Source organism: Akkermansia muciniphila ATCC BAA-835 (assembly GCF_000020225.1).
Lineage (GTDB): Bacteria > Verrucomicrobiota > Verrucomicrobiia > Verrucomicrobiales > Akkermansiaceae > Akkermansia > Akkermansia muciniphila.
This window is the reverse complement of sequence record NC_010655.1, coordinates 801,972-1,263,344: the sequence shown is the minus strand read 5'-3', so window position 1 is coordinate 1,263,344 and position 461,373 is coordinate 801,972. Positions and strand designations below refer to the sequence as shown.

Annotated in this window: 369 protein-coding genes, 7 tRNA genes, 3 rRNA genes, 1 other RNA gene, 5 pseudogenes and 1 riboswitch (2 of these 386 running past the window's edge); of the genes and pseudogenes, 203 read left to right on the top strand and 182 right to left on the bottom strand. The window is 55.8% G+C overall.

Annotated elements, in window-relative coordinates:
* A protein-coding gene (locus AMUC_RS05670; RefSeq protein ID WP_012420100.1) for an efflux RND transporter permease subunit crosses the window boundary here: on the top strand, positions 1-627 show its 3' portion. The gene continues 2,532 nt to the left of window position 1, outside the view; only the last 627 of its 3,159 coding nucleotides appear in the window; the start codon falls outside the window, past its left edge; its stop codon occupies positions 625-627.
* A 132-nt stretch (positions 628-759) separates the two neighbouring features.
* Positions 760-1,386 (top strand): TetR/AcrR family transcriptional regulator, encoded by a 627-nt coding sequence (locus AMUC_RS05665; protein ID WP_012420099.1) that lies wholly within the window; start codon positions 760-762, stop codon positions 1,384-1,386.
* A gap of 92 nt (positions 1,387-1,478) precedes the next feature.
* Here AMUC_RS05665 and AMUC_RS05660 read toward each other — a convergent pair whose 3' ends face one another.
* From AMUC_RS05660 to bamA, 5 genes are all read right to left on the bottom strand, one after another.
* Positions 1,479-1,751 (bottom strand): hypothetical protein, encoded by a 273-nt coding sequence (locus AMUC_RS05660; RefSeq protein WP_012420098.1) that lies wholly within the window; start codon positions 1,749-1,751, stop codon positions 1,479-1,481.
* A 256-nt stretch (positions 1,752-2,007) separates the two neighbouring features.
* On the bottom strand, positions 2,008-2,745 hold the full coding sequence (locus AMUC_RS05655; RefSeq protein WP_012420097.1) for a tetratricopeptide repeat protein: 738 nt from the start codon (positions 2,743-2,745) through the stop codon (positions 2,008-2,010).
* Between the two features lie 52 nt (positions 2,746-2,797).
* A complete protein-coding gene (gene metF / locus AMUC_RS05650) occupies positions 2,798-3,733 on the bottom strand; it encodes a methylenetetrahydrofolate reductase [NAD(P)H] (protein WP_012420096.1) in 936 nt (311 codons plus the stop codon).
* A gap of 36 nt (positions 3,734-3,769) precedes the next feature.
* Complete coding sequence (locus tag AMUC_RS05645; RefSeq protein WP_012420095.1) at positions 3,770-4,519, bottom strand: cell division protein ZapB; 750 nt, start codon at positions 4,517-4,519, stop codon at positions 3,770-3,772.
* 33 nt (positions 4,520-4,552) lie between these two features.
* Complete coding sequence (bamA, locus tag AMUC_RS05640) at positions 4,553-6,976, bottom strand: outer membrane protein assembly factor BamA (protein WP_012420094.1); 2,424 nt, start codon at positions 6,974-6,976, stop codon at positions 4,553-4,555.
* 262 nt (positions 6,977-7,238) lie between these two features.
* On the opposite strand from bamA, the gene tig reads away from it, so the two are divergent.
* The 16 genes from tig to AMUC_RS05560 all read left to right on the top strand — a co-directional run bounded on the left by tig (position 7,239) and on the right by AMUC_RS05560 (position 31,060).
* The gene (tig, locus tag AMUC_RS05635) at positions 7,239-8,549 is read left to right on the top strand and encodes a trigger factor (protein WP_012420093.1); all 1,311 of its coding nucleotides are present in this window, start codon (positions 7,239-7,241) and stop codon (positions 8,547-8,549) included.
* Positions 8,550-8,671: 122 nt separating this feature from the next.
* Complete coding sequence (locus AMUC_RS05630; RefSeq protein ID WP_012420092.1) at positions 8,672-9,328, top strand: ATP-dependent Clp protease proteolytic subunit; 657 nt, start codon at positions 8,672-8,674, stop codon at positions 9,326-9,328.
* A gap of 39 nt (positions 9,329-9,367) precedes the next feature.
* Positions 9,368-10,738 (top strand): ATP-dependent Clp protease ATP-binding subunit ClpX, encoded by a 1,371-nt coding sequence (clpX, locus tag AMUC_RS05625; RefSeq protein WP_012420091.1) that lies wholly within the window; start codon positions 9,368-9,370, stop codon positions 10,736-10,738.
* A 23-nt stretch (positions 10,739-10,761) separates the two neighbouring features.
* Positions 10,762-11,844: a tRNA (adenosine(37)-N6)-threonylcarbamoyltransferase complex transferase subunit TsaD gene (tsaD, locus tag AMUC_RS05620; RefSeq protein ID WP_012420090.1), complete on the top strand. Its 1,083-nt coding sequence runs from the start codon at positions 10,762-10,764 to the stop codon at positions 11,842-11,844.
* A gap of 206 nt (positions 11,845-12,050) precedes the next feature.
* A tRNA-Thr gene (locus tag AMUC_RS05615) sits at positions 12,051-12,125 on the top strand.
* A gap of 44 nt (positions 12,126-12,169) precedes the next feature.
* Positions 12,170-13,354 (top strand): elongation factor Tu, encoded by a 1,185-nt coding sequence (tuf, locus tag AMUC_RS05610; protein WP_012420089.1) that lies wholly within the window; start codon positions 12,170-12,172, stop codon positions 13,352-13,354.
* Positions 13,355-13,448: 94 nt separating this feature from the next.
* Positions 13,449-13,524, top strand: a tRNA-Trp gene (locus AMUC_RS05605).
* Between the two features lie 33 nt (positions 13,525-13,557).
* Positions 13,558-13,785: a preprotein translocase subunit SecE gene (locus AMUC_RS05600; protein ID WP_012420088.1), complete on the top strand. Its 228-nt coding sequence runs from the start codon at positions 13,558-13,560 to the stop codon at positions 13,783-13,785.
* 29 nt (positions 13,786-13,814) lie between these two features.
* Positions 13,815-14,384: a transcription termination/antitermination protein NusG gene (gene nusG / locus AMUC_RS05595; RefSeq protein ID WP_012420087.1), complete on the top strand. Its 570-nt coding sequence runs from the start codon at positions 13,815-13,817 to the stop codon at positions 14,382-14,384.
* Between the two features lie 66 nt (positions 14,385-14,450).
* Positions 14,451-14,879 carry a 50S ribosomal protein L11 gene (gene rplK, locus AMUC_RS05590; RefSeq protein ID WP_012420086.1) on the top strand — a complete coding sequence of 143 codons (429 nt, stop codon included), beginning with the start codon at positions 14,451-14,453 and terminating at the stop codon, positions 14,877-14,879.
* A gap of 51 nt (positions 14,880-14,930) precedes the next feature.
* Positions 14,931-15,632 carry a 50S ribosomal protein L1 gene (gene rplA / locus AMUC_RS05585; protein WP_012420085.1) on the top strand — a complete coding sequence of 234 codons (702 nt, stop codon included), beginning with the start codon at positions 14,931-14,933 and terminating at the stop codon, positions 15,630-15,632.
* Between the two features lie 21 nt (positions 15,633-15,653).
* Positions 15,654-16,157, top strand: a complete 504-nt coding sequence (gene rplJ, locus AMUC_RS05580; RefSeq protein ID WP_012420084.1) for a 50S ribosomal protein L10 — start codon at positions 15,654-15,656, stop codon at positions 16,155-16,157.
* A 158-nt stretch (positions 16,158-16,315) separates the two neighbouring features.
* On the top strand, positions 16,316-16,690 hold the full coding sequence (gene rplL, locus AMUC_RS05575) for a 50S ribosomal protein L7/L12 (protein ID WP_012420083.1): 375 nt from the start codon (positions 16,316-16,318) through the stop codon (positions 16,688-16,690).
* Positions 16,691-16,891: 201 nt separating this feature from the next.
* The gene (gene rpoB, locus AMUC_RS05570; RefSeq protein WP_012420082.1) at positions 16,892-20,830 is read left to right on the top strand and encodes a DNA-directed RNA polymerase subunit beta; all 3,939 of its coding nucleotides are present in this window, start codon (positions 16,892-16,894) and stop codon (positions 20,828-20,830) included.
* Between the two features lie 72 nt (positions 20,831-20,902).
* Positions 20,903-25,099: a DNA-directed RNA polymerase subunit beta' gene (gene rpoC, locus AMUC_RS05565; RefSeq protein WP_012420081.1), complete on the top strand. Its 4,197-nt coding sequence runs from the start codon at positions 20,903-20,905 to the stop codon at positions 25,097-25,099.
* Between the two features lie 363 nt (positions 25,100-25,462).
* Positions 25,463-31,060 carry an autotransporter outer membrane beta-barrel domain-containing protein gene (locus AMUC_RS05560; RefSeq protein WP_012420080.1) on the top strand — a complete coding sequence of 1,866 codons (5,598 nt, stop codon included), beginning with the start codon at positions 25,463-25,465 and terminating at the stop codon, positions 31,058-31,060.
* Positions 31,061-31,411: 351 nt separating this feature from the next.
* Here AMUC_RS05560 and AMUC_RS05555 read toward each other — a convergent pair whose 3' ends face one another.
* A complete protein-coding gene (locus AMUC_RS05555; RefSeq protein WP_012420078.1) occupies positions 31,412-31,615 on the bottom strand; it encodes a DUF5683 domain-containing protein in 204 nt (67 codons plus the stop codon).
* 247 nt (positions 31,616-31,862) lie between these two features.
* Between AMUC_RS05555 and lepA the strand changes: the two genes are divergently transcribed.
* The 9 genes from lepA to AMUC_RS05510 all read left to right on the top strand — a co-directional run bounded on the left by lepA (position 31,863) and on the right by AMUC_RS05510 (position 42,500).
* Entirely contained in the window at positions 31,863-33,662 is a 1,800-nt protein-coding gene (gene lepA / locus AMUC_RS05550) for a translation elongation factor 4 (RefSeq protein WP_012420077.1), read from the top strand.
* Positions 33,663-33,745: 83 nt separating this feature from the next.
* Positions 33,746-34,027, top strand: a complete 282-nt coding sequence (locus AMUC_RS12570; RefSeq protein ID WP_012420076.1) for a hypothetical protein — start codon at positions 33,746-33,748, stop codon at positions 34,025-34,027.
* Positions 34,028-34,092: 65 nt separating this feature from the next.
* On the top strand, positions 34,093-35,076 hold the full coding sequence (locus tag AMUC_RS05540) for a thioredoxin fold domain-containing protein (RefSeq protein ID WP_012420075.1): 984 nt from the start codon (positions 34,093-34,095) through the stop codon (positions 35,074-35,076).
* 218 nt (positions 35,077-35,294) lie between these two features.
* Positions 35,295-37,052, top strand: a complete 1,758-nt coding sequence (locus AMUC_RS05535) for a sulfatase family protein (protein ID WP_233420575.1) — start codon at positions 35,295-35,297, stop codon at positions 37,050-37,052.
* Positions 37,053-37,161: 109 nt separating this feature from the next.
* Positions 37,162-38,718: a beta-N-acetylhexosaminidase gene (locus tag AMUC_RS11965; RefSeq protein WP_012420073.1), complete on the top strand. Its 1,557-nt coding sequence runs from the start codon at positions 37,162-37,164 to the stop codon at positions 38,716-38,718.
* A 121-nt stretch (positions 38,719-38,839) separates the two neighbouring features.
* Positions 38,840-40,255: a cysteine--tRNA ligase gene (gene cysS / locus AMUC_RS05525; protein ID WP_012420072.1), complete on the top strand. Its 1,416-nt coding sequence runs from the start codon at positions 38,840-38,842 to the stop codon at positions 40,253-40,255.
* A gap of 4 nt (positions 40,256-40,259) precedes the next feature.
* Positions 40,260-40,598 carry a cupin domain-containing protein gene (locus AMUC_RS05520; RefSeq protein WP_012420071.1) on the top strand — a complete coding sequence of 113 codons (339 nt, stop codon included), beginning with the start codon at positions 40,260-40,262 and terminating at the stop codon, positions 40,596-40,598.
* On the top strand, positions 40,598-41,512 hold the full coding sequence (locus tag AMUC_RS05515) for a DMT family transporter (protein WP_012420070.1): 915 nt from the start codon (positions 40,598-40,600) through the stop codon (positions 41,510-41,512). The genes AMUC_RS05520 and AMUC_RS05515 overlap by 1 nt, the downstream gene beginning before the upstream one ends.
* 337 nt (positions 41,513-41,849) lie before the next feature.
* Positions 41,850-42,500, top strand: a complete 651-nt coding sequence (locus tag AMUC_RS05510; RefSeq protein WP_012420069.1) for a PEP-CTERM sorting domain-containing protein — start codon at positions 41,850-41,852, stop codon at positions 42,498-42,500.
* Positions 42,501-42,587: 87 nt separating this feature from the next.
* Here the strand turns inward: AMUC_RS05510 and AMUC_RS05505 are convergent, their stop codons facing one another.
* Both AMUC_RS05505 and AMUC_RS05500 read right to left on the bottom strand, forming a co-directional pair.
* Complete coding sequence (locus tag AMUC_RS05505) at positions 42,588-44,582, bottom strand: ABC-F family ATP-binding cassette domain-containing protein (protein ID WP_012420068.1); 1,995 nt, start codon at positions 44,580-44,582, stop codon at positions 42,588-42,590.
* 80 nt (positions 44,583-44,662) lie between these two features.
* Positions 44,663-45,166, bottom strand: coding sequence for a peptidylprolyl isomerase (locus tag AMUC_RS05500; RefSeq protein WP_012420067.1), 504 nt, complete (start codon positions 45,164-45,166; stop codon positions 44,663-44,665).
* A gap of 202 nt (positions 45,167-45,368) precedes the next feature.
* Here AMUC_RS05500 and AMUC_RS05495 point away from each other — a divergent pair, with 202 nt between their 5' ends.
* The 10 genes from AMUC_RS05495 to AMUC_RS05450 all read left to right on the top strand — a co-directional run bounded on the left by AMUC_RS05495 (position 45,369) and on the right by AMUC_RS05450 (position 53,781).
* Entirely contained in the window at positions 45,369-46,142 is a 774-nt protein-coding gene (locus AMUC_RS05495) for an Hsp33 family molecular chaperone HslO (RefSeq protein WP_012420066.1), read from the top strand.
* 66 nt (positions 46,143-46,208) lie between these two features.
* The gene (locus AMUC_RS05490; protein ID WP_012420065.1) at positions 46,209-46,829 is read left to right on the top strand and encodes a hypothetical protein; all 621 of its coding nucleotides are present in this window, start codon (positions 46,209-46,211) and stop codon (positions 46,827-46,829) included.
* Positions 46,826-47,884, top strand: coding sequence for a hypothetical protein (locus tag AMUC_RS05485; protein ID WP_012420064.1), 1,059 nt, complete (start codon positions 46,826-46,828; stop codon positions 47,882-47,884). Before AMUC_RS05490 ends, AMUC_RS05485 begins: the two co-directional genes overlap by 4 nt.
* Positions 47,881-48,846 carry a GDSL-type esterase/lipase family protein gene (locus AMUC_RS05480; protein WP_012420063.1) on the top strand — a complete coding sequence of 322 codons (966 nt, stop codon included), beginning with the start codon at positions 47,881-47,883 and terminating at the stop codon, positions 48,844-48,846. The genes AMUC_RS05485 and AMUC_RS05480 overlap by 4 nt, the downstream gene beginning before the upstream one ends.
* Positions 48,847-48,913: 67 nt before the next feature.
* The gene (locus tag AMUC_RS05475; protein WP_012420062.1) at positions 48,914-49,321 is read left to right on the top strand and encodes a hypothetical protein; all 408 of its coding nucleotides are present in this window, start codon (positions 48,914-48,916) and stop codon (positions 49,319-49,321) included.
* Positions 49,322-49,730: 409 nt separating this feature from the next.
* On the top strand, positions 49,731-51,371 hold the full coding sequence (locus tag AMUC_RS05470) for a PA14 domain-containing protein (RefSeq protein WP_012420061.1): 1,641 nt from the start codon (positions 49,731-49,733) through the stop codon (positions 51,369-51,371).
* Positions 51,368-51,943: a hypothetical protein gene (locus tag AMUC_RS05465; RefSeq protein WP_012420060.1), complete on the top strand. Its 576-nt coding sequence runs from the start codon at positions 51,368-51,370 to the stop codon at positions 51,941-51,943. The genes AMUC_RS05470 and AMUC_RS05465 overlap by 4 nt, the downstream gene beginning before the upstream one ends.
* A 194-nt stretch (positions 51,944-52,137) precedes the next feature.
* Positions 52,138-52,743, top strand: a complete 606-nt coding sequence (locus AMUC_RS05460; protein WP_012420059.1) for a MarC family protein — start codon at positions 52,138-52,140, stop codon at positions 52,741-52,743.
* A gap of 16 nt (positions 52,744-52,759) precedes the next feature.
* Positions 52,760-53,464, top strand: coding sequence for an alpha/beta fold hydrolase (locus AMUC_RS05455; protein WP_012420058.1), 705 nt, complete (start codon positions 52,760-52,762; stop codon positions 53,462-53,464).
* The gene (locus AMUC_RS05450) at positions 53,461-53,781 is read left to right on the top strand and encodes a DUF3820 family protein (RefSeq protein ID WP_012420057.1); all 321 of its coding nucleotides are present in this window, start codon (positions 53,461-53,463) and stop codon (positions 53,779-53,781) included. The genes AMUC_RS05455 and AMUC_RS05450 overlap by 4 nt, the downstream gene beginning before the upstream one ends.
* Before the next feature lie 17 nt (positions 53,782-53,798).
* Here the strand turns inward: AMUC_RS05450 and AMUC_RS05445 are convergent, their stop codons facing one another.
* The 9 genes from AMUC_RS05445 to AMUC_RS05405 all read right to left on the bottom strand — a co-directional run bounded on the left by AMUC_RS05445 (position 53,799) and on the right by AMUC_RS05405 (position 64,530).
* Positions 53,799-54,152, bottom strand: a complete 354-nt coding sequence (locus AMUC_RS05445) for a hypothetical protein (RefSeq protein ID WP_012420056.1) — start codon at positions 54,150-54,152, stop codon at positions 53,799-53,801.
* The gene (locus tag AMUC_RS05440; RefSeq protein WP_012420055.1) at positions 54,149-54,379 is read right to left on the bottom strand and encodes a CpXC domain-containing protein; all 231 of its coding nucleotides are present in this window, start codon (positions 54,377-54,379) and stop codon (positions 54,149-54,151) included. The genes AMUC_RS05445 and AMUC_RS05440 overlap by 4 nt, the downstream gene beginning before the upstream one ends.
* Positions 54,380-54,393: 14 nt before the next feature.
* Positions 54,394-54,987: a DUF2589 domain-containing protein gene (locus tag AMUC_RS05435; RefSeq protein ID WP_042448886.1), complete on the bottom strand. Its 594-nt coding sequence runs from the start codon at positions 54,985-54,987 to the stop codon at positions 54,394-54,396.
* A 9-nt stretch (positions 54,988-54,996) separates the two neighbouring features.
* Positions 54,997-55,803, bottom strand: coding sequence for a hypothetical protein (locus tag AMUC_RS05430; protein ID WP_012420053.1), 807 nt, complete (start codon positions 55,801-55,803; stop codon positions 54,997-54,999).
* Positions 55,804-55,841: 38 nt separating this feature from the next.
* Entirely contained in the window at positions 55,842-56,681 is an 840-nt protein-coding gene (locus AMUC_RS05425) for a DUF2589 domain-containing protein (RefSeq protein ID WP_012420052.1), read from the bottom strand.
* Between the two features lie 159 nt (positions 56,682-56,840).
* Positions 56,841-57,326, bottom strand: a complete 486-nt coding sequence (locus tag AMUC_RS05420) for a LytR/AlgR family response regulator transcription factor (RefSeq protein WP_012420051.1) — start codon at positions 57,324-57,326, stop codon at positions 56,841-56,843.
* Between the two features lie 261 nt (positions 57,327-57,587).
* Positions 57,588-58,799, bottom strand: coding sequence for a 4Fe-4S binding protein (locus tag AMUC_RS12775; protein ID WP_167525141.1), 1,212 nt, complete (start codon positions 58,797-58,799; stop codon positions 57,588-57,590).
* Between the two features lie 382 nt (positions 58,800-59,181).
* A complete protein-coding gene (locus AMUC_RS05410) occupies positions 59,182-63,117 on the bottom strand; it encodes a TIM-barrel domain-containing protein (protein ID WP_012420049.1) in 3,936 nt (1,311 codons plus the stop codon).
* 516 nt (positions 63,118-63,633) lie between these two features.
* Positions 63,634-64,530, bottom strand: a complete 897-nt coding sequence (locus AMUC_RS05405) for a helix-turn-helix domain-containing protein (RefSeq protein ID WP_012420048.1) — start codon at positions 64,528-64,530, stop codon at positions 63,634-63,636.
* A 163-nt stretch (positions 64,531-64,693) separates the two neighbouring features.
* Here AMUC_RS05405 and AMUC_RS13115 point away from each other — a divergent pair.
* From AMUC_RS13115 to AMUC_RS05375, 6 genes and pseudogenes are all read left to right on the top strand, one after another.
* Positions 64,694-65,709, top strand: a pseudogene (locus tag AMUC_RS13115) (aldo/keto reductase).
* A gap of 385 nt (positions 65,710-66,094) precedes the next feature.
* Positions 66,095-66,880, top strand: a complete 786-nt coding sequence (locus AMUC_RS05395) for an alpha/beta hydrolase (protein ID WP_208012749.1) — start codon at positions 66,095-66,097, stop codon at positions 66,878-66,880.
* A 138-nt stretch (positions 66,881-67,018) separates the two neighbouring features.
* On the top strand, positions 67,019-68,152 hold the full coding sequence (locus AMUC_RS05390; protein WP_012420045.1) for an alpha/beta hydrolase: 1,134 nt from the start codon (positions 67,019-67,021) through the stop codon (positions 68,150-68,152).
* An 18-nt stretch (positions 68,153-68,170) separates the two neighbouring features.
* A pseudogene (locus AMUC_RS13110) lies at positions 68,171-68,806 on the top strand (carboxymuconolactone decarboxylase family protein); the annotation flags it as partial.
* 114 nt (positions 68,807-68,920) lie between these two features.
* Positions 68,921-69,457, top strand: a pseudogene (locus AMUC_RS13105) (flavodoxin); the annotation flags it as partial.
* Between the two features lie 181 nt (positions 69,458-69,638).
* Entirely contained in the window at positions 69,639-70,544 is a 906-nt protein-coding gene (locus tag AMUC_RS05375) for an SDR family oxidoreductase (protein WP_012420043.1), read from the top strand.
* A gap of 161 nt (positions 70,545-70,705) precedes the next feature.
* Here AMUC_RS05375 and AMUC_RS13170 read toward each other — a convergent pair whose 3' ends face one another.
* Entirely contained in the window at positions 70,706-71,086 is a 381-nt protein-coding gene (locus AMUC_RS13170) for a CNNM domain-containing protein (RefSeq protein WP_081429127.1), read from the bottom strand.
* Positions 71,087-71,133: 47 nt separating this feature from the next.
* A tRNA-Met gene (locus tag AMUC_RS05365) sits at positions 71,134-71,210 on the bottom strand.
* Positions 71,211-71,558: 348 nt separating this feature from the next.
* Here AMUC_RS05365 and hpf point away from each other — a divergent pair.
* Together hpf and AMUC_RS13035 are read left to right on the top strand one after the other, a co-directional pair.
* Positions 71,559-72,152: a ribosome hibernation-promoting factor, HPF/YfiA family gene (gene hpf, locus AMUC_RS05360; RefSeq protein ID WP_012420042.1), complete on the top strand. Its 594-nt coding sequence runs from the start codon at positions 71,559-71,561 to the stop codon at positions 72,150-72,152.
* Between the two features lie 213 nt (positions 72,153-72,365).
* The gene (locus tag AMUC_RS13035; RefSeq protein ID WP_012420041.1) at positions 72,366-72,494 is read left to right on the top strand and encodes a hypothetical protein; all 129 of its coding nucleotides are present in this window, start codon (positions 72,366-72,368) and stop codon (positions 72,492-72,494) included.
* 209 nt (positions 72,495-72,703) lie between these two features.
* Here AMUC_RS13035 and AMUC_RS05355 read toward each other — a convergent pair whose 3' ends face one another.
* The gene (locus AMUC_RS05355; RefSeq protein ID WP_012420040.1) at positions 72,704-73,411 is read right to left on the bottom strand and encodes a hypothetical protein; all 708 of its coding nucleotides are present in this window, start codon (positions 73,409-73,411) and stop codon (positions 72,704-72,706) included.
* A gap of 122 nt (positions 73,412-73,533) precedes the next feature.
* Here AMUC_RS05355 and AMUC_RS05350 point away from each other — a divergent pair, with 122 nt between their 5' ends.
* The 5 genes and pseudogenes from AMUC_RS05350 (at position 73,534) to AMUC_RS13100 (ending at position 78,376) form a co-directional block, all read left to right on the top strand.
* Positions 73,534-75,144 carry an ABC-F family ATP-binding cassette domain-containing protein gene (locus AMUC_RS05350; RefSeq protein ID WP_012420039.1) on the top strand — a complete coding sequence of 537 codons (1,611 nt, stop codon included), beginning with the start codon at positions 73,534-73,536 and terminating at the stop codon, positions 75,142-75,144.
* A 62-nt stretch (positions 75,145-75,206) separates the two neighbouring features.
* Positions 75,207-75,725, top strand: a complete 519-nt coding sequence (locus tag AMUC_RS05345) for a hypothetical protein (protein ID WP_012420038.1) — start codon at positions 75,207-75,209, stop codon at positions 75,723-75,725.
* A gap of 126 nt (positions 75,726-75,851) precedes the next feature.
* Positions 75,852-76,598: a 3-oxoacyl-[acyl-carrier-protein] reductase gene (gene fabG / locus AMUC_RS05340; protein ID WP_012420037.1), complete on the top strand. Its 747-nt coding sequence runs from the start codon at positions 75,852-75,854 to the stop codon at positions 76,596-76,598.
* Between the two features lie 23 nt (positions 76,599-76,621).
* On the top strand, positions 76,622-77,827 hold the full coding sequence (locus AMUC_RS05335; RefSeq protein WP_012420036.1) for a formylglycine-generating enzyme family protein: 1,206 nt from the start codon (positions 76,622-76,624) through the stop codon (positions 77,825-77,827).
* A gap of 13 nt (positions 77,828-77,840) precedes the next feature.
* Positions 77,841-78,376, top strand: a pseudogene (locus tag AMUC_RS13100) (GNAT family N-acetyltransferase).
* A gap of 101 nt (positions 78,377-78,477) precedes the next feature.
* On the opposite strand, the gene AMUC_RS05325 reads toward AMUC_RS13100, so the two are convergent.
* Entirely contained in the window at positions 78,478-79,218 is a 741-nt protein-coding gene (locus tag AMUC_RS05325) for a PEP-CTERM sorting domain-containing protein (protein WP_012420035.1), read from the bottom strand.
* 294 nt (positions 79,219-79,512) lie between these two features.
* On the opposite strand from AMUC_RS05325, the gene AMUC_RS05320 reads away from it, so the two are divergent.
* Together AMUC_RS05320 and AMUC_RS12560 are read left to right on the top strand one after the other, a co-directional pair.
* Positions 79,513-80,220, top strand: a complete 708-nt coding sequence (locus AMUC_RS05320; protein WP_012420034.1) for a PEP-CTERM domain protein — start codon at positions 79,513-79,515, stop codon at positions 80,218-80,220.
* 431 nt (positions 80,221-80,651) lie between these two features.
* The gene (locus AMUC_RS12560) at positions 80,652-80,885 is read left to right on the top strand and encodes a DUF1232 domain-containing protein (RefSeq protein ID WP_012420033.1); all 234 of its coding nucleotides are present in this window, start codon (positions 80,652-80,654) and stop codon (positions 80,883-80,885) included.
* 33 nt (positions 80,886-80,918) lie between these two features.
* Here AMUC_RS12560 and AMUC_RS05310 read toward each other — a convergent pair whose 3' ends face one another.
* Together AMUC_RS05310 and AMUC_RS05305 are read right to left on the bottom strand one after the other, a co-directional pair.
* On the bottom strand, positions 80,919-81,731 hold the full coding sequence (locus AMUC_RS05310; protein WP_042448872.1) for a TatD family hydrolase: 813 nt from the start codon (positions 81,729-81,731) through the stop codon (positions 80,919-80,921).
* A gap of 5 nt (positions 81,732-81,736) precedes the next feature.
* Positions 81,737-82,009: a hypothetical protein gene (locus AMUC_RS05305; protein WP_012420031.1), complete on the bottom strand. Its 273-nt coding sequence runs from the start codon at positions 82,007-82,009 to the stop codon at positions 81,737-81,739.
* A 200-nt stretch (positions 82,010-82,209) separates the two neighbouring features.
* On the opposite strand from AMUC_RS05305, the gene AMUC_RS05295 reads away from it, so the two are divergent.
* From AMUC_RS05295 to AMUC_RS05260, 7 genes are all read left to right on the top strand, one after another.
* On the top strand, positions 82,210-82,911 hold the full coding sequence (locus tag AMUC_RS05295; RefSeq protein WP_012420030.1) for a succinate dehydrogenase cytochrome b subunit: 702 nt from the start codon (positions 82,210-82,212) through the stop codon (positions 82,909-82,911).
* 21 nt (positions 82,912-82,932) lie between these two features.
* A complete protein-coding gene (locus AMUC_RS05290; protein ID WP_012420029.1) occupies positions 82,933-84,891 on the top strand; it encodes a fumarate reductase/succinate dehydrogenase flavoprotein subunit in 1,959 nt (652 codons plus the stop codon).
* A gap of 40 nt (positions 84,892-84,931) precedes the next feature.
* Positions 84,932-85,699: a succinate dehydrogenase/fumarate reductase iron-sulfur subunit gene (locus tag AMUC_RS05285; RefSeq protein WP_012420028.1), complete on the top strand. Its 768-nt coding sequence runs from the start codon at positions 84,932-84,934 to the stop codon at positions 85,697-85,699.
* 557 nt (positions 85,700-86,256) lie between these two features.
* Complete coding sequence (locus AMUC_RS05280; RefSeq protein ID WP_012420027.1) at positions 86,257-92,046, top strand: RHS repeat-associated core domain-containing protein; 5,790 nt, start codon at positions 86,257-86,259, stop codon at positions 92,044-92,046.
* 601 nt (positions 92,047-92,647) lie between these two features.
* On the top strand, positions 92,648-93,502 hold the full coding sequence (locus tag AMUC_RS12355) for an RHS repeat domain-containing protein (protein WP_012420026.1): 855 nt from the start codon (positions 92,648-92,650) through the stop codon (positions 93,500-93,502).
* Positions 93,503-93,532: 30 nt separating this feature from the next.
* Positions 93,533-93,955 (top strand): hypothetical protein, encoded by a 423-nt coding sequence (locus AMUC_RS05270; protein ID WP_087393485.1) that lies wholly within the window; start codon positions 93,533-93,535, stop codon positions 93,953-93,955.
* Between the two features lie 1,227 nt (positions 93,956-95,182).
* Entirely contained in the window at positions 95,183-95,575 is a 393-nt protein-coding gene (locus AMUC_RS05260; protein WP_042447845.1) for a hypothetical protein, read from the top strand.
* 168 nt (positions 95,576-95,743) lie between these two features.
* On the opposite strand, the gene dtd is transcribed toward AMUC_RS05260, so the two are convergent.
* The 6 genes from dtd to AMUC_RS05230 all read right to left on the bottom strand — a co-directional run bounded on the left by dtd (position 95,744) and on the right by AMUC_RS05230 (position 99,799).
* Positions 95,744-96,196 (bottom strand): D-aminoacyl-tRNA deacylase, encoded by a 453-nt coding sequence (dtd, locus tag AMUC_RS05255; RefSeq protein WP_012420025.1) that lies wholly within the window; start codon positions 96,194-96,196, stop codon positions 95,744-95,746.
* Positions 96,193-96,969 carry a LysM peptidoglycan-binding domain-containing protein gene (locus AMUC_RS05250; RefSeq protein WP_022196920.1) on the bottom strand — a complete coding sequence of 259 codons (777 nt, stop codon included), beginning with the start codon at positions 96,967-96,969 and terminating at the stop codon, positions 96,193-96,195. The genes dtd and AMUC_RS05250 overlap by 4 nt, the downstream gene beginning before the upstream one ends.
* The gene (locus AMUC_RS05245; protein WP_012420023.1) at positions 96,926-97,495 is read right to left on the bottom strand and encodes a hypothetical protein; all 570 of its coding nucleotides are present in this window, start codon (positions 97,493-97,495) and stop codon (positions 96,926-96,928) included. Before AMUC_RS05245 ends, AMUC_RS05250 begins: the two co-directional genes overlap by 44 nt.
* A gap of 68 nt (positions 97,496-97,563) precedes the next feature.
* Entirely contained in the window at positions 97,564-97,806 is a 243-nt protein-coding gene (locus tag AMUC_RS05240; protein WP_012420022.1) for an acyl carrier protein, read from the bottom strand.
* Between the two features lie 131 nt (positions 97,807-97,937).
* Positions 97,938-98,666 carry a type III pantothenate kinase gene (locus AMUC_RS05235; RefSeq protein ID WP_012420021.1) on the bottom strand — a complete coding sequence of 243 codons (729 nt, stop codon included), beginning with the start codon at positions 98,664-98,666 and terminating at the stop codon, positions 97,938-97,940.
* A gap of 5 nt (positions 98,667-98,671) precedes the next feature.
* Positions 98,672-99,799 carry an MGDG synthase family glycosyltransferase gene (locus tag AMUC_RS05230; RefSeq protein ID WP_012420020.1) on the bottom strand — a complete coding sequence of 376 codons (1,128 nt, stop codon included), beginning with the start codon at positions 99,797-99,799 and terminating at the stop codon, positions 98,672-98,674.
* 210 nt (positions 99,800-100,009) lie between these two features.
* Here AMUC_RS05230 and fmt point away from each other — a divergent pair, with 210 nt between their 5' ends.
* Both fmt and AMUC_RS05220 read left to right on the top strand, forming a co-directional pair.
* Positions 100,010-100,954 carry a methionyl-tRNA formyltransferase gene (gene fmt, locus AMUC_RS05225; RefSeq protein ID WP_012420019.1) on the top strand — a complete coding sequence of 315 codons (945 nt, stop codon included), beginning with the start codon at positions 100,010-100,012 and terminating at the stop codon, positions 100,952-100,954.
* The gene (locus AMUC_RS05220; protein ID WP_012420018.1) at positions 100,955-102,961 is read left to right on the top strand and encodes an ATP-dependent helicase; all 2,007 of its coding nucleotides are present in this window, start codon (positions 100,955-100,957) and stop codon (positions 102,959-102,961) included.
* 212 nt (positions 102,962-103,173) lie between these two features.
* On the opposite strand, the gene AMUC_RS11955 is transcribed toward AMUC_RS05220, so the two are convergent.
* From AMUC_RS11955 to AMUC_RS05205, 3 genes are all read right to left on the bottom strand, one after another.
* Complete coding sequence (locus tag AMUC_RS11955) at positions 103,174-105,471, bottom strand: sodium:solute symporter family transporter (RefSeq protein ID WP_012420017.1); 2,298 nt, start codon at positions 105,469-105,471, stop codon at positions 103,174-103,176.
* 9 nt (positions 105,472-105,480) lie between these two features.
* Positions 105,481-106,659 carry a galactokinase gene (galK, locus tag AMUC_RS05210; RefSeq protein WP_012420016.1) on the bottom strand — a complete coding sequence of 393 codons (1,179 nt, stop codon included), beginning with the start codon at positions 106,657-106,659 and terminating at the stop codon, positions 105,481-105,483.
* 218 nt (positions 106,660-106,877) lie between these two features.
* Positions 106,878-108,254 (bottom strand): sugar transferase, encoded by a 1,377-nt coding sequence (locus AMUC_RS05205; RefSeq protein WP_012420015.1) that lies wholly within the window; start codon positions 108,252-108,254, stop codon positions 106,878-106,880.
* A gap of 402 nt (positions 108,255-108,656) precedes the next feature.
* Between AMUC_RS05205 and AMUC_RS11950 the strand changes: the two genes are divergently transcribed.
* Positions 108,657-109,322, top strand: coding sequence for an RNP-1 like RNA-binding protein (locus tag AMUC_RS11950; protein WP_012420014.1), 666 nt, complete (start codon positions 108,657-108,659; stop codon positions 109,320-109,322).
* A 206-nt stretch (positions 109,323-109,528) separates the two neighbouring features.
* Here the strand turns inward: AMUC_RS11950 and AMUC_RS05195 are convergent, their stop codons facing one another.
* The 6 genes from AMUC_RS05195 to AMUC_RS05170 all read right to left on the bottom strand — a co-directional run bounded on the left by AMUC_RS05195 (position 109,529) and on the right by AMUC_RS05170 (position 117,576).
* Positions 109,529-110,263: a L,D-transpeptidase family protein gene (locus tag AMUC_RS05195; protein WP_157738248.1), complete on the bottom strand. Its 735-nt coding sequence runs from the start codon at positions 110,261-110,263 to the stop codon at positions 109,529-109,531.
* 83 nt (positions 110,264-110,346) lie between these two features.
* On the bottom strand, positions 110,347-112,239 hold the full coding sequence (locus tag AMUC_RS05190; protein ID WP_087393489.1) for a hypothetical protein: 1,893 nt from the start codon (positions 112,237-112,239) through the stop codon (positions 110,347-110,349).
* 17 nt (positions 112,240-112,256) lie between these two features.
* Positions 112,257-112,688, bottom strand: a complete 432-nt coding sequence (locus AMUC_RS05185) for a hypothetical protein (protein WP_012420011.1) — start codon at positions 112,686-112,688, stop codon at positions 112,257-112,259.
* A 53-nt stretch (positions 112,689-112,741) separates the two neighbouring features.
* The gene (locus tag AMUC_RS05180) at positions 112,742-114,514 is read right to left on the bottom strand and encodes an ABC transporter ATP-binding protein/permease (RefSeq protein WP_012420010.1); all 1,773 of its coding nucleotides are present in this window, start codon (positions 114,512-114,514) and stop codon (positions 112,742-112,744) included.
* A 306-nt stretch (positions 114,515-114,820) separates the two neighbouring features.
* Positions 114,821-116,578 (bottom strand): 4Fe-4S dicluster domain-containing protein, encoded by a 1,758-nt coding sequence (locus tag AMUC_RS05175; protein WP_052294451.1) that lies wholly within the window; start codon positions 116,576-116,578, stop codon positions 114,821-114,823.
* A gap of 77 nt (positions 116,579-116,655) precedes the next feature.
* A complete protein-coding gene (locus tag AMUC_RS05170) occupies positions 116,656-117,576 on the bottom strand; it encodes a DUF362 domain-containing protein (protein ID WP_198153351.1) in 921 nt (306 codons plus the stop codon).
* Between the two features lie 157 nt (positions 117,577-117,733).
* Here AMUC_RS05170 and mnmM point away from each other — a divergent pair, with 157 nt between their 5' ends.
* Positions 117,734-118,309, top strand: a complete 576-nt coding sequence (gene mnmM / locus AMUC_RS05165; RefSeq protein WP_042448851.1) for a tRNA 5-(aminomethyl)-2-thiouridylate-methyltransferase MnmM — start codon at positions 117,734-117,736, stop codon at positions 118,307-118,309.
* Between the two features lie 31 nt (positions 118,310-118,340).
* Here mnmM and AMUC_RS05160 read toward each other — a convergent pair whose 3' ends face one another.
* The gene (locus AMUC_RS05160; protein ID WP_233420572.1) at positions 118,341-118,961 is read right to left on the bottom strand and encodes a non-canonical purine NTP pyrophosphatase; all 621 of its coding nucleotides are present in this window, start codon (positions 118,959-118,961) and stop codon (positions 118,341-118,343) included.
* Between the two features lie 38 nt (positions 118,962-118,999).
* Positions 119,000-119,761, bottom strand: coding sequence for an exodeoxyribonuclease III (locus AMUC_RS05155; protein WP_012420005.1), 762 nt, complete (start codon positions 119,759-119,761; stop codon positions 119,000-119,002).
* Positions 119,762-120,015: 254 nt separating this feature from the next.
* Here AMUC_RS05155 and nusA point away from each other — a divergent pair, with 254 nt between their 5' ends.
* The 3 genes from nusA to rbfA all read left to right on the top strand — a co-directional run bounded on the left by nusA (position 120,016) and on the right by rbfA (position 123,924).
* Positions 120,016-121,311, top strand: a complete 1,296-nt coding sequence (nusA, locus tag AMUC_RS05150) for a transcription termination factor NusA (RefSeq protein WP_012420004.1) — start codon at positions 120,016-120,018, stop codon at positions 121,309-121,311.
* Between the two features lie 42 nt (positions 121,312-121,353).
* Positions 121,354-123,405 (top strand): translation initiation factor IF-2, encoded by a 2,052-nt coding sequence (gene infB / locus AMUC_RS05145; protein WP_012420003.1) that lies wholly within the window; start codon positions 121,354-121,356, stop codon positions 123,403-123,405.
* A gap of 141 nt (positions 123,406-123,546) precedes the next feature.
* Positions 123,547-123,924 carry a 30S ribosome-binding factor RbfA gene (gene rbfA / locus AMUC_RS05140; protein ID WP_012420002.1) on the top strand — a complete coding sequence of 126 codons (378 nt, stop codon included), beginning with the start codon at positions 123,547-123,549 and terminating at the stop codon, positions 123,922-123,924.
* A gap of 188 nt (positions 123,925-124,112) precedes the next feature.
* Here the strand turns inward: rbfA and AMUC_RS11945 are convergent, their stop codons facing one another.
* Positions 124,113-128,357, bottom strand: coding sequence for a sulfatase-like hydrolase/transferase (locus AMUC_RS11945; RefSeq protein ID WP_012420000.1), 4,245 nt, complete (start codon positions 128,355-128,357; stop codon positions 124,113-124,115).
* 180 nt (positions 128,358-128,537) lie between these two features.
* Entirely contained in the window at positions 128,538-129,296 is a 759-nt protein-coding gene (locus tag AMUC_RS05130; protein WP_012419999.1) for a PEP-CTERM sorting domain-containing protein, read from the bottom strand.
* Positions 129,297-129,602: 306 nt separating this feature from the next.
* Between AMUC_RS05130 and AMUC_RS05125 the strand changes: the two genes are divergently transcribed.
* The 6 genes from AMUC_RS05125 (at position 129,603) to AMUC_RS05100 (ending at position 136,240) form a co-directional block, all read left to right on the top strand.
* Positions 129,603-131,096 carry a carbon starvation CstA family protein gene (locus AMUC_RS05125; protein ID WP_123038912.1) on the top strand — a complete coding sequence of 498 codons (1,494 nt, stop codon included), beginning with the start codon at positions 129,603-129,605 and terminating at the stop codon, positions 131,094-131,096.
* A 4-nt stretch (positions 131,097-131,100) separates the two neighbouring features.
* Positions 131,101-132,444 (top strand): MFS transporter, encoded by a 1,344-nt coding sequence (locus tag AMUC_RS05120; protein ID WP_012419997.1) that lies wholly within the window; start codon positions 131,101-131,103, stop codon positions 132,442-132,444.
* Between the two features lie 157 nt (positions 132,445-132,601).
* Positions 132,602-133,195 carry a peptidylprolyl isomerase gene (locus AMUC_RS05115; RefSeq protein WP_012419996.1) on the top strand — a complete coding sequence of 198 codons (594 nt, stop codon included), beginning with the start codon at positions 132,602-132,604 and terminating at the stop codon, positions 133,193-133,195.
* Between the two features lie 144 nt (positions 133,196-133,339).
* Positions 133,340-134,488 (top strand): N-acetylglucosamine-6-phosphate deacetylase, encoded by a 1,149-nt coding sequence (gene nagA / locus AMUC_RS05110; protein WP_012419995.1) that lies wholly within the window; start codon positions 133,340-133,342, stop codon positions 134,486-134,488.
* A gap of 84 nt (positions 134,489-134,572) precedes the next feature.
* A complete protein-coding gene (locus AMUC_RS11940) occupies positions 134,573-135,613 on the top strand; it encodes a biotin/lipoyl-containing protein (RefSeq protein ID WP_012419994.1) in 1,041 nt (346 codons plus the stop codon).
* Positions 135,614-135,676: 63 nt separating this feature from the next.
* Positions 135,677-136,240 (top strand): DJ-1 family glyoxalase III, encoded by a 564-nt coding sequence (locus AMUC_RS05100; RefSeq protein ID WP_012419993.1) that lies wholly within the window; start codon positions 135,677-135,679, stop codon positions 136,238-136,240.
* Positions 136,241-136,321: 81 nt separating this feature from the next.
* Here the strand turns inward: AMUC_RS05100 and AMUC_RS11935 are convergent, their stop codons facing one another.
* Positions 136,322-137,398 (bottom strand): glycosyltransferase, encoded by a 1,077-nt coding sequence (locus AMUC_RS11935; RefSeq protein ID WP_012419992.1) that lies wholly within the window; start codon positions 137,396-137,398, stop codon positions 136,322-136,324.
* Between the two features lie 397 nt (positions 137,399-137,795).
* Between AMUC_RS11935 and AMUC_RS05085 the strand changes: the two genes are divergently transcribed.
* The 6 genes from AMUC_RS05085 to AMUC_RS05060 all read left to right on the top strand — a co-directional run bounded on the left by AMUC_RS05085 (position 137,796) and on the right by AMUC_RS05060 (position 144,815).
* A complete protein-coding gene (locus AMUC_RS05085) occupies positions 137,796-139,004 on the top strand; it encodes a glycosyltransferase (protein ID WP_143245869.1) in 1,209 nt (402 codons plus the stop codon).
* Positions 139,001-140,056, top strand: coding sequence for a glycosyltransferase family 2 protein (locus AMUC_RS05080; protein ID WP_012419990.1), 1,056 nt, complete (start codon positions 139,001-139,003; stop codon positions 140,054-140,056). The genes AMUC_RS05085 and AMUC_RS05080 overlap by 4 nt, the downstream gene beginning before the upstream one ends.
* Positions 140,057-140,099: 43 nt before the next feature.
* Positions 140,100-140,972: an alpha-1,2-fucosyltransferase gene (locus tag AMUC_RS05075; RefSeq protein WP_012419989.1), complete on the top strand. Its 873-nt coding sequence runs from the start codon at positions 140,100-140,102 to the stop codon at positions 140,970-140,972.
* Between the two features lie 23 nt (positions 140,973-140,995).
* Entirely contained in the window at positions 140,996-142,126 is a 1,131-nt protein-coding gene (locus AMUC_RS11930) for a glycosyltransferase (RefSeq protein ID WP_012419988.1), read from the top strand.
* 14 nt (positions 142,127-142,140) lie between these two features.
* Positions 142,141-143,490, top strand: coding sequence for an SGNH/GDSL hydrolase family protein (locus AMUC_RS05065; protein ID WP_012419987.1), 1,350 nt, complete (start codon positions 142,141-142,143; stop codon positions 143,488-143,490).
* 209 nt (positions 143,491-143,699) lie between these two features.
* Positions 143,700-144,815 carry a glycosyltransferase family 8 protein gene (locus tag AMUC_RS05060; RefSeq protein WP_012419986.1) on the top strand — a complete coding sequence of 372 codons (1,116 nt, stop codon included), beginning with the start codon at positions 143,700-143,702 and terminating at the stop codon, positions 144,813-144,815.
* 111 nt (positions 144,816-144,926) lie between these two features.
* Here AMUC_RS05060 and ppk1 read toward each other — a convergent pair whose 3' ends face one another.
* From ppk1 to AMUC_RS04990, 14 genes are all read right to left on the bottom strand, one after another.
* Positions 144,927-147,014: a polyphosphate kinase 1 gene (gene ppk1 / locus AMUC_RS05055; protein WP_012419985.1), complete on the bottom strand. Its 2,088-nt coding sequence runs from the start codon at positions 147,012-147,014 to the stop codon at positions 144,927-144,929.
* A gap of 35 nt (positions 147,015-147,049) precedes the next feature.
* The gene (locus tag AMUC_RS11925; protein WP_087393493.1) at positions 147,050-148,612 is read right to left on the bottom strand and encodes an HD domain-containing protein; all 1,563 of its coding nucleotides are present in this window, start codon (positions 148,610-148,612) and stop codon (positions 147,050-147,052) included.
* Positions 148,613-148,771: 159 nt separating this feature from the next.
* Complete coding sequence (locus AMUC_RS05045) at positions 148,772-149,839, bottom strand: acyltransferase family protein (RefSeq protein WP_012419983.1); 1,068 nt, start codon at positions 149,837-149,839, stop codon at positions 148,772-148,774.
* A gap of 18 nt (positions 149,840-149,857) precedes the next feature.
* Positions 149,858-150,655 carry a type I methionyl aminopeptidase gene (gene map, locus AMUC_RS05040; protein ID WP_012419982.1) on the bottom strand — a complete coding sequence of 266 codons (798 nt, stop codon included), beginning with the start codon at positions 150,653-150,655 and terminating at the stop codon, positions 149,858-149,860.
* Between the two features lie 13 nt (positions 150,656-150,668).
* Complete coding sequence (locus tag AMUC_RS05035; RefSeq protein ID WP_012419981.1) at positions 150,669-151,319, bottom strand: adenylate kinase family protein; 651 nt, start codon at positions 151,317-151,319, stop codon at positions 150,669-150,671.
* 27 nt (positions 151,320-151,346) lie between these two features.
* A complete protein-coding gene (secY, locus tag AMUC_RS05030) occupies positions 151,347-152,849 on the bottom strand; it encodes a preprotein translocase subunit SecY (protein WP_012419980.1) in 1,503 nt (500 codons plus the stop codon).
* 140 nt (positions 152,850-152,989) lie between these two features.
* Positions 152,990-153,448 (bottom strand): 50S ribosomal protein L15, encoded by a 459-nt coding sequence (rplO, locus tag AMUC_RS05025; protein ID WP_012419978.1) that lies wholly within the window; start codon positions 153,446-153,448, stop codon positions 152,990-152,992.
* Between the two features lie 62 nt (positions 153,449-153,510).
* Positions 153,511-154,173, bottom strand: coding sequence for a 30S ribosomal protein S5 (rpsE, locus tag AMUC_RS05020; protein ID WP_031930630.1), 663 nt, complete (start codon positions 154,171-154,173; stop codon positions 153,511-153,513).
* Positions 154,174-154,189: 16 nt separating this feature from the next.
* Positions 154,190-154,552, bottom strand: coding sequence for a 50S ribosomal protein L18 (rplR, locus tag AMUC_RS05015; RefSeq protein WP_012419976.1), 363 nt, complete (start codon positions 154,550-154,552; stop codon positions 154,190-154,192).
* Positions 154,553-154,587: 35 nt separating this feature from the next.
* The gene (rplF, locus tag AMUC_RS05010; protein WP_012419975.1) at positions 154,588-155,127 is read right to left on the bottom strand and encodes a 50S ribosomal protein L6; all 540 of its coding nucleotides are present in this window, start codon (positions 155,125-155,127) and stop codon (positions 154,588-154,590) included.
* Between the two features lie 21 nt (positions 155,128-155,148).
* Entirely contained in the window at positions 155,149-155,550 is a 402-nt protein-coding gene (gene rpsH / locus AMUC_RS05005) for a 30S ribosomal protein S8 (RefSeq protein ID WP_012419974.1), read from the bottom strand.
* Positions 155,551-155,562: 12 nt separating this feature from the next.
* Positions 155,563-156,144 (bottom strand): 50S ribosomal protein L5, encoded by a 582-nt coding sequence (gene rplE / locus AMUC_RS05000; RefSeq protein WP_012419973.1) that lies wholly within the window; start codon positions 156,142-156,144, stop codon positions 155,563-155,565.
* A gap of 66 nt (positions 156,145-156,210) precedes the next feature.
* Positions 156,211-156,438 carry a 50S ribosomal protein L24 gene (gene rplX / locus AMUC_RS04995; RefSeq protein ID WP_012419972.1) on the bottom strand — a complete coding sequence of 76 codons (228 nt, stop codon included), beginning with the start codon at positions 156,436-156,438 and terminating at the stop codon, positions 156,211-156,213.
* A gap of 223 nt (positions 156,439-156,661) precedes the next feature.
* Positions 156,662-157,534, bottom strand: coding sequence for an NAD(+)/NADH kinase (locus AMUC_RS04990; RefSeq protein WP_157738247.1), 873 nt, complete (start codon positions 157,532-157,534; stop codon positions 156,662-156,664).
* Between the two features lie 149 nt (positions 157,535-157,683).
* Between AMUC_RS04990 and AMUC_RS04985 the strand changes: the two genes are divergently transcribed.
* The 3 genes from AMUC_RS04985 to AMUC_RS04975 are packed head-to-tail and all read left to right on the top strand — an operon-like array spanning position 157,684 to position 162,412.
* The gene (locus AMUC_RS04985; RefSeq protein WP_051729401.1) at positions 157,684-158,187 is read left to right on the top strand and encodes a septal ring lytic transglycosylase RlpA family protein; all 504 of its coding nucleotides are present in this window, start codon (positions 157,684-157,686) and stop codon (positions 158,185-158,187) included.
* Between the two features lie 42 nt (positions 158,188-158,229).
* The gene (locus tag AMUC_RS04980; RefSeq protein WP_012419969.1) at positions 158,230-159,687 is read left to right on the top strand and encodes a bifunctional metallophosphatase/5'-nucleotidase; all 1,458 of its coding nucleotides are present in this window, start codon (positions 158,230-158,232) and stop codon (positions 159,685-159,687) included.
* Between the two features lie 37 nt (positions 159,688-159,724).
* Positions 159,725-162,412, top strand: a complete 2,688-nt coding sequence (locus AMUC_RS04975) for a DEAD/DEAH box helicase (RefSeq protein ID WP_012419968.1) — start codon at positions 159,725-159,727, stop codon at positions 162,410-162,412.
* Positions 162,413-162,485: 73 nt separating this feature from the next.
* On the opposite strand, the gene AMUC_RS04970 is transcribed toward AMUC_RS04975, so the two are convergent.
* Entirely contained in the window at positions 162,486-163,907 is a 1,422-nt protein-coding gene (locus AMUC_RS04970) for a Gfo/Idh/MocA family protein (RefSeq protein WP_012419967.1), read from the bottom strand.
* A 166-nt stretch (positions 163,908-164,073) separates the two neighbouring features.
* On the opposite strand from AMUC_RS04970, the gene AMUC_RS04965 reads away from it, so the two are divergent.
* The 4 genes from AMUC_RS04965 to AMUC_RS04955 all read left to right on the top strand — a co-directional run bounded on the left by AMUC_RS04965 (position 164,074) and on the right by AMUC_RS04955 (position 169,050).
* Positions 164,074-165,090 carry a hypothetical protein gene (locus tag AMUC_RS04965; RefSeq protein WP_012419966.1) on the top strand — a complete coding sequence of 339 codons (1,017 nt, stop codon included), beginning with the start codon at positions 164,074-164,076 and terminating at the stop codon, positions 165,088-165,090.
* 51 nt (positions 165,091-165,141) lie between these two features.
* Positions 165,142-165,236: signal recognition particle sRNA small type (ffs, locus tag AMUC_RS12260), an RNA gene on the top strand.
* A gap of 64 nt (positions 165,237-165,300) precedes the next feature.
* Complete coding sequence (locus AMUC_RS04960) at positions 165,301-166,515, top strand: bifunctional folylpolyglutamate synthase/dihydrofolate synthase (protein WP_012419965.1); 1,215 nt, start codon at positions 165,301-165,303, stop codon at positions 166,513-166,515.
* A gap of 27 nt (positions 166,516-166,542) precedes the next feature.
* Complete coding sequence (locus tag AMUC_RS04955) at positions 166,543-169,050, top strand: U32 family peptidase (RefSeq protein ID WP_012419964.1); 2,508 nt, start codon at positions 166,543-166,545, stop codon at positions 169,048-169,050.
* 29 nt (positions 169,051-169,079) lie between these two features.
* Here AMUC_RS04955 and AMUC_RS04950 read toward each other — a convergent pair whose 3' ends face one another.
* Both AMUC_RS04950 and AMUC_RS12555 read right to left on the bottom strand, forming a co-directional pair.
* Complete coding sequence (locus tag AMUC_RS04950) at positions 169,080-169,358, bottom strand: hypothetical protein (RefSeq protein WP_012419963.1); 279 nt, start codon at positions 169,356-169,358, stop codon at positions 169,080-169,082.
* A 69-nt stretch (positions 169,359-169,427) separates the two neighbouring features.
* Positions 169,428-169,607 carry a hypothetical protein gene (locus AMUC_RS12555; protein ID WP_042447829.1) on the bottom strand — a complete coding sequence of 60 codons (180 nt, stop codon included), beginning with the start codon at positions 169,605-169,607 and terminating at the stop codon, positions 169,428-169,430.
* A gap of 37 nt (positions 169,608-169,644) precedes the next feature.
* On the opposite strand from AMUC_RS12555, the gene AMUC_RS04940 reads away from it, so the two are divergent.
* Positions 169,645-171,915, top strand: a complete 2,271-nt coding sequence (locus AMUC_RS04940) for a ribonuclease R family protein (RefSeq protein ID WP_012419962.1) — start codon at positions 169,645-169,647, stop codon at positions 171,913-171,915.
* A gap of 305 nt (positions 171,916-172,220) precedes the next feature.
* Positions 172,221-172,559, top strand: a complete 339-nt coding sequence (locus tag AMUC_RS04935; RefSeq protein ID WP_012419961.1) for a cupin domain-containing protein — start codon at positions 172,221-172,223, stop codon at positions 172,557-172,559.
* Positions 172,560-172,719: 160 nt separating this feature from the next.
* Here the strand turns inward: AMUC_RS04935 and AMUC_RS04930 are convergent, their stop codons facing one another.
* Positions 172,720-173,277: a cob(I)yrinic acid a,c-diamide adenosyltransferase gene (locus AMUC_RS04930; RefSeq protein ID WP_012419960.1), complete on the bottom strand. Its 558-nt coding sequence runs from the start codon at positions 173,275-173,277 to the stop codon at positions 172,720-172,722.
* A gap of 146 nt (positions 173,278-173,423) precedes the next feature.
* Here AMUC_RS04930 and AMUC_RS04925 point away from each other — a divergent pair, with 146 nt between their 5' ends.
* Together AMUC_RS04925 and AMUC_RS04920 are read left to right on the top strand one after the other, a co-directional pair.
* On the top strand, positions 173,424-174,173 hold the full coding sequence (locus AMUC_RS04925; RefSeq protein ID WP_012419959.1) for a hypothetical protein: 750 nt from the start codon (positions 173,424-173,426) through the stop codon (positions 174,171-174,173).
* Between the two features lie 100 nt (positions 174,174-174,273).
* Positions 174,274-175,506, top strand: a complete 1,233-nt coding sequence (locus tag AMUC_RS04920; protein ID WP_012419958.1) for an MFS transporter — start codon at positions 174,274-174,276, stop codon at positions 175,504-175,506.
* A gap of 11 nt (positions 175,507-175,517) precedes the next feature.
* Here AMUC_RS04920 and AMUC_RS04915 read toward each other — a convergent pair whose 3' ends face one another.
* Positions 175,518-176,435, bottom strand: a complete 918-nt coding sequence (locus tag AMUC_RS04915) for a LysR family transcriptional regulator (protein WP_012419957.1) — start codon at positions 176,433-176,435, stop codon at positions 175,518-175,520.
* A gap of 130 nt (positions 176,436-176,565) precedes the next feature.
* Here AMUC_RS04915 and AMUC_RS04910 point away from each other — a divergent pair, with 130 nt between their 5' ends.
* On the top strand, positions 176,566-177,681 hold the full coding sequence (locus tag AMUC_RS04910; RefSeq protein WP_012419956.1) for an RtcB family protein: 1,116 nt from the start codon (positions 176,566-176,568) through the stop codon (positions 177,679-177,681).
* Between the two features lie 72 nt (positions 177,682-177,753).
* Here the strand turns inward: AMUC_RS04910 and AMUC_RS04905 are convergent, their stop codons facing one another.
* Complete coding sequence (locus AMUC_RS04905; protein WP_012419955.1) at positions 177,754-179,997, bottom strand: M60 family metallopeptidase; 2,244 nt, start codon at positions 179,995-179,997, stop codon at positions 177,754-177,756.
* Between the two features lie 139 nt (positions 179,998-180,136).
* Between AMUC_RS04905 and AMUC_RS04900 the strand changes: the two genes are divergently transcribed.
* Positions 180,137-180,652, top strand: coding sequence for a hypothetical protein (locus AMUC_RS04900; RefSeq protein WP_012419954.1), 516 nt, complete (start codon positions 180,137-180,139; stop codon positions 180,650-180,652).
* A gap of 140 nt (positions 180,653-180,792) precedes the next feature.
* A complete protein-coding gene (gene msrB, locus AMUC_RS04895) occupies positions 180,793-181,920 on the top strand; it encodes a peptide-methionine (R)-S-oxide reductase MsrB (protein ID WP_012419953.1) in 1,128 nt (375 codons plus the stop codon).
* A gap of 372 nt (positions 181,921-182,292) precedes the next feature.
* On the opposite strand, the gene AMUC_RS11920 is transcribed toward msrB, so the two are convergent.
* Positions 182,293-182,856: a L,D-transpeptidase gene (locus AMUC_RS11920; RefSeq protein WP_012419952.1), complete on the bottom strand. Its 564-nt coding sequence runs from the start codon at positions 182,854-182,856 to the stop codon at positions 182,293-182,295.
* A 268-nt stretch (positions 182,857-183,124) separates the two neighbouring features.
* On the opposite strand from AMUC_RS11920, the gene acnA reads away from it, so the two are divergent.
* Both acnA and AMUC_RS04880 read left to right on the top strand, forming a co-directional pair.
* Positions 183,125-185,878, top strand: coding sequence for an aconitate hydratase AcnA (acnA, locus tag AMUC_RS04885; protein WP_012419951.1), 2,754 nt, complete (start codon positions 183,125-183,127; stop codon positions 185,876-185,878).
* Between the two features lie 189 nt (positions 185,879-186,067).
* Positions 186,068-186,733, top strand: a complete 666-nt coding sequence (locus tag AMUC_RS04880; protein WP_012419950.1) for a peptidoglycan recognition protein family protein — start codon at positions 186,068-186,070, stop codon at positions 186,731-186,733.
* Positions 186,734-186,905: 172 nt separating this feature from the next.
* Here the strand turns inward: AMUC_RS04880 and AMUC_RS12770 are convergent, their stop codons facing one another.
* Positions 186,906-187,232: a hypothetical protein gene (locus AMUC_RS12770; protein WP_143246117.1), complete on the bottom strand. Its 327-nt coding sequence runs from the start codon at positions 187,230-187,232 to the stop codon at positions 186,906-186,908.
* A 443-nt stretch (positions 187,233-187,675) separates the two neighbouring features.
* On the opposite strand from AMUC_RS12770, the gene AMUC_RS12550 reads away from it, so the two are divergent.
* Positions 187,676-188,080 carry a hypothetical protein gene (locus AMUC_RS12550; RefSeq protein ID WP_012419949.1) on the top strand — a complete coding sequence of 135 codons (405 nt, stop codon included), beginning with the start codon at positions 187,676-187,678 and terminating at the stop codon, positions 188,078-188,080.
* Positions 188,081-188,103: 23 nt separating this feature from the next.
* Positions 188,104-188,535, top strand: coding sequence for a hypothetical protein (locus tag AMUC_RS04870; RefSeq protein ID WP_012419948.1), 432 nt, complete (start codon positions 188,104-188,106; stop codon positions 188,533-188,535).
* Between the two features lie 221 nt (positions 188,536-188,756).
* On the opposite strand, the gene AMUC_RS04865 is transcribed toward AMUC_RS04870, so the two are convergent.
* A complete protein-coding gene (locus AMUC_RS04865; RefSeq protein WP_012419947.1) occupies positions 188,757-189,929 on the bottom strand; it encodes a hypothetical protein in 1,173 nt (390 codons plus the stop codon).
* A 112-nt stretch (positions 189,930-190,041) separates the two neighbouring features.
* Positions 190,042-192,651, bottom strand: a complete 2,610-nt coding sequence (locus AMUC_RS04860) for a DNA topoisomerase (RefSeq protein ID WP_012419946.1) — start codon at positions 192,649-192,651, stop codon at positions 190,042-190,044.
* A 237-nt stretch (positions 192,652-192,888) separates the two neighbouring features.
* Here AMUC_RS04860 and AMUC_RS11915 point away from each other — a divergent pair, with 237 nt between their 5' ends.
* On the top strand, positions 192,889-193,326 hold the full coding sequence (locus AMUC_RS11915; RefSeq protein ID WP_012419945.1) for a hypothetical protein: 438 nt from the start codon (positions 192,889-192,891) through the stop codon (positions 193,324-193,326).
* Positions 193,327-193,394: 68 nt separating this feature from the next.
* Here the strand turns inward: AMUC_RS11915 and cobA are convergent, their stop codons facing one another.
* Complete coding sequence (gene cobA, locus AMUC_RS04850) at positions 193,395-194,966, bottom strand: uroporphyrinogen-III C-methyltransferase (RefSeq protein ID WP_232051378.1); 1,572 nt, start codon at positions 194,964-194,966, stop codon at positions 193,395-193,397.
* A gap of 89 nt (positions 194,967-195,055) precedes the next feature.
* Here cobA and AMUC_RS11910 point away from each other — a divergent pair, with 89 nt between their 5' ends.
* Together AMUC_RS11910 and AMUC_RS04840 are read left to right on the top strand one after the other, a co-directional pair.
* Complete coding sequence (locus AMUC_RS11910) at positions 195,056-195,514, top strand: PepSY-like domain-containing protein (protein WP_012419943.1); 459 nt, start codon at positions 195,056-195,058, stop codon at positions 195,512-195,514.
* Between the two features lie 114 nt (positions 195,515-195,628).
* Positions 195,629-196,387, top strand: coding sequence for a zinc metallopeptidase (locus AMUC_RS04840; protein WP_012419942.1), 759 nt, complete (start codon positions 195,629-195,631; stop codon positions 196,385-196,387).
* 234 nt (positions 196,388-196,621) lie between these two features.
* Here the strand turns inward: AMUC_RS04840 and AMUC_RS04830 are convergent, their stop codons facing one another.
* The 5 genes from AMUC_RS04830 to AMUC_RS04810 all read right to left on the bottom strand — a co-directional run bounded on the left by AMUC_RS04830 (position 196,622) and on the right by AMUC_RS04810 (position 204,867).
* The gene (locus tag AMUC_RS04830) at positions 196,622-197,065 is read right to left on the bottom strand and encodes a hypothetical protein (protein WP_012419941.1); all 444 of its coding nucleotides are present in this window, start codon (positions 197,063-197,065) and stop codon (positions 196,622-196,624) included.
* Positions 197,066-197,112: 47 nt separating this feature from the next.
* On the bottom strand, positions 197,113-199,161 hold the full coding sequence (locus AMUC_RS12875) for an autotransporter outer membrane beta-barrel domain-containing protein (protein ID WP_167525140.1): 2,049 nt from the start codon (positions 199,159-199,161) through the stop codon (positions 197,113-197,115).
* A gap of 410 nt (positions 199,162-199,571) precedes the next feature.
* Positions 199,572-200,174, bottom strand: coding sequence for a hypothetical protein (locus AMUC_RS04820; RefSeq protein ID WP_012419939.1), 603 nt, complete (start codon positions 200,172-200,174; stop codon positions 199,572-199,574).
* A 427-nt stretch (positions 200,175-200,601) separates the two neighbouring features.
* Positions 200,602-203,706 carry an efflux RND transporter permease subunit gene (locus AMUC_RS04815; protein WP_012419938.1) on the bottom strand — a complete coding sequence of 1,035 codons (3,105 nt, stop codon included), beginning with the start codon at positions 203,704-203,706 and terminating at the stop codon, positions 200,602-200,604.
* Positions 203,707-203,712: 6 nt separating this feature from the next.
* Entirely contained in the window at positions 203,713-204,867 is a 1,155-nt protein-coding gene (locus AMUC_RS04810) for an efflux RND transporter periplasmic adaptor subunit (protein ID WP_012419937.1), read from the bottom strand.
* Between the two features lie 296 nt (positions 204,868-205,163).
* Here AMUC_RS04810 and AMUC_RS11905 point away from each other — a divergent pair, with 296 nt between their 5' ends.
* The 5 genes from AMUC_RS11905 to AMUC_RS04780 all read left to right on the top strand — a co-directional run bounded on the left by AMUC_RS11905 (position 205,164) and on the right by AMUC_RS04780 (position 210,344).
* On the top strand, positions 205,164-205,976 hold the full coding sequence (locus tag AMUC_RS11905; protein ID WP_012419936.1) for a MerR family DNA-binding transcriptional regulator: 813 nt from the start codon (positions 205,164-205,166) through the stop codon (positions 205,974-205,976).
* Between the two features lie 184 nt (positions 205,977-206,160).
* On the top strand, positions 206,161-207,162 hold the full coding sequence (locus AMUC_RS04795; protein ID WP_232053480.1) for a thiamine pyrophosphate-dependent dehydrogenase E1 component subunit alpha: 1,002 nt from the start codon (positions 206,161-206,163) through the stop codon (positions 207,160-207,162).
* A gap of 21 nt (positions 207,163-207,183) precedes the next feature.
* Positions 207,184-208,158 (top strand): alpha-ketoacid dehydrogenase subunit beta, encoded by a 975-nt coding sequence (locus AMUC_RS04790; RefSeq protein WP_012419934.1) that lies wholly within the window; start codon positions 207,184-207,186, stop codon positions 208,156-208,158.
* Positions 208,159-208,176: 18 nt separating this feature from the next.
* Entirely contained in the window at positions 208,177-209,451 is a 1,275-nt protein-coding gene (locus AMUC_RS04785) for a dihydrolipoamide acetyltransferase family protein (protein ID WP_012419933.1), read from the top strand.
* A gap of 29 nt (positions 209,452-209,480) precedes the next feature.
* Positions 209,481-210,344: an LpxI family protein gene (locus AMUC_RS04780; RefSeq protein WP_012419932.1), complete on the top strand. Its 864-nt coding sequence runs from the start codon at positions 209,481-209,483 to the stop codon at positions 210,342-210,344.
* Positions 210,345-210,435: 91 nt separating this feature from the next.
* Here the strand turns inward: AMUC_RS04780 and AMUC_RS04775 are convergent, their stop codons facing one another.
* The 6 genes from AMUC_RS04775 to AMUC_RS04750 form a co-directional block, all read right to left on the bottom strand.
* Entirely contained in the window at positions 210,436-210,603 is a 168-nt protein-coding gene (locus tag AMUC_RS04775; RefSeq protein WP_153816450.1) for a hypothetical protein, read from the bottom strand.
* Positions 210,604-210,658: 55 nt separating this feature from the next.
* Positions 210,659-210,988, bottom strand: coding sequence for a hypothetical protein (locus AMUC_RS11900; protein WP_012419930.1), 330 nt, complete (start codon positions 210,986-210,988; stop codon positions 210,659-210,661).
* Positions 210,989-211,066: 78 nt separating this feature from the next.
* Complete coding sequence (locus AMUC_RS11895) at positions 211,067-211,393, bottom strand: hypothetical protein (protein ID WP_046434602.1); 327 nt, start codon at positions 211,391-211,393, stop codon at positions 211,067-211,069.
* Between the two features lie 104 nt (positions 211,394-211,497).
* Positions 211,498-212,202, bottom strand: coding sequence for an MmcQ/YjbR family DNA-binding protein (locus tag AMUC_RS04760; RefSeq protein WP_012419928.1), 705 nt, complete (start codon positions 212,200-212,202; stop codon positions 211,498-211,500).
* Positions 212,203-212,353: 151 nt separating this feature from the next.
* The gene (locus tag AMUC_RS04755) at positions 212,354-213,151 is read right to left on the bottom strand and encodes a WecB/TagA/CpsF family glycosyltransferase (RefSeq protein ID WP_012419927.1); all 798 of its coding nucleotides are present in this window, start codon (positions 213,149-213,151) and stop codon (positions 212,354-212,356) included.
* Between the two features lie 25 nt (positions 213,152-213,176).
* Positions 213,177-213,950, bottom strand: coding sequence for an MBL fold metallo-hydrolase (locus tag AMUC_RS04750; RefSeq protein ID WP_042448808.1), 774 nt, complete (start codon positions 213,948-213,950; stop codon positions 213,177-213,179).
* Between the two features lie 64 nt (positions 213,951-214,014).
* Between AMUC_RS04750 and recN the strand changes: the two genes are divergently transcribed.
* Positions 214,015-215,673, top strand: coding sequence for a DNA repair protein RecN (gene recN, locus AMUC_RS04745; RefSeq protein WP_012419925.1), 1,659 nt, complete (start codon positions 214,015-214,017; stop codon positions 215,671-215,673).
* A gap of 30 nt (positions 215,674-215,703) precedes the next feature.
* Here recN and AMUC_RS04740 read toward each other — a convergent pair whose 3' ends face one another.
* Positions 215,704-217,956: a heavy metal translocating P-type ATPase gene (locus AMUC_RS04740; RefSeq protein WP_012419924.1), complete on the bottom strand. Its 2,253-nt coding sequence runs from the start codon at positions 217,954-217,956 to the stop codon at positions 215,704-215,706.
* A 179-nt stretch (positions 217,957-218,135) separates the two neighbouring features.
* Here AMUC_RS04740 and AMUC_RS04735 point away from each other — a divergent pair, with 179 nt between their 5' ends.
* Positions 218,136-219,077, top strand: a complete 942-nt coding sequence (locus AMUC_RS04735; protein ID WP_012419923.1) for a glycoside hydrolase family 16 protein — start codon at positions 218,136-218,138, stop codon at positions 219,075-219,077.
* Positions 219,078-219,182: 105 nt separating this feature from the next.
* On the opposite strand, the gene efp is transcribed toward AMUC_RS04735, so the two are convergent.
* The 3 genes from efp to AMUC_RS04720 form a co-directional block, all read right to left on the bottom strand.
* Entirely contained in the window at positions 219,183-219,749 is a 567-nt protein-coding gene (gene efp / locus AMUC_RS04730) for an elongation factor P (RefSeq protein WP_012419922.1), read from the bottom strand.
* A gap of 123 nt (positions 219,750-219,872) precedes the next feature.
* Complete coding sequence (locus tag AMUC_RS04725; protein WP_012419921.1) at positions 219,873-220,331, bottom strand: amino acid-binding protein; 459 nt, start codon at positions 220,329-220,331, stop codon at positions 219,873-219,875.
* 27 nt (positions 220,332-220,358) lie between these two features.
* On the bottom strand, positions 220,359-221,615 hold the full coding sequence (locus AMUC_RS04720) for an aspartate aminotransferase family protein (RefSeq protein WP_012419920.1): 1,257 nt from the start codon (positions 221,613-221,615) through the stop codon (positions 220,359-220,361).
* Positions 221,616-221,803: 188 nt separating this feature from the next.
* On the opposite strand from AMUC_RS04720, the gene mscL reads away from it, so the two are divergent.
* Positions 221,804-222,217, top strand: coding sequence for a large conductance mechanosensitive channel protein MscL (gene mscL, locus AMUC_RS04715; protein ID WP_012419919.1), 414 nt, complete (start codon positions 221,804-221,806; stop codon positions 222,215-222,217).
* An 89-nt stretch (positions 222,218-222,306) separates the two neighbouring features.
* Complete coding sequence (locus AMUC_RS04710; RefSeq protein ID WP_012419918.1) at positions 222,307-223,452, top strand: alkaline phosphatase; 1,146 nt, start codon at positions 222,307-222,309, stop codon at positions 223,450-223,452.
* 8 nt (positions 223,453-223,460) lie between these two features.
* Here AMUC_RS04710 and AMUC_RS12765 read toward each other — a convergent pair whose 3' ends face one another.
* Positions 223,461-224,651, bottom strand: coding sequence for an MFS transporter (locus AMUC_RS12765; RefSeq protein WP_012419917.1), 1,191 nt, complete (start codon positions 224,649-224,651; stop codon positions 223,461-223,463).
* A 129-nt stretch (positions 224,652-224,780) separates the two neighbouring features.
* On the opposite strand from AMUC_RS12765, the gene AMUC_RS12760 reads away from it, so the two are divergent.
* Both AMUC_RS12760 and AMUC_RS04695 read left to right on the top strand, forming a co-directional pair.
* Entirely contained in the window at positions 224,781-226,430 is a 1,650-nt protein-coding gene (locus AMUC_RS12760; protein ID WP_012419916.1) for a beta-N-acetylhexosaminidase, read from the top strand.
* 90 nt (positions 226,431-226,520) lie between these two features.
* Positions 226,521-227,669, top strand: coding sequence for a M42 family metallopeptidase (locus AMUC_RS04695; protein WP_012419915.1), 1,149 nt, complete (start codon positions 226,521-226,523; stop codon positions 227,667-227,669).
* Positions 227,670-227,907: 238 nt separating this feature from the next.
* Here the strand turns inward: AMUC_RS04695 and AMUC_RS04690 are convergent, their stop codons facing one another.
* A complete protein-coding gene (locus AMUC_RS04690) occupies positions 227,908-228,405 on the bottom strand; it encodes a hypothetical protein (protein WP_052294443.1) in 498 nt (165 codons plus the stop codon).
* 205 nt (positions 228,406-228,610) lie between these two features.
* Between AMUC_RS04690 and AMUC_RS04685 the strand changes: the two genes are divergently transcribed.
* Both AMUC_RS04685 and AMUC_RS04675 read left to right on the top strand, forming a co-directional pair.
* Positions 228,611-229,159, top strand: coding sequence for a rubrerythrin family protein (locus tag AMUC_RS04685; protein WP_012419913.1), 549 nt, complete (start codon positions 228,611-228,613; stop codon positions 229,157-229,159).
* A 228-nt stretch (positions 229,160-229,387) separates the two neighbouring features.
* Positions 229,388-231,106: a phosphoethanolamine transferase gene (locus tag AMUC_RS04675; protein WP_012419912.1), complete on the top strand. Its 1,719-nt coding sequence runs from the start codon at positions 229,388-229,390 to the stop codon at positions 231,104-231,106.
* A 51-nt stretch (positions 231,107-231,157) separates the two neighbouring features.
* On the opposite strand, the gene AMUC_RS11890 is transcribed toward AMUC_RS04675, so the two are convergent.
* Positions 231,158-233,329 carry a glycoside hydrolase family 88 protein gene (locus tag AMUC_RS11890; protein WP_167525139.1) on the bottom strand — a complete coding sequence of 724 codons (2,172 nt, stop codon included), beginning with the start codon at positions 233,327-233,329 and terminating at the stop codon, positions 231,158-231,160.
* A 258-nt stretch (positions 233,330-233,587) separates the two neighbouring features.
* Positions 233,588-233,785, top strand: a riboswitch (cobalamin riboswitch).
* 156 nt (positions 233,786-233,941) lie between these two features.
* On the opposite strand from AMUC_RS11890, the gene AMUC_RS04665 reads away from it, so the two are divergent.
* The 7 genes from AMUC_RS04665 to AMUC_RS04635 all read left to right on the top strand — a co-directional run bounded on the left by AMUC_RS04665 (position 233,942) and on the right by AMUC_RS04635 (position 242,585).
* The gene (locus AMUC_RS04665; RefSeq protein ID WP_012419910.1) at positions 233,942-236,038 is read left to right on the top strand and encodes a ribonucleoside triphosphate reductase; all 2,097 of its coding nucleotides are present in this window, start codon (positions 233,942-233,944) and stop codon (positions 236,036-236,038) included.
* 51 nt (positions 236,039-236,089) lie between these two features.
* Positions 236,090-236,284, top strand: coding sequence for an anaerobic ribonucleoside-triphosphate reductase (gene nrdD, locus AMUC_RS04660; protein WP_012419909.1), 195 nt, complete (start codon positions 236,090-236,092; stop codon positions 236,282-236,284).
* A 26-nt stretch (positions 236,285-236,310) separates the two neighbouring features.
* Entirely contained in the window at positions 236,311-237,063 is a 753-nt protein-coding gene (locus AMUC_RS04655; RefSeq protein ID WP_012419908.1) for an anaerobic ribonucleoside-triphosphate reductase activating protein, read from the top strand.
* Positions 237,064-237,141: 78 nt separating this feature from the next.
* A complete protein-coding gene (locus AMUC_RS04650; RefSeq protein WP_012419907.1) occupies positions 237,142-238,881 on the top strand; it encodes an SLC13 family permease in 1,740 nt (579 codons plus the stop codon).
* Between the two features lie 67 nt (positions 238,882-238,948).
* On the top strand, positions 238,949-240,391 hold the full coding sequence (locus AMUC_RS04645; protein WP_012419906.1) for an ATP-binding protein: 1,443 nt from the start codon (positions 238,949-238,951) through the stop codon (positions 240,389-240,391).
* Positions 240,378-240,857, top strand: a complete 480-nt coding sequence (locus AMUC_RS04640) for a response regulator (RefSeq protein ID WP_012419905.1) — start codon at positions 240,378-240,380, stop codon at positions 240,855-240,857. The genes AMUC_RS04645 and AMUC_RS04640 overlap by 14 nt, the downstream gene beginning before the upstream one ends.
* A 114-nt stretch (positions 240,858-240,971) precedes the next feature.
* The gene (locus AMUC_RS04635) at positions 240,972-242,585 is read left to right on the top strand and encodes an aspartate:alanine exchanger family transporter (protein WP_012419904.1); all 1,614 of its coding nucleotides are present in this window, start codon (positions 240,972-240,974) and stop codon (positions 242,583-242,585) included.
* Between the two features lie 321 nt (positions 242,586-242,906).
* Here the strand turns inward: AMUC_RS04635 and AMUC_RS04630 are convergent, their stop codons facing one another.
* Both AMUC_RS04630 and AMUC_RS04625 read right to left on the bottom strand, forming a co-directional pair.
* Entirely contained in the window at positions 242,907-245,057 is a 2,151-nt protein-coding gene (locus AMUC_RS04630) for an alpha-galactosidase (protein WP_012419903.1), read from the bottom strand.
* A 129-nt stretch (positions 245,058-245,186) separates the two neighbouring features.
* Positions 245,187-245,459 (bottom strand): HU family DNA-binding protein, encoded by a 273-nt coding sequence (locus AMUC_RS04625; protein ID WP_012419902.1) that lies wholly within the window; start codon positions 245,457-245,459, stop codon positions 245,187-245,189.
* 154 nt (positions 245,460-245,613) lie between these two features.
* Between AMUC_RS04625 and AMUC_RS04620 the strand changes: the two genes are divergently transcribed.
* Entirely contained in the window at positions 245,614-247,077 is a 1,464-nt protein-coding gene (locus AMUC_RS04620) for a hypothetical protein (protein WP_012419901.1), read from the top strand.
* A gap of 179 nt (positions 247,078-247,256) precedes the next feature.
* Here the strand turns inward: AMUC_RS04620 and AMUC_RS13030 are convergent, their stop codons facing one another.
* The gene (locus AMUC_RS13030) at positions 247,257-247,658 is read right to left on the bottom strand and encodes a thioredoxin family protein (protein WP_042447795.1); all 402 of its coding nucleotides are present in this window, start codon (positions 247,656-247,658) and stop codon (positions 247,257-247,259) included.
* A 316-nt stretch (positions 247,659-247,974) separates the two neighbouring features.
* Between AMUC_RS13030 and AMUC_RS04610 the strand changes: the two genes are divergently transcribed.
* From AMUC_RS04610 to miaB, 3 genes are read left to right on the top strand one after another with little or no spacing between them, the layout of a single operon-like run.
* The gene (locus AMUC_RS04610) at positions 247,975-248,298 is read left to right on the top strand and encodes a hypothetical protein (protein ID WP_012419899.1); all 324 of its coding nucleotides are present in this window, start codon (positions 247,975-247,977) and stop codon (positions 248,296-248,298) included.
* Between the two features lie 15 nt (positions 248,299-248,313).
* On the top strand, positions 248,314-249,537 hold the full coding sequence (locus AMUC_RS04605; RefSeq protein ID WP_012419898.1) for a class I SAM-dependent RNA methyltransferase: 1,224 nt from the start codon (positions 248,314-248,316) through the stop codon (positions 249,535-249,537).
* 8 nt (positions 249,538-249,545) lie between these two features.
* Positions 249,546-250,922 carry a tRNA (N6-isopentenyl adenosine(37)-C2)-methylthiotransferase MiaB gene (miaB, locus tag AMUC_RS04600; RefSeq protein WP_012419897.1) on the top strand — a complete coding sequence of 459 codons (1,377 nt, stop codon included), beginning with the start codon at positions 249,546-249,548 and terminating at the stop codon, positions 250,920-250,922.
* Here miaB and AMUC_RS04595 read toward each other — a convergent pair.
* The 3 genes from AMUC_RS04595 to AMUC_RS04585 form a co-directional block, all read right to left on the bottom strand.
* The gene (locus AMUC_RS04595; RefSeq protein ID WP_081429115.1) at positions 250,885-252,996 is read right to left on the bottom strand and encodes a ComEC/Rec2 family competence protein; all 2,112 of its coding nucleotides are present in this window, start codon (positions 252,994-252,996) and stop codon (positions 250,885-250,887) included. The genes miaB and AMUC_RS04595 overlap by 38 nt on opposite strands.
* 12 nt (positions 252,997-253,008) lie before the next feature.
* A complete protein-coding gene (locus tag AMUC_RS04590; protein ID WP_157738245.1) occupies positions 253,009-254,064 on the bottom strand; it encodes a 3'-5' exoribonuclease YhaM family protein in 1,056 nt (351 codons plus the stop codon).
* 77 nt (positions 254,065-254,141) lie between these two features.
* Positions 254,142-256,256 (bottom strand): alpha-L-fucosidase, encoded by a 2,115-nt coding sequence (locus AMUC_RS04585; RefSeq protein ID WP_012419894.1) that lies wholly within the window; start codon positions 256,254-256,256, stop codon positions 254,142-254,144.
* Positions 256,257-256,394: 138 nt separating this feature from the next.
* Here AMUC_RS04585 and AMUC_RS04580 point away from each other — a divergent pair, with 138 nt between their 5' ends.
* The 3 genes from AMUC_RS04580 to AMUC_RS04570 all read left to right on the top strand — a co-directional run bounded on the left by AMUC_RS04580 (position 256,395) and on the right by AMUC_RS04570 (position 260,337).
* Entirely contained in the window at positions 256,395-257,228 is an 834-nt protein-coding gene (locus AMUC_RS04580) for a deoxyribonuclease IV (RefSeq protein WP_012419893.1), read from the top strand.
* Between the two features lie 154 nt (positions 257,229-257,382).
* On the top strand, positions 257,383-258,672 hold the full coding sequence (gene eno / locus AMUC_RS04575) for a phosphopyruvate hydratase (RefSeq protein ID WP_012419892.1): 1,290 nt from the start codon (positions 257,383-257,385) through the stop codon (positions 258,670-258,672).
* Between the two features lie 165 nt (positions 258,673-258,837).
* Positions 258,838-260,337, top strand: a complete 1,500-nt coding sequence (locus AMUC_RS04570; RefSeq protein ID WP_012419891.1) for a hypothetical protein — start codon at positions 258,838-258,840, stop codon at positions 260,335-260,337.
* Here AMUC_RS04570 and AMUC_RS04565 read toward each other — a convergent pair whose 3' ends face one another.
* The gene (locus tag AMUC_RS04565) at positions 260,338-261,027 is read right to left on the bottom strand and encodes an SWIM zinc finger family protein (RefSeq protein ID WP_012419890.1); all 690 of its coding nucleotides are present in this window, start codon (positions 261,025-261,027) and stop codon (positions 260,338-260,340) included.
* 191 nt (positions 261,028-261,218) lie between these two features.
* On the opposite strand from AMUC_RS04565, the gene argH reads away from it, so the two are divergent.
* Positions 261,219-262,586 carry an argininosuccinate lyase gene (argH, locus tag AMUC_RS04560; RefSeq protein WP_035196275.1) on the top strand — a complete coding sequence of 456 codons (1,368 nt, stop codon included), beginning with the start codon at positions 261,219-261,221 and terminating at the stop codon, positions 262,584-262,586.
* Positions 262,587-262,722: 136 nt separating this feature from the next.
* The gene (locus AMUC_RS04555; protein WP_012419888.1) at positions 262,723-264,402 is read left to right on the top strand and encodes a SulP family inorganic anion transporter; all 1,680 of its coding nucleotides are present in this window, start codon (positions 262,723-262,725) and stop codon (positions 264,400-264,402) included.
* A gap of 395 nt (positions 264,403-264,797) precedes the next feature.
* On the opposite strand, the gene AMUC_RS04550 is transcribed toward AMUC_RS04555, so the two are convergent.
* The 11 genes from AMUC_RS04550 to clpB form a co-directional block, all read right to left on the bottom strand.
* Positions 264,798-265,325: a hypothetical protein gene (locus AMUC_RS04550; RefSeq protein WP_012419887.1), complete on the bottom strand. Its 528-nt coding sequence runs from the start codon at positions 265,323-265,325 to the stop codon at positions 264,798-264,800.
* A gap of 12 nt (positions 265,326-265,337) precedes the next feature.
* Positions 265,338-265,829 (bottom strand): transcriptional regulator NrdR, encoded by a 492-nt coding sequence (nrdR, locus tag AMUC_RS04545; protein WP_012419886.1) that lies wholly within the window; start codon positions 265,827-265,829, stop codon positions 265,338-265,340.
* Between the two features lie 278 nt (positions 265,830-266,107).
* Entirely contained in the window at positions 266,108-267,601 is a 1,494-nt protein-coding gene (locus AMUC_RS04535; protein ID WP_157738244.1) for a sialate O-acetylesterase, read from the bottom strand.
* Between the two features lie 322 nt (positions 267,602-267,923).
* Positions 267,924-268,022: a PEP-CTERM sorting domain-containing protein gene (locus AMUC_RS12530; RefSeq protein ID WP_123038927.1), complete on the bottom strand. Its 99-nt coding sequence runs from the start codon at positions 268,020-268,022 to the stop codon at positions 267,924-267,926.
* A gap of 159 nt (positions 268,023-268,181) precedes the next feature.
* Positions 268,182-268,297 (bottom strand): 5S ribosomal RNA (gene rrf, locus AMUC_RS04530).
* Between the two features lie 238 nt (positions 268,298-268,535).
* Positions 268,536-271,371, bottom strand: a 23S ribosomal RNA gene (locus AMUC_RS04525).
* A 208-nt stretch (positions 271,372-271,579) separates the two neighbouring features.
* A tRNA-Ile gene (locus AMUC_RS04520) sits at positions 271,580-271,656 on the bottom strand.
* A gap of 24 nt (positions 271,657-271,680) precedes the next feature.
* Positions 271,681-271,756: transfer RNA gene (locus tag AMUC_RS04515), tRNA-Ala, on the bottom strand.
* Positions 271,757-271,924: 168 nt separating this feature from the next.
* Positions 271,925-273,436 (bottom strand): 16S ribosomal RNA (locus AMUC_RS04510).
* The 16S, 23S and 5S rRNA genes sit together here with 2 tRNA genes alongside, the layout of an rRNA operon.
* A gap of 42 nt (positions 273,437-273,478) precedes the next feature.
* Positions 273,479-273,832 carry a hypothetical protein gene (locus AMUC_RS04505; RefSeq protein ID WP_042447530.1) on the bottom strand — a complete coding sequence of 118 codons (354 nt, stop codon included), beginning with the start codon at positions 273,830-273,832 and terminating at the stop codon, positions 273,479-273,481.
* 483 nt (positions 273,833-274,315) lie between these two features.
* Positions 274,316-276,898 (bottom strand): ATP-dependent chaperone ClpB, encoded by a 2,583-nt coding sequence (clpB, locus tag AMUC_RS04500; RefSeq protein WP_012419884.1) that lies wholly within the window; start codon positions 276,896-276,898, stop codon positions 274,316-274,318.
* 501 nt (positions 276,899-277,399) lie between these two features.
* Between clpB and AMUC_RS04490 the strand changes: the two genes are divergently transcribed.
* Together AMUC_RS04490 and AMUC_RS04485 are read left to right on the top strand one after the other, a co-directional pair.
* On the top strand, positions 277,400-278,356 hold the full coding sequence (locus AMUC_RS04490; protein ID WP_012419882.1) for a bifunctional helix-turn-helix transcriptional regulator/GNAT family N-acetyltransferase: 957 nt from the start codon (positions 277,400-277,402) through the stop codon (positions 278,354-278,356).
* A gap of 1 nt (position 278,357) precedes the next feature.
* Entirely contained in the window at positions 278,358-278,711 is a 354-nt protein-coding gene (locus AMUC_RS04485; protein ID WP_012419881.1) for a cupin domain-containing protein, read from the top strand.
* A gap of 272 nt (positions 278,712-278,983) precedes the next feature.
* Here AMUC_RS04485 and kdpC read toward each other — a convergent pair whose 3' ends face one another.
* The 6 genes from kdpC to AMUC_RS04455 form a co-directional block, all read right to left on the bottom strand.
* A complete protein-coding gene (gene kdpC / locus AMUC_RS04480) occupies positions 278,984-279,559 on the bottom strand; it encodes a potassium-transporting ATPase subunit KdpC (protein ID WP_012419880.1) in 576 nt (191 codons plus the stop codon).
* A 29-nt stretch (positions 279,560-279,588) separates the two neighbouring features.
* Positions 279,589-281,697 (bottom strand): potassium-transporting ATPase subunit KdpB, encoded by a 2,109-nt coding sequence (gene kdpB / locus AMUC_RS04475; RefSeq protein WP_042448790.1) that lies wholly within the window; start codon positions 281,695-281,697, stop codon positions 279,589-279,591.
* 34 nt (positions 281,698-281,731) lie between these two features.
* Positions 281,732-283,432, bottom strand: a complete 1,701-nt coding sequence (gene kdpA / locus AMUC_RS04470) for a potassium-transporting ATPase subunit KdpA (protein ID WP_012419878.1) — start codon at positions 283,430-283,432, stop codon at positions 281,732-281,734.
* Positions 283,433-283,544: 112 nt separating this feature from the next.
* Complete coding sequence (locus AMUC_RS04465) at positions 283,545-284,324, bottom strand: TonB-dependent receptor (protein ID WP_012419877.1); 780 nt, start codon at positions 284,322-284,324, stop codon at positions 283,545-283,547.
* Positions 284,325-284,477: 153 nt separating this feature from the next.
* Complete coding sequence (locus AMUC_RS04460) at positions 284,478-285,176, bottom strand: response regulator (RefSeq protein ID WP_012419876.1); 699 nt, start codon at positions 285,174-285,176, stop codon at positions 284,478-284,480.
* A 13-nt stretch (positions 285,177-285,189) separates the two neighbouring features.
* The gene (locus tag AMUC_RS04455; protein ID WP_012419875.1) at positions 285,190-287,868 is read right to left on the bottom strand and encodes a sensor histidine kinase; all 2,679 of its coding nucleotides are present in this window, start codon (positions 287,866-287,868) and stop codon (positions 285,190-285,192) included.
* Between the two features lie 440 nt (positions 287,869-288,308).
* Between AMUC_RS04455 and AMUC_RS04450 the strand changes: the two genes are divergently transcribed.
* A complete protein-coding gene (locus AMUC_RS04450; protein WP_012419874.1) occupies positions 288,309-289,319 on the top strand; it encodes a hypothetical protein in 1,011 nt (336 codons plus the stop codon).
* Between the two features lie 6 nt (positions 289,320-289,325).
* The gene (locus AMUC_RS04445; RefSeq protein WP_012419873.1) at positions 289,326-290,009 is read left to right on the top strand and encodes a PEP-CTERM sorting domain-containing protein; all 684 of its coding nucleotides are present in this window, start codon (positions 289,326-289,328) and stop codon (positions 290,007-290,009) included.
* 188 nt (positions 290,010-290,197) lie between these two features.
* On the opposite strand, the gene AMUC_RS04440 is transcribed toward AMUC_RS04445, so the two are convergent.
* On the bottom strand, positions 290,198-293,992 hold the full coding sequence (locus AMUC_RS04440) for a glycoside hydrolase family 2 TIM barrel-domain containing protein (protein ID WP_012419872.1): 3,795 nt from the start codon (positions 293,990-293,992) through the stop codon (positions 290,198-290,200).
* Positions 293,993-294,128: 136 nt separating this feature from the next.
* Entirely contained in the window at positions 294,129-295,190 is a 1,062-nt protein-coding gene (locus AMUC_RS04435) for a lipid A deacylase LpxR family protein (RefSeq protein ID WP_012419871.1), read from the bottom strand.
* A 124-nt stretch (positions 295,191-295,314) separates the two neighbouring features.
* Between AMUC_RS04435 and AMUC_RS04430 the strand changes: the two genes are divergently transcribed.
* The 6 genes from AMUC_RS04430 (at position 295,315) to AMUC_RS04405 (ending at position 300,905) form a co-directional block, all read left to right on the top strand.
* Complete coding sequence (locus AMUC_RS04430) at positions 295,315-296,130, top strand: TatD family hydrolase (RefSeq protein ID WP_012419870.1); 816 nt, start codon at positions 295,315-295,317, stop codon at positions 296,128-296,130.
* Positions 296,131-296,199: 69 nt separating this feature from the next.
* On the top strand, positions 296,200-296,679 hold the full coding sequence (locus AMUC_RS04425) for a LysM peptidoglycan-binding domain-containing protein (protein WP_022198170.1): 480 nt from the start codon (positions 296,200-296,202) through the stop codon (positions 296,677-296,679).
* Positions 296,680-296,708: 29 nt separating this feature from the next.
* Positions 296,709-297,440, top strand: coding sequence for a L,D-transpeptidase (locus tag AMUC_RS11885; protein ID WP_012419868.1), 732 nt, complete (start codon positions 296,709-296,711; stop codon positions 297,438-297,440).
* Between the two features lie 289 nt (positions 297,441-297,729).
* Positions 297,730-299,109 (top strand): MATE family efflux transporter, encoded by a 1,380-nt coding sequence (locus tag AMUC_RS04415; protein WP_012419867.1) that lies wholly within the window; start codon positions 297,730-297,732, stop codon positions 299,107-299,109.
* A gap of 200 nt (positions 299,110-299,309) precedes the next feature.
* The gene (locus AMUC_RS04410; RefSeq protein WP_012419866.1) at positions 299,310-300,362 is read left to right on the top strand and encodes a Rossmann-fold NAD(P)-binding domain-containing protein; all 1,053 of its coding nucleotides are present in this window, start codon (positions 299,310-299,312) and stop codon (positions 300,360-300,362) included.
* A gap of 102 nt (positions 300,363-300,464) precedes the next feature.
* Positions 300,465-300,905, top strand: coding sequence for a hypothetical protein (locus AMUC_RS04405; protein WP_012419865.1), 441 nt, complete (start codon positions 300,465-300,467; stop codon positions 300,903-300,905).
* 304 nt (positions 300,906-301,209) lie between these two features.
* Here the strand turns inward: AMUC_RS04405 and dnaN are convergent, their stop codons facing one another.
* Complete coding sequence (gene dnaN / locus AMUC_RS04400) at positions 301,210-302,310, bottom strand: DNA polymerase III subunit beta (protein ID WP_012419864.1); 1,101 nt, start codon at positions 302,308-302,310, stop codon at positions 301,210-301,212.
* A 450-nt stretch (positions 302,311-302,760) separates the two neighbouring features.
* Here dnaN and AMUC_RS04395 point away from each other — a divergent pair, with 450 nt between their 5' ends.
* Complete coding sequence (locus AMUC_RS04395; protein WP_131072198.1) at positions 302,761-303,489, top strand: LamG domain-containing protein; 729 nt, start codon at positions 302,761-302,763, stop codon at positions 303,487-303,489.
* Positions 303,490-303,580: 91 nt separating this feature from the next.
* On the opposite strand, the gene AMUC_RS11880 is transcribed toward AMUC_RS04395, so the two are convergent.
* Positions 303,581-304,390, bottom strand: coding sequence for a DapH/DapD/GlmU-related protein (locus AMUC_RS11880; protein WP_012419862.1), 810 nt, complete (start codon positions 304,388-304,390; stop codon positions 303,581-303,583).
* A 408-nt stretch (positions 304,391-304,798) separates the two neighbouring features.
* On the opposite strand from AMUC_RS11880, the gene ribD reads away from it, so the two are divergent.
* Complete coding sequence (gene ribD / locus AMUC_RS04385) at positions 304,799-305,869, top strand: bifunctional diaminohydroxyphosphoribosylaminopyrimidine deaminase/5-amino-6-(5-phosphoribosylamino)uracil reductase RibD (RefSeq protein ID WP_012419861.1); 1,071 nt, start codon at positions 304,799-304,801, stop codon at positions 305,867-305,869.
* Positions 305,870-306,355: 486 nt separating this feature from the next.
* Here ribD and mnmG read toward each other — a convergent pair whose 3' ends face one another.
* The gene (gene mnmG / locus AMUC_RS04380; protein ID WP_012419860.1) at positions 306,356-308,242 is read right to left on the bottom strand and encodes a tRNA uridine-5-carboxymethylaminomethyl(34) synthesis enzyme MnmG; all 1,887 of its coding nucleotides are present in this window, start codon (positions 308,240-308,242) and stop codon (positions 306,356-306,358) included.
* Positions 308,242-309,348, bottom strand: coding sequence for a DNA polymerase III subunit delta (gene holA, locus AMUC_RS04375; protein WP_162288234.1), 1,107 nt, complete (start codon positions 309,346-309,348; stop codon positions 308,242-308,244). The genes mnmG and holA overlap by 1 nt, the downstream gene beginning before the upstream one ends.
* A 211-nt stretch (positions 309,349-309,559) precedes the next feature.
* On the opposite strand from holA, the gene AMUC_RS04365 reads away from it, so the two are divergent.
* From AMUC_RS04365 to hrpA, 3 genes are all read left to right on the top strand, one after another.
* Positions 309,560-311,062: a trypsin-like peptidase domain-containing protein gene (locus AMUC_RS04365; protein WP_081429113.1), complete on the top strand. Its 1,503-nt coding sequence runs from the start codon at positions 309,560-309,562 to the stop codon at positions 311,060-311,062.
* Between the two features lie 121 nt (positions 311,063-311,183).
* Positions 311,184-311,666 (top strand): acetolactate synthase small subunit, encoded by a 483-nt coding sequence (ilvN, locus tag AMUC_RS04360; RefSeq protein WP_012419857.1) that lies wholly within the window; start codon positions 311,184-311,186, stop codon positions 311,664-311,666.
* A gap of 68 nt (positions 311,667-311,734) precedes the next feature.
* Positions 311,735-315,430 carry an ATP-dependent RNA helicase HrpA gene (gene hrpA, locus AMUC_RS04355; RefSeq protein ID WP_012419856.1) on the top strand — a complete coding sequence of 1,232 codons (3,696 nt, stop codon included), beginning with the start codon at positions 311,735-311,737 and terminating at the stop codon, positions 315,428-315,430.
* Between the two features lie 92 nt (positions 315,431-315,522).
* Here the strand turns inward: hrpA and AMUC_RS04350 are convergent, their stop codons facing one another.
* On the bottom strand, positions 315,523-316,227 hold the full coding sequence (locus tag AMUC_RS04350; protein WP_012419855.1) for a potassium channel family protein: 705 nt from the start codon (positions 316,225-316,227) through the stop codon (positions 315,523-315,525).
* A gap of 10 nt (positions 316,228-316,237) precedes the next feature.
* A complete protein-coding gene (locus AMUC_RS04345; protein ID WP_012419854.1) occupies positions 316,238-317,986 on the bottom strand; it encodes a TrkH family potassium uptake protein in 1,749 nt (582 codons plus the stop codon).
* Between the two features lie 2 nt (positions 317,987-317,988).
* On the opposite strand from AMUC_RS04345, the gene AMUC_RS12525 reads away from it, so the two are divergent.
* The 3 genes from AMUC_RS12525 (at position 317,989) to AMUC_RS11875 (ending at position 321,253) form a co-directional block, all read left to right on the top strand.
* Complete coding sequence (locus AMUC_RS12525) at positions 317,989-318,156, top strand: hypothetical protein (RefSeq protein ID WP_153951257.1); 168 nt, start codon at positions 317,989-317,991, stop codon at positions 318,154-318,156.
* A 143-nt stretch (positions 318,157-318,299) separates the two neighbouring features.
* Positions 318,300-319,067 carry an imidazole glycerol phosphate synthase subunit HisF gene (hisF, locus tag AMUC_RS04335; RefSeq protein WP_012419852.1) on the top strand — a complete coding sequence of 256 codons (768 nt, stop codon included), beginning with the start codon at positions 318,300-318,302 and terminating at the stop codon, positions 319,065-319,067.
* A 53-nt stretch (positions 319,068-319,120) separates the two neighbouring features.
* Positions 319,121-321,253, top strand: a complete 2,133-nt coding sequence (locus AMUC_RS11875) for a glycoside hydrolase domain-containing protein (RefSeq protein ID WP_162610419.1) — start codon at positions 319,121-319,123, stop codon at positions 321,251-321,253.
* Between the two features lie 81 nt (positions 321,254-321,334).
* Here the strand turns inward: AMUC_RS11875 and AMUC_RS04325 are convergent, their stop codons facing one another.
* Positions 321,335-321,655, bottom strand: coding sequence for a winged helix-turn-helix transcriptional regulator (locus AMUC_RS04325; protein WP_012419850.1), 321 nt, complete (start codon positions 321,653-321,655; stop codon positions 321,335-321,337).
* 124 nt (positions 321,656-321,779) lie between these two features.
* Between AMUC_RS04325 and AMUC_RS04320 the strand changes: the two genes are divergently transcribed.
* The gene (locus AMUC_RS04320; RefSeq protein WP_012419849.1) at positions 321,780-322,217 is read left to right on the top strand and encodes a cupin domain-containing protein; all 438 of its coding nucleotides are present in this window, start codon (positions 321,780-321,782) and stop codon (positions 322,215-322,217) included.
* Positions 322,218-322,683: 466 nt separating this feature from the next.
* Here AMUC_RS04320 and nifJ read toward each other — a convergent pair whose 3' ends face one another.
* Complete coding sequence (gene nifJ / locus AMUC_RS04315) at positions 322,684-326,262, bottom strand: pyruvate:ferredoxin (flavodoxin) oxidoreductase (RefSeq protein WP_012419848.1); 3,579 nt, start codon at positions 326,260-326,262, stop codon at positions 322,684-322,686.
* Between the two features lie 343 nt (positions 326,263-326,605).
* Between nifJ and lysS the strand changes: the two genes are divergently transcribed.
* The 10 genes from lysS (at position 326,606) to AMUC_RS04255 (ending at position 337,213) form a co-directional block, all read left to right on the top strand.
* The gene (gene lysS, locus AMUC_RS04305) at positions 326,606-328,087 is read left to right on the top strand and encodes a lysine--tRNA ligase (RefSeq protein ID WP_012419847.1); all 1,482 of its coding nucleotides are present in this window, start codon (positions 326,606-326,608) and stop codon (positions 328,085-328,087) included.
* A 17-nt stretch (positions 328,088-328,104) separates the two neighbouring features.
* Entirely contained in the window at positions 328,105-328,890 is a 786-nt protein-coding gene (locus AMUC_RS04295) for a PP2C family protein-serine/threonine phosphatase (RefSeq protein WP_012419846.1), read from the top strand.
* 252 nt (positions 328,891-329,142) lie between these two features.
* On the top strand, positions 329,143-329,787 hold the full coding sequence (plsY, locus tag AMUC_RS04290) for a glycerol-3-phosphate 1-O-acyltransferase PlsY (RefSeq protein WP_012419845.1): 645 nt from the start codon (positions 329,143-329,145) through the stop codon (positions 329,785-329,787).
* Between the two features lies 1 nt (position 329,788).
* Entirely contained in the window at positions 329,789-330,799 is a 1,011-nt protein-coding gene (locus AMUC_RS04285) for an NAD(P)H-dependent glycerol-3-phosphate dehydrogenase (RefSeq protein ID WP_012419844.1), read from the top strand.
* Positions 330,800-330,856: 57 nt separating this feature from the next.
* Positions 330,857-331,291: an exosortase system-associated protein, TIGR04073 family gene (locus tag AMUC_RS04280; protein ID WP_012419843.1), complete on the top strand. Its 435-nt coding sequence runs from the start codon at positions 330,857-330,859 to the stop codon at positions 331,289-331,291.
* Positions 331,292-331,431: 140 nt separating this feature from the next.
* A complete protein-coding gene (locus tag AMUC_RS04275) occupies positions 331,432-332,250 on the top strand; it encodes a hypothetical protein (RefSeq protein WP_012419842.1) in 819 nt (272 codons plus the stop codon).
* Positions 332,251-332,321: 71 nt separating this feature from the next.
* Complete coding sequence (locus tag AMUC_RS04270; RefSeq protein WP_012419841.1) at positions 332,322-333,383, top strand: radical SAM protein; 1,062 nt, start codon at positions 332,322-332,324, stop codon at positions 333,381-333,383.
* Positions 333,376-334,623, top strand: coding sequence for a radical SAM protein (locus AMUC_RS04265; RefSeq protein ID WP_012419840.1), 1,248 nt, complete (start codon positions 333,376-333,378; stop codon positions 334,621-334,623). The genes AMUC_RS04270 and AMUC_RS04265 overlap by 8 nt, the downstream gene beginning before the upstream one ends.
* 260 nt (positions 334,624-334,883) lie before the next feature.
* Positions 334,884-336,173 (top strand): O-acetylhomoserine aminocarboxypropyltransferase/cysteine synthase family protein, encoded by a 1,290-nt coding sequence (locus AMUC_RS04260; protein ID WP_042448774.1) that lies wholly within the window; start codon positions 334,884-334,886, stop codon positions 336,171-336,173.
* Between the two features lie 458 nt (positions 336,174-336,631).
* Positions 336,632-337,213, top strand: a complete 582-nt coding sequence (locus AMUC_RS04255) for a PEP-CTERM sorting domain-containing protein (protein WP_042447757.1) — start codon at positions 336,632-336,634, stop codon at positions 337,211-337,213.
* A gap of 112 nt (positions 337,214-337,325) precedes the next feature.
* Here AMUC_RS04255 and AMUC_RS04250 read toward each other — a convergent pair whose 3' ends face one another.
* The 4 genes from AMUC_RS04250 to leuB form a co-directional block, all read right to left on the bottom strand.
* Positions 337,326-338,861: a YifB family Mg chelatase-like AAA ATPase gene (locus tag AMUC_RS04250; protein WP_012419837.1), complete on the bottom strand. Its 1,536-nt coding sequence runs from the start codon at positions 338,859-338,861 to the stop codon at positions 337,326-337,328.
* 73 nt (positions 338,862-338,934) lie between these two features.
* A complete protein-coding gene (locus AMUC_RS04245) occupies positions 338,935-339,810 on the bottom strand; it encodes a rhomboid family intramembrane serine protease (protein WP_012419836.1) in 876 nt (291 codons plus the stop codon).
* An 84-nt stretch (positions 339,811-339,894) separates the two neighbouring features.
* Entirely contained in the window at positions 339,895-340,935 is a 1,041-nt protein-coding gene (locus tag AMUC_RS04240; RefSeq protein ID WP_012419835.1) for an NAD(P)/FAD-dependent oxidoreductase, read from the bottom strand.
* A gap of 132 nt (positions 340,936-341,067) precedes the next feature.
* Complete coding sequence (leuB, locus tag AMUC_RS04235; RefSeq protein WP_012419834.1) at positions 341,068-342,177, bottom strand: 3-isopropylmalate dehydrogenase; 1,110 nt, start codon at positions 342,175-342,177, stop codon at positions 341,068-341,070.
* 166 nt (positions 342,178-342,343) lie between these two features.
* Here leuB and AMUC_RS04230 point away from each other — a divergent pair.
* The 4 genes from AMUC_RS04230 to AMUC_RS04210 all read left to right on the top strand — a co-directional run bounded on the left by AMUC_RS04230 (position 342,344) and on the right by AMUC_RS04210 (position 345,332).
* Positions 342,344-342,418 (top strand) — tRNA-Asn (locus AMUC_RS04230).
* Between the two features lie 895 nt (positions 342,419-343,313).
* On the top strand, positions 343,314-344,609 hold the full coding sequence (locus tag AMUC_RS04220; RefSeq protein WP_012419832.1) for a phosphoadenosine phosphosulfate reductase: 1,296 nt from the start codon (positions 343,314-343,316) through the stop codon (positions 344,607-344,609).
* On the top strand, positions 344,606-345,121 hold the full coding sequence (locus AMUC_RS04215; protein ID WP_012419831.1) for an IbrB-like domain-containing protein: 516 nt from the start codon (positions 344,606-344,608) through the stop codon (positions 345,119-345,121). Before AMUC_RS04220 ends, AMUC_RS04215 begins: the two co-directional genes overlap by 4 nt.
* A 16-nt stretch (positions 345,122-345,137) precedes the next feature.
* A complete protein-coding gene (locus tag AMUC_RS04210; RefSeq protein WP_012419830.1) occupies positions 345,138-345,332 on the top strand; it encodes a hypothetical protein in 195 nt (64 codons plus the stop codon).
* Positions 345,333-345,403: 71 nt separating this feature from the next.
* On the opposite strand, the gene AMUC_RS12350 is transcribed toward AMUC_RS04210, so the two are convergent.
* Positions 345,404-345,622: a hypothetical protein gene (locus AMUC_RS12350; protein WP_012419829.1), complete on the bottom strand. Its 219-nt coding sequence runs from the start codon at positions 345,620-345,622 to the stop codon at positions 345,404-345,406.
* Between the two features lie 121 nt (positions 345,623-345,743).
* On the opposite strand from AMUC_RS12350, the gene AMUC_RS04200 reads away from it, so the two are divergent.
* Positions 345,744-346,217 (top strand): thermonuclease family protein, encoded by a 474-nt coding sequence (locus AMUC_RS04200; protein WP_052294437.1) that lies wholly within the window; start codon positions 345,744-345,746, stop codon positions 346,215-346,217.
* Between the two features lie 91 nt (positions 346,218-346,308).
* On the opposite strand, the gene AMUC_RS04195 is transcribed toward AMUC_RS04200, so the two are convergent.
* The 3 genes from AMUC_RS04195 to AMUC_RS04185 form a co-directional block, all read right to left on the bottom strand.
* Positions 346,309-347,274, bottom strand: a complete 966-nt coding sequence (locus AMUC_RS04195) for an alginate lyase family protein (protein WP_157738242.1) — start codon at positions 347,272-347,274, stop codon at positions 346,309-346,311.
* A gap of 229 nt (positions 347,275-347,503) precedes the next feature.
* Positions 347,504-348,403 carry an SDR family oxidoreductase gene (locus tag AMUC_RS04190; protein WP_012419826.1) on the bottom strand — a complete coding sequence of 300 codons (900 nt, stop codon included), beginning with the start codon at positions 348,401-348,403 and terminating at the stop codon, positions 347,504-347,506.
* A gap of 563 nt (positions 348,404-348,966) precedes the next feature.
* Positions 348,967-349,227 carry a hypothetical protein gene (locus AMUC_RS04185; protein WP_022198106.1) on the bottom strand — a complete coding sequence of 87 codons (261 nt, stop codon included), beginning with the start codon at positions 349,225-349,227 and terminating at the stop codon, positions 348,967-348,969.
* Positions 349,228-349,455: 228 nt separating this feature from the next.
* Between AMUC_RS04185 and AMUC_RS04180 the strand changes: the two genes are divergently transcribed.
* Positions 349,456-349,923, top strand: coding sequence for an acyl-CoA thioesterase (locus tag AMUC_RS04180; RefSeq protein WP_012419825.1), 468 nt, complete (start codon positions 349,456-349,458; stop codon positions 349,921-349,923).
* A 22-nt stretch (positions 349,924-349,945) separates the two neighbouring features.
* On the opposite strand, the gene AMUC_RS04175 is transcribed toward AMUC_RS04180, so the two are convergent.
* From AMUC_RS04175 to gpmA, 4 genes and pseudogenes are all read right to left on the bottom strand, one after another.
* Positions 349,946-351,355, bottom strand: a complete 1,410-nt coding sequence (locus AMUC_RS04175) for a DHA2 family efflux MFS transporter permease subunit (protein ID WP_012419824.1) — start codon at positions 351,353-351,355, stop codon at positions 349,946-349,948.
* A 62-nt stretch (positions 351,356-351,417) separates the two neighbouring features.
* Complete coding sequence (locus AMUC_RS04170; protein ID WP_012419823.1) at positions 351,418-352,566, bottom strand: acyltransferase family protein; 1,149 nt, start codon at positions 352,564-352,566, stop codon at positions 351,418-351,420.
* Between the two features lie 131 nt (positions 352,567-352,697).
* Positions 352,698-353,720, bottom strand: coding sequence for a 2-hydroxyacid dehydrogenase (locus AMUC_RS13095; protein WP_031930511.1), 1,023 nt, complete (start codon positions 353,718-353,720; stop codon positions 352,698-352,700).
* 51 nt (positions 353,721-353,771) lie between these two features.
* Positions 353,772-354,503: pseudogene (gene gpmA / locus AMUC_RS13090) on the bottom strand (2,3-diphosphoglycerate-dependent phosphoglycerate mutase); the annotation flags it as partial.
* A 204-nt stretch (positions 354,504-354,707) separates the two neighbouring features.
* Between gpmA and AMUC_RS04160 the strand changes: the two are divergent.
* On the top strand, positions 354,708-356,639 hold the full coding sequence (locus AMUC_RS04160; protein ID WP_012419821.1) for a beta-galactosidase: 1,932 nt from the start codon (positions 354,708-354,710) through the stop codon (positions 356,637-356,639).
* Between the two features lie 370 nt (positions 356,640-357,009).
* Here AMUC_RS04160 and AMUC_RS04150 read toward each other — a convergent pair whose 3' ends face one another.
* Entirely contained in the window at positions 357,010-357,663 is a 654-nt protein-coding gene (locus AMUC_RS04150) for a nitroreductase family protein (protein ID WP_012419820.1), read from the bottom strand.
* A 290-nt stretch (positions 357,664-357,953) separates the two neighbouring features.
* Here AMUC_RS04150 and AMUC_RS04145 point away from each other — a divergent pair, with 290 nt between their 5' ends.
* From AMUC_RS04145 to AMUC_RS04120, 6 genes are all read left to right on the top strand, one after another.
* The gene (locus tag AMUC_RS04145; RefSeq protein ID WP_012419819.1) at positions 357,954-360,182 is read left to right on the top strand and encodes a transglutaminase-like domain-containing protein; all 2,229 of its coding nucleotides are present in this window, start codon (positions 357,954-357,956) and stop codon (positions 360,180-360,182) included.
* A gap of 129 nt (positions 360,183-360,311) precedes the next feature.
* Positions 360,312-360,839, top strand: coding sequence for a gamma carbonic anhydrase family protein (locus tag AMUC_RS04140; RefSeq protein WP_123038960.1), 528 nt, complete (start codon positions 360,312-360,314; stop codon positions 360,837-360,839).
* Positions 360,840-360,858: 19 nt separating this feature from the next.
* Positions 360,859-361,344 (top strand): bifunctional nuclease family protein, encoded by a 486-nt coding sequence (locus tag AMUC_RS04135; protein WP_012419817.1) that lies wholly within the window; start codon positions 360,859-360,861, stop codon positions 361,342-361,344.
* A gap of 158 nt (positions 361,345-361,502) precedes the next feature.
* A tRNA-Tyr gene (locus AMUC_RS04130) sits at positions 361,503-361,588 on the top strand.
* Between the two features lie 239 nt (positions 361,589-361,827).
* Positions 361,828-363,693, top strand: coding sequence for an SLC13 family permease (locus tag AMUC_RS04125; protein ID WP_012419816.1), 1,866 nt, complete (start codon positions 361,828-361,830; stop codon positions 363,691-363,693).
* Between the two features lie 124 nt (positions 363,694-363,817).
* Positions 363,818-364,051 carry a hypothetical protein gene (locus AMUC_RS04120; RefSeq protein WP_042447749.1) on the top strand — a complete coding sequence of 78 codons (234 nt, stop codon included), beginning with the start codon at positions 363,818-363,820 and terminating at the stop codon, positions 364,049-364,051.
* Positions 364,052-364,425: 374 nt separating this feature from the next.
* Here the strand turns inward: AMUC_RS04120 and AMUC_RS04110 are convergent, their stop codons facing one another.
* From AMUC_RS04110 to AMUC_RS11860, 6 genes are all read right to left on the bottom strand, one after another.
* Positions 364,426-365,457, bottom strand: a complete 1,032-nt coding sequence (locus AMUC_RS04110) for a glycosyltransferase family 10 domain-containing protein (RefSeq protein ID WP_012419813.1) — start codon at positions 365,455-365,457, stop codon at positions 364,426-364,428.
* A 159-nt stretch (positions 365,458-365,616) separates the two neighbouring features.
* Positions 365,617-367,689, bottom strand: a complete 2,073-nt coding sequence (locus AMUC_RS04105) for an acyltransferase family protein (RefSeq protein ID WP_012419812.1) — start codon at positions 367,687-367,689, stop codon at positions 365,617-365,619.
* A gap of 81 nt (positions 367,690-367,770) precedes the next feature.
* On the bottom strand, positions 367,771-368,769 hold the full coding sequence (locus AMUC_RS04100; protein ID WP_012419811.1) for a glycosyltransferase family 10 domain-containing protein: 999 nt from the start codon (positions 368,767-368,769) through the stop codon (positions 367,771-367,773).
* 120 nt (positions 368,770-368,889) lie between these two features.
* Positions 368,890-370,092 carry a glycosyltransferase gene (locus tag AMUC_RS04095; RefSeq protein ID WP_042447747.1) on the bottom strand — a complete coding sequence of 401 codons (1,203 nt, stop codon included), beginning with the start codon at positions 370,090-370,092 and terminating at the stop codon, positions 368,890-368,892.
* Positions 370,093-370,616: 524 nt separating this feature from the next.
* Positions 370,617-371,390: a hypothetical protein gene (locus tag AMUC_RS04090; RefSeq protein ID WP_087393645.1), complete on the bottom strand. Its 774-nt coding sequence runs from the start codon at positions 371,388-371,390 to the stop codon at positions 370,617-370,619.
* Between the two features lie 60 nt (positions 371,391-371,450).
* On the bottom strand, positions 371,451-372,605 hold the full coding sequence (locus AMUC_RS11860; RefSeq protein WP_012419808.1) for a glycosyltransferase family 2 protein: 1,155 nt from the start codon (positions 372,603-372,605) through the stop codon (positions 371,451-371,453).
* Between the two features lie 302 nt (positions 372,606-372,907).
* Here AMUC_RS11860 and rfaD point away from each other — a divergent pair, with 302 nt between their 5' ends.
* The 4 genes from rfaD to AMUC_RS04065 are packed head-to-tail and all read left to right on the top strand — an operon-like array spanning position 372,908 to position 376,909.
* Positions 372,908-373,894 (top strand): ADP-glyceromanno-heptose 6-epimerase, encoded by a 987-nt coding sequence (rfaD, locus tag AMUC_RS04080; RefSeq protein WP_012419807.1) that lies wholly within the window; start codon positions 372,908-372,910, stop codon positions 373,892-373,894.
* Positions 373,895-373,915: 21 nt separating this feature from the next.
* Complete coding sequence (locus AMUC_RS04075; protein ID WP_012419806.1) at positions 373,916-374,890, top strand: glycosyltransferase family 9 protein; 975 nt, start codon at positions 373,916-373,918, stop codon at positions 374,888-374,890.
* A complete protein-coding gene (locus AMUC_RS11855; RefSeq protein ID WP_012419805.1) occupies positions 374,887-375,912 on the top strand; it encodes a glycosyltransferase family 2 protein in 1,026 nt (341 codons plus the stop codon). Before AMUC_RS04075 ends, AMUC_RS11855 begins: the two co-directional genes overlap by 4 nt.
* 10 nt (positions 375,913-375,922) lie before the next feature.
* Positions 375,923-376,909, top strand: coding sequence for a glycosyltransferase family 8 protein (locus tag AMUC_RS04065; protein ID WP_012419804.1), 987 nt, complete (start codon positions 375,923-375,925; stop codon positions 376,907-376,909).
* 113 nt (positions 376,910-377,022) lie between these two features.
* On the opposite strand, the gene AMUC_RS04060 is transcribed toward AMUC_RS04065, so the two are convergent.
* Positions 377,023-377,874: a metallophosphoesterase gene (locus tag AMUC_RS04060; protein ID WP_012419803.1), complete on the bottom strand. Its 852-nt coding sequence runs from the start codon at positions 377,872-377,874 to the stop codon at positions 377,023-377,025.
* 191 nt (positions 377,875-378,065) lie between these two features.
* Here AMUC_RS04060 and AMUC_RS04055 point away from each other — a divergent pair, with 191 nt between their 5' ends.
* The 8 genes from AMUC_RS04055 to AMUC_RS04020 all read left to right on the top strand — a co-directional run bounded on the left by AMUC_RS04055 (position 378,066) and on the right by AMUC_RS04020 (position 383,966).
* Positions 378,066-378,233, top strand: a complete 168-nt coding sequence (locus AMUC_RS04055; RefSeq protein WP_022396399.1) for a hypothetical protein — start codon at positions 378,066-378,068, stop codon at positions 378,231-378,233.
* Positions 378,234-378,320: 87 nt separating this feature from the next.
* On the top strand, positions 378,321-379,334 hold the full coding sequence (locus tag AMUC_RS04050; RefSeq protein ID WP_012419801.1) for a DHH family phosphoesterase: 1,014 nt from the start codon (positions 378,321-378,323) through the stop codon (positions 379,332-379,334).
* Positions 379,331-380,065 (top strand): tRNA pseudouridine(55) synthase TruB, encoded by a 735-nt coding sequence (truB, locus tag AMUC_RS04045; RefSeq protein ID WP_012419800.1) that lies wholly within the window; start codon positions 379,331-379,333, stop codon positions 380,063-380,065. The genes AMUC_RS04050 and truB overlap by 4 nt, the downstream gene beginning before the upstream one ends.
* Before the next feature lie 3 nt (positions 380,066-380,068).
* Positions 380,069-381,004: a riboflavin biosynthesis protein RibF gene (gene ribF, locus AMUC_RS04040; RefSeq protein ID WP_012419799.1), complete on the top strand. Its 936-nt coding sequence runs from the start codon at positions 380,069-380,071 to the stop codon at positions 381,002-381,004.
* Positions 381,005-381,077: 73 nt separating this feature from the next.
* Complete coding sequence (locus AMUC_RS04035; protein WP_012419798.1) at positions 381,078-381,416, top strand: aspartate 1-decarboxylase; 339 nt, start codon at positions 381,078-381,080, stop codon at positions 381,414-381,416.
* A gap of 41 nt (positions 381,417-381,457) precedes the next feature.
* Complete coding sequence (gene secG / locus AMUC_RS12340; protein ID WP_012419797.1) at positions 381,458-381,937, top strand: preprotein translocase subunit SecG; 480 nt, start codon at positions 381,458-381,460, stop codon at positions 381,935-381,937.
* Between the two features lie 161 nt (positions 381,938-382,098).
* The gene (locus AMUC_RS11850) at positions 382,099-382,740 is read left to right on the top strand and encodes a type II secretion system protein (protein ID WP_012419796.1); all 642 of its coding nucleotides are present in this window, start codon (positions 382,099-382,101) and stop codon (positions 382,738-382,740) included.
* Between the two features lie 158 nt (positions 382,741-382,898).
* Positions 382,899-383,966, top strand: coding sequence for a 3-deoxy-7-phosphoheptulonate synthase (locus AMUC_RS04020; protein ID WP_012419795.1), 1,068 nt, complete (start codon positions 382,899-382,901; stop codon positions 383,964-383,966).
* 140 nt (positions 383,967-384,106) lie between these two features.
* Here AMUC_RS04020 and AMUC_RS04015 read toward each other — a convergent pair whose 3' ends face one another.
* The 7 genes from AMUC_RS04015 to guaB all read right to left on the bottom strand — a co-directional run bounded on the left by AMUC_RS04015 (position 384,107) and on the right by guaB (position 390,948).
* A complete protein-coding gene (locus AMUC_RS04015; RefSeq protein ID WP_042447740.1) occupies positions 384,107-384,586 on the bottom strand; it encodes a hypothetical protein in 480 nt (159 codons plus the stop codon).
* Between the two features lie 253 nt (positions 384,587-384,839).
* A complete protein-coding gene (locus AMUC_RS04010; RefSeq protein ID WP_012419793.1) occupies positions 384,840-385,826 on the bottom strand; it encodes an AEC family transporter in 987 nt (328 codons plus the stop codon).
* Positions 385,827-385,850: 24 nt separating this feature from the next.
* On the bottom strand, positions 385,851-386,606 hold the full coding sequence (locus AMUC_RS12335) for an NYN domain-containing protein (protein WP_012419792.1): 756 nt from the start codon (positions 386,604-386,606) through the stop codon (positions 385,851-385,853).
* A gap of 32 nt (positions 386,607-386,638) precedes the next feature.
* Positions 386,639-387,277 carry an HAD family hydrolase gene (locus tag AMUC_RS04005; protein ID WP_012419791.1) on the bottom strand — a complete coding sequence of 213 codons (639 nt, stop codon included), beginning with the start codon at positions 387,275-387,277 and terminating at the stop codon, positions 386,639-386,641.
* Complete coding sequence (locus AMUC_RS04000) at positions 387,274-387,879, bottom strand: sugar O-acetyltransferase (protein WP_031930480.1); 606 nt, start codon at positions 387,877-387,879, stop codon at positions 387,274-387,276. The genes AMUC_RS04005 and AMUC_RS04000 overlap by 4 nt, the downstream gene beginning before the upstream one ends.
* An 81-nt stretch (positions 387,880-387,960) precedes the next feature.
* A complete protein-coding gene (gene guaA, locus AMUC_RS03995) occupies positions 387,961-389,484 on the bottom strand; it encodes a glutamine-hydrolyzing GMP synthase (RefSeq protein WP_012419789.1) in 1,524 nt (507 codons plus the stop codon).
* 12 nt (positions 389,485-389,496) lie between these two features.
* Positions 389,497-390,948, bottom strand: a complete 1,452-nt coding sequence (gene guaB, locus AMUC_RS03990) for an IMP dehydrogenase (RefSeq protein WP_012419788.1) — start codon at positions 390,946-390,948, stop codon at positions 389,497-389,499.
* Between the two features lie 188 nt (positions 390,949-391,136).
* Between guaB and AMUC_RS03985 the strand changes: the two genes are divergently transcribed.
* From AMUC_RS03985 to AMUC_RS03965, 7 genes are all read left to right on the top strand, one after another.
* Complete coding sequence (locus tag AMUC_RS03985; RefSeq protein WP_012419787.1) at positions 391,137-391,631, top strand: low molecular weight protein-tyrosine-phosphatase; 495 nt, start codon at positions 391,137-391,139, stop codon at positions 391,629-391,631.
* A 453-nt stretch (positions 391,632-392,084) separates the two neighbouring features.
* Positions 392,085-397,901, top strand: coding sequence for an RHS repeat-associated core domain-containing protein (locus tag AMUC_RS03980; protein WP_012419786.1), 5,817 nt, complete (start codon positions 392,085-392,087; stop codon positions 397,899-397,901).
* Between the two features lie 41 nt (positions 397,902-397,942).
* Positions 397,943-398,458 (top strand): hypothetical protein, encoded by a 516-nt coding sequence (locus AMUC_RS12520; RefSeq protein WP_012419785.1) that lies wholly within the window; start codon positions 397,943-397,945, stop codon positions 398,456-398,458.
* Between the two features lie 312 nt (positions 398,459-398,770).
* Complete coding sequence (locus tag AMUC_RS13015) at positions 398,771-398,899, top strand: hypothetical protein (protein ID WP_256943615.1); 129 nt, start codon at positions 398,771-398,773, stop codon at positions 398,897-398,899.
* An 80-nt stretch (positions 398,900-398,979) separates the two neighbouring features.
* Positions 398,980-399,240, top strand: coding sequence for an RHS repeat-associated core domain-containing protein (locus AMUC_RS13165; protein WP_343206492.1), 261 nt, complete (start codon positions 398,980-398,982; stop codon positions 399,238-399,240).
* A gap of 235 nt (positions 399,241-399,475) precedes the next feature.
* A complete protein-coding gene (locus tag AMUC_RS03970) occupies positions 399,476-400,132 on the top strand; it encodes a hypothetical protein (protein WP_012419784.1) in 657 nt (218 codons plus the stop codon).
* A 463-nt stretch (positions 400,133-400,595) separates the two neighbouring features.
* Positions 400,596-401,480 carry a glycosyltransferase gene (locus AMUC_RS03965; RefSeq protein WP_233420568.1) on the top strand — a complete coding sequence of 295 codons (885 nt, stop codon included), beginning with the start codon at positions 400,596-400,598 and terminating at the stop codon, positions 401,478-401,480.
* A gap of 48 nt (positions 401,481-401,528) precedes the next feature.
* Here the strand turns inward: AMUC_RS03965 and AMUC_RS03960 are convergent, their stop codons facing one another.
* From AMUC_RS03960 to AMUC_RS13160, 4 genes are all read right to left on the bottom strand, one after another.
* Positions 401,529-402,500, bottom strand: a complete 972-nt coding sequence (locus AMUC_RS03960; protein WP_208012747.1) for a D-alanine--D-alanine ligase family protein — start codon at positions 402,498-402,500, stop codon at positions 401,529-401,531.
* Positions 402,501-402,681: 181 nt separating this feature from the next.
* Complete coding sequence (locus AMUC_RS03955) at positions 402,682-403,839, bottom strand: phosphotransferase enzyme family protein (protein WP_012419781.1); 1,158 nt, start codon at positions 403,837-403,839, stop codon at positions 402,682-402,684.
* A gap of 32 nt (positions 403,840-403,871) precedes the next feature.
* Positions 403,872-404,924, bottom strand: a complete 1,053-nt coding sequence (gene obgE / locus AMUC_RS03950) for a GTPase ObgE (protein WP_022197812.1) — start codon at positions 404,922-404,924, stop codon at positions 403,872-403,874.
* Between the two features lie 129 nt (positions 404,925-405,053).
* On the bottom strand, positions 405,054-405,233 hold the full coding sequence (locus tag AMUC_RS13160) for a DUF805 domain-containing protein (RefSeq protein ID WP_081429107.1): 180 nt from the start codon (positions 405,231-405,233) through the stop codon (positions 405,054-405,056).
* Positions 405,234-405,809: 576 nt separating this feature from the next.
* Here AMUC_RS13160 and AMUC_RS11845 point away from each other — a divergent pair.
* The gene (locus tag AMUC_RS11845; RefSeq protein ID WP_012419778.1) at positions 405,810-406,406 is read left to right on the top strand and encodes an FHA domain-containing protein; all 597 of its coding nucleotides are present in this window, start codon (positions 405,810-405,812) and stop codon (positions 406,404-406,406) included.
* Positions 406,407-406,430: 24 nt separating this feature from the next.
* On the opposite strand, the gene AMUC_RS03935 is transcribed toward AMUC_RS11845, so the two are convergent.
* On the bottom strand, positions 406,431-406,979 hold the full coding sequence (locus AMUC_RS03935) for a methylated-DNA--[protein]-cysteine S-methyltransferase (protein WP_012419777.1): 549 nt from the start codon (positions 406,977-406,979) through the stop codon (positions 406,431-406,433).
* Positions 406,980-407,338: 359 nt separating this feature from the next.
* Here AMUC_RS03935 and AMUC_RS03930 point away from each other — a divergent pair, with 359 nt between their 5' ends.
* Entirely contained in the window at positions 407,339-408,037 is a 699-nt protein-coding gene (locus tag AMUC_RS03930; RefSeq protein ID WP_157738240.1) for a glycoside hydrolase family 16 protein, read from the top strand.
* Between the two features lie 289 nt (positions 408,038-408,326).
* Here AMUC_RS03930 and ilvE read toward each other — a convergent pair whose 3' ends face one another.
* Positions 408,327-409,193 (bottom strand): branched-chain-amino-acid transaminase, encoded by an 867-nt coding sequence (gene ilvE, locus AMUC_RS03925; protein WP_012419775.1) that lies wholly within the window; start codon positions 409,191-409,193, stop codon positions 408,327-408,329.
* Between the two features lie 207 nt (positions 409,194-409,400).
* On the opposite strand from ilvE, the gene typA reads away from it, so the two are divergent.
* Positions 409,401-411,236, top strand: coding sequence for a translational GTPase TypA (gene typA / locus AMUC_RS03920; RefSeq protein ID WP_012419774.1), 1,836 nt, complete (start codon positions 409,401-409,403; stop codon positions 411,234-411,236).
* 385 nt (positions 411,237-411,621) lie between these two features.
* Here typA and fbaA read toward each other — a convergent pair whose 3' ends face one another.
* The 4 genes from fbaA to AMUC_RS03900 all read right to left on the bottom strand — a co-directional run bounded on the left by fbaA (position 411,622) and on the right by AMUC_RS03900 (position 416,078).
* Positions 411,622-412,653: a class II fructose-bisphosphate aldolase gene (gene fbaA / locus AMUC_RS03915; protein WP_012419773.1), complete on the bottom strand. Its 1,032-nt coding sequence runs from the start codon at positions 412,651-412,653 to the stop codon at positions 411,622-411,624.
* A gap of 294 nt (positions 412,654-412,947) precedes the next feature.
* On the bottom strand, positions 412,948-414,237 hold the full coding sequence (gene lysA / locus AMUC_RS03910) for a diaminopimelate decarboxylase (RefSeq protein ID WP_012419772.1): 1,290 nt from the start codon (positions 414,235-414,237) through the stop codon (positions 412,948-412,950).
* Between the two features lie 3 nt (positions 414,238-414,240).
* Positions 414,241-415,353, bottom strand: coding sequence for an AI-2E family transporter (locus tag AMUC_RS03905; protein ID WP_012419771.1), 1,113 nt, complete (start codon positions 415,351-415,353; stop codon positions 414,241-414,243).
* A gap of 59 nt (positions 415,354-415,412) precedes the next feature.
* Positions 415,413-416,078 carry an HAD family hydrolase gene (locus tag AMUC_RS03900; RefSeq protein ID WP_012419770.1) on the bottom strand — a complete coding sequence of 222 codons (666 nt, stop codon included), beginning with the start codon at positions 416,076-416,078 and terminating at the stop codon, positions 415,413-415,415.
* Positions 416,079-416,230: 152 nt separating this feature from the next.
* Here AMUC_RS03900 and AMUC_RS03895 point away from each other — a divergent pair, with 152 nt between their 5' ends.
* Positions 416,231-417,535, top strand: a complete 1,305-nt coding sequence (locus tag AMUC_RS03895) for an APC family permease (protein WP_012419769.1) — start codon at positions 416,231-416,233, stop codon at positions 417,533-417,535.
* A gap of 41 nt (positions 417,536-417,576) precedes the next feature.
* Here AMUC_RS03895 and AMUC_RS03890 read toward each other — a convergent pair whose 3' ends face one another.
* The 3 genes from AMUC_RS03890 to floA all read right to left on the bottom strand — a co-directional run bounded on the left by AMUC_RS03890 (position 417,577) and on the right by floA (position 420,211).
* On the bottom strand, positions 417,577-418,359 hold the full coding sequence (locus tag AMUC_RS03890; RefSeq protein ID WP_012419768.1) for a thiazole synthase: 783 nt from the start codon (positions 418,357-418,359) through the stop codon (positions 417,577-417,579).
* Positions 418,360-418,465: 106 nt separating this feature from the next.
* On the bottom strand, positions 418,466-419,107 hold the full coding sequence (locus AMUC_RS03885) for a hypothetical protein (RefSeq protein WP_012419767.1): 642 nt from the start codon (positions 419,105-419,107) through the stop codon (positions 418,466-418,468).
* Between the two features lie 54 nt (positions 419,108-419,161).
* Positions 419,162-420,211 (bottom strand): flotillin-like protein FloA, encoded by a 1,050-nt coding sequence (gene floA / locus AMUC_RS03880; protein ID WP_012419766.1) that lies wholly within the window; start codon positions 420,209-420,211, stop codon positions 419,162-419,164.
* 94 nt (positions 420,212-420,305) lie between these two features.
* Between floA and queA the strand changes: the two genes are divergently transcribed.
* On the top strand, positions 420,306-421,295 hold the full coding sequence (queA, locus tag AMUC_RS03875) for a tRNA preQ1(34) S-adenosylmethionine ribosyltransferase-isomerase QueA (protein WP_012419765.1): 990 nt from the start codon (positions 420,306-420,308) through the stop codon (positions 421,293-421,295).
* Between the two features lie 48 nt (positions 421,296-421,343).
* Here the strand turns inward: queA and AMUC_RS03870 are convergent, their stop codons facing one another.
* The gene (locus AMUC_RS03870; protein WP_012419764.1) at positions 421,344-422,018 is read right to left on the bottom strand and encodes a hypothetical protein; all 675 of its coding nucleotides are present in this window, start codon (positions 422,016-422,018) and stop codon (positions 421,344-421,346) included.
* 517 nt (positions 422,019-422,535) lie between these two features.
* Between AMUC_RS03870 and AMUC_RS03865 the strand changes: the two genes are divergently transcribed.
* Positions 422,536-424,281, top strand: coding sequence for a cation:proton antiporter (locus tag AMUC_RS03865; RefSeq protein ID WP_012419763.1), 1,746 nt, complete (start codon positions 422,536-422,538; stop codon positions 424,279-424,281).
* A gap of 106 nt (positions 424,282-424,387) precedes the next feature.
* Here AMUC_RS03865 and AMUC_RS03860 read toward each other — a convergent pair whose 3' ends face one another.
* On the bottom strand, positions 424,388-425,818 hold the full coding sequence (locus AMUC_RS03860; protein ID WP_012419762.1) for a cation diffusion facilitator family transporter: 1,431 nt from the start codon (positions 425,816-425,818) through the stop codon (positions 424,388-424,390).
* A 536-nt stretch (positions 425,819-426,354) separates the two neighbouring features.
* Between AMUC_RS03860 and AMUC_RS03855 the strand changes: the two genes are divergently transcribed.
* Together AMUC_RS03855 and rho are read left to right on the top strand one after the other, a co-directional pair.
* Entirely contained in the window at positions 426,355-427,110 is a 756-nt protein-coding gene (locus AMUC_RS03855; protein WP_012419761.1) for a YebC/PmpR family DNA-binding transcriptional regulator, read from the top strand.
* 51 nt (positions 427,111-427,161) lie between these two features.
* Complete coding sequence (rho, locus tag AMUC_RS12325; RefSeq protein ID WP_012419760.1) at positions 427,162-429,141, top strand: transcription termination factor Rho; 1,980 nt, start codon at positions 427,162-427,164, stop codon at positions 429,139-429,141.
* 91 nt (positions 429,142-429,232) lie between these two features.
* On the opposite strand, the gene AMUC_RS03845 is transcribed toward rho, so the two are convergent.
* From AMUC_RS03845 to AMUC_RS03805, 7 genes are all read right to left on the bottom strand, one after another.
* Positions 429,233-429,916, bottom strand: coding sequence for a 7-carboxy-7-deazaguanine synthase QueE (locus AMUC_RS03845; protein ID WP_012419759.1), 684 nt, complete (start codon positions 429,914-429,916; stop codon positions 429,233-429,235).
* Between the two features lie 106 nt (positions 429,917-430,022).
* Positions 430,023-431,072, bottom strand: coding sequence for a coiled-coil domain-containing protein (locus tag AMUC_RS03840; protein WP_012419758.1), 1,050 nt, complete (start codon positions 431,070-431,072; stop codon positions 430,023-430,025).
* 144 nt (positions 431,073-431,216) lie between these two features.
* Positions 431,217-432,788: a 3-phosphoglycerate dehydrogenase family protein gene (locus tag AMUC_RS03835; RefSeq protein ID WP_012419757.1), complete on the bottom strand. Its 1,572-nt coding sequence runs from the start codon at positions 432,786-432,788 to the stop codon at positions 431,217-431,219.
* A 19-nt stretch (positions 432,789-432,807) separates the two neighbouring features.
* Positions 432,808-434,061, bottom strand: a complete 1,254-nt coding sequence (locus tag AMUC_RS03830) for a DUF1015 domain-containing protein (protein WP_012419756.1) — start codon at positions 434,059-434,061, stop codon at positions 432,808-432,810.
* Positions 434,062-434,390: 329 nt separating this feature from the next.
* Positions 434,391-435,464: a pyridoxal-phosphate-dependent aminotransferase family protein gene (locus tag AMUC_RS03820; protein ID WP_012419755.1), complete on the bottom strand. Its 1,074-nt coding sequence runs from the start codon at positions 435,462-435,464 to the stop codon at positions 434,391-434,393.
* Between the two features lie 381 nt (positions 435,465-435,845).
* Positions 435,846-436,868 carry a YeiH family protein gene (locus AMUC_RS03810; RefSeq protein WP_012419754.1) on the bottom strand — a complete coding sequence of 341 codons (1,023 nt, stop codon included), beginning with the start codon at positions 436,866-436,868 and terminating at the stop codon, positions 435,846-435,848.
* A gap of 118 nt (positions 436,869-436,986) precedes the next feature.
* Complete coding sequence (locus AMUC_RS03805) at positions 436,987-437,910, bottom strand: LysR substrate-binding domain-containing protein (protein ID WP_012419753.1); 924 nt, start codon at positions 437,908-437,910, stop codon at positions 436,987-436,989.
* Between the two features lie 150 nt (positions 437,911-438,060).
* On the opposite strand from AMUC_RS03805, the gene AMUC_RS03800 reads away from it, so the two are divergent.
* A complete protein-coding gene (locus AMUC_RS03800; RefSeq protein WP_012419752.1) occupies positions 438,061-438,480 on the top strand; it encodes a hypothetical protein in 420 nt (139 codons plus the stop codon).
* Here the strand turns inward: AMUC_RS03800 and AMUC_RS03795 are convergent.
* The 7 genes from AMUC_RS03795 to AMUC_RS03765 are packed head-to-tail and all read right to left on the bottom strand — an operon-like array spanning position 438,477 to position 445,625.
* The gene (locus tag AMUC_RS03795; protein ID WP_143245880.1) at positions 438,477-438,950 is read right to left on the bottom strand and encodes a hypothetical protein; all 474 of its coding nucleotides are present in this window, start codon (positions 438,948-438,950) and stop codon (positions 438,477-438,479) included. The two genes, AMUC_RS03800 and AMUC_RS03795, sit on opposite strands and share 4 nt — an antisense overlap.
* A gap of 19 nt (positions 438,951-438,969) precedes the next feature.
* Positions 438,970-440,079, bottom strand: coding sequence for a glycoside hydrolase family 43 protein (locus tag AMUC_RS03790; protein WP_012419750.1), 1,110 nt, complete (start codon positions 440,077-440,079; stop codon positions 438,970-438,972).
* A 20-nt stretch (positions 440,080-440,099) separates the two neighbouring features.
* A complete protein-coding gene (locus AMUC_RS03785) occupies positions 440,100-441,233 on the bottom strand; it encodes a glycoside hydrolase family 43 protein (RefSeq protein WP_102740272.1) in 1,134 nt (377 codons plus the stop codon).
* Between the two features lie 8 nt (positions 441,234-441,241).
* Positions 441,242-442,495 (bottom strand): prenyltransferase/squalene oxidase repeat-containing protein, encoded by a 1,254-nt coding sequence (locus AMUC_RS03780; protein WP_012419748.1) that lies wholly within the window; start codon positions 442,493-442,495, stop codon positions 441,242-441,244.
* A 3-nt stretch (positions 442,496-442,498) separates the two neighbouring features.
* Positions 442,499-443,725, bottom strand: a complete 1,227-nt coding sequence (locus tag AMUC_RS03775; protein ID WP_012419747.1) for a prenyltransferase/squalene oxidase repeat-containing protein — start codon at positions 443,723-443,725, stop codon at positions 442,499-442,501.
* A 19-nt stretch (positions 443,726-443,744) separates the two neighbouring features.
* Complete coding sequence (locus AMUC_RS03770) at positions 443,745-444,929, bottom strand: HlyD family secretion protein (RefSeq protein WP_012419746.1); 1,185 nt, start codon at positions 444,927-444,929, stop codon at positions 443,745-443,747.
* A 15-nt stretch (positions 444,930-444,944) separates the two neighbouring features.
* Positions 444,945-445,625 (bottom strand): hypothetical protein, encoded by a 681-nt coding sequence (locus AMUC_RS03765; protein ID WP_012419745.1) that lies wholly within the window; start codon positions 445,623-445,625, stop codon positions 444,945-444,947.
* Positions 445,626-445,813: 188 nt separating this feature from the next.
* Between AMUC_RS03765 and AMUC_RS03760 the strand changes: the two genes are divergently transcribed.
* The 4 genes from AMUC_RS03760 (at position 445,814) to asnS (ending at position 449,830) form a co-directional block, all read left to right on the top strand.
* Positions 445,814-446,491 (top strand): hypothetical protein, encoded by a 678-nt coding sequence (locus tag AMUC_RS03760; RefSeq protein WP_031930442.1) that lies wholly within the window; start codon positions 445,814-445,816, stop codon positions 446,489-446,491.
* A 38-nt stretch (positions 446,492-446,529) separates the two neighbouring features.
* Positions 446,530-446,847, top strand: coding sequence for a thioredoxin (trxA, locus tag AMUC_RS03755; protein WP_012419743.1), 318 nt, complete (start codon positions 446,530-446,532; stop codon positions 446,845-446,847).
* 226 nt (positions 446,848-447,073) lie between these two features.
* Positions 447,074-448,354, top strand: a complete 1,281-nt coding sequence (locus tag AMUC_RS03750) for a C39 family peptidase (protein ID WP_012419742.1) — start codon at positions 447,074-447,076, stop codon at positions 448,352-448,354.
* Between the two features lie 108 nt (positions 448,355-448,462).
* Positions 448,463-449,830 (top strand): asparagine--tRNA ligase, encoded by a 1,368-nt coding sequence (asnS, locus tag AMUC_RS03745; protein ID WP_042448742.1) that lies wholly within the window; start codon positions 448,463-448,465, stop codon positions 449,828-449,830.
* A gap of 164 nt (positions 449,831-449,994) precedes the next feature.
* Here asnS and AMUC_RS03740 read toward each other — a convergent pair whose 3' ends face one another.
* The 4 genes from AMUC_RS03740 to AMUC_RS03725 form a co-directional block, all read right to left on the bottom strand.
* Positions 449,995-450,735: a PEP-CTERM sorting domain-containing protein gene (locus AMUC_RS03740; RefSeq protein ID WP_012419740.1), complete on the bottom strand. Its 741-nt coding sequence runs from the start codon at positions 450,733-450,735 to the stop codon at positions 449,995-449,997.
* A gap of 327 nt (positions 450,736-451,062) precedes the next feature.
* Complete coding sequence (locus AMUC_RS03735; protein ID WP_081429103.1) at positions 451,063-454,218, bottom strand: autotransporter family protein; 3,156 nt, start codon at positions 454,216-454,218, stop codon at positions 451,063-451,065.
* Between the two features lie 493 nt (positions 454,219-454,711).
* Positions 454,712-457,243 (bottom strand): excinuclease ABC subunit UvrA, encoded by a 2,532-nt coding sequence (locus AMUC_RS03730; protein WP_012419738.1) that lies wholly within the window; start codon positions 457,241-457,243, stop codon positions 454,712-454,714.
* 118 nt (positions 457,244-457,361) lie between these two features.
* Positions 457,362-457,865 (bottom strand): flavin reductase family protein, encoded by a 504-nt coding sequence (locus AMUC_RS03725; protein WP_012419737.1) that lies wholly within the window; start codon positions 457,863-457,865, stop codon positions 457,362-457,364.
* 145 nt (positions 457,866-458,010) lie between these two features.
* On the opposite strand from AMUC_RS03725, the gene AMUC_RS03720 reads away from it, so the two are divergent.
* Positions 458,011-458,376 (top strand): winged helix-turn-helix transcriptional regulator, encoded by a 366-nt coding sequence (locus AMUC_RS03720; RefSeq protein ID WP_012419736.1) that lies wholly within the window; start codon positions 458,011-458,013, stop codon positions 458,374-458,376.
* A gap of 436 nt (positions 458,377-458,812) precedes the next feature.
* On the opposite strand, the gene AMUC_RS03715 is transcribed toward AMUC_RS03720, so the two are convergent.
* The gene (locus AMUC_RS03715; protein WP_012419735.1) at positions 458,813-460,822 is read right to left on the bottom strand and encodes an ATP-dependent helicase; all 2,010 of its coding nucleotides are present in this window, start codon (positions 460,820-460,822) and stop codon (positions 458,813-458,815) included.
* A gap of 82 nt (positions 460,823-460,904) precedes the next feature.
* Positions 460,905-461,373, bottom strand: the 3' end of a protein-coding gene (locus tag AMUC_RS12860) for an OmpA family protein (RefSeq protein WP_012419734.1). Its footprint extends 851 nt past the window's final position; the window shows 469 of its 1,320 coding nt (coding positions 852-1,320); its start codon lies off the right edge, out of view; its stop codon occupies positions 460,905-460,907.

Below are 461,373 nucleotides of genomic sequence, written 5' to 3'. Positions count from 1 at the left end.
AACGCCATGGGCTGTACCGTGGACTATGACGGCACTATCAAAGCACGGGAATCCGCATCACAACGGCTTTACGTCCTGGGCGCCATCGTCATGGTGCTCATCGTGCTGCTCCTTTCCTCCGCACTGGGAAGCGTCCGGCGCGCCATGCTGACCCTGGTGAACATACCGCTGTGCCTGGTGGGCGGCATCGTAGCCGTCTTCCTTGCCTCCCCCGGTACGCTGTCCTCCCTGTTTGGAGGAACTTACATTCCTCCCATTCTTTCCGTGGCTTCCATTGTGGGATTCGTGACCGTCATCGGCTTCGCCATCCGCAGCGGCCTGATTCTGCTCAACAGGTACCGGGCCCTGGAACATCAGGGGATGGAACCCGCGGAAGCCATACGGGAGGGTTCTCTGGAACGCGTGGTCCCCATCATCATGACTTCCCTGACTACCGTGCTGGGGCTGCTCCCGCTGATCTGGGCCATTGACCAGCCCGGAGGCGAACTGCTCGGCCCCCTGGCCATCGTCCAGTTCGGCGGGCTGGTGACAGCCACCATCCTGAACCTGCTTATCATTCCGGCCACGGCCAAACTCTTCTCCCGCTGGATTGCCTCCCGGCGGAAGGAATTGAAAGCAACCTCCTGATTCATTCAGGACTTCGGCGGCGGAACCGGGGAGAGGATGAGCCCCGGTTCCGCTTTTTACAGCAACAGACATAACGAGTCCTTGCCTTGCAGGCCGATAAGGGGCACACATGGAGGTTCAAGCTTCACCTTCATGCCCAAACGGAAATCCACCAGAGAGCACCTGCTCAATACGGGTGCCATGATTGTCGGGGAATCCGGGCTGCGCGCCCTTACCGTTCGCGGCCTGTCCCTGCGGGCCGGCACCAATACAGGGAGCTTTGTCTATCACTTCGGCAACCGGGAAGCTTTTCTGACCGAGCTTCTGGAACGCTGGTACGAACCTCTGTTCACCGGCATCAGGACCCATGCCAACATTCATCTTCCGGCCTTTGAAAAACTGGAAGCCATCCTGGGAGACGTCATGGAGTTCCTGCTGCGTCACGGCCAATTCATTGCCCAGCTGGTTCTGGACGCCCTGGCAGGGGAACAGGCGGCCATCCGTTTCATTTCAGGAATCCATACGCGCCATCCCCTTGTGCTGCTGGAAACCATACGGGAAGCCCAGCAGGAAGGATCCGTGCTCATGGGAGACCCCATGAACATCCTCATTTACCTTGTCTGCTGCGGGGGAGCCCCCTTTATCCTTTCCGGACAGCTCCAAGTGCACGACCCCAAAGCAGCTCGGCCCGTTCTCGACTTGCTGGGTTCTATCCTCAATGATCCGGAAAGCGCCAGACAACGCATGACCTGGGCGCTCCGCGGCATACGGCGGGTCTGAGATTTCAGCAAAGGGGCAGACCGGAAAAACGCGTCGCCTCCCGGCCCCCTGCCGAACCAAAATATCGCCGCCCTTACACGCACGCTCCCTTCTTACCTCCGCCATTGGGGTCGATGAGGCGGACGGGGAGGCGGAGGAGGAGGATTATGGTGACGCCAGTCATTGCGGTACCTGTCCTTGTCGCGGTCATGCTGGACAGCCGCCCCAATAGCGGCGCCGGCAGCCAGCGCCCCCACACCGATGGCGGCGGCTCCGCCGGGCGTTACGGAACTGTTCCCGTAGCTGTCCGTCGTGCAGGACGGCATGAAAGAAAGCGTCATTCCCGCCAGGGGAAGAAGCCAGAATGATTTAATATGCCTGTTCATGAGATAAAAAATAAGGATTAACACCGGCAGCCCGGTTACATCCGGTAAGCGCGGAATCCCTTGATGATTTGTTTAAATATGTCACAGTCCTGAACGGAATTCCCGGAATCATAACAGCTACGCGCGCAGCAGGCTTTTCATTACCCCCCTGTTCCGGCGTTCCTGAATACGGAAATCCGCATGCACTGTAAAAAAACAGACATGCGGATGGAAAAAGCGTTCATCTTCCGGAAAACTTCGGAAACGCCCGCATGGATTATTTCTGTTCTACTGCGGGCTCAATACGAACGGGACTCTGAATATCAAACAGGCTCTTGCGCAGCAGGTAGCCTCCGCTCTGCAAGGCAAATGCACTGGACGGAAATTTCTCCGCCAGTTCACGGTAAAAGGCGCCTGCGGCGGCATTGTCTTTCTTAGCCCGGGCAATGTCCCCCAGGCACATGGTGGCAAAACCGGAAAAAGTAGGATCTCCCGCATCCACCACGGAACGGAACAGCCCTTCCGCCTCATCCGCTTTCCCCCGGTTCATCAGACGGCAGGCCAGGGTAACGGAAGCCTGGGCTTTCCATTCCTCCGTGGGAGCGGAATCAATAAAAGCTTTCATTTTGGCCACGCCTTCATCCTCCTTGCCGGCGTTCCACAAGGCAATGGCCTGAAGGTAAGAGGCGGTGACGGCGGCGCGGGAACTGTCAAAGTCAGCCACTACCTGCTGAAGCCCCTGTTCGTCCAGGGAAATTTCCCCGGTTGCCGGGGATTCCGGCATAGCGGCCACCAGAGCGGCGCCTGCCTTTCTTTCCATGGAATCCTGCACGCCATTATAAATAATCCATCCGGCAGCCCCAAGGACGCATAGCAACACAACCAGCGCAACCTTGCCGTAATGTTCATCCAAAAACTGTTCATGCTTGGCCGGGCCGACGGAAATTTCCGCAAACGCACTTCCGTCGCCCATCGGCATATTGTCCATGGCCCGTTTAATATCCTTGATATCCATAATATGTTGAAGAGGTTTCTACCGTGTTGTCCCAACCAAATCAATCAGCTTTTTACTTATCTTCGCCATGTTCCAAAAGCTGCAGGGAATCCTTCAGTCCCAGATTCCTGTAGATCTCCCGCGTTGCCCGGCTCTGGTTAAGCGTATAAAAATGAATGCCGTCCACATCGGAATCCAACAGTTCGGCACACTGGCTGGAGGCGTATTGGATGCCTACTTCCTGAATAGCGTCCGGATTGGAACCCGCACGCTTCAGCGCCTTGAGCAGCCTGGCCGGAAAACAGGTGCCTCCGGAAAGCTCTGCCATGCGGTTCATGCCGGACAGGCTGGTCACAGGCATAATTCCCGCCAGGATAGGCACCTTGATGCCGGCCAGCAGACAGCGTTCCCGGTAATCCAGAAAAGAATGATTGTCAAAAAACAGCTGGGTGCAGATATAATCCGCGCCGGCATCCACCTTGGCTTTCAGGAAATCCATCTCGCGCAGGCGGTTGGGAGTGGCCGGATGACCTTCCGGGAAGCCGGCCACGCCTATGGCGAATCCATCCGGATCCGGGTGACGGCCGGATTCATTATATTCACGGATAAACGTCACCAGATCCGCCGCATGGCGAAAAACATCCGCATCGCGGTTGTAATCCTTCGCTCCCCGGGGAGGATCTCCCCGAAGTGCAAGAACGGCCCGCACTCCAGCCCGGGCGTATTGGTCCAGGATATTCCATACCTCCTCCCGGCTATGCCCTACGCAAGTAAGGTGGGGAACCGTAGGAATACGGGATTCATGCTGGATGCGCAACACCACCTCGCGGGTAAGCTCGCGGGTGGAGCCCCCTGCACCATACGTCACGCTGACGAAACTGGGGCGGTAAGGCTCCAGTTCACGGATAGTCTGGTACAAGGCCGACGCTGCCTGCTCGTTTTTGGGCGGGAAAAATTCAAAGGACAGGCTGGGACCGGCGCCCGATTGCAATCTTTCTCTCAGGTGCACTTCTCTTTACTTGGCTTGGCTAAATACGGACCCGCATCACGGCTCCATGGGAATCATCACCGGTTTGGGAGCTTCCACGGGGACGGGGGCGGAGGGAGAAGCCATACCGGACTTGTCTTCTTCCGTCATGTTTTCCTGCCAGCTCGCAGGCGGAACAATGACTTCATCCCCCGGCTTGATGGGTTCCTTGTCATTATTATCAAAAAGCGTATTACGCTTCACGTAAGACTGGAACACCTTCCCGTCCGGGTCAACTCCGTCGATAATCAGGGATACAAAAATGCTCCCGCGTCTGCGGATTCCCAGTTCCTGCCCCACTTTCAAGTCAGGCTGGCCGATGGACTGGAACAGGACCAGGTTGGCGTCACGGTAGTATTCCGTCACACGGCCCACCTGCTCCGCATCCTTGATTTCATTAAGCCATTGCAGCCGGGGATCTCCCTTTTCCATATTCTGGCGTTCCAACAAATCGCGTTCTTCTTCCGCCAGAGCATGGCGCTTCTTCAGTTCTTCATTCTCCTTCTTCATCCGTTCCAGCTCCGCCGAAACATGAGCCAGTTCCTCGCTCACTACAGGATCCGCCACCACCACCGGCTGAACGGCGGAAGCAGGAGCCTGCGTGGGCATCGGAAGATACGGGGAGGGATTGACAGGTGCCGGAGCGGAGGCCATCTGCTGCTGTTGCTGAATCACATCCATTCTTGAAGAAATATTCACATAAATCATTCCCAGAACAGCCAGCACCACCACCAGAAACGCCAGGATAAGAATGCGGAAATTACTCATGTCGTCAAACGGTAGAGAAATTATCAAACGTAATTAATAGGAATAATTGAGATAGAACTGGAATTGTCCTCCGCGGTCAATGGCGTTGTTCTTCTGAATCGGAATGGCATAGTCCACTGCCAGCGGACCGATGGGCAGGTTCAGGCGCAGGCCGATCCCGTAGTCGGAAACTATTTTGGACGTGCTGAAGTCAAAAGAATCTCCGTTGACAAAACCGATGTCATAAAACACCGCGACGCGCACTTCTTCAATCACAGGAATGGAATATTCAAACTGGCAGAAGAAGGAGGAACGGCCGCCCATCGTCTCATCACCGCTCAGGGCGGGATTGTACGGCGCCACGTCCCGGAAACGGAAACCGCGCATGTTGTATGGCCCGCCGAGGTAGAGGCGCTCAAAAATGGGCACATCGTGGTTGCCATAGGAATCCACGGTAGCCGCACCGGCATTGATGCTGAAAATGGTGTCTCCGCGCAAATTCCAGTAATAGGAGCCATTCACGCCGAAATTGTATGTATGCACATCGCCGCCCAGGCCGGAATAACCGGCCAGCACTTCAAATTTGCCTCCCTTGCGGGGAAAAATCTGCGCGTCGCGGGTATCAATGGTGTAGGAAAGTTCCACATGGCTGCGCAGGTAGTCTCCGTCCTGTTGCCAGAAGAAGATAGGGGCGTTCCCTTCGGCGTCAATACGGTACTGTTCCAGGCGGTATTCCAGTTTCACGTAATCCAGTTCCCCGATCGGCTTGCGGAGAGAAATGGCAAAGCCATAGTTCTGCTGGTCGTAATAATCGGAAAAATATGTGGAATTGCTGTAGAAGATTTCCGTCCCGAAGGCCAGCTTGCGGTGCAGGAACCACGGATCCACCCAGGAAATACTGGCATCCTGCGTTTCAAAACCGACACGGGCGTTAATCGCGAAACGCTGGCCGCCGCCCACGAAAGAGGACCAGTCATACATGTCAAAATTGGACTGGGTGATGCCTGCGAACAGGTAAACGCTTTCAATAGAGGAAAATGCCACGCCGATATTCAGGGACCCCGTACGTTTTTCCGCCACCTCGATATTGATATCACGGTAGCCGGGTCGCGTGGATCCCACCTGGGCTACGTCCACCATGTCAAAATAGTTCAGGTTCTGGAGGCGCTTCTGGGCGGTATCCAAATCCACGGCGTTCATGGGGTCATTGGACTGGAGGGGAAGTTCCTGGCGGATGACGTAATCCTTCGTGCGGTTATTCCCGGTCAGGCGGATATTGCCTACGCGGTAGGGATTGCCTTCCGTCACATGGTACACGATGTTGATTTGTCCGTAACCTGTCTTGGGATCAACGCCCACTTCCTGAATGTCCGGACGCACGGAGGCGTCCGCATACCCCCGGGAACCGTAATAACGGCGGATCATCGTCACGTCGTCGGCCACTTTCTGGGCGGAATAGGTATCCCCGTTGTACATGCTCAGGCCAGGAATCAGTTCCTGGGCCGTAAACACCTTGGTGGGGCCGAAGGCAACCTGGTTGACCTTGTAGCGGCGCCCCTCGGTAAGGGTAATTCTCATCGTCAGCTTCTGCTCATTGCCTTTGCCGGCGTCAAAATATTCCACCTTGTCCAGCTTGACGCGCAGATAACCTTTATTGCGGTAATAAGTCACCAATTCCGCCAGATCGTCCTCCACTTGTTCACGGTCAATGCGTCCGGATTTGGTAATCCAGGTCAACCAGCCCTTCTCCTTGGTTTTCATCACCTGTCGGAGATCCTTGGCGCTGATGTGTTCATTGCCCACAAAGTCAATCTTGATAATATTGGCCTTTTTTCCTTCGTTAATGTCGAAGACCACATCCACAAAGCCGGGCCGTTCCGTTTTCTGGTAAAAATAGGAAACACGTACATCCGGATACCGGGCTTCCTGGTAATAAGTGCGCAGCTTGGCAATAGCGCTGCTCAGGGCCTTGTCGCTGAGAGCTTCCCCCCCCTTCAGCCCGCATTCCTCGGAGAGGTCCCTGTTGTCGAACGCGGTATTGCCGCGGAACCCCACGCCGCCCAGCAGATTCTGGGCCGCCATTTCAAACACCACCGCCACGCCGTCGCCGGAAGGCTCCACGGCTACTGTTGTATTGCCGCCTACCAGACCGCTTTCCAACAACCGTTCCAAGTCCTTGTTGACCACTTCCGGGGAATAACTGGTGCCCGGCTGCGTAGCCAGCAAATTTTTCAGACGGTCTTCGGACACGGTCTTGCCGGTGCTTCTGTACCGCACGGAAACGCTCTTCACAGGCCGCCCCTCATACGCCTGGTCACCGGGAAGAAGCCCCGTGCCCGGCCCCAGTTCCCGCATTACCTGTTCCGGAGTCATCACGGAACCATAGGCGCCTCTGTTAAGGGAAGTTTCATCCTGGGCCAAAACAGCCGAACATGCTATCAAGGGAAAGGAAACATACAAAAAAACGGGACGAATCATGAGCGCTGAACTTAATGCTTGGGATATAAAGGACTTTTCCTCTTGCATAGTCAAGACGTGATTCCGCGTAGAACACAGTTGCCCCGTATTCTATTACATCGCGTGCGCGTGCGCGCTTAGGAGGGCAATTGTGTCATTCCTGTGCAATAGCTTGCACTCCAGATACCCTCTCATTAAAGTTATCGCCGCTCGTGTTTTGACCGCTGCCGCCATCCCGGAGCTGAAACAGAACCACTTTCAATTAACACTGACCGTATTATTTATGGAAATCAACGTTGATATTCAACCGGACTGCACAGCCACGCTGAAAGCTTCCATCCCTGCAGAAACCACGGCTGCGCGCCGCGCCTCCATTGTAGATTCCTATGCCGCCAAAGCCAAGCTTCCCGGCTTCCGCCCCGGCAAAACACCCAAGTCCATCATTGAAAAGCGCTTCAAGAAAGAAATGGAAGAAGAACTGCTGGACACCCTTTTTGAAACGGCCTGCTCCACCGCTCTGGAAGAAAACCCCAAATTGAAAGTGCTCAGCTTCGGAAAGCCGGAACAATCTCTGGATGACCAGGGCAACTACACCGCTACCAGCACGATGACCGTGGTTCCCGAATTTGAATTGCCGGAATACAAAGGCATCGAAGTCAAGGTTCCCTCTTCCGAAGTAACGGAAGCAGACGTAGAGGAAGCTCTGAACTCCCTGGCTGAACAAATCGCGGAATTCACCCCTGTGGACCGCGCCGCCCAAAAAGACGACGTGGCGATTATCGACTTCAAAACCACGTTGGACGGCAAGCCCGTAGCGGAAGCCGTAGGCAAACCCGTAGGCTTCCTGGAAGGCCGTGACGGCCAGTGGATGAAGGTGGAAGACGATCAATTCCTGCCCGGCTTCGCCTCCGCCCTGGAAGGCCTGAATGCCGGTGACAGCAAGGATATCACCGTCACCATTCCGGATACCTTCCCAATTACGGAACTGCGCGGCAAGGAACTCGTATTCCATGCCACTGTGAAAGAAGTACGGGAAAAACAGCTTCCGGCCATGGATGATGCTTTTGCGGAAAAAGTTCTTCCCGGCAAAAACCTGGAAGAATTGAAAACCGCCCTGAAGGAAAACCTGGCCCAGCGCAAAGCCATGCAAATTGATGAGGCCAAGGCCGATCAGATCACGGAAAAGCTGGCGGACATGCTTGACTTCAACCTTCCGGAAGCCGTCGTAGAACGTGAAGTGTACGGCATCCTCCAGCAGAAAATGCAGCAGGCCATGTACAGCGGAAACGCCCCGGCGGACATGGATAAGTTTGTGGAGGAAGCCCGGGAAGAAGCCAAACAGGAGGCCAAGCGCAACCTTAAGGTCTTCTTCATGCTTCAGGAAGTGGCGCAGGTGGAAAAAATTGCCGTCACGGAAATGGAGCTTTACAACGAAGTGGCCCGCCAGGCCCGCCAGCAGAAAAAGAACCTCAAATCCTACATTCGCGAACTCCAGCGCGAAGGCCGCGTGCATGGCATCAGAATGAGCCTGCTGACAGCCAAGGTTCTGGACTTCCTGACAAAAGAGGCCAAAGTAACGGTAGACGAGCAGTAACCCCTCCTCTGCACAAAACACCTTACCAGGGGGAGTTGGCGCACACATGCCCGACTCCCCCGTTTTGCATCTTTCGGACGGGTAACGTACATTGAAAAAACAACATCCAATCTTCCATAAACATGTTTCAAGACCAATCTTCCAAATCAACCCCCGCAAACTCCTATTATGTGCCCATGGTGGTGGAGCAGGACGGCCGCGGCGAACGAGCCTTTGACATTTACTCCCGTCTCCTGAAAGACCGCGTTATCTTCATCGGCTCCGCTATTGACGACGATGTGGCGAATTCCGTCATTGCCCAGCTTCTGTTCCTTCAGATGGCTGACCCGAAAAAAGACATCCACGTCTACATCAACTCCCCCGGAGGATCCGTCACGGCGGGTCTCGCAATTTACGATACGATGCAATTCGTCTCTTGTGACGTAAATACATATTGCCTGGGCATAGCGGCCTCCATGGGTTCCGTCCTTCTGGCTGCGGGAACTCCCGGCAAACGCTTCTGCCTGCCGAACTCCCACGTAATGATTCACCAGGTTTCCGGAGGTGCCCAGGGAACCGCTTCAGATGTGGAACGCACCATCGGCTTCATGTTCAACCTCAAAAAACGCCTCAACGGCATTCTGGCCAAACATACCGGTAAAACGGAAAAGCAAATTGAAAAGGATGCTGACCGCGACAACTACATGACTGCCGAGGAAGCCGTGGCCTACGGCCTGGTGGATAAAGTTCTGGCGCATCACTCTGATGACCAGGGCGACAAGAAAAAAACCAAGGCCTGACCCTTTCCCTCCGCCATTTCTCTCTCTACCTGAAAAACCATGTCCGGTTCCACCCCTCATCTTCCTGCCTGTTCCTGCTGCGGCAAGCCCGGGAACAAGGTGGACAAACTCATCCAGATTGCGGAAGACTTTTACATCTGCAACAATTGCGTTGAAATTTGCGTCAACATGATTGTGAAGGACACAGGCCTTCCGATGGCGACCCGCTTCATCCGCGGCATCCTGAACATGGAACCCTCCGCTTACGCCATGTGCCAGGCGGAGGCCCGCAAAGCGGCAGCCGCGGACATGCTCAGGGAAACGGCGGCCGGCCCGGCCTCCTATGAAGGCCCGCTGCCCACACCGGAAGAAATGTGCGCTACGCTCAACCAGTATGTCATCGGTCAGGACTACGCCAAAAAAGTGCTTTCCGTAGCCGTGTACAACCACTACATGCGCCTGCGCCAAAGTGCTGTCATGCTGGACGACAAGTCCCTGGACGATGTGGAAATTGAAAAATCCAACATCCTGCTGGCCGGCCCCACCGGCTCAGGAAAAACCCTGCTGGCGAAAACGCTGGCGAAAATGCTCAACGTCCCATTCTGCATTGTGGACGCCACCACGCTGACGGAAGCCGGTTACGTAGGGGAAGATGTGGAAAACATCATCCTGCGCCTGCTCCAGGCTGCCAACTTTGACGTAGCGAAAGCGGAACAAGGCATCATCTACGTGGATGAAATCGACAAAATCGGACGCAAAACACAGAATGTCTCCGTCACGAGAGACGTCTCCGGGGAAGGCGTGCAGCAGGCTCTGCTGAAAATCATTGAAGGCACCATCTGCAATGTTCCTCCCACCGGAGGCCGCAAGCACCCGCAACAGGAATACATCCGCGTCAATACGGAAAAAATCCTCTTCATTGTGGGCGGCGCTTTCGTCGGGCTGGAAGACATCATCCGCAAACGCCTCGGCGCCACCCAGATGGGATTCGGAGCCATCACGGAACAACGCGACCGCAAGGAATACTCGGAAGAGGAAATACTGGCACAGGCCATGCCGGAAGACCTCTTCTCCTTCGGCATGATTCCGGAATTCGTGGGACGCCTGCCCATCTTCTGTCCGCTCTCCAAGCTGGATGAAAGCCAGCTCGTCCGCCTTCTTACGGAACCCAAAAACGCCCTGGTCAAGCAATATTCCAAACTGCTCGCCATGTACGGCGCCAAACTGGACGTGCTGCCGGACGCCCTGAAAGCCATGGCCGCCGAAGCCATGAAACGCGGCACGGGAGCCCGCGCTCTGCGTTCCATCTTTGAAACCCTCATGCTGGACGTCATGTACAAAGTGCCCAGCATGAAAAATGCGGACACCGTTACCATTACCAGGGAAACGGTTACCGGCAACAAGCCGGCCCAAATCCACCAGTCCTCCTAACCTCCCCTCCCTGTTCTTCCTCCATGCCGGAATCCCTTACCGTTCTGGGAATAGAATCCTCCTGTGATGAAACGGCAGTCGCCATCCTGCGTTCTGCCGGAGAGGAAAAAGCTCCGGAAATACTCTCCTCCGTCATCTCCTCCCAAATTGCCATTCACCGCCAGCACGGCGGCGTAGTGCCGGAACTGGCTTCCCGCAACCATTCAGCGGATCTTCCCGGAATCATCCGAACCGCGTGCCGCGAAGCCGGAACAGCTCCTGCGGACATTGACGTCTTCGGCGCTACGGGAGGCCCCGGCCTGGTAGCTGCACTTCTGGTAGGCAACAGCACGGCCAAGGCTCTGGCTCTGGCAGCGGGCAGGCCCTTCGTCTCCGTCAATCATCTGGAAGGCCATCTGCTTTCCCCCTTCCTCAAACGCCCCGGCGGTCCCGTTCCCCATCTGGGCATGGTCGTTTCCGGAGGCCACACCCTTTTTGTGGATGTGCGCGGCGTAGGGAACTACCGCCTGCTGGGCCGCTCTCTGGACGACGCAGCAGGGGAAGCCTTTGACAAGGTAGGCAAAATGCTAGGCCTTCCCTATCCCGGAGGGCCGGAAATCGACCGCTTGGCGGCGGAAGGCGACCCGGAAGCCTTTTCTTTCCCCCGGGCCCTGATGAAAGAGCATACAGCCAACGTATCTTTCTCCGGCCTGAAAACGGCCGTTCTCTATACACTGCCCAAAATTACGAAAAACGGCGATCCTCACGGCCTGCCCCGGCAAACTCTGCGCGACCTCTGCGCTTCTTTCCAGCGGGCCGTGACGGACGTCCTGATTCACAAGGCGCTGAAGGCCTTGCGCGCCTCCGGTCACCGCACCCTTTCCATCTCCGGGGGCGTCTCCTGCAACAGGGAGCTGCGTTCCCGCCTGAAAACCGCCTGTGACCGTGAAAAAGTGAAACTGGTTCTCCCGGACTTCGACCTGACGACGGATAATGCCGCCATGATCGCTTATGTCACCTGTCTCAAAGCCCGAAGAGGACTGTTCCATTCTCTGGATGAAGACGTTGACCCCAATCTTAAATTGACGGAGGATTTAAACAGATCCAAACATTCAACACATTCCTGATAAATATATTATACATGAACCCCCTGTATTTGCGGCATAAAGCTGAAAAAATGTTCATGTTTTCATTGACATCCTGCATCCAAAAACGTAACATAGCGTCCGCTTTTCGTCAGGCAACACGGGAGGATGCTATTTATCCGCTAGAACCGCAGGTTTGGGCGGATTTACGACTTCTCTAGGAGCAGCGAAAGGCGGAAGAAGTCTATGCTTCTGTAGCTCAGGGGTAGAGCGCATCCTTGGTAAGGATGAGGTCGCGGGTTCAATTCCCGCCAGAAGCTCCATCTTCAAGCTAGACCCATAGCAGCCCAAACCTAAACATAATATTATGGCTAAAGAGCAATTCCAGCGCAACAAGCCCCACGTGAACGTGGGCACCATCGGTCACGTTGACCACGGCAAAACCTCCCTTACCGCCGCCATTACTTCAGTGCTCGCTAAGAAGGGTTTCGCCGAAGCACGCGGCTATGACCAGATTGACGCCGCCCCCGAAGAACGCGAACGCGGCATTACCATCTCCACGGCTCACGTTGAATACGAAACGGAAAACCGTCACTATGCCCACGTTGACTGCCCCGGACACGCCGACTATGTGAAAAACATGATCACCGGCGCTGCCCAGATGGACGGTGCCATCCTTGTGGTTGCCGCCTCCGACGGCCCGATGCCGCAGACCCGCGAACACATCCTCCTTGCCCGCCAGGTGGGCGTTCCCGCCATTGTCGTTTACATGAACAAGTGCGACCTGGTTGACGATCCCGACCTGCTTGAACTCGTGGAAATGGAAATCCGCGAACTTCTCAACGAATACGAATTCCCGGGCGACGACACCCCCATTATCAAGGGTTCCGCCGTTAAGGCTCTGGAAGGTGACGCCGCTGCCGAAGATTCCATCATGGAACTTATGGCCGCTGTTGACTCCTACATCCCGCAACCCGAACGTCCTGTGGATCAGCCCTTCCTCATGCCTGTGGAAGACGTATTCTCCATCTCCGGCCGCGGCACCGTGGCTACCGGCCGTATCGAACGCGGCGTCATCAAGAAGATGGAAGAAGTGGAAATCATCGGCATCAAGGACACCCAGAAAACTGCCGTTACGGACATCGAAATGTTCCGTAAGCTGCTTGACGAAGGCCAGGCCGGCGACAACGTTGGTCTGCTTCTCCGCGGCCTGAAGAAGGAAGACATCGAACGCGGCCAGGTAATCATCAAGCCCGGCACCGTGAAGCCCCACAAGAACTTCAAGGCTGAAGTTTACGTCCTGACCAAGGAAGAAGGCGGCCGTCACACTCCGTTCTTCAACAACTACCGCCCGCAGTTCTACTTCCGTACAACGGACGTGACCGGTTGCTGCACCCTTCCCGAAGGCGTGGAAATGGTGATGCCCGGCGACAACGTCAACCTGGAAGTCCAGCTCATCACTCCGATCGCCATGGAAAAAGCCATGCGATTCGCTATCCGCGAAGGCGGCCGCACCGTGGGTGCTGGTCGTATCAGCGAAATCCTTGACTAAGTTCCTCAGGAACTTGTAGAGGAATCTACATCAGGTTTAATGAGGGGGCCTCCCCGCAGGCCCCCTCATTTCCCACGAAAGAAGAGACTCCAACAGGTCAGTAGTTCAATTGGTAGAGCGTTGGTCTCCAAAACCAAAAGTTGGGGGTTCGAGTCCCTCCTGACCTGCCACTTCTTTCCAAATACACCACCCCACCTTGAAGCATGTTTCGCAAGATTTCTCAATTCATCGCCGAAGTTAAGGGCGAACTTAAGAAGACGACCTGGCCCTGGGAAAGCGACCCCAAGGTGAAAGGTTTCAAAAAATTCCGCGAACTCTGGGGTTCCACTCTCGTCGTACTGATTGCCATGGTATTCCTTGGCGCGTTTGTTGCATCGTTCGACATCTTTCTTCACAGCGTGGTCAACTATCTCATCCAGTTGGCAATCTAGTTTTACTCTCCCCACTTCTTTCTCCGATCATGCCCAGTACCCCAGAGCCTCACGAACAATGGTATGTCCTTCACGTCCTCTCCGGACAGGAAAACAGCGTTCGTGACCGCATCATCCGCAAGGCGAAGGACGCCGAGCTTTCCGACTTCATTTACCGGGTGGAAGTCCCCACGGAACTTATTTCCGAAGTGCGCAACGGCAAAAAAACGGAACGTCACAGCAAACTCTTTCCCGGGTATGTTTATGCCAACATGTACCTGCTGGAAGCGGACGGCACCCTGAACAAGGACCTTTGGTACTTTATCCAGCAAATTGACGGTGTCATCAGCATTGCCGGCTCCCGCAACGCCCCCCTCCCCATGCGCAAGCGCGAGGTGGAAGACCTTCTGCCCCTGTTGGATGCGGAAGCCGTCGCCGCCCGTCCCAAGGTGGAATTCGCCGTCGGCGACCCTGTGCGCGTGTGCGAAGGCCCGTTCCAGAGCCAGGAAGGCACCATCGAAGAAATCGACCCGGAAAAGGGCAAGCTGCGTGTCAGTGTCTCCATTTTTGGCCGCGCCACGCCTGTGGACCTGGAATACTGGCAGGTGGAAAAAGCCTGAATCTTCTTTGCGTCTCCCCCCATCAGTCCCCTTCCCGTTTATTTTCTCCGCTAACAAAGCAAAACCATGGCAAAAGAAATAACCAAAATCATCAAGCTCCAGATCAATGCCGGAGCCGCTAACCCCTCCCCGCCCGTGGGTCCGGCACTTGGTCAGGCCGGTGTAAACATCATGGCATTCTGCAAGGAGTTCAACGCCGCCACGCAAAAGCAGGCCGGCGATCTCCTGCCGACCGTCATCACGGTTTACAAGGACAAGTCATTTTCTTTCATCACCAAGCAGCCCCCGGGCAGCGTGCTTCTCAAGAAAGCCGCAGGCGTCGCCTCCGGCTCCGGCGAACCGAACAAAAAGAAAGTCGCCACCCTTTCCAAGGCCAAGCTGATGGAAGTTGTCAACACCAAACTCCCTGACCTCAACACGAAAGACCCTGAACGCGCCGCCCGCATTCTTGCCGGCCAGGCTCGCCAGATGGGCATTGAAGTTGAAGGTATGTAACACTCACCGCAGGAGGATTAAACCAGTCCGAACGCACTGCCAAATACACACATGTCTACCAAACGCAGCAAGCGATATCAAGAAGCAGCCAAGCTTGTTACCCCTAACAAGAACTACAGCATCACGGAAGCCGTGGAAACCATGAAATCCTTCCCGGCACCGAAATTCGACCCGACCGTCACCGTCTCCTTCCATCTGACTGTGGACCCCCGCAAATCCGACCAGATGGTTCGCGGCAGCGTTTCCCTGCCTAACGGCACGGGTAAAAACGTCCGCGTCCTCGTCTTCGCCCAGGGCGATGCCGCCAAGGCCGCCCAGGAAGCCGGAGCCGAATTCGTGGGGTTTGAAGATCTCATCAAGAAAGTCCAGGGAGGATTTGTTGACTTTGATACGGCCATTGCCACCCCCGACGCCATGACGGAGGTTCGCAAGGTTGCCCGTGTACTGGGTCCGCGCGGCCTGATGCCCAACCCGAAAACCGGTACCGTCACGGACGATACGGCCAAGGCTGTGAAGGAAGTGAAAGCCGGCCGCGTTGACTACAAGGTTGACAAGAACGCCAATATCTCCGCCGCTGTAGGCAAGCTGTCTTTCTCCAACGAAAGCATCGCCGAAAACATCGCTGCCCTGATTGATTCCGTCGTCAAGGCCCGCCCGGCTTCCGCCAAGGGCGCCTACATCGAATCCGTCACCGTTTCATGCGCCATGTGCCCCGGTCTGCCGGTTGACACCGCTTCCATCGCCAAACTGTAACCCGAACCGATTTAGCACACCATGAATCCTGACAAGCGTATCATCATTGACGACCTGACCGCTCGCGTCAACGCCTCCCCGTTCCTGATCGTCGTGGACTACACCTCGATCACCGTGCCTGAGTTCACCAATCTGCGTTCCGCCCTGGCCGCCTGCGGCGCTCAGTGCCACGTAGCCAAGAACAACTTCATGCGCACGGCTCTGACGGATGCCGGCCTTCCCGACATCGGGGAACACCTCGTCGGCCAGACCGCTTTCGTGACCGGCGCATCCGACGTAGCAGGCGCCGCCAAGGCCATCAACACCTTTGCCAAGGCTTCCAAGAAAGCCGAATACAAGGTGGCGATCCTGGATGGAGCCATTCTTTCCGCGGACGAAATCCGCGCCATCGGCGAACTGCCTCCCCGCGACCAGTTGCTTGCCAAACTCCTTGGCACTATCAACGCGGCCGGTTCCGCTCTTGCCCGAGTTATTCAGGCATATGTGGACAAAGAAAACGGCGGCAGCGAAGAACCCGCCGCCTAATACCAACCCCTTGACCGGACGGTCCGGTTGCACTCTAGCCAAATGTGTGAAAACCGGACCCGACTCTCCTACAGGTTCCTTGTCGGAACTCCGGCCGGAGAACTGAAATGCCAAGTTGGCTCTTGGCGCGACTCGAAACCAAACTAGAAAATAATACAATGGCTGATATTAACAAAATCGCTGAAGAACTCGGCACCCTTACCATCCTGGAAGCTGCCGACCTCGTCAAGCTTCTGGAAGAAAAGTGGGGCGTTTCCGCCGCTGCTCCCGTAGCTGCCGCCGGCGCTGCCGCCGCTCCTGCCGAAGCTGAAGAAGAAAAGACCGAATTCAACGTCGTTCTGACGGAAGCCGGCGCCAACAAGATTGCCGTAATTAAGGCCGTCCGCGAAGTGAAGGCCGGCCTCGGCCTGGTGGACGCCAAGAAACTGGTTGAAGGCACTCCCGCCGTCATCCTGGAAGCTGTCTCTAAGGACGAAGCTAACGCCGCCAAGGCCAAGCTGGAAGAAGCTGGCGCCAAGGTAGACGTCAAGTAAGCTTTTTACTTCCCGCGCAACAGGAGAAAAGCCGTTTTTCTCCTGTTGCGCTTCCTCGTCTTCACATCCCGCGTGACCGACTAGAGGCCTTTTATTTCGTAAAACGCTTCCAGTCGGTTCCGTCCCCCAGGGAAAGAACCGCCCAACCCGGCATCCGGGTTTTTCAGGATGCAAACCATAACATCTCCGCCACAGCAGCCCATGTCAAAGCGACTCTACTTCGGGAATATCAAGGAAGTCATCGAACCTCCGAACCTTATTGAGATTCAACTTCAATCATACTTCGATTTTCTACAACAGGACACGCCGGCCGCGGCCAGGAAAAACATCGGGTTACAAGGCGTTCTGAAGGAAATCTTTCCTATCAAGAGCTATGACGAAAACATTGAGCTCGACTTCGTCTCCTATGACATTGAACAGCCGAAGATGAGCGATTACGAGGCCATCCGCGCGGGGGAAACCTACAGCGCCGCCCTTCAGGTCACCTTCAAGCTCAAATCCGACAACGAGTCCAAGGAAGAAACGGTCTATATGGGAGAACTCCCTATGATGACCAACCGCGGCACCTTTGTCATTAACGGCGCCGAACGCGTCATTGTGTCCCAGCTGCACCGTTCCCCGGGCATTTGCTTTGAAAGCGCCCAGCATCTGAACGGAAAACTGCTCCACTCCTTCCGCATCATCCCGGACCGGGGCTCCTGGCTGGAGGTCCAGTTTGACACCAACGACCTGCTTTACGTTTACCTTGACCGCCGCCGCCGCCGCCGCAAATTCCTTGCGACGACGTTTATGCGCTACCTGGGCTTCAAAACGGACCGTGACATCGTCAGCCAGTTCTACAACATCCGCACGCTTCCCCTGAGCGAAGACATGACGGAAGAAGATCTGCACAACCTTGTGGCTGTGGACACGATCAAGGACAAGGACCTGGTTCTTGCCAAGGCTTTCGAACAGCTCAATATGGGTGTGGTTCGCCAGCTCCTCCAGTTCGGCATCAAGAAAATCGACGTCATTGACCAGAGCGAGGACGACGTGCTGATCAAAACCCTGAAGAAGGATCCCGCTCACGACGAAGAATCCGCCCTCAAGGAAATCTACAAACGCCTGCGTCCCGGAGATCCCGCTACTGCCGCTCAGGCACGCACCCTGCTTAAGAGGCTTTTTGACGATCCCAAGAAATACGACCTCACCCGCGTGGGGCGCTACAAAATCAACCAGAAACTCGGGCTGGACACCAGCCTGGACCAGCGCCTGATGACGGCGGAAGATTTCCTGGCCGCCCTCAAATACCTCCTGCGCCTCAAGAAGGGCGAAGGCATGGTGGACGACATCGACCACCTGGGCAGCCGCCGCGTACGTGCCGTAGGCGAACTCATGGCCAATCAATGCCGCGTAGGCCTTGCCCGCACCGAGCGCTTGGTCAAGGAACGCATGACCCTCATTGACCAGAACATTGAAGGCGTCACGCCCAGCAAACTCATCAATCCGAAGGCCCTCAGCGCCGTCGTGCGCGACTTCTTCGGCCGCTCCCAGCTCTCCCAATTCATGGACCAGATCAACCCCCTCGCGGAATTGACGCACAAGCGCCGTCTTTCCGCCCTGGGGCCCGGCGGCCTGAACCGTGACCGGGCCGGATTTGAAGTCCGGGACGTACACCCCTCCCACTACGGGCGCATTTGCCCCATTGAAACGCCGGAAGGTCCCAACATCGGCCTGATCAACTCCATGTGTACCTACGCCCGCATCAATGAATTCGGATTCATTGAAACACCTTACCGCAAGGTGGAAAACGGCAGGGTCACCAATACCATCGAATACGTCACCGCCGATCAGGAAGAAGGCTATCTCATCGCCCAGGCCAATAACCCGCTGGACGAACAGGGCAACTTCACGACCTCCCGCGTAACCGCCCGTGAAAAAGGCGAATTCATCGAAGTGGATCCGGCAGACGTGCATTACATGGACGTTTCTCCCAAGCAGCTCGTTTCTATCGCCGCCGGTCTTATCCCCTTCCTGGAACATGACGACGCCAACCGCGCCCTGATGGGCTCCAACATGCAGCGCCAGGGCGTGCCTCTGATGGTAGCGGAATCTCCATACGTGGGAACCGGCATCGAAGGAAAGTGCGCCAGGGACTCCCGTTCCGTCGTTCTGGCGGAAGCGGACGGCATCGTGGCCTCCGCCACGGCTGAAGTCATTATCACCACGAAAGACGGGGAACTGCCCGTGCGTCCGGAAGTATTCCTGTCCGATCCCGACAGTGTGCGCACGGACCGCGACAATGGCGTTTACGTCTATCCCCTGCGCAAGTTCATGCGTTCCAATGCTGGAACCTGCATCAACCAGCGTCCGATCGTGCGCCGCGGCGACAAAATCAAAACCGGCGACGTGCTGGCGGACGGCCCGAACACGGACCAGGGCGAACTGGCCCTCGGCCGCAATGTTCTGGTGGCCTATATGCCGTGGAACGGTTACAACTTCGAAGACGCTATTGTCATCTCCGAAAAAACCGTGAAGGAAGACACCTTCACTTCCATTCATATCTCCGAGTTTGAAGTTCAGGCCCGTGACACCAAGCTGGGTCCGGAAGAAATCACCCGTGATATCCCGAACGCCGGTGATGAAGCCCTGAAAAACCTGGATCATGACGGCGTCATCCGCATCGGCGCGGAAGTGAAGCCCGGCGACATCCTCGTCGGCAAAATCACCCCCAAATCGGAAACGGAACTGGCTCCGGAAGAACGTCTCCTCCGCGCCATTTTCGGTGAAAAGGCCGCAGAAGTGAAAGATACCTCACTCCGTGTCCCCTCCGGCTGCACCGGCATCGTGATGGATGTGCGCATTTCTTCCACAGGCTCCGGCCACCACCGCGGCGACCTCGTCGTAGACAGCGCGGAAAAGAAAAAGCAGTTCAAGAAAATCAACGACGAACATAAAAAGAAGAAGGAGCAGCTCATTGACCAGTTGACCAAGAAGCTCTCCGATATTCTTCTGGGTGAAAAAATCCCGCTGGACGTCGTCAATGAACAGACCGGTGAAATCATCATCCCGGCCAACAGGAAAATCACCAAGACCCTGTTGCGTAAACTGGCCCTGGTTCACGACCACATCGAAATCGAACCCAGCCCGATTCGCAACAAGATTCTGGAAATCATCACTTCGTTTGAAGGCCGCTTTACGGAACTGGATGACGAACGGGAACACAGGCTGGATCAGATGGAATCCGGGGACGAATCCGAACCCGGCGGACTGAAGGAAGTTAAAGTATATATCGCCGCCAAGCGCAAGCTCGGCGTGGGTGACAAGATGGCCGGTCGCCACGGCAACAAAGGCGTCGTTGCCAAAATCGTCCCGGAACAGGATATGCCCTTCCTCGCGGACGGTACTCCGGTGGATATCGTTCTGAACCCCTTGGGCGTGCCTTCCCGAATGAATGTGGGGCAGGTGCTTGAAGCCCACCTCGGCATCGCTGCCAGGGCCCTTGGCTTCAAGGTGGCTACCCCGGTGTTCGACGGGATCAGTGAAGAAACCATCTGGAATTACATGTCCGAAGCCAAGAAGGTGGACGGTTTCACCTGGATCGGTGACGGCAAGGACGGCACCGTGGGAGGGAAGAGTACCCTTTATGACGGCCTGACCGGCGAACCTTTCCATAACCCGGTGGTGGTAGGCCAGACCTACATGCTCAAACTGAACCACCTGGTGGCGGACAAGATTCACGCCCGCGCCGTGGGTCCGTACAGCCTGGTCACGCAGCAGCCTCTGGGCGGCAAGGCCCAATACGGCGGTCAGCGTTTCGGGGAAATGGAAGTGTGGGCACTGGAAGCCTATGGCGCCGCCTATACCCTCCAGGAACTTCTCACCGTCAAGTCCGACGACGTTCAGGGCCGTACCCGCATTTACGAATCCATCGTGAAGGGGGATAATACCCTGGAAGCCGGAACTCCGGAATCTTTCAACGTTCTGATGAAGGAAATGCAGTCCCTGGGGCTGAACGTACGCCCCGGCAGCAAGGATGAACAACCCTCCCTGCAACTCGGCGGCACGGATCTCACTCCCGTGGACGGCATGACGGAAGGCTTTGACAGCGACGACATGGCCGGCCTGGCGGACGTCGACTTCTCCGACCTCAAATTCTAATATCCACCGCATTCCGCCCCCGTGCCGCAAAACGCGGGGGCGGGCATCAAACATCCTTTAAACTTTCAATATATGTCTGACACCCCCACCATCAGGGAAATGCACGGCCTGAGCGACAAGCCCCGGACCTTTGACCAGGTTGCCATCACCGTGGCGGATCCGGATACCATCCGCAGCTGGTCATTCGGTGAAGTCGTCAACCCGGAAACCATCAACTACCGCACGTTCAAGCCGGAAAAAGGCGGCCTGTTCTGCGAACGCATCTTCGGGCCCACCCGAGACATGGAATGCGCCTGCGGCAAGTACAAGCGCATCAAGCATAAGGGCATCACCTGCGACCGCTGCGGCGTGGAAGTAACCAACGCGCGCGTGCGCCGCGAACGAATGGGCCATATTGAACTGGCCGTTCCGGTTTCCCATATCTGGTTTTACAAATGCATGCCCAGCCGCATTGGCCTTATGCTGGACATGACAGCCCGCCATTTGGAACGCGTGATTTACTATGAAGACTACATCGTGGTAGATCCCGGCAGTACCCCTCTGGAAAAGGGGGCCATCCTGACGGAAGAAGAATTCCGCAATGCGGAAGACGAATACGGCTATGACAGCTTTGAAGCCGGCATGGGCGCGGAAGCCATCCAGAAAATGCTGGCGGCCATTGATCTGCCCACCCTCGTCGCGGATCTTCAGGAACAGCTGGACAATACCAACTCCAAACAGAACAAGCGCAAGATTGCCAAGCGTCTGAAACTGGCCCAGGGGTTCCTTCAGTCCAACACACGCCCGGAATGGATGATTTTGAACGTTCTGCCCGTCATTCCTCCGGACCTGCGCCCGCTGGTTCCTCTGGAAGGCGGCCGTTTCGCAACGTCCGACCTGAATGACCTGTACCGCCGCGTCATCAACCGCAACAACCGCCTGAAAACCCTCCTGAGCCTCAAAACTCCAGAAGTCATCATCCGTAATGAAAAACGCATGCTTCAGGAAGCCGTGGATGCCCTGTTTGACAACGGCCGCCACGGCCGTGCCGTCACCGGCGCCGGCAACCGCCCCCTCAAATCCCTCTCCGACATGCTGAAGGGCAAGGGAGGCCGTTTCCGCCAGAACCTGCTCGGCAAGCGCGTGGACTACTCCGGCCGCTCCGTTATCGTCATCGGCCCGGAATTGAAACTCAACCAGTGCGGTCTTCCCAAGAAGATGGCGCTCATTCTGTTTGAACCCTTCATCATCCACCGTCTGAAAGAGCTGGGTTACGTGCACACGGTGCGCTCCGCCAAGAAGCTCATTGACCGCAAGACGCCGGAAGTGTGGGATATTCTGGAAGAAGTGACCAAGGGCCACCCGGTCATGCTCAACCGCGCGCCCACCCTGCACCGCCTCTCCATCCAGGCTTTTGAACCGGTTCTGATTGAAGGTTCCGCCATCCGTCTGCACCCGCTCGTCTGTAATGCGTACAACGCGGACTTCGACGGCGACCAGATGGCTGTGCACGTGCCTCTGTCCGTGGAAGCGCAGATGGAAGCCCGGCAGCTCATGCTGGCGCCCAACAATATTTTCTCCCCTGCTTCCGGCAAGCCCATTGCCACACCCACGCAGGACATCATTCTGGGCGCGTACTTCCTGACGCATACCCGTGCTGCGGAAGTACAGAACAATCAGGATAATCATCACCATCTTCCCCTCTTCGAATCCATTGACGAGGTGGAATACGCCATTGCCGCCCGCAAAATCGGCTACCATGACTGGATCCGCCTGCACAACCCGGACTACGGCAAAAAGCCTTCCGAAGTAGTGTATGGGGATGTCACCAAGAAGGTTATCATCACTACTGCCGGACGCGTGCGTTTCAATGAAATCTGGCCCCGGGAACTCGGTTACATTAACCGCAACGTAGGCAAGAAACAGATGGGCGACATCATCTGGCGCTGCTACCAGACCGTCGGCAAGGAACGTACCGTGCAGACTCTGGACGCCCTGAAAAACCTGGGCTTCAAGGAAGCAACCCGTTCCGGCTGCTCCATCGGCATCGTGGACATGGTGGTTCCCTCCCAGAAAAAGACGGAAATTGAAAAAGCCTATGCGGAGCTGGACAAGGTGACCCGCCAGTATAAGAACGGTATTATCACGGATGGGGAACGCTACCAGAAGGTGGTGGACATCTGGACCCAGACTACGGATGTCATCCAGGCGGCTCTGTACCGCAAGCTGGAACACAACGAAGGCTCCAAGATGGCCAGCCCGCTCTTCATGATGGTGGACTCCGGAGCCCGAGGCAACAAGGCGCAGATCAAGCAGCTCTCCGGCATGCGCGGTTTGATGGCGAAACCCAGCGGCGAAATTATCGAACGCCCCATCACGGCCAACTTCCGTGAAGGCCTTTCCGTGCTGGAATACTTCATCTCCACCCACGGCGCCCGCAAGGGTCTGGCAGATACCGCGCTGAAAACGGCGGACTCCGGCTACATGACCCGCAAACTCGTGGACGTGGCCCAGGATGTCATCGTCCATGCGGAAGATTGCGGCACCAGCAACGGCATCACCGTTCACGCCATCTATGACGGCGACGAAGAAGTGGCGTCCCTTTCCTCCCGTATCTACGGCCGGACTTCCTGCGAACGCATCGTTGACCCCGTCAGCGGCGAGGTTATCGTAGACATCAACGACCTCATTAACGAAAAGCAGGCGGAACAACTGGAAAAAATCGGCATTGAACGGCTGAAAATCCGCTCCGTACTCACCTGCGAACTCAAAAAGGGCTGCTGTGCCAAGTGCTACGGCCTGAACCTGGCCACCGGACAGGAAGTGAAGATCGGGGAAGCGGTCGGCATTATTGCCGCCCAGTCCATCGGCGAACCCGGCACGCAGCTCACCATGCGTACGTTCCACGTGGGCGGAACGGCTACCACGGCGTTCAAGCAGCCCATCGTGAAAGCCAAGAACGACGGCCGCGTCATCTACACGGAAGATCTCCGCACGGTGGAAAACGCAGACGGCAACTTCGTCGTCCTGAATAAAAACTGCTCTGTCCGCATCGAAAACGAACAGGGCCGCGAACTGGAATCCTACCAGCCCGTCATCGGCACCATCCTGTACGTGCCCAACGGCGGCACTATCAAGAAGGATGAAACCCTCGCCACCTGGGATCCGTACAATGTGCCCGTGATTGCAGAAAAGGGCGGCATCGTCGAATTCAAGGATATGATCGTCGGCATCACCGTTTCCAAGGAAACGGACCGGGAAACCGGTGCCTCCTCCCTTGTCGTGATGGAACACAAGCAGGAACTTCACCCGCAAGTGGTCATCCGCGATGCCAAGACCCGCGAAGTTCTGGCTCATCATGCCATTCCCGCAGGCGCCAACCTCACTGTGAAGGACGGAGAAACCATCTCCGCCGGCACAATGGTGGCCAAGACGCCCCGCAAGGTAGCCAAGACGAAGGACATCACCGGCGGTCTGCCCCGCGTGGCGGAATTGTTCGAAGCCCGCAAGCCCAAGGACGCCTGCACCATTGCACGCGTGGAAGGCATTGTGCGCCTCAGCAGCAAGAATACTTCCCGCGGCAAGAAGGTCATTACCATTGAAACACCCACGGGCGAACTGGTGGACCATCTGGTCCCGATGAACAAGCACGTCATCGTTCATGAAGACGACCACGTGCATCTGGGCGACCAGCTTACGGAAGGCCCCGTTTCTCCGGAAGAAATTCTGGATGTCTGCGGCAAGGAACGTCTCCAGGAACACCTCGTTAACGAAGTTCAGGAAGTGTACCGCCTCCAGGGGGTGGAAATCAACGACAAGCATGTGGAAATCATCGTGCGCCAGATGCTCCGCAAGGTAGTCATCACGGAACCCGGAAATACCGAATTCCTGTGGGGAGACCAAGTGGACAAGACCACGTTCGACCGCATCAATGAACAAACCGTAGCCCAGGGCGGCCAACCGGCCGCAGCCAAGCCCGTTCTGCTCGGTATCACGAAGGCCTCCCTGGAAACGGAATCCTTCATTTCCGCGGCATCTTTCCAGGATACCACACGCGTTCTGACGGAAGCATCCACCCTCGGCAAGACCGATACTCTGGAAGGCTTCAAGGAAAACGTCATCATGGGCCACCTCATTCCCGCCGGCACCGGATTCTCCCGTTACAGCAAGATTGAAGTGGAACCTGCAGAGGGCGCAGAAGAAATCGCGGCGGCCAGCGAAGAAGAGGAAGCGGCGGAACTTGCCGAAGACATGTTGAACGATACCATCAACTTCGACAACGAACGCTAACCTGTTCTCTCCACCCACACTTCAAGGGCCGTACCCCGTTTCCGGGGTACGGCTTTTTTTATGGACTCTCCTCGTTATTCCACGAAAAAGGAAAAGCGGATTGAAAATTCGGCGATGATTCCAATATTGTCCCATGCAATATAAAATTTGATATTTTATATTCAGAATGAAAGTCTTATAGTATGCCTCCCCTTGCTTCAAAAGGGGAGGTAAATGAAAAGATGAAAATCCCATTTTAGAAATTTAAAAAATCATAATGCACTTACAGTAAAAGTATGAGAATCCGGGAACTGGTATTTTCAACTTGACATCGAATTTTCAATCCGTTATATACATAAAAAATTAACATCTAACATTTTTGCAATGCGTCTCCATCTGCCTATTACCCTGCTGGCGGCTGTTCTGGCTTGTTACACCAGTGTTTCCCTGGCCGTCCCAACATCTGAATCCCCCGCATGGGGAGCGGACTCCACCTTTAATAACAATGAGCCCGCCAATGAGTATTCAGTTACTGGGAGCCAATCCGTCAACCTTGATGTAAATTCAGGAAACAACAATTATTCCACAGGACTTTATATCGGGGCAGGCTCCTCGTTTACCATTAATCAGAATGCGAACGGCGGCTGTACCATCAATTTGAACGGGGCATTTGCCGGAGAAGGAAATTTAACGCTGGTAGCGGCTAACGGCAATGCCGGCTATGCCTCCAAGTTTGTGCTTGGTTCCCAAGAAAGCAGTTTTTCCGGGAACATTATCCTTTCCCAGAAGGGGACGCAGCCCGGCGGCGCCATTCTCCAGATTACGGGAACGGCTCTCGCCAATGCAACGGTAGATTTGTCAGGCTCAATCAATCAAAGTTCCAGCGCCCTGACGTTGCAAATTTCCAATGCCGCCTCTCTGGCCGGTTTAAATGATGCCGACGGCTTCAGCGGAACACATAAGGGGCGCGTCCAGTCGGCTAATTCCTCCAGAGCGAATCTTACCCTGACGGGTAACGGAAATTACACGTATGGGGGAAGTATCGGGGCAACCACGCAGCATTCCGGAGTAAACGGCAACACTACTCCCACGGGAGGAATAAATCTGATTATGGCCGGAACAGGTACGCAAAACCTGACGGGAACCGTCATCAACGCGAATATCACAGCCCAAGGTGGCATCTTGAAAATCAATAATTCTTCCTTGGCCTATTCCGGAATAATCACCATGGCGGGAGGAACGCTGGATTTCACCTCCGCCACTCTGGGGGCAAATGCCGTTCTGAACATGAACGGCACCGGCGTATTGAAAAACGCAGCCATTGACGGAGCCAAGCTAACCTATACGGAATCCGGATCCTCCTTTACCAAGGAAAATGTAACTTTCACTTCAGGCACCATTGACATCGGCGGCGCGCTTGACAGCCTGGTGGAGGGAGAACAGGGATACACGTTTGATTTAGGAAGCAACCTCGGCGCGAATTTTACCGTTACGGGCTTAGATACAGGGCAATATAGAATAGAAGGCAGCGTGCTGACGATAGAAGACGGGGCGATATCCAGCGTGACGTGGGTATCTGCGGGAGAAGGAGGGGAATTGGAAGAAACGGTCAAGAACGCCTTTACGCTGGCTCTTGGGGAGGGGAGTGCGGCCAACGTCAGCCTGGGATATCTGAACGGGACCCTGACGACCAGCGGGGACAAAGTCTATCAAATCACCAACACCGGCGGAACCAAAATCAACCTGTCCGGAGTATACAACAGCGGGGCGACCCTGCCGTCCGGCAACCTCAACTACCAGGGGGACATCTGGATGGACATCAACGGAGGAGCATTCGGCATCATCGCCGGAGGTGTCACCAATGAATGGGGCACCAACCTCCAGACCAGCACGCTGACTGGGGACACCCATGTGCAGCTCTCTGGAAACGCCACGGCGGAACACGTCATCGGCGGGAACAACAAGGGAGCAAGCACTACCCTGACGGGAAACACCAACGTTACCGTCAAAGATAACGCCATCGTGGCGGGAGCCATCATCGGAGGAAGCACCTCCTCCCACAATGCCGTCACCACCATCACAGGAAACACGAGCGTCCTGGTCACCAACATCCAGCACAGCAACAGCGCGACCGTCAACCTGGGAGACTTCGGCAACGTCACAGCCCAAAACTTCATCACGGGCGGAAGCGCGTGGACGGCCAACCAGACTTCAGGAACGACCATCCAGGGCAACACCTCGGTAACGATTAATGTAGGCGATGCGGAACTCTCCGGCACGGAAGGGCACAACAACTTCGTCAAAAACATCTATGGAGGCAGTTACGCAAACACGAAATCCGAGGGCAACGGAGCCGTACAAAAAGTGGAAGGAAACTCAAGCGTCTCCATCAGCGGAAAAGAAGGAATCACCTTCACGGGAGACATCATGGGCGGCTCCTTCTGGAACTGGGGCAACGGCACGACGCTGACCACCAACGGAAACACCAGCGTCTCCATTGACGGAGGTTCCACCTTCACGGGCAAAATCGTGGGCGGCTCCTGGAGAGGAAGCACGTGGACGGCGGAAGATCCCACAGCCCTGCCCGTCAGCATTGGCGGCAACATCACCGTCACCCTTGGACAGGGCACCTACCTGGGAGACATCTACGGGGCGGGCAACTGTGGCACGGTAGGAGGCGAAGTCCACGTCTCGCTGACGGGAGGAAGCATCTTTGGGGAGGAAGGAGAAGAAAGCGGCATCACCATCGGCGGAAGCGCCGGAGCGGCGGTAGAAGGAAACAGGACGCTGGAACTCAAGGGAACCTTTGGAACCGGGGACTTCCAAAACGTCACCTTCACCCGGTTTGATGAAATCAATATCGCGCAGGAAGAAACCTCGGCCACCATCTACGCGCTGACCGACAGCCCGGCCCTGACCAAAACGGGAGCGGGAACCCTGACACTCGGGGCGGACGCGGCAGGAGCGGAAACCATCCTTGACGGAACTACGGAAGGAATCACCATCTCGGAAGGCAGCCTGAACCTCTCCGGCGCCGGCGGCAGCCATATGAAAGGAACGTGGAACATCGCCTCCGGCTCCCGTCTCACCGGAGTCAGCGGAACCGTAACCGTAGGAGAAGGAGGCCTGGACGGACTGACCATCGCCCTGGGAACGGAAAACATCGGCCAGGACACGCAGGCGTCTGGCGCCGTCATCATCAACGGCAGCGGAACGGGAAGCGACCCGAACCTGTCCATAGAGGGGGAAGGGCTGACGCTGGACCTGAGCAACGACGCCGTCGTCAACCTTCTGCTGGACCACAAAACCGACGACTCCTCCAGCTACCTGACCCTGACCAGCGGAACGCTGACCGTCGGCGACCTGGGCGACATCGCCTTCACTACCGACCTTCTGTCCAACTACGGCATCCGGGTCACCGGAACGGACGGAGGCAGCCTGGTGCTCAGCGGAGCGGCCACCGGCCTCTACCGCGTGCAGGAGGAAGGAGGAAACGCCCATGAAGTCAACTCCTATCAAACGCTCTCCGGCTACGCCGGCGTCGTCATCGGCGGCGGCCAGACCCTGACGGTCAACCTGGCCGGAGCCCCGGGCGAATCCGACGGACAGGGAGCTAAAATCAACAACCTGATGGGAGCCACGGGCAGCAGCCTGGTCGTCAACAACACCGGAGACGGCACGGCCGTCGTCATCCTCAACAACAAACAAATGACGACGGGAGAAGACGACATCGACCCGGCCGGCCAGGACACCGTCATGGGCGGCAGCATCACGGGAGGCAACAACGTCGCCTTCATCAAGGAAGGAACCGGGACGCTGACGGTCGGAGGAACGATGGACGTGGAAACCCTCGCCCTGCGTGAAGGAAACATCGTCCTCAACGGCGCGTCAAACACCCTGGACACCCTCACTCTGGAAGGAGGCGGCCTGACCATTAACGGCAACGCCGAAGTCGGAACCATCACCGGCACGGAAGCCGGAGGCTCCCTGACCATCCAGGGAACTCTCAACCTGACCGGAACAGGCGAAATAAACGACGGCTCCATCACCGGAACCGGCACCCTCCGCATCCAGGAAGGAGCGGAACTGGCCCTGGGCGGAGAAGCCCGGCTGGACGGAACCTCAGTCACCGCCGACGGCACGCTGGCCCTCTCCGGAACGGAATCCGGCGCCATCATCAGCCTCTCCGGCAGCGGCACCCTGTCCATGAACGGAGGCAGCCTCTCCATCTCCTCGGCAACAACCTCCTCCGGAACCTTCTCCGGCACGCTGGCAGGCAGCGGCACCCTGGACATCTCCGGGCAAGCCACCCAATACCTGCAAACCGGCAATAAGGACTACGACCTCGCCGTCCGTGACGGAGGCGTCCTGGTCCTGAAAGGCACCGCGGACGCCCCCACGCTGAACTACAACAGCATCACCGCCGGAAACAACGGCACCCTGCGTATTGAAGCCACCGGAGACGCCCAGGGCAGCGCCAACACCACGCTCAACGTGGAAAGCATCACCTTCCAGAACGGCTCCACGACGGAACTGATCTACAACTTCAACCAGGACGCCCCCTTTGGCGCCCCCATGCTGACGGCGGATACCATCACCGTGCAGGACGGAGCCGGCTTCCTCCTCTCCAACATGGAAGGAAACGCCGCCATGAACGCGGGGAGCGACCTCCATGACGTCATCCTGATGAGCGCTACCGGCAGCATCAGCGGCCTGGAAGACGGGCAAAGCCTCGCCGCCCGGATATCCGGCCTCTTCGCCGTCTACTACCAGGACGCCACGCTGAACCGCGACGGAAACGACATCCTGCTCAATGCCACACTCCGGCAGGAAAACCTCTTCGCCTCCGCGGCCGACACGTGGAACTCCGCCGCCGGAGCCAGCCTGCTCTGGGAAGCCCGCAAAAACCTGGACCCCGACTCCCAGCTGGCCCAATTCATGAACGGCGTCAGCACCATGATCAATGACGGCAACCTCTCCGGAGCCACCCGCGCTATGGCGGCGGCAGCTGGGAGCACGGTCAACGCGCTGGGGACGGCGCAGAGGGACGCCCTGCGCGACCAGATGGGCTGGATCAGGAACCGGACCACCCTCATGGGCGTCAACCCGGCCTACGTCAACGACGACCTCCCCCGCTTCCACATGTGGATGGAAGGCACGGGCTCCTACGCCAAACTGGACACCCGCGGGGATGAAAGCGGCTACCAGCTCACCACCTGGGGAGGTACGGTAGGCGTGGACGCGGACCTCAGCGACCGCCTCACAGTGGGAGCGGCCTTCACGGCCAGCTACGGCGACCTGACGGCCGGCGCGGCGGACAGCGCCGACGGGCACCTGGACAGCTACTACGCCAGCCTCTTCGGCCGCTACCAGGACAGGCGCTGGGCGCACACGCTCATCCTGACGGGAGGGTGGAACGACGCGAAACTCAACCGTACGGTCAACTACGGGGAAGGAAGCTACGGGACGCAGGGAAGCACCAGCGGGTGGGGCTTTGGAGCGATGTATGAACTCACCTACGACGTATACCTCAACGAAAACCGCAGCAGCGTGCTGCAGCCGCTGTTCAACGCCTCGGTGGTGACGACGCGGATGGACGGCTATGAGGAAACGGGTGCGGGCAACGCGGGCCTGAACGTCGGCAGGCAGGACTGGACGACGGGGACGCTGGCGCTGGGCGGCCGGTGGATGGGCCTGGTGGGCAGCAACATCTTCGGACGAGAAGCGCTGGCGGAAATCCGAGTAAACGCGGCGCAGGACCTGGGAGACCGGAGAGGGGAAACGAACGTCTCTCTGCTGGGCAACCCCGGCTTCGCGCAAAGCGTGAGGGGGGCGAAAGTGGGAACGACGGCGCTGCAGCTGGGAGCCGGACTGAGCGTGCCGGTGGGAACGAAGGGAACCATCTACGTGAACGGGAACGCGGACATCCGTGACGGGTCCAGCGCGCTGAACGGAAGCATCGGCTACCGCCACGACTTCTAACAAGAAAGAAAACACAAGGAGAGGCCCCCCACCCCCGAAAGGCCTTCCTCCTGACCCTCCAGAGCCGCTCCGGATTTATTCCGGAACGGCTCTGGATTTTTGTTTATCGGAGGATGATTCCCCTGGCCCGCTTCCTGAAAATATTAATTAATTCAAAGTCAAAAAGTTGTGTTTACGTTTCCGCAGTCAACAAATGGAACCCCGTAAACATTGAAAATACCGGTATGAGGAATAATGATGCCGCTATGAACGACGTATTCCTTCTGCAACCCTGGGAATGAATGCCGCTGCCAATCCGCAGGATGCGCTGCCCTTTCAGCCATCCTGGCTGTGAAGCCGAAACGGCAGTCATCATTCATTGTCCATGAAGTAGGCCTGCAAAATACAAATGATATGCAGGACAATAGGAACGAGTGCAAAGATGAACCAATACAGAAGGCCGTAAGCCGCACCCACCACCAGGAACCAGATGATGGCCTGGACAAAGTGGCCCTTGTACAACTGGCCGAGACCGGGAATAAATAGGCTTAAAATGGCTGCTAAAAAAGATTTCATATGCTGGCTGGGTAAGAAATGACCGCACGGGAAAAGGTTCACGTGCCTGTACCGGTTAAGAGCCTTCCTTCTTCCCTCACGTTCAATCTCCCAGCGCAGCCCCTGTCATGAATGACGGTTTTCCCGGAGCGAATGAAGCCGACGCGGCAGGGAACGGGAGGCAGTCATGTTCAAGTCTTGACCGCCGCATGGGCTATGTTACCCTCCCCGCGCACAGGGCACTCATGTTAGAAGGGTAGAGACCACCATGTCCATTGAACTGACTCGCAATTTCTCCATTATCGCTCACATCGACCACGGAAAGACCACCCTTTCCGACCGGCTGCTGGAAAAGACGAATACCATTTCCGAACGGGAGAAGCAGGATCAGCTTCTGGACGCCATGGACCTGGAGCGGGAAAAGGGCATCACCATCAAGTCCCACCCCGTTACCATTTTCTACAAGGCCGGGGACGGAAAGACTTACAAGCTCAATCTGCTGGATACGCCGGGCCATGTGGATTTCTCCTATGAAGTGTCCCGTTCCCTGGCGGCATGCGAAGGAGCCCTCCTTATTGTGGACGCAGCCCAGGGAGTGGAAGCCCAGACACTTGCCAACATGCACCTGGCCATGGATCTGAACCTGGCCATTATCCCCGTCATCAATAAGATTGACCTTCCCAGCGCCAACCTGCCCAAAGTGTACCGCCAGCTGGAGGACATCGTCTGCATCCCCCATGAGGAAGCCATCCATGCCTCCGCCAAGATGGGCATCGGCATTGACGATATTCTGGAAGCCGTTGTTCAGCGCATCCCTCCGCCTGAAACGGAACAGGACGGCCTTCTGCGCGCCCTGGTGTTCGATTCCGTTTACGACGCCTACCGCGGTGTAGTCTCCTATGTGCGCGTCATTTCCGGCAGCGTGCACCGCGGCATGAAAGTCAAACTTTTCGCAACGGACGAAGTGTATGAAGTGAAGGAAGTGGGTATCTTCACTCCCAAAATGACCCGAACGGATTCCCTGGAAGCCGGTGACGTAGGCTACATCATCGCCAACATGAAATCCGCGGCTGATGTCAAGATCGGGGACACGTATACGGATTACATGCGCCCCTGCCCATCCCCCCTGCCCGGTTTCAAGGAAATCCGCCCCATGGTCTTTTCCGGCATTTATCCGGTGGATTCCTCCGATTTTGAAGCCCTGAAAGCGGCCATGGCGAAGCTTCAGATTAATGACGCCGCTTTCTCCTTCCAGGCGGAATCTTCCGTAGCTCTGGGCTTCGGGTTCCGTTGCGGCTTCCTTGGCCTGCTCCATATGGAAATTATCCAAGAGCGTCTGCGCCGGGAATTCAACATGGATATCATCTCCACCTACCCCTCCGTGATTTATGAGGTCACCAAGACCAATGGAGAGGAAATCAATGTGGATAATCCCAGCCTGCTCCCGGAACCGCAGGAAATTCAGGAAATCCGGGAACCTATCGTCAAGGTGTTCATTATGCTTCCTGGGGAATACATCGGGGATATCATGCAACTTGTCCTGGAAAAACGCGGCAGCGTGGACAATACGGAGACCATTGACGACATGCGCGTAATGCTCACCTGCACCGTCCCTCTGGCGGAAATTCTGGTGGATTTCAACGACAAGCTCAAATCCATGACGCGCGGCTACGGCTCCATGGATTATGAATACGCCGGCTACCAGGCCGCCAAGCTCATTAAAATGGACATGCTCATCGCCGGGGAACCGGTGGATGCTTTCTCCATGATCGTTCACCAGGACAAGGCAGCCTCCCGCGGCAGGGAACTGGCGGAACGCCTGAAAAACGTCATTCCCCGCCAGCTCTTCACCGTCGCCATTCAGGCCTGCATTGGCGGAAAGATCATTGCCCGGGAAAGCATCTCCCCCATGCGCAAGGACGTGACGGCCAAATGCTACGGCGGGGACGTCACCCGCAAGCGCAAACTTCTGGAAAAGCAGAAGGAGGGCAAAAAGCGCATGAAGGCCATCGGAAAAATCAACATTCCGCAGGAAGCGTTCATCAAGGTGCTGAAAACGGGGGATTAACCCATTTTCTTCCCTCAAGGCATCCAAACGGGGTCTTCTGTTTCCTTCCCGGATTTATACATTTTTCCGTTTGAATATGGGCCATGAAACACCTCCTGCACTACTTCCCCAACCATCCCCGGGAGGAGGAATGCTACATCAGGCTGGCCGGCTACCGGGAAGAGGAGGAAATCGACGAGCTGATCTACCGGACTGTGGGCCGCATTCCGGGGTCCGAATTCCTGTTCAGGGGAAACCGGGGCAAACGGTACGAAAAGAAGCTGCGCACCAGCAGGGTGAGCCACATCAACGATCGCTACATGCACCCCCTGGATATCGCCATACGGGACCGGAAGCAGAAGGAACAGGAAGCCAGGAAATACTGAAACCGCCGCGGCCGTTGAACAATTCCCGGTTGCGCATTTTTCCCTGTTATGCTATCAGGTCAGTCATGAGTCTGCCCAGGCTGTCCATGCTCCTGTTTGCGTCCGCGGCTCTCTGTTCCTGCGTGGGAACCTCTCCGGAACAGGAAGAACCAAAGGTAAAAAAAAGCCTTTCGGAATACATGCAGGATAACAAGACCAATTCCATCGCCAATGTGCCGACGGGGCTGTTGAGCACTACTCCGAATCAGCAACAGGCCACCCATCTTACCGCCACCACACAGGAGGAAATGACCAGGGCAGACAGCGGGGCCGTCTATTACACGGACGCTCATGACCCGGACGCCCCCATCCCCGGGCTGGAAGAAGCTTTCGCCCAGCGTAAGGAAAACGAACGCTGGATCCAAAGCTATCCCACCGCCCTCCGGGAAGCCCAGAGTACCGGGAAACCCATTCTCATCTGGTTCCACCATTCCGTGGGCAGCCCTCCCAGCAAAAAGCTGGGGGCAGAACTTCTCCATACGAAGGAATTTGAAGACTGGGCGAAAAGGAATGTCGTCCGCGTCTGTTACGACCAGGCGGAAAAATTTGAAAGCGAACCTGTTTACAGGAAGCGCCAGAAGATGCTGGAGTATGTGAAAAAGGCTCCCTCCCTGTTTGGCGTGAGAGGAACGCCCGTGCTTCTGGTCATGTCTCCGGACGGCTCCAAAGTGGATACGTTGCGCGGTTATTATACCGGACAAAACGCCCTTTATTTTGACCAGATCAAGAACAGCGTCAAACTGGCGAAGCAGCAATATGAAGAGTTTAAAAAAACGCTGATTCCCAAAGGCTACCGGGTCTGGACAGGAGTCAACGGAAATACCGTCTTCGCCAAGCTTTCCCGTTATTCGGAAAAGACCCAGACTCTCTGGCTTCAGGAGCTGGACGGGCACCAGAGCAGAACATCCCTGAAAAGGCTCAGCCTTGAAGACAGAACATGGCTCCTGGAGCAGAAAGAATCCCATGAAAACAACGGCCGGAACAAGCGCTCCGGCCCACGTGGCGCCTGAACGGCTTTTCTCCTGCCGTCCGGCTGCGGAACGGCTTATTCATGGGCTTCCGCTCCATCCCCATTTTTGTATTGAAATATGAAACTGATGTTTTATTTTTCCTAAAACTCTCTTCCAGCGTTTTTTCTTTCGGGGATGTGGTCTTTTCCGGACCGGCAGGAATGCCCTTGCGGACAAATTCTGCCGCATCCCCCTCCAACCATTCGCCTGTTTAATTCATGATTTCAACAATGAACCGTCATGCCGCCACCGCCCTGATGCTTGCGGCCTGTTCCCTGTCCGCTTCCGCGGACCAGCCTCAAAAGCAGACGCCGGACCAGCGCCCCAACATCGTGGTCATTGTCACCGACGACCATTCCTACCAGACCCTGGGCACCTGTGAAAAGGATTCTCCCATGCCTTATCCGAACTTCCGCAAACTGGCGGACGAAGGCATGGTCTTTGACCGGAGCTACTGCGCCAACTCCCTGTGCGGACCTTCGCGGGCCTGTATTTACACTGGCCGCCATTCCCACATGAACGGGTACCTCTTCAACGAACATGCGGCTCCCTTTGACGGTTCCCAGCCCACTTTCCCGAAAATGCTCCAAAAGGCCGGTTACCAGACGGCTATTGTCGGCAAGTGGCACCTGGAAGCCATTCCGCCGGGCGCCAAGGGAGATACGTCCAAATATGAATCCGACCCCACCGGATTCGATTACTGGGAAATTTTCCCCGGCCAGGGCAACTATTTCAATCCGGATTTCATCACTCCCGGCAAGGACGGCAAACGCGTGGTGAAAACGGAGCCCGGCTATGCCACGGAACTGGTTACGCAAAAAAGCCTCAAATGGCTGGACCAGAGGGACAAGAACAAACCCTTCATGCTCGTCGTGGGCCACAAGGCACCCCACCGTTGCTGGTGCCCCTCCATTCAGAATCTGGGCCGCGCCAAACAGTATGCGGACGCCATTGACCCGCCCGCCAATCTGGAAGACGATTTTGCAGACCGCCCGGAATTCCTGAAAATGACGGAACAAACCCTGCTCAACCATTTCAACGTATGGTCTGACGAACACCTGATCAAGGAGGTGGTCCCCGAAGACATCCAGAAAATGCTTTCCTGCCCGGAATCCAAGACCCTGCATACTCAGTATGACTGGGAAATGCCGGAATGGGTGCGCATGGACCCGCAGCAGAAGGAAGCCTGGTACAACTACCACAAGGCCCGTACCGTACAGCTTGTCAAAGATATTAAAAACGGGAAAATCAAAACGCAGCGCGACATTTTGCTGCGCCGCTGGCGCCATTATATGGAAGACTATCTGGGCACCGTTCTTTCCGTGGACGAAAGCATCGGCCAGATCATGGACTATCTGAAACAAAACGGTCTGGACAGGAATACGCTGGTGCTCTACTGCGGAGACCAGGGATTCTACATGGGCGAACACGGCCTGTACGACAAACGCTGGATTTTCGAAGAATCCTTCCGCATGCCCCTCATCATGAGATGGCCGGGCCACATCAGGCCGGGCGTGCGCTCCTCCGCCATGGTGCAGGAACTGGATTATGCTCCCACTTTCTGCGACGTGGCCGGGGTAAATACCAAGGAAAATATGAATACCTTCCAGGGCCGCAGCCTCACTCCCCTGTTCAAGACCGGAGAACATCAGGATTTCAAAAACCGTTCTCTTTACTACGCCTTTTACGAAAATCCGGGTGAACACAACGCTCCGCGCCATGATGGCCTGCGCACGGACCGCTACACGCTGTCCTATATCTGGACCAGCGACGAATGGATGCTCTTTGACAACCAGAAGGACCCGGCCCAAATGCACAACGTCATCAACAAACCGGAATATGCGGAAACCGTGAAAGAACTCAAAGCCCTGTACGGCAAGCTCCGCAAAGACTACCAGGTACCGGAAGGCTTCCCCGGGGCCACCGGCAAACTGGCCGTCAAGCCGCAGTGGGACTGCGCTCCCTCCAGAGATTGACGCCGCCATTCACCGTTCCTCCCGAAACACGGTTGTCCGGAACACGCCATTGACGACGGAGGAACAGGGTTTAAATCCTCACACAAACAACCATTACCATACGCACCGCATGAAATCAATTTTGCTAGCCGCAGCGTTCCTGGGCTCCCTCTGCTGGGCCGGAACCAATCCCTACAACATTATTCCGGAGCCCGTCAACGTGACGACAACTTCCGGAACTACCAAAAACCTCAAAATCGTCCATGAGCAAAAAGTCGCCGGACTGGGCAATGAAGGGTATGCCATGAAACTAACGCCCGGCGGCGTGGAACTCCGTTATACCACGCCCAACGGGAAGGCCATGGCCATGGCGACCCTGTTCCAGCTCCAGGACCAGCTTTCGGATACTCCTGAGGGACTTCCCTGCGGCAGCATCCAGGATTCCCCCGACTTCGGCTGGCGCGGCATGATGGTTGACGTAGGCCGCTACCACTATCCCATGAAGGAGATCTACAATTTTGTGGACGCCATGCATTATTACAAATACAACGTCCTGCATCTCCATCTGACGGAAGACCAGGGCTGGCGTCTCCCCGTTCCGGGCTACGACAAGCTCCGCACCATCGGCGCCGTCCGCCCCTCCGCTCCGGAAAGCCAGAACAACTCCCTGCTGGCCAATGAAGGCATGTATACCAAGAAGGAGCTCCAGGACCTGGTAGCCTACTGCAAAGCGCGCGGCATCCAGGTACTGCCGGAAGTGGAAATGCCGGGTCATAACATGGCCCTGGCCGCGTCCTATCCCGAATTCTGCTGCAACACCAAACGGGCCCAGGTATGGACGCACGGCGGTGTTTCCTCCAAGCTGATTTGCCCGCAGAAACCGGCCACTAAAAAGTTTCTTAAGGATACCTTCAATACCGTCCAGCAGATATTCCCTTTCCCGTACATCCACATCGGAGGTGACGAATGCCCCATGGGGGACTGGAAGAAGTGCCCGGACTGCCAGGCCGCCCGAGCCAAAAAGGGCCAGGGGGATAATGTGGAAGCCCAGATGAGCGATTTCACGAAAAGCCTGACGGCCATGCTCGCCAAGCACCGGAAAAAGCCCATCCTGTGGTATGACATCAACAAGAGCTATTACCACAAGGGGGAAACCGTCATGTCCTGGCTGCCGGGAGAATTCCCGCGTTGCATTGATAAGACGAAGGAACAGGGCATCGACCTCATCGTCACCCCCCAGTTCAAGTATTATCTGGCGCGTACCCAGATGAAATTCCCGGCGGACGACGTGCGCGCCCGGCCCGGTGGAGCTCCCATCCTGCTGAAAGACTGCTACAACTTCGATCCCCGCAACGGACGGGACAAGAATGACGTCAAGCACATCAAGGGAATCAACCTCTGCATGTGGGCGGAATGGATTCCCTCCGGCGAATTGCTGATGTACATGACCTACCCCCGCGCCATGGCTGTTTCCGAAACCGCGTGGGGCAGCCACAAGAACCGTCCAAGCCTGGAAGAGTTTGAAAAGAAAATGGAAACCCACAAGAAACATTTCCAGAAGCGTTTCGGCTATACTCTGGAACGCACTGTGGAAAACAAACCCTACCGGGAAAAATTCATCACCCAAGAGGAAATCGAACGTATTAACGAGAATTATAAAAAGGGCCAGCAAAACGCGGACAAATAGCGTTTCCTTTTCTCCCGCCATCCTCTGATTTCTTCAAAGCCGGGGACGCGGACAACCGCGGATCCCCGGCTTTCTTTTCCCGCTTGACCGGGAAGCCCTCTTCCCTTCTAATCGTTCCGCCATGTTACACCTTTACGATACCCGCACCAGAACGGCCCAGGACATTTCTCCCATGGATGGAAAAACACTGCGCTTTTACTGTTGCGGCCCCACGGTGTACGGCCCTACCCACATCGGCAATTTCCGCACTTTCGTGATGCAGGACGTCTTCCGCCGCGTCCTGGAACTGGGGGGGGTGCCCACCACGCATATCCGCAATCTGACGGATGTGGACGACAAAACTATCCGGGATTCTCAAAAGGCTGGCGTTTCTCTGGCGGAATTCACCGCAGGCTGGGCGGATCTGTTCCACCGGGACTGTGCCGCCCTTAATTGCCTGCCTCCCCATGCGGAACCCTCCGCCGTGGGCCATATTCCCGAACAAATACGGATGGTTCAAACACTGGTGGAAAAGGGCCATGCCTATGTATCGGAAGACGGTTCCGTGTATTTCAGAATTTCTTCCTTCCCGGAATACGGAAGGCTTTCCCACCTGGACGAACGTGAACTGGATTTAGGAAAAACCGCCAATACCCGGTCCAACGCAGACGAATATGAAAAAGACTCCGTGGCAGACTTCGTGCTGTGGAAGAGCCGCAGGCCGGAAGACGGAAACAACTTCTGGCCCTCTCCCTGGGGAGAAGGCCGCCCCGGCTGGCACCTGGAATGCTCCGCCATGATCCATAAATACTTCGGCAATGACTTTGATCTCCACTCCGGCGGCGTGGATCTGGTATTCCCCCACCATGAAAACGAAGTGGCCCAGTCCCGCTGCGCCTGCGGCGGCGGCTTCGCGCGCCTGTGGTTCCACATCACGCACCTGCTGGTGGACGGAGGCAAGATGTCCAAATCCCTGGGCAACATGTACACGCTGGCGGATTTGGACAAACTGGGCCACAGGCCGTCCGCGGTCCGGTACGTGCTGGCGGGGGGCTATTACCGCCGTCCGTTGAATTTCACCCTTTCCTCTCTGGAAGACGCTAAAGCCGCGCTGAACCGCCTGTCCAAATTCGATATGCAGCTCAGGAACGCCTCCGGAACGGATTCCGTTCCCTCCTATGAGGAATTCTGCGCGGCATTCCCGGAATTGGGAATTTTCCAGCCGGCATGGGACAGCCTGAACGATGACCTAAACACTCCGGAAGCCCTGGGCCATGTTTTCAGCGCCATCAGGAAGGCGGATATCCCCTCCCTTTCACCGGAGGAGGCGGCCCGCCTGCGGAATGCCTTCCACTTTATTCTGGCCGCCTTCGGCATTATTCTGCCGGAGGAGGGACAGGAGGAAGCCCCGGAAGAAATCCGCACCCTGGCGGATCAGCGCTGGCAGGCCAAGCAGAACCGGGACTGGACGGAAGCCGACCGCCTGAGGGCGGAAGTGGCAGCGCTGGGCTGGGTCATTAAAGACCGCAAGGACGGATACGACCTGGCACGCAAATAAACAAATGGACGCCTTTTCCTCTATTCCCAATCATACGGGCTTCACGGCCAGGAACCTGTTCATGGACAGGCAGGAAATCCTGAGAGGCGGAGCCTTCGCCAAAATAGCCCCCGGCGGCGGCGGCCCCCTTTCCCCGCACCGCCATGCCCACGCTCATTTATTCATTGTCACCCGTGGAACGATTTCTGTCATGCTTGACGGAGAAGAAAGAACGGTTCACGAGTACGAATCCCAGCTCGTTCCCGGCGGCGTTCTCCATGCCGTCTGGAACAGGAATACGGAACCGGCGGAAATCCTGGGACTGACGCTGGAAACGCCTTCCTCCCCCACATCGTCAATTTAATGAGTTCCCGACAGCGCACCCTGGGCCATGCCGCCGCCCTCATGACCATTATCATCTGGGGAACCACTTTCGTCTCCACCAAGGTGCTCTTGCGGGATTTCACCCCCGTCACGGTTCTCTTTACCCGCTTTGTGATCGGATATGCCTTCCTCTGGTGCCTGAAACCGCGGGTTCTTCCATTCTCCGGCTGGAAAAAGGAGCTTCTGTTCGCCGGAGCGGGATTGACCGGGGTTACCCTGTACTTCCTGCTGGAAAACATCGCCCTGACCTATACCTTCGCCTCCAATGTGGGCATTATCGTAGCCGTGGTTCCTTTCTTCACAGCCCTTCTGGCCCATTTCCTGCTGAAGGGGGAAGGCTTTTCACGCCGTTTCTTCCTGGGTTTTTCCGCTGCCTTTACAGGTATCTTCCTTATCATGGCAAACGGAGCCTTCGTTCTGGAACTGAATCCGGCGGGGGATATCCTGGCACTGGGCGCGGCCTTCGTCTGGGCGGCGTATTCCATCCTGATGAAAAAAATCGGCGTCAACACATCCAACATGATCATCTGCACGCGCCGCATTTTCTTCTATGGCATTGCACTGATGATTCCCGCCCTGTGGGTCCTTCCTGCAAACATGGACTGGCGCCTGATGGCAAAACCCGTCAATGCCATCAATCTGCTGTATCTGGGTCTGTTCGCCTCCGCACTGTGCTTTCTGACCTGGAACCGCGTGGTGGAAATTCTGGGAGCCGTCAAATCCAGCGTTTACATTTACATGATACCGGTCGTAACCGTGGTGGCCTCAGCCATCATTCTGGGGGAACGCCTGACCTGGATATCCCTGGCGGGGATTCTGCTTACCCTGTGCGGCGTCACGATTTCAGAGTACAGAAAAAAAACACGGAAAAGCGGGAAGAAAAGGCTATCCTGAAAGAAAGCCGGTTTCTCCCGGGCCGGTTCCCTCTATTTTTCCCCTTGCATGGAAATGGGCGGAAACCCTTCCAGGCCATGTCAGGCTGATGATTTTCCGCAGCGGACAAATATTCATTTATTACTCCGCAGGAAAGATTGCCTCCGGATTAGATATCCGGTGACAACAAAATTTTTTGAAGAAAAACGAGTTTCACCACGGGAAAAGAGGAAAAATTTGGAAAGTGTTTAATACACAATAAAATTTTATTTTCATAAATCATTAGTAATGTGTGTATTTATCCATTCCCATTTTCCTATCCTCTGTCACCGGATATCTAATCCGCTAACATGGAGCTATGAAGAGTCTTCTTTTCATTTCAACATTTTTATTGTGTATTTCCGGAGTACAGGCGGCGTCCACTCTGTATGAAACCCAGTTTCATCAAACCAGCATTACTACTGGGAGCGATTTTCTGGAAGATGCTTCCGTCACTCTCACCACTCCTTCCACCGCCCTCTCCAACAATCTGGCAGCGGATCTTCTTGTTCCCAACCTCCAAATGAATGGAAATGAAACCGGTTGGACTGTCACTTTTTCCTTCACAGCTACGCAGGACATCGTCCTTTCTTCCCTCAGCCTAGGTTTTCAATTCGTCAATGCAAGCGGGGAGCGTCATAGCAATACGGATACTAAAGCGGGAACCGCTACCGTTACGCTGACTGCCGGAGATTCCTCCGCCACGGCTGACCTGAGCTTTGAGCGAGTCCAGGCTGATAAAGACGGCACGCCGACGGCCGATATCCAGGAAGCCAGCTTCAATACCCCGGTCACAGTTAGTGCGGGGGAAACCTTTACCCTCACCGTGAATGCCAAGGCTCCCAACACCGGAGGAACCTTCCTGGGGCTTTCCCAGTTGAATCTTCAGGGGGACACGGTACCGGAGCCGGCGACGGCCTCCCTCAGCCTGCTTGGCATGGCCGCCCTGCTTCTGCGCCGCCGGGTATAACCGGAAAAGCGTTGAAGTTCTGATTTTTTCCTCTGTCCGAACAGGGCTGTTCCCGGAAACAGCCCTGTTTTTTGTTGAGAAATCCTCTCAGCTTCCGGAAACGTTTCTTTCCGCCTCTTCTTGAATGCGGGCTTCCGTCTCTTCAATCTTTTCCGAAAGATCAGCCCATTGTGTAAAACAGGTTTCCAGCTGCCGGTCCGTCTGCTGAAAACGGGAGGTAAGCTCCATGACGGCTTCCGTATCAGCCGCCACTTCCGGACGCTCCAATTGAGAAGTAATTTCCGTCTTTTCCGTTTCCAGCCGCGCTATTTCTTCTTCCAGCAGCTCCAGTTTCTCCTGAAGCGGACGCAGCAGGCGCGTCTTCTTCTGACGGATTTCCGCCTCCATGCGCCTGCGTGCCCTGCGATCCAATCCGGCGCCCGGTTCCGCCGCTCCGGAGGGGGGTGAGGCGGCTGCGGCAGCCAGGGCCTGCTCCCTCTCCACCTTTTCCAAATAATCAGAAACATTGCCCAGGTAAACGCGCGGTTTCTCTCCCGGTACAAATTCCAGCACTTTCGTCACGATGGGATCCAAAAAACTGCGGTTGTGGGAAACGATGCAGTAGGAACCCGGATATTCGGACAGAGCCTTTTGAAGCACCTGCTGGGACTGGATGTCCAGATGATTGGTCGGTTCATCCAGAATCAGGAAATTGGCCGGATGCAAAAGCATGCACACCAGCGCCACGCGGGAGCGCTCGCCTCCGGAAAGCACGCCAACGCGCTTGTGTACGTCATCCCCCCGGAACAGGAAACAGCCAAGCAGATTCCGGACCATGGGCGCAGATTCCCGCGTGGCGGCAGCTTCCACGCATTCCAAAATCGTTTTATCCGGATCCAGATCATCAGCATGCGTCTGGGAGAAAAAAGCTACCTGCGTATGGCGTCCCATGGTCACGCTGCCGGAACTGGGGGCCTCTCCGCCGGAAATAAGGCGGGAAAATGTGGATTTCCCCGCCCCGTTTACTCCTACAATGGCAATGCGGTCCCCCTTGACGATTTCAAAATCCACATTCTCAAAAACGGAAACGGAACCATAATGTTTGGAAACCTTTTCCAGCCTGACCACAGAATGGGCGCCAGCGGGAGGAGCAGGAAAGTGAAAGTTCATGACGGCATCATCCTCTTCCACCTCAATCAGTTCCACTTTTTCCAACTGCTTGATGCGGGACTGAACCAGAGAAGCCTTGGTGGCTTTATAACGGAAACGGTCGATAAATTCCTTCGTTTTGGCAATCTCCCGGTCCTGAGCCTTTTTCTGGCGCAGCAGAATTTCCTTCCGCAGCACGCTTTCTTTCAGAAAATAGGAAAAATTGCCCGCGTACTCCTCCGCCCGGCCGTGGTAAAAAGCAATCGTACGGGAAACCAGGGCATCCAGAAGCGCCACATCATGGGAAATAAGGATGATAGCGCCCCGGTAGGAGCGCAGATATTGTTCCATCCACCGTTGGGACTGGATGTCCAAATGGTTGGTAGGTTCGTCCAGAAGCAGCACTTCAGGCTCCCGGAGCAGCAGTTTGGCTAATGCGATGCGCATTTGCCAGCCGCCGGAAAATTCTCCGCAATCCCGGTCAAAATCCCTGTCTTTGAATCCCAGGCCGCGCAGGATGGATTCCGTCCGGGGACGCAGCCGGGCGGAATTATGGGCATGCAGCACCAGTTCCAATTCCCCGATTTCATTGAGAACTTCAGAGTAGGCGGCGGAACGGGGATCCAGCCCCGCCATTTCCCGCGTCAGGACATCAATGCGCTCCTGAAGATCCATCAGGTCCGCAAAGGCGGACATGGCTTCATCAATCAGCCTGCGCCCTCGGATATGAATTCCTTCCTGGGGCAGATAACCCACCTGGGAATGCCTGGATTTGATAATGGAGCCGGAATCCGGTTCATTCAAACCGGCGATGCACTTCATCAGCGTGGATTTCCCCGCGCCGTTATGGCCCGCGAGGGCAATTCTTTCCCCATCCTCCACTGTAAAGGAAAGGTCATTGAACAGGACGCGCGCGCCATACTGCACACGCAGGTTTTGAACAGACAGAACCATGTACTGAAAAAGCAGAGAGAGGAAAACAGCGGAACGGGCGTCCCCGCGCCGCGCTCCGCCGAGTGAATGCCGGAATGAGGTTACTTACCAAGTGCCTTGTTCCACGCGGCAATGCGGTCGGCCTGTTCCGTAAACAGATCGTCCGCATTATCTTCAATCGTAATGCCGGAGATGGTATCTCCCTGCTTAATGGAATCCACCACGCTCTGACCTTCCGTCACCTTGCCGAAGACGGTGTGTTTGCCATTCAGCCAGTCGGTGGGCACATGGGTGATGAAGAATTGGGAACCGTTGGTGCCGGGGCCCGCGTTTGCCATGGAAAGCACGCCGGGGCCGTCATGCCTGAGGTCCGGGCGGCACTCGTCTTCAAACCTGTAGCCGGGCCCCCCCATGCCCGTGCCGGTGGGATCGCCGCCCTGAATCATGAAATCCGGGATCACACGGTGAAATTTGAGCCCGTCATAAAATCCCCTGGACGCCAGATTCAGAAAGGAAGCCGCCGTCACGGGCGTCTTGGAAGCAAACACCGTCAGCTTGATGTCGCCCTTGGAAGTATGGATGGTGATATTTTTGTCAGTTGCCATAGGTATATGTTAAACGCGCGGAAAGGCATGGTAAAGGCTTATTGCGTGCAGTCCCCGGGCCCCTCCGTCATTTCCCTCCAGCCACTCTTCCGCCTCTTTCCATGCCGGGAAAAAGACCGCCGCCGCGCCTACCTGTCATGATAGACCCTAATGACAGGAGGAACGGTTGATTTTCCACAAAGGAAGACCGAACTTGAATGGCATGAGCGAAGAACTGGTAGAAGAATTCATTACAGTTGAATCCATCTTTGTCCGCGGACGCAATTGTCTGGCGCTCAGGTCAAAATTTTCTCCACTGTTTACGGATTACTACCTTCACCTCATGCAGTACGGCCTGCGCAACGAAGAACTCTACGACAGCCTACTGAAAGAACTCATGGCCTATTTCACCCTTTACATGGTCGCACGGCCCTGGGCGGAGCAACATGCCTGGACAGTCAATCTCCGGACGCCTGCCGTCGCCAACCTGTTTGTCACCGGTTCTTCCCTGACGGAATCCGTCGTGGGGCGCGTCTTCACACAGGACATTAAGGAACCTGAAGAAAACACGCTGTATTCCACCCTGCTCCGCAAGGGGTTTGAACCGCAATACTCCGTCGTACCCATTCCGGGAACGTCTCCGGCCCGATGGGTGGAGGAATTCTACAGGCAAAGCGAACAGAGAAACGCCCGCTGCATTGAGCTCCCGGATGAATGCTACACCATGGTGACGGCCCAGCCTGACGCGGATGAAGAATGGCTTGCTTCCCTCACCCGGGAGAAAATGGCCCATCTGGAAGAAGATGAAAATACCCGAGTGCTGGAAACGCGCCGGTTCCGCTTTTACTGCGGCTGCACGCTGGACCGCATCCTGCCCACGCTCAAGACCCTTCAGGAAAACAAGGAAGACCTGTTCCAGGGAGAAGAGGAGCTGGAAGTCACGTGCCCCAGATGCGCCGCCATTTACCGTGTCACGAAAGAAAATCTGGAAGATTGAGACATACATGATTTCTTTCTGACAATTAGTCTTTTCGGCAACGAACTTCGTGCTTAAACTTTCCTTGTGCCGACTTGTCCGAAGTGTTTACATAATTTCCACCGCGGGGCGGAATCATTGTGCCCTCACTGCGGTTTTTCCCTGGAAAACCTGGACAAAAAATACGGCAAAGACGCCATACCCTACCGCCGCGTATGCGACAACGCCGGCGCTCTCCGACAACAGGACCGCATAAAGCTGAATGCCCTGCTGGAGAAACTGGAACGCCGCATCCCCCCCGTTCTCCTGTCCGTCTATTTCCCCAACATCCTGGAGCCCTTTTCCCTTATTCCGCACAGTTTCTGGACGATGAACCACCTGACGGTGGATGAGGCCGGCTTCCCCAACCATCAGGGACCGCTGGATCCCCAGTGGCTCCTGGTTCTGGTGCTGGACGTGCGCACGGACACGGCCTGCTTCATGTGGGGCTATGAACTGGACCCTTATGTAGAGCCGGACCTGATCAACAAATCCATCATGAAAGCCCGCATTCCCCTGCGGGAAAGCATGCTGCTCCAGGCTGCGGGGTCCATCATGAAAAACGCCGTCCAGCTCGTAGCCAGGAAAGCGCGCTCCAAAGTCAGGCATCCCATGCGCTACGGATTAACGCTTCCCACCCCCGAGGACCGGAAAGGAGGAGGCGCATGAACCCCTTTTTGTTCCCATGCCTGCTGGCGGCGTCCATTTTTCCGGCTCCCGCCCAGGAATTACCCGCCCTGAAATGGACCAACCGCGACCAGCAATCCCTGATGAGAGGCGCGTGGTGGAATGCCAACCCTCCCTTGCTGCCCCCTGTGGATGCGGCAGCGGCTCCCTCCGACCCCATGCCGGAACCCGCCGCCAATGCAAACTCCCCCGCAGTGGATCCCATTCCGGAGGACTTTACGGACGTCAATGAATATTTCCTGCCGGACTACATCCGCACCTCCACAGGCCTGATTGACCCCCAGAAGCTTCTTGCGGAAGTGGAAAGCAATGACGTCATCGAACTTATCAAGCTCATCAAATCCCGCTACAACGTCAACCTGTTCGTCAGCATCTTCGCGGCCGGGCAGAAAGTCCCCCCTTCCGTCAATGCTCCCACCATCGCCCGCCAGATATTCAGGAACAAGGAGCGCAACCTGCTGCTCCATTTCCACATGGGGGATATTAAAAGCGCCCAGATCGCACTGGATCCGGAGCTGAGCTCCCAGCTTGGGGATGCGGGACGGAGGGATCTCCTGTACCAGGTGAAGCAGGACGCCTCCCGATTCACCAATCCGCAGGACGAACTCATTGAGGCCATGATTTCCCTGGCCAGAAGAACGGAGGCGGACATGGCATCCGCCCCCAGGCCCACCCTTCCCGCACTGGAGCCTGACAACCCTGCCAGCATCCCGGAAGCCAACATCACCATCCAGGAACCGGAGGAAACGCAAGAATCCTCCCTCCATGCCATGATGAAAGCCTGGATGACCTTCTCCCTGGCCAATGTAGCCGGCATCATCCTGCACATCTCCGCACTGGCGGCCATAGTGGTGCTCTGGCTGGTCTGGAAAAACAAGAGAGTGGTGCATCTGCTGCCGTCAGAGCCGGACAAGCGCCTGGGCGCTCCCCACGGCGCCTCCCAGAGCCGCCCCGTGAACTACTGCATGCAGGACAGCCGCGGGCCGAACTCCATCGGACGCAGGCAAATGCGCCAGCACATGCGCGACGTCTCATGACAGAATCATCCCCACCCCCCGGAATCCGCGCCTCCCTGAATGAGGCGGGAGAACTGGTACTTACCGCGGTGAACGCTCCCCCGGAAGCCGTCATCCGAATAGACGTGAATGCGGACTCTCCCCGCATGCTCTGCACGCAGGGCCGCTATCTGGCTCCGGTGCAGGCCCCGCCCGGCGCGCGCATCCGCTTCCGCCTGTTCCGGGGAAAGCGCGGCATTACAGCCCCGGAAACCTTCATCATGCCCGGACCTCCTCCCGCCCGGGCCGTACCCTCCACGCTGATTCCCTGCACCCAGGACCGGGACTTCATGATTTACGACTGGGCGTCCCGGCATGAAGCCGCATGCCGCATCGTGCGCGAAACACACCCGGACCTCCTCTTCATCGGAGACTCCATCACGCATTTCTGGGGAGGTGCGCCCGTGGATGAACCGCACCGGGACATTTTGCAAAAATCCCCGGAAACATGGAACCTGTGCACGGCGGGAATGCGGGCGGTCAATCTGGGGTTTGGCTACGACCGGGTGGAAAACGCCCTGTGGCGGCTCCGCCACGGAGAACTAGACGGTGCGGAAGACAATGCCGTTTGCGTGGTGCTCCTGGGCACGAACAACCTTGCGGAAAACACGGACGGGGAAATCCTGGAAGGCATTCGTGCCGTCTGCCGGGAAATCACCGGCAAACTGGCAAAAGCCGTCATCATCCTCCAGGGATTTTACCCGCGCAACAGCGCCCGGGAAGGTACGGCGGAACGCATTGCCGGCATCAATCTCCTCCTGAATCGCCTGGCCGCGGAAGAAAATTTCATTTATACGGAACCGGGACGCGTCATGGCTAATAGCGACGGATACGTCCCGGAAGAGCTTTCCAGCGACGGACTGCACCCTTCTGCGGCCGGTTACGCACGCATCGCCGCCGTACTGGCCCCCGTCATCAGACAGGCGGCAGAACGGGAAAAATGACGCCGGCAAGAAACCGGACCCATCTTCCGGTGTTTTTCTTCATAGAACCCTCAGCGGAACCACAACCATGAACGAACAGGACGATACAAAACTCTGGCAGATTCTGGGACATGCCTCCCAACCTGCGCCGGGGGACGATTTTGCCCGCAAGGTCATGATGCGTATTGAAAGGGAAGAATGCGCTCCCGCCGTTCCGGTGGAATCCATTCATCACTTCAAGCGGCATTCCTTCCGCATTTGGGGAGCTGCTGCGGCGGCCCTGGTGGCTGCCGTCATCGGCATTGCAGCCCTGATGGAACCTTCTGCCCCGGAAACGGCTCCCCTTTCCATCGCTACCCTGAATATTGACGATGTGCTGGTGGAAGAAGCCGGGCTGGCTCTGGGGCAGGAAAACCTGGTAGACGCCCTCTGCGTACTGTCCTCCACGGAAACAGGCGTCATCTCCTCGGACAACATCCAGGACCTTCTTCTGTAACTCCGGGAACGGAAATACCATCCAATGCCCGTCCGGCGTCACAAGCCTCCGTGCCGGGCGTTTCCGTATTATTTTTCCCGACTGCCTTGAATCCGTATTTCAGAAACCCCACTTTTTCCGAAAACGGAAATGTAAAGAGTCTGTATCCCGGAGGGGCAACTCATCCGGCAGGAGGAACGGGGCTACCAGCCCCTGTAGGGTCTAGCTTAATTCATACACAAGCGTAGCGATACGTTCCAAACTATTAACATATATATGGCTGGTGCTGAATGGCATCCGCCATTTTTATTGGAGATAATCGGGGATTTTTCCTTCATCACGTCCGGGACGTGTTGTTGTTCTTTTTGGAATTCCTTATGTTCATTTGAGAGCTAAATGGTTAGTTCTCAAACAGGAAACGATCAGGAACATGAATAATTATATACCCCTGAACAAGGCGGTCGGCCCGAAGCTTATCTGCGACGGGGAGCAGGCTCTCATCCCGCAGAAACTCGGAGTTGACGCGATGGAGTTCAACTTTGACGGTTCGGCGTGCGAGCACGCCACTTGCGCCGGAGCGCCGGAAATGTTCATCAAGGTCGAGGAAGACGGCCTGTATTATTTCGGCGTGGAAGCCGACGACACAGGCAGCATCTCCATTGCCAACGAGAAACTTTGTGAGAAGGATGGAACGAAGCCCAACGGCAAGCTGAATCTGGCAACTGGTGCCAGATACCTGAAAGCGGGCTATTACAAGGTGGCTCTGTCGTGGACCAACAACGCCTACCCCCCCGTCAGCAACAACGCTGCCGCGTTCAACGTCACGATGGACAGGGAACCCATTCAGGCAGGGAAGTATGAAGGCAACTCGACGATGAAACGCGAATTCTCGCCGTCCCCCAAAATCAAATTGTGGACGATTGAAAAGGAATCCACCATCACCTGTGAAGAGTCCAGGAAAGTGGAGGTGACGCTCGAAGAACCTGCTCCTGTCGTTGAAGAAAGCGAAGGCATATGCGAAACGTATATCATTCCCCCCCAGATTTTTGTAACGGCTTGCAAGGATGAAGTGCTCGACGAGTGGAGACTGCGCGTGCAGCAAGTTTCCGCCGGTTCCAGGATTCTCTTGCGCACGGGAGGATACAGGGATGCCCTTAAAAATCCCCCTGTCACCGAAGAAGAAGCTATAGATGCTGTCAATGAAATGAACCGTTACCAGTCTCATAGACTCGGCGCATGGCATACTCAGGAGGCATCCCTCGCCCACGAGGAACACCACCGCCGAGAATTTAATGACGCCTTCCAATTCTACTGGGACAATTTGAGAATACAGGATACGCTTGAAATGAAGCATGAATCTTGTGAAAAAGTTCCGAAAATGGAAGAGTTTCTGGAAAATATGCAGCCATTCGTTACCGAGTTGAGGAATATGTATTCTGACGCTGTCTATAACTATGTCTTGGTATTGCCGGATGATGCCAATGATCGTCCCTACTGTGCCGGACAAAAAGTTCTGAACGAGGCGACCCGGAAGATTATTGCCCAGGCAAAGGCCAATGGATGGAGCAGGGTACCCGATGAAGTCACGGAACCGGGAACGATTGAACCGCCCTGTTTCCTTCCGCCCGTCAACGGCATGTATGCCCGCAGCGTGGCTGCTGCGGGGGAACAGGCTCCCTTGACCCTCTCCATTGCGGATACCTCCCGGTTCAGGGAGGGCAGAATCACAGTCCGCTTCCGCAACGAAGGAAACGAGCCTGTCCGGATTCCGGACGAAATCAACGACGAAACAGCCGATTATTTCTTCCTGACGGTGTTGAGGACGGAACGGGGGAACTTCCGCGTCCTGAACAGGAAAGTCGGGAAAATAACCTTCAATCGTTCCTTGAACTACCGGGAACTGGCCCCCGGCCAGGAATACAGCGTCACGATTCCGGTGTGTCTGGATGAAGTCGATCTGGAAGGCTGGAAACAATGTTCTTGTGAACTGGAAACGCGCTACTATAATCAGCAGGGTAAGGATTGTTTCCGGGGGATGCTCCGGGCGACGGCCAGGCTCGCGCTGCAATGAAAAAAATCTTCCGGTATTTAATACTTCTGGCAAACCTGTCCCTCCATGCTGCGGCGTGGGGGGACATGGCCGACAACGGAGTGGAATGTTCCGTGGTGATGGAAAAGACCCGGTTTGACACAAGAGAGACGTTCCCTGACTTCAAGCTGGTGTTCACGAACAAGGGCGAAAAGACCGTGCGCCTGTTCGACGACTTTTATCCCCTGAAGGATCATAGCCCTAATATCCACATCGAAATATGGCGAAAGGAAGGCGGGAAAAGAATTGGGTGTATAGGGAGCGTAATAAGCGATGGAAAGAAGCCTTTAGCTTGGTATAGTCCCCTGTATACAGTTGAACGTCTACCGTTTTCCATACGTTTCATTACGTTGCAGCCGGGAGAAAAGCATGAAGTTCCCATCCAGGAAGCTTATTTGTTGCTGACGTATTTAGAGCACCTTCGCAATAACAAGAGGTACGAGCTTGAAGTCAGATTCAAGGATGGATTTGCGAACTCCGGTGTTCGAAGGGAGTATGTAGGGAAAGCAGATTTTGAAACAGTGAGCCGGTCTCCCAAAGGAGCCTTGCCTTAATAGCTTTTCTGTTTTATTAAAAAGCTATGGTCTCCTACGCAAAGTTTCCCCAGAATTCCTCAAATCGCTTTCCAGGCATAAAGGCCCGGCTCCTGCGCTGGTGAAGAAAATAGCAATCCGGGCAGAGAAAATTTCCACTGCTGGCGGTTCCCTTTGACGTACACGCCCGTATCGTTTACAACGGGGCATATCCCATGCAGGACTTCCTTTCCACTGTTATTCTTCTGTTCATCGTCATCGACCCGGTGGGTCTGGCGCCCATGATCCAGGGAATGCTGAAAAAATACTCGCCCGCCCAGCAGAAGGCTATTCTGACACGGGAGCTTGTATTTGCGTTGAGCCTGCTGCTCCTTTTCTTCTTTTCCGGAAAATTCCTGCTGAACCTGCTGGGGCTGGAACCTTCCACCCTGAGCATTTCCGGAGGCATCCTGCTGTTTCTCGTAGCGCTGGGCATGGTCTTCCCCGCCAAGGATATGCTTTCTTCTTCCGGACGAGCGGACGGAAAAGACGAACCCTTCATTGTTCCCATCGCCATGCCCCTGATGGCCGGCCCCTCTTCCCTGTCCATCATTATGCTGCACGCCTCCCAGACTCCGGACAGCATTTCCCAGATGACCTATGCCGGGGCCATCGTGACCGCCTGGTTCCTCTCCGGAATGGTGCTTTTCATCGCCCAGAAGTTCCTGCGTCTGCTGGGAGAAAAAGGGACAATCGCCTTGGAACGGATGATGGGCATGGTGCTCATCATGATTTCCGTCCAGATGTTTATGAACGGCCTCGCCGGCTACGGCGTCAAATAGAAAGACGGTTCCGACCATGCTTTGGCTTCTGCACGGCAATCTGGGTTCTCCGGCGGATTGGAAACCCGTCATGGATTTTCTTCGTGCCGGAGGAGTGGAGGCTCGCGCCCTGAACCTCTGGAGGTATCTGGAATGCTGCCCCAAAAGCCTGAAGGATATGGGGCGCGTGCTTTGTTCCGAAATAGCCTCCCAGGATCGTCATCCCCTCATCTGCGGCTATTCCCTGGGGGGCAGGTTGGCCATGCAGGCCGTTTTGGCCCATCCCCCTCTCTGGAAAGGAGCCATATTCGTCAGCGCCAATCCCGGCCTGGAACATGAAGAGGAACGGGCGGCGCGGCGGGCGAAGGATGCGGAATGGGCCGTCCAATGCCTTTCCGCATCTTGGGAAAATTTTTTGAAGGAATGGGATGCCCAGGGCGTATTTGAAGGCAGTCCGCCGCCTCCGGACCGTTCTTCCCTGAAACCGTGGCGCAAATCCATCTCCCGCGCCTTTATTGACTGGTCCGCGGGCGCACAGGAAAACCTGGCCCCGCTTTTGAAGCAATCCCCTGTTCCCCAGCTGTGGATTGCCGGACAGCGCGATGCCAGATTCAGCGCCCTGGCGCGGCGCATGGCAGGAGGGCAAGCCGTCATCATCCCTCATGCCGGCCACCGGCTTCCCCTGGAAACGCCGGAAAGGCTGGCGGAATGCCTGCAACCATTTATTCTGCAAAACCTATGAACGATCCTGAAATACCAGATGCGGAAGATTTGAGAAAACTGGTGGAGGAAATCGCGCAGACCCATATCCCTTTCGGCATGTACGGTCCTGCCAAATACCCGCCCAAGGGATGTCCGCTGATGGACGTCCCCCAGGAATATCTGGCCTGGTTCCAGGCCAAAGGGTTCCCGAAAGGGAAACTGGGCCGTCTGATGGAACAGTGCCTGCTGCTGAAAGGGAACGGGCTGGACTCTCTTTTTGACCCCTTCCGGAAAGCCAACGGCGGGCGGACGAAGAAAAACGCCCGCCGCCGCGTGTGGGATTTTGAAAATGAATGACCTTCCTCTCCGGCAAATCAGGAAGGAGGAACCATCTTCACTTCCAGGCTTGCGCCCCCTTCTTCCTTAACAGCCAGCACGTAAAAAATCCCGTCCTCTTTCTTCCCACGCGTGACCACAATGGTCAGACTGCCGCGGGACAGCCTGACGCCGTCCGCCGGAACGGAAGAGATCCCCAGTTCCGCCAGGAGTTCAAGCGCTTGAATGCCGTCCCTCACACGGATGGTTTTCCCGTCGTCTGCTATCTGCTTCTTTACTTCCTGCCAGGCGGCGGCAAGCTGGCGGGGTTCCCGCTGCCGCATCTCCGCCGGAGACAAGGACGGCAGAACCATGCACAGCACGGCGGACAGGATAATCAACGGTTTCTTCATGACAGGGAGGCGGAGGGAAGCTGCTTGTCTAATGCGTTCTGGAAATTTTCCAGGGCCTGCATGGCATGGCCTGATTCTTTCCGGTCAATGTAAAGCGTCAGGCCGCAATAAGGGCACCTGATGGAGCCGGACAGCAAGTCCGGAATGGTCGTGGGGAAATACACCCCGCATTTGGGGCAGTCAAGGCCCGGAGTGCGCTGGTAGGAATAAGTTGTTTTCTGGTCCATATCGTTTTTTTCAATTAATCATTCTTTTCCCGGGAAGGGACATCCTCATAATGCGGCCTGGAAGCCAGCTGGAGAAATTGGGACAGGCCGGAAGGCATGTCAGCCTGCTGCATGGAGACATGGATTTTCATGTTCGCCTGCAGGGAGGAAGAAGCCCCTCTCCCGGACTGCGGAGCCAGGGAAGCCCGAAAATTCAGCCCTTCATCCCGCTCTTTTCCGCCGGGGGACTCCACCTCTCCCCTGTTCAGGGAAAAATGTTCATTCGGCGCGGCGGCTACGGCGTCAATGATATTGATGTCAAAATCAAAATCCGCCTGTTTGATTTGCAGCAGCGGCAGCGTCACCAGGCTGACGAGCGGCACGCTGACCTTCTTTTCCGCGCCGCCGGAAGCGTCGCTGTCCGTAAAATTGAAGCTGATCAACCTCAACGCCCCGGTGGAACCGTCCACAGGATTGTAGGACTCAAAGGCCAGGGACATGAAATGCTTCATGTAGCGTTCCGTGGACATCGCATCCGCGTCAATCGTTGCGACCAGCGGCGCTGAAATCAGCTGCTGCAGGCTCATAATGTGCCCGTTCACCTTGTTATTATTTGTAGAATCACTCATCATCTATCACTATTGCGCGGACAACCCGGAAACATCATTCTGCTCCGCCAGAACGGAGGGAATGGAAGCAGGGGATATATTCAGGCGCAGGGTCTGCACGGCTTCCTCCGGCATCTTTTTCAGCTTGTCCGCCTCTACTTCCACATCCACCACCACACTGCTTTCCTGCCTGGTGAGGACGTACTTTTCCGCCAGAGCGGCCAAGAAAGAGGAAAGGCCTTCCCGGAGATTGGCGCGGCATTCCTGCCTGAGGGGGTCTCCCCGGGTTCCCTGGAACAGGTCCTCCAGCTCCGGATTATCCATGAACTCCCTTTCCGCGACGCCTGCCAGAAGCTCCAGCAGCAATCCCCTGTCCAGCCCGGGTTCCGCCTTCAGGAGCGCGCCCTCATGAGCGGAAACGGCTGCGGAAATTTTCTTCCCCAGGTAGGAGCAGAAATTCTTTTTCCACTGTTCCTCCCTGGCCAGCAGGCTTGAGAAGTCGCTTCTCGCTTCGTCGTCCGGAAGGCTGGAATGCACCACGGCCATCACAATGGAACGGATGGCAAACGCCGGCACGCGCTCTTCCAGTTCCTGCCGGAACAGGCTCCACTGCTCCGTGTCCGCAACCTGTTTCTCCTCCACCCCGGAAGTTCCCGTCACCGCATATTTCAAATCGAATTCCAGGGAGCCTATCTGGGCGCTGGGAAGCGGGAAACCGCACGCACGGCCTCTCTTCCCATACTGGCGCGCCAGTGATGCCGCGTGGCAGTTTGCCGCATGCTGCGCTTCAATAATGTCCTTCAGCAGGGATTCCACGATGAGATTAAGACGGGACATGGCTCTGGAATGGAGGAGAAATCGCTATGGTTCGGTTATCAGGCGCCTACAGCCACCTTCCTCTTGAGTTCTCCAGCGCTCACCGTGCAGTTTCTGGCGTCTTCCCTGGAAAGTGTGTATTCCTTGCCGGAATCCGTTTTCACAATCCTGGCTTCATTCCCCGCACCGTTTTCAAATATTTCCGTCGCTTCGCCTATCCGCAGGGTGATGGCTTCCGGGTCAAACAGCCCCTCCCTGTTTTTGTAGGAGGTTATCAATTTCACGGTTCCGTCGTCCTGGATGGCATGCTGCACGTCCAGGAACCCTTCCGGAGAAACGACGGAAATGCTATTGTTCAGCATCTCCAGCACCTTGGCCATCCCGGCAGGCATACTGTCCTGTCCGGCATGGACGGCTACGTCCATGGTGTATTCCACGCTGTATTTGGAATCCCTGGTCGCAGAGGAGTCCTTTTTGCTGGAATAGCTGGCATTCATGCTGCCGCGCGCCCAAAAGCACCTTGCAGAGGCGGAAACGCTGGTGTCTACGGAACTGGAGGAATTTTCCGTCTCCGTACTGGCGGCGGACGCGCTGATATTCGCCTTGAAATTGATGTCGATGGAGTTAATGGCGATATAGGGAATGGGGACGATGGTCAGAAGGGGAACCGTAATCTGAGCCATGCGGCCGTCCTTGATGAACTGGAAGGAAACGTTCACCGTCTTCTTCTCTTCCCCATCCGCGTACAGGCCCACGTTCTGGATGAATTCCCAGGAAGTCCGGGCCGCCTGGGCCTGTGCTTCCACACAGGCGACCAGGGGACCGCCGATGATGTTGCCGAAAGGCAGCGACTGCAGGGAGGAAGTCGCCGCTTCTGCTGCTGATCTGTCAATTGCCATATATTTAATTTCTATTTCTGGTTTAGATTCATTGATATGCCGCCTTCCGGCGACGTCGTGAATGATGCGGCCATTCCGTTTCTGCTTCCATCCCGCCTTTCCGGCCGTTCCATTTCGCTTTCCCGGAACGCCGCAGGAGCCCGTGCGGCAGGCCGGAACTTATTTGGAAAACGACAGCATGTTCAAACTGCCCAGCACTTTTTTCTTCATGAATTTGCTGATGGGAATGGCAACGACGCCCACCTGGAGGAAGTTGCCCGCAATGGATTCTATATGCAGCTTGTTAACCAGGTAGGAACGGTGCACGCGGATAAAATATTCCCCATCCAGATGCTCGGATACCCGCGCCAGCGGAGCGGATACCAGGATAGCCGGCATGCCGTGCACGTGCAGCGTGCAATAACTTCCGCCCGCCTCCACATACAGGATATTCTTCATCAGGATGCGCTGGAATCCGTCATTCATTTTCACGAATACCATGGGATTCCTGGATAGGGAAATCCTTGCGTTTTTCCCTGCCGGCGGGAAAAGGGCTTCATCCTTCATTTCCATGATTTCCAGCTTATCCCCCTCTTCCAACGGCTCCGGCACCGGAGCATAGCAGACCCTATCTTTTTTAGTGACTTTAATAAATTGAACGGTCATTCAAAAATCATAACAAAAACTTTAAATCATCAATAAATCTCTCAATGAATAACAAAAATGACCTTCTGAAACCAAAATCCACTCTTTCGGATGGGAAGAGGGAACCATGCCGTTCCATGAATTCAGGGCCGTCCCCCTCCTGCACCGCTGCCTGAATCCCTCTGACGGCAGCTCTGAAAAAGCCTCCTAATGGACAGATGCCATCCATCCTCCGCAAAACGGATACTCCAGGGAGCAGGAATCTCTCATGGCAACATAAAATCAGATTCGAGCCGTGGCCAGGAAGACCACATGCATGACGGAAACCAGCGTTACAAAATACATATCCGCCCGCACGGACGGCACAGAGGAAAAGGGGCCGGCCATGCCGAGGCTCAAAGCGCCATGCGGACACCGGGAAATACAGTCGCGGCACAAGGTGCAGCGCCGGGAAATGCGGCAGGCCCCGCCCCCGCGCGAGATGGCGAGATCACGGCAGGCGGAGGCGCACCGCATGCACCCGGTGCATGTCTCCCTGACGCGCATGCGCCACGGGGACAGCCTGCCCAGCAAACTGGCGGCCAGCCCCATGGGGCAGAACCTGCTGCAATATTCCCGCACACCGTTTTCGGAACTTCTCTTCCAGGCAAATGGAGCCGTGAGAGCTACGGCGAACGCCGCCGCCAGGGCATACCCCAGCGGAACGCCCCACACGGACAAAAGGAGGGGAATCCCTACTGCCGCGGCAAGGGAAAACCACCTCCAGTCACAGGCTTTTTTCCCACCCGGCACCGGATGCCCCTTCCTGCGGGAAGAAGCGGCGGCCAGGCAGTCCCACACCCCGAAGTAGCACAAATGGCTGCACCAGGAACTCCCGGCCATAAGGACGGATACGCTGAACAATGCCAGCATGAAAAAACCTTCTTCCCGATAAACCGGGCCGGAAATCATCATAAACGGCACGGGAATATGGAGCTTCCCCGTCATCAACAGGGAGGGAGCCACCGTCACTCCCAGCAGAAACTGGAGAAAAAAAGCGGAGGCAAACACGGTCCACATCACCTGCCGCCTGCGCGGAGACGTCTGCGGATTCAACAAACCTTCCGCGCAATAGCCGCCCCACCAGGCCAGGAGAAGAATCGCCAGCCCATTAGCCCCCTGCCACGGCAAGATGCGCTCCCCCATCAGCAAACGGAAAGGAACCAGCGCATCCAGCAAAAACAGAAGCAATACGGAAACGGAAAATACGCGGCTGCGGGCCAGCTCCGGGACGGGCAAATTCTTTTCTCCGCGCCTCCGCCATAGAATGGCCGCCGCATGAAGCAACAGCGCGGCAGCCGGAATGGAAGTCCAGAACAGGAAAGGCCCCCCTTCCATCATCCACAGCCTGGCCAGACGCCAGGCTTCCGCCCCCCAGAAAAGCAGGGAAACCTGCAGCAGAAACGTGACGCTCCTGCGAAGCCAGCCGCGACGGGAAAATGAAAAAAACGCCAAGCCCATGCACAAAACAACGCCCGCACACATCCCGCCGCGCAAAAAATAGGCGGCCGTTATCAAAAAACAGAACAAGGAGATGAGTCCGGGGCCGGTCATGGCATCGTGGGGCCTGTCTGGTGCCCCCAACATAAGGGAAAAGACCGGTCGCGCCAGAAAAAAACGGTTCATCCGCCTGTTAAGATAGCCCCATTGCATCACGCTCCGCCGGAAACGCGAGGCAGGAAAATATTTCCGCGTCGCCGCTCCGTCCGGATTTTTCGAAACACGCGGAAGAACACCGCTCCACAGCGATGAATACTGCGGAAACACTCCGCCGGAACGGCAGACTCCATGCGCGGCCGCCGTTTGGCCGGGCATGGAGCCGTATCAGGATGTTAAATTACAATTTTTTGGTGTTCAGCTTTTTATCCACCACCATGCCGTCCGTGAGCTTCGGCTGGAACTTCATATCGCGACGAGCCTTGAATTTCAGCACAAACAGTTCGGAGGTTCCTTCCACAGGCTCTTTGTCTCCGATGTTGACGAAGGTGGGGTACAGGGCCTTGGTCCCGTTCGTATGAAGCCTGTCGTTCGTCAGGTTCTCCATGTTCTTCATGTTCTTCACCTCCACGCCCACGAATTCCAAATCCTTGGGGTCATACGGAAGAGCGAAGCTCAGGGCATTCACCAGCCGGAGGTTCCGGCCCTTCACGGACACCTTGACGGCATCTCCCCTGGAATACCTTTTCTTATCCGCACTAAGCAAAAGCGTTCCGTCCACGCGGACTTTCTTCTTTGCCTCCTCGGCGGATTTTTTCTTCTCGTCGTCCCCTCCCGCCTTATCCTCTTCCTCATCTTTCTTGTCGGCTTCTTCCTGCGGCTGGTCGGCTTCGTCTTCCAGCTGGGTGGCTACCACGGAAATATCGTAAGCGTCAATAAGGCCATTCTTGTTGATGTCCCCGTTACTGATGTAGCCTTCAAAGTCGGAATCGCCTTTCCGCAGGCCCGTATAGTTGATGTAGGAAGTCAGGTCATTCCGGTCAATCTTGCCGTCGTTGTTGATATCGCCCGGCAAATAGCTTTCCGTACCCGGAACCTTGAAAACGTAGATTTCCCTGCCGGAGCCGTAATCACCCGCGCTTTCCGTGACATGAAGCTTGATATAGCGCGCCGTGGGAGCATCCTTGAAGCCGAATATCTTCACGTCTCCATTTTTATCCCACTGGAACGTTCCTGCCTTCGTCCAGTTCTCCCGGTCCATGCCGTAATAAACAGCGCCTTTCAGCAGCGTTCCGTTGCCGCCGTCCTCGCGGGGAACGTAATGAAACTTCTCAAGCCTGTTAATCGTTTTCAGGTCCATGACCAGGTCAAACGGAACAGCCTTCGCATCATGCTTCGTGTGCCACACATCCTTTTCCTTGAAATCAAACAGCTTCGCCAGGGAGCTGCCCTGGTTTTCCACGCTCGTTTCACCTTCGATTCCCGGAATGGCGAACTCAAGCGGATTGGCTTTCGTCTTCGCGCTGACGGCCGTCCACGCGGAATGGCCGTCCCGGTTGGCGGCCCGCACCTTGAAGGAATAAGGAGTCTCGGCCTCCAAATCCTCAAACAGGAATTCCGTTCCCTTGATGGTGGTGTACAGCATTCCTCCAAACTCGATTTCATAAAAATCGGCGTTCGGGACGGCGTCCCACGTGGGCTTCAGGGTATAGGCCGCCGCATTTTCCTCCGTCACCGCAGCATTGGCGGGAGCGGTCAGGGCTCCGGAAGAAAGGCGGTACTTTTCAGCCGGTTCAAACCGGAACCCTTTCACGGAAAGCACCGTAGGGGCCGCCGTGATATCTGCTGCGGCCAGCTTCACCAGCAATTGCGGATTCCCGGCGATCACCTTTTTTTCAAAATCGCTGCCTTTCGTTGCGAACCTGTTCAGGTTGGGAGCCCGGTCATAAAAATAAACATTCTCCCTGGATTTGAAATCCTCCAGGGAATTCGCTTCCGCCAGGTTGATGCTGTTTCCCCCGATTTTGGCGGAAACCCCGGACGGCTTCTGCGTCACATTGATGCGGAATTCCGTGGCCTTCTTTTTCTGGAAGCCGTCGAAATCCCCCACCGCCGGATGAACAGTAACGGTCACGTTGTTTTTGCCGTCCACCCTGGACTCCACCAGAGTGCGGACGCCCCTGCCGGTTCTGTATTCCTCCGTCACGCCATCGTCGTCATACGTGGCAAAGGAGGTGCTGCCGTGCGGATAAAGTTCGTAAATGCGCAGATTGGGATTGATTTCCGAGACATTGTTGCTCGGGTTCGCCATAGGGATGATCGCGCCGTTTTTAACGAACACGGGCAGCTTCCACAAAGGAGCGTCAACATCATTGTAAATCTTGCCGCCCTCATACAAATCCCCGGTGAAATAATCAATCCACTGCCCTTCCGGCAGGTAAATGCCATGGCGGACGTCATTCCCCTCCTTATCCGCCCTGGTTTCCTGGTAAACGGGTGCCACCAGGAAGTAAGGGCCGTAGAGGAACTGGTACTGCGTCGCTTTCCCCAGCGTGTAGGGATTGGGATATTCCAGGAACATGGCCCGGATCATGGGCAGGCCGGAAACTGATTCCTCCGCAATGCTGTAAGCGTACGGAAGCAGTTCCGACTTGAGCTTGAGGTACCATCGGTTGATGGAGGTGTAAGGTTCCCCGAAGGCATGGGGATACTTCTCATTGGCTCCCCAGCCGTCCATGTTCAGTTCCATGGGGGTGAACGTTTTCCACTGGAAATCGCGGACGTTCACCAACGGGTTCTTTCCGCCGAAAATGCCGTCCATGTCCGAACAGATATTGGGCTGCCCGGAAAGGCCGGAGCCGATGTAGGTGGGAATATGGAAACGGATATACTCCCAGACGCCGCCCGTCTGGTCGCCCGACCAAATGCCGGCATACCGCTGGGTTCCGGCCCAGCCGTCCAGGGAAATAATGAACGGGCGGCTGTTATTCCCGTAGTAAGTCATGATCTGGGCTACGTCCGTAATACCGTTCAGACCGAAGGAATAGCCCGCGCCTACCCAGGCGACGTCCGTCTTCAGCACGCGCACTCCGGCGTCCCGCACTTCCTTCACGATATCGCGCTGGAGCAAAGCGCTGATTTCCGGCTTGGGATGCAGGTCGGACTGGGTCCACAAACCGATTTCCACGCCGTTTTTCCTGGCGTAGTCCGCCAGGCTCTTCAAATTCGCAATATTGCCGTCCAGGGTATCCGTCTGGCCGTACCCGGCTCCGTAGCCGTCGTTCGGCAGAAGCCATCCCAGCGGCATGTCATGGGCCTTGTAACGGTCCACGACGGCGCGGCCGGAAAACTGGTAATTATTCAATTCCCCGTTCAGGGATTCCTTAATGCCTCCGTTATCCTTCTGGCTTTCCTTGTACCGTTTCCCGTCCTCAAACAGGATGCCTTTTTCATCTTCCTTCCAGTAATCCCGGTTATAGGCGTTCAGGTGGCCCTGGTAAAAGGCGAACTTGGGCAGCAGAACGGGAGCGCCAGTAAGCTGGTAGAAATCCCTCAAAAGGCTGACCGGCCCGTCGCTGACCATGAAAAAGACATCCAGATAATTTTCATCATGCGAGAGGTTCACCAGATTCTCTTCCCTGGAACCGAAATCATACTGCCCTTTCTTGAAGGTATGCCACATGACGCCGTACCCGCCGGTGGACCAGTAAAAGGGAGTGGGGGAAGCCACGCCGCCATCCGTCCAGCTGTTCTGGTTTTCTATGGAAATGACCTTTCCCTTGTGGGAAAAACGGCCGTTCTGTACGCCGCCGCCGTAAAAATATTCGTCCGGCTTCGCCTTCAGGGAAAAGCTGGTTTTGCCCTTTCCAAAAAGCACGGGGGACGCCTGCTCCACCACCACGGAATGATCCTTCAGATTGATCACCTTGAAAAGAGAGGTCTTTTTATTTATCTCAATCCTGACCTTCCCCGTAGTGATGACAACCGCATCGCCCTGCTGGTCCACATCCAGCCGGGAAACCGGCCTCCGGGGACTGTCCGCCAGAATGCGGGCTTCCGGTTCCGCCTTGGGATCTCGGATAATACCGCCTCTGTCATCCCGGAAAATCCGGAAAACATTGTCTCCGTAAAAATCGAGCGTCATCCGGCGGTTGTTGTCAAGCAACACTTCCACGGCGGCAGGATTGATTTTTCTGGCGCCTTCAACGGCCTGGGCCTGTTGCTCCGAAACCGGTTCTTCCGATGCGGCAAGCGCGAAGCCCGAGAAGGAAATGGACAATCCGAAAGCCAGCAGGACGGACTTCCGGAACATGCCATGGTCTATTGAGTTTCCCATTATTGTAGTGTTTTATATTATTCAGCGGAACGGCGTTGCGGGAAGGATGCAAACGGTCGTCTCCTGAAGGGCAGCAGACCGCTTTCATTCATCATGCCGTCTAATGGCGCAGGTTATCTTGCCGCACCATACCCTTTGTCCGCAACCGTAACAAGGCCAAAGACGGCAGTAACGGCGCACGATCGCTCCACACGTTCATAAAATACCTGTTCATAAAAGGTTGCCTTTCCAGGATGACGTTATTTCTTCTCCACGGCATAAAACCGTAATATGAATCCGGCAGGCTGAAGCCATTATTGTACCCCCGGCAATACATTCCCTAGGCACCGGAAACTGCCTGCATGTGCCAATAGGAATACCGCGGACAACAGAACAGCTGAAAAAAGATGCATTCCTGTTTATTGCCGTTCGGAACAGAAGATTATTTTCTGTATTCCCGGCCCGGCTATCAATCCGGAACGAACCGTTCCGCTCCAGACAGAATGCCGCAGGCCGTCCGGCGACAGGGAGCGGGCGTCACGCCGACAACCTGAACTCGTTCGGGGAATATCCCGTATTCTTCTTGAACATGCGGCTCAGGTGATGGGGATACTTGAACCCCAGTTCATAGGCGATTTCACTAACGGATTTATTGGTGGCGCAAAGGAGCTCCTTGGCTTTGTCCACCAGCTTGATATGGATATGCTCCTGGGGAGTTTTTCCCGTCTCTTTCTTGACGAGATCACCGAAATAGTTGGCGGAGAGATGCAGTTCATCCGCGAAATACTGCACATAGGGCAGCCCCCATTCCTGAGGCTTGTCTCCCTCGAAGTAGGAATCCAGCAGACGTTCGAACTCCGTCAGCACATCCCTGTTCACATTCTCGCGGGTAATGAACTGGCGGTCGTAAAAACGCATGCAGTGGTTCAGGAGAACTTCGATGTTGGCCGTCACGATGGACTTGGTATGCCGGTCAACGCCCCGTTCCAGTTCCTCCCGGATCTCCGTCAGGCCGTTCAGGAATAAATTCCTTTCCCTCTCCGACATATGGAGGGACTCGGAAGCGTCATAGGAAAAAAAGGTATAGTCCTTCATCCTGCGTCCCAGGGAGGTGCCGCGGAGCAAATCGGGATGGAACAGGAGGGCATGGCCCTCTACCCGGAAATATTCCCCGTTGTCATCATTGCCCAGCACCTGGCCGGGAGATACGAAGACAAGAGTTCCCTCCTGGTAATCATAATAATGTCTTCCGTACCGCAGGTCTCCGCATTTCAGGTCCTTCAGGAAAACGGCATAGAACCCGTAAGCCTTGCGGGCATGCCGCAGCGGCGGGACCCTGGAAAAATCAACGACGCTGACCAGCGAGTGCAGCGTTTCCTGCCCCAAAAAGGAGTTGTAGTCCCCTACGGAATCCATGTTCAGAATAATGCCCATGCCCTTTCTCTGCTTTTGACCGGAGCATAGCAGGAAGGGAGCCGGCTATCCAGCTCATTCCGGGAACCTGTAATCATGGTAGCAAAACCTGTAATCCGTCTATCGGAAAAAATAGAAATCCTATGGTAGTTTTGCAGGCATGAAAACAATTAACGGGCAAAACATGACATGCAGGGAGCTGGGCAAAAGCGGCCTGAAGGTTTCAGCCATAGGCCTGGGCTGCATGGGAATGAGCCATGCCTACGGAGCGCCCGCAGACAAAAAGGAAATGGCGGAACTCCTTTCCCGGGCCGTGGATATGGGATATACATTCTTTGATACGGCGGAAGTGTACGGAACGCCCGGACACCCCCACGACAACGAAGAACTGCTGGGGAAAGCGCTGGCGCCCTACCGGGACAGGATCGTTATTGCGACCAAATTCGGAATCCGTTTCAGCGGCACGGCAGGCCCCGGACCATACCCGCTGATCACCGATTCCCGCCCCGGCACAATCCGCCAATCCGTGGAAAGTTCCCTTAAAAGGCTGGGAGTAGAACGCATCGGCCTGTATTACCAGCACCGCATGGATGATTCCGTACCGCCGGAGGAAGTGGCGGGCGTCATGCAGGAGTTGATCCGTGAAGGCAAAATCGCGCATTGGGTATTTCCGAAGCAACGGAGGAAGCCATACGGCGCGCACACGTAACATGTCCGGTCACCGCCATCCAGAACCGTTATTCCATGATGGCGCGCTATCATGAATCCCTTCTTCCCGTACTGGAAGAACTGGGCATCGGCTTTGTAGCGTTCTCCCCCCTGGCCAACGGCCTGCTCTCCGGCCGCTACAACCTAAATTCCACGTTTGAGCCGGGGACGGACTACCGCAGTTCCATGCCTCAGTTCAGACCGGAAAGCTTTGACGCCAACAAGGATCTCTTCCTCCTGCTCCGCAATCTGGCGGAAGAAAAACAGGCCACTCCGGCACAAATTTCCCTGGCGTGGATGCTCTGCAAAAAGCCCTGGATCGTTCCCATTCCGGGGACACGAAAGTTCTCCAGACTGAAAGAAAACGCAGAGGCAGCCCATGTAATACTATCCGCGGATGAAGTCCGGCAGATCGACGCAGCTCTCTCCTTCATGAATATGTCCGACGTGTTTGGAGGAAGCCCCATCACAGAAAAATCATCAACCCATTAATCAACAAATCACGCTTTTCCTCCCTTGCAAAAGCATGACAACTCAGTCTCCTTCATGAAATGATGAAAAAAAAACGGTTAATCCTCCCTGCCTTTTTCTTATCGATATTCACGCCTCCGGCCATGATTCAGGCGGGAGGCATCCCCCCTGTTCCAGCTGCGGAACAAGCCCCCCTGCTTATTGCAAGGCAGGGCAGTTTTGCCGTGGGCGGGAACATTCTGCAACGCCCGGGAACATATGACAACAGCCGTTTTCCCGGCTGGGGGAAAGCAGTTGAAGCCGGCCAGAGTTACCATGCCGACCACGCCGCCGTGGACTTCCAGATACCGGCCGATGCCCGCATGCTTCCTCTAATCTTCATTCATGGCTATGGACAGTCCGCCCGGTGCTGGCAGACAACACCGGACGGGAGGGCTTTAATGACATGTTCCTGCGCAAAAGATACGCCACCTACCTGGTTGACCTCCCAGGACGGGGACGGGCGGGCAGAACGACGGCGGAAACCGCCATCAGGCCACTTGCCGACGAGCAGTTCTGGTTCGACATCTTCCGGATCGGCGAATGGCCCGCATTCAACCCGGGAGTACAGTTCCCTACGGACAAGGATTCCCTGGACCAGTTTTTCCGACAAATGACACCCGATATCGGCACGCACGATATGACAAAAGAACTCGATGCCCTGAGCGCCCTCTTCAAGCGCGTGGGCAAGGGCATCCTGGTCACTCACTCCGCAGGGGGATTCCCCGGCTGGCTGACGGCCATCCGCAGCCCGGAAGTGCGCGGCATCATTTCCCTGGAACCGGGCACCTACGTCTTCCCGGAAGGGGAGGTTCCCGAAGACATGCCCAGCCTCACCGGCACGATGAAGGGAATCGCCGTTCCGCCGGAGGAATTCAACAAGCTCACCCAAATCCCCATCATCCTCTACTTCGGAGATTATATTCCTGAAAACGTCACCGATAAGCTTGGAGGGGAAAACTGGCGCGTACGTCTGCAAATGGGACGCAAATTTGTGGAGGCCGTCAACAGGCATGGCGGCCATGCTGCTCTGGTGGAACTGCCCAAAATCGGCATCCGGGGAAATACGCATTTTCTGATGTCCGATAAAAACAATAACATCATTGCCGACCATATGGCCGCCTGGCTCCGGCAGAACAAACTTGACAGGTGACAGGCACACTCCCCCGCACATTTACTTTCTGCGTCCGCCATCTGTAATCATGGTAGCAAAACCTGTAATCCGTCTATCGACGGGAAGAGAGCCTTTCATGATAGAATGGGAACTGTTTGAGGAAGCAAAGTACATGCCATGAAAACAAACGCCATTATTTCAATAGCCCTTTCCCTGATTTCCTTCAACCACCAGTTAAATGCGCAGCAAATGAACACAAATGATTCTCCGGTCGTTTCAACAGCCCCAGCCCGCCAAACCCCATTTACGGAAGCAAAAAGCATTAAAAGCCACAACGCCAATCCCTGGGGGCTGGTTTACCGGGGAGCCGTCACGGAAAACATGGAAGGCCGCGTCAACATCCATCCAATCACCTATACGCTGAACGGACTGCAAATTGCCGCCCATGTTTATACGCCCGCCGGATATGATGCCTCGAAAAAATACCCCGCCCTTGTCGTGGCGCATCCCAACGGCGGCGTGAAGGAGCAGGTGGCCGGACTTTACAGCCAGCGCATGGCGGAACAGGGCTACATCTGCCTGGCATTTGACGCGGCCTACCAGGGGGCCAGCGGAGGGGCTCCCCGCAATACGGACAAACCCGCCAACCGCATGGAAGACATCCGCCGCGCCGCGGACATCCTGCTGCAATATCCCGGAGCGGACGCCTCTCGTCTGGGCATCCTGGGCATTTGCGGCGGAGGAGGCTACACCCTGAAAACCGCACAGACGGACAAGCGTTTCAAGGCAGTCGCCACGCTCAGCATGTTCAACACCGGCCTGGTCCGGCGCAACGGGTTTCTCGACTCGCAGATCAACAGCGTGCAGGAACGCCTTGCCGACGCCTGCGCCGCCCGCCAGCGCGAAGCGGAAGGCGGTCAGCCGGAATACGTGGGAGACATGAAAGGAGTAACGCCGGAACAGGCGGCCCAACTGCCCTTTGACCTCTACCGGGACGGCTACGACTATTATCTGCAAAGCCACGCCCACCCCAATTCCACCTTCCGCTATACCAAAAGCAGCCTGATGGACCTCTTTGCCTTTGACGCGAGCGAAGGTATGCACCTGATTAACCAGCCCCTGCTGATGATGGCGGGCAGCAGAGCCGACACCTTCTACATGACGGAACAATGCTACAGCCGCGCCACGGGAACCCTCAACAAGGAATTGTTCCTCATTCCGGGCGCCACGCATATCAAGACCTACTACGTGCCGGAATACGTGGATCAGGCTGTCGGAAAGCTGGCGGAATTCTTCGGGAAAAACCTGTAAAACTGCTCTCCCAGGTTCATGAAACTTTTATCGTCTGTCCTGTTCTGCCTGATGTCGTGCGTGCTGGCTCTGGCGGCAAATTCCGCCCTTTCCAGCCAGGAATTGACCTCCAGGCAGAAACACATCATCACCATTGCCGCCTATACCGGCAGAGGGGATTTGCATCAGCTGCAGCCGGCCCTGAATGCCGCCTTGGACAGTGGATTGACGATAAATGAAATCCGGGAAGTTTTAGTGCATTCCTACGCCTATTGCGGGTTTCCGCGAAGCCTGAGGGGGTTGCAGGCATTCATCTCCGTGCTGGATAAAAGAAAGTCCCGAGGCATAGCCGATGCCCCGGGACAAGATGCCTGCCCCACAAAGGACAAGCGCAGCCGCTACGATCGCGGGTGCGCCATTCTTGCGGAAATCTCCGGCATTCCCGTCAATGCGCCGAAAGTTGCCTATGCCGAATTTGCCCCGGTCATGGAACGTTTCCTGAAAGAACACCTTTTTGCAGATATTTTTGAACGGGACGTTCTGACCTATGATGAACGCGAATTGGCTACCGTATCCATCCTCGCGGCCATAGGCGGTGTGGAACCAATGGCCCGCTCTCACATGGGCATCTGCCTGAATCTGGGCATAACACCCGCACAGCTGCACCAGCTGCTTGACATCGTGTCCAGGAACATCGGCCCCGGGGAAGCAGACGCAGTCCGGAAAGAGCTGAACACGCTGTTGCAGGCAAAAGGGCTGCCTGTTGTCCGCAGAACCGGACAAGATGCGGGAAAACCGCTGGTTGTTTATTTCTCCGCAACGGGCAATACCAAAGCGGTGGCGGAACAAATTGCGAAACTGACCGGAGCGGATCTCTACCGGATTGAAGCCGCCGAGGCCTACAATGCCGACCCTTACCGCGACAGCGACCGTGTCAAAAAAGAAGCTTATGAAAACCTGCGCCCAAAGGTCGCTAACTTGCCTGAAGCCTCCCTGATGGCGAAATATGATACTATCTTCGTCGGCTCTCCAATCTGGTGGCATCAGCCTGCCATGGTGATTTGCACCTTTTTAGAGGCATTTGACCTGAAAGGGAAAACGCTCATTCCCTTCTTTACTTATGACGCGACTACTTATTTAAACGAATCCATGCAACAAATTTACAGGCTTACGCCCCATTCCCGGCACATTCCGTCAACTCTTCCAGAAGACCTTGACCCAGGAGATATTACAACTCCCGGACGTGCCGATGATGAGGGAATTGACATGCCGGGCAATGCCGCAGGCGTCAAAACATGGCTGAAAAGAATCGGCATGCTGCCATGACTTTTGCCTGGGTTCTTTCATCCCCCCTCAGTTTTTCAATCCATATGACCCATTTTGCAATACCATCACCTATGGCCGTTTTTGCATTGCCCTTTTTGCGGGAGGGCCATACCGTCCAGCTAGAGAAACATAACATATGGCTAGGAATAAAAACCGGTCATTTCAACTAATTTCATAGCCCATGGAACAACGTCTATCCAAAAAAGTCATGATATTGACGGGAGCCGGGCAAATCGGCATGGCCATTGCCCGCAGAATAGGAAGCGGCATGAAAATCGTCATTGGCGACAAAAATATCGGGAACGCGCATGCCATTGCCCGGACGATGAATCAGGCCGGATTTGACACCATCCCCTTAGAGATGGATCTCTCTTCCCGGTACTCCATCCTGCATTTGATTGCAGAAGCACAGAGGTACGGCAATATTTCCATGCTCGTCAATGCAGCGGGGGTTTCCCCCAGCCAGGCATCCGTTGAAACCATTCTTAAAGTGGATCTCTACGGAACCGCCGTATTGCTGGAAGAGGTGGGGAAAGTTATTTGCCCCGGCGGCTCGGGAGTAACTATCTCCAGCCAATCCGATCACCGCATGCCCGCTCTGACTGCCGAACAGGACGAACAACTGGCCATGACTCCAACAGAGGAATTGCTGAACCTCGAACTCCTCCAACCCGGAAATATCAAGGACACTCTGCATGCCTACCAGATGGCGAAACGCTGCAACGTCAAGCGTGTCATGGCGGAAGCCGTCAAATGGGGTGCCAAAGGCGCACGCATCAACTCCATTTCCCCGGGCATTATAGTCACCCCTCTGGCAATCGATGAATTCAACGGTCCCAGAGGTGATTTTTACAGAAACATGTTTGCGAAGTGCCCTGCAGGAAGACCCGGTACGGCGGATGAAATAGCCCATGTAGCGGAATTGCTGATGGGCGGCAAGGGGGCTTTCATCACCGGCGCGGACTTCCTGATTGACGGGGGAGCCACCGCCTCCTATTTCTACGGTCCGTTGAAACCGCAGATTCAAAAGAGAAAACCTCTCAGACAATCGAAAACGGCAGGCAAAGCACAAAATGAAGCTTACTGAAATCAACGCAGCATCAAAAGGGAAACACCGTAGATCATCCCAACAAAACAACATGAAAAAAACGACCAGCCACATTGATGGCGACGTTTCTCATGTTACCCATTTATAATAAGGACCAAAACGGATAACGGACCTCTGACCCTGACCGCACGGCTGTTCCGTCATCTTGGCATCCAGCCATGCAATATCCCCCCCCGCGAAGTTATGATGGACTCCAAATTCCGGTCACCGAAATTAAATATACGTTCCACATCCTGCACATCCCCATCCCGGGCATTTTCCTGAATCATTAGGCGGATTTCCTCTTCCGTCACTCTGTCAGTCGTATTCCTGACTCCCAGCAAATTGCATGCGAAAACTGTGCTTTTGGAAAGCACCCATACAAAGGGAGCTGCGGCACAAGAAAAGGCTTTCATCGGCACAGCCGCCAGTTTGGAAATTACTTCCGGAGCACACATTCCAACCCTCTTGGGCGCCAGTTCCCCGAATACAAAAACTCCCAGAAACAACAGACTCCCAATACTCGCCGGATGCTTTTCCATCCGTAACGAAAAAACCCTGCAAGCAATGAACTTGCAGGGTTTTCAAATGGTTACGGGAGCAGGATTTGAACCTGCGACCTTCAGGTTATGAGCCTGACGAGCTACCTGGCTGCTCCATCCCGCGATTTAGAGAGCATCTGTAGAGGAGTGCGCAACTGTTATAAGGCATTTCCGCAGCATGTCAAGTACTTTCAAATAATTTTTTTATACCCGCAATTGTATGACAAAGACGTTCAAACGTATTCCGAAGACGACGGAAAGCGATAAACGGAAACGGCCGCTCCCCGATTGATTGGCTCACAACAGGTAGGAGAGCCGCCCAGGTCCGGCATATGGAAACGGAAAAGGAAAAGCGCCTTTCCCCGCACGCGAAAAAAAGAAAGGATTCCTCGACAAGCATTGTCAAATCTGTATATCTTGAAAGGTGCGGACGGGGTCCGCGCATTAACATCAACTAGAAAGAGGTACGACAATGCAAAAGGTAAACGTAAACACACCCATTACGATCACGGGGCGCCACGTGGAAGTCACAGACGCGATTCGGGAATTCGTAACGAAAAAAATTGAGGGGATCCGCCTGGATTTCCCGCGCATTATGGAGGTTAAAGTACTGCTTGATGTGCAACGCGACCGCAAGATTTCCCAGGTAATCCTGTTCTGCTCGGATCATATCACCATTGACGCGTCCACGGAAGGGACGGACATGTACGCCTGCATTGATGAGACGATCACCAAAATCATGCGCCGCATGCGCAAGCACAAAACGCGCCTGATGAAGAATTTCCGTCCCCATCACCAGGAAACCATCCGCAAGCTGGATGAAACGGTATATGACGATTCCGTGCTGGATTACCCAGGAGATTCCCCGGAAGACCCGGAACCCCTGCTCATTCACAGAGAAAGCTACAATCTCAAAAAGCTTTACAAGGAAGAAGCCATCATGGAACTGGAACTTTCCGATAAGCCATTCGTACTCTACAGGAATGCGCGGCGAGACGTGCTCCAGATCGTGTATCGGAGGCCGGACGGGGACTACTCCATCATTGAGCTTGGGAGCAGCCTGTAAGCGCAAAAAACGGTTTTGAAACAATCCGTTTTCCATAACGCATCAAAAAGAGCAGGACTTCAGAAACCGGGGGTCCTGCTCTTTTCTGTAATGCCGTGACATGGAACAAGAAAATCTCTTGATTTCTACTTGCCACCATTTACATTGGTGCCAGCAAACCTCCGTGGATGCGGAGGTTCCAGTAGTTAACAAACACTGTATTTAATTCGAATTATGAAGAACATCGCTATCCTCGCCATCGCCGGCGCCGCTTGCCTGGTCGCTTCTTGCTCCCAGCAGCAGCAGCAACAGCAAACCACCGCTCCTGCTCCCGCTCCGGTTGTGCAGGCCAAGGGCAAGTAAGTTTGCAGCGGGGTTTTGCCCTGCAACACTAGCAAATTATCCAATTAATCCGCACTCGGTGTACGCACTGAGTGCGTTTTTATTTGCCCTGAGTCCGGATTCCCTCCGCCATTTGCCGATTCGCCGGGATTTTCCTTAAAAACGGCGGATACCGCAAACCGCCGCGGTGCAGCACCGTGTGCCGATTCCTGCCGGATCAGGCTTCCCCTTTATTCAGCGGCCGCCTTCGCCTCATTCTGCTGATCGGACTGGAATATCCGCTGAACCAGCATGGGGCGTTTCCTGGCCCACCCGGGCCAGACCAGGTGATGTTCCATGCCGTAGGAATGGCCCTCCGGAAAGGCCTTGGAAACAAATGGTTCCCGCCAGTCCTCCTCCCATTTGCCGCCTTCCCGGTCCTTCTGGGTCAGCGTCACCAGATGCCCGCAGTTCTTCCAGGCATCCAGAACAATGGAGCCCTGCAATCCCTTCCCCGCGGCATTGACATACACGCAACTGTGCTCCCTGCCCGTTCCACGGTCTCGAATCGTCAGCCCTATGCGGAAATACTTCACGGGGCGGCGGCGCAGGTCCCGGTACAAATCCTGCTGGACCTGCCAGCACAGCCCCCTGTCGCGCAGGTTGGAATTGACCAGAATATTGTTCAGCCAGCCAAACAGCACAGTCCTGTTGTCCCGGGCAATCGCGGCGGACTGGACCACGGCCGTGTCCGCCAGCCACCTGGCCTCCGCTCCGGCAGCGGGAAGAGCGGCCTGATCCGGCGGCAGCAGCGCCAGGAAGGCATTAGCCAGCCCGGACATTTGCTGCTGCACGTAAGGTTTTTGTATATAATCCTCCGCCGGAGGAGTACAGCAGGAACTCCATCCGCACAAAAGGGCGGCAGCAAGCAAAAGCCTGAATGTCTGCGTGGTCGGCATGGCGCGCCAAGGCTAGCAGACTACGCGTAAAAATCCAGTAAAGCTTTCAAAAATGCCTGCCTCCGCCCTGACGGCTCTTGCCTTCCCCTTTCCATCCCGGTAGAATACATCCTCTCTTCACCATGCTGACGATCAAAAATCTCACAAAATCCCACGCCGGACGGACCTTGTTCAGGGAAACGGAAATGACCATTAACTGGGGGGAACGGGTGGCTCTGGTTGGCCCCAACGGAGCAGGCAAATCCACCCTGTTCCGCATGATTCTGGGAGAAGACACGCCGGACGAAGGCTCCATCAGCATGGATGAATACGCCATCGTGGGCTATCTTCCCCAGGAAGCCAGCGAACCGAAGGATGAAACCGTCCTGGAAATCGCCCTGGGCATCACGCCGGAAATGGAACAGGCCATCCACACCATCCGGACGGCGGAAAACGCCAACAAAACGGATACGCCGGAATACGCGGAAGCCATTGACACCTTCAACGCCGCCAACGGTTACCAGCTGGAGCCCAAAGCCAAGAAAATTCTCAAAGGGCTGGCCTTTCGGGAAAGCGACTTCCACCGCCCCGCCCGGGAAATGTCCGGCGGCTGGATTATGCGCGCGTACCTGGCCAAGCTCCTTGTCCTGGAGCCGGACCTCCTGATGCTGGACGAACCTACTAACCACCTGGACCTCCTGTCCCTGCTGTGGCTCCAGCGATACCTGAAAAACTACCCCGGAGCCATCCTGATGATTTCCCACGACCGGGATTTCATGGATGAGCTGGTGGAAAGCGTGTACGACATCGACAACGAAGAACTGGTGGAATACCGCGGCAATTACTCGGACTTCCTCCAACAAAAGGACGTGCGCTTCGAGCAGCTTCAGGCGGCCTACCGCAACCAGCAGAAGGAAATAGCGCACATTCAGGAATTTATTGACCGTTTCCGCTCCATCAATTCCAAAGCCGGGCAAGTCCAGAGCCGCATCAAGCAGCTGGAAAAGATGAAAATCATTCAAAAACCGGTAGCCTGCAGGAAAGTATTTAAATTCAACTTCCCCCAGCCTCCGCGCAGCACCCAGAAAGTCATTGAGCTGGAAAAAGTCTGCCAATCCTATGGCGACCGCAGGGTTTATGAAAATTTGGACCTGCTGGTGGAACGCGGGGAGCGCACTGTTCTTGTAGGCCCGAACGGCGCGGGCAAATCCACTCTTCTCAAAATCCTGGCGGGCATCATCCCCATTGACTCCGGACAACGCACTCCCGGTACCACGACGCGCATCGGCTACTTCTCCCAGGCGCGAACGGAAAACCTGAACCCGGAAAATACCGTGCTGGAGGAAATCATGAAATGCAGCGCTGAAATCCGGGAGGAAGAAGCGCGTTCCATCCTGGGTTCCTTCCTGTTCCGGAGGCTGGATGTGGAAAAACGCGTCAGCGTTCTTTCCGGCGGGGAAAAATCGCGGCTCAGCCTGGTCAAATTCCTGGTGGATCCGCCCAACCTCCTGCTGATGGACGAGCCGACCACCCACCTGGACCTTTTGTCCGTAGAAGCCCTGGTGCAGGCTCTGAAGCATTATGAAGGAACACTGGTCTTCATCTCCCACGATGTGCACTTCATCCGTTCCCTGGCACAAAAAACCCTGCATGTGAACCGGGGGACCATCACCGCCTACGCAGGCGGATATGACTACTATCTGGAAAAGTCAGGCATTCTGGACGATGAAAAAGGCGGCATCACGGCGGAATAAGGCTCTTTTTCAGTTTCCCCTTTTTCCTTGCCGTGGATTTCATCCTGCCTTAAAAGAACAGGATGAAGGCTTTTCTTGTTCCTCTCTTATATTCTGCGCTTCTGTCCGGAGCCTCTCTTGCATTTGGTGAAACGGCCGCCGGAACGGCTTCCCCCGCAGCAGCGGCTCCGGCGGAAAAAATTCCTTCCGCGGAATCCCTGATCAACCAGGCCTTTTCCTTTGCCATCAATATCCAGCAGACGTTGGCAGGCGTTCAGGACAAGGAAAGCGCGGACAACGCCGTCAAAACGCTGCAGGACATTCAGAAGGACATCCGGCATTTCCTCCAGCTTCAGGATAAATTGAACGATGCGGAAAAGGAGAAAGAAGACGCCCTGATGGAAAAAATGGAAAAACGAATGGAAATGCTGGACAACCGCTGCAGGCAGGAAGGCAAACGCCTGTTTGAGGCCCGCTATTACGGTTCCGCCGCCTTAAAGGACATTTTGGAAAATTCGGATGAATTCAGCGACCTGGCAGAACCGGATGAAGACGGTGCGCCCCCCGGTGCACTCCGGGAAAATGAAGAGGCCGGACAGTAGCCCCCCGCCCCGTTTCTCCCCCCCTTTTTTCATTCCCGGCACGCCCTTTCCCCGTATGGGTTCCTGCGCGGCCAAGTCCATTTCAAGCTTGCCGGAACCGTGAAAAACGGGTTTACTGTGGGCAGCATGCAAAAGTTAGCAGGTAAAACAGCCATCGTTACCGGCGCGGGCCGCGGAATCGGCAATGCCGTCGCGCGCCGCTTCGCTTCGGAAGGAGCCAGGGTCATCCTGATCAGCCGCAGTCCATCCAGCTGCGGGGGGGCCGCAGAAGAAATCAACAAGGAATTTCCGGATTCCTGCAAGGCCTACCCCTGCGACGTAGCGGATTACGCGGCCGTTCAGGAAACCATGGCCGCCATTTTGAAAGACTTCCCGCAGATTGACATCCTGGTGAACAACGCCGGCATCACGCGGGACTCCCTGATGCTCCGCATGAAAGAGGAAGACTGGGATGCCGTTCTGGACACCAACCTGAAAAGCGCGTTCAATACGGTCAAGGCCCTCCAGCGCGTTCTCATGAAATCCCCGGCCGGGCGCATCATCAACATGAGCTCCGTCATCGGTCTCGTCGGCAACATCGGCCAGGCCAATTACGCCGCTTCCAAGGCGGGCCTCATCGGTTTCACCAAATCACTGGCTCAGGAATTCGCTCCGCGCAAAGTCACGTGCAACGCCATTGCTCCCGGCTTCATCTCCACGGAAATGTCCAATGCCATTCCCGACAATCTCAAGGAAGAAATCGTTAAGAAAATACCTTTGAAAGAACAAGGTTCCGTGGAAGATATCGCCGCCCTGACGGCCTTCCTTGCCTCTGACGATGCCCGTTACATCACCGGGCAGGTCATTGCCTGCGACGGAGGCATGACGATGTAGGGCATTCCGGTTTTCACCATTCCATGCGCGGCATTTTCCTTGTTTCCTGCTTTCTGGGAGGAAGCGTCCTGCTGGCCGGGTGCCGGGAAGAAAATAATTCCCCCCGCCCGGCCACGGAAGATGCCGCGCGCATTACCAGCGCACGCCAGTGGGGAGAAAGCCGATCCGCGCTGCAAAAACGGGAACTGGACCGCGCTGCCGGTCCTGCCCTTCCCATTCCGGATGACCTGCCGTCCCGGGAGCTGGTCGGCACGACGCGCCAAATCCATCAGCTCATTGAAGCTTCCGGAAATCCGGCACGTTTTGAATCCTACACGGAAACGGTTCCCGCGGCGGGAGCTTCCCTGCGCATGGTCGCCATACCGGGAGGAACGTTCCTCATGGGGAGTACCGCGGAAGAGCCGCACCGGAAACCGGACGAAGGACCGCAGCATAAAGTGAGCATCTCTCCCTTCTGGATCTCGGAAACGGAAATCCCCTGGGAACTTTATACGGCCTTCATGGAAAACGGGCGTCCGCGCGCCAAGGACGGTCAGCTTCTGGAGGAACAGCCGGATGACGAACTGTGGGACTCCGTTACGCAGCCTACCGCCCCCTACACCGCCATGAACCTGGGCATGGGTCACGGCTATGAACACGGTCTGCCCGCCATCTCCATGTCCCACCACGCCGCCAGCAAATTCTGCGAATGGCTGAGCGCCCAGACCGGGCATTACTACCGCCTGCCCACGGAGGCGGAATGGGAATACGCCTGCCGGGCCGGCTCCCCCGGCGCCTATTCTTACGGAAACGGGGAAGCCTCTCTGGACCAGTACGCCTGGTACTGGAACAACTCCAATGACCGCTACCAGAAAACAGGCTCTAAAAAACCAAATAAGTGGGGACTCCGGGACATGCACGGAAATGTGGCGGAATGGGTTTTGGACTCTTACGTTCCGGATGCCTACGGCAAACGGAGCGGCTTGCCCGCGAAAGACCCCCTGGTCATCATCCCCGGCGCCCCTCACATCGTTCGCGGCGGTTCGTGGGAAGACGACCCGGACAGCCTGAGAAGCGCTGCGCGCCGCGCCAGCACCCCTGCCTGGAACCGTCAGGATCCTCAAAACCCTAAAAGCATCTGGTACCTGACGGACGGAGGCATGATCGGGTTCCGCGTGGTGCGCCCCATGAACATTCCGGACGTTATGACGATGCACCGCCTCTGGAATTTCTCCAAGGGGGAGCCGTAAAGAACAACCCTTCATGATCATTGCATTAAGAACGGAACATGTCACGAGAGAAGCGCTCTGGAACTATTTCGTCCCCGGCTGCAATGAACATTACCTGCTCCATATCATGCGCGTCAGTCCTTCCTTCATCCCGGAGCTGGATACAGTCGCCGTCCACGGCAGCCGCATCGTCGGGAAACATCGTTGATGCAACGTCCGTCATCAGGGCAGACGATGGAAAAGAATATGAAGTGCTGGGCATGGGGCCCATTGCCGTTCTTCCGAAATACCAGCGCCGGGGAATAGGACGGCGAATAATATGTATGCGGCGGCCCTCCAGGTCTGTGAGCTGCAAAGGGGGTCCCTATCCGGCCTGAAAGGCCGCTATGTGAAAGCTACTGTGTACCATATGGACGAAAAGCGCGCTGCCGAATTTGACGGCATTTTCCGGTAAAGAAAAAGCTTTCCGGTACTGCGTCTCAAAAACGTTTCCAGCAAATTGCCGCCATGCGGAAAAAACCGGATACGGCCCCCTGCCCCCGGAAATTCCGTACCTTCCGGAGGGCATGAATCCCGCATACGGATAAGCAATTCTTCCTCTCTGGATATAAAAAACAAGAGCTGTTCCGCAAGAACAGCTCTCATCCGCCGATTTTTCGCCATCAGGAAGCTCAAGCCCTGCGGCGGCGCATCATCAGCGCGGCCAGTCCCAGCAGGCCCAGGGAAACCGTGGCTGGTTCCGGCACCATTTCCCCTCGGATTTCCGTGAAAATCGGGGATAATAAGCTGAAAGTATTGGTTCCGTTGGCTCCCGTAATAACGACAGAATCACCAGGCGCTCCCTCGGCGTCATAATGGCCGCGGATGCCGGGAGCAGTCAATCCGCCGCTGATCGTTACGGTATCTCCTTCCGTGTTAGCAGTAGGGGCGGCTGTTCCCCCCGCAGCATATAAATACGTTTTAGACGTATCCTGCATCAAGTCCATCACGGACTGGCTCACGGCCAGGAAACGGTATGTCAATGCCGCGTCAAGAAGCAGGGGAGAACCATCCAGGGAAGAAAAACTGAACGTCAGATTAATCCCTGCTGCAGTAGTTCCCGTATTGGTGCTCCAGCCGATGACCGAATTGTCGGAGCCATTCAGCACCAGGAAGCCGTAAGTGACATTAGCGCCCAAACCGTTGGCGGCTCCGCGCAGCGTAAAACTGTCCAGTCTGATCTCTCCGGACAGGGAGGAGGGAGAAGAGGAATCGGAAGGAGCCAGGGAAGAAGACCCCAGGCCAAGATAAAACCCATGGATGGTACTATTGTAATTATCCGTACCGGGAGTGTAATAATTAAAAACGGTCGCTGCCTCCGAGGAAACAGCAAAGCTTCCCATCGCGATTAAAAATGTCAGTGTTTTCTTCATATTTATTATTCCTTTTGGATGGCAACTTGTAGCGAATTTGGAATTCCCCAATCGGATTTGGAATCCGTCAAGTAATGAAAAAGAGGCCAAATCAATCATGAAACCAATGAATAACAAAGACTGACCCGTCATCTTAGCAAAAGGACCAGAGATATTAAAAAATCATTATTTTCAATGAATTATAAATACAATATACTAACTCTTAATATTTTTAATTGCTTGCGGATTCCAAATTCGTTATTCAAGCACAAGTACATACATTGAATCTTGCATCATTTTATTAAGATACTGACCATGAATAAATTATTATCCACCCTGATTCTTTCGGCCGGCATGAGCCTAAGCGCTACCGCGGCTACCTCTCTGCTGGATAGCTCCATCGTGGGATATTCGGACTTTGCCTCCCAAACGGCGGATTTCGGCACCCTGAAAGATTCCGTTTCCATCACGTCTGACGACAGCAATCTGACGTTATCCGGGATAACCTTCAACGGATACGGTGCCAACAACCGCGACGTTATGTCTGTGACGATGGTTCTTGACCTGACCAAAATCAACACTCCGGACGCCTATACCGCTCTGTTTAACGCCAAAAACAGCAGTGTAAGCTGGGGCGTGGGCCTGAACACGGACCGGAAACTCCAGGGATTATGGAACAACACCTCATACAACGGGCCCGTCGTTGACACCCCGCTGGGCACGGAAGGTTCCCTGACCATTTCCGTAGTCACCGGAGATCTTGGCACCCGCATCTATTTTGGAGACAGCGCTACGTACTATTCCAACAGCGGCCTGAAATTCGGCAACCAGCAAATTGATCAGATTCTCATGGACGCAGGACTGGCTGAATCCATCGAACAGCTCTACATCCACGACTCCCTCCTTTCCCAGGAACAAGTTGGTCAACTGATGAGTGAAATCGCCAGCATCCCGGAACCCGCCACGGCTTCCCTGGGCCTGCTGGGACTGGCCGCGCTGATGATGCGCCGCCGCAGGGCATAAGCCTGTACCGTCCGCCTCCCTATATTCAAAGGCCGGCTCACAAAATCGTGAGCCGGCCTTTTCCTTATCCGTTCAAACATCTGCCGGAAAAAACAGGGGGGAAGAAGCTTCCATTTGCTGCGGTACCCTCACGGCCAGCACTTGACGGGGAAATGGCATTCAGGCTCCCCCGGGAGGGTCATTTCAAGAGCTTCCGGCCCCGCCCCACTTCCGTACACGCCCCTTTTTCCCATGCCGGGACAGCCGGAACCGGAGCATGCAAAGCCCGGCTTCCCTCAGCATCCGGAACAGCCCATCCTTTCAGCAATCCATTTCCCCGCACGGTCCGGATCGCTGCGGTTTCCGTCCGTCGGCAACAGACTCCTTCCCCGAAACAGGGAAAAGGAGTGGGAAAATGGCCGAGCTTGAACCTTTATCCCCCGTTCCCGTCCATGAACCTTCAAAAACAGCAGCTGCTACTGCGCCTGTTCCGGTATTTCAAAAGCAGAAAAGGAGAACCGCGTTTTTTCAACAAACGGAATATATGCCTTCTGGCCGCCGCCGGCGCCTACATCCTGACTCCCGACGAATTCCTGTTTGACGGAATCGGCAGGCTGGGCCTTCTGGATGACGCGGCGGTCATCCTGGGCGCCGTCCTCACCGTCTTTTTCCCGGACGGGGACTAGAGGGCCGTACCCTCCGCCGCGCCTCGGGCGGAATTAGCGGGACGACACTTTCCGGAACTTCGGGGACTGTCCCATGAATGTCTCCGGATTTTCCAGGAGAAGACGTTCCGTTTCCTGCCGGGAAAAACCGCGCCTGCGCAGCTCGCAGGCCAGGGCCGTCAGCGCCAGGGGATCGGAATCCCCCCAGTCCGCCGCGGAATTGGCCCAGACACGGTCCATTCCGTACAATTCCAGAATATCCCCCGCCCGCTTGGGATTCAGCTTACTGGTGGGATAAAGGGTCAGCCCGGCCCAGTAACCGGCCTCCTTCACCAGCGGGAAGGTATGTTCCTCACAGTGATCCACCAGCACGCGGCAAGGGTCCAGATCCGGACGGTTTTTCAGGGCGGAAAGAATCATTACGGTCCCCTTAAGCTTGTCTTCCAGATGGGGAGTGTGAATCAGCACAAGCTGGTTGAGGCGCACCGCCAGATCCAGATGCTCTTCAAAAATAGTCATTTCATGGGAAGTATTCCGGTTCAGCCCTATTTCCCCGATGCCGAGGACATTGGGCCGGTCAATGAACTCCGGAATCAGTTTCATCACATCCCGCGCGAAAGCCACGTCCTGCGCCTCCTTGGGATTGATGCACAGCCATGTGTAATGGTCCATGCCGAACTTGGCCGCCCTGGCGGGTTCGCATTCCGTAAGCTGTACGAAATAATCCCGGAAACCGTCCGCGGACGAACGGTCGTAACCGGCCCAGAACGCCGGTTCCCCTACCGCCAGGCAGCCGGCCTGCGCCATGGCCCGGTATTCGTCCGTGGTGCGGCACACCATATGTATATGAGGTTCTATGAAAGCCATCATTCTTATTTGCTGAGGTTCGGGGCTCCGCAGGCCGCTTTGGCTGCGGCGGTTTCCGGCACGGTGTCATCCCTGTAGGAAAGGGCTTCCAGAATGGCCCGGACGCGTCCGGGGCCGGATGCGGACAAGAGGGGAAGAACATCCATCAGGGCATGGTAGCGGAAATCCGCCTCCCCTTCCCCGCGGTCCACCCGGTCCAGAAATGCGGCCACATCCAGAACGCCGGCGCGCGCCGCTGCGAAATCCGCGTCCAGCACCTCCTTTTTACTTCTTTTCATGCACAGACGATACGCCTATGCGGAAAGCCTCGTCAAGCCGGAACAGGCAACAAAATGATAACCATTCCAAACTGATAAACAGCAACCTCTTTCCCCGGTTTTTCAAAAATCCGAAAAGCGCCGGAAATTCAAGAAGAGGCTTGCCATCCGGGCTTGAACCGGGCATCCTGTGAAGACGCATTTATTTCATTAGAGCGCCTATGAATGCACTAGTAAAAACCATATGTACATTCGTGACATCCTCCATCGGCCGCAAAATCATTGTGGCTCTGACGGGGTTATGTTTGGTCTTGTTCCTTGCGGGACACCTGGCAGGCAACCTTCTCATCTTCGGAGGCCCTGAATGGATCAACACCTACGCCCACGGCCTGCACTCCATGCCGGAAGCAGCCCTCTGGGGAATCCGCGCGGGGCTTGCGGTGATCTTCATCATCCACGTCTGGCTGACCATCCAGCTGAAGCTGGAAAACCATGCGGCCCGCGAACCCTACGTGTTCAAGAACACCATTAAGGCAACGCTCTCCTCCCGCTACATGATCTATACCGGTTTGACCGTCCTGGTGTTCCTGATCTACCACCTGTACCAGTACACCCTGCGCGTGGGATACGACCCCGCCCAGTTCACCACCTTCATTTCCGACGGTACGGTGGAAACCTTTGACGTGTACAAGATGATCGTGACCGGATTCTCCAACGTATGGTGCTCCGCCTTCTACATCCTGGCCGTTCTGATGCTGTTCAGCCATCTGCGCCACGGGGTACAGTCCATCTTCCAGACTGTGGGCGTCGATTCCCGCAAAATCCGGCCCTTCTACAACTTTATCGCCATCGCCTACGGCGCGATTATCTGCCTGGGCTTCATCTCCGTGCCGGTCTCGGTTCTTCTGGGTATCATCAAATAACCATCAACTCCTCTCAAAGTCATGATTAATTTTCCCGTAAGCGACTGGATGCCGGATGCCAAAATTCCCTCCGGCCCTATTCAGGACAAATGGTCCAAATACAAACTTGAGTCCAAACTGATCAATCCGAACAACAAGCGCAAGTACACGGTACTTGTGGTAGGTTCCGGCCTGGCTGGCGCCTCCGCTGCCGCCACGCTTGCCGAACTTGGCTACAACGTCAAATGCTTCTGCTACCAGGACAGCCCCCGCCGCGCCCACTCCATTGCGGCCCAGGGCGGCATTAACGCGGCCAAGAACTACCAGAACGACGGCGACTCCGTTTACCGCCTGTTTTACGACACCGTTAAAGGCGGCGACTTCCGCGCCCGTGAAGCCAATGTCTACCGTCTGGCGGAAGTCTCCTCCAACATCATTGACCAGTGTGTGGCCCAGGGCGTTCCCTTCGGCCGTGAATACGGCGGCCTGCTGGACAACCGCTCCTTCGGCGGCGCCCAGCTCAAGCGAACCTTCTACGCACGCGGACAGACGGGCCAGCAGCTCCTGCTGGGTGCCTACCAGGCCCTGGAAAAGGAAGTGGCCAAGGGACACATTGAAATGTTCTCCCGCCATGAAATGATGGATCTGGTGCTGGTGGACGGCGAAGCCAAGGGCATCGTCACCCGCAATCTGGTTACCGGCGAAATCAAATCCTACGCAGGGGATACCGTCCTGCTCTGCACGGGCGGCTACGGCAACGTGTTCTTCCTGTCCACCAACGCGATGGGTTGCAACGTCACTGCCGCCTACAAAGCCTACAAGCGTGGTGCCTTCTTCGCCAACCCCTGCTTCACGCAAATCCACCCCACCTGCATTCCGGTCAAAGGCGACTACCAGTCCAAACTGACGCTGATGTCGGAATCCCTCCGCAACAGCGGCCGCATCTGGGTGCCCAAGTCCCGTGAAACCGCAGAAAAAATCCGTAAGAAGGAAATCAAGCCTTCCGATGTTCCCGAAGAAGAACGGGACTACTACCTGGAACGCAAGTATCCCTCCTTCGGCAACCTGGCTCCGCGCGACATTTCCTCCCGCGCCGCCAAGGAAGCCTGCGACGACGGCCGCGGCGTGGCCGTCACCGGCAAGGGCGTCTTCCTGGATTTTGCGGATGAAATCAAGCGCATGGGCCGCGAATGGATTGACGGCCAATACGGCAATCTGTTTGACATGTACGAAGAAATCACGGACGACGACCCCCATGAAACGCCCATGATGATCTACCCCGCCTCCCACTACACCATGGGCGGCCTGTGGGTGGACTACAACCTCATGTCCAACGTGAAGGGGTTGCACGTCCTCGGTGAAGCCAACTTCTCCGACCACGGCGCCAACCGCCTGGGAGCCTCCGCCCTGATGCAGGGCCTGTCTGACGGCTACTTCGTCATTCCCGCCACGCTGCCCGCTTACCTGACGACCACCAAGCCCGGTGCCGTCACCACCGCCGCCCCGGAATTCAAGGCTGCGGAAGACGAAGTGAAGGAACGCATCAACAAGCTCCTGAATGTGAAGGGCACCAAGACGGTGGACTCCTTCCACCGGGAACTGGGCCTCATCATGTGGGAAGACTGCGGCATGGCCCGCACGGAAGAAAGCCTGACCCACGCCATTGAACGCATTCCCCAGCTCCGCAAGGAATTCTGGGAAAACGTGCGCGTAACCGGCACGGCGGACGGCATCAACGCGGAACTGGAAAAAGCCTGCCGCGTGGCCGACTTCCTGGAATTCGCCCAGCTGCTCTGCTATGACGCCCTGAACCGCCAGGAATCCTGCGGCGCCCACTTCCGCGTGGAATACCAGCTGCCGGACGGCGAAGCCAAGCGCAACGACGATGAATACGCCTATGTAGCCGCCTGGGAATACACTGGCGTGGACAGCCTGCCTGTTCTCCACAAGGAACCGCTGACCTTCGAGAACGTGCACCTTGCCATCCGCAGCTACAAGTAAAGATAGCCAATACATTAACACTCAAAAGAAAGATTATAACATGGCTAAAACACTCAATCTCACTCTCAAGGTCTGGCGCCAGGAAAACCGGGAAGCCAAGGGCCGCATTGAGACCTATGCCGCCAAGGACATTCCGGTGGACGCCTCCTTCCTGGAAATGCTGGACATCGTCAATGAAGGCCTGGTCAAGGAAGGCAAGGAACCCATCCATTTTGACCACGACTGCCGGGAAGGCATCTGCGGCATGTGCTCCCTGACCATCAACGGCATTCCCCACGGGCCGGAACGCCAGGTGACCACTTGCCAGCTTCACATGCGCAAGTTCAAGGACGGCGATACCGTCTGGATTGAACCCTTCCGCGCGAAGGCTTTCCCAATCCTGCGGGACCTGATGGTGGACCGCTCCGCCCTGGACCGCATCATCGCCGCCGGAGGCTATATTGACGTGCGTACCGGTTCCGCGCCGAACGCCAACAACATCGCCGTGGAAAAAGTGAAGGCGGACGCCGCCTTTGACGCGGCCGCCTGCATCGGCTGCGGCGCCTGCGTGGCCTCCTGTAAAAACGCCTCCGCCATGCTGTTCACCTCCGCCAAGATCGCCCATCTCAATCTGCTGCCGCAGGGCCAGCCGGAACGTTCCAAGCGCGTCCTGGCCATGATGAAGCAAATGGAAGCGGAAGGCTTCGGCAACTGCACGAACCAGTATGAATGTGAAGCTGCTTGCCCGAAAGGCATCAGCGTGGACAACATCGCCCGCCTCAACCGCGACTTCATGCGAGCCAACGCCAAGGAAGGTCTCTGTTTCTAAAGAAGATTCCTTCTTAAGACGCTCTGTAAAAACTCCCGGCGGCATCGGCTGTCGGGAGTTTTTTTCATTATCAGGTTTCCTTGAACCAGGAATAAAATATCAGACAGTTGCTTCCTCATCGTCGCGCAGCGTAAAAAATAAATGTTACACTGGAAGGTTCCCAGTAATCCAGGAGACTGTACTTGGAAATGCCGGACGAAACCTAAGCAAGCCCCCTTCCGACAGCGACGGCCCCCATCTTTCTTCGAGAGAAAGAAACATTGATTACAGGAATTAGACTGATGCCCGGAAGGGATGGCATCCTGTCAAGGGCTCAGCATGAGAGGGAAACATTTTCTAACAAACAGACAACATTGATGTCTATTAAGGGAATGCACTGAACGTAAGAATTATAATATTATCTTTTCGTGTAAAATAATGACCATCTTTTATAAAAAATCAAAAACATACAAATAAAATTCTATCGACACCGACTTCGGATCATACTATTGATAAAACGATCAGGAAAGGGCGGCCACCCCTCGCTTCATTCATTACTCCCAACTCTTGAATACCTGATGAATCCGCCTCATCGTTCCTCCTCCGCCCATCGTTCTGCCGTTCCCGCTTACCGGAAATGGTACTTTGGTTCCGGTGCCAGCCAATCCGGCTCTACTCGCCGCGTGCGCTTATCCGGCCAGCCGGATCCCGATCCGCTGCCGTTTGAAGCGATCCGGATCCATGAGGAAAGGAAAGTGGGGCCGCCGAGCACGTCGGCGGACGGGCACAGCGCGCACGGGACATTCACCATCCCGGAAGGAGCGGAGGGCAAAAAACTCTACGGCACCTGCTCGCTCTTCCTTGGGGTGGACGACTGGGGAATCCTGGAGGTGAAGGACTCCGGCGGCAACGTGGTGGCGCAGGTGGATCTGAAAGAAAACCCGCAGACGGCGGGCGAACAGGGCGGGCACAAATACCACACGGGGACTGGCGGGGCGCAGCTCCCCTCCGGCACCTACAGCTGGGAAGTCAGCCAGACCAACATCGACTACAATCCGGCAAGCGGCAACACCTCCATCTGCAACTACAGCATCGACGTGGTGCCGACGGAACCGGGGGGCAGGAAAGAACCCGAACCGTGTCCCTGCGAGGGAGACACGTGCGACAACAGCGGCGGAACGCCGCCCTCCCCGCCGCAGGCCCGGTCGTGCCCTGAGGCGGGCATGGAAAGCGGCGCCCTGGGAAACTACAGCTCGGCGGGGTGCAGCGTGACGGCGGAAAGCACGGCCACGCTGATGTACTGGTCCTGCAACTTCGGAGCGTTCCGTGGACTTGGGGGCCTTCCGGCCGGAAGGGTGGAACTGAGGGCTGAACAAAACGTCTCCGGCCTGGAAAGCCCCTCCTCGCTGGCCTACAACCATCCCCTGAACAGCCGTCTGGACGTGCCGGAAGGGGGCATTGCGCCGGGAGTGCGGTTCAACCTGGTGCAGGGAGACCGGGTGATTGCCATGCGCTGCTACACGGACGGGTCCGTGCTGCCCATCGGGGTGGACACGTCGGGCGGAGGGCGTGCGGCGCTGGCCACGGTGGAAGGACAATCCTGCCTGCGCTGGGTGGTGGAAGACGGCAGCCAATACCTCTTCTCGGCGGAAACGGGAACGCTCCTCTCCTACACCACCACGGACAGGCAGGTCATCTCCAACGCGTCATCCTATCTGGACGTCAGGCATGCCGGAGACGGCTCGCTGAGGCAAATCTGGAACCTGTGGGACGGCCTGCTCAACGTGGAAAACGTCACCTCCACGGGCTACACCATCGCGCTCTATACCCCTGGGCAAATCACCGGAACGGACGAACAGGGATTTTATACCGTTACGGGCGCTCCCTTGAAAACATTTATTCTTTCCCTGGATGCTGAGGAAAAGTTCACCATCACGGAACAGGCGCCTGCCAGGCAGCCCTACGCCGTCACCTGGTGGAACGACGGCCTGGCGTGGAACATGCGGCAGGGCACGGGGGAAGACGCCCTCACGACCCTCCGCACGCGCACGGAGCTGGAACCGGAAAACTCGGTCTGGCAGCTGGTCACGGAAATCTCCAAAAACGGAATCGTGGCGGCGCGCACCTGCGCCATCTACCAGACCACGGACGTGGGCGACCTGCTGCTCACGCTGGCGGAAGGCTACGGAAGCCCGGAGGAGCAAACCACGCAATACGCCTACGACCAGTGCGGACGGCTCAGAACGGAAACGGCCCCGGGCGGCAGCCAGACTCATTACGCCTATGACCTCTACGGCCGCCTGCTCAGCCGGGACGAACCGTGGGCGGAAAGCGGCAGGCGCATCACGCGCTACACCTACGCCTGTTCGGGAGAAGCCGACTTCAGCAACGAACCCGCCACGGAAACGGCAGACCTGCTTCCGCTGGAAGGACACGTCAAAACGCTGACATCCACCACCTGGAAATACACGACGGCCAACCACATCAAAAGAACGGAACGGCGGGTCACCGGACTGGGCGTGACGGGCACGCGCCTGACGGCGGAGGAACAATGGCTGGCCGGAGCCGCCAACATCCATGCCCGCGGACGCACGCGGTTCAGCCGGGACCTCGACGGCGTGCAAACGTGGCACGACTACGCGGCCACGACGGAGCACGGCGCCCTCTACACGGAAACGGTGGAAACGCGCATCAACGGAGAAGCCGTGCCGGGACAAAGCACGCGCGCCGTCACCTGGATCACGGCGGAAGGGCAGCGCGTCAGGGAAGAAAACTACCTCCTGCTTTCCACCGGGCAATGGGCGCTCACGGGCAGCGCCGTCTACGAATTTGACACGCAGAACCGGTGGGTGAAGCGGACGGCGGGCAACGGCCGGCTCACGGAACGCGAACTGATGTGCGACGGAGGCCTGCTGTGGGAAATCGATGAAAACGGCATCAGGACGGACTACGCCTACGACACGGCGCGCCAACTGGTGGAAGTCACGCGTTCCGCCGTGATGGACGGGGAAACCGTCATCACGCCGGAAACCATCACCACCTACGTCCGGGATGCGGCAGGGCGCGTACTCTCCACGCGTCAAGACACGGGGGCGATGACCACGCGGGAAAGCGCCACCTACGACCTTCTTGGCAGAACAACCTCCACCACGGACGTCCTGGGCCGGGTCACTACCTACGCCTACAGCCAGGACGGCTTGACGGTCACGCAAACCGTCCCTTCCGGGGCTACATTCATCACGCGCAGCGCGCCGGACGGAACGGTGATGGAAGAATCCGGCACGGGGCAGCGGCACGTCATCTACGCCATCGACCTGGTCAGCGACGGTGTGCGGACCTTCACGAAAGCCGTCTCCGGGGAAACGCAAACCGAGCTGCAGCGCAGCATTGTCAACGGAGCCGGGGAAACCCTGCGCACGGGCGTCCCCAACACCACCGGTGGCGTCATTTACACGAGGAACACCTACAACGCCAGGGGGCAGCTCACCAAAACGCAGACGGACGCGGGCAATGCGGCCACGACGATGGCCCCGACCCTGTGGGAATACGACGCCTTCGGCAACAAAACGAAAGAAACCTGGAAACTCGCCGATCCGGCCACGACATCCAACTCGCGCATCACCACGTGGAGCTACGGCGTGGAACAGGCCCAGGATGAAGTATACCGCGTTGTTACGGCGACCAGGAACAACAGCCGGGGAACGACCTATAACGAAACGCAGAAAACGCTGGCTTCCTCCCTCTCGTCCACGCTGGAAAGCAAAGTCATTTCCATCGACCCCAGGGGAAACGCTTCCGAACAATGGAGCGAATACGGTCCGGGCGCCGTCCGGACGCAGAAAAGCAGCATCCCCACCTCCGACATCACGGCCGCCGCTACGGTCATCGACGGTTTTATCATCTCGCAAACGGACCATGCGGGCGTCACGGCCACGCATACCCGCGCCTACACGGAAACCGGCGTCATCTACGCCAGCACGGACGGCCGGGGCAACACGGTCACGACGCACACCGACCTTACCGGGCGCACGATCTCGGTGACGGACGCGGCGGGCAACACGACTTCTACCGCCTACGGCCCCTGGTTTGACCAGCCTGCCGTCGTCACCAACGCCCTGGGCAACACGACCTGCTACGGCTACGACCTCCGGGGCCGCAACACGGCGCAATGGGGAACGAGGGCCCAGCCCCTGCTCTTCGGCTATGACGAGGCGGACAGGATGATAAGCCTCACCACGTTCCGGGAGGACGCGGGCGACATCACCGCCGACCCCACGGGACGCACGGACGGGGACGTCACTACGTGGAGCTACGATGACGCCACGGGCCTGCTCATCCGCAAAACCTGGGCGGACGGCACCCATGAAGACACCGCCTACAATGCCCTGAACTTCAAATCCACGCTCATGGACGCGCGGGGGGTGGTCACCACCTGGGGCTACAACCTGAAGAAGGGGGTCAACAACTCCGTCTCCTACAGCGACTCCACGCCCGGCATCCAGTACGCCTACAACCACCTCAACCAGCTGACCCAGGTCACGGACGCCTCCGGCTCGCGCGTCCTCACGTACACCCCCTGCAACGAACCGGACACCGACAGCATCACCATCGGAGGGAGCTCTTACCAGCTCCAGGAACACTACGACACTTACGGACGCTCCTCCGGCTATACCCTGAAACAGGGAACCGACGTCCTCCAGGAAGCCAGCCAGGGCTATGAAACCGACGGAAGGCTGGCCAGCGCCGGAATCAGGCACGGGGGAACGGAGCAAAGCTTCGCCTACGGCTACCTGGCAGGAAGCAGCCTGCTCTCCAGCCTTGCGATGCCCGACGGCATCGTCCGGGAACTTGCCTATGAACAGCGCCGCAACCTGGTCACGGCAATCAACTGCCGCCTGGGGGAAACCGTGCTGGTCTCCCGCAGCCAGGGCTACGATGCCCTGGGACGCCCGGTCACCCGCACCCAGCAGCGTGGAACGGAACCCGCCCGCAGCGACAGCTTCAGCTACAACGGCAGAAACGAACTCACCGCCGCTACCCTGGGCGCCGCCCCCTACGGCTACAGCTACGACAACATCGGCAACCGCAAGACGGCACGGGAACCGGCCGAAGAACTCGCCTACGCGGCCAACGGGCTCAACCAGTACACCGGCATTGAAGAAAGCGGGGAAGCTCCTTTTGTGCCGACGTACGACGCCTCGGGCAACCAGACCCTCATCAAGACGTCAACGGGCATCTGGACGGCCGTGTACAACGCGGCCAACCGCGCGGTGAGCTTCACCAGCCGGGACGGCGCGACAGTCGTGGAATGCGGCTACGATTACCAGGGACGCCGCTACATGAAGAAAGTGACCCAAAACGGCACGGTCGCCAGCCACGAACGCTATCTATACCGCGGCTATTTACAAATAGCGGCATTGGATATGCTGGACAACCGTAACGTGCTTCGCACGCTGTTGTGGGATCCTCTGGAACCGGTGGCCACCCGCCCCCTGGCCCTCGCGCAGGGCGCTTCCCTGTACTGCTACGGCATGGACTTCAACAAGAATGTGTCGGAGGTCTTCGACGCACAGGGAACGATCGCGGCGGCTTACGACTACTCGCCCTATGGGATAGTTGGCAGCACAGGCAACCTCGTCCAACCCGTACAGTGGTCCGGCGAGATGCACGACGAAGAACCCACCCTGGCCTATTATAATTACCGCTTTTACAACCCCAAAGACGGCAGGTGGATCAATAGGGATCCCATCGCTGAACAGGGAGGGTGGAATTTGTACGGGTTTGTTGATAATGGAGTGGTATTTTCTATTGATTATCTCGGAAAAGAAACTAACGAATTTGGCTACACAATGACTATTCCTGCGGGTTACATACCCATTCTTCTTATTATTGAGGGAAGTATATCAATAGAAAAAAAGAAAAATTGTGTATGCATTGAAGCAAAATTACGAACAGATGTTGGTATAGGTGTAGGTATAGGGCTTAAAATTAAACAAAAATGGTGGCCTATTCTTCCTGATATTGAATATTCTTTAAAAACTATGATTGCTGGATTAAGTAATGAAAAAATACTTAAAATTGACAATTGTAATGGCAAAACTTTAACATCCTATCGGGAAGAATTATTAGGATTTTCTCACAGAATTGATGCAGGCATTACACTATCATCTTATATACAAGCATCTTATTCTATCGATTTTAAGATAAGTTCTGGATTAACTTTGAACGCAAAACCAATATATTTAACTTTAGATGCAACGGAATATATTAAGATTGACGCTACTTTAAAAATCCCATTTATCATAGATCAAAACGAAGAACTTGTTAACAAATCTTTTAATGAAAATATAAAAATATGGTCTAAATAATGAACGAAATATAATTAGTTACCTGTATTATGATTTACCCTGAGTCTCCTTTAACTGTATATGAATATTTTGAATTAGTTTATGGATGTGTTTTTGTAATCCTATTTTTAAGAATTCTTGTTTGGTTAAAAAAAATACTCTTAATTTTTCATTTAATAACTTCCCTTTTCCAATTATCAAACTCACAATTTATTTATTTCTGATCTCTGGAATAATTGGAATTTTGTCAACAATGTATCATGGTATAAATCTATTATGGGAAAACTTTTCGAATGAACTTTTAATATCATATACAGTATTAATTCTTGGTTATCTCATTATAGTCATTGAATGTTTCAGAATAACATATGTCTTGAAAAAAATAAAAAATAAATCTGATTCTAATTGAAATAATCATGAAAAAAATCTTTTCAGACTTATTTTATAAGAAGCTAGTGTATTATAAAGAATACAGGAAGAGAATTGAATCGGAAGATTTTCCAATGATATAATAGTATCAGAACAATTGTATCAAAGATGACAAAAAATCATAAAAAATGTGGATTCCCTAAAAATCCTTAAATAGAATGACCGTAGCTACTTGTAACTAGCGTCGCAGGATATGATCAACAACCGTAACGTGCTTGGCACCCTGCTGTGGGATTCTCTGGAAGAGATGGCCACGCGCCCCCTGGCCCTCGTGCAGGGCGCTTCCCTGTACTGCTACGGCGTAGACTTCAACAAGAATGTCACAGAGGTCTTCGACGCACAGGGAACGATCGCGGCGGCTTACGATTACTCCCCCTATGGGGCCGTGACCAGTACGGGCAGCCTCGTCCAGCCCGTCCAGTGGTCCGGCGAGATGCACGACGAAGAATCCTCCCTGGTCTATTACAATTACCGCTTTTACAACCCAAAAGACGGCAGATGGATCAACCGCGATCCCATTGCTGAAGAAGGGGGGTGGAATTTATATGCGTTCCTCGGGAACAGCCCTCAAGATAAGTTTGATGCTTTGGGGTTAAAAAAGGGGTTTATAAAAACAGGGGATCCATGTTCAAAATGTTGCAAAGAATGCAAAAGATCACAGGAACATCCGATCATTCAGGATGCAGGAACAAAAGGAATTAATGTTAAAGCATCGGTTAAAAGTCCTAATTTCACATCTGAATGTGATCATAATAATATATGTAAAGAAAATTGTTGTTATGTAGTTTATACTTGGTTTGATTGTTATAACAAAACATGTTATAGTCAAACAGGCGATACTTTCAACAGAAAAATCCGACCTTCGAGAGGAGAAGGCAGATCTCAGAGCGCATTAGGGGTAAGTGTTCAGGCTTATAAATGGTGTTCCTGTAATAGGGGAAAATGGAAATGCCACAGCGTAATAAAGAAAAGCAATATAATATTATATAAAGTCGATAATCCTCAAAACCCGAAATCATGGGTTCTCACAACACCTCCCAAAAATTAAAAAATGAATAAAATATTATATTTAGTGTTCATGTTATTATACCCAAGTTGCTCCAACATTGAGCAGAAAAACATTAACAGAAAAGAAAACAATGAATCAAATATTAATACAAATTTAGCTCTCATTTATACAGAATGGTTTGTAAATCAAGCATGTTCTTTAAGAAACCTTGCACCAGGAAAATATATTTTTTCTAAATTTGATGTCACTCCAAATGATATTATAAAATTTCAAAAACTAGAAATTATAAATTTATACCTCAAGAAAGACGATCCACAAAGAAAAGAAAAAATAGATACTTGGATAGAAGATCAAAGAGACGCAGCTAAAGCGTTAAATATGAAAGATCAGATAAAATCAGAAAGATCAGAAATTCATTATTTAATAAATATACTTGATGAGCAAGCAAAATATGTCAATAAATTGTACCTACAAATGTCAACTCTAGATTGACTTCATGAGAGCATGATCTACTCATAAACTATGATTTTTTAGACGCCGGGCCGCACTAGGGAACGGAGTCTGTTCACAGCAACAACTTTAGCTACAACGGCAGAAACGAACTCACCGCTACCACCCTGGGCGACGCCCCCTACGGTTACAGTTACGACAAACATCGGCAACCACAAGACGGCACGGGAACCGGCCGAAGAACTCTCCTATGTGACCAACGAATTCAACCAGCACACCGCCATCGAAGAAGAAAACGGGCCCCTCCTTTGCGCCTCAATACAACGCCTCGGGCAACCAGACACTCATCACTGCCTCAAGGGCATCTTAGACCATGGCCTGTCTTGAACTAAAAATGTAGATTTATGTCTTCTATACTGTGGGTTCTCATTTCGTTCTTTTTGATGTGTTTGTTAACATCAAAGACAAAGCAAGAAGAAAAGTTCTATAAAAGGAGACAAATTCAGAATATAGTTAGAAAATACAAAATCAGTGCTGAAATTATAGGATCTTTATTTCTCATTGTTTTATGTGCACTCATTCTGTTAGCTCTGTACCAGTCTGGCGGATGCGTTGTGATCGCTATATTCCTAAATTCTGTGTACACATTATTATTGATGTCCTGTGTGGCTATAGTTGTATACGTTCTTTGTAAGATAAATGAGCATTGGAATCCAGATGAACTTTATCTTGTAATTGCTATCCGAGGAAATATGTCTTTCAGACGATTAAAACAAGTACAATTTTTTCTTTTAGGAATGGCTTTTTCAGGTTTTATGTATTCGCTTATTTATTTAATATTAGATATGTAATTTATATTAAAAAACATACGTCATATGCAATTTGTACATTTTTAAATCTATGCTGCTGGCTAGCTATTCTATGGGAAAATATAGGTACTCTTAAAAACAGGATTTGCATGAACTGCCATAGCCATATATTAATTTGTTCCAAATTTTTCTCTTCTAATTGGATTCTGAAATAATAATATTATATTTTTCACTTTGATGTTTATTCTGCATTTTGAATACGGCTACTCGAATATGGAGAATAAGAAAAAAATAACAGAGTATATAGAAAACAAAGGGCTATAAATGTAAAGGAAAGATATTTAGATGATCAGTAAACTTAATCAGTATACACCAGTATTACCCATTCTACTCTCAACTCAGACGTTAATTAAGCCTTTCAGGGTGGCTGGACGATCTGTATAATACGGCCAACTGCGCGGTGAGCTTCACCAGCCGGAATGGAAACACGATTATTGAATGCGGCTACGACTACCTGGGACGCCGCTACATGAAGAAAGTGACCCAAAACGGCACGGTCGCCAGCCACGAACGGTACCTGTACCGGGGGTATTTGCAGATAGCGGCATTGGATATGCTGGACAACCGGAACGTGCTTCGGACACTGCTGTGGGATCCTCTGGAACCGGTGGCCACCCGCCCCCTGGCCCTCGTGCAGGGCGCTTCCCTGTACTGCTACGGCGTGGACTTCAACAAGAATGTGTCGGAGGTCTTCGACGCACAGGGAACGATCGCGGCGGCTTACAATTACTCTCCCTATGGACAGGCGGCTGCTACGGAAAATTTCGTCCAGCCAGTAGAACTCCGGCCTTAGCTATTTCAGGGCCAGGTTCGGATCTGTGCAGACGTAATATTCCTCCTTTCTCAAGGACAGATTTTCAGGAGGAGCAACAGATCTATCGGCAATATTTTTCTATGTTTATATGGAGATAGAGAGAAAGCAGGAAACCGGGGCAAAGTTAAATATATAAGATCCTTTCTCTCATTCCCTTTTCCTGGAATCCATGAAAATAGTCACCGGGCCGTCGTTAATCAGGGAAACCTGCATATCCGCGCCGAATTCGCCGCTTTCCACCCTGCCTTCCAGCAAAGACGCCAATTCCTTCTTAAACAGCTCATACAGGGGAATGGCCCGCTCAGGCCTCGCGGCGCGGATGAAAGAGGGCCTGTTCCCTTTCCGGGTGGAGGCATGCAGCGTAAACTGGCTCACCACCAACACGCTTCCACTCACTTCCCTTACGGAAAGATTCATCTTTCCGTCCGCGTCGGAAAAAATGCGCATGGCCGCCGCCTTGTTGGCGAGCCAGCGCACATCTTCTTCCGTATCCGCCTCTTCAATGCCCGCCAGAATCAGCAGACCGGGCCCCACGGCCCCCGCACAAACACCGCCGATATGAACGGCGGCCTTACTGACACGCTGAATAACCAGCCTCACGGTTCCTCTCCTTTCCCCCTCAGGATAGTCACCTTCGTTCCCGGCCTGGTCAGCATGGCCAGTTCATTGCAGTCCTGCCGGCTCAGATAAAACCCAGGCGAGCGGGGCGTACCGCGGGCAGCGTCAATGACATAGCCTCCCGCCGCCAGCACCAGCGTCTTATCCGCAGAAGGAAACTGCCTGCTGTAGATGGACACGGGGGCCTGCTCATCCTTTACGGTCGTTTCCACATTCTTTTTCCCCCCGTCCTTCATGGAGAGGATGGGGTATCCCTTGACAAAATCCGTCCCGTCGTAAAGGCAGATTTCCTTTTCCGGCACGTTCACCACTACATGGAAATCCAGAGGCCGGTACTTGAATACATCTCCCGCATGAAGAGCGGGAATATCCATCAAACCGTTCAGGTGAACCACCATGGCCTGAGAGCAACCCAGTTTTCTGACCATGCGTATCCAGGAATCTCCCTTCCGTACGGTATATTTTTTCACGTCCGGTCCGTTGGGATCCAGCAACTGGCGGATGCGCAGCCTTCCGATGAGTTCCTTCGCCTCTTTCCCCACCACGCCTCCCTGTTCCGCCAGAGGCTGCAGCAGTTCCAGAGCTTTTGGCAGACTGCCGCAGTCCATCAGGCGGCGGGCTTCAGCAAGGGCCTCCGGACGGCGCGGCCAGAGGGAATAATTTTCTCCGTCCGCCAAAACTCCCTGGACACAGAAAGCCGCCGCCAAAAGGCTAAAGAAGACCTTTGCGCTTGAAGTCAAAGATATTGATTTCATGGGATTTTTGTATCATTTCCACCGTGAATTTCAAGAGGGAGACCTCCCATGCGTCATCCACTCCCTCAATGAGAGCCATAAATGTATCTTCTCCATTGCGCACCTGGTCCAGCAGCCGGCCGCGCACGGAATCAAGCGGTTCATGCAGAATTTCCTCGCTCACCTCCGACCGTTTGAACCTGAACCCGTATTCCAGCAACGTCAAAAAGCCTGGCCCGTTTTTGGAGAGCCAGTCAAAAAAGCGCTTGGCTTCTCCGGAAAACCCCTCCGTACTGATTTCATTGTAAATGGAAGGCCGTATGATTTTCGGTTTCTCCGCTTCCACCCAGCCGCTGCGCACGCGCACCACGTTCACCTCATCCATCAGTTCGCTGAGGAGAAGAAAATTAAACCTGGTATCGCCAAAAGTATCAATGCGGCGGTCCGGTTCATACACCACCCGTGTCATCTCCGCCGCATAGCGGATATCGTCACGGGAAAAGGAAGGCAGGTCGCTCATGGAAGAAAAGGCGGAAAGGCTTTCCATGAAAAAGCGGCTTCCTTGCCTTGGACAGGGAAGCCGCTTTTGTAATAAAGGATTTTTAGCAGTTTAACTTAACCCTGAACCTTTTCGATGTAAGCAACGACGTCGGCAACAGACTGAAGCTTTTCGGCTTCTTCGTCGGGCACTTCGATGTCAAAGTTTTCTTCGAAAGCCATCACGAGTTCAACGGTATCCAGCGAATCAGCACCGAGATCCTCGATGAATTTCGCATCAGCAGTCACTTTATCGGATTCAACGCCAAGTTGGTCGACGATGATACTTCTTACTTTTTCTTCGATGCTGTTGTCAGACATGATATTTATTGTTAAGGTTCATTGATACTACATGGGGTATGCGCCATTTGCAACACCTATTTATGAGTTTTTATGCGTCATCCGGCCACGGAGCCGGAAGCAGCAGGTTTCCAGCCGATTTTGGCCGTTCTTTAAAGATTCAGTCCGGCGGCTATGCGCAAGCCGTTCAACGTAATGTCAGGGTCCACATGGTCAATGCGCTCCACTCCCCTGGCGATCAGAGCTGCATCCCCTCCCGTAGCAACCACGGCCGGACGCACGCCCAGCTCACCTTCCAGCCGGGCCAGAATTTCCTTCACCAGCCCCCGATAACCGTACACGGCGCCGGATTGCATGGCCTCTACTGTGCTAGTTCCAATGACACGGGACGGCTCCTGGGGGTCAATGGCGGGAAGAAGCGCCGTATTGCGCTCCAGGTAATCCCCCATGCTGGCAAGCCCCGGCGCAATAACGCCGCCCATGTAGGTGCATTGGGGCCCGATCACGTCAAAAGTCACGGCGGTGCCAAAGTCCACCACAACGCAAGGATACCCGTAATAGGCCGCGGCTCCTACGGCATTCGCCAGCCTGTCGGCCCCTATCTGGCGCGGGTGGGGATAGTCGATGCCCACGCCCAGCCGGGAATCGCAGGAAAGGAAATGGCACGGTTTGACGATCCAGTTTTTCAGTTCTTCCGCCACGCGCGGCACGACGGAACACACCACGGCGGCATCATAACGAACGCCGGCCAGCACCTCGTCCAGCCGTTCCCCGCTCACCTCCCGGGTGGGAACCATATACCGTTCCGGCAACAGGGCTTCCGGCGAAGAGAGCACGAATTTGGTGCGTGTGTTGGAATTGTCAATCAGAAGATAGGTCACGGGAATCAGTTAGTATGTTCCTCCGCCAGTTTCAAGGCCAAATCCGCTATTCTGCCGCTTCCTCCGGTCATCCCGGCCCGCAGCAGGTTTTCATGCATGCGCCTCCACTGTGCGCCACCGTCCGCCATCATTTCCTGAAGAGCGGAAGCCAGGGCACGGGCGTCCGGCACATGGCTGCCGCCTCCCAGTTTTTCCAGGAGGCGGGTATTGCCCTCCTCCTGGCCCGGAAGAAGAAAGTTCACCAGCATGGGACGTGCGGCCGCAAGCACCTCGTGTACGGTGGCTCCTCCCGCTTTCCCGACCACTACGTGACTGGCGGCAAGATAAGAAGGCACGCGGCGCGTCCAGCCGCGCACCGTCAGCCTGCGTCCGTATCTGGCGCGCAAATCCCGGATGCGGGGATAAATGCGCCGGAACCGGCGCCCCAGAATACAGGTTACATGCAGGGCGGGATTCGCATCCAGCATACCCGCCAGCTCCGCCCGCGCATGCCGTGCGGAACGCTGGGCAAAGTAAAGCACCCGGAACGGCTCCCCTTCTTTCCAGGAAAGGGGATGTTCCTCCGCCAGCGCTCCCAGCACGGGATTGACGGGAAATCCCGTAACGCGCAGCCTGTCCTGCGGCAGCCCCTTTTCCTCCATAATTGCCCTCGTCCAGGGGTCCGTTACGGCCCAGAGGGGGGACTTGGAACACAGCCATGATTTATTGATGACGAAGGAATCCGTCACGACGGTCAGGTAAGGAACCGCCCTGCCCGTGCGGGAGGCCAGGGAATCCAGCATGTAGGGATATACCATGTAGGTGCAGACCACGGCATCCGGCTTCCATTCCCGCAGCAAACGTTCCAGCAGGCGCTCCACGGGGGCAATTCCCCTGACGGGCTTCTCCGCCATATTGCGCCTGTCGCTCACCTCGTACATCCATTTCCAGAGACGGGGCATGCGGGAGATCGTCCACAGGTAGGCGGCGCGCGTCAGGCGGAACATCCGGGGCATCGCCTCCGCGCACAGGTCCGTAACGCGGACTTCCGCGCGCCCTGCGAGAGCATCCCTCACGCCCCTGGCTGCGGAATTGTGCCCTTCCCCGTATCCTGCGGTCACAATCAGAATGCGCGGCAGCCGTCCTTTCTGCATAGAACAGGGTATACCAATATTCCGCTCCGTCGAAAAGAACTTCTTGCAGGAGGGAGGACATGAGGGGAAGCGGCCGGAAAAAACATTATCCTCCGGTATTCCCTCCGAACGGAAAGGAACGGGAAAAAACGGCCTTTCTTCCCTATTATTCCCTTCTCAAAACCGGATTTAACATTGACCTGCGCAGGCCGTCAGGGCAAGCTTCCAGCCATGCGCATCGTCTTCATGGGCACAGGCGACATTGCCATTCCCGCCTTCCGCAGCCTGATCCGTCACTCGGACCTGGCAGGCCTGGTCACGCAGCCCGACCGCCCTGTCGGCAGGCATCAGGTGCTTACAGCCCCGGCCATCAAAAATATTGCCAGGGAAGCGGGCATTCCCGTGCTCCAGCCGCATTCCCTGCGCAGCCCGGATGCGCTGAGCAACCTCAGGAGACTGAATCCGGATCTGATCGTCGTCATGGCGTACGGGCAGATCCTGAGCCAGGAAGTGATTGATATGGCGCCCATGGGCTGCATCAACGCCCATGCCTCCCTCCTGCCGCGCCACCGCGGAGCGGCCTGCATCCAGTCCGCCATCAAATCCGGCGATGCAGAAACGGGCATCACCATCATGCACATTGTCAGGAAGCTGGATGCCGGAGACATCATCGCCCAGATCAGCACCCCCCTGGAAGGCTCGGAAACCGGAGGCACCCTGCATGACAAGCTGGCCAGGATGACACCGGATGTCCTGCTGCCCGTCATCCATTCCATTGAAAAAGGGACGGCCACGCGCATCCGCCAGCAGGAAATCCTGGCAACATACGCCCCCAAGCTCCTGCGGGCGGACGGAAAAATCGACTGGACGCGCCCCGCAGAAGAAATCGGCCGCATGATCCGGGCGTACGACCCGTGGCCCGGTACCTTCACCAACTACTGGAACCGCAAAAAACGCATCCGCAACATGAAAATTTTCCCCGGCTTTTCCATCCTCCCGGAAGCGGAGGGGAAACCGGGCCAGGTGCTCTCCGCCGGGGAACAGGGGCTTTTGATCGCCTGCGGAAGCGGAGGATTGCTGGTGACAGACGTCCAGCTTGAAGGCAGCACGCGCATGAATATCTCCCAGCTCATTGCCGGCCACCCGAATTTGAAAGATATCCATTTTGACGTATAAATGGCCAAGTCCTTTTCCATGGAGAGCCTGAACGCGGCCCAGAGGAAGGCCGTGCAGACCCTGCAGGGGCCCGTGCTGATCCTGGCCGGGGCCGGAACGGGTAAAACGCGCACCGTCACCTGCCGCATCGCCCATATGGTGGACCGTGGCATCAGCCCCAAAAGCATCCTGGCCGTGACGTTCACCAACAAGGCCGCTCTGGAAATGCGGGAACGCGTAGGCCAGATGGTGGAACGCAAGGCGGCGCGCCAAATAATGGTGAGCACTTTCCATTCCCTTTGCGTTCGTATCCTGAGAGAGGATATAGGACGCCTGGGGTACAAAACCAATTTCACCATTTACAGCGGTTCCGAGCAAAGCGGCCTGATCCGGCGACTGATTGTGCGCCACGGCGGCATTACGGAGAAAATCACGCCCAAAGATGTGCTTTCTTCCATGAGCCGGATGAAAAACAGCGGTCTGGGCCTTGACTCCATTGAAGACAACCTGACAGCCAACATCGCCGCCTCCTACCAGCGGGAACTTCAGGCGCAGAATTCCGTGGACTTTGACGACCTGCTGATTCTGGCGGACAAATTGCTGAAGGAGCACCGGGACGTCAGGGAGGCGTGGCAACAGCGCTTCCGCTATATCACCGTAGATGAATTCCAGGATACCAACAGCCTCCAAATGAGCCTGCTGGGCCATCTGGTAGGTCCGGAACACAATGTCTGCGTAGTGGGAGACGACGACCAGTCCATCTACGGCTGGCGAGGCGCCCAGATCAGCAATATCCTGGAATTCGAACGTTTTTTCCCAAATCCCTCCGTCATCAAACTGGAAGAAAATTACCGCTGCACCGCCCCCATTCTGGACACGGCCAATGCCCTGATCCGCCACAATCTGGGCCGGAGGGACAAGACGCTGCGCGCCCACAAAGGCGGAGGAGAAGCCGTCCGGCTCATTTCCATGCCCGGAGACGCGGAAGAGGCGGAATTCATCATTACGGACATTGAAAACGTCCGCAGGCAGGAAGGCCGGCCCTGGGAGGATTTCGCCATTCTGTTCCGGGCCAATACCCAGAGCCGCATCATTGAACAAACGCTCCGGGAACACAAAATTCCCTACCGCATGGTGGGCGCGCAAAGTTTTTTCGACCGCAAGGAGGTGAAAGACCTCATTTCCTATCTGGCGACTATCGAAAACCCGCAGGCTGACGAATACCTGCTGCGCATCCTCAACACGCCGCCGCGCGGCATCAGCGAGCTGACCAGCCATCTGGTCATCGACTGGAGCCGGGAGCACGGCAACAGCGTCTGGGCAGCCCTCCAGGACGAAGAATTCCTGGCGGCCCTTTCCACCCGCGCCCGCAACAGCGTGCAGGCATTCAATGAACTGATTGCAAAATACATTGACCTTTTCCAGGATAAGGAAACCGACTTCGGAGACATCCTGGAGCAGCTTATTGAGGAAACCGGATTCAGCGAATACGTCACGCGCCTGTGCAAAACGGAAGCTGAAATCCAGAAACGGCTGGTGTCCATCGGGGACGTGAAAGCCTCCCTCCGCAACTTCTGGCAACCCGGAAAAACCCTCCGGGACTACCTGGCCCAAGTCACCCTGGACAAGGAGGATAATGATGACGACGTGGAAAACAAGCCAGGCGTATGCCTGATTACCATGCACGCCGCCAAGGGACTGGAATTTCCGGTAGTGTACCTCGTGGGGCTGGAGGAAGGCATTCTTCCCCACAAGCGTTCCCTGGAAGACGGCAATTGCGACGAAGAACGCCGCCTGCTTTACGTAGGCATCACGCGCGCCCAGGAGAAACTCATGCTTACTTATTGCGCCACGCGCCTGCGCTACGGGGACCGCATGCCTTGCCAGCGCTCCTCCTTCCTTAGTGAAATTCCTCCCCACCTAATGGAATATTACAAATGGGAGGATCTCATGAACGCGGAAGCGACGGAAGAGGAATCCGGAAACTTTTTCGATTCCCTGCGCAGCATGCTTCTGGAAGAGGAATAAGAGGCGGTATGGCGTTTTGCCGGCCTCTTTTCAACCATGGCCTTATTTTATCAGAGAACAAGGCGCCGTTTCCGTCCGGAAACGCCAGTCTGCCGGCTTTCCGCCTCCAAAATATTCAGCCGCGCCAGCTGCATGGTCTGTTCCGGACGTGAAAAATCCTCCCGGCCTGAACCGGGAGGATTGAAAATACGGGACTGGAGGTCTTCCCTGAATTACCAGAAGATGATGTACAGGGCAACCGTCGCGGCAACCACGAGCCATCCGAAGATTTTAGCCCGTGAAGAGGACTGAAGGGCAACCACGCCCCTGTCGGGCAGCACGATAGGCTGTCCGCCGCGGGCGGCGTTCACCGCCGTGAAGATGAAGCCGATGACCACTACCGTGATGAAACACACGGCCATGCGGTTCAGGAAGGCCATTTCCGGCTGCCATACCTTCAGGATTCCGTACAGGAGGGCATTAATGACGATACCCAGCCAACCGAAGATGCGCGGGCACTTGGGCACAAAGAAGCCGAAGAGGAACACGCACAGGGCGCCCGGGCTCAGGAAGCCCTGGAATTCCTGAATGAAGTTGAAGATGCCGCCAAAGGCCGGGCTGTCCAGGAACGGAGCAATGGTCAGGGCGATCACGGCGCACACCAGCAAACCAATCTTGCCGACGGTAACCAGCTCCGTGGGCCCCGCATTTTTGCGCAGCTTGTTGTAAATATCCATCGTAAAGATGGTGGACGCGGAATTCAACATGGATGCCAGGGAAGACACCACCGCTCCAAAGAGGGCCGCAAGCACAAACCATGTCCAGCCCGTGCCGGGAAGCAACTTCCTGATCAACGTGCCGAAGGCGGAGTCATAGTCAAAGCCTACCAGCGTATCCGTCAGATAGTAGTTATCCGAGTTGTCCACGGCCGGCTTGATGATTTTGTTGTTAAGGGAAGCGATTTTTTCCACGAACGGGGCGCGTTCCGCCAGCGTAGTCTGGTCGTTGGCGGCATCCGCCTTCAAATCGGCGCAGGCCTGTTTCAAATTGGCCATAACATCTTCGCCCACCTTCATTACTTCCGCGTTATGAATGGCATGGGCACAGCCTTCCTCCACGTTTTCCACCAGGAAGCTGTCCGTAAGCTTGTAGATGACGGGGCGGCCCTTGACTGCGGCGGGATCTTCCGTCTTACGGATTTCCGCCGCGTATTTTACTTCCGCCTGTTCCTTCAGGTCATTGCGGTACAGGTTATAGGCCAGGATGCCGGGGACCACCACCACGAATGGGATGATGAGCTTGAGGAATGCGGCGAACACAATGCCCATCTGACCTTCCGCCAGGGATTTGGAAGCCAGCGTACGCTGCATGATGTACTGGTTGAGGCCCCAGTAAAAGAAGTTGGGAATCCACAGGCCCAGGCAAAGAGCCGTCCACGGGATTTCCGCATCATCCGCAGGACGGATCATGTGCAGCTTGCCGCCCACGGTATTTACGCCGCTGGCCGCGTCACCGGAGTTCAGCTCAAAAAAGCGCGTCACCCCATGCCAGAGGCTGTCCGAAGGATTCCCCAGGGAGGCGACCGTCGCGCCGGAATTGGCGGCGGCGGATTGAATCAAATGGTTCGGGTCTGCGCCGCTGAGCTCCGTCAGGGCAAAATAGGCCACCACGCCGCCGCCCACAATCAGGGCGGCGCCCCAGAACAGGTCCGTCCAGGCGCAGGCTTTCAACCCGCCCACGAACACGTATACCGTGGCGCAGAAGGCAATGATAACGCAGCCGACGGTGATGTCGCCGAAGTCAATGCCCATGGCAGAGTATCCCGTGAAGAACACGGAAATCACCTTGGCGCCGGCGTAAATCACGCCCGCAGTCGGCACGCCTACCAGAATCAGCAGCGTAGCAATGGCCATCAGGGAACGGGCCAGCGTGTTATACCGGTATTCCAGGAATTCGGGAATCGTATATACGCCGCCTTTCAACAGCTTGGGGAGGAAGCAGAAGGCTACAACCACCAGCGTGATAGCGGCCAGCCATTCATACCCGGCAATGGCCATGCCCACCCAGTTGGCCGATTTGCCGGACATCCCCACAAACTGTTCCGTGGAAATGTTGGCGGCAATCAGGGAGAAACCCACCAGCCACCAGGTCAAACCGCGGCCGGCAAGGAAATAGTCTGAAGCGCCCTTGGCCTTCTTTTCCTCTTCCGTTTCTTCGGGGTCACGGCTCTTCCAGATGCCCAGGGCGATCACGCCCACCACGACCACGCAGAAGAGAATGACTTCCACCATGGAAAGAGGGGCCGTTTTAGGCTCCGCAGAGGCGGTCTGTTCAGCCTGTACTGCCTCTGCGGCGGGAGCCGCCGGCTGAATTTCCGCTGCCGGCTGGACTTCAACAGCGGGAATCGCGGCCGGAGCGGCCAAGGCGGGCTGCGCATCAGCCGCCGTTGCAGGTACGGGACCCTCCTGGGCAGCTGCGCCCCACGTCATCAGGGCGAGCGCCCCGAATATGGTTGCTAGTGTTTTCATCATCAGTATGGATTAAGCTTGGTACAAAACACGGGCGCCTTCTCCGGCACGGGTTACAAGATACGTAGTTTCAATGCCCGTTTCCTGGCAGTAGCCGTCCAGAAGCTCCTGGGCCACCTTTTCCACATCCTCCGTCTTCACCAGGGCCACAATGCATCCGCCAAACCCGCCGCCCGTCATGCGCGCGCCGTAAATGGAGGATGCGGAGGGAATGCGGTCACAAAGTGAAACAAGGGTATCCACCTCAGCACAGGAAACTTCATAGTCGTCCCGCAGGGAAGCATGGCTGCCGCGCATGGCTACGCCGGCCTCATCCCAATCGCCGCGGGCAAGGGCGTTCGCAAAAGCGTTCACGCGCGCATTTTCTCCAATGACGTGGCGGGCGCGGCGATAGCGCACATCGCCAAGCTGTTCCCTGAAGGATTCCAGCAGCTCCAGCGTAGCTTCCCGCAGGGAGGGTACGCCCATGATGGAAGAAGCTTCCTCACACTGCTTGCGGCGCTGTCCATAAGCTCCGTCCGCCAGGGAATGCTTCACAGCGCTGTCCAGAACCAGCACGGAGACGGATTCATTGTTCATCGGAACCAGCTCATATTCCAGCGTGGCGCAATCCAGCTTGAGAGCCATGCCCTTCTTGCCGTTGGCGGAAATAAACTGGTCCATGATGCCGCAGGGAACGTTCACGAATTCATGTTCCACGGCCTGCCCAATGAGGGCTACTTCCTTGGGATCTATTTCAACGCCGGCAAAAGCGGCGAGCGCCGTACAGACGGCAACTTCAAGAGCGGCACTGGAGGAGAGGCCGCCGCCGCGGGGCACATTGCTGTCAATCAGCATATCCACAGGCCCGATTTCTATGCCGCGCCTGTGCAGGTTGGCCAAAACGCCGCGGACATAATTGGACCAGAACGGTTCGCCGGGAACCAAGGCGTCTTCCACTGCAATTTCATGGATCTGGTCACCCAGGGAACCGCAAAAGCGGTGTTTGCCCACGGGGGAGGGAGCCACAGCCACAACACAATGGTTATCAAGCGCCATAGGCATCACAAAACCGTTATTATAATCCGTGTGCTCACCAATAAGGTTCACACGTCCCGGTGCCGCTGCCACATGAGTAGGCGCCTGACCGAAATACTCGATGAAATACGGAGTCACCGTTTCTTTAGAGATTTCTCGCTGAACTAAATCCATAGTAGATTGATTCTGCCCCATCCCTTTCCGCACCTCAAGATTAAAGTCTCTGTCCGGCAATAATTTTTTTCATTTTCCACAGAATACACCAATTCCATCCCTCTCCCGAATTGCAGTATTCTTAAAACAGGCCTGTTCCACCGGACAGAGAACCCCAGCCGGATTCCAAATTCCCGGCAATAACGGCTGACGGCCTGCAATCCAGGGAGACCAGGAAGCTACTTTGCCCCACGGGCGAAAAGCACTGCCGGGACGGTTTTCAGAAGCAGTTTGATATCCAGCCACAGGGACCAGTTGTCAATATACTTCATATCCAATTCCACCAGCTTTTCAAATTCCCGGATGTTGCTGCGTCCGGCAATCTGCCAGTACCCCGTCACGCCGGGCAGCACGCTCAACCTGCGGCGGTGGGCATCGCTGGTAAAGGCTTCCGTTTCATAAACGGGCAGCGGGCGCGGGCCGACCAGGCTCATTTCCCCTTTCAGCACATTAATGAGCTGGGGAAGCTCGTCGATGCTGAATTTGCGCAGGAAGCGCCCGAAGGAGAAAATGCGAGGGTCGTGCTCCAGCTTAAAGATGGGGCCGTCCATGTCATTGCCGTACTGGGCTTTCACTTCATCCAGCCTTTTATCCGCATCCCGGTACATGGTGCGGAATTTCCACATGCCAAACTCCCGGCCATACAGCCCGGAACGTTTCTGGCGGTAAAAAACCGGGCCGCGATCCGACAGCTTGATTCCCACAGCCGCCAGCACCCACAGGGGTGACGTTCCCACCAGAAGCGCCAGCGCTCCCGTCCAGTCCAGCATTTTCTTCAACTGCCAGGAGGTGGTATAGGGAATGGGGGTGGATTTGTACACCAGCATTCTTGTTCCTCCAATCACGCCGAAATAGGTTTTATGCACGGCGGGCATGCTTACCACCATGCTCGCGTAAAAATCGACTCCCATCTTGCCGCACAGTTCCACCAGGCACCGCGCCACGGAAGAATCCACCTCCTCCGGCAAAAACACCACCTTGCTGACGCAGTTCTTAATCAGCAAATTCCTGACTACCGCACTGTCCACCTCTTCAGGCGCCATGACCAGCAACCCATTCCTGAAGTCCACATGATTGCTCTCCAACGTCCTGCGGAATTCTTTCACATGATCCGGAGTTCCCACCACCAGCGTAGGGGCTTCCTCCACCAGCCTTTTTTCCGCCCGGAACCGGCTGATACGCAGCCAGAGGGAACCCAGGAAGGTAAGCAGATACGCCAGGGACTGGACACCGACATCCGCGGAAAAGGGAACAAAGAACTTCCATATCATCACGCTTAACACCACAAAACAGGCATATGCCACCACAAACCGCCGGATGCTTTCCCAGAGCGTCTGGCAGCGGTAGTAAACGCCGAACTGGTCACAGCACACATACAGCAGCAGAGACATCGTCAGCGGCGTCAGCACCAGCGTCCGCAGACGCCACGGTTCCGGAGCGACCCCATCCCATTGCCAGGACACAAATCCGACAACGAAGAAAACGACGAACGCAAGGACGAAAACAACAATCTTATTAATCCCGTAGGTAGTACGGTCTGCATTTTGAATCAGCATCGAGAGAATATGTAGATTAGTCGGCATTTAAAATGCTCCGTCCTCGTCTTTTTGTCAAATTGTTTGCTCACTCTGAGCCATGCCCGGCACGGAAGCCTGCCTCCCGGACGGCCTTCCCGCCTCCGGGCGGTCGGAAAGCCTAAAATGACGAGATACCGGCTTGCAAGAATCCGGCTCCCTGTGCATTGGTATACGCGTCAATCGACCGGACTGGTCACGCGCCTAGCCTGATCGCCCCCCTATCAGACCATGCATGGACCGTTGATCGGGGCATGGGGCCCCCTTACTCCTGGCTTTTCTCATGGCAGCGGAACGTCCCGGCGATCCTCCGGATGGAATTTACTGCACACAGCGATAAATCCGGCATGACACCAACATAATCACCAACTTAGCATTATAAGTATGTCACAACACAACACACAGGGAAGACAGGGCCAGGGAGCCCGCCGCCGCTACAACAAGGGCGGACGCTCCTATGGCAATGACCGCCGCGATTCCAGCGGTTACCGTCCCAAGTACAGAAAAGAAGCGCCCGCCAAACTCTCCTTGTGGCAGCGTTTCCTGGGCCTCTTCGGCATTCGTCCGTCCAAGAATAACAAGCATGCGGCCAGGGATAAAGCCGCCGCCAAAACCAACACCCGCGTAGCCCGCAACAGGCAAGATCGCGTTTCCGCACCCAAACAGCCCGTCTCCAACCGCCGGCTTTATGTGGGCAATCTTTCCTATGAAGCTACGGAAAGCGACCTGGAGGACGTGTTCAAGGGCATCGGGGAAGTCAATTCCGTGGAAATCATTTACAACCCCCGCACCCACAAGTCCAAGGGGTATGCTTTTGTGGAAATGAAGAAGATGGAAGACGCCATCCGTTCCGTGGACATTCTCCACAACCAGCCTTTCATGGGCCGCAATCTGCTGGTCAGCGGAGCCAATGAACGCCAGGAACAACCCCGGCAGCCCCGCGAAGACCGCGCGCCCAGGGAAGAACAGGATTCCATGGCGGAAGTGAAAGAAACCTCCACTCCCCTGCTCCAGCCGGAAGCTCCCGCTCCCCAGTCCCAGGAACAATAACCGTTTTACCATGCGGAAGCCGGCCTTTCTTCAAAGGCCGGCTTCCTGCATTTACGGAAAAGGGAACTCCAGGCAGCAACGAACGTGCAGCACGGCACGGGAGCCGCACCATCCAACAGCCCTTCCATCCGTAGGGTTTAAACCACTCCCCTGTCCGTCCCGGGGCGGCGGAACAGGCGTGCCTGCAAAGGCGGATTCTGAAAATATCACGGCAGCCCCCAGGCTCTGCGCAGGCGCAAATATTCCCTGGCGGGGAGCAGAATATAAAGGGGGTGTCTGGAAGGATCCAGCCATGCAATCATGGCCCTCAAATTTTCCTCGCTCATCGCGGTGCATCCGGCCGTAGGGGCTCCTCCGTCCCGGCGCCAGATATGGAAAAAAATGGAGGAACCCGCACCCGGCACGGGTTTCTGCCGTCCGTCTGCGGCATTATGCCGGATAAACAGTTTCAGACTGTGGGCGTAATCATTCAGCTTCATCTGCTGCTTGAACTCCCAAGGCGTGACGGGATCATGCTTCAGCACAAAGTGCTGGTTATACAGGGGAGAAGCAGGGTCATCCACCCACATGTCCCGCGGCGTAATGCGGCGGTACGGCATGGAACGCTTTTTCTGCGGCGCGGGAACAGTTCCATATACGCCCCCCAGTTCAAAAATTCCCGCGGGAGAGCGCAAGTCCCCCTCCTTCTTCACCGGCCCTCCGGCGGGAGGGAGGCTGACGCCCCTGCCCCAGACCAGACCGGATTTTCCCAGACGCGCCGGAAACGGCCCCTTCACCATCACCCAGCCCCGCGGCCCCTTCTCCAAAAGGCTCAACTGCACATGGGAACTATTCCACCCGTCCGCGGAACCTACAATCACCTGGCTGCAATCCGCAGGGAGCGCCGCGGCCGGAAAACAGAACGCCGCCAGCATGCACAAACACAGGTATACTGCCTTCATGAGCCGTAGCATAACGGCACCGTTCCGGAAGAAAAGCAATTACTCCGTCTCCGCAGGCGCGCCGTCCGGCGGAATCCACCCGCCTAGTTCAACGGAAGAACTTCTTCCAGCAGGGACTCAATTCCCTCCTTGGCAAACCGGGAATACAGATACAGCCTTTTGGCTTCCATGTATTTACCCAGGGCAGACCCCACTTCTCCCGCATTCCTGCATTTTTCCGCATCATTCAGCAGATTTACCAGTGTGCTTGCCTTTGTCGTCAGGTCCAAATACCGGGCATTCAGCTCCTGGTCATTGATGAACAGTTCCTGGTCCCTGGAACGCAGCTGTTGAAGCTCCTCCCAGGCGCCGTATACGTCCTGCATGGCTTCACGCTGGCGCGCTGCGCCCAAGGCACGCTCAATAACGGCCATTTTGCCCAGATCTTCCACAAACTGCTTCTGGAGCTCCGGATCATCCTTCACCAGAACGGCAAATTCATGCTGGTTGTCAAAAATGCGGCGATAATTCTTATTCTTGTGGAAACGCTTGAAATCCTCCAGAGCGTGGGATTGCTGACCTGCGGCCATCATGGCGTTCCGCAGCGGAAGAAGACGGGGATTCTTCGGCCAGATTTCAATGGCGCTTTTCAGGCATTCCTCCAATTTGGCGCGGTCCCCCCTGGCCAGGGCTTCCTGCCCCTGGGAAATATAGGCGTCACTGGCGAATACGGCGGCGCTGATAGCGGACTCCGCACGGCCCGTACTGAAATCCCTGGAAGTCTTCTTAAGGTTCTCCACCAGGGAAAGGGCTTCTTCGTAATCTTTGCCGTTCATCAACTCGAACAACTTTTCCACGTCCCGTTTGAAGGCATACAGTTTTTGCTTCTTCTCATACGGAAACGTATTCACGGCAGGCATGAATTCCCCGATCAGGAGAGCTTCGTTCAGCCGTTCCAGCGCATCCACGTAATGATGGGAATCCACCAGGTTGTTCACGGCCTTCATGTGCCGGTCGGAGTCACGGGCCAGTTCCCGGGAAAGGTTGTCCAGAATAGCGACGGTGGGAGGAGCGCCCAGCGTACCGCTGAACATCTTGGCGGCATCGGAATTCTTATCCAGCCGCAGCTTGGTATCCCCGTCATTGAACAGGCGGCTGTAAACGCCGCAGCCTATGGAAACATGGTCAAAACGCCGCTGGGCAAACAATTGAACCAGCGTAGACTGAAAAACAATCTTCGCTTCCGTCACCGTCAGAACCTGTTCACTTTCCAGCTTCAGCTTGCGGGCTTCCATCTCCACTACACGCTTTTCCAGATATTTGTAACGGGGGTTATTTTTGGCGGGATGATTGGTGGAAGTTCCCTTTTTCCCGCCCTTCTGGCCGGAGGGCGCACCGGAAATCGTCGTCACGCCGCTTTCCATCAGGCTCATCTTCTGGGCGTTGCTGCGGATTTCCCTCTCCACCGCCTCAAGCATCTTCCCCTTGTTTTTTCCATTGCTCCTGGCCTGCCACGCGGTGTAAATGGCCTGGCAGAGAGCGTCGGAAACGCCTCCGTCCAGCGGGTTGCTGGAAGCGGTGGTCAACAGGTCCACTACCTGCCGCACCACATTATCCGCCACCAGTTTTTCCTTGCGCATGGAGAGCGTTTCGTGGAGCTTTTCAAAAATTTTCTGATATTCCTTCGCATCTTCCGTACTTTCCTCCGGCTGGCTCAGGTACTTGTTGAAACGCGCTTCAATCTCCCGGAAACTGCCCATATTCAACGTCGTTCCGTTGATGGTCACCGTGCCGTCCTGAGGGTTCAGGAAAGGAAGCTCATTGCCGTACAGGGACTTGGCATCCCCCTGCCTGGAAGGCTGGTAGGCATTCGGCTGAACGGCGGGAGGGGAGGCAGGGGACGCGGCAGGCGCACCGCCGGCTGCAGGAGGGTTGTACATCATCTGCCCCAGGGCGGGAACCGCGCAGGCCAGGGTCATCAAAAAACAGCATTTCATAGGACGAGGGAGATTGTTTATTTAGGCTGAATGGATGTAGCTACGCACACGCCGCGCACCTTCGGATTGATATCTTTCACCCGGAACTCTATCCTGTATTGCTGGTCCCGGTTGATGTTCAGTCCGTTCCTGGCCTCAGCGGAAACACAGACGGGAATAATGTACTCACGCCCGGAGGCGTCTTTGTACAAGAAGGCAATAAGCTCGGACTCGCCGCGCGGAAAACGGTCAATCACCGTTCCGTCCAGTGCATAGTTGTTATTGGAAAGCTGGGAGGCGTTCGCCGCCAGAATGTCCAGAGGTATATCCGACCCGGCCTGCGGCTTCTCCCCGGCTCGGAACATGACAATCCCCACAATAACGGCCAGCACAAAAACCGCCGCCCCGACCGTCAAAACCAGTGCGGATGATGAGGAACTTTTCTTTTTTGCTGCACGCCGTCTCGCCATAATTTCTGATGGAAAAAGTATATAACGTACTTCCCGCAAGCGCACGCATTAAATTAAAGCTCCCAGCGCGAACGGCGGATTCCCGCGTAGGCGGCCGCAATGCCGCACGCAACATGCACGCCCAGAACAATATAGCAAACCAGGGAGGGCGTCAGGTCCGTATCCAGCACATTCTTGACGGCGTAATATACATCGTCCTTCAGGGCGGAGATGCTGCCGGACCACGCCCAGTACGCGGAAATGAAGGGCCGTATGAAACCCTCCGCATATTCCGGAAGCGCCAGCACCGCTCCGGAGAGAGGAAGCTGGAAACCCACCAGATAAATGCTCAGCAGGGAAGCCTGGTCCGCACTCCGGGCCAGGGCGGAAATGCCCAGGCATACAAAAGTCATGGCGGCGTTCGCCAAAATCAGGAACAGCAGATGCGTCAGGCCGCCGCCACGGTCCCAGAAAAAATCCACAAAGGCAAACATCCAGACGGATTGCACCAGCACCAGAACGCTCAGATAGGACAGCTTGCTCGCCAGGTAGGCGGAAGGCCTCATGCCCGCATACTTTTCCTTTTCCATGACGGCGCGTTCACCGGCCACCTCGCGGGCGGCATTGTTGGACCCCATCAGCCCCAGCAAAATCACCTCAAACATGATGATGCCGGAGACGGCGGACCCCGTTTTCATGTTCAGCTGCTGGGCTTCCATATCCTTCTGGACAGTCTGGACATCCTGCGTGGCGGAAAGCCCCACGATTTGCCCGGAGCCCTTGTCCGTAAACATGGCTACCAGCACGGGAAACAGCAGCACCATGACCAATTGAAGAACCAACTGGGAACGGTCGCGGAAAAAGATGCGCCAGCGCCGCCCCAGCAAGCAAAAGAACTGGGTGAAGAATCCGGGAACTTCCGGAATGTTTTCCTCCACGGCCTTTTCCCGTTCCGTTCCGGATTCTCCGGAGGCCCCCTCCTTCTCCGCCTCCGCAGGACGGACGGCATCCGGATCCGGCAGTTCCCCGGAAAGAATTTTCTTCTCCCTTTCCTGTTCCAGACGGGAATAATAGGAATCCCGGTGCTTGCTCCAGGACCGGCTCCAGGAAGGGCCTTCACGATCCTGGAGCTTCGGGTAAATCTCCTCCAGCGAGGAAACGCCGAAGTAATGCAGCATGGTTTTCGGAGAACCGTGGTAAGCCACGCAGCCCTGGTGCATGACCAGGATGGAATCATACCTGTCCAGATGGGAAAGGCTGTGCGTGACGGAAATGACGATGCGGCCTTCCGAACGGGAGATTTCATGCAGGAGGAACACGATATCGTGTTCCGACCTGGGATCCAGTCCGGACGTCACCTCATCGCAAATCAGCAGCCGGGGATTGGATACCAGTTCCATGGCCAGCGCCAGGCGCCTTTTCTGGCCGCCGGAAAGAATTTTCACATCCCGGTCCGTAATCCCCTCCATTCCCGTTACCTCCAGGGCATTGTCAATGCTGTCGTCCAAATCGTCCACGGAATTGAACCGGCAACGGAGCCTGGCGGCGCTCTCCACATTCTCATCCACGCTCAGCTGGTCATAGGCAATGCTGAACTGGGGAACGAACCCGATTTCCGAAGGTTCAAAGTCTTCTTCAGCCAAATCATGGCCATTCCAGAAAAAACGCCCGCCCGTTTCCGCAATCATGCCTGCAATCGCCTTCAATAAGGTCGTCTTTCCGCAGCCGGAAGGACCAACGACCGCCATAAAATGACCGCGAGGGACATTAAAACTGACATTGTCCAATAATTTCAAAGGACCATCCGGTGTTTCTATCTCATACGTAATGCCGTCCGCCTGCAACATGGTTCTTTTACTTTAACGTATCAACTTCCGCATCATCAAGGAAAATCGGGCATTTGCACTCTATCCCGCCAGCAACGGAGAACATGCTCTCCGGAAACCTTCCCTGCCAGCCGCGGGAACGCTCCCGCGGTCAGGCTCCTCCTGCCCCCGCTCATCTCGGCATCCCCCGCGGCCGTATCCGTGCCGCAAACCGGGCTGCACGGAATTCCCCCGAAAAACCGGATGGACAGACACAGCCCTCCCGAAAGGGAGGTTTGAAGCCTCCGGGAGCGTTTATTTCATCATCTTCCAAACCGCCAGCCGTTTTCAAAACGGAAAATCCGCATCCCCCACCGGATCCACAGCTTTGTCCTCAAACTTTTTAACAGCTTTCTGCTGGGGATTTACGGCACGGACCACCAACGCCCGGGGGGGCATTTCCCGCCGCCTTCCGAACTCGCATTTTTCCTCGCACAAATCGCAGGAGTTCCGGCGTTCGCGTTCCTCAGGCCGTTCCGCGGTAACGGGACAGGCGTGTTCGCACGCGCCGCAGCCGATGCACAGGGAAGGATCCAGCCTGGGCAGGCGGTGCTCCTGGCCGTCACGCCCGATATAGGGCACCGTGTAAAGGGCCTTGGTGGGGCAATGCTCCGTACAGGCTCCGCAATCCATGTCCTCCCGGGCAACCAGGCAGCGGCAGACGTAAAACCGGGCCACGGCAATGCGCGTAGTATCTTTTGTTATTCCCTCAGTATCCCTTTCCGCGGTAACAGGCATCCTGCGTATGGCCCCCGTGGGGCAGACTTCCGCACACCGGTGGCAATCATAAAGGCAGTATTTGGTGGCAAAATCCATCCGGGGTTTCATGAATCCCTTCAGGCCAAGCTGCAGGTATGAAGGCTGAAGCACATGGGTGGGGCAGTTGGCAACGCACATCTGGCAGCCGGTGCAGATATCCAGAAAACGTTCCAGGGAACCGGCTCCGGGAGGAAGAACGCACTGGGTGGGGTCCAGCTTCCGGGCGGCATCTCCCCGGCATCCGGAAAGGGCGGCCGTAGCCAGCCCGGCCGCAGTAGCCTCCAGGAACTGGCGGCGGGAACTCCCGGCAATGGAGGGAACTGCGGCGGAAGAAGAGAGGGCGGTATCCGGGGAAGCCTTCTTTTTTTGGGCCGGAACCAGTTGACGGGCCCTGGTAAACCAGCGGTAGCGTATTCCCCCCTCACTGCAGGAGCGCACGCAATCGTAGCACGCCACGCAGCGTGAGGAGTCTATTTTGTATTCCTTCAGGTTCAGGCATTGCGCCTTGCAGGATTTGACGCATTTGCCGCATTTCTTGCAGGAGGCGGGATCAAAGCCCAGCCGGAAAAGGGAGATACGGGAAAGCAGGCCAAGCAGCGTGCCGACGGGGCATACCGTATTGCAATACAGGCGCCCCTTCCAGGCACTCATGACGGCCACCAGGCCGAGCATGCCGGCGGAAGCCAGCAGAACCGGGAAAGCCGCGGGGAAATAATCCATCTGGACCAGGTCCGCAGAAGAACTGTCCGCCGCCAGCAGGTTATTGCTCCAAATGGCGGCCGGCCATGCCAGCACATACATGATGCGCCCGAAAATGCTGTAAGGGTCCAGCCAATTCAGAGACAGACCGGCCAGCCCCGTCACGCAGCAGGCGGCCAGCAATGCCAGCACCCCATACCGCACCCACGGCACAGGCCGGGAGAATTTCAGGAAACGCTTCGGCGCCAGCCAGCGGCGGATTCTGAAGACAATATCCTGGAGAATCCCCAGCGGGCAGATGAAGGAACAGTATACGCGGCCGAACAGCAGCGTAAGCAGCAGCAAAACCCCCAGAATCACGGCGGAAACGGCTGCCCCGCTCAGGGTCCCCAGCACGGACGGCACAAATTGCCACCGCGCCAGGGAAAAGGAATCTTCCATCCCCTCTCCGCCCCCCGTCATGTTCGGCACGTTCCACGCGGGAATGTGGTGCAGAAAAGCGTATGCAATCCCAATAAAGAAAATGACGGCCACCGTCACGCGGAGCCACTTCAGAGGACTGACGAGAAAGGCTTTGATAACTGACATATTTATCATAAACCCGCCGGAGGCGGAAAGTTGGCCCCCCACCGCGTCATCCGCAGACGGGAGAAGGAGCCGCCGCGTCAGGCCATGCTGATACGGCGGATATTAAGCCTGGAAAGGTCGGCGACGCCCAGCCCCATTTCCTCCCCAAGCTGCACATGGCGAATTTTTCCGGCCTTGTTCAGCAGGGCGGCGCCCGCAGCGTCAATGGCCACGATGTCACGGGAAGCCAGAAGGGTTTTGCGCTCCACCAGGTCATTCGTATCCTTCCCCACGGGGCCATTGCGCACCATGGGCATGTAGGCGTCCAGCACGCACAGGTCCGGCTTGCGGAAATACACGGCGTCCGCGATGCACTGGTGCAGGTCGTTCTTATGCATGGCCCCGCGGTCCCAGACGGTGCCCATGACATTCTTCATGCAGGCGGTCATCTCGGAACCGCTGTGGTGCTTGAGGGGCGGGCAGGTGATATAAACATCCGCTTCCAGCACGGCCTTATGCACCTTGGCGGAGGTGAATTTCCGGGCTTTCGGGTTTTCCGTCCGCACGTACTGGCTCTCATTGCCGCCGTCCACCATCACACCGCCAGCCTTCTCTACGGCCTCTTTCACGCCGCTGCCCTCATAAGCGCCGTTGTGGCAGCAGTGGTCAAACACCCTTACTTCCTTCGCCCCGGCCTTCCTGCACAGCTCCACCAGCGTGGCGACGGTTTCAGGATGAGTGTTGGCGCCAAATTCCGGAGCCTTGTTCCAGCCGATGTTCGGCTTGATGACGACGGTCTGGCCCGGCTTGACGAAAGCCTGCATGCCGCCCAGCGTCTCCACGGCCTTCCTGACCATCTCCGCACGGGTACCGTTGCGAACGGCCACCAGATCCGGGATGCCGGAAGCCGCCGGAGCTCCGGCCTCCTGGGCGAACAGGGAATCCATGTCCGATATGGCCGCCAGCGCCCCTGCGGCGGCAGTCCTTTTCAAAAAAGTGCGTCTGTCAGTCATCTTCATGGCAACGTCTGTGGTTTATCCCCGCATGCGGGAACACGCAGAAGGTTTTATGCCTCTTCCTAACACACGCCCTGCCAAAAAACAACCTGTCATTCTTCCCGCACCGGAATTTCATAAACGAATTGTCATACAGGCAAGGCTTCTGTACAACCCGGTCATGAAATGTTCCCTGCTCAGCCGCCCCATGACCTGCGCTCATGACTGGATCAGCCGCGTCGTCTCCCCCGGGGACGCAGTCGTGGACGCCACGGCGGGCAACGGGCACGATACGGTTTTCCTGGCCCGGCTGGTTGGCACTTCCGGCCAGGTGCACGCCTTTGACGTGCAGGAAGAAGCCATCCGCGCCACCAGGGAGCGTCTGGAGAAGGAAGGGCTGCTCACCCCTTCCGTCCAGCTCCATCTTGCCAGCCATGACCGCCTGGCGGAACTGGTCGGAGGCCCCGTGAAGGCCATCGTTTTCAACCTGGGCTATCTGCCGGGCGGGGACAAAAAAACGGTCACCAGGACGGAATGCACCCTGGCGGCGCTGGAACAGGCCGCCGCTCTCATTGCCCCGAACGGGCTTCTCAGCGTCATGTGCTATCCCGGCCACGAAGGAGGAAAGGAAGAAGCGGAAGCCGTGGAAGCCTTCCTGTCCCGCCTGCCCCATCATTCCTGGCGCGCCGGCAAATACCAGCTCCTGAACACCGGAACACCGGCTCCCTTCCAGATATGCGCCTTCAGGCTGGACTGACCTCCCCGCCGCCAGGCGTCCGGGAAAGACCTCAGGCCCGGCGTTCCTTCATCCACTCCACCACCTGTGCCAGAGCGCGGGCGCGGTGCGACATGGAATTTTTCACTTCCATGGGAAGCTGGGCGAAACTCCGGTCATGCCCTTCCGGGACAAACAGCGGATCATAGCCGAACCCTCCTTCTCCGGCCGGCTCCGTCAACATGTAGCCTTCCACGGAACCGGAAAACTCCGCCAGCACGCGGCCGTTCCCGGCAAGCACCATGACGCAGCGGAACCGCGCGGAAGGCCTGTCCCCCGGCTTCACGCCGGCGCGCCGCAGTTCCTCCATCATGCGGAGGTTATTCCGCGCATGATTCCCTTCCTCCCCGCCGAAGGAGGAGGACCAGACTCCGGGGCGCCCGTCCAGCACATCCACCTCCAGCCCGGAATCATCCGCCAGCAGGACGCCGGGGATGCATCTGGAAGCGGAAAGCGCCTTGAGCGTGGCGTTCTCCGTAAACGTGACTCCCGTTTCATCCACGGGCGGAGCCTGGGGATAGTCGGAAAGATCCTTCACTTCCCATTTCCCGGCCAGCATGGCGCGGATTTCCCCGGTCTTGTGGGCGTTGCGCGTGGCAACCACCAGCAGCGGCAATTCCTGTTCCATAATCATCAATCTTTTACAGTTGAAAATCATCTGAAAGACCGCGCTCAGCAGTCAATCTCCAGGCTGACGGGGCAATGGTCGGACCCCGTCACATCCGGATGGATGGCGGCATCCTTCACCCTGGAAGCCAGCGGATTGGAAACGCAGAAATAGTCAATGCGCCATCCGATATTCCGGGCGCGGGCGCCCGCGCGGTAGGACCACCAGCTGTACCAGCCCGGCTCCTCCGGATGCAGGGCGCGGAACGTATCCGTAAAACCGGCCTCAAGCAGCAGCGTGAACCCGGCGCGCTCCTGGTCGCTGAACCCGGCGGAAAAACGGTTCTCTTTGGGACGTGCAATGTCAATCTCCTCATGGGCCACGTTCAAGTCTCCGCAGAAAACGACCGGCTTGGTTTCCGCCAGTCCCGCCACATACTCGCGGAACGCGGCGTCCCACTGCTCCCGGTACGGAAGGCGCACCAGTTCATTCTGTGAATTGGGCGTATAGCAGTTGACCAGGTAAAACCCCTCGAATTCCATCGTGCAGACGCGCCCTTCCCGGTCATGCTCCGGCCAGCCGATTCCGACGGACGTGGAAAGAGGCCGCACCCGGCTGAGGATCAGCACGCCGGAATAGCCGGCCTTCTCCGCCGGATTCCAGAGCTGGTGCGGCCAGGAGGAAATCCACAGGTCTTTCACCTGTTCCGGACGCGCCTTGATCTCCTGAAGGCAGAGGACGTCCGGCTCCAGGGCATCCACGGCGTCCGCCATTCCCTTGCCCAGAACCGCCCGCAATCCGTTCACGTTCCATGAGACGAGTTTCATGCGCGCATACTTCCCGTTTTTCACGGGTCCGTCAAGCCCTCAAACACCGTTGTCCCGCCCCCTCCCGGAGGGCTCCGGAAAATTCTTCTTCCGGAATCATCCCCAGTCTTTTGCATGCCGCATAGAACAAGCGTTTTTTCTTGCCAGAACCTCCCCCTCGTGCTTACTTAAATAGGCAAACACCCCGAGAGGCACTCGAGAGTGGGTCTGTCGACCCGCTCTTTTTTGTCTATCCATCACACTCCTCCACACTCATGACAAACGATATTAAAGCTTTGATTGACTACTACGAGAGGGAAAAAGGGCTCTCCCGTGAAAAAATTCTCCTCGCTCTGGAGTCCGCCTTTCTCTCCGCCTACCGCAAAATGGTTCCCGGTTCCGGCAGCATCAACTACCTGAGGGCCGAAATCAACGTGGACAAGGGCAAGGTGCGTATTTTTGCGGACCTGGAAGTGGTGCCGGATGAAGAATATTCCGACAAATTCAACCAGATCCCCCTTTCCCTGGCCGTCAAGCTGGACAAAAACGCCGTGCTTCACGACCTGCTCCCCACCAACATCACGCCCAAGGGCTTCGGCCGCATCGCGGTGCAGACCGCCCGCCAGACCATGCTCCAGAAACTGCTGGATGCGGAAAAGGAAATGCTCTACGACGAATTCAAGGACCGCGCCGGAGATCTGGTAACGGGCACCATCCGCCGTTTTGAAAAGGGGGATATTTTTGTGGACCTCGGCAAATTCGAAGGCGTCATGACCTCCCGCGAACGCGTGCCGAATGAAGACTACAGCGTCGGCGACCGCATGCGCTTCTACGTGGTGGAAGTGCGCACGGAAGCACGCGGCCCGGAAGTCATCCTTTCCCGCAGCCATCCGAACCTGGTGCGCCGCCTCTTTGAATCGGAAGTGGTGGAAATAGGCGACCAGACCGTGGAAATCCACGGCATCGCCCGCGAAGCCGGCTACCGCACCAAAGTGGCCGTCATCAGCCATGACGACAAAGTAGATCCGGTAGGGGCATGCGTAGGCATGCGCGGCGCCCGCGTCAAAAACATCGTCCGGGAGCTCAACAATGAAAAAGTGGACATCCTGGAATGGACGGAAGACCCCGTCACCTTCGTCCGGGAAGCTCTCAGCCCCGTGGAACCGCGGGAAATCACCGTGGACGAGGAAGCCAGAAAAATCTTCGTTATCGTCCAGGACGACAAAGACCTCTCCAAGGCCATCGGCCGCAGGGGCCAGAATGCCCGCCTCACCTCCCGCCTGATGGGCTGGGATGTCCAGGTGCGCGTCTTTGATGTCCAGGAAGCGGAAAAACGCCAGAGCCAGGCTGCGGCCGAAGAAGTCATGCGCCAATGCCAGGCTGCGGCCAAAACCCTCAGCGAACAATTGGAAATCCCGGAAGAAACCGCCATGGGCCTGGTGACCATGGGCGGAACGGACCTGGTGGCCCTCACCGGATTTGAAGCTTCCGACATCGCGGAAAGCATGGGCATTCCCGCAGAGGAAGCCGCCCAAATTCTGGACAAGGCCCGGGACCTTATCTCCCAATAACCGTTGAGCGCGGCGCTCAACATCTAACAACCTTAAATCAAGATGCCTAATAAACAAGAAGAGAAAGAACCCAAAAAGGAAGTATTGGATCTGATCGGCGGATCTTCCAAAAAGAAACGCGCACCCCAGCCGGCCCCCGCACCGGCGCCCTCCCGCCCTGTTCCAGTCAAGAAAGAAGCTCTCGACTTGCTTTCCGGCAACAAGAAAAAAGCGTCGCGCGCCGCTGACGCCGCTCCGGCGCCCGCCGCTGCCCCGGCCGCCGCAGAACCCGCCGCGCCCGCACCCCAGGAAGAACCCTCCGCAGACGATAAAATCATCAACCTCAAGCCGCCCGTCTCCGTTTCCGAGCTGGCGGGCATGCTGAAAGCCAAGCCCTTCCAAATCATCAAGGATCTGATGGGCATGGGCATCTTCGCCAACCCGAACACGCCGCTGGATGCGGACGCCGTCAGTTCCATCTGCGACCTCCACGGCTACACATTCGCCCGTGAAAAACGGGAAAAGGGCGGCGGCGTGAAAGCCCAGCAGGAACCCGTCAAGGAACCGGAACCCGTGCCGGTGGTGGAAGAACCCAAAGCCACCCTCATCACGCGCACGCCCATCATCACCGTCATGGGCCATGTGGACCACGGCAAAACATCCCTGCTGGACTACATCCGCAAAACGCGCGTGGCCAAGGGGGAAGCCGGGGGCATTACCCAGCACATCGGCGCCTATACGGTTGACTACAACGGCAGCACGCTCACCTTCCTGGATACGCCGGGCCATGCCATCTTCACGGAAATGCGCGCCCGCGGCGCGGACGTCACGGACATCGTGGTTCTGGTGGTGGCCGCCAATGACGGCATCATGCCCCAGACGCGGGAAGCCATCGCCCACTCCAAGGCAGCCGGCAAAACCATCATCGTCGCCATCAACAAATGCGACCTTCCGGCCGCAGACCCCGTCAAGACCAAGAGCGGCCTGATGGAAGAAGGGCTGGTTCCCACGGACTTCGGAGGCGATGTGGAATGCGTGGAAGTCTCCGCCCTGACCGGGGCCGGCATTGACGACCTTCTCGGCCTTCTCGTCCTCCAGTCAGAAGTGCTGGAACTCCAGGCCAACCCCAAGGCCAACTGCCGCGCCTCCATCATTGAGGCCCGCGTGGAACCCGGCACGGGCAGCTCCGCCACGGCCATCGTGGAAAGCGGCACCATCCGCGTCGGAATGCCTTTCATCTGCGGCCCTTACGCCGGCAAGGTGCGCGCCCTGGTCAACGACCACGGCGAACGCGTCAAAAAGGTAGGGCCCGGCATGCCCGTGGAAATCACCGGCTTCTCTGAAACCCCGAACGTGGGGGACGAACTGGTGGAAATGGAAAACGAACGCGCCGCCAAAAAGCTTGGGGAAGAACGCCAGGAGGAACTGCGCAAGCAGCGCCTGGCCCAGCCCCGCAAGGCACGCATGGAAGAACTGCTCGCCATGATGGGGGACGGCACCCAGAAAGCCCAGCTCAAAATACTCCTGAAGGGGGATGTGCAGGGTTCCGTGGAAGCCATCAGGAAAGCTGTTCTGGACATCCAGTCGGACAAAGTGGAATGCGTCTTCCTGAACGCCTCCGCCGGCCCCATCTCGGAATCGGACGTTCTGCTGGCCTCCTCCTCGGACGCCGTCATCCTGGGCTTCAACGTCAAGGTGGAAGCCAACGCCGTCAAACTGCTCAAGCGGGAAGGCGTGCAGGTAAAACTGTATTCCATCGTTTACGAACTCATTGACCAGGTGCGGGATGCCATGCTGGGCCTTCTGGAACCGGAAACGCGCGAAACCATCATCGGCCACGCCAAAGTGCTCCAGGTCTTCAAGCTCAACAAGGGCCGTGCGGCAGGCTGCATGGTGGAGGACGGGAAAATCCTCCGCAGCTGCGAGGCGCGCGTCATCCGCGACAAGACGCCCGTCTTTGACGGTAAAATGTCCACCCTCCGCCGCTTCCAGGATGAAGTGGAAGAAGTCAAGGCAGGTCTGGAATGCGGCATCCGCCTCGGAGACTTCAACGAATACGAAACGGGCGACATCATCGAATGCTACACGCTGGAAAAAATCCAGCAAACGCTGTAACCCCCAACAAAAATCATCCAACAGGGACGGAGCTCCTTGCACGCTCCTCCGGGCGTCCGGGAAACCTCCGTCCCTGTCCTTTCCCTTATTCCTCCTTCTCCGATTGAACCAATCGGTCCCTTCATCACTCTATCCCTTCATATGAGCAGACGCACTGACAAGGTAAACGAACTCCTGCGCCGGGAAATAGGCACCACCATTCAGCGGGATTTTGAATTTCCCGGAACAATCGTCACCGTGATTGAAGTGGAAGTGACGGACGATCTGAAAGAGGGGAAAGTATGGGTGGGCGTCGTAGGGAAAATGGCTCCCTCCCAGGTGCTGGAAAAACTGAACTCCCGTCACGGCCTTATCCAGTCCGCCGTGGCCAGGCGCGTGGTGCTGCGCAATACGCCGCGCCTGACCTTCCGTCTGGACGACTCCGCCCAGCGCGGCGTTGACCTGGTCAACCTTCTGGAAGACATTGACAAGAACCTGCCCAAAGCCCCCCCTGCCGATGCGGAAAATGACGGGGAGTAATATTCTTCCCCTGGCTAAGGCACGGTGTCCCCGGCCGTACCGCGCTGGATGCGCCGGGACAGCGGAGGGCCGGAACACGCAGAATCACGCTTCCGGAAAAAATCCGTAACGGGAGGCAGCAGGGCCGGAAGGCCCCTGTTCCCGTAAGGAATCATCATCGGGAAACGGAAAGAGAAACCGGTGATTCCCTATCTCGTCACCTTTAATCTCAGGAACCGGCGCTCCGGAGAGCCTTTTCCCAGCGCAACCGTATCGCGGAATTCCCCGCAGGCCCCGTCCGGAGTGACGGCCCCTTCGTCAGCCCATTCCTCCAGGTCGGAAGAACTTTCCACATGGAACGTCACATCCGTCGCCTCCGGATTCACAGGCCAGGAAAGCACGAGGTATTTCCCGCCCGCTTCCTCGCGGACAGCCAGCTTCGTCACGCTCCCGCAGGGCTGGTTGGGATCCATGCCCGTAGCATATTTCATCAGATTGGAAATTCCGTCTCCGGCGGGACAGGCATCCGGGGCCATTTGCTCATCCGGCGTCCCATCCGCAAAATGGTCCTGCTTCCACTTGTCGTACCCTGCCGGGGCAGGAGCAGCTTCCTGGCGCAGCGTGAATGTCCTCTGCTCCCCGCCGCATACGACGGTGACAACGGCTTCCCGCTCCGTTTGCAGCCCGTTTGCTTCCACGGCAATATCCAGCACTGAGGTTCCGGAACCGGAAACGGGGGAAACCGTAACCCATGGCTGGTCGCAGGAAACTGTCCAGGGAAGATGCGTCTGCACGGTCAGCCCCGTACCGGAGGCGGCGCATCCTACCGTTTCCTCCGTCTTTTCCAGATTGAAGGGATTCACGTATTCATAGGAAAACGCGCTGGCGGGAATGGGTTCCCTGCCGCTGGTTTCCGGCCCCTCCCATTGCAGGGAAAGGGAGGAGGAAGCCGCCTTCCCCACATAGCCGATGCGGATGGGATGCAGCCCCGCGGTAAGCTTCACCGTCTGAACGGCATTGGGCTGCACATCGCCGGAAACGCCTTCCCGCGCGTTGGAGGCAGCCTGCGTTCCGGGAGTATAGGCATAATCCGCATCAATGAGCTGCATATCGTGCAAATGGACAAAAGCCCTGGAGCCTTCATTGGAATCCGTCTGAAGGTAAAATTGATATTCCCCGGTGACAGGCACCCTGAGATAGCCCGTCAATTCCACCCCCTTCTGACCGGAAAGCCCCGCCTTGACGCTGAGCACGTCGGAAACATCCGTCGCACCCGTAGAACAGGGCCCCTCCTCCAGCTGCCGGAAATCCGGCACCCAGTCAAAAGAGCGGTTCCACGCGCGCCAGCGCAGCCTTCCCTCCCGCAGGCCAGCGGGGGCGGAAACGGGCGCGATATAACTGGTGTCAAAACTGGTGGAGGCAATGGGGGAGGAACGGCGGGAGCGCAGCGCCTGCGCCTTCATCTTCTCCTGCAGGTCCGGACGGGATGCCGCCAGATTCGCCGCTTCCTGCGGGTCTTTTTCCGTATCGTAGATTTCAAAATCCGTAGCGGGGGCGGCATTCCCCATCCGAATCCCCTTGAAGCCGTCCACAAATATAATCTGCTGCTGCTGCCGCCCTCTCCCCCTGTGTTGCTGGAGGAAATCGCTGTAATTCGGAGTGCTCCCGCTATAGGCATATTCCGCATAAATAACGCCCGTTTTCTGGCGTTCCGGCACCCCTGCCAGCGTAGGCAGCAGGGAAACGCCGTCACAACGGGACGGCACGGGCACTCCGGCCACGTCCGCAAAAGTAGCCATCCAGTCCTGGAACTGGCTGGCATTCAAACTGATTCCGCTGGGAACCACACCGGGCCAGCGTACCACGGCCGGAACACGCATGCCGCCTTCCCAGCAATCGCGCTTAATGCCGTCCATCATCCCGTAGCTCATGAAATACGCGGGATCCTGCGCGCCGTTGCCGTAATTGCCGGAACCGGGTTCATTGTGGGGGCCGTTGTCGGACGTGAAGACAATCATCGTATTGTCATCAATGCCTAAATCCTTAAGCAGCTGGATCATGTCCTTCAGGACGTCATCCACCCGGCGAATCATCGTGGCGTGGCGGGATTCCGTTCTTCCAAAAACCTCATGTTCCGGGTAGATATAGGTATCCGGAGAAAAATCCCCCTCCACCCCCGACCATCCGTCCGCAGCGGTATTGCAGGCTTCATAGCCGTCTTTTTTCTCCCACTGGAGGCCGCCGTCCCTTCCCAGCCCCGCCGGATAGGCACAGGCGGGAGCGGACAGACAGCCGTGGGGAGCCGGGAAAGCCAGATACAGGAAGAAAGGCCGGGAAGGAGTTTTCTCATGGTGGTCCACAATCCACTGTTTGGCGCGGGCCCCGAACAAATCCGTATCATAGGCGGTGCCCGGAACTTTCGCGCTGACGCTCTCCCACGCCGGAGCCGCGGCCTGGTCATTATATTCGTAAATATCCTGGGAACCCGCCGTCAAATAATGGTAATGCCCCGCCAAATGCTTGATGATTCCGTAAAAATAATCAAACCCGCGCATGTGGGGAGCCGCGGTCAGAGCCTTGCCGCTCTGTCCGCCTCCGCCCACGCCCCATTTCCCGATGGCCGCCGTATGGTAACCCGCGCTTTTCAGCAGCGTTCCCAGCGTATGGGAATTCTCGATAGGGTAATCAAACGTATTGTTGCGCACCACCCGGGAATGCCCCTGGTGAACGCCCAGCAGCAGGGAAGCGCGGGCCGGAGCGCATACCGGAGCCGCACTGTAATGGCGCCTCAGTTGCATGCCCTCCGCCGCCATCGTGTCCAGGGTAGGCGTCTTGAATTCATTCCTGCGGGTCACCTGCCTGCCGTTTTTATCCTGCTGCGTCCAGTTGACGCTCATATCCCCCCAGCCCATGTCATCCACCAGGACAAAAATAATGTTGGGCCTGGCTCCGGAAACATGCGCCGGCATGTCCGGCTTTTCCGCTACATCCGTCTGCAGCGTCAGCCAGCCGGATGCGGCATCATAATTCCATGAAACCGCCCCTTCAGGCAGTTCCTTTACGGTGACGGGGGCGCCCATATCCGGCCGGAACTGCACGCCCAGCGTATGCCTGCCCGGCCATTCGGAAATCAAATCCTCAAAGGAGGAATCAAACAAAACCACATATTCCCTTGCCTGCTGGGCAGGGGTTTCCGGCCGGACGGCGGAGTTTTGCGGCACGCCGTCCAGCGTAGCCACATGGAGACGCCCCAGCGTCAGGGATGAACTGGGCAGGGAAATATCCCCATCCACAGTCAGGGTGCCTCCCGGCGCATAAGTAATCGTTCCTGAAAAGGCGCCGCTGCCGCCCAGTGCGCAGCTGCCCTGCACCACCAGGTCCACCTCCGGAATTTCTCCGTCAAAATGCATGGAGGAATTATTCAGCGTTATCGTCACATTGCTGCCTACGCTCCGGATTTCCCCCGCCTTGACATTCCTGTCCGTATAAGTGACCCGGGCATCATCCAGAAGCGTCTGCCGCAGCGTTCCCTTATCCCCGGTAATGCCGGAAGAGCCGGAAAGAATCACGTTGCCGTCCACACCCGCCTCCGTCAGGTCCAGCGTGGAATTTTCCAGCGCCAACTCCGTGTCCGCGCCAATGTTCCATTGTCCGGACGCCTTGGCCTCCGTTCCGGAAAAAGTCACGGACGCGTTTTCCCGCGTCACCAGGGCCCCCTGGTACAAAGACATGCCTTCCAGGCGGGCAGCGTCTTCCACCGTCACCGTATTGCCCATGCCCCGGTCCGCCAGATCCAGCGTCGGAATTCCCTTTCCGGCGTTCAGCACAAAACCGATGAGGCCGGAAATATTGTTCAGCAGCATCCCTTCCCCGATGCGCACGGCGCCTCCGCCCGTCACTGTCACGCGCCGCGGAACATCGCCTTCCGAAGTCAGGGAACACAATCCCCCGGACGGAGCGTCATCGTCATGCCCCACATACAGGCTGCGCCCTTCAGCCACATGCCACTCCTGGTCCGCGGCTACGCGCAGCTGGGCGACCCCGAAATCCGCAGAATAACCGCCTTCTCCGGCATTTTCCACGGTAATGCCGCCCTCCTCCACGCGCAAATATACATCCTTGTTCGTGTTTTTAATGAACAATGGGATTTTGCCTTCCGGCTGGCTGTTAAGCCCCTCAATCCTGACGCCCTTCAAATAGCGGCCCCCCGCGCCCAATCCGCCGACATCCGTCCTTCCCGCGGAATCCGTTCCATTGGTTACCATCCAATGTTCATAGGCGGAAGCGGCGGCCCCTGGCGCGGAAGAGGCGGCAATGCCTCCGACACTCCAGTTGGACAGGGAACCCCACTGGTAATCGACACCCCTCCAGACATATTCAACATCAGCAGACCTGGCTGGAGCAAGGAACAGAAGAAAAAAGAGGAGAACGGAAAAAAAACGGTGCGGGAACATGGCTGGCTGGCGAAACGATGACCCGGAGGACATCACGCCGAAGAACGGACTGCCTGGGGAATCATACCGGTTATTGATGTTAAATGTTAAAAATGCCGAATTTTGCCGGCAGAAAATGAACAAGCCGCCAGTTTTAAAGAAAAACGGACGGCTTGAACAAATGATACAGGGACACGAAACTCAGAGTCTGCGGCGGCGCATCATCAATGCGGCCAGCCCCAAAAGCCCCAGGGAGGCCGTGGCGGGTTCGGGAACCACTTCCCCATTAATCTGAATTCCAGTAAGACCGATAAAACAGCCGCTGCCGTAGGCCTCGTTTTTGGAAGCCGTAACAGTTAACGTCATGGATTCCCCGGCTTTCAACAACACATCGCCATATTCATAGCTTCCCGTATGAACGCCATCCCAGGATCCCGTGGATGTATTTGTACTGGTGGCGCCATTATAGGCCAGCGTCTGATTTTCCTGCCCGCTCATGCCAAGGGTGATATTGACAGGTTTGTTCAAATTGCCGTTGGCTCCCCCAACATAATTGTTATTGGCCACACCGCCCCCGGCATTCTGCGCGGCGCCCGACCCATTGAACCCTATCATGGAAAGATCAATGGAAGAAATCAGCATATCCTGGGAGCCGTCGTTGGTAAACGTGAAAGAAACGCTCCACGTATTATTCTGATTATTACCCACGTTGGAATTGGGGGAGAATACGGAGGCCGGAATAGAACCTGAAGCCAGCAGGTCACTGCCCGCAGAGCTCTTGCTGAAATTCTCGGAAGCAATCGAGGTGGAAGTGGAGAGTCCCGCATCGGAGACCGTACTCACAGTGACGGTATCCAGGGAAGTCCCGGTTCGGTTAAACGTAGTGGTACACAGCACCGCGGCCTGGGAAGCCGCCGCGCCAAGAGCCAGGGACGCAATGATTATCAATGTTTTCTTCATAACTGAGAAAGGTTGAATGGTGTCAACCTTTTCCGTTTAGCGGATTCCTAATCCGAAGTCAACACTAAACGATAAAAACGAGATGTTTATACAAATACATGAACAGAGGAGTCTTATAACCAGGAATTTTCCTGCGGGAGATTTGAAACTATCATAAAATTCACAAATCCAATTATTTATGCATAATAAAGAGACGTGGATTTATTTTTCGGATTAGGAATCCGTTCCATATCCCTCCCTTCACTAACGGCTTGCCAGAAGGCGGGAGAAAAGTTAGGTTCCGTGGACGGACAGCCTGTCCATGAGATGGCTGGCCCTTTTTCCAACATGAACGGTTACTGCTATTTCATTCTGGGGATATTGGTCCTGGCGGCCGGTTATTTCACTTACGGGCGGGTGCTGGAAAGGATTTTCCGTCCGGACGCCTCCCGGCAAACTCCCGCCGTGGCCTGTACGGACGGCGTGGATTATGTGGTCATGCCGCGCTGGCGCGTTTTTCTCATCCAGTTGCTGAACATTGCAGGGCTGGGCCCCATCTTCGGCGCCGTCATGGGCGTGCTGTACGGGCCGGCCGCGCTTCTGTGGATCGTTTTCGGCTGCATTCTGGGAGGAATGGCGCACGACTACTTCTCCGGCATGATTTCCCTGCGGCACAAGGGGGAAAACCTGCCGGAAATCCTGGGGCGCTACCTGGGCAGCCAGGCCCAGTGGGTCAGCCGCGCCGTCTGCATCGTATTCAGCGTGCTGGTGGGCGTCGTCTTCGCCGTGGGGCCCGCCGCCATCCTGTCCCCCATGACGGGCTGGAGCGTTTCGGCATGGATTTGGATTATCTTCGGCTACTACTTCCTGGCGACCATTCTTCCCATCCAGGCTATCATGGGAAAGGTCTATCCTCTTTTTTCCGTCGCCCTGATCATCATGGTCATGGGCATTCTGGGCGTGATGCTCCTGGCTCCCTTTGCGGATTCCATGCCGGCCTGGATGCACCTGCCCCGCATGGAAGTGCTTCCGGATCTGGACTTTTTCCATAACCGCCATCCGGCGGATTTCCCGCTTTTCCCCGTGATGTTCATCACCATCGCCTGCGGAGCCGTGAGCGGCTTCCATGCCACACAGTCCCCGCTGATGGCGCGGTGTCTGAAAACGGAGCGGGAAGGGCTGCCCGTCTTTGGAGGGGCGATGATTACGGAAGGCATCATCGCTTTCATATGGGCCGCCGCCGCGCTGACCTTCTACGGCTCTCCGGAAGCCCTGGGAGGAGCTACCGCCAACGGAAAGGCTCCGGCGCTGGCCATTCAAACGATTTCCGAATCCTGGATGGGGAGCGTCGGTTCCATCCTGGTCATGATCGGCGTGGTCATCCTCCCCATCAGCACGGGGGACGGCGCCCTGCGGGTCACGCGCCTGATGATTGCGGACAGTTTCAAGCTGAGCCAGGAACAGCTGAGCCGCCGCCTGATGATCGCCATCCCTCTCTTCGCCGCGGCCATTGCCGTCAGCAGCATGGACTACGCCGTCATCTGGCAGTACTTCGGCTGGGCCAACCAGCTGCTGGCCGCCGCCACGCTCTGGGCCGTTTCCATTTACCTGCGCAGCAAAAAACGCTGCTACTGGCCGGCGGCGGCCCCCGCCGCCTTCCTGAGCCTGGTAGTATTCCAATATCTGTTCTCCAGCCCGGAAATGTGCGGTTTCAGTGAAGAAGCCTCCCTGATTGCCAGCACCCTGCTGACCGCCGTCATCGGCGTGCTGTGCCTGTTCCGCGGCTCCGGCCTGGAAAAAGCGGAGGAACCCAGCCTGTAACTTCATGAATTCCAGCGTCCACACGCCAGGACACGCCCGCAAAGTTCCATGGGGAGCTTTCTGGCGGCTCGTGCTGATTCAGGCGCAGAACTCCTTTAATGAAAAAGGTGCTCAATTCCTGCTGATTCCCCTGGGCGTCTGGCTGTACGGCGCAGAGGGGGACCTGGAATATCCGCTGGGGGCCATCATCGTGCTGCCCTTCATCCTGTTCTCCCCATTCGTCGGCTGGCTTTCGGACCGTTTCTGCAAGGCGCGCATCATCCAATTCATGGCCCTGCTCCAGATATGCGTGCTGGCGGGCATGTACTGGAGCCTGCGCGTCCACAATCTGAACGGGGCCATCCTGTGGTTCTGCGTCTTTGCCGTGCAGGCCACCGTCTTCAGCCCGGCCAAAAAGGGAATCGTCAAGGACATCGTGGGGACCTCCCGCATGGGGTTCGCCAGCGGCATCGTGGAAATGGCTTCCATCCTCAGCCTGCTCATCGGGCAGATCGGCGTCTTCATCTGGTTCCGCTACCTGCTGGAGCCTTCCACGGATACCATCTGGCACCGCTGGCTGGGGGAGGGCTTCTTCCAGTGGTTTGACGCATGGCTGAAACCCTCCGGCATCAATGACGGATGGTATGCCGCCTCTTTCCCATGCCTGGTGTTTCTGCTCCTGGCCGTTCCGGTGGCGGCCTCCAGCTTCCGCCTGCCCCGGTACGCTCCCGGGGGGGGCCGCCCCTTTTCCTGGTCCCTGTTTTACGAACACTTCCACCAGCTGGACAAGCTGTGGAAAAACCGCAATCTGCGCGTCAGCGAGATGGGCATCGGCTATTTCTGGTTCTTCGGCGGCACGGTCATGCTGATGACCATCCAGATGGCCAAGGAAATCTCCGGTGGCGGGGATGACTTCAGCTCCGTGGGAGCCGTGCTGATGGCCTGGATGAGCGGGGGAACGGTGCTGGGGGGCATTCTCGCCTCCGTGATTTGCCGCCGCCACATCCGGATGAATGTTTCCGTGGCGGGAGGCGTGCTGATGGCGGCTAGCTGCGCGGCCCTGGCCGCAGTCTCCATGGCTTCCCCGGTCTTTAATGCCCTGCTGATGGCGGCGGGCATTTCCGCCGCCCTGTTCCTGGTGCCTCTGAATGCCTTTTTCCAGGACCGGGCGGACAATGACAAACGCGGGGACATGATTGCCGCCGGCAACCTGGTGGACTGCGCGCTCGGGTTGCTGGCCGTCGGGTTCCAATACGCCATGATGCTGGTCATCCCCCCCTCCTGGCAATTCGTCGTCATGGGAATCCTCAGCCTCTTCATGGCGTGGGCGGTCTTCCGTTTTTCCCGCGCGGCTTCCGGCTCAAGGTAGTCCTGGGCCGGCAACCGGGCGCCCATCCTTAAAAATCCCTTCTTCAGAGAAAAACCTTCCCGCATTGGCGCGCCCCGCGCCATTCTCCCGTCAGGGCGCGCGATTTACTTGCAACCCTGCTTTTATTCGGGCAACATAGGGGGGAAAACAAGAAGCCATGAAAAAATATCTCACCCTTCTGTTGTGTTCCCTGTGCGCCCTGGCGTGCTTCAGCGCCTCCGCGGAATCCACAGCCGGCCTCAAGGACGTCAATGTCGTCATCTCCACTACCAAAGGGGATATTGAACTGGCCCTTTACCCCTCCAAGGCGCCCGTCACCGTAGCCAACTTCCTGAACCTCGCCAGCAGAGGGTACTACAAGGGCATCACCTTCCACCGCGTGATTCCGAATTTCATGATCCAGGGCGGCGATCCCACCGGCACGGGCATGGGAGGCCCCGGCTACAGTTTTGAAGACGAGTTTTCCCCGGACCTCAGGCATGACGGCCCCGGCGTGCTTTCCATGGCGAACGCGGGCCCCGGCACCAACGGTTCCCAATTTTTCATCACCCATGTGGCCACGCCCCATCTGGACGGCCGCCATACGGTCTTCGGGAAGGTGCTGAAAGGGCAGGACGTCGTCAACTCCATTGTCCGGGGGGACAAAATCAAGGACATCCGCATTCTGGACAAGAACGCCGCAGCTGCCGTGCTGAAAGCGGAAGCCGCCCGCGTAACCCGGTGGAACAAGGCCCTGGACGCCGCCAGATAACCAGGAAGCTGCCAGCGGCATGAACGATCTCCGGTGCGCCGCCGCCCATTCCCGGTTTTCCGCAGGAAGCGGAGGCCAGGCGGGAAGACGCGGACGAACGGAGAAAAACGACGATAAACATCCATCCAACAACCATTCATTTTTATGAAGACACTCATTAAAAACGCACGCATCATCTCCCCCGGCATCGATATGCCCGGGGCTGCCGTGGAAATGGAAGGCAAAACCATTACCGCCGTCTATCCCGCCGGGAGCGAACTTCCCGCCGCAGACAAGGTCGTGGATGCGGAAGGCCGCATGCTCCTTCCCGGCTTCATTGACATCCACAGCCACGGCGCCGGCGGCTGCGACACCTGCGACGCCAAGCTGGAAAGCCTCCGCACCATTGCGGAATGCAAAATGAAGGAAGGCGTCACTTCCTGGCTGCCGACCACCCTCACCCTGTCCCCCAAGGTGCTGGAAGACGTATGCGCCTCCGTGGCGGAATACATGAAGAACCAGGAATTCGCCAAGACTCCCGGCGTCCACCTGGAAGGGCCGTTCATCAACCCCAAATGCTGCGGCGCGCAGAATCCCGCCTTTGTCCGCCAGCCGGATTACGATGAAGTAGCCAACCTGAACTCCATCGCCAAGGTGCTGCTGGTCTCCCTGGCGCCGGAAATGCCCGGAGCCATTGAATTCATTGAGAAAGCCACGGCCAACGGCATCCGCTGCTCCGCCGGGCACAGCGCCGCCACCCATGAGGACTTCAACAGGGCGAAGTCTGCGGGGCTGGCGCACCTGACCCACTACTGCAACCAGATGTCCCCCCTGCACCACCGTGAAATCGGCCTGGTGGGGTCCGGCCTGCTGGACAGGGAAATCAAGATTGAAATCATCTGCGACACCATCCACCTCTGCGCGGACATGCTCAAAACCGTGTTCAAGAACAAGGATTCTGACCAGATGCTGATGATTACGGACTCCCTGGCCTGCTCCTGGATGCCGGACGGCCCCGGAGACCTGGGCGGCCTGCCCATCATCGTGAAAGACGGCGTGGCCCGTCTGCAGGAATCCGGCGCCCTGGCCGGCAGCACCCTCAAATACGCCCACGGCCTGAAAAACGTGCACCGCCTGACAGGGAAACCCCTCAGCGACCTGGTGAAAGCCACCTCCTGGAACCAGGCGCAGTCCCTGGGCCTGGAAGGCCTGGGCAAAATCGCCCCCGGCTTCACGGCGGACATGGTTCTGCTGGACGATGACTTCAATACCTGCAAGGTATTCATCGACGGCGTGGAAAAATACAGCGCGTAACCGCGTTTCCGCGCGCCGGAAGGAGACGTCCCGCCCCTTCCGGCGCGCCTTCCTCCCTTTTACCATATTTCAACATTCACCTCCATGGCTATTACCATTGAAATGCCCCGCCTGTCCGACTCCATGCACGAAGGCACCGTCCTGAGATGGCTCAAAAAAACAGGGGACTTCGTAAAAGTCGGCGACCATCTGGCCGACATTGAGACGGATAAGGCCCATGTGGAGCTCCAGGCCTGCGAGGACGGCACCCTAACGGAAATTCTGGTGCCGGAGGGAGGTTCCGCCGCGGCGGGAGCGCCCATTGCGCTGCTTCAGCCGGAATTCGGCGCAGCCGCCTGCGGCGGCCCCCCGCGCCCGTCCGCAACATGCAGCCCGCTGGCCGCCAGGCTGGCGGCGGAAGCCGGCCTGAACCCCGCCACGCTGCGCGGCACCGGCCCCCGGGGCAAAATCATGGCCGCGGATGTACGGGCCGCCCTGCGCCCCGCGGACGGCCCCGCCCGCCGGGTGCAGACCCCGCTGGCGCCCCGGGACACGCGCCACGCCACGCGCGTAGACAACTTTTACCTGTATTCCCTGGAGGCGAACATGGCTTACCTGGCCGCCATCAGCACGCCCATCGCCGTCCAGTGCGAAAAACTCATCGGCGGCCGCTACAGCCTCTTTGACTACGTGGTGCGCGCGGCGGTGAAAGCATGCGCCAGCGAGCCGGAATGGCTGGCCGGAGACGCCGCCGCAGAACTGCTCATGGTGCTGGACAAGGGGGAAAAATACGTCTTCATTGAAAACGCCTCCGGCAAGACGATTTACAACATCGCCATGGAACGCCTGGCCGCCCCCGCGGCAGGCCCTCTCCCCGCGGGCAGCGTCGCGCCCAACATCCTTCTTTGCGACAGCGGCGTGAACGTGGCAGCCCAGCGCGCCGTGCTGCCGGAAATGCCCCACAGCATCATCAGCATAGGAGGCACCACGCCGAAAACGGGCATTGAAGCGGGGCGCCCCGTGTCCAAACTCATCCTGCCCGTCACCCTGTACGTGAACGCCGGAATTCTGCCGGAATGCAAGGCTTCCAACATTGCCGCCGAATTCAAAACCCTGCTGGAAAACCCGGTTCTTCTCCTCCTGTAGGGGTACCGGAACATGCTGCTCTTTTCCTTGAACGTTCCTCTTCCTCCCCCTGTCTTACCAACCATGAAAAAAGTCGCCATACTTGCCGCCCCCGGATTTGAAGAAATCGAACTCATGGCTCCGCTGGACATCCTGCGGCGCCTGAACATGGACGTAGTGCTTGCCGGCGTCCAGTCCGACAAGGTGGTCAGCACCCATGAAGTAACCGTCAGCACGGACACCATGCTGGATAAACTCCATGCTGACAAGCTGGACGCCCTGATCCTGCCCGGCGGCGCGGGCTCCTGGGTACTCCGCGACACGCCGGAAGTCATCCATCTGGTCAAAAAAATGCATGAAGCGGGCAAGCTGGTGGCCGCCATCTGCGCCGCCCCCATCGTGCTGGCCAAAGCGGGCCTGGTCAGGGACAGGAACGTCACGGCCTACCCGGCCCAGGACGTTTACCGGGAACTCAACGAAGCCGGCGCCCATATTGTGAAAGATGAAAATGTGGTGCTGGACGGCAACATGCTCACCGCCAACGGCCCCGGCGCCGCCATGCTCTTCGGCTACTCCATCGGGGAATATCTGGGGGAAGACCTCCAGGTGGCCCAGCTCAAAGAGCAGATGTGCTACACGGGCCTGTAGGATGCCGGCAGGCATTCCGCCTTTCCGCAGCCCCATGCGGCGCCGGAACAGCAGGGAAAGGGGGGAGAAAATTTCCCCTTTTCACTTCATCAGGTGCCTTTTCAGGGTATAGTAAGCCCCCCGGCGCCCCTTGCGGGACGACATCAGGCGGGAATGCAGGGCAGAGAAAAAATTGCTCCGCAGGGGGCAATCCAGCAGAAGGCGGCAAAAAGCCCGGTCCCACCGGTCCAGACGGGGAAGGACGTTCTCCGCGCCCACCAGCTCCAGCCACTTTTTCCAGCCGGAAAGCAGAACTTCCCGGTCTTCCGGAGACGCTTTGAAAAAAGCTCCCTCTTTCATGATGAAATGCCTGCGCATCAACTCCATGCAGTAGTCCACCAGACCGAAGGCGGCGGGAGAATCAAGGAGCCCCCGCTCCCCCCAGAAACGCGCCAGAGATTCCATGCCCATCAAATCCATGCGGAAATCCCCCAGGCGGGGATCCCGCCCGCAGGAGGCGGAACCGGGGCGTTCCCTCCGGTAATGGTACAAACGGTCGGGAAGGATCAGGAGCCGCGGAGCAACAGTCAACAGCATCAGACAGAAATACAAATCCTCCCCCTGGCGCAATCCGGGAACGAAACGCACACCGTTTTCTTCCAGCAGCTCCCTGCGGATCAGCTTATTCCACACCGTTCCCGCGCACCGGCTCCAGGGCGTCCCCCGCCGGAACCGCTCCGCTTTTTCTTCCGGGAAAAACCCGGCTGACGGCGACCAGCCGCTTTCAGGCATATCCATGCCTCCGCGGTCGCAGAACTCATGGTATCCGCACACCGCTACGTCCGCATCTTTTTCCACGGCCGCATCAAACAGGCGCCGGAACATATTCCGCTCCACCACGTCGTCCGGGTCCACAAAGCCGATATACTTTCCCGCAGCCGCTTCCATGCCGCTGTTCCTCGCCGCGGAAACACCGCTGTTTTTCCGGTCAATTACCCGGACGCGGCCGTCCCTGTCCCGCCATTCGCGCAATATCTCCGCCGTACGGTCGGAAGAACCGTCATTGACGCAAATGATTTCGATATCTTCCATGCTCTGGCCGGCCAGGCTTTCCATACACTGGTCCAAATAAGCGGCAACATTATAACAGGGAACAATGATGGAAACGGATACGCTCATGGCGGAAGCATCCTTTTTTATCCGGATTGAAAATTCACATCAAGAAAAAACAGCAACGCCATCTGTTGAAAAACGGAACACCCGGAAGAGGGAAACTATTTCCGAAAAGAAATGCAAAGGCTGCCTCCCGAAGGAAGTTCCCGGGAATAACGGAAACGGAGGGCTGTGGTACGGCTGCAATACGGCGGAAAATTCAAACCGTCAGGAATACTCCGGCATCATGCGCCAAGGAGTTTTTTTGATATTGCTTTTCAGTATGAATTTATTAAGTATTCAGCCCTCGTCACACAACGTATTCTTTTTTACCCGGCGGGGGAAAAACCGCCCGGAACGGTAACAAGGGCCATTCATCATCCGCGTCAGGCGATATTCATTATATTTCCTGCAATTTTTCACCATGAAACCAATGACACATACGCAGACAGTCATGCTCCGATTGCTGACCATGTGTATTCCGTTTCGGAACCTGCGTAAAAAATGGCGCACTTTCCTGCGCGATTTTCTGTCCGACTATGACCGGGACGCCCGCCGAAGCATGCGCGCATGGCGCAGGCATCCAGTGGCCGGCCGTACCATCCTTATTCTGGAACCCAACTATTGCCACGGGGAAGTCATCCCCGGTTTCTGCCGCCACCTGCTCGACATGGGATACCGCGTTGATGTCCTGATGCATCACAGCCTGGCCAGGCAATCCCCCCTGTGTTGTTTCAAGGAAGGCGATATCCATATTTTCACGGCCATGTGCACTTCATGGAAGCGCCTGGCCAAAGCGCGCGTCCTCACCCGGTACGAAGCCATCCTGGTATCAACATCCGCCTTTTATGACATTCCGGGTTGGGCAAGTTTCCTTCACATGACGGGGCTTGACAAATTCGCCAATCTTCTGGCCGTCGAACATGAATTAAAGGACATCCCCCGGTTCGGGGAAGAAGAACTTGACCGCCAGGGACGGCTGCTGACGCTGGGCTCCTTTCCCAGGGGCATGATGGTTAATCCGCACTTTTTCGGGGAAATCCCGCCTGCGCCCCGGAACCGCGAACCCGTGTTCATCACCGTAGGGTCCCTCTCCGCACAGCGGAAAAACCACGAACTCCTGGTTGAGGCGCTGGAAACCGTCTGCAATGAAGGGTACAGGAACTTTTCCGTCATCATCGTGGGGGAAGGAGAGCTGGGAAAAATCCCCGGCCATCTGCGCCCCTTCCTGCATGTGGCCGGAAAGCTCGACTTCCCCGCCATGTACGAGGCCATGAGGCGGGCGGACTATTTCCTGCCCCTGCTTGATCCCGGCAATCCGGCGCATAACCGCTACATTACCACCGGCGTCACCGGTTCCGCCCAGCTTGTTTACGGATTCGCGAAAATCCCGGTCATCCATGAGAAATTCGCTTCCTTCTACGGCTTCAACGACAGGAACGCACTCCTTTACAGGGAAGAAACGCTTGGCGGCGCCATGCTCCGCGCCATCAGGCAAACGGAAGAGGAATACGCAGGAATGCAGCAGGCGCTTCTCCAACTGGGCAGGGATATTGACGGGGAATCCCGTTCCAATCTGGAGCGGGCCCTTGCCGCATGCTCCCCCTCCGAACCTCAACAGGCCCGCTCATGACCCGAACCCGCCCGCCACAGCCCCAGGTTTCCGTCATCGTTCCCGTTTACAATCAGGAACAATATCTTGAAGAGTGCATCAGCAGCATCCGCCGGCAAACCCTTGCGGAGTGGGAATGCATCATCGTCAACGACGGGTCCTCCGACTCGTCAGGGGAAATCGCCCGGCGCTTTTCAGAGGAGGACTCAAGAATCCTCTGCCTCGAACAGGAAAACAGGGGCGTTTCCTCCGCCCGCAATCTGGGCATGCGGCACGCTTCCGGGCGCTATTTGTGTTTTGTTGACGGTGACGATTTCATCGACGCGGCCTTTCTCAAACATCTTCTGGACGCCTCGGACCGCGGAGCAAGCGATTTGACCGTAGCGGGAAAGCTGTTCTGCGACAGGTTTCCGCTGGACAAAATCCCCGCCCTCCCCACCTGCGGCATATTTCTGCGCCGGGAGTTCCCCTTGAAAAACAATCTGGAATTCCCGGAAGGCATTCACCCCTGTGAGGACGGCCTCTTCTCGCATTTCGTGCTCGCGCTGACAGAAAAAATTTCCTTCTGTCCGGAGGCCGTTTACCATTACCGCCAGCATGAACAGGGCAACCACCACCAGATACGGAAAAGAACCGCCGACATCCTGCCCATGATCCCCCGGTGGCTTTCCCTGATTGAAGAGTTTTATGAACAACGCCATCTCTGGAAAAGAAAAGCCGGCCATCTCGTCCGCTTTATTGAGCATGAACCATTTGAACTGAGGCTGCTTGGCATGCCTTTCTCCCCGCCGGAGCAGGAAATACTTTACAGCATCATCCGGGACTTCCTGAACGCCCATTGCACGGCCGCCGAGTGCCGGAGGGCCTCCCTGCATCTTCCTTTCCGCCTGTTGTTGCAATCCTCCGGCTTTTCAGACTTCGGAAGAAGGCTCCGGAGGGCCGGCAAAAACACCGGAATCCGCCGGAAGCTCCTCCATTTCTGCCCTGTCCCCTCATGGAGGAGGAATGGCAGGGCACAGCTGCGGCAAGTACGCGAACAGCTGGAGGAAATACGCAGGAATATCACGTTTTAACCCCTTCCCCTGCTTGAACATGGCAAAAGGAAAAATAATAGTCATGCGTCTTTTCGGAGGGCTGGGAAACCAGCTGTTCCAATACGCCTTCCTCTTCGCGCTCTCCCGGCAAGGGGGAAAAGCAAGACTGGAAACCTCATCATATGAACATGATGATAAGAGGGTCTGCGAACTCCATCACTTCCGGGTTTCCCTTCCCATTGAAGGAGGCCCTCCCCCCTGGGCTTTCCGCAAGTCCCGTATTCCCGCCTGCCTGCGTTCCCTGTTCGCCGCTCCCAAATATCCTCATTTCCGGGAGGAAAAACGGCACGGGTTCGATCCCGGTCTCGCAGCTCCTCCCCGCCGCCATACCTATTTCAAGGGATATTTTCAGACGGAACAATACTTCCTCCACTGCCGGGAACAGCTTTGCAGGGAATTCCGTCTGAAAACTCCCCTGACTCCGGAAAACGCCCGCATTCTTGAAGATATCCGTTCATGCTGCTCCATTTCCCTGCACATCCGCAGAACGGATTACCTCTCCAACCCTTACCTTTCTCCGCCGCCTCTGGAATACTACCTCCGGAGCATGGCTGAAATGGAAGGAAGGCTGCGGGCGGCAGGCGCTCCGCAGGAATCCCTGCGTTACTTCATCTTTTCGGACGACATAGAATGGGCCCGGCAAAACCTGAGGCCCGCCCTGCCCCATGTCCATGTGGATATCAATGACGGCGGCACCGGCTACTTCGATCTGGAACTGATGCGAAACTGCCGCCACCACATCATCGCCAACAGCACTTTCTCCTGGTGGGCGGCCTGGCTCAACGAACACGCGGAGAAAATCGTCATCGCGCCGCGCATCTGGTTCAACAGGGAGGAAGGCGACCGGTACCATACGGATGACGCGCTCATCCCCGGCTCATGGCTCCGGATATAACCCCGTTTCCTATACAGCAGACCATGCCTCTCCCCTCACCCCTCATTTCCGTCATCGTCCCCATCTACAACATGGAGCCTCTTCTTCCGCGCTGTCTGGACAGCCTGGCGGCACAAACCCTCCGCGACCTGGAAATCATCTGCGTGGACGACGGTTCAACCGACGGGTCCGGAGGCATCGTCCGGAAATATGCTTCCGGAGACAGTCGTTTCCGCCTGATTACACAGGAAAATTCCGGCAGGGCGGAAGCCCGTAACGCGGGAATCAGGGCAGCCGCGGCGCCTTACCTGGGTTTTGCGGATCCGGATGACTACGTTGAGCCGGACATGTACGAACGGCTCTACCGGCTCGCGGAAGAAAGCGGGGCGGACATGGTCCAATGTTCCTATTCCCCCTTCCTTCCGGCTGAAAGCGGAGAATCGCGCGGAATGGCTGAGGAAAAACTCCTTCATATTGAAAACACCGCCTGCGACGGCGTCTTTACGGAGAAAGGAGAAATATTCAGGCTCTTTCTGGAAGACAGGATCACCGGCGTCGTCTGGAGCAAATTGTTCAGGCGGATACTCCCCGGCTGTTCCGCCCCCCTGGAAGTCCGCCTGCCTTCTTCCTTCACCAGCGGAGAAGACACCCTTTACGTTTCCCGGGCCATCGCCCGCTGCCGCAGCGTCGCCCTCACCTCTGAAAAACTCTACCACTACGGGCTGGGCGGTCCCCAATCCGTTTCTTCTCGCAACCGGAAAGCGGAAACCCGGCCCGCAAGTTATTACGCCGTATTCGAGATGCTCACCAGGGAAAAACTCCGGGAAGGGGTTCTGGGCAGCAACCGCACGGCCTACATGAATTATATTGTCCCCCTGCTTTTTCCGGACAATGAAATGCCGGCCGGGCGGCTCAGGCATTGGGCGGAACTCTGGCGGGAGGCGGACATCACTTCCGAACACGTTTGCGGGATGCCCAGGGAACAGAGGGCTTATCTTGAGGCCGCCCTGGCCGGACGGTGGATTTACCTGCGCCTCCTTCAATGCTTCTGGAAGTTCAAGACCGCCAGAAGGAAAATGTTTCGGCTGAGGTTTTCCAAAAACGGAATAGACACGCTCCAAATCCTCGGATACACTCTTTATTCTGCAAAGAAGCTCCCCCGATCATCCCTGTAACTGCTGTTTTTCCCGTGTTCATCTATTCCTACCAGCAACACGACCACCTCCTGCCCGGCAATGACAGAATGCTGGTGATCGGCAGTTCCGCTCTGGCAAAAAACCATGGCCATCTGAAATCGTCCCGACTGGCCGCCGACACGCTCATCTTCAATTTCCCGCTCAACCATCCCCGCCTGTGGCGGCAAATGGAGCACAGCCTTTCCGGCGCCCGCTACAGCATCATTCTTTTCATGTGGCCGCCCCTGCATCTTTCCCCGGCCAACGGCAGGCTCATGGAAAAGCCCCCAGAAGGGGGCGGGCCCACGGAAAGCGCCGAAGATATGCTTTGCAGGCTTTTCGCCTTTCTGCGGAAACAGACGCGCCGCCTGATCCTCCTGTCATCCCCGCCCTCCGACTACGGCAGCGCCCGGCACCCCTACGCGGAAGAACCGGGCGTCCTTGAAGCCTGGAACGCCCTTCTTCGCACGCTGGCAGGCAAGCTGAACCTTCCATTCATTGACTTTTGCGGCGATATGCTGCAATACCGCCCCCTGCCCGGCTCCGGGGAAGAAGATTTCCCGGAAGCTTACCGGAATCTGGGGAAACAGGTCCTCCACCGGCTGCCTTTCGGCCAAACGTGGGTGAGAAGGCGTTCCGGGAAAATACACCGCCTGCTGGAGAAAAGAAGAAAACGCCGGAAAGAACGCATGCTTGCCCGATGGAGGACATTGGCGGCCCCTCCCCATTACCGTGAGGAAACCGACTGGATTACGGCCATTCATTCAGAAAAAGGGCAGGCGCGCATACTGCTCATTGGCGGTTCCGTCATGCGGCATTTGTGGCGGCCCCTTGCCTCAGAACTTCAGGAAGACATTGATTTGTTCTCCTCCACGCTGATTCCCGGAGATCCGGACTATCTCCCCACTCTTGCAGGATATTTTCCCTCCGCCGGATACGAAGCCGTCATTGTTTCCTTCGGTTCCCACGTCACCAATAAAGTCTCCGCCATTTCCGTGGATGACTTCCGCAAAAATTACATGGCATTCGTCTCCCAGCTCAGCAAACGCTGCCGTTTCCTCATCCTGGCAACCAGTACGTCCATCATGGATGGGCCGGACGGCACGCTGAATGAAGAAAAAGAGAAAATCATCACCGCCTTTAATGCCATTGTCCGCGAGGCGGCATCTTCCCTGCCCGGCGCGGTTCTTTCAGACCACCATGACTTCATGCAGGGGCGCAGATATATAGATCCCTTCCATTTCTCCCCTCCGGACCGCGCGTACCAGGCAGGGAAAACAGCCGGACTGCTCCTGCCCCTTCTCTCCGCCCGGCAGGAACCGCCAAAGGAACAGGAATACCCGCAAAGCCGCCCCGAACCATGAAACGGACAAATGAACGAAAACCGCCAAATTATTTTCCATGCGGGGAAAAACGGTTACCCCCCGCAAAAATCCCGGCCCCGGCATTTAAAGACTTCAGATTCTCCCTTCTTCAAATAACAGACATCCCTTTTCCGGCCTGAACGGAGCCTCCATGCTCTTTCCCTCCTCGGCCTATTCCTTCCCGCAGCCCCTTCTTCAAGACCCTTCCCATGAAATTCCCCGATGCCATGACAACCCCGCCCGTTCCCGCATCCCCGGAGAAATCACGCATCCCCGTCATGTTTTCCGCCACCGGCGGCTGGGGCCTGCCCCTGGGCGTAGCCATTCACACCCTTTGCCTTCACGCCAGTTCCGGACGCTTTTATGACATTCACATCGTTCACGACGGAATGGACGCGCGAATAATACAGGAGCTGAACCAGGTTGCCGCCCCCTTTCCGCAGGTTTCCCTTTCTTTCCTGCAACTTCCGGAAGAATTCCGCCATCTCTTTCAAAACGGCAACAAGGACCGCTACTCCCCCCTTGCGTATGCCCGCCTGATGGCCGGCAGCCTGTTCCCGCAGTACGGCAGGATCGTTTATCTGGACGCAGATGTCCTGCTGGCCGGAGACGTAGCCGAACTGTATTTTTCCGATTTGCGGGGAGCTTCCGTAGCGGCGGCCGGAGACGGCCTGGCCCTCTGGAGCATTGAAAAAGGAACGATGCACCCCCATCTGGAATATATGGGCAACTACCTTTCCTTCCCCCTTTCCTACTGCAATTCCGGCGTCCTGGTGCTGGATCTGGACCAGATGCGCCGCCGCAACCTGGAACACCGGCTGCTCCAACAGCTCCGGAGCCGCCCGGACCCCTTCCCCTATCCGGACCAGGACATCTTAAATATCGCCCTGCACGGAGACATGACGACGCTGCCTCCGGAATGGAACTTCCAATTCCTGTCCTGGACCTGGGATGAAGAAAAAACACGGCTCCTGCGCGGAACCGAATTTGAAAACGTTCCGACCATATCCTGCGGGCGTTCATGGAAACTGCTGCACATGGTAGGCCCGGAAAAACCATGGCGGCTCCCTGACACCCCCGGAACCATGGGGCAGTTCCACTGGATCCTGTACTCCTTTTTCTGGTGGCCGGAAGCAAAGAGGCTTCCCGTGTTCCGGGAGGAACTGGATGCGATTTCCCAGGGGCTGGCCCCGCTCCTCCAGCGCCATATCCGCGGCCAGCAATGGAAACTGTTCTTCTCCCGGGGCCATATTTTCCGGAAACGCCGGGACAAGATCAGGTGGCTGAAAAAATTGCTGTCCATTCTTGACGGCAGAAAACCGTAACCGGCTTCCCCCCTCTCCGGGAAACATGGGCAGCCTCCGCAGACGGCCGGAAAACCGGCGTACTCCGGAGACTGTTCCCGGCGGACCTTCAAACGCCCGTGATGAGCGCCTTTAATGCGGCGTGTGCGGTTCCAGCATCTGCTGGCGTTCCCGTTCCTTGTCCTTGGCCAGGCGGCGCGCCTCCTTGGTCAGGTACTGCTGCAAACGGAAGGCTTTCTGACCCTTTTTCCGGACGACATGTTCGGAAGTGCCGTCCGGCAGAATATTGCAGGCCTGGACATTGTCCCTGAAGCAGGCGTCCAGAATGGATTTCAGGCGGCGCGCCAGCTTCCCGTTGGTGACGGGCACCATAAGCTCCACCCTTTTATCCAGATTCCGGGTCATCCAGTCCGCACTGGCGATGAAAAGCTGGTGGTTGCCGCCGTGGTGGAAAAAGAAAATGCGCGCGTGCTCCAGATACCTGTCCACGATACTGACCACGCGGATTACCTTGCCGTTGGGCCGGGGGCCCGTTTTCAGGCAGCAAATGCCGCGCACGTTCAGTTCAATGTCCACCCCGGCGTCCGCGGCCCTGTACAGGGCGTCAATGATTTCCACGTCCTGGAGGCTGTTCATTTTGGCGGAAATGCGGGCGGGTTCCCCCTGCCGCGCGCGTTCCGCTTCCCCTTCAATAAGTTCAATAAGGCGCGCCTTCATCAACACCGGGGAGGGATACAGCTTGCGGAAGCGCATGAGCTTGGTGCGCCCCGTCACGGAATTGAAGAACTGGGAAGCGTCCGCTCCCAGCTGGTCGTCGCAGGTAAGGTAGGAAATATCCGTGTAAATCTTGGCAGTGGTCTCATTGTAGTTCCCCGTGCCGAAATGGCAGTAACGCCGCAGCATGCCCTGTTCCCGGCGCACCACCAGGCAAATCTTGGCATGGGTCTTCAACCCCTTGACGCCGTAAACAACCTGCACGCCGGAACGCTGAAGCTCCTCCGCCTTTTCCAGATTGCGGGCCTCGTCAAAACGGGCTTTCAGCTCCACCAGCGCCGTCACCTGCTTGCCGCTCTCCGCCGCTTTTTTCAGGGCGGCCACGATGCGGGAGTTCCTGGCGGTACGGTACAGCACCTGCTTGATGGCGATGACGTCCGGATCTTCCGCTGCCTCCTCCACCAGGCGCAGGACGGGTTCAAAACTTTCATAGGGATGATTGAGCAGAATGTCCCCGCCGGCAATGTTTTCAAAAATGCTGACGGCCGGATTCACGGAAGGGGACGGCTGCGGGGACCACTGCTCCACCTTCAACTGGTCATTGCCGGGGGCAAAAGCCATTTCCATGAAGTCGGAAAGCATCAGGGGACCCTTGAGGTCATAAGTCTCCTCCTTCCCGGCGCCTACAATCCGCATGATCTTGTCATGCAGGGGGGCGGGCGCGGAGGACTCTACTTCCAGCCTCACGCATTCGGAAAATTTCCGGGCTACGAGCACTTCCTCCATCTCATCCGCCAGGTCCAGGGCGTCTTCCTCCTGCACGGCAATGTCCCCATTGCGCGTGACGCGGAACACCGCTGCGGAAAGAACGGTCTCACCGGGAAAAACGGTGCCGATGCACTCCCGGACCAGGTCCTCCAGCATCACGTAGCGCTCCGCCTCCGCGGAAGGGACGGGAACGCGCCGCGGCAGGCCGTCCGGAAGGGCCACCACGGCGGAGCGCACCTCCCCGGTCTCATTGTCGCGCAGTTCCACGCCCATCAGCAGCTTGAGGGATGGCAGCGCGGGAGCTTCCGGAGCATCCATGTCCAGCGGCGTCAGAAGCGGGAATATCTGGTTGTTGAAATACTGCTCCAGCGTCAATTTCTGGGAAGTGCTGAGATCCTCCATCGCCAGGGGATTGATGCCGTTGATTTCCATCCACGGCAGAATTTCCTCATGGAACAGGCGGTATTGGTCCTCAATCATGCGGCCCACGCGGGAGCGGATGGCTTTCAGCTGGCGGGTGGGCGTCAGCCCGGAAATATCCTTCACGCGGGAACCGGAATGCCGCAGCATCTGAAGGCCGCCCACGCGCACCATGAAAAACTCATCCAGGTTGGAGGCGGTAATAGCCAGAAACTTCAGGCGTTCCAGGAGGGGAAGATCCGTTCTTACGGCCTGGTCCAGCACACGCTGGTTGAATTCCAGCCAGGAAAGTTCTCTGTTGATATATTCGTCAGACATGGGAAAAATGGAAAATGGAAGTTTTTTAAATCAGCCTACCGCTGGGGCGCCAGCACGACGTCATAACCGAAGATATCCGCAAACAGGTCGCCCTTCAGCCGCAGGGCCAGGTCTTCCACGGCGGTTTCACGCACGCCCTGAAGCTCCAGCTCCAGCATGCGCCCGCGGATGTGCGCCCGGACGCCGTTCACGCGCTGGGCATGGCCGCGTTCCAGGGCATCCGCCACGCGCAGGATGGCGGCCATCTTGGCTACGCGCATGCGGTCCCTCAATTCCAGCTCCCCGTACATGGGATCGGAATTGGCGGGAACCTCATGCCGGTGGTAGCGGGCCAGCAGGGCGATCGTTTCCACATCATCCCGGGAAAGGCCGAAGATTTCACTGTTGAGAATGATATACTGGGAATGGAGCTGGTGATTCTGCTGGTTGATAAAAGACCCAACCTCATGCAGAATGGAGGCCACTTCCAGCAGCAGCCGGTCATGTTCGGAAAGGCGGTGCAGGTCCTGAAGCTGGTCAAACATTTCCATGCACAGGCGCGCCACATGCTCGCGGTGCCCTTTGTCCGCCTTGTACCTGTCCGCCAGAATCCCGGCGAAATGGAGAACCTCCGCCTCCAGATCCCCCGGATGCTGTTCCGCACGTATCAGGCTGCTTGAAAACTCCTCGTCATAACCGCTCGCGGGAATGATGACGTCATCCAGGTTCAGGCTGCGGGCAATCATTTCCGTCATCAAAACGGCGGGCAGCAGGGAGTCCACCCCGGCAAAATCCGCACCGTAAACATTCATGCGCTGTTCCAGAGTGGTGCGGGACATCCGCTCCGCCTCCGCCGCCAGGGAGGAACACGCCACCTTGCCTTCCGGCGTGGGGGCCAGGCGGTCCCGGAGCTGCTGCATTTCCTGGCCGATGACGATAAGGCCCGCCAGGCCCTTCACGCCCCCGTAATCCAGGCAAATCTGGTCCACCTGCCCGCGCATGTGCTCCCGCAGAATGGAAAGCTCCGCCACATCGTCTCCGTACTCAATTTCCCCGACGGCCTCCCCCGTGCGGTGCGTTCCCAGCCTGTAGCAGGAATAACGCACGATGCGCCCCTTCTGGAACAGAAGCACGCGGGTATTGCCCGGCCCCGTATGGACCACAAGCACCTTTTTCTTGCTGAATCCCGGATACTGGGCCAGAGCCTCCTGCACCTTCACGTAAATGAGGCGCGTCATCTTGCCGTCGTCAATGCGGCGCCCCCGCAAGCCGTGGGCCACGTGCATGCGGTTCACGAACACGTCCACATTATCCGCCTCGGAAATGATGTTGGAAATCATGAACCGGACGGAAAGCTTGCTGCCGGCTCCGTATTCCTTGAGAATTTCCAGATAGTCGCCGATGATTTGCACGCAGCGGTCCATGGTATGCCGGGAAATGCGGTGGAACCGGAAAATGTCACGCGCCATCGGAACGGGCTGCTGAAGGAAATCCAGCAGGCGAATCCTGTCCCGGACAGCCTCAGCCACCATCAGGCTCATGGAGCTCGGGCCCAGATAGATCACCGCCTGAGTTGATAATTCCGAATCCTGAACCTGCTCGCCTTGAATCATTGCCATACCATGTATTGTTTCCCGGCCGTGGAGCAAGAACGGCAACGTGACAAAAAAGCCGCTTCCGCCCCTTCCAGCAAAGGAAAGAATAAAGAATTTGCCTTTTGACGGCAAGAGATAAGCGCGGCTCCCTTCCCGTCCCGGCGGAACGGCTCTTCAAGACGGCTATTTCCCATAGGCCCCCAGCAGGGGAACCAGCCGCGGGGCAAATCTTTTCATGCAGAAAAAAAGCCCCGCCAACACGGCGAAAATGACCGGAACCAGAAAGAGCCAAAGCATGTCCCAGGCCGCCCCCTTCCATGTAATCCAGCCGCTTTCACGCAGCAGGATGATGACGATGTAATGCGTTCCGAAAATGAAAAAACATGCCGGAGCCAGCCCCGCCACCCACCTGGCCGCGCGCGGGAACCATTCCGTGAACAGAATGGCCAGGGACATCAGCCCCAGCATGCCCAGGGCGATGAGCATGGAGTTGTGCTGGTCCCGGTGGCCTGCCAGCCACCAGGTAAGCGCAAGCGTGGCGACCAGGAAGGGCACCGCGTACCGGCGCACGGATTCCGTCAGGAACGAGAGGGAATACCGGGAAACATACATTCCCAGCAGGAAAAATCCCAGGCTGTTGGCGATGGGATAATCATGATCCGCCAGATCCAGCGCAAAATAGTTCAGGGACAGCATGACCATGCCCGCCCAGAGCAGATAGTCCCCCAAACGGTAAAGAAGGGGGGCCGCAGCGGTATAGATGATGATATCGCGCAGAAACCACATGGGAGCGTCCACCGGATGCCCGGCAATGCCCAGGCAGCGGCCGAACGCCGCGAGAGCAGGCCAGAACCCGGCTCCCTTTTCCCCTCCCAGCCATTCATACATAGGCCGGTAGGACGCGTAATATTCGTGCAGGGGGGACCAGCCGATCAGAACGGCCGCAGCCAGTCCCCACACCAGGTACGGACGAAGAAGAAACCAGCTCCGCCGCCAGAGGAAAAGGCTCCCGCCATCCAGAGGGCCAAAAGACCCTCTTCCCACAAAATAGCCCGCCGCCAGCAGAAAAAAGGGCGTGCGCGCCGCCAGGAACTCCGCCCATATCCACCGGTACAGCTCCGCCGAATAGAAAGCCATGTGATTCGCAATAATCAGGATGCAGGCGGCCACGCGGGCCACATCCACCCACACCATCCGGCGGGCGGCGGTCTTCTCCAGAATCACGGGAACGGAGGCTTCCGGCGGCGTCATTCCCTGGAGAGGCTGAAGTTACAAAGGAGCAATGCCGAGCTGCTCCGGCAACGCGATGCGGGGGCGGTCCGTCACAATCAGGGGCGCGCCGTCCGTTACGATAACCGTGTGCTCAAAGTGGGCGGAAGGCTTGCCGTCCGCCGTGACGACCGTCCAGCCGTCATCCAGAATTTTAACGGAAGGCCTGCCCGCATTCACCATCGGCTCAATGGCCAGGGCCATCCCCTTTTTCAGGCGCGGAAGCTTGTAATGGGGGCGGTAATTGGGAATCTGGGGTTCTTCATGCAGGTGGCGGCCTATGCCGTGCCCCACAAAATCCCGAACCACAGTAAAACCGCGGGGACGCACGAAGCCCTCCACCGCCGCGCAGACGTCCGCCAGCAAGGCGCCCGGCCTTACCAGTTCAATGGCGCGGAACAGGGATTCCTCCGTCACGGCCAGCAGCCGCAGTTTTTCCGGATCCACCATGCCCACCGGAACGGTCATGGCGTTGTCTCCATGCCAGCCGTCCACAATGGCGCCCACGTCCAGGCTCACAATGTCCCCGTTCTGGATGCGGCGGGGGCCGCCGCTGCCGTGCACCACCTCTTCATTGATGGAAATGCAGAGCTGGCCGGGAAACCCGCGGTACCGGTAAAAGGAATTGCCTACCTTGTGCTTTTTAAAAATTTCACGCGCGATATCATCTATTTCCCGCGTGGTGCGTCCCACCTGGACTTCGGCCCCGATCTCCATCAAGATTTCCGCCGTTACAGCCCCGGCTTTCTGCATCTTGGCTACCTCGCCGGGAGACTTGATGTGGATTCGTTCTGCCATGGGATTATTCTTTCTATTGCCGGTACTCTTCCAGCTTGCGGGCCAGATCCCGGGAAACATCGGCAGGTTCCCGTTCTTCGGACACCGTCATTTTAACGACCAGGCCGCGGGCCTCGTAGTACCTGGCTACGGGCAGCGTCATGGCTTCAAAATCCTTCCAGCGGCGGGCGAAAGCTTCCATGTTGTCATCCTTGCGGGAAACCATTTTCCCTCCGCACTTGGAACATTCCTCTTCCGGCGTCTGCACCACGTAACCGCATGTGGAACATTCCCGGCGGCGCATGATGCGCTGTTCAATGAGTTCCCTGGACACATCCATCCAGACGACTACATCCACGGAGGTTCCCCGCTGGTTTAGAAAATGGTCCAGCGCTTCCGCCTGCGCAACCGTGCGGGGATAGCCGTCCAGCAGCCACGCGCCATGGTCCATCTCCGACAGCCAGCCGCGCACCATGTCATTGACAATTTCGTCCGGAACCAGCATGGCCCTGTCCATATAGCTCAAGGCTTTCCGGCCCAGTTCCGTGCAGGATTCCACTTCCCTCCGCAACAGGGAGCCGGTGCTCAGGGAGTGAAGGCCGAAGGTATCAGCCAAAAACCGGCCCTGGGTCCCTTTGCCGGATGCGGGAGCCCCAACCAGAATGAAATGCTTGAGTTCCTTCATATCTTTACTTTCAGTAAAAAAGGGGGCTTACTGCATGGCGTTGTAGGCGATGGCTCCGGCCAGCACAAGCAGAGCGATAACAATCCACATGACGGTAACGGTGCGGCTGCCCGCGGCGGCGCCGGTACCTTGGATGTGCCCGTATTTGCCCTTGAGCTTGCCTTTTTTCAGGAAGCCGTCGTAATTGCGGGAAAGAAGGGTCGTTTCCACCTGGCGCATCATGTCAAGCAGTACGCCCACCAGAATGAGAAGGCTGGTGCCTCCGAAGAACTGGGTAACCAGGTAGGGGATATTGCCCCCGATATTCAGCAGGGAAGGCAGGAAGTAAATGAGGGTCAGGAATGCGGACCCGGCAAAGGTCAGCCTTTGCATGGTCTGGTCCAGGAAGAGGGCGGTGGGGGGGCCGGGACGGATGCCGGGAATATAGCCGCCATTGCGCTTCAGGTCTTCCGCGATCTGGGAGGGCTGGAACATGGTCGCCACCCAGAAGTAGGAGAAGAAGAAAATCATGAGGCCGGAAATAATGTAATAGCCGGAAGAAGCGGGATTCAGCCAGTCATTCATCTTGGTCGCGATCCACTGCAGCGTAGTGTTGTAGTGGGCGATCTGGGAGAAGAGAACCTGCGGAAGGGAGAGGATGGCCGTAGCGAAAATGACGGGCATCACGCCGGAGTAGTTAAGCTTGAGAGGCAGGTACTGCGTGGCACCGTTGAACATTTTATTGCCCATGACCCGCTTGGCGTACTGCACGGGAATGCGCCGCTGGGCCTGCGTCACCGTCACGACGAGCGCCACCACGACAATCAGGAAGGCAATCAGGGCCACGAGCAGCATGGCTCCCATGGGGACAACCGCGCCGTCCTTGTACACCAGGGTTTTCCAGGCCAGGGTGACTGCTCCCGGAAGGGCGTGAATAATGTTGACGGAAATGATGAGGGAAACGCCGTTGCCGACGCCGCGTTCCGTAATCTGGTCGCCTATCCACATCAGGAACATGGTGCCCGCCACCATAATGAGCACCGTCATGAGGGCGAACTGGATGCCGGGGTCAATGACAAGCTGGCAGTCCGCGGGAATGTTGAGACCCACGGCCTGCAGGCGTTCCGGGTGTTCTAGCGTGCCGACCAGAAACCAGCCCTGCACAAGGGCAATGACGATGGCGATGGCGCGCGTCCACTTGGTCATTTTCTGGCGGCCGCCTTCTTCCCGCACCATCTTGGCCCACTGGGGAACCACCGCGGAAAGGAGCTGGGTCATGATGGAAGCGGAAATGTAGGGCATGATGCCCAAAGCAAAAATGCCGCACTGCTGGAGGCCGCCGCCGGAGAAAATGGTCAGCACGGTAGCCAGACCCGCTCCGGGACCGCTGGCGTTCGCGGAGGCTTCAATCACTTTCTGCAGCTCCATGACGTCAATGCCCGGCAGGGGAATCTGTACCCCCAGGCGGACGACGACAATCATCGCCAGTGTGAACAAAATCCGGCGCCTGAGCTCCGGTACTTTCATGGAGTTTGCAAATGCGGATATCATGGTCCTGTAATATAAAAGTTGGCGCGCAGCTTGGCTTGCATGTCGCGGCGGTTTGCACCCGGGGCATCCATGGGAACCGCAACAGTAAACACAATGATGCGAACCGGGTCAAGCTGCATGACCCGGTTCGCCAAATGTGATTAGGCTTCGCTAAGCACGGTGACGGTGCCACCGGCCTGGGTCACCTTCTCGCGGGCGCTGGCGCTCACGAAGTCCACGACTACGTTCAGGTTCTTGGTCAGGGTGCCGTTGCCAAGAAGCTTCACGGCATCGCAGGGACCTTGGACGAGCTTGGCCGCACGCAGGGTGTTTTCATCAACCGTAGCACCGGCTTCAAACACGCGTTCAAGCTGGGAGAGGTTGACGATAAGGATTTTATCCTGGAAGCGGGTGTTGTTGAACCCCTTCTTGGGCAGACGGCGGTGAAGGGGCATCTGGCCGCCTTCAAAACCCGGCCGGATCGTGCCGCCGGAACGGGCCTTCTGGCCTTTGTTGCCTTTGCCGCAGGTCTTGCCGAGACCGGAGCTTTCCCCGTTGCCGAGGCGCTTCTTGCGGTGCTTGGCTCCGGGATTGGGCTTAATCGTATGAAGCTGTAACATGTTATTTACAATGGTTGGATTTCTTGGAGGCGGCGGCGCCGGGCTGCCGCCTCCGGATCAGATTAGATGGCCTTTTCCTTCTTCTTGCCGCGGTCGGCAAGAACCTGGTCGCTCGTGCGCAGGGAAGCGAGAGCCTGCAGGGTAGCCTTCACCACGTTGGCGTGGTTGGAGGAACCGAGGGATTTGGCAACAATGTCACGCACGCCCGCTGCTTCCAGCACGGCACGGATGGTGTTGCCGGCAATCAGGCCGGTACCGGGGGAGGCGGGCTTCAGGAGCACCTTGCCGCCGCCGAATTCGGAGTAGACTTCATGCGGAATCGTGCCGTTGGCGATGGAGACCGGGCGAAGCTGGCGCTTGGCGGCTTCCGTAGCCTTGCGGATGGCGTCTGCCACTTCATTAGCCTTGCCGAAGCCGAAGCCTACGCGGCCTTCCATGTCTCCGCTCACGACGAGGGCGGAGAAGGAGAAGCGGCGGCCGCCCTTGACGACCTTGGCGCAACGGTTGATGAACACAACCTTTTCAGCGAGCTGGGGGCCTTCTTCCACGGGAGCTTCGGCCTGAGGGCCACGGCGTCCGTCACGGCGGGGTCCACGGGGACCGCGGCCATTCTGGCCGTCACGGCGGGGTCCGCGGGGTCCGCGGCCGCCCGTTGCGGGTTGCTGCGCTTGAGCGGGAGCGGCGGCTTCCGTAGCAGGAGCAGTGTTTTCCGTTTCGTTATTCATTTAAGGAATCTTTCAATTAGAATTTCAAACCAGTTTCGCGGGCGGCATCGGCCAGGGCCTTCACCTTGCCGCAGAACTTGAATCCACCGCGGTCGAAAACGACTTCAGTGACATTGGCGGCCTTCGCGCGTTCGCCGATCAGATTGCCCACCTTGGTAGCGGTAGCGCAGTTGGCGAGTTTGGAAGGATCGGCGATGGAAGCATCGGCCGTGGAAGCGGAGCAGATAGTCCTGCCCACCGTATCGTCGATGATCTGGGCATAGACGTGGCGGTTGGAGAAATAGACAGCCAGGCGGGGACGGGAAGCCGTTCCGGAAACCTTTCTGCGGATGCGGCGGCGAACCTTGGCGCGGATGGCTTTGCGATTGATAGTACTCATCGTGTATAAATATGTTGTAATAGTTATTACCTGAATTACTTACCGACGCTCTTGCCTTCCTTGCGGCGGATAACTTCACCGACGAAACGCACACCCTTGCCCTTGTAGGGTTCCGGGGGATAGTACGCACGGACTTCAGCGGCAAACTGGCCTACGACCTGCTTGTCGATGCCTTCGACCGTCACTTTCGTGTTTTCAGTCACGGTTACCTTGAGACCTTCCGGGATTACCTGGTTGATCGGATGGGACTTGCCCAGGTTCAGATCCAGAATGTTGCCCTTGACGGCGGCACGGAAACCGACGCCGACGATTTCAAGGTTCTTGACGAAGCCTTCGGAAACACCGATGACCATGTTGTTCAACAGGGAACGGTTCGTACCGTGCAGGGCGCGAAGCTGGCGGCTTTCGCCGGCGCGGTCAACAGAGAGCTGATTGCCTTCAACGGTAGCGGTAATGCCTTCCGGAAGCGTCCAGGAAAGCTTGCCTTTGGGGCCTTCCACCTGAACGGAAGAGCCGTTAACCTTTACCGTTACCTTGTCCGGCAATGTGATGGATTTTTTACCAACTCGGGACATATGTTTAGGAAATGTTAATGGTTACCATACAAGGGCGAGAAGTTCGCCGCCGATGCTCTGCTTGCGCGCCTGCGCACCGGTCATCACACCGCGGGAGGTGGAGACGATGGCAATGCCAAGCCCGCTGAGAACGCGGGGAATGTCCTCGGAAGAAACGTACTGACGGCGGCCCGGCTTGGAGCTGCGCTTCACATCGGTAACGACCGGCTTGCCCTGCGGGGTAAACTTGATCTTCACCTTGATTTGCTTCTTGGAGCCTTCTCCGGTCACTTCATAGTTCCAGATGTAGCCTTCTTCCTGCAGAATCCGGGCGATTTCCACCTTGATGTTGGAGCAGGGAGCGGTAAATTCCTCGTTGCCGGCCAGGCTGGCGTTTTTCAGGCGGGTGAGGAAGTCGGAAATGGGATCACTTAATACGGCCATGGTAAGAAATAGTTAGGCGTTGGCGGTTTGGGTTTCTTCGGCCTTCTTCGGTTCGCGCATGGGGACGCCCAGAGCGCGAAGCAGGTCGCGGCCTTCATCGTCCGTAGGAGCGGAAGTCACGAAAATGATATCGAAGCCGATCTGACGCTTGATCTGGTCAAGTTCGATTTCGGGGAAGATGGACTGGTCGGAGATGCCGACGGCATAGTTTCCGTTGCCGTCAAAGGACTTGTAGGGAAGACCGCGGAAGTCGCGAATGTTCGGAGCCGTAATATTGATGAAGCGGTCCAGGAATTCCCACATGCGGGCGCCGCGCAGCGTTACGCGGGCTCCCAGAGGTTCGCCTTCACGCACCTTGAAGTTGGCCACGCTCTTGCGGGCATAGGTGACGGAGGGCTTTTGTCCGGTGATTTTGGCGATTTCATTAACGGCATCTTCCACGGCCTGCTTGCGGTCCGGGTGCTTGCCCATGCAGGAGGTGACAACAATCTTCTCCAGGCGGGGAATCTGATGCACGTTCTTGTATGCATGCTTCGCTTGAAGGCCGGGAACGACCTTTTCACGGTAGTATGTTTGCAGTGTTGGTGTACTCATTGTTTTAGCGGGTCAGCTCTTTATTAATGATTGATATGGCTTAAGCGCAGGGTCAGACCAGATGGCCTAGCCTACTTTTTTCACGTTGGAGATGTGAATCGGGCCGTTGATTTCCTGAATGCCGCCTTCCGGGTTCTGTTCGGTCGGGCGCACAGCCTTTTTCAGGGTGCGGGCGCCTTCTACGATGACAGTACCTTTGGAAGCATTCACGGCGAGAACGGTGCCGCGCTTGCCCTTGTGGTTACGTCCGGCGATGATTTCCACTTCATCACCTTTTTTCACGTGGGTCTTCATATATGACTATTTCTTACGCGTTTATGCGATTAAGATCTACCACCCCCTTGGTGGCAGGGCAGGAAGAGTATTATAGGATAGGCCTTTTCGTCAAGCCCGCATCCTAAAAAAATCGTTTTACCGCCCCTGCGCCAATGCGGAACGATAAATGGGAAACCGTTCCCGGATGCAGGAATTCCACAGTGAGGGGACAGCCCGCCGGAGGCCGGCCTTCCGCAACGGCCTATTCATCGTCCGAGGGGATTTCCGCCCCCTGCCACCGCAGCTTGGCCCTCAGCAGGGCGCCGAAATTCTGCTTCCGGAGATGAACCAGGGAAAGCGTTTCCGGCGCCTTCCGGATTACCAGGCTTTCTCCCACTTCGATGGGATAGGCGGAACGGCCGTCCAGGGAATAGACCATGGAGTCAAAGCGGCCGCGGCGCTCGCGGGGCCGCAGGCGTATGGTCATGTTGTCAGGAAGCACCACGGAACGATTGGTCAGGCTGTGCGGGCAGATGGGGGTGACGCATACGACACGGGACATGGGCCAGACCAGAGGCCCCCCGGCGGAAAGGGAGTATGCCGTGGAGCCGGTGGGGGTGGAAACCAGAACGCCGTCCGCATGGTAGCGGTTCAGCAATTCTCCGTCTATCTCCGCATCCAGGTCCACCATCTTGCCGGACTGGGCGCGGATCAGGGAAACTTCATTCAAGGCCAGCTTGCGCGGAGGTGCCGCAACGCCGTCTTCCCCCACCCGGACCACTTCAAGCATGGAACGTTCATCCGTCAGGTAGGAACCTTCCTGAAGGGCATACGCCAGAAGCGGCAGTTCCTGCACGGAACAGGTGGTCATGAACCCCAGCCGGCCCAGGTTCACTCCCGCCAGGGGAACGCGGTGCATGGCCGCCAGAGAAGAGACGGTCAGCATGGTACCGTCCCCTCCGAAGGTCACCAGCATGCCGCACCGTCCGATAGCCCGTTCCAGAGCATCCGGCGTTTCAATGACGCAGGAGCCCAGCCCGTGGCGGGAAAGTTCCCGGCGCATGATGCGCAACGCTTCCCCCAGTCCCGGTTTTTCCGCCAGAGCGACCAGGCCGATTACCTTGGAAGGATTCATGCGGGAGATCATACTGCATTTTTCCGGGCCACTCAACTGGTAAACCGCAACCGGGAAAAGATTGTTCCGCCCTGCTCTATTCCTTAAATTTCAACTCTTGTTCCTTTTTTGTTATACAAAACCATCAATATGTGTTAAACGTAAAAAGCGTGAAATGGTTCCTCCCCGTCCTGTTGCTTTTTCTGATGCCGGGCTGCTCCACTACGGAGAAGTGCGCTCAGAAAACGGAGCCATCCGTTCAGGAGGCAGAGGCGCATGTCAAAAATGCGCCCTACCGGGTGCGTGGAAAAAGGTATACTCCCATGAGCGTGGCGGATGCCCTGCAATACCATGAGACCGGCTATGCCTCCTGGTATGGCGGCAAAGCGCGCCGCCTGAAGACATCTTCCGGAGAATACATCAATCCCCAGCGTTCCATGACGGCGGCCCACAAAACCCTGCCGATGCCGTGCAAGGTGAAAGTCACCTGCCTGGAAACCGGCAAATCAACCGTCGTCAGGATCAACAACCGCGGGCCTTTTCACAGCAACCGCCTGATAGACCTCACCACCGCCGCCGCAAGCCGCATCGGCCTGCATAGACGCGGCGTATCCAGGGTCCGTCTGGAAGTCATCTCCGTGGGTGACGGCCCGCATGAGGTTTCCGCCCGTTAATCCCATCTCATCCTTTTCCGTATATTTATCATTTTACCCTGCATGATTCCGCTCCGCATTGTTCTTGCCTCCCTGGCATGCCTGTACCCGTTCTCTCTGGCTCAGGAGCCTAAATCGGATCCCGATAAAACGCTGATTATCATTTCTACCAGCGATATCCACGGCAATCTGGACAATTTCCCAAGACTGGCCACACTGGTAAAGCAATACCGCGCTAAATATCCGCACGTGCTGCTGGTGGATTCAGGTGATTATTTCATAGGCAATCCCTATGTGGACGACTGTGAAAAACGGGGCGAACCCCTTACTATCCTGATGAACAAGCTGGGGTATGATGTAGTGACCATCGGAAACCATGATCTGGATTACGGGCAGGAGGCCCTGCGCGACCATATCAAGGGAATGCCCTCCACCAAGTTTGTCATTACCAACGCCAGCCTTTCCCCAACTCTGGAAAACTGTTTTTCTCCGTATGTCAGCATCCCGATTAAAGGAACGTCCATTTCCGTAGGGGTCATAGGACTGGCAGACCTTCAAACCACGGATGTGAGGAGGATGACCGGCATCTCATGGAAGCTGCCGGATGAAGAAGACTACAAGGGAATCACGGACAGGTTCCGGCTCCACCATAATACCATCAACGTCATCCTCAGCCATCTGGGATACGGCAATGATCTGAAAATGATGAAGTATTCTCCGAATATCGACGTCATTCTTGGAGGCCATACCCATGTCATGCTGCCCAGCGGTCATCTCAGAACCGGAACCCTGCTCAGCCACACGGGACACAGCCTGAGCCATGTAGGCGTTACGGAAATTATTTTCTCCACGGAACATCCCGTCTCCATCCTTTCCAAATCAACCAGGGCCGTTTCTTTGAATGAGGAAATTCCCGATGACCCGGAAGTAAAGGAAATTGTCCGCCGATTTTCCGGAAATCCGCTTTTCAACCAGCAAGTGGGCGTCGCCGGAGAAGAAATCACGCACGTCACCATAGGCACCCTTTTCTGCAAGGCCATTCAGCAGGCCTCCCATTCGGATATTGCCATTTACAACCGCGGCGGAGTACGGTCCAAAAACCATCTTAACAAAGGACCCGTTACCATCAGGGACATTTACGAGCTGGAACCCTTCCGGGAAAAGATCGTCACCTGCTCCATGAGTAAAGCGGACATTGAACAACTGATCCTGTCCAAATTCATGTCTCCGACCGATGACGAAGGAGGCGTTCTGGAAGTGTACTGCTCCGGATTCTCCTACCAGATCATGGACGGTGTTACGCCCAGCATTACCAGCACCTTGAAAAACGGGGTCATTTACACTGTCGCGATGGGAGACTACCTGTGCAGCAATTTCATATTCCCCCAACGGGGGAACGGCAAACCGACGGGAATAGATGTCCGCAAAGCCCTGATTGATTACCTGAAACAAATCAAGGAGCTGCTCAATCCTCCGCCGTCCAAGCTACCTATCATCAAAGATACGACGTTCGCCCTGTGAACTACGGCTGCAAGCACACGCTACATTCCCGCCAGCCATGCAGCCGGATCCCTATCATGCAGTACCGGAAGAGAAACGGAATATCAATGGTTTCCGCATCCTCCCCTCCGGTGCTTTGGTGACGGACACACCGCCTTTCGACCGTCTGTTTGAAGAAGGAACCGGAAACGGGCTGTATGCCCTGGCGGTATCCAACTGGGAAACCGTTTCGGATCCGGGCGCCTTCTTTATCAAGAACATGGCGCGCCAGGCGCTTACCCGCATGGCGCACGCTGCCGCAGAAAGGCCGGACGAGGTAGATGCCGTTCTGGACCACCTGCTGGCCTCCGCTACGGAAAAAGCCTTTCTGGCGGAGCAATTTCCCCCCGTACCGGGCGCGGAATATGCCACTCCGGACATCATTGCCGGATGGTTTGAAGATTTGCGGAAGGCAATAGCAAAGGAAATCCGCGCCCGAGGCATTACCCCCGCCGAATGGTTGAACGGCCTGGGCGCGCCCTGGAACCAGATAGGCAAGGTATTTTTCCACCTTGCGGAAAACCGGGATGACGCCACAGGCTCCCGCCCCTTTGCTTTCATGGCTACCTTTGCGCATCAAAGCGCTGCGGACAACCAGGTGCGCCACCTCCCCCTTGCCACCGCCCTGAAACTTCATGAAGGGAATTACACCGCCTTGCTGGCCGTACTCCAGCCCTTAAAAGAAGCGGCGCAGGAAAGCCCCCTGCTGAAGCGCCTGCTGGATAACGGAAAAATTTATACGCCGATGGCCTGGAGCGCTCCGGAGGCCCGGGATTTTCTGCAGGACACGCCGCTCTACGAACGCGCAGGCATCATTGTGCGCATGGTGAACCTATGGAAAAAACCCCCTCCCAAACTACAGGTAAAAGTTACGGCAGACGCATCCGGAAGTGAAAAAACGGTTCATTCTTCCGGGCTTTCCGTCCGCAGTCTGCTGAAATTTTCCGTATCCGCCACTCTGGGAGGCAAAGACTTGACCCCGGAGGAGCTGGGGGAATTGCTCAGCAACGGAGACGGCCTGATCCGCTTCAAGGGGGAATGGGTGCGTGTGGACGCCCGAAAGGTCCGGGACTTAATGGACCGGTGGAATCAAGCAGCACGTATGATGAGCTCCCTCGGCATCCCTCTGGTCCAGGGTCTGAGAATGCTGGTTAACGGCCCTTCCGGCCAGCTTGTACAGATTCCGGAACCGGACGAAGACTGTGTCATGGCACCGGGGCAAAACCTCCGGCAGACCCTGGACATCCTGGCGGGGAAAGTCCCAGTCTCCATACCGGAGCTTCCTTCCCGGCTGGACGCCCTGATGCGCCCTTACCAGAAAGAAGGGTTCTCTTTCCTTTACCGGATTACGGAACGGGGTTTCGGCGCCTGCCTGGCGGATGATATGGGGCTGGGAAAAACCCTTCAGGCTATTGCGTGGCTGGACGCATTGCGGAGAAAAGGCCGGCTGGAGGGCCTGCCGGCTCTGATTGTGGCTCCGGCCTCCCTCCTGTCCAACTGGAAAGAGGAAGCGCAACGCTTCGCTCCGGAGCTTATCCTGCGCATCATGCACCCTTCCTCCCCGGACCCGTGGCAGCCGGAAAATACCCTGCGCCGGAAAGACTGCCACGCCGTCATCACTACGTATGGCATGGCTGCACGCACGTCCGCCCTGGCCGAACTGCATTTCCCGGCCATTATTCTGGATGAAGCCCAGGCTATTAAAAACGCAGGCTCCGCCCGTTCCCGCGCCATCCGTTCCCTGCATGGGGAACGACGCATAGCCCTGTCCGGCACGCCGGTGGAAAATAACCTGAATGAACTCTGGAGCCTGATGGAATTTCTGAATCCGGGGCTGCTGGGCAGCAGAAAAAGCTTCGAATCCTTCACCCGTTCCCTGGAACGCGGTTATGCCCCGCTGCGACGCCTGGTGCGCCCCTTCATCCTGCGCAGAATGAAAACGGATCCGGCGCTGGTTCCCGACCTGCCGGACAAAATGGAAATACCGGCCTATTGCTCCCTCACGCCGGAACAGGCCGCCTTGTACCAAGCACAGATAGACATGCTGCATGCCGTACTGGACGAACCGGACCCAGCTGCCCGCCTGATGCTGATTTTACCCATTCTGGCACGCCTCAAGCAGATCTGCAACCACCCCGCCCAGTTCCAGGGCACGGACGATTATGCGCCGGAACGCTCCGGAAAGTTCCGGCGGCTTCAGGAACTGTGCGCCTCCATTGCCGCCAGGCAGGAAAAAACCATTCTCTTTACCCAGTTCCGCTCCATCATTCCCCATCTGCACGATCTCCTGTCCGGAGTCTTCGGCCGTTCCGGGCTTACCCTGCACGGGGGAACGCCTATTCCGGAACGCCAGAACATCGTCACCGCCTTCCAGAAGGAATCCGGCCCTCCCTTCTGCATCCTGTCCCTGAAAGCCGCCGGAACCGGCCTGACGCTGACCCAGGCATCCCACGTCATCCATGTGGACCGCTGGTGGAACCCCGCTGTAGAAAACCAGGCCACGGACCGGGCCTACCGCATCGGGCAGCACCGGAACGTACTCGTGCACCGCCTGATCTGCCGGGGCACCATTGAGGACCGCATTGACGCCATGCTCAAGGACAAGCGCCGCATGGCGGACGACCTGTTCTCCGGAGGCCCCGAACAATGGCTCATGAACATGAGCGCGGAAGAATTAAACAATCTGTTTTCCGGCAGTCCTTGCTGAGCACCCTGCGTAAGAACGGATTCTTTCCTGAACTCTCCGGAAGAGGGCAGCGCCCCTTCATCCCCGGCGTTATTCATGAAACCACGGCCAGCGGCATGGTGGTTTTCCAGTCTCCGCGGGTAAAATCCGGAAATTCCACAGGCATCCCGCCCTGGGCGATGGAACGGGCTGTCAACGGCAGCAGGGAAGACCAGGAAGCTCCTTCGTAAACGTTCTGATCCATTGGTTCTCCGTTCCGGAGGCATTCCACGATGCGGGAAAGCATCACAAAGTCCATACCGCCGTGACCGCCCATTTTCGTGGCCAGCTCCCCGATGCGTTTCCAGAGGGGATGATCGTATTTTTCATAAATAGCGGCCAGTTTTTCCCTGCCTTCAATCCATTCATGATAATTGCCGTTGCCCAGCTTTTCACCCGCCACGCGGGTTGGGAAACCAGCCAGCGTGCCCTCCGTTCCCTGGATCAGGTTGGCGCGGGAGTAAGGCCGGGGGGACGTCTCATCCAGCTGGACAAGAATGGTCCGCCCCAGCTGCGTCTTGACAACAGCCGTATTCATGTCACCGCAGATGAATGGAGTATTGTTCCAGCGGTGATCGGCGGGAAGATGCTTTTTAGCGTAGGCATTGCGCCCGAGAGCAGGAGAAGCGAACGCCGCCACACGGCAGAAACGGTCCTCTCCACGCTCCAAATTCATATATTGAGCCACCGGCCCCAACCCGTGGGTGGGGTACAGGTTGCCATTGATTCTGGTATGATATTCCGGCCGCCAGGCCCCTTCCCCGCGCGTGTCCCCCAGCTGCGTCACCAGGCAATGGATATACGCGGCCTCCCCGTGAAGCAAATCGCCGATGACGCCCTGCCGGACCATGTTCAGGAACATGAGTTCATCCCGCCCATAGTTGACGTTTTCCATCATCATGCAATGTTTCCTGGTGGCCTCGCTGGTATCCACCAGGCTCCAGAGCTCCTCCAGAGAGACGGCCAGAGGAACTTCCACAAAGGCGTGAGCGCCGTGCTTCATGCTGTCGCAGGCGATTCTGGCATGCGAACTCCAATCCGTACTGATGATGACGGCATCCGGCTTCAGCTCCTTCAGCATGGTCAGGTATTCCATATCGCCGCCGGAATAGCCCAAAGGGCTTTTCCCCATTCTGGAGAGCACGCGATCCACGCCGCGTTTCGTCAACTCTTCCTTCAAATCACATATGCCCACGATTTCCACTCCATCCATCACGCACATTTGCGCCAGGTGGGAGAACCCGCGCCCTCCCACGCCGATGAAGGCCAGCCTGATGCGACCCAGCCGGGGAGCCTTGAACCCTCCCATGTATGTGGAACCGGAAGGCCTCGGAGCCGCCGGAGAGGCGGATTTCCAGAGATGGTCTCCGGCAGGGATTTCCACAGCCTTCCCAGGGAGGGCATTTCCGGCGGCAGCCGCTCCGGCCGCAAGCCCCAAAGATTTGAGAAATTGTCTGCGTGATGAGAAAATAGACATGGCTTGAAAGTATGGCTTCAAGGAAAACTACGCCCCCTCCGGAGTGAATTTATCATCATTCTCCCTATTGAGGGGAAAAGCTCCGGATGGCTGATTTTAGAGTTTGCAAAATCCGGCGGAATTCCCACTATGAGATTTACTTCTGACTCTACCCTTTTTTTCATTGATGCGTTACCTACTTCTCATCCTGTTGCTCGCCGGGGGATACTACGGCTGGGATTATTATCAAAACGGCCTTGCACCCAGGCATGAAGCCCTCAAAGCCATGGAGCAGGAACCCTGCCCGGAGCTGGATGCGGCCCAAGCCCGTTTTGATGAAGCCGCGGAACTTCACGAACAGCAGGTGGTGCGTCTCCAGAAAGCTATTCAACGGAAGGAAGAAGCCGTCCGCAAATACTGGGATGCTCGAATAAAGCAAGCCGGCCAGGAAAAAGACGGGAAAAAGACGCCCTCTCCCGTAAGCGGAAAGCCCAATGCCCGAAGCGCGGAAGCCCGAATAGCCCATCTGCTGGAACAATATGACCGGCGCGTTGCGGAAGTGGAAGAACTCAAAAGCAGGAGGGACGCCACCAGACAACAATTGGACAGCGCCCGAAACCGGCTTCAGGAACAAATACGCCAGGTGGAAACCCGTCTGGACATCAACCGCATCCAGCTCGCGGAGGCGTCCAACACAAAAAGCAGGAATTTTAAAGTGACGGAGAACAGGACGGATCTGCTCAAACTTCAGGCCAGTCTTCCGCAGGAACTGGAGCGCATTACCGACCAGGGGGAAGCCGCTCTGCGCGACCAGACGGAAGCTTACGAAAAGGCCAAAAGAGAGTTGGGCCTGTTCCAAAACAATGTGGACAGGCAGATCGCCAGTCTTCGGAACACCATGAACTCCCCTCTGGCGGAAGATTATGATGAGACGGAAATACTTTCGGAAGACCCCGAATTCCGCACGATGATTGCTCCTTACGACCAGGCCGTCAGCCATGAGGAAACGATTGTCATGCGAACGGAGGCGGATGTGGAGGAACAGGCCAAAGCCCTGCACGGGCTGCAACGCGTCAGAGACGCGAAACTCGAAGAGGAGCGCAGCCGGCTCAGACAGGAAGAAGAAATTTTCTTCACGGCGGCAGTCGTTATCGGCGTAATATTGCTGATCTCCATTCTGCTCTCTTTCGCCAGAAGGAGATGATGTCTTTGAAGGTTGACACTGCACTGCAAACCTAGTTTACTGGGTGAGCCGCCGGGAACCCCGTGGAGGCACGACTGGCAAACCCCGCCAGGACCGAGAGGTAGCAACGGTAGCTTGTTCGTGTTTGCCGCGTCCGTTCCCGGCGGCATTTTACAGTCCCCACGCCATACCGGAGTTGAACGGGAGTTTTCCCGTGGTAAAATACCGCCCATGAATGTATCCGCCGCCCTTGACTGGCTCTTTTCCACCCAATTTTTCGGGATCAAGCTGGGGCTTGATAATACCAGGAAGCTGCTGGCGGCAGCCGGGGCGGACCGGATAAACGCCACCGTGGTCCACGTGGCCGGCACCAATGGGAAAGGCTCCACCTGCGCCATGATTGAGGCCCTGGCCAGGGCGCAGGGTTATGTCACGGGCCTGTTCACTTCCCCCCATCTGGTAGATTTTTCTGAACGCATCCGCGTCAATGGGGACATGATCACTCCGGATGCCCTGGCAGAAGAAATTTCCTTCCTGAAACAGCTGGCGGAAGGCTGGGAACAGCCGCCCACCTTTTTCGAGCTGGCTCTGGCCGTCGCCCTGCGCCACTTCCGGAAAAACAGCGTGAACTTCATCATTCTGGAAACAGGGCTGGGCGGAAGGCTGGACGCCACTAACGCCGTGCCCAAGGATATCGCCGTACTGGCCCCCATCGGCCTGGACCACCAGCAGTATCTGGGAGATACCCTGGAAGAGATCGCTGCGGAAAAAGCGGCCATCATCGCCCCCGGAAAACCGTCCGTAACTGCCGTGCAGCACCCGGGTGTCATGGCCGTCATCGAACGGACGGCGCAAAACCGCCGTTCTCCCCTCACGATTGCCCGGGCGGACCGGAAAACGCCCATCCCATCCCTGCCAGGAGCCCATCAGCGGGAAAACGCAGCCCTGGCGCTGGAAACCATGAGGCGGCTCCATTCCCTCCCCTCCCCATCCGAAGCCGCCGCAGTCCTGGCCAAGGTACAGTGGCCCGGACGGTTCGAACGCCTTGAGACGCCCCCCCTGGTGTTGGACGGCGCTCATAACGAACATGCGGCGCGCGTGCTCGCGTCCACGTGGAAAGAGGAATTCCCGGGACGGAAGGCGGCACTGGTTTTTGCCGCATCCGCAGACAAGCACATCCGGGAAATGATTCCGGTTTTGCGGGAAATTACCGGAGAATGGCATCTGGTTCCCTGCACTTCCCCCCGCATCATGCCGGCGGAAGAAATGGCTGCCCTGCTGGGCGAACAGGAAACCGGCCCCGTTTTCATCCATTCCTCGCTTCCCGATGGTCTGCAGGCGGCACTGGCCTCCCCGCTCCCGGTCCTGGCGGCAGGTTCCCTGTTCCTTCTGGGAGATTTGAAAGCTCTGCTCCGCCATGCGGAAAAACGCAGCACCGCCCAATAACCCCTACCGTCCTTTTTGCTTTTCCCCGTGATTTCCGACGACATAACCCTTTCCGCCCTCCGGCCCGGAGACCTGCGCCCCGAACTGCTGGCCCCCGCCGGGGACATGGACTGCGCCCGCGCCGCCGTAGCCAATGGCGCAGACGCCATTTATTTCGGCCTGGACCGTTTCAACGCCCGTCTGCGCGCAGACAACTTCACGCTGGATTCCCTTCCGGAACTGATGCGTTTCCTTCACGCACACGGCGTGAAGGGGTACGTGACCATGAATACGCTCATTTTTACCTCCGAACTGGCGGACGCCCTCTCCTACCTGGGCCACCTGAATGCCGCCGGCGCGGACGGGGTCATCGTGCAGGACATCGGTCTTGCCCACTGCCTGACGGAATGGGGAAGGCAGGTTCCCGGCATGAAGCTGGAACTGCACGCCTCCACCCAGATGACACTTTCCTCCCCGGACGGGTTGGAATTCGCCTCCGGATTCCTGGACCTGAAGCAGGCCGTCCTGGCCCGGGAACTGAGCCTGAAGGAAATCGGGCAATGTGTACGGCATACGGACATTCCCCTGGAAGTATTTGTACACGGAGCGCTCTGCGTGGCCTATTCCGGCCAGTGCCTTACATCGGAAAGCCTGGGACAGCGCAGCGCCAACAGGGGAGAATGCGCGCAGGCCTGCCGCCTGCCCTACTCCCTGGTTGTAGACGGCAAAACCGTTCCTCTGGGAGAACGGCGCTACCTGCTCAGCCCGCAGGACCTGTGCGCCCTTGACCGCATCCCGGACCTGGTCCGCATGGGCGTGAAAAGCTACAAGATAGAGGGACGTCTGAAAAGCCCGGAATACGTTGCGGCGGTAACGGCGGCCTATAGAAAAGCTCTGGACGCCGCCTGCGCTGGAATACTTGTGGATGAAATGGTGACCGCACGCGACCGTTATGCACTGCAAATGGTATTTTCACGCGGCTTCTCCACCGGCTGGCTGGACGGGACGGACCACCCGCGTCTGACCCACGGCCGCTACGGTAAAAAGAGGGGCGCCTACGCAGGCGTCATTATGAACAGCGGTCAGGGCTGGCTGGATATCAGGCCGGAAGGGGGCATTCCGCTCGCGCCCGGGGACGGCTTCGTCATTGATGCAGGGGAAGACCGCAATGAAGAACAGGGCGGACGTATCTGGAAAGTGCAGAGAAACCGCCTTTTCTTCCACGGAAAGGCATCCCGTATTGACTGGAGCAGGGTTAAACCCGGGCAAAAACTCTGGAAAACGGATGATCCGGCCCTGAACGCGGAGTTGAAAAAAATGCGGGAACACTTGCAGGAATCCACCATTCCCCTCCATCTGACATGTGCCGGGTCCGTCGGGAACCCCCTGACGATTGCCTGTCCGGAATACGGATGTTCCGTGCAATCTCCCCAGCCCCTTCAGACGGCAGAAAAACGCCCTCTGACTCCCGAAGTGCTGAAACAACAGCTCGGCAGGCTGGGGGGAACGGGATTCCGCCTGGCCTCCTGCGACTGCCCTCTGCCGGAGGGCCTGATGCTTCCGCTCAGCATCCTCAACCAGACAAGGCGTGCCCTGGTGGAACGAATTCAAACGGCCCGGGAGGCAAAAGAATCCTCCGTTCCCTCTCATCCTCCGGCCTCCTTCACCCTTCCTCCGCTGCCGAAGGGAACAGCCGTTCCGGACATGCCTCCCCATTTGTCTGTTCTGTGCCGCAAAACGGAGCAAATACCCGCCGCGCTGGATGCCGGAGCGAATGCCGTTTATCTGGACTTTGAAGACCTCCGGGACTATGCGGAAGGCATAAAAACCGTCCGGGAACACGGAAAAAGCATTCCCGTCTTCCTGGCGACGCCCCGCATCCAGAAACCCTCGGAAGTCGGATACTTCAAACTTATGGAACGGGCGGAACCTGACGGCATCCTTATTCGCAACCTGGGTGCGGCGCAATATTTCCGCCAGTCCCTCCTGCATCGCATCGGAGATTTTTCCCTGAACGTCGCCAATCCATACAGCGCGGCTATCCTGAAGAAACAGGGGAATCTGGCCCATCTCACCATCTCTTACGACCTGAACGCGGAACAGGTGGCGGACCTGCTCCGCGCCGCGCCGCCGGAATGGTTTGAACTGACGCTGCACCAGCACATGCCCATGTTTCATATGGAGCATTGCGTGTTCTGCACCTTCCTGTCGAACGGCACCAGTTATAAGAACTGCGGCCGCCCCTGCGAACGGCATCATGTGCAGCTGCGTGACCGCGTAGGACAGCTTCATCCCCTGCTGGCGGACGCCGGGTGCCGGAACACGCTGTTCAACGGACGCGCCCAGACGGGAGCCGGCTTCCTCCAGGACTTCCGCCGTCTGGGCCTTTCCCGTTTCCGGCTGGAACTGCTGGATGATCCCCCGGAAAAAGTGCGCCTTCTGGTGTCCCGCTACCGGGAGCTGCTGGACGGTTCCTGCACTGCGGCCCGGCTTATCCGGGAATTGGACGTCGCAGAACAGCTCGGCACTACGGAGGGGACGCTCCGGCCGGGATAATCTCCACCTGAACAACGGTTAATCTCCGTTCAGATTCCGGGGCTTTGATCATACATTCTCAATATCTTATCACTCTTTAAAAGGATACCCATTTCTCTCTCCATGCCGGCCACCCCCTTTTTCACCGCGTCGCTGGTAATGTCTCTTAAACGGTCCTGCACAAATTCATGGGCCTGCATCATATATTTCCCATCATTCCACATGATGAGAAACCGTCGGCAGCTTCGCATCATTTTAACGAAAGTTTTTTCCTTGCCGGTCAAAGCCAGCAGCGTCCGTTGAAAAGCCTTGCTGGTTTTGTTCTTCATTTTGGAATTCCATTTGACATTTTTTATTTCTCCAGCCACAGGTTGAAGAAACCAACGGCAGCCCCTTCCTTATAAACAGCACGGGGTTTTCAGCCCAAATACGTTATACGCTGAAAAATCAAAGCCCGGCTTGCGGATAAAGTCCGTAAAAACGGCAGGTGCGCCAGCAGGCCAAAAGCCGCTGACGAACGCGGCATGCACCGCCCGCGCCTTGAAGCGGCGCGAAAACCTTCTTATGATGGCATCCATGGGAATGGGAAACTCCTTTTCCCGGAACTTCCGTAAAATGAATAATTCCCTTAAAGACCGCCTGATCCGTCACATGGAAGACGGACATTACGAACCTCAGAGCAAATCTGAACTGGCTCGCGCCCTGAACGTGGATTCCCGGCAGAAGCTGGATTTCCGCGCCCTGGTGGACCAGATGGAGGAGGAAGGAAAACTCGTGCGGCTGCAAAAGGGCAGGTACGCTTTAAAACGGGAGCGCCGGAACCTGGTGCATGGCATGATCCGCATCCTGCGCTCCGGCAAGATTCTTTTTCTCCCCAGAAAAGGGGATCCCGCCGCTGCGGCTCTGGGATGGGACACGGAAGCCGTTCCGGAACTGGAACTTAAACCCAACCATCTGGGCACCGCCCTGGACGGGGACCGAGTGGCCGTGCGCGTGGAACGCAAGGCAGCCAGGGGACGGAGGAATATCCGCAGAAATCGCTTTTCTTCCCCGGATGCCGACATGAAAGCCCGCGTGGAGGAAGTGACGGAACGCGCGCGCTCCCGATGGCTTGGCGTCTTCCGCACCGGAAAAAACAAGCCGGGCCGCGTGCTGGGGGACGGCGTAAGCTCTCCGTCATCCATTGAACTGGCGGAAAAACCCGCCATGGAGGTGCTTCCCGGCCAACTGGTTTCCGTGGAGCCCATAACCTGCGGTGAGGAAAAGAAAGCCCCGCGCGGGAAAATCGTGGAGGTGCTCGGCTATCCGGACGAGCCTCACGTGGACATGGAAGCCGTTATCAGAAAATATGGCCTTTCCGTGGAATTCCCCGCCTCCGTGCTCCGGGAGCTGGAAACGCTGCCTCAAACACCTTCCCCCGGGGAACTCGCCCGCCGGGAAGACTGGACGGACCGTACCGTCATCACCATTGACCCGGCAAGCGCCAGGGATTTTGACGACGCCATTTCCATCACGGCCACTCCGTCCGGCTGGACGCTGGCCGTTCACATTGCGGACGTCTCCCATTTCGTCAAGCCCGGCGGCTCGCTGGATGGGGAAGCCCTGCGCCGCGGCAACTCTACCTACCTGCCGGACCGCGTTCTTCCGATGCTCCCGCACCGCCTTTCCGACGATTTGTGCAGCCTGCGGCCGGATGTCGTGCGCCTGACAAAAGTATGCGAAATGAAATTTGATAAAAAGGGGAAGATGCTCCGTGCCCGCTTTGCTGACGCTTTCATCCGCAGCAAGGCGCGCCTGACCTACCAGGAGGCCTTCGCCATGCTGAAAGGAAACGACAAAGGGGAAGTTCCCTCCACGGTGCGGGAAGCCTGGAATCTGGCCTCCATTCTGCGCCGCAACCGCTACGCCAAGGGAGCCCTGGATCTGGACTTCCCGGAAGTGAGAGCCGTTATGGACAAGGACGGCCGCGTGACGGGCATCATCACGGAAGAGTACGATGAAAGCCATCAGCTCATTGAAGAGTGCATGCTGGCCGCCAACGAAGCCGTGGCCCTGGCCCTGAAAAACGGGAACCGTCCCACCATCTACCGTGTCCACGAAGAACCGGATTCCGCCAAACTTTTTGAATTCGGCCAGTTGTGCAGACTGTACGGGCATCCCGTGCACGATATCGACCAACGCCAGTACCTGAATGAACTGATGAAATCCATCAAGGGTTCCCCGGACGAGCAATTGCTTAAGCTGGCGCTCCTGAAAAGCTTGATGAGGGCCAGGTACGACACGGAGCCCCTGGGCCACTACGGCCTGGCCACCCCCAATTACTGCCACTTCACCAGCCCCATCCGCCGTTACGCGGATCTGGTGGTACACCGCTCCCTGAATCCCCTGCTGGCCAACCCTCCCAAAGGAGCTAAAGGAGCAGGCAGTACAGGCAGGCTGGAGGAAGACGCGGAACACATTTCAGAAACGGAACGCATTTCCGCCAGCGCGGAAAAGGACGCGAACCGGATGAAGCTCTTCGAATGGCTGGAAGGCCAGTGCTACGCGGATCATCCGGAAGTGCACGAAGCTCTGGTTACGGAAACGCGCCACTTCGGCGTTTTGCTGGAAATCCCGCGTCTCCAGATTAAGGGGCTGGTCAAACCGGACAAGCTTCCCGGCGGCCGCTGGGTGTATGAGGCGTTTGCCAGCCGCTGGAAAAACGACCACGGTTCCGTGCTGTGCGCAGGGCTGCGCGTTCCCGTCATTCCCGTGAAAGTGGACAGGGAGCAGCAGTGGGCGGATTTCGCCATCGTCTCACGGGAGAAACCGCGGCAAACGGGAAAAACGGCCTTCCCCACCAAACAGGAGAAGGGCATATCCGGCCGCGGGCGGCGGAACCGCTGACGGCAATACGCCCGTATATGGAAACAATCCCATCCGGAAATCAAATCCGATTCTCCCTGCAACAGAATCAAATCTACATTTTCCTACACAATTTTTCTTGAAGTAAATTGTATTTTTCATGTATAGAATGACCGTTGTTTACTTGTGAATCCGACCTCACGCCTATGAATTCAGGACGCTGACTCCGTAAGTAAGCACCATATGAATGCTGAATGCCAAGGTCCGCTCCCGGGTCTGGAGCGGACCTTTTTCCCGGAAGCCTGTCATGAAGAAACGGGAAGGGCCAACAAGGGTGTCCAATTTACATGACAGCCATTCAGCACATCCCCGAACGCACTCCCTTTAATTACGCCGACCTGACTGATTACCGCGAAGGGCAAATCACCAGTCTGGCCCTTGTACGCTCCAAAGGAGTCAACATGACCATTCTGGCCTTTGACAGCGAGCAACTCCTCCCTACCCACCAGACGCCCGGTCCTGCGCTGATACAGATTCTGGACGGGACGGCCTACTTCACCGTAGGCAATGAAGAAGTTAATCTGCCCCAAGGAAAGAGCCTCCTGATTCCCGCCGGAGTACCTCATTCCGTCATTGCCCGGGAACGATTCAAAATGCTGGTTACTTCCATCCTGCCGCTGGACTAACCGGAAAGCCGTCCCCAGGAAACAACGGAGAACTATTCCGGGGAATTGCCACCCGGACATGGATCTGCGGCAAAACCATTCTTTCACGAGATTCTCCCGACACGGGAATCGCGCAGATACGCAACATGCCGGAACAGGAGGACGGGCGGAAACGGCCTGCTCAGGCCTGGATCTTTTCCCCTGCGGCCAGCGCCTCAAAACGGGCCAGCACCCAGCAGAGATCGGAAAGGCGGTTCAGGAACAGGGCCGTGTTCACGTTGCTCAGGGCATGATCCAGCCTCAATGCCACCACACGGCGTTCCGCACGGCGGCAGACGGAACGGGCCAGGTCCAAATATGCGGATCCCAGCGATCCTTCCTTGCCCGGGCGGGCCCAGCCTTTGAAACGGATGTCGCATTCCTTTTCCAGCAAATGGGCCTGTTCCTCCAGCCAAGCCACATCCTCCGCCTTAATGCGGGCGTACCCCTTGGCGTCATATTTGGGCAAATCCTCCTCCATCGTGGCCAGTTCCCCCATGGCACCCACCAGGCGAGCCTGGACGCCGTCCAGCATCTCCACCGTCCGGGAGCTTACCCCGGAATGGCGCACCACGCCAATCAGGGAATTTAATTCATCCACCGTTCCGTAAGCTTCAATGCGCGGCGCTGTCTTGGGACTACGCCTGCCGAACATCAGGTCCGTTTCTCCGCTGTCTCCACGCTTGGTGATTACGCTCATACCATGTACCCTACCATGCCCGCGCCGTCCTGCACGCAAAAAAGAAGGCATATTCCGGAGCGGGAGACAGCGCCATCTTTCCCGGCATGTACCGCACTCTCTATTCTTTTGACATGCAATAAAAACTATATAAGAAGAATGAATAAATGCTTCTTCTTCGTCTTCCTGCCGTTTTCCTCCCTCTCTTCATCAGCTTCCTTTTCGGGGCATGCTCTAAAAAGGAAAGCGCCTTGCTGCCCGGAGAAATAATCGTGAACGCATCGGAACTGCCCGGCCCCATACAGGAATGGAAGACGGATTCGGCCTGTGAAAGATGCCTGACCATCAATCTGGACAATCCGTCCCTTCCCTGGTTCCGCATCGCTGAGGGCATATCGGAGGCTTATGCGCATGGCGTGAATAATCTCCGTTTGAAAAGAGGGGATGCCATCGCGTCCGCCTTTGAAAATGGAATTTGCTGGGATCTTCCCGTCTCCACGGATATGGCCCCGGAATCTGATCCAGAATCTGAAAAAGACATGAACCCGGACATTCCCTGCCTTCCCGACGATGCCGTTCTGGAACATCCTTTCCGTGAAGATGACTTTCTTGTTTTCAACAAAACACCTTCCCGGAAACCCGTTTATCCCATCGTGAAATTCATCCGGTCCCCTTACCCGGAAAGAGGGAACTACCAGCTTGTTTACTGGCGTATCCAGAAAAAACCATCCGGTCCATCCCGGAAAAACGACCTTCAGGCTTTCGCCAATATGGCAAATGAACATATCAACCAGCGCAGAGCATTCATTTTCTTCATTGAGAATGAAACACCCTGCGGAGAAGTATTCGACTATCTGAATGCCATTGACGGGAGAGATACGCTGGTGGGCGTAACCTTTTCCCGTGAAAATGAATAACTTCTCCCAACAAGGATTCATCAGGGCCTTCTTCCCCCCGCTCATCATCATGACACGTCAGGCCGTTTGAAACTTTTCCCAACGGCTGTACAACCCCTGCATGACTCGGACAAGAGATGAATTGGCGGCGGAAACCGCACCATCCGTCAAAGCGCCTCTCTGGACGCGAGACTACATCCTGGCCTGTTGCGCCAACTTAATGACGGGGCTGGCCTTCTATGAACTGGTGCCCGTTCTCCCGCTGTACCTGACGGGACAATTGCAGGTCTCCTCTGGCTGGCTGGGCTGGATCATGTCCATTTATGTTCTGGCCGCCATTATCTCCCGCCCCTGGTTCGCGCACCGGGTGGATACCGGAGACCGCAAGAAGATTTACATCACGGTTTACATTATGCTGGCCCTGTCCTTTTCAGGGTATGCTGCGGCCGCCACCGCCCTGGCGTTTTTCCTGACGCGCTTCATACAGGGCCTGATCTGGGGAGGCATGACCACCTCCGGCCCGACAATGGCGGTGGATATCATCCCCCCTGCCCGCCGCGGGGAAGGCCTGGGCTTCTTTGGCATGACAATGACGCTGGGCATGTGCCTGGGCCCCGTCATCGGCCTTCAGGTATACCAGCAGTACGGCTTTTACGTGATTACCTGGAGCTCCCTGCTCCTGTGCCTGGCCGGAGCGGGCATTGCATCTCTCATCCGCGTTCCCAGGAGCCCTGTTCAGGAGCCCGTGTATGAAACGCCTAAAAAGGTACTGGACCGTCTTGTGCTGCGCGTGGGCATTCCGCTGGCGGTGAACGTGATGATCGCCACCTTCTCTTATGGCGTGGTGGCCGTGTATTCCGCCCTGTACGGGGAAATGCACGGGTTCAAATACGCCGGGCTGTTTTACGCGCTGATGGGGCTGGGCATGCTGGTCTCCAGGTTCATGGTAGGCAGGCAAATCGACCGCGGACGCGTGGCGGAGCTTTCCGTCATCTCCCTGAGCATCCTGACCGTCAGTTTCGGCGCGCTGGCGCTGGCGCCGCTGGAATGGATCTATTACGCTTCCGCCATCCTCATCGGCTTTGGCTTCGGCATTTTCATCCCCACGTTCCAAACCATGAAACTGAACATGGCGGACCGCGGCCACCGGGGAGCCGTCAATTCCACATTTTTCACCGCTTTTGACATCGGGGTGGGAACAGGCATGTTCCTGGGAGGCAAAATTTACGCGTACCTGAACCTGAACTGGGCCTTCGGAACGGGAGCCCTGCTGAATTTGCTGGCGATCGTATATTTTTACCGCATCTCCCTGGACCACTACCGTAAAAATAAATTGGGCGTGGATTCTGATTGATTTTCCTTCCATCACTCCCGTTCCGGGATGGAAAAAACATCAATTACCCGTTTGGCTGAAGGCCTCACGCGCAGCAACCGCGGATTCCAGGCCAGGGAAATACTGCGGGACAGCCCGTCCAGCGCCGGATGAGTAACCTTGACAAATCCTTCCCCCAGTTCTTTTTCCGCCATGCAGGGCAGGATTGCCATGAACGCTCCGCTCTTCAACATGCGGGCCGCAAAAGGAAAAGATTGCGTTTCACACTGCACCCGCAGCCTGATGCCGAACTCAGCGCAATTCCTTTTCAGCAACGCATGAAACCCGGAACCGCTCCCCAGCGTTGCCAGGGGGAACATTTCCAGCAGGCGGAGAAAATCCTCCTTCTTCCCCCGCGCCTTTTTCCCGGCCAGGGCTGCAGGAACGTACAGCGCATAATCCATGGAGCAAATGACCCGGCTTTCCAACCCTTCCGCCTCCAGCGCGCTGGTACGCACAATGCCGAAGTCTATATCCATATTCTGGAGCTTAGAGGGAATCTCACTGTTGCGGAGGTTCTCCAGCGCGAAAAGCCACGGCAGCCCCCGTTTCTGGATACTCGCCAGCACGGGAGCCACCACCCAAGCATGCAGGCTGTCCCCGGCTCCGATAGTGAACCGGTAGGGCAGATTCCGGCTCCGGCTTTTAAAATCATCCAGCAGGCACAGGCTTTCACTGGCCAGCCTCACCAGCTCCCACCCGGCTCCGGTAAGAGCCAGCACTTTCCCGCGGCGGCTCGCCAGTTCCACACCGAAGAATTCCTCCAATTCCTTAATCTGCCGGGAATACAGGCTCTGCCGCGCACTATCCCCCCGGGCGGCAGCGGCAATGCTCCCAGCCTTGGCCACTTCTATCAAGGTTTTCAATCGGTCCAGGGACAGTCCCCGTTCTGCGAAAAGATGCTCAAACATAACTTTATAGTTATATAATATGAATACTTATATAATGCAAGAGTCAACAAATGCGTTATGGTGACAAGGTCACAGGGCGCGAAGGCGCTTTCCGCATATCTCCGCGCCCCTCAACCAAAAGAATAAAACCATGATCACCATTGACGGAAAATACACGGAAGCCCGCGTGTTCACGGATGAACTGGAAGACCTGGCCCGCACCCAGATCAGGGACGTCTGCAACCACCCCGCCTTTGAAGGAAGCCGGGTGCGCATCATGCCGGACGTGCACGCCGGAGCCGGCTGCGTCATCGGGTTCACGGCGGAATTGAAAACGGATAAGGTAATTCCCAACCTGATCGGCGTGGATATCGGCTGCGGAGTGCTTACCGCCAGACTGTCCGGACTGCCGGATTTTTCCAGCTTTGACGCACGCCTGCGCGAGCGCGTCCCATCCGGGATGCATGCCCGTCCCTCCGTTCATCAAGCCTTGCTGGACGACCCGGAACTGGATGAAGAAATCTCCCGCATCTGCATGGACGTGCTGAGAACGGACAAAGACAGGCACCGCCGCTCCGTAGGGTCTCTGGGAGGAGGCAACCACTTCATTGAAATAGCGCAAGGGAAAGAGCACGCTTTCCTGTGCATCCACTCCGGTTCCCGCAATTTCGGTCTGAAGATTGCGGAACGCTACCAGAAAATCGCCGTGGATACTTGTCCGGACGCCTATCTTAAAGAACGCAAGAAAGGACTCTGCTACCTTCAGGGAGAAAATACGCTGAACTACATGCGGGATATGAAGGTGGCTCAGCGCTTCGCAGCCCTGAACCGCCGCGTGATACTGCATGAACTGCTGGATGATGCAGCTGATCTGGAAAGTTTCGACACCGTGCACAACTACATTGCGGAAGACCAAATCATCCGCAAGGGAGCCGTCCGGGCCGGACGCGGAGAAAAACTCATCGTTCCCCTGAATATGCGTGACGGCTCCGTCATCTGCATCGGCAAAGGAAATGAAGAATTCAATTCCTCATCTCCGCACGGCGCAGGCCGCAGCATGTCCCGCAAAAAGGCTAAAGCCAATCTTTCCCTGGAGGAATTCGAGGCTTCCATGCAGGGTATTTTCTCCACCTGCGTTTCCCGCGCTACGCTGGATGAAGCGCCAATGGCCTACAAGGATGGCGAGAGCGTGCTGGACAACATCCATGAAACGGCGGAAATCGTGGAACGCATCAGGCCCGTATATAACTTCAAGGCACCCGAATAGCAGGCGTCCCAATACCCGCCCCTCCCGGAATATGATTTTCCGGGAGGCTTTTCCCAAACCTCCAAAACACGGTCAGGAACGCCCGGCAGCATAAATCAACTTATAAGGTTCCGCCGTCTGAATCGGGATGGCGTACACTTTAGAGGTATCATTCCATTCCACGCCGGAAACGTCAAACTTCTGACGGTCATAATAACCTACCACCTTTCCATTGGTCACTACACAGAAAGCGGCTGCATTTTCCCCATTCCGCACAATAATCATGTTATCCTTTTTGGAGGCGCTTACAGACGGGCTGAGTTTTGCGTTCTGCTTGTATTTGGTCCAATAGCCGTTGAGCTGGGACCCATGCAGATTCTGCCCCCACAAATTGACCGTCTTTCCATGCTGATGCAGGAAGGCAATGCGGAATTTCGGTTTGGGGTACCGTTTGGCGGCAATGCGGGCCTTGGATGCCCGGGCCATTTCCTCTGTCATTTTAAAACTGTAATCCCCATATTGATGCCCCTTGCGGTCAATCGGGACAAACCAATTAAAAATTTCAAAGTCATCGGTAAAGTCCGTCCTGCTGATATTGCAAATGCGTTCATACAAGGCCAAATGGGCTTCGGAAACCTCATACGCCTGCCTGGAAAGCGGCTTGCGCCGCAATGATTCAAACAGCCTAGGATAAAATTCGGGATTGATTCCCAGCTTATGGAAATACAGATAGAAGGAATATTGAGCAAAACCCCATTTGGCCCAGCCGTTCAAATCATGGAACGGCATGCCCTTTACCGCTTCTGAAAGCAGGTATTTGCACGGGTTTTCCATATCGGAGGCCTGCTCATTGCCATTAATGGCATTGGTCACCTGGTCCAGAATCAGCTGGGCAAAAAAATTGTTGGAACTTTCCGACATGCTGCGCCAGTTGAACGGATGCTGGTAGCAATGACCGATTTCATGCCCGATTCCCCAAAGGCGGTTTCCCTGAAGAACTCCAGGAGCGAGCACTTCATTTTTCAGCGTATTTCCCTGATCTCCAATACTGTAGCCGCAGTAATACCAGGTTGCAAACATATGGGCTCCTCCTTCTACGGAAACGCCAAGCTGCCGGTTATTGTGCGGCTGGGGATACTTGTCAAATCCCATGATTTTCCACATGGCCTTGACGCTTTCATCCCATACCCTGACGGATTTCGTAATGGAATCCGGACTGTAATCTTTCAGGTACTTTGTGTGAAGAATCATCATGGAATTCCGCCCAACGATATCGAACATGCTATGCGGGGCGTTGCTGATCATACGCTTCCAGTCCTTATCCGTGTGCCTCGTCACGTCAAAATATCCATTCACTATGCCGCTTCCCACAGGAATATGCACCGTTATCGGCTTCTTGGGCGGGCTGATATCGGTGTGATACATCACGTAAAGCAATCCCGAACGGTTGATTCTAATTTTGTTTACCCCTTCATTCAAAGGATAGGAGGAAGACTCTATTCCCGCTGGAGAAACGGAGGCCAGCCCAATATCTTCTCCATGGGTAGGTCCTACGAACACAAGAATTTCATCTCCTTTCTCCGCGACAATTCCGGTAGGATTGTCAAATTTGTTCAGGGCGTTGATATTTCTCACCTTCGCAGCAAACTCCGGATGGCTGTAAGCCTTATAGGAAGCAATGCGGAATTCTTTGTCTTCATAATCGCCGGATTTTATTTTCTTCGCAATCATCTGTAAAAACTCCGGAAGAGCCTTGAGGTCCGTCAGGGTACACCTGGGGTTGATGGAGGAGCAGCTCGTGTCCTTAAATACTTTCAGCAATTTCCGGTTAAGTGCGGACTCCACCCTTTTGTAAAAGCTGATTTCCCGTACGGTAAAAGACGGAGAGGAACCTTCGGGATAATCAACCGTCAACCTGATTTTCCGAACCTTTTGAAGAGGCTTTTTAAATCTGATCATCCTGGAGCCGCCGATATCGAATTTTCCAAGGTCCTTCCAAGACGAGCCGGACATGGCGGACACGGCAATTTCATTGAAATTGGCTCCGGAAAAAATGATGTAATGAATGGTCTCCGGCACTTCAAACACAAATTCCCCCTCCACATGATGCACTCCGGGAACATGCCAGTTGGCGGATTCCATAGAGCCGTCCACAGCCTGCTTTACGGAATGATTGCCGGAATAGGGGGACTGGGAGGAAGCAGCTTCTTTCACGTGGAGCAAAATGTCTTCCGGAACATCCAGCGAAGGATATTTTTCCGCGAGGGATTTATTTACGGAGATTGTCAGAAAAAGGAAAAATAAAAAAATGGAAAGAAAAATGGAATCTTTTCTCATACACTACATTAATATTTAATGATACTATACATGATTTCCAGCGTTTTTTTTCATGCTTTTCATGTTATAGTACAAAAATTCCCTCATGCGGGGACGGGAATTCCCATCTGCTTCCTGGCAAATTCTTTCATGGATCACCATGGAATATTATGCCATGCTTCTCTCCATGAACGAAGGCCGGCCCTGTCATCAATCAGTAAACAAACGGGTCAAATGGCTTGGCGCCCTGGCCGTCCTTCTTTTTCTCCTGGGCACGGGGCTGTTTTCCTTTTTATGGAATGTTCCGCTGAATACGTTAAGGCCCGCCCACGCCATCGCAGCTCCTTCCGCCATTCTTGTCAGGGAAAATTCTTCCCCGGAACGCTGCCGCATGGCTCTGGAACCCTCCTTCCTGGCCAGCATCCAGCCTTTCCTGAAACACTATGTGGAAACCGTCACCAATGCCGGACGCCTCGACTTCTCCAGCCATGTCCCGCAAGAGGTGGAAATACGGATGGAGGGGCTTTCCATCGGCCTGAGCCCTTCTCTGGCCGTTTTCAACTTCCGAACCAAATACGGATTCAGCATGCAGACAAGCAGAAAACCGGATGCCTCCGACCGGGCTATTTACCAGTGGCTGAAAAACAGGATGAAGACGGAAAAACGGGAGAAATAAGGAAATATGGACACAGGTATCGAACGGAATGAACCCGCTGTTGTCTAATCATTTACCTTTCCGGAAAAGCCGGGGGACAGCAGTTCCCCGGCCCAGGGAGCCGCTGCTCCCGCACCGGAAGGCGACTCCATACAGCGTTTATGAAGCGTATTTACCACGGACCATGGACACTGGCCGGACTGGCATGCGCCATTTTGGCCGCAGTCGCCATGCTCTCCTTTTTTTCCTGCGGGGAAAAAGGCCAGTCAAGCAGTAATGACAAACCTCATATGGACAACAAGGATTTAAAAACGATTTACCTGGCGGGAGGCTGTTTCTGGGGAGTGGAAAAGTACTTCTCCCTGATGCCCGGCGTTAAGGAAACGGAAGCGGGATATGCCAACGGCTCCACGGCTTCTCCCACGTATGAAGAAGTATGCAGCGGGAAAACGGGCCATGCGGAAACGGTAAAAGTAGTATTTGACCCGGAAGAACTCAGTCTGCCCTTTCTTCTGGAACGGTATTACTCCATTATTGATCCTGTTTCCGTCAACAAACAGGGAAACGACAGGGGAATTCAATACCGCACGGGCATCTATTACGCGGATGAGAAGGACAAACCTGTTATAGAAACGTCCCTGAAAAGGCTCCAGCAGCACTTCAGGCAGCCTCTGGCAATTGAAGTTCAGCCCCTCCGCCAATTTTCACGGGCGGAAAAATATCATCAGCGCTATCTGGATAAAAACCCTGGCGGATACTGCCATATTCCACCCGCCAAATTCCGGGAAGCGTCCCAGGCCCGCGAAAACGAACCTGTTTACCGGAAAAAATCGGACGAAGAGCTGCGCCGCGTCCTGACACGCGAGCAATTTGCCGTCACGCGGAATAATGCGACGGAACCTCCCTTCCGCAATGAATATTTCAATAACGACAGACCTGGCATTTATGTGGACGTCACGACAGGCGAACCTTTATTCCTGTCCACGGACAAGTTTGATTCAGGCTGCGGCTGGCCCAGCTTCTCCCGCCCCATCAAAGAAGAACTGATTCAGGAAAAACAGGATTTCTCCCACGGCATGAGGCGCACGGAAGTCCGCAGCAAAACGGGAGACGCCCACCTGGGCCACGTTTTCACAGACGGCCCGAAGGAACAGGGCGGACTGCGCTACTGCATCAACAGCGCCTCCCTGAAATTCATTCCTGAACAGGACATGGAAGCACAGGGTTATGGAAAATACCTTCCCCTGCTGCACCGGGAAGGAACAGACAGGAAAGCTGCGGAAAAATAATCCGGAGAAAAAGCAGGGGAGGCCAATCCTTCTTCTCCATTAATCTTTTACAACACGGAGGAACAAATGCGGCCCCGGGAGAACAAGCACCATGTCCTCTTCACGAAATACGGGCAGCCCGTTCATTCCCCAAGTTCTGCGGTCAAGCAGACGGCTTCCCTCCATGCCGCTGCCGATGAATGAATACGATACAGTCGGCAGCGGCATGGAGGGTTCGGGTTGCTGAGGCAATGCGACTTGCGGCAAGTACCGTTTATCTACATGCCGTTTATCAAAATAGCGGCGGGCGGCGTTTTTTTGTTTAAAAAAATGAGTTTTTTAAAAACGCGGGGAATTTTTCTTCCGGAAAAGCGCCCGGAAATTTTCCGGGCATTACTGTACAATCGTAACGGGCGTGCCTACCTTAACGGTTTTGAAAAGCGGCACGCAGGAAGAGCGGGTCATGCGGATGCACCCATGGGACTGCGGCGTCTGGAAAACAGGGCCTACGTGCATCCCAATGCCGCTGTCCGTCAGCCGCATGAAGTAAGGCATGGAGGCATCATACAAATTGGAAACATGATGCACTGCCTTTTCCGTAATGCGGAAATGGCCCACGGGCGTGCGGTGGGAAGCCTTACCCACGCAAACGGGAAAATCCATGGCTACCTCATCCCCCACCATCAACTGGCCCCTTTGGCGTCCGCGGCTGATCACCACGCGCGTATTGCCCGGGGTGGCCTTTTTCATGATATCGGGATTCATCCATTCGTCGTGCACCTCCGTATAATCAATTCCTGCTACGACCACCCTCGCGTGCGGTCCGTAGGAGGTCATGGGTACGGTTGCAGGCACGGTCAGGGGAACTATGCGCAAATTCTCTTCCTGCGGGCCAGAACAGGCAGCCAGCGCCAACGCTCCCGCTATGATTGATAAGATGTTTTTTGCGTTCATCATCTTGAAACCTTTCACAGGGTTGGACAATACTGCGAACTCATTTTCAATGTTCCATGACGCACTCCATGATTCCTGCGGCGTGCATGGAGAAAAAATGCCGGAAAAAGCGGCAGCCCCGGTTCAGAGAAAAATTTCCCCGGCTCCGGAAGGGGGGGAAAATCCGCCCTCCGTCACACAGAGTCCTTGCCTTATCACATTTGGCCTGTATAGTACCCGCGACTGCCAGGAGGGCAGCCGCCTGTTTACAGTTAACCCTCTATTCCGCATCATGACCAAGATTGCCAAGAGTACGTTCATCACGGGAGCCGGAACCCCGGGACAGTTTTATTCACTGCCAGCCTTGGCGGAAAACGGCTATCCCCGCCTGAACCGCCTTCCCGTTTCCATCCGGATCGTTCTGGAATCCCTGCTCCGCAATTGCGACGGCCTGAAAGTGACTGAAAAGGACGTGGACAACCTAGCCTCCTGGAATGCCAACAATCCCGGTTCCTATGAAATTCCGTTTACGGTAGCCCGCATTGTCCTGCAGGACCTGACAGGCGTCCCTCTTCTGGTGGACCTGGCGGCCATGCGCTCCGCCGTAGCAGGATTGGGAAAAGACGCCTCCGTCATTGAACCTCTGGTCCCCGTGGACCTGGTGGTGGACCACTCCGTCCAGGTGGACTGGGCAGGATGCACGGATGCTCTGGAAAAGAACCTGGACATTGAATTCCAGCGCAATGCGGAACGCTACGAATTCCTCAAATGGGGCCAGCAGGCCTTTCAGACTTTTTCCGTGGTTCCTCCGTCCGTGGGCATTGTCCACCAGGTCAATCTGGAATACCTGGCGCAGGGCGTGATGGAAAAGGATGGCGTTTACTTCCCGGATACCCTGGTGGGAACGGATTCCCATACCACGATGATTAACGGCATAGGCGTTGTGGGCTGGGGTGTTGGCGGCATTGAGGCGGAAGCCGGGATGCTCGGCCAGCCCGTCACGTTCCTGGTGCCGGAAGTAGTGGGCGTCCATATGACGGGAGAACTCCGCGAAGGAGTGACCGCCACGGACCTGGCGCTGCATGTCACCCAGATGCTGCGCAGCCACGGCGTCGTAGGCAAATTTGTGGAATTCTTCGGAGACGGGGCGGCGGCCCTGCCTCTGGCAGACCGGGCTACCGTAGCAAACATGGCCCCGGAATACGGCGCCACCATGGGCTTCTTCCCCATGGATGAACGCTGCTCCGACTATCTGCGCCAGACAGGCAGGAGCGAAGAAGCCATCACTACGTACGAAAACTACTTCAAGGCACAGAACCTGTGGGGAATGCCCCGCAACGGAGATCTGGACTACACGGACCAGCTGGAACTGGACCTGTCTGCCGTGGAACCAGCCGTCTCCGGCCCCAGACGCCCGCAGGACCACATTCGCCTGAACTCCATCAGGGACAGTTTCCGCAAGCTTGTCAGCATGCCCGTGGCGGAAGGAGGTTACGGCAAGAAGGAATCTCCGGAGGTCACGGTTTCCATGCACTCCCCGGCGGGCGTCCCCGTTCCGGTGGACGGCTTCAGCCAGGAAGCGAAGCTGAAAGACGGCAGCATCCTCATCGCCGCCATCACCTCCTGCACCAACACGTCCAACCCGGGGCTGATGCTTGCCGCCGGGCTGCTCGCCAAAAAAGCGGTTGAACGGGGGCTGAACGTGCCTCCGCACGTGAAAACGTCCATTGCTCCGGGTTCCCGTATCGCCTCCGATTACTTTGCAACCAACAGCCTCCAGGAATCCCTGGACGCTCTGGGCTTTGAAACCGTCGGCTACGGCTGCACCACCTGCATCGGCAACTCCGGGCCGTTAAATCCGGAACTGGAACAGGCCGTCCGGGACAATGACATTGTAGCGGCTTCCGTCCTGTCCGGCAACCGCAACTTTGAAGCCCGCATCCATGCCTCCATCAAGACCAACTTCCTGATGTCCCCTCCCCTGGTCGTCGCCTTTGCGCTGGCCGGCCGCGTGGACATCGACTTCCAGACGGAACCGCTGGGCACGGACCGCAGCGGGAACCCCGTATTTCTGAAGGACATCTGGCCCAGCTCCGGGGAAATTGCGGAAGCCGTTGCCAAATCCCGCAACCCGGAAGCATACCGGGAGCTTTACACCATCACGCCGGACAAGAATCCCCGCTGGGCGGCCGTATACGCGCCGGAAGGCTCTGTCTTCCAGTGGAATGAACAATCCACCTACATTCAGGACCCTCCTTTCTTCAGCGGCTTCAACGGCCAGCCCCGCACACTGGCGGATATCACGGATGCCCGCCCCCTGGGCATTTTCGGCGATTCCGTAACCACGGACCACATCTCCCCTGCCGGAGCCATCCGGGAAACAGGGCCCGCAGGGCTGTACCTGCAGGGCATGGGAGTGGACAGAAAAGATTTCAACTCCTTCGGCTCCCGCCGCGGAAACGACCGCGTGATGACCCGCGGCACCTTCGCCAATGTCCGCATTAAAAACCTGATGGTAAACGGCACGGAAGGCGGTTACACGCTGTATTTCGGCAGCCGCTCCGTTCCCGCCCCGGACAAGGAAATAATCCCTGCCGCGGGAACGCCCGCCTTCATCTATGATGCGGCCATGGCCTACGCTCAGGACGGCGTTCCGCTCATCGTCATCGGCGGAGAAGACTACGGCATGGGCTCTTCCCGCGACTGGGCGGCCAAGGGCACGAATTTGCTGGGCGTCAAAGCCGTCATCACCAAGAGTTTTGAGCGTATCCACCGCTCCAACCTTATCGGCATGGGCGTCCTGCCCCTCAACTTCGCCAACAAGGCGGATTATGACCGCATCACTCCGTTGAAGGACGCCACCTTCTCCATCCTGGGCCTGAACAACGGCATCGCTCCGCGCCAGCAGGTCACCCTGCGCGTACAGCCCGCGGATGCGGAAGCATTTGACGTGCCTGTCATCGTCCGCATTGATACGCCTATTGAAAAAGAATACTATCTGGCGGGCGGCATCCTGCAATATGTCCTTACCCAAATCCTCAGATAACGGGATATGTACCGGGCGTTCCCGGTACGGCTTCCCCTCGCGGACGGCCCCCTTCCTCCCGAAGGCGCGGCCCGTCCGCCTCATCCGCACCGGATATACCTGCAACTTCACGGCACGGCCTGATTAGTTCATCCGAACTAATTCCAAATTCTTCTTGCAATCCTTCCAGGCTGTTCCTAGAACAAACGCATGGAATATAGATTTGTCTGGACGGGCTTTTTTGCCGTATTCGCCGCCCTGACGTTCTGCAGCTGTTCGCAGAACGACAAAATGAGGCCGCCGGCCGTCTCCTTTAAAATTCAAAAGGCGCCGGTAGTTCCCCGCACACCCGGCCAGATGGGCCGTGAAGTAGGCATTAAAGTTTCCTACATGCCCAAAAACACGTATGCCCGCAAGCGCGCATCCTCCATGCGCCCCCGCTTCATCACCATCCACAGCACCGCCAACCCCAAAGGAGACGCCAATGCCCACTCCCGTTACCTGAACAGCGGCAAGTCCCGCAGCCTGAACTGGCACTTCACTGTGGACCAATTCGGCGCCTACCAGCACATCCCCACTACGGAAACCGGCCACCATGCGGACCATTCCGGACCGGGAGACCAATACTCCGTAGCCATTGAAATGTGTGAATGCACCACGCATAACCCTGTCGTCATCTACAACAAGACGGCCAAGCTGGCGGCGCTGCTGATGATGCGCTACAACGTCCCCCTGCGCAACGTAGTGCCTCACAACTACTGGTCCGGCAAGAATTGCCCCGCCCCGCTGATGACTAATGGGCGCCCCGGGTACAAATGGAGCTGGTTCATTTCCCGCGTGGATTATTACTACCGCTGCCTCCAGGCAGGAAGATAATACTGCCGCATATGCCGCACGCCCCTTTGCCGCTTCCGGCATAAAGAAGGCAGGAAATGTTTCAGGAAAGAACAGGAATCACTTCTTTCCCTGAAAATATGCATTGGCTGAACACCGGGAATTCACCGCATCTCCGGCTCGCGGAAAGCAGGATCCGCCTCCATTGATACGGCTAATGTACACGGCCGTAAAAGACGGCAAATAACACCCGTCCGGGAACAATCTTCATCAACATCAAAATCCGGAACACGGACCGGGAATAAGAAATAGTGCTGAAAGCTTTTGATGCCTCCTGAACCACCCCGGAACAGGTTATTTGACCTGAATCCGATTCACCGGTCCCATCCTCTCCGGATGGATCGAAAAAGACTGCGGGAGACTCAACATCAACAGGGAAACTTGAAAACCATGAAGCGCTTTCACAGGATGCCCAGATGCGGACCATCGAAGCCAGCAGCTTCTTACAAGCATTGAGGGAACAATCCGGCACCATGTTCATGGAAAACCAGCAGGAACTCAAACTGAAAGGCTCCAGAGAAAACAGCCTCCTCATGCCAGAAACATGGCATTTTAGTGGAATCCCGGCCCCTCGGCATACCAGAATCTCCCATTTTATCCCGTATGGCGGATAAATATAAAGGGCCCGCAGCTCAACTGTGCCTTTGCTGAACGCCGCAGCATGGCGGCATGCCCCCGGTAAAATCCACGCCTTCGGGCGGAATTAAAGCCAATCCGGGCATTTTCAACTTCTCCCGAGATGCGAAGGCGTTGCTTCTCCGTTGGAACGCCGGACACTCCTATTCAGCGCCTCATCCTCCCCGGGGTCTTTCCCGGATAATTATTATTTTGTTAGATATTTTTGTAACTATCTATCAAGCAATCATTATGTAAAACATATTAAAAATATGTTTACATATATCAAAATTGTCCCATAATTTTAGGATGAAAAAGATATTGCAGTTATTGGGCATTTTGACCTTTGTTATTTGCAATTATGGGAATGCAAAGGAATTAAAATGTGAATACGAATTAAAAAATTTAAACATAGAGCCAGTCAGGGTAGCCAACGCCAAACGCACTTACACAGTCTATATATCCTGTAAGTATACAAGTGTTCATCACACGGGTGAGACAGGGGGGCCAATACCGCTGCGAAAGACAATTACCCCGGTAGTAACCGGTACAGATGATGAAAAAGAGGGCAAAGCCGAGGCATATGCAGAAGGAGAAAGCACAGTCATCGCAATGGCCCGGCTGCGTTTGACAGAAGAATGCGGTTTGCAATGCGGCAACTGCAACGAAGCAGGCTGCACCTGCGTCGGCTGCAATGACAACATAAATAAATAAAACTGATTAATAAATAAACTGATATGAAACCATTACTGAAAATTGCCTTTTTGTCGATAGCCTGCTTTCCCTGTTTTTGCATTAATAATGCCGCCGGTTCGGAGGATGTAATTCCCGGCAGTCAGAAAATTGACAGGGAAAATTCAATCATCAATCCTATTATTCTTACAGGAATCAAGAAAACAGACGATATCAGGGAATCTCAGAAGGAATATATCAGGAAACACTATGAGGGATATGGCATACTAGGGTACATATATACCATGCATGATGGCAAATATATTCAGATTATTTCTATTAGAAATGATCAGGGTCAGGAAAAATTAATCTACTTTGACATGACCGATATTTACAGAAAGCTAGGAAAATCGAGAGATAAAAAAACAAGAAAAGATATCAAAAGATTGATAGAAGATCACAAACCGCTGGAAAAAGAGCCAGCCGAATCCGTGTGATGGGTTTGTTCCGCACCGTGGAACTTTCAGATAACGGATAACAACAGCGTTTTTTAATTATTTCGGATAGTTCTGAAAAATTCCCCGGCAGGAATAAATAATCAGCCTTTCTGAAAGACTGGAAAATCCGGAAATACGCCAGGGCAGCGCTCCTGAGAAGAACATTCACGAACGCTCTCCAGAAAAGAAGGATACCCGTCGCGAAAAGACAGGAACTATTTTCAGGTATTACGCTTCCTGGCGGATTCCACCAGGCGCCGCCGGGCTTCCCGCCTGGCCCGGAATGCCTGTTCACGTCTTTTCTCCTCCGCCAGAGCCGCCTTTTTCTCGGAATCGCGTAGTTTCCCGTAAAGCAGCGGGTTCATGGCGGCCTCATCTTCCGGGCCCTCATGATAATACACGGGCAGGCCGTCTGCAGCCAGCGCCACATGGTAGTAACGGCCTTTCTCCTTCAAGCCCCTGCCTTTTTTATCCAGCCGGGAAAGAATCACGGCATATCCAAGCCCAGGGGCGTTCATCAGCTTCCGCCGTCCATCGAATAACGCGGCCACGCGCATGTTGTCGTAGTCCAGCTTCATGACGCCGCAAACCATTTCACCCTCCGTATTCCAGTACATGACCAGCTTTTTTCTTCCCAGGGAATTGGGCTTGCACGTTTCATAGGCTCCCTTGACGGGGCGGTTTTCCACAAGCAGGGAGTAATCCGCATTCCTGTAATTTTTTGATTCTCTCGCGGCAAGCTGTTCTGCCGGAGGAAGCAGAGAGGAAACGGGAGCGCGCATTTCCGTCCGTTCCTCAGACAGGCATTTGGAGGGAATAAGAACACCCTTATCCATATCATAATAAGCGCAGCGGCTCCCCTGCTCCAGAACCACATCGAAATTCTTCTGTCCCCTGCCGCTTTCCGGACGCGCCTGCGGACGGAAGTATTCCCGGATACGGAACGGAGGTCCCTGAATGATGGAAAGCGATGTGGCACAAACCAGTCCATCCACTTTTCTGGTTCCCGTTAAAGCTCCGGCATTCTTCTTCCGGGCCATTTCATGATACCGGGGCGAGATATTCTTTTCTGCCGGCGTCCACGTCACCTTCTGCAGTTCCTTCATCAGGAAAGGCCAAAGCATCGCGGCCAGTTTCAGGTTCCGGCGCGCCTCCGCTCCCGTCAGAGAAGCCGCAAGCGCAGCGTCTTCCTCATCCAGACGGGTTAACGGAATTTCCACATGCCTTCGCCCTATTTTCAGAACTGCCCCGGCCCCTGTGCAGGAATGGAATCTGCCCTTCACCACATCTCCAAATTTGGAAATCCATTCCCGTTCCCCCGGAAAGGCATATTCCTCCGCCGGCGCACAAACCGCGCCGCACCACGCCAGCACAGCAAATAAAAGGCATTTCATCGTCAGGAATCCAGGGGTGCGCTTTCAAGCTAACATACGGGAACAGCCGGGAAGAAGCTTTTTCCCGGCTCTTTTCCCAATCTTCGTTCCCGGCGGAATGTTTCCGCTGCCGTTATTGCTTGCGCCCCTTTTTGGCAGCCCCCCCGGATTTGGAGTCTTTCCCGGCAGTTTTGGCGGCGTTCCGGCCCGTCTTCTCCGCCTTGCCTTCCGTTTTTCCGGCAGCGTTTTTAGCGGGATATTTCCTTTCCCGCGGCGGGAATTCAAAACCTATTTTCCCCGTCTTTGCATTGAAGACCAGATAAGCGTCAAACGGACGCTTGGTACGCTGCGAAATGAACCCCTTCATCAGATCGGATTTTCCTTCCGCCAAAATCTTCAATACCTGGTCCAGCGGGATTTCACGTCCCAGGATAGTCCGGGAAACGGAGACGGCGGCATGTTCCTTTCCAAGGGTCAGGGAAGGAATTTTCCAGGCCTTGGCCGTTTCCATCACATCATGCTCTCCCATGTCCGGAATGGCGACGGAAGCCACTTTCACGGCTTCCTCCACCCCTGCGGCTTCATCTTCCTCCCGCGCCGGGAAGTAAAGCGTGGCCCGGAATTTGTCGTTGAGTTCCAGCCCCGCCTCAAAGGGCTTGCCGAACCGGGAGGTAAATCCGTGGAGAATTCCCGTCCTGCCGTCCACAATAAGGGTCTTCAATTCTTCATCCGCCATGTCGCGGCCGGAGATAACTTTGCGGATGCTGAACTTGCAGGAACGGCAGGAAACGGCGTCCAGCGTGTTTTTCAGGCCGTGGGCATGGCAGGAAGGGCAGTCCAATTCCATTTCCGGCAGTTCCACCTGCTGCTGGGCTTCCCGGAAATCCTTCACCCTCTTCACGATTTCCCCGGTCAGGGTCTTAATGCCCTCCATGAAGGAATCCCTCGGCAGGGCGGCCTGTTCCATCTGCTTGAGCTTGTATTCCCATTCCCCAGTCAGGCTGGGGGAGGTGAGCGTTTTCAGGCCGATGCGTTCCAGCAGGGCAATCAGTTCAATCCCGCGGCGCGTCGCCAGAAGTTCGCGGCCGTCCCGGACGATGTATTCCTGGGAAATCAGCCCTTCAATGATGGAGGCGCGGGTGGCGGGAGTGCCCAGGCCGCGTTCGCTCATGGCGGCGGCCAGTTCTTCGTCATGCACCAGTTTTCCTGCCCCCTCCATGGCAGCCAGCAGCGTGGCTTCGTTGTACCGGGCGGGCGGCTTGGTCATGGCGTTGCGGATTTCAATCTCACGCAAGGCGGCCTGCTCCCCGTCGCGGACGGGCACCAGCTCCTCCTTGGAGGAAGTGCCGGCCTTCCGTCCGTAAACGGCCTGCCAGCCCGGCTCCACAAGCACCCGGCCCGTGGTCAGGAAAGCGTCCGTCACGCCGTCCTGGTGGGTAATGAGCGTGGTTCTCCGCGTGTCTTCAAACACGGCAGCGGGGAAGAAGACGGCCAGGAAACGGGCCATGACCATTTCAAAGAGTTTCTGCGCGTCCCCGGTAAGCTTCTCCATCTTCCCGGTCGGGATGATGGCAAAGTGGTCGCTCACCTTTTTTGTATCAAACACGCGCCGGTTGGGCTTGATGCGCTTGTTGTCCAGAATGTCCCTGGCAAAGGGGGCGAATTCCGGGTTCTGCTCCGCCACCGTGCCTACGATGCCGTAAACCTTGCCCAGATAATCTTCCGGCAGGTAGCGGGAGTCCGTACGCGGATAAGTGAGCACCTTGTGCTTTTCATAGCATTCCTGGGCCAGCTGCAGCGTGCGCTTGGCGGAAAAACCGTAGCGGTTGGCGGCTTCCCGCTGAAGGGAAGTCAGGTCATACAACAGCGGGGCGACCGTCGTGACCGGTTTCTTTTCTTCCGTCACCGTGCCGGCTTTGCCGCGGCAGCGGTCGCGGATGACGGCCGCCTGTTCCGGATCCCAGATGCGCTCCGCGCGGGAGTGGGGATGATCGTTTTTCTTCCAGTCACGGTCAATCCAGCGGCCGGAGTAAGAGCCGGACTGAACGTCGAATTCGGCCCATACTTCCGAATAGGGCTCCGGTTCAAACGCCTGGATTTCCAATTCCCTCTGCGTCAGAATAGCCAGCGTGGGCGTCTGCACGCGCCCGGCGGGGGTGACGTTGAAGCCGCCGCGGGATTGCAGGATCGTCAAGGCGCGGGTGCTGTTCAGCCCCACCAGCCAGTCTGATTCGGAACGGCACACGGCGGCATTCGTCAGGGGCTTCATGTCAGCTTCGCTGCGCATGCCATGCCATGCGTTGAGGATGGCCTCATCTGTCATGGACTGCATCCATAAGCGCCGCGTAGGCTTGGTCCATTTTCCGTAACGCGCCAGATTGTGAAAGATCAGTTCCCCTTCACGCCCGGCATCGCATGCGTTGACGATTTCCGTGACGTCCTTGCTCCTGGCAAGCTGAAGAACCTTTTTCAAACGGTCTTCCGACTGCTTGATGGGTTCCAGTTCAAACTTCCTGGGGATGACGGGCAGATAGTCGAATTTCCACGGCAGGGACTTTCCTTCTTCCGTCATGGGTTTTTTCTGTTCCAGCAGATGGCCTACGGCAGAGGTGATGATGGCCCGGTCATTCTGGTAAAATGCCCCGGACTTGTCCCGGGTGAATTTTCCAAGCTCTTTGCCGAGCACTCTCGCCAAATCAGTGGCGACGCTCGGCTTTTCTGCTATAATTAACGTTTTGGACATATCGGCGGCTCGGAAAAAAGTGCTGAACAATAAAAGCGACGCTGCCCGCACGGGGAAGGGGGCGTTGCATTTGGAGCTGAATTCCTACTCCCCTACCCCCCATGCTTGTCAATAACCAATTATGTATTTACGGGAAAAGCGCGCTTTTATGTCAAAATAACGGATTCCCTCATCTCCATTTTTCCGAAAAGCCGCTCTGCCACCTTGCCTGCCATCCGCCGCCGTGCTATTTACGGGATGATGAAAACCGGTTTTTCTTTCGTTCTTCTTCCTTCCTGCCTCGTGCTGCTGGCAGCCTGCTCCCCAGCACCGTCCGACCGCATTGCGAAGAATATGCCGGCTTATGAACAGCTCCCGAAGGAGCATCAGGCCAAAGTGGCGCGCGGGGAGCTGGAAAAAGGAATGTCTCCCATGGCGGTTCTGCTGGCATGGGGGGAACCCGAACAGAAAATGGCGGGCAGGATGAACGGGAAGAATACGGAACGGTGGATTTACACGCGGAGCGGCACGGGCTGGTCCCTGGGCCTGGGCGGAGGAGGATTCCGGGGCAGGGATTCCGGCATAGGCACCGGGATAGGCGTCACGATGCCCCTGGGCAGCCGCCCGCCCGTCTCCTGCAATGTCCTGTTTGAAGACGGGAAGGTCATCGGCTGGGAAGCCGTCAATGGCTTTTAAACGGCGTTCCCCGCCTTGTATTTCCCATCTGCCCGGCCCGGCGTTTCACGCCGTCCGCGCCGTTTTCCCTATTTGCCGGCGGCCTTGACGATGGCTTCCACCAGACCGTTGATATCGTGTGTTTTCGCTGTAATTGAAGGGGCATGCCCCAGCTCCTTGAGGGTTGCCGTGGTTACCGGGCCGATGCTGGCGGCCCTGCATCCCTCCGGCCACGGAAGCCCCAGCTTGAAAAAGTTCTCCGCCGTGGAGGAACTGGTGAACGTCACGATGTCCGCTCCGCGTTCGCGGAAAGCCGCCTGGGCTCCCGCCACATCCTCCGTTTCCGCTTCCGTTTTGTAGGCGATGCATTCGTCCACAATGGCGCCCAGCGCATTCAACCCGTCGTAAATCACGCGGCGCGCTTCTTCTCCGCGCACCCACAGGAATGTGCTGTGTTCAATGGTTCCTATTTCTTCGCGTGCGTCCCTGAACGCTTTAACGAGGCCCTCCGCCACAAACTTTTTAGGCATGACATCCACGGCCAGCCCGTATTCCCGGAGCTTCGCCTCCGTCCCTGGCCCGATGGCCGCAATCCTGGCTCCTCCAATGCTCCGGATGTCCCTGTACACGGCAAAAAACGCCTGGAAGAAGCGTTCCACCCCGTTGGGGCTGGAAAACACCAGCCAGTCATATGTGTGGGCATGCACCACGCTTTCCGCAAATTCCCTCCTGTTGGAGGGCGGGGCAATGCGTATGACAGGCATCTCCAGCACTTCCGCCCCCAGGCGGCGCAGGCGCGCGCTCAATTCCCCGGCCTGGGCACGGGTGCGCGTCACCACGATGCGCTTGCCGAACAGGGGCAGTTTTTCAAACCAGTTCAGGGACTCGCGTTCTTTCACCACATCCCCGATGACAACTACTGCGGGAGCGCCCAACCCGGCCTTCTGCACCCTGGCGGGCAGTGTTTTCACAGTTCCCGTAACCGTGCGCTGAATGCCCGTGGTGGCCCACTGGACGGCGGCGGCAGGCACAGACGGTTCCTGCCCGTACCCGATCAGGGCTTCGCATACATCCGCCAGTTTCCGCATTCCCATCAGCATGACTTTCGTGCCCTGCGCCTCGGCTATTCCCCTCAAATCCAGGGAAGACGCCTTCTTGTTCTCGCCTTCATGGCCCGTAAATACGGTAAACTGCGTGCAGTACCCGCGGTGCGTCACGGGAATGCCTGCGTAGGCAGGCCCCGCAATGGCGGAAGTAACGCCCGGAACAACTTCAAAAGGGATGCCCGCTTCATGCAGGGCGTCCGCCTCCTCCCCCCCGCGCCCGAAGACGTAGGGGTCGCCCCCTTTCAGGCGCACCACTTTTTTCCCGGCACGGCCCAGCCTGACCAGCAGGGCGTTGATTTCCTCCTGCGGCAGGGCGTGGCGGGAAGCCCGCTTGCCCACAAAAATCCTTTCGCATGCAGCAGGAGCCCAGTTCAGCATTTCCGCCGAACTCAGCGCATCATATACCAGCACTTCCGCCATTCCCACCAGTTCCCGCCCGCGGACGGTTATCAGGCCGGGGTCGCCGGGACCCGCTCCAAGCAAATAGACAATACCCTGTTGCATGCCGCCATTCAACTCCACCATCCGCTTTTTGGCGACAAGAAACCCCGCCATGCCCGGATTCATTTCATTGATGGCTAAATTGTCACAAAACATCCGCAAAAGATTCTTGTTTTTTTAATAAATACAATTATTCCGTATTTATGAATATTTCACGCACCCTTACAGCTACTCTTGCCGCGGCATTCACTTTGCCCGCCCTGGCGGATATCCCGGCCTCCCGCGTTCCCGCCCCCGTGAAAGAGCAGGTACAGAAGCAGTATCCGAACGCAGGCGCCATTGAATGGGATTTCGACAATGACGAAGATGTCTATGAAGCCGAATTCCACCTCAATGGACTGGAATACGAGGTGAAATTGTATCCCGACGGCACTGTCAGCCTGGTTAAGGCGGATATTTCCCTCCAGCATCTTCCAGCCCCCGTTACGGCGGCCATCGCCCGCGATTTCCCGGGGTATGCCCTCCGCCGCGCCAGGCAGATTACCGCCCGGGGAGTCCTGAAGTACCGGGTGGACTGCCGGTCCGAATCCCCCGCCGTGCGCAAAGTGGAGCTTTATTATTCGCCGGACGGCAAGCTCCTCTCCCAAAAAACGGATGATTGAATTCTCCGTTTTTCCGCACATTTCCGTATGACAGAAGCCGGGGGACTCCCTCCGGAGGCTGACACGGCACCCTCTGGATTCAACAAAGCCTGATGATATAAGGTCAAATTTGCAATGATTGAGTTATTCAATATCGATCTCCTTTCTTATACGGTACAGACGGCGGAAACCGCCCCAACGCATTCCTATACCATTTACTGGTTGATTCTGCTGGGCTCCATGCTTCTGAGCTGGCTGGTCAGTGCGCGCATGAAGAGCCGCTTCAGCGAATACTCCCAGATTTCCATTCCCGTAACAGGGAGGCAGGTGGCGGAGCAGATGCTGAAGGACAACCATATTACGGACGTGAAGGTGATTTCCACGCCCGGCCATCTGACGGACCATTACAATCCGGCGGACAAAACCGTCAACCTGAGCGAGTCCGTTTACAATTCCAACAGCATTGCCGCCGCTGCCGTCGCCGCCCATGAAGTAGGGCATGCCGTGCAGCACGCCCAGGCTTATCACTGGCTGGGCTTGCGGTCCGCGCTGGTTCCCATCGTCCAGCTCTCCTCCAACCTGGTGGGCATTGTGCTGATGATCGGCATTGTGCTGCTGGCCATGGGCGGCTCTCCGTGGGTGCTGGGGCTGGGCATCGGCCTGTTTGCCGTGACCACAGCCTTCGCGTTCATCACGCTTCCCGTGGAATTTGACGCCTCCGCCAGGGCCCTGAAATGGCTGGACCGCTCCCACCTGATGAACTATTTCGACCATGGAAAGGCCAAGAGCGCCCTGTTCTGGGCCGCCATGACTTACGTGGTAGGAGCGCTTTCCTCCCTGGCCATGCTGCTGTATTACGTGTTCATTTTCCTGAACGCCCGCGGCAGGGAATAATCCCGCGCCGTACGGAGGAGGAAACATCCCCGGGACGCTCAATCCGGAACTGTCCGGGCCGCCTGGCCCTCACCTCCGCTTGAGCGCATGCGCCGCGCCGGGGGGCAATGAAAAAACAGGCATCATCCAGCCCCGCGGGACGACTGGATATTCCGAAAAGGAAGAACGCCGCCCTGCCAGGGTTTTTACCTGACAGGGCGGCGCCCGTTTCCGGCTGTAGACGGTTCAAGCCGTTTAATGGTCCACGTAAAGAATATCGCCCTCCGGGGTCAGCAGGACATCGTAATCATCCAGATGATCCACCACTTCCACCTTGTAACGGATGACGCCTCCTTCCGTCACTTTTTCCGCTTCTTTGATTCTGCCGCCCGGATATGGTTTCAGAGCGGCCGCGCGGACCGGCCCCGGAAGGGCCGATACCGCTATTTCCTCCTTGACCCGGAGTATCTTTCCTTCAGGGTCAACTTTGACGTCAAATTCAAAACCGTTGATGTTGAATTCAGCTTCATAAAGTTTTCCTGATCCGCTGAGCTCCCATTCAATGAAGCCGGCCCTGGGCCAGGCTTTTTTAACGGCAAAGACGGCCGCGGAGGATACGGAGGATTCCGGGATATCCGCCCATGATGAAGGAATGGCCAGGGCCATGACGGCAAATGCCAGTTTTTTGCGCAGATTCATAGAATAATCATATCATTATTTTTCATTCCGTTTCCTGAAGCTTTCTTTTAGAAGCTCCTGGACACCCCTGCGTTCACGCGGTGGTAGCAGGAGCTTCCCCTCACTTCCAGCCCGTAGCCCCCGTACACGCTCCAGCGCTCATTGCACTGCAGGAACGTGTTGTACTCCGCGCGCAGGCCGTGCCGTTCCGGGCTCACCGCCCTTCCTCTCCAGCCCATGTCGCTGTACGGGCTGTACACCGCCGCTTCCGGCACGTCCCTCAGCACGTCCCCCACATAGGACACGCGCAGCGACTGCGCCCACGGCCTCCCCTTCCATTCGTCCGTCCTGCCTATTTCCAGGCCCACGGGAATGGACAGGCGTTTCAGCGCCGCCCCTCCGAAGTCACGGCCATACCCTCCCTGTTCCCGGAAGGCGTCCTGACGGCCGTGCGTGAATTCCATCCTCACGAACGGCGTCAGCCTCCACCCTCCCGCACAGTCCGCCGTCCGGGACACTTCCGCCTGCGCCAGCCACGTCTCGTTGTTCCATTTGCCCCTGGAGGCCGGCGCCCCGCTCAGGCGGCTGGTCATGTTGTTGCGCGTTTCCGCCCACGTGAGGCTTCCCTTGAAGATCCAGTACGCCCTGTTGCTTTCTTCCATCAGGCGGCCCCAGTACAGGGAGCCCATCCGGGTGTCCTGCGTGTTGCGCCCCTGGAAGTCCCGGCTTCTGGCATGGCCGCAGAGCTGCCCGAAGGCGATCCCCCAGATGCCCTCGTCCTCCCCTCCCATGCCGCTGTCCGCCCCCACGGAGTAGCCGCCTCCGTTGTAGTCGTAGCCGTCCACGCCTCCCCGGCTGCGCTGCCGGGCGAAGTCGCCCAGCCCCATGCCCCACAGGTTGCGGGCATGCCTGTCGGCCAGGCGCGGCACGCTCAGACGGGAGAGGACGTTGCCGCCCAAGGCCGCCGCGTTGGACGCCGAGCTCCAGAGGGAGTTGACGGCCAGTTCCCCGGCCAGTTCCGGGTCAACGCGGCTGATGGGGGTTCCGTCCGCTTTCCAGACCAGCTGGAGCTGTTCGGCGTAGCCGTCGCCGTCCGCGTCCGTCCACCGGTGGCTCCAGGTTCCCGTGTAGGCGTAGGGGTCATCCACCCGGGCCGTTCCGGTGGCCTGGGAGACGGCCCCGTCAAAGTCCCCCTCATGGATGTGCTGCACATCCGTCAGCACGTGGAAGACGCGGTCCTGCTTCCAGGAGCGGTCCGCGTAGAACCGGGGGGCGTTGGCTCCCGTGTCCGCCACGCCGATGTACCCCCCGGCCGTAAAGGAGTCCAGGGCGGAGAGCATCAGGCCCGGGCCGAAGACCGGCCCGGCCTGGAGCTGGTGGCGCATATCGAAGGTGAAGCCGTGGGAAAGGTCGGCGTTGTGGGTGTTGATGAAGGCGCTCTCCCCGGGGCGCAGGACGGCGCCAGGGCCGGAGAGGGTGAAGCTGGAGGCGTTGGCCTTGCTTCCTCCGGTGATTTCCAGCACGCCTTTTTCCACCGTCAGGGAGGAGTTGTATCGTTTATCCGTTATTTCCTCAGGATTCCTGCCGAAGACAACATCGTGTTCCAGCAGGAGGGCGCCGCCATAGAGGGTGGCATCCGCGAGGAAGCTGTTGTACCGGCTGGCGGCAAGATGCGTATCTTCTCCCTGGTAGAGTTCGCCGCTGAAGACGATCGTTCCATCCGTGTCGCGAACATTCCCCTCCCCGTCCGTGTAGCGGTTGAGCGTGAGGGTCATAGGGCGGCCGGGGTCTTCGTTCCGGCTGGTAATCGGGTCGTTGAAACGGATTTCACGCCTCTCTTCCGCGGCAAGCGTCAGATTGGGCGTATAAAGTGAAGAAAACAAAGAACCGTTCATGTCAATGGCATTCGCAATGCCGTTTTCCACCACGGGGAAGCCATCGTCGGACTGGCCGATGACGACGCCCCCAGCCATGTTGCCGCTGAAAAGCACGTCCTTCGTCAGAGCGAGCAGGTCGCATTTCCCTCCCATCGTGATGGCTCCCCCGGAAGTCTTGGCATAATTGTTGATAAACGTAGCTCCATCGCTGAAAGAAATATCCCCATCGCTGTAAATCACACCGCCATAAGCATCAGCACTTCCGGAGTAAGCAAAATTTTTGATGAAACTGGGGTTGGGTCCTATGGTTATTGCCCCTGTTTCTGCCGCATATTTCTGTCCATCCTTTCTGACAAACATCGCGCCCCCAGCAGCAGAGTAGTTGGTACTGAAAACAAAGTTACCGGTAAAAACGGCATCCGCTCCTACAGTTATCGCACCGCCAAAAAAGTCATCATAAAATACTCCACCTTGGCAAGCCTGCCTATCAGAGAAAACATAATTCCCGTCGAATTCCGCATGATTTCCTATGATGATATTTCCCCCCCTACTCCAAATCGCACCTCCGTTATAATTCTGCTCGATAGGAATAGCGCCGTGCCAATTTCCCCGGAACAGGGCGTTATCTCCTATCACCACGTTTGATTTTTCTAAAATACGGAGAGCATGACCACAAAGCGGCCTTCCAACGTCATCGAGACGGTTCCGTCCGGGCTGTATTTCCCGGATCTGATGGCAGGAACTCCTAGGGAATTTTCAAACTGGACGTTGCCCGTTATTTTTATACAGGAAGAAGTATGCGTCGTTGTTAACGCCATTCCGTTCAGAATGATGGAATCCATCGTCAAAACGGCAACTCCATTTTCATCAAGAACTCCCGATATATCGGGGCGTGTCTGGCTGCCGGGCCGGAGGGGCATTCCTTGAAAGTTGTACAAATAGTCTACCCAAATGTCGGGGGAGCTGCTGATGGTGCGGAACAGCGCCGGATCATTGGAACGGAAATGGACAGCTACATTCAGAGCTGAAGTCAGAGAAGAATCATCATTGCACAAAATAACGGTATCCCCGGAAGACAGCGCCCCGGAAGAGGACAATTCCTGAAGCGTGCGGTACACGTTCCCGGACGGGTCGGTTGCCTGCGCGGCGTCCACCACGAATTCCGCCCCGGAAGCGGCGGTCGCCATCGTTACGGAACACAGAAGAGCCCCCAGCAGAAAACGGCGCAACGGCCATGGAAGAGTAAGTCTCATATCTTTTAATAAGAATCGTTAATATTGGGAAGGCCGCTAAATAACGGATTTCGAATCCGCTGTTTAAATGGCGTTTTGACAGAGAAAGTTTTAGAAAATATCCCGCTTATTCCAAAATAGATCCTGCCGGAAACGGCAGGCGCACGCCATCCCCCCCGGAGAACAGCGGCAGTCGATATCCGGAGAACTATGAAAAAGAAATACAACTATTTTATCATCAATATATTTCCATTTATGCAAACCATGCGGTTTCCATGGCGGCATGAAAAAATATATTTCCTACTAAAATAATAGGATTGACAGCGGATTCGAAATGCGCCTGTCAATAATTCTCTTTTCGCGGCTTTTGCCACAGGAAAAATAAGCGCACTCCGGCAACCCGCTTCGGCGGCGTTCACGAAAAATTTTCCGCAGCGGGAATCCTGCCTCAGATTCCTTCCGGATGATCCGGCCCCCTCTTTCCGGCCGTCAGGCGGAAGAAGAGGGGCACCAGGAAGATGGCCAGCAGCGTGGCCGTAATGATGCCGCCCAGCACGCCGGTGCCCACGGCGCGCTGCGCTCCGGCCGCCGCCCCATGGGCGAACGCCAGAGGAATGACGCCCGCCCCGAACGCCAGGGAGGTCATCAGGATGGGCCGCAGGCGCAGTTTGGCGGCGGCGACGGCAGCTTCCGCCGCATTCATGCCCTCCCGGTGAAATTCCCTGGCCACTTCCACAATCAGAATGGCATTCTTGGCGGAAAGGCCGATGGTCGTAATCAGGCCCACTTTGAAGTAAATGTCATTGGGCATGTCGCGCAGGAAGACGGCCATCAGGGCTCCAAGCAGTCCCAGGGGCACGACCAGAATAACGGCCAACGGAATGGACCAGCTTTCATACAGGGCCGCCAGCACCAGAAAGACAATCAGGATGGAAAGGCCGAAAAGCAGCGTGGCCTGGGACCCGGCCAGCTTTTCTTCATAGGATTGCCCCGTCCATTCAAACCCCACGCCCTGCGGCAGGGAGGCGGTAATCTGTTCCAGGGCGTTCATGGCATCTCCGCTGCTCTTGCCGGGCGCGGAAGAGCCGTTGATGGTGAAGGAGGGATAGTTATTGTAGCGCGTGAGCTGCGGAGGCCCCGCCGTCCAGTCCAGCCTGACAAAGGAGGAAAGGGGCAGAAGCTTCCCCTGGTCATTGCGGACATGCAGGTCCTCAATGTCGTTTCCGTTCAGGCGGCTTTTTCCGTCCGCCTGCACCATGATGCGGCGCACCTGGCTGTCATGCATGAAATCCCCCACGTAGCTGGACCCGAACATGACCGCCAGAGAATTGCTGATCTCCGCAATGGGAACTCCCATGGAAAAGGCTTTTTCCCGGTCAATGGAGACATGCAGACGCGGCGTATCCGCCTGGCCGGAGAAATAAACGCCCGCCAGATTGGGGTCCGCATTGGCACGGGCCAGAAGCTCGTCCCGGGCTTCCGCCATGCGGGCATATCCCAGGCCGCCCTTGTCCTGGAGCCGGAAGTCGAATCCGGACGAATTGCCCAGCTCCGGCAGGGCCGGCATGTTCAGGGCCATGACCATCATCTGACCGTCTCCGGCAAAGCGGGCATTGACGCGGTCAATAATCGCCTGGACAGCACTGTTTTCTCCGGGACGCTCGTCCCAGTTTTTCAGACCGACAAACAGCATGGCCATGTTGGTTCCGGAGCCCATGAAGCTGAACCCTCCCACGGAGTAAACGTGCTCCACCGGCTCATGCCGCATCAGGTAATCCTCCACTTCCCGCAGCCGCACGCTGGTTTCCTTCTGAAGGGTGCCGGCAGGGAGGGACACCATTGCCATGAAGTTGCCCTGGTCTTCTTCCGGAAGGAAGGAGGTGGGCAGCGTAAGGTACAAATAGCCGGCCCCTGCAATAATGAGGGCATACAGGAACAGGGAGCGCACAGGGCGGCGGATCATTCCGGATATGGCACGGCCGTACCGGTCCGTGGACCGGTGTATCGTCCGGTTGAACCATCCGAAAAAACCCTTTTTCTCCTGATGCTCCACGGAGGAGGGTTTCAGCATGGCGGCGCACAGCGCCGGAGTCAGGGAAAGGGCCAGAAACGCGGAGAAGGAGATGGACACAATGAGCGTTACGGCAAACTGCCGGTAAATGTTCCCCACCGCTCCGCTGAAAAAGGCCATGGGCACGAAAACCGCCACGAGCACGGCGGTGATGCCCACGATGGCCCCGCCGATCTGCTTCATGGCTTTCACCGTAGCGCGCCGGGCATCCAGACCTTCTTCCATCATGATGCGTTCCACATTTTCCACCACCACGATGGCGTCATCCACCAGAATGCCGATGCTGAGCACCATGCCGAACATGGTAAGCATGTTGATGGAGAACCCGGAGAGCCACATCACGGCAAAGGTTCCCAGCAGGGCTACGGGGACGACGAGCGTGGGAATCAGGGTAGCCCGGAAGTTCTGGAGGAACAGGAACATGACCAGGAACACCAGCAGGACGGCTTCCAGCAGGGTTGAAATGACTTTCCGGATGGAGATTTCCACGAAGTGGGTGGTTTCATAGGGAATCTGGTAGGAGACTCCGGGCGGGAAATCCCTGGACAGTTCATCCATCTTGGCCTTGAGCAGGCCCATGGTTTCCACGGCATTGGAGCCGGGAGCCATCTTGATGGCCATTCCGGTGGCCGTCTGGCCGTTGCAGCGGGAAAAGAATGCGTAGCTGTTGGCGCCCAGCTCCACCCTCGCCACGTCCCCCAGTTTGACGGAGGAACCGTCTGAAAGCGTCCTCAACGCAATGGAGGCGAATTCCTCCGGCGTACGGAAAGCGTCCTCCGCCACCACGCCGGCGTTGATGGGGGCGGATTCGGGAACGGCCGCCCCCCCGATGTCCCCGATGATGATGCGCTCGCTCTGGGCAGCCACGGCATTGACAATATCCGTGGGGGTCAGGCCCAGCGCCTCCAGTTTTTCCGGGTCCGGCCAGATGCGCATGGATGTCTCCGCACCGAAAAGCTCCACGCGCCCGACGCCTTTCACACGCTTCAGTTCCGGGATGATGCGGGCGGAAGCCCATTCCCCCAGCTCCGTATCATTCAGGCTGCCTGTAGAAGAGAGGGAAATCATCGCCTGAATATTGTTGGATGATTTTTCCACGAACACGCCTTCTCTCCGGACGGATTCCGGCAGGCGGGATTCCACGATTTTCAGCCTGTTCTGCACTTCTACGGCGGCAATATCCGGATCCGTGCCCTGCGTGAACGTAGCGGCTATTTCCACGGCTCCGTCGGAGCTGCTGGTGGCGGACATGTACATCAAGCCGGGCGCTCCGTTGATTTCCTTTTCAATGACGGCGGTAACGGCTTCCTCCGTATCCCGGGCGGAAGCCCCCGGATATGTGGTGCGCAGGGTGATGACCGGGGGAGCGATGTCCGGATACTGGGCAATGGGCAGGCTGGGAATGGCCAGAAGGCCCATCAGGGAAATCAGGAGTGCGACTACCCAGGCAAAAATGGGGCGGCGTATGAAGAAATCAGGCATGGCGGTTTATTGCTGGGCATGGGGTTGCGGCCGGGCGGCGGCACTGCGGACTTTCATGCCGGGGCGGAGGGACATCGTGTGGCTGACGGCAACCCTGTCCCCATCCCGGAGGCCTTCTGAAACCAGCCATTCCCGGCCGTTCAGCGTATCCGCCCTGACGGGGCGCGCTTCCAGCACGCCTTCCGGGCCCACGACAAAGACGGAAGCTCCCTGCGCGGTGCGGATGACGGCATCCCGGGGAATGGCGAATACGTTGTCCCGCACCGCCCTGTCAAACACCACGCGCACATAGGCGCCGGGCAGCAGTTCTTGGTCCGGGTTGGGGAACAGGGCCCGCATTTCAATAGTATCCGTATTCGGGTCCACCGCCATGTCGGAAAAAATGATCCTGCCGGAATGGGGGTATTCCTCCCCATTGGAGAGCAGCAGGCGCACCTTGATTTCGCCCAGCGGCACTCCCTTCCACAATCCGGATACGACGGCGCGGCGCAGGCTGCTGTACTGGGAGGCCGGCTGGCTGAAGCGGACATAAATGGGGTCAATCTGTTCAATGGTGGTCAGGTGGGTGAATTCATTCTGGTTGGCAAACGCCCCTTCCGTCACCAGGGCACGGCGCACGCGGCCGGAGATGGGCGCCTCCACTCGGGTATATTCCAGATTCAGGCGCGCCTGCTCCAGAGAGGCGGCCGCGGCGGCATATTCCGCCCTGGCCCGCTCTTCCTCCGCCCTGGCCTGTTTATGCTCACGTATGCTGACGGCGCCCTTGGCGACCAGGGAGGAATACCGGGCGGCCTTGTCCTCCGCATCCGACAGAACGGCCCTGGCACGAGCCACTGCAGCCTTGCATTCATCCAGGACAGCCTGAAGCGGAGCCGGGTCTATTTTAAAAAGAAGATCGCCCGGCCGGACCGTCTGCCCTTCCTGATAGCAGCGTTCCTGAATAATTCCCGTCACGCGGGCGCGCACTTCCGCCTGGAGATACGCTTCCATACGGCCGGGAAGATTGGCGGTTACGGGAACCTGAGTACTGCGTACCGTCATGACAGACACTTCCGGCACGGTTTCGCCGGGCAATCCGGCTGCCTGGCTTTCACCCTCCCGCTGGCAGGAGAAGCAAACCACCAGCAGGGGCATGCAGAATAAAAGATTAATTATTTTCATCAGGAATCATGCTGTTTGGAACCTCAAGAAACCCCGGAACCGCACTTCCGGCAAGACCGGGGATTTTTCAATTGCCATATGATGTAAAGTATCCCATAATGGGAGAGTCAAGAGGCAATGGAAAAATTAAGTGGGGAAGGTCTTTGTCATTTATTGTAAATTGTTGACAATAAAAATCCAATGAATGGCGGAAATAACTTCGTCTTCAGAAAGGTTTCTTCTGCGCGCAGCTCCCGTTTCCGCCGGGGCTCTTCCGGCGGAAACAATCAATTCCCTCCCACCAACCGCAATACAGGATGGACAAACAGAATTTACTAACCATCGGCAATCTGTCCAAACAGACCGGCGTACATGTCAAATCCCTCCGGTATTATGAACAACTGGGCATTTTGCTCCCGGCCTATACGGACCCGGACACCGGCTACCGTTACTACACTCTTTCCCAGATTCCCGTGGTGGATGCCATCCGCGCCTGCATTTTCCTGGATATTCCCCTGAAGGAATTTACCGGCTTCCTGACCAGGGACCAGCGAAGGATCCATTATAAGAAACTTTTCTCCCACGGCACCATGCTGGCACACCGGAAAATCAGGGATATTCAGGAAAAGCTGCGCCTGCTGGAAAAATTCCGGAAACAGATGGGCCGGGAAGAAGATCTTCTGCTTCATGGGGAACAGGCCATCCACGCATTGCCGGAAAAATACTGCTGGGTGGCGCCCTATGCGGGAAAACAGCATACTCCGGAATTTAACATTCTTATCACCCGCATCTTTGACGATATTAACCGCTGCCAGCTGCGGCTGGGCGCGGAAGCCGGCCTGCTTTCCTTCCACCGGAAAGCAGGGACGGAGCAGTTCCTGTATGTGGAGGTGGAAGCGGCCGGCAGAGACGCCCGGCGGATGAAGGAAATCATGCGCCTGCCCGCCGCCTCCTTTCTCTGCGTCATCAGGCAGGAAAGCGGCATTGCGGAGGCGCCCGGCGTTTTTCCGGACCTTTTTGCGCAGGAATATGATAAAATCATTATGGAGACGGAATTGTTTCCCGGAGATTACGATGTGGCAAATCCCAAATTCGAACTGAGATGCAGCCTGCCGCCGGGTGGGAAATGAATCCGGAAATTTCCGCGCATCCGCCGGCGGGAGCGGAAGATGCAAAAGCGCTCCCGCCAGCCGGGAACCGCCCCCCGCGAACCTCCGCCGCCCTGCGGAGCGGCCCCGCGCCTGCGGACACAAAGTCTCAGGCAGTTTCATGAAATGGCATTGCATTTCCTTATGCAGCATATAAAATAATGGGGTGGCACATTGCGACACTACACAACCGGACTTAAAGGAAAATGCCGTCAGGGCTTTCAAGGCCATGTTGCTGGCGCGGGCTTTTGACACCAAAATTTCCAGCCTTTACAAAGCGGGCAAAATTACGGGGGGCGTTTACCTGGGCCGCGGACATGAAGCGATTGCCGCATGCGGAGGCGTCTTTCTGACTGCCGGCTACGATGTAATCGCCCCGTTCATCCGGGAACAGGCGGCACGCGTCACCTGGGGGGAACCGATTATTGAAGCGGCACGCGCCTACCTGGGTTCCGCCCTGGGATATATGAAAGGGCGGGACGGCAATGTCCACCGGGGCCTGCCAGCGGAAGGCTATATGGCTCCCATCAGCCATCTGGGCAGCACGGTGGCTTTCGTCATCGGCTGCCTTTTCGCCAAGCGCCTGGACGGCAAACTGCCCGGCCCCGTGGGAGTAGCTTTCTGCGGCGACGGCACCACGTCCACGGGTGCTTTTCACGAAGCCGCCAATATGGCGAACGTGGAGCGGCTGCCTCTGGTGCTCGTGGTAACCAATAATCAATTTGCCTACTCCACCCCCAATATCAGGGAATTCGGAGAAGCCTCCCTGGCGGACAGGGGCCGCGGCTACGGCTTCACCGTGCATGAAACGGACGGCACGGACTTCATGGCCACGCTGGAAACCTTCCGGACCGCCGTCAATAACGCGAGGGAAGGCCGGGGCCCCCAGTGGGTGCTTGCCAAGACCCTCCGCATGTGCGGGCACGGGGAACATGACGACGCCTCCTACATCCCCAGGGAGCTGAAAGAGGAATATGAAAAAAAAGACCCCGTGGCAGTCGCGGAACGGCAGCTGCTGGCAGCCGGCTGGCTCACGCCGGAAGAAACGGCGGCTTTGAAAAAACAGTATGCCGATGAAGTCCAGCTGGCCGTAGCCACCGCGCAGCGGGAACCGGAACCGGACCCCTTCCGGGAAGACTGGAACGCCACGGTATGGAGACCTTATTAAGCCAGCAAACGGAATATTCCCATGAGCGTAACATACATTGATGCCATCCACGACGCCCAGAAAGACCTGCTTACGGAAGACAGGGACGTCTTTCTGTACGGGCAGGACATAGGCGTTTTCGGCGGCGCATTCAAAGCGACCAAGGGCCTCAAGGAGCTGTTCCCGGACCGGGTGATTGACGCCCCCATCAGTGAGGACGCCATGGCCGGCATGGTGACCGGGGCCGCCGTCATGGGCAAGAAGCCCATTATGGAAGTCCAGTTTGCCGACTTCAGCACGATCGCTTTCAACCAGATTGTCAACATGGCGGCCACCCATTACTACCGCACGGGCATTCCCGCCAACATCACGGTGCGCCTGCCCTGCGGGGGAACCCCCGGCACCGGCCCTTTCCACAGCCAGAGCCTGGAAGCCTTGTTCGCCCATTATCCGGGCCTGCACGTCATGACTCCGGCCACGGTAGCGGATGCTTACTGGATGCTGCGCCAGGCCGTGGAAATTCCGGACCCCGTCATTTTTCTGGAGCACAAGTTCCTGTACCGCTGGCTGAAGGCGGAGGACAACTACCGGGAGGCCCCGGTCATCCCGTTCGGCACGGCCCGGATCGCCCGCACGGGGAAGCATGCCACCGTGGTGGCGTACAGCGCCATGGTGCCGGAAGCCGTGCGCGCGGCGGACCTGCTTGAGAAGGAAAGCGGCTATGAAGTGGAGGTCGTGGATCTTCGGACGGTGCGCCCGCTGGACATGGATACCGTTATCGCCTCCGTAGCGCGCACCGGCCGCGTCCTGGTCGTCGGGGAAGATTTTCCGTGGGGAGGCGTCACGGCGGAAGTTGTTTCACGCATTGTCGCGGAAGGCTTCCACCTGCTGGATGCCCCGCCCCAGAGGCTCAACGCACGGGATACCCCCATCCCCCAGCACCCCAACCTCTGGAAGGCGCACCGCCCCACGCTGGAATCCATTGCCGCCTCCATCCGCCATCTTCTATCCATTTGATTCAACCCAGTTTCCATCATGCCTAAAGTACCCATTCTGATGCCCCAGCTCGGGGATTCCATTGCGGAAGCCACTGTGCTGCGCCTGCTGGCGGCCCAGGGCGATACCGTAGAAGCCGACCAGGAAATCTTTGAGGTAGAAACCAACAAGGCCACCATGGGAGTCACCACCATGTGCGGCGGCATCCTGAGCGATGTGTTCATCAAGGAAGGGGAATCCGTCGTGGTCGGCGCCTGCATGGCCATGATTGAGGCCACGGAAGAGGAAATTGAGCGTTCCGGAGCGACTCCGGCCGGAGATTCCACCCAGCCGTCCCTTCCAGCCAGTCCGGAATCCGTTCCCCAGGCCGCGCCCTCCGCCCCTCCCCGGGAGGAAAAACCCGCAGGCGTCCACTTCGGGGTGACGGGGGAATCCTATCAGGAAAACGGAACGGACCTGAAAGTCCAGCCCAGCGTGCGCGGCCTCCCCGTACCCGCCGGCATGAAGGGCGCGCACTACATGTCCCCCCGGATGAAGGCGCGCATGGATGAATTGGGCATGAGCGCCTCCGACATCGCTTTCATCTCCGGTTCCGGGGCGGGCGGACGCGTCACCATTGACGACCTGGAAGAATTCCTGGAATATGTTAGCCAATGGCCGCACCGCAAGGCCTCATCCATGCGGCTGGCCGTGGCGGACGCCATGCGCCGCAGCTGGACGCGCCCGCTGGCCTCCGCCGGGCGTCCCGTATTCATGGACCCCCTCATCAAACACAGGCAAAATTCCCCGCTGCGGCCCGGCATCACCCTGTACTTTGCCCGCGCCCTGGCCCTGTCCCTGGCGGAAAGCCCGGAATGCGCCGGCTACCTGGTGGGGGAAAACATTCTTTCTCCCAAAACAATCGACATCGGCATCGCCGCCCAGGTGGCGGACGGCGTCATGGTTCCCGTGCTGCGCCGCGTGAACGAACGGACGATGGAAGAACTGCTGGAAGACTATAACAGGCTGATTGCCCAGGCGCGCCGCCGCAGGCTGGCTCCGGAAGACAGCACGGGCGGCATCGCCACGGTCACCAACTTCGGCGGCTTCGGCCTCACCTTTGCCGCGCCCATGCCCATGCCCAGCGAATCCATTATCCTGGGGGTGGGGGCCGTCACCAAAACCCCGGTCTGGAGTGACGAAGTGGAGGCGTTTATCCCCATCTCCAAGGCCAACATCGTGGCTACGGGAGACCACCGCGTGGTGGACGGAGCGGACATCGGCCGCCTGCTCAAGCGCGTGGCGGAATTGCTCCAGCGCCCGGAATACCTGTAACCAGCCCCGTTCCCCCAGCTTCACGCCGCATGACAACAGACCCGCCCGTATTAGGCCTGGTAGCCGGAGACGGCGTTTATCCGGAATATATTGTCCGGGGCGCACGCCGCCGGACGCCGGAATTGCGTATCGTGGCCGTAGGGTTCAAGGGGGAAACCAACCCCGCCGTCATCCCCCTGTGCGACGCTTACCAGGAATTCAGCGTGGGCCAGATAAGCAAGCCGTTCACTTTCCTGAAAAAGCACGGCGTAAGGAACGTTATCATGGCCGGCGGCATCAATCCGAAAAATATTCTTTCCCTCCGTCCGGACCTTCGCGCCCTTTCCGTATTGATGCGCATGCCGGAAAAAAATGCGGACTCCCTGCTTGGGGCCGTCATCACGGAAGCGGAAAAGGAAGGCTTCATCATCCTCCCGGCCTCCACCTACATGGAGGAGCACATGCCGCAGCCGGGGCATATCGCCGGACCTCCTCCCACGCCTGAACAATGGGAGGACGCCCGCTTCGGCATGCAGACGGCCAAGGAAATCAGCCGTCTCCACATCGGGCAGTCCGTCATCGTGCACGGCGGCACCGTCATCGCCGTGGAAGCGATTGAAGGCACCAACAACTGCATACGCCGCGGAGGGGAACTGGGCAACGGCAAACCGGCCACGCTGGCCAAAGTGGCCCGCCTGGGGCATGACATGCGCTTTGACATCCCGACAGTCGGCCCCGTCACCATTGAAACGTGCGCGGAATGCGGCGTCAGGCAAATCGCCCTGGAAGCGGGCAAAACCATCTTGCTGGAACGCGACCGGGTGGAGGAATTATGCAAAAGGCATAAAATCAGCCTGCATGCCCTCCAGACCGTGGAACAGGACACCCCTTCCCCGGAAAACCGGCCCGCATAAAAATCCCCTCGTCCGGAAATCCGGACAAGGGGAGGTCATCCCGCGCACGGGAGGAAGAATGGGAAACGGCTTGCTTCAACCGCCGCCGGGACTAAGAATTCTTATCCTTGTCCATCATGGATTTGGCCTTGTCGCTCACGCTTTCAGCCATGTCCTTGACGGCTTCCTTGCCTCTTTCGCAGGCGTCTTTCATCTTGTGCTTGCCTTCCTCCATTTTGCCGGAAGCGGCATCGTTCGCACATCCGCAGCCTTTATTCATATGATCCTTGGATTCGCACATAATAAGCAAATATTTTTATTGTTCATCGTTTGAGTTAACCGTTTTTCACAGCGTCACCGACGGCTTCGGCCTTATCGGCAGTCCTGTCCGCCGCATGGTCAACGGCGTCCCTGCTGTCCTGATAAGCATCCCTGGCGGTTTCCTTGCCCTTTTCATAGGCGTCCCTGGCAGCCTGCCTGCCTTCCTTCATTTTTTCGGAGGCGGCGTCCTTGGCAGCCTTGGCGCCCTCTTTCATGTGCTCTTTGGCTTCAGCCATGTCCTTGTCTCCCTTGGAGCAGGAGCCGCTGCCGCAGGCTCCCTGGGCCAGGGCCACCACCGGAATCGCAACGGCCGCTGCCGCTATCATATAGATCAATTTTTTCATGATGTTATTCTATCTGGTTTCATTCCAATAGACTCTTTTTTCATGAAAAACCATGAATCCGGCAGTGTCATTCTGCGTTCACTCCCTCAGGTTAAAAGCCAGAACCGCCGCAGAGGCAACGCAATCCCGGCATGGCACGGACCCCTCTTTTTTCAATTCCCTGCAATGGGAATAGCCCAGCTTTTCCACAAACCGCCGCCTCAGCTCCTCCCTGGACTGCACGGGCGTACACAGCAGCGCCCCGTAAAGGGCGCCGCACAGTCCGTCTGGAGCCTTTCCGGTACCGCAGGAGGAAACGGTTTCCAGCAAATCCTCCCTGCCCAGAGCCGCGCAGACGGCCTGGGCGCAGTTGTGGCGCCAGGGCGCCGTGCGGAAGGTGGACAGAGCTTTTTCTTCTATGTTCATGCCCTTACTGTAGGCTCCGCCTCTTTCCGGGTCAAGACCCCCTTTCCGGCCGTCCATCCGGGGGCGGGAAGACGGTTTCTCCCGGCATCCCGCGCCGGAGGAGCTCACTTTCCGGCAAGCCTCCGGCTGGTTTCCAGGCGCGCAGCCAGTTCCTCAAAGGGAACGGTTCCATCCAGACAGAAGCTCACCCAGTTTTTCTTATTCATATGGTAGGCCGGAAAACGGCTGCGATTATCCGCAAGAATCCCGGACTCACCGGGACAAACCCGCAGGTTCAAAACCTCCACCCGTTCCTTGGAACTGCCCCCCAGCTTCAAGCGCGGCACAGCCAGAAAAGCGGCGTACCATTTTTCCGTATCCTTCCGCCGCACCACTGCGTTCCCCGGAAACTTCCTCCACAGGAATTCCAGTTCCTCCCCGTAAGCTTTACGGATGTGCGCGATGAGGCTCCGGGCGGGAGCCGCCTTGAAAAAATCAGGTTCAAAGCAGCATTCCGCCACATGCCACAGTTCTTCCTCATATTCCCTGCGGAGCATTCTTGTCCGCAACCTGTCCTCCGTTCCCGGGTCAGCATGCCGGATATTCTTCCCGTCCGCATCATGCACCGTTGCATGAACAGAACCGTCCGCGTGTATTTCCAATTCCATGCAGAACTGGCCGTCCAGCAATGCCGCCCTGCGCAGAAAACCGCTTTCCACACGAACGAAACCGAAGGAGAGCAGCTTTTCCACGCACAGCTTCCTGTCCCTGAAAACGCGTTCCACAGTTTTTTCATACCAGCTTTTCCGGGGAATACGGCGAAAGAACATAAGAAAAACAAGGTTAAAGACGAAGAAGGGAAGAGCGCCCTCCACTTCCGTCCAGGTTCAAACGGGATCATGATAGGGCCGCACGAAAACGGCACAAGGATAAAATAACCCGCCGCGGCTCAACTCCGGGGCGCACACCGGAAAAACGGCCTCATCTGCCCGTCAGCACGTACCACACGAACAGGCTGTTGTGCTTCACGTACCGCCTGAGCAGTCTTCCCGGCTCCCGGTAAATGCGGTACAACCATTCCAGACCGTTCTTCTGCATCCATCGCGGAGCCCGTTTCACCGTACCGGCATGGAAAGCGAACGCCGCCCCTACGCCCACATAAACCGCGGGGGGCAGCAATTCCCTCTGCTCCGCCATCCACCGCTCCTGTTTCGGGCAGCCCAGCCCCACCCATACCACATTGGCCCCGCTTGAAGCAACCGCCTCCCGCATGTTTTCCAGATCTTCCTCCGTCCAAGGGCGGAACGGAGGAGAATACGCCCCGGCCAGTTGAAAACCGGGGTATTTTTCCTTTAATGCCCCAGACAGGGCTTCCAGCAGCTTCTCATCCCCGCCCAGCAAAAAATGGCGCAAGCCCGGATACTGCACATTCGAACGCACCAGCGCTTCCATCAAATCCGGCCCGCTCACACGGCACGCTTCCCTTTCCCCCCCGGAAGAAAGCCTCCGGTTCAGCCTCCACACTACCGGCATACCGTCCGGGCAAATCACGTCCATCCGTTCCAGCACGTTCCCGTAATCCCGGTCATGCACGCCGAGGGTTACCACATGGGCATCCGCCGCGGCCACCAGAAACGGAGCTTCCGCCTCCAGCGCGCGTTCCGCCAGCGCAGCGGACATCTCTTCCACGGAACTGACGGCTACGGAAAAGCCGAATACGTTTCTGGTTTCGCACGGTATCCGCGCGCCGGGACGGTCAAAATTGTCTGGAATAGTCATGGCCTGAGAACATGCAGCGTGAGCATTACGGCAGGGACAGCCTCAGCCCGTCATACGCGGGCATGACGTTTTCCGGCAGCTTGCCGGAAAGAATCCCGTAATCCATATCATGGGACAGGTGGGTCAGCACGGCGCGGCGGGGCCGGACGGCGGCAATGGCGGCCAACGTTTCCTCCAGGCACATGTGCGTGGGGTGCAGATGATAACGCAGTCCGTCAATAATCAGCAAATCCACTCCTTTCATCCTCTCCAGGGACGGGGCCGGGATGCTTTTCACATCCGGCATGTAAACCAGGCTCCGGCCTCCCGCCTCCAGGAGATAGGCATATGTCTCCACCCCGGCATGGAGCACCGGAAGGGGCGTCGCCAGCATGTTCCCCACACGGAACGGAGCCGTCACCTCGTGAGGCTCCGGCCTGACGTACCCGCTCCGCCCCGGTTTAGGAACGAACGCCCAGCCGTACATGGTCCGCAGGGCGTCCACCGTCATGGGAGAAGCATACATGGGCAGGCCGCCGGACCGGCGCCAGCAGAAGGCGCGCAAATCGTCAAAACCTCCCACGTGGTCCACATGGGCATGCGTATAAAGAACGGCATCCACATCCGTGATATTTTCCCGCAGGGCCTGCTGCCGCAAATCCGGGGAAGAATCCAGCAGGAGGCGGGTGCCAGCGGCCTCCACATAAATTGAAGAACGCAACCGCCTGTTTCTGGGGTCCGGGGACGTGCAGACCGCGCAGGAGCAGCCTATCTGCGGCACTCCGGTGGACGTTCCTGTGCCCAAAAAGAGAATGTTCATCACAGAGGTCATGATTGCGTTTAGGGCAAATGATGCCATAATGCATTCAAAATCCAAAGCCCGAATGCTTACATTGCTGAAAATTAAAAACCTGGCCCTTGTGGACCAGCTGCTCTGGGAACCCAGTTCCGGATTCATCTGCATCACGGGGGAAACCGGGGCGGGGAAATCCGTCATCATTGGAGCCATACGCCTGGCGCTGGGAGAACGGGCGGACAAGACGCTCATCCGCTCCGGGGAACAGCAATGCAGCGTGGAAGCTGTGTTCCATCTGCCGGAATCCTCCCCCGTGCACGCCATTCTGAACGAGCATGGCGTCCCGCCCTGCGAAGACGGCAACCTGATTATCAAGCGCCTCATCTCTTCCACGGCCAACCGCCAGTTCCTGAACGACAGCCCGTGCACCCTGAATCTGCTGAGGGAAGCGGGAGCCTGCCTGGTGGACATGCATGGCCCCAGCGACCACCGCTCCCTGGTCTCCCAGGAAAGGCAGCTTTCCCTGCTGGACGCCTTCGGGGAGCACGCTCCCCTGGTGCACTCCTATTCGGACGCCTGGAGGCAATGGCAGGATGCGCGCCGGGCCTATGATGACCTGGAACATGCGGAAGCGGCCACCGCACGGGAAATAGAACTGCTGCGCCACCAGGTGGATGAAATAGATTCCGCCGCCTTCACTCCGGAAGAAGTGCTCACGCTGGAAGAACGCTGGCAGCGCGCCCGCAACGGCACCCGGCTCCGGGAACAGGTCTCCAAAATGCTTTCCATGCTGGAGGAAACGGATGTGCCCGGCCTGGGGACCCAATTGAGGGAATTGACACGGGCGGCCCATGAGCTGGAACGCATGGACGCCTCCACCGCCGCGTGGCTGGCTCCATTGGCGGGAGTGAATTTGGAACTCAAGGAAATTGAGGGACGCCTGGCGGATTATTCCGCCGAACTGGACTGCGACCCCCGGGAACTTTTCCAGCTGGAGGAACGCATCAACCTGCTGGAATCTCTGAAAATGAAATACGGCCCCTCCTTTGAGGACGTCTGTTCCCGGAGGGAGGAGGCGGCCAGCCGCCTGGACCGCATTGAACACCGCACGGAACGCCTGGAAGAGCTGAGGGCCTCCATCGCCGCCCTGCGCAAGCAGATGGACGCCGCCGGGCAGGCTCTGACCAGAGCGCGCCAGGACTCCGCGCCCAGGCTGGCGGCTTCCATCGTCAGGCACTCCCGGGAGCTGGGATTCCGCCAGGCCGTCTTTGAAGTGAGCCTCTCCCCCCTTCAGGAACCGGGCTCACAGGGAATGGAAACGGTGGAATTCCTGTTTGGCCCCAATCCCGGAGAACCCTCCAAGCCTCTCCGTCTGATTGCCTCCAGCGGGGAACTGGCGCGCATCATGCTGGCGATTAAAAGCGCCCTGGCCCACAAGGATGCCACCCCCCTGCTGGTATTTGACGAAATAGACGCCAACGTGGGCGGAGAAGTGGCGCGGGCTGTGGGATTCAAGATGCAGCAGCTCGGAAACAGGCACCAGGTGATCTCCATCACGCACTTCCCGCAGGTGGCGGCCCTGGCCTCCCATCATTACCTGGTTCAGAAAGCATCCGCGGGCAACCGCACCATCTCCTGCCTGCGGGAGGTGAGCCATGAAGAACGGGTGGATGAACTGGTCCGCATGCTGGGCGGCGGCGGAGACCACGCACGCACGCTGGCCCAGGCCCTGCTGCAGCCCTCCTGAACGGGAAATGCCGGTGGGGGAGAGGCCGCCCTATTTCCCCAGGCCCCCCAGGCGTGGGGTGAACCCCCGCAGCCTCAGGGAATTGAATACGACGCACAGGGAACTCAAACTCATCGCCCCGGCGGCAATCATGGGATTCAGCGTAAGGCCGAAGGCGGGATATAAACACCCGGCGGCCAACGGAATGCCGATGATGTTGTAAAAGAAAGCCCAGAAAAGATTCTGCCTGATGATGAGCAGCGTGGTGCGGCCCAGCTGGACAGCTTCCGCCACGCCTGCGGGGTTGCTTTTCATCAGCACGATGTCGGAGGATTCCATCGCCAGCTCCGTTCCGGACTTCATGGAAATGCCCACCCGGGCGCAGGCCAGAGCCGGGGCGTCGTTCACGCCGTCCCCTACCATCGCCACCTTGTCCCCGCGTTCCTCCATCTTCATCACATGGGAGGCCTTTTCATCCGGAAGCACGTCGGAGACCACCTCGTCAATGTGGAGTTCTCCGGCCATGTGCCGCGCCGTGGCGGCGTTGTCCCCCGTCAGCATGACGACGCGCAGGTTCATCCGCTTCAAACTGTCCACCGCCGCACGGCTGTCCGGTTTCAGGGAATCCGCCACCATGATGACGCCGGCAGGGCATCCGCCCCTGCCCACATACAGCGGGGACGCGCCCTGCCGCATGAACTCCCGCAGGCGGCTTTCATCCTCCTTCCAGGAAATTCCCTTATCCTGCATGAATCCGGAATTGCCCACCGCATAAGGCACCCCATCCACCGTTCCGGCAATGCCGCGGCCAGGAACCACGGATAAATCCGCCACGGCGCGGACAGGCAAATTCAGAAGCCTGGCGTGTTCATAAACAGCCTTTCCCACAGGATGTTCCGAACCCTGTTCCAAAGCTGCCGCCATTTCCACCAGCGCGTCCGCATCCATGCCTTCCTCCGGCAGCACGGCCACTACCCGCGGCTCCCCTTCCGTCAGGGTGCCCGTCTTGTCAAAAACGACGGTATCCACGCGGCTCAGGGCTTCCAGAGCTCCGGCGGACTTGCACAGGATGCCCAGCCGCGCGCCCCTGCCCGTCCCCACCATAATGGCGATAGGCGTAGCGAGCCCCAGGACACAGGGGCAGGAAATCACCAGCACCGCAATTGCCCTAGCGAGGGCGAAGGAAAACCCCTCCCCGGCAGCCATCCACCCAACCAGCGATACCAGGGCAACGGCAATGACCGCAGGGACAAAGAAATAGCATACCCGGTCCGCCAGCCGCGCAATGGGCGCCTTGGACTGGCTGGCCTGTTCCACCAGGCGGATCATGCGGGCCAGCGTGGAATCCCCGCCCACGCGTTCCGCGCGGATTTTGAGATACCCGGCCCGGTTGAATGTTCCGCTGATCACCCGGTCCCCCGCCGCCCTGTCCACCGGCATGCTTTCCCCCGTCAGGTCCGATTCATCCAGAGCCGCCTGCCCCTCTTCAATCATGCCGTCCACCGGAATCCGCTGCCCGGTTTTCACCACTACCAGATCCCCGGAACGAATTTCATCCAGCGGAACGGCGCGCTCCGCGCCGTCATGCCATACCAGCGCCTCCTGGGGAACCAGCTTCACCAGCCCTTTTACGGCGGCATTCGTTTTCCGATAAGAGCGGCGTTCAAGGTATTTCCCCAGGGAAATCAGGGTGACGATCATGGCCGCAGATTCAAAATACAGCTCCATTCCCTCCACACTGAAACCCTGCCACATCCCCGCAACCAGCAAATACAGCCCATACAGAAAAGCGGAGCCGGAACCGATGGCGATCAGGGAATCCATATTGGGAGACAGCGCCACAAGCTGCCGCACGCCGTTTATCAAATAATGCCGGTTCAGCCACAGGACGGCGCCCGCCAGAATGCCTTGTGTCCACCAATTCATCCAGAGGCCCCAACTCCCTTCCGGAACGGGCCAGTGCCACATGGGGCCCATGGACAAATACATCAAAGGAACCAGCAGCAGAATGGACCAAACGAGGCGGGAACCGCCCGTTTCCTCCTGTTCCAGCCTTTCCTCCCTCTCCGTTCCGGCAAGCGGCTCCTCCTTCCAGTCCGCCAGGCGGAAGCCGGCTTTCTCCACCACCGGAGCTATCCGCTCCATGGCGGGGGAATCAGGTTTTTCAAACAAGACGGTCATCTTCCCCGTCAGCAAATTCAGCTCTACGCGCTCCACCCCCTCCAATCCTTCCACGGCGCGCTCCACCTTGGCGGCACACCCGGCGCAATGCATACCGGAAACAAGATAGTTCTTTTCTTCCATTGTCATTAAAACGGAATGTTTGATGTTCCGGGTCCAGACAGGACCCCATACTGTTAGCCGAACCTAACACATTTATTCCGTTCCTCAAGCCGCTTTCGCGGCTTCAGCCCCCTCTGATAAAAAATGACAAAAAAACGCCCGCGGCCCCGTACCAGTAACAAACACCTTTACTTTCCTCCATGAACATTCCTCCTCTATTCAACATCCTGGCCAGCGCGGCCTTGTTGTCCACCCCCCTCCACGCCCAGCTTTACACCCTCCATGGTGACGGCGTCAAAAAAACGGAGAGAGTCGTGGAAAAAGCGGATTATTCCGATTATGAACTCGTCTGGCACGACGAATTCGACAAAGACGGCCGTCCGGATCCTGCCAAATGGAATTACGAACACGGTTTCGTCCGCAATAAGGAAGCGCAATGGTACCAGCCGGAAAACGCCTATTGCAAAGACGGCATGCTGATTATTGAAGGCAGGAAGGAAAAACATGCCAACCCCCATTACGATCCGGAGGGAAAAAACTGGCAGACGACACGGAAAGAGGCGGAATACACCTCTGCCTCCCTGACGACGCGCAGCAAATTTTCCTGGCTGTACGGGCGATTTGAAATCCGGGCCAGATTCAGCCCGCGGGAAGGCATGTGGCCTGCTTTCTGGACCTTGGGCGTCAAGGAAAAGTGGCCCATGTGCGGGGAAATAGACATCATGGAGTACTACCAGTCCACCTATCTGGCCAATCTCTGCTGGGGTTCCCCCAAAAAACACGTGGGCAAATGGAGCACCACTTACACGCCGCTCAAATGGCTCCAGGAAAAACACGCGGACTGGGCGGACAGCTTCCATGTCTTCCGTATGGACTGGGATGAAAAGGAAGTGCGCCTGTATGCGGACGATATTCTGCTGAACCGGACTCCCCTGGATAATACCGTCAACGCCTCTTACAAGGAAGTCGCCAATCCCTTCCGGCAGCCTCACTTCATCATCCTGAACCTGGCTCTGGGCGCCACCGGCGGAGATCTGGACAAACTGCCGCTGCCCCAGAAATACGAAATAGACTACGTTCGCATTTACCAGAAAAAGGATTCCCCCCATAAAGGAACCATTCCATACCGCGCGGAAAAGTAACCGCCCTCTTCCGGAAACAGGAAAAAGGGCAGGGATTGCGGCATGAAAAAAGCCCCATCCGGACAAACCGGACGGGGCTCTTCAAAGAACAGAAAGAGGGGCAACTCAGTTTACGCGGCCCAGATAGGAACCGTCTTCCGTTTTTACGGAAATCTTTTCACCGGGCTTGATGAAAAGGGGCACCTGCACCACCAGTCCGGTGGTCATCGTGGCGGATTTGTAAACATTGTTCGCGCTGTCGCCCTTGACGCCTTCAGGAGCTTCCGCCACTTCCATGGTGATGGCGGCGGGGAGTTCTACGGAAACGACCGTTTCATCCGTGAAAAGCAGGATGTAGATATTGCCTTCCATCAGATAATCCTTGACGGGTTCCACGATTTCCGGAGACACGGTGATGTCTTCGTATGTATCCGGATTCATGAAGTGATAACCCATGCCGTCAATGTAGCTGAACTCATATTCCTCACGGGCGAGGTTGACGCCTTCCAGGGATTCATTGGAAGTCAGGCGAAGGTTATACACCTTTTTAGTGGAAATGCTGCGGATGCTCATTTGCACATAGGAAGCCATGCGGGGGGGGCACTTGTGCTCCATGCTGACTACAACGCAAACGTCATTGTTGTAATTGACCGCGTGTCCCTTGCGAAGATTGATTACGGGTACTTTTGCCATGCGGCCCGTACCATACCATGTTTTCCCCTCCCGTCAAGGCGAAAAAATCGGGCAACCCCTTGAGGCGCTTGGAGAAAACGCTCCTGAACAGGGCAGCGGGGAAGAAGGGGAAAACGGCTGTTCCTACCGGCTGAGGTCCTGCTGGAACAGGACTTTGATGCCGCTGGAATTCAGCACGGTGCGCCCGAAGTTGAGATCCTCCACGTGAAGAGCCACCAGAGACCCCCGCCCCACGCAAGGCAGCAGGGGATAGAGAAAGTTGACGTTCATTTCCGCGGCATACAGCGCATCCAGGCATTTTTTGAGGTCTGCGGGGCCATGGCGGAGCACCGCCACCAGCACCCCGGACTCCGTATAGCAAATACCTTTCTCCAGAAAAATTTCCGACGTCCTTTCCGGATCGCTGACAATCAGGCGCGCAATAGTCGCCTCATGGCAGTCCTGCATGCTGAATCCCAGACAGAAAATGCCGTGCATGTCCAGCAGGCCGAGGAGGGCGGTCAGGGCCCCCACCCGGTTCTGGAGCATGATGGAATATTGCTTTATCGTGCTGCCGGGGGCTTTAATGGCTTCTTCCTTCATAACAATAAAGCAAATAAGGGCTGTATTCTATTTGGCGTACGTTTTAAGCACGCGCCTGATGATGGCCAGAGCCTGCTGGATTTCCTCTTCACTGACATTCAGCGGCGGCAGCAGACGGACGGTTTCCGGCCCGGCGGGAACGGAAAGCAACCCTTCCTGCCGCAGGGCCTCCACCACTACGGAGGCGATCGTCTTGCCCTCCGGCGCGGCCACCATTTCCGGGTTCAGGCCAATGCCCAGCAACAGGCCCAGGCCACGCACGCCCTGAACAACAGGCAGGTTCCAGGATTCTATTTCCCTGCGAATTTCCGCGCCCAGGCGCCGCGCCCGCTCCGGGAGCCCCTGGGAAACAACTTCCCGCAGCACGGCCAGGCCTACCGCAGTGCCGAGCGGGTTGCCTCCATACGTGGAGCCATGGGAGCCGGGATCCATGATGGAGGAAAGCTCCGTACCCTGGCCGTCAATGGCGCGGTCGGAAATCCAGAAGCCGCCGATGGGGAAACCGCCGCCCAGAGCCTTGGCCCAGGAAATGCCGTCCGGTTCCACATCCGGAGCTACGGCGCGCCATCCCATGATGTCGCCGCAACGGCCAAAGCCGCACTGCACTTCATCCATCAGCAGAAGAAGATCGTGCTCCCTGCATAACTGCGCCAGGCCCCGCAGAAATTCCGGAGTCACGCAGTTGACCCCTCCTTCTCCCTGGACGGTTTCCAGCATGAAGGCCACCGTTTCCGGCCTGATGGCTTCGCGGGCCGTTTCCAGATCGTTGAAAGGCAAATGGCGGAATCCCGGCAGCATGGGGTCAAAGCCGATTTTGATTTTATCCTGCCCCGTGGCGGACATGCTGCCCAGCGTCCTCCCGTGGAAGGATTTGTTGAACGTAAGCACCTCATAACGGGGCTTGCCGTCCGGCTGGGGCTTGCGGTGCCCGTAACGGCGCGCTACTTTGATTAAACCGTCATTGGACTCCGCACCGCTGTTGGAGAAAAAGACTTTTCCCGGGCGCTCCACGCATTTGGTCACAATGAATTCCGCCAGATCCGCCTGCTGGGGGATCTGGTACAGGTTGGAGCAGTGCACCAAGGTGGCGGCCTGCTTTTGCAGGGCCTGCGTCACCGCAGGATGGCAGTGCCCGAGCACGCAGGTCGCAATGCCGGCACAGAAGTCCAGATAGCACTTCCCCGTGCTGTCCCACAGTCGGGAGCCTTCTCCGCGGACGGCAGCCATGGGATAACGGCCATAGGAATGGAGTACGTACTGGTTGAGCTTTTCTTCTGTGTTCATAAGTTAAGGTAATATGGGCGTAGTTTGCTCTTCTGGCCCCGTCTGTAAATGATTTTTTTGGGAACCACGTCATGATTGCCGCATTTTACCCCGGAAGACAGTCACATCTTTGTCCGCCGCCCATTCATTTTTCTTTTCTTTTATCATTTTAACGGCAGAATAACCACCGCAACCAGCAATAATCCACTATGGCTCATTTTTTCAACCTCAAAGGCTTTCTGGAAGAATTCAAGGCATTCGCCCTTAAAGGGAACGTTATTGACCTGGCGGTGGCCGTCGTCATCGGCGGCGCATTCAACAAAATCGTCTCCGTCTTCGTTTCCAGCATCATCACCCCCATCATCGGCTACCTTACTTCCGGGGTCAACCTGGCATACCTGGTGCTGAAGCTGGGCGATGTGGAATTAAAATACGGGGAATTGCTTCAGGCGACCATTGACTTCCTCATCATCGCCTTCTCCGTCTTTGTAGCCATCAAGCTGATCGGAGCCCTGAGGCGCAAGAGCGAAGAAGCTCCGGCCGCCCCTGCTCCCAAGCCGGATGACGTCGTCCTCCTGGAACAGATCCGGGACATCCTGCAAAAACAGGCGGACGCCAAATAAGCCCTTTTGAACGGTTCATGCCGGTTCCATACGGGACCGGCATATTTTTTCCTCTTTACTTGTTCCGCCGCAGACGGGAAAGTGATTGCATGACTTCTCCGCTGCGCCTTTTAGCCTTTGCCCTCCTTCTTGCTCCGTCCCTGCTTCCGGCGGCGGAAAACCAGCGCTTCATTCTGGAACGCCCCTATCCGGTGGCGGAAATCCCGGAACCTGACCGCAGCCTTCCCGTCACCAACGTAATCCTGATGATTGGAGACGGCATGGGCATCCACCACCTTTCCGCCGCATGGGCAGCCAACAGAGGACGCTTATTTATTGAGAACTGCCCGGTTACGGGTATTTCCAAAACATGGTGCGCGGACAAGCTGGTCACGGACTCCGCCGCTGCAGGCACCGCCATGGCGACGGGAACCAAGACGCTTTACCATCGAGTCGCCGTATGCCCCAAGGGCAACAGGCTGGATTCCCTGGTGGACAAGGCGGCGGACATGGGCAAATCCACCGGCGTTATCGCCACCTGCGAGCTGAATGACGCCACCCCGGCATCTTTCTGCGCCAATAATGAAAAAAGATCGGATGCCTACGGCATCATTGGGGATTACCCCCGTTCCCGTGCCGATTTCATCTTTGGCGGCGGCGGCAAATACTTCACGCAGAGGCCGGACGGCAGGGATATCTTCCAGGAAATGCAGGCGCAGGGATACCGCGTCGCCCGCACCTGGGAAGAAGCCGGCGCCTTGCCTCCCGGAAAAACACTGGCCGTCACCGCTCCGGGGAATCTTCCCCCGCCCTCCAAGCGGGGAGACGTTTTCCGCCAAGCCGCACTGAAAGCCCTGGACACCCTTTCCCGGAATCCCGACGGATTTTTCCTGATGATTGAAGGGTCCAACATCGACAAGGCAGCCCACAGCAACAACCTGGAAGAAATGATGGAAGAACTCCTTGATTTTGACCGGACTGCGGGAGCCGTGCTTGACTGGGCCTCCAAACACCCCGGCACCCTGGTCGTCATCACGGCGGACCATAATACGGGGGCATTCGCGCTCACGGGCGGCAGCCGGGAAAAGGGTGAAATAACGGCCCGGTTCGGTTCCGGCAGTCATGACGGCGTGGCTGTTCCGGTGTACGCTTTCGGCGCGGGAAGCGGTGCTTTCACCGGCATTTATGAAAATACGGCCATCTTCAGCAAGATCATGGATGCCTTTAAAAAAGGTGCGGGCAAACCCGTGCGTTAGGTACTCTGTCAAGGCTGTGGCCTGTCCATGCGCCGCGCCACCAGCCCGGCCCCGGCGGTAGCCACGCCGCCTATCAGGAACACCGCTTGCGGGCCGCCCGTATTCATCCAGATCACGCCGCCCAGCACTCCGTAAGCGATAGAAGCCACATGATTGATGGCCAGCCCGGTGTAAATGCTTGGCGTAATGTCTTCCGGCTTCTCGCAGATGCGGGCCACGTAGGTGCTCCGGGCCATACCCAGGGCGAACAGCAGGTTGTCCAGGACAAAGCAGGCGGTCACTACCCCCACGGCCCAATGCAGGGGCAGCAGCTCCGGCGCGAAGGCGTATGCCAGACACAGGAGGGACAGCGCCACGCTGTCGAAAATCGTCACCTTCCGTTCCCCGTAGCGCTTGATGCTCCAGCCGATAAGGGGTTGAGTAACCAGTCCGATGACACCGGCCATGAGCAGGGTTTTTCCGATATATCCGGGAGGCTGGCCCAGCGTGCTGACCATCAGCCAGAAACCAAAGGTCAGATAAAGCTGCTTGCGGATGCCGTGCAGAATTTCCAACCCATAATAAACGGCATACCTGCGCTTGAAGACGAAACATTGCCTCCAGCCGCGTCGCTGCGGAAAGACGGGCGTCTTCACCCGGCTCAGGAACAGGAACGCCAGCAGGCACACGCCCCCCGTGACGAAAAAGTCCACGGCAAAAGACTGGTTGAATTTCCACTTGATCCACACGCACAACGCCCCCAGCAACGCGGCAGCCGTTCCCAGAGCCTTCATCTGGCCAAGCCGCAGGCTGCAGTTTTCCGGCCTTGCCGTATGAATGACAATGGTATCAATCATGCCCATCAGGATATGCTGGCCCAGGCTCACCGTCAGAATCCATGCGGACAGGGTCCACAGGCTGGTTCCGGCGCCGCAGAAAGCCAGCGCGTACATGCCGCCGAACATCAGCAGGCACGCCACCCCGGCCACGCGGACCTCATTAAACATGAAAAGCAGGCTGACCACAAAAAGAGACAGGATGCCGGGCAATTCCCGGGGGAATTCAATCAGCCCGCGCATCTCCACGTCAAGATGCTGGGCATCACGAAGGAAATTGCTGAAAACGAGATCATACACACCGCTTCCGAACTGGCCCAGAAAAAGCGCCAGCAGCACAAATACCATCGTCTTCCTGATGCGGGGGGAAGCGGCTCCATTCATAGCGCGGGAATACTCTCACAGGCGCCCGGACGGAACAACCGCTATTTTCATGTGCCGGTTTTCTCTGCATTTGCAAAAATAACCTCGAAACGGAATTTTCCCGGAAAATGCCGCGTATTTACGTACGCTATGATTTCCAAGTGTACCTTTTCCGCCACGGTTTTCAGCCTGTTTTCCCTTTGCTGGGGCGCCCCATCCTCTCCGGTTCTCGAAGCGCCCCATACCATTCCCCTGCCCGCCGCCATGCGCGTCCAAACCGGAGAAAGCGGGTTTTCCCTGAAAAACGGCGTCAGGCTCCCGGAAAAAAATCCTCTTTCCAGGCAGGCGGAACGGATTTTCCGCGACAACGGGATCAACACGGCCCTGGTTAAAAACAACGCGGACATCATCTTTACGGAAGACGCTTCCCTGGGCAGGGAAGGCTACCGCCTTGCCGTAACGCCGGATTCCATCTCCATTGCCTCCGGTTCCGTGAACGGAACCCTGTATGCCCTTCAATCCCTCGTTCAAAGCATCGCTGCCGACAAAAACGGAGCTCCGGCCCTGCCCCGGATGGACGTAAAAGACCAGCCCCGCTTTTCATGGCGGGGCCTGATGGTAGACAGCTGCCGCCACATGATGCCCGTGCGGGACATCAAAAAAGTGCTGGACCTGATGGAACGGTATAAATTCAACACCCTGCACTGGCACCTGACGGACGACCAGGGGTGGCGTCTCCCAATCGCCAAGTACCCCAGGCTGACAACCGTGGGAGGCGCCCGGGCTCAATCCCCCGTCATCGGCAACCGCAATAAGGGAGACGGCATCCCCTACTCCGGCCATTACACCGCAGATGAAATCCGGGATGTGGTGCGGTACGCCAGAGACCGGGGCATTACCGTCATTCCGGAAGTGGAAATGCCAGGCCATGCCTCCGCAGCCATCGCCGCCTATCCGGAACTGGGGAATACGGACATCCCGGGTTATGAGCCTAGGGTGCAGGAAACCTGGGGCGTGCACTCCTATACCTTCTCCCCCACGGAAAAAACCTTCCGTTTTCTGGAAGACGTCATTGATGAAATATGCGCCCTGTTCCCGGACAGCCCCTACATCCACATCGGAGGGGATGAAGCGCCCAAGAATCAGTGGAAACAGTCCCCCACGGCCCAGCGGGTCATGAAGGACAACGGCCTGGCCAATGAACACGAGCTCCAGAGCTACTTCATCCGCCGCGTGGAAAAAATGATCAATAACCGCGGAAAAAGGCTCATTGGCTGGGATGAAATCCAGGAAGGGGGCCTTTCCCCCACCGCTACCATGATGGTTTGGCGCAGCCAAATGCCGCACATCGCCGCACAAGCCCTGGCTCAAGGCAACGATATTGTGATGACGCCCAACAGCCACCTGTACTTTGACTATGACCAGGGGCCCGGAAAACCCGCTGCCCCCGAATACGAGACGATTAATAACAATCAGCTGACCTGGCAGCATGTTTACGGACTGGAACCGGTGCCTCAGGGAACGCCCCGGGAACGGGAAAAGCAGGTGCTGGGCTGCCAGGCGAACATCTGGACGGAATATATCCCGAACCTGCCGAAATGGGAATACCATGTCTTCCCCCGCGCCCTGGCGCTGGCGGAAGTTGCCTGGACCCCGCAGGAGCTAAAAAATGAGAAAGATTTCCGTAAACGCCTCGACCGCCAGCTTCCCTTCCTGGACGCCCGCGGCGTCAATTACAAAAGACCGGACAATGGAGCCCCCGCACAGCCGAAGGCCGTCATTACGCGGGAACGCCGTTAAGCACGGCAGACGGGTTCCTGCGGAGCCTCCTTCCGGAGGCCGCATTATGGGCTAGCCAACCTTCATGAAAACCATTACATTGGCGGCATTATGAATTTGGAACTGCTTCGTCAGGTTTGCGTGACTCCGGGCGCTCCGGGGTTTGAAGACAAAATCCGCGATTTCATCATCCAGGAAGTGGCCCCGCTGGTGGACGCCGTGCGCGTGGACAACATGGGCAGCGTGATTGCCATCGTGGAAGGCAAAAACACGGAAAAAACCATGATGGCCGCCGCCCACATGGATGAAATCGGGTTCATGGTCCGTCACATCGACGACAAGGGGTTCATCAAATTCCTGCCACTGGGCGGCTTTGACGCCAAGACGCTGACGGCCCAGCGCGTCATCGTCCACGGTAAAAAAGACCTCATCGGCGTCATGGGCGTGAAACCCATCCACGTCATGTCCCCGGCGGAACGTACCAAGCTGCCGGAAGTGACCGACTTCTTCATTGACCTGGGCATGAGCAAGGAGGAAGTGGAAAAATACGTTTCCGTAGGCGACTCCGTTACCCGTGAACGGGATTTGGTGGAAATGGGGGATTGCGTGAACGTCAAATCTCTGGACAACCGCGCCGGATGCTACGTGCTGATTGAAGCCCTCCGCGCCATCAAGGCTTCCAGGAAGAAACCCTCCTGCAACTTCGTGGCCGCCTTTACCGTTCAGGAGGAAGTGGGCCTGAGGGGCGCGCAGGCCGGCACGCTGGACATCCAACCGGATTTCTCCATTGCCCTGGATGTCACCATCGCCTGTGACATTCCCGGAACTCCGGCGCACGACCAGGTTTCCCACCTGGGCGCAGGCGCCGCCATCAAGCTGTATGACGGTTCCGTCATTGCAGACCGCCGCATGGTCAAGTTCATGAAGGCCATGGCAGACGCCAACAAAATTAAATGGCAGACGGAAATGCTGCCGGCGGGAGGCACGGATGCCGGAGCCATGCAGAAATTCGTTCCGGGCGGTTCCATTGCCGGGGCCATTTCCGTTCCCACCCGCAATGTGCACCAGGTTATTGAAATGGCTCACAAAGACGACCTGGACGCTTCCGTAGCGCTTCTGACCGCCTGCGCCATGAACGTGGACAAATGGGACTGGTCCTGGAACTCCGTCAACGAATGCCCGGCGGAAAAACCCGCCAAGGCCGCAAAAACGGCAGCCAAGCCCGCCAAAGCCGCTGCCAAGAAGAAAAAGGCCAAATAACAGGTCTGGCCATTCATTCATCACTACCCGGCAGGCCGCACCGGAAACGGAGGCGGCCTGCCTGTTTTCAGCCTCCTTCAAATGTTCCGGCAAACTCCGGACACCGTCCTCCCCCATTCAGCCAGGCATACCGCAGGTTCCTGCGTCCCCCCCCGGAGGCTTTTTCAGACGGCCCTGCCATAAAAAAATCCTCCGGCATCTCGCAATGTCGGAGGAGAGACAATCCTGAAAAAGAAAGTTACTTGGCGGCGGGGGCGGACGCTTCCTTCTGGGCGGGAGCGGGGGCCGGAACTGCTTCTACCTCCACATCTTCCTCCACTTCCACATCTTCTTCCGGACCGGCAGCGCCGGTCTGCTTCATGGCGTCCTTCAGGGCCTGGCTTCCGTAAAAGTCGGCCTGCTGCAAACGCTGCATGTCAGTCATCATGCCCATGAAAATGGGCAGAAGCTCGGCCTGGCGCGCCTGCATGGCGGCATCCATTTCAGCCTGAACCTTCTGGGCGCTCTTGGAAAGGGCTTCCCCCTTTTCATTGATCTTTGCCATCTTTTCCGCAGCCGCGTCTGCAGTGGCCTTGTCCTTCACCGTGCTGAGCGTAGCGGACATTTCCTTCATCAACGCCAGCATCTGATCAGCGGCTTCCTTCGCTTCCTTGGAAACTTCAGCGGCCGGCGCAACGGGCGCGGCAGGAGTTTCAGCGGCGGGTGCCGGAGCCGGGGCATCCTGGGCGGAAGCCATACCTGCAAATGCCAGGGCACATGCCGAACTAATTGTTACAATGCTCTTCATAACGTTTCCGTTGTACAGGCTCGCCATGCACGCGTCAATGAATCATTGTGTAACGGCTCCCCGTGATGCCGCAGAAAGAGGAATTTGCGTTTTTTCCTCCCTTGAAGGATTTTTTCAGTTGCATCTTTTTAGAATTATTATAAATTTATTTCCGATGACTAAGACCATAGAAAACCTGAAAGCTGCCATTACGGGCGAAAGCACCGCCTCCGCCACTTACGCGGCCTATGCCGCCAAAGCCGCCCAGGAAGGGCAGCCCCTTATTCAGAAATTGTTTGAAGCCGCCTCCAAGGCGGAATCCGTCCACGCCGCCAACCACAACAAGGTTCTGGAAAAGCTGGGGGCAACAATGGAGCCCATCGATATCCAGATCCATGTAGGAACCACCGCGGAAAACCTGAAAGCCGCCATTGCCGGGGAAACCCATGAATTTGAAAGCATGTATCCGGAATTCATCGCTGTGGCGGAAGAGGAAGGGCAGAAAGCCGCCGTCCGTTCCTTCACGTGGGCCACGGAAGCGGAAAAAGAACATGCCGATTTTTATTCCGTCGCCCTGAAGGCCCTGGAAAGCGGAGATACCAGTTCCCTGCCCAGGCAATACTGGATATGCCTGGTTTGCGGAGATACGTTCAAATCTCTGGAAGGCGTGGATGCGTGCCCCCTCTGCGGCACCAAGGCTGAAAAATTCCTCGTCATCGGATAAATTCCGTTTGAGCACCGGAGGCCGTCCACGGCACCCAGGAACCGCCCGGAACATTCCGGGCGGTTTTCTGTTTTTGCCGCAGCAGTCCATGAAAGAAAACCCTTCCCTTTTTACGGAGGCGGCCCACACCGGAAAAAGCTTCTCCAACATTCTGCTTGCGATTCATTTTAAAACTCTTATAATTTCTCTTCGCTTTAAGCAGGAAGCATTCTTTATCCCTCCTTTGCGATGATCCCTCCCCATGCATCCGCCGGTTCCGCAGAACGGTATCCGTCCGCATACGGCCTGTCGGCCGCTGTCTGCCAGGCTCTGCGCGCCGCGTTCATTCCCCGCCGCATGCGCTGCCTGTGGGCAGCCGGGCTTGCGGCGGCGCTGGCGGCCAATCCCTATGTGCTCAACGATGGCCAAAGCCTGCTGATGAGCAGCATGGGCATCGCCTGCTCCGCATCCCTGCTCTGCGGCACCATTCTTCTCTGCCTGAAATACCGCTTCACCGCCTATGTCCTTCTTCCCGCCATCATTCTGTTCAATGCGGGCCTGTACATGATGCAGATGCGGTACGGATTGGTCCTGAACCTTTCCGTGCTTTCCAGCATGGCGGAGACCAATTTCCAGGAAGCCTGCGCCTTCTGCACCCCCGCTTCCATTGCAGGAACCCTGCTTCTGGCCGGGTTTATCTACCTGGCCATCTACTGGAGCCGCCGTTCCCTGCGTCAAAAAGCCACGTGGGGTGCACTGGCATGCATTTGGGGCCTGTACGCGGCCCTTCTGCTGCTGAGCATTCCGGCAGCCTCCTACAGCTTGGAACCCCTTTATCTTTACTACACGTCTGACAAGGCCAAAGGCTGGCCTCTCGTGGATATTGCAATGACGTGCAAACTGGCGGACGAATACATCACCCAGGATGCGGGGCGTTTCAACACATTGCGGAATCTTCCGTCCTGCGCGGAGCCCCTTTCCCAGTGCGAAGCCCCAGACGACCTGGCCGTGGTTTTCCACATGGGGGAGAGTGTCCGGGGGGACCATCTTCCCCTGAACGGTTACCATCGGAACACAATGCCCCGGCTTTCCAAAGAACCCAACGTCGTTTCCTTCCCGCATGCCACTTCCTTTGGCATCGTGACCAGAATTTCCGCCATCGGCATGTTTACGGATGCGGAACTGTGCCGCCGCACTCCCGGTCACTCCTCCTTCATTGACCTGTTCAACAAACACGGATTCCGCACCGTCCGTATCATGGACCTGAGCGGAGATTCCATTCATGATTATTCCCTGGGCATCCTGACACGGAACTGCCGTGAACGGAGACAGACGCCGCTCCAGCACCAGACGCCCGGAATGATGCAGGAACGAACTTCCCTGGTCATGGAGGAATCCCTGAAAAACTTCGGCCGCAACAGGCAGCTTTATATCATTTACAATAACGGGAGCCATATGGCGTTCAGCTACCCCGCGCAGGCGGAATGTTTTACCCCGGCATCCTGCAATATGGACGACCCCAAGGCCCGTCTGGAAGAAACCGTCAATGCCTATGACAATTCCATCGTCGACCTGGATGCCTCCATTCACCGCATGATTGCACTGTTGAAGAACAGGCCCGCCATTTATTTTTACTGCTCCGACCACGGCGTAGCGCTGGGAGAGGAAGGAAAAATGTTCCAGGGCCATATCCTGCCGCCTGTTTACCGGCCTGCCATGTTCATCTGGTATTCGGACACCTTCGCCTCACGCTATCCGGACATGGTGCGCGCCCTGAAAGCCAACCGGCTGAAAGCCGTCTCCCACGACCACATCTTCCATACCCTTCTTTCCCTGGCTTCCATCCGGTCGGAAATCGTCAGGAACGACCTGAATCTGGCTTCTCCGGACGCGCGGGAAACTCCGGCCCCCCTCCAGCCGGAAACGCTGGCGGAATGGCTGCCCATTCCCGCACCGCCGCAGCCGTAACAAGAGGAAGCCGCCACGCGCTCCGCGAGAAACAACAGGATGCGGCGGCTCCTACCGCACCCGGACTTGCAGTGGATGGCCGATGCACTCCCGGACACGGCGAGCCTCCGCTTCCCAGCCGGCAGCGGACCGAATGGGAGAAGCCTTGTCCCAAACCGCCCCCATGTACCATTCAAAGGGTTCTCCGTTCGCGACCTTCCTGAGCAAGTAGGTACAGCCTTCCGCATCCACCGCACGGCCTTCCGGAACCCAGGGCACGATTACGGCGGTTCCCAGGCATCCGTCATCCTTCCGGGGCCTGCTCCATGCGGTCATCAGGCCGCCGGACTCCCGGTCCTCCATAACCGCTTCATAATCATTTCTGCGCTTTCCGGTATCCATTCCCACACCGGCCTTCACCGTTTCAGCCCCCCGGACGTTCAAGACGCTGCGGACTTTGGAGAAACGGTTTCCCGCATCCAGCGTCACCCTCCGCGTCTCCGCCACACGCACGCCGCCGCCAATGTCCCACGGTGCATAAACCACCTCAAAAGCGGTCTGGACCGGGCCATTGTACAATGTCCGGGCGCTGGCCCAGTTTCCGGACACATGCGGTTTTCCATCCCTGAACACGGCAATGCCGCCGCAGCCCCGCCCCGGACCTACATTGTACATATCCAGTCCCCGACCGTGATCCCGGTGGTAATCCCCCCGTTTGTAAAATTCATTGATAACGGGAGTGCCCGCGCGCTTGCTCCATACATCCGTCCCACTGGAAACCAGGCCCTCTCCCTCAGGGGCAGGCCTGGCGACGGCCGGACCGTAAATCCGGTGCGCCGTAAGATCATTTTCCCATGCGAAATCATCCAGCCGCTCCGGTACCGGACGGCTGAAACAGACATCCGCGGAAGGAGCTTCGCCCAGGCAGGAATTCTCCAGAATCCAGAAATCACGAACCGTTCCGGGCCGGAAATTGCTCTGGAACAAAAGGGTATCCGTTGTTCCGTCACCATCCGTATCCGCCAGCTGATGCGGGATAACACGTCCGTGACGGACGTCAAAAACGCGAAGGCCGGCGGCATCACCGGAACCTCCGGACGGCCATGGAACCGACACGGTCTCAGCAGGGCGGAACCTGCCCAGGGGATTCGTAACGGTCACGGTCTTCTTCTGCGGATGATCCCGGTCAATGACATATTTACGCAACTCACTCCCGGCCATCAGGTAGGCCCCTGCGCCGTACACCTCCGTATCTTTCCCGGAATAATGGCCCGGCTTGTCCGCAATAGGCTGTACCCATCCCAGCGCGCCCTCCTTGCTGACCGCATCACAGGCGGCCTTCCAGGCCTTACAGATGGAGGGAAGGTATTCATCCGCATCCAGATATCCCTGGTTCACTCCCCACAGCATCCCGTACATGATAAAGAGGGTGCCGCTCATCTCTTTCAAGGGAGGTTCGTCCGGATCCAGCAGGCTCGCATGCCAGGAACCGTCGGGCGACTGGCATTTTTTCAGGGCTGCCGCCAGACGTTTAAGCAAGTCTTCATAAAAGGGGCGGGAAGGCCAGTCCGCAGGCATGTCCTGCAAAATAAGAGGCAATCCGGCAATCACCCAGCCGTTGCCCCGGCTCCAGAACATCTTTTTCCCATTTGCCGCCGGAACGGTAAAATAGCGGGAATCCCGGAAAAACAGGCCCTCCTCCCGGTCAAAAAGATAGTCGCAGGTAAGCTTGTATTCCCTATCCATAAACTCCAGATAACGGCGGTCTCCGGTATAGGCCGCCAGTTTCACGAACACGGGAGGGGACATAAACAGGGCGTCCGACCAGCTCCAGCGGTCCTGGCAGCCCGGAGTCAGGAATTGGAGGGAAGCGGAGGAAGGCCGGTTCATCACCTTGTCCAGCACGGCGCGGATCTTTTCAGCTGCGGCGGGATTGCCGTCTTCCATCGCCATCTCCATCCAGGCATGCCCCACGGCATGGTCGTCCGCATGATAATGCCGGTTCAGGGTCTTCCACCCCTGCTCTTCTCCCGCTTTTCTCAGCAACGGCAGCCCCGGCCCTTCCGGAACGGACAGGCCATATTGCACCAGGCCGGAATAAAAAGCACCGTAAGTCCAATGCAGCGGCGAACGTTTTTTGGGATGCTTCGCCTGCCATTCCGCCACCAGCTGAAGATTGTCCCGGATGGTCTTTTCATTCCAGTCTGCGGAAGCCCCGGAAACGGAAGTTCCTGCGGAAAGCATGGAAAGGACCGGCAACAGAAAGTATTTTTTCCATCCATTTTTTGAAAAGGCAAAGAAACGCATGTTATATTATACGGGAAAAGAAGGCTGGAATTTTCTTGCAACAAGAATTCTTCTTTTCCCGCGCTCCTCCAGACCGGGAAAGGGGCGCAAGGGCATATATGGTGCCATGACGGAAAAGAAGGCTGTGTTATCAATCATTTTTCTACCGTTATATACTATATATAGCATATGAATAATTATTTAACACATTATTTATACATTTTTCTTGCGGGAGGTCTCTTTCTGTGGTTCATTGCGTTCCAGCGCAGGTAACGGAAGACGGTGAAAATCCGTCGCGGACGCGCCGCTGTAACCGGTAGACGATGGACCGGACACTGGCTGCCCAGGCAGCCGGGAAGTCCCCATCACATGTCGCACCGGAAGCCAGAAGACGACCTGATGCTGCCGTATTCCCATCCCGCGGACAGGATGAACATACGCACAGGTCTTCGGCATGCCCCCCTTTCCGGGAATGCACGCATGCGGTTGGCCCCTGCCTATGGTTTTTCCAGGCTTTTGCCCAGGCTCGCGGATGAGCGGTCACCACCCTTTCCAAGCGAGACACCCATCATGGCAACAAGCATCATCAAACGTTCCGGGAAAAAGGAGCAATACCAGGGCTATAAGATTGAAGAGGCCATTAGAAAAGCCTTCCACAGTTCCGGGACCGCCTACAACCGTTCCATCTATGAAGAGGTGGAAGCCAAGCTGAGCCATCAGGACAGTGCGCATGTGGAAGAGATTCAGGACATGATTGAACGCGCCCTGTTCCGTTCCGGATATTTTGACACGGCCAAGGCCTTCATCACCTACCGTTTCCTGCACAAAATGCAGCGCGAACAGCTTGGCGGCCTTTATTCCGGCAATACCTATGTGGACTGCAAGCAGACGGTAGAGGAATATATCGGGCAAAGCGACTGGCGCATTGCTGCCAACTCCAATACCACGTATTCCAATGCGGGGCTCATCAACAACACGGCGGGCAAGGTGATCGCCAACTATTGGCTGGACCAGGTTTACTCCGCACGGGAAGGAGCCGCGCACCGGGAAGGGGATTACCACATCCATGACCTGGATTGCCTGACCGGATACTGCGCCGGATGGAGCCTCCGCAACCTGCTCAATGAAGGATTCAACGGCGTGCGCAGCCGCGTGAACAGCAGGCCGCCCCGCCACTTCCGGGAAGCCCTGGGCCAGATGGCGAACTTTCTGGGCATTCTGCAAAGCGAATGGGCCGGCGCCCAGGCCTTCAGCTCCTTTGACACCTTCCTGGCGCCCTACGTTTTTAAGGACCAGACGGACTTCCCCCGCATCAAGAAAGACATCCGCAGTTTTGTCTACAACCTGAACGTACCCTCGCGCTGGGGGCAATCTCCCTTTACCAATGTCACGATCGACTGGACTGTGCCGCGCGACCTGCGGGATCAGGCCCCCTTCAGCGGAGGGGAACACCTCTTTGAAGGAATAGAAGACGCGAACCTGCTCGCCCTGGCGAGGGAACGCGGGGCAAACAAGCTGACGGAACTGACCTACAAGCATTTCCAGAAGGAAATGAACCTGATCAACAAGGCCTTTTACGAAGTTCTCACGGAAGGGGACAGCACCGGACAGCCCTTCACCTTCCCCATCCCCACCGTCAACATCACGGAAGACTTTGACTGGGAAGGGGAAAACGTGCCTCTCCTGTTTGAAAACGCCGCCAAAATCGGTTCCTCTTACTTCCAGAACTTCATCGGCAGCCAGTACACCGTCAATGAACACGGGGAACGCGTGCCTGACGAACGGGCCTACAAGCCGGATGCCGTGCGTTCCATGTGCTGCCGCCTCCAGCTGGACCTGCGGGAACTGCTCAAACGCGGCGGCGGTCTCTTCGGCTCCGCGGAAATGACCGGCTCCATCGGCGTAGTGACCATCAACCTGGCCCGGCTGGGCTACCTGTTCAAGCAAAACCGGGAGGCCCTGTTCGCCAGGCTGGGAGAACTGCTGGACCTGGCCAAATCCTGCCTGGAAAAGAAAAGGGCCTTCGTTCAGGAAATGTATGACCGCGGCCTGTACCCCTACACCAAACGCTACCTGCCCACCTTCCGCAACCATTTCTCCACCATCGGCGTCAACGGCATGAACGAGCTGTTGCGCAATTTCTCCAACGATACGATGGACATTACCTCTGAAGAAGGCAGGGCCTTTGCTGAAGAGATCCTGGAATTCATCCGCTTGCGCATGCAGGAGTACCAGGAGGAAACCGGCAACCTGTACAACCTGGAAGCCACGCCCGCGGAAGGCACCACGCACCGCTTCGCCCGCGAAGACCAGAAACGCTATCCTGACATCATCCAGGCCGGCCCCGTGGGGCAGCGTTATTACACGAACAGCTCCCAGCTTCCCGTGGACCACACAAGTGATCTGTTCCGGGCGCTCCAGCTTCAGGATGAACTTCAATGCTGCTACACGGGAGGAACCGTCTTCCACATGTACATGAACGAAGCCATCAGCTCCCCGGAAGCCTGCCGGGACATTGTCCGCAAAGTGCTGACCCGCTTCCGCATGCCGTACCTCACCGTCACCCCGCTCTTTTCCGTTTGCGAGAAGCACGGCTATCTGCGCGGGGAGCACGAATACTGCCCCTTCTGCGATGAGGAGCTGCTCCACATCCACAGGCATGAATAAAATCCCTTTTCCAATAGGCTCCCGACTTCAAACCCAACCATTAATACGACAATGACCAAACAGGAAATATTAAGCAAATACGCACAGGACCGGACCCGCTGCACCGTTTACACGCGCGTCATGGGCTATCACCGCCCTGTAGAAACTTTCAACGCCGGCAAACAGGGCGAGTTCCATGACCGCGTCCACTTCGTGGAACCGGGCCGCCCCTGCTCCTGCTCCGCCCAAACGGAACAGCCGCGATAATTCTCCCAACAACATATGCGAAGTCGATGGGAACGGGTCGGGGCATAGCAGACATCACGCCGCTCACCTTGCTGGATTTTCCAAATAAGGTGGCCTGCATCTTCTGGCTGAGAGGCTGTAATTTGTTTTGTCAGTACTGTTACAACGTCTCCCTGGTCAGGGGAACGGATTCTCCTGCCGGAGACCGGACGGACTATCTTGATTTTCTCAGAGATCGGGTGGGATTTCTGGATGGGGTGGTTCTGTCCGGAGGCGAGTGCACGCTGTGTCCCGACCTTATCCCTATCTGCCGCAATATACGGCAGCTTGGCTTCGCAGTCAAAATAGACACCAACGGCACCCGGCCCGGCGTGGTGAAAACGCTGGTGGAGGAAGGGCTTTGCGATTATATTGCCCTGGATTACAAAGCGCCGGAAAAACTGTTCGGCTCCATTACCGGGCGTCCGGACTTATTCCCCTGCTTCACTCAAACGCTGGATTATCTGATCAACAGAAATTTCCCGTTTGAGGTTCGAACGACAATCCACTCCGGCCTTCTCGGGGAAAAGGAAATCAACCAGATCAGCGGGGATTTGACGTCGCGCGGCTATAGAGGAACCTACTACCTTCAGAATTTTTTTAATACAGAGGAAACACTCGGCCAAATCGGCGCTCCCGAACGGATGATTGACTTATCTCTGCTAAACACGCATATCCCCATAGGGTTGCGCAATTTTCCCATCACGGAGAAAGCTCCCGGCTCCAGCTCCGGGAAACGGCAGCCGTCCCCTCTGACATAATTTTTTTAAATAAAAGTTTCTATTTGTAAAATCGGGAAGTACCCTTCCGCCCGCCAACCATATTACCAGCTATTATTCATGAGTGAAACCCAAAACAAGCTGCTCAAGGCAGCTATCAGCCTGGCCGCCGCAGGAGTCGTCTTCTTCCTGCCTTTCGCTTCATGGGGAATCCAATTAAGCCCTATTGAAATCCGCGTCATCGCCATGTTTGTCATGGCGGCGCTCTTCTGGATTTTGGAACCCATCCCTATCTGGACCACCTCCGTGATGGTCATTACCCTGTCCCTGCTGTGCGTCTCCAACGGCTCTCTCTCATTCTTGATGCCGGAGCGCTATGACAAGGCGGCGGTATCCTCCATTCTGGATGACGCCATAGGCAAAGGGATCAATCCGGAGATAGTCGGCAAATTGAAGGAAAATGTCGAAAACCGGTTAAATAAGAAAACCAAGCTGGACGCGGAAGAAGTGAGGATGACCCTGGGGTTCCAGCTCATGGACGCTTATGAAAAAATAGACTTGAACGCACAGGAACTGTCCCGTGAAGGAAAAACGGAAGAAGCCGCCGGGCAGGAATCCATAGCCGCCCAGCTCAAGACCGCGGCCGGGCGCCTGTACAGCAAGGAAATAACCGCGCGCATCCAGGGGCTGCAATTTGTCAACACCATGCAGCAAAAATCCACGATGGCCACCTTCGCGGATCCCATCATCATGCTTTTCCTGGGCGGCTTTTTCCTAGCTGCGGCCGCAACCAAATACAGGCTGGACATGAACCTGGCCAAAGTACTTTTAAAACCCTTCGGCACCAATCCCAAATTCGTACTTCTGGGGCTGATGTCCGTAACGGCTCTTTTCTCCATGTTTATGAGCAATACGGCTACGGCCGCCATGATGCTCGCCATCCTGACGCCGGTGCTGGCCCTGTTCACTCCGGAAGACAAAGGCCGCGCCGCCTTTGCCCTGGCCATCCCCATCGCCGCCAACCTCGGCGGCATTGGAACGCCTATCGGCACGCCCCCCAACGCAATCGCGCTGAAGGCGCTGCAGGGTATGGGGCTGGACGTCTCCTTCGGCAAATGGCTCATGTTCGGCATTCCTTTCGTCATCGTCATGATTCTGATTGCGTGGCTTCTCCTGCTGTGGCTGTTCCCCATCTCTCAAAAGAAACTGGAACTTCAGGTGGGAGGGAAATTCCTGAGAACCCCCAAGGCCATTATCGTTTACGTCACCTTTGCCGTTACCGTCCTGCTGTGGGTAACGGGCAAGGGAGTACACGGGCTGGACTCCAATACCATCGCCATGATTCCCATCGCCGTCTTTGCCATTACGGAAACCATCACCAAGGAAGACTTGAAGAAAATGGGCTGGGACGTGCTCTGGCTGGTAGCCGGCGGCTTTGCCCTGGGGCTGGCCCTGCAAGACACCGGACTGGCAAAAAACCTGATCGGCTCCATTCCCTTTGCCCAATGGTCCCCCTTCCCGCTCATGGTGGGTACGGGAATCATCTGCCTGTTCATGGCCACCTTCATGAGCCATACGGCTACGGCCTCCCTGCTCATCCCGATTATCGCCGTTGTCGGCGTCAACATGGGTGACAACCTGGCCCCCCTGGGCGGCGTTACCGCCCTGCTGGTGTCCGTGGCCTTCGCCTCCTCCCTGGGCATGAGCCTTCCCATCAGCACCCCCCCCAACGCCCTGGCCTATGCCACCGGCCTGGTCAGCTCCAAGGGAATGGCCATTTCCGGCGTCATCCTGGGCATCCTGGGCATGATTTTAACCTACGTCATGATGATGATTCTTGCCCAATGCCATGCTTTTTAAGTAAGGTAATGTTCCATGCCGGGACATGTTGCCCCGGCATGGCCAACATCAACGGGAAAAGCGCCCTATGATCATTGAACAGGAAGAATTCCAGAAAAAACTAAAACGCATCAATCTGGCGTACTTCTCCGATCCGGACCGCATTATTACCATCAGCAGGGGAAACAGCGTCGTCCGCCAGGGGGAACAGAACAAAAGGCTTTACCTGATTTTATCCGGCAGCGTGGTTTCCTACCGCCACGTCGTTAAAGAAGACCCGGAAACAGCTTCCACTTCCCACAAAATCTACAAGGCGTTCCGGGCCGGTCCCGGAGACTATTTGGGAGTGCAGAGTTTCTTTTCCGGATGGTTCCGCAGCTCCTCCGATCTCATTGCGGAAACTGATTTGGAACTGGCCTATATCGACACCGCCACCCCTGCCGTGGACGTGGAACACTACGGCACGCTCCTGGAACAGTTTGTTCCCGCCATTGTCCATGAACTGGCGGCGCGCAATACCCGCGTCTTTGACCGCACTGCGGAAAAGGAAGAAGCGCTGCGGATGCTCCACCGTTCTGAAATGGCCGCCACCCTGGGGCAATTATCCGCTGGAATAGCCCATGAGCTCAACAATTCCCTGGGAGTCCTGTCCCGTAAAACAGACTTTGTTCTGGAAACCCTGGACAACATGTTCCGCCAGGAAAACGCCTTCCGCTACACCCTGTACAACAAAGGGTTGGAAGGGGCTTCCTCCTCATCCACTTCCGAACAGCGCAGGCTGGCGCGCCAGTTTGAAAAAAATTACGGGCTTTCCCAGGACGTGGCCAAGGCCCTGGCCCTGATTCCGGACATACAGAATCAGCCGGAGCTGCTGAACAAGCCATTCCTCAGCCAGCTGGAACAAAACCTCCCTTATTGGGAATTGGGACACGACCTGCACGATATGAAACTGGCTGTCAGGCATGCTACAGCCATTGTCCGTTCCGTTCGCCTGCTGGGAGGAGGCAACACCAGACGGGAAGAAGGCGTAAACGTGACGGACTCCCTTACGGAAGCTGTTGCTCTGGTCAAGTCCAGTCTGCGAGGCGTTGATTTTGAAATGGTCCTGCCTCCCAGAGACTCCGTGCCCGGCATCTTCGCAGATATGACGGAGCTCGTTCAAATTTGGATCAACCTGCTTCAAAACGCCTGCGACGCGCTGAAAATAGAAAATACCCCCAACCCTTCCATCCACGTAGAATGCCGGGTGGAAAAAATCAGCAGCAAGGACCAGACATCCCATACCACCCGTGAAATTCTGGTCTCCGTCACAGACAATGGCCCCGGCGTCCCAAAGGACCTGCATGAAAAAATTTTCCGTCCCAACTTCACTACCAAAAAGAAAGGTCTTTCCTTCGGCCTGGGGCTGGGGCTCACCATCGTCCGGCGCATTGTGGACAGCTACGGCGGCCGCATCCGCCTGGAGAGCGTTCCGGGCCATACCGTTTTTACGATAGTCATACCAACCATCAACAATCATGGAAAAAATTAACATCATTTGCGTGGACGACCAGCCGGAAGTCCTGGACAGCGTTTTGCGCGACCTTCGTCCGCTGAATTCCTGCTTCCGCCTGGAAGGGGTGGAATCCGCATCCGAATGCCGCGAGCTATTGGAAGAATTCGACCAGGACGGAGAACTGACGGGACTGATTATTTCCGACCACGTCATGCCGGGAGGTTCAGGAGTAGAATTGCTTGGAGGCATCGCCAAAGACGACCGTTTTGCCGGGACACGCAAAATCCTGCTGACCGGCCAGGCCACCCACGCGGACACCATCCAGGCCGTCAATGACGCACACATTGACAACTATCTGGAAAAACCCTGGGATCCCGCCGTTCTCCTTGCGACCGCCCGCAAACTGCTGACCAGGTTCATCATGGACAAGGGCATCGACCACATGCCCTATATGTCCTGCCTGGACCAGGCCACTCTGCTGGATTACCTGCGGAGAAACTGACGGGGCTGGAAGGCATACGCCGCACCCTCTACTTTTTCAACGCACGCATTCTCATCCTGACGGGCATTCCCCCTCCCTTCGTCAAGGAAGGGAACAAAACCGCTAACCGCCTTTATGTTTGATATCCTGCTCCATCACAGTACCCTGGTTCTTTTCGGAATCATATTTTTCGGCATCGCTCTCGGCAGCATTAAAATATACGGACTGAACCTGGGCCTTTCCGGCGTTCTTTTCGTGGCTCTGGCCGCCGGCCACTACCGCCTGGCCATTCCCGACGGCGTAGGGCAGCTGGGTCTGGCGCTCTTTGTGTACTGCGTGGGCCTCAGCGCGGGCAACCGCTTCTTTTCCGCCATCGCCAAGCAGGGCAGCAAACTGGCCATCATGTCTGCGGTGATTGTAGGAGTGTCAGCTTTATTCACCTGCCTCTTCGGCATCTGGTTCAAAGTTCCCGCGGGAATCTCTTCCGGCATCTTTGCCGGCGCATGCACCAGCACCCCGGCGCTGGCGGCCGCCACGGAAAGCCTGCCGGGAGCCTCCGGAAGCGGCGTCAGCATCGGTTACGGCATCGCCTATCCGTTCGGCGTGGTGGGCGTGGTCCTTTTCGTCCAGCTTCTGCCGCGCCTGCTGCACTTTGACCTCAACAAAGAGGCCAAAGCCATGCATTCCAGACAGGAGGTCAGCATCATTTCCCGCCTTGTCCGCGTCACACAGCCCAACCTGATAGGCCAGAACATTGCGGACTGCAAGCTGCTGGACGGCCTGCACTGCATGGTCACCCGCGTGGTTCGCAACGACAGGCTGATGCCTCTGACTCCGGAAGACACGTTCCGGGAAGGAACGGAAGTCCTCATCGTGGGCAACAGCGACACCATGCCCCACGACATCGCCTTTCTGGGGGAAGTATGTGACAATCCCTACCCCATGGACTCCCAGAAGGAGCGCCGCAAACTGATTCTGACAAACAAGAACTATGCCGGGCACAAGCTCCGCGACCTGAAAACCCTGCGTACGGACGGTATCATTATCTCCCGCATTTCCCGCCTGGGCTTCACTTTCGTCCCCACGGGGGAAACCACGCTGGAACGCAACGACGTGCTGACCGTGGTGGGGACCCCGGAAAACCTTACCAAATACGGGGACAAAATCGGCCACCGCAGCCAGGACATGAACCAGACGGACCTGCTTTCCCTGGGCTTCGGCCTCTCCCTGGGCATCATTCTTGGCCTGGTCAACTTCAGCCTCGGCAACGGCGCGGGAATCTCCCTGGGTATTGCGGGAGGCCCCCTCATCGTCGCCCTGCTGCTCGGCCACTTCGGACGGCTGGGCCCCATCGTCGGCTACATCCCGCGCCCCACGCGCCTTCTTTTACAGGACCTGGGGCTGGTCTTCTTCCTGGCTGACGCCGGCATCAAGGGCGGAGCGGACCTGGTGGATACGGTAGCCACCCACGGCGCGGCCGTCTTCATCATGGGCGTTATCGTCACCTGCTCCGGCATGTTTGCCGGTTACTTCGTGGGCATGAAGGTCTTCAAGATGAACATTCTGGAATGCCTGGGCGGCATCTGCGGCGGCATGACCTCCACCCCGGCTCTGGGGGCCATCGCCAGCAAAACGGACTCCCAGGCTCCCGTGGTCAGCTACGCCACCGCCTACCCCGTGGCCCTTATCCTGATGACCATCATTGCCAAGGTCATCATCCAGACCATCGGCGGCGTGGTGGGCATCTAGGACTGCCAGCAAATCCACAGGAACTCAATAAAGAATAAAGGCGGCAATAATTCTTTTATTGCCGCCTTCATGTTAGTGCCCCCTTAACGCAACTGCCCCAATATCCGGTTCAGCTGAAAAGCCGGAAAGGGATCATGCATTCCGTCACGGGCGTACCGTTTACACCTGCCATCTACCCCTTATGAAGAAGCGGCGTCAGAATGGCAAGTTGGCCGCATAACTCACAATATTAACAAAGCGGGGATGAAACCTGCGCCAAACGCCGGTTCCCACTATGAAAAAAGAACATCAGGCTGCTGGCGGAAAGTCTACAGCTTTTTATCATGAAGCCGGAGCATCAGGGTTTGTTTCCACCACCTCCAGGCAGACGGACTGGAAGGCCTTTTTCCAGCGGATGCGGATGCCGGCGTCCATCAGAAAGTCGCCTCCCAGCCTTCGTTCGTGAACATCCGTGAGAGAGCCGTCTTCATTCATGTTGATTTCCCGCACCAAGTACCTAGCGGAAAAATTCAGGCCTTTCAGGCGCAGGGGCGGAGGGGAATCCGCCAGCCATTTATCCATCAGCCAGGCGAAAACGACAGCCCGTTTTCCGCATACATACATCAGGGAGGCCACCCGGCTTTCATACGGGGAGGAAAGCCGGTACAAGTCACCGAACTGGACTACGGGGCGGATGCGCTTGTATTCCGCCAGAGCCCGTTTGGAAAAAACCATGTCCTCCTCCGTCATGTCACATGGCTGGAGTTCAAAACCAAGCCGGCCGGACATGGCCACGTCAAACCGGAATTTGAGCGGAGCAGAGCGGCCCGTCTGGTGGTTGGGGGAGGCGGTCACATGGGCGGCCATGGAAATAGCCGGGAACAGGTGGCCTATGCCCCACTGCATGAACACGCGTTCATAAGCGTCCGTGTTGTCGGACGTCCAGAATTCATGATGCTTCCGCATGGTTCCATAGTCGGCGCGGCCTCCTCCGGAGGAACAGGCCTGGAATATCACATCCGGGAATTCCGCCGCCAGCGTCTCAAGAATACGTTCATAGCCCCGCACATAGTCAATGGGCAGATTCCCCTGGCGGCAGGCATCCAGCCAGGGAGAGCCGGGGTCGGAAATTTTGCGGTTGCAATCCCATTTGACGTAGGAAATACCCGGATGCTCCCCAAGCAGCTTCCGCATGGCATCAAGAATGTACCTGCATACATGAGGATTGCTCAGGTCCAGCAAATACTGGCTGCGTTCCAGCCTGTTTTCCCGATGCGGGAGACCGATGGCCCACTCCGGATGGTTCTGATAAAGCTCCGAATGAGGGTTCACCATTTCCGGCTCCACCCAGATGCCGAAGCGTATTCCCAGTTTTTCCGCCTGGCGAATGAGGTCTTCCAGTCCATGAGGCAATTTAGCGCGGTTAACCTGCCAGTCCCCCAATCCGGCACGGGCGTCATTGCGGGGGAACCGGCCGCCAAACCAGCCGTCATCCAGCACGAAAAGCTCTATCCCCAAGTCTGCCGCACGTTTCATCATGCCGTGCAGCACTTTTTCCGTAAAGGTAAAATACACCCCCTCCCAGGAATTCAGCAAGGTCGGCCTCTCTGATTCTCCACCGCGCAGGCCGTAACGGCGCGCCCAGCGGTGGATGCGCCGGGAGGCCTCTCCCTTGCCGTTTTTACTGTGCGCCAGAATGAGGGGCGGCGTCTTGAACACACCGCCGCCGTCCAGCAGATAGGGCGCGGGAGCCATATCCAGCCCCGCTCCGGCAAAAAGGTAATGATACGGGCTGTGCCGGAACCATATCCGGTAATTGCCGGACCATGCCAGCGCCCCCAGAACCACCTCCCCGGAATCCTCCCGCGCCGGACCGTCCAGAGAGATGATGAATCCGGGGCTTCCCTCCTGGGCGGTGCGGGTGCCGGTTCCGGATACCAGGGCAAGTTCATGCCCCCGGGCCACTTCTTCCTCACTCATCAGGGACTCGCCGCCCCAGGTGCCGCGGAAGCTGGTGACGAAATACCGTTCTGCGCGCAAACCCAGCTGTGCGGATGCCGCGCGGTGCAGGCGGATGCCTTCTTTCCCTTCGTTCCGAATCACCGCCCATTGCAGAAAAGTGTCCGATTCCCTGTGGGAGCGCACGTGGATTTCCACCCGCACAGGGTAGGAAGGGTCCTTCCCATAGAAGACGGCTTCTTCCCGGTCGTCATCCAGTTCCAGCACTTCCCAATCCAGGCATTCCAGGCTCAGGGAAAGGGCCCCGTCCGCCTGGGTTACGCAAATGCAGTACTCGCCGGACGCATTGGGAAGCCCTGTTACGGAATCCGCCAGGGAGGAATACAGGAGAGGAGCATCCGCGGCGTTTTCCAGGGCATCCTCCGGTTCACGCAGCTTCGGTCCGTAATAGGCGCGGCGCACACGGCCCTGTTCATCTTTGTACAGGGTCATCTGAGAGGAACGGGTCAGCAAATGAACGGAATCCGGAATCATGATCGGCAAATGCGGAAAGGGCCAGTTACTTATTCAGGCAGGCAAAAACGCTCCTGCCTTATCCACATTAAGGGCCTCCACGGACGGGGAAGTCAATGGCAAAATGACAGGAGTTCCCGAGCGTTTCCCCTACTCCTTCCACAGAAGGGAAGAGGGGCGGAATTTCATGGTTTTCGATTCATGCACCAGCAGCCTGCCGCCGTTTTCCGGATGGCGTACGATGCGGGCGCGGCGCCGCTTGACGCGGAAAGTGCCAAAGCCCCGGAATTTCACCAGCGACCGCCTCCGGACTGCTCGCGCAATCGTCTCCAGCACCGCGTTCAACGCATGTTCCGCCTGCCGGGAAGTAACGTCATTCCCCAGCTCACGCTGGAGCTCCCGGATAAATTGTGTTTTGTTCATAGGCCTCCCAGTATGAGGCCCCCGTTTCTCCGGTAAAGCGGCAACGGCGCACCCTCATTCCTGCCACTATACCCATACAAATCCCCCCCTTCCATTCCGGCCTGCGAGTTTCCTCCTTGCCCCCGCGGGCCGGCCCCATTAAGGTTCAGGGGAAATGCCTGCCGCTGATGCCCCGTGCCCGGAACAAGCGTTCAACGCAACTGCGCTGAAGTGGCACACCTGCGCCTGGCTTCTGCTGCCCGTCCTGGTATTCCTGGCCGGGTGGATGCACTGGTACGCCGCTCTCCCCCTCATGTTTTTGACGGCTGCGGGACTGGCTCCCCGAAAACGCAAGGAACCGCAAACAAGGGATTCCCTCCCTGCCTTCCCCCTGTTTACCCGCTCTTCATTTCTCGCCCTGGCGGCGTTTGCCGCCCTGATGACGCTTTCCGGCTGGGGGGAATGGGTCAACCAGCACCCTGACCATATCGTCAGAAACGCCTGCCTGCGTGAATTGGTAGCCAGCCCATGGCCCGTCATCTTTCCGGACGGGAACATGCTGGTTTACAACACGGGGCTCTGGCTAATCCCAGCCCTGGCGGGAAAACTGGCGGGGCTGGATGCCGCGCGCGTGCTTGTCGTTCTGTGGGGAGCCTGGGGACTGTTTCTTGCCTGGCTGTGGCTCTGCGTTTTCTCCGGACGCCGCTCCCTGCTGCTCGCCCTGCTGATGGCGGCATTCGGTTCTCTGCTGAATTTCCAGTGCTGGCTGGGGCTGGACCTGTTCCGCCTGCATTACTTCGGCACGGCGGAACAAATCATGTGCAGCGCAAACGCTTCCATTCCAGTTCTGCTCTTTTTCATCTTCCTGGCTTCGGGACGCATGCCTCTGCCCTGGATACCCCTTCTGTTCGCAGCCACGGCCTTTTATTCCCCCCTCGCGGCCCTCGGAGGGCTACCCCTGGCGGCCTGCCAGTGGTACCGTCAGTGGAGAGGCGTCCCCCCTCTCCGGGATGTCCTGCTCCATCCCTCCTTTTCGGCCTCCGTTCTGCTGGGAGTGTGCTTCCTTCTTTATTATGGGACGGTAAACGCGCCATCCTCCCACATGGGCATGCGGCCTTTTTATACGCATCCGGGGGATTTCCCGCTTATGGCGACCTCATTCCTGCTGTACGCCCTGTTCTGCTGGCGGGATTTCCGGAGGAATCCCCTCTTTATCTGTACGCTGGCAACCGGCCTGATTCTGCCTTTTTTTTACGTGAACGGAGACGTCAATGACCTGCTTTGCAAAGGAAGCGTTCCGGTCATGGCCTGCCTGCTTGCCTTTCTGGCTTCCTCCTGGACGCGGCATCCCGGTTTCCGCGTCTGGATATGGCTTCTGCTGGCGTTCGGAATGGCGCCCCGGTTCAACATTCCCTATTATTGCTGTTCTTCCAGCGCCCTCCAGGCGTTTCTGGCGCCTCCGGCTTCGGAAACAGAGCCTTCTTCCTTCGTCAGCCGGGAGTGGAAGCAGCTCTTCTATACGCCCCAGGCGCGCCGTCAGGATGAATGGGGCCGCACCATGCACCACCCCGAACACCGGTGGTATCCCTACTATTCCGGCACGCCGCGCCCATGGCTGCGCTTCATTTACCGTTTTTAACGGCAATCGCTCCGCCCCGGAAAAAGATTCCGCACGCTGCCTTTTTTAAAGGAGCCGGAGGGATGCCGGGAGGATTTTTTCGCTTCCTATAAAATAAACAAAAGAACTTTTGGAATTGTTCCCCGTCATCTTGGCTGGAGCATGAAAATACCGGACGTTCCCCGCATACATTCCGTTTCCTATTTGGGCTTGCGGGAAAACTCCGCCCAGGTTTCTTCAATAATTCCGGCAAGAGGTTTTCCATACTTGTCCACTTCACTCTTAGGGAACAGGCTCTTGATCAATTCTCCGGAAACAGGGTCAATGATAAACACAGCGGGAGGACCAAGAACCACATACGGCGCACGGGGAGAATCCGCACACCCCACGATTTTTGCGGCTTCTTCCGGAACCATTTTAAAATTAAACGTCCCCGGAGAATTGCCCGGCGCCTGTTTGGTGTCCACCAGCCAAAATATAAATTTTTTCCCGGCGGCATTTTTGAAATTTGTTTTTTTGATATATTCCCGGGTAAAAATATTGCACTGGGAACACCACGAAGAACCAGTAAGATAAATTACCAGCGGCAGTTTTTTCTTCATAGCTTCATTACGGAGTTTGTCAAAAACGGGACTGCCCGACTTATTAACTTCAGGTATCCTGTCTTTATTGGCAAACCCGAAAATGGGAGGACGCTGTTGAGCTATGCCGGCCTGAGGGGCAAACAACCCTGAAACCGCAGCGGAACAACACAAAGAAAGAAAAAATCTCATACGTGCTCCTACTATAAACACTATCCCGGAAGAGTCAAACAGCAAGCATTCCCCGGTTTCCAAGTAAAAAAGAAATGCCCTTTACACGGTCCATAGCAGGGCTATTCACTTGCCAAGTCCGGATGAAGCTGTAAGAATCCGCGCCATGAGAAAACTCCTGATCCGCTCCTGTCTGATTGCCGGGCTGGCCTGGACCTCTTCCTGCGCCTCCAACAAGGAAACGGCACCTCAGGACCCCGCCCCAGTTCCTGCCGTTCAGCCGGAACAAACCGCTTCAGCTAACCAGCCCGCACCTTGGGCGCCCGCTCCGGCGCAACAGGAGATTCTTCCAGAGGATGAGAATGAAGAATCCGCACCGGGGCCGGCTGTCTTGCCGGGCGATTTCCGCCCCGGACTGCGCACCCCCCGGCTGCCGGAAACCCTGCTGTACGATCTGGACGGCAAGTTGATTACCCCTTCCGCCCCATAATCTTTTCTCACCACCATGACTGCGACCATTCCCAAGGGTTTCCACCCCGAACCTTTTTCCTACCACCAAGAGCTTGAACTGGATATTGACGCCCTTTCCAATGCAGGCGACGGCATCGGCCGCGTGGACGGATGGGTGGTTTTCGTCCCCTTCGCCCTGCCGGGAGACCGTGTAAAGGCGCGCGTCTGGCGTAATGACAGGAACTATTCCTCCGCCGATCTGGTGGAAGTAATTAACCCCAGCCCGGACCGCGTGGAACCGGGCTGCCGCCTGTTCGGAACCTGTGGGGGATGCCAGTACCAGCATTTTTCCTATGACCGCCAGCTTCTCTGGAAGACCCGGCAGGTAGCGGATCTGCTCCGCTTGCAGGCAGGGCTGGAACTGCCCGTCAATCCGGCCGTAGCCTCCCCCCGCCAATACCATTACCGCTCCAAGATTACGCCCCATTTTGACAGGCCGAAGGAAGGAGGCAAGCCGGCCATCGGTTTCCTGAAAGCAGGCTCCAGAAGGGACGTAGTGGACGTGCCGCAATGCCCGATTGCCATGGAGTGCATCAATGAAGCCCTGCCCCTGGCCCGCAAAAGCGTTTACCAGGCCGCAGCCCGGTTCAAGCGGGGAGCCACCATTCTGCTCCGGGCCTCGGAAGGAACTGTCATCACCAATAACAATGCCGTCGCCTGCGAACGGGTGGGCGATTTGGAATTCCATTTTCTGGCGGGAGACTTTTTCCAGAATAATCCTTTCATTCTTCCGCTTTTTACGGATTACGTGGCCCAACAGGCGAGTATGGACGGGGAGGAATTCCTGGTGGACGCCTACTGCGGTTCCGGCCTGTTCGCCCTGAGCCTGGCGAAGAAATTTAAAAAAGTGCTGGGCGTGGAAGTCAGCGAGACTTCCGCGGACTGGGCACGCAGCAATGCCCGCAGCAACGGAATTGAACACGCGGAATTCCTGGCGGCGGACGCCGGAGCCATTTTTGCCCGGGTGGATTTCCCCGCGGAAAAAACCGCCGTGGTGATCGACCCTCCCCGGAAAGGATGCAGTGCGGAATTTTTGGCCCAGTTATTTGCCTTCGGCCCCGGAAAAGTCGTTTACGTTTCCTGCAATCCCGCCACCCAGATACGGGATCTGGCGGAATTCGACAAGGCCGGGTATTTCGTCACCGCCGTCCAGCCCTTTGACCTGTTCCCCCAGACCAAGCATCTGGAATGCGTGGTCACCCTGAAAAAAAATACCTGATTTTTTCCATGCCCAAGCTTTATATCAAAACCTACGGCTGCCAGATGAACGAACGGGACTCCGAACAGGTGGCCCGCATGTTCGTGCAGAAGGGCTACACCATGACGGACCGCGAGGATGAGGCGGACGTCATCCTGTTCAACTCCTGTTCCATCCGGGAACAGGCGGAACAAAAGGCTCTGGGAAAAATGGGGCTTCTGGCCAAGCAGCAGCGGCATCGTCCGCATGTAGTGTACGGCATGATGGGCTGCATGGCCCAAAGTAAAAAAGAGGAACTGTTCAAGGAACTGCCGCGCCTGGACCTCGTGGTCGGCACCCAGAAATACCACCGCGTATTTGAACATGTGGACGGCATTCTGCGCGCGCGCCAGGAACGCCGCATGGATGAGTTGCAAACCGCCTTTTCCGGTACGCATGTGTGCGATGTGGCGGAAGAGGCGGATTCCCAGAACCGAATCCGGGATCACCTGAATCCCGGCGTGCGCTCCACGGCGTATGTCTCCATCATGCAGGGGTGCGAAATGAAGTGCGCCTACTGCATTGTTCCCTACACCCGCGGCGCAGAACGCAGCCGCCCCATCCGGGACGTGGTGGATGAGGTGAAGATGCTGGCGGACGCCGGCGTGAAGGAAGTCACGCTGCTGGGCCAGATCGTCAACCGATACGGCAGGCAGATGGAAACGGCAGGCGGCAAGGGCGGCTTCGTCCAGCTGCTGGAAGCCGTGCATGAAGTGGAAGGAATCCGGCGCATCCGCTTCGTTTCCCCGCATCCCATCGGTTTCCGCCAGGATCTGGTGCAGGCGTTCACCTACCTTCCCAAGTTGTGCAGCCACATTCATTTCCCGATGCAGAGCGGCAGCGACCGCATCCTGAAAATGATGCGCAGGCCGTACAGGAATGAAACCTATCTGGACCTTTGCTCCCGGATGAAGCAGGCACGCCCGGATTTGTCCATCACCACGGATATCATTGTGGGCTTCCCAGGAGAAACGGAGGAGGATTACCTGCTGACCAGGCAGGCCGTGGAACAGGTCCAGTTTGACAACGCATTCATTTTCCGCTATTCCCCGCGCCGCGGCACACCCGCCGCCGTGATGGAGAATCAGATTCCGGAAGAAGTGAAGGAAGCGCGCAACCAGGATCTTCTGGCCGTAGTCAATGAAATAGCTATCCGGAAAAACCGGGATCTGGTAGGCACCGTGCAGGAAGTTCTTCTGGAAGGGCCGTCCAAAACGAATGCGGCGCGCCTCTCCGGCCGGACCTCCCAGAACAAGCCCGTCATGGTGGATGCCGCCCCTGACCTGGCGGGAGAGATCCTTCCCATCCGCATTGAGGAAAGCACGGGATTTACTCTGTACGGCGTTCCATGCCCCTCCAGGGGATGATTTGCACGCTCTTTTCTTCCATTCGCAGATAGAGGCTTCCGGTTTCCCGGAGACGGTATACGGCTGTTCCCTCCGGTACGGGGCATTCATGCTCCGTCGTGAAAATGACCGCGCGGGCGCCTGTGGCCCTGATCCACGCTGCGCTGTCCACCGGGTCGCGCGGATGATGCCCGATGAGCAATACGTCCGCCCGCGGTGTTTTTTCCGCGCGCGCCAGGGAAGAAAACCCGGTATTCCCTATCATCAGGAACCGCCGCCCGCGGCATTCCCATGACAACACCCGGCTCCGGTCCTGACGGATTCCCGTGCGCAACGGGACAGGAAAATCTTCCAGCACAAGTGCATTGCCCGGCCGTAACCTCCATTGCCGGACGGGACATTCCCCGGGCTCCGCGCCCCAGTTCCGGATTCCGGGATATTCCTTCTCCAGTTCTTTCTCTCCGGCCCGTTCTGCCTTGCCGTTTCCCCAGGACAGCATGCCGCAGGGCCGGACACTGCGCGCCTTCAGCACGGGAAGGAGGGTGTACCGCACCGCATCTTCCGTTCCGCTTCCCACAACCAATGCGGGATTGGAAATGACTGTGGCCCAGGCATCCTTCTGCAAGGGAACGATAACAGCTTCATTTTCCCCGGAAGGCGGTGCGGAAGAAAGATAACTGTACGGCAGGGAAGCCACTCCCCCGGCTACGGACAGCATGGCGGACGCCAGCCAGGAAGCGGCCGTATTACAGACATGCAGCATCCACGGGCACCACGCGAACATCAGCCCGGACAGGGAAATGCCCATAAGGGGAAAGACAAGTACGCTCAGGCACAAATTGGTCAAGGGAGCATACAGGTTCCAGGTTCCGAAGTGCCATGCCGTCAGGGGAATGGAAGCCAGCCACGCCCCCACGGAGACGATCAGCGCGCCGCGGCATGCTTTTTCCAGCCGCACCAGGAATCTTTCCCGCGCATGATAAATCCGGGGAGGAATAAACGGGTCCGGCGACCACAGGGGCTTTTCCCGACTGAGCCATTCCGCCAGGCAGACAATGACGGCAAAAACGCAAAAAGAAAGCTGGAACCCCGGCTGGAAAACCTGGAGCGGGTTCATTAAACAGAGGAGGATGAAAGCGAGTGCCAGAATATTGGCCGGATGTCCCTTTCTGCGCAGCACAAACGCCAGAAGCCAGACTGTCGCCATGATGAACGCCCGCAGGGCGGAAGCGGACATCCCGGTCACGAACACGTACGCCGCCAGCAAAAGGATGCAGGCCAGCCGGGCCGCACGGGGGTGCACATGCAAAAGCCTCAGCATACCCAGAACCAGCATGGCGGCCACGCCCACATGCATGCCGCTGACAGCGAATACATGCATGCAGCCGCTTTCCAGAAACTTCGCCATCGTTTCCAGCCTCGCGTCCGTCTTGTCCCCAAGCACGGCGGAAACCATCACCTGCCGGGCCTCATCATCCGGAGGGGCGCCCTCCCTGAGCAGGGAGGCAGCCCTTTCCCGGAGCCGCAGGGAAAAAGCCCGGAAACGGCTGCGCCAGTCTCCCGGCCCGTTCCGGCAGTACTCATCCAGCCGGATTCCGGCGATGATGCCGTGCAGGTACCCCCAACGCTCCCGGTCAAAGATGCCGGGACCGCACGGCGCCTGAAGCGGATACGCCTCTCCCCTGATCCGGTAGCGTTCCCCTGCCTCCAGAGGGCAGGCCCCGTCACGGGAGGAAACCGCGTACAGCCACCGGGAACCATCCGGGCGAAACAACACGGATTTTCCGGAAACAGCCTCAACGGAGCCTTCCATAACCATGACTCTCCCCGCTTCCACGGGAACGCCTGCGTATTCCCGTTCATACGCGAAAAGATATACGGCGGCCCACATCGCCAGGGCAACGGCAAGCACCCCCATGGAGGGCGCACGTAAAAAACACGGCAGCGACGCCAGGCAGAAGCATGGAATCCAGAGCCAAAGGGAAACATCCATTGCCGCGCAGGCGCACAGCAGGGACAAAGCCGGAATCAGCAAGGGAGCAGATGCCGTCATCCGTTCCGGCCACGGACGCAGAACACGCCGAACTTCTTCCATGCAGGGTGAACCTTACGGCATGGCATCCGCACCATCCGGCTCCAGCGGGAGGACGGAAGGCAGCGGAAGAACAACGTTGGCAGGCAGGGGGGCCTTGCGCTGGAGCACTCTGGGAGCCAGGGCCTCGCTTGTCTCATAAGCTCCGCGGAACATTTCCAGCTTGGCGTCCAGATTGTCGATGTAATGCAGGGCCACCGCTTCCGGCGTTTTGGGAAACACGGGGGAGCCGAAGGCAAGTTCCCCGTGGTGGGACGCAATCAGGTGCAGCAGGTGCATGCGCACGTCCGGGGAAGGAGGGTCCAGCGTCTTCCAGGAATCCGCTTCCGGAAGGGACATGATGCGCTTCCACAAATTGTTGACCAGTTCAATGCCCAGCGGAATATGGCCCAGCAGTTCTCCGGCCTCCGAATAGGGCATCGTAAAATCCTCCTTCGGGTAGCAATTTTCCCACAACTTCCCGCAGTCGTGAAACAGACACCCGGCCAGCAGAAGATCACGGTTCAGGCCCGGATTTGCCTGGCAGACGGCAGAGGCCGTGCGCATCATCCCCGCTACGTGCTCCACCAGTCCGCCACGGCGGGCGTGATGGTAGGTGCGGGCGGCGGCGGCGCGCTGGAGGCGTTCCCCGAACTGCTCAATGAATTCAATGCACAGGGCGCGTATGCGCGGATCATTCATGCCCTTGATGAGTACGCAAATTTCCTTCAGATCAGCTTCCTGCTTTTTCTTCAAGGTTCCGGAACCGGCCAGAAAGCTTTCCTTTTCCCGTTCGTCCAGCAACCGCACGTCCAGATCGGAAACTTCCATGCCGAACCCTCCCTTGGCCCATTGGCCGCGCAGGCTCACGAAACTGCGGAGGGGCAGGGAAGCGAGCGTCCGGAACCAGGGTTTATCCTCCCACACCTTCAGTCCCATTGTCCCTTCCGCATCGGCAAAAGACACATCCAGATACGGCTTGTTGCCCTTGGTCATCTTCTGCGCGCACTGGGCAATCTGGGCAAAAACTTCCGCTTCAAGCTGGCCTTCCGCGGCCAGCTTGCCCAACTCCATGAGACTGACTTGTTCCATGCGTGCCATCTTGCCCCTCTTCCCTCCATCCGTCAAGAAAACGCCGGAGGACTACGATAATAAAAAAAGGAAACCGCTTATTTTCCCAATACGCCCAGCTCGGCAACGGCAACATGGCTGCCTTCCACCACCCGCTTGCCTACAAAACGCAGATAACGTGCTTTGACAGGCGCTTTCAGGTCAATCCGCTGCGGAACGGGATTGGCGCGGATATTAGAGAACTCCCCCTCCGCAGCGGGAGCCCCCCATGTGTTCCCATCCATGCTCAAATAGACGGCATAGCGGTCAACCGTTCCCGTTGAGGAATCCCTGCGCGGCGTATAGATAACGGCGGCAACGTTAACCGGACGCCCCATGTCGATCTCCAGCGCCTGCGGAGGCGCCAGCTCTCCCTGGGCGGCATGCGTATGCCAGAGGGTGGAAGAATCTCCGTCAATAGCCAGTTCCGGAGCGGCGGCGCTTCTTTCCCCGGCCACCACTTTCCAGTCCCGCGTGGGGACAGGAATAATCTGAGTGGTTACGGAAGATTTTCTGCCGCGATATTCGGCCGCCGCTTTCACCGTCCCCCCGGCAGGGAGAAAGAAAGGATTCCTGTACATGGCGGACTGCGGACCGGGTTCCGTTCCATCCGTGGTGTACCTGATCACTACGTTCTCCGCGGAAGCCAGGGTCACCCGTCCATTGCGGTCATAATTCACCGCCGGAGCATTCAGGATGACGGGATACTTCCATAAAGAAACCTCGCACAGGGCCGGAACGGCCCGGGATTGTTCCAGCACCACGCGCACTCCATCCGCCGTCACGGGCCTTCCTTTCAGAAGAACTCTGGCCCCTATGCTGGCCCCCTCCGTCCACTTGCTCCACTGGCCGTTCTCACGCACCTCCACACGGAATTTGCGCACCCTCTGCCCCAGTTGGATGGGCTCTGCCAGCCGGATGACGTCAAACGCCGCGGGCTCCGGCAATTTCAATACCACGCAGGGATGCTTATCTTCCGGAGCGGCCACCCAGTACGTCGTCCGTTTCCGGTCCAGAACCTGTTCCGCACCGTGCCCCTTCCAAGAAGAGGAGGACTCAGCCTGTGCACCGGAGGCGAAGTTGCGGGAATACAACTCATCCAGCAGCACACGGAAGCCCGCCAGAGACTTTTTATCCTCTTCATGAATGCGGCCGCGGCGGTCCGGCGGCACATTCAAATTCAAATTGGCCCCTCTGCCTACGCTGTCAAAATACAACTTCAGCAGATTTTCCGGCGTCCGGACGCGGGAATTTTCATGCTCATGCCAGAACCAGCCCGGACGAATGGAAACATCCACCTCCGCAGGAATCCAGTACTTGCCGTCCATGGTGCCTTCCGTGCCCAGCCGGTAGCGCACGGTGCCGGGCGCGGGTTCCGTCCCGGCTTGCAGCGGAACGGGGGTGTATGTGGCCCAGCAGGGATAACCCGCATAGCCGCTTTCATTGCCTACCCAGCGGACATCCGGCCCTACGTCGGAAAAGATGACGGCTCCGGGCTGCCGTTTCTTCAACTCACCCCAAGTTGCCTTCCAGTCGTAATACGCGCTCCGGTCGATAGAACGCCTTTCCCGCGCTCCTCCGTAATACCCATCCCCTCCGTTCGCTCCGTCAAACCAAGCCAGGAAAATGGAACCGTATCCCGTCGCCAGCTCTTTCAACTGCTGACGGTACATCCGGATATAATCCGGCGTTCCGTAAGAGGCGGCATTGCGGTCCCACGGAGACAGATAAACACCGAACCTGACGCCATACTTTCCGCACGCGCGGGACACCTCCTTCACCACATCGCCCTTCCCCTGCTTCCACGGAGAAGCCGCTACACTATGGAGGGTCGTCTTTGTGGGCCACAGGCAAAAACCGTCATGATGCTTGCAGGTCAGCACCACCCCTTTGAACCCGGCGTCCGCCAGCGTCCTGACAAGATCATCCGCATCGAAATCGGAAGGATGAAACAGCTCCGGCTTTTCGTCTCCATAGCCCCACTCTTTTCCAGTAAAGGTATTAATCGTAAAATGGACAAAGGCATACATCTCCATGTCATGCCATTCAAGCTGCTCCGCGGAAGGAACAGGCTTTAACGGCGTTAAACAGCCCTTCGGCCCGGCTCCTGCAAAACAGGCCGTGCACAGGGCCCCTCCCAATACGGCCGCCTTAATCAACTGGTTTAAATTCATTACCAACAATCACTATCGTTTTAACTCCTCGTACGTTCCTGGCGGTCTTATTCTTTCCGATCAAGTCATGCAGGCCTTTTAGTCTCTCTTCCTCTCTGCGGCATTGATAAACTTCCTTTCCATTCCGAACTTACCGCCATGCCATACATCGGATGCCACCTCTCCTCCGCAAAAGGCTATGAAGCCATGGGCCGGGTTGCCCTCTCCATCGGCGCCAATACTTTTCAGTTCTTTACCCGCAATCCGCGGGGGAGCAAAGCCAAAGCTATTGACGAACAGGATATTGCCCGTTTTCTGGAATTAGCGCGAAATAACGGATTCGGCACGCTGCTGGCACACGCCCCCTACACGTTGAACCCCTGTTCCGCAGACCCCAGTGTCGCCCGTTTTGCGGCCCAGGTACTGAAAGAGGATCTGGAACTCATGGAACATCTGCCGGGGAATCTTTATAACTTCCATCCCGGCTGCCACGTAGGGCAGGGAGTGGAAAAAGGCATTGAACTGGTGGCGGATCAATTAAACGACGTGCTTTCGCCGGAACAAAAGACCATTGTTTTGCTGGAAACCATGTCCGGCAAGGGAAGCGAAGTCGGCCGGACCTTTGAAGAACTGGCCGCCATCATGGAGCGGGTGGACCTGAAGGACAAACTTGGCGTATGCCTGGATACCTGCCATGTCTATTCCGCCGGATATGATATCGTCAACAGGCTGGATTCCGTACTGGAACATTTTGATGCCGTGCTGGGTCTGGAACGCCTGCGCGCCATCCATCTGAATGACAGCATGACACCCTTTTCCTCCTTCAAGGACCGCCATGAAACCATCGGCAAGGGTTCCCTGGGAGAACAGGCCTTCATCAACATCATCAACCATCCCGTTCTGCGGGAATTGCCCTTTTTCCTGGAAACGCCCAGGGACGACGCCGGGCACGGCGAAGAAATAACGTGGCTGAAGGAACATTACCGCAACTGAACCGCCGCCAAGGGGTTTCCGTACTGATTGAACTCCGGTCTTTCTCCCGGAGAAAAAGCTTGCATCCGCTCCGGATACGGGATACACAAACCTTGTGAATTAGTTTAAACTAATTCCAATATCTGGTTTCCAAGGAAAAAACCATCCGATTTTTATGAAAGAAATGCGCATCGCGAAAATAACAGGGCGTGAAATTCTGGATTCACGCGGCAACCCCACCATTGAGGCGGACGTTTATCTGGAAGGAGGCGCCGTAGGCACGGCGGGCGTCCCCAGCGGAGCTTCCACCGGGGAACATGAAGCCTGGGAACTCAGGGATGGCGACACAACCCGCTACCAGGGTAAGGGAGTCACCAAGGCCGTAGACAACATCCGTAACGTCATTGCTCCGGCCCTGATCGGTCTGGAAGCCACGGAACAAACCACGGCGGATGCCCTCATGAATTCCCTGGACGGCACATTCAACAAGGCCAAACTGGGGGCCAACGCCATTCTGGGTGTTTCCCTGGCGCTTGCCAAGGCGGCGGCGGCCCAGCTGCATCAGCCCCTGTACCGCTACCTGGGCGGCCCGAACGCCAAGGTCCTTCCCGTTCCGATGATGAACATCATCAACGGAGGCGCCCACTCCGACGCGCCTATTGATTTCCAGGAATTCATGATCGTCCCGTCCGGCGCTCCCACCTTCCGGGAAGCTCTACGTTATGGCGCGGAAGTTTTCCATGCGCTGAAATCCGTTCTTCATGACCGCGGCCTCTCCACCGCCGTGGGCGACGAAGGCGGCTTCGCCCCCAAGCTGAACTCTGCGGAAGACGCCCTGGATTGCATCGCCCAGGCGGTGGACAAGGCCGGTTACCGGTTCGGGGAGGACATTTCCATTGCCCTGGACGTGGCTTCCTCCGAATTTTATGAACCGGAATCCGGGCTGTATGTTTTCAAGAAATCCGACGGCAGCCGCAGAACCGCCGCAGAGCTGACGGACTACTATGTGGAACTGAAGAAAAAATATCCCATCGTCTCCATCGAAGACGGCTGTGCGGAAAACGACTGGGACGGATGGAAAATCCTGACGGAAAAACTTGGCAAAAGCACTCAGCTTGTCGGAGATGACCTCTTTGTCACCAACGTGGAATTCCTCAGAAAAGGCATCCATCTGGGCGTGGGGAACTCCATCCTGGTGAAGGTCAATCAAATCGGCTCGCTGACGGAAACGCTGGACGCCGTGGAGCTGGCCATGGGCAACCGCTATACCGCCGTTATTTCCCACCGTTCCGGAGAAACGGAGGACGCCACCATCGCGGACATTGCCGTAGGAACCAACGCCGGACAAATCAAAACCGGCTCTTTGAGCCGTTCCGACCGTATGGCCAAATATAACCGCCTTCTCCGGATTGAAGAAGAACTGGGAGAATCCGCCCGCTACGGCAACGGATTCGGCCTGTTCTGACCTTTTTGCTGGAACTGGTATCAAGCAACGCCAAACCCCGGCCGCCGCGAGGCGGTGCGGGGATTTTTCATCTCCGGAGGCAACTGCATCCTTTTCTTTGAAACAAAATATGCCATGCTGGCCCTTCGGAGTCCTCCCCTGCCGATAAGTTTTCCGCTCTGCGTCATGCCTGCCCGCTTCTTCCTTCCCGCACGCCTTCCGCTATGCGCGGGGTTGTTGTACCTGGCGCTACCCCTCCTCCTTTTTCTGCTGGGATGGGTGCATCCGGCTTTTTCCGTACCGCTTTGCGCCGCACTGGCATGCGGGCTGTACGCCTGCGCTCGGCATCTTCCGGCACAAAGGTTTCCGTTAAGCGGGCGCGGATTGGCCGTGCTGGGCCTCCTCTCCTTCTTCTGCCTGATGCTGGTGCTGTTGTGCGGATTCACGGGCCACTGCCAGCAACACGCGGATTTTATTATCCGCAATGCCGTTTACGAACATCTTGCAGCAAATTCCTGGCCCCTCGTCACGGAGGACGGACATCATTTCATCTACTACCTGGGCCATTGGCTGCCTCCGGCGCTGGCGGCTTCTTTCTGCCCGGAATCATGGGCTCCCTGGCTGCTGGCCCTGTGGACCTTTCTTGGGCTGGAACTGGCGCTGCTGGCGGCAACCGTCCGCTGGGGAATCCGGAAGACGGCCCGCTGGGCGCTGATCCTCCTCTGCCTCGGCTCTCCGGCAGCGGTGCCGGACTGCCTGGGAATTCCCCTCTCCTCCCTGTTTGCGGAATACAATGCCCAGATGGTCCTGTTTATCGGCATGCCCGTCCAACTCTTCAACACATTCAATCACGCCGTTCCGGCGCTATTGTGCGCCGTATTCGTCCTGACGCGCTCCCTGCCTCCCTCCGGGTATTATCTCGCGGGAACGCTTCTGCTGCCGTCCTCCCCGCTGGGCGCCCTTCTGCTCCTTCCGTATATGGCGTATGAAACCCTGTTCCGCCGCTCGTCGGCACGGAAACCTCTTTCCCGTCTCCGTTCCCTTCTGGGCCAGCCGGTTTTCTGGCTCGCGGCCCTGTGCACGGCCGTCATGGCCGTCTTTTATTCCCATTTGGACGGAGGAGGGCAATTTTCCTGCCTGTTTGACGCAAAATATGCGGAAATCTACCATTACGGGCAGCAGCGGCTTCTGCTCCATCCCGGTTCCGCCAAATACGCCAGCTTCCTGCTGGCCCTGGCCCTGGGGATCCTGCTGCCGGGGGCGCTCCTCTTCCCAAAATGCCGGAAAAACCCGTTGTACTACATCACGCTGGGCATGATGGCAGGCAGTCTCTTTTTCCGCACGGGCATCATGAACAATGAACTTCTCTTTAAAGCTCCGGCCGTCCTCTATCCCTTCCTTTCCCTGCTCTTTCTCCGGGCCCTCCGCCGGGGAGGCGTGAAATACCGGACCCTCCTGGTTCTTTATCTCGTTTTTTCCGCCCTCCCGAACCTGCAATGCATCATGGAAAAAGCGGGAACATTCTCCACCCGGGCGAGCATCATGCGGAAACATTGGCAGACGGCCAACGGCACGCCTGACTGCCCGGACGCTCTCATCCGCCGCCAGTTCATGAAAAAGGACGGCCATCCCCTTCCCTCCTGGCTATTCAAAACCGGAACAAAGCCACAATCACGGCGGCAATAATCAATCCAGGCTGATGCCGAATATATCCGAAAGGGAACTGGAATCCACATCCAGTGCGTCTTCTCCTCCGGGAACGGGTTCCGGAGCTTTCGGAATCAAAACGGAGGAATCCATTCCGCGCAGGGTGAACAACAACTCCGGCTGCTTATCCAGCATCACGCCGAAAGCGTACAGGACTGCGGCCGCATGCTTGCACAAATCCGCCCAATCCGGACAGGAACAGGAAAAACGCCACTCTTCCGGCGCGGGAAACAGGCCGCCTTCCGGAGCGCACAGGATTTCCAGCAGCTCGGGAGACAAATTCCCTTTCAGCAGATCAATCCAGGAACCAATCTGCCCGGCGCATCGTGCGCGCAGCCGGGCAAGCGCCTCTTCATCCGGGGGGGAGACCTGGATGCAAACCTCATACAAATGTTCACCCATCACCAGAGCATCGATGCGGCCGGGAACCGTTTTAAGGTCCAGAACACAGCCATAGCGCAGGTAGGTCCGGCCGGGGGCCAGCCGCATCCCGTACACCTCGCACGCAGACAGGCTCTTCATCCATTCCTTCCCCCAGAACCTTTTCGCCAGGGTACGCCCGGAAACCGTTATGGGGCGCAGTTCCATCCCCTCTGCAGCCAGTTCCGCCGCCTTTTCCTCCGCGCGTTTCCGCAAATCTTCCCGTTTCAGAGGCATTTCATCATCCATACGCACGGCATCGTAATAACATATCCGCCCCCGTCCGCCACAGGGAAAAGACAGCCATGCTCCGTTTCTCTCTTTTCCGGCTCCACTCCGGTTTTCCAGGCATGCGGATTTTTCCCAGTTCCGCGGAATCTGCCTCCATTACCCATTTCAGGCTTTCAAAACGGAAGCTCCTGGGGCACAACATGTGGGTCATGTGGAAAGGCAGATTTTCTAAACCCACCGCTGATCTGGTTCAACGCTACGGCGAATCCGTCTCCTACGACTGGAGGCTTTTCCGCCAGGACATTGCCGGATCCATCGCCCATGCGCGGGCCCAGCTCAAGGCTGGCCTGCTTTCGCAGGAAGAATTCAACGCCATTGAATCCGGCCTGAAAGACATCCTGAAAGACATTGAAGCAGGCAACTTCTCGTGGAGCCGGGAACTGGAGGACGTGCACATGAACATTGAAAGCGAACTCACCCGGCGCATCGGCGCTCCGGGCGCCAAGCTGCATACCGCACGCTCCCGCAATGACCAGGTAGCTACGGACACGCGGCTTTACTGCCGGGCGGAAATCGATGAAATTCTGGGAAAAGTGCGCCATCTGCAGCGCGCGCTGGTCATGAAGGCGAAGGAATACGCGGATGCCATGATGCCGGGCTATACTCACCTGCAGCGCGCCCAGCCCGTCACCATGGGCCATCACCTGCTGGCTTACGTGGAAATGCTGGACCGGGATGCGGACCGCCTCAAGGACTGCCGCAGGCGCCTGAACGTCTCCCCGCTCGGTTCCGGAGCCATCGCCGGTTCCACCATCTGCCTGGACCGCCACGGAATTGCCGTGGAACTGGGTTTTGACGCAGTTACAGAAAACTCCATGGATGCGATTGCCGACCGGGATTACATCATGGAAATCCTTTTTGACCTGGCCGTGGTCGGAGCCCATCTCTCCCGCATGAGCGAGGACGTCATCCTGTGGTGCACGGCGGAATTCGGCTTCGCTTCCTTGTCCGACGCCCATACGACAGGTTCATCCCTGATGCCCCAGAAAAAAAATCCGGACGTCGCGGAACTCACACGCGGAAAAACGGGGCGGCTGTACGGTAACCTCACCGCCGTTATGGTGGCTGTCAAAGGGCTTCCCCTGACTTACAACCGCGACCTCCAGGAAGACAAGGAACCCCTGTTCGATTCCATTGATACGGTTAAACTGGCCCTGGACGTCAATGCGGAAATGATAGCCGCCATGACGGTGAACACGGCCAGGGCCAGGGAAGCGGCGTCCGACCCCATGCTGCTGGCCACGGACCTGGCGGATTATCTGGTGCGCCGCGGGGTCCCCTTCCGGAAGGCCCATGAGCTGGTCGGGAAGGCAGTCGCCATGAGCATCTCCACGGGTACGCCGCTCAACAAGCTGAGCGACGAACAATTCGCCTCCATTTCAAATGCATATGGAACAGACGCGCGCGACGTATTTGAATTGACAAAAGCCTTCGCCCAGCGTACCAACCCGGGGGCTCCCAATTCCGACAACACCCGCCGCCGCATCGCCTACTGGGAAGGCATCCTTTCCAAGTAACGCCGCCTGCGGAGGCGGACGGGAACGAAGAGAGCCTGCCGTCCGTCTCCGCGGGGCGCCTCCGGGTGCAGGAAGGGGACGCTTCAACCCCGCCGGCGGCGGCCTCCACCGCAGCCGGCCAACCATCCCGGCAGCCATGTTCAAACCTGCTCTTCTTTCCTCTCTCAAAACTTATACCAAACAAACCTTTCTGGCGGACCTTTTTGCGGGACTGACCGTCGGTGTAGTAGCCATTCCGCTGGCCATGGCCTTTGCCATCGCATGCGGACTCTCCCCAACCCAGGGCCTCATCACCGCCATTGTGGCCGGGTTCCTCATCTCCCTGTTCAGCGGAAGCAAATATCAAATAGGCGGCCCCACCGGAGCCTTCGTGATCATTATCATGGGCGTCCTGGAGCAATACCACGCATCCGGTCTGCTGGTCTGCACATTGATGGCGGGCCTCTTCCTCATCATCTTTGGGTTCTGCCGCATGGGGGCGCTCATCCGCTTTATTCCATTCCCTGTCACCACAGGGTTCACCTCCGGCATCGCCGTGGTAATCTTTTCCACGCAAATTAAAGACATCTTCGGCCTCACCATCACGGAAAAAATTCCCGGAGAGTTCATTGAAAAATGGGCGTGTTACTTCCATTACTTCCACACCATCAACTGGGCGGCGCTGGGGCTGGCCGCCGGCACCGTAATCATTACCCTGCTGAGCCGCCGCTTCTGGCCCAGAATACCGGCCATGCTAGTGGGCATGCTGGGCATGACGGCCGTTTCCGTGGCGTTTTCGTTGCCTGTGACAACCATCGGGCAAGCCTTCGGCAGCCTCCCGAATACACTCCCCCTGCCCTCCCTGCCCAGCATTGACTGGAGTACCCTGGGGGCGCTGACGGCCCCTGCTTTCACCATCGCGCTGCTGGCGGCGATCGAATCCCTGTTAAGCGCCTCCGTGGCGGACGGCATGACCGGAGGGCGCCACAAGCCCAACATGGAGCTGATTGCACAAGGCATCGGCAACATCGGCTCCGCCCTGTTTGGCGGCATTCCGGCCACCGGAGCCATTGCCCGCACCGCCACTAACATCAAGGCTGGAGCTAAAAGCCCGGTTTCCGGCATGATTCACGCCCTGACCCTGCTAGCCATTCTGATGGCCTTTGCCCACTATGCCCAGCAGATTCCCCTGGCTGTCCTGGCGGGCATTCTGACGGTAGTGTGCTACAACATGAGTGAAATACACACGTTCAGCCGTCTGCTGAAAGGGCCCAGGCAGGATGCGGCGGTGCTGGTAATCACCTTCCTGCTGACCGTGTTTGTGGACCTCGTTGTAGCCGTGGAAGTAGGCGTGGTGCTGGCCGCCCTGCTCTTCATGGGCCGCATGGCCCAAATCAGCGATGTTTCCGCCATCAAAAACGAACTGCTGGAAAATGATGAGGAAGATGATGGAAACCGCTCTGCCGCCAAGCTGGACATCCCGGAAGGTGTGGAAGTTTTCGACGTGAAAGGTCCCTTCTTCTTCGGTGCCGTGGAGCAATTCAAGGACCAGGTGCTGGAAACGCTGGAACATGATACCAAGGTGGTTATCCTGCGCATGCGCCTGGTTCCCGCGCTGGACGCCACCGGCCTGAACGTCCTTTCCGACTTCTGCCACCAGTGCCGGGAACACGGTTCCACCCTGCTGGTTTGCGGCGTGCAGCCCCAGCCTCTGGACGTCATCCGCCACGCGCCCTTTTACCGGGAGCTGAAACGCTACAATATCTGCGAGAATATTGACGCCGCCCTGAACCGGGCCTGCAAAATCATCAACGGCCCTGCGCCCAAACACCTGTAACGGCGGCCGTCCCCCCGTGCGGTCAGGGAGCAAGACCTCACTCTGCCTTATTCACGGCCTTCCGGTACGGGTGAGGCTTCTCCTGCTGCAAACAGCCAGAAATAACAACCTCGGGGAAAATGAGGGAAGGCCCCTTGCATTCCCTCATCCGGCTCATCTCCGGGAATCAGGCGGCACAATACAGCCTGTTAACTCTTATTGGGCCTTCCGGCAAAACAGGATGCCCGAGCATGGATCAACGGGCCCCGCAAGCCCGTTCCCGGTAAAGTGAAATAGCCTCGCATGCTCACGAAAAGCAGAAACGCGCCGCACTCCGAACCGGCTCCGTCAGTCGGGAAAGCGGAACCTGTTGAATTGCGCAGCTGAATACTCCAATACGGCACGGATAAGTCCCGTTAATAATCCGCCGCCTGCTCCTCATAGCGGGAAAGAAGAAAGTCCAGGTCTTCCAGCAGAGACTGGCAGGAACGGTCCCAGCGCTTCCTTCCCCGGAGAGCCATCACGCATTCCTTCCTGCCTGTGAAGCAATACCTGGTAATGCCATGCCCCCGCAATTCCTCCACCTGCTTTTTCAGTTCGCAGGCAAAAAACAGCCAGAACGGCACGCTGCGGGCAATCTCCGCGACGCAGACCGTCATGGGCGGCATCTCCTCCCTAAGCTCCTTTGCAAGGTGTTCCAGGCCCACTTCCGTGAGCATGCGGCGCAGACGCGCATACAGCTCGGACACCTTCATGACGGACAAATCGCACTCATGCTCCAGATAATAACGCACGGAAGCCAGCAGGTCTTCCTTGAACGGAAGGGTTGTTCCGGCACGCCGGGCAGCGTGCTCCAAAGCATCCGCCAGCCATTGTTCCCCGTACTCGGTAATCAGGCAATCACCAAGCTTGAGCAACGGTCTGTTGTTTCGGAAGCCGATCATGGAACAGGAAATTTAAAGAATGGGAAGCTTGCGCTGCAGGGGATCAATAAGCGTCTGGTGGCGCATCTGCGTAATCTCCTGGATAAACTCCTCCACATTGGAAAACTGGCGGTACACGGACACATAGCGGATATAAGCCACGGGATCTATGGCATACAATTTTTCAATCACCTTCTTGCCAATCTCGCTGGAAGGGACTTCGCGCAAATGGTCGCGGTGCAATTCGGAAATGATCTCTTCCACGGCGCGGTCCAGGCGATCCATGCTGACGGGCCTTTTTTCACACGCCTTTACCAGGCCGCGTAAAATCTTTTCACGATTCAGGGCTTCTCTCAGATTATCCCTTTTGACTACGCGCAACTCCGTGCGTTCAATCTGCTCATAGGTCGTATAACGGTAATCGCACCTCAAACACACGCGGCGGCGGCGAATGGTCGTCCCGTCTTTGGACATACGGGAGTCGATGACCTTATCTTCCAAATGACCGCACTGAACGCATCTCATGGCGCGACCATACTACTACATAACGCATCCATAAAGGAAAAAGTACGCCAAATATAGTACAGTAGACTTGATGATCAATGCTTCCCAAGCAGAACTTCCTGTGAATAAACCGGGGTAAAAATGCCGCAGGTCATGCCCCTGTTCGGTTTCCAGACCGCTCCGCTCCTGTGAATAAGAAAAAAGCCTATGGTCCTTCCGGGAGGAAAAAACGTATTTTTTAACCTCCTCCCTCCACTAAAAAATACGGCAAGCATTCCGGACCGTACCAGGTCTATTGATTACGGATTCACCGTGCCGCCTTGATTAACGACACTGCCCGCAACAGGTCTGGAGCCATTCAGATTCAGCACAGCGCCCTGCTTGACGAAGACTTTGCCCAAATTCACGGCCTTCCCCTCCATACCCTTCAAAGTCATCTCCACCTTTCCGGACAACGTCCAGGAACATTTCAGGGCAGAGGGCAGCACCTGTTCCAATACGACGCGGGCCGCTTCCGCCGTTTCTCCGCCGCCTTCCGCTTGGGTTACATGCACCTCCGCCTGGCCGGACAAACGGACAGGCATGGCTTTTTCCTGAACCGGCGAGGGCTTAATCTCCACGGCAGAACCACCCGGAATATTCCAGGACTGCCGGCCCGCCAGCTGTACATTCGTCCTCAACTGCAAATTTTTCCCCTCCGCCAGGCGAATACCTCCCGGCCCGATTACCAAACGGTCTCCGGAACTTCCCTTGCTCCGGACGATAACAGTCTTGACGGCCGGATCCTCCACACGGATACCAAACAACTTCACCACCCCTGACACCAGGCTGGGTTTTACGGAAGAAGCCACATTCCACACGCATACGTTCTTCCCCGGCATTTTCCGGTTCATCCACGCGTCCGGAGAACCCAGGGGAAGATCGTAACGACCGCTTCGCACGGAGCCGGTATCCTTCCCGGCCATCCGGGCGGCTTCATAAGCAAAACGGGCTCCTATGCTGATCTGAGACTGGCCGCTGTAATGCACTCCCATTTGATCTCCTGCGGTCAGTTTGGGAAGATCTCGGGTAGGGGCATAGCCCAGGGATGGACGGGATTCTGCCAGATCCTTCATCACCTGGCGGGTTGTCTTTCCCTGAACTTCCGTATCGCGTCCTTCCAGGCTGCCGGTAAGGTTACCCGTTTCCGGATCAGATTCATTCTTTCCGGCCCAATTGGCATTTTCTCCAAGGACGGCTTTCTGCGCGGCCAGTGCAGATGTATCCCCGTACGGTTTCAGATCTGCCGCCAGATTGCCCAGAAGTTCCAGAAAGCGGGAAGCGCTCTCCGGAACGGAAGTTCCGGCATTGCTTTCCCCCTGCAAATACAAAAGCCCGGCAAACTCCACTTTGGAATACTTGGACCTGTCCACACCCGCACAGGCATTCTTGACGGCCTGCACCAGCGTCCTGTAAGCCTGGCCGTTTTTCTGCCAATGGGAATTGTCGCCGCCGTCCCGGGAAGCTTTCACGACCGCAACGTCCGCATCCTTGAACCATCCATTCTTCTCCAGAGTAAAGGCAAATCCGTATTCCGGCCCCATGCATAAATTGCCGTTATAACGCGGCATAGCAGGCCTTACCTGCTCCCAGGATGTGGAAGCGCCGGGAAACACGCCTTCCCTTTGCCCAAAATTTTCATGCCAGTACAGAGTCTCCTTCGGTTCATACTTTTTTAACAGCTCCGGAGAAGCAGGGCTGCCCTTCACCGCCCCCAGCGAATTGGATTGGCCCGTCAGCAAAAAAATCTTCAATTCTTTTGCAGAACACACGGAAAAAAAGCACAGGAAAAATAAAAAGGATAGAAAACGAATCATTTGAATTGCCTTTACCTAGGGACGACTATAGCTGCCGGAATTTTCTTTTTCAACCGTCAACTATTACCCATAGGAGCATGAACAGGGAGATGTAGGAAAAGACCAGCAGTCTTAAAACCCCATTCAAAGTTTTCCGAGGAATCATTAGGAAAAAGAAAACCCGGAAGAATCATTTTCTCCCGGGTTTCTTCAAACAATTTTCTGAAAATAATGACGCAAAGGCGCATGGGCAGTTTTTTGCTTCCCTTTCCCGCCTCTATCAGGCTTCCTGCCTTCTGCGCCTCCGCATGGCCAGTCCCGCCACACCCAGCAGGCTCCGGGAAGCCGTCGCCGGTTCCGGGACCAAATACGCAGACATGGCAGCCTCATGAAGTATAGCTTCCTACGGATAACTCCTGAACGTTCGAGGAGGATAGCAACAGATCACATAAAGAATGTAGGGGGAGAAGAACGGGACCGAGCAAGAAAAGAACAGGCCCCGCGAGTCAAGTGACTGGCGGGGCCTGATGGAAAAAAATCCCGGCGGCGACCTACTCTTGCGGGACCTGTCGTCCGACTACCATTGGCGCGGCAGCGTTTCACTTCCGGGTTCGGAACGGGACCGGGTGGGACCACTGCGCTCTGGCCACCGGGCTTCAGGGGGAAGAGGTGATTTTTTCTTCATCCTGCCTGCCCGGGAGCCCTGCTTTTTTGGGGGCTTCTGAGTGAGGGATTTTTTTCAGGGTATGTGTGTGGCGGCTAAGAAGATTTCCGTCCTTTGTGTGGGAAGGGATTCAGCGTAAACTGACATCTGCGTGGCTGGTGGTTGATGAACATGCACAGGTAAATGAGACAAGAGCAAGTTGTCATTCACGACGGGGAGTGATGTAATATGATGAAGTCAATTGGTAATTAGTATCGCTCGGCTCAATACATTGCTGCACTTACACCTGCGACCTATCAACGTGGTGGTCTTCCACGAACCTGTAGGGAAAACTCATCTTGGGAAGGGCTTGGCGCTTAGATGCTTTCAGCGCTTATCCCGTCCGCACTTAGCTACTCGGCCATGCACTTGACAGTACAACCGATGCACCAGTGGTGCGTCAGACCCGGTCCTCTCGTACTAAGGTCTGAACCCCTCAATTTTCCAACGCCCACAGAGGATAGAGGACCGAACTGTCTCGCGACGTTCTGAACCCAGCTCGCGTGCCGCTTTAACCGGCGAACAGCCGGACCCTTGGGACCTTCTCCAGCCCCAGGATGCGACGAGCCGACATCGAGGTGCCAAACCACGCCGTCGATATGAACTCTTGGGCGTGATCAGCCTGTTATCCCTAAGGTACCTTTTATCCGTTGAGCGACGGCAATTCCACTTTCTACCGCCGGATCACTTGGGCCTGCTTTCGCATCTGCTCGACTTGTTGGTCTCACAGTTAGGCGGGCTTATGCCCATGCACTCGACACCCGGTTGCCAACCGGGCTGAGCCCACCTTCGCGCTCCTCCGTTACTCTTTGGGAGGATACCGCCCCAGTAAAACTGACCGGCTGACACGGTCCTCTGGCCGGATTCACGGCTCAGGGTTAGATCCTCCAGTTTCAAAGGGTGGTGTCTCATTGATGACTCGGACGCCCCCTAAAGGGCGTCTTCAGCGTCTCCCACTTACTCTGAGCATTAAAACCGAAGAAACAATGACAGCTTACAGTTAAGGTCTATAGGGTCTTTCCGTCCTTCTGCGGGTAGGCGGCATCTTCACCGCCACTACAATTTCACTGAGCGCCTGGTTGAGACAGTGCCCAACTCGTTTCACGATTCGTGCAGGTCGGAACTTACCCGACAAGGAATTTCGCTACCTTAGGACCGTTATAGTTACGGCCGACATTCACCGGGACTTGGGTTTAGAGCTTCGCCTTGCGGCTAACCCCTTGCCTTAATCTTTCGGCATTGGTCACGTGTCACACCCTATACTTCGACTTGCGTCTTTGCAGAGTGCTGTGTTTTTGATAAACAGTCGGTTGGGCCATTTCTCTGCGGCCTGCATCGCTGCAGGCACCCCTTCTTCCGAAGTTACGGGGCTAATTTGCCGAGTTCCTTAACCAGGTTTCACTCTTACGCCTTGGTATATTCTACCCACCCACCTGTGTCGGTTTGCGGTACGGGTCGCTTAGCATACGCTGGGGCTTTTCTTGGCACTCGATCCAATGATGCGCTGAGTCCGTGGACTCAACTCGGAATTCAATAACCTAGTCATCTTTTCTCATGCGTCCCCCCAGTTTAAGGGTTGCGAGCTCAGGATTATTAACCTGATGTCCATCGCCTACGCCTCTCGGCCTCGGCTTAGGTCCCGGCTAACCCAGGGACGAAACACGTTGCCCTGGAAACCTCGGGTTTACGGCGGCCGGGGATTTCACCCGGCTTAACGTTACTCATGTCTGCATACTCACTTGCATGTGCTCCAGGGTCAGTCGCCATCGCCCTTCGACGCGCATGCAACGCTCTTCTACCACTCTGCCTTGCGGCAAAGTCCAGAGCTTCGGTATAACGCTTGATCGCCAATCATTTTCGGCGCAGGATCACTCGATGAGTAAGCTATTACGCATTTTTTAAATGGTGGCTGCTTCTAAGCCAACATCCTCACTGTCTGTGTAATCCCACATCCTTTCCACTGAGCGTTATTTAGGCACCTTAGCTGCTGATCTGGGTTGTTTCCCTCTCGACAATGAAGCTTATCCCCCACTGTCTCACTGCCACGTTCCATTGCACGGTATTCGGAGTTTGATAAGGTTTGGTAAGCGGGTGTGCCCCCTAGCCTTGTCAGTGCTCTACCCCCGCGCATCAGCACGTGACGCTGCACCTAAATGCATTTCGAAGAGAACCAGCTATCACGGGGTTTGATTAGCCTTTCACTCCTACCCTCAGCTCATCAGAGAACTTTTCAACGTTCACCTGTTCGGTCCTCCACATGGTTTTACCCATGCTTCAACCTGGCCAAGGGTAGGTCACCTCCGCTTCGGGTCCAGTACCTGCGACTTATTGCGCCCTGTTCGGACTTGCTTTCGCTGCGACTCCGGGCCGGAAGCCCTTAGTCTTGCCACAAACACTGACTCGCAGACTCATTAAACAAAAGGCACGCCATCGCAGATTGCTCTGCTCTGACACTTTGTAGACATACGGTTTCAGGTTCTATTTCACTCCGCTCACAGCGGTTCTTTTCACCTTTCCCTCGCGGTACTTGTTCACTATCGGTCGCCAACTAGTATTTAGCCTTGCGCGGTGGTCCGCGCGGGTTCATACATCGTTCCACGTGTGATGTATTACTCAGGATACCACTAATTCCCACTCTGGATTTCGTCTACAGGGCTTTCACCTTCTCCGGCCAGCCTTTCCAGGCTGTTCTACTATCCAGTATGGTCGAATATGACGTGGTCCTACAACCCCGAAGGAATACCTTCGGTTTGGGCTCCATCCGCTTTCGCTCGCCACTACTTACGGAATCGATTTCTCTTTCTTTTCCTCCGCTTACTGAGATGTTTCACTTCAGCGGGTTTCGCGTTTCATACCCTATGTATTCAGGTATGAACGATCGAGTATTGCCTCGATCAGGTTACCCCATTCGGATATCCCCGGATCATCGCTTGCTTGCAGCTTCCCGAGGCTTTTCGCAGCTTGCCGCGTCCTTCTTCGCCTGTTGGCACCAAGGCATTCACCGTACGCCCTTACTTACTTCATCATATTGCAAAAGCTGTTACCACTTCCACAATACCACAAAGCCCTTTCGTGACTTACTGTATTGTCTCATTGCTTGGTATGCATGTTTATCTTGTGTTTTGTAGTTGTTGTTCAACTACCCACTTTGTTGGAAAGCGATTGCTTCTCAGCAATCGTTTTCTTTGCCACGCAGATGTCAATTTTCGCTTTCCCTCAATAATCGATTTTGCTGGTGGGCCTGACAGGACTTGAACCTGTGACCCCGCGCTTATCAAGCGCGTGCTCTAACCAACTGAGCTACAGGCCCGGCTTTGGGTCTCTTTCCCGAAACTGGTGGAGGCACGGGGACTCGAACCCCGGACATCCAGCTTGCAAAGCTGGCGCTCTACCAACTGAGCTATACCCCCAGTTGCGGTTCTCGGTGAAAAAAGGTCGTCACGCACGTCGTGCCAGGTTTCGCTCCAGGCGTCTGGCTGTTTACACATCTTTGGTTCGTTGCGGGCCCTCGCGGGTTCCGCTTTCTCTCCCCTCGGGAAGAGATCCGACCTGTGCACTTCCGTGCACTTGCTCCATAGAAAGGAGGTGATCCAGCCGCAGGTTCCCCTACGGCTACCTTGTTACGACTTCATCCCAGTTACCAGTCTCACCTTAGGACCCTGCCTCCTTGCGGTTGGCTTCAGATACTTCGGGTGCGACCGGCTTCCATGATGTGACGGGCGGTGTGTACAAGACCCGGGAACGTATTCACGGCGCCGTAGCTGATGCGCCATTACTAGCGATTCCGGCTTCGTGTAGGCGGGTTGCAGCCTACAGTCCGAACTGGGCCCAGTTTTTAGGATTTCCTCCGCCTCGCGGCTTCGGCCCCCTCTGTACTGGGCATTGTAGTACGTGTGCAGCCCTGGGCATAAGGGCCATACTGACCTGACGTCGTCCCCACCTTCCTCCCAGTTGATCTGGGCAGTCTCGCCAGAGTCCCCACCTTCACGTGCTGGTAACTGGCAACAGGGGTTGCGCTCGTTGCTGGACTTAACCAAACATCTCACGACACGAGCTGACGACGGCCATGCAGCACCTGTGTAACGCCTCCGAAGAGTCGCATGCTTTCACATGTTGTTCATTACATGTCAAGCCCAGGTAAGGTTCTTCGCGTTGCATCGAATTAAGCCACATACTCCACCGCTTGTGCGGGTCCCCGTCAATTTCTTTGAGTTTTAATCTTGCGACCGTACTCCCCAGGCGGCACGCTTAACGCGTTAGCTCCGGCACGCAGGGGGTCGATTCCCCGCACACCAAGCGTGCACCGTTTACTGCCAGGACTACAGGGGTATCTAATCCCTTTCGCTCCCCTGGCCTTCGTGCCTCAGCGTCAGTTAATGTCCAGGAACCCGCCTTCGCCACGAGTGTTCCTCTCGATATCTACGCATTTCACTGCTACACCGAGAATTCCGGTTCCCCCTCCATTACTCTAGTCTCGCAGTATCATGTGCCGTCCGCGGGTTGAGCCCGCGCCTTTCACACACGACTTACGAAACAGCCTACGCACGCTTTACGCCCAGTGATTCCGAACAACGCTTGAGACCTCTGTATTACCGCGGCTGCTGGCACAGAGTTAGCCGTCTCTTCCTCTTGTGGTACTATCTTTTTAATTTGCTCCCACATGACAGGGGTTTACAATCCGAAGACCTTCATTCCCCCACGCGGCGTCGCACCATCAGGGTTTCCCCCATTGTGAATGATTCTCGACTGCTGCCACCCGTAGGTGTCTGGACCGTGTCTCAGTTCCAGTGTGGCCGGACATCCTCTCAGACCGGCTACCCGTCATCGCCTTGGTGAGCCGTTACCTCACCAACTAACTAATAGGCCGCGAGCCCATCCCCAAGCGCATTGCTGCTTTAATCTTTCGATACTATGCGGTATTAATCCCAGTTTCCCAGGGCTATCCCGCTCTCGGGGGCAGGTTACTCACGTGTTACTCACCCGTGCGCCACTAGAGAATTATTAGCAAGCTAGCAATTCTCTCGTTCGACTTGCATGTCTTATCCACGCCGCCAGCGTTCGTTCTGAGCCAGAATCAAACTCTCCATCAAATTAATTTTTGAAATTGCTGGACCAAATGGAATCTTGCGATTTCATTTGCGCCATGCTTCAGCCAGCTCTTCCTCCAAGTTGTGTCTCTTGAAGGCCTCTTCGCTCTGCCTCGCACGGCGCGCGTCACGACCTTTTTTCTTTCCCCTTGCTTCTACCAAACCACCCCTCTCAGAGCTAGGTCGCTCCTTCGGGCTTTTACCCCTCAGACACCTCTCGGCACCCTCGGAAAACCCTCGGCGGTTTCGGTAGTCATTCCCTTGAAATCTTCTTATCGCAACCCCTTCCGGGGTTTTCTCCGGGTGGCCGGCTCCAGCCGCTTCCAGCGCTCTTCCGAGCCCTTCAGCCGCCGGGCTTTTCATCCCGTCGCCGTGTTGGCGTGCCGAGAAATCTATCATACCACACCTTTTTGTCAATTTTTTTCGTGCTCTTTTTTGCGTCCGCTTATTCCCGCCACCCCCTCAATACCCACATAACCTACATATCATGAACAGTATATGCTTTTGTCATACTGCCTCTTTCCACCGCATCTTTTTTTGAACGTCCCTCTCTTCCCTGCTCTTGTACCCTACCTTTCTTCGAGAAAAACTCAGACAATCTCCGCCACTTGCAAGGAAGCCTCGATTCCGTAGCCGGGTTCCCAAACTGATGAAGGCAGCCCTGATATGCCGAGTTCTTTCCACAATTTCTACTTCGTTATGCCGGAATATTCCGTCTCAGCGCAGATTTGAACGGAAACCGTGCCTATTCCGAGAAGAAGAAATAGGAGTGCGCAGATTCCATACGCGGCCTTTCCGCACCATTGGAGCAATAAACAGGGACGCAGCTAACGCCGCGCCCCTGTCCGCTCCCGGCAACACGCCGGCAAGCATGCTTTTCAGTTATTTTTTCTCCTTGGTGAAGTCCAATTTGCCGCCTTTTTCCCGCACCACGATTTCCGTTCCTTCCGGGAAGTCCCCTTCCAGAAGTTTAAGGCTGAGCGGGTCCAGAAGATCATGCTGGATGGCCCGCTTGAGAGGCCGGGCTCCATAAACAGGATCAAAACCGTGATCCGCCACCAGAGCCGTAGCTTCCGGAGTCATGCGCAAAAACAGGCCTTTGGCTTCCAGGCGCCTGCGGACACGCTGAAGCTGAATGTCCACAATGCCCTTGAGTTCCTGCGCCGTGAGCCGGTCAAAGATGATGATTTCATCAATGCGGTTCAGGAATTCCGGACGGAAGTGGCCTCGCAACGCCTCCAGGGCCTTGGCTTCCCGCTGTTCCGCATTGGCTTCATTGAGGATATACTGGCTGCCGATGTTGGAGGTCATGATGATGACCGTGTTGCGGAAGTCAACCGTACGCCCCTGGCCGTCCGTAATACGGCCGTCGTCCAATACCTGGAGCAATACGTTGAAGACGTCCGGGTGGGCCTTTTCAATTTCATCGAAGAGAACCACGCAGTACGGACGGCGCCGCACGGCCTCAGAGAGCTGACCGCCTTCTTCATACCCCACGTATCCGGGAGGCGCCCCGATGAGGCGCGCAACAGAATGTTTTTCCATGTATTCGGACATGTCAATGCGGACGATGGCGTTTTCATTGTCAAAAAGGAATTCCGCCAGTGCCTTGCTGAGCTCCGTCTTGCCGACGCCGGTGGGTCCCAGGAACAGGAAAGAGCCAATGGGCCTGTTTTCATCCTGCAACCCGGCGCGGGCGCGCCTCACGGCGTCGGATACGGCCTTAACGGCCTGTTTCTGCCCGATTACGCGGGCGCCCAGACGTTCTTCCATGTGCACCAGCTTGGCACGCTCCCCTTCCTGCAGACGGGCGGCGGGGATGCCGGTCCAGGTGGCAACCACTTTGGCGATGTCTCCTTCCGTGACTTCCTCCTTCAGCAGCCCTCCATCTTCCTTCTGCATTTTACTGAGCTTTTCCTTGCCTTCCGCCAGGGCGCGCTGGGCCTCCGGAAGTTCGCCATAGGTGATTTCCGATGCGCGGGTCAGATCACCCATCCGTTTGGCCCGTTCACTTTCCAGCTTGAGGGCTTCTATTTTTTCCTGTTCCCTGCGGACGGCGTCCAGCACTTCCTTTTCACTTTTCCATTTGGCAATCATGGAACCGGATTTTTCCTTCAAATCGGCCAGGTCCTTGGTGATTTTTTCCAAACGCGCCTTGCTGTCGGCGTCTTCTTCCTTCGCCAGCGCCTGCCGCTCCATTTCAAGCTGCATGGCTTCACGTTCAATCTGGTCAATTTCCGTGGGCATGGAGTCCAGCTCAATTTTGAGGCGGGCTGCCGCTTCATCCACCAGATCCACTGCCTTGTCAGGCAGAAAACGGTCGGAAATATAACGGTCGGAAAGGGTGGCGGCCGCCACGATGGCAGCGTCCGTAATACGCACCCCATGGTGAACTTCATAGCGTTCTTTCAGGCCGCGCAGGATGGCAATGGTATCTTCCACGCTGGGCTCGGAGACCATGACGGGCTGAAACCGGCGTTCCAGAGCCGCATCCTTTTCAATGTATTTGCGGTATTCGTCCAGTGTCGTCGCGCCGATGGTCCGCAGTTCCCCGCGGGCCAGGGCGGGTTTGAGCAGGTTGGACGCATCCACCGCCCCTTCACTGGCGCCCGCGCCTACGATGGTGTGCAGTTCATCAATAAATAGAATGATTTCACCGTTGGAATCCGTTACTTCCTTAAGGAAGGATTTCAAGCGCTCTTCAAATTCGCCACGATATTTGGCCCCGGCGAGCATGGATCCGATGTTGAGCGAAACAATGCGCTTGTTGCGCATGCTTTCCGGCACGTCGCCGTTGACTATGCGCCGCGCCAAACCTTCCGCAATGGCGGTTTTACCAACGCCGGGTTCCCCGATCAGGACGGGATTGTTTTTCGTCCTGCGGGAAAGAATCTGCAAAACACGGCGGATTTCCGTATCGCGGCCGATAACAGGGTCAATTTTACCGGCACGGGCGCGGGCCGTCAGGTCCGTTCCATATTTTTCCAGCGTCTGGTATTTGCCTTCCGGATTATCGTCCGTCACGCGCTGGTTGCCGCGCACTTCTTTCATGGCGGCCAGATAATTATCCTTGGTCAGGCCAAAGGTGTCCGTCAACTGGTGCACTTTGTTTTGCGTGTCCAACGCACCAAGCATGAAATGTTCCACGCTGAGGTAGTCATCTTTGAGCTTTTTGCGTTCTTCTTCCGCAGCCTGCATTACCGTAGCCAGGTCACGCCCCATCTGGGGCTGGGTGGTGGCACCGCTTTGGGTAGGTTCGTGGGAAACTTCCCTCTGGGCCGCCTGGAGAAACAACCCCGGGTCGCAAGAGGCCTTGCGGAGAATAGGGGAAAGAATTCCGCCTTCCTGCTCCAGCAACGCCACCAGAACGTCCAGAGAGGAGATTTCCGGTTTTCCAAGCCGTCCTGCAGTTTGCTGCGCCTGCATCAGCGCTTCCTGAAATTTTGTTGTTAGATTGTTAAGCATGGTATGTTGGTATTTTAGACATAAGAATAACTCCAACCGTTGAATGGAAAAACAGGATTTTTCCTGTTATCTAAAAATTTTTTGCCCCTCCGGATTCCCCGCAATATCACTTGCACGCTCAACGGGTTATTGGAGAGTCCGCCCTGACAAGGAAATCCTGTCCCGCTTTCCCATGGGGCTGGCGCATCCGGTATCCCGGCAACAGTGTAAAATTCTGAACGCCAAGGAAAATATTTCCGGAAAGAACGGCAGCCCCGTACCGGATAGAAATGCAGGAATAGCCCTTGCCCATGCTCCAAAATAATCGCGTGGGCAAGGGCGGCAATGCCAAATACCACGTCCGCGGCCTACCCGACTGACAGAAGACGGATTTTTCCATTCCATTGATGGATACAGCGATATTCCCCACCTGCAAGAAAACTAAAATGTGAAAAAATGCTTGCTCGCATGATAATGGCATGGTAGTTACGTAATCAGTTACGTATTCAATAACGGAAAGATATGGATTTTTTCGATAGGACAGGTAAAATAGCCATTGGAAGCAGGCTGCGCATGCTGACGGATGCTGTGACGTCTGATGCAAGTCAAATTTATGAATTATACGGCATTGACATAAAGCCAAAGTGGTTTCCCCTGCTTTTCGTTTTGGCCGACGGGAAAGAAAAAACAATAACGGGCATAGCGAAGGAAATAGGGCACAGCCATCCATCCGTGAGCAATATCGTTGGAGAAATGACGGCAAGAGGATTGGTGAAAAGCCTTGAAGACCAGAAGGACAAGAGACGCACCGTCATCGCCCTGGCTCCACATGGAAAAAGGGTCGCCGCCATGCTGACAGAGCTTTGCAAAGACGTGGAGGTCGCCGTAGAGGATATTTCCAAGGAAACGCGCCATGATTTGTGGAGAGCTATCGGCGAATGGGAAGACCGGCTCGCTGAGAAGAGCCTGCTGCAACGGGTCAAAGAAGCCCGGAAAATGAGGGAAAGGGAGCATATCAGGGTAGTTCCTTACGAACCGTGTTACAAAAATACGTTTAAATCACTTAACGTACAGTGGATTACAAAACATTGGAAGATAGAACCGCACGATCTGGACTATCTTGATCATCCGCAGGAATATATTATCAACAAAGGAGGCTTTATCTTTGTAGCCCTTTACAGGGGGAAGCCCGTCGGAGTTTGTGCCCTCTGCAAAATGGATGACCCGGTATATGATTATGAACTGGCGAAACTTGCCGTTCACCCTCATGCGCAGGGCAAAGGCATCGGGGAAATACTTTGCCATGCAGCCATAGACAAAGCAAAGGACATGAAGGCGAAAATTCTTTTTCTTGAAAGCAACACCCTGCTCAAGCCTGCCATACATACATATAAAAAGCTGGGATTCAAGGGACTTGCGGAAAATCACCCGGCATACGAACGCGGAAACATCCAGATGGAACTGAAGATAACGTATTGATATGGAAATCATAAAAAATAATAAAATCATCGTTCGCAAGGAAGACGCATCGAAGAAAGTGTTCAAGGGCGTTTCACTGGATTCGCTCGCTGTCGGAGAGAAATCAATGGTAGCAAAGATGAACTATGTGAAAGGCAACTTCGCCTCCACCCACCAACATCCGCATGAACAATGCGGGTACGTCATTTCAGGCGAATACCGCCTGAACATGGAAATGCCGGAGGAGAATATTGAAGTGCTGCTTCATGCAGGGGACAGCTACGCCATACCGGGCAATACGCCTCATTCCTTTGAGGTGATGGAAAGCGGAGAGGTTGTCGATGTGTTCACACCGCCAAGGAAGGACTATTTGTAAACAGCCGCATTTGGGGCTGAAGAAACTTCATATCAGCCTAATAAAACTAACGAGAGGATGTCGCCCCCCTATTGCTGCATTCTGAAAGGATTATCCGGCAGCATACCGAACGCCGACCAATTTGTTGTCTCTGTTTTTCAACAGATTAGGCCAAACTGACAAAAATCCAATAAGAAAACCGCCCCGGTAACCGGAGAAAGACGCGGAACCAAGGCACCGGCTGATGCCGGACGATTTTTCCGCCAGGATATTTTCCGGACCGGGGCGGTCAATTACATCCCGCTCATCGGGAACAATGTATCCAGCGCGGCGTTCAGAGTCATCACGTTGACTACGTTTTCCCCCAGAATTCCACCCCGGACGAAGTGTGCAGACACCAGTTTCCGGACTTTTTCCGGAGGTACTCCGCGCGTGGAGGCAACACGGTTCAACTGCAACTCCGCCGCTTCCGGAGAGATGAAAGGCTCCAAACCGCTGCCGGAAGCAAAAAGCATGTCCGCAGGGACAGGCGTTTTCTCCGGCAGGTTGTGGGCTTTCAGCAGAGCCGCCCTGCGCTCCGCCACCGTTCTGACCAGCTTCCCGGAAGTCCAGGAGAGGTTGCTGGCTCCGGAAGGCATGGTAGCGTATTCTCCGGCAGAGGGCCGGGGCCAGAAATATTTGGCGGAGATAAAAGGCTGTGCGACAAGCTCCGAAGCGATAATTTCCCCCCGTTCATTCCGGATTAGGGAACCATGCGCCTGATGAGGGAAAAAAATCAGGCTGGCCAGCGTAACGGCCAAAGGGTAAATGCCGCCGGTAATGACGGCCAGAAACAGAAACAGGCGCAGATTGGGAAATGTCCACTTCATGATAATTCAGCAGGTTAGGATTGGATTGTTCAAACAAGGCGCCATGCATTGATGACCATATCAATAAGCTTGATGCCCATGAAAGGAGCAATCAGGCCGCCCACCCCGTAAATGAGGATATTGCGCTTCAGCAGGGAGGCCGCTCCCGCTGGACGGTAGGAAACCCCCTTCAAGGCCAGCGGAATCAGCGCTACGATGATCAGGGCATTAAAAATCACAGTGCTGAGAATGGCGCTTTGCGGGGAATTCAGGCCCATTATGTTCAGGGCGGAAAGAGGTCCACTGGCCATGTCGTCAGCCACAAAGAGGCCGGCAAACATGGCGGGAATGATGGCAAAGTATTTGGCTACGTCATTGGCGAAGGAAAAGGTGGTCAGCGCGCCGCGGGTAATCAGCATTTGCTTGCCGATTTCTACGATTTCAATCAGCTTGGTCGGATTGCTGTCCAGGTCCACCATGTTGCCCGCCTCCCGGGCGGCCTGCGTTCCGGTGTTCATCGCCACACCCACATCGGCCTGGGCCAGGGCGGGAGCGTCATTAGTTCCATCCCCGGTCATGGCCACCAGGCGGCCGGCAGCCTGTTCCTCACGAATGCGCGCCAGCTTCATCTCAGGCGTAGCTTCTGCCATGAAGTCATCCACGCCGGCTTCCGCCGCAATGGATGCGGCAGTCAGGGCATTGTCCCCTGTCACCATGACAGTCCGGATGCCCATGGCCCGGAGCCGGGCAAAGCGTTCCCTGATGCCGCCCTTGACGATGTCTTTCAGATAAATGACCCCCAGCACGTCTTTTCCCCGGGCCACTACCAGCGGCGTACCGCCGACACGCGCGACATTCTGCACCATCATTTCCACCTCTTGCGGGAAAGTTCCGCCCCGGATTTTCACCCACTGCGCCACGCTTTCCGCCGCTCCTTTCCGGATGGAAACGGCCGGACGGCCGTCGTGCTCCGCAATATCCACGCCACTCATGCGGGTGGAAGCGGAAAACGGGATAAAAACAATATGGTCCGCGTCCATATGGCGGCCCCGGATTCCAAACTGTTTTTTAGCCAGCACCACGATGCTGCGGCCTTCCGGCGTTTCATCGGACAGGGAAGCAAGCTGGGCGGCTTCCGCCAGCTGAAGGTCATCCACCCCGGGTGCAGGCAGGAATTCGTTCGCCATTCGATTGCCGAAGGTGATGGTTCCGGTTTTATCCAGCATCAGCACATCAATGTCCCCGGCTACTTCCACGGCGCGACCGGACACAGCCAGCACATTCCGGCGCACAAGCCGGTCAATGCCGCTGATACCAACGGCACTTAACAATCCGCCGATCGTCGTCGGAATCAGGCATGCCAGAAGAGAGACCAGGATGGGCAGGGAAATACGGCCCTCCGCCCTGAAGCCAAGCGCCCGGGCAGAATCCTCAATGTATCCGGCCATGGCGGGAAGGGAAAGAACCACGGCAAGAAAAACAATGGTCAGCGCCACCAGCAAGATACCCAGAGCGGTTTCATTGGGCGTTTTCTGCCGGCTGGCCCCCTCCACCATGGAAATCATGCGGTCCAAGAACGTATGGCCCGGTTCCACGGTAATACGGATAACAATGCCGTCACTGATTACACGGGTTCCTCCCGTTACAGCGCTGCGGTCCCCCCCGCTTTCACGGATGACCGGAGCGGATTCCCCGGTAATGGCGGATTCATCCACGCTAGCGATGCCTTCTATCACCTCTCCATCCAGGGGGATGATATCCCCGGCCTCGCACAACACTTTGTCCCCTTTGCGCAATTCGGAAACGGAGACGATTTCCTCCGTTCCCTTGTCCGTCAGCAAACGGGCGTTCACATAAACGCGCATTTCTTTCAGGGCGTCCGCATACGCCTTTCCCCGGCCTTCCGCCAGCGCTTCCGCAAAGTTGGCGAAGAGCACGGTGAACCAGAGCCAGAGCGCGATTTGCAAAGTAAAGCCGAAGGGTTGCCCGGCAGCCAAATCCCTGATAAGGGCAATCGTTGCCATCAGGGCGCCGGCAGCCGTGATAAACATCACGAAGTTTTTAGACAGGACGCGCGGGTCAAATTTGCGCAGCGCATTCAGGAAAGCTGTTTTCAACATGGCTCCGTCATACCAGGATTGACTCTTTTTCTCCTTCATGATCATAAACATCCGGATTATCGGCTAATACGCCTTAAAGCATGGCTCCCGAATACAGGAGCAAATGCTCCAGAATAGGTCCCAAAGCCAGGGCCGGGAAGAAGGTGAGGGCTCCTACAACCAGCACGACGGCTACCAGCAGAACCATGAACATCAGGTTATCCGTCCCCATGGTGCCCTGGGCCGGCGGAGCGGTTTTCCTGGATGCCATGCTGCCAGCAATCATCATCACCGAAATAATGGTTCCGAAGCGGGCCAGCAGCATCGCCAACCCGCCCAGCAGGGAATAAAAAGGCGTATCCCCTGCAGCCAGACCAGCAAAGGCGCTTCCATTATTCCCGGCCTGGGAACCGAAGCAGTACAGGATTTCCGTCAGCCCGTGGGGGCCGGCATTGCAGATGGATGCCCGCCCGGTTTCCGTAGCGGCGGCCAGGCCGCTCATGACCAGGACGGCCATGCCGGGCAGAAGGATGCCCACCATGGAGCAGCACACTTCCCGGGCTCCCATTTTTTTACCCAGGAATTCCGGGGTTCGCCCCACCATTAAACCGCACAGGAACACGGTAATCATGGCAAACATCAGCATGCTGTACAAGCCGCAGCCCAGACCTCCGAAAATTACCCCACCCAGCAGCATATTGAACAGGGCAATCCCGCCGCCCAGCGGGGACATGCTGGAATGCATGCAGTTCACGGACCCGTTGGAAGATGCCGTCGTAGCGACGGACCAGAGGGAACTGTTCGTAACGCCCAGGCGCACTTCCTTGCCTTCCAGCATTTCCATGCCCGGGAAAAGCGGGTTTCCCGCATGTTCCGCCCACTGGGACAAGACAATGGCCGCCACAAGCAGAATCATCATGGCTCCGAAGATAATCCACCCCTGCCTCTTTTTTCCGATCATGACGCCATAGGCGTATGGGCAGGCGCAGCCGGCCAGAAGCAGGGAGAGCATTTCAACCATATTGCTGAAGGGCGTGGGGTTTTCAAAAGGATGCGTGCTGTTGTTCCCGAAAAAGCCGCCGCCGTTTGCTCCGAGCTGTTTGATGGCTATCTGGGATGCCGCCGGGCCACTGGGTATCATCTGTTCCACGCCATCCATGCCCGGCACGGCAATGGGTCCGTCAAAGGACTGCACCACACCCTGGGAGACCAGCAGAAGAGCAATGACCGTGGAAACAGGGACCAGAAAATACAACATGCTGCGCGTCAGATCCGTCCAGAAGTTCCCCAGAGTAGAAGCGCATCTCCTTTCCAGCCCGCGGATCAGGGCGGACATGACGGCAATTCCCGTACCGGCGCTGACGAAATTTTGCACGCCCAGCCCGGTCATTTGAACAAAATAACTGACGCCTTCCGGCCCTTCCCCTGAATAGAACTGCCAGTTAGTGTTGGTCACGAAGCTGATGGCTGTATTCAAGGCTATATCCCACCGCATATTTTCAGTTCCGGCGGGATTCAGAGGCAGCCATTTCTGGCACAGCAGGGAAAGGAAAAGGACGAGGAATCCAGCGGCGTTAAACAAAAGAACGGCCGTCAAATACTTCTTCCAGTCCATTTCGCGGGTGGGGTCCACTCCGGCCATACGGTAGACGCAGCGCTCCACGGGACCCAGAACCGGGGGAAGCCATGTCTGCCTTCCCATCAAAACACTTGCCAGCCATTTTCCGAGAAACGGGGTGAAAGAGACCAGTATGCCTATGAACAGGACAATGATTAACAAGTCGTGCGAGGACACAACGCAACTCTACGCATATTCTGGAAATTCCGGGTAGTTAACAAAGGGCCTCCGGACATTAAGAAATTATTAATTCCTCTCCGGAAGCCCGTTTTTTAACGCCGGTGCGCCGTTAAAACTCCATGCCCAGGCGGAATCCCACCCAGAATTCGTCTCCGGCATCCCTGTGACGCAGCACCGTAGCCGCCTGGGAATAATTGACGGAGCCGGAAAGCGTATAATGTTCTGCAAACCGCCATGTCACGCCCAGGCTCCAGTCAATGCAGTTGGAGCCGTCATCATAGTCCACGTTATAACCGCCGTTGTACCCGTACCTGACCATGGGAACCACGGTCACATTTTCCAGGGGGGACCACTCCAACCGCACAAAGGCGCTGTAATAGGCTTCAAAATCCTGGTGTTCCACTTTCACCTGGGTTTCCGCTCCTACAGCCATCCAATCCGTTACGGCATAGGAGACCGTCAGCGCCGGATTGGCCACATTATAATCCTGTGTAAAATAGAATTGATGCTCATACCAGGGATTGACAGTCCACTTCCCCAGATTCCAGGCGTAACCCAGAACCAGGTCCAGTTCATCGTAATTGGCGGAATCTCCTCCGGCATACCAGGCGCTGAACGTAAGATTCTTCCAAGAAATGCTCGGAGCCACTTCCCAGATGCCGCTGCCCGGCAGGCAGTCCAGACCTTCCGTTACGTACTTACTGGACCACCCCGCCGAGAAGGAAAAGGCCCAATCCGTGTCTGTGGAAGGTATGGCGGCCTCCTGCATGTTTGTCAGGGAGGCTATCGACGGAGAAACCGTTTCCTCTCCTGCGCAGACGGTTCCTGCTATCATGGCGCAGCCCAGGGCTGCGGCTCCTACGTTTCTTGCGTTGTACTTGATCTTCATAAAGACGTATTGAATACGTCTTGGATCCTACACAGCATGTTGGACTGCGTGAAGTTAAGCCACATTCTCCAACCGTTATGAAAAAATATATTTTCCGGCTGCCGCAGATAATGTGCCGCTATTTTTTCCAGCCCAGTAAAACTGGGACAAGGGCTACTCGGCTCCATCCGCCACAATTCTGTAACCCAGGCCGGATTCCGCGCGAATAATGCGGTTTTCCGGATCGGAATCCCCCAGCTTTTGGCGCAGGTGGGCAATGTGCACCCGCAGGTAGTGCGTGTCCTCCTCATGCTGGGGACCCCAAATTTCACGGAGCAGCTGGCGGTGGGTCATCACCTTGCCCTGATGGAGCAGAAGCAGGCGCAGAATTCCGTACTCTTTGGAGGTTAAATGAATTTCCTCTTTCCCCTTCTCCACGCGCCGGGAACTCAGATCCACGACAATGGGACCCAGCCGGAATACGGACGGCTCACGGTCCGGACGATTGCGCCGAAGCATCACGCGCAGGCGCGCCAGCAATTCACGGCCGCTGAACGGCTTGGTCAAGTAATCATCCGCCCCGGCATCCAAGGCATCCACCTTTTCATCCTCCCTGTCCCAAGCCGTTAGAATCAGGATAGGAACCTGAGTCCACTCCCGAAGCTGTTTCAGCACTTCCAAGCCGTTAATGTCCGGAAGCCCCAGATCCAGAATAATGGCATCCGGCCGCTTCAGAGCGGTCTCACTCAAGCCAAGCTGCCCGTTTTCACACTCGCGGACATGGTAGCCTGCGCCGGTCAGCGTCAGGTTCAGAAGACGGCGTATCTGCCGTTCATCGTCAATAATCAGGATATCTGCAGGAAAGTTGCTCATGAGGCAGGAGGAATTACTCTTCAGGAACACTATCGTGCTCCACCAGGGGAAGGACAAGCCGGAAACATGTTCCGGCGGAAACGGGAACCAGGGAGACGGCACCGCGCTGAGCTTCCATGAACCCGCGCACAATGGGGAGCCCCAGGCCCAAACCACCGGGCCGCGTCGTCCGGAAACGTTCAAAAATGGTTTCCGCCCGTTCGGGAGGAATGCCCGGCCCCATGTCATGAATATCCAGCCAGACCTGGCCGCGCACGGAGTCGGCACCACCTTGCAACGTAACAGAGGTTCCCTCAGGAGTATGTACGCAGGCATTCAACAGCAGATTGACCAGTACCTGTTCCATCAGGGAAAAATCCGCCTTCACCAGCGGGTAGTCCGGCGGCAGGGAAACAGACACGGGATGATTCCGGCGTGCTTCCCTGGTAGCAGCCAGAGCCCCTTCAATAACATCCCCCAGATCGCACCAGTCCAGTTTGGGTTTCAAAGCGCCGGATTCCAGGCGGCTCACATCCAGCAAATTCTTCACCAGGCGGCGCAGACGGCGCGCGGCCAGTAAAATTTCCCCGTATTCTTCCCGCTCCTCCGGTGCGGACGCGGCACGTCCGGCCAATTTTTCACAGCCGCCCTCAATCACGGCCAAAGGCGTTTTGAACTCATGGGAAACACTGTCCAACAGGGATCGGTGCAGTTTTTCCGATTCTTCCATGAGCCGCGTACGCGCCCGTTCCGCCCTCAATTCTTCACGCTCCAGCGCCATGGCCAGCTGCGCTCCCATGCTTTCCAGCAAATCCTTCTGCCCGGCCGTCAGGCACTCCCCTTCCTCTGGCCTTACGCCCAGTACGCCCATGCAACGCTCCCCGGACATCATGGGAAGGTAAAACCCTTCCGCTACCGGGATCGTATCCGTAAACCTTCCTGCGGGGCGGCGGTGTTCCATACACCAGACTGCCACGCTCCATTCCTTCTCATCCATGGCGTACTCTCCGCCGGTCTCCCAAAGCCTCAGCTTACCGCCGCCTCCTTCCGGCGTCATGACAGCCAGGCGCACCCCCATAATCTGGCTGATCTGTCCCGCCGCGACGGAAATGAGGGAAGGCACGTCCGAAGCGGATCCAATGGCCCGGGAATACAGGAACAGGGCATTGGTCTTTTTTTCCCGTTCCCGTTCTTCCCGCTCGCGGATCCTCAGGCGGGAAGTGAGCCGTCCCGTAGAAAGGGCCACCAAAAAGAAAAAGAAGCACATCAAGGCGTCCTCCAGCCGCTCTATCTTGAACGTCATCACCGGGGGAATAAACAGCAGGTTCCACAACAGGACACTCAGCGCCGCGGCCAGAAGCATGGCCCAGCGGGAACGGATGAAAAAGCCCAGGCCCACTACTCCGGCCAAATACAGAAAACCGGGAGCAAAATAACCGGTAAATGCGGAAACCAGCAGGCCGGCACCCGTGACGGCCGCTGTCACGCCTGCGGCCAGCCAGTAATCCCGGCCATCTTTCTCCGTTTTCCGGTGCCAGCTCTTCCAACGGTTACGGCCCGGTCCCGAAGCGGCGGGAACCACGTAAATATCAATCTGGTCGCTTCCCTTCACCAGCTTATCCACCAAGGATATGGGCCGCACCAGGCCCCACAGGTAGCTTTCCTGCGGTTTGCCCACCACAATTTGGCTGACATTTCTTAAAAAAGCCATGCGGAGCAGCGTTTCCGCCAAATCGGAACCGGGCATCACGACCACTTCCGCGCCCAGCCGCCGCGCCAATTCCAGATTGGCGTCCAGCCGCTGCTGCTGTTCAGGAGGCAAGGGCACGCCCGTATCCACGGAAAGGGCTATCCACGGAGCGTTCAGGGCATAAGCCATGCGGCGCGTCCAGCGTACCAGCCGGGCGGAAAACGGGCTGGGACCTACCGCCACCATCAGACGTTCCCCGCTGCGCCAGATAGAGCGGTCCCCGGAAATGGTACGCACCTCCGTCAGTTCATGGTCCACCTTCTCCGCTACGATGCGCAGGGCCAGTTCCCGGAGGGCCGTCAAATTGGACTCCTTGAAAAAATGATCCAGAGCGGCGGAAGCCTGGGGAGCGCTGTACACTTTCCCCTCCCGAAGGCGCGTCCGCAGCTGATCCGGAGTAATGTCCACCAGCTGGATGCAATCCGCCTCCGCCAATACGGAATCCGGCACGGTTTCCTGCACGGGGGCGGCTGTAATGTCGTGAACGGTATCGGAACGGCTTTCCAGATGCTGCACGTTCAGCGTGGTGTAAACGTCTATTCCCGCGGCCAGCAAATCCTCCACGTCCTGATAGCGTTTCCTGTGGCGCATTCCCGGGACGTTGGTATGCGCCAGTTCATCCACCAGAATAAGCTGGGGCTTCACGCGCAATGCCTCCTCCAAATCAAATTCCTCCATTTCCACTCCCCGGTAAACCATCTTTTTCATGGGAAGGCGCGGCAGCCTGCCAATGAGCCGCATCGTATCTTCCCTCCCATGGGATTCCGCCACGCCGATAATGACTCGCACGCCCTTGTCCGCCGCCTGAATGGCCGCCTCCAGCATGGCGCATGTTTTGCCTACTCCCGGCGCCATGCCAAAGAAGATTTTCAGCAAGCCGCGGCCGGGACGGGCTTCCTCCCTCCGGATGGAGGCCAGAATCCTGTCCGCCCGCTGGCTGTCCGAATGCGTTTCTGAAAACATGAAAAGAGGAATCGGAATGATATCCGGCTTGAATGTTGGAATCAACCTAATGGAAGAACGTTCAGGGCGCAAATAAAACAACCCGGAAAAAACATTAAAATTTTATTAAATCCTCTCCCCTGTTTTCAGGCTCTCCCCACCCCTTCCTCTGCCAAGCATTCCTGAAATCTTTTTTTCATGATTTTCCCCTTCCAGGTTCCGCACCGTATCTCTACCACCCTGCCTCCGTCCTGTTTTTCCTGTGTCCGGCCATTGGAAGTTACTGTTCCGGAGGCATTGAAAAAAGCGGCGGCAGCCCTTCCTGCGCTTCAAATCCCGGGGCCATCCCCCGGACAAACCTGAAAGCTTCCTCCATCCGGGGAAAAGTCTGACAAATGAAAAACGGGAATGTTTCCCCCTTTCCTAATTGACAAACGATTTCCTTTCTTCTTAATGGGTTAATGTTTATCAATCCGGTACATTGTCTGCCAGCCTCTCTCTGCGCATGCGCGTTGCTTCCGGCAACAATCGCCTCCCTGCATGCGGAAACGGCTTACAGTACGCCCTGCGGCTATATCCAGACAACCCTGTACGCCAAAGCAACGGGTTATCTGGGTTTAGGGGTGCATCCGGAAGCCTTGGTACAGCACACCCTTGAAGAAGGCAACATTACCATTTCCGGTAATAAAGTCACCATCACGGACCCGGACGTTAATTTCAACGACCTGATGAATGAAAACTCCGCCTATGTGCTGGTTCTTCACTTCGGCAATGAAGTTATAGCTCTTCCCTTAAACCGGGATGGTTGGAAAAAACCGGGAGCCAGCTGGACGGAGCATTCCATTAAAGTGAATGACCGCCTTCTTTCTGATCTGGTAAGCAAGGGCACTCCCCCCGATTCATATGTCCTGCGCAAGGCGCGCACTCTGGATGATATTCTTGGAGAAGACAACCAGTTTGGCCTGAAAAGCGGCTCCGCCATGTCTGCAGACACGGTTAATATCTTTAATTCGGCAACCACCAAGCTTGCCGCTTATTATTCTGGAAATGAATGGAGAAGAAGGGGATCTACGGAAAATATCGGCAGTATGCCGGTGTTCAGCCATGAACCCCTGACCATTACGCGCAAAGCTGGTTCCGATGTTACAGCTGTGGTCATTGGGGAAGTATCCCTGAAGAATCAGAAGCTGGTCGTTCCCACATTCAATTCCCTTCTTCACACTCGCCTGCCCCTTTCCCAGACTTTGGCTGAAATAGCTTTGCAATTGCCTGATGACGCCGTCATCAACATTCCCGCAGATGACAAAAATGCCATGGTCAAGGTCGTCAACAACAACGGTTCCTGGAAACGTCAGGACAATGGAGAGGATGTTTCCAATATCCCCTTCAGCGGAGTTTTTTCCATCTACTACGAATCTTCCAAGACACCTTCCTACATCACGGTGTCCAGCAAACATCAAACCAACAAATAACCAGCCATGTTCTATCGCTCCCTTTTCACCAATGCTTTCACCGCCTGCGCTCTCTTTTCTGGAGAAATTGCCTTAGCGGACAGTTTCAATATCAGCAATGACGATTCCTCCGCATATTCCCTAATCAATTCTCTCGGAGAACCGCTAAATGCAGGCAATGCCATTTTAGGTACCTTCAGCAGCGGTACTTGGAGTTATGATGTGACCACCAGCCGATGGAACTTCCAAGGCAATTCGTATGCACAGGATCAACTGAAATACAGTGATCTGATGAGCATGCAGAACAACTTCACCAGCGCGTTGACAAATATACCGGAAGAGCAAAATGGCGGCGTCGCTGACGGCAGATTTAACTTGTCCGGAGATTACTCTTCTTCCCTGACATCCCCGGTTTATCTAATGGTGACGGGACAGGATGGAGAAACAGCTCTTTTTGTCTTTAAAGACGTATCCAGCGACAGTCTGCTTAATTACGATAATATAGATATATCCGGCACCGAGACGTTCGATCTGTGGCTTACGACCAAGGAGCAGGCTCTAACAAACGAGCTTGACTACTACACCGAATGCATCCTGGGAAACATCAATCTGCAAAACAATACCATCCAGCTTTTGATCCCGGAACCCGCGACAGCCACCATGAGCTTACTGGGTTTGACGGCCCTGATGGTACGCCGTAAACGGAAATAGAAGCTTCCCTTTTCATCAAACCCCTGTACGGGTATTTCCCGTACAGGGGTTTTTGTTCTGCCAATTGTTCATCCTCCATCTTCTTCTGCATTTTCCCTCCAGGAAACCCATGGAGCCCGGCAATAAAACGCCCCGCGCACTCGGAAAGAGCGGCGGGGCGCCTGTTCAAACGGTAAAAACCGCAGGAGTTATTTCTTAACGGGAATGATATCCAGTTCCGCTACGGCGGCGTAATCCCGCCCCTGCGCCTCACTAAGGGCGGAGAAGCGGAAATAACGCGCCTTGACGGGAGCTTGGAATTTCACTTCCTGCAGGTCAGCACTGTCCGGGAAGGAGCCCTTGGCGGCAGGCTGCCATTTCTCTCCGTCCGTGCTCACGTCCACGGAATAATCTTTCACGCGGCCATTGCTGCTGCCATCCTGACGTGGAAGATAAGTGATTCCGGAGAATTCCCGCTCCTTACCCAGGTCCACGGCCAGTACATGCGGATGTTTGGTCACGGTTTTATTGTATTCAGAGTGCCAGAAGGTGCCGGGATCACCGTCAATGGCGAATTCGGCGTCCGCTTCGCCCTGCTCCTGGCTGGTTACACTCTTGACCGTATACTTGTCCGTGCGGGTCAGCATGGTCATATCCAGCCGGGCCGCAGGCACGCGGATTTCCCCCTTGTAGGACTTGGCGGTAATGGGCCGCATAAAGAAGGACATCGGGTAGGGCTTGTTGGCCTTGATGATGTCCCTGCCCATAGGGCCGGGACCGCAGGAAGCACCCCCCAGGCCGCGCGTGGCGGAAGAGAGAACCAGAACGGTCTTATCCGTCGTCTTCGGCAGTTCCACGGGGTGGTTTGCCAGGATCAAATCCGTGGTGGTATACGGAAGGGCGGAGAAAGCGAACGGTGCGCCCACGGAACCGAAAAGCAGGCCGTTCCCCTTGTCGTCCGTAACGGCCACCCAGCGGGTATCCTCATGGTTGCCGCAATCCTGCGGTCTGCCGTACGGGAAGAAAGAATCCCAGGCTGTCGTTTTATACACGCCCAGAGGCATGCCGCTCTTGCGGTCCGCATAGTTTTCTTCCGGCCCGCGCCCGTAATAGGCTACGTTGTCCATATTCGCCGGCAACTGGAGTTCGTATCCCAGGCGCAGCAGTTCCAGGGGATTGCCGCGCGGAAGCAGTACGGACTGGCAGACGACAGTTCCATCCGCATAGATGGTCCATTCCAAATTATTGATGAAATGGGTGTTCGTATCGTTCAGGGGTTGCTTCCTGGCCGTGATGGTGGTCTTGGTATCGCCGTAGCCGCTGATGTTTTCAGCCTGTTTGCCGCTTACCTTGATGGATTGCTTGACGGTGACGCTATTGCCGTTATCAATGGCTTCGTAACTGAGCAGTTCATGCTTCAGTTCACGGAGGCCGTTAGCCATGCTCTTGGCCATGACGCCCGGCTCATTGCTGGAGGCGGCGCGCAGGGCGTTCACCGCCATGGGCGTTTTAAACAGAGGCTTGCCGTTTACCGTGAACTGGGCCAGTTCCCCGGTGGACGCGTCAAACTGCACGGAAAAATCCTTGCCGGAAACGGTATGCTTGTCCGTGCTGAGGCTGACTTTGCCCGCAGGAGCCTTGAACACAGGCAGATCTCCCTGCACGGGAAGCTGGAGCTGGTCAAAGGCCAATTCATATCCCTTCTTGGCCCACCCCCTGTCCTTCTTCAGCTTGTAACTTATGCGCAAGGCATACTCCACCCCCGGTTTCCGGTTTTTCAACTGGGGAATGTCCGGAATGGGAACCACAATCTTTTCTCTGGGACCGGCCGGAGGCGTGTCCAACCTGCCTTCAGCCACTGCATTGCCGTTTTCCGTGAGGGTCCAGGTAATGTCGTATGAAGAAAGGTCCGTAAAGAAATTCTTGTTGAAAATGGAAATCCTGCCGTCGTCCGTCAAAGATGTGGAAATATTCTGATAGACGTGCTTGACTTCAAAATAACCCGGTTCCGGCGTACGATCCGACAGGATGGTGCCGTTGAACACAAACTGGCCGCTATTGGGATGGTCGTTGAAATCGCCGCCATAGCAGAGCATCTTTTCTCCATTCGGCAGGGTCTTGTACAAGCCCTGGTCCACCCAGTCCCAGATGGCGCCGCCCATAATGCGGTCGGAAGACTCGATGGCCTCCCAGTAATCCGCCAGGTTGCCCATGGCATTCATCATGTTGTGTGCGTACTCGGAAATATAGTAGGGCTTGGGGAAATCCTTGTTGCCCGCCATGGAACGCGTCCAGTCCACGGACGGATACTGGTTGGACCCCAAGTCCACAATGTCATTATTGCGTTCGTAGTGGGTGGGGCGGGACATATCCCTGGCCTTCACCATCTTTTCCGCACTGCGGAAATTCTGGCCGGGGCCGGCTTCATTCCCCAGGGACCACATAATCACGCAGGGATGGTTCTTGTTGCGCTCCACCATCGCCATGATGCGGTCCACGTGGGCCGGCATCCACTCAATGGGATGGGAAAGGGACTCCTTGCCATAGTAATAGCCGTGGGACTCGATGTTGGCCTCATCCTGCACGTAAATGCCGTACTTGTCACAGAGGTAATAAAAATAAGGATCCGCGGGATAATGGGAACAGCGCACGTGGTTGATATTGGCGCGTTTCATCATCCGCACTTCTTCCTCCATCTGCTCCGGAGTCACGTAATGCCCTGTTTCCGGATGGCTTTCATGGCGGTTCACGCCCTTTACCTTCACCGGCTGGCCGTTTACCAGGAACACGCTGTCCTTAATCACCACATTGCGGAAACCCACGCGGGAGGAAACCATTTCTTCCGTCTTCCCGTCACGCTTCAGCGTCAGTACCAGGGTGTACAGGTTGGGATCCTCCGCAGACCATAGTCTGGGTTTGGAATAAATGCCCAGCAGGGAAGTTTTAAAATCCTTCATGCCGGTAATGCGCAAGGGCTTTTCCAACACGCCGTCATATGGCGCATCCTTGGGCTTGACAGGTTCTACCAGTTTTCCGGCAGCGTCATACAGGGCCATGGAAACCGTGCAGCCGTCCAGCTTTTCCGTTGCCGGAAACAGATTGCGAACATCCACATCCACCTGAAGGCGCCAATCGCCGTCCACGGTCCCCGGTTTGGCATGGTCAATATTCAAAGCCCAATCCCTCTGGTCCACCGGATTGGCCTGTGCGAAAAAGTCGCGGATGTGAACTTTCGGCAGCGCAAAGATGGAAACATTGCGGAAAATGCCGGACAGGCGGAACATGTCCTGGCATTCCAGATATGCTCCGTCGGAATGGCGGTACACCTCTGCGGCCACCACATTCTCCCCCTTCTTAAGGTAGGGGCTGATGTCAAAACGGGCCGGATTCCGGGAATCTTTGGAAAAACCTACATACTGCCCGTTGATCCAGAGGTAGAAGAAGGAATCCACTCCGTCAAACTGCATGTACACTTCCCTGCCGTCCCAGTCCGCAGGTACTTCAAAAGTGCGGCGGTAGGAACCTACGGGGTTCCGTTCCTTGTAGGACGTATAATTCTTGTTGGAAGGCTCCTTCATTACATAAGGCCAGGAGCGTTCAAAGGGATACGGCTGATTGGAATAAATGGGGGTGCCGTAACCCTGAGTCTGCCAGGAGGAAGGCACCTTAATCTCCTTCCAGTCCTTTACGTCGTAATCCGGCTTGTAAAAATCGGCCGGGCGGCTCTGGGGATCCTTCGCCCAGTGGAACTTCCACTGACCGTTCAGGGACCTGCGCCATTTACTGTTTTCAGGCAGCACTTTCAAGGCGGACTGCAAATCGCTGAAAGACGCGAAAAAGGCGGTTGGAGCTTCCTTATTCAAATGCAGGTTTTGTTCCTGTTCCCATTCCAGCCCTGTGGGGGCTGGCGCGGGGGCGGAATCGCCCGGTGCTCCCAGGCCGCACATGGCGGAACTTACCGCCAGCGCGGTACAGGATAAAAGCCAGGATCTGGTCGTTCTCATGAAATCAATATGTGTCGGAGTTGATATGCACAAACGGATTGTCCTGTTACATACGAATCCGCAATTCTAATTCTAACAGCAAACTTGCCCTTTGCAAGCTGCTGTTGCGTTTATGAACGGCCTGCAAACGCAGCCGTTAAAAAGTATGCCGAAGCTGGAGAATGCCCACACACTGCATGGATTCCTGCTGGGTGTATTCCTTGGTCATGTAATGCAGGCCGAAAAGCAATTCCGAGCGCTTGTACCGGAAGCCGAAGCCATAACCCCATTCTCCCACTACGGGATACTTGTTCACATACTTGGGGGAGGAACGAAACACCGTACCATCCAGATACAGGTCATGAGCCACGGCTCGCACGGCAGCATGAATATAACCGTAATACCCCCAATTGGAAACGGACATCCTGTTATAAACGAAGGGAGGTGCTGCACTGGTCGCTCCGCGAATGCTGTTCTCCGGAGAAGTATTGCCCAGATTATAGCCGAAGCGGAAGGACATGCCGCCCCCCGCCTGCACCTTTACTGTGCCGGCGTCCGCATGCCAGTAAGCCAGGGCATCCGTTTCAAAACCGGAGCCGTAGCGCTTCTCCAGTCCGCGCAGGCGGTAATACCGCTTGAAAAACAAATTGGCGGTCATCTCTCCGGGGAGCTGGTTGGCCCAGCCGGGCCATTGCTCCATACCCCACAGCTTATGGATGAAATGCTGGGAGCCCTTGGCGAGGGAATTCGTGCCCGTGGTGCCGAGTTGCAGCTCCAGGGAATTGGCCCGGTCTTCATTCTTGACCAGGGAGGTCAGCCCCAGCGTCAGGTTGCCCACATAGGGGTGCTGGTTGTAGATGGGATAGGTGGCCTTCTGCTCCGGGGTGTACATGAGCTGGGTCAGGTCCAAACCCCACTGCTGGCGCAGGTTGGCGGAACCGTTCATGCCCATGAACCGCCGCCAGGAATCCGAGGCGTTCGTGCCGCCCAGCACTGTTCCCAGCATGCCGGAAAACGTATGGCTCCGGGACGTGGTGCCGGACATCCACGCAAAGCGGACGCCGTTGGTATAATTATCATCATCCCCCACGAACATATCGTTTTCCAGATGGAAACTGATAACGGAGCCCTCCTGCGGCGCTTCTATCTGCTGGGTTCCTGCCTGCAGGAAGCCCACCGGCAGCAGGGCGGCGCACATGCACAAAGCCGTACATTTCATGCGGGGCAGTTTGTGCGTTTCACTTCCGCGTGGCAAGGAAAAATCAGGCATGCTCTGCGTTTACACTTTTCAAAGCCGGCAAATATCCACAAACTTCATCCGTTCCGCCACAGTCCCTTACACCATGATTATTGACACGCACTGCCATCTGGCTTCCGCTCAATTCGACCAGTCCCGCAGGGAAACTTACGTCCAGCATGCCCTCCGGGAAGGCATTGACCGCATGATTACGCTGGGGGCGCGGATGGATGACTGGGAGGCAAACACGGCGTGGGCGCGCCAGTTTCCCGGCGCGGTTTTTTGTGCGCTGGGCATCCATCCGGACGATGCCCATGACGCCCCGGCAGACTGGGCGGACCAGCTTTTCCGGAAGGCGCAGGACGTTCCCCTGGCCGCCATCGGGGAAACGGGCCTGGATTACTTCCACGGGGCGCCCCAAGGCTGGGAAACGGAACAATTCCACCGCCTTCAGCAGGACCTTCTGGAACGGCACTTTGACCTGGCGGAGCGCCTGGGCCTTAATATCGTCCTGCATACGCGGGACCGGAAAGGCTCCGCGAGCTTTGAGGACGCCTTGGCTATTGCCCGGAACTACGCGGGCCGCGTGCGTCCCGTATTTCACTGCTTCATCGGAAATACCGCTCAGGCCATGCGGATCTTTGACGAACTGGACGGCATGGTCTCCTTCACCGGGGTGGCTACTTTTAAAAACGCCCCCGTAGTGGCGGAAACCGCAAGCTGGTGCCCGGAAAACCGTATCATGCTGGAAACGGACTCCCCCTATCTCAGCCCGGAACCCCTCCGGGGCCGCATGAACGAACCCGCCCATCTCATTCATACAGCCCGTTTCATCGCCGCTGCCAGAGGCATGAACCTGGAAGATCTGGCCCATGTGACGACCCGAAATGCGGAAACCTTTTATAATCTGGGCAAGGTCTGAAAAAAAATCCCGACAATCCGCGCTACCGCCTTGAATCCGAAATCATAAATTAGTATGAACAGGGCACACATGAAAACGCCATTCATTTTAACCTGCGCCTGCGCTGCCGCGCTGGTATTCCCCCTCTCTTCCTGCTCCACCCAGAATTCCTCCACGGCCGGTTACGACACTGCGGAACCGGCCAGCGGCGAAATCCCGCCGTGGATCGCGGAAAGCTCTGATCCCGCTTACGAATCCGGCCATTACAGCCCGGTTCAGAGTTCTTCCAGCTACGCTTACAATCCCCCCGCCAAGCCTTCCGTCACTAAAAAATCATCCGCGCGGAAGAGCACGGCCGGCAGCAAATCCTCCCGCAGCACGGCTGCCAGAAAGAGCTCCTCCCGTAAATCCGCTCCCAAGGCCCGCACCTACACCGTGAAGAAAGGCGATACGCTGGGAGCCATCGCCCGCAGGAACGGCACCTCTGTCAAGGCCCTTAAAAGGGCTAACGGCCTTAAGTCCGATCTGATTCACATCAACCAGAAGTTGACGATTCCGCGTTCCAAGTAATCCGGGGAATCCTCCCGGTTCCACCACTTATGAAGCCTCTCCTTGTTCTGGCCGCCTTCCCCATGGTGCTCATGGGGTGGGCGTCCTGTTCCCACTCCGGCACGGGCCATGCGGCCCTGCCGGATCCGCGTGCCGTGGACAAATCCGTTCCGGAATATAAAAACCCGTTTCATCCTTCCACATACGCTCATTTTGTAGCCCGCAAGGACTACCGGAAAACGTACGACGTCTATAAGGACGATACCTTGCTGAACCGCCAGCCGAAAAAATCCCGAAAAATCTTCGTCTGCCTGGACGAACAACGGGGCCAGTATCTGGTGGACGGCTTGGTTGCCATGGACTTCCCCCTCTCCTCCGGCGTAAAAGCCTATCCGACCAAAACGGGGGACTACGCCGTTATCTCCAAAAAGGAAGACCATGCTTCCAACCTCTACGGCAAAATGTATGATGCCGAAGGCAAATGCATCAACTACAATGCCGAATCCACGGATCCCATACCGGAGGGAGGTCGTTTTGACGGCTCTCCCATGCCTTATTGGCAGCGTCTTACCAACGCGGGGCTGGGCCTGCATGTAGGGAAAGTTCGGCGGCATCCTGTTTCCCATGGCTGCGTCCGTTTGCCGCGAAATGTTGCGGAAATCCTCTACAGGCAAACCAGCATAGGAACGCCCGTTACCATCCAGAAAACGCCGCTCCCCGTGCCGGAAGCGCAGAAAATCCCTCCCGCACAACAACAGGAATCCGGAGGCCGCAAACCATAGCCTGCCGGGAAAACGCTCCCTTCAAAACACAAACTGTTTTAAAAAGACTGCCCGGAAAGCAGTCTTTTTTCTATCCCATTTTTTCCAAGGCATTAACATGACGTATAAAAAAATTATATTTCCTAAATTATTGCACTATTTTTACGACCACACAACGAAAAGAAGCGTTTTGTAATCCTCATCGGAGGGCAAATAAAAATGCCGGATAAGATGACTGGGTAAAACCAATCACCTTATCCGGCATTTTTTGTTTCCCGGCAAAAAATAGCCATAAGAATAACAGACACATATGAAAAGAAATGCAATTGATTTAGGCACACTGGACGTATGCACATTATTCAGAAAGTATTTTATCCCGACCTTATTCGGGATGCTTAGCATATCGGCAGTAACGGCAGTAGACGGAATACTCGTCGGTCACGGAATCGGAAGCGATGGCATTGCCGCTATCAATATATGCATTCCCCTGCTGATGTTGTTTACCGGGATAGGGCTCATGGCAGGCGTAGGCTCATCCGTAGTCGCTTCCATTCAGCTATCAAAAGGAAAACTGGAAGCCGCGCGCCTTAATGTCACCCAGGCCTTGTTGTTCGTCACCATTGCCGCCATCGTGCCATCTGCCTTGATGATGGCATATCCGTCAGCTACAGCCCGATTTTTAGGCGCTTCCGAACATCTTACCCCCATGGTTAGGGAATACCTGTTGTGGTTCATCCCCTCGTTGATATTCCAGATGTGGTGCTCTGTCTGCCTATTCATGATTCGTTTGGATGGCGCTCCGAAGTTGGCTATGATGTGCAATATCATTGCTGCAATCATCACCGTAATACTCGGTTGGCTGTTTATCTTTCCATTGGGCTGGGGATTGACGGGAGCTGCTTTCGCCGCAACCATAGCACTGTTTGCGAGCGGCGCCACGGGCCTTATTTATTTATGGATATTTGCACATAAACTGCGGCTTTATCCTATTAAATGGAGCATCAGAAGTTTTCGGTTCTCCCTCCTTAATATTGTCTGCCAATGTCGCATCGGTTCTTCCGCTTTGCTGACTGAAGCGACACTGGCCACGCTCATGTTCGTCGGGAACCACACATTGATGAAATATCTGGGAGATAATGGAGTAGGAGCGTTCGGCATTGCCTGCTATTACCTTCCGTTCGTATTCATGGTAGGCAATGCCATAGCGCAATCAGCGCAACCCATCATCAGCTATAACTTCGGGCTTGGAGAGAAAAAACGCGTAGCCGATACAAAACGGATCGCATTATTTACCTCCGTTGTTTGCGGCATAGTCACGACGGCAGCATTCATTTTGTTCCCGCATATTCTGGTAGGCTTGTTCGTCAATCCGGACAGCACTGCGGCGCTCATAGCCATTGAGGGATTTCCATATTTCTCCCTGGCATTTGTTTTCTTCATCATCAACCTGATGCTCATCGGTTATTACCAAAGCGTGGAAAATGTAAAACTCGCCAATTTGTTTGCCCTGTTGCGAGGATTTGTTTTTCTTATTCCATGCTTTATCCTGTTGCCTGAAGCAATGGGAACGAACGGTGCGTGGCTAGCACTTTGTCTGTCGGAAATGTTGACCATATTAACAGTTGCTGTCCTATTTATTCTACGCAAAAAGAAAACACTTCTTCATCAAACAGGTGAAGAATGCAGTTAAAAAGATTGTTCTCAGGCATGCCACGACACACGCATAAAATACTTGCAAGCGAATATAGATGACTTAGCACTTTGTCTTCCCTGAACTGGCTACAGCTTTTAAAAATTATTAAACAAAAGATATTTCTTTAACAAAGTTTTTCTGGGAAAACGACAGGATAGGGATTACCCTCTGCTGTGAGAAACCCTAAGATTTTTGTTATGCCTGCATCTCCGGAGCGCATTCTGGAAAATTTGTTCCCCTTTTACCGGCAGGAAGAATTTCCCGTTCTCCTGCACCAGTATAAAACGTGGTCGGAAAGTCGCCCTCTGGAAGGATGCCGGATTATTGACGCTTCTCCCGTGTTCCGGAATACCTGCGCCAAATACGCCTCTCTTCTGGCCGCAGGAGCGGAGCTGACAGTAGCGGTCTCCCCGGTAATGCCCTATGACCCGGAAACAGCCGTATTATTGGGACAGTATGGAATTCCAGTGGTGGAAGCGGAACGGGCAGGCGGACCTTATGATGTGGTCATGGACTGCGCCGGAGTGCTCAGCCATGTTCCCAGCCGCTACGGGTATGTGGAATTAACCCGCTCGGGTGCGGAACGCTATGCGGCATGCACGCAGCCCGTGTGGATGGTGGACGCCGGAAAGATTAAACAGATAGAAACCTGCCTTGGAACCGGAGAAAGTTTTTTCCGGGCTCTGGAATCTCTTGGAATAAAAAATGAACAGGGACAGACTCTGGTAGTCATCGGACATGGAAAAGTTGGCCGCGGAATAGCTCTGCATGCTCTCAGACGGAAACTGAATGTCATTGTAGCGGACGTGGAAAAAAAACCTCTGGCTTTCGCCTCTTTTGTGCCGGCAACGGACAGGGAAACCCTTACTGACGCAATCAGGCATGCTTTCTGCGCCGTTACGGCTACGGGAAAGCGGCATGCCATGTCAGGGCTTATTGAGCCGGACATGCCCTTCTCTTCCGGCGTTCTGCTTGCCAATATGGGTGTGGAGGATGAATGGGGGCCGGAAATTCCGAAAAACCGCCTGTTGAACGAAGGCCGCCCTCTTAATTTTATTCTGCCGGACCCTACGCAAATGCGTTACATTGATCCGCCCCTGGCTCTTCATAACCAGGGAGCTCTGGAACTTGCCGAAGGCCGAGTTTTGCCTGGCCTTTTTCCTCCGCCGCCGGAAATGGAAGAACATTTTCTTTCCCTGATACGTTCCTGCGGTTCCGTACCGCCTGACATGCTGAACTGGATTTCCTGACTTATCACCTTGTCTTTGCCGGGATAAAGCGGTAGCGTATAGAATACGGTCGGGAACTTATTGTTCCATGGTCGGTTTGACGTTTCATTGACTTCGCAACTCATGAACACTTATTATTTCTACCGCAGTTATCGGCTGGGAGGGAGAATTCTCGGAACCCTGGGATGCAGCCTGGCCTGGGCTTTTTTCGGTTCCGGCTGGTGGAACTTTCTTCTCGGCGCCCTTTTACTGTTCCTGTGGCTTCCCGTTATTATGGGCAGGCCTTATTTTCTCACAATCACTTCTTCTTCCATCTTCTGGGGCAACAGCATTTCACGCAGGGAAATACCGTGGGAATTAATTGAACGCATAGGATGCACACCAAATAATGAGGCAGAACCCGGATTGATGATTAAATTGAAGGACGGACGTATTCTGGATGTGGAACATTCCTGTTTCAATTCCATATCCTCCGTCCGTGAAGCCATTCTTCAAGCATCCGGTTTTTATCCCTTTCATCTTGCTCCGGACTTGTTCGCTCCTCCGGGTTTGCTGGGCGAGTGATACGGAGTAAAATTTGTCAATTCTCCGCTCTGAATATTTGCTGTCCCCGCATCTTCTCATTCCCGGATAATGGCATTCTCCCGTCGTCGCAGAGGTTTCCGGTGATGCCCCTCGCGCCCCATGCAGGTGTTCCGTCTTTTCAAGGCAGATTACAGTTTTCCTGTAATGGAAAATAAAAAATGTTCCACGTAGAACATTTATGTGAATAACATTTCTTTTCCATTCACTCTCAGCCAATAAAAAAACAGGCGTCATGTCTCCATGACGCCTGTTCCTCTGTATGAACGATTTTGTGCCACCAAAATCAATTGGGAGATCTCATCGGCATGAGCACATACAGGAACTCATCGCCAATCTTCAAGACGCCCGGACTCATTTCATCAATGAGGTTCAGCGTAATGACCGTATCCCCGGCCATCGTCTTCAGGGGAGCCATGAAGAAATCCGGATTAAAGGAAATGGAAAGCGGCCTTCCGGAATAAGTGATCGTCATCGATTCATGAGCTTCGCCCACTCCTTCTGCGCTGGAAGCCACTTCCAGTTCGTTTTCACGAAAATTCAGCTTGATATTTGTGCTCTTATCCACGGAAAGGAGAGAAACACGGCGCACTGTCTCCAGCAGTTCCCCGCAGGGAAGTTCGATACTTTCCTTGCAATCCGTAGGAATTACCTGCCGGTAGTTCGGGTAATTGCCGTCAATCAGTTTGCTGATTAAGAGCGTATCGTTGATTTCAAAGGCTGCCTGGTTGCGTGTGAACCGGATCGTGACGGTTCCCACTTCATCCAGAAGGCGGCGGAGTTCTCCGACAGCCTTAGTGGGCAGGATGGCATCCAGTTGCTGTTCTTCCGGAAATTCCAGGGCGGTTTCCGCCAAAGCCAAACGACGTCCGTCCGTGGCTACCAAAGTCATTTTACCATTGCGGAAAGAAAGGGAAATGCCGTTCAACACGTAGCGGGTCGTATCCGTGGAAATGGCATATTCCGTCCGGCGGATACAGTCGCGCAACATATTCTGCTCCACCTGGTACACAGTAGCCTGCTCAAAAGACGGCAGTTCCGGAAATTCATCCGCCGGAAGGCCGTTCAGTTTAAACTGAGAGCGGCCACATTCCACAGCAGCCTGGTTGCGTTGGTTGACATCCACCTGGACTTCGGCTTCAGGAAGTTCGCTGATAATGCTCACCAGCTTTTTAGCGGGCAGGGTCACGGTGCCTTCACGCAGCACATTTGCGGGAACCACGCCAGTAATACATACATCAAGATCAGTAGCCGTAAAACGTACCTGGCCGTTTTCAGCTTCAATCTTGACGTTGGAAAGAATGGGCAGCGTCGTCTTGGAAGACACAACGCTGGCAACCTGTCTCAGCCCGTCGAGAAATACTTGCTTGGAAATGGTAAACTTCATGTGTCTGTGCTTTTATCTGCCTCGCATCTTCTCATAAGTGCCTTTCATGGTTCAAGCCATTTCTCCGTCAAACCCTAATATTTGGCAGTATTTTTTTAAAAGCATACTATATATAGTAATATGCAATTTCTCTGGGCATATCTTGCATGAAAAGGTTTTTCAAATTATTTAAGCATTCTTAAAAATCCATTCCGGGGAATCAGATTTCTTCAATATCCTTGTGCGGATTATAAATCCGGATATTGTCTCTTTTTTCCCAGGATGCGGCAATTTTATTGAAAATGTACGTTTTCTTTCCAACAGGAATGCCGTTTCTGTTTTCTCTTCTTTTATCTTCTCCGTAATCTTTTTTCCGTTAAATGATTTGTTTTCAGAAAAATAATTTGACCCCGGATTTATAATCCGCTACCCTCCTATCGGATTGATTTTAACCCATATTTCAGAATTTCCGTGAAACGCTCATTTATTATTTTATCTTTACTGGCAGCGGCAGGCATGGCCCAGGCGGCTACCCCTATCTATTCCTGGGAATGGACTGCGGAAGGAGCACAAATAACCGCCCCCAACTGGAACGGTTCCTTCAATTACACTTCCGGCAATGATTACGCCACGTTCGGCAGCAGTTCCGGCACTCCCTATAACTCAAACATAACGGGCATCCAAGACAGTTTCACCGTGAGCTTTGACCTGAAAAACCTGAGTTCCACCAGCAATGGGTGGAAAGACATTTTCAGCCTGTACACCAATGGAACGGTCTCCGGAGAATCCAACAGCATGGTGCTGGAATTCACTAATAACGGAGAACTATACCTCTACAATAAGGGGTTCGGCGGCCAAACTGGCGGAAATATCAATACGGGATTGACCTGGACGGATCTCCAGCAGGACAGCTGGACTAATCTGAGCATCGTTTCCGATCTTTCCTCCCAAACGCTTTCCGTGTATGTCAACGGCGCTCTGGCAGGTACGATTACCGAGTGGAATCCATCCTCCCCTGCCCTGACAGGCTCCCAGTTTGGAGCTTCTTTTGGAAATACCCGCCCCATGAACGGCACTATGGATATCAACAACATCAAATTTTATGACGGCGTTGTGCTTCCTGTGCCGGAAGCAGCCACAGCTTCCCTGGGCCTGTTGGGGCTGGCTGCCCTGATGATGCGCCGCCGCCGGTGCTGCTGAAGCAACTTTAACCATTCGCCAAAGGCCGCATGCGGGAAGACGTTTTTCCGCATGCGGCCTTTTCAGTATTAAGAGAATTCCTTTACCCGATTCATGCCCCCGTGAAGACTTCCCCCGGTCTGGTCCAAGCACCGGGAGGAAGAACCCGCCCCGGCAAAACGACGGTATTGGCACCCAGCCGAACATGGTCTCCAATGACGGCGCCAAGCTTGTTTCTTCCAGTAAATTCCAGCTTTCCTCCCGCCACCATTCTGTGTTCGCCGCCATCATGGCGAAAATTGGAACATACCGTTCCGGCGCCGAAATTAACGTCACTGCCAATAATGGAATCCCCCGCATAACTCAAATGAGGAATAAATGTGCCGTTGCCGATGATACAATTTTTCAGCTCCACTCCCTGCCCTACTACACAGCCATTCCCCAAAGATACACAACCCCTTAAATAGCAATTAGGCCCTATGCGGCAGCCATCACCCGCCCACACGGCTCCCTCTACAACCACGCCGGGCATGATGACGGTTCCTTCCCCTACCCGGAGCGTTCCCATGACATAAACCCCTTCCCTTCCGGAGAAATCCTCCCACTCCATCTTCTCCATCACTCTTTCCTGCCATTCCAGAAGATCCCAGGGATAAACGAGGCGCTCTATCGCTGCTTCCTTCCGCGTGAATACCCGCGTCAACCCGTTTTCCCCGCTTTTCCGGGCCAGCAAATGCCCTTCTTCACTCCTTGCTTCCCCTGCCCCGCAAAAGGCAAGCCATATGGCCGCCTCCGGGGAAAAATCATGCATGGACACTTCTATGATTTCTCCTTTTTCTTCTGAAACCGGCGTTCCCGGGTCAAAAACCGCTTCAAAGCCCACTTCCCGAAGGCGGGAAGCACAGTAAGCGGCTATATTCATTCCAGCCACGGAAAAGCCGTAGAAGGGCCTTTCAGGGCTTGTAGCGGGAAAAGTATGATCCCTCTCCGGAATGTAAATCAATCTGGCAGCCTTCACAAAAGGATGGTATGCTTTCCTCCGGGTTTTCTGCAAGCAGGAATGCCGTTTCTGTTTACAGCCGCACCTGCCAATAACCTTGTGAAAGGCTAGGTTGATTAACTGTGAGTATGATGTGAATAACTTATTCAGATATTATCCACAAATTTGCAGGCCAAATTTATTAACATTTGAAATGATACTCAATACTCTCTTTTACAACCACTTAAAATCTTATTCACACTAGGCACACAGTAGAAGAAGAAGGAATTTAATATTGTTAAACCTAATATTCTTCAATCACACAACGTGATTGTCCTTCTTCCGGTTTTCATGCTACAAAACGGCGTGAATACGAAAAATCAGGATGACTGTTGGATGAACATGGCCATAAAACTGGCCTCAAATGGAATTGGACTTACGAGTCCGAATCCCTGCGTGGGGGCAGTCATTGTGCATGAAAACCAGGTGATTGGTTCGGGATTTCATAAAAAAGCCGGCTTGCCTCATGCGGAAAGAGAGGCCATTGCCGACGGAGTGGCGAATGGCAATGCCCCCCTGTTCGCGGACTCAACTTTGTATGTTACTCTGGAACCATGCAGTACTTCCGGGAAAACACCGCCTTGTACGGATGCCATTTTGAAATATCGTTTCAAACGGGTAGTTTATGGTTCGGAAGATCCTAATCCCAAACACCGCGGCGCTGCGGCTGATATTCTTGAACAGGCCGGCATCAAGGTTACCCGCGGGGTTCTGGAGAAGGAATGTGATCGTTTAATCAGGAGGTTCAGAGTGAACATGCTGGAAGGGCGTCCCTGGGTAATTGCAAAAAGCGCCATGTCTCTGGATGGCCGCATTTCCCGTAGTCCGGAACGTTCCCAATGGCTGACGAATGAAAAATCCAGATCTTTTGTACATACCCTGCGTGCCGAATGCGATGCGGTTCTTACCGGAGGGAATACCGTGCGTCTGGACAATCCGTCTCTGACCATTAGGAAACCGGATCGTCCTGTTTCTCCCCTTAAGGAACAACCCTGGCGTATTATTCTAACCCATGATGCCTCTTCCATACCTGCGGATTCCATTTGTTTAACAGATGAATTTCGTGACCGCACTTTGGTTGTGGAGAATGTTTTTAGTTATTTGGAATTATTAAAAAAATTATATAATGATAAAAAAATAGGAACTATCCTGCTGGAAGCGGGAGGCTGTCTGGTCCGGGAATTTCTGAAAGCCGGTTTAGTCGACGAGTGGGTGGGGTTTTATGCTCCCATCATTATCGGCGGCGGTGCGGACGGCGTAGCGCCCGGTCCGTTTCTGGAGCATGAAGCCCATCTTGAACAACCTGTTGTAAATATTTTTGGAGGTGATGTATGTATCCGGGGAGATATCTGTTACCGGTAATGGATAAGGTCTTTTGTTTATTGGTTATCCGAAGAATTTTAAACTTGGGAAGGTAATTTTCATTAGCCCGGTGGATTTGTCATTCAGCCCTTCCGGCCTCCCTTGCCCCTTGGAGTAAGCTTAATGCTGTTTTTTCTTATCGGCAGTATTTGAATGAAATACGTGAAAAAATCGGGTGATGCTTCTTAATGATTTTCAATGGATAAATCAGAAAGGTCGGTATTCAATAATACTGAAGGGATATTCCATTTCTTTTTACGACAAGCAGAAAGTGGTGGTTGTTCGGAGGAAGGGAAGAGCTGCTGTCGCGCAAAAAGACATTCAGAAAACAGTATTGAATCTTTTTATCGACTCCAGGCAATGGCGACAGGGAAATATAATGGGATCATATACGGCTCAAGGATGTCCCTGTCATATTTATTTTTCCAATACCCGCCTCCTATGGTCTTCCTTAAATTGAAATTTTTGAATAAAAAACGCGGGGTATTATGTTTGTTGCCTGCTGCGTTTTTGCAGATGCACAAGCAACAGGGCGATATCTGCCGGGGTAATTCCAGGAATGCGGGAGGCCTGCCCGATAGTTGCAGGACGTATGTTGCCCAGCTTGATGACAGCCTCTTTTTTTAAGGCATGGACATGTTTGTAATCAATATCGGAGGGAATAGTTTTATTTTCCATCCGTATGATTTTTTCCGCCTGTTTTTTCTGCCTTTCAATATGCCCTTCGTACTGGATATCCGTAGCAATGGCATCCAAATGTTCCACGTGGAACATTTTTTTCAGTTCTTCAGGCAATAGAGTCCAGTCATTGCCGGGCCTTTTAAGCCATGTGGAGAGAGAAACTCCTTCATGTTTAAGCGCGGCAGCTTTTATTATTCCTTCTTCAACGGCGTTTTTCCTGTCTTCAGCCTTCCGGGCCATTTCACAGGTAATAAGGCCCGCTTCAAAAGCCAGAGGGGCCAACCGCAGGTCTGCATTATCCTGACGCAGCAACAGGCGGAATTCTGCCCGGCTGGTAAACATGCGGTAAGGTTCATCGGTTCCTTTGGTAACAAGGTCGTCTATCATGACGCCGATGTAAGCCTGATCCCGGCGCAGCACCAGAGAAGGTTTGCCCAGGGTTTTCAGAGCGGCGTTCGCTCCCGCCATTAGTCCTTGCGCTGCGGCTTCTTCATAGCCGGAAGTACCGTTGATTTGACCTGCAAAGTACAGGTTTTCCACCAGTTTTGTTTCCAGCGTAGGATGCAATTGCGTGGGAGGACAGAAGTCGTATTCCACCGCATATCCCGGACGGATCAGCTGTGCGTTTTCCAGGCCGGGAATGGTATGGATGAAGTCGCACTGAGCGGAGTAGGGCAGTGAAGTAGAAACTCCGTTAAGGTAGAATTCCTCCGTACTGCGGCCTTCCGGTTCCAGGAATACCTGATGGCTGTTTTTTTCCGCAAAGCGCACGATTTTATCTTCTATGGAAGGACAATACCGGGGGCCTACGCCTTCAATGATACCGCTGTAAAGGGGGCTGAATTTTAAGTTCTTCCGGATAATGTCGTGCGTAGTCTGGTTGGTGTAGGTGATCCAGCACGGCATTTGCTTCATCCGGAAATTTTCATCTCCCCACGTGTTCAAAGTGCAAAAGGGTTCGGAATCACGTTTCAGTATATCACGGGAACGGTAGCTGAACAGGGCTTCCGGAGCGTCTCCGGGCTGTATTTCGCAGACGGAAAAGTCGATGGATCTTCCATTGACGCGGGGAGAAGTTCCTGTTTTAAGCCTTTCCACCTGAAAACCCAGCATGGCAAGATCGGCGGAAAGGCTGGAAGAAGCGCAACCCATTCGGCCTCCTGTTATGTGTTGAAGGCCCACATGAAGCAATCCCTTCATGAATGTCCCGGAGCAGATAATCACGCTGCGGGCATGGATGGCGCAGCCCAGAGAAGTAACGGCTCCCGTTGCCTGCTGTTCTCCATTGACGAGCAGTTTGACCACATCTCCCTGAAACAGGCGTATGCCGGGGGCGGTTTCCAGAACCATTTTCATTCTTGTGCGGTAGGCTGTTTTATCGCACTGGGCGCGGGGAGCGCGCACGCTGGGCCCCTTGGAAGCGTTCAGCATCCGGAATTGAATGGCGGTAGCATCCGTGTTCAACCCCATCGCTCCCCCCATGGCATCTATTTCCCGGACGATATGCCCTTTGGCAAGTCCCCCAATAGCCGGATTGCAGGACATTTGTCCGATAGTATCCAGGTTATGAGTTAGGACGGCGACGGAACACCCCAGACGGGATGCTGCCAGTGCCGCCTCAATGCCTGCGTGCCCGGCGCCGACGACGAGAACGTCAAACAGGGGAAAAACGGAAGAAGAGGAGGAGTTCATCAGGATGCGGAGCAGATAGCAAGACGATGCAGAATCAGGCGGGGATCAAGAGAGGAGGACACCAGGGCTTTATCCGCCTTCATGCATTCTTTCAAAGTTTGCTTCAGCCGTTCCGTCTTGAATTTGGAAGCATTCTGCGCCGCCAGAAAAAGCGGATACGCATTGGGTGTACCGTCTTTTTTCAAGGGAATTAACGCGGCCGCATAGGAGGGCAGGGAAGAAATGCGGGCCGTAAATTCCTTGAAATTGGTGGGCTTCAGGTTGAATGCGTCACATAAAAGTCTGGCAGCCAGCAAATTTCTTAACGTAGGGATGAATGCGGCACGCATGATTGTGATGGCGTTTTCACCGCGTTCCAGTTGAAAGTCAATCAAAGAGATGGCCGCATCGCTTTTCTTGTTTTCCAAAGCCCGGGAAATTTCAAAAATAACGCCTGTACGCGTCAGCGGAACCATGCGCTCGACATCCTCCGGCATTACGGTGCGTCTGTCCGCTCCCAGATAAAGATCCAGTTTTTCAATTTCGGAAATGATTTGGCGGGAGGATTCGCTGACGCGGTGAATGAACAGTTCCAGGGCGGCGGAGTCGAAATTCATGCCCCGCGCCGCCGTTTCCTTATTAATGAGGGGCATTAAACTGCCTTCCCAGCCTGCTTTCGTGATGTCCGGCTTGTTCAATTCTTCCGATGCGGCGTATTGAAGCAGGAATTTGTTAAAGGAACGGCGTTTGTCAAATTCGGAGGCGGAAATAAGAAGCAGGACGTCCGACCCCAGGCCGCTTTCCAGCAATTGCCTGAAAGAATCCAGAGCCGCTTCCGTGGTGGAGGAACGCCCCGTGACGGAGTCTCCCAGAAAATTGCAGTTCTTCATCCAGACTACTTTGCGCCCCGGAAAAAACGGGAGGGTCCGCAGAGCTTCCATAACCTGGCGTACCAGCTGGGCCGCTTCATCGGAATCACCGCAGGCCGCTTCCAGAATTTCATGGGAAAATTCGTTTGTGCCTTCCGTCAGAGCGGCAAAGATGCCGGAAGCCTTTTCACGCACCATTCCTTCATCCGTACCGAAGACGAGATGAATGGCCTGTTGTTGTAAAGTGCTGGAACCCATAAAACCGTAGCCGCATGATATCATAAAGTACGCCTTGTTGAAAGGCGTATTTGTCATTTGAAAGTTTTTTCATTTGAAGAGAAAGTACTTAAATAGTATCAATGGAACCGGAATGTCAAAAAGCGGCTGAAGCTTGACAGGCTCCGTTTTCAGGCATCTCCTTGTGATCAAGCCGCAAACCGTTTGATCGTTATTACGGCAGGGCATTTCCATGAGATCGACCATATGGACACGGGCTTTACTTGTCATCATGATGACGGTTATGATGACCGTGGTCTCCGTTGCCTATTGGAGATGGAACAGTCGTGTTACGGAGAAGAATGTTTCCTTCCGGTCGGAAGTGTTTACCCTGGCCCAGCAGCCCGAATTGAAGGAGGAGGATATTCCTGTTTTGCACCAGCTCAATGAGGAATATTCACGCGTTGCCCGGCTGGTGGAACGGGTATTGGTCAGCATAGACACTACAGGCGTGACAAGCGTTCCTCAGCCTTCCGAGGATGGTGATTTCATGGTTGAAAAGAGGCTGACGGTTCATGGTTTGGGTTCCGGCGTCATTGTTACTGAAGAAGGGCATATTATTACCGCCTACCATGTCATTCAGAACAAGCATGCGCTGCGCGTTACGCTGAGCAATGGGAAAAGCGTTTCCGTACGCCTGGTAGGGGTGGATCCGGAATTGGATATCGCCGTGCTGCAGGTAGAAAACCCGATGACGTTTACCCCCCTTCCGTTCGGCAACAGTGATGAAATTGCGCCCGGCATGATTGTTCTGGCATGCGGCAATCCCTATGGGCTGGGCACGACTGTTTCCCGCGGCATTATCAGTGCCCGTGAACGCAAGCTGGTGGATTCCGGCATTAACTTGATCCAGACGGATGCCAGTATCTTCCCGGGGAATTCGGGAGGCCCCCTCATCAACATCCGCGGGGAAATCATCGGCATCAATAAATCGGTGCTTCCCAATGCGGAGAAAAATTACGCCGGCATTGGGTTTGCCATTCCCTCCAATCTGGTGATGCACAGCTTTGAGCAGATTTGCAAACATGGCCGCCCCATGAAAGGGTATCTGGGATTGGACATTGTGCGCAATACTCCCCCGCTTCGCAGCTTCCTGGATTATCATGAGGCGGGAGGCGCAGTAATCAACATCGTGAAGCATGGTTCCCCGGCGGAGCAGGCAGGCCTTCAAACAGGTGACGTAATACTGAGTTTCAACGAAGTCCCCATCCAGACGGATGAGGAAGTGAAGGAACGCATTGAAAATCTTTCCATCGGCGACAAGTTCCGGCTGAAAGTCTGGCGCAAAGGGCAAAAAATGAACGTCACCCTGAAGGTGGGAGATAGTATTTTAAAAAATGTTCCTTCTCCTTGGGAAGACTTCATGGAAGGAGTGGGAATGCATTTGCGTGAACTGACTGCGGAAGAACAATCCATAGGTGCTCGGGGGTTGCTGGTCATTCAAGTGAATCCGAAGAAATCCGTGGGGCAGATATTGCAGGCCGGCGACATGGTCTTTGCCGTAAACCACCAGAGTGTCAGCACCAAGGAAGCCTTGGTCAAAGCTCTTAGGGAAGGGCCGGCATTGCTGACCGTTTCCCGCGATGGGCAGCAATTCAATGTGAAAGTGGATGCGCGCCCCGTTTCTGAAAAAACATTGCTTCCCCGCATTCCGGAGGCGACAAAAGGCAACGCCATCATACCGCACGAGCTTTGATCCGGCCTGAGCGGTTCCTGCCGGAACCCCCGTTAGGAAAAACGTTTTCCGGCATCGCCGTCCGCAGGCTTGACTGGCAGTTAAAAGTGCTTACAATGCATCACCTTTAAGAAATTAAATTATGACTCGTCATACTATCTCCGTACTTGTTGAAAACAAATTTGGCGTGCTTGCCCGCATTGCCGGTTTGTTTAGTGGACGGGGCTACAATATTCATTCGTTGAACGTTGCCCCTAGCCAGGACCCGCGCTTTTCACGGATGACCATCGTCGTACGCGAAAAGGAGGATGTTCTGGACCAGATTATCAAGCATCTGGAAAAACTGGTCAACACGGTGGAAGTAGTAGATTTCCGCAATACGGACAATGTGTACCGGGAAACGGTATTGACCCGCATTGGCGTAGATTCCGCCACGCGGCATGAAGTCATTGAGTTCTGCCAGATACTGGGCGCCCACATTGTGGATGTCACGCGGGACGCCCTGACCATTGAAGTGACGGGAGGCGAGTACAAGATAGACCGTTTCCTGTCCCTCATTGAGGATTATGATGTGCAGATGCTGACCCGGAGCGGCCGTATCGCCCTTCCCAAACCCTGTCAGTAAAAGAACCTCCCGGTTTTCTTCTTCAACCCTGCAGGACGTTCTTGCAGGGTTTTTTTCTCATCTTCACCATGAACATTACTTATCCGGATCTACCCATTTCCCGCCGCCGGAATGACATTCTGGCGGCAATGCGGGAGCACCAGGTCATTGTCGTAGTGGGGGAGACGGGATCCGGTAAGACTACCCAGCTCCCTAAAATGGCCATGGAGCTTGCCGGGGAGGCGCGGGGCAGAGTAGGATGCACCCAGCCCAGAAGGCTGGCTGCTGCTTCCGTTTCCCGCCGAGTGGCGGAGGAATTGAACTGCGACCTGGGAGGTTTGGTGGGTTACCAGGTGCGCTTTGAGGAAAAAGCCGGGCTGGATACGCGCCTGAAGTTCATGACGGATGGGATTCTTCTGGCGGAAACGCAGCATGATCCGGATCTGCGCCAATATCATACCCTGATTTTGGATGAGGCGCATGAACGCAGCCTCAACATTGACTTTTTGCTCGGCTATCTGCGGCTTTTGCTGGGCAGGCGGAGAGACTTGCGGCTGGTCATCAGTTCCGCGACGCTGGATGCCGGCGGGTTTTCCGAATTCTTTGGAGGCGCGCCTATTATTCAAGTAGAAGGCCGCACTTATCCGGTGGACTTCCACTATCTGCCGCCGCTGCATGACGATGAGGAACTTCCGGCTCATGTGGCGCGTGCCGTGGATTGGCTGGATACTCTGGACGACCGCGGGGATGTGCTTGTCTTCCTTCCCGGAGAACGCGAAATACGTGAGGTGGCGGAAAAACTGGAAGGCCGGAATCTGAGAAACACGCGCATTCTGCCTTTGTTCGCCAGGCTGGGCCTGGCGAACCAGCAAAGGATTTTTCATCCGGAGCAGGGATACCGCCGCATCGTGCTGGCTACAAATGTGGCGGAAACGTCCCTGACAATCCCCGGCATCATTTATGTTATTGACTCCGGCCTGGCGCGCGTCAGCCGCTATAGCCCGGCACGCCAAGTGCAGCGGCTTCAGATAGAACCCGTCTCCAAGGCCAGCGCCCGCCAGCGCGCCGGCCGTTGCGGCCGTGTGTGCGAAGGTGTGTGCATCCGCCTGTACAGTGAGAAGGACTGGGAGGACAGGCCGGACTTTACGGACCCGGAAATCAGGCGCAGCGCACTGGCCGGGGCGCTGCTCCGGATGAAAGACCTGGGATTGCCGGAAATGCCGGAGTTCCCGCTTCCGGATCCTCCTTCATCCAAACTGGTGACGGAAGGTTACCGCACCTTACGGGAGATCGGCGCTCTGGACAAAGCCCGGCAGCTCACGCCCGTAGGCAGAAAGCTGGCGCGGTTGCCCATTGACCCGCGGCTGGCCCGCATGCTGCTGGAGGCACAACATGAACAGGCCCTGCCGGAAATGCTGGTGATTGTAGCCGGCCTGGGCATCATGGATCCCCGTGAACGCCCTGCGGATGCCGCTCAGAAAGCGGACCAGGCCCACGCGCAGTGGAAGGAAGAAGATAGTGACTTCCTGTCTCTGCTCAAATTATGGAAGGCTGCATGGCAATTCCGGGAGGGAAGGCGCTGGCGTAAAAACCAGCTTCGGAAATGGTGCGGGAAAAATTTCCTCAATTTCAACCGCATGATGGAATGGTTCAATTTATGGGAGGACCTTTCCCGGCTGGTCAGGGAAACACTGAAATGCAGAATTTCCCCTTTGGAAGAAGAAACGGAGCGGCAGGCTTCCTTTGCCATGATTCACCGGAGCATCCTGGCGGGCGTTCCGCGCCAGTTCGGCCTCTGGGATGCAGACAACCGGGAATATCGCGGCGCCGGAGGACGTTCCTTCGGCATTTTTCCCGGTTCCGGCCTGTTCCGCCGTAAAAAAAGGAGTGAATGGGTAATGGGCGTGGAGTTGGTGGACACCACGCGCCTGTGGATGCGCCGCGCCTCCATTTTGGAACCGGGATGGGTGGAGCTGGTAGCGCCCCATCTGTGCGAATCACACTATTCCGGAGCGCGGTGGGACAGGGAGCAGGGGGCTGTTTACGCAGTGGAACGCGTCGTGTGCGGCGGCTTGCGCATTATTGATAACAGGCGTGTGCACTATGGCCGTATCAATCCCGCCCATGCGCGGGAAATAATGATACGCGAAGGCCTGTTGGGCGGTGGTTTCCGCACGAAACCCGCCTGTATCAGGCATCTGGAAACACTCCGGGAAGAGGTTCGGCAGATAGAGCTGAAGTTGCGCCGTCCGGACCAGGTCTGGTGTGAGGAAGGAGTTTTTGAATTCTTTAACAGGCTTGTTCCCCCGGACTGCTGTACGGCCAGGGCTTTTTTGCGGTGGGCCGCCGGTATGGAGAAGAAAAACCCGGAAGCTCTGCATGTTCCGCCACAGGAAGCCATGTACGAATTCTGGGGGAAAGACCTGCTGGATGGTTTTCCGGATGAAATCACCTGTAAAGGAGCGGAATATGCCGTGTATTACCAGAATGATCCCGGCGCGGAGGATGACGGCGTGACCCTGGGCGTCCACATCGACCAGTTGCCGGATATTCCCGAATGGTTGCCGGAGTGGGGGGTTCCCGGTCATCTGGCCCAGCGGGCGGAATGCCTGCTGCGTTCCCTTCCCAAGGATTTGCGCGTCTTTCTCCAGCCTATCAGCCAAAAGGCCGCTTACTTTGCGGAACTGAGGCATGGCCTGGAACCGGACGGGCCGCTGGCGGGGAAACTGGCGGAATTTGTGGAAGTGGAAACGGGAAAATTTTGCGCGCCCTCCTTTTTTGACATGAACCGTCTTCCTGCGGAGCTGGTTACGAAAATATGGGTGTGCGATGATGAAGGGGAAGAGCTTGCCATGGGCACGGATGTTGCGGAACTGAATAACCGCTTGGGTAAAAAACTTTCCCGTCGGTTCCAGGAAACAGCGGAGGATATCGTGTCCGTAACCGGCATGAAGGAATGGAGCTGCGGAGATTTGGAATACACGGTGGATGTGGCGGGAAGGCCGGGTTATGTGGCTCTGGTGGATGAAGGAGCATCCGTGGGCGTCCGTGTCTTTGAGGATGAACTGGATGCTGCGGAATCCCACCGGGAGGGGTGCCTGCGTTTCATGCGCCTGCGCCAGACGGATCAGCTTAACCATCTCCGCAGAAAATTTCCGTTGAAGCTGGAAGGAAAGCTCTCTCTTCATATGCTCGGACGGGAGCCGTCTACCAATGCGGAAGACCTGGTGGACGTTGCCGCGGAGATAGCCATGGGCCGTCCTTTGCCGCGCACGGCGGAGCAATTCGCTGCTGCGGAAATGAATCTGCGCCAAAACCTTTTTGACGCGGCGCATAACGTGGCGGATATATGGGAACTGGTGGCGGGTACGGAACATGCCGTCAGGGACTTTACGGCGCTGCAAAAGGGTGTGCGCCATACGGAGCGCATTACGGCTGACCTTCAGCGCCAGCTTGACTGGTTGTTACGCCCCCGTTTCCTGTGGGCGCATGGAGCGGAACGCTTGCCGGACCTGAAACGGTACATGCAGGGAATTGCGGAGCGTATCAGACGCATCGGCCAGCAACCCCTTGCCAGGGAATTGGAACGCCTGGACCTCTTCGAACGCGTGTATTTTCCCTGGCATCAGGTTTTGAAGGAACATGCCGGAGACCTGCGCTGGATGCAATACGGTTATTTGCTGGAAGAATACCGCCTGGCCGTTTTCGCTCCCGCCATCTCCGTCAAGGGCCGCGTCTCCGAAAAACGTCTGGTGGCTTCTTTTGAGGCATTGTCAAGCCAGTAAAACCAGGACGGAGGCTGTTTGCACAGGCGGCTTATCCGGCGCCTTTTTCTGAAATGGAGAGGGATACCCTCAGCCTGCTCGCGGAGGATGGTTTACAATCCTTTGGATAATTGGGCGAATTCAATCAAATTGGTTTCTTTGCCGAACAGGACCAGAATGTCGTGGTCTTCAAAAACGAGATCCGGGGAAGGGGTGCCAATGACGGGAATGCGCGGTATGGACAGGATTTCCCGGCGCCCCTGCGGAGTCTGGGCCTCCCCGCGGCGGATGGTGAGCAGGTTAAGGTGGTGTTCCGTGCGCAGGCCTACATCCCGCAGGCGCTTGCCCACCCAGATGCGCGGCACGGCTATTTCCACGATGCTGTGGTTTTCGTCCATGGGGGAGACGCGCAGGAATTCCGGGGATTCCAACTGGCTGGCGAGTTGCTTGGAAGCCACGCGGGACAAGTTGATGAGCGCATACACGTTCATCTGGCTTAAAATGTGTTCGTGCACCGGACTCATGACGCGGGCGTAGATGTAGCGGACGCCCATTTTCTGAAGGTGCGTGACGACGAGAAGGTTTTCTTCAAAACTGTCTCCGATGGCGACAATGACGGCGGACTGGTCGTCCAGTTCCAACTCACGCAAAGCGGCCGGATTAGTGTAATCCGTCACCACGGCATAAGTCACCAGATCCTTGATTTGCTCCAATTCTTCATCCGTGGAGGCAACGGCTACTACTTCAATATTACGGGCGGAAAGTTCTGTGCAGAGTTCCTGCCCAAACTGGCCCAGGCCGATAACGGTGTATCTCATAATGGTATATTCAGGTTAACGGGATTTTGACGGATGGATAGCGGTAATGCCTCGGAGTAGGGGTGCCGGCCAGCGCAATGAGAAAAGCGAAGAGCCCCACGCGGCCGGCGAGCATGTTGACGATAAGAAGGTATTTGGAAGGGCCGCTTAAATCTGGAGTAATGCCCCGCGACACGCCTACCGTAGCAAAAGCGCTGCAGTTTTCAAAGAAGATATCCAGAGAGCTCATGGAGGGCTCCAAGGCGCAAATCAGGACGGTAAAGCAGCCGATCCAGGCGCAGGAGACCACCACGGTAATTACGCAGCGCGCCACGGTGCGCTGGTCGATGCGGCGGCGGAAGAATTCCACATGATCCCTGCCGCGTAGGATGCGCAGGATTTCCGCACCTGCAATGGCGCAGGTAGTGGTTCTCATGCCGCCTGCCGTGCCGCCGGGGCTGCCTCCCACCATCATCAGACCGCACATAATGAGGCTGGCTGCGGGCAGATAGCGGCCGTAGTCGCTGATATTGAATCCCGCCGTGCGTGCCGTGACGCTGTCGAAAAGGCAAATCCAGAGGTGTTCCCCCAACGGTTCCGCGGCATGGGGAGAGGAAACGGCAAAGATGGCCAGGGCGCCTCCCGCCAGCAAAATCCCCGTGGAGATCATCACCAGTTTGAAATAAGGGGTCCACTGCATGTGCAGGCGGCGGTGTTTGGAAAAAAAGCGGTTTGCCAGGCGTGAATTGATTTCCTTGTAAATGCCGAATCCCAGGCCGCCGCATACGATCAGCGCCATGATGACCGCCTGCCCGCTGTAGCACAGGCGGATGCCCGGCTCCATCAAATTCATCGGGAAAGTTGAAAAACCAGCATTGCAAAAGGCGGAAACGGAGTGGAACAGGGAATGCCACCACAAAGGCTCCCCCATCAGGTTGATGTCCTTCCCTTCCCAGGAGAAATAAAGAAGGACGGCGCCGCACAGTTCGATGAACAGCGTACTGACCACAATAGTGGTAATAAAGGAGACGACGGCCCCCAGGTTGTCTTCATCAAGCAGATCCGTCAGCAGCACGCGGTCCCTCAGGGAAAAACCCTGGCCTGCCATCATGGCTACGAAGTAGGCGAACGTCATGATGCCGAATCCGCCAATCTGGATAAGGGCAAGCGTGAACATTTCTCCCAGCGGGGTGAAAGTATGGGCAAAATCCACGGCGTTCAGACCGGTGACGCATACTGCGCTGGTGCTGGTGAACAGGGCATCCGTAAAACTGAGTGTAATACCCGGATATGTGGAATTAGGCAGCAGAAGCAATCCGGTGCCTGCCAGGATGACTACTCCCAGAGAAGCTACAAACTGCATGGCGGGGGCCATAAGAGGCCGGCCTTTTTTTTGCTTGCCCACCAGCCATTCAAAAATCCTGGTCAGGGACATCAGCGTGGGGATGGCAATCAGCCCGGCCGTAATCACCAGGCGGGAAAGCTCCGTGAACCTCATGTATCCCGCTTCCTGTTGTTCCCTGGCAATCAGGAGAAAAATCATGAGGCAGCTGATGATTTGGAAAATCAGGAGCCTCAGGGAAGGGCGGTTGATTTCCTTCCGGAAATAGGAACCCAGAATGCCCGTCAGGTGGCCCAGCGTGGCAACGGCTGCAATCAGCCGCGACCACTCATGTTCCGCCCGCGTCAGGGGCCAGCCCAGCTCCCAGACCACCGCCCCCAGAAGAATGGCAATGCAGACGGCTGCAAGTTTGGTGAATCCCGAGCGTGTAGTGGTCATGAATGGAAATGCCTTATGCGGACTCTACCACCTGGACATGGAAAGAAAAGCTCTTAGGCCGTTTTATGCATGCGGGCGGGAAAGGGGCAGATGCCGCACTGCGTTTCTTCATGGCGGGGCAGGGCCGGCCGGAAAGTGAGTGGAATAGTGATATTGATGAATTTCAGTAAATTTCTCTTACCGTGGATATGCGGGATGGAAGCGCTGCCGAAGAGGGCCTTGGTCAAAAAGGGAACATGTTTATCAAAAGGCATCCCGCGGCAAGCCGTATTTTAGGCTTTTCCTTTGGCGGCGGTGATGGCTTGATAGGGCCGTGCTGGCTAAAAGAATCATTCCGTGTCTGGACGTAACGGACGGCAGGGTCGTCAAGGGGACCAATTTCATTAATCTGAGAGATGCCGGGGATCCTGTAGAATGTGCCAGGGCGTATGATGCCCAGCAGGCGGATGAACTTGTTTTTCTGGATATTACCGCTTCTTCCGATGGCCGTGCCACCATGGCGGACGTGGTGCGCCGCACGGCGGCATGCTGCTTCATGCCGCTGACGGTAGGCGGCGGCATCCGTTCCGTAAAGGACATGCGCGAAATGCTTCTGGCGGGTGCGGACAAGGTTTCCCTGAATACGGCGGCCATCAATAGGCCGGAGCTGATTAATGAAGGTGCGGTGGCTTTTGGCAGCCAGTGCATCGTCGTCGCTATTGACGCCAAGCGCCAGGCTTCCGGCAAGTGGGGCGTTTCCACCCATGGAGGCCGGAAATTCGTGGGGCTGGATGCCGTGGAATGGGCTGTGGAGGCGGAACGCCGCGGAGCCGGGGAAATCTTGTTGACCAGCATGGATGCGGACGGAGCCAAAACGGGTTATGATATTGAATTGACCCGCGCCGTAAGCAGTGCGGTGCGCATTCCGGTAATCGCCAGCGGGGGTGCGGGTAATTTGGATCACATGGTGGACGTGCTGGTGGAAGGGAAGGCGGATGCCGTGCTGGCGGCTTCCATTTTCCATTTTGGGGAATACACGGTGCCGGAAGCCAAGGCTTACTTTGCTTCCAGAGGAATACCCGTGCGTCCTTTGGCGGAATAGCGGAAACAGCTTTTCTTTTGAGAGAAAATGAAATTCCGGTGCGTAATATGCGTATGCGCTGTCTTTTTTTTCCTCTGTGTTCCGCTATTGCCTTAACGTCTTTTGTCCAAGCCCAGTCCCTGGAGAGGCATCCCCTGTATGAACCCGCCCTTGTTTCCGTAGGAACTCCGGGTGATGCAGGTAATTTATTTGCCGGAGCCAAAGTAACCGCTTCCGGTCATTACGGCAGTGACCGTCCGGAACTGGCCGTGGACGGGCAGACGAATAACGCCGGCAAATACTGGGGTTGCGAGGGCATTCCCGTCTGGCTCCAGATAGATATGGGAAAGCCCCGGACGCTTTCCTCCCTGCATGTATGGCCCTATTGGGAGGGGGGGCGCATTTACAAATATAAAATAGAAGGTTCCGAAGACGGAAAGAACTGGAAAATGTTGGCGGATCAGTCTTCCAACAGTATTGCCGCCACTCCGGAAGGCGTTCCCTTCAAATTCAATCCGCAGACGGTCCGTTACGTTAAAATCACTTTTTTGGGCAATAGTGCCGGCAATGAGAAGGGGGGGCATCTGGTGGAAATCAAAGGGTACGGACCCGATGCCGCCCTGAGCCTGCAGGCTGCAGCGGTGAAGGATTATGACCGTATTCCTTACAATGGCGCTCCCGGGCAGGAAATGCTTCAGGATGCCGTGCGTCTGTCCGGCTGGAGAGGCGAACGCGCCGGCGGGCAGATTGCCGTCTGGTCTTCCCAGGCGCAGCCCCAGTTATCGGCCTCCTGCGCCGGGGTAAAAAACGCTGCCGGACAGATTATCCCTGTCCGGACTGCCATGATACGCTACACCAGGGGGGGCAACAGGCTGATTTCAGATATCATCGGCAGCGAAAACAGCTGCGATTTGCAAGCCGGAGGCGTGCGTCCGGTATGGGTGGAGGTCAATATCCCCCCGTCTGCCAAACCCGGCGTGTACAAAGGAAAAGTGGTAGTTTCCGCAGAAAGCGGCTCTCCCGTCAGTGTGCCGGTAATTCTGGAGGTGGCGCCGGAATCCCTCCCTGCTCCCGCGCATTGGCAAGTTCATCTGGACTTGTGGCAGCATCCGCAGGCCGTGGCCCGCTGGCATGATGTGGAACCGTGGTCTCCGGAGCATTTCGCACTGATGAAGCCGGTGATGAAAAGGCTGGCGGATGCCGGGCAAAAGGCCATTACATGCTCCCTGATTGATGAAGCCTGGAATGCCCAGACTTATGACTGGTTCCCGCCCATGATTGAATGGGTCAAGGGCAAAAACGGAACCATGCGCTGGAATTACGCCAATTTTGACAAGTGGGTTTCCTTCATGATGAACGAGGTGGGCGTCAAGGGGCAGATATCCTGCTATACCATGATTCCCTGGAACATGAAAATCCGTTATTTGGATGAGGCGACCGGAAAGTACAAATTTCTGGATCTTAAGCCGAACGATCCCTCCTATGAAGCTATCTGGGGGCCTTTCCTGACGGATTTTCGCAAGCACGTCAAGAGCAAGGGCTGGCTGGGCAAAACCTGCATCGGGCTGGATGAACGGCCGGACGCTATGGTCAGGGCGGCCAAGAATGTACTGGACAAGTATGCCCCGGAATTCAAAATCGTTTCCGCCGTCAATCGGCCTACGGCCATGACCCGGGACGTTTATGACGTCTCTCCTGTAATTGACCATGCAGGCACGGTCACGGGCGATCTGCTGGCGCAGCGCAAAAAGGAGGGAAAAAAGACGACGTTCTATGTCTGTGTCCATCCCAAAAAGCCCAACACCTTCACTATTTCTCCGCTGGCGGAGGCGGAATGGCTTCCCCTCTTTGCCGCCGCCAATCATTTGGACGGCTTTTTGAGATGGGCTTATAATTCCTGGAACCGCAATCCGTTTGAAAAGACGGATTTCGGGAACTGGCCCGCGGGAGACTGCTACCTTGTTTATCCCGGCAATCTCAGTTCCCTGCGGTTTGAAAAACTCCGGGACGGACTGGAGGAATTTGAAAAGGTCAATATCCTGCGCGCCCGCGCCGCAAAAAATCCTAAGGCGAAAGCTGCCGTAGCCCGCATGGATGAAGAGCTTTCCAAGCTCTTTACCGTGGAAAAAAGCCGCGGGGATTCCCATGAGGAAGACGTGTGGAAAGCCCGCGAAATTATCCGTAAAACGACGGAAATTTCCCGCTGACCTTTCTTGCGGGAAAAAGGGAAACCGCTGTATTTCCATGTCTTTCCGGAGGTTCGGTTAAGCTCCGGAAAGGGGGGAGGATCAGCGGTTTTCTCTTTGGTATTTCGATCCCCATTCCGCCATGGAGGCCAGGACGGGGCGCAGACTGCGCCCCAGTTCCGTAAGAGTATATTCCACGCGCGGAGGTACTTCCGCATACACCTTTCGCGTAAGCAGGCCGTCCTTTTCCATAGAACGCAGGTTCGCGGTCAGAACTTTCTGCGTCACAGGCCCAATGGATTTGCGGAGTTCTCCAAACCGCCGGGTGCCTTCGAGCAGATCGCGGAGGATGAGCACTTTCCAGCGGGAGGAAATCAGTTGGAGAGTAGTTTCAACAGGGCATGATGAATTATAGTAAGTCATTTATTTTAAGCAATAGTTTCTTTCAGGAATCTAGGGTACTATTTTCTGCCTACTTTACAAAAAGAATGTTGCCGCCTATTTTAATAAGTGCCTGCCGTTACGGCAAGCATGAACAGATAATGCCATGAACAAGATCATCATTGCCAATTACAGGGAGACGGAGCCTCAGGTTATCAGCCGGGAGGGTAATTCCTTTGCGGTAAAGCCCGTCATTCGGGAAGCGGATGCCGGAAAATGTGCGGCCAGTTTCGTGGAAGTGGAGCCGGGGCGGTACGCCTATGGCTACCATTATCATGAAGTGAATGAAGAGGTATTTTACATCATCAGGGGCCATGCCGTTGTGCGTACGCCTGAGGGTGAAAAGAATTTAAAAGAGGGGGATGCGATTGCATTCCCCGCCAGCCCGGAGGGAGCGCATGTTATTCGCAACGGATCCGCTACGGAGAAACTGATCTATCTGGATGTGGGCACTCGCCTGACGCCTGATGTGGTGCACTTCCCGGATACGGCATCCGGAATGGTATATTCCTCCTCCGGTGTGCACCATTTTCGGGAATCTTGAAGCAGCATCCCTGTTTTAAAGTCTTTTTCCGGTTTTTCCACCGGCGCGGTCCGCAGGAAAACGGGCCGCGCTCCTCTGGGGAGGAAGGTGTGAGGAAACAGTATTACCCTGGCCGCATGAAATGCCCCTCTTTGTCTTGGACATGGCTGGCCGCAAAGGCTGCGGTTCCATTGAAGGACTTCAAAACCTCCATGCGGAAATTAACCCGTATAAGGTGATATATTAAAACCCGGCCTTGCAGCAAGGTGTGCGCCCTTTTTTGTGCTGCGGGGGAAGGATGAATTCTCCGGCTTTCAGGAAGGGAAAGTACTGGCGCGGGAAGCCTGCTTGCGTGGCTGTATGGCGGGGCGGAAAAGCAGTCCCCTCCCCGAAATATTCATGGTTTGTTTTTCATGAATACCCGGCAGTAAAAAACGCCCCTGCCGGATAAGCCGGACAGGGGCGTTGAAATTAAGCGGCCTATACCTTATTCCGCAGGTTTGTCGGCACCCATGCCGGCAATGCTTTGGTACAGGTTCCAGCGGTGCCAGACATCCTTCTGGGCTTCTTCAAGGAGTTTTTCGAATCCTTCCTTATTGGTCTTCGCCAGAAGTTTGAAGCGGTTTTCGCTGAGCAGCACATCGCGCAGATCGCCCTTCGGGCCCTTGCCTTCCACAATCAGCGGATTCTTGCCCTGGCGGGCCAGGTCCGGATTATAGCGGTAAAGCAGGACTCGGCCGGAATCCACCCATGCCTTCTGCTGCTGCAGGCCCTTGGCCATATTGATGCCGTGGGAGATGCAGTGGGAGTAGGCGATGATGAGAGCCGGGCCGTCATAGGCTTCCGCTTCCACAAAGGCTTTCAGCGTGTGTTCGTCCTTGGCGCCGAGAGCGACGGAGGCCACGTACACGTTGCCGTAAGTCATGGCCATGAGGCCCAGATCCTTCTTCACGCCGGGTTTGCCGTTCGTGGCGAATTTGGCTACTGCGGCGCGCGGGGTGGATTTGGAGCACTGGCCGCCGGTGTTGGAGTATACTTCCGTATCCATGACCAGTACCTTCACGTTCCGGCCGCTAGCCAGAATGTGGTCCAGGCCGCCGTAGCCGATGTCGTAGGCCCAGCCGTCGCCGCCCAGAATCCACACGCTCTTGCGGACAAGTTTATCCGCAAGGGTCAGGAGGCGCGCGTATTCCGGCTTGCCGGCGATTTTCTTCTTGAGTTCTTCAATGTTTTCACGCTGCTGGGCGATGTCTGCTTCATCCTTCTGCGGATTAGCCAGTATCCGGTCCACCAGTTCCTGGCCCACGGCGCCGGCAGCTTCATGAAGAAGCTCAATGGCGTGTTCCATCTGCTTGTCCAGGGAGACGCGGAAGCCAAGGCCGAATTCGGCGTTGTCTTCAAACAGGGAGTTGGCCCAGGCGGGGCCGCGCCCTTCAGAGTCATGGGACCACGGGGTAGTGGGCAGGTTGCCGCCGTAAATGGAGGAGCAGCCCGTAGCATTGGCGACCACCAGGCGGTTGCCGAAGAGCTGGGAGAGCATTTTTACATACGGAGTTTCACCGCAGCCGGCACAGGCGCCGGAGAATTCGAACAGCGGGCGCAGCACCTGCATGGAGCGGATGTTGTCCGTTCTTACCTTGGTGCGGTCCACGTCCGGAAGGCTCAGGAAGAAATTCCAATTGGCTTCTTCCTTGTCGTGAATCTTCCCGGCCGGGACCATGGTCAGGGCCTTGTGCGTCGGATCCGTCTTGCTCTTGGCCGGGCAGACGTCCGCGCAGAGCGTACAGCCCGTACAGTCGTTCGGGGAAATCTGGATGACGAATTTCTCTCCCTTCCAGTCCGGATGCTTGGCATCCAGGCATTCAAACCCTTCCGGAGCGTTTGCAAGAGCGTCAGGAGAGAAGAATTTGCTGCGGATAACCGCATGCGGGCAGACGGCGGTACACTTGCCGCACTGGATGCAGAGGGTCGGATCCCATTCCGGCAGATCCAGGGCCAGATTGCGCTTTTCGTACTGGGACGTTCCGTTCGGGAATGTGCCGTCCACGGGCATTTGGCTGACCGGGATGCTGTCGCCTTCACCGCACATCATCTTGCCAAGGACGTTTTGTACGTAGTCCGGAGCGTCCGGGGACATGGCGGGCGGGATGGCGTGTCCGTTTACAGTTTTTCCGGTTGTGTCCACCTGGTGCAGGTTTTCCAGCGTGGCGTCCACGGCGGCGATGTTTTTGTCCACCACTTCCTGGCCCTTCTTGGCGTAGGTTTTGGCAATGGCCTTCTTGATGTAGCCGATGGCTTCATCCGCGGGAATCACGCTGGCCAGCTTGAAGAAGCAGGTCTGCATGATCATATTGATGCGGCCGCCCATGCCCGTTTTGCGGGCCACGGCAAAAGCGTCAATCGTGTAGAGCTTGATGTTCTTGTCCAGAATCTGCTGCTGCATGCGGGCGGGCAGCGTGTCCCAGAGCTTGTCCGCCGGGTGCGGGCTGTTCATCAGGAAAGTGGCGCCGTTGGCGGCATTCTTCAGGAAGTCGAACAGATCCAGCAGGGAAGGCTGGTGCAGGGCCAGGAAGTTTGCCTTGGTGATCAGGTATGTGGATTTGATCGGACGGGGACCGAAGCGCAGGTGGGAAATGGTGGAGGAACCCGATTTCTTGGAGTCATACACGAAGTAGCCCTGCACATACAGGTTCGTATGCTGGCCGATGATCTTGATGGCGTCCTTATTGGCGCCTACGGTGCCATCGGAACCGAGGCCGAAGAACATGGCCCGCGTCACGTCGTCCGCTTCCGTGGAATAATCTTCATCATACGGGAGGCTGGTGCCCAGTACGTCGTCGTTGATGCCGATGGTGAAGTGATTCTTGGGAGTGTCCAGAGCCAGGTTGTCATAGACGCCCTTGACCATGGCGGGGGTGAATTCCTTGGAGGAGAGGCCGTAGCGTCCGCCTACCACCTTGGGCATGCCGTTGGTGAAGGGCAGCGTGCCGTTGGCCTGGGCGTCGAAGAGGGCCTGGATGATGTCCTGGTGGAGCGGTTCTCCCTGGGAGCCGGGTTCCTTGGTGCGGTCCAGCACGGCGATTTTCCTGACCGTAGCGGGGAGGGCCTTGACGAGTTCGGCGGCGGGGAATGGGCGGAACAGGCGCACCTTCAGCACGCCTACCTTGGCGTTTTCCCGGGTCATCATGGCTTCTACCGTTTCTTCCACAGCTTCAGCGCCGGATCCCATCAGGATAATGACGCGTTCGGCGTCCGGAGCGCCGGTGTAATCCACCAGATGGTAGGAACGGCCGGTAAGTTCCGCGAATTTGTCCATGGCGTTCTGGACAATAGCCGGAGTGGCTTCATAGAAACGGTTGACCGTTTCACGTCCTTGGAAGTAAACGTCCGGGTTCTGGGCAGTGCCGCGCAGAACGGGAGCATCAGGGGTCAGGGCTCGTTCCCGGAAGGAATCCAGCCATTCCTGCTTAATCATGCCGTTCAGGGTATCGTCCGTGATGTCTGCAATCTTGCCGATTTCGTGGGACGTGCGGAACCCGTCAAAGAAATTGATGAAAGGAATGCGGGATTCCAGTGTAGCGGCGTGGGAAATAGCGGCGAAGTCCGCAGCTTCCTGAGTGGAGGAGCCGCACAGCATGGCCCATCCGCAGGAGCGGGCGCTCATCACGTCGCTGTGGTCGCCAAAAATGGAAAGGGCCTGGTAAGCCAGGGACCGGGCGGCTACGTGGAACACGGCGGGAGTCAGTTCCCCTGCGATTTTGAACATGTTCGGGATCATCAGCAGGAGCCCCTGGGATGCGGTGAACGTAGTTGCAAGCGCTCCGGTCTGGAGGGCGCCGTGAACGGTGCCTGCCGCGCCGCCTTCACTCTGCATTTCCACTACGGAGGGAACGGTGCCCCACAGGTTCTTCCTGTTGACAGCGGCCCAGCTTTCAGCTGATTCACCCATCGGAGAAGATGGTGTAATGGGGTAAATGGCAATGACTTCAGAAAAACGATAGGCTACGGAGGCTACGGCTTCGTTAGCGTCAATCGTGCTGTAAGTTACGGTTGTCTGATCACTCATAAGTCTGCACGGATAGTATATAATTGATAAATAAGGTGCGTCTTAACGGGAACATTTATAACATGTCTGGTGCCAAAGGTAAAAGCAATTATGCGTATGTGGGGATTTGCCGGCCATTTTTTAATAATAAGACCAGTTTTGTTTCAATTCCTTTGAATATCGTGCTTTATGTGGTTCTGTCCAGGCTTTTTGCAAAACGGCCGGAGTACTGGGGCATGTTCCGGCATCCGGCTTCCGAAAAAGGGGGGAGGAACCTTCGGGTCAAAACCGGCCGCCAAAAATGTCCCCTCTGCCTGACAATGCGCTAGCCAAAACGGAAGCAAGCCTTTAGAATCCCCGCACTATGTCCGAACAACAGCAGGCACATCCGACTACGACGGAATCCGAACTTATTGCCGTGCGCCGCGACAAGCTCGCCAAAATCCGTGAGCTGGGAATTGACCCCTACGGCGCAAGATTTGACGTGACCACCACTCCCGCCGGATTGAAAGCCGATTTCCAGGAAGACAAACAGGTAGCCGTCGCCGGCCGCCTTCTGGCTATTCGCGACATGGGCAAATCCCAGTTTTTCGTCATTGGGGACGTACGGGGAAAAATCCAGGGGTTCCTGCATAAAAATGAGGTGGATGAAACCACCTGGAAGCTTTGGAAGCTCCTGGACCGCGGGGACTGGGTCGGCATCAGGGGAACCACGTTCCTGACCCGTACCGGAGAACCTACCGTAAAGGTATCCGGACTGACCATTCTTTCCAAAAGCCTCCGCCCCCTGCCGGACAAGTGGCACGGGCTGGCGGACAAGGAGGTGACCTACCGCAAGCGCCACCTGGACCTCATTTCCAATGAGGAAAGCGCCTCCCTGTTCGTTACGCGCTCCCTCATGATTGCGGAAATCCGCCGCTTTCTCCAGGAACGCGGTTATCTGGAAGTGGAAACCCCCATGCTTCAGGATGTGGCCGGTGGGGCCGCCGCCAAGCCGTTTGAAACGTACCATAACGCGCTGGATATGCCGCTGACGCTGCGCATTGCCCCGGAGCTTTTCCTCAAACGCCTGATGGTGGGCGGCTTCACGAAAATTTTCGAACTCAACCGCAGCTTCCGCAATGAAGGAATTGACCGCCGCCACAACCCGGAATTCACCATGCTGGAAGCCTATTGCGCCTGCGGTGATTTTGAAACCATGGCGAATATGGTGGAGGAGCTCATCTGCCATCTGGCGGAAAAATTCTGCGGTGGCCTTCAGATTGACCACAAGGACGCGGAAGGCAACGTTCTTTACACAATCGACCTCAGCCGGCCCTGGAGACGCGCCGACTACCAGGACCTGATCCGGGGCGTGGCGGGGGAAGACTGGTTTGACATCTCCCCCGAAGCGCGCCGCGCCCGCTGTGAAGAGCTGGGAGTGGAAATCAGCCCGGATATGAAAGATGTGGATGTTTCCCAGCAGGTGTATGAAAAACTGGTGGAGGAAAAGACCATGAACCCCTGCTTTGTTACCCACGTGGCCAAGGACTTGGTTCCCCTGGCCAAGCTGAACCGGGAAAATCCGGACGTAGTGGATGTATATGAACTGGTGATCAACGGGCAGGAAATTTCCCCCGGCTATTCGGAATTGAACGATCCTGACGTGCAAAAGGAACGCCTGGAGCACCAGGCTGCCGGGGAGACCCAGCGTGTGGACTATGATTTCATTGAAACGCTGGAATACGGAATGCCCTCCGCAGGCGGCATCGGCATCGGCATCGACCGCGTCGTCATGATGCTGACGGGGGCCTCTTCCATCCGTGACGTGCTGCTCTTCCCGCAGTTGAAACGTAAGGACAGTTAATCCGAACCACCGGCCGCATGGCTCCCCGCACCCCGGATATTCTGGACTGCGCTTCCGCCCAATGGATCGGCAAACGCCGCGAGCAGGAAGACGTGGTTAAAAGTCTTCCCGCCGCCGGCGGGATGCTGGGCATCGTGTGCGACGGCATGGGAGGGCATCTTCGCGGAGATTGCGCCTCCTGTGTGGTGGCGCAGGAATTTGCCGCGGTATTTGCGGAAAGCGGCATCGAGGATATCCCGGAACGTTTAACGGCGGCTTTGCATGCTGCCAACAGGGCATTGTCCGCCATTCAGAAGGAACCGGAGGAATCCGGAACCACATTGCTGGCCGTCTTCATCCGCGACCATTTCCTGTGGTGGATCAGCGTGGGAGACTCCCCCCTGTATTTATGGAGCGGGGCGGACAGCTTTCGGATGGACCGGCTGAATGAAGACCATTCCATGAGGCCGATTGCGGATAGCCTTTACCGGAAGGGGAAAATGTCACTTCAGGGTGCGCTCCGGCAGCGTTGCATTCTCCGTTCCGCCGTTATGGGCGGTCCCATGGAACTGGTGGACATCAGCGCCATGCCCCTGCTCTTGCATCCGGGAGATGCGGTGCTGGCCTGCTCGGATGGCTTGCAGGTTTGGAGCGAGCTGTTGAGAGAACCTTCTTTCCTGGCTCTTCAAAAGGCCAGGGATTGTTCCAGCAGGGAGCTGGTGGGGATCATTATGGAACAGGTGAAGGATATGCTGGAGCCCCAGCAGGATAATGCCTCCGTCTGGGCTGCCGTCATGCGGAAACCCTGCGAGGGCGGTAAATAAGCTTATTCCGGCGAAGGAAGTGCGGGAGCATGGTTCTGGGCGGGCGGGAAAATGTTCGCGCTGTTCTTATTGCGCCTTAAACAGGGCTTTTCCGCAGACCGGGGCACGGAGAGTCTTGAAAATGAGGATCTGGAGGAGGCTGTCAGGTATGGTGTTCTTTTACGGGAGCAACCCCTCCGGAAAGAACCGGGCCGGAGGTGATTTCCCCATTGTCATTTGACCGGCGGGGGATTAAAATGCACTCCGCACAACATGATTGCCTGGATAGTTTTCTATTACCTGATCGGAGCGATTCCGTTCGGCTACCTTGCCGGCAGAATCAGAGGGATTGACCTGAGGCAGCAGGGTTCCCGCAACATAGGCGCTACCAATGCGTGGCGCGTACTGGGCTGGAAGTGGGGCCTTTCCGTTTTCATTCTGGACTTCTTAAAGGGGTTCATCCCTGTGTTCGGCGCCTTGAACTGGCTGCCGTTCCTGACGGGGGATGCGGGCGGCTGGGATTTCAATGTCTTGGTAGTTCTCTCCTGTTTCGCTGTTATACTCGGTCATACTTACACCTGTTTCCTGGGATTCAGGGGAGGAAAAGGCGTAGCGACAACCGCGGGGGTTTTATTTGCCCTCAATCCGGTGGTGGCTTGCGTAGCTCTGGCTTCTTGGCTGGTGGTTATGGGAATCTCCGGCATCGTGTCCCTGGCCAGCCTGGTGGCCGCTGTGGTGATGATCGCCGCCGGATGGTGGATTTATCCGCTTTGCCAGGACGGGGATGTCTCCCCCCAGATACTTTACGTCGCCTTTTTCACGGTGGTAGGCGCACTGGTGATTCTCAAGCACCGTTCCAATATCGCAAGGCTTCTCAACGGAACGGAGCACTCCTTCTATTCCAAAAAGTCCAAGTAAGATGATGAATCGGTTACATAAAATAGCAGTCATTGGAGCCGGTTCCTGGGGCACGGCCCTCTCCATGGTTCTGGCGACCCGGGAATGTGAAGTCGTCCTGTGGACGCCGGAAGAGGCTCAGGCCAGGCAGCTTGCCGAAACAAGACGCAGCCCCGTCCTTTCGAAAACCGCCCTTCCCCTGGCCCCCAATATCCATCCTACTTGCGATCTGGGCCAGGTGAAGGATGCGGAACTCATTGTAGTAGTGGTACCTTCCGTGGCCATGCGTTCCGTGGCCCAGCGGCTGCGCAGCCTGCCGGTGCAGCCGGATGCCGTCATTGTCTCCTGCACCAAGGGCATTGAACAGGGAACCCATAAAAGAATGACGGAAATCCTTCAGGAATATCTGCCCTCCAACCCCATAGGCGTGCTTTCCGGTCCCAATCATGCGGAAGATATCTGCCTGGGCCTTCCGTCCGCCTCCCTGATTGGATTTGAAGATCCGAAGTATGCGGATTGGGTGCAGCAGATATTTGCATCCAAAACCTTCCGTGTTTATTCCGCTACGGACATTATCGGCATGCAGCTGGGCGGAACCATTAAGAACGTCTTTGCCATCGGGGCCGGCTTATGCGAAGGGCTGAACCTGGGGGATAACGCCCAGGCCGCTTTGCTGACCCGCGGCCTGGCGGAAATGACGCGCATCGGCGTGGCCAGCGGAGGCCGCAGGGAAACCTTCATGGGCCTTTCCGGAGTAGGCGATTTGATTGTTACCTGCTATTCCCGCCACTCCCGTAACCAGACGGTGGGGCGGAGACTGGCGGAAGGGAAGAGCCTTCAGGAAATCCTGGATACCCTGGGCATGGTGGCGGAAGGGGTGCCCAACACGCTGTCCGTCTATGAAATTGCGCGGAAGCTGGAGGTGAGGACGCCCCTGATTGACGCCGTTTATTCCGTTCTTTATGAATCCAAGCCGCCGATGGAAGCGCTTGCGGAACTCATGACGCGGGACCCCCGGCCGGAATTAGATTGATTTTTTGTTTTTTTGAGTTGCTTTCCCTCGACAAATTATACTATATAAACAATCAGTATGAAACGTGCCATCATCTCAGCTCTTTTTGCCGCCGGCGTCGTTGGTGTCGCCAGTGCGGACATTCAGGCTCCCCCCGCTTCCGAATACACCCCCACCCGCAAGCTGGGCCGCGCCATCGCCAACCTTATTTATTCCGTTGAAGAAATCCCGCTGGGAATCATCAACTGGACGAGCCGCGAGGGAGATTATGCCGGTTTTTCCGTAGGCATTGTTGATGGCACCGCTACCATGTTTGAACGCATGGGCTACGGAATTTATGAACTTGTCACCTTCTGGGCTCCCACTTACAAATGCACGTACAAGCCCCCTTATCAGGGGCGCTGCGGCATGAGCGGCCTCAAGGAATACAATCCCAATGGCGGCCTGAGCGAATTCCCTGCGGAACTCAGCTTCCAGAGCTACTACAAGTATTCACGCCAGCAGCGCGACTAAGGCCGGGCTGTTAAGATTTCAAAAGGGCTGTCCGCTTGTTTGCGGACAGCCCTTTTTTCATATAGTGGTCTTGACAATAGCCGCCATTGACGGGGAAAGGAGGAAAACGTATTCTTCCATACCGGAAAGGCTTCCGTATCATGAATAAAATTGTTGCTTCCATCAGCCTGGGCACTGCCGTTTGCATAACAGCCTCCGCATTTGCCCAGGACTCCCATCTTTCCCTGACCAGGCAGAGCGTTGCCAGCATGCATGAAATCGCAGCGGCTCTGGACAAGGTAACGGATGAACCTGGAGCGGCCGCTGCTGTGGAAACGGTTAAAAAAGTTCATAAAAAGCTGCTGGACATTGGGAAAAGACAGCTGGAACTTCCTGGTGCCACGCTTCAGGAGCAGGCTCAGGTTTCCGCCCAGATGACGGAAGCACAGAAAATTTCAGGTGAATTGATAAAATCTCTGTCCCGTTTGAAGAAGGAAGGTCTGCTTACGCCCGATTTGCAAAAGGCCCTGGCGGATTTACAGTCTGTTCAGAAGGAGCTGGCGCAGGCTTCCCGGGATAAGGCTGAGCAGGCGGAGCCGTTCCAGGAGGATGCGGAGGGCAACACGCATGAAACCCTGCTAACCAAAACTGTGGAGGAAGTAAAAAAGCTTAACGACTCTCTGGCCAGGGTAAGAGATGAAGAAACCGGCAAGGCTGCTGTGGAACAGATAGGTCGCTACCGGGCGGCTATGCTGGACGTTGCCAGGAAACAGGCTGCCCTGCCGCCTCTCACCCGCAACCAGCAGGCCAAGCTGATGGGAGTGCAGCAGCAGCTTGTGGAAATGATGCAGCCCATTGTCAAGCATGTAACGGCCATCATGCTTTCTCCGGATGCTTCCAGGAACCTGAAGGAAGCTCTGAATTCCCTTTCCGAACTGCCTAAGGAAGTTCAAAAAATCCGTGAAGAGGCGGCTAAGTGAACTTTTTAAAGGATGCGTCCTTTTGGGCTGGTCAAAAAATTATAATTGTTCTAAATTGGCTGTCCTGAAAAATGCGCCCGGTTTTTAGTGAAACAGATCTCAATGAACGCCCTTTCCTGGTCTTCTGGGAAGTGACGCGCGCTTGCGCGCTTGCGTGCAGACATTGCCGCGCCGTCGCCCAGCCGCGTCCCCACCCGGATGAATTGACTCATGAGGAGGCATTGCGCCTGATTGACCAGTTGGCGGAACTGCGGCCTCCCATGCTGGTGTTGACAGGCGGAGACCCGGTCATGAGGCCGGATATTCTGGAATTGGTCCGTGCGGCTTCCGGCAAGGGGCTGCATGTAGCATTGAGCCCTGCTGCTACCGCCCGGCTGTTGCACACGGATTTCCATGCGTTGAAAGAAGCTGGGGTTCAGAGCATGTCATTGAGCCTGGACGGTGCGCATGAAAGTACCCATGACGCCTTCCGCGGTGTCCCCCACACATATGAACGGACTCTCCGGGCTGCGGAAATGGCGAAGGAAGCCGGCATGCACTTGCAAATCAACACCACCATTACCAGGAGCACGCTGGGAGAATTTGACGACTTTGTGGAGCTGGTGAAAAAAATGAAACCGGGCATGTGGAGCGTGTTTCTTCTGGTGCCCACAGGCCGCGCCGCTATGGATGAGATGCCTGCGGCGGAAGACGTGGAAGCCGTCTGGAAAAAACTGAGCAGGATAAGCCATGAGGTTTCTTTCGGCGTCAAAACGACGGAAGGGCACCATTATCGCCGCGTGGCGCTTCAGGAAGCCCGTGCTCAGGGAAGCAAGCCTGCTCGCCGCGCCATTCCCACCCGGGACGGCAAGGGCATTATGTTTATTTCTCATACCGGGGAAATACAGCCCTCCGGTTTTCTCCCCATAACGGCAGGAAACGTCCGGACGGATGACCCTGGAGAAATCTACCGCACGCACCCCCTTTTCCTCAAACTCCGGGATGACAATGCGTTGCAGGGCAAATGCGGACGGTGTGAGTACCGTACCATCTGCGGAGGGTCCCGGTCTCGCGCTTATGCCGTTTACGGAGACATGATGGCGGAAGACAACCTTTGCCCTTATCAGCCCAGGCTTTCACAACACCATGATTAATATTACCAGACTTTGGACAGGGGCGGAACAGCCCGCGGACCATTTGAGATACGGACAGGGCCACGGGCACGGTCGTTTTGCAGGGGGCGCCGTGGAATCCTGTGCACCGGCTTCGTCCCGTGCGCGCAAGCCCATTGTGGTGTGGAATATTACGCGTACCTGCAATCTCAAATGCGTGCATTGTTATGCAGACGCCTCTGCCCGGAAATTTAAGGGAGAGCTGGATTGGGACCAGTGTTGCGCGGTCATTGATGATCTGGCGGACTACAAGGTGAATGCCCTACTTTTTTCCGGAGGGGAGCCGCTGGTGCATCCGCGCTTTATGGAACTGCTGGAACGTGCCACTGGAAAAGGGCTGAAGGTGACCATTTCCACAAACGGCACCCGTATTACGCCGGAAGCTGCAGCGCGGTTCAAGGAATTGGGCGTGGCGTACGTAGGCATTTCCCTGGACGGCATTGGCGCCGTTCATGACAAATTCCGCGGTGTGGAAGGTTCTTTTGAGCAGGCGGTGCGCGGATTCAGGCTTTGCAGTGAAGTGGGGCAAAAGACAGGCCTGCGCCTGACGCTGACCCGCAACAATGTGCAGTGCATGGGCCAGATTTTGGATTTTATTGACGCCAACGACATCCAGCGCGTCTGTTTTTACCATCTGGTCCCCACTGGCCGCGGCGTGGAAGTGCAGACCCTGACTCAGGAGGAAGCAAGGAATGCCATGGATACGCTGATTGCCCGTGTAGAGGAATGGAAAGCGGAGGGAAAAAACCGTGAAGTGCTGACTGTAACCCAGCCTGCGGACGGAATTTACCTGCTTCTGCGTCAGCTCCGGGAAGGCTCCCCTCTGGCGAAGGAAACCCTCGGCCTGCTTCAATGGAATGGCGGCGGCGCGAACAGTTCCGGCCGGGGCATCGCCAATATTGACACACAGGGTGCCGTGCATCCGGACCAGTTCTGGCAATCCGTTACTCTGGGCAATGTGAAAAGTGACCGGTTTTCCGATTTATGGGATGCCAGGGCCGGAGCTGCAGCGGAAATGTTGCCTGAGCTGCGCGGTTCCGACGATCCTCTGGAACGGCAGAAGAAGATTGAAGGCCGTTGCGGCCGCTGCGTTCACTTCGCCCTGTGCGGCGGAGGCTTCCGCACCCGTGCCGCGTTTGCCAACGGACACTGGTACGGGTCCGATCCCGGCTGCTATCTGACGGAAGAGGAAATTTCCACCCCTTTGCCGGAAATCAAGTAGTGAGATGCCCGGCTTTATTCACCGGGGAACGGTTGGTTCCGGGAAAGAGGTATCGGAGGAATTGCCGTTTCATTCGATCGTAGGGTATCCCGCGCGCAGGTAAAACGCCCCTGTCCTTGCGGTTGATTTGCCGGGAACAGGGGTTTTATACTGGGAAAAAACCGGGAGTGTGCTTCGGCGGGGGCAGGGGCGAATTTGTCCATACGTCTGGTTTTCCCTGCTTTACAAGGCAGGAGGCATCGCATAGCATGCCCCGCATGATGAATCAGGAATTGAGACCGGAGACCCTGTGCGTGCAGGCGGGCTGGGCGCCTAAAAAGGGCGAACCCCGCGTATTGCCCATTTACCAGAGCACGACGTTCAAGTACGAGACCAGCGAACAAATGGCAAAATTGTTTGATCTGGAAGAAGCCGGATTCTTTTATACACGCCTCCAGAACCCCACCAATGAGGCGGTTGCCAGAAAAATTGCCGAACTGGAGGGCGGTGTGGCCGCCATTCTGACGTCTTCCGGCCAGGCGGCTTCCTTCTTTGCCATTTTCAATATTTGCGAGGCTGGGGATCATATCGTCAGTGCTTCGGCGATTTACGGGGGCACATACAACCTCTTTGCCGTCACATTCCGGAAAATGGGCATTGAAGTTACTTTCGTGGACCAGGACGCTCCGGCGGAGGAAATCGCCAAAGCGTTCCGCCCCAATACGAAAGCTTTCTTTGCGGAGACTATTTCCAATCCCACGCTTTGCGTGCTGGATATCCGTAAAATGGCGGATATTGCCCATGCGCACGGCGTTCCCCTCATTGTGGACAATACCTTTGCCACACCCATTAATTGCCGTCCTTTTGAATGGGGTGCGGATATCGTCACCCACTCCACCACCAAGTACATGGACGGCCATGCCGCCGCCGTGGGCGGCGTGATTGTGGACAGCGGCAACTTTGACTGGGAAGCGCACAAGGATAAATTCCCGGGTTTGACGGAACCGGATCCCTCCTATCACGGGCTCTCCTACAGCAAAAGCTTCGGCAAGGGAGCCTATATTACCAAGGCGACCGTCCAGCTCATGCGCGATCTGGGTTCCATCCAATCTCCGCAGAATGCCTTTTTGCTCAATTTGGGTTTGGAAACCCTCCACCTGCGTGTGCCGCGGCATTGTGAAAATGCGCAGAAAGTGGCGGAATTCCTGCAAGGGCAGGAAGATGTTGCCTGGATTAATTATCCGGGTCTTTCTTCCAATGAGTATTATGAATTGGCGCAGAAGCAATTCCGCGGTGGCCAATCTTGTGGTGTGGTAACCTTCGGCATTAAGGGAGGCCGTGAACGTTCCATCAAGTTCATGGACAGTTTGAAGCTGGCCGCCATCGTGACCCATGTGGCGGACTCCCGTACCTGCGTTCTCCATCCCGCCAGCCATACGCACCGCCAGTTGACGGATGAGCAGCTCATGGAGGCGGGCGTACGGCCTGACCTCATCCGGTTTTCCGTAGGGACGGAAGCTGCGGAAGACATTATTGCGGACCTCAAACAGGCTTTGGAAGCTATTCGTTAAAAAGTCTTCTTGGAAAAAGCCGCCTCACTTTGCTGAGGCGGCTTTTTCTTTATCATTAAGGATTGGATAAAGGGGACAGCGGATTGTTAATCCGTTGTCAACATAAAAAGTTGAAAGAGCGGTATTCCGGCAGTGGACTTCTTTTTTGATGCAAGGGCTTTATAGAGACTAATTCTTGCGCCTCTTCCATTCTAACAGCTGCATGTTATTTCATAAATCATTCATTATTATGAATCGAACGTTATCGTAAACCATTCATGAAAAAAATAGGTCCAGCGTTTTCCCCATGATGTTACGGAAAGAAAAAGAGCGGATTAACAATCCTCTAATCAATGCAAAGCGTTATGAGAGTTTATCATTATGTTTTGTTAGCCAGTTGCGTATGTATGATGTCCGCCCAGGCGGCTACGATTGTTGCTGAGCTTCCTGAATCGCAAAGCGTATCACAGACCGCCACTATGGCGAGAACATCGGGGCAACAGCTTCTGGACAAAGTAAAAGGCCTGCAAAATGGAATATATGCCGGCGGCAATAACAACAGTGTTGGGAATTGGACGGTAAACGGCGAAGGCACCTGGGTTAACCAGGATGATGTAGGCTCCATTACATTATGCGGTCGCTCCGGAGTAGCGGGGTCTTCCTTTGCCATGGTTCTTGGAGGGCCGCAGGAGGGGGATTCCGTTTCTTCCATTACGTTTTCCTGCAATACTCCTTCTTCTGTAATCAGCAGTTATTCCATGGTACTTGCCGTATATGATTCAACCGGCACTCTGGTTGAGGAACTTTCCAAGATACAGGATTTTTCATTTACCTCTACATCGGAAACAACGACAATTTCCCTGGATATGTCGGCGGCTCCCCTTACCTGGGAGGAAGGGTATAAGGTAGTTGCCGGAGTACGCGGTGGTGCTGGAGGCGCTACTTCCGCTTATACAATTACAGGTATACAGGTTTCCTATGAAACGGTTCCCGAGCCTGCCGCAGCGTCTTTGGGCCTGTTGGGCCTGGGAGCTATGCTGTTGCGCCGCAGACGTTCATAGTAAATATCCTCGTTATTCGGGAGGCAGCTGAAAAGCTGCCTCTTTTTTATTTTCGGAACGGGAATATGTCTTTGTTTTTGGGGTAGTTGCGAAAGGAGAGAGATTCATAGTGCTAATCCCTCAGTGATTGCTCGAAAGCGCGGTACTGCACGGCTTCATACAAATGGACATCCTGAATATCAGAAGTTCCTTCCAAATCCGCTATGGTTCGGGCCACCTTTAAAATGCGGTCATAGGCTCTGGCGGAAAGGGCCAGTTCTTCCACGGCGCGGAGCAGGATAGCCCTCCCTTCCGGCAGCAGACGGCAATACTTCTGGAGCGCTTTTCCGGAAAGGGCCGCATTATTGCGGAAAGGCGTTCCTGCGTATCTGCTGGACTGGAGCCGCCGTGCGGCCGCCACGCGTTCCCGGATACTGGCGGAACATTCTCCGGCAGGCGCGGAAGCCAGAATGGAGGGATCCACGGCGGGAACTTCCATCAGCAGGTCAAACCGGTCCAGCAGCGGGCCTGAAATTTTGCGGCGGTAGCGTGCGATCTGCGCCGGGGGGCAGGTGCAGGCTCTTCTTCTGTCTCCCAGATAACCGCAGGGACACGGATTCATGGCGGCTGCCAACATGAAACGGCACGGAAATGTCATGGTGCCGGAAGCGCGGGAAATAACTACCTGGCCGGTTTCCAGCGGCTGCCGCAGGGTTTCCAGAGCGGCACGGCGGAATTCCGGCAATTCATCCAGAAAGAGGACGCCGTTGTGAGCAAGGGATACTTCTCCCGGCGTGATATTCGCACCTCCCCCCATCAGCCCGGCATCGGAAATGGTGTGGTGGGGAGCCCGGAACGGACGCTGGTCCACCAGGCCGTTCCCCCGTTTCAGCAGACCGCATACGGAGTGGATTTTACTGGTCTCCAGCGCTTCTTCCGGACTCAGAGGCGGAAGAATGGTCGGGAGCCTTTGCGCCAGCATGGATTTGCCGGACCCCGGAGAGCCGCAAAGCAGGATATTATGGCCTCCTGCCGCTGCAATCTCCATGGCGCGGCGTGCATAAGGCTGCCCCTTGATTTCGTCAAAATCCACAGCGGCGTCTTTGTCCCGTGGAGCATGGGCCTCTCGCCCTAAACCTGTAAATGGAGGCGGCAGGGCGTCGGAAGTAAGCAAATGCCAGGCTTCTCTCAGGGAAGAAACGGGGTAAATTTCCACACCCTGTACGGGCGTCCCTTCATAGGCATTGGCTTGCGGCAGCATGATGCGCTTCCTGCCCATGCGCCGCGCTTCCATGATTTGCGGCAGAATGCCTTGCACGGGGCGTACGGTTCCGTCCAGGGCCAGTTCTCCCACAATGCACCAGGCAGAAGCGTCCATCTCCTTTTCAGCCGCTCCCGCAACCATTCCCAGGGCGATGGGAAGGTCGAATCCGGGGCCCTGCTTCCTTAAATCCGCCGGAGCCAGATTAACGACGAAGATACCCTGCTGAAAGGGAAGGCCGCTGTTTTGTATGGCCGTGTCCACGCGCTGCCCGCTTTCTTTCACGGCCGCATCCGGAAGGCCGACAATAAAGGTGCGTTTTTCCGCCATGGGGCGGAAATCCACTTCCACCTCCACTTCTACGCCATCTACGCCCAGGACGGTGGAGGAATACAGTCGCGTCATCATTCATCCATGCTAGGAAATGGATGGCAAAAAGGAAGGAAAATAACGAAAAATATAAAAATATCTAACAAATAGTTCAGCGCCGGGAAGCGCGCCGGAGAATTTCCCGTTCCTCCTCCGTCAGGCTGGACAGGCCGGACCTGGATATTTTTTCCATGATTTCATCCACCTCCTTTTCAGAGGGGTAAGCCTGTGCCGGGCGGCGGCTGGAAGGCTCAGGGGAATAGTGGGAAGAAGAGGCGGCTTTCCGTCTTGGGGAAGACATCTTTTCCTTCCATAAAATCAGCAATGTCAGAATAAATCCGGCGAACATGCCGCCCAGATGGCCGGCTTCCCCGCCCGCATTGTTCCATTGGAAGATAATGACGGCTGCGGCGACTCCGAGAACGGCCAGGGCAAACTGGCGCACGCTCAAATTAACCGGAGGAAACAGAAGCTGTACCCGGGCATGGGGAAAGAGCACCGCGCATGCGGCCATGATGCCGTAAATGGAACCTGAGGCCCCCACCATGGGAATGAAGCGCCATTCCGGATCAAAAAATCCCATGTACCCCAGCAGGGAGGAAAACAGGGCTGCAGCCACGCCGCAAAACAGGTAATACAGCAGGAAGCGCCAATGGCCGAAACGTTCTTCTACAACCGGGCCGAAAAACCACAGGGCAATCATGTTGAACATGATGTGCCCCAGATTGGCGTGAAGAAACTGATAGGTAAGCAACCGCCATAATTCCCCCTCGTGAAAGCACGTATATTCGCTGTAAGCTCCGTAAAGCTGGATCAAGTCCAAATGGACAGGCGGGTAAATATTCCTTGGGATGTCCACTTGGAAGAAGAATCCCAGGATAAAGATGACTACATTGAGCAGAATCAGCCAGTGCACCATGACGGCGCTGCGCTGGTCAAACAGATGATTCCGTACCGTATCTCCCCAGTTCTCGTTCTCCGCTCGCATATTAGGCCGCATGTAATCGCGTTCAGAACCTTTTGACAAGGAAAATAGCTGTTCCGTTCAAGGAAGGACAGCTGATGTTCCGTATCATTTCCAGAGCGCGGCAGGTAGCAGATCCGGCGGCAGATCCGTTCCGCACACGAGATGTCCGGCAAGCTGGGCGGCGGACCAGGGGGAAGTGGTCACCCCCTTGCTGCCCAGCCCGGAGAAGACGAACTGACCGTCCAGCCCGGGAATGGGACCGGCGACCGGTTGGCTGCGGCGGATGATGGGGCGGACGGCGGCACGGGCGCGGATGACGTCCATGTTCCCGGAATAGCGTTTAACAAGGTCCAGCATCAATTCCTGGACGGCGGGGGCTTCCGGAATGCCGGGAGCATCCCACGCCCACGCGTAGGTGGCCCCGAAGCGCCAGAAAGAACCGTTATGAACCAGCCAGTGTCCGAAATGCAGGATGCCGGCATGCCAGTCCAGCTCTTTCAAGTCCAAGTCCAGAATGGTTCCTTTGGAGGGGCGCCCCTTCAGCGGAGACATGTCCGGATGAAGCCCGGCTTCCCAGCCGGTACACCAGACTATGTGGGAAAACGTGCGACCGTTCCAATGGAAAAGACCGTTTGCATCCGGCCGGATATCTGTGGGGGATACATCCGCTTCCACAAAACGGCCCTGTTCCATAAAAAAACGCCGCATAGCAGTGACCATGTTTTCCACGTGCAGCACGGCGGAACCTCGCGTATAGGCGGCTTTCCCGCGGCCTTCCCAGTGTTCCGGCCATGGAAAAAGAGGTCCGGCATAGGCGCAGGATTCCGGAGCCGTCTGGCGTTCCTGCCAGATTTCAAACTGGTCTTCCGTCTCCACTTCCCGGAAAATCGGAGTTTTCTGCCACCAGGACCCGCCTAATTCCCGTTCCGTCTCCGGGTAAAAGGCCTCTGCCGCCGCCAGGCATTCTTCCTGCCTCCATCCGGGGCGGAAGGCGCGGCCCGTCAGGGGGTTTACCAATCCGGCCGCCACCCGGGAGGCCGTTTCCGCTACGGGGCGGTCTGCAACCGTAAACTCCGCGCCGCGGCGTTTCAATTCCCACGCCAGACAACTTCCGGCAATTCCCTGGCCGATGATAAGGATGTTCATGATAGATGGATAAAGAACCGGAAAATCCCGGAAATGAAAGAGGAAAGCGGAGGGGAGGCGGTACCGCTCCCCCCGGAGGAAAGGCGTGCCGCAGGTGTCCCTTCCCCTGCGGCGCCGGAAGAACGGCCCTGTTTACAGGGCGGCGATGATGGCGTCACCCATTTCCGCCGTATTCACGCGGATTTCTCCGGGAGCTCCCGTAGCCAGGTCGCCCGTGCGGCAGCCCTGGTCAATCACGCGGCGAACGGCGGAGTCAATGGCGTCTGCCGCTGTTTTTTCTCCCAGGGAGTAGCGCAACAGCATGGAAAGGGAAAGAATCTGGGCGATTGGGTTTGCAATGCCCTTGCCGGCAATATCCGGGGCGGAGCCTCCGGAGGGTTCGTAAAGGCCGAAGAACAGGCCGTTGTCCTGCGCGCCTTGGCACAGGCTGGCGCTGGGCAGCATGCCCAGGGAGCCGCAAATCATGGCCATTTCATCGGAAAGAATGTCCCCGAACAGGTTTTCCGTCACCAGCACGTCGAACTGGCGGGGATTGCGCACCAGCTGCATGGCTGCATTGTCCACGTACATATGCAGCAATTCCACGTCGGGATAATCCTTGGAAACTTCAATCATTGTCTCGCGCCACAGCAGGGAATTGGTCAGCACATTGGCCTTGTCCACGCTGGTGACGCGCTTACGGCGGCCGCGCGCAGCCTCGAACGCCACTTTGGCGATACGCACCATCTCGCTTTTATGGTAGCGCATGGTATCCACGACGACTTCGTCGTCTCCCTCCCGTTCGCGGAAACGGGGCTGGCCGAAATACAGGCCGCCAGTCAATTCCCGGACACATAAAATATCGAATCCGCCTTCAATCAGTTCATTCTTGATGGGGGAGGCATGGGTCAAGGCCGGAAGGCATACGCCCGGACGCAGGTTGGCATACAAGCCGAAATGTTTTCTCAGAGGCAGCAGGGCTCCGCGTTCCGGTTGTTCATTGGCGGGGAGATGCTCCCATTTGGGACCGCCCACGGAGCCGAACAGAACGGCGTCCGCCTCTTCGCAGGCGCGAATGGTTTCTTCGGGAAGAGCCTTGCCGCAGTGGTCAATGCCCGCACCCCCTACAAATGCCTCCTTGCGGCTTACGGTAAAGCCAAACTTGCCGCTTACGGCATCCAGAACCTTCAGAGCCTGTGCCATGACCTCGGGACCGATACCGTCGCCGGCCAAGACAGCAATATGATGGTGATGTTCACTCATGTCGCTGAAAGTCTGGTCATTCTCCCTTCAAAGGTCAAGAAAACACCGTTGCCATGACCGCGCCGCGGAAGCCTTTTTGCGTCAAAAAGCCTGCAAGAGTAAAAAAGTACTTGCCAAACGCCCGTACCTCCAGTAAAAACCCCTCCGCGTTCCATGGAATGCAAACTCCCCTGTAGCTCAGCGGTAGAGCGGGTGACTGTTAATCACTAGGTCGTTGGTTCGAGCCCAACCGGGGGAGCCACTAATTTTCTAAGCCCTGTAATTTTAATGGATTACAGGGCTTCTTTTTTGTCTGTTTTGAGGCTGGAAAGGTGAAAAACCGCGGAAAAACAACCATAAGTGCTGACTAAATGTCATTTTTTGATTCCGTTCTGGCATGAAATTGGCGTTTCGGGGAAAATCATAAAACGCCTAAAGTCTAATCTGACGGCATGATTAAGGCGTGTACCGGCATATTCATGTTTGGACAGCATCCCGGATTGCAAAAAGGGAAACACGGTTATTTTTCCTTCAGGAGGGAAATGATGGATGTATCGTCTGCCTGGAAGATGCGGTTCCGGAAAGAGTATTGGGGGAAAGATGTTGGAACCGGAAAATGGCTCTGAGTCGTACATTTTTTCGTTCACCTAATTTTAAGCAAGTTATGATTTTTGTGTCTCCGATTTTGAAACCGTGCATTCCAACGCAGCGTCTTGAATGCTGCACATAGCGCAGATGTTGCGGAGAAGGAAAGGAGGTCATGGCGCAATGCATAAGGCATTTCTGGAATGGTGTTGCTCGCTAAAAAGCGCAGGTATTTTGAGAAGGAGGGTGATGACAATAAAATTACTGAAATAATTGCAGTAAAAACATTGACCCGCCGCAATAATTCAGTAGGTTGGTATTGTTGACGGAAAATAACGGACGATAAGCTGCTGCGCATTTGAAAACATGAAAAAACATGATGTTGCTTATTTATGCAGAAATGAAGGCGTTGCAACCCTGTTTGAAAGAACAGGGGATATCCCTATGAGCTGCAAGCTGCAAGAGTGGTTTCAGGGAAAATGCATGGCTTCCGGCGATCATATCCGGGCCGACGTGTTCCCGTCCGGCAGGGGGCTGGCGGCGGATGGCGAAAGACAGGCTTTGGAAAAGTTGTGAAAACATATCTGGATAAAAATGTTTATGAGGCGGCTTTAGAACGCATAGCCTATTGTTTCCAAGAGTTTGACAATGTCCTGGTGTCTTTTTCGGGCGGCAAGGACAGCGGCGTCATGCTTAATCTCTGCTATCGTTACGCCGCCGAACAGGGCCTTCTGGATAAGCTGTCCATGTATCACCTTGATTATGAGGCCCAATATCAGATGACGACCGAGTATGTCACCAGAACATTTCTGGAGCAATTCCCCGGCATTCGTAAGATGTGGTACTGTGTACCGATCAGGGCCCAGTCCGCATGCTCCCTGGGGGAACCTTACTGGACGCCGTGGAGCGCCGCCCAGAAAAAACTGTGGGTGCGACCCATGCCGGAAAATCCCTATGTAATCAACGAAAAGAATCTGGACGTCCCGTTCCGGCACGGTATGGTGGACTATGAATTCCAGGATAAGCTTTCACGCCATTTTGCCAAAAAACACGGAAGTACTGCCGTCATGGTAGGGCTGCGGGCGGATGAAAGCCTCAACAGATACGCCGCCGTTGCCCGCGGCAATAAAAGGACGTCTTATGAGGGAAGGAAGTGGATTACACGGGCTGATGCCGTGACCGTCAGCGCCTACCCTCTTTATGACTGGCGCGTCAGTGACGTCTGGACGGCCAACGCCCGTTTTGGTTTTGACTATAACCGCCTTTACGATCTCCTGTACCAGGCAGGCCTTACGATCGGGCAAATGCGGGTGGCAAGCCCGTTTAATGACTGCGCCCAGGAAAGCCTGAAGCTTTACAAAGTTATTGATCCTGCCAACTGGGCGCGCATGGTCGGGCGCGTCAACGGCGTCAACTTCACAGGTTTGTACGGAGGTACGACGGCCATGGGCTGGAAAACCATCAAACTGCCGCCCGGCCATACCTGGAAGTCCTATTATGAATTCCTGCTTTCCACAATGAACGAGAAAACGGCGGAACACTACAACAACATTTTGGAGAGGTCTAAAAAGTACTGGATGAAAGGGGGTACCGTCGATCCCGGAACTGCCGATGAAGTGCTGGCCGCCTATCCTCTGGCGACCGTGACGGGAAAGTCGGGCCGTTACGTCGACCGCGACGTCATTCAGTTTATGGGCTATCCCGACGACATGCCGGTCAGCAATTTCCGGCAGGTGCCTTCCTACAAGCGCATGTGCATCTGCATCATGAAGAATGATTACTTTTGCAAGTACGCCGGGTTCGGTCCAACCAAGGGAGCGATTGCCCGGCGCCGGGCCGCCGTCAATAAATACCGCAATATTTTATGAAAACCTCCTATCAATCCCCCGTTTACAAAATCCGGCGCGTTCCCCTGGACCAGATACGTTCCAATGCCTATAACCCGAACAGCGTAGCTCCCCCCGAAATGAAGCTGCTCTACCAGAGCATCAAGGAGGACGGTTATACGATGCCTATCGTTTGTTATAAGCTGGAGGACGGGACCTATGAAATCGTGGACGGGTTCCACCGCTGCCAGATCATGAAGACTTACCGCGATATTTACGAACGGGAGGGTGGCATGATGCCGGTGGCCGTAATCGACAAGCCTCTTGGAAACCGCATGGCTTCCACCATCAGGCACAACCGTGCCCGGGGATCTCATAATATCGCCCTCATGACCAATATTATCCAGGAGTTGACGGAGGCAGGCATGTCGGATGCGTGGATACTCAAAAATCTGGGGATGGATGCGGAAGAATTGTTGCGCCTCAAGCAGCTCAGCGGGATTGCCTCCCTGTTCCGGGACGAGGAATTCAGCCGGGCATGGGAATCGAAATAATATCAACCCGGAATCCATGAATAAATATGTCGCTCAACTGCTGGAAGTCATTCAGAAGAAAACAGGCTGTGACACGAGCGGCGCCGTGCGCTGGCTGGCGAATCAGGCCGGGGTGTCGGAAAGAACGGCATGGTACTGGAAACAGCAGGAGAAACTGAGAAAGGCAACGGAAAAGAACCTCGGCAGAATAGCCGAAGAATTGAAAAAATGAGTGAAATGTCTCACGCCATGCCATTGAATGTTGCAGGGCGCCCGGTTTTTCTTGTTTAATGTGCAGTCTTTTTAAATGGCGGCATGGGTTAGATTGCCGGGGTACGCCGGCGGGATGTTCTTCCGCTCCCGGCACGGCAGCGAACAAAGATGTTCCGGAGCGGGGCAATGATACAGCCTGTTTACCGTTGTTCCGGACAGGTTGGAATAGGTTCGGGAATTGTGTTCCTTCATGCCGGAAAACATGATGGCCTGTTCCAGAACAGGCTGTCCACAGATGACCGTATTCATCTGTTTCCGGCCGTGTGAACAGTGCGGGAACGGTTTCTCTAAAGAGTAGTTGCATCCTGATATTTTTTGGATTATATCATTTTTCATGAAATGGCTTTTGATTTTCCTGATAAGTCCCTGCATGGCTTTTGCTGAAAGTATCAGGGGAGTCGTGATTAACGTGATTGACGGCGACACGGTCATCCTTCTGGAAAGGACGCCTGAACAAATGCGTACGCATCGGATACAGCTTGAGGGAATTGATGCGCCGGAAAGGGAGCAGGACGGGTATGAAGGCGCCAAGGAATACCTGGAAAAGCTGATTTGGGGAGAGGCGGTTACAGTCCGGTATACCGAGAGTGACAGGTACGGCCGTATTTTAGGGGAAATATGGCATGGAAAAATGCTCGTCAACGAAGAGATGGTGAAGGAAGGATGGGCGTGGATTTATAAAAATTTTTCCGCCAGCCGGAAACTCGTTTCTCTTGAAAGGGATGCCAGAAAGGCCCAAAAAGGCATCTGGTCTGAGCTGAATCCCATATCTCCGTGGGAATGGAGAGCAGCAAAAAGAAAGGAAAAATCTAAGGGGAAAAATACTGGGGAGATTTCTTATTAAATCGTTTTCCGGGAAAATACCCCGTTCGTGCTGCTGGAGAGGGGATTTTCAATAAGCAGGAAAAACGGATACTTTTAACGGCGGGCGCGGTTCAGTAGCATTTCCGTTGTGGCCTGCCCGCCTGCTCCGGTTCAAAGATGGCGGGCAGCGGAGTGTTTGCCCTGGAGCCTTGCCAGGGCCATGTTTCAGGGTTGGCGCGGTAAGGCAGGAGATAGTCCACAGCTTTTTGAATGGAGGCCCCGGCGGGTGTTTTCCGGTAACGGTAGTTCTTGTCGCCCATGCGTTCTGCAAGATGCACCAGGTATCCCCATGCCTGAAGAGTGTAAACGCTGTATTGCCAGGGTTCCGCCCGTTTGAGTTCTTCGGGCTGGGATCCGTCGGGAGCGATGTGGCGGTCCAGGTTGGCGAAGGCTTCTGCCAGCCATTGGGCCGCTTCATGGCTGCGGCCCAGGAAGGATGCCAAATGGGCGCATTGCGCCACATAAAACAGATAATGGTTGTTGCTGCGCGTGTGTGCATGCCTGCCCTGCCTGCTGGTAGTCAGCCATGTGTAATACTGGTTCAGCCATGCGTCCACCTGCTTCCATTCCTCTGCCGTTAGGGCATTGGAGCATTTCAACGCCGTCAAAGCTTCCAGGAATTCGGGCATGCGGTAAAGGTCGATGATGCCTCCTCCGTCTCCTTCCGTCCGGTGTCCGGGGCGAATTTGGGCATATTTCAGATGGGGCTGCATGCGGGTTGCCGGAGCAATGAACCAGGCTTTCAGCCATTGCCCGGCCCTGGAGGCGGCCTGCGGATCCCTGTCGAGTTCATACTGCCGTCCCAGGCTGCAGACCGTGCTGATGAAAGCGGCCATCCTGCCGCTGTCGTCCATGCTGCGGAGCCGTTTGTTCTTTTTGCCGTCAATGGGTTTGTAAGGACCGTCCGGATTGGCGGGGTCCGGCCAGTAATAAAGGGCATAGCTGACATATTCATTGGCCTGCGCTTTTTCTCCGAACAGGCTTTTTTTCTCTCCAAGGGTGATGACGGGTGCGTTCAGAGGACTGCCATGCACCATGGAAAAGAGAAGCGCCGTGAAAGGGAAAAAGATGAACCAAAACCTCCAAAATGCCATTACCCCATTCAAGCAGGAACCTTTTGCCGGGACAACCGGGAAATGGAGCAATGCCCTGATTTCCTTGCAGAGCCGTTTCCGGCCGCTTTCCCGGTCATCCGGGGGTGTGGCGCTGCGGAAAGGGATTCCGGAAAGTCAGTCCGGCCCTTTTCCCGGATTGCGGGTTTCCGCATCAGGCCAGATGCATGCCGCCGGTAACGCCAAAGACCTCCGCAGTAATGAAGCTGGATTCCTGGGAGGCGAGAAAGACGTATAGTCCGGAGAGTTCCACAGGTTGCCCTGCCCTTTTGAGAGGCGTTTTCCGTCCGAATTCCGGCAGATCCTTCTGCAGCTGGCCTCCGGTTACTTGCAGGGCTGTCCAGATGGGGCCGGGAGCCACCACGTTGACCCGGATGCCTTTGGGGGCAACCTGCTTGGCCAGGGAGCGGCTGAACGCAATGATGGCCGCTTTTGTGGAAGCATAGTCCACCAGGTTCTTGCCGGGCTGGTAGGCCTGAATGGAGGAGCAGGTAATGATGCTCGTCCCCGGCTTGAGATGCGGAAGGGCTTCCTTGGCAATCCAGAACAGGGAGAACACGTTTACTTCAAATGTCTTGGTTAATTGTTCCGTGGTAATGTCCCGGATATCTTCCACCGCCACTTGTTTACCGGCTACCAGGGCCATGATGTCCAGTCCGCCAAGTTTTTCCAAGGCATCCCTGACGAGTTTTTTACAAAAGACTTCATCGCTGAGGTCCCCCGGCAGCAGGACGGCCTTCCGGCCCTCTTTTCTGATGAGTTCCGCCACTTCTTCGGCATCGCTTTGTTCTTCAGGAAGGTAGTTCAAGGCTACGTCGGCTCCTTCGCGTGCGTAGGCAATAGCCGCCGCCCGGCCTATTCCCGAGTCTCCCCCTGTGACCAGGGCTTTTCGTCCACGGAGCCTGTTGCAGCCATGGTAGCTTTGTTCCCCGGAATCCGGCACGGGCTTCATTCCGGATTGCAGTCCGGGGGCTTTCTGCTGCTGCTTTTCATATCTTTCCTGTTGGAATTCACCGCGCGGGTCCTGTATTTCGTTAGTACCTTCTGTGCTCATTTTTTCGTCAGTCATATTTTGATGCGGAGTTGACGGAAGGGGAAAAGCGCTGCCATGCGGGAAATAGCCGGCAGCATTCCCTTTTCCGGCATTCTTCATTCCTATCGTGATGACCAGGCTTCGGACGGCCTGTTCAGGGAAAGACATGTTTTTATTTCAATATGCCATTGATATTTATTTATATAGGAATTTTCTAAATGTTGTTTTTATTGGCCGGAGAAAGTTATTTGATTTTCAGATTTCCTGAATTTCCCCAATCCACTTTAGGGGAAAAACATCCTTGGGATGATTGATGATTTTAGAATAATTTAATTTCTTCTTCTGTTTTACCACCGTTTTTGATGCCGTCCGTAAGTGAAATATCCGGCTGTATCCGCCAGGAGCGTCGGAAGGGTGGGAATGTCTTTCATTTCTACGGGGGTGCCAACCGAAGGCGCCGCAGAAAGCCGGTATCTGGATGGTGTCAGCCCGTCCCCAAACGGCTAAGACCGGGGAACGAAGGGAAAAGATATTTCTTTCCTTCCTGTTTACAGGCGGAAAAAAAGAAATGAAAGAAAACGGAATCAGCTTTCTTCCTGTTCCAGTTTCGCTTTCCTGGCCAGGATTTTTTTCATGACGGCACGGCGATCTCCTTCCGGTATTTCCACGGGGTTGCCGCGATAGTCGCTGGTCATGGCGGCCAGGGCCCCTCCTACGTGGCGCATGTTGAAAATCGGCAGTTTCCAGGTGGAAGGCTTTTCCGGATCGGGTACGTAGGCAAAGTCGGAAGCGGGATGTGCCTCCCCGTCCACTTTTTTTGTTTTGGATTCATGGTTGCGGTCCATGAGTAATGGACAACCGCCTTTACCGGCCATGGTGGAAAAGCTCCGGGATAAGACACGGAAATCCGCCTGCCCAACTTAATCAATATGGGAAAGCAGTTTATTCCGGGCTGTTTTCTTTTTTCCGCAGAGCGTGCCGGCGCCGCCCGTTTTCCGCTTCCGCGTTTTACCCTTTACAAGAGGGCTGTGATAGATAAGCATGTCCTTATTAATTTATAATTATTCTTATTTATGGAAAATACATATCGTCATGCCCAGCTTCCGGAAGGGCGCGTTCCCGCCCTGCGCGTGGAACCAATGCCTGCGGATACCAATCAGAGCGGGGAAGTATTCGGCGGCTGGGTGATGAGCCAGGTGGACCTTGCAGGAGCCAATACCGCCATGCGCTATGCATTGAGCCGCTATATTGTGACGCGTGCGGTGAGCAGCCTGACGTTTGAAGCTCCTGTGCTGGTGGGCGATGTAGTGTCCTTTTATACGGATATTATCAAGGTGGGCCGCACCTCCGTCACCGTGAAGGTGGAGGTGTATGCGGAACGTCTGACGAAGCTTTGCAATAACATTGCCAAAATTACAGAGGCGGAGCTGGTTTATGTAGCCCTGGGGGAGGATAAGAAACCGATTACCCTGGAAGAGTCCCGCGCCCGGTTTGCGCAGTGCTGTTCTCTTGAGACGGGAGATTCCTCTTCCTGTTCCTGAACAGGGGCGGGAATTTTCTTCTTCAAGCTGCTTTTCTCCGTTTGCGGGTGATTCCCTTGTCTTTGTCCACCAGGGCGAAGATGAAGGAACTGGCCGCGGCAATGGCGCCGATGGTGGCGAAAGTGGCATGAAAGGCGGTTTCCACAGCCTTTCCGGAGGTAGCCGAATGGCCGCCGAAGCTGTCCAGCAGCAGGGAGGCCGCGGCAATACTGACAGCAATGGAGAGCTGCATGATCGTGGAAAGCAGGGAGTTTCCGCTGCTGGCGTCTGCATTGGGGAGGTCAATCAGCGTCAGGGTGTTCATGCAGGTGAACTGAATGGAGTTGGCCCCGCCCAGCAACGCGAGCATGCCCAGGAGAATAAGTTCATGGGTTCCGGGGCCTACAAAGCGGAAGGAGGCCAGCAGCGATCCTATGGTGAAGGTATTGACGACCATGATGTTCCGGTAACCAAATTTCCCGAGCAGACGCGGCGCAACCGTTTTTGCCAGCAGATTGCTCAGGGCCAGCGGAATCAGGGACATGCCGGACTGAAGAGCGGAATAACCAAGCACCACCTGGAAGAAAAGCGGCATCAGGTACGGCAGGCAGCTTCCGCCCAGGCGGCAGACGATGTTGCCGGCGATTCCGATGGCAAAGTTTCTGATGCGGAACAGGGCCGGGCTGAAGATGGGGGCTTTTGAACGGAACGCCAGCACCCAGTACAGAAGTTGAAGAATGCCTCCGGCAGACGTGAGGATGACCATGCGCGGCTTATCGGTTATGCCTCCTGCGGAAGAGAGGCCCATCGTAGCCAGGACGGCGGAGGAGGAGAAAAGGAAGAAACCCGGCCAGTCGAATTTCTGTTCCCGGACCGCTTTCAGGTCCGGCATCAGCTTCCAGGTGGCCCACAGGCCCGCCATGCCTACCGGGATGTTGATCAGGAATATCCAGTGCCAGGAAGCGTACTGTACGATGATACCGCCCAGCACCGGCCCCAGAAGGGGGCCCAGCAGCGCCGGAATCGTTACAATGTTCAGGACATTGACGAACATGGAGCGGGGATAGGAGCGCAGGATGACAAGGCGCCCGACGGGCATCAGGAAGGCGCCGCCTATTCCCTGGATGACGCGGCATACCGTCATCATGGTAACGGAGGCGGAAAGGGCGCACAGCAGGGAGCCCACGGAAAAAACGGAGATGGCCAGCAGGAAAGTACGGCGGGAACCCAGTTTGTCGGATATCCATCCGGAGGCCGGTATCAGGACGCAGACGGTGAGCATGTAGGCCGTTACCAGGGAGTGGAGCTGCAGCGGATGGCTGTTGAAGCTGCGGGCAATGGTGGGAATGGCCGTGTTCAGGATGGTGGCATCCAGCATCTGCATAAAGAATGCAGATGCCACAAGAAAGGGCAGGTAGCGCAGAGCTTTGGAGGATGTCGGCAGTTTTTCCATGAAAGACCGCCGACAGTATCCGGCCTGGCCCCGCCAGGGGCAAGGCAGATGTTTGTTCCGCTTTACGCCCCGGGTTCCGGAGGACGCCGCTTCAGCACGCGTTTGGAAAGCCATGCGCGCACGGGCTCGTCATAAAGCTTCAGGCACCCGTAGGCTACGGCAATGCAGAGGAATAAGACGCCTGCCGCTACGGGGAGCGCACGGGAAAGAGGGACTTCCGCATCGTGAACCCAGGCCAGGTAGAGATATACGATGGGATAGTGGATGATATAAAGGGGATAGGAGATGTTTCCCAAAAACCGGCTGGCTCTGGAAGAGATGTCTCCAGGGATGTCACTGGCTCCGAGGAAGACTATCACGGGAAAGATGACAATGATGCAGAAGGCGTCATACAGGCCGTTCAGGCGGAAATGTTCCGCGCCTCCTACATGGGGCGCCGCCAGGGTTCCCGCCAGAAGCAGGCTGCACCACCAGAAACCATGCCTGATCCGTCCAGGTTTGCACAGGCGGAACAGGAGCAGACCGCCGAAGAAAGGGAACATGAGCCGTGTAAGCCCCACACGGCACTGTTCCGCATCCAGAGTCCAGCCGCCGATGTTGTTGCCCTGCGTGTAGCACTGGTGAATGAGGGCGCAGCCCGCCAGAAAGACCAGGACCGCCAGCCATCTGCTGGTAAATTTTCTGATGAGCATGGCATAAAGGATATTGGCGACGTATTCGAAGAAGAGGGACCAGGCCGGACCGTTCAGCGGGTGCATTTCCGACCATCCGCGCACATCCAGGGAAACGGGAACGGGCAGCAGCGTGAATCCCACGGTCATGACCAGCAGCATTTTCCATACGGGGGTTTGCGCAAGGTTCGGGAAGATTTCAGACCCCTGGAAGTAAAAGAGGATTCCCCCCAGCAGCATCCCCATGACCACCATGGGTTGAAGGCGCACCAGCCGCCGCTTGCAGAAGTTCCACAGGTTCATTTTTTCCCAGCGGTCGTCATAGGCATATCCGATGACGAAGCCGGACAGCATGAAAAAAAAGTCCACGGACAGGTAGCCGTGGTTGATGATCTGGTCCGTATGGAACTGGAAGTCCCTGGCGCTGCCTTCAAACATGTGGAACAGGACCACCATGACGGCGGCCACCCCGCGGAGGCCGTCCAGAGCGGCGTAGTGCGGTTTGGGAGCCAGGACGGAGGCAGGGGCTGGAGTGCTCATAGTATATAATACGGCGGGAAGTGGCGGCGCTTGCATAAAAAAGCTGCCGCCTTTCCCCGAATTCCGCCTTCTGTCCGGCAGAAGGCGGATGAGAAAGTCCCGGATTTCCGTAGAGCGCCCGCCGGGCACGTTCAGCGTGACTGAAGCGAGACTCGGTTGATCAGAGGTTTGCTTTCCAGAAAGTCCCGGATGTTGTGCAGGGTGACTTCCGCAATATTGTGCAGGGCTTCTTTCGTGAAAAAGCCCTGGTGGGAAGTCAGGATGACGTTGTTGAAGGAAAGGAGACGAGCCAGAGTATCATCATCAATAATCCTGTCGGATTTGTCTTCGTAGAAATATTCTCCCTCTTCTTCGTACACGTCCAGTCCGGCAGCTCCCACTTTTTTTGATTTCAGGCCGTCAATCAGCATTTCCGTGTTAATCAGCTTGCCGCGTCCCGTGTTGATGATCATCACTCCATCCTTCATTTTTCCAATGGAATCCGTATTAATCAGGTGTTCCGTTTCCGGAGTAAGGGGACAGTGCAGGGAGATGATATCGGACCGGGCGTACAGATCGTCCAGGGTGGTGTACGTAATGCCGGCTTCTTCCGCAAAGCGCTGGTCAGGGTGCAGGTCATAGGCCAGGATGTTCATCCCGAAGCCTTTGAGAATGCGGATGAGGATTCTGGCGATTTTTCCCGTTCCGATGATGCCGGCCGTTTTTCCATTCATGTCAAAGCCCATCAGGCCGTGAAGGGAAAAATTGCCGTCCCTGGTGCGCCAGTAGGCGCGGTGTATTTTGCGGTTCAGGGAAAGCATCAGGGCTACGGCATGTTCCGCCACCGCATAGGGAGAATATTGGGGCACCCGCACGACGGGCAGTTCCGCTTCTTCCGCAGCTTTCAGATCCACATTATTGAATCCGGCGCAACGCAGAGCCAGCAATTTGACGCCATTTTCCTTCAGGTTCCGTATTACTTCCCGGTTTGCCGTGTCATTGACGAAAATGCACGCTACGTCCGTACCGCGGGTCAGGGGCACGCTGTCCGGAGTGAGGTGCCCTTTGAAGTAACGGATGTCGTAATGGAATTCGCGTTCATTGACAGAATTGAAGGAATCCCGGTCGTAGGGCTTGGCGTCAAAGAACGCAATGCGGCAGGAATGGGCGGTCATAGGAAAGGATAATGAGGTTATTCCGCAGGCGTTTTTTTTCTTTGCGCTTCCCTGGCCGGCGACGGCCGCCATGCGTTTGCGGATTTCTTCCGGATCCCCAAGAAAGTAGTCTTTTTCCAGGTTTAGGGAGTCGTCAAATTCAAATACATAGGGGGTGGCGGTAGGAAGATTAAGGGAAAGCAGCTGTTCGTCAGGAATGTTTTTCAAATACTTGATCATGCCCCGCAATGTGTTGCCGTGGGCTACGATTAGGATATTGTCCAGCGTCCGTAGAGAAGGGAGAACTGTTCCTTCCCAGTAGGGCATCATGCGGGCAATAGTTTCTTTCAGTGATTCCGTTCGCGGAAGTTCGCTGTCCGGCACTCCCTTGTAGCGGGGATCCCATTTGGGGTTGGCGGGATCGTCCTCCGCCAGGGGAGGAGGCGCCACGTCATAACTGCGCCTCCAGATCAGTACCTGTTCGTCTCCGTATTTTTGAGCCGTTTCACTTTTATTCAGGCCCTGGAGCATGCCGTAGTGCTTTTCATTCAACCTCCAGCTTTTGGAGACGGGCAGCCAGTCCTGGTCCAAATGGTCCAGCACGCAGTTGAGCGTTTTCACGGCCCTCTTGAGATAAGAGGTGTAGGCATGGTCAAAGGCCATTCCCCTGTCTTTCAGAAGGTCGCCCGCGTGGTTGGCTTCCTGTATTCCCAATTCCGTCAGATCCACGTCCGTCCATCCGGTGAATCTGTTTTCACGGTTCCACGTGCTTTCTCCATGGCGAAGAAGAACAATTGTTTTCATATTGATCAATTTAGACAGGCGTCCTCCGGTTTTCATACAAAGGGATGAAGATATATGACATGATCACATTCCACGGAACGGAAGGCCTCCGTTCCGTCCGGCCCCGTCAGATTTCTGGCGGAGGGGAAGGGTATTCCGAAGATTCGGAGAAGAGAGAAAAAAATTGTTATTGGCAACCGTCTTCAAATGAATTAACTGTTCAACATGATGAAGCAATATGGTTTCAGTTGGTCTGCCGCACTGATGGCCGTCGGAGTGGGAGCATTGGCATGGGCTGGCCCTGAGGCTGTCCAGAATGTACAGAAACCCGCTCTTTCCGGAGGACCCCCCGTTGTGTTCGGGTTCGGCGGGGAAGGGAACCAGGAGTTCATGCTGAACGGGAAACCCTTCCAGATCCGCGGCGCGGAGATGCATCCCCAGCGCATTCCCCGGGAATACTGGAGGCACCGCATCAGGACCGCCAAGGCTATGGGGCTGAATACTATTGCATTTTATGTGTTCTGGAATGACCATGAGCAGCCGGACGGCAGCTTTGACTTTAAGACGGGCAATCGGGATCTGGAAGGGTTCCTCAAGTTATGCCAGGAGGAAGGAATGTGGGTTTTATTCCGCCCCGGCCCCTATGCATGCGGGGAATGGGATCTGGGTGGGCTGCCTCATTATTTGCTGAAGGATCCCAAGGCCAAGTTGAGAACTACGGAAGACGCCAAATTCATGAAGGCGCAGACGCGTTATCTGGAGGCCGTGGCTCGTGTGGCGGAGCCTTTTTTAGCCAAAAACGGGGGCCCCATTCTGATGACCCAGCTTGAAAACGAATACGGGAGCTACCAGCGTAAAGACCGCAAGTATATGGAATGGCTGAAGGCGTTCTGGAGCAGGAAGGGTTTTGGCCCCTTTTACACCTCCGACGGCGCGGGAGAACATTTTCTGAAAGGCGTGGTGCTTCCAGGCGTGGCCGTAGGGCTGGATCCGGGGCTGAACGACGGCCATTGGGCAGTGGCTAATAAATGCAATCCGGGAGTTCCCGTTTTTTCCTCGGAAACATATCCGGGTTGGCTGCGGCACTGGGGGGAGGGGAATTGGGCTCCCACCCCTGGAGTGGTCAACCACGTCCGCTGGTTTATGGACAAGGGGCGTTCCTTCAGCTTGTTCGTTTTCCACGGAGGCACCAATTTCGGATTCTCGGCCGGAGCCAACAACGGAGGGCCGGGAAAATACCAGCCGGACCTGACGAGTTATGATTACGGTTCTCCCGTGGATGAGCAGGGGCGGATGAATGAATATTATGCCCAGATGAGGGAAATCATTTTGAAAAAGTTGCCTCCCGAAGCCGCTGTGCCGGAACCTCCCGCAGACATTCCGGCCATGGAAATTCCGGAGTTCACGCCCGCAGTGCATGCCGGCCTTTGGGAGAACCTGCCCAAGCCTTTCCGGTCCAAGTTCCCGCAGCCTCCCTATTTTGAACAATGGAACCAGAACCAGGGTATTGCCGTTTACAGAACGGCCGTTCCGTCAGGACCGCCTGAAACGCTGGAATTTACCAATGTCAATGACTATGCCCAGGTGTATCTGGATGGAGAGCTGGTCGGCACGCTGGATCGGCGGCTGGGGCAGAAGAGCGTGAAACTGCCGGAGCGCAGGAAGCCGGGGACGCTGGAAGTTCTGGTAGAGGCCATGGGACATATTAATTTTCATATCAGCATGGAGAGTGACCGCAAGGGGATTTACGGTCCTGTGAAGCTGGGAACGCGGGAGTTAAAGAACTGGACGGTGAGGGCGCTTCCCCTGAAAGCTGATTCCATTGTGCGGGCTCCCAAAGGAAAGGGGCCTTCCCAGAAACGGGAAGGGGCGCATTTCCGGGCCGTTGTAAATATTGAAGAGCCTCAGGACACGTTTCTGGATATGTCCCGCTATGTCAAGGGGTATGTATGGGTGAACGGAATCAACGTGGGGCGCTATTGGAATGTGGGACCTCAGTTAAGGCTGTATGTCCCGGCCCCATTCCTGAAAAAAGGGGAGAATGTGATTGATATTCTGGACCTGCACGAAAAGGAGCCCAAGCCTGTCCGCGGCATGAAGGAACGCAACAAGGAACCCGGAAAGATAAATACCAAAAACCTGGACAACCAGTGGTAATGCTGGTGCGTTTTCCGCTTGCGGTTCCGGATTTTCCATGAATTTGAACTATGGGAAAGACCGCAAGCGGGGAGTAGATTTCCTGGCGCCGCAGTTTCCCGGGAATTCCGGTTTGAATATTTCTCCAGCCAATGCCGCAGGGCGGAGTGGCGGAACCGGGCTTGCCCGAAACGTTCATCCAACAGTTCGTCAAACGCTTTTTCCTTTGTTGCCGGGCTGTCCGGAAGAGTGCGCTCCTGACTGGCCCGGCAATGGTTCCTGGCGTTTTTATCTCCATGGGAACGGCGGTTCCCATGACGGTTTTTCGCAGGCATGAGGAAGAGCCGCCGATGGAACGGCGAGTCTCACAGCGTTCCGGCTTATGGTTTTTTCAGGATTTTGACGGATAGCCGACACTCTGGGCGTACAGGACTTTTTTGAGGACGGGGAGCTTCAGGCACTGCTGGATATAATTGGCGTTAATCATGGCGCGGAACACGGTGCCGAGCCCTTCGGAAGCACAGAAAAGGTAAACGTTTTCTCCAATAAACCCCGCATCCGTGCAGGCCGTGACCAGCTTTCTCCTGGCATCAAAGTCTCCCGGCTGTTTGGACTGGTCTACTACATAGACCAGGTTTAACGGCGCGGTAGCCGCGAATTCCTGTGTTCCCGTAGCGGCCCGCATGTCGCCCTGAACCACTTTCTCCAGTCGGTGGGTTTCCGGCCTGTAAAGATAGGTGCCCTGCGGCAGAACGACATAGATTTCTATTTCATTGGAATTCCGGGAAGACGGCGCCGTGCGGTAGTCGGGATCGTCCCGGTTGACGCCTTGCGCCGCCCAGAGCAGGGAGGACAGGATTTCCACCGGGATAGGTTTGTCTGCAAAGGACCTGGTGGAATGCCGTTCATGAAGAACCTGCATGAGGGGCTTTCCTCCCTTTTTATCTGGCGGAGGCAGCACGATGTCGTTACAGAGAGCCGTTCCGGAGAAGAGGCTTCCCGAAATGACGGCCAGAAACGGACTGAGATGAGAGAAAGTGTTCATAGGCAACGGGAAAAACATATGTCAGCCAGGAATAATCAGCAGGATACTTGTGTTTTTCTCATGTTTTTGGAAACATGAAGAGGCCCGATACTATAAAATGGCTATGAAAATACAAGGAAAAATACTCTGGTTTGATTCTTAACGGGTTCCGGGAAAACGAACCTTCAGCAAAAGACCATTGTTTCAAGTTGACCTCGGAAAGGTATTGCGCTTTTATGTCACACGGAACAGGGATAAAACCGTCTCATCCCCCTCCCCAATTTGCTTCAACGCGTTCAAGCTGCATCCCCATGAATCCTGTCAATCCTCTGCGTCCCGGTTTTCCCAAGCATAAAAAATCCTCTTCCGGCGGAATTATTATAACTATTGTCCTGGTGCTGGCTCTTGCCGCCGGAGGGGTGGCTTACCACCGGGTTTCCGTTCAACGTAAGGCTGCCGCCGCTGAGCTGGCGGCCAGAAAGGAGGCGGAAGCGAAAGCGGCGCGTGCGCGGAAAGCCGCGGAACTGGAGGCGGCGCGCAGGAAGGCGGAGGAACGGGCGCGCGCGGAGGCGGAGGAAAAAGCCCGTCTTGAGGCGGAACGCCTGGCTGCTGAGGAAGCCGCCGGAAAACGGCAGAACAAGGAACCGGAAGTGGCGGAGCCTTCCCCTGAGGAACCGAAGGAAGAACCCGTGGTCCAGGAGGAAGATCCGCGGCTGGAGATTTTCAAGAAGCCTGTTCTTCTGGTCAGCCTGAAGGCCAATAACGCCGCCAACAGAAAGTTGTTTACGGATGCTTTCAATCTGGCCCTGGAAACGGGCCGCTATGACTTGTATGCCGATTTCCTGCGCTCCAATTTGGAACGGGATGCCGTGAAGGTCATCAAATTCGGCAAATTTGACGCGTCCATGTACGATCAGAGCCCGTACCTCATGCGCGCCAATGAGCTGTACCAGCTCATCAGCAAAGTGGGAGCGGAAACCATCCAGGAACAAATCAAGGAGAGTTCCCCCAGGTATTTCTATCCATGGCTTTTTTCAGATCCTTCCGATCCCCTGAGACTTTTCCTGCGCACGATGGCGCGGGAGCAGACACCCGGGGAGGAGTGGGGAGGGATTTTGAGGAAGTGGGCGGAATTCTGGATGAAAACCTCTGCCATGCCCCGGAGCAGGTATTCCTCCCTGGCGCTGGCCTGCGCCATGCTGAATCCCCGCATCGCTTCCAGCCCGTCCAAGCTGAGGGCGTCTTCTTCCACCAATATTTCCACCACGCCTTTGACGCTGGAACAGGTATTCGAGTACTTCATGGAGATGGATGAAGCCCGTGAGCTTCTCACGGACATTTCCAAATTAAGCCCTTCCGAGCTGTTGTTTGTGGTGGATGTGCGTCTGCCGAGGTCGGAGATGGATTGGGCGCGCAAAAAGGTGCGCCTTACCCGGAAAGGATGGGGCGGAGCCTATTCCATGATCCGTTACCGGATGGACCGCGCCGCACTGGGCAAGGACCCTTATACTAATTATACCTTCCAGGAGATTCTGGATGAAGGCGGCATTTGCATGGACCAGGCCTATTTTGCGGTGAATACCGCCAAATGCAACGGTATTCCCTCCGCCTATGTTACCGGGGACGGCAACCGCGGGCCGCATGCCTGGGTCAATCTGCTGACGACGGATGAAACCTGGCAGTCCTACGGCGGGTACGGATATAATACGGGGCATTTTTCCCATCCGCACAACTGCAAGTCAAAGCATGAATCCACCCTTCTCCAGGGTATGGACAAGAAGGTGAATGGCGCCCGGCTGGATACTTCCCTGGATTATCTTTCCCTGGCGGACCTGTTTGAGGAGATGCAGAAGCCGGATTGCGCCCGGGTAATGCTGGAAGCCGCCACACAGGCCACTCCCGGCAGCCCCCTGGGCTGGGAACGCCTGATTGCTCTGATGGGCCGCCCGGAGAGCGGCACGAAGCTGGAAGAATGGGATGAACTGGTGGCCATGATTAAGCGCAAGTTCCGTTCCCGTCCGGATTATCTGGCCATGGCCGCCCGCGTGGAAGATGAGTATATTTTCCCCATGAGGGACGCTTCCACCAATAAACGCCATGTTGCCCGCGATTTGAAGAAGCTGGAAAAGGAGACGGACGAGGGGCGCAGCGACCTGACTTCCGCCGCCATCAAGCGGCAGGCGGATCTCCTGATGGAAAACGGGGACAAGGCCGGGGTGGCTGCCCTGTACCGGAAGTCCATGAAGGATTATGCGCGCCGCGCGGAAGTATTTGAAGCGCTGATGGGGCAATATTACGAGTACGTTTCCCAGGATCAGGAGGCCGTGCTTCAGATGGCCAAGGAGGCGGAATCTTCCTACAACCGGTATATCCGGACTAAATCGGGCGATTATTTCAAGGTAAAGAAGGAAGCCGCCATCCAGCGGAGGATAGCCGGGTATTATGAAAAGGGAGGTAATGGGAAAAAAGCCGACTCCCTGCGCAAGGATGCGGAGAAGCGGGAGAAGAACAGCAAGAAGGGCATCCGGGAAGAAAATTAGTGCGGAGGTGCCTGCGGCCTTTCATTTTCGGGTGGGTTCGGCCGTGTTCGTTTCCGGCTGCGGCATACCCGCGGAATGAACGTTTTTAGACTGGAATGCTGTCTTATCTTCAATTAATACATGACTTATATGGCAAGAGAACCTTACGCGAACTTCTGGCCCAAAGTGGCGGATACCGCTTTTGTGGCGGAAAGCGCTGATTTGATTGGAGATGTTACCATTGGGGAATATGCCAGCGTCTGGTACCATACCACGCTGCGCGCAGATATCAATAAGATCGTAATTGGTGATTACTCCAATATCCAGGACAACAGCTGCATCCACCTGGCAGACGATTTCGGCTGCTATGTAGGCAAGTACGTAACCGTGGGGCACGGCGTGATTCTGCACGCCTGCACGGTGGAGGATAATTGCCTGATAGGCATGGGGTCCATTATTCTGGATGGAGCGGTCATCGGCCAGGGGTCTGTGGTGGGAGCGGGCGCGCTCATTACCAAAGGTACCGTCATTCCCCCCAATTCCCTGGTGCTGGGTTCTCCTGCCAAGGTGGTGAAGGACCTGGGGCCGGAATCCGCGGATAATAACCACAAATGGGCGGAAAAATACGTCAAGGTGGCTGCCCGCTATACGGAACGGGTTATTAATCCCGGTTTTTAACATGTGATTTCCGCCCGCCATGCCGGATGAAAATTTGATTGCTCTGGAACCTTATGCCCTGCTTTACACCCGGGCCGGGGCGGGTGTGTGTCTGCGTGATCCGCTGACCGGCAAGGTGGGCGTCATTTTCATGGAGCTGACAGACGGCATGGCCCTGGAACGCTGCCTGAACGGGGAACGCCCGGTACGGCCGGACACGTCTTCCCTGCTGGCTCACTTTTTATCCGCCATGGAATGCCGGGTGAGGCTGGTGCTTATCAACGGCCGCAAGGATGAAGTCTTTTATGCCCGCGTGACCATAGAGGCCGCCAATGAGGTGATGGACAAGCTGGTGGAGCTGGACGCCCGCCCTTCAGACGCCCTGATGATGGCAGTCCGGTTTGGAACCGCAATCAAGATTGTTCCCTCCGTATGGGAGAGCATGGAGAACATTCTGCCCCAGCTGGAGCAACTGGATGCGGATTCCCCGGACAGCCGCGCTCCGGTATATGTGGGAGATTCGTGAAAATTGCCTTTTCCGGTCTTGTGTTCCTGCATCAGCTTTCCTTCCGGCGGCATGGCTGTTGCATATGGGGTTTCTGCTTCTGGGAGGACCTACTTTTTATAAAAAAAACTTGCTAAGGCACGGGAATCCCTATACATTCGCCGCACATCACTTCAAGTGGGTAGATTCCCGAGCGGTCAAAGGGGGCAGACTGTAAATCTGTTAGCATTTGCTTTCGAAGGTTCGAATCCTTCTCTACCCACCACTTTTCATTTTATGGCGCGTTCTTTCAGAGAGCGCGTTTTTTATTGTTTCCTCATCCCCATGATACCGGAGAAGGAAAGAGGAAGCGGGGTTCTCCGAGCAGGATGCATAAAGTGTTTTTTCTGCCGGATGCCGGCGGAGAGACGGTTTTGTGAATGACTTGTTCAGCCTATCGACAAGACGTGCAGGTCATGTTAGATATCCTCCCTTGCCGTTTTTTCACTCCTGCCGTTTATTGCTATGTTGACCACGCTTCTCATTCTGGGAGTATCCGCCGTTTTATTTGTCCAGGGGAGGATTCGTTCTGATCTTGTCGCGCTGTGTTCCCTGCTCTGCCTGATTATGTTCGGGATTTTGAGCCCGGAACAGGCGCTTTCCGGCTTTTCCAATTCCATTGTGGTGATGATGGTGGGGCTTTTCGTGGTGGGAGGCGCCATTTTCCGGACGGGCCTGGCCAAGATGATGGGCGGCAGAATCATGAAACTGGCCGGCAGGAGCGAGTTGCGCCTGCTGGTGCTGACCATGCTTGTTACAGCCGGCATAGGCGCATTTGTCAGCAATACGGGGACGGTAGCGCTGATGCTGCCTATTTTGGTGAGCCTGGCTGCGGACGGAGGCATCCAGACGAGCCGTCTGCTCATGCCCATGGCATTTGCCAGCAGTATGGGCGGCATGCTGACGCTGATCGGCACGCCCCCCAACCTTGTCGTCAACAACCAGCTTCAGGAGGCCGGAATGGAGGGGCTGGGCTTTTTTGCGTTCACCCCCATCGGCCTTGTCTGCATCGTGACGGGCATCTTGGTGCTGATCCCCCTCAGCAGGAGGTTTCTGGGACGCCATGACGACAGGGCGGAACACGAGGCCAAGGGGAAATCCCTCAGCCAGTTGATAGACGAGTACCAGATTATTAATAATCTTTACCGCCTCCGGGTGCTGGAGGATTCCCCTCTGACGGAACATCCTCTGCATGATCTTCAGATACCGGACCTTTACCGCGTGAATATTGTGGAGGTGCGCCGCAGGCATTCCGGCCGGCATTCCTTCCTGCAGACGGTCAGCCAGACCATGGCGGGTTCAGATACGAGGGTGGCCCGGGGCGACGTCATTTATGTCATGGGGGAGTTTGAGGACGTGGCCCGTTTTGCCCGGGAATATGGGGCGGAGATGATTAACCGGAAGACGTCGGAAGATACGGATTCCCTGTTGAAAAGCAAATTGAAGTTTGACGAGATAGGCATTGCGGAAATGCTGCTCATGCGGAACTCGGACCTTATCAACATGCCCGTGAAGTCTTCGGGGCTGCGCGCCAAGTACGGGGTCAATATTCTGGCCATCCAGCGGGACAACCATTACATTTTCCATAATTTGAAGGATGTGAAGCTCCAGTACGGAGATACGCTGCTGATTCAGGGAACCTGGACGGATATTGCGCGCCTGAGCGAGAAAACTTTTGAATGGGTTGTCGTGGGCCAGCCCCTGGCGGAGGCCTCCAAGGTGACCCTGACGCATAAGGCCCCCCTGGCCGCAGGCATTATGCTGCTGATGATTGCGGCCATGGTGTTCAACTGGGTGCCTGCTGTGGCGGCGGTATTGATTGCCGCCGTCCTGATGGTGTTGTGCGGCTGTCTGCGCAATGTGGAGGAGGCGTACCGGACGATCAACTGGGAGAGCATCGTGCTGATTGCCGCCATGCTGCCGATGTCCGTAGCGCTGGAGAAGACGGGAGCCTCAGAGGCCATTTCCCACGGGCTGGTGGTCGGACTGGGGGGATTCGGGCCGTTTGCCCTGATGGCGGGCGTCTATTTCACGGCGTCCCTGCTGACCATGTTTATCAGCAATACGGCTACGGCGGTGCTTCTGGCGCCTATCGCCCTGCAATCCGCGGCGAGTATGGGCATCAGCCCCTATCCGCTGCTGCTGGCGGTTTCCGTAGGCACCAGCATGTGTTTTGCTTCACCCTTTTCCACGCCGCCCAATGCCCTGGTTATGCCGGCAGGGAAATATACGTTCATGGATTACGTGAAAGTGGGCGTTCCCCTGCAGGTGATCATGGGGCTGGTCATGGTAGTGGTGATTCCGCTATTTTTCCCGTTCGGGAAGGCTTAACCGGGGGGGAGTTTACGCGGCGGAAAAGGGGCATGGCCGGGGAATTTGCATGTATTGCTAAAAAAAGAGAGACAACCGGGACGCGCGGGAGTAGAAAAGGATTATTCAAGAACCCCGTTTAATCATGAAGTATTTGCTTATTGTTCTGGCCGTTGCTTTCGCCATGCCTTCCATGGCGGAGGAAGACGCTCCCAAGAGAATGACTTCTGCGGAAAAGAAAGCCGCCCTCCTTGAAAAATATGATGTTAACAAGGACGGCAAGCTGGATTCCGAAGAGAAGGCCAAGATGAAGGAAGACCTGAAGAAGCAGCGGGAGGAGGAACGGGCCAAGAGGCACGCTTCCCGCAAAGTAGATTAAGGTTTTTCCGTTTTATTAATTGCCTGTTTTCCGTCCGGTTTGAATCGATTTCAGACCGGACGGGGCTGTCGGGACGGTATTTGCCGCCCTGGTTGCGGTGTGGCGGAGGAATGGCGGATACGGTTGCGGTTTCCCTGTCGTTCAAAGGGTTCCAGGCCATGTATTCCCTGAGAAGAGGGTTGACGGAGCCGTTCATGCTTTAATGGGCAGGAGGCTGGGTACCGGGGAAAGCGTTCCTTTTGAATCTTTCCATCACATGGAAGCTTTCCGTTCCGCCAGCCGCGCGGCCATCGGCAGAAGATCGGACGCCCATTTTCTTTACTGGCAGGGAAGGCCTGCCCCCCCCCCCCGCTGCCGCGCGCCCGGAATTCAGGTTATGCTCCGGTTCCGGTTCCGCGCCTGCCGCGCGACCTGATTTTATAGGCCAGCGTGTCCGTCAATTCCCGAAGGGCATGGAGCGGATTTTTCCGCAGAACGTGGCGTCCTTTCAGCATGGCTCCGGGGCGTATGGTTCCCGTTTCCCTGTGGTTGTGAATGACTGCCGCTGTTTGAGCGAACATGTTGTATTTTTCCAGCACCAGGCGCCTTGCCTCACGGATGGCGGGGAGCCGTTTTTCATATTCTCCGTCCTCCATGGCCTTGCGGATGATTTCAAGGGCTTTTTGCGGGTTGTCCAGCGGGATGGGGATGAAGCTTTCCTGCGGGAAGCATTCCGTTGCCAACGGATCCCCGGCGTAAAAGGGAAGGGTCATGGCAACAAAGGCATCAGACAGTTTTTCCGTCCAATGGTGGGGTTCCAGATGGTTTTCCACGCATAGATGATATTTGTAGTCATCCATGGCGACGGTTTTATTTTCTATTTCCCGGATGCCGTGTCCGAACCAGTCCAGTTCCGGCAGACGGTCCGCCAGGTAACGCGTAAGATCATAGCGCTTTTTATGCATGGTATGCGTATGCTGCTTGGCGGAGCAGATGGTGGAGAGCATTTTTGTCTTCGGGAATTCCTTCTGGTCCAGAATTTCCTGCATGGGCTTGATGTACAGCCATTCAAGACATCCGCGGCCCAAGGTGTGCCCGGGGTGCGGAAGGTCCCGGATGGAGTGGGTGGTGAGAACGGTGCCGAATTGGCTGGTGTATGCCCTGCTGTAGATTTTGATGGAGGGGGGCTCCACCGTAATCAGGATAGTCTGGTCCGGAGGACAGAGAAGGGGTTCCGTTTCATTCCTGATGGTGCCCACGGGAGTTCTGGGAAATTCGTCGTATACCAGAACCCAGTCGTAATCCGTCATGGCGGCGTCCGTGCAGAACAGGCAGTCGCCCCACAACAGGGATTCCGTTTGATCCGGAGAGGCCTTCATGGATTTTCTGATGACCTTGATGCGTGTGGGGCGGGAGGAATCCGTCATGGGAGTACAGGCGTTGAATAGGGGGACGCGGTATGGCCTTCATATTCCGGGCTTTTATCCGGGACCATCGCGAAGGCTTTACTGCCTGGCGCCAGTGTAGGGGGCCTGCATGCCTTGTCAATGTCAAAGGATTGGATGTTTTTCCGTGCGGAGCTTCCGTCAGTTGGCTGCTGTTCTTTCCATTCCCGGGAAAAGCTGGTCGATGATGTCGCCGACCATTTTTCTGGACCCGTAGGGGGAAAGGTGATTGTCGTCGCAGTACATTAATTGGCCGCTGTCTTCCGCCAGCCACCGCCCATTTTTATGGAAGGTGCCGTGGAGGGGAATGAAGCGGCACAGGCCTGTGGATTCCATGTGCTCCAACAGGGCGAATACCGGACGCTGCCGCGTGTTGAAGTCCCCGCCCAGCAGGCGGTCTGTCCGGTTGGCGTTCAGCAGGGCATTGCGCCGCATGAGCTTGCGCGGGCCGAAAGTCCATTCGGGAACGGGACCCAGCAGCACGATTTGCTTGCCGGCTTTCCGAAGACGCGCACAGGTGTGGCGCAGGCCGTCTGCAACCAGTTGTTTCAGGCGCGTATCCCGGTGATTGTTCACCAGTTCAATCCAGCGGTTGTGGATGAATACGGTCTTTACCTGGGGGGTATTTTCCAGCCAGTCCAGAATTAGTTCCATATTGTGTTCCCAATGGGGGTACATCAGGCGCAGGAGCGTCAGGGAAGAGGAGTCTCCGGAGCCGGAGATGCCGCTCAGCGGACACAGGCGCGCGCGGTAGAACAGGCCCGAGCGCTGAAGAAGCCGCGCGGCCTCGTCAAATCCGGGGGAACTGGCCATGGCATGGCTGTCCCCCATAAGCAGGAAGGAAGGGGCCTGCCCGTTTTTTCCCAGCAGGACAAAAGGGTAATCCGTCACATCCCCCAGCTCCGGATGATGGTGCTGAATGGCGTTGCCCTTTTCCACCACCGCCCGGCTGGGAGGCGTGATGCCGAAGGAGGGCGGGAAGGCCGGCCCTTTCCAGTATTCAGGGAATTCCATGCTGTTGGCCGCTACATGCCAGTAATCCCGCGCGCCGTCCGTCCATTTGAGCCATTCACCGGCAAATCCCAGCATGAGGCACCCTGCTGCCGTGGCCAGAAACGCTTTTCCGGGAGTTTGCCATGAGACGGTCGTTCTGAAGGGGGTTTCCACGAATTTCCAGGAAAGGAAACCCAGAAGAAGGGAGAGAAGGAACATGCCCGCATAATCCCAGGGAGAGCATTCATCGAAACAGACGTATGTCCAGTACACGATAACTGGCCAATGCCACAAATAGAGGGAGTAGGAGATTTTGCCGATGCCCGTGCTGAGCGGGTGCCTGAGGATACGCCCGGACCAGCCATGGTTTCCGTAACGGATAAGCAGGGCCGCCCCCGCGATGGAAGGGATGGCCGTGTATCCGGGAAAAGGAGTGGAAGAGGTATAACAGGCAAAGGGGAGCAGGATTCCGGCCCATCCCGCCGTCCGCAGCCATCCGGTTCCCCGGTTCTGTTCTGCGGCGGGAGCCAGAGCCAGAAGGCAGCCGGCCAGAAGTTCCCAGGCGCGGCAGTAAAGCAGATAGAAGGCCTTGTTATGTTCCAGATGCCCCATGTGGAAGGCGGCGGCGAAGAAGGAGAGGCCCAGCGCCCCCCATAGAACGGGTTTGACGGCTTTTTCCCTGAATTTCCAGAGCAGCCACAGGGTAAGCGGAATCATCAGGTAAAATTGTTCTTCCACGCTCAGGGACCACAGGTTCAGCAAAGGGTTTTCTTCCGCCGCCGGGCTGAAGTAATCCCCTGTGGTTCTGCTGAAGTACGTGTTGGTGATGAAAAGGGCGCTGGATCTCACCGTCCGGCCCAGAGTCCGCAGGTCATCGCAGTCCAGAACGACGCAGCCGAAAGCCAGCACGGCCGCAATCAGGCAGAAGTAGGCGGGCATGATGCGCCTGATTCTCCGGAGGTAAAAGGAGGTCAGGGAGAACGTTCCCTCCTTCAGGCTACGGATGAGGCCTCCGCCAATCAGATATCCGGAGATGACAAAGAAGATGTCCACGCCTGCATAGCCTCCAGGGCAGATCCCTTCCTGCAAATGGTACAGGACGACGGCCAGCACGGCAAAAGTACGCAGGCCGTCAATGTGCGGGAAATAGGTTCCGTGGATGGCGCCTCCGGCTTGGTGGGGAGAAGGTGAACAAAAGGTTTCAGAAAAGAATTTGCTCATGAAGCGGAAGGAAGTGGATGGGGACGGGGGAAGGCGGGCAGAGGAAATCCGGCATGGGGTTGAATTGCCCGGAAACGTTGGTTAGCGGCGCAGGCGGTTTTTCAGCCGCCGCCATGCCAGCTGCATCCTGTGGCCGCGTTTTAAAAAGCGCTGGTAGTAGGATACCCATGTTCCGTCACCTTTGCGGCGCGCTTCTTCCGGAGATTGGTCGAATATTTTGTAAAGCTTGGCCGTTTCCCTTTCCGTCTCTTCCAGAAAGCGGGCTTCCTGTTCCGGGGTTTTCCAGGGGCGCGACATGATTTCACACCACAGGTTGTCGTCTTCGTCCACTTTTTTCACATAGGCCGCGGCGTCGTCCAGGGTTGGGAAGTCGTGGCAGTTGATGAATGAGGCGGAATTGAATTCCCGGCTGATGTCCGGATTTCCCCAGTAAATGGGAATGGTGCCTGCAAGCATGCTGGTGACGATTTTTTCACTGGTGTAGCCGGGGTACCATGCATTTTCAAAGGCAATGGAGAATTTATACGGCTTTTTCATTCTGATGGAGGATGCGTACCAGTCTTCCGCCCGGTGGCCGTCGCCCGGGGTGTTGTTAAGATGGGGCCCCAGAGAATTGACGAACCGGAAAGCGGAGAGTTTGTGGAACATGGCATCCCTGTTGGGATGGGATTTGCGGTTGGCGTAAATGAAGTTGCAGAAACCCGTTTTGGAGGCCAGGAGAGCATGGGCATCCAGGCCTTCCTTACCGCCGTGCACTTCTTCCAAATGGTGGCGAAGGTAGGGAAGTTTGACAGTACGGTCGCTTCCGGGCACCGTATCGAGCCCGATGTAATAGTCAAACAGCATGAAATCCGGTGCAATGGCTTCATGACAGCCGTACATGACGGTGATATGGCCGGGGGCCCGTTCCAGAAAATCGTAAAAAGCCTCCCGGTTGACGTAAAACCAGGGGGTGGCGACCAGGTAATCAAAATCGGAATCGTCTTCCACCACATGATACCGGCTTTTCAGAAGCTGAAGCATTCCTTCCCTGCCGAAATCCGGAGTGGACTGTAAAAAGGAGATTTTAAGCGTTTTCATGGGGAGAGAAGGGTTGAAACGGTGCAGAGTGTATGAGGCGTCTTTTTCTTGTCAATGACAAAGGAAAATGCGCCCGGATGTGCTGGAACAGGCAGTCCGGCGGTTGAACGCCGGCCGTTTTCACTCTTCGTAACGGTATTCCCGGAACGTTTCCTCATACAGGGCGGCGTGCCGTGCGGCAATGACGGGGTAGGAGAATGTTTGTTCCGCGTGCCGACGGCCTTCCTCCGCCAGGGTTTGCAGGAGTTTTCCGTCCTGGATGAGCCGTTCGCAGTGGGCGACCATTTGGTTCAGGTCCCCCTGCTGAGCGACCAGCCCCGTCCTTCCGTCCAGAACCGCTTCCGGAACTCCTCCCGTCCGGAAGGTAACGGAAGGGGTTTTGCAGGCCATGGATTCCAGCGCTACGTTGGAAAGGACATCCTGAAGCGTGGGGTTCAGGAAAATGTCCGCCGCGCTGTAAAGCCCGGCCAGCTTGTTCATGTCCGTAATGAATCCGGCGTTTGTGCTGGGGAAGGGGTAGTCCACGCTTTTTTCCTGGTTGCCGAAGAGCAGGAGATGAAGGTTCCGGTGCCCGCGCCGGTATAGTTCCTCCAGCACCAGGGGGATGAAATGGCCGCCTTTGACCGGATTGAACAGGCCGGTTGCGCCGCAGGCGATGACGAACGCTCCGGGCGGGATGCCCAGGCCGGCCCGGATGGCATTCCGGTCTTCCGCCGGACGGAAAAGGTCCGTGTCCACAGGATTGTAAATCTGTACGATTTTTCTTCCAGGGAACATGCAGCTTCTTTCCACTTCCCTTTTTAACCAGAGGGAGGGAGTTACGAGGGTAAGGGACGGGATGCGGCCGAAGGCGCGGCGTTTGCGGGAAAACAGCCACGCTGGAATGTTGCGGAAGAGGCGGGGAGCGCCAAGCTGGGGGCAGTTGCCGCGGCATTCGTCCTGGAACAGGCCGCAGTCCATGGTGCAGTGGCATCCCGCGGTGCAGGCAAACATGTCGTGCAGGGTATAGACCAATGGACGGCGGATATGGCACAGCTGCGAGAAATCCACGGTTCTGCCGCCTATCCAGTGCAGATGCACTACATCGGCTTTTTCCATTTGGGCCGTGTCAAATCCCATGCCCAGCACATTCAGGGAGAAAGGCAGGTCTTTTCTTCTTTCCGGCAGCAGAATGTCAAATCCATGGGCCAGATGGCGGCGCAAGGCGTCCGTAGCCCTTCTGGCGGGTGTCCTGTGGATTTCCAGGCCGTCAATTTCTTTGCGCCTCCGGAGCAGCAGGGTGGATTTTAGGCCGGGAATATGCCGGTTCAGAGCGTCGCTCAACCGGTAAGGGGCGGAGCTGGCCGAGACGCTATGGGAGACTTGAAATATTGTTCGGCATTGAGGAGAAGCCACATAGGAAAGTATGAGGATTAGGAATCCGCCGTCAAGCCTACAAATCTGAAAGAAAAACGTTTTGGGGAAATCTAGGCTGCCAGTATTCCATGAACTGCGGCAGGCTGTTCCCAGCATGATGGCCTTTTTATTTTCATTCCGGTATGAATGGGGGAAAGCCGGATTCCGGTGACGGCATAACTGTGAGTAGGGGTGGGAGAATGTCGGCGGAGGATAGTGCGGGTGCGGAGTTTTGGAATGGAGGGATGTTTGCTTTCATGAAGGCAAAACATTCCTGATCAAATGAAAAGAGCTTGTCCAAATAACCGTCATTACATTCCGGAAACGGCAGCCGAAGGGTAAAGGAATTTTCGGGCTGAAGCTGTGGAAAAGGACGGGAAAACAGTTCATGGTGCGTCAGATTGCCCCGTCCGGAAACGTCGTGCAGCCCGGTTGTTCCGAGTGGGGAAGCTTTACCGGATTCCTAATCCGTTTCTTTTGGAAGAAAGAAGGAGCTGCCTGCATTTTTCCAGCCATCCCTTTTTCCCGGCCCGTGGGATTCCCATGTCCCGTCTGTCCTGGAATGGAAACAAGGAGAGCTGTTCCCAGTTTTCCGCATAGGTTTCCGATCCGTCGAGGGTGGTGATGCCCCTCAGTTTGCATAGGATGGAAAAGATGCTCTGGTCATACCGGTTTTCCACAAAACCCGGCAGGTTGGGGGAGGCGGAAGGAGTGTTGTCCGCAAGATGCAGATGGTCGTAAAAGACATGGAGCCAATCCCGGATCAGGCTTTCCGTGAGCGGGTTTTTTTTCAGGAAAACATGGCCGCCCGCAATTTGCTGGGTATGCGTGATATGCCCGTCTTCTTGGGAAATGCCGAAGTGGCGGAAGATATCTCCTTTGGTCCATTTGTATTCCGGCTGTCCGTTGGTGAAAACCAGCATGCCGCGGCTGTCGCGGTCCAGCATATTTACGTATTCCCGGAAGCGCTCCGTTCCGTTGGCGTTGATATGGCAGCCTGCATCCAGATAAAGGAGGCGGTCTCCTTCTTCCATTTCTTGGAGGACATGGTGGATGGCCCAGGGTTTCCAGGACCAGTATCCGAATCCCCGGCAGGACGGCGTCAGGTAGCGGCCCATGCGGCTGGTGAATTCTGCGGAAAGGTCGTGTTCCGTGAAGAGCGTGATCTCATCAAAAAAATCCAGCGCTTCCGCCTGCCTGCCCAGCCGCTCCAGGGCGGCCGACATGCGGGAGTCTGCAAATGAGAGAAAACGGTTCATTGATCCGGAATGGGAGGATAAGGCAATTTACAGGGAAGGCGGCGATGTGTCAAACGGCTCTTCCAGAGAAGCGTTTTCTTTTTGAAACTCATTGGGGCAGATTTGGGAAAAATGTTCCGCAAGCATTTTTTTGCAGGAGTAATAACGTCCTTTTTGTCCGGGAAGCAGGGAGCAGGCTGCCAGCAGAATGCGCCCCCAGCCGTTGGGGACCGGTTCCGCCGAGTTCAACAGGTCCGCCAGTTGCCTGTCCCGTCCCGATAGAGCGGAGAGGAAACGTTTTCCTTCCGCCTTCTGATAGAACAGGCTCCACCAGTCCAGCGCGGAACGTTGCTGGACAGCGGTCATCTGATGGAAAAGGGGATGCTTGGAAACAAAAAAAGGCCTGATTTTCCGGACGCCGTAAGCGAACAGGCCTTCATTCTGCCATCCTTGTTTCTGCCAGTAGTCCACAATGTACAGCAGCCGCTGGAATTCCTGCACGCATTTGGAGTAGGTGGGAACGTTGCAGCGGCGGGAGAGGGAGCCGTTGCGCATAAGGCGGTAGTAATACAGGCAGTCGGGAATGAACAGGAGACGGGAGGCATGGGGAACGGCCATCAGCCGGAAGGTTTCATCCTCCGCGCCGGATTTCAGATGTACGTTGAAGCGGAGGCGGTGGGCGTCCAGCATGCTTTTCCGGAACAGTTTGCTCCACACGCAGATATCCATTTTCCCCCAGATGGAATCCCGGAAGAAGCTGGCCGGAGAGGCGTTCTCTTCAAAATGCCGGGAGGGTGATCTTCTTTTGGCTTCGATAATCCGGTCTGACGAGTCTTCAAAAACATGGTTGCCGCATTCCACGATGTCTGCGTCATATTCCAGAGCCGCCGAAAAAAGGCGGGAATACATTTCCGGATCCATGTAGTCGTCCGGATCCGCAAAACCGACATAAAGGCCGCGGGCGGCATCCAGCCCTGCATTCCTTGCTGCGGAGACGCCCGCGTTCCGCTGGTTCAGAAGGATGATTCTGCTGTCCTTTTCTTTCCAGCGCAGCAGATGTGTCCAGGTCTCATCCGTGGAGCCGTCATTGATGCAGATAATTTCTATGTTCCGGAGAGTCTGGCGTACCAGGCTCTCCAGGCAGCTGTCCACGTAAGCGGCTACATTGTAGCAGGGAACAATGATGGAAACATCGGGGATCATAGGGGTGGGAATGTGTGTAACGGATTTACAATCCGTGGTCAATGATAATTTTTGCAAGACAGGTCTTACCGAAATTTTTTAACGTTGCCAGTATGAAAAGAGGATTTGAGGGGCGCACCCTCCGCAAGCTGCGCGGGGATTGCGGCCCAATGGTTTTCCGCATGGAACGGTCAGGGTTTGGAGTGTCCGGATTGTAAATTCGTTGAAAATTGGGAGCCGGGGAACGCCTCAAATGGCAGTTGCCTAGGGACGGGTGGATGTGGTATAAAAGGCCGTACAACTTTTTTATTGATTCTTTTCTTATGATTATTGTCACGGGTGGGGCCGGGTTTATCGGCTCAAACATTGTCGCCGCTCTGGAAAAAGCCGGTAAAAAGGATCTTGTGGTGGTGGACGAGCTGGGCTCTTCCGACAAGTGGAGGAACATTGCCAAGAGAGAGCTGTGCGCCGTGGTTTCTCCGGAAGGCATGTTTGATTATATGAAGGCGCATGCGGATGAGGTGGAGGCGGTCATTCACATGGGGGCCATTTCCGCCACCACGGAGACGGACGCCGATTTGATTATCCGGACGAATTTCACGTTGAGCTGGCATTTGTGGGAGTTTTGTTCCCTGTACGGCAAACGGTTTATTTACGCCTCCTCCGCAGCCACGTACGGGGACGGTTCCATGGGGTTTGACGATGACGCCTCCCTGGAGCACGTCAATGCGCTGCGCCCCCTGAACGCATACGGCTGGAGCAAGGCCCTGTTTGACCGCAAGGTGGCCCGGGAAGTGAAAGAAGGGCGTCCGGTTCCCCCCCAATACGCCGGGCTTAAATTTTTCAACGTGTACGGCCCTAATGAATACCATAAGGGCGGGCAGAAAAGCGTGGTGGCCCATATATTCCCCCAAGTGAAGGCCAATGAAACGGTGAAGCTGTTCAAATCTTACCATCCCGACTACCGTGACGGATGGCAGCTCCGGGATTTCGTGTGGGTGGGCGACTGCGTGGACGTGGTGCTTTGGCTGCTGGAGCATCCGGAGGTGAGCGGCCTGTTCAACGTAGGTTCCGGGAAGGCACGCTCTTTCCACGATCTGGCGAAGGCGGCATTCCATGCGCTGGGCCTTCAGGAAAAGATTGCCTACCGGGAGATGCCTGAAGAGCTCAGGGGGAAATATCAGTATTATACGCAGGCGGACCTTTCCAGGCTGCGCGTTGCCGGTTATGCAGCGCCCATGACTTCCCTGGAGGATGGCGTGCGCCGGTACGTGCAGGAGTATCTGGACAGGGAAGACAGTTACGTTTAACCCGCATTCCTTTTTTCTCCCATGCCCGCACAGCGCATTCTGATCATCAAGCATGGAGCCCTTGGCGATGTGGTGCTCGCCATGGGGACGATGAAGCGGCTCCGCGAACTTCATCCGGAGGCGCATATCACCCTGATGACCATGGGAATGTTTGTTCCCATGGCGGAGCAGCTCGGAGTGTTTGACGATTTTATTGTGGATAATCGCCTGCCTTACTGGAAGCTGGGCGCCACCTGGAGGGCCGTCCGTTCCATTGTGAAAGGAAATTTTGACGTGGTGTACGATCTTCAGGAATCTTCCCGCACCAGGAAACGCTATTATCCCGCCGTGCGCTTCCTGCTGAACCATGACATGGACTGGGTGGCCTGCAATTCCGGAGAACGGCGCAAATTGCTGAAAAAGAAAGCCTTCCGGTGGGGGAAGGTGGGACGGGAGCCGTTTCGTTTGGAACGCGTCCTGACGGATCTTTCTTTCATGCACGGGGAGGGGCTGCATTTTGACGAGCTTCCGGAACGCTATGTGATGATGATTCCGGGCTGTTCCCCCAATCATCCCTACAAGCGCTGGCCCGTGGAGAATTTCTGCGCCCTGGCGAAACGCCTGGCGGCGCGGGGCGTGTCCTCCGTTGTCATCGGCACCCGGGCGGAGGCTGCGGAAGTGGAGGCCATTGCCGCCAGCTCTCCCCTGGCTGTCAGTTTTCTGGGCAAGTCTTCCCTGATGGATATTCCCCAGATGGCTTTGTGTTCCCTGGCTTGTGTAGGCAATGATACGGGGCCTACACATATGTGTGCCTATGCCGGGGTGCCCGTGACCGCCATTTTCTGCCACCGGACGCGCAATTCCGCCATTACTGCCCGGTGCATTTCCAACCTGGTTTCCCCCGGCGCCATTGAGGAAATTACAGTGGACCAGGTATGGTCCGCGCTGGAGCCCTTTCTGCCGCCGCAGGAAGGATTTGAACAAATAAGGGCGGCAGATTCTCCGCATGGCTCATGACGGCTCCCGTAAACATTTCCGTGCTGGTTCCGGTTTACAATGTGGAGCCGTACCTGGCCCAGTGCCTGGAAAGCATTTGCTCACAGACGCTCCGTGAGCTGGAAATAGTTTGCGTGGATGACGCTTCCACGGACGGTTCCCTGTCCATTCTGCGGGAATTCGCGGAGCGGGACCCGCGGGTGAAGGTCGTGCAGGCTCCGGAAAACGGCGGCTTATCCCGCTCCCGGAATCTGGCGATGAGCCATGCTGTGGGAGAATATCTGTTTCTGGTGGATTCCGACGACTGGCTGGAAACGGATTTGCTGGAGGAGATGTACCGCCGTGCGAAGGCGCTGGATGCCGACAGGCTGGCATGCGGGTTCCGGTATTATTACGAGTCCGCCCCGGACCGGGAGGACCGGTTTCTGCCGGAGGACATGGCCCCTCCGGAAAAAGGGTGGCTTCCCTGCACTCCGGAGACCATTGGGAAAATACATCATGGAGCGGGCGGCATGATGATCAGGCGTTCCATTGTGGAAAAGCATGGCATCCGGTTCCCCGAGGGCGTTGCCTGTGAAGACCTGTATTTCCATTACGCCGTTTTTCCATGGTGCAGGAGGGTTTGCGTCGTCAGCAGGGCGGCTTACGTTTACCGTAAGCGGGCCGGATCCATTACCAGCGGTTTTGCGTCCGGCAGTTCCCTCCAGTCGCTGGATTACCTGACGGTGGCGGAACTGGTGCTGAAGGAATGGAAAGAAGCCGGGATTCTTGAGGAATACAGGACGGCATTTTTGAAAATGCTGGTAATGGGCGTGAGGAACATCCGCAAATATGCCCCTCATGCCGTCCAAAAGGAGGTTACCCGGAAGGTGACTGATATGCTCCGTCAGGAAAATCTGTACCGTCCCGCAGAGGATGATGCCTGCCTGTCCCGCCGGGAAGGAAAATTACTGAAAGCCTGGATGGGCGGAAAATCCGGCTTGGACTTTTCCTATTACTGGAAGAAAATGCGCAAGGCGGGAGCCCGGTTGCTGCGCCGCTGACATCACCCGAATGAATAATCCGATGAAAAAGAATGAATTTGCCGTCGTCCTGGCCAGTGACAACAGGGGCATTCTACCTTTGAGCGTTACTGTCTTTTCTTTGCTGAATACTGCCGGTCCGGAGACTTTTTACAAAATTTACGTTCTTTCCGACGGCATTGACGGAGAGAACTGGGCGAGCGTGGAGCGGCTGGCCGCTCCGTTCGATTGCCGTCTGGAGTTCATAGACGTTTCCGGCATTTTGGAAAAGCACGACTTCCCCCATACGGAACAATGGCCGGTGCCAGCCTGGGGACGCGTGTTCATTCCGGAATTATTGAAGGAAGAGCGGGGCAATATTCTGTATCTGGACATTGACGTTCTGGTTTGCCGGGATTTGACGGAGCTGTTCCGGACGAATATGGACGGAAAAGCAATAGGGGTGGTGTTTGAGAATTTTTCCAGACCCGGTTCCCATTTTAACGAACGTCTTGAGATGCCGCTGACCTGCACGGGATATTTCAATTCCGGCGTGCTGCTGATGAATGTGGATGTCTTCCGGGAGAAGAATCTGGTCAGGGCTGTGCTGGATTATGCCGTCACTCACCGGGACAGGCTGACATGTCCGGACCAGGATGCCTTGAACGGAGCCCTGTGCGAGCTGACTGTGCCGCTGCACCCGCGCTGGAACTGGCATGACGGTTTGACGCGCCGCATTTTGAAAAACGATCCCCGGGAACAGTTCTGGCGCGGCGTCACGCCGCGCCAGGCGGTGGAAGCGGCTTTGGAACCGGGCATTCTTCATTACCAGGGGGTGCACAAGCCCTGGCGGTATAATTGGCGTTATGAAGGGGAACGTTACGAACGGGTTATGCGTGAAGCCGGGCTGCTGCGCGGTCCGCTGCCCGGAAGAACGCTCCCGGCCGTCTTGAAAAAGCACCTTTACCGGCCTGTTTACCGGATGACGGCCAGAAAGATTTTAAGGCTGAAGGAAGGGTTTGATAACCGGCTCCTTTGAAACTATGGAACCCGGCCGTTCTTTTCCGTTTTCCTTATGGATTGCCGCCGGCGTGGAGCGGAGGGGGAGGGAACCGGGAAGGAAGGGACTGCATTTTTAACGGGAGGAATGGGTCAATGCAGTTCCAGCAGATAGATTTCCGGCGGGCAGTTGAAGCGGAGGGGGAGTGTGCTTGTCCCCAGTCCCTTGGTGATCAGGTAGGTATTGCCGCCGGAGATATGCCAGGGATAGGTGTAGGGTAGGGCATGGTCCGGGCTGGCTTCAAACCGCAGGAGGCCGAAAGGAAGGCAAACCTGGCCACCGTGGGTGTGCCCGCTGATGACGATGTCCACGTCTCTATGGGAAAGTATATGGTCCGTTTCCGGACGGTGGGAAAGCAGGAAATGGGGGATGTCCGGCGACTGGCGTTTGGGCAGCCGTTTTCTGACATTGCGTGTCGTATCCAATATTCCGGAAAGCTGGAGCTGCCTTCCGCCCTTGAACGTGACAAGAGAGCTCTGGTCTTCCAGCACGGTGATTCCCGCCTGTTTCAGTTCCCTGCTCCAGTTGTTCCAGCCGAAGGTGAAATCATGGTTTCCCTGGATAGCGAAGACCCCGCAGGGAGCCGTCAGGCCTTTCAGTAGCCGGGCGGCCGTAGCGGGATCCATGCTGGCGTTTTCGCTGCTTCCCCGGGCATAGTCTCCAACCAGCAGAATCAGGTCCGGCCGAAGCCGCATGATCCTCTGAACATAGCGCAGGGCCCTCACTTCATCAAACGCAGTGGGCATCAAGTGCAAATCGCCGGCAATAACGACTTTAACGGGTGTTCCCTTCCCTTTCCACTGGGGGACACGGTAGTCCACTTTCCTGACAAACAGAAGATTGGGTTCTACCAGGTACGCCCAGGTCATGCCGGCCACGCCGAGCGCGCAGAGACTCAGCAGGAGAATGCCGAAAAACCGGAGTATTTTGACGGAAAAGGGCATGAAAAGGATACAGCTTGGCAGAGATTATAATTACAGATAACCCCGGGCGAGCGATTTATGCGTCTTGCCATTTTGGGAAAGGCGTCTCCTTGGGAGATTTTCGCAAATTTGATTGACGGGCGCCCGCATGGTATGCTTTTATGCTCCAAGATATTTCCATATCCTTTATCACCCATCATTTAACCACGCATATGAAGAAGATTACCGTTATGGCTCTTGCCGCTTTTGCGGCGAGCATCATGGCTTCCTGCTGCTGCCAGGATCAGGGTGCTCCGCCCCTGACCCCCCTGCCCAAGTTCAATGACCTGAACCAGCCCGCCGTGGATGTGGCTCCGGTGGTCATGAAGTCCAAGAAGTAATCCTCTTCCGGGATTAAGTACGACTTTTCAAGCCGCACTTGGTGATTGTCCAGGTGCGGCTTTTTCTATAAAAACACGGCAGTGCATATGGAAGATTGGAAACATTATCCCCAATTCGCGCCTTTGGCGGATCTGATCCGCAGCCACGGCAGTTTTGCGGTAATTGCGCATGTTCACCCGGACGGCGACGCTATCGGCTCCACGCTGGCTTTGGGGGAAGCCCTGAAGCAAATGGGAAAGAAGGTGGTGATGATGAACGAGGACGGGGTGCCTTCCAATCTGGCCTTTATGCCGGGTGTGGAAAATATTATTCCCACGCCTGATGAGCCGGTGGATGTGGAAGTAGCCATTTCCGTGGATAACGGCGCGCTCAAGAGGCTGGGAGAACGCAGCCTGGAGGCTTTGGCGGGAGTGAAGGTGTGGGCGAACATCGACCACCATCGGACGAACGAGCTGTTTGGAGACGTTCAGTGCGTTTTGCCGGACGAATGCGCCACGGGGGCGGTTTTATATTACTTTTTCAAGTATCTGGGCGTTCCCGTCACTCCGGTGATGCGAGACGCCCTTTACGTGGCCGTCAGCACGGATACGGGGTCTTTCCAATATCAGATGACGACGGCGGCCGTCATGGAACTGGCTGCGGATTTGATCCGGATGGGCGTTGACGTCCAGGACATCAACCGCCAGCTTTACCAGGAAAAGCCGTGGGTGAAAATGCAGTTGATGCGTGAGGCGCTGAACGGAATGAAGCTGACGCCGGACGGCAGGATTTGCACGTTTTGCCTGACGAATGAGGCAAAAGCCCGGATTGGAAGCCGTCCGGAAGATACGGAAGGCCTGATTGATCTTCTGCGTTCCGTGCAGGGAGTCTGGCTGGCCGCTTATCTGGAAGAAACGGAGGAAGATCCCCGCATCCGTATTTCCCTGAGATCCAAGACGCCTGAAATATCCGTCGCGGAGCTGGCCTCCCGTTTCGGCGGAGGCGGCCATTCCATGGCCGCCGGAGTGCGTATCCGGGGGCCTATTGAAGAAGTGCGCCTTACTATCCTGAAGGCCATGCGGGAAGAAGTGGAACGCGTGATCCGACAGAAAATTTCATGAATGTTTCAGATTCCATCCAGGTTCCTTCGGGCGTCCTGTTGATTGACAAGGCGCGGGACATGACTTCCCACGATGTGGTGGCAATTGCGCGCCGTTCCCTGGGAATTAAGAAAATAGGCCATTGCGGCACGCTGGATCCCATGGCTACGGGATTGCTGATGCTGGTGGTAGGGAAGGCGACCAAGCTTCAGGACAAGTTGATGTGCGAACACAAGGAATACGCCGGAACCCTTATGCTGGGCGTGGAGACTTCCTCTCAAGATGCCATGGGAGAAATAGTGGCGGAGTATTCCGTAGACGGAGTGACGGAACAGGCCGTGCGTGAAGCGTTTGACCGGTTTGACGGAGCTTTTGAACAAATTCCTCCGATGGTTTCCGCCATCAAAAAGGACGGGGTGCCGCTGTACAAACTGGCCCGGAAAGGTCAGGAAATTGTGCGGGAGCCGCGGCCTGTGGAAGTGTTTGGCCACGGAATTTCACGCGTGGCCATTCCGGAAGTGGATTTTACCGTTCAATGTTCCAAAGGTTTTTATGTGCGGTCCTATGCTTATGATATTGGGAAGGCATTGGGCTGCGGAGCGCATTTGAGCGCCCTCCGGCGCACCAGGTCTGGTTCTTTTACGCTGGACCGCGCCATTACGGTGGACACCCTGAAAACCGCGCCCAGGGAGGAACTGTTCCGGGCCATGCTTTCCCTGAAGGAGCTGGCGGATATTCTGATTGCCGGGTAGCATATGGTCATTTACCGGGAATTCAAGGAATTGAAAAGCCTTGCCGCCCCCGTACACTGGGCCGTGGGGATGTTTGACGGGGTGCATCTGGGACATGCCGGAGTGATTGCCGCGGCGGTGAAAGGGGCTGTTCTTGACGGAGGAATTCCCGCCGTGCTGACATTCCGCACCCATCCGCTGGCCCGGGTGAGGCCGGAAAGCGTGCCGCCCGCCATCATGGGGGAAGATGCTGAAAAATTTGCCTTGATGGAAGAGCTGGGGGTGAAGGCGGTGCTGTCGCTGGAATTTTCTTCCAGGCTGGCGTCCATGAGCCCGGAAGAGTTTATTGGGGAACTTTGTTCCTCCTGCCGGGTGGCTCAGATTGCCGTGGGAGAGGACTGGCATTTTGGCCGCGGCAGGGCAGGAAATGTAGAAACCCTGCGCCTGCTGTCCTGCCGCTACGGGTTCCGGGTGACGGCCGTTCCTCCTATTCTGCAGGACGGGGAGCGCATAAGCAGCACCCGGATTCGCGAAGCCGTGCGCGAGGCGGATTTTTTACAGGTTGCCGGCATGCTTGGCCGTCCCTACCGCTGGAAGGGCCCGGTGATTCACGGGCGCCAACTGGGGCGCCTGCTGGACTACCCCACGGCCAATATAAGACCCGGTTGCGGGTTACAGCCTCCCCATGGCGTTTACGCCGTGCGCGCCCGGGTGGCCGGCAAAAAATACGGAGGCGTAGCCAATCTGGGGGTGCGCCCCACCGTGGAAGGTGAGACGGGGGAACTTTTGCTGGAAACGCATTTATTCGGCCACCCGGGGGATATTTACGGGCGGGAGATGGAAGTGGAACCGGTCCGTTTCCTAAGGCCGGAAATCAAATTCCCCTCTTTGGAAGAATTGAAAAGCCAGCTTGCCCGGGATGCCGCCCATGCCGCGGAAGCGCTGGAGGAGGGGGAGTAAGACACAGAAAACCGTAAAATGGAGGATGACGGCTTGACCGGAGGGGCGATCGGGGGTTTGTTGTTCGAACGTCATGTTGGTTGAGCAGTTAAAATCAAAAATTCATCGCGCCATGATTACCCGTGGCGATGTTCAATATGAAGGCAGTATTGAAATTCCTGCCGATTTGATGGCCGCCGTGGATTTGTGGCCCGGGGAAAAAGTTCTCGTGGCGTCCGTCACGTCCGGGAACCGTCTGGAAACATATGCTCTCCAGGGGCCTGCCGGCACGGGGAACATCATCATGAACGGCGGTGCGGCCCATTTAATCAAGACGGGCGAACGGGTGGTCATTATGAGTTTTGCCTTGTCGGACAAGCCCATCATCCCCAAGAAAATCGTCTGCAACGAGCATAACGAAATCATTTCCTAGACTTTACAAACCGTTCGAATTCACACATACTCCCCGCGCTCATGAACCTTTTTTTAGCAGATTCACTCAATATCAGCATTCAGTTACTTTTTGCCGTTTTGGTGATTGTATCACTTCTCCTTCTGGGCGTAGTGCTTATGCAGAGGCCCAAGCAGGAAGGGCTGGGAGCCGCCTTTGGCGCAGCCATTACGGACCAGGCCTTTGGCGCCCGGACGACGGATGTGCTGAAAAAAGCCACGGTGTACTTCGGAACCGCGTTCATGGTTCTTTGCCTGGGGCTGGGCATGCTGATCAACCGGCAGCACGTTAAGAGTTCGGAAAGCCTGTTGAGCCCGGAAATGATGAAGGCTGCCGCCAGGCAGGAAGCTTCCGTTCCCGCCAAGACGCCGGAAGAACTCCAGCAGGAGGAGCTGCGCAGGCGCGCCGCTGAGGCGGAAGCCGCTTCTTCTCAGGCTCCGGCTCCCTCCGTGCCCGAAGCTCCGGTTCCTGCTTCCGCAGAAACCCCTGTCCCCTCCAATTAAAGGAGCATTCTTTTTAAACACCCCGGCTGCCGGAAGGCGCCGGGGTGTTTGTGCACCGGGGTTATTTCGTCTGCTGCCGTTCCGGGAACAGGTTTTGAAATAGGGGGCGCCGGTTGTTTTCCGCTTGCCCTGAACTGTAATTGCGCTACTCTTGGCAAAGTATGAAGACACCTTTTTTGAACCGTAAGTCCAAGGGATTCACGTTGATTGAATTGCTTGTGGTGATTGCCATTATCCTGACGCTGGCCGGCATCGCCATGACGGTGGTGAACGGCGTGATGGAAAAATCCAAGGTTACCACGGCGCGAAGCGACTGCAACGGCCTGCAGACGGCTGTGGAAAATTACATGCTGGACAACGGCCGCGTTCCCGTGGCCTGGAGCAGCCGGGAAATGACCAAGCAGGCCCACAAGGACGGACAGTATTACGTGACAACCGCCGTGGACGACGATAGCCGCATCATGAGCATCCTGACCAATTATATGGACCGGGCGGATGAGGACAGAAAGCTGAATCCCAAGAAAACGGCTTATTTCAATACGACGACTACGGATGTGGAAGGCGCTCCCGGCCTGTTTTTTGAAAGCCGCGGCCGTGTGGGCCTGATGGATCCTTGGGAATCTCCCTATTACATCATTTTGAATGCCAACCCTGACGACCGTACTCCCCGTGTTCAGGTAGGTTCCCGGATGGTGACCAAGAACGTGGCCGTTTACAGCACCGGCAAGGACAAGCAGGGCAGCACGGCGGACGGCCATATCAACAATCCGGAATTGACGGAAGACAATGTGACTTCCTGGTAATGCATGACGGCGCCTCTTGTCGGGAGGCGCGGCCGCTTCATTTTGCGGGGCTTCCGGCTTATGGCCGTGAGGCCCCGCGGTATATTCAGGCATAAAGCCCGCAAACCGTATTTTTTTCTTTTCAACTTCTCTCAAAAACCTCTCAATAAGCCCCAGACATGAACTGGTTCAAAACAGACGACATACGCATTCAAGACATTGAGCCCCTGATTTCCCCCGCCATTTTAATCAAGGATTATCCGGCAACCACCGAAATCGCCAAAATGGTGGCTACGACCCGCAAGAATGCGGAGAACATCATTTCCGGCCACGACGACCGCCTGCTGGTGGTGGTGGGGCCATGCTCCATCCATGATCCCCAGGCTGCCGTGGACTATGCCTCCCGCCTGAAGGAACAAATGGCGCGCTTTGAAAAGGATCTGGTGATCATCATGCGCGTGTATTTTGAAAAGCCCCGCACCACCGTTGGCTGGAAGGGCCTCATCAACGACCCGTTCATGAACCATACCTTTGACATCAACCGCGGCCTCCATATGGCCCGCGGGCTGCTGCTGCGCCTGGGGGATATGGGAGTGCCCGCAGCTACCGAGTTCCTGGACACCATCACGCCGCAGTACATTGCGGACCTGATCACGTGGGGCGCCATCGGCGCGCGCACCACGGAAAGCCAGGTACACCGTGAACTGGCTTCCGGGCTTTCCATGCCTGTGGGATTCAAGAATGGCACCAGCGGCAGCCTGCAAATCGCTGTAGACGCCATTGTTTCCTCCTCCTGTCCGCACTGCTTCCTTTCCGTGACCAAGCAGGGAGTTTCCGCCATTGTTTCCACTACGGGCAATAAATCCTGCCACCTGATCCTGCGCGGTTCCTCCCTGGGGCCGAACTTTGATGAAGATCATGTAAAAGAAGCGGAAGAAGCCTTGCAGAAGGCCGGCATCAACAACCGCATCATGATAGACTGTTCCCACGGAAACAGTTGCAAGGATTATCGCAAACAGCCGGCTGTGGCCGCCAATATCGCGGAACAGATATCCAGCGGGTCCGAACAGGTTGTTGCCGTGATGATTGAAAGCAACATTGTGGAAGGGGCCCAGCCGTTGAGTTCCGACCTGGTGTACGGCAAGAGCATCACGGACCAGTGCATTGGGTGGGAGACGACAGTGGAAGTGCTGGAAACCCTTGCCGCCGCTGTCCGCAAACGCCGTGCCAAACGGCAGGAAGCGTAAGCGTGCCCATATTCCGGAGGATTATTAACAGAGTTGAAAGCTGGCGCGGCCATGTCTTGGCCGGCGAGACTGCCGGATATGCAGGTTTCATCCTGCATATCCGGCTGATTTTATGGCTCTTCGGTGTTTTTGCCGAAGAGTCAATGATCGTCCCCCCACAGATAAGAATGGCGTTCGGAAATTGTTTTGCCGCGGTTGTCCTTCAGGACGAGCTTCCATGCGAGGATTTCCCCTTTTTCTCTGGCCTCATCCCCGATGAATTCGAAAACGGAGTTTTGCGTGCCGCCTTTTCTCCCGGCCGGATAGAAAATGGATTTTGTCAGGACGGTTGAACCTGTCTTTCCCTGGCGGTACATCATGACCAGGGTTGCCGCCTGTTCCGGATTGGCATCGTTCCATGTGACGAAGTAGTATTGGCCCAGACGCTGAAGGCGCTGTTGCTGGGAGACGGCGCCATGCAGCAGATAGGTGGCCTGGGTGCGGTGCATGCCTACGTCTTCCGCAGGAACCACCGTGGTTTTTAAGGGCACCTCCCGAACGTGTTCAATCCGGGAAACCTGCTCCGCGCAGGAAAACAGGACCGGCAGCAGGGCGGCGCAGAGAGGAGCAGGAAATTTCATGAATCCATTCAATACATATCCGACTGGGGAGTCAACCCAAAGGTAGGGAAGCATTCAGCATGGAATGCAGTATGGAGACGGAAAGGATGCGGATATTTCAGCAGGGAAATTGTTCCGCCGCCGAACCTTGCAGACTGGTTTTATTTCCCATCAAAGGGCAGGACACCGGGAATGGAATCCTCCGGAAAAGCGGAAGATGTTGGGCAAGCGGGCCGTCGCGGACCATCCGGGGATTGATGTCGCCATTATCCCGTTAATACAATGGTACGACCAGGGTGGAACCAAGAGCCAACCAGCAGGGCAGTGTGAGGAAGGAAGCCACCGTCGTTGTCAGCAGGATTTGAGTGCCCAGGTCCGGATGGCCTCCGAAACGTTTGGCCAGAATGACCGGAATGACGGCGGAGGGAATGGCTGCCTGGATGATGATGACGCGCTTGATATAATCATCCACCGGAAGGAAATAAGCCATCAGGAGCAGCAGTGCAGGGGCCAGCCCCAGCCGCGTCAGCAGGCCGCAGATGATGGGTTTGGGTTCCCACTTCATGTTATGCCATAAATCCCGCATGGAACATCCGAACAGGATCAGGCACAGGGGCGTGGCGCAGTTGCCGATCATTTCAAAAGTCTTCATCAGGGGCGGTTGGGCCACATAGGTTCCCAGGCCGGACCAGGCGAGCGCCAAGCCCACGATGACGGCCAGCAGGGGCCCGCGGAAAAAGACGCCCATGTTCAGGTTGCCCGGACCGCCTGCGATAATGATAACGCCGATGCTCCAGACGACCAGTTCACACCCTACATTGTGGACGAAAAGGATGCCCAGCGTGGGGTCGTTGCCGGCGGTAAACAGCATCTGGATGATGGGAATGACGAAAAAAGCGTAGTTCTGCACTCCCGCCGTCAGGGTGAACGTACGCAGGCCCGTGCCGATGCGCATGCGCAGCAGTTTAGCGACCAGCCATGCAGCTGCGATGCCCAGCAGAAGTTCCAGGGCCCCAGCTGAAATGGCCTGGAGGGAAAAGGAAACGCTGCTGAGCGTCTCATTTCCGGAGAGCACCATGTACTTCATGATACTGTGGAAGACGAGGCAGGGATAGGCCACATCCATCGCGATGCGCATGATGGGCGCGTCGTGGTCTGCCTGGATGACTTGCTTGTGGCGCAGATAGAAACCCGTAGCAAAGAAAAGATAAACGGGAATGGTGGAGAGAAAGGAGGTGAGGATGACGGCGCCGGTATCCATGGAAGAAATCAGATACGGATTAAATCAGGATTCTGAATTGTTTGTAGAGTTACAGAGTTTATAGCTAACATTAACAGAGTTTTTATTACCGGGAATTGGATGTTTTTCAATAGCATAGAGATTGCGAAAGTCTTCTAAAAGATTAGTAAGATTCTTGTATCCATAGGTTTTTGGAGTAAAACCAAGGATGTGCTGTCGAAGATATTTACCAGCATCGCTTGCAGATGTGTACCCATCGTCTTTCTTATTATCTATCGCACATTGTTGAAGATGTTTATGGATTATCTCTAAAGGATCTTTTTTTGTTGCAGACGGGGCGGTATTCTTCAAATGTTGAGAATTTGATTCACTAGTAGGAATTTTTTCTATATCTTTAAATTCATCACAGCCGTTTCTAAAAGCTTCAGAAGCATTGCTTTTTCCAAATCCTATTACATAAACTCCTGATTCTTTAAGGTAGATAGAAAGAGGTGTAAAATCACTATCACTTGAAACAATAACAAAGGAGTCGTAAGAATTTTTATGTAATAAATCTACGGCGTCGATAGCTAATGCTATATCTGTTGCATTTTTTCCGGGAACACAATTGAAATAATGCTCTGTTTTAAAACCAGACTGTTGTAGTGCAGATTTCTTATCCTTTAAATTTTCACTCCAATTACCGTAAGCTCTTTTGACCACAATACGTCCACGAGTGGATATGTATTGTATGAGTTTTTCAAGATTAGCTAGATTGGTATTATCAGCATCAATGAGAACAACTATCCTATGAAATTTCATAATGTTTTTATTAGTCGGAAAAGACCTCCTAATTATTTCTCAATGGACAGGAATAATGTCAATTCCTTTATGCTGGGAAAAACCTTTGAGGGGTTGGCTTTTTTCAATCCGTTGACATCTGCGGTCGTTGCCCAGGCGGCGGACAGGCAGGTCACCCCCGCTTTGTTGCAGGCGGCCACATCCGAAACCGCATCCCCGATATAGTAAAATTCATCTTTGTTCAAGCGGAAGTCATGCAGAAGTTCTTCAATGGCTTCCGCCTTGTTTGGTTTGTCTTCCGTTCCGGTCTTGATGGAACAGAACAAATTCCGCATGCCGAATTGCTCAAGCGTGATGCGGCAGCTTTTGTCTCCCTTCCCGGTAATCAGGGCGACAAGCACGCCAGCCTTTTGCAAGGTTTTTATCAATTCACGTATACCTTCATACGGAGACGGGCATGATTGATGCATTTCTTCATAAACCGGGTAGAAATCATGGAGAGCTTCCCGCCATTTTTCTCCAGCAACTTTCTTGATCATTCCTACTTCATTCAGGCCGAAAGTCTGCGTGATTTCCCGTTCGCTCAGCGTGTGTCCGGCATAGGGAGAAACTGCTTTTTCAAATGCCCTGATGCACATAGGGACCGTGTCCCCAATGGTTCCGTCCAGATCAAAAGCGATCAGCTTGATCATTGTTCCCGACTTCCGTTGATTTTACGAATAACCTTGCAGGGGTTCCCCGCCGCCAGGCTGTCGGGAGGAATATTTTTGGTGACCACGCTGCCGGCTCCGATGACGCTTCCTTTTCCGATGGTAATGCCGGGCAGGATAATGACGCCGCCGCCAATCCAGCAACCGTCTTCTATCGTTACGGGAAGAGCGTAGGTATGGCGGATGTATTCGATTCCTTCATCCGTTTCCACGGGAGTGAGGCGTTCATTCAGCTCAATGGGGTGTGTAGCGGTGTAAATCTGTACGTTGGGGGCGATCAGCACATTGTTGCCGATGGTGATCCTGTTGCAGTCCACGAACGTGCAGCCCGTATTGACGGTGACGTTGTTCCCGATATGGATGTTGCGGCCGTAATCGCAGATGAAGGAATGGCCGATGGAGACCTTGGTGCCGACGCTGCCCAGCATTTCCTTGAGCACCTGGCGCTTTTCCTCCTTATGGTCGTAAGGGAGGGAATTGTATTTCATCAGGAGCCGGTGCGTCTTGTTTTTGAATTCCAGAAACACCTTGTCATGGCAGTCGTACCATTCGCCCGCCATGCATTTTTCCAGTTCAGTCATTATTTTCTCCTTTCTTGATTTTTGTTACCGGAGAGGAGGAGCGGAGGCACCCTGCTGAACGGCCGTCAACAGGGTGCGGAAGCTTTACTCCCACTCAATGGAAGCCGGGGGCTTGGTGGAAATGTCGTAAAGGACGCGGTTGATGCCCTTTACTTCATTGAGGATGCGGTTGCTGGTTTCCCTCAGCAGGGCCGGGGGGAGTTCCACCCAGTCCGCCGTCATGGCGTCTTCCGACACGATGGCGCGCAGGTTGGTAGCCCATTCATAGGAGCGTTCGTCCCCCTTCACTCCCACCGTTTTTACAGGGATGAGGCCGGCATAGGCCTGCCAGACTTTGTCGTACCAGCCGTATTTTTTCAGATTGCCGATGAAAATGGCATCGCATTCCCGGATGATGTCCAGGCGTTCTTTGGTGACTACGCCGGGGCAGCGCACGGCCAGGCCGGGGCCGGGGAAGGGGTGGCGCCACAGAATGTCATGCGGGATGCCCATGGAGGCGCCCAGTTCTCGAACTTCGTCCTTGAACAGTTCCGCCAGGGGTTCCAGTACTTTCCCCTGCGCCTGGAGTTCCAGCACGCGTTCCACGCGATTGTGGTGGGTCTTGATGACGGAGGCCTTGGATTTGGCGTTGGAGGCGCTTTCGATCACGTCCGGGTACAGGGTGCCCTGGGCGAGCATTTCCGCGTCTCCCACGGCATCCCAGAAAACGTCGATGAACAGGCCTCCGATGATACGGCGTTTCTTTTCCGGATCGCTTTCTCCGTCCAGAGCCGCCAGGAAGCGTTCGGAGGCATCCACCGTTTCAATTTCCACGTTCATACGGGCGAAATTGGCCCGCACTTCCTCTGCCTCGTTTTTGCGGAGCAGACCGTTATCCACAAAGATGGCGCGCATGTTCACGCCCGCTTCATGCAACAGAACGGCCAGAACGGTGCTGTCCACGCCGCCGGAGACGCCGCAGACCACCTGCCTGTTGCCTACGCGTTCCCGGATTTCCCGGATGAGTTCCCTTTTAAAGTCTCCGATGTCGAACTTTTTAAGGTTGGCCGCACAGGAAAGGAAGTTGCGCAGGATGGTGCGCCCTTCATGGGAATGGGTCACTTCCGGATGAAATTGGATGCCGAAGGTGGTTTCTCCCCATTGGAGGGAGACGGGGACGCCTTCCGCATTGCGGGCGATTACGCGGCAGCCTTCCGCCAGATGGTCCACCGTGTCCGAATGGCTCATCCATACCTGGGAGGAAGGGGACATGTCCCGGTACAGGCCCACGCAGGTTTCCGGCAGCAGGGCGGCGGGGCCGTATTCCCGCTTGTTGCTGGCTTTTACGGTGCCGCCGTGCTTGATGTTCAGCAGCTGCATGCCGTAGCACACGCCCAGGACGGGGACATTCAGGCTTTGGAGCCATTCAAAGTCAATGTCCGGGGCGTCCGCATCCGTGGTGCTTTTGGGGCCGCCGGAAAGGATGACGGCGCCGGGTTCGTGAATCTGGTCCAGGTCTTCCAGCGCATACAGCTTGGCCATGTAGCCCAGTTCGCGCACGCGGCGTACGATGAGCTGGGTGTATTGGGAGCCGAAGTCAATGACGGCTACGAGGTGCTTGTCGTCCATGTGAGGGAGGAGTTAACAGGAATAATTGACGGGTTCTTCCGTGATGGTGATATCGTGGGGATGGCTTTCCTTCAGCCCGCCGGAGGTGATTTGAACGAACCGGGCCTTGTTCCGGAGTTCCTCCAGATTGTGCGCACCCAGATAACCCATGCCGGAGCGCAGGCCGCCCATGAGCTGGAATACCACGTCCGCCAGCATGCCTTTATACGGAACGCGCGCTTCCACGCCTTCCGCAACGAGCTTGCCGGAGCTGTTCTGACCGTAGCGGTCGCCGGAGCCGCGGCGCATGGCGCCCAGGGAGCCCATGCCGCGATACTGCTTGAAGTGGCGGCCCTGGTAATGAACCACCTTGCCGGGGCTTTCTTCCGTACCTGCCAGCAGTCCGCCCAGCATTACCAGGTCGGCGCCTGCGGCCAGGGCTTTGACAATGTCTCCGGAATAGCGGATGCCGCCGTCCGCAATGACGGTGACGCCCGCGGGACGCGCCACGGAGGCTACCTCCTGAATGGCGGTGAATTGGGGCATGCCCACGCCGGATATGACGCGGGTAGTGCAAATGGAGCCGGGGCCCACGCCCACCTTGATGGCCTGCACGCCCGCCTTGATGAGATCGGCTGCCCCTTCCGCCGTAACCACGTTGCCGGCCACGATGGGACGGTCCGTCAGCTTGCGGAGGTTGGAAACCACGTCCATCACGCGGGTCGTGTGTCCTGTGGCGGCGTCAATGAACAGGGCGTCCGCTCCGGCGGAAATCAGGGCTTTGGCTCGGTCCAGATAATCGGGGCCGACACCCACGGCGGCGCCGCAGCGCAGGTGGCCGTGTTCATCCTTGGAAGCGTCTGCAAACATGGCGCGCTTCTGGATATCCGTTTCCGTGATAAGGCCGGCCAGTACGCCGTGTTCATCCACCAAAGGAAGCTTTTCAATGCGGTGGGTGTAAAGGATGTGGCGCGCTTCCTCAATGGTCGTGATGGGAGCTGCCGTAATTAGGCGGGAAAGGGGGGTCATTACGTCCTTGACCTGGACATTTTGGTAATCGTCCACGCCGCGCATGTCGCGGCCGGTGATGATGCCTTCCAGCTTGCGGTTGGCATCCACGACGGGGAAGCCGGAGTAACCTTGATCCATCATGATCTGGTGGACTTCTTCCAGCGTCATGTCCTTGTTGACCGTGACGGGGTTCGGGATGACCGCGTTTTCAAAACGCTTCACGCGGGAAACCATGGCCGCCTGGATGTCAATGGGGTTGTTGCGGTGGATGACGGCCAGGCCGCCTTCCCGCGCCAGGGCAATCGCCAGTTCCGATTCGGAAACGGTATCCATGGCCGCGGACAACACGGGGATTTTCATGTCAAAGCCGGGAACAAGCTGGGAACTGATGTCTGCATCGCCGGGAAGAATCGCGCTCAGGCGGGGCAGCAGGAGCACGTCATCAAAACTTAATCCAAGAGGGAAATCTGCCATGCGATAATCTACAGCCGGACATCCTCTAACGCAAGCCGAAACACAGGAGAATCTTATTTTTGAATGAGCGGCACAGTTCCTTTCTCTGCCCCATGCAATATTCGTGGGTGTTTCCGTTTCCCATGCATAAACTCTTCCCTCTTGAAATGGGGCTGCCGCCTGCCTATCCTGAAAAAGAAATGACGTCCATGAATGCTCCCGAACCTTACCGAGTCCTGTTTGTCTGTCTGGGCAACATCTGCCGCTCTCCTGCCGCTGAAATCATTTTCAAAAAAATGGTCGCAGAACAAGGTTTGGAACATTTGGTTGAGAGCGATTCCGCCGGAATGATCGGTTATCATCGGGGCTGCCCTCCGGATAGCCGGATGCTGACGGCACTGAAAAAATACGGATATGAGGATCCGGGACTTAAGTCGCGCCCCGTGCGGAAAGAGGATTTGGAACAATTTGACCTGATTGTGGGAATGGACCGTGAAAATCTGCGGGATTTGAAACGATTGGATAAAAAGGGACAATGGACAGGCAAAATAGTGCCCATGTGTTTTTTCACGACTCGTTTTCCGGATGAAGAAGTACCGGATCCCTATTATGGGGGACAGGAAGGCTTTGAGCATGTGGTAAAATTGCTGCAGGACGGTTGCGGCAATCTGCTGGAGCGTTTGAAGGAGCAGCTTTCCTTGTAAAATTCAGGAATGGATGCTCGGATGTGGGTAGTTTATCCTGCTTTCTTTCCGTTCGGATATGTCAGGGATGCTGAACATGCCCGAAGGCGATAGCCGTTTTTATGGATTTTGGATTTCTTTTTCAATTCAGGGAGATCATGCTTTTTCTGTTGAAGATTTCATGAATTCATGTTAAACGAAAAATTGCTGTGTTTCATGGCGTGCAGTTAAAGGCCATTTGGATATGCTACTTCCGGAATTTTCCATATGGGCCAGAGTTTTCCATTCGGAAGTGCGCAGAGAAGAAATGTCACCATATATTGAACACGGCTAAGGCCAGGAGCATCCCGTGTTGGACGTGTTGAAACAGGAGGTTTTGTTGTTATGGATAAGGAACGGATAAAAATTATTGCAGTTTTTCCAAGATTGGGATGATGCAATGTTTGCGTTTCAATAGCTAATCCGATTCAAACCATGAAAGAACAATCCTTTGATAACTATGTCAATTCCCTGACGGGCATGAGCAATTCCAATAGCGGAGCTCCCTCCGCGATCGACGAACAAGCGCCAACGGACGCTTTTGAAAGAAGCTGGGACTGGGATTTTGAAGTCAGGGAGCTGGGGCCTGATGAAACGGCCGAATGCAAGGTGACCATGGGCGCCGACGATCTGGCTAACTTGACCGTGGATGGAGAAGAACGGCTGGACATCGGCCCGCGCGGACAGTACGGAGGCGGCAGCTACGAGCCGCAGACGGCTTCTTTCAGCATTGAGCCCGGAATGCATCGGGCACATGTGGACTATAGCAATATTTCCATTCCCAATGCCAATAACAACATTGCCAAATTCACCTTTGACCTGAAGGTGGAAATTACCAACCGGCAAACGGGTTCTTCTTCTTCCTATGTGCCCCCGGAGACGGAAACGGAGCCAGTGGACAACAACGACGAGGGCGATGATGATCCATGCGGAGGCTCCAGCAGTGGAAGCAGCAGTTCTCCCAACAGCAGTTCCAGCAATCCGTGCCCGAATGGCGACAACGGCGGAGATGAGGATGAGATTGATCCGGACAATCCATTTTCCCCGGATGACTGCATGGACAACCGGGGCGGTTCCCCCGGCGCGTCTGCCGTGCGCAGCCTGGTTTCCTCCGCCTCCGCCTATGGAAAGTTCTCTTCCGCAGGCAAACGGGTGACTGCCCAGACGCGGAAAACCAGCATGGTATGGCGCACCAGCTTCGGTTCCTTCCGCGGTATGGAAGGCGTGCCGTACGGGATGCTGGAGATCGTGGCTTATAACTTCTCTTCCAGGTTGTGGACGCCCGCAGCCCTGCAATACCTGCATCCCATGGCCAGCTGTATTTTGCCCCCTTCCGGTCGGGAGCTGGGGGCTGACATGGCATTCCAGATCCGGAACGGAGGCACCCGCGCCAACTATTACTGCTATGCCGGCGCGGCCAGTGCAGGCTCCATCGGCGGCTCGCAGAAAAGGACGGGTTCCGTTTCCATGGCGTATGCCGCGGCAGAGGGGCGTGCCGTCTCGGCTTCCGCCAGCGCGGCGGAAATGAGGGTCAGCAACGCCAGGGGCAATACAGTCATCTACGGCGGTTCTTCCGTTTCCGCTTTGGGTGCGGCCTCCGGCTACCGGACCAAGCTGGGTTCTTCTTGGACAGCTCAGGATTTTGCCAATTACCTGGACATCGTCCGAAGCGCGGATGATGTCATCCGCCAGGTCTGGAACCTGTGGGACGGTCTGGCCAATATTGAAAACGTGACGGATACGGGCTATGTGATCGCCTTTTATCTGCCCGAGCAGGTGGGGGCCAAAAATGTCTCCACCGGTCTTTACGCCGTTACGGGGACGCCTTTTAAAATCTTCACCATTGAGGGCAATACGGAAACCGGCAAGCTCACCGTCACGGAGCAGGCGGAAGGGCGCGCGCCTTACGTCACCCGCTACTGGCAGGGGACGGGAGGGGCCTGGTGCATGTCCCAGGGGGAAGGGGAAGACTCTATTTTCACGATCCGTGAAAGGCAGGAGGTTTCTTCGGGGATTTGGAAACTCTTCACTACCGTGCAGCGCGGGGAAAACGGCACTCCTATTTCCCGGGTGTGCGAAACCTATGAACAGGGCCGCAGCGGCAACCTGTGCACCAGCCGTATTGAGGCTTATGGAACCGACTATGCCCGTGAAACGACTTACGCTTATAACGCCGTGGGCAAACTGATCCGGGAGACGGCTCCCGACGGAAGCGAGAAGACCTGGTCCTACGACGCCTTCGGGCGTGAAACCGTCCGGATGGAACCCTGGGCGGGCGGGGGAAGGAAGGGCACCTACACCTATTACCGCTGCTCCGACCATGCCGATCCGGATATTGCGCACCAGTACGTGGTGCTCACTATGAACGCCGCACGGCTGGCGGATACGCATTACACCTATACGGAAGCCAACCATGTGCGCCGTGTGGAAAAACGCACCACGGCGTTGGGTGCGGAGGGAGAACAGCTGGAAGTGACGGAAACGTGGCTGCCGGCGGCGCCCAACGAATACGCCCGGGGGAGGCTGAAGATGAAGCAGTCCGCCAGCGGCGTGCAGACGGTCTATGGCTATGAAGCGGCCAGCCAGTACGGCGCCCTCTACAGGGAGACCAGGGAAACGCAGATAGCGGGGCAGGCCGTGCCGGGGCACAGCACGAGGAAAGTCACGTACGTTTCCGTTCAGGGAAATAACACGCGCATTGAGAAATACGCCTTGCTGACGGATGGAACCTGGACGCTGACGGATACGGCGGATTACGAATACGACAGAGAAAACCGGTGGATTAAGCGTACGCGCGGCAACGGCAGAGTGACGGAACGGGAGATGATGTGCTGCGGCCCCTTGTGGGAAAAGGATGAAGACGGCATCATGACCACCTACTCCTATAATACGGCGCGCCAGCTGGTGGAAGTCAGCCGGTCGGAAGTCGCGGACGGAGAAACGGTCGTCACTCCTGAAACCATCGTCAGCTACAAGCGGGACGCCTTCGGCAGAATCCTGCAAACGCGCCGGGACGTCGGCCCCATGACGACGACGGAAAGCAAGGTTTACGATCTGCTGGGGCAGCTGGTGCAGGAAACGGATGTCTTAGGAAGGAGCAGTACGCGTGCCTACAGTGCGGACGGCCTGACGGAAACCGTCACCACGCCGACGGGAGCGACGCTCGTCACTATCCGCCATGCGGACGGAACCGTGCTGGAACAAAGCGGCACGGGGCAGAGGCATCTCCTCTGCCGTACGGAATACTCCGCGGAAGGCGTGGTTCGTTCCACGCTTCTTCCCCGGGCGGAGGGAGAACCGGAGCTGGTGGAACAAACCGTCACGGACGGAAGGGGCAACATGGTGCGTGTCTCCCGGGCGAACGCCAACGGAGGCCTTGTTCATGACCGGCGCGTTTTTGATCTGAACAATAGGCTTTTGCGGCAGCAGGTGGATGGAATGGCTCCTTTGCTTTATGACTATGACCCGTTTGGCAATATCGTCAAAACCACGCTCAAGCTGGCCGAGAACCCCACTCCCGCCAACTCCCTCGTCACGGAGTACGCCTATGCCCGCCGGCAACGGGAAGACGGCGTGTACCGGGTAACCACAGTCACGCGCTGCAACAGCCAGGGAACAACATATGCGGAAAGCACGGCCGAGCTGGTTTCTTTCCTGTCCTCCTCGCTGGCCGGAAAAAACATCTCCACCGATCCGCGGGGCAATGAAACCCTGCAATGGACGGAATACACGGCTCCGGCCAGACGGACGGTAAAAACGCAGTCCCCGGCTTCTTCCGTCATTGCGGAAACTGTCGTCATAGACGGGTACACCGTATCCCGGAAAGACCATGCGGGTGTTCTGACCGCCTCTTCCCGCGCTTATACGGCCAGCGGCAGCACGGAGACTTATACGGACGCCCGTGGCAATGCCGCCGTTACCGTCTTTGACATCGCCGGCCGTGAAACAGCCAGGACGGATGCAGCCGGCAATACGACCACCATCCAGTATGACCCGTCCACAGCTTCTCCCTCCTGCGTCACGGATGCTTTGGGCAACACGGCCTGCTACGCTTATGACCCGCGGGGACGCAAAACCGCCGAATACGGTACGGCCCTCCAGCCCTCCGTCTTTGCGTACGATGATGCGGACAGGCTGGTATCCCTCATGACATTCCGCGTTCCGGGGGAAACCATCGCTGCCGATCCGCGGGAACGGACGGACGGGGACATGACGACGTGGGGCTACGACGACGCCTCCGGCCTGATGACGGCTAAAACCTATGCCGACGGCCATGGGGAAAGCTACTCTTACGATGACTGGAACAGGCTGGCGGTTAAACGACAGGCCCGGACGGTGGACGGGCAGGGAACGCCTCTGGCAACTTCTTATGCCTATGATCCGCAGACGGGCAACCTGGTCTCCGTCATTCACAATGATGCGACTCCTTCGCTCAATTATGTCTACAACCACCTGAACCTGCTCACTCAGGTTGCGGATGATTCCGGAACAAGGATGTTGGCTTACAACCAATATAATGAAGCGGAATCGGAAACTACGGCAGGACTGGCGGCAAGCGCGCTCAACTATTTGCGCGACGGTTTGGGGCGGCCTTCGGGCTACAGTCTGCATTATGGAGAGGGTATTGTCCAGCAGACGGCCTGGGAATATGACGGCTGCGGACGTCTTTCTACGGTCTCGCTCAATAACGGCGCCGATCCCTTCGTCTATGGCTACCACGCCGTCAACGGACTGCTGGAAACGCTCGACTACCCCAATACCCTCCGGAGATGGTACACCCGGGAAGAAAAACGGAATCTGCTGACCGGAATCGACTATCTGCGTCCCGGCAGCGCCAATTATCCGGCCAAAAACGACTATGCCTACGACGCGCTGGGAAGGCCCACGGAAAAGAAGGACTACTTCAATACCCCCGCTCCCGACCTGACGCACAGCTACAGTTACAACGGCCGCGGCGAACTGGCCGCCGACGCGATGAGCCGGGGAGGAACGTATTCCTATGCGTACGACAACATCGGCAACCGCGTCACCTCTCGGGAAGGTTCGGGCGCGTCAGCGGAGGCGTACACGGCCAATAATCTGAACCAGTACACGGCCATCACCCGGGAGGAAGGAGCGTCTTTTGCACCTGCCTATGATGCCGACGGCAACCAGACGAAGATTCAAACGTCTACGGGAGAATGGGAAGTCTCTTATAATGCCCTGAACCAGGCGGCAAGGTTCATTCAGGGGAACAGGCGGGTGGAGTGCCGCTACGACTATCTGAACAGACGGATTGAGAAAGCCGTCTATGAAGGAGAGATCCTGATGTCGAAGAAACGGTTCATCTATCACGGCTACCTGCAAATCGCGGAACTGGATGCCGCCGCGACGGAATCAGCGATGCCCGTACTGCGAAAAACCTATCTGTGGGATCCGCTGGAACCGGCAGCCACGCGCATCCTGGCCATGAGCCTCTTTGATGAGACGGGAACCTGGGTGGAAAACCTGTACTACACGCACGACCTGTTGAAAAACACCACGGCGCTTTTCGGCATCAGAGCGGGACGCCGCGCCTTGTACGAATACGGCCCGTATGGGAATATTCTCAGGATGGAAGGGAATGCCGCAGAGGACAATCCGTTCCGGTTTTCCAGCGAATACGCTGATGACGAACTGGGGCTGGTTTACTACAATTACCGCTATTATAATCCCCAAAATGGCAGGTGGATTAGTAGAGATCCTATTATAGAGAAACAGAAAGATAATGTTTATTCATATGCGTATAACACACCTTCTATTTTGATTGATGTGCAGGGGCAATTCGCGTTTGCGATTGCTCTATTTAATCCTATAGGAGCGGCGGTGGTAGCGGCGGCGGCAGTAGGTGTAGCTGTTGCGGTAGTGGTGGTAGTTGCCGAAAAAGTAATAGATGAAATAAGCTCGGATACTACAAAGAAAACAGTTCCAGAAACAGTTCCAATAGCAATTCCTCAAAAACCTAGATATGGAAATTGTTCAAAACAAAGACATAGTGAATTAAATAAAGAGGTTGGTCGTAAGTGCAAAGGTTCATCAATGCATTGTAAAAACAAAAATATGTGTAAAAATGAAATAGAAAGAAATATAAAAAGATTTCAAGACTGTATTGATGCAAGAACAAAAATAAATAATGAATGCTTCAATGGTGGAGATAATGCACATAATGATGAAATTGAGCGCGCTTTAGCGGGCAAAAAACGTTGCCAAGATAAACTCAATCAATTATTATGAAATTCTCATAGTCAAAAAATAAATTAAATTTTTTATCTATTATGGATACTAATTTATTGTCCTATCAATCCTTTCTTGATATAATGAAGGTTATATATCCTGTGTTTCCGCTTCCAAATAATAAACAATTCAAAATATGCATTGATTTTATAAAGTCTGAATCTTTTGCGCTGCCTGTAATTGAATTTTGTGAATATGTCCATGTTTATAAAATAAATTGGTTAAAATGTTCATGGGAGTATGATTTAATGCCACTTGAATATGATACAACAATTTTGCCGCATTATATATTTTCAACATCTTTTCTTAGGTATTATTTTCCGACATGTTTAAATTTAACTATTAAATATTTTTTTGGTGATTATCATAAATATGAAATTGGAAATATCGATTCATTTGTAGGATATACAATTGGTGCTGTTATTGAAAATTATAAGAATTTAAATGAAAGTGAAAAGAATTTGTTGGGAAGAATATTAAAACTAATGGAAAATAATTCGTTTTATGATTATAAAGATGAATGTATAAAATTGAAAAATAAAATTATGAATAATTAGATATAATAATTTATATTATCGTTCTATCCCCAAGATTGAGGATATAGAATTTTCTTTATTATATTCATCATATATCGAATGATCATGTGGAATATATCTGATTCGACATTTCGAAGAAGATATCTAAAAGTCCCTTTCATATCCTTTTCCAGAAGAAACTGCATATCAAATTCTTTCTAATGGTTAATATAATATAGCAGATCTAAATTGGAACAGAAATATTCAATAAGAATGGCCAATGGTTCTTACAAAATCTTGAATTAATAGTATTATGAGGCCATATTACAATATGATTGGACAACGGAATCAGCGATGTCCGTACTGCGAAAAACCTATCTGTGGGATCTGCTGGAACCGGCAGCCACGCGCATCCTGGCCATGAGCCTCTTTGATGAGACGGGAACCTGGGCGGAAAACCTGTACTCACGCACGACCTGTTGAAAAACACCACGGCGCTTTTCGGCATCAGAGCGGGACGCCGCGCCTTGTACGAATACGGCCCGTATGGGAATATTCTCAGGATGGAAGGGAATGCCGCAGAGGACAATCCGTTCCGGTTTTCCAGCGAATACGCTGATGACGAACTGGGGCTGGTTTACTACAATTACCGTTATTATAATCCCCAAAATGGCAGGTGGATTAGTAGAGATCCTGCCAAAGAAGAAAAAACTAACAATTTATATTGGTTTGTCAGAAATCATCCGTCAATACATTTGACATATTGGGAAGACAATGTCCAGATATGTCATGGGTACAACCAGCTGCTATGGACGCATATATAAAGCACATTGAAAATTATTCTAAAAAATTGCAAGATTGTTTAAATGACTGTGAAAATCGTTTACAGGCACAATGTGGAGGATGGTTAAATTTCATATGAGCGTGCACAACAATTTAACTCTTCTATTGGAGGACCGTCTGTAGAAGAGAATAAAATTCAAGGCATTCTATTTATTATTGCATCAGCTTTTATTTTTGTTGACAATAGAAATTGTAAATTAAAATGCAAACAGATATATGATTAAATCAATCAAAATTATGAGAAAAATATTTCTGTTTTTTATTTTATTATTCCCGATGAGTGTCTATTCTGATGTGAATAATTATCAGGATTCAGACTATGTTAAAAACGATTTTTCAATAAAAGAACAAGAATATTTAAAAAAGTATATACTTCAATCTTCTGCATTCTTAATGCGTGCTGTAGGTAATTCCAAGTATTCTTCTTCTATATTAAGTGATCAAAATAACCACTTTATATTGGAGCAGTCTATGAATTTTTATCGGAAATTCGATGTTAAATATTTACCGAAGATAGTTCAAAAATATCTTTTTCAGTGTTTTCTTATAAATCAAATGATAATTAGCAAGAGTGAACGTAATTATTTCAAAACCGTGATTTTGTTAAATAAAAAGAAAGTAATTGAAAATCAATTTTATAATGAAATGAAGAAACATGGATATGATTGGAATAGTAGAAGCATATTGGCTCATTTCATAGGAAAAAATCCGGAAGACGTTCTGAAAAGATTAGTTACAGACAGTTTTGAAAAAATTGCCGGGAACAGAACGATAGCTATTGATCCCAAAGATAAAAGAACGATGGAAATAATCATAAAAAATGCATACGTTGAATTTGCCAATTATTTAGATGATGAATCTCAGAAAAAGTAATTAATTTCTTGAAACAAAAGTTATCTGATAAAGAAGAGAATTAAATTGAATAGGTTTTTTATTGGTTGCATCTTTTTGTGGAGATCGATGTTTTAGTTTAAGTGATATATTAATATTATTTAAAAACAGAACGAAAAAAGATTTAGTGCAAATTTTGCAATAAATGTTTATTGATTAATGGAATTGTTTACTTTAAATTTGTTTTATTCATTTTTTCTATTTTCATCTGAATAATTTTCTGAATATCAATAGTCCAAATGTTCTGAAAATCTTACGGCAAGACTATTCTACATAAATCCATTAATTAATGATACATTCTCTCTATATTGTTGGATTTCCATCCCTTTACGGCGGTGCGGGAGCCGAGCTTTATCACCAGATTAAGGTTTGGAGACAGATGGGGATGGAAATGCATCTTATCCCCACCCAGAAAAATGCATACTGTGCCGGGCTTTATCCGGAGATGATGAATTTGGGTGTTACGGTGCATGAAGGCTATGATTGGGAGGCCATTCCGGCAGGGGCTCCCGTCATCAGTTTTTGTAATGAAGAGTTTCTGGCTGCTCTCCCGAAGATACGAAAACGGACGAGAAGGACAGTTTTCGTCAATTGCATGACCTGGCTTTTCGGCAGGGAAAAGGAAGCCATGAAGCGTGGAGATATTTCCCTGTTTCTTTATCAAAATAGCAACGTAATGGGAAACGTCATTCCTCGCCTGAGGGCTTTAAATCCCGACCCGGCCATCCGGTTCATGACGTTTAGGCCGTATTTTGATGCGGCAGATTTTCCTTTTATTGCAGGGCGTTCCACGGACTGGTTTGGAGCCGGACACATTTCCCGGCAGGATGAAGATAAGTTCAGCAAGGATACGTGGCATATTTACGAGCATTTTGCTTCTCCGGTCCGGAAGAGGGGAACTTTTCTCGGTTTTGACCAGCGGAGCGAGGCGAAGACTGGCAGGCCTCCCGATTGGGTGGAGACTTTCCATGATCAAAAGTCTTTGTCCCAACAGGAGTTTTACCGACGCTGCCACATCGTTTTGCAGCCTACCGATACGACGGAGAATTGGCCGCGTGTGGGTTTTGAGGCCATGGCAAGCGGGAGTGTGCTTGTTGTGGACAGGCGCGGAGGGTGGGAACAAATGGTGGAACACGGGAAGACCGGATGGCTGTGCGAATGCCCCGGGGATTTCATCACGTACGCCACTAAAATGGCTTGGGAGCCCCACTACCGGGAAGACATGGCCGCTGCCGCCCGTGAGCGGGGCATGGCCCTGGGCGGGCAGGAAGCTTCCATGGAAAGCTGGCAGGAGGTGTTTGAGGCAATCAGCCGGATACCTGATTCCTAACTGCCGTTTTTGTTCTGACCGGAATGCGAACCGCTTCTTTCCTGCGGGTCAGATGAGCCATGTGCCGTATTGGCGGAGGTTTTTCTGCCTGTCCATGCTGTAGGCGATAATGTATTTGAGGAGGTCCGCCTGGGAGTAGCCGTGTTCTGCGGCCGCCAGGCAGATGGAGCCGCTTTTGCCCAGGTGGCAGCAGATGTTCATTTCCAGAATGCGCCGTTCTCCCGTCTCGAAGTCGATTCTATAGTCGATGCGGAAATAGTCCATCGGCCCCAGAGCGCTCCAGATTTTCCGGACGTCACTGGCGATGTCCTGCTCCATATCCTGAACGGAGACCAGCTGATAACCCAGATGGTCGTGCAGTTTCAGGTCTTCCGTGATGATGCTGCCTGGTTTGTCGGATTTCGGCTGCACATATCCCAGGATGACGGGGTTTTCCCCACCCAGTACGGGAACGGTGACGTCAATGCCTTCACAGTATTGTTCCACGAGCACTTCGTGCCCTTCTTCCATCAGGCGCCGGGCGCATGAACCCACGGCTTTCCAGGAGCTGCAGATGCTGTCTTCCCGGATGCCGCCGGAAGCGGCTCCAAAACGCTTTTTGACAAAATAGGGGCCAGGGAAGGGGGCCTGGGCCGGAATACCTTTTTCTCCGGAAAGTCCAATGCCTTCCGGAACGTTCAATTCCAGGGAGCGGAATACCATTTTGGTCAGAAATTTGTCTTCCGCTATGGCGCGGATGTTGGGCGGGGCGCCCAGGTAGGGAACCTGAATGAATTCGCAGTAAGAAGAAATGAATATTTCAGGCCTGGACATGGCGAACCTGTTCATCAGGGAGAATACATAGTCCACGTTTCCCTTGGCGAATTGGACGGAATAGGGTTTGGAGGAGGAGACGACGTCGTAGCCTATGTCCTGGATGGCTTTATAAATGTTGTAGTGGTACTGAGGGTAGCCTCCATTGCCTGTGTAGGGTTTTTTGGAGAAATCGGGAGCGTCTGGGGCATATGGAGCCAGGAACATGATCCTTGCCGGCTTGCCATATTGATTGAGTTGGATGTCTGGTATTTCAAACATGGCTTGGCTATTGCGTGTAATGTTTCTTGGATTATGGAATGGGCAGCCATGTTCAAATAATATAAAAAAGAAGGGACGGCATAGCCGTCCCCGGAGGTAGTGGAATGGAAGAAGGAAAAGCTTTTCCCTATTTTCTGGACATCCCCCTGGCGACGCGCTTGACGTATTGTTCCATGGCAGGAAGTTCCTGTTCAATGCATTCCACCAGTTTTAGCTGCGTACGGCAGCGGATGAGATTGTGGTTCGGCCGTGAGACCTTGAAGTATGGGTCGCCTTCCAGATAGTCCGTCAGGAAACGGATGCCGATTTCCAGCGTGATGAGTTTTCCTGAAAAGGCAAGCTGGTCTATTTCCGCCTGGGTCAGGAAGCCGTGGGCAGCGGTCAGATACCCTTCTACGATAGATTGGAACATGGGCATGCGCATGCGCACCTTGTCCAGGTCTTCTTCATCTTCTTCCGTAGGCGGAGTGACGGTGCGCACCATATCTCCGAAGTCGTACAGTACAAGGCCGGGCATGACCGTATCCAGGTCAATGACGCAGACGGCGTGGTCGGTGTCCTCATCCAGCATGACATTGTTGATTTTGGTGTCGTTATGAGTGATGCGGGTGGGAAGAACACCTCTTTCCTGAAGATTCAGCAACCGATCCACATCCTGCTCTCGGGCTTTAATGAATTCCAATTCAGGCAGACAGGTGGAGAGACGCCCCTGCGGATCCAGCTCCGCCACTTCCATCAGGCGGTTGAAGCGGTTCCGGGTATGATGGAAGCCAGGTATGGTTTCCACGATGTCGTCCGGATTCATGTCACTAATCAAATCCTGGAAGGACCCAAAGGCAAATCCTGCCTGGTAGGCCTGGCGGGTGTTTTCCACCACGTCGTAGGTGTGCGTGCCGGCCAGGTAGTTGTAACAGCGCCAGATGCCGTCACCGGGGATGTCAATGTAGTTGCGTCCTCCCCGGGCCGGGTAGAGGTTGAGGGTTTGGCCGGCGGAATCCTTCAGGCGGCGCAGGACTTTCCAGTTGATGTGGCGCGTGACTTTTTCCACGTTGCGCATGACGGCTTTGGGGTCTTTGAAGACGTAATCGTTAATGCGCTGGAGGATATAGGAATCTTCCGTCCCGTCGCTTTTACGGTAGGTAGCCTTGTAAGTGGTGTTGATGTGTCCGCTGGGTATTTCCTTCCCGGTGACGAATTCCCCTTCAATGGCGAAGAGGTCTCCAATTCCGGCGATACGGCACAGAAGCTGGTCGGAAGCTGTCGTTACGGAGAGAGGGGCTGTCATGTCAAAGGTTGAAAGAAAGTTGAATGAATAAGTTAACGGATGAATTTATAACCTACAAGCTCATCAAGCCTGTTCCTGAGCCGGGAAATACCGTCTCCATTGAGCGCGGAAATGGGGATGATGTCCACTTTCGGGAAACGCATGCGGAAGTTAGCCAGATTTTCTTCCGCTCCTTCCAGGTCCATTTTGTTGGCGACGACAAACCAGGGCTGTTTGGCCAGGTCTTCGCTGTACAGTTTAATTTCCGTGCGGAGATTTTGAAGGTCTTCAATGGGGTCGCGGCCTTCGCTGCCAGCCATGTCCAGAACGAAGACGAGCACCTTGCAGCGCGTGATGTGGCGCAGGAATTCATGTCCCAGGCCCCGGTTGTTGTGTGCGCCTTCAATGATGCCGGGAATGTCCGCCACAACGCAGCGGCGAAAGCTGTCGAATTCCACCACTCCGATGATAGGCTGAAGCGTGGTAAAAGGATAGCTGGCTACTTTGGGCTTGGCTTCCGAAATGTCTCCCAGCAATGTGCTTTTCCCCGCGTTGGGGTAGCCTACCAGCCCGGCGTCCGCAATGCGGCGCAATTCCATAAAGAAGACGCCTTCCTCCCCTTCCGTTCCCATCTCGGCTTCCGTAGGCGCCTGGTTGGTCGCGGAACGGAAATGCCAGTTTCCCTTGCCGCCGAGGCCGCCCTGGCACAACGTGAACCGGGTGCCGATTTCCGTCAGATCCGCTATTTTTTCCAGTTCAATGCCTTCGCCTTCCCGTTCCAGCCAGGTCGCCTCCGCCATGGAGGATGCATTGCTGCGGTAGATAATGGTACCGGGGGGCACTTTCCCGATGACGGATTTGCCGTTCTTGCCATGTTTCTTGGCGCTTTGTCCGCCTACCCCGTCCGTGGCGATTAATTTTGGATCATAAAAAAAAGAACGCAGGTCATTCGTGTGCGGATCCACTTCCAGAATGACGCTTCCGCCATCGCCTCCATCACCGCCGTCCGGGCCTCCCTTGGGCACGAATTTGGCCCTTCGGAAGCTGACCAGCCCGTTTCCTCCCTTTCCTGCCCTGGCGAATATGCGGATGTTGTCAACAAACATGGTCTGAATATGAAACATTTTCCTTCAAAACGCAAGACATGTGCAGGGCTGCACGGTTTTTCCACGGTGTAGGCCGCTGACTTTCCCGTGAAAGAGGATTTCGAATCATTACGGGAACTCCGGATGTTTTTACGATGCCCCGGATTGATTTGTGCCATGCTGGCTGTCTTCACAGTAATAAATGAAGAGAAAAATTCCTCTTATTAAAATAATCAGGGACAGCGGCAGCGACATGCCGCTTTTATTGGTGTCATGCAGACGTCTGCATGTAACGGACGGGGAAGGGAACCCAGGGTGAATAAACTCCATGCCAGAAGAGGAGCGGCAGATGCCAGACAGCAGAAAAAATTTCAGTTGAGTTCTTTTGATTTAAGCCGCTCCAGGCAAATAAAAAAATTATCGAGATAGTGAAGGACATGTCCAAAGGCAGGACGGCAGTTTGCGCGTATATCCAATCCCTATGTTCCGGGAGGGCGGCCCTCCCGGAAAACGGTATGTTTGAAAATGGCCTGTTTAGCGATTCCCAACAAGTTGTCCCCCTTGAAGATTGTCGTTTGCGCAGTGTTCGTGTCCGGCATGATCCGTCGCAGTTTCGGAAGGTCTGTTTCCAATCAGGAAAAAAATTGATTCAGTATTTCATGTAATGTTTTAAAATGAGTGGATTACTTATGGAAAACTTCCCCGGAGGCCACTATAATTGCTTAAAATATTTTTTGAAAGTATGCGGGAAAAATAAAAATTGAGGAGGATGAACCCATATCATGAATCTGCATGGAATTCTGTCTTTCTGGGGAAAGGCGGATATCGCCATTTTTCTTATACGTGATGGGCAAACGGTCTTTTGGATTGAAAATGAATATGGGCGTGGCATGATTTCCAGGAATCATGCCACGCCTTTCCATCCACCTTCCCGACGGTTCTGAAAAAACCATAGTTCTTCCGAAGAACGGTGAATATTTCGCACGCATCGGACGTGACGAGCATTGCGAGATTGTGCTTCCCTTTCAGTCGGTTTCCGGAGAGCATGCCTTGCTTCAGTTTAAGGAAGGGGGATATGTCCTGGAGGACCTTGGTTCTACTAATGGAACTAAAATCAACGGCCTGACGCCGATGGGCGCCGCAACCCTTTACGATGGCGATGAAATCGCTTTGGGGGATGCCAGGCTCCGGTTTGCGGAAGAGCCATCTCCGGGATTTTCTGCCGAATTATCCGGGAGAGAAGAAGAGGCCGCTCCTTCGATCGCTATGCGGAACTTACAGCAGTTGGCGGATGAAGCCGCCCGCACGACCCGGAATCATTATTTATGGATGGCCCTTTATGCCGTCCTGATATTTTTTCTGGCTGTGTTTGCCGGATTAACCTACAAACATTACAGGGTAACGGGTGAATTGCTGCCTCTTCAATGGCTGGGTATTGAATCCCCCAAGGCCGCCTTGAAATCCATGCCTCTTCCTCAGACGGAAAACGGTATGCAGCTCTGACCGGAATTTTCCAGTCCTGCCGTTTTATGGACTGGCCGGAGTATTTCCGGGCATGCGTTCCACATCCGTGAATAATGTGAAAGGAGTGGCGGAGCCCTGTTCCAATTCCAACAGGTATTGTTTAATGGTCAGGCCGCTTGCATAGCCGGTCAGTTTGCCGTCGGCTCCGATGACTCGGTGGCAGGGGATGATGATGCCGACAGGGTTCCGGTTGTTGGCTTGTCCTACTGCCCGGCATGCTGATGGGCGTCCTATTCGCCGGGCAATGTCTCCGTAACTTCTGGTTTCTCCATAGGGGATGGCTTGAAGGGCTTTCCAGACCGTTCGTTCAAATTCGGTTCCTTGGGGAGAAAGCGGCACGTCAAATACGCGGCGGGAACCTTGAAAATATTCATCCAGCTGGTCAGCCGTTTGACGCAGCAGAGGTGTTTCCTCCCATTCCAAATGCTCCGGCTGTGCCATGCGGCTGAAGAAAAGATGGGTGACGGCTGTGCCGTTTTCCACAATCACGACAGCACCTGCAGGCATCTGGTGGAGGAGCGCCCGGCCATGGGGAGGGAAAGTGGTTTTCATATCATGACCATAGCATGCGCCGGGTTAAGGGTTCTATTCATTTTGCAGGATATTTCGCCATTTGACAGGGGAAAGGAGGTATGTGGTCCCGAATGATGTATTTTGTTTGAAAGGCTGCGGAACTAGGTGCAGTATTGCTCCGTATGAAGAGCCTATTTGCCGTGTTGTTGACTGCATGCCTTTGCATGTCTGTAAAGGGAGAAGATTCCAAACCTCCGAGGACCCTCCCCGGCGGGTGGGTTTATGTCTGGGGTGACGAGTTCAACGGTTCCAGGATAGACGCCAAAAAGTGGAAACCGGAGTTGGGAGTAATCCGTAACCAGGGCTCCCAGCAGACTTATACAGGCCGACCCAAGAATATGAGATTGGAGGATGGCTGCCTGGTTTTGGAAACCCATTTTGAAAAGTTCGCCAATGTCAATTATAAGAAAAGTTCCGCGGATTGGATCAAGAATACCAAGTTCATGCCCTATACCTCCGGTTCCGTTACGACGATCAAAACAAAAAATTTCATGTTCGGCAGACTGGAAGTGCGTGCCAAGGTTCCCAAAACCAAGGGCATCTGGCCTGCCATCTGGTTGCTTGGCAAGAATAAATGGGGCTGGCCCGTCAACGGGGAGATTGATATGCTGGAGAATATTTCCCAACAGCCGGATGTGGTTTATTCCACTTTCCACTTGAGTCCGGACGGCGTGTCCACAAGGGACGCTTCCCGCGGAGGGACTGTGAAGATAGAGAATCTTTCCGATGATTTTCATACCTATGTCATGGAATGGGACAAGGATTCCATCAAGTTGATGGTGGATGACAAGCTGGTGAAGTCCATTGACCTTAATACCACTAATTATGCCAATGGGGCGGGGAATCCGTTCCGTACGCCGTTCTATCTCATTCTCAATTCCGCCGTGGGCGGCACCTGGTGCGAGAAAGCTCCTAAAGACGGGCAAGGGTATCCTGTAAAATTCCTGATTGATTACGTTCGGTTCTATCAGACGAAAGAACATGCCCAGCAGGCTAAGCAGTTTGACCCGGAAACCGGCCTGCCCAAGAAGAAATAGCCTTTTTTCAGGTTGAGGCATGTCCGGCGTGGCGGCCGGACATGCAAGATGTCGCTTGCCTTGTCATTTCACAAGCGACGCGGCTTTTCATACTGGATTCTTCTGCAGCGTTTCGGAACGGGAGGCCGTGAAGGTCACAAGCCTTCATTTCCAGAGGAGACTGCCGTATAGCCCCGCGGGAATGTGCTTACCTGTGTTTTCTTTTTTATATTTAACGGAATAGCACAAAAAAACGGCTCCGTCATCTGGCGGAGCCGTTTTCGTTGGTCCAAAAAAGGGTTGGCTGGTTCTAACAGGATGTTCCCGTGGTCTGGGCCAGTTCCTGGAAACGGGCCAGGATTCGAGCTGTGACAGGACCGATTTTTCCTGAGCCCAGCTGATAGCCGTCCAATTTGGTCACGGGAACGCATTCTGCGGCAGTGCCGGTCAGGAAGCATTCGTCCGCACAGGTGATGGTAAAGCGGTTCATGGTCTTTTCCTGAGCCGGGATTTGCAGCTCCCGGCAGATTTCCAGCACTACCCGGCGCGTGATGCCGTCCAGGCAGCCGTCCGTAACTGGCGGTGTGAACACGGTACCGTCCTTCACAATGAAAATGTTGTCGCCCGTGCATTCGGCCACATTACCCAGGTCGTTCAGCATCAGGGCTTCCGCCGCACCCTGGCGCACAGCTTCCATTTTGGCCAGGATGTTGTTGAGATAATTGAGCGACTTGACCTGCGGACAAACGGTGTCCGGACGGTTGCGGCGCACGGAGCTGGTAATCAGGGCCAGCCCGTTTTCATATACGTCCGGATCGTACAGGGAGATTTTATCCGCAATGATGAAGACGCAGGACCGTTTGCAGTTGAATGGGTTGAGCCCCAGATTGCCGACGCCGCGGGTAACCACCAGACGGATATAGCCGTCGTTCAGGCCGGAGGCCGCGACCGTTTCGCATACGGCGTTGGAGAGTTCTTCCTGAGTGTAAGGAATATCCAGCAACAGATAATGGGCGCAGTTGTACAGGCGGTCCATGTGGTCTTCCAGGCGGAAAACGCGCTTGTTATAGAACCGGATACCTTCAAAAATGCCGTCTCCATAGAGTGTGCCGTGGTCGAAAACCGAGGTTTTTGCTTCCTCCTGTTCCACCAGCTTTCCATCTAACCAAATCTTCATTGTTATCTAGAATTGAGAAATTACTTATGCCGGAGCAGAATACTCCTATTTGAGGAGGGGGGGAAGCTATAAATTCACCGGAGGAAAATAAAAGTTCCATCGCTTGCGGCGATGGCGGCAGGGAGGCTTGCAAACGCTGAAAATATAGTCGGTATTCATGGAGCAGACTTGACATTTATTTTCCGGTGTTTTTAGCTCTCGCGCGCAATGTCAGATCCTTCCAAGTTCCGCAATCTCGCCATCATCGCTCACGTTGACCATGGGAAGACGACCCTGGTTGACCAACTTTTGCAGGCGGGAGGCGCCTACCGGGCCAACCAGGCCGTGCAGGAACGCGCCATGGATTCCATGGATCTGGAACGTGAAAAAGGCATCACGATCAAGGCCAAGAATACATCCATCCTCTGGAATGGATACACGATCAACATTGTGGATACTCCCGGACACGCGGATTTCGGCGGGGAAGTGGAGCGCGTGATGAAAATGGTGGATGGCGTGCTTCTGGTGGTGGACGCTTTTGAAGGGCCGCAGGCCCAGACGCGTTTTGTGCTCCGCAAGGCCCTTCAGGAAGGGCTGATGCCCATTGTCGTCATTAACAAGATCGACCGTCCGCATGCCGATCCCGCCGCCGTGCATGACCAGGTGCTGGAGCTTTTTCTGGAGCTGGGCGCCACGGATGAACAATTTGAAGCCCCTTTCGTGTACGGTTCCGCCCGCGACGGTTACTTCATGAATTCCATGGAGGGGGAACCTCCTGTGGACTGCACTCCTCTTTTATTCAAGATTGTGGAACATATCCCCGCTCCGAAGGATGCCGATCCGGAGGGTGAATTCAAGATGCTCGTTTCCAATATTGACTGGGACGATTATGTGGGCCGTGTGGCTATCGGCCGCATTACCTCCGGCACTGTGAAGAAAGGGGACACCGTGTGGCTCCATCAGAGCGACGGCTCCTGCATTTCCGGAAAAGTGACCCGCATGTTTGAATATTCCGGCCTGAGCACTACGGATTCGGCCATCGGCGTGGCAGGCAACATCGTAGGGGTGGCGGGGTTTGAAAACGTCAATATCGGGGAAACCTTGGGCGGTTCCGCGGATACGGAGCCCCTTCCATTCGTGGCGATTGATCCTCCTACCATTTCCATGGAATTTTCCATCAACAACGGGCCTTTCGGAGGGCGCGACGGCAAGAATGTGACTTCCCGCGTGATACGCGACCGCCTGATGAGGGAAATGCGGACGAATATTTCCATCCAGGTGGAGGATACGGACAAGGCCGGCGTTTTCTCCGTTTCCGCCCGCGGCGCCATGCAGATCGCCGTGCTGGTGGAGACTATGCGCCGTGAAAATTATGAACTGTGCGTTTCCCGTCCCACCGTGATCATGAAGAGGGATGAAAACGACCGCCTTACGGAACCGTATGAAACGATGTACGTAGAAGTTCCGGACGAACATGCCAACGGCGTCATGAAGCTTCTTCACGCCCGCAAGGGACAGATGGAAGACATGGTATGCAGGGAAGGCACGGGCCATACTTTTATTCAGGCTTATATTCCCACCCGCGGTATTATCGGTTTTGAATTTGAGCTGGTCAATCTGACGTCCGGCCACGGTATTTTCTCCCACCTGTTCCGGGATTACGGGCCTTATGCCGGGGACATCACCACGCGTACCACCGGCACCCTGGTTTCCATGGAGACGGGCGTTTCCACTCCGTTCGCGCTGGTAGCGCTGGAAGAACGCGGGCGTCTGTTTGTGGGGCCGCAGGAAGATATTTACGAAGGCCAGATTGTAGGCGAAAACCCGCGGCAGATGGATATGCCGGTCAACCCGTGCAAGGAAAAGCATTTGAACAATATCCGCTCAGCCACGAAGGGAGACGGCATCCAGCTTTCCCCTCCCGTCATTTTTTCTCTGGAACGTGCCATTGAGTACATTGAACCTGATGAACTGGTGGAGGCTACGCCTCATTTTATCCGTCTGCGCAAGCGCATCCTGAACGCCAATGACCGCGTAAGGGAATCCCGCAAAGCAGGAAATTAAGGTTCCTGGAGCGCTGGGGAAAGGCTTCTGTGTTCAAAGCGGCGCCGGGGTAGGGCCGCGCTGCCGGGTTCCCTGCGGTCCGCTGAGCGGAGGAATGGCCTTGTTCTGTTATGAATAATTCCGGTTTTTCCTGTGCGGCTATCGTTTTATTTGTCCGCAGCGGTTTCCTTGCGGAAGAATGCGGGTTAATGGTCCCGTAATCGGAGAAGCCCAGGGGACAGAAAAGAAGAAGACGGGGAACGGTTCGTTTTCCCGTCGTCTCAGAGGGATAAATACTCGGTGAAAGCGTTTCCCGCCTTACCCTGTTGGCGGGTTTTTCCAGAAAAAATGCCCGGTTTCTTTTAAGAAACCGGGCATGGCATTAAACTCGTTGAGGGAACTCTTTTTAGATTTTGCCAAAGAGGGTCTTGCCGGCGGACATAAGGTTGTCGGCGGCTTCCTGAAGGCGGGCGGCGACTCCCTTTTCACCCTTGGCAAGATAGGAACGGGGATCGTAATCCTTCTTGTTGCCCACTTCGCCATCAATCTTGAGCACTCCGTTGATGTGTTCGCACATGTGGGAGACGATCGGGCGGGTGAAGGCGTATTGCGTGTCGGTGTCGATGTTCATCTTGACGACGCCGTAGGAAACGGCTTCGCGGATATCGGAAAGTTCGGAACCGGAACCGCCATGGAAGACGAGGGGCATGCGAGCCGCTTCTCCGTGTTTGGCTACCACGGCTTCCTGACCGTCCCGCAGGATGCTGGGTTTCAGTTTGACGTGGCCGGGCTTGTACACGCCGTGCACGTTGCCGAAAGTGGCGGCCAGCATGAATTTGCCGAGGGGCGCGAGGGCTTCATACGTCATCAGCATATCTTCCGGAGAAGTGTAAAGCTTGTCGGCGGGATGGCCGGAGTTGTCCACTCCGTCTTCTTCTCCGCCCACAACGCCGATTTCGATTTCAAGAACGATGCCCAGTTCGGCGCATTCCTTCAGCAGTTCCCGGGAAAGCTTGAGGTTTTCCGCCATGGGAAGCGTGGAGGCATCCAGCATGTGGGAATTGAAGAGGGGGGCTTCACCGCGTTCCACGCGGCGGCGGGATTCGGCAATCAGAGGACGCAGGAAAGTATCCACGTGTTCGGGCTGGCAGTGGTCCGTGTGAAGGGCTACGAGAACGTTGTGCTTTTCAGCCAGACGACGCGTTGCTTCCGCCAGAACAATGGCGCCAAGGGCGGAATTGCCTACGGAGCTGCCGGAGGCGAATTTGCCGCCACCGATGGAAACCTGAATGATACCGTCGCTTTTGGCTTCGGAAAAAGCGCGGAGAGCGCCGTTGATGACTTCGATCGTGGTCACGTTAACGGCCGGATAGGCGTAGCCTTCCTTTTTGGCCGTTTCAAGCATGGTAATGTATTGTTCTGGTGTGGCTATTGGCATAACGGGGATATGATAGGTGTTTTTTTTCAGGAGGGCAAGGCTGAACTCAGGCGCACGCCGGGGTTGCAGCGCTCTTGCGGGACATGTTCATGTTCGAATCATTGTGACTTACGGCCGGACCGGTCCGCCGGAGCCCGTACGGCAGTAGCATGCGGCGTCTCCGGAAAGAAGCTCCGCGTGGCTTGGCGGACTTGAAAATTCCGCCTTGCTTTCCATTCAGTACGGTTGAAAGGAAATGCCCCTCCTTCGTTTTACCGCTGGAAGGGCATTCTAAAGATGGGAGGGATGGGGGTGTTATTCCGGAATGGATTCTCCCCGGATGAGGTCTTCCCAGCTTTGGCGGCTGCGAATGACGTTCCATTGGTCCCCGTCCACCAGGACTTCTTCCGCCATAGGCCGTGAATTGTAGTTGGAAGACATGGAAAAACCATAGGCTCCGGCGGACAGTACGGCCAGGAGTTCTCCCTGGCGCACGTCCGGCATGTCCCTGTTTTGGGCGAGGAAGTCTCCGGATTCACAAATGGGACCCACAACATCCGCTGTGACGCAGGATCCGGAGGGGTGTTCTCTGACCGGGATAATTTCATGATAGCCCTGGTAGAGGGCGGGGCGGATGAGGTCGTTCATCCCTGCATCCACAATTTTAAAGGTTTTGGCTTTCCCGTTTTTTTCATACAGGCAACGCGTGATGAGTGCTCCCGCATTTCCTACGATAAGACGGCCCGGTTCCACAATGATGTGTAATCCCAGAGGTTGCAGGGTGGGGACGACGGCCTGGGCGTAAGTGCTCAGCGTGAGCTGGGCGCAGTCCTCATTCCACCATTCCTGAACGCCGGAATCCAGCGTGCCCTGGTAAACGATGCCAATTCCTCCTCCGATGGAGAAAAATTCAATGCCGTGTTTTTCTTTCAGGGAAGCAGCCAGGGGGGCGACTTTCCTGACGGCTTCTAGGAAGGGTTTCGCCTGGGTAAGCTGGGAGCCGATATGCATTTGCAACCCTTTCAGATGAAGGTTCGGAAGTTCGCGGGCCGCCATCTCATAAAGAGATTCAATGCGTTCGAAGTCCACGCCGAATTTATTTTCAGCCTTGCCGGTAGTAATGTATTTGTGCGTTCCCGCCTCTACGTTGGGATTGACGCGCACGGCCACCGGAGCCTTGACTCCCATGGAGGCGGCAATGGCGTTAATGGCCCGCAGTTCCGCTTCGGATTCCACATTGAAGCAATAAATGCCCTGGGCCAGGGCATAACGGATTTCCTGCTCGGTTTTTCCTACGCCGGCATAAGTGCATTTGGACGGATCTCCCCCGGCTTTGAGGACACGGAAGAGTTCTCCGCCGGAGACGATGTCGAATCCCGCCCCGTTGCGGGCCATGAGGTTCAGGATGGCGATGTTGGAGCAGGCTTTGACGGCGTAGGCCACTTCCGCGTTAAGCGGTGCCAGAGCTTCCCTGAGGCGGTGAAAGTGGTTTAAAATGGTTTGTTTGCTATAAACGTACAGGGGTGTGCTTTCCTTGTCCGCCAGTTCCTGAAGGTTGACGTTTTCACAGTAGAGCGTGCCGTTTTTGTAAGCGAATGAATGCATGGATTATTCCTTGGTTGTGCTTTCGTTGGTTTTCCCGGAATGGAGAGGGGGGAGAGGGAATCTGGGAGTGGGAGGGTTGTCAATGAGCTGGGCGATCCAGGCGAGATCCTTGGAGCTTTCCAGCCCGAGTTTAATCAACATGGTAATGGGTACGGCCAGCAGCATGCCGATGGGGCCCCATACCCAGCCCCAGAAGATGACGGAGAGCAGAACCATACTGGTCACAATGCCGAATTGTCGTCCCAACAGCATGGGTTCCAGGCAGTTTCCCAGGGCTGTGTTAATCACCAGGTAGCCGCCGGCAACAATGATGCCCGCAGTCGGGCTGATCAGAAGCATGGCGAGAAGCGTGGGGGGAATAGCCGCGATGATGGAGCCGAAGGTGGGAATGAAGTTGAGGGCGAAAGCCACGATGCCCCACAACAGCGGAAAGTCCACGTTCATGTAATAGCAAAGCAGGAAAGCCAGAAGCCCTGTAACTGCGCTGATGAAGGTTTTAATAATGAGATATTTCTGAACTCCGGCCAGGGCCTTGGAGAATTTGCGGATGCCTGTGTCGCTGTTATGCCCCAGTTTATTGATGTTCGCCCGGAAGCGGGGGGCTTCCCCCAGGAAGAAAGTCATCAGGATCAGAATCAGGGTGGTGAAGGTCAGCATGGAAGCTAACTGCCCCATCACCCCTGTGGAAAACGCCACGATGCGCTGGCCGTTGAGCAGGTCCGGAAGTTCCTGAAGCATCTGGTCAGCCAGGTTGTTCCAGTCCTGTTCAATCAGGAAAGCGCGGAGTTCATGGATTTTCTCCATCATAAGAGGCTGGTATTTGACCGTGACCGTTTTGGCCAGATCCTGCCCCAGGTATTGGGCCAGATAGCCCAGGCCCACCAGAATGCCAAAGTCCATGATGACCGTGAAAGTCACTGCCAGCCAGTGCGGGAAGCAAAGACGGCTCTTGAAAAAAGTCGTCAGCGGATAACTGACGATTGCCAGAAAGCCGGATAGAACGATGGGCAGGAGCACCGGTTTTCCCGCCTGCAGCCCGGCCGTGATGATAATGACGCTGGCGAGCATGAGCAGAATTTTCAGGCCCTCTTTTCCGGATTCTTTCTGAAAAGTCATGGAAGGATTGATATTAACGGGGTGGGTAATGATAGCCTGTTTTCTGCAGGATTGCAATCTTAAAGGCCTTCATTTTCATGATGTTCCCGGAAGAAACGTTCCAGGTCTTCAAAACGGGTCAGGAGAAAGTCCGGCTTTTTTTCCCTGAGGCCGTTGATGTCCGCCTCCTCGGCCCATCCTGCGGAGAGAATGCGGATAGGGACAGAGCGGCATGCGTCCACGTCTGTGGGGGCGTCTCCAATATAGATGGCTTCTGAGGCGACGGCATTCAGACGGGACAAAGCCCGTTTGATGCGGTCCGGTTTTACGCCTCCCTCCGGGGAGCCTGTTTCCAGAATAGGAAAAAATTCGGACAGATGAAAAAACTGGAGGGATATCTCTGCGCTTTCCAGGCGTTTGCCTGTGACCATGGCCAGCCGAATGCCGAGGTTGCGGAGAGTGCTCAGCAATTCGGCTGTTCCGGGAAAGGGGGCGGGAGCCAGGTCTGCGTGCAGCTTGCGGTAATAGTGGATAAATAGTTCCCTGCCGCGTTCATGCAGTTCCGGTTTCCCGGGAATCAATTTCTGGATAACTCCCAGATCGTCCGGGCCGAATTGGCGTTCGATTTCTTCATCCGTCAATATTCTGCCGTCCAGCTTCCGGATAGCGCGGCGAAAAGCCTCCCGGCACAGGGGTATGGTGTCGGCAAGAGTTCCGTCAAAATCAAAAATGGCGGTTTTGATCATCAGCCGTACCCTACATGCCGACAACGGACGGTTCAAGGGGAAAGCCGTGCCGGAATAGTCATGATGGGGCTGCAGGACGGATGAATAAGCAGGACGTGTCATCCCGTGCGGAAAGGTCAACGTTTCATTCCTGTAGTATCTCTAAATCCCTTATGTACGGGAAGGCCCCAAAAGAATATCTGTCCCTGTGGAGCGTCATTGCATTAGGAATAGGGTCCATGGTGGGAGCGGGAATTTTCGCCCTCATGGGGCAGGCGACCCTGATGGCGGGAAAAAATGTATATTGGTCCTTTATTCTGGGAGGCGTTGCTGCCCTGCTTTCCGGGTACACCTACGCCAAACTGGGTTCCCGTTATCCCGGTTCCGGAGGAATTATGGATTATTTCAACGAGGCTTTTTCCCATAAGACCCTGTCCGGCGCACTGACCCTTATTTACCTGGGAACGCTGGTCATTACCGTGGCCCTGGTGGCCAAATCCTTTGGAGCCTATGCGTCCCGCCTGTTTTTACCGGACAGGGCAGTCACCATTTATTCCACGGCCCTTTTTGCCAGCGTGGCTATTTTGCTGCTGGGGGCATTGAATATGGGGGGAGCCAGGGCCGTTGGAAAGTCGGAAGTAATCATGGTGGCATTCAAATTATTGATTTTGACGGTTTTAATGCTTGCCAGCTTCGGTTCTTCCGTGCCTGTGGGCGCGGATCCCATTCCGGTGAAAGGGCTGGACGGTTTGCTGGGCAGCGTGGGATTGACATTTTTCGCATTTGCCGGCTACGGAATGATGGCCAATACGGCGGGCAATCTGAAAAATCCTTCCAGGACGCTGCCAAGAGCCATTTTTATGGCTATTGGCCTTGTGCTGGCCCTGTACCTGATACTCTCCTACGTAGTACTGTCCAACGTTCCCGCTACTTCCCTGGAAAGCCATACGGAAACGGCCGTAGCGCAGGCCGCCTATCCGGTTTTGGGCATGTGGGGCTTCATGGCCGTATCCGTAGCGGCTCTCATTGCCACGGCATCAGCCATTAATGCCACCATGTTCAGCATGCTGGACATTTCCCGGGCTCTGGCGCGCAACGGCCAGCTGGGAGCTATTTTTAAACAGCCTTTCTGGGGCCACGGAACGGAGGGTTTTTTCTATCTTTTGCTGGGGATTCTGGTGATGACGAATGCCTTTAACCTGGTAGCCATCGCCAATTTGGCGGGGGCCTGTTTTCTGATCAGCTACCTGGCGGTGTTCGTCGCCCATTGGCGGCTCCGGAAAGAGACTCAGGGAAATGCGCTGCTTATCATCCTGGGCTTTCTTCTGATGCTGTTTATTCTGGGGGCGTTCTTTTACCAGATGTTCTTCAGCCAGCCTTACCTGATTCCGTTGATTGTGTTGTTTGTAGCCGCCTGCTTCATCCTGGAATTCCTAATACGCAGGAAGATTGCGAAAAATGTTCCCGGAGTTTCTTGACCCATGGGTGCGGGAGAAAACCGGGGCTTTTTCCCGGCCTTTTAATGCAGGAAGGAAGTCAGGGGGCTGGTGGCTGTAGCTTTGGAGGAAACGGCGGGAAGGCCGGACAGATAAGCCATGCGTCCGGCACGGCATGCCAGGGCGAACGCCTCCGCCATGGCGGAGGGAGAGCCGGAGGCGGCGATAGCCGTATTGACGAGCACGGCATCCGCTCCCATTTCCAGAGCCTCCGCCGCGTGGCTGGGCGCTCCCAGCCCCGCGTCCACCACCACGGGGACAATAGCCTGTTCAATGATGATGTTAATCAACTCCCGGGTCAGCACTCCCTTGTTGGTGCCGATGGGGGCGCCAAGAGGCATGACGGCCGCCGCTCCGGCTTCCTGAAGGCGTTTGGCGAGCACGGGGTCCGCGTTAATGTAGGGAAGCACGGTGAAGCCTTCCCTGACCAGGATTTCCGCCGCTTTCAGCGTTTCAATGGGGTCCGGCATCAGGTACTGAGCGTCCGGGTGAATCTCCAGCTTGATCCAGTTGGGCAACCCGGCTGCTGCCGCCAGGCGCGCCAGGCGTACGGCTTCTTCTGCCGTAGTCGCTCCGCTGGTGTTGGGGAGAAGGAGGTATTTTTCCGGCTCAATGAAATCCAGAATATTGGCGGCGGGATCGTGGGAACCCGTCAGATCCGCCCGGCGCAGAGCCACCGTCACAATTTGGGCGCCGGAGGCTTCCAGAGCTTCTTTCATGCTTTCATTGGAAGGAAATTTTCCCGTTCCCACCATCAGGCGGGAGGTGAACTGGCGTCCGGCTATCTGCAAAGGTGTGTCTGTCATTGCGGGATGGAGGGTACCTCCGCTTACCTTTTCAGGCAAGGGAGAATGAATAAGAGGGGGGGCAGCATGACGGCTGAACGGAACATGGCCCGGGAAGGGCCATTCTTTATTCACCGCTGAAGGATGCGTTTCGTAATGCTCTGGGTTTCCCAAGGATTTCCTGATAAAGAATAGCCGCTTTCAGGGATTTGGGGTGGTGAAGGGAATTTTTCAGGGAAGGAGATTCCACTGCGGCTGATGACGGAAGAAGGTCGGGCAGATGTTCCTTCATCTCCCTCTTTTGCAAACGTTGCAGAGCCGCCTGTTCCGCATCGGAAAGAGAGCGCATGGATTGCCGGGCTTCTTCCGTAGCTTTTACGTAGCGTTCCAGTACATTTTGCGCCGTCTGCCGGGCTGTTTCCTCGGGTTGTGCAGCCGCCGGCGCCGGGATCGGCTGCGGTTTGCGGGCCACGGCGGGGGAGGGAAGCTCTACAGGAGGGGCTGAGGGCCGCGGTGCGCGGGCCGGTGCGGCAGGTTGGGTTTGCTGTGGCTGCGGGGTTGCCCGGCGCATTTCCGCAATGACTTCCCTTACGCGTTTTTCATGATGGTTCTCCGTGTCCGGAACGGACGGTTCCTCATCCTTTTCATCCGGTTTCAACAATTCGATTGCTTTTTTGATGAGGAAAATCACCCCGACAATCAGCCAGAACCAGAGTTTCAGGCTATTGTCATCGCCTCCGGAGGCGAGCATGTATGCCAGTAAATCCATAAAGGATAAAGGTTTCCGGAAAAAGCAGGCCTTTCCGGAAACCAGGGAATTTATTTATTTGATGGAAGAGGGAGGCGTATCCGGTTGAGCGATGGAATCTCTCATTTTGGTGTCAGCCACCACGTTTTGGTAACGGGCGTAGTCCAGCACTCCCAGATTGCCGTTGCGGAAGGCTTCCGCCATGGCCATGGGAATCTGGGCTTCCGCTTCCACCACCTTGGCGCGCATTTCCTGCGTTTTTGCAGCCATTTCCTGTTCCGTGGCTACGGCGGCGGCGCGGCGGACTTCCGCTTTGGCCTGGGCGATTTGTTTGTCCGCTTCCGCCTGCTCGGCCTGGAGGCGGGCGCCCACATTGCCGGCTACATCCACATCCGCAATGTCAATGGAAAGCACTTCAAACGCCGTGGCGGCATCCACCCCCTTGTCGCTTACGGTACGGGAGATCACCTCCGGTTTTTCCAGAACATCCTTGTAGGAGGGGGCAGAACCCACGGCGGAGACGATGCCTTCCCCGACGCGGGCGACCACCGTTTCCTCCGTGGCGCCCCCTACGAAGAGATCCAGGTTGGTGCGCACCGTTACGCGGGCGCGCACCGCCACTGCAATGCCGTCACGGGCCACCGCCGTCAGGCGCGTTTGGCCGGAGCTGGGGTTCGGGCAGTCGATGACTCGGGGATTGATGGAGGTGCGCACGGCTTCCAGCACGGTCTTGGAAGTGCCTTTCACGGCCAGGTCAATGGCGCAGGCGCGGTCGTAGCTCAGCGGAATGCCGGCTTTCTCCGCCGCAATCAGGGCAAGCACGCAGTCCACGATGTCGCCGCCGGCCAGGAAGTGGGCCTCCAGCTCATCCGTGCTGATGTCCAGGCCCGCCTTGGCGGCCGTAATGCGGGTGTCCACCACCAGGGGATAGGGCACTTTCCGGAGCCACATCCCCAGCATGTTGCTCATGGAGACGGGCGCTTTCGCCAGACGGGCGCGCAGCCATGTCTTGAAGAATTTGGCGATGATGGCGAAAAAGATGACCAGAAAGATGACGAGGACGACGACCAGAATGGTCCCCCAGGCGGTTGCGTTGGAAATGTTTGCTGACAGCAGGTTGTTCATGTATCCTTCCATACCATATGAACCGAAGCAGGGTAAAGATATAATTGTGTTACCTGCGGTTTAAAGGTATTGACCTTTCGGAGGATTCGTGGCAATGCACTTGGCCGTGCGCACCATTGATTTTGATTATCCGCTGCCGGAAGAACTGATAGCGGACCGTCCCCTTCCGGACCGCTCCGCGTCCCGGATGATGGTCATTCACCGGGATACGGGCATGATTGAGCACAGGCATTTTTGCGATTTGCCGGAATATGTGCGGGAAGGGGATCATTTTATCCTGAATGATACCAGGGTGGTTCCGGCAAGATATTTTTCCAACGACGGTTCCATTGAAATAGTACGCGCGGAGGTTCTTAATCCCCTGTTGTGGAAGTGCATGGTGCGCCCCGGACGCAAAATGAAGCTTGGGCGTACGGTTGCGGTCGGAGAGGCGGTGGGCACCGTGGAAGGCATTGATGAGGAAGGGTACCGCCTTATCCGGTTTGACCGGGAAGTGGATGAGGAAAAATACGGGCGTCTGGCTCTTCCCCACTATATGAACCGGGAAAGCGACCCATCCGACAGGGAGCGTTACCAGACCGTTTACGCCAGGCATGAAGGGGCCATTGCCGCTCCTACGGCCGGGCTGCATTTTACGCCGGAGCTGCTGGCATCCGTCCCCCACGATTTTCTAACCCTGCACGTGGGGGTAGGAACATTCCGTCCCGTCAAGGCGGACAGGATAGAAGACCATCAGATGCATACGGAGCATTTTTTTCTTCCTGAAGCCGCTGCCCGGGCAGTCAATAACGCCAGAAGGGTTATTGCCGTGGGCACCACCAGCGTGCGGGTGCTGGAACATGTGGCAACGGCGGAAGGTCTGCCGTTGAGGGAGTGTTCCGGTTCAACGAACATCTTCATTTATCCTCCCTACAACTACAAGGTGGTGGACGCCCTGATCACGAATTTCCATTTGCCGCAGAGCACGCTGCTGATGCTTGTCAGCGCCTTTGCGGGCAGGGAGCTGGTCATGAAAGCCTATCTGGAAGCCATCCGGGAACGGTACAGATTTTTCTCCTATGGAGACTGCATGTTGATTTTGTAAGGTCCCGGCGGTTTTTTCAAGTATCCTTTGGAAAAAGCGCGGATGGTTTTAAAGACTGTCTTCCGGAGGGTGCTGCGGGCGGAGGGACGGCGGCGGAACGCCGCCCGGGGAAGAATTGGAGTTCCGGCTTCTTCTGAGTTCCAGCAGGTTTTTTCCGTGGTTCCTGAGTTGGCGGAGGGTAATCAGCATGTGCAGTATTTCTTCCAGCAGGATATTCATCACGTTGGCATAATGACGGTCCGTGCTGTTCTGGCACAACCGGAGGAAATAGGCGGCTTCCAGTTCCGGAGCGTTCCATTTGTTCCGGATGATGCAGCTTCTGCGGGAGGCCCTGGGCCAGCAGGGATATCCCCGGTCCCTCAAATAAAGAAGGTAGCAGTCTTTTAACATGTCAAGCTGGAAGGTTGCGCCGGCACGTGCCGGCAGGGAGATGAAGGGGTGCATGTCTTTTACTCCCTCCAGCGTCATGTGGATGGTTGTTTCCGCAAGCACGGTCCAGTAGAGAATGGGTTCCGTTACGGCACGGCTCCTCCTGCGGAACCGCAGGTAGAAATGGCGGCTGAGCTCCAGGACGGAAAGGGCTTTAATGTAATGCGTCAGAACCGCCCGGCCGTATTGCCGGAAAATGAACTGTTCCAGCCTTTGCTGGAGATGAGCGTCTCCCATTGCCATCTCCTTCTTAAGAAGGTTCCACTGTTCCTTGAATATGGCATCTTCAGTCATAGATTTGAAAAAATCAATTATTTCCAATATAAAATAAATTAATTTCCTGGAAATTCAAATGGAATTGGGGGTATTTTATCAATTTTTCCAAGTTCAGGGGTATGGGCATGGAGTATGGAAGAGCCTGAAAACGAAAGTGTCTGCCCGGCGGGCGTTCCTGCTTTGGATTTTCCGGGCCGGCGGATTATTTCCGTTGTCCGGCAGCAGGATGTAAAAATTGCCGATGGTGATGTATGGGCATTTGTCCGACCGCCAGTGCGGGACAATGACCCGGCAGCTTCCCGGGAATGAACAGGACGAATTTTACTAACACGTTTGATAGGAATCCCGTATGGGAAAATTAAATTAGGAGCGGTCGCAAATAGGATATGATGAAAATTTGCCGGGGCCATTTTTCATGCAAAAAGTGCGACTGCATTTCCATGCGGCGCAATGCGTTCTTGTGAGGGAAAATAAAACGCGATAGCGTAAAAACGACTTGGCGGTCAAGAATACCCCTTATCCCTGTCACGCGCGTATGGATCACGATTTCAGCCTTATTCTCACTTTTGTCGGCGGATTGGCCGCTGCCCTTCTTTTCGGCCTTATTGCCAGAAAACTGCATTTATCCCCGCTGGTGGGCTACCTGCTGGCCGGGGTGGCGGTAGGGCCGTACTCGCCGGGATTTGTTGCGGATTCCCATACGGTGGAACAATTCGCGGAGCTGGGCGTTATCCTGCTGATGTTCGGGGTGGGGCTCCATTTCCATTTGAAGGATTTGATTGCCGTGCAAAAAGTGGCCGTGCCGGGAGCCGTTGTGCAGATATCCGTGGCTACCGTGCTGGGGGTGCTGGTCGGGTGGATGTTCGGATGGTCCGCGATTTCTGGACTGGTTTTTGGCATGGCGATTTCCGTGGCGAGTACCGTAGTGCTGACGCGGGTGCTGGAAGACAACCAGAACCTCCATACGCCCGGCGGCCATGTGGCCCTGGGATGGCTGGTAGTGGAAGACCTGTTTACCATTCTGCTGCTGGTTCTCATCCCCGCCGTGATGGAAGCGCGCCAGAGCGGCGCCGGAGACTGGGGCGGCATTCTTTCCGAGCTTGGCTGGATGTTCGTCAAGCTGGCCCTGCTGGTGGCCCTGACGCTGTTTGCCGGGAAAAAAGTCATTCCGCTGGTGCTGCGGTACGTGGCCCGAACGGGCGCGCGTGACTTGTTTACGCTGGCTGTGCTGGTCATTGCGCTGGGCGTGGCGGTGTGCTCCGCGGAATTCTTTGGCGCTTCCATGGTTTTGGGGGCGTTTTTGGCGGGGATGGTTGTAGGCCAGTCGGACTTCTGCGCGCGCGCGGCGGCGGAAGCCATGTTGATGAGGGATGCTTTTGCGGTTCTCTTCTTCGTTTCCGTGGGGATGATGTTTGACCCGATGTCCGTGGGGGATTGCTGGCCTCTGGCCCTGGCAACGCTGGGGGTGGTGATGATCGGCAAGCCGCTGGCGGCTTATGTGGTTGTTCGTTGCCTGAGGCGGCCGGTGCCGCTGGCGCTGAGCGTATCCGTGGCCTTGGCTCAAGTGGGTGAATTTTCTTTCATTCTCGCCGGAATAGGTCTCATGTACAACATCCTGCCTCCGGATGCCAATCAGGCCATCATTCTGGCGGCTGTCGTCTCCATTTCCTTAAATCCCATCCTGTATCGGCAGATTGGACCTGCAGTCAAATGGCTGCAAAAACGCGGCATAGGGCTTGCGGACCCGGGGGGCGTGAACAGCATGGCCTTGCCCGCTCCGGATGCGCGGCGCGTGGTATTGGTAGGGTTTGGCCCCACGGGGCGCATTCTTAAGAGGATATTGAATGACAACGGGGTGGAAGTCATCATCGTGGAAATGAACATAGACACGGTTACCGCTATACGGGAGCAGGGAGGGGATATTGTTTACGGGGATGCCAGCCAGCGGGAAATTCTGCGCCATGCGGGCATTGAATATGCGGAAAGCCTGATTCTCTCCGCTTCCATTCCGGACGCCAAGGAGATAGTAGGCGTGGCTCTGGAGCTTAACCCTCATATTGACGTGATGATTCACACCAAGTACATGAGGGACGTGGATATACTGAAGGAAGCCGGCGCTTCCCAGGTTTTTTCCTCGGAATCGGAAGTAGCCCTGTCCATGGCGGAATATTTCCTGCGGGAAGGCGGTGCGGACGACGAACAGATCGTTTCCGAGCGCCAGCGCATTCGCGCGGAGCTGGACAGGGAAATGCCCGGAGTTTCCGTTGCGGGCCATTCATAATCGTTGGCTCCGCTTTGTCCGGGCGGAGGTTCCCATGCCCGGAATGGAAACCGTTTCTCCTTCCCGGATTCGGAACATGTTTTTACGGGAATCCGGCAACAGTCATTCAATTTCTGTTCTGCTTGGACGGTTTAAGAATGACGGTAACGCGCCCTAGGTGGTGTAGTGCGTTTTCTATCTGGTTTTCCAGCTGCGAGGCGATCTGGTGGCATTCCCGGATAGTCAGGGAGGCGTCCACGGAACACACGCAGGTCAAGGTTGGGAAATTGGCCTCCCTGGTCAGGTCCAGCTTGAGGATCTTGCGGATGTTTCTGTGCTGCTGGAGAATGAGATTTACCTTCAGGCGCACTTCTTCCGGAGAAACCTGTTCCGCAATGGCGCCTGTTTCCATGTCGCGGCAATCCGGTTCAATGCGGCAAATTACCTTTTCCGGCTTGAGTTCATGCAGAATGGAATCCCTGAAAGCCTCCACCACATGGTAGCCGCGTTCCAGGGGCCAATCCGCCGGAATTTCCACATCCATGAAATAACAGGGGGCCTGTTTGCCGTGGCCTGCATAAAAACCGTGAATGCGGACATGGTGGCGCAAGGCCAGCCGGTGGATAATCATGTCCGGCTCCATATTGGAAAGATTCTCCCGCGCCGGTTCGATATGGACGATGACGTCCGCTTCCGGCAATTCATGCTTTACAATGCCTTCAATGGATTCCGCCACATCATGGGCGTCATCCACGTGCAGTTCCGCAGGCGCTTCCACATCCAGCTCTACAAAGATGCGCGAGCCTCCGTCACGCAGGCGGATGCGTTTGACCGGATAATCCGGGGCATTCTTTTTCATGGCGTCCAGCACCTGCCGCGTCAGGGAGGAAGAACCGCCGTCCATCAGGGCGTGGATGGAACGTTTGGCAAGGCCGAAAGCCACGGAACAAACCAGAGCCGCCACAAACAGGGCCGCAATGGCATCCGCCCTCTCCAGGAGGCCGTGCCAGGCTGATTCCGCAGGGACCAGATGGGCCAGCCAGATGCAGAAAAGACCCAGGAGCACGACTGCGGAAGACCAGATATCCGTGGTAAAGTGAAGTGCATCCGCTTCCAGGGCCTGGCTTTTGTGCTTTTTGGCTATCCGGCGGAGCATGGCGGAACGGTTCACATCTACCAGCAGGGAGACGGCCACTACGGCAAAAGCCCACCAGGTGAGGGTAATCTCCGCCTCATTGTAGAACAGACGGTCCACAGCCTCCCAGACAATCCAGGCGCAGGTAACTAAAAGGAGGGCTGTTTCCGCCAGGGCGGAAAGATTCTCCACCTTTTCGTGCCCGTAGGGGTGGCTTTCGTCCGCAGGGCGGGACGCCACTTTTACGGCGTAAAAAGTCATGGCCGCAGCCATCAGGTCCAGCCCGCTGTGCAGGGCTTCGGAAATGATGCCGAGGCTGCCGGTTACAATGCCGGCCCAGAGCTTGATGACCGTTAAAAAGGCGGACCACAGGACGGAGGAAAGGGCCGCATGTGATTTTTCCTGGTGCGCTGCTTGTTCCATAAGACAGGGAAAAAGAAAGAAGGGCATATCTAAGCCCGCCTCCCTTTCTTAGTCAATGATAACAGAGGCGGCGTTAGAACTCAGGCTTTGGCCCATGACGGAATCACCCCCTGCACCATCAGGGCTGGATGCGTAACAGGAGCCTGCTGTGCGGATATATTTTTTTATTTTCACTATTAAAGAAACAGTATTTATTATTTTAAATAATCAAAATATATTAAAAATTAATTGAAGGCGGTAGAAGATAACTCTGAAAGCAGCCGGTTGCCGTGACCTAAAAAAGTATTGCCAATGCTGGGGAATACGTTATTTTGCGTGTGTTGAGAGTGACTGCCAAGAGGTAGCCGGAGCTCCTGAAGGTGCGCGGCGTGTTCCCCGGCAGAGTATCCGGTACCTGTAATATATTTACGGATGGCCGCACCCTGATTCCCTTCCTGCGTGGTATTTGCAAATGACAATGTGTTCCCCGGGTTGCAGAACAGTTCCACTTGTTAGTTTGTCTCTTTTCACCTACACTTACTATTATTCCCAATTCTATGTCAGGACATAATAAATGGTCTAAGATCAAGTACGTTAAGGCTAAGGAAGACGCCAAGAAGGGCAAGGTTTTTGCCCGCTTTGCCCATGAAATCATGCTGGCCGCCAAAAGCGGCGGCGGAGATCCTGATCTGAATCCGCGCCTGCGCGCCGCCATTGACGGAGCCAAGGCCGTGTCCACCCCCAAGGAAAATATTGAACGCGCCATCAAAAAAGGCACCGGGGAACTGGGAGGAGCTACCATCCAGGAGATTACCTATGAAGGCTACGGCCCCTCAGGCACGGCTTTCCTGATTGAAGTGGCGACGGACAACACAAACCGTTCCGCTTCCGAGCTGCGTACCCTGTTCACCAAAAACGGAGGCAGCATCGGTACGCCCGGTTCCGTGGCTTACCAGTTTGAACGCAAGGGAGAGGCCCGCATCATGGCGGAAGGTCTTACGGAGGATTCCGCCATGGATCTGGCGCTGGAATGCGGCGCGGATGATGTGGAACAGGGGGATTCCGACAATGAATGGGTGTTTGTTACGAGCCCAACGGAGTTGAACAACGTGTGCGCCGCCCTGCGTGAAGCCGGACATACGGTAATTTCCATGAAGCTGATTTCCGTGGCGCAGAATGCTTCCGTGATTAATGATCTGGAAACGGCAAAGGCCGCCCTGCGCCTGTATGAAGCGCTGGACGACTATGATGACGCGCTGAACGTCTTCTCCAATTTCGATGTGGCGGAAGAAATCCTTGAGCAGCTTGGTTAACGCTGTTGTCCTTCAGGAGACGCCTGTTGTTGCAGTTCAATTTTCTTTTCCATGTCTGATACCCCCCCAGATTTGACTCCGGAACAGGTTTCTCCGGAGCCGGCGCCCAAAAAACGTATTATCCGCAAAACCAAGTCTGCGGCGGAAGCTCCGGTAAAGCCCCAGACTGCTGCGGAAGTGCCCGGGACGGAACAGGATTCTTCCCCGGCGCCCCGCAAGCGGACGATAAGGAAGAAGGTTGCTGAATTGGCGGATGATGGGATGGAAAGTGTCGATGTGCCGGGGAAGAAGACTTCCCGTAAGAGCAGTGCTGAAATCCCGGTGGAAGAAGCGCAGGATGTTCCTGCCAGGCCCCGGCGCGGACGCCCGCGCAAGAAGCCTGTGGAGGAGGTTCCGGAAACTGACGGCTCTGCGATTGTCTCCGGAACGGAAGCCGCCGTCAAGCCGGTGCGCAGGCGTGCTGCCAAGGCTGTTGCTCCGGAGAACGGTGATTCAGCCGGCCCTGAGGCGGAAATTGCCGTTCATGCGGCGCCTGCCGAGCCGGCTTCCGATTCTTCCGATTCTGTTCCGGAGCAGCCCGCAGAAGGCAGGCCGAAGGTTATTCGCCAGAGATTTGTGAGGAAACCGAGGGAACAGGAGCCGGAGGCGGATGCTTCCGTTCCGTCCATCAAGGTGGTGCAGGAAGGTGCGGCGGATTTTTCCGAAGATGCCGCCCGGGAGCCGCGTCGGACAAATGAGTCGCAAAGGCAGCGTTTTGACAGGCAGAACCGCCGGAATAACAACGACCGTTTCAACAAAAACCGGAATAACCGCCAGGATGGCCGCAATGGCAGAAACGGCAATGACCGGGTTAAAAACCGCTGGAATAATAATCAGGAGGGCGGAACCCCACAGAACAGCGCCCCCCGTGAACTGGCGCCGCCGGAACCGGTGGACGGGTTGCTGGAAATTACGAATAAGGGGTTCGGCTTTTTAAGGAAGCCGGATAATGATTTTGACGCTTTTGCGGAAGCCGTTTATGTGCCGCAGGATATGATCCGCAGGTTCGGTCTGCGTCCTGCCGTGTGGGTGCATGGGCAGGCCTGCCGTCATGACCGCGGCATTCTTCTGACGGAAATTGCCTCCGTTAACGGGGTTGCTCCGGAGAGAGCGCGCAAGAACCCGCACTTTGAAGAGCTCAAGGCGGTCAATCCTAATAAGCGCATTTCTTTTGAAACCCGGCCGGAGCGTTACACCACCCGCACATTGGATCTGATTGCTCCAATCGGGCGCGGCCAGCGCGGCCTGATTGTCTCTCCGCCCCGCGCAGGGAAGACGACGCTGCTTCAGCACATGGCGGAAGCCATTCTGGAGAATTACAGGGATTCCATTCACCTGATGGTGCTTCTGGTAGACGAGCGTCCGGAAGAAGTGACGGAGTTTAAACGTTCCCTCCCCGGAGCTGAAGTATACGCTTCTTCCAATGATGGAAGGGTGCGCGATCACTGCCGCATGGCGGAACTTTGCATTGAACGCGCCAAACGGCTTGTAGAGGCGGGGCAGCATGTTTTCCTGCTGATGGATTCCATTACTCGCCTGGCCCGCGCCTACAATAACGCTGACAAGGGAAGCGGCCGCACGATGTCCGGCGGCATTGATGCCCGCGCTCTGGAAATGCCCCGGCGCCTTTTTGCCGCCGCCCGCAATACGCGCCAGGCCGGTTCCCTGACTATCATTGCCACCGCCCTGGTGGAAACCAACAGCCGCATGGATGACCTGATTTTCCAGGAATTCAAGGGGACGGGCAATATGGAACTTGTGCTGAACCGCCGCATTGCGGAGCAATATATCTTCCCGGCCGTGGACATTCTGAAATCGGGGACGCGGAGGGAAGAGCTCATTATGCCGGAAGCATGGCTGTACAAGATGAATCTGATCCGCCGCGCTTTAGCCGGGCATAAACCCGTAGAAGCCATGGAACGGTTCCTGTTTTTCCTGAACAAATACCCCAGCAATACCCAGATGCTGCTGGATTTGAAACAGAAAGCGTAGGTTTCCCGATGGCGCAGAGCCTTGGAGGCTTGCGGAATTCCGGCCGGAAAAGCGGGAAGCATTTGTCTTTCCTGATGAGTCAGGAGCGTGCTTAAACGCCTTTTTTGCTGTTCCAGATGGCGATATGCAGACGGTCTGAAAAACGAAGACCGTAGCGGAGACACCATTCCACCGCCTGCGGACGCATGGCGTTCAACTCATCCCGTGTGGAGGCCAGGGGCATGATCAGAATTCGTTCCGGGGGAATGTCCGCTTCGGAAGCCCGCTGCAGAACGGCCCTGACATCGTCCTCGCACGCCACGACGAATTTGAACCAGGCTTTCTCCGTACCCGCCAGACAGCGCAGGATATCCGGTTTCCAAGTCTTAACGTCGTTATTGCCTGAATGGGGGAGTTTGGGAGATACGTTGAATTGCGTGACGCGTTTCAGCAGTTCCGTATCCGGCATGATGGTGCCGTTGGTTTCCATTTCCACGGCATGATCCGGCAACAGGCGCAGCAGGGCGGGAAGCGCCTTTTGCTGAATGAGCGGCTCCCCTCCGGTCAGGACCAGGCGGCGGCATGGATAATGGAGCACCAGTTCAGCCGCCTTTTCAGGCGCGAGGCGCACTCCGGGAACCGTTCCGTTCCAGGAATACGCCGTATCACACCAGGAACAGGCCAGATTGCAGCCTGCCAGACGCAGGAAAACGCAGGGTGTTCCCTGGGAGACTCCTTCCCCCTGAATGGAATGGAAAATTTCCGGTTGTCCGTGAATCTGGGCCAGTGTGAGCATGATCAGGCTGGCCTGAGACTATCATATCCCTGCCGTCCGTCAACGACTCCCTGAGGGCAGGCGGGTGCTTCCTTGTTCTCCGTGCATTTCATTTTCCGGCAGACGTTCAACTGTTGCTGCTGCGGAAGGCCGCACCCGTGAACAGGAGCAGGATAAATCCCGCGACGGAGGCTGCACCCGTGAACAGCTTCTGAAAGGAGGCATGGTCTTTTTCCTTCTTTGCCAGCTTTTTCACTTCTTCCCTGGAGACTTTCCGCATGGCCGCGCGGGCTTCGTCATAGGCCCGGGATGCCTGTTCTTCTTTTTTACGGGCCTGTTCCAGAGTTTTCCGTACATCTCTGGACAGCTCCCTGTATTCGGCAGACGCCAGCAAGTCTTCATCGCCCGGTTCCGGGACAGCGGATTCGTCCCGGTCATCGTCGGCCAGAACCTTGTTTTTCTGTTGGGTGAGTTTCTCCTCCGCCTTCTGCATCAGGCGTTCCTGTTTGCCAGACTTTTCTTCCAGAGTTTCCAGCGCCGCATCTACGGCTTTCATTTTTTCCTTAGCAGCTGCGGTTTTCTGGCGGATAAGGTTCATCTGTGTCTGAAGTTCGGAAATATTTCCCTTCTGAGGGGCAATCCCGGACAATTTCTTCCTGCTTTTGGCCTCTTCCCGTTTTTGGGCCAGTTCGCGTTCCGCCTGTTCCAGTTCCGCCTGAATGCTCCTCTGCTGATCGGTCAGCCTGTCAAGCTGGGTTCTCATTCCCTCCTTTTTCCGGAGCAGTTCCTCCCTGGCGGATTTGGTGCTTTCCCTTTGCCTTTTCATGCGGCGGCGCAGCCGGTCAATCTTTTGGTCGTGTTCCTTCACTTCTTCCTGCTGGTCCGCCACGCTTTTTTGGTAGGCGGAATCCTGGATTTCCTGATGCTGTTGCCTTTTTTGTTGGAGATAAGCTTGCTGGAATCTCTCTATGTCTTCTTCCGCCGCCCGGGTGGCATCCTGGGCATCATCCAGCTTCTTTCGGGATTGGATAACGGCTTTTTCCAATATTGCGGCCTCCTGTTCCAATGTTGTTTTTTGGGCGGCCAGTTCCTTTCCTTCCGGGGAAATGCGGTTTTGATAGTACCAGACGGAAAATCCGGCGGTTAACAAGGTAAGGAGAAGCAGTACGTAGCGCATGGATATGTTCCGACGATTCAGTCAATGATATAAAAATGGGTAAGCCTTGTCAACATGGCAGAAATAAGAACCGCCCGCTTCCCTCCGGAGATGAAGGAAGCGGGCGGTCTGAAAAGCAGGTTTCCGGAAATGCGTCTTTCCCTGTTAAAGATTCAGGGAAAACGCAGAGATGGCATCTATCTCTTTCGCGATTTTATCCAGCAGTTCATCGGAAACCGGCTGGTTGGTCTTAATCACGGTCAGGGCCTCCCTGGTGGCGTGGTCGGCCGGGGCGGCGATGTTGTCAATGTTGATTCCATTGGAAGACAGGGCGGAGCCGATGAGGGCGATAATACCCGGGCGGTCCTTGTAGCGCAGGCATAATGTCGTGCCGCGCAGGTCCGCGTACAATCCGTTGAAATTGTTCAGGCGGGAGACCATGGGGATGCCTTCCGTCACCACGCCGCGCACGCTGGTGTGGAAATATTCCTCTTCCTCTTCCATGGCCACGTCCAGCGTGATGGAATCTTCATAAGGTTTGTCGTCTTTGGGTTCCCTCGCTTTGAAAACGATGCCGTGCTCCCGCAGGGATTCTTCCGCGGCGGCAGGCATGAGCCCTTTTTCCGCATGCGGCAGAAGGCCTTCCAGAATGGGGGCCGTAAACCATTTGCGGAAAATGCGCAGGTTGCCGTAAAAAGTGCATTCCACGCGGCGGATGGGCTTGTTGCCGCCGGCCTTGCGCGCCAGGGAGGCGAGCAGAAACGCCAGTTGAAGATGGGCCGGATTGAGGCCGCTGGGGGATTCCCCGTTCACCACGCAGGAGGTGTCGCCGTCGGAAAAGTAGGCGATCATCTGTTCTGCGGCGCGTTTGGCCGCTTTCGTATTGGCCTCCCGGGTGTTGGCTCCCAGGTGGGGAAGAATCAAATCCGCAATGGGGGCGGAAGGCTTCTCTCCGGGCGCGTCCTTGGGATGTACGTCCGTCAGGTAGCCGATGTTTTTGCCTGCGGCCTTGGCGGCGGCCAGCGCTTCTTCATCCACCACGCCGTAGCGGGAGCAGTTGATGAGTACTGCTCCGTCTTTCATTTTTCCAATGAGCTCCGCGTTCACCATGTGGTGGGTGGAGGGGCCGCCCGGAACGTGCAGGGTAATAATGTCGCACTGGGAGAAAATATCTTCAATGCTGGTAGGGGTGACGCCGATGTTCAGGGCGCGCTGGCGTGCCAGAAAGTGATCGTAGCCCAGCAGAATGGGTTCAAATCCCTGCAGACGCTTGACGAGGTTGCGGCCGATGTTGCCCAGGCCGATGATGCCCACCGTCTTTTTGGTCAGCTCGCTGCCCATGTATTTTTTCTTTTCCCACAGGCCTTCCCGGGTGGTGGCGTCCGCCTGGACGATGTGGCGGTAGTAGGCCAGAATCATGGCCATGACTTCTTCCGCCACAGCATTGGAGTTGGCCCCGGGGGTATTCATGACGTCCACGTTTTTTTTGCGGGCGTACACAATGTCAATGTTGTCGTAACCGGCTCCGGCGCGGACGACCAGCTTCAGGGAAGGAAGGGCGTCCATGATTTCCGGAGTGACTTTTTCGCTGCGGACGATCAGAGCCACGGCATCCGGATGGGCGGCTACCTGTTTTTCCAGAGGCGTATCAGCGTCCTGGATGACTTCATAGCCGGCCGTTTTAAGCGTGTTGGCCGCTACGTCGGAGAGTTTGGTAGGAATAAGGACCTTGTTCATGTTGGTACGGTGGAAAAGATTATTGTTCAATGGTATGGATAAAAAGCCCGCTGCGCAGCTTGGGTTCAAACCAGGTGGATTTGGGAGGCATGATTTCTCCGGCGTCCGCTACGCGGAAAAGGTCGGCCATGGTGACGGGATACAGGGAGAAAGCCAGCGCCATTTCCCCGGAACAGCGGCGTTCCAGTTCTCCCAGACCGCGGATTCCTCCTACGAAGTCGATGCGGTCGCTCGTGCGTGGATCGTCAATGCCCAGAATGGGAGCCAGCACATTCGCCTGGAGGATGGCGCAGTCCAGGCTTTCGATGGGATGGCCGACCGGGAAGGTTCCCGGTTTGGCCGTGGCGGAATACCAGCGTCCATTCAGATACATGCCGAACTCATGCTTGGCGCGGGGGGCGTAGCCTTCTCCGGGAATGGTATCCACAGGATTTATGTCAAAGGAGGTACGGAGTTTTTCCATGAATTCCTCTTCAGTCAGGCCGTTCAGGTCGCGTATGACGCGGTTGTAGTCCATGATGAAAAGGTCTTCATCACAAAAGACGACAGCCATCAGGTAGTTGAATTCTTCCTGCCCCGTGTAGTCCGGGTGTTTCTGGCGGCGCCTGGCGGAAACGGCAGCGCTGGAAGCCGTGCGGTGGTGCCCGTCCGCAATGTAAAGGGCGTCCACTTCCTCAAAGCTTTTGCGGATGTCTTCCACCGTGCCGGGCTCGGAAACGGGCCACAGGATATGGGTGACGCCGTCCTCCGTGGTAAAATCATATTCGGGTTTGTGGAATTTAATCCATTCCCGGATGATGGCGGAAAGACCTTCATGTTTGCGGTAGGCCAGGAATACCGGTTCCGTCTGAGCGGAGCAGGCGTCAAAATGCTCAATCCGGTCAAGTTCCTTTTCCCTGCGGGTCAGTTCGTGCTTTTTAATGGCGCCGCTGGCATATTCATCCACGGAGGCGCAGCCGACGATGCCCGTCTGTACGCGCCCCCACATGATTTGTCGGTAGATGTAGAAAGACGGCCGTTCATCCCGGAAGAGGTACCCTTCGCGGACAAACCTTTCCAGGTTTTCCCTGGCCTTGGCGTAGGTTTCCGGGGCATGGATGGCAGCTTCGCTCGTGTCGATGTCGGAACGGCAGATATGGAGGAAAGAGGCGTCATTTCCGGCGGCCATTTCCTCGGCTTCCCGGTGGTTCATGACATCATAGGGGAGGGAGGAGACCCGCGCGGCCAGTTCCCGAGGAGGACGCAGGGCGGGGAAGGGATGGAGAGTGGACATGGAAGGAAGAGTTCGGAAAGTCAGTAATGGGAAGGATGATATAGCGCACGAATGCTGGAAACAAGCCCGGCCAAAATGCATGCCGCAATGAACAGCAGCAAATAACGTGAAATGGAGTCCTGAAAGAACGGGTTGTCCCGGAAAGACCGTGCCTGATTGAAAGCTTGGACGATGACGAATGCCGCCGGGATGCGGAAAAGATCAAAGATGAACAAGTTCCGGGATATCCGCGATGTATCCTGTTCCCGGCGATTGTTCCGTTCATGTTCCGGCGGAGGCGTTCCGCCCTCTTTTCCGGACGGAGCCGGAAAAGAGGGCAGGGGCCTCGCTTATTTGAGCTTCAGGATATCCACGATGCTGGACGTGATGGAGCGCATGTCATTCATCGTCAGCTCGCCCATGTGGGCAATGCGGAACGTTTTGTTCTTCAAGTCCCCGTAACCGTTGCCGAGCTGCATGCCGCGTTCGATCAGGGAGTTGTTCAGGGAGGCGATGTCAATGTCCCTCGTGTTGCTGATCACCGTCAGGGTGCAGGAAAGGTGGTCCCGGTTGGCAAAGACGCTGAAATATTCATCCGCCCAGGAACGCACGAATTCGGCCATGGCTTCATGACGCGCAAAGCGGTTTTCCACACCTTCCTGCATGATGCGCTGGAGCTGGAGGTCCATGGCGTACATGATGGAGATGCAGGGAGTGTTCGTGTACTGGTAGTCCTTCTTCTGGATGGTGTCGTAAATGGAACGCAGGTCAAAGTAGCAGCCGCGGTTGGGAACGGAGGCGGTGCGTTCGTACGCTTTTTGGGATAGCGTGCAGACAGCCATGCCGGGAGGCAGGGCAAGCGCCTTCTGGGTGGAGGTCACCAGTACGTCCACGCCCAGCTTGTCCGTTTCAATCCGGGAGCCGGCGGCGGAACTCACGGCGTCCATGCACCACACGACATCCGGGTATTTTTTAAGCACTTCCGCAATTTCCTCCACCGGGTTCTGGATGCCGGTGGACGTCTCATTGTGCGTGATGCAAATGGTGTCGTATTTGCCGGTGGAGAGGGCGGCGTCCACCATTTCCGGGGTAGTGGGCTGCCCCAGTTCGCTCTTGAAAATATCGGAGGGCACGCCGTTGCCCGTAGCGATCTTGTACCATTTGTCGCCGAAGGCGCCCACGGAAAAAATGGCGGCGCGTTTGGCGGTGCAGGAACGCACGGCGCCTTCCATCAGGCCCGTACCGGAGGAAGTGGAAAGCAGAATTTCCTGTTCCGTCAGCAGGATGCGGCGCAGATTGTTGGAAATGCGGCGCTGCAGGGCGGAGGCCGCTTTGGATCGGTGTCCCATCATTGGGCCGCTCATGGCGGCAAGTACTTCAGGTGCTACTTCAGTGGGTCCGGGAATGAATAATTTGGTTGCCATTTGTTTTTAAGAACTGGGTACGCATACTATAGCGTCTCCAAACGGTTTGACTATGAATTTTTATTGAGCCTTACCGGGAAAACCTGCCGCAGTAGCGGAGAAAGCAAAGAGAGGATGTCTGTATTGGGCGGCACAGGTGGCCAGTAGGGAGTAATGCGGGCAGGATGCGGCGCTCCGCATGTTCCGTCATCCCATGCCGGCATGGTTTCTCCGGTGATCCTTTTCAACCGGATTTTCTGGCAGGAAATCAGGATGGAACGAGGCGGTGAACCTGTGCTGAAACGGTTCTCACGTTCTGCCGGTGAAACGGCTTTTTTCTCCTGTTCGGAAAGGCAGGGCGTAGGCCTTGCCCTCTTTCCGCAGGAGGAATGTTTTTAGAATTTAGAGGCTGATCAGCTTGACCAGCCAGTAACCTCCGAAGAAAAGCCAGATATACAGGAAGCCTGCAAGCAGGAAAGGCCGCGCTCCGGCTTTTTTAAACTTCTCAAAGCTGGATTCCGCGCCCAGGGCCGTCATCGCCATGGTCAGCAGGAATGTATCCAGGGTGTTTATGGCGTCCACAAGTCCGGCAGGCAGCAGGTGCAGGGAATTAAAGCCAATGACGGCAAGGAACAGGAAGGCGAACCAGGGAATGGTAATTTTCCGTTTTTCCCCGTTTGCTCCGGAAGAGGGGTCCCTCCGGGCCAGGACAATGCTCAGGACGACCAGCACCGGGGCCAGCATCATTACCCGGATCATTTTGACGATAATGGCCGGATCGGAAATAGCTTGCCCCATGGCGTTGCCGGCGCCCACCACATGCGCCACTTCATGAAGGGTGGCTCCGGTAAAAAGCCCCATTTGTTCCGGCGTCAGATCCAGTATTCCGGCCCGGTGCAGGGCTGGATACAGAAACATGGAGAGCGTGCCGAAGATGACCACGGTGGAAACGGCCACAGCGGCTTTGTAAGGTTTGCTTTTGACGACGGGTTCCGCCCCCAGAACGGCTGCTGCCCCGCAAATGGAACTGCCGATGGAGGTCAGCAGGGCCGTGTCCCTGTCCATTTTCAGCAGGCGCCCCAGCCCGGCTCCCAGAAGAATGGTGAGAGTGACCACAATAAGGTCGAGCGCCAGGGCGGAGCCGCCGATGTCGATGACACTTTGAAAAGTCAGTTTGAATCCGTACAGGACAATGCCTGTTCTCAAAACCTGCTTGGTGCAGAACTGAATGCCGGGAACCCATGTTTCCGGAAGGTGGTTGCGCAGGCTGTTGGCGTAAAGCATTCCCAGCACGATGCCGACGATCAGCGGGCTGAGGGAAAGATGTTTCACCCATTCAAAATCAGCAATGTAAAAAGCGGAAAAGGAAAACAGAACAATAAGCAGGATGCCGTGGAGGGGATTGGCTAGATGTTTGGGAGACATGGTCGGTAAATGATGGTTGCGGCTGCCCGTTGTATCTGGCCGGGAGCGTACCGAATTGGCTGCGGAATAATATACGATGCAGCCATTATAAAATCTAATTAAAAATTGTTATAGCCAATTAAATTTTGTTATAATAATATCGGCAGAACTTGATGAACAGTTCATTGATTCTGCTGTGGTCTCCATGTCCTGAGACGAAGTGGAAGGTGCGGCGAATTTCCAGGTGGCGAAGATGTATTTTCTTCAAACTTCCGCGTTTGAATTCTCCCCGGACAGCAAGGGAGGAGAGAAAAGAGCACGCCGGAGAATGCTCCAGATACATTTTGATGCTTTCCGTATTGCCCAGCATCATCAGAACATGGAGGCCGGAAACGGAGATCCCGTGTTTTTTCAGCGCTTCCTCCACCACCCGACGCGTGCCGGACCCCGGTTCACGCATGATCAGGGGCACATGGGAGAGTTGCGGGAGGGAAAGCCCTTCACTGGGCACGGCGGCCTGCATGCCTCCTGCCAGAATAATTTCGTCCTCCATAAATGGCTGGTAATGCAGGTTCGCGCGCGTTGCCGTGCCTTCCACGATGCCAAGCTGCACGGATTCATCCTGGACGGCCTGTTCTATTTCCTCCGTATTGCCGCTTTTCAGCCATATGCGTATTTCCGGGTAATGGCGGTTGAACAGGGCCAGCAGCGGAGGCAGCACATACTGGGACATGGTGGAGCTGGCTCCCAGGCTCAATTCGCCGGAAACAGGGGAATTGCGGCCAAAGGATATTTCTTCAGCCAGCGTTTCGTATTCCTTGAGGATGCGGCGGGAATGGGCCAGCAGGCGCACGCCTTCCGCCGTCAGGGCAATCCCTCGTCCCTCCCTTTTGAACAGACGGGCATCCAGCAGACGTTCCAGTTCCTTGATATGCCGGGTGACGGCCGGCTGCGTGATGAACAGTTCTTCCGCCGCGCGCGTAAAATTCAGGCGCCGTGCGACGGTTTCAAACACTTTCAGCCGGAAATCCGTAATCATGGAGAGGAAATAATATTCAACCATGCCGCCGGGGGGACGGCAAGCTCCTTTCCTCCGCATGATGGCGTACGGCGCTGGGAATGGCGCTCAAGTGCAAGACGCGCGGGTGCCCGTAATATTCCGGAACCGTACATCCTCTGAACGGCAGGTGGCGGAAGAGAGTCCAATGCCTATATGAAACTGCATTCCATGATTATTGCCGGCGGAGCCGGCCTTTTGTTGTTGGGGGCCTGTTCCCCCTCTTCCTATCAGACCACATTTCCGGAACCGGCCTATGTAAAGGTTTCCACCAATAACGGAGCTTATGCTCCTTATCCGGACGATCCTGTCGGCCAGCAGGAACTGGTGTACTGGTATAATTCCCTTGCCGCTCCAATGACGGTGGTTGCGGAGGTTCCTCCCACTCCCATTGTCACGACAGGTCCGGGGCCGGTTGTTCTTGATTCCAGCGATTTCTCCGCGAAATTGTACCGCGACAGAACGGAAATCAAAAAGAAGGATAAGGACGGCAATTGGGTTACCAGCGTGCGCCCCACCACCCCCGCAGACCAGCGCATGAGGAATTACGTGATGGCTTCCAAAAAAGCCCGTTAGATTTTTCCTCCGTTGACGAAAGACCTTTCCGGCCTGCGTTCCTCTCCGGAGGAAGCGGGCCCGGCTTGTTTACGGGCAGATTTTTCTTCCCATTCTTCCGGGCAAGTGGGGCGCCGGCGGATAATTTTTCCCGGCCAGGGCAAATAGGCGTCCGTGTAAAAGGTGGAACCGCAACCCCGGCATTCCAGCATGATGCCTGTATCCGGCCTTCTTTGTTCTTCCGGAGTTTGCGGAGCAGAATAAAGCCCGGCGTTTCCGCAGTGCGGGCAGCGGATGGGAAGGGGAATGGTGTGTTGAACAATCAGCGTTGCCGCGTAAGCGAGTGCCCAGGCAATGTAGCCCGCCCAGAAAGGCCATTCCGGATGAAGCAGCCAGACTGCTGCAACAAGGAGAGCGGAGCACAAGGCATACAGAAGGCTCCGCTTCTGCCTTCCGGCAAGGAGATGGAAGCAATAAACCGTATCCTGCATAAAAAGGAAGGAGATAAATTTACAGGTCATCCAGCGTCCATTCATCCTTCCATTCCAGGATAATCTGGTCACCCTCCCATTTCATGGGCAGCCACAGGTAACGGCCGTCAATGGCGTTTTTGGGCCGCCAGATGTCCGCCATGAAGATGAATTTTCCGGGTTTGCCCTGTACAGGCAGGATGAAAGTGCTCTGGCCGCCGAACGTGATGCCTGCCTTGGGCCCCACGCAGGGATTTTTCAATTCCATCCATGGGCCGGCGATGTTTTTGGCCACGGCGCTGCGGGCGGCGTTGGGAGCCCAGCCCGTGCATCCGGAAGCGATAAGATAGTATTTGCCCTTGTGTTTGCAAATAGCAGGAGCTTCCATGTAACGGTTGATGAACGCCCGGACATATTTTCCCGTATGCCCCGTGTAATCCGGCGTCAGCTCCGCGATGTGAAGGGTGATATTGCCTTCCGAGGAATAGATGTGGTAGGCTTTTCCATTGTCGTCCACAAAAATGGTCATGTCCCGGCTCATCTGCCCGCCGGGATAGTCCCTGCGGATGATGCGGACGTAGTCGGGCATTTCCTTGGTGAATTCGGTCGTCTGATCCTTTTTATCCATGTTCAGGGGCCATTTGCCCGGGTTGACTCGCCCGGCTTTCAGGAACTTGAATGGCCCTGTGGGTTTTGCTGCCGTTGCCACCCCCGCGTAAGCGGATCCATATCCTTTCCCCTTGAGTTCCAGGTGGAACCACATCACGTACTTTCCGGTCTTTTTGTTGTAAACCACTTTGGGGCGTTCCAGGATGCAGCCCTTGGCGATGGGGTGGGAATGGTCCCCCTCCACCACCTTCAGGGCGATTCCTTCGTCCTTCCAGTTATAGAGGTCTTTGGAGGAATAGCAGTGAACCCCCACCTGGGCATAGTTTCCCGCGTCCCCCTCCACCTTGTGTTCCCCGTACCAGTAATAGGTTCCCTTGTCGTACAGGATGCCGCCGCCGTGGGCGTTGATGTGCGCGCCGTTGTTGTCCGTCCAGATTTCCCCGGGTCTGAAGGAGGTGTGTTTAATTGGGGTTTCTGCTGCGGCAACGGAGAAAAGGCAGCATGCCAGATTAGCGGAAAGGATGGCTGTTAATATTTTCATATGTATTGGAGGTAAACGTACTACATGTCTTTCAGCGTCCATTCGTCCTTCCATTCCAGTTTGATCTGGTCTCCGTCAAACTGGATGGGAAGCCACATATAGCGGCCGTCAATGGCATTTTGCGGTCGCCAGATGTCCGCCATGAAGATGAATTTTCCGGGCTTGCCCTGCACGGGCAGGATGAAAGTGCTCTGGCCGCCGAACGTGATGCCTGCCTTGGGCCCCACGCAGGGATTTTTCAATTCCATCCATGGGCCGGCGATGTTTTTGGCCACGGCGCTGCGGGCGGCGTTGGGAGCCCAGCCCGTGCATCCGGAGGCGATGAAATAGTATTTGCCTTTATGTTTGAAGATGGCGGGAGCTTCCATGAAGCGTCCGGGAAATGCCCGGACGAATTTTCCCGTATGCCCCGTGTAATCCGGTGTCAGCTCCGCAATGTGTGTTGTGCTATTTTCTTCAGAAGAATAAATGTGGTAGGCCTTGCCGTCGTCATCCACAAAAATGGTCATGTCCCGGCTCATCTGTCCTTTTTCAAAATCCTTCTTGAACATATCCTCGGAACGTACGCCTTCGGGCAGTGCGCTGGAAGTCAGGCCGGGTACCCCTTTGAATGTCTCCATGGTTTGGTCCTTTTTATCCATGTTCAGGGGCCATTTGCCCGGATTGACTCGCCCGGCCTTCAGGAACTTAAATGGCCCTGTGGGTTTTGCTGCCGTTGCCACCCCCGCGTAAGCGGATCCATATCCTTTCCCCTTGAGTTCCAGGTGGAACCACATCACGTACTTTCCGGTCTTTTTGTTGTAAACCACTTTGGGGCGTTCCAGGATGCAGCCCCTGGCGATGGGGTGGGAATGGTCCCCCTCCACCACCTTCAGGGCGATTCCTTCGTCCTTCCAGTTATAGAGGTCTTTGGAGGAATAGCAGTGAACCCCCACCTGGGCATAGTTTCCCGCGTCCCCCTCCACCTTGTGTTCCCCGTACCAGTAATAGGTTCCCTTGTCGTACAGGATGCCGCCGCCGTGGGCGTTGATGTGCGCGCCGTTGTTGTCCGTCCAGATTTCTCCGGGTCTGAAGGAAGTATGTTTAATTGGGGTTTCTGCGGTGGAGACGGAAGCCGCACTGTAAAACAGGCAGAGCGCCAAAAGCGATTTCATGGTATTTATCATGGCCGGGATAGTGTGGAAATAGAGGATGGAGAAGGTTCCGGTTGGCCGTACAGCTTGTCCCAGGCGCGGGAAAGAGCGTACAGGGCATATCCGGTGCCGTAGAATTTGTGGTAATTATACAGGGGGTAGTCCCACCAGGCCCCGTCTGTTCCCTGGCGGGTGAGAATATCGTCCGCCAACAGGGATGCATGACGCTTTACCTGGTTTGGCGCCAGCATGTCCAGGCACATTCCTGAATAATAGTATCCGTAATAGAAAAAATAGCCGGAATTCTGGGCGAAACTCTCGTGGGGAGTTGGTTTATGCAGGGCCATCGTCAGCCATCCCCTGCGGCTCCACAGGCGGTCCAGGCCGTCCACAAGCTGGCGCAGGGAGATGTCCTCCGGTTCCCAGAGCCTGATGGCGTAATCACAGGCGGGAGTCCGGGCCAGGCTGCCGGTATGGCGGTTGATGGGCCTGCCGGGATAGAAGGAATGGGAAAGGGAATAAACATAGGTTCCCGCAGGCGTCCTCTGGGATTTGAGGAATTTCAGCGCGCGGGTAAATATTTTATCATCAAGGGAAAGGCCGAATGATTTTCCTGCCATCCAGGCGGAGATAAGGACGGTTCCCGTCAGGAAAGAGGTGGGCTGGGCCGCAGGGCGTTTGCTGAAGCCGGAATAAGTGAGGTAGCCCCAGCCCCCCATGGCGGAAGCCAGTTCATTAAGTTTTTTTACCTGGGAGCGGGCGCATTCCTTCAGTTCCCTGTAGCGAAGGCTGTCCGGGGCCAGTCTTGCAGCCCTCATGCTCATGGCATCCAGCACGTAAGTATGCGCCCAGGTGTTGTAAACGCACAGAGCGTCGCCGCGTTTCAGATGGGGCATCGTACGGATTAGATAGTCTTCAGCACGGGTCATGGCTTCCTGCACGACGGGTTCATGATGCAGGGGGCTGGCGTTGAGCCCTGCAATGCACAGGGCGGTACTGGCTGTTTTGAAGGTGAGGGGCCCGTCCGGGTAGGGGCAGAGGATGTTCCAGGTGCCGATTACCCGGTGGTCGCCCCAGGAGCCGTCCTTATTTTGCGTTTTCAGCAGGAAATCCACGCCGCGGCGGAATGCCCTGTCAAATTGTCCGGGTTTTGCGGGGGAAATATCCGAGATTTTGGCGATTGGAATAACATCCGTTTTTTCCTCTGGCACGGATTCCCCCTGCGCTGCGGGAAGATGCAGGCACAAGGTGGCGAGAAAAATGGTCGTCAGCGGGCGGAACATGGGTCATGAAGTTGTTGCCGCATCAGAGGGATACAGGGATTCTCTGACGCGGGAGACGGCATATAAGGCATATCCGGTGCCGTAGAATTTGTGGTAATTGTACAGGGGGTAATCCCACCAGGACCCGTCTTCTTCCTGCATGGGCAGGAGGTCGCTTGCCAGATGGGCCGCATGGCGCGCCAGGTGTTCCGGCGTCACTTCCTCCAGGCAGCGGGCGGCGTAATAATACCCGTAATAGAAAAAATAGCCCGCGTTCTGGGCAAAGCTTTCATGGGGAATGGGCTTCTTTACAGCCAGCGAAAGCCAGCCGCCGCGGCTCCAGATGCGTTCCAGGCCGTCTTCCAGCTGACTCCTGGAAATAAAGGACGGGTCATACCGCATCAGAGCCAGATCCCCGGCGGGAGTGCGGGCCAGGCTGCCGGTGTGGCGGTTGATGGGCCTGCCGGGATAAAAGGAATGGGAAAGGGAATAGACGTAGCTGCCGGCGGGCGTCCTCAGTTTTTCCAGGCAGGCGACGGCGCGTTTGACGATGCGGGGTTCCGCTTTGAGGCCAAAGGCCTGTTCCGCGTCCTTGTAGGCAAGAAGGACTGTAGCCGTCAGGAAGGAAGTGGGTTCTCCAATGGGACGCTTGGAAAAAGTTTCAAATGTGTAATAGCCCCAGCCGCCTTGGACGTCCGCCATCTGGTCCAGCGCTTTGACTTGGAGGGAGGCCACCTTTTTGAGTTCTTCGCGCAAAGGGGCATCCGCAGGAAGGTTCCGCGCCGCCCGGCTCAGGGCGGAGAGGCCGTAGGCATGGCCCCATACGCCAAGCACGGTACGGGTGTCTCCCCGTTTCAGGGTGGGCAGCGTGGTTAGCAGGTACTGCAGCGCCTTGTCCAGGGATGCCTTGACGGCGGGGTCTTCTTTCAGGGGGCTGGTCAGGAGGCCGATCACGCACAAAGAGGTGGAGGCTGTCCTGAATGATCTGGGGCCTTCCGGATAAGGGCAGAGAACATTCAGACCCTTGGTGCGCGTATGGTTTCCCCAGGAACCGTCCCTGTTCTGTTCTTTCAACAGAAAGTCAGCCGCCTTCCGGATAGAAGCGTCCAGCGTTTCCCGGGAGGGAGGCGGAACATCCGGAACCCTGGCAATGGGAATGGTATCCCTTTTTTCCGCTTTTTCCGCCGGAACAGGAGCGCAGAGCGCCGTACTGGCTCCAAGGGCGGCAAGGAAAAGGACGGCTTTATTCATGGGGATCCGTTAAGGGAAATCAGGCCTGTTGGTCCTTGATGGTCACCTGGACGGGAAGGCCGGGGGCGAAAATCTGGCTGGCGGGAACCTTGGGCGTGATGATAATGCGGCGCTTGCCGTCTGCTCCCGGAATGGGGCTGGCTTCCGTAATAACGCCGGGAATCTGCATGTTCGTTATTTTGATGACGACGGTTTCCCCCACCTTGGGCGTAGCGGTGGAGTCCGGAAGAGTAGCCTGGACAATCAGTTCCGAGTTTGGCGGAACGATGGTGGCGATTTTGTCAAAAGCTCCCAGTTTGCCGCCGGGTTTCAGCTTTTCCGCCACCGGAATGGCCACCCACTTGTCCGCCACATATCCGCCGTACAGCAGGATGCCGTTTTCCGGGGCCTTGAAAGAGGCCATTTCCCGGTCTGCTTTCAGTTCATTGTACTTATTCTGAAGGCGTCTCAGGGAGACTTCCGCCTCCGTCAGGGCTATCTTTTTCTGTTCCAGATCAAAATCCGCCTGCTTCCTTGCCTGTTCCAGATCCATCTGCTTTTCCTTGACTGCCGTAGCATAGTCTTCCCCCAGGCGATGAATATTGCGCAGCTTGGCCAGTTCCGCAACGAGTTTGGCTCCCTGAACGGCAAATTCGCTTTCCCCAAGTTCATTTTTCAGGCGTTTCAAAATGATCTCTTCCGTTTCTTCCGCCACCTGGTCATCCTTGTACATCTTGGTAAGCTGGTTCAGCTCTTCCTGTTTGTAGGACATGTGGCGCAGGGCTTTGTTGACGCGTTCCTCTTCTTCCGCCAGCATGCGGGCCTTCCGTTTTTCCAGAAAATCCTTTTGATCCTCTTCCGTCCGTGTCAGGGCCGTCTGATATTTTTGCAGGGCCAGGGCGGAACGTTCCTTCTGCTGGTCCAGGGCGTACCGGAGTTTCAACACCTCCAGGTTCTTGCTCTTGATGGCGCGTTCATAATCTTCGATACTATTGTCCAGTATGCGGAAGTCCGCCTGAGCTACGGATTCCCCTTTCTTGACGGAACTTCCCTGCGGCATGATTCCGAGCAGGAAAATGTCCGAGGTCCCCTTGGGGGAGAAGGAAATGGATTTGGTATTTTTTTTGGGAAGAAGAATGCCCGGGGCAATGGAATCCGCCAGGGAGGGAATTCCCAGGGACAGGGCGGCCAGAAGTCCGGCCATGGTAAGGGATGTGCAGTTCATAATAATAGGATGGAATCAGGACTGGTGAGCGGAGAAGGGGACGAAACGTCCCTTCTTTCCAAGAATAACGGTGTGAAAAGCGGTTTTCTTTCCTTTATGTGAGGCCGGAACGGCTTCCGTGCTTACTTCGAACCCCGCTTTTTGCAGTGTCCGGGAAAGTCGGGTGTCCGGGCGGGCTACCGTAATGACCAGCAGACCGCCCTGCTTGAGTGCGGCAAAATAGTCGGAAGCTTCGGCTACGCTCAGGTTCATGCGTTCGTGCGTGGAATGGGACAGAATGGCGTGGAAGCTTTTCGGATTCTTGCGGGCGATTTGAAGCGCCGGGGTAAATTCCACGCTGACGCGGGGATCGTGCAGGAATCCGGGCCGTTCCTGGTTCATCAGTTCCTTGTGCCAGTAGATAAGCGGTTTGCAGGGTTCCGCCACGATGAAGCGGGCCTTTTCTCTGCGAATTTGATCCATCAGGGCGAACAGGGTGAATCCCAGGCCGAGGCCGTCGAGAAGGAAGGAGGGCTGGTTGGCTCTTTTAACCGGAGCCGCCGCCATGGCTGCCGCCGCTTCATTGCTTCCGTGGGAAAAGCTGGACGCTGTCTGTACGCCGTCGCGCAAAAGAAAGTGGAAACCGTCCCGTTCCCATAGGTCGAGAACGGAGCCGTCGGGCAGGGTGGAGGAAGCTAGTTTGGTAATGGGTTTCATATGAGATAATGCCGGATACACAGCGTAGGAAAGAACGCTTTTCAGGGCAAGTCCGGACAGCGTGTTTGAGATGGAATACGCTTCAAATTAAAAAAAATTGCACGGAATTCAGGTTCTACGCATTCTTTTTCTTGATTTACGGGCTGAAATAAGCGAGAGCTATCGTTCAGCACAGTTATTTTTCCGATATGAGTAATCCACCTCCCCCCTCCATTCCGGGCGGTACTCCGCCTCCGCCCAGCATTCCGACTCCGCCGGCTGCTCCTTCCGTGCCCAAGGCACCTGCCGCTCCGGCCGTTCCTCCGGTAGCCGCCGCGCCTGCGGCACCTGCTGCTCCGCCTGCCGCCGCTGCGCCCACTATTCCCCTTCGTCCCGCCGGTCTTGGCGGAGGCATCAAGCTTGGCGGAGGATTAAAGACGGTTGCCCTCGGCTCCGCCACTACGCCTGTGGCCCCCGTGGTTCCTCCTGCTGGCGCGGCGCCTGCCGCTGCCGCTCCTACTGTTCCTCTGACTCCTCCCGGAGCAGGCATGGCGACAGCACAGCTTCCGCAGGCCACCATCGGGCTGAATACCGCACCCGCGGCCTCTCCGGTTTCTTCCGCCTCCTTTACGGCCAGGAAGTTTCAAGAAGATACGGATGCGGCTCCCAGTACGCTGCTGAATGTCCTCTCCTTTGTGGCCCTTGCCTTTGCGCTTGTTTTCATCGGTTATCAATACGCTACGGACACCTTGGAAGCCCGCAGCATGGTTGGCTGGCTGGGCGGAGACTCCAAGCCTGCCCCCGCTGCTCCCGCCGCCGATGAAGAAACGGCCGATGACGTTTCTGCTGAAGAGTCTTCCGATGATGGCGCCGATGCGGAAGAATAAGTGAACGTAATGATTGTTGAAATACTCTAAGCGGTACTATGGCAAACGTATTTTCTGAAGCAAATTTTGAGGATGAAGTTCTGAAGTCCGACATTCCTGTGCTTGTCGATTTCTGGGCTACATGGTGCGGTCCCTGCCGCATGATCGCCCCGATTATTGACCAGCTTTCTACGGAATTGGCCGGTAAGATCAAAGTGGGCAAAGTGGATGTGGACGCCAACAACGGACTGGCCGCCACCTATGGCGTGCGCACTATCCCCACTCTTCTGATTATCAAGGACGGGGAAATCATGGATACGATGGTGGGAGCTTCTTCCAAGGACGCTATCATGCAGCGTTTGCGTCCGTTCATGTAAATCATCGGACTGGTTTATTCATTCAAACCGGCCTGCTGCGGAATTTACTGCGGCAGGCCGGTTTTTTTACCGGGCAGCATTATTAGAAAAGGACGGATGGGAGAGGATAAAGAAGGAATGGTTCGCTGGAGGAAGATTCATTTTTTCTTGGCAGAACCGTCATGGGAGAATACATTACCAGCGTAGATTCCGAGCAGCGGGGCTATTCCCCGCCCCTTTTTTCGTTATGCGATTTATCTCTGCCATTCTGCCTTTCCTTTCAGTCTGCTGCCTTCTTCCCTCCGCCTGGGGCGCGGGCAACATGGCGCCGGATTTAAAGTCTGGTGCGTTCTGGAAGCTGCCTCAGCCGGATTTGTTCGGAAAGTATTTTAACGGAGAGCCCGGCGGCTGGGTGGATAAAGGCAAGACCCAGCTCCGGATTGCGAAGCCCTCCATCAAGATAGGGGACATGTCCCTGGGGGAAATGCTGGTGAACTGGAAGGACGGAGCCCCCCAGTCAATGACTGTCATGATGTACAACAAGGGGGATAACGGGGCCATTGGCAAGGATGAATTTGACAAGCGCCTGGAGCTCATCAAGGAATCCCTGACCGCTCTTACCGGGATTCAGCCCAAGGAGTACCGGGCCTCCCGTAAGGAGGCGGTAGTCAAAGTCAACGGCTGGTCCTGGATTTGGGACAACGGGGCGATTACCCTGGAGATCAATACATCGCGGGAGGGCAGGGAGTTTGAAGCGGAATTTATCCGGATGAAGGCCGGTCCCACGGAAGATTCCATCGCGAGGGGAGATGCTTCTTCCCGGGCCAGAAAGGCGGATATCAAGCAGCACGTCAGGAAAGAAGGAAAGCGGGTGGTGATTCAGGATATTCCCATGGTGGACCAGGGCCAGAAAGGTTATTGCGTGGTGGCTACCGCCGCCCGCATTTTTGCCTATTATGGAATGGACTATGTGGATCAGCATGAACTGGCTTCCCTGGCCAATACCTCTGCGGACGGAGGCACTAATACGGCGGCAATGGCGGAAAACCTGAAAAAAATCGGGACGCGCTTCCAGATACGGATCAAAGTGCTGGATTCCCTGGCGAATTCCCGTGATTTCAGGAATCTGCTGAAAGCCTATAACCGCGCTGCCTCCAAGCTGAAAAAAGAGAAGGTGGAAAATGAACATGACTGGTCCGGTTTCTGGGACAATGCGGACGGAGAAGTCCTGAAGCTGGCGCGTGCCGGATCACCGTCCCAGGTGGACAGGTGGCTCAATGCCATCAGGCCCTATATCATGGCGGGCATCCCCGTGTTTTGGTCCGTGCAGCTTGGCATTGTTCCGGAACCGTTGCGTTTGTCCCAGACGCGCGGAGGCCATTTGAGGCTGATTATCGGTTTTGACGAGGAAAAGAAAACGCTTATCTTTTCAGATTCCTGGGGGGCCGCCCATACGGAGAAGGAAATGCCGCTGGCGGATGCCATCGCCATTACGACGGGGCGGCAGGTCATGCAGCCTTCCAAATAACAGGTGCGGCATATCCCCTCCTTCTCTGCCGGAAAATCCGTAATATTCTCTCCGTGGTGAAGCAATTCTGCTGGCATGGGCAAGGCGCTGTATTATACTTGCGCCATGATGAACAGAACATTGGTGAAACATGTCCTGGACAGTGAGGAGGAAATGCCGGACGTACTGATTCAGGGATGGGTGCGTACGCGCCGTGATTCCAAGGCTTTTTCCTTTCTGGAGGTGAATGACGGTTCCTCCGTCGCCTCCCTGCAGGTCGTGGCGGATGAGGGTATCCCCGGCTATGAACGGATTGGAGAAATGGCTACGGGGTCTGCCGTGAGCATCCGCGGCGCTCTGGTTGCCGGGCAGGGAAGGCAGCGATGGGAATTGCGCGCCGCTTCCCTGGAGCTGGTGGGGGCTGTTCCGGATTCCTATCCCTTGCAGAAAAAGGGGCATACGCCGGAGTTTCTGCGTTCCATCGCCCATTTGCGCCCCCGCACCAACCTGTTTGGAGCCGTGTTCCGCATGCGCAGCAGGCTGGCCTTCGCCATCCACCGCTTTTTCCAGGAAAGGGATTTTTCCTGGGTCAGCACTCCCATTATTACCGCCAGTGACTGCGAAGGGGCCGGAGAAATGTTCCGCGTGACGACTTTGGATGTGGGAGACGCTACTTCCCGTGACGCCTCCCGGGATTTCTTCGGCAAGGCGGCCTACCTCACGGTAAGCGGCCAGCTGGAAGGGGAAGCGTTCGCGTGCGCCCTGAGCAACATTTATACCTTTGGCCCCACGTTCCGGGCGGAGAACTCCAATACTACGCGCCATGCGGCGGAATTCTGGATGGTGGAGCCTGAAATGGCATTCTGCGACCTGTATGGAGACATGGACATGGCGGAAGAGTTTGTCCGTTTTCTCGTCGGCGATGCCTTGGCAAACAGCGCGGAAGAAGTGGAATTCCTGACCCGTTTTGTAGACAAGGGGCTGCGGGAACGCCTGGAGCATGTGAAGGAAACGCCGTTTGTGCGCTGTTCCTATACGGAAGCCGTGGATATCCTGCTCAAGAGCGGCAAAACATTTGATTACCCCGTTTCCTGGGGCATCAATCTGCAGAGCGAACATGAACGCTTCCTGACGGAGGAGCATTTTAAATGCCCCGTCATCGTGTACAACTACCCGAAGGAGATTAAACCCTTCTATATGCGCCTGAATGAAGACGGAAAGACCGTTACCGCCATGGATGTGCTGGTGCCCGGCATTGGTGAAATCGTGGGTGGCAGCCAGCGTGAGGAGCGGCTGGATATTCTGGAGGAAAACATGCGCAGCATGGGCATGAATGCGGAAGCGTACCGGTGGTATGCGGATCTGCGCCGCTACGGCACGGTGCCGCACGCCGGATTCGGTGCCGGGTTTGAACGCCTGTTGATGTTCGTGACCGGGGTGACCAACATCCGCGACGTCCTGCCTTTTGCCCGTACCCCGCGGAATTGCGAGTTCTGACCTGCTCTGGAAAACGGATTTTTCCGTCTGGAAGGATGCTATATGGTTCCGCAGGATAAATGTTGCGATATAAGGGAGGCGTGCGCAAACCGGGCCAGCGGCAAAAGAAAACCCCGGCTTTCCTTGAGGAATAAGCCGGGGTGGAATCAGACATGCGGAAGAGGCTACTGTCTCTTTCTTCTTAACAGCAGACCGCCCAGTCCCAGGAGGCTCAGCGTGGCCGTTGTGGGTTCCGGAACGGTTTCGTAGTTAATCAACACCTTGATGATGTCGTTTTCCGTGACCTGTGTTACATCCGCTTGAATTTGGTTGTTGCCGGTAATGTCCAGGCCGCTCAGGTCCAAATTGAGATTGCCTCCCAGTTGGGAAGATTTAATGGAAGCGAGTTCAATAGTTCCGCTTCCGGAAAGGTTGTTCATATCCAGTGTGCCGACGAAGGTGACGGTTTTCCCATTGGTCCAGAAGCTGGGGAGATTCGTGGCAACCCAGGAACCGTGTTCCTCCGCCGTAAACGTGCCGAAGTTCAGCGTGAAATCACGTCCCAGTCCAAGGGCGTTGCTGGATTCAAATATCAATTGGGAATTGCCTTTCAGCGTGAAAGAATTAACGTTGAGATCTCCTATTTCCGTTGTACAAAGCAGGGTGCTTCCGGAGTCTATTTGGACTGTGTTAGTGGCTCCGAAATAAGATTGCCCGGTGGACCAGGTGATCGTTCCGGCATTTTCTCCGATGATGGCGGTATCACTATTGCTTTGCGGATAATAGCCGTTCGGCGCGCCGTTGACCGTCCAGTTGTTGGAATTTCCGTAAATTCCGTTCCCTGCCGCTCCGCTCCAGACGTAGGTGGCAGCCTGGGAAAGACCTGCGGAAAGGCAACATAAGATGCAGAATGTAGATAATTTCATGTTGATCAGGTACTTCAAAAAAGCACGGGTAACGGATTCCCAATCCGAAGTCAACACTAAACGATAAAAACGAGATGTTTATACAAATACATGAACAGAGTCGTCTTATAACCAGAAACTTTCCTGCGGGAAATTTAAAACCATTATATAATTCACAATTCCAATTATTTATGCATAATAAAGAGACGTGGATTTATTTTTCGGATTGGGAATCCGCAGAGGAATTAAAAGAACGGATGCGGAAACATACGGAAAACCCTTTCCCGCGTGGGGCGGGAAAGGGCCTACCATAACCAAGTAAAAGCATGCGCTGGAGCGCTCTCCTACTTAGAACGTATAGCTGAGGGCGCCGTTGATACCGTGGGCGGTCAGCTTGTTGCGGGTCTCGAACTGGTAGCAGACGCGTGCTCCCCACTGGTTGGAGAAGAGCACATCAATGCCGGCATTCAAACGGAATGCGGTGCGGCCAACATTGACGCCGCGGGCGTTCCAGGTTCCGAGGGGGCCGGCGACATTGGATTTCGGATTCATGCGGCTCACATCCTGGGATACGGCTACCGTCAAGGCCGGGGTGATGGTGGTGCCTCCGTCCGTCTGGTAGGCGCGGGCGATCGTAATGCCGACAGGAATGGTCCAGTTCTGGGCCCGGGCGTGGCCGAAGGTGCGCCCATAAGGTCCGCTTTCAGAGAATCCCTTGAGTTCGGAAGTCATGAACTCAATACCCGTGTAAGGTGTTATAAAGGCCCTGCCGAGTGCGAAACGTTCCGTCCAGGTGCCGTAAAGGGCGCCGCTGAAGGTGTCCGTATCTGCTCTGCCGTTGGCGGCAGACCCCATGATGTAGGAATCACCTTTGAAACGGGAACGTCCGTAGGCGCCGTAGCCGTCCAGAGTGAACTTGCTGTCCCTGAAGGGATGCATGCGTCCATAAATCATGGCCAGGAAGGAATCGACGTCGTAGTCGGCGCCGATGCCTGTCTTATCCTTGAAGCTGCCGAAGCTTTGACCGGCGGCGATGCCGATCAGGGAACCTTGAGCGGCTTTGTAGTCAATGCCTACGGCATAACCGCCGGCATTATACTTATACCCGGAAACACCGTCGCGGGCATCTTGGTCATCCCAGATTCCCATGCCGCCCACCCAGATATTGCCGTTGCCTCTGGCGATTGTCTTGCGGGCGATCGGAGAACCCTTGGCGTCCACTACTTCAACGGTGTCTTCCGTCTGGCGTGCCATGGAGGCGGCGGATTGAATGCGCCCCAGGTCGGCGAAGTTCCGCACGGTGCGGCTGGCTGCCCAGGTGAAGTTCACCACGTGTTCACCGCTGACGGACTGGATGATGCGGGCCGCTTCATCCGCGCTCGTGGCCCGGAACAGGTTTTCATAGAACTGGGCGGCGGGAGAACCGGCGGCCACATTCAGACGGTTGTTTTCCAGAGCGGCCGCTACGGTGTAAACGTTGCCGTTGTAGCCGGACATGGGGCCGTCAATGCCCTTCATATCCTGGGTGATGGTGGTGGTGCCTTCCGCCGTTCCCGGAGCCATGGTGGTGCTCAGAAATACGTTGTTCAGCAGGCGTCCGGAAATGTCCGTGCCGTTCAGCGTGACCGTCACGCTTTCCGTCCCCTTGCGGAGTTGGGCGAGCGGAACGGGATTGCCGCTGGCGTCGGATACCTGGATGCCTACGCGGGAATTATCCTGGAACGTGGCGGGAGTGCCGAAGTCCAGTACGGACCCGTCGCTCAGCAGCAAGGTAGAATCGCCTCCGAAAGTGGCGGAAGCTCCCTTCATGGTGGAATTCTTCGCCAGGGTCACCTGTCCCGTCCGAATGTCGTAAACAGTATCGTCCGTCCCCATTACGGCGCCGTCAATGGACTGGAGCGGACCGACTTCTCCGGTGGCGGAGTCAACGGCGCCGAAGGTGGCATGGCCGATGATCAGGTTGCCTTCAAGCTGCTGGTAGGTTCCTCCGAACGTATCGGTGGTTCCTGTGCCGCCGTAAACGAGAGTTCCCGCTCCGGTCTTCGTCATGACGGTCTGGTCAGCAGCCAGCGGAGCGGCGTCAGCCGTGGAAGCGGCGGCCGTGGTGGAGATGCCGTCATTGATGAAGGTATAGGCGGTGGCGTCCGTATAAACGTTGATCTGGGTGTTTTGGCCAGCCTGCACGGAACCGGAAACGCCGTTGGAAGTATTGCCGGAAAGGATTGCTCCGGAGCCGATGTACAGGGTTTGCCCGTCCGCCAGGTTGATGGCGGCTTTGCCGTCGCTGGTGGCGGTGTTATCCAAGACCTGGGTACCGTCCCCGATGGAAATCTGGCCACCTGCGGAGATCACGCCGTCAGCGGCGGTATTGCCGGTGATGACGCTGTTGTTGCCGATGGCGATATTGTCATCCGCTGTCAGGGTGGAATTTCCCTTGACGGTAGTATTTTCACCCAGCGTGACGCTGCCTTCGATGGTGCCCAGCTTTTCAGTGCTTGCGACGGTATTCCAGCTGCCGCCGTCATTGCTGTAAACGGTTTTGTTCAGGTCGGCGGATTCTGCGGAAACAGTAGTGCCATCCAGGACGGAATTGTCTCCCAGGGAAATATTGCCGCCCTCAGTTTTGAGGGTGACGGCCCCGGCTGTGGTTTCTCCAAGAATGATGCCGCCGGAGACGCTGTCATCCATAGAGTCGATGACGGTTTTGCCGGTCTGGGCGTTGGAGGCGTCAAACTGTTCCGTAGTTACGGTTCCGATTCCCGCTGTGGAGGTCACATCTCCGTTCAGCGCAACCTTGGATGCCGGATCGCTTACGATTTGGCCTGTCGCCGTTACGGTATCCTGCATCGTGACGTTGTTGCCCAGGACCACGGCCTGTTCGTTGGAATTATTGTAAGTATTGTACGTCGTCTTGGTATAGGCTTGGCCGGTCGGCGGCGTTGCCGGATCTACGGTTTGAGCTGCCTGGCCGGTGACGGTAACGGCTTTTTCCATGGAAACATTGTCGCCGATGCCTACCTGTCCGTTCGTGGAGGTGACGGTGGCTCCCACCGTCTTGGGATTGGCAGCATCATTCGTACCTTCGATGGCAATATTCCTGCCATCAATAGTTGTGGTATTTGAAGCATTCGTCACCACAATGTCATTGTCGCTTCCCAGAGGTTCACTCAAGGTGACGTCGTTGAAACTGACTTGGTTGTTAACCAGATCGTAATTGAAATTAACCAGTTTGTTGCTGGCGTCCGTCATTTGAATGGTGACGTTGCCCGTTCCGGAGATGGCGTTCAACTGGGCTCGTTGCTCTTGGGTCAGCGTAATATTATCGGAGCCGGAAGGTACGGTAATCGTGATGGTTGAAGCTTCATTGGAAGCGGCAGCCTGGTTCCAGGCCGTAACGAATTCATCGGCACTGTTGACTGCATAGTCAGCTGCCGTAGCAACGGAGAAACTGCCAAGGCAGGCGATAACAGCCGCCAGCAGCATATGTGGGAGTCTTAATTTCATGCTTTTTTATTTGTTTAATGATTAGATGGTTATGCGTTCGTGACAATCACGGCGCCCGAGATTTTAGATGATTCTCATTCCGGTTCGTTCACCGGAATGACATGAGAGAAATTAATGAAAATAATAATTAAAATTATTCATGATGAATTGGTTATATTTCTTCTTCAAATAATTTAATCATGACATGTTTTTTCAGTTTTGAGCCGGGAAGGAATTTCAAGAACATCCAGGTCAATTCATTTTTTATAGCAACAATTTTGATTATCTCTAAAAATTCTTGAAAACAGTTATTTTCGCGGATATGGAGAAGTCAATTACTAATTTTACGAAAAGAGCCTTGATATGCGCAGAACCGTGAAGGTCAGACATTCAGAGAGAGGATAAAAAACGGCGGCTTTGAGAATCCCGAGACCGCCGTTTTTTAATTTGGGAGTATCAAAATGCTGTTGCACGACGGCTTTTTCTTTTACCGTCGTCCTACAGATTTACGTTTCTATGAAATTATTTCACATAGATATTTTCCTGTAAGGCTTTCAGCCGTTTCAGCGATTTTTTTAGGCAAACCAGTTGCTACAATTTGTCCTCCTGCTTTGCCGCCTCCCGGCCCCATATCGACCACATAATCGGAATTGGCAATCATGTTTAAATCATGCTCAATGACGATAACTGTTGCACCGGCATCAACAAGTTTCTGAAATACGCCAATTAGTATCCGTACATCCAGCGGATGAAGTCCAATCGTTGGCTCGTCAAATACAAATATGGCGTCGTCCTGTGCCTTTTCCATTTCAGCCGCCAGCTTTAGCCGCTGTGCCTCACCGCCGGACAGGGCAGGAGTTGCTTCGCCTAAAGTTAAATAACCCAAACCTAAATCAGAAAGAATTTGGAGCTTTTCTTTAACCTTTTTCACGTCACATAAGCGTTCTAACGCCTGCTCCACGGTCATCCCCATCAGTACAGGCAGAGAAATACCGGGTGCGTTCACCTTGTCTTTTTTAGAGCGATAACGAATTGCCTCCGCTTCTTTTCCATAGCGGGAGCCGCCGCAGTCCGGGCAGATGATATCCACGTCCGGGAGAAATTGCACATCCATTGTAATTTGACCTGTTCCGTCACAACCAAAGCAACGGAGTGACCCAGTATTATAGGAAAAGTCACTTACTTTATACCCTTTTGATTTTGCTTCCGGGATAGCTGCATAAAGCCGGCGCAAATCATCTAATATCCCGCTGTATGTTGCAACGGTAGAACGGCCATTCACGCCAATAGGTGTTGCATCAATAAGATTTATACGTTCAATACCGGCTACCTCCACGCTTTTCACATGGTCAGGCATCGGCGCTTTCGCTATGGCAGCTTCTATGGCGGGAATAAGACTTTCCAAAATCAGTGTTGTTTTGCCGGAACCGGAAACTCCTGTTACAGCAATCAGCCGACCTTTGGGGATGTCTAAATCAAGGGCATGGACTGTATGCAAAGGAGCAGTAGACAGTTTGATATGCCCATGTGCAAACATGGCCTCCGGCGTTGCCGTTTCTCGGATAACCGGTTTTTCCTTGTCTGCCAAAAATCCAACGATGAGTGAACTCGTTTTTTTTGCTACTGCTTTAATCGTTCCCTGTGCAACTATCTGTCCGCCATGCTCTCCAGCTTTTGGGCCCATTTCAATTAACCAATCAGCAGCCTTTAAAACTCGCACATCATGGTCTACCAGTATCACAGAATTACCATGAGCAATAAGATCATCTATAACGCCCAACAGCCCATCTACATTTGCTGGGTGTAAGCCAATAGACGGTTCATCCAACACATAGAGAACACCTGTGGTACGGTTTCGTACAGCCCTTGCAAGCTGCACGCGTTGACGCTCTCCGGTGGAAAGCGTTGTTCCGGCCCGGTCAAGGGTAATATAATCCAGACCTAAGCCAGAAAGACGTTTTGATACATGCAGAAATTGACCGCAGATACTTTCCGCCATTGTTTTTAGTTCTTCCGGCATGGAAGCAGAAATCGTCTTTATCCAAGCGGTTAAATCGCTTAATGTCATTTTGGTGATTTCCGCAAGGTTTTTTCCGCATAGCAGACTTGATAACGCCCGCTTATTGAGCCGGGAGCCTCCGCAATTCGGGCAGGCGTTCCGCTTCAAAAATTTTTCTACCCGCTTCATTCCCTTTTCGTCTTTAACTTTAGCAAGGGCATTTTCCACGGTATAAACAGCGTTATAATAGGTAAAATCCATTTCTCCCGCTTGATTGCTGCTCTTTGCTTTATAAAGGATATGTTTCTTTTCTGGCGGACCATGAAAGACGATCTCCCGTTCCTGTTCTGTCAACTCCGAAAAAGGTACATCGGTTCGAACGCCCATCGCCCGGCATACGTTAGTCATCAGCGACCACATCAAAGAATTCCACGGCGCAACTGCTCCTTCGTCAATGGAAAGGGACTCGTCAGGCACTAAAGTTGTTTCGTCTACTGCTTGAACAATTCCAGTTCCTCCGCAGGTGTGACACGCTCCTTGGCCATTGAATGAAAAACTTTCTGCGCTGAGACCGTCAAATACCGCTCCGCATACAGAGCAGACAAGGGGACGCATTGCCGCGACGTTGACCGATGGCGAAAGCAAATGTCCATTGGGACAGCGGTGATTTCCCAAGCGGGAAAACATAAGCCGGATTGAGTTCAAAAGTTCGGTAGCCGTTCCAAATGTACTGCGGACACCGGGAACAGCGGGACGTTGACGAAGAGCAAGGGCAGCCGGGACATATTCTATACTGTCAATTTTTGCCTCTGCCATCTGTATTATACGCCGCCGAGTATAGGCGGACAATGCCTCTAAATAGCGGCGGGAACCTTCGGCATAAAGTACGCCCAAAGCCAAAGAGGACTTTCCTGATCCTGACACCCCCGTAATTCCTACCAGCTTGCCCAACGGGATATCTAAATCAATATTTTTCAGATTATGAACACGGGCGCCACGGATTTCAATGTGATCCGGTCTACTTTGAAAATTAGAAAACTGGCTCATAAGTGTCGCTTTTTTTAATTATACACTTTATTATATCATCCCCATCGCCAGATTTTGATATTTGGAAAAGAACAGGGCTTTCACAGAAAACCATGAAAGCCCCGCTGACGGCATCAAATTATTTTTCCTGTGCCGGGGCAACTTTGGCATAACCATTCCATGCGAACAGGGCTTCTTTTGTTTTGTCCGCCACTATTTTGTCAATATTGCAGAGATACAGGTAATGATTGCCAGACTCCACAGTTTCAGCTAGCGATGCCACAAAAGCAATAGGGCTGTCCTCCGGGATCTGAATGTCTGTTCCGTCAATGTTTTGCAGAGCGACTGGAAATTCCTTCAGTTTGTCAATCTGCCCGCCGTTTTTAGAGCCGTAAGCCATGACCGCATCTTTCAAGCTGACGCCAGGGGCAGCGAGTACGGCTTTGCCGGTCTTGCGGATATTTTCGCCGGAATTGGCGGTTTTACCCATTGCAAAGGCCAGCATAGGAGGGTTAAACGAGGAGTACATGAAGAATGAAACGGGAGCCATGTTCAGCATACCGTTCTCTTTTTTGGTGCAAACCAACACGAGAGGATTGGGAAAGGTGATAGCCGTCGCCTGACCTATATTGATTTCTTTCATTGTAAAACGATTATAAATATTTAACTTTACTTGTTGACTTCTATTAGTAAGATAATTATACTAAGGATAAAATTTTTTTCAAGTACGCATATTATTCTGACTCAGTACGGTTGACTATACTAATAGAGAAAGGAAGGCATTTTTCATGCACAAGGATATGACCTACGATGAATACAGGCATGAAGTGAAAGAGGGAATTTTGACTGAAGCGGGGAATTGTCCTGTGACTCCACTTCTGCTTATGTTGCAGGGGAAATGGAAATTTCAAATCCTTTATGAATTGTTTATTCAAGATCCCATCCGCTTTGGTGAGTTAAAAAAAAATATTAATGGTATTACAAATACCATGCTTGCCTCTTCCCTTCGAGAATTAGAAAAGGACGGGCTTGTATCCAGAATGCAATTCAACGAGATACCGCCCCGTGTTGAATACTCTCTTACGGAAAAGGGGCAGGCATTGTTGCCTGTATTCTATGAAATGACGAAGTGGGGATTTCAGTATATTCCGTAAATACTTACTTACAAAAACGCATATGAAATATTTCCCTAAGCGCTTTCCCGCCAAAATCAGAAAGCTATATATTTAATTTTGCAAACCAGCAGGAATGAAAAGAGGGTTTGGGATGCTTCCCAACAAGCGTTTTGAGAAGCAAAATACGGAAGTGGGTATTGGCTTTGCTGGATATGGCGGTGATGAACCGCAGCGGTAGAAACGGAAGGATGCGGTAAGAGCCGCGGTGTCCACGGTTTTTGGAATATGGCCGGGGTTGTCGGGGAATTCCGTTCTCCGGGAAAGACGGAAATATCTCCGGATAAGGGTTGGAAGCAGGAATTCAAACGGGTGGGAAAAGAACCCTTCGGAAACTCCGCGCCACGTTTTCCCTGTCCGGCGGGAGAAGATTGAGAACCGGCGTTTCCCGGATATGACCCGGGAGAGGAGATCTGGATTATTCCACCTCCCACTCTTCCACCAGGCCGGCTGGGAATTCATCCAGAAAGCGGGAGGGCATTTGCATGAAGGTTCCTCCCTGGGCGCGGCAGTTCCAGCGGGGGTAGGTCAGGTAAAGCTGGTCCTTGGCGCGGGTAATGCCTACATAAAAGAGGCGGCGTTCTTCTTCCAGCCCGGCCAGGTCTCCGTCATCAATGACCCGCTGGTGCGGAAACATGCCGTCGCACAGGCCGATCAGGAAGACGACAGACCATTCCAGTCCCTTGGCCTGGTGGATAGTGGACAGGGTGACGGAGCCACCGGAAAAGTCCGCCGCGGCGCTTTCATCATCCGTGTTGCCCAAAAGGGAAAGCTGGGAAAGAAAATCCTCCGTGGATTCAAAGCGTTCGGAAAATCCGGCCAGATGCAGAAGGTCCTGCCTGCGCTGGTCGTAATTTTCGAATGCGGCCTGCATGTACTCGTCGTACACGGCCTCATTGATGGAAAGGAGCATGGAGGCCGGTCCGGCCAGCTTTCCGGCAGGGGCCAGTTCATCCAGTGTGTAGCAAAGCTGCGTCCAGGCCGTTCTGGATTTGGCAGGAACCGGGAAATCCAGCATCAGGGCGGAAAAGGATTCCGGAGGGGTTTCTTGCCGGCTTTCCGGGCAGGCGGTCCAGCGTATCCAGAGTTTTTGGGCCATGCCGGGGCCGATGCCGGGCAGCAGCATCACCATGCGGCGGAAGGAAAGTTCATCCCTGGGATTGACCACAAAACGCATAAATGCCACCACGTCCTTAATATGGGCCTGCTCGAAAAACCTGATGCCGCTGGTGATGCGGAAAGGTATTTCTCCGCGGGTCAGTTCCATTTGCAATTCCATGCTGTGGAAGTGGGCGCGGTAAAGCACGGCTATTTCACTGGGGTCCGTGCCTTCTTCAATGAGATCCCTGATACGCTGGACGACAAATTTGGCCTGCATCCGGTCGTCGTTGAGCGGGACGAGGGCGGGAGGCATTTCCCCGGTGGGCCGCACGGAGCGGAGCTGTTTTTCAATTTGAACTTCGTTGGCGGCGATAGCCGCGTTGGAAAGTTCCAGAATTTCCGGCACACTGCGGTAATTGGTTTCTATCTTGAAAGTCTTTGCCGCCGGATAGCGGGTAGTGAAGCTGAGGATGTTTTCCATGTCCGCTCCGCGCCAGGAGTAGATGCTCTGGGCATCGTCCCCCACCACCATCAGCTGGCCGTGTTCCCGGGCCAGCATGTCGATGAGGCGGCTCTGGAGGTAATTGGTGTCCTGGTACTCATCCACCAGAATATGCTGGAAGCGGGAACCGTACAGGGCACGCAGGTGCTCCTGTTCCTGAAAAAGCCTCACGACGTTGAGAAGCAGGTCGTCAAAGTCCATACTGTTGGTTTCCTGCTTGCGGGCTACGTATTGATCATGCACCTCCAGGATGGCGTCCAGGTGGTTGGAAAGGTAGGGATAGGCGTTTTCCTGCGTTTCCCGGATATTGGCTCCCTCGTTGTCTGCCAGACTGAACAGGGATGAAAGAACTTCCGGCTTGGGGAAGCGGGTGGATTTCTCATCCAGTTTGAGGGATTTGACCACGCTTTTAATCATGGATTTGCGGTCGTCGGAGTCCATGATTGTAAAAGCCGGTGTATATCCCAGGTATTCCGCATGCTGGCGCAGGATGCGGTTGGCAATGGAATGGAACGTGCCGCTCCACAGGCGGGACAAGTCCAGGGGAATCAGGGAACGCACCCGTTCCGTCATTTCCCGCGCCGCCTTATTGGTGAAGGTAAGCAGCAGAATGTTCCATGGGTCCGTACCGTGATCCAGAAGCCAGGCCACGCGATAAGTCAGCGTGCGCGTTTTTCCCGATCCGGCTCCTGCGATGACAAGAGCCGGCCCCGGTTCTGAAGAAACGGCGGCGTACTGTTCTTCATTGAGGGCCGTACGGTAGTCGATCCCGGAGATGGGGGCGACCGGAGCGGCATCCTGCCTGATGACATATCGGCGAGCCATGGAATATGGTTAATAATTGACAGGCAACAGTAAATAGAGAAGTTGGAAAGGCTTGCCCCTTCTCTGCTCTCTGATGATTCTTTTAAAAGTCCAGGTACATTTCCGCGCGGCGGTTTTCCTTGCGGGCTTCATCCCTTGTTTCTTCGTCTGCCGTGGGGGAGTAGGTTCGGCGCGGCTGAGATTTGCCGAATCCCTTGGTAACGATTCTTTCCGCAGGAACGCCGAACTGGACGAGCTGGGCTTTCACGGCGGCCGCACGGCGTTCGGAGAGCCCCTGGTTGTAGCGTTCGCTCCCCACGTCATCCGTATGGCCGCTGATTTCCAGCTTCTTGCCACTGTCCATCTTGATAGCTTCCGCTACGATTTGCAGCTGGCGTTCGGAACGCTTGGAAAGGGTATCTTCATTAAAGCCGAAGAACAGGGCCAGGGAATCGCCGCCCTGGGGATTTTTTACAATGGGGATAAAGATGTCGTCTCCGGCCCCCTGCCGTTTCGTATAAGCTTCCAGCATGCTGTCCAGGGAAGCTTCCGCAACCAGCCATTGTCCGTCC

What these genes read in the sequence shown, in the direction of transcription:
- AMUC_RS05665 (WP_012420099.1), top strand. Translation starts at nt 760, where the DNA reads ATGCCCAAACGGAAATCCACCAGAGAGCACCTGCTCAATACGGGTGCC.
- AMUC_RS05660 (WP_012420098.1), bottom strand. Translation starts at nt 1,751, where the DNA reads ATGAACAGGCATATTAAATCATTCTGGCTTCTTCCCCTGGCGGGAATG.
- AMUC_RS05655 (WP_012420097.1), bottom strand. Translation starts at nt 2,745, where the DNA reads ATGGATATCAAGGATATTAAACGGGCCATGGACAATATGCCGATGGGC.
- AMUC_RS05645 (WP_012420095.1), bottom strand. Translation starts at nt 4,519, where the DNA reads ATGAGTAATTTCCGCATTCTTATCCTGGCGTTTCTGGTGGTGGTGCTG.
- bamA (WP_012420094.1), bottom strand. Translation starts at nt 6,976, where the DNA reads ATGATTCGTCCCGTTTTTTTGTATGTTTCCTTTCCCTTGATAGCATGT.
- tig (WP_012420093.1), top strand. Translation starts at nt 7,239, where the DNA reads ATGGAAATCAACGTTGATATTCAACCGGACTGCACAGCCACGCTGAAA.
- AMUC_RS05630 (WP_012420092.1), top strand. Translation starts at nt 8,672, where the DNA reads ATGTTTCAAGACCAATCTTCCAAATCAACCCCCGCAAACTCCTATTAT.
- clpX (WP_012420091.1), top strand. Translation starts at nt 9,368, where the DNA reads ATGTCCGGTTCCACCCCTCATCTTCCTGCCTGTTCCTGCTGCGGCAAG.
- tsaD (WP_012420090.1), top strand. Translation starts at nt 10,762, where the DNA reads ATGCCGGAATCCCTTACCGTTCTGGGAATAGAATCCTCCTGTGATGAA.
- tuf (WP_012420089.1), top strand. Translation starts at nt 12,170, where the DNA reads ATGGCTAAAGAGCAATTCCAGCGCAACAAGCCCCACGTGAACGTGGGC.
- AMUC_RS05600 (WP_012420088.1), top strand. Translation starts at nt 13,558, where the DNA reads ATGTTTCGCAAGATTTCTCAATTCATCGCCGAAGTTAAGGGCGAACTT.
- nusG (WP_012420087.1), top strand. Translation starts at nt 13,815, where the DNA reads ATGCCCAGTACCCCAGAGCCTCACGAACAATGGTATGTCCTTCACGTC.
- rplK (WP_012420086.1), top strand. Translation starts at nt 14,451, where the DNA reads ATGGCAAAAGAAATAACCAAAATCATCAAGCTCCAGATCAATGCCGGA.
- rplA (WP_012420085.1), top strand. Translation starts at nt 14,931, where the DNA reads ATGTCTACCAAACGCAGCAAGCGATATCAAGAAGCAGCCAAGCTTGTT.
- rplJ (WP_012420084.1), top strand. Translation starts at nt 15,654, where the DNA reads ATGAATCCTGACAAGCGTATCATCATTGACGACCTGACCGCTCGCGTC.
- rplL (WP_012420083.1), top strand. Translation starts at nt 16,316, where the DNA reads ATGGCTGATATTAACAAAATCGCTGAAGAACTCGGCACCCTTACCATC.
- rpoB (WP_012420082.1), top strand. Translation starts at nt 16,892, where the DNA reads ATGTCAAAGCGACTCTACTTCGGGAATATCAAGGAAGTCATCGAACCT.
- rpoC (WP_012420081.1), top strand. Translation starts at nt 20,903, where the DNA reads ATGTCTGACACCCCCACCATCAGGGAAATGCACGGCCTGAGCGACAAG.
- AMUC_RS05560 (WP_012420080.1), top strand. Translation starts at nt 25,463, where the DNA reads ATGCGTCTCCATCTGCCTATTACCCTGCTGGCGGCTGTTCTGGCTTGT.
- AMUC_RS05555 (WP_012420078.1), bottom strand. Translation starts at nt 31,615, where the DNA reads ATGAAATCTTTTTTAGCAGCCATTTTAAGCCTATTTATTCCCGGTCTC.
- lepA (WP_012420077.1), top strand. Translation starts at nt 31,863, where the DNA reads ATGTCCATTGAACTGACTCGCAATTTCTCCATTATCGCTCACATCGAC.
- AMUC_RS12570 (WP_012420076.1), top strand. Translation starts at nt 33,746, where the DNA reads ATGAAACACCTCCTGCACTACTTCCCCAACCATCCCCGGGAGGAGGAA.
- AMUC_RS05540 (WP_012420075.1), top strand. Translation starts at nt 34,093, where the DNA reads ATGAGTCTGCCCAGGCTGTCCATGCTCCTGTTTGCGTCCGCGGCTCTC.
- AMUC_RS05535 (WP_233420575.1), top strand. Translation starts at nt 35,295, where the DNA reads ATGATTTCAACAATGAACCGTCATGCCGCCACCGCCCTGATGCTTGCG.
- AMUC_RS11965 (WP_012420073.1), top strand. Translation starts at nt 37,162, where the DNA reads ATGAAATCAATTTTGCTAGCCGCAGCGTTCCTGGGCTCCCTCTGCTGG.
- cysS (WP_012420072.1), top strand. Translation starts at nt 38,840, where the DNA reads ATGTTACACCTTTACGATACCCGCACCAGAACGGCCCAGGACATTTCT.
- AMUC_RS05520 (WP_012420071.1), top strand. Translation starts at nt 40,260, where the DNA reads ATGGACGCCTTTTCCTCTATTCCCAATCATACGGGCTTCACGGCCAGG.
- AMUC_RS05515 (WP_012420070.1), top strand. Translation starts at nt 40,598, where the DNA reads ATGAGTTCCCGACAGCGCACCCTGGGCCATGCCGCCGCCCTCATGACC.
- AMUC_RS05510 (WP_012420069.1), top strand. Translation starts at nt 41,850, where the DNA reads ATGAAGAGTCTTCTTTTCATTTCAACATTTTTATTGTGTATTTCCGGA.
- AMUC_RS05505 (WP_012420068.1), bottom strand. Translation starts at nt 44,582, where the DNA reads ATGGTTCTGTCTGTTCAAAACCTGCGTGTGCAGTATGGCGCGCGCGTC.
- AMUC_RS05500 (WP_012420067.1), bottom strand. Translation starts at nt 45,166, where the DNA reads ATGGCAACTGACAAAAATATCACCATCCATACTTCCAAGGGCGACATC.
- AMUC_RS05495 (WP_012420066.1), top strand. Translation starts at nt 45,369, where the DNA reads ATGAGCGAAGAACTGGTAGAAGAATTCATTACAGTTGAATCCATCTTT.
- AMUC_RS05485 (WP_012420064.1), top strand. Translation starts at nt 46,826, where the DNA reads ATGAACCCCTTTTTGTTCCCATGCCTGCTGGCGGCGTCCATTTTTCCG.
- AMUC_RS05480 (WP_012420063.1), top strand. Translation starts at nt 47,881, where the DNA reads ATGACAGAATCATCCCCACCCCCCGGAATCCGCGCCTCCCTGAATGAG.
- AMUC_RS05475 (WP_012420062.1), top strand. Translation starts at nt 48,914, where the DNA reads ATGAACGAACAGGACGATACAAAACTCTGGCAGATTCTGGGACATGCC.
- AMUC_RS05470 (WP_012420061.1), top strand. Translation starts at nt 49,731, where the DNA reads ATGAATAATTATATACCCCTGAACAAGGCGGTCGGCCCGAAGCTTATC.
- AMUC_RS05465 (WP_012420060.1), top strand. Translation starts at nt 51,368, where the DNA reads ATGAAAAAAATCTTCCGGTATTTAATACTTCTGGCAAACCTGTCCCTC.
- AMUC_RS05460 (WP_012420059.1), top strand. Translation starts at nt 52,138, where the DNA reads ATGCAGGACTTCCTTTCCACTGTTATTCTTCTGTTCATCGTCATCGAC.
- AMUC_RS05455 (WP_012420058.1), top strand. Translation starts at nt 52,760, where the DNA reads ATGCTTTGGCTTCTGCACGGCAATCTGGGTTCTCCGGCGGATTGGAAA.
- AMUC_RS05450 (WP_012420057.1), top strand. Translation starts at nt 53,461, where the DNA reads ATGAACGATCCTGAAATACCAGATGCGGAAGATTTGAGAAAACTGGTG.
- AMUC_RS05445 (WP_012420056.1), bottom strand. Translation starts at nt 54,152, where the DNA reads ATGAAGAAACCGTTGATTATCCTGTCCGCCGTGCTGTGCATGGTTCTG.
- AMUC_RS05440 (WP_012420055.1), bottom strand. Translation starts at nt 54,379, where the DNA reads ATGGACCAGAAAACAACTTATTCCTACCAGCGCACTCCGGGCCTTGAC.
- AMUC_RS05435 (WP_042448886.1), bottom strand. Translation starts at nt 54,987, where the DNA reads ATGAGTGATTCTACAAATAATAACAAGGTGAACGGGCACATTATGAGC.
- AMUC_RS05430 (WP_012420053.1), bottom strand. Translation starts at nt 55,803, where the DNA reads ATGTCCCGTCTTAATCTCATCGTGGAATCCCTGCTGAAGGACATTATT.
- AMUC_RS05425 (WP_012420052.1), bottom strand. Translation starts at nt 56,681, where the DNA reads ATGGCAATTGACAGATCAGCAGCAGAAGCGGCGACTTCCTCCCTGCAG.
- AMUC_RS05420 (WP_012420051.1), bottom strand. Translation starts at nt 57,326, where the DNA reads ATGACCGTTCAATTTATTAAAGTCACTAAAAAAGATAGGGTCTGCTAT.
- AMUC_RS05410 (WP_012420049.1), bottom strand. Translation starts at nt 63,117, where the DNA reads ATGGGAAACTCAATAGACCATGGCATGTTCCGGAAGTCCGTCCTGCTG.
- AMUC_RS05405 (WP_012420048.1), bottom strand. Translation starts at nt 64,530, where the DNA reads ATGGGCATTATTCTGAACATGGATTCCGTAGGGGACTACAACTCCTTT.
- AMUC_RS05390 (WP_012420045.1), top strand. Translation starts at nt 67,019, where the DNA reads ATGAAAACAAACGCCATTATTTCAATAGCCCTTTCCCTGATTTCCTTC.
- AMUC_RS05375 (WP_012420043.1), top strand. Translation starts at nt 69,639, where the DNA reads ATGGAACAACGTCTATCCAAAAAAGTCATGATATTGACGGGAGCCGGG.
- AMUC_RS13170 (WP_081429127.1), bottom strand. Translation starts at nt 71,086, where the DNA reads ATGGAAAAGCATCCGGCGAGTATTGGGAGTCTGTTGTTTCTGGGAGTT.
- hpf (WP_012420042.1), top strand. Translation starts at nt 71,559, where the DNA reads ATGCAAAAGGTAAACGTAAACACACCCATTACGATCACGGGGCGCCAC.
- AMUC_RS13035 (WP_012420041.1), top strand. Translation starts at nt 72,366, where the DNA reads ATGAAGAACATCGCTATCCTCGCCATCGCCGGCGCCGCTTGCCTGGTC.
- AMUC_RS05355 (WP_012420040.1), bottom strand. Translation starts at nt 73,411, where the DNA reads ATGCCGACCACGCAGACATTCAGGCTTTTGCTTGCTGCCGCCCTTTTG.
- AMUC_RS05350 (WP_012420039.1), top strand. Translation starts at nt 73,534, where the DNA reads ATGCTGACGATCAAAAATCTCACAAAATCCCACGCCGGACGGACCTTG.
- AMUC_RS05345 (WP_012420038.1), top strand. Translation starts at nt 75,207, where the DNA reads ATGAAGGCTTTTCTTGTTCCTCTCTTATATTCTGCGCTTCTGTCCGGA.
- fabG (WP_012420037.1), top strand. Translation starts at nt 75,852, where the DNA reads ATGCAAAAGTTAGCAGGTAAAACAGCCATCGTTACCGGCGCGGGCCGC.
- AMUC_RS05335 (WP_012420036.1), top strand. Translation starts at nt 76,622, where the DNA reads ATGCGCGGCATTTTCCTTGTTTCCTGCTTTCTGGGAGGAAGCGTCCTG.
- AMUC_RS05325 (WP_012420035.1), bottom strand. Translation starts at nt 79,218, where the DNA reads ATGAAGAAAACACTGACATTTTTAATCGCGATGGGAAGCTTTGCTGTT.
- AMUC_RS05320 (WP_012420034.1), top strand. Translation starts at nt 79,513, where the DNA reads ATGAATAAATTATTATCCACCCTGATTCTTTCGGCCGGCATGAGCCTA.
- AMUC_RS12560 (WP_012420033.1), top strand. Translation starts at nt 80,652, where the DNA reads ATGAACCTTCAAAAACAGCAGCTGCTACTGCGCCTGTTCCGGTATTTC.
- AMUC_RS05310 (WP_042448872.1), bottom strand. Translation starts at nt 81,731, where the DNA reads ATGGCTTTCATAGAACCTCATATACATATGGTGTGCCGCACCACGGAC.
- AMUC_RS05305 (WP_012420031.1), bottom strand. Translation starts at nt 82,009, where the DNA reads ATGAAAAGAAGTAAAAAGGAGGTGCTGGACGCGGATTTCGCAGCGGCG.
- AMUC_RS05295 (WP_012420030.1), top strand. Translation starts at nt 82,210, where the DNA reads ATGAATGCACTAGTAAAAACCATATGTACATTCGTGACATCCTCCATC.
- AMUC_RS05290 (WP_012420029.1), top strand. Translation starts at nt 82,933, where the DNA reads ATGATTAATTTTCCCGTAAGCGACTGGATGCCGGATGCCAAAATTCCC.
- AMUC_RS05285 (WP_012420028.1), top strand. Translation starts at nt 84,932, where the DNA reads ATGGCTAAAACACTCAATCTCACTCTCAAGGTCTGGCGCCAGGAAAAC.
- AMUC_RS05280 (WP_012420027.1), top strand. Translation starts at nt 86,257, where the DNA reads ATGAATCCGCCTCATCGTTCCTCCTCCGCCCATCGTTCTGCCGTTCCC.
- AMUC_RS12355 (WP_012420026.1), top strand. Translation starts at nt 92,648, where the DNA reads ATGATCAACAACCGTAACGTGCTTGGCACCCTGCTGTGGGATTCTCTG.
- AMUC_RS05270 (WP_087393485.1), top strand. Translation starts at nt 93,533, where the DNA reads ATGTTATTATACCCAAGTTGCTCCAACATTGAGCAGAAAAACATTAAC.
- AMUC_RS05250 (WP_022196920.1), bottom strand. Translation starts at nt 96,969, where the DNA reads ATGAAATCAATATCTTTGACTTCAAGCGCAAAGGTCTTCTTTAGCCTT.
- AMUC_RS05245 (WP_012420023.1), bottom strand. Translation starts at nt 97,495, where the DNA reads ATGGAAAGCCTTTCCGCCTTTTCTTCCATGAGCGACCTGCCTTCCTTT.
- AMUC_RS05240 (WP_012420022.1), bottom strand. Translation starts at nt 97,806, where the DNA reads ATGTCTGACAACAGCATCGAAGAAAAAGTAAGAAGTATCATCGTCGAC.
- AMUC_RS05230 (WP_012420020.1), bottom strand. Translation starts at nt 99,799, where the DNA reads ATGCAGAAAGGACGGCTGCCGCGCATTCTGATTGTGACCGCAGGATAC.
- fmt (WP_012420019.1), top strand. Translation starts at nt 100,010, where the DNA reads ATGCGCATCGTCTTCATGGGCACAGGCGACATTGCCATTCCCGCCTTC.
- AMUC_RS05220 (WP_012420018.1), top strand. Translation starts at nt 100,955, where the DNA reads ATGGCCAAGTCCTTTTCCATGGAGAGCCTGAACGCGGCCCAGAGGAAG.
- AMUC_RS11955 (WP_012420017.1), bottom strand. Translation starts at nt 105,471, where the DNA reads ATGATGAAAACACTAGCAACCATATTCGGGGCGCTCGCCCTGATGACG.
- galK (WP_012420016.1), bottom strand. Translation starts at nt 106,659, where the DNA reads ATGGATTTAGTTCAGCGAGAAATCTCTAAAGAAACGGTGACTCCGTAT.
- AMUC_RS05205 (WP_012420015.1), bottom strand. Translation starts at nt 108,254, where the DNA reads ATGCTGATTCAAAATGCAGACCGTACTACCTACGGGATTAATAAGATT.
- AMUC_RS11950 (WP_012420014.1), top strand. Translation starts at nt 108,657, where the DNA reads ATGTCACAACACAACACACAGGGAAGACAGGGCCAGGGAGCCCGCCGC.
- AMUC_RS05195 (WP_157738248.1), bottom strand. Translation starts at nt 110,263, where the DNA reads ATGAAGGCAGTATACCTGTGTTTGTGCATGCTGGCGGCGTTCTGTTTT.
- AMUC_RS05190 (WP_087393489.1), bottom strand. Translation starts at nt 112,239, where the DNA reads ATGAAATGCTGTTTTTTGATGACCCTGGCCTGCGCGGTTCCCGCCCTG.
- AMUC_RS05185 (WP_012420011.1), bottom strand. Translation starts at nt 112,688, where the DNA reads ATGGCGAGACGGCGTGCAGCAAAAAAGAAAAGTTCCTCATCATCCGCA.
- AMUC_RS05180 (WP_012420010.1), bottom strand. Translation starts at nt 114,514, where the DNA reads ATGTTGCAGGCGGACGGCATTACGTATGAGATAGAAACACCGGATGGT.
- AMUC_RS05175 (WP_052294451.1), bottom strand. Translation starts at nt 116,578, where the DNA reads ATGTCAGTTATCAAAGCCTTTCTCGTCAGTCCTCTGAAGTGGCTCCGC.
- AMUC_RS05170 (WP_198153351.1), bottom strand. Translation starts at nt 117,576, where the DNA reads ATGAAGATGACTGACAGACGCACTTTTTTGAAAAGGACTGCCGCCGCA.
- mnmM (WP_042448851.1), top strand. Translation starts at nt 117,734, where the DNA reads ATGAAATGTTCCCTGCTCAGCCGCCCCATGACCTGCGCTCATGACTGG.
- AMUC_RS05160 (WP_233420572.1), bottom strand. Translation starts at nt 118,961, where the DNA reads ATGATTATGGAACAGGAATTGCCGCTGCTGGTGGTTGCCACGCGCAAC.
- AMUC_RS05155 (WP_012420005.1), bottom strand. Translation starts at nt 119,761, where the DNA reads ATGAAACTCGTCTCATGGAACGTGAACGGATTGCGGGCGGTTCTGGGC.
- nusA (WP_012420004.1), top strand. Translation starts at nt 120,016, where the DNA reads ATGACAAACGATATTAAAGCTTTGATTGACTACTACGAGAGGGAAAAA.
- infB (WP_012420003.1), top strand. Translation starts at nt 121,354, where the DNA reads ATGCCTAATAAACAAGAAGAGAAAGAACCCAAAAAGGAAGTATTGGAT.
- rbfA (WP_012420002.1), top strand. Translation starts at nt 123,547, where the DNA reads ATGAGCAGACGCACTGACAAGGTAAACGAACTCCTGCGCCGGGAAATA.
- AMUC_RS11945 (WP_012420000.1), bottom strand. Translation starts at nt 128,357, where the DNA reads ATGTTCCCGCACCGTTTTTTTTCCGTTCTCCTCTTTTTTCTTCTGTTC.
- AMUC_RS05130 (WP_012419999.1), bottom strand. Translation starts at nt 129,296, where the DNA reads ATGAAGAAAACATTGATAATCATTGCGTCCCTGGCTCTTGGCGCGGCG.
- AMUC_RS05125 (WP_123038912.1), top strand. Translation starts at nt 129,603, where the DNA reads ATGGCTGGCCCTTTTTCCAACATGAACGGTTACTGCTATTTCATTCTG.
- AMUC_RS05120 (WP_012419997.1), top strand. Translation starts at nt 131,101, where the DNA reads ATGAATTCCAGCGTCCACACGCCAGGACACGCCCGCAAAGTTCCATGG.
- AMUC_RS05115 (WP_012419996.1), top strand. Translation starts at nt 132,602, where the DNA reads ATGAAAAAATATCTCACCCTTCTGTTGTGTTCCCTGTGCGCCCTGGCG.
- nagA (WP_012419995.1), top strand. Translation starts at nt 133,340, where the DNA reads ATGAAGACACTCATTAAAAACGCACGCATCATCTCCCCCGGCATCGAT.
- AMUC_RS11940 (WP_012419994.1), top strand. Translation starts at nt 134,573, where the DNA reads ATGGCTATTACCATTGAAATGCCCCGCCTGTCCGACTCCATGCACGAA.
- AMUC_RS05100 (WP_012419993.1), top strand. Translation starts at nt 135,677, where the DNA reads ATGAAAAAAGTCGCCATACTTGCCGCCCCCGGATTTGAAGAAATCGAA.
- AMUC_RS11935 (WP_012419992.1), bottom strand. Translation starts at nt 137,398, where the DNA reads ATGAGCGTATCCGTTTCCATCATTGTTCCCTGTTATAATGTTGCCGCT.
- AMUC_RS05085 (WP_143245869.1), top strand. Translation starts at nt 137,796, where the DNA reads ATGAAACCAATGACACATACGCAGACAGTCATGCTCCGATTGCTGACC.
- AMUC_RS05080 (WP_012419990.1), top strand. Translation starts at nt 139,001, where the DNA reads ATGACCCGAACCCGCCCGCCACAGCCCCAGGTTTCCGTCATCGTTCCC.
- AMUC_RS05075 (WP_012419989.1), top strand. Translation starts at nt 140,100, where the DNA reads ATGCGTCTTTTCGGAGGGCTGGGAAACCAGCTGTTCCAATACGCCTTC.
- AMUC_RS11930 (WP_012419988.1), top strand. Translation starts at nt 140,996, where the DNA reads ATGCCTCTCCCCTCACCCCTCATTTCCGTCATCGTCCCCATCTACAAC.
- AMUC_RS05060 (WP_012419986.1), top strand. Translation starts at nt 143,700, where the DNA reads ATGAAATTCCCCGATGCCATGACAACCCCGCCCGTTCCCGCATCCCCG.
- ppk1 (WP_012419985.1), bottom strand. Translation starts at nt 147,014, where the DNA reads ATGTCTGACGAATATATCAACAGAGAACTTTCCTGGCTGGAATTCAAC.
- AMUC_RS11925 (WP_087393493.1), bottom strand. Translation starts at nt 148,612, where the DNA reads ATGGCAATGATTCAAGGCGAGCAGGTTCAGGATTCGGAATTATCAACT.
- AMUC_RS05045 (WP_012419983.1), bottom strand. Translation starts at nt 149,839, where the DNA reads ATGACGCCGCCGGAAGCCTCCGTTCCCGTGATTCTGGAGAAGACCGCC.
- map (WP_012419982.1), bottom strand. Translation starts at nt 150,655, where the DNA reads ATGGCAGAACGAATCCACATCAAGTCTCCCGGCGAGGTAGCCAAGATG.
- AMUC_RS05035 (WP_012419981.1), bottom strand. Translation starts at nt 151,319, where the DNA reads ATGAAGGAACTCAAGCATTTCATTCTGGTTGGGGCTCCCGCATCCGGC.
- secY (WP_012419980.1), bottom strand. Translation starts at nt 152,849, where the DNA reads ATGATATCCGCATTTGCAAACTCCATGAAAGTACCGGAGCTCAGGCGC.
- rplO (WP_012419978.1), bottom strand. Translation starts at nt 153,448, where the DNA reads ATGTTACAGCTTCATACGATTAAGCCCAATCCCGGAGCCAAGCACCGC.
- rpsE (WP_031930630.1), bottom strand. Translation starts at nt 154,173, where the DNA reads ATGAATAACGAAACGGAAAACACTGCTCCTGCTACGGAAGCCGCCGCT.
- rplR (WP_012419976.1), bottom strand. Translation starts at nt 154,552, where the DNA reads ATGAGTACTATCAATCGCAAAGCCATCCGCGCCAAGGTTCGCCGCCGC.
- rplF (WP_012419975.1), bottom strand. Translation starts at nt 155,127, where the DNA reads ATGTCCCGAGTTGGTAAAAAATCCATCACATTGCCGGACAAGGTAACG.
- rpsH (WP_012419974.1), bottom strand. Translation starts at nt 155,550, where the DNA reads ATGGCCGTATTAAGTGATCCCATTTCCGACTTCCTCACCCGCCTGAAA.
- rplE (WP_012419973.1), bottom strand. Translation starts at nt 156,144, where the DNA reads ATGAGTACACCAACACTGCAAACATACTACCGTGAAAAGGTCGTTCCC.
- rplX (WP_012419972.1), bottom strand. Translation starts at nt 156,438, where the DNA reads ATGAAGACCCACGTGAAAAAAGGTGATGAAGTGGAAATCATCGCCGGA.
- AMUC_RS04990 (WP_157738247.1), bottom strand. Translation starts at nt 157,534, where the DNA reads ATGAATCCTTCCAAGGTAATCGGCCTGGTCGCTCTGGCGGAAAAACCG.
- AMUC_RS04980 (WP_012419969.1), top strand. Translation starts at nt 158,230, where the DNA reads ATGATTCCGCTCCGCATTGTTCTTGCCTCCCTGGCATGCCTGTACCCG.
- AMUC_RS04975 (WP_012419968.1), top strand. Translation starts at nt 159,725, where the DNA reads ATGCAGCCGGATCCCTATCATGCAGTACCGGAAGAGAAACGGAATATC.
- AMUC_RS04970 (WP_012419967.1), bottom strand. Translation starts at nt 163,907, where the DNA reads ATGTCTATTTTCTCATCACGCAGACAATTTCTCAAATCTTTGGGGCTT.
- AMUC_RS04965 (WP_012419966.1), top strand. Translation starts at nt 164,074, where the DNA reads ATGCGTTACCTACTTCTCATCCTGTTGCTCGCCGGGGGATACTACGGC.
- AMUC_RS04960 (WP_012419965.1), top strand. Translation starts at nt 165,301, where the DNA reads ATGAATGTATCCGCCGCCCTTGACTGGCTCTTTTCCACCCAATTTTTC.
- AMUC_RS04950 (WP_012419963.1), bottom strand. Translation starts at nt 169,358, where the DNA reads ATGAAGAACAAAACCAGCAAGGCTTTTCAACGGACGCTGCTGGCTTTG.
- AMUC_RS12555 (WP_042447829.1), bottom strand. Translation starts at nt 169,607, where the DNA reads ATGGATGCCATCATAAGAAGGTTTTCGCGCCGCTTCAAGGCGCGGGCG.
- AMUC_RS04940 (WP_012419962.1), top strand. Translation starts at nt 169,645, where the DNA reads ATGAATAATTCCCTTAAAGACCGCCTGATCCGTCACATGGAAGACGGA.
- AMUC_RS04935 (WP_012419961.1), top strand. Translation starts at nt 172,221, where the DNA reads ATGACAGCCATTCAGCACATCCCCGAACGCACTCCCTTTAATTACGCC.
- AMUC_RS04930 (WP_012419960.1), bottom strand. Translation starts at nt 173,277, where the DNA reads ATGAGCGTAATCACCAAGCGTGGAGACAGCGGAGAAACGGACCTGATG.
- AMUC_RS04925 (WP_012419959.1), top strand. Translation starts at nt 173,424, where the DNA reads ATGCTTCTTCTTCGTCTTCCTGCCGTTTTCCTCCCTCTCTTCATCAGC.
- AMUC_RS04920 (WP_012419958.1), top strand. Translation starts at nt 174,274, where the DNA reads ATGACTCGGACAAGAGATGAATTGGCGGCGGAAACCGCACCATCCGTC.
- AMUC_RS04915 (WP_012419957.1), bottom strand. Translation starts at nt 176,435, where the DNA reads ATGTTTGAGCATCTTTTCGCAGAACGGGGACTGTCCCTGGACCGATTG.
- AMUC_RS04910 (WP_012419956.1), top strand. Translation starts at nt 176,566, where the DNA reads ATGATCACCATTGACGGAAAATACACGGAAGCCCGCGTGTTCACGGAT.
- AMUC_RS04905 (WP_012419955.1), bottom strand. Translation starts at nt 179,997, where the DNA reads ATGAGAAAAGATTCCATTTTTCTTTCCATTTTTTTATTTTTCCTTTTT.
- AMUC_RS04900 (WP_012419954.1), top strand. Translation starts at nt 180,137, where the DNA reads ATGGAATATTATGCCATGCTTCTCTCCATGAACGAAGGCCGGCCCTGT.
- msrB (WP_012419953.1), top strand. Translation starts at nt 180,793, where the DNA reads ATGAAGCGTATTTACCACGGACCATGGACACTGGCCGGACTGGCATGC.
- AMUC_RS11920 (WP_012419952.1), bottom strand. Translation starts at nt 182,856, where the DNA reads ATGATGAACGCAAAAAACATCTTATCAATCATAGCGGGAGCGTTGGCG.
- acnA (WP_012419951.1), top strand. Translation starts at nt 183,125, where the DNA reads ATGACCAAGATTGCCAAGAGTACGTTCATCACGGGAGCCGGAACCCCG.
- AMUC_RS04880 (WP_012419950.1), top strand. Translation starts at nt 186,068, where the DNA reads ATGGAATATAGATTTGTCTGGACGGGCTTTTTTGCCGTATTCGCCGCC.
- AMUC_RS12770 (WP_143246117.1), bottom strand. Translation starts at nt 187,232, where the DNA reads ATGAACATGGTGCCGGATTGTTCCCTCAATGCTTGTAAGAAGCTGCTG.
- AMUC_RS12550 (WP_012419949.1), top strand. Translation starts at nt 187,676, where the DNA reads ATGAAAAAGATATTGCAGTTATTGGGCATTTTGACCTTTGTTATTTGC.
- AMUC_RS04870 (WP_012419948.1), top strand. Translation starts at nt 188,104, where the DNA reads ATGAAACCATTACTGAAAATTGCCTTTTTGTCGATAGCCTGCTTTCCC.
- AMUC_RS04865 (WP_012419947.1), bottom strand. Translation starts at nt 189,929, where the DNA reads ATGAAATGCCTTTTATTTGCTGTGCTGGCGTGGTGCGGCGCGGTTTGT.
- AMUC_RS04860 (WP_012419946.1), bottom strand. Translation starts at nt 192,651, where the DNA reads ATGTCCAAAACGTTAATTATAGCAGAAAAGCCGAGCGTCGCCACTGAT.
- AMUC_RS11915 (WP_012419945.1), top strand. Translation starts at nt 192,889, where the DNA reads ATGATGAAAACCGGTTTTTCTTTCGTTCTTCTTCCTTCCTGCCTCGTG.
- cobA (WP_232051378.1), bottom strand. Translation starts at nt 194,966, where the DNA reads ATGGCGGGGTTTCTTGTCGCCAAAAAGCGGATGGTGGAGTTGAATGGC.
- AMUC_RS11910 (WP_012419943.1), top strand. Translation starts at nt 195,056, where the DNA reads ATGAATATTTCACGCACCCTTACAGCTACTCTTGCCGCGGCATTCACT.
- AMUC_RS04840 (WP_012419942.1), top strand. Translation starts at nt 195,629, where the DNA reads ATGATTGAGTTATTCAATATCGATCTCCTTTCTTATACGGTACAGACG.
- AMUC_RS04830 (WP_012419941.1), bottom strand. Translation starts at nt 197,065, where the DNA reads ATGAATCTGCGCAAAAAACTGGCATTTGCCGTCATGGCCCTGGCCATT.
- AMUC_RS04820 (WP_012419939.1), bottom strand. Translation starts at nt 200,174, where the DNA reads ATGAGACTTACTCTTCCATGGCCGTTGCGCCGTTTTCTGCTGGGGGCT.
- AMUC_RS04815 (WP_012419938.1), bottom strand. Translation starts at nt 203,706, where the DNA reads ATGCCTGATTTCTTCATACGCCGCCCCATTTTTGCCTGGGTAGTCGCA.
- AMUC_RS04810 (WP_012419937.1), bottom strand. Translation starts at nt 204,867, where the DNA reads ATGAAAATAATTAATCTTTTATTCTGCATGCCCCTGCTGGTGGTTTGC.
- AMUC_RS11905 (WP_012419936.1), top strand. Translation starts at nt 205,164, where the DNA reads ATGGACAAACAGAATTTACTAACCATCGGCAATCTGTCCAAACAGACC.
- AMUC_RS04790 (WP_012419934.1), top strand. Translation starts at nt 207,184, where the DNA reads ATGAGCGTAACATACATTGATGCCATCCACGACGCCCAGAAAGACCTG.
- AMUC_RS04785 (WP_012419933.1), top strand. Translation starts at nt 208,177, where the DNA reads ATGCCTAAAGTACCCATTCTGATGCCCCAGCTCGGGGATTCCATTGCG.
- AMUC_RS04780 (WP_012419932.1), top strand. Translation starts at nt 209,481, where the DNA reads ATGACAACAGACCCGCCCGTATTAGGCCTGGTAGCCGGAGACGGCGTT.
- AMUC_RS04775 (WP_153816450.1), bottom strand. Translation starts at nt 210,603, where the DNA reads ATGAATAAAGGCTGCGGATGTGCGAACGATGCCGCTTCCGGCAAAATG.
- AMUC_RS11900 (WP_012419930.1), bottom strand. Translation starts at nt 210,988, where the DNA reads ATGAAAAAATTGATCTATATGATAGCGGCAGCGGCCGTTGCGATTCCG.
- AMUC_RS11895 (WP_046434602.1), bottom strand. Translation starts at nt 211,393, where the DNA reads ATGAACATAGAAGAAAAAGCTCTGTCCACCTTCCGCACGGCGCCCTGG.
- AMUC_RS04760 (WP_012419928.1), bottom strand. Translation starts at nt 212,202, where the DNA reads ATGTTCTTTCGCCGTATTCCCCGGAAAAGCTGGTATGAAAAAACTGTG.
- AMUC_RS04755 (WP_012419927.1), bottom strand. Translation starts at nt 213,151, where the DNA reads ATGACTATTCCAGACAATTTTGACCGTCCCGGCGCGCGGATACCGTGC.
- AMUC_RS04750 (WP_042448808.1), bottom strand. Translation starts at nt 213,950, where the DNA reads ATGAACATTCTCTTTTTGGGCACAGGAACGTCCACCGGAGTGCCGCAG.
- recN (WP_012419925.1), top strand. Translation starts at nt 214,015, where the DNA reads ATGCTTACATTGCTGAAAATTAAAAACCTGGCCCTTGTGGACCAGCTG.
- AMUC_RS04740 (WP_012419924.1), bottom strand. Translation starts at nt 217,956, where the DNA reads ATGGAAGAAAAGAACTATCTTGTTTCCGGTATGCATTGCGCCGGGTGT.
- AMUC_RS04735 (WP_012419923.1), top strand. Translation starts at nt 218,136, where the DNA reads ATGAACATTCCTCCTCTATTCAACATCCTGGCCAGCGCGGCCTTGTTG.
- efp (WP_012419922.1), bottom strand. Translation starts at nt 219,749, where the DNA reads ATGGCAAAAGTACCCGTAATCAATCTTCGCAAGGGACACGCGGTCAAT.
- AMUC_RS04725 (WP_012419921.1), bottom strand. Translation starts at nt 220,331, where the DNA reads ATGAAGGAAGAAGCCATTAAAGCCCCCGGCAGCACGATAAAGCAATAT.
- AMUC_RS04720 (WP_012419920.1), bottom strand. Translation starts at nt 221,615, where the DNA reads ATGAACACAGAAGAAAAGCTCAACCAGTACGTACTCCATTCCTATGGC.
- mscL (WP_012419919.1), top strand. Translation starts at nt 221,804, where the DNA reads ATGGCTCATTTTTTCAACCTCAAAGGCTTTCTGGAAGAATTCAAGGCA.
- AMUC_RS04710 (WP_012419918.1), top strand. Translation starts at nt 222,307, where the DNA reads ATGACTTCTCCGCTGCGCCTTTTAGCCTTTGCCCTCCTTCTTGCTCCG.
- AMUC_RS12765 (WP_012419917.1), bottom strand. Translation starts at nt 224,651, where the DNA reads ATGAATGGAGCCGCTTCCCCCCGCATCAGGAAGACGATGGTATTTGTG.
- AMUC_RS12760 (WP_012419916.1), top strand. Translation starts at nt 224,781, where the DNA reads ATGATTTCCAAGTGTACCTTTTCCGCCACGGTTTTCAGCCTGTTTTCC.
- AMUC_RS04695 (WP_012419915.1), top strand. Translation starts at nt 226,521, where the DNA reads ATGAATTTGGAACTGCTTCGTCAGGTTTGCGTGACTCCGGGCGCTCCG.
- AMUC_RS04690 (WP_052294443.1), bottom strand. Translation starts at nt 228,405, where the DNA reads ATGGCTTCCGCCCAGGATGCCCCGGCTCCGGCACCCGCCGCTGAAACT.
- AMUC_RS04685 (WP_012419913.1), top strand. Translation starts at nt 228,611, where the DNA reads ATGACTAAGACCATAGAAAACCTGAAAGCTGCCATTACGGGCGAAAGC.
- AMUC_RS04675 (WP_012419912.1), top strand. Translation starts at nt 229,388, where the DNA reads ATGATCCCTCCCCATGCATCCGCCGGTTCCGCAGAACGGTATCCGTCC.
- AMUC_RS11890 (WP_167525139.1), bottom strand. Translation starts at nt 233,329, where the DNA reads ATGCTTTCCGCAGGAACTTCCGTTTCCGGGGCTTCCGCAGACTGGAAT.
- AMUC_RS04665 (WP_012419910.1), top strand. Translation starts at nt 233,942, where the DNA reads ATGGCAACAAGCATCATCAAACGTTCCGGGAAAAAGGAGCAATACCAG.
- nrdD (WP_012419909.1), top strand. Translation starts at nt 236,090, where the DNA reads ATGACCAAACAGGAAATATTAAGCAAATACGCACAGGACCGGACCCGC.
- AMUC_RS04655 (WP_012419908.1), top strand. Translation starts at nt 236,311, where the DNA reads ATGGGAACGGGTCGGGGCATAGCAGACATCACGCCGCTCACCTTGCTG.
- AMUC_RS04650 (WP_012419907.1), top strand. Translation starts at nt 237,142, where the DNA reads ATGAGTGAAACCCAAAACAAGCTGCTCAAGGCAGCTATCAGCCTGGCC.
- AMUC_RS04645 (WP_012419906.1), top strand. Translation starts at nt 238,949, where the DNA reads ATGATCATTGAACAGGAAGAATTCCAGAAAAAACTAAAACGCATCAAT.
- AMUC_RS04640 (WP_012419905.1), top strand. Translation starts at nt 240,378, where the DNA reads ATGGAAAAAATTAACATCATTTGCGTGGACGACCAGCCGGAAGTCCTG.
- AMUC_RS04635 (WP_012419904.1), top strand. Translation starts at nt 240,972, where the DNA reads ATGTTTGATATCCTGCTCCATCACAGTACCCTGGTTCTTTTCGGAATC.
- AMUC_RS04630 (WP_012419903.1), bottom strand. Translation starts at nt 245,057, where the DNA reads ATGATTCCGGATTCCGTTCATTTGCTGACCCGTTCCTCTCAGATGACC.
- AMUC_RS04625 (WP_012419902.1), bottom strand. Translation starts at nt 245,459, where the DNA reads ATGAACAAAACACAATTTATCCGGGAGCTCCAGCGTGAGCTGGGGAAT.
- AMUC_RS04620 (WP_012419901.1), top strand. Translation starts at nt 245,614, where the DNA reads ATGCCTGCCGCTGATGCCCCGTGCCCGGAACAAGCGTTCAACGCAACT.
- AMUC_RS13030 (WP_042447795.1), bottom strand. Translation starts at nt 247,658, where the DNA reads ATGAAGAAAAAACTGCCGCTGGTAATTTATCTTACTGGTTCTTCGTGG.
- AMUC_RS04610 (WP_012419899.1), top strand. Translation starts at nt 247,975, where the DNA reads ATGAGAAAACTCCTGATCCGCTCCTGTCTGATTGCCGGGCTGGCCTGG.
- AMUC_RS04605 (WP_012419898.1), top strand. Translation starts at nt 248,314, where the DNA reads ATGACTGCGACCATTCCCAAGGGTTTCCACCCCGAACCTTTTTCCTAC.
- miaB (WP_012419897.1), top strand. Translation starts at nt 249,546, where the DNA reads ATGCCCAAGCTTTATATCAAAACCTACGGCTGCCAGATGAACGAACGG.
- AMUC_RS04595 (WP_081429115.1), bottom strand. Translation starts at nt 252,996, where the DNA reads ATGGAAGAAGTTCGGCGTGTTCTGCGTCCGTGGCCGGAACGGATGACG.
- AMUC_RS04590 (WP_157738245.1), bottom strand. Translation starts at nt 254,064, where the DNA reads ATGGAACAAGTCAGTCTCATGGAGTTGGGCAAGCTGGCCGCGGAAGGC.
- AMUC_RS04585 (WP_012419894.1), bottom strand. Translation starts at nt 256,256, where the DNA reads ATGAATTTAAACCAGTTGATTAAGGCGGCCGTATTGGGAGGGGCCCTG.
- AMUC_RS04580 (WP_012419893.1), top strand. Translation starts at nt 256,395, where the DNA reads ATGCCATACATCGGATGCCACCTCTCCTCCGCAAAAGGCTATGAAGCC.
- eno (WP_012419892.1), top strand. Translation starts at nt 257,383, where the DNA reads ATGAAAGAAATGCGCATCGCGAAAATAACAGGGCGTGAAATTCTGGAT.
- AMUC_RS04570 (WP_012419891.1), top strand. Translation starts at nt 258,838, where the DNA reads ATGCCTGCCCGCTTCTTCCTTCCCGCACGCCTTCCGCTATGCGCGGGG.
- AMUC_RS04565 (WP_012419890.1), bottom strand. Translation starts at nt 261,027, where the DNA reads ATGGATGATGAAATGCCTCTGAAACGGGAAGATTTGCGGAAACGCGCG.
- argH (WP_035196275.1), top strand. Translation starts at nt 261,219, where the DNA reads ATGTGGAAAGGCAGATTTTCTAAACCCACCGCTGATCTGGTTCAACGC.
- AMUC_RS04555 (WP_012419888.1), top strand. Translation starts at nt 262,723, where the DNA reads ATGTTCAAACCTGCTCTTCTTTCCTCTCTCAAAACTTATACCAAACAA.
- AMUC_RS04550 (WP_012419887.1), bottom strand. Translation starts at nt 265,325, where the DNA reads ATGATCGGCTTCCGAAACAACAGACCGTTGCTCAAGCTTGGTGATTGC.
- nrdR (WP_012419886.1), bottom strand. Translation starts at nt 265,829, where the DNA reads ATGAGATGCGTTCAGTGCGGTCATTTGGAAGATAAGGTCATCGACTCC.
- AMUC_RS12530 (WP_123038927.1), bottom strand. Translation starts at nt 268,022, where the DNA reads ATGTCTGCGTATTTGGTCCCGGAACCGGCGACGGCTTCCCGGAGCCTG.
- AMUC_RS04505 (WP_042447530.1), bottom strand. Translation starts at nt 273,832, where the DNA reads ATGATAGATTTCTCGGCACGCCAACACGGCGACGGGATGAAAAGCCCG.
- clpB (WP_012419884.1), bottom strand. Translation starts at nt 276,898, where the DNA reads ATGCTTAACAATCTAACAACAAAATTTCAGGAAGCGCTGATGCAGGCG.
- AMUC_RS04490 (WP_012419882.1), top strand. Translation starts at nt 277,400, where the DNA reads ATGGATTTTTTCGATAGGACAGGTAAAATAGCCATTGGAAGCAGGCTG.
- AMUC_RS04485 (WP_012419881.1), top strand. Translation starts at nt 278,358, where the DNA reads ATGGAAATCATAAAAAATAATAAAATCATCGTTCGCAAGGAAGACGCA.
- kdpC (WP_012419880.1), bottom strand. Translation starts at nt 279,559, where the DNA reads ATGAAGTGGACATTTCCCAATCTGCGCCTGTTTCTGTTTCTGGCCGTC.
- kdpB (WP_042448790.1), bottom strand. Translation starts at nt 281,697, where the DNA reads ATGAAGGAGAAAAAGAGTCAATCCTGGTATGACGGAGCCATGTTGAAA.
- AMUC_RS04465 (WP_012419877.1), bottom strand. Translation starts at nt 284,324, where the DNA reads ATGAAGATCAAGTACAACGCAAGAAACGTAGGAGCCGCAGCCCTGGGC.
- AMUC_RS04460 (WP_012419876.1), bottom strand. Translation starts at nt 285,176, where the DNA reads ATGAGCAACTTTCCTGCAGATATCCTGATTATTGACGATGAACGGCAG.
- AMUC_RS04455 (WP_012419875.1), bottom strand. Translation starts at nt 287,868, where the DNA reads ATGTTTTCAGAAACGCATTCGGACAGCCAGCGGGCGGACAGGATTCTG.
- AMUC_RS04450 (WP_012419874.1), top strand. Translation starts at nt 288,309, where the DNA reads ATGTTTATCAATCCGGTACATTGTCTGCCAGCCTCTCTCTGCGCATGC.
- AMUC_RS04445 (WP_012419873.1), top strand. Translation starts at nt 289,326, where the DNA reads ATGTTCTATCGCTCCCTTTTCACCAATGCTTTCACCGCCTGCGCTCTC.
- AMUC_RS04440 (WP_012419872.1), bottom strand. Translation starts at nt 293,992, where the DNA reads ATGAGAACGACCAGATCCTGGCTTTTATCCTGTACCGCGCTGGCGGTA.
- AMUC_RS04435 (WP_012419871.1), bottom strand. Translation starts at nt 295,190, where the DNA reads ATGAAATGTACGGCTTTGTGCATGTGCGCCGCCCTGCTGCCGGTGGGC.
- AMUC_RS04430 (WP_012419870.1), top strand. Translation starts at nt 295,315, where the DNA reads ATGATTATTGACACGCACTGCCATCTGGCTTCCGCTCAATTCGACCAG.
- AMUC_RS04425 (WP_022198170.1), top strand. Translation starts at nt 296,200, where the DNA reads ATGAAAACGCCATTCATTTTAACCTGCGCCTGCGCTGCCGCGCTGGTA.
- AMUC_RS11885 (WP_012419868.1), top strand. Translation starts at nt 296,709, where the DNA reads ATGAAGCCTCTCCTTGTTCTGGCCGCCTTCCCCATGGTGCTCATGGGG.
- AMUC_RS04415 (WP_012419867.1), top strand. Translation starts at nt 297,730, where the DNA reads ATGAAAAGAAATGCAATTGATTTAGGCACACTGGACGTATGCACATTA.
- AMUC_RS04410 (WP_012419866.1), top strand. Translation starts at nt 299,310, where the DNA reads ATGCCTGCATCTCCGGAGCGCATTCTGGAAAATTTGTTCCCCTTTTAC.
- AMUC_RS04405 (WP_012419865.1), top strand. Translation starts at nt 300,465, where the DNA reads ATGAACACTTATTATTTCTACCGCAGTTATCGGCTGGGAGGGAGAATT.
- dnaN (WP_012419864.1), bottom strand. Translation starts at nt 302,310, where the DNA reads ATGAAGTTTACCATTTCCAAGCAAGTATTTCTCGACGGGCTGAGACAG.
- AMUC_RS11880 (WP_012419862.1), bottom strand. Translation starts at nt 304,390, where the DNA reads ATGAATATAGCCGCTTACTGTGCTTCCCGCCTTCGGGAAGTGGGCTTT.
- ribD (WP_012419861.1), top strand. Translation starts at nt 304,799, where the DNA reads ATGCTACAAAACGGCGTGAATACGAAAAATCAGGATGACTGTTGGATG.
- mnmG (WP_012419860.1), bottom strand. Translation starts at nt 308,242, where the DNA reads ATGAACTCCTCCTCTTCTTCCGTTTTTCCCCTGTTTGACGTTCTCGTC.
- holA (WP_162288234.1), bottom strand. Translation starts at nt 309,348, where the DNA reads ATGGGTTCCAGCACTTTACAACAACAGGCCATTCATCTCGTCTTCGGT.
- AMUC_RS04365 (WP_081429113.1), top strand. Translation starts at nt 309,560, where the DNA reads ATGAGATCGACCATATGGACACGGGCTTTACTTGTCATCATGATGACG.
- ilvN (WP_012419857.1), top strand. Translation starts at nt 311,184, where the DNA reads ATGACTCGTCATACTATCTCCGTACTTGTTGAAAACAAATTTGGCGTG.
- hrpA (WP_012419856.1), top strand. Translation starts at nt 311,735, where the DNA reads ATGAACATTACTTATCCGGATCTACCCATTTCCCGCCGCCGGAATGAC.
- AMUC_RS04350 (WP_012419855.1), bottom strand. Translation starts at nt 316,227, where the DNA reads ATGAGATACACCGTTATCGGCCTGGGCCAGTTTGGGCAGGAACTCTGC.
- AMUC_RS04345 (WP_012419854.1), bottom strand. Translation starts at nt 317,986, where the DNA reads ATGACCACTACACGCTCGGGATTCACCAAACTTGCAGCCGTCTGCATT.
- AMUC_RS12525 (WP_153951257.1), top strand. Translation starts at nt 317,989, where the DNA reads ATGGAAATGCCTTATGCGGACTCTACCACCTGGACATGGAAAGAAAAG.
- AMUC_RS11875 (WP_162610419.1), top strand. Translation starts at nt 319,121, where the DNA reads ATGCGCTGTCTTTTTTTTCCTCTGTGTTCCGCTATTGCCTTAACGTCT.
- AMUC_RS04325 (WP_012419850.1), bottom strand. Translation starts at nt 321,655, where the DNA reads ATGACTTACTATAATTCATCATGCCCTGTTGAAACTACTCTCCAACTG.
- AMUC_RS04320 (WP_012419849.1), top strand. Translation starts at nt 321,780, where the DNA reads ATGAACAAGATCATCATTGCCAATTACAGGGAGACGGAGCCTCAGGTT.
- nifJ (WP_012419848.1), bottom strand. Translation starts at nt 326,262, where the DNA reads ATGAGTGATCAGACAACCGTAACTTACAGCACGATTGACGCTAACGAA.
- lysS (WP_012419847.1), top strand. Translation starts at nt 326,606, where the DNA reads ATGTCCGAACAACAGCAGGCACATCCGACTACGACGGAATCCGAACTT.
- AMUC_RS04295 (WP_012419846.1), top strand. Translation starts at nt 328,105, where the DNA reads ATGGCTCCCCGCACCCCGGATATTCTGGACTGCGCTTCCGCCCAATGG.
- plsY (WP_012419845.1), top strand. Translation starts at nt 329,143, where the DNA reads ATGATTGCCTGGATAGTTTTCTATTACCTGATCGGAGCGATTCCGTTC.
- AMUC_RS04285 (WP_012419844.1), top strand. Translation starts at nt 329,789, where the DNA reads ATGATGAATCGGTTACATAAAATAGCAGTCATTGGAGCCGGTTCCTGG.
- AMUC_RS04280 (WP_012419843.1), top strand. Translation starts at nt 330,857, where the DNA reads ATGAAACGTGCCATCATCTCAGCTCTTTTTGCCGCCGGCGTCGTTGGT.
- AMUC_RS04275 (WP_012419842.1), top strand. Translation starts at nt 331,432, where the DNA reads ATGAATAAAATTGTTGCTTCCATCAGCCTGGGCACTGCCGTTTGCATA.
- AMUC_RS04270 (WP_012419841.1), top strand. Translation starts at nt 332,322, where the DNA reads ATGCGCCCGGTTTTTAGTGAAACAGATCTCAATGAACGCCCTTTCCTG.
- AMUC_RS04265 (WP_012419840.1), top strand. Translation starts at nt 333,376, where the DNA reads ATGATTAATATTACCAGACTTTGGACAGGGGCGGAACAGCCCGCGGAC.
- AMUC_RS04260 (WP_042448774.1), top strand. Translation starts at nt 334,884, where the DNA reads ATGAATCAGGAATTGAGACCGGAGACCCTGTGCGTGCAGGCGGGCTGG.
- AMUC_RS04255 (WP_042447757.1), top strand. Translation starts at nt 336,632, where the DNA reads ATGGCGAGAACATCGGGGCAACAGCTTCTGGACAAAGTAAAAGGCCTG.
- AMUC_RS04250 (WP_012419837.1), bottom strand. Translation starts at nt 338,861, where the DNA reads ATGATGACGCGACTGTATTCCTCCACCGTCCTGGGCGTAGATGGCGTA.
- AMUC_RS04245 (WP_012419836.1), bottom strand. Translation starts at nt 339,810, where the DNA reads ATGCGAGCGGAGAACGAGAACTGGGGAGATACGGTACGGAATCATCTG.
- AMUC_RS04240 (WP_012419835.1), bottom strand. Translation starts at nt 340,935, where the DNA reads ATGAACATCCTTATCATCGGCCAGGGAATTGCCGGAAGTTGTCTGGCG.
- leuB (WP_012419834.1), bottom strand. Translation starts at nt 342,177, where the DNA reads ATGAGTGAACATCACCATCATATTGCTGTCTTGGCCGGCGACGGTATC.
- AMUC_RS04215 (WP_012419831.1), top strand. Translation starts at nt 344,606, where the DNA reads ATGAAAACCTCCTATCAATCCCCCGTTTACAAAATCCGGCGCGTTCCC.
- AMUC_RS04210 (WP_012419830.1), top strand. Translation starts at nt 345,138, where the DNA reads ATGAATAAATATGTCGCTCAACTGCTGGAAGTCATTCAGAAGAAAACA.
- AMUC_RS12350 (WP_012419829.1), bottom strand. Translation starts at nt 345,622, where the DNA reads ATGAATACGGTCATCTGTGGACAGCCTGTTCTGGAACAGGCCATCATG.
- AMUC_RS04200 (WP_052294437.1), top strand. Translation starts at nt 345,744, where the DNA reads ATGGCTTTTGCTGAAAGTATCAGGGGAGTCGTGATTAACGTGATTGAC.
- AMUC_RS04195 (WP_157738242.1), bottom strand. Translation starts at nt 347,274, where the DNA reads ATGGTGCATGGCAGTCCTCTGAACGCACCCGTCATCACCCTTGGAGAG.
- AMUC_RS04190 (WP_012419826.1), bottom strand. Translation starts at nt 348,403, where the DNA reads ATGAGCACAGAAGGTACTAACGAAATACAGGACCCGCGCGGTGAATTC.
- AMUC_RS04185 (WP_022198106.1), bottom strand. Translation starts at nt 349,227, where the DNA reads ATGGACCGCAACCATGAATCCAAAACAAAAAAAGTGGACGGGGAGGCA.
- AMUC_RS04180 (WP_012419825.1), top strand. Translation starts at nt 349,456, where the DNA reads ATGGAAAATACATATCGTCATGCCCAGCTTCCGGAAGGGCGCGTTCCC.
- AMUC_RS04175 (WP_012419824.1), bottom strand. Translation starts at nt 351,355, where the DNA reads ATGGAAAAACTGCCGACATCCTCCAAAGCTCTGCGCTACCTGCCCTTT.
- AMUC_RS04170 (WP_012419823.1), bottom strand. Translation starts at nt 352,566, where the DNA reads ATGAGCACTCCAGCCCCTGCCTCCGTCCTGGCTCCCAAACCGCACTAC.
- AMUC_RS13095 (WP_031930511.1), bottom strand. Translation starts at nt 353,720, where the DNA reads ATGACCGCCCATTCCTGCCGCATTGCGTTCTTTGACGCCAAGCCCTAC.
- AMUC_RS04160 (WP_012419821.1), top strand. Translation starts at nt 354,708, where the DNA reads ATGATGAAGCAATATGGTTTCAGTTGGTCTGCCGCACTGATGGCCGTC.
- AMUC_RS04150 (WP_012419820.1), bottom strand. Translation starts at nt 357,663, where the DNA reads ATGAACACTTTCTCTCATCTCAGTCCGTTTCTGGCCGTCATTTCGGGA.
- AMUC_RS04145 (WP_012419819.1), top strand. Translation starts at nt 357,954, where the DNA reads ATGAATCCTGTCAATCCTCTGCGTCCCGGTTTTCCCAAGCATAAAAAA.
- AMUC_RS04140 (WP_123038960.1), top strand. Translation starts at nt 360,312, where the DNA reads ATGGCAAGAGAACCTTACGCGAACTTCTGGCCCAAAGTGGCGGATACC.
- AMUC_RS04135 (WP_012419817.1), top strand. Translation starts at nt 360,859, where the DNA reads ATGCCGGATGAAAATTTGATTGCTCTGGAACCTTATGCCCTGCTTTAC.
- AMUC_RS04125 (WP_012419816.1), top strand. Translation starts at nt 361,828, where the DNA reads ATGTTGACCACGCTTCTCATTCTGGGAGTATCCGCCGTTTTATTTGTC.
- AMUC_RS04120 (WP_042447749.1), top strand. Translation starts at nt 363,818, where the DNA reads ATGAAGTATTTGCTTATTGTTCTGGCCGTTGCTTTCGCCATGCCTTCC.
- AMUC_RS04110 (WP_012419813.1), bottom strand. Translation starts at nt 365,457, where the DNA reads ATGACGGATTCCTCCCGCCCCACACGCATCAAGGTCATCAGAAAATCC.
- AMUC_RS04105 (WP_012419812.1), bottom strand. Translation starts at nt 367,689, where the DNA reads ATGAGCAAATTCTTTTCTGAAACCTTTTGTTCACCTTCTCCCCACCAA.
- AMUC_RS04100 (WP_012419811.1), bottom strand. Translation starts at nt 368,769, where the DNA reads ATGAAAACGCTTAAAATCTCCTTTTTACAGTCCACTCCGGATTTCGGC.
- AMUC_RS04090 (WP_087393645.1), bottom strand. Translation starts at nt 371,390, where the DNA reads ATGTCGGCCGCCCTGGAGCGGCTGGGCAGGCAGGCGGAAGCGCTGGAT.
- AMUC_RS11860 (WP_012419808.1), bottom strand. Translation starts at nt 372,605, where the DNA reads ATGATCCCCGATGTTTCCATCATTGTTCCCTGCTACAATGTAGCCGCT.
- rfaD (WP_012419807.1), top strand. Translation starts at nt 372,908, where the DNA reads ATGATTATTGTCACGGGTGGGGCCGGGTTTATCGGCTCAAACATTGTC.
- AMUC_RS04075 (WP_012419806.1), top strand. Translation starts at nt 373,916, where the DNA reads ATGCCCGCACAGCGCATTCTGATCATCAAGCATGGAGCCCTTGGCGAT.
- AMUC_RS11855 (WP_012419805.1), top strand. Translation starts at nt 374,887, where the DNA reads ATGACGGCTCCCGTAAACATTTCCGTGCTGGTTCCGGTTTACAATGTG.
- AMUC_RS04065 (WP_012419804.1), top strand. Translation starts at nt 375,923, where the DNA reads ATGAATAATCCGATGAAAAAGAATGAATTTGCCGTCGTCCTGGCCAGT.
- AMUC_RS04060 (WP_012419803.1), bottom strand. Translation starts at nt 377,874, where the DNA reads ATGCCCTTTTCCGTCAAAATACTCCGGTTTTTCGGCATTCTCCTGCTG.
- AMUC_RS04055 (WP_022396399.1), top strand. Translation starts at nt 378,066, where the DNA reads ATGAAGAAGATTACCGTTATGGCTCTTGCCGCTTTTGCGGCGAGCATC.
- AMUC_RS04050 (WP_012419801.1), top strand. Translation starts at nt 378,321, where the DNA reads ATGGAAGATTGGAAACATTATCCCCAATTCGCGCCTTTGGCGGATCTG.
- truB (WP_012419800.1), top strand. Translation starts at nt 379,331, where the DNA reads ATGAATGTTTCAGATTCCATCCAGGTTCCTTCGGGCGTCCTGTTGATT.
- ribF (WP_012419799.1), top strand. Translation starts at nt 380,069, where the DNA reads ATGGTCATTTACCGGGAATTCAAGGAATTGAAAAGCCTTGCCGCCCCC.
- AMUC_RS04035 (WP_012419798.1), top strand. Translation starts at nt 381,078, where the DNA reads ATGTTGGTTGAGCAGTTAAAATCAAAAATTCATCGCGCCATGATTACC.
- secG (WP_012419797.1), top strand. Translation starts at nt 381,458, where the DNA reads ATGAACCTTTTTTTAGCAGATTCACTCAATATCAGCATTCAGTTACTT.
- AMUC_RS11850 (WP_012419796.1), top strand. Translation starts at nt 382,099, where the DNA reads ATGAAGACACCTTTTTTGAACCGTAAGTCCAAGGGATTCACGTTGATT.
- AMUC_RS04020 (WP_012419795.1), top strand. Translation starts at nt 382,899, where the DNA reads ATGAACTGGTTCAAAACAGACGACATACGCATTCAAGACATTGAGCCC.
- AMUC_RS04015 (WP_042447740.1), bottom strand. Translation starts at nt 384,586, where the DNA reads ATGAAATTTCCTGCTCCTCTCTGCGCCGCCCTGCTGCCGGTCCTGTTT.
- AMUC_RS04010 (WP_012419793.1), bottom strand. Translation starts at nt 385,826, where the DNA reads ATGGATACCGGCGCCGTCATCCTCACCTCCTTTCTCTCCACCATTCCC.
- AMUC_RS12335 (WP_012419792.1), bottom strand. Translation starts at nt 386,606, where the DNA reads ATGAAATTTCATAGGATAGTTGTTCTCATTGATGCTGATAATACCAAT.
- AMUC_RS04005 (WP_012419791.1), bottom strand. Translation starts at nt 387,277, where the DNA reads ATGATCAAGCTGATCGCTTTTGATCTGGACGGAACCATTGGGGACACG.
- guaA (WP_012419789.1), bottom strand. Translation starts at nt 389,484, where the DNA reads ATGGACGACAAGCACCTCGTAGCCGTCATTGACTTCGGCTCCCAATAC.
- guaB (WP_012419788.1), bottom strand. Translation starts at nt 390,948, where the DNA reads ATGGCAGATTTCCCTCTTGGATTAAGTTTTGATGACGTGCTCCTGCTG.
- AMUC_RS03985 (WP_012419787.1), top strand. Translation starts at nt 391,137, where the DNA reads ATGAATGCTCCCGAACCTTACCGAGTCCTGTTTGTCTGTCTGGGCAAC.
- AMUC_RS03980 (WP_012419786.1), top strand. Translation starts at nt 392,085, where the DNA reads ATGAAAGAACAATCCTTTGATAACTATGTCAATTCCCTGACGGGCATG.
- AMUC_RS12520 (WP_012419785.1), top strand. Translation starts at nt 397,943, where the DNA reads ATGGATACTAATTTATTGTCCTATCAATCCTTTCTTGATATAATGAAG.
- AMUC_RS13015 (WP_256943615.1), top strand. Translation starts at nt 398,771, where the DNA reads ATGTCCGTACTGCGAAAAACCTATCTGTGGGATCTGCTGGAACCGGCA.
- AMUC_RS13165 (WP_343206492.1), top strand. Translation starts at nt 398,980, where the DNA reads ATGGAAGGGAATGCCGCAGAGGACAATCCGTTCCGGTTTTCCAGCGAA.
- AMUC_RS03970 (WP_012419784.1), top strand. Translation starts at nt 399,476, where the DNA reads ATGATTAAATCAATCAAAATTATGAGAAAAATATTTCTGTTTTTTATT.
- AMUC_RS03965 (WP_233420568.1), top strand. Translation starts at nt 400,596, where the DNA reads ATGATGAATTTGGGTGTTACGGTGCATGAAGGCTATGATTGGGAGGCC.
- AMUC_RS03960 (WP_208012747.1), bottom strand. Translation starts at nt 402,500, where the DNA reads ATGTTCCTGGCTCCATATGCCCCAGACGCTCCCGATTTCTCCAAAAAA.
- AMUC_RS03955 (WP_012419781.1), bottom strand. Translation starts at nt 403,839, where the DNA reads ATGACAGCCCCTCTCTCCGTAACGACAGCTTCCGACCAGCTTCTGTGC.
- obgE (WP_022197812.1), bottom strand. Translation starts at nt 404,924, where the DNA reads ATGTTTGTTGACAACATCCGCATATTCGCCAGGGCAGGAAAGGGAGGA.
- AMUC_RS13160 (WP_081429107.1), bottom strand. Translation starts at nt 405,233, where the DNA reads ATGGAGTTTATTCACCCTGGGTTCCCTTCCCCGTCCGTTACATGCAGA.
- AMUC_RS11845 (WP_012419778.1), top strand. Translation starts at nt 405,810, where the DNA reads ATGCCACGCCTTTCCATCCACCTTCCCGACGGTTCTGAAAAAACCATA.
- AMUC_RS03935 (WP_012419777.1), bottom strand. Translation starts at nt 406,979, where the DNA reads ATGAAAACCACTTTCCCTCCCCATGGCCGGGCGCTCCTCCACCAGATG.
- AMUC_RS03930 (WP_157738240.1), top strand. Translation starts at nt 407,339, where the DNA reads ATGAGATTGGAGGATGGCTGCCTGGTTTTGGAAACCCATTTTGAAAAG.
- ilvE (WP_012419775.1), bottom strand. Translation starts at nt 409,193, where the DNA reads ATGAAGATTTGGTTAGATGGAAAGCTGGTGGAACAGGAGGAAGCAAAA.
- typA (WP_012419774.1), top strand. Translation starts at nt 409,401, where the DNA reads ATGTCAGATCCTTCCAAGTTCCGCAATCTCGCCATCATCGCTCACGTT.
- fbaA (WP_012419773.1), bottom strand. Translation starts at nt 412,653, where the DNA reads ATGCCAATAGCCACACCAGAACAATACATTACCATGCTTGAAACGGCC.
- lysA (WP_012419772.1), bottom strand. Translation starts at nt 414,237, where the DNA reads ATGCATTCATTCGCTTACAAAAACGGCACGCTCTACTGTGAAAACGTC.
- AMUC_RS03905 (WP_012419771.1), bottom strand. Translation starts at nt 415,353, where the DNA reads ATGACTTTTCAGAAAGAATCCGGAAAAGAGGGCCTGAAAATTCTGCTC.
- AMUC_RS03900 (WP_012419770.1), bottom strand. Translation starts at nt 416,078, where the DNA reads ATGATCAAAACCGCCATTTTTGATTTTGACGGAACTCTTGCCGACACC.
- AMUC_RS03895 (WP_012419769.1), top strand. Translation starts at nt 416,231, where the DNA reads ATGTACGGGAAGGCCCCAAAAGAATATCTGTCCCTGTGGAGCGTCATT.
- AMUC_RS03890 (WP_012419768.1), bottom strand. Translation starts at nt 418,359, where the DNA reads ATGACAGACACACCTTTGCAGATAGCCGGACGCCAGTTCACCTCCCGC.
- AMUC_RS03885 (WP_012419767.1), bottom strand. Translation starts at nt 419,107, where the DNA reads ATGGATTTACTGGCATACATGCTCGCCTCCGGAGGCGATGACAATAGC.
- floA (WP_012419766.1), bottom strand. Translation starts at nt 420,211, where the DNA reads ATGAACAACCTGCTGTCAGCAAACATTTCCAACGCAACCGCCTGGGGG.
- queA (WP_012419765.1), top strand. Translation starts at nt 420,306, where the DNA reads ATGCACTTGGCCGTGCGCACCATTGATTTTGATTATCCGCTGCCGGAA.
- AMUC_RS03870 (WP_012419764.1), bottom strand. Translation starts at nt 422,018, where the DNA reads ATGACTGAAGATGCCATATTCAAGGAACAGTGGAACCTTCTTAAGAAG.
- AMUC_RS03865 (WP_012419763.1), top strand. Translation starts at nt 422,536, where the DNA reads ATGGATCACGATTTCAGCCTTATTCTCACTTTTGTCGGCGGATTGGCC.
- AMUC_RS03860 (WP_012419762.1), bottom strand. Translation starts at nt 425,818, where the DNA reads ATGGAACAAGCAGCGCACCAGGAAAAATCACATGCGGCCCTTTCCTCC.
- AMUC_RS03855 (WP_012419761.1), top strand. Translation starts at nt 426,355, where the DNA reads ATGTCAGGACATAATAAATGGTCTAAGATCAAGTACGTTAAGGCTAAG.
- rho (WP_012419760.1), top strand. Translation starts at nt 427,162, where the DNA reads ATGTCTGATACCCCCCCAGATTTGACTCCGGAACAGGTTTCTCCGGAG.
- AMUC_RS03845 (WP_012419759.1), bottom strand. Translation starts at nt 429,916, where the DNA reads ATGCTCACACTGGCCCAGATTCACGGACAACCGGAAATTTTCCATTCC.
- AMUC_RS03840 (WP_012419758.1), bottom strand. Translation starts at nt 431,072, where the DNA reads ATGCGCTACGTACTGCTTCTCCTTACCTTGTTAACCGCCGGATTTTCC.
- AMUC_RS03835 (WP_012419757.1), bottom strand. Translation starts at nt 432,788, where the DNA reads ATGAACAAGGTCCTTATTCCTACCAAACTCTCCGACGTAGCGGCCAAC.
- AMUC_RS03830 (WP_012419756.1), bottom strand. Translation starts at nt 434,061, where the DNA reads ATGTCCACTCTCCATCCCTTCCCCGCCCTGCGTCCTCCTCGGGAACTG.
- AMUC_RS03820 (WP_012419755.1), bottom strand. Translation starts at nt 435,464, where the DNA reads ATGGCAACCAAATTATTCATTCCCGGACCCACTGAAGTAGCACCTGAA.
- AMUC_RS03810 (WP_012419754.1), bottom strand. Translation starts at nt 436,868, where the DNA reads ATGTCTCCCAAACATCTAGCCAATCCCCTCCACGGCATCCTGCTTATT.
- AMUC_RS03805 (WP_012419753.1), bottom strand. Translation starts at nt 437,910, where the DNA reads ATGGTTGAATATTATTTCCTCTCCATGATTACGGATTTCCGGCTGAAA.
- AMUC_RS03800 (WP_012419752.1), top strand. Translation starts at nt 438,061, where the DNA reads ATGAAACTGCATTCCATGATTATTGCCGGCGGAGCCGGCCTTTTGTTG.
- AMUC_RS03795 (WP_143245880.1), bottom strand. Translation starts at nt 438,950, where the DNA reads ATGCAGGATACGGTTTATTGCTTCCATCTCCTTGCCGGAAGGCAGAAG.
- AMUC_RS03790 (WP_012419750.1), bottom strand. Translation starts at nt 440,079, where the DNA reads ATGAAAATATTAACAGCCATCCTTTCCGCTAATCTGGCATGCTGCCTT.
- AMUC_RS03785 (WP_102740272.1), bottom strand. Translation starts at nt 441,233, where the DNA reads ATGAAATCGCTTTTGGCGCTCTGCCTGTTTTACAGTGCGGCTTCCGTC.
- AMUC_RS03780 (WP_012419748.1), bottom strand. Translation starts at nt 442,495, where the DNA reads ATGTTCCGCCCGCTGACGACCATTTTTCTCGCCACCTTGTGCCTGCAT.
- AMUC_RS03775 (WP_012419747.1), bottom strand. Translation starts at nt 443,725, where the DNA reads ATGAATAAAGCCGTCCTTTTCCTTGCCGCCCTTGGAGCCAGTACGGCG.
- AMUC_RS03770 (WP_012419746.1), bottom strand. Translation starts at nt 444,929, where the DNA reads ATGAACTGCACATCCCTTACCATGGCCGGACTTCTGGCCGCCCTGTCC.
- AMUC_RS03765 (WP_012419745.1), bottom strand. Translation starts at nt 445,625, where the DNA reads ATGAAACCCATTACCAAACTAGCTTCCTCCACCCTGCCCGACGGCTCC.
- AMUC_RS03760 (WP_031930442.1), top strand. Translation starts at nt 445,814, where the DNA reads ATGAGTAATCCACCTCCCCCCTCCATTCCGGGCGGTACTCCGCCTCCG.
- trxA (WP_012419743.1), top strand. Translation starts at nt 446,530, where the DNA reads ATGGCAAACGTATTTTCTGAAGCAAATTTTGAGGATGAAGTTCTGAAG.
- AMUC_RS03750 (WP_012419742.1), top strand. Translation starts at nt 447,074, where the DNA reads ATGCGATTTATCTCTGCCATTCTGCCTTTCCTTTCAGTCTGCTGCCTT.
- asnS (WP_042448742.1), top strand. Translation starts at nt 448,463, where the DNA reads ATGAACAGAACATTGGTGAAACATGTCCTGGACAGTGAGGAGGAAATG.
- AMUC_RS03740 (WP_012419740.1), bottom strand. Translation starts at nt 450,735, where the DNA reads ATGAAATTATCTACATTCTGCATCTTATGTTGCCTTTCCGCAGGTCTT.
- AMUC_RS03735 (WP_081429103.1), bottom strand. Translation starts at nt 454,218, where the DNA reads ATGAAATTAAGACTCCCACATATGCTGCTGGCGGCTGTTATCGCCTGC.
- AMUC_RS03730 (WP_012419738.1), bottom strand. Translation starts at nt 457,243, where the DNA reads ATGAGCCAGTTTTCTAATTTTCAAAGTAGACCGGATCACATTGAAATC.
- AMUC_RS03725 (WP_012419737.1), bottom strand. Translation starts at nt 457,865, where the DNA reads ATGAAAGAAATCAATATAGGTCAGGCGACGGCTATCACCTTTCCCAAT.
- AMUC_RS03720 (WP_012419736.1), top strand. Translation starts at nt 458,011, where the DNA reads ATGCACAAGGATATGACCTACGATGAATACAGGCATGAAGTGAAAGAG.
- AMUC_RS03715 (WP_012419735.1), bottom strand. Translation starts at nt 460,822, where the DNA reads ATGGCTCGCCGATATGTCATCAGGCAGGATGCCGCTCCGGTCGCCCCC.